The sequence below is a fragment of the Massilia violaceinigra genome, from assembly GCF_002752675.1.
GTDB classification, from domain to species: domain Bacteria; phylum Pseudomonadota; class Gammaproteobacteria; order Burkholderiales; family Burkholderiaceae_D; genus Telluria_A; species Telluria_A violaceinigra.
On the sequence record NZ_CP024608.1, the window covers coordinates 4,768,512 to 5,229,884 of the forward strand.

The window sequence follows — 461,373 nt, forward strand, 5'->3', positions numbered from 1 at the left end:
CTGACCGATACCTGTAGCTCATCGGCGAGAACCTGCGCGGGTGTCGGCATCCGGCGGCCGCGCAGCAGCTCCAGCAAGCGTAGCGTCCGACCTATACGTGCCATTCATGTCTCCTGTATTCCCGCCCCATCGGCCTGCGCATAAGGCGCTGCGGATGGACGGTTGAATTCAACATCTGCGTTCAGTAATCCCAGGCAACGAGCACACTAACGGTTCCAACTTTTAGAAGCCAGCAACACGGCTTGCCCGGGTGCCTCGACAGATCGGTACGGGAATTGACCCATGCTGGTCGTGCGTAAGCGATCACGCCCGCAAAGGTCATGCAAGTCCGAGCGTAGCGGATTGTCGGCAAACATTTCTCATAAATTAATGTCCATGTCGGCAGTAAGTCGTCTCAATGAAATAAGCCCTATGGCTGCCGATAATATGCGTTGCCATTCCAGTGAATCTTAAAGCAATTTGCTGTGCGATCTATTTGATACTGCCGTATGGAATCAAGGCGATTTCGGGCAAGGTGGCAGAGGCCGGGCTGGACGGCTCAAGCAGCCGGCGTCGTTGAAGAACGCCGGCCAGGCTGGAGCTGAACATCGTGCGCATGGCGACCTGCGCGTACGCCTTGGGCCATCAAGGCTTGGCTGACACGGAGGTGCTCGCTGCGACATGGTGGCTTCCATATGAGGACGCCGCCGGCTTGCCTACCTTATCTGATGATTTTCTTCATATCCAGTTCAATCCAGGTCGGCGCATGGTCGCTCGGCTTTACGCGTCCGCGTACGTCGCGGTCGACATTGGCGGCAGTCAGCCCGCCGGCCAGCATGGGACTGAGCAGCAGGTGATCGATGCGCAGGCCGGCATCGCGCCCGTACGCATCGCGGAAATAATCCCAGAAGGTGAAAATGTGTTCGTCCGGATGCATGGTGCGCAGCGCGTCGGTCCAGCCCTGTGCCATCAGGCGGTGGAAGGCTTCGCGCGTTTCGGGCCGGAACAGGGCATCGGTCACCCAGCGCTCGGGCTTGTAGACATCGAGTTCGGTCGGGATGGCGTTGAAATCGCCCGCCAGCACCACCGGCGCACCGCTGGCCAGCAAGCCTTCGGCATGGGTAATCAGGCGCGCGAACCAGGCCAGCTTGTAGTCGAACTTGGGTCCGGGAGACGGATTGCCGTTGGGCAGGTACAGGCAGGCGACCAGCACACCGTCGATGGCCGCTTCCAGGTAGCGGCTTTGCTCATCGGCATCGTCGCCCGGCAAGCCGCGCCGCACTTCGACCGGCGTGGTGCCGCGCGCCAGGATCGCTACGCCGTTCCAGCTCTTCTGGCCGATCCAGAGCGCCTGGTAGCCAGCCTCGTTGATGGCCGCGTCCGGGAACTTTTCCTGGGGCGCCTTGAGTTCCTGCAGGCAGGCGACGTCCGGCTGGGTTTCTTCCAGCCATTGCAGCAGGGCGGGAAGCCGGCTGCCGATGCCGTTGATATTGAAGGTGGCGATGCGCATGGGGTCTCCGCGTGAAGTATCAGTGATGCTATTTTGAACGCAGATGCGTATCGGCTGCCGCACATTAGTACCGCAAGTGCGCGTCCGTGAAGTCGCGGAAATGACGATGGCGCAATATTAAACGAGAGTGACGCATTAACAACTTCCCCGCTAGAGATTGCTTTTAGGAATTGATAGTTTCGGATAGAATTGCTTTTCCTGGCGTACTTACGCGCGCATTCCCGAGGTACGCTGTTGTTCACTTTTCCATGACCCTACGCTGGCACAGCACGCCCCTGGCGCGCACGGCCGTGGTCTGCCTGGTGGTTGGTGCAACCTGCCTGCGTCTGGACTGGCTCGCCACGCAGTCCTTCCACGCGCGCGAGCGGGCGCGGGTCGCCGAACAGGTCGCGGCGCTGCGCTCGATGCTGGAACAGCGGCTGCACCTGCACCTGGCCCCGCTTGCGGCGAGCGCGGCCGTGGTCCAGCTGAAGCCGGACCTGACGACGCTGCAATTCCAGCGACTGGGCCAGAGCCTGCTCAAGGAGGCGCAGGCGGTACGCACCCTGGCGCTGTCGCCGCATGCCGTGGTGCGCCACGTGTTTCCTCCCGAGCAAGCCCGCGAGTTGCACGTGATGCCGGGCGAGAGCGCCCTTGGCGTGGAGCAAAGCGCGCGCGACGGTACCGTGCGGCTGGCCGGGCCGATGCAGCTCAGCGATGGCGCGATCGGCATGCTGGCGCGCCGCCCGGTCTACCTGGACCCGGAGAGCCGCCTGCAGTTTTGGGGCTTTGTCAGCGCGGTGATCGATTACGAGCGCTTCATTCTGCCCGTCCGGCCACTGCTGGCCGGGGCGGACATCGACGTCGCGCTGCGCCATGTCAGTCCGACTGGCGCGCCCGGGACCGCTTTTCACGGTGCGCCCGCCACCTTCGCTGGATCGCCGGAAACAGCGCTGATTGCCACACCCGACGGTTTCTGGGAGATCGGCGCACGTCTGCGCGGCGGCTGGGACCAGCCGCGTCCGTATTCGCTGGCGCTGCGCCTGCTGATGCTGGCCGTATTGCTGGTCGTCGGCGCGGCCACATGGCTGCTGCGCGCGCGCGGATTGCGCAACAAGATGCTGCTGCGCAAACTGGAGTCGGGCGAGGCGGCCCGGGTGCAGTGGGTGGCCGATACCTCGCACGAGTTGCGCACGCCGATTACCATCCTGGCCACCCATCTCGACGCCATGCAGGACGGCATCATCGCGCCCACACCGGCCAATCTGGCGGTGCTGTCCGACACGGTCAAGGAGATGGAAAGGCTGGTGTCCGACCTGCACGTGCTGGCGCGCGCCGACGCGGGCGCCCAGGCGCTGCAGTGCCAGGCGGTCGATCTGGCCGAGCTGTGCGCCGAGGTGGCGGCCGCCTTCGCGCCGCGCCTGGCCAGCCATCCTCTGCGCTACAGCCTGGTCGACACCTTGCCGCCCGGCTGCGTGGCCCAGGGCGACCGCCAGCGCCTCGGCCAGGTGCTGTCCAATCTGCTTGGCAATTCGCTGCGCTACACCGATGCCGGTGGGCAATTACAGATTGGGCTGGCGCTGGACGGCCAGCAGATCGTCGTCAGCGTCGAGGATTCCGCCCCCGGCGTGCCGGATGCCGCGCTGCCGCGCCTGTTCGAGCGTTTTTACCGCGTCGACGAGTCGCGCAGCCGGGCCAGCGGCGGTTCCGGGCTGGGCCTGGCGATCTGCGACGCCATCATCGCCGGGCACGGCGGGCGCATGCAGGCCAGCCATTCGCCGCTGGGCGGCTTGCGCATCGACATCCTGCTGCCGGCCCACGCGCCGCTCGCCCACCACGGAGATTGCCCATGACATTACCCCTCGTTTTGCTGGTCGAGGATGAACCGCGGATTGCCGAGATCCAGCTTGCTTACCTGCAGCAGGCAGGCATGCGCACCCATCACTTGCTGCGCGGCGACGAGGTGGTTGACTGGGTGCGCGCCGAAGCGCCCGACCTGATCTTGCTCGACCTGATGCTGCCGGGCCTGGACGGCACCGCCGTGTGCAGCCAGCTGCGCGCCTTTACCGACGTGCCGGTGATCATGGTGACCGCGCGGGTGGAGGAAATCGACCGCCTGCTCGGCTTCGACATGGGTGCCGATGATTATCTATGCAAGCCGTTCAGCCCGCGGGAACTGGTGGCGCGCGCGCAAGTGTGCTTGCGGCGGCGCGGCAAGGCGGCGGCCGGGCCGCGCACACCCACCAGCGCGCTGTCGATCGACGAGGAGCGCCAGTGCGCCACCTGGAATGGGGCGCGGCTGGAATTGACGGCCCAGCAATTTCGCCTGCTGAGTGTGATGGCGCGCCAGCCGGGCCGCATCTTTTCGCGCGCGCAACTGCTGGACCTCGCGTTCGAAGCCGGCAGCGAACGTTTCGACCGCGCCATCGATAGCCAGATCAAGAATCTGCGCAAAAAGCTGTCCCAGCAAGTTTCCGACCAAGAACTGATTCATTCGGTGTACGGCGTCGGCTACCGGTTTGAATGCCAGTCGGCCTGATTAATATTGCCCTGACACCATATCTTATTGCCCCTCCGCCACAATTGCGCCACATTTGCTCGTCAATATACAAGCTCGGCAAACGGCGATGCGACACGACACCAAGGTCCATCCGTTGCCATTCATGTACTAGGGAGAGAAAATGGGTATCGGAAAATGGGTCAAGAAAACGGTCAAGAAGGTCGGCAAGTCGTTTAACGACGTCGTCAACGACACGGTCAAGGATATCGGCGGCGGCATCGACGACATCGGCAACAGCTTCGAAGGCCTGGGCGACGTGGCGCGCGATATCGCCGAGGACATTGCGGAACTGGGCTATACGAAGAAGAATTTCGGCAACGGTAACGACAATTTCACGTCCAGCTCGGCTGGCGGCAACTTTTTGTACGGCGGCGGCGGCAACGATACCCTGCGCGTCACGGCCGGAGCCTACAACGTGCTCAAGGGCGAAGACGGCGACGATACGCTCAGCGTGCAGGTCGGCGGCTACAACAAGCTCGACGGCGGCAACGGCAACGATAATCTGTCCGTCAGCGCTGGCGCCGATAACGTCCTGATCGGTGGCGAAGGCGACGATTCCATTTCGATCGGCGCCGGCGCGAGCGCCGAGATCGATGGCGGTGGCGGCAACGACCGCATCAACGTGGCCGCTGGCGGCGCGGTCAAGGTGACCGACTGGCACGGCAACAATACCATCAGCTACAACGCCTTGTCGGGTTCGGTCAACACCGGCGGCGGCAACGATACCGTCACCGGCAACGGCGCCAAGAACAACATCAACACCAATGACGGCGACGACAAGGTCGACATGACCGGCGCCAGCAACAACGTGAACGTTGGCAACGGCAGCAATACGGTCAACCTGAGCGGCGGCAGCAATGTGGTCAACGCCGGCAACGGCAACGACCGCATCACGGTCGGCGGCGGCAAGAATGTGGTCAACGCCGGCAACGGCGCGAATGTGATCAAGGCCGACGGTATCGCCAACAAGATTACGACCGGCAATGGCGCCGACAAGGTGACCGTGGGCGCCGTCTCGAACGAGATCAGTACCGGCCAGGGCGACGATGAAGTCGTCGCCAACAGCGCCAGCAATATCATCGATAGCGGCGACGGCAACGATACGGTCAAGGTCGATGGCGCCTCGAACGTTGTTCGCACCGGCAACAACGACGACAGCGTCACCGCGAAGGGCGGCTCGAACGTGCTGGAACTGGGCAGCGGCAACAACAACGCCAACGCGGCGGGTTTGTCGAACGTGATCAAGGCGGGCGACGGGAATGATACCGTGGTTGCCATGGGCGGCATCAATACCGTTTCAATTGGCCACGGCGACAACAATGTCACCGTGGGCGGCGGCGCCAACATCGTGACGACCGGCAATGGCCACGACAAGATCAACGCTTACGGCGGCACCAATACCCTGAACATCGGCAACGGCAACGACAAGCTGGTGGTGCTGGGCGGTGTCAACGTGGTGGTCGCGGCCGACGGCAACGACAACATCATCGCCGGTGGTGGCGGCAACGTGATCGGCAGTGCCGGCGGCAGCAACAGCATCCTCGCGGGTGGCTTGCTGAACGTGGTCTACACCGGTGGCGGCAGCAGCAAGATCGGCGCGCTGGGCAATACCAACGCACTGGCAAGCAATGGCGGGTCGAACCTGATGGCGGCGGTCGGCAATACCAACGTGGTGCTGACTAACGGCGGCAATAACACCGTGCTGGCCGCTGGCATGGGCAACCTGGTGGCCAGCACCGTGGGCGGCAACACGATCGCGGCGGTCGGTGGCGCCAACGTCATCCTGACCGAAGTGGGCGGCATGCTCGATGCCGCCAGCGGCGGCCTGGGCAAGGTGCTGGCCGGCGCGGTGCCGGACAAGACCATCTCCACGGCGATCAACAGCGCCACCGGCAAGCTGACCGGCGCCATCCAGAGCGGCAGCGGCAAGGATGTGGTGATCGCGGTCGGCGGCACCAACGTGATCTACACCGGTGCCCAGAACGATGTGGTTGCGGCTATCGGCGGCAATAACGTGGTGCTGGCCAACGGCGGCAATAATGTCACCACGGCCATCGGCGCGAACAACCTGGTGATCAATACGGCTGGCAACAACGTGGTCACCACGCTGGGCAACGCGAACGTGGTACTGACCGGCGTGGGCGAAGGCATCACGGATCTGGCCAAAAAGCTGGACAAGGCAACTGCCGGCAGCGCCACCAGCGCGATCTCCAAATTCCTCGGCAATACCCTGGCCAAGGGCGACGGCAACGATATCGTCACCGCGATCGGCTCGGCCAACGTGGTCTACACCGGCACCGGCAACGACGTGATCACGACCTTGGGTTCGACCAACGTGGTGTGGGCAGGTGCGGGCAACGACGTGATCACCACGGCTGGCTCGAACAACATCGTGTGGACGGACGGCGGCATCGATGTCGTCACCGCGGCCGGCAACAATAACCTGATCGTGACCGGCAATTACGCCGAAGTGGCGGCCACCGCCGTCGGCCTGGTCGATTCGATCGCCGCCGGCGTGGCGGCTATCGATCTGGTCGGCAAGGCTGGCCTGGCCGCTGCGGCCACCAGCCAGGGCGGCACCGAAGTGGTGACCGTGATGGGCAAGAGCAATGTGGTGGTCGGCGGCAGCAGCGCGACCGTCATTACCGCACTGGGCAGCAATAATTTGCTGGCGACCGGCGCCGGTAACGACGTCATCAGCGCGGCGGGCAGCAAGACCGGCATCGTGTCCGGTGCCGGCAACGATGTGGTGACCGCGCTCGGTTCGTACAACGTGGTCGTGGCGGGCGAGGGCAACAACGTCGTCACCACCGTCGGCAAGGGTAACCTGATCAGCGGCGGCAGCGGCAACGATGTGCTCACCGCAATTGCGGTCGGCTCGGCCGGCAGCACCAAATTGAACCTGAACGTGGTGCTCGGCGGCGACGGCAACAATGTCATGACGGTGGTCGGCAAGGACAATATCGCGATCAGCGGTGGCGGCAAGGATGTGCTGGTCATGGCAACGTACGGCTCGCAAAAGAAAACGACCGAAAGCGGCGAAGAGGGCTCCGATACCACGACCACCAGCACCACCAAGTTCGACACCCAGGCGAACGTGGCGTGGACCGGCGGCGGCGACGATACCGCCCTGGTGTACGGCACCCACAATGTGCTCGTCACCGACAGCGGCAACGATACCGTGATCGTGGTCAATGCCGGCAGCAAGCTCGATTACAAGAGCGAAACGACCAACGGCGCCGGCGAAGTCGTGTCGTCGACCAAGGTCAACGTCGATACGGGCTTCAATTTCGTGCACACTGGCAGCGGTAACGACAGCTTGATCCTCGCCGGCACCACCACCGTCGGCATGGGCGGCGAAGGCAATGACCTGATCGTCACCGCTGCGCAAAACAATATCGCCATCGGCGGTGTTGGCAACGACGTCATCATCGGCCTGGCTGAAGCGACGGTGTTCAATGCCGTTGAAAGCCTGGTCGAGAACGACTACGAAAACGCCGGCGACTGGATCGGCGCCGCCATGAACCACAATTTCGTCTCTTCCCAGATCAAGGCATTGACGAGCGGCAATTTGAGCAGTCTCAACCTCGTCGGCAACGTGTTGCTGGGCGGCGAAGGCAACGATACCGTGTTCGCCACCAACGCCGGCACCTACATCAGCGGCGGCAATGGCGACGACGTGATGATGGGCATGGGTTGGGGCGTCATTACCCAGTTGCTGGGCAAGGATGGCAGCAATCTGAACGGTGCCTGGACAGCGATGAGCGGCGGCTTTGCCGACGTCAGCAAGTATGTGGGCGATACCATGCTCAAGGACTTGTCGACCGGCTGGGACCAGATGGGCGCGGGCATCAAGGCCAAGCTGGCGGCGGCAACGACCAGCGCCGGCAGCCTGGGCACGAGCCTCGACGGCGTGAGCGGCAAGGCGCTCGACGCGGTGTCGAACGTGAGCGGGCTGGAACTGAGCGACTTCAGCGTCGCCGGCGGCCTGAAAACCGCGGTCAATGGCGTCTCGAGCGGCGTGAACAGCGCAGTGGCGGGCATCGGTAAGGGCTTCAGCTACGTGGCCGACGCCGATGTGTCGGGCGCGCTTGCGGACAGCGCCAGCTTCCTCGGCAGCAAGGTTGCCGCAGGCAGCGAGGCAACCTTCGACGGGCTGGAGTGGCTGACCGACAAGCTGGGCCTCGACATGAACTTCGGCAATTTCGACGGCGCCGAAGGCCTGGTCAGCGGCTTCCTCGCTTACATGATCGGCTACAAGTATGCTGGCGACAACGATCTGACTGGCGGCGCAGGCAACGACACCTTGTACAGCGGCATGGGCAACGACGACTTGCGCGGTGGCAGCGGCACCGACACCTACGTCATGTCGATGGGCGATGGCGAGGACACGATCTACGAAAGCGCGGGCGGCAACGACATCATCAAGTTCGCGGCCAACAGCATTTTCTCCGGCGTGACGATGGATGCGGCCGGCGTGAAGGCCAATGTCAGCGGCAAGGACCTGGTCATCAATTACGTCAACGACAAGGTCTCGTTCGCGAAAGTGACGATCGCCGACTATGCCAGCGTCAACATGAAGGAAGTGCAGTTGATCGACCAGTACGGCAAATTGGTGTCTACTATCAGTATGAATAGCCTGATCGCCGGCGCTGGCGACAGCGACCCGTACGAGATGACCTCGGTGTGGACCGCCAACCACCTCGATGCCTTCGCCGAGCTGATTCTCGTCGGCACGCAGCAGATGGCATAAACCGGTCTGCTCAGCACAGAAAACGCAGCGCGCGCAAGCGGCTGCGTTTTTTTGTTGTTGGGCCCGTTGCTGCATGTAGGCAAGACGGAAATATTTCGATCGCCATGGTAAAATTTCAAGATTGCCAGGGCGATTGGCGCCATCGGCTTCTCCTTTTTTCGGACGCACAACATGGCGATTTCTGAGAGCACAGTTACCTTTTTCAACAAGACGGTCACCGAGTACGATGCCGAAGAGCCGGTCGTGTTGTCCGACGATACCGTCTATCGTTTGGCAATCGATTACGACGAAGAGGGCACGATGACGGAGCTGATCGAAGAGTTCCTCGGCCGCGTCGACAAATCCAAGCTCGACGCGCTGATCATCGGCAAGTGGAGCGATGACTGCGATGAGAGTTCGGAGTCCATCGTCAGCACCCTGGTTGCCCACGCCGCCGAATTGCCTGCGCTGCGCGCCCTGTTCATTGGCGACATGACGTACGAAGAGTGCGAAATTTCCTGGATCATGCAGAGCGACGTGACCCCGCTGCTCAACGCGTTTCCGCTGCTGGAAGAATTCCGCGTGCGCGGCGCCAACCAGCTCGAGCTCCAGCCGTTTATCCATGCCAACCTGCGCACGTTCGCCATCGAAAGCGGCGGCCTGCCGGCCGAATTGGTCGAAGCCTTGATTGCATCGACCATGCCGGCGCTGACCCATCTGGAGCTGTGGCTGGGTACCGACGACTATGGTTTCTCGGGCGACGTGGCGCTGTACGAGCGTCTGGTGGCCAAGCTGCGCACCCCGACCCTGGAATACCTGGGTTTGCGCGACTCCTACCTCGCCGACGAGCTTGCTGTGTGGCTGGCCGGAGAGGAATTCGTCGCTTGCCTGGAAACGCTCGACCTGTCGCTCGGCACCATCGGCGATGTCGGGGCCGAAGCCTTGTTCAACAGCCCGTACGTGGCCAAACTGCAAACCCTGGACCTGGAGCACCACTACATTTCCGAAGAATGGCAGGAAAAGCTCAAGACCCTGCCGATTACGGTTGACCTGTCCGATCCGCAAGAGATCGAGGACGAGGAAGACGGACGCTACGTCGCTGTCTCCGAGTAAGATGCCGCGAGTGAGCAAAGCCGGTTGCCGCGCATGCTAGACGGTGCCGGCGGCGAGCGCATGCCGGACGGCCAGCCGAACGGCAAGCCGAACGGCGAGCCGAACAGCGAGCCTTTGGTCTTGTTGGGGGTGCGTCGCGGCAAGCGGGAAAAACTGATGCAGGCAGCACGCCAGGCGCTCGGCCTGCCTGCGGCGGTGGTCGTCGACTGGGCCGAGTGGCTGGATCAGCCGGCGCTGCTGACAGCCAGCCTGGCCGAGCGGCCTTGCGTATTCAAGATCGACTCGCCGGGTGACGACGCACGCCTTCACGGCATGCTGATCCGCCAGGGCTGCGAGGCGCTCGGCATCGGCATGTCGCGCTTGCCGGATCGCGGGGAAATTTCCGTCTCCGGCGAATGGTTCGCCGGTTTCACACTAGCCCTGCAGCGCGTGGCGGCGGAACTGTCGGCGCTGTCCCATGTCAAAGTAATGAACGCGCCGCATGAATTGCTGCTGATGATGGACAAGCTGGCTTGCCAGCAGCACTTTACTGCGCGCGGCATTCCGATTCCCCGTTTGCTCGGTCCCATCGAAGGTTACGCGCACTTGCGCGCCGTTCTCGATGAGCATCATCTCAACCAGGTTTTCCTGAAAACGCGCTACGGATCGAGCGCGTCCGGCGTGGTGGCTTACCGCCGCAACAGCCGTGGGGCCGAGCAGGCCACCAGTTCCGCCGACCTCGTGCAAGGGGAGGGCGGGCCGCGTCTCTACAACGTCAAGCGCTTGCGCAGCTACAATGCGCAGCCCGATATTGTGCATTTGATCGACTTGCTGGCGGGGCAGCAAACCTATGCCGAAGCGTGGATTCCCAAGCCGCGCCACGGCAATGGCCATTACGACGTGCGCGTGGTGACCCTTGGCGGCCAGCCGGCGCACCGGGTGGCGCGGGTCGGCACGCGCATGATGACCAATCTGCACCTCGACAACCAGCGCGCCGATGTGGCGAGCTTGCTGGGCGAAAAGGATCATGCAGCGTTGGAACAGACCGCGCGCGCGGCGGCTGCCACTTTTCCGCAAAGTCACGTCATCGGCCTCGATATGGTCGTGCGCAAGGGGCACGCGCATGTGCTCGAAGCGAACGCCTTCGGCGACCTGCTGCCCAAGCTGCTGTGGCAGGGACACGATACCTATGCCGCCCAGTTGCGAACCTTTTCATCCCATGAAGCCTGATCCACGCTCGATTCCCGACATGAATCAGGTGGTCGGCAGTCACGACATTGTATTCATCACGCTCGATACCCTGCGCTACGACGTGGCCCAGCGCCTGTACGAGGCGGGCGGGCTGCCGGTCCTCGGGCCTCGCCTGCCGCCCGGCGGCTGGGAGTGCCGGCACAGCCCGGCCAGCTTTACCTACGCGGCCCATCACGCGTTTTTTGCCGGATTTTTGCCCACGCCCGACCGCCCGGGACGCCATCCGCGCCTGTTCGCGACGGCCTTTCGCGGTAGCGAGACGACCTCGGCCCACACCCACGAGTTTGCGCAGGAAAGCGTGCCAGCCGGTCTGGCTGGCGCTGGCTACCGCACCATTTGTATCGGCGGAGTAGGCTTTTTCAACAAGGAAACGGCGCTCGGTTGCGTGTTGCCGGGCATGTTCCAGGAGAGCCACTGGAAGCGCTCGCTCGGCGTGGACAGCCGCAACTCGACCGAGCGCCAGGTGGCGCTGGCGATTGCGCGTTTGAACGAGCTGGGCCAGCAGCGAGTATTCTTGTTCATCAACGTCGCGGCCATTCATTCGCCGAACCGTGGCTATCTGCCGGGCAGCACCAGCGACACGATCGAGAGTCACGCCGCGGCGCTGCGCTATGTGGACGGGGCGCTGGCGCCCCTGTTTACCGTCTGTGCTGCGCGCGCGCCCACGTTTGCCATCGTCTGCTCGGACCACGGCAGCGCCTACGGCGAAGATGGCTTTCGCGGCCATCGTATCGCCCACGAAACCGTATGGAACGTTCCATACGCCCATTTCTTTATCGATTTTAACGGAACGACGCCATGAACCATCCCGCCACTCCCGGCACGCTCGCCCAGCGCATGCGTCACACGCCGTATCAGGCGTATTCCTATTCCTATCCGCACAAGGCGGCCTACCGGGCGCTGGCGGTGCCGGCATCGCTGAAGGACCTGTGGGCCGGGCAGGACCGTTCGGCCCTGTTCGCCTACATCCACATCCCGTTCTGCGAAATGCGCTGCGGTTTCTGTAATTTGTTTGCGATGGCGCGTCCGCAACCGGATATGGTGGAACGTTATGTGGCGCAGGTGGTCCAACAGATGCGCGTGCTCGACAAGGTGTTGGGTGAGCGCCGGTTTGCGCGTTTTGCGCTCGGTGGCGGCACGCCGACATTTTTGTCGGCGGCGCAGTTGCAAACGCTGCTCGATGGCGCGCGCGATATTCTGGGCATTGATTTGCAGACCACGCCGGCCGGCATTGAAGCCTCGCCCGAAACCGTGACGCCGGAGCGCATGGCGGTGTGCCGCAGCATGGGCATCGACCGTGTCAGCCTCGGCATTCAGAGCTTTGCGGCGGGCGAGATGCGTTCGCTGGCGCGGCCGCAGCAAAACGAGGTGGTGACGCGGGCGATCGGATATATCCGCGATGCGGGTTTCCCCACGCTCAACCTCGACCTGATTTACGGCATCGGTGGGCAGACGGTGGAGAGCTTGCTGGCGTCCATCGACAGTGCCCTGGCCTTCAGGCCGGAGGAGTTGTATTTGTATCCCTTGTACGTGCGCCAGCATACGGGGCTGGGCAAGATTGCGAACAGAAAGGGGGCCGCGTCATTCGATCCGATTGTGCTCAACCAGGAAGGCGACAGCCGCATGCAGCTGTACGAGGCGGCGCGCGATCATTTACGCGCGCGCGGCTACGTGCAGGTGTCGATGCGCATGTTCCGCGCGCCCCATGCGCCTGACGACACGGGGCCGTCCTACTGCTGCCAGAACGATGGCATGGTGGGCCTCGGTACCGGCGCGCGCTCGTACACGCGGGACCTGCATTATTCGACCGATTATGCGGTTGGGCGGGCGGACACGATCGGCATCATCGACAGTTACCTGGCGCTGGACGCCGACAGTTTTACCCACGCGCACCACGGCTTTGCGCTGGGGCAAGATGAGCAGCGGCGGCGCTACGTAATCCAGTCACTGCTGACCGATCCGGGGCTCGACCCGGCGGCCTACACGCAGCGTTTCGGGGGCGATTGCATGCATGACTTGCCGCAGCTGCATGAACTGGGCGAACTGGGCTTGCTGGAAGAGGGCAGTGCCATCTTGCGCCTGAACGACCGTGGCTATGGTTATGCCGACACCATCGGCCCGTGGCTGGCGTCGGAAGACGTGCGCCTGCTGATGGCCGACGGCGGCACGACATGCTGACCATGCTGCCGGCTGCTGCGCTCGATCAGGCGCAGCAGTCCGGACAAACGGCGCGGCAGTCCGGGCAAACGGCGGAGCAGGCGGTACTGTCGCTGCTATACCGCGGCACCCTGTCGGGATGCAATTACGATTGCGCGTACTGTCCCTTCGCCAAGCGTCGCGACAGCCGGGCCAAGCTGGCGCGGGACGCCGCCGAGGTGGCGCGCTTCGTCGCCTGGGTTGGTGCGCAGGAGCGGCCCATCAGCGTGCTGTTCACGCCCTGGGGCGAGGGCATGATCCGGCGCCATTATCGCGATGCGATGACGGCCCTGTCGGGCATGGCCCATGTGCGCCAGGTGGCGATCCAGACCAATCTGTCCGGACCGCTGGCTTGGCTGGAGCAGGCCGACAAGCGCAAGGTGGGGCTGTGGTGCACTTACCATCCGAGCCAGGTGCGGATGGATCGCTTTATTGACCGTTGCGAACGTCTGGAGCGGATGGGCGTCCATTTTTCGGTGGGCATCGTGGCGATGCGCGAGCATTTCGACGATATCCGCGCCTTGCGCGCCGCGCTGCCGCGGCAGCATTATCTCTGGCTCAACGCCTATGACCGGCGCGGGCCGGGTTACTATCGGCCGGAGGACCTGGCGTGGCTCGACGCTATGGACCCGTGGTTCAGCTACAGCCGCAATCCCGAGATGTCGCGCGGGAAGGCCTGCCGGGCCGGGTCGGAAGCGCTGTCGATTGACGGTGATGGGGAAGTGCAGCGATGCCATTTTGTGACCGAGCGGCTGGGCAATCTGTACGAGGATGCGCTGGATAACATGCTCGTTGAAAAACCGTGCAGCCGCCTGAGGAAATGCGATTGTTATATTGGTTATGCGCACCGGCAGGAGCTGCCGTTTTATGATGACTTCGGCGCTGGCGTGCTGGCGCGCATTCCAGTGCGGCTGGCGCCCGTGCAGGGGTAACCGCGACCTTGGAGCGCTGGGGGCTGATGAAGCGATCGTCACGTTTTCCAGAGGCACCGGCAAAGACCATGCTCGTGGGATGGCCGCCGCGCGGGTGTTACCCAACGATCGGTCTTCTATGGAAGAGGATCGGTGCTGGCCATGTTGGAGTGCAGCATCGCTTTGATCCGCCGAATATGGATGTTCGATTGCTCCACCCGCTCGACATAGGATGGGCTGGCAGTGCCGTCCGCGCCCATTCGGACGAGCAGATTCTTGTTCTCTTCGAACATGCGCAGGGCGACCCAAAGGGTTTCCTCCATCTTCGCCGTCTGTTCCGCGAGCAGCGTTGCCGCCGTATAGGCGTGACCGGTATGGCAACGGAAGCGCAGATGGTTTCCAATCTTCATTTGCCACAACACGCCGCCGCAGCCCGGACAGTTGAACGGCACCTGCGTACCAAGGAACTCGACCGATTCCAGGTCGCTCAACACGCGCTGGGCGATCTTGGCCTCGACGGCGACATCGTCAGGGACACGGATGCTTGCTCCCCGGTCGTGAAGCGCGAGCCGTGTGAGCAGGCTACCCATCTCCGCCAGCGGTACGCAGTGATCGACCTTGACATGATTGAGCACGTTTTGCGGCATATCCGGATACGCGGCGTCGGCCGGATCCTGGACGACGCAGATTCCGCCGCAGCGCCGGATCACCTCCATGCCCGACGTGCCATCGTCGAGATAGCCGGTGAGGACGACTCCAATGACCCGATTCCCGAATTCAATGGCGGCGGAACGGAACAGGGGATCGATCGCGGGCCGCGCCCGATTTTCGCGCGCGCCCTTGGTCACCAAGGTTTTGGCTTCCGAGATCATCAGATGATGATCCGGCTGCGCCAGATAAATACAGCCGCTCTTGATAACGCCATGCTGCACAGCTTGTTTGCAGGGTAAATTCCCTTTGTCGGCAAGCACGCGCAACATGGCATCGTTTGAACCGGTCGCCGCCATGTGATGAACGACGAGAATCGCGGCGGGAAAATCGGCCGGCAGTTGCGCAACGAGAGCGCCCAGCGCACTTTGTCCGCCGGCGGAGGTGCCGATCACGATGATCGGGAAGTCGCTTCGTTTCGCCGCAGAATCCGCGTTCGCCGCCTTTTTCGTGGATGCCGCCGTCATAAAATTCCTATGAATTGCCAATGGGTGCCGTCAGGAATAATGCCATACAAGACGCGCCGGCAGCGCGCAAGAGCGCGGTGATGAGGATTTCGATAGGGCGGTGGGCGGACCGCCGCCACCACGGGCGTATGGCCCGATTCGTGCCTCGGGTGTCCCGGTGGCGCCCCGCTGACTATCTGGCGGAGCGCCACCGGACGCTATTTACTCCATCACAGGCGTGCTGCCCTGGCGCACCGGCTGCCGCACGGGCTCAGGAACGGCACGTACGGCAACCAGCCGAGCACGCCGTTTGCGCACCCAGATGATGACCCCGGTGACGCTCAGCATTGCCACCACCACACCCAGGAACGACAGGACGATGCGGCCGGCCAAGCCGGCAATCCGGCCGGAGTGCAGGGGGAACTGGAGTTGCAGGAAAATATCGCCTGCGCTGCCGGTGCCGGGCACGCGCTCGGAGACCAGTTTGCCATCGTTGCCGTCGAAATACAGCCAGGAGTTGCCCAGGCCGACGTCGCCGTGGTCGTTGCCCGGCTCAAAGAAGCCGACGCCGTACAGCCCGAACGCGGATGCGTAAAAAACGCCGCCGACCGGCGCCGTCCAGCCGCGTTTGGTTCCTTCGGCACGGGCCAGCGCCATCACTTCGTCGCGGCTGATAAGCGCCGGAATCGGTTTCTCCGGCGGATTCATGGTGCGGCTGGCGAAGGCGTCCGGGCTGAGAGTGGAGACGGTGGACAACAGCGGCCGCACCACGCGGTCGTTCAGGTTCATCGAGACCGAGGTGATCGCCAGCACCAGCAGCAACAGCCAGACCCACACGCCGCCAGAGCGGTGCAGGTCGAAGTTGAGCTTGGGCCCGCCAGCTTTCCAGCGGAAGGCGAACGACTTGCGCCAGCTGCGCCAGTTGGGAAACGACAAATACAGCGCGATGAAGCAATCGAGCACCCACACGATGGCGATGATGCCCATGAACCAGATGCCCAGTTCGATCCCTTTGACTTCCGGAATATGCATCGAGTAGTGCAGCTTGTACAGGAACGGCAGCAGGTTTTCGCGCGAGAGCGAAATGTCGCCCCACTGACGTTTGGCCTGCACCTTGCCGGTCACCGGATCGACGCCGATCTGGTTAAAGCCCAGCTCGTACGGCTTGCCGGTGGCCGGGTCGATCTTGCCCTCGACCGACATCATCGAGGTGTGTCCCGGCTCGACCTCGGTCAGGACGTAACCGATGCGCAGGCGCGGATCGGCCGCTTCGATGGCGCGCGCCAGTTCGGTGCCGGGAATCTGGCGCTGGGCCGTCTCGCCGCTGTGGGCGTGAAACAGGTCCGGATTGAGGGCGGCGTCCAGTTCGTGGTCGAAGGAAATCAGGGCGCCCGTTGCACCGGAGATGAACAGGAAGATCGCCACGCCCAGGCCGAACCAGCGGTGGAGCAAAACCAGTGCAGGGCGCATATCAGTATTTCCAGTTGAGGGTGGCGCTGGCGTTGCGCGGCGCCGCGTAATAGGCCTGGCTCCAGTACAGCGAGGTCAGGTACTTTTTATCCGTGACGTTGTTCAGGTTCACGGCCAGCGTCATGTTGCGGTTGATCTCGTAGCGCGCCATCAAGCCCAGCACGGCGTAGCTGTCCTGGCGCGTGACGATGCCCTGTTCCTGTTCCTGCTCGCGCTCGATATCGCTCTGCCAGTTCAGGTTGGCGCCGACCTTGAGCTGCGGCACGGCAGGCAGACGATAGGTGGTGGACATGCGCAGCAGGCGGCGCGGCACGTAGGTCTTGGCTGCCTTGCCCTGGCTGTCTTCCACCTTCAGGCGGGTGAAGCCGGCACTGGCCAGCCAGCCTTTGGTCAGCTCGCCCGTCACTTCCAGTTCGGCGCCGGTCGACTCGGCATTGATGCCGCGGTAGTACGCCTTGCCGCCGTTCATGTCGACCTGCTCAGCCGTATTGTTCTGGCGCGCGCGGAAGATGGCGCCGGAGAAGCTGGCCTTGCCACCCAAGAGATCGCTCTTGAAACCAGCCTCGGCGCTGCTGCCCATGATCGGATCGAGCGCGACGCCGTTGATATCCTGCTCGCTTTGCGGGCTGAAAATTTCAGTGTAGCTGGTGTACAGGCTGACCTGCGGCGCCACGTCGTAGACCAGGCCCACGTAGGGCGAGGTCTTGCTGGCCGATTTTTGCTTGCTGCTGCCGTAGGACAGGCCGGTGGAATCGGCCTTGGTCGAGTTAAAGCCGGTCAGCAGCTTGACTTTGTCGGCCAGCGCAAAGCGTGCGGCCGCGTAGACGGTCTTGCGCACCTCTTCGTAGCTGCTGCCATCGAAGCGGTCGTCGAATTCCGGCTGCGGATAGCCGCCGGTAAAGTCGGTCGCTGCGGTGAGCGGGGTGCCGATGCCGCGGCCGTAGCCGGACAGATCGTCCAGGCGCGAGCGCGACCAGCTGGCGCCGAAGGCCAGGTCGTGCTGGCGGCCGGCCAGGTTGAACTGTCCGCTTGCGCCGATGTCGAACAAGGTCTGGCTGTGGTCGGAGCGGTAGGCGGACGGGTAGGAAAACAAGCCTTCGCCTGTCGCTTTGTCCGGCGTGCCGTACACGTAGAACAATTTCGAGCGGGACGCTTCCTTGTTATGGCTCAGGGTCGACTTGAGCGCCCAGCCCTGGCCCAGTTGGTGATTCAGTTCGGCAAAGCTGCCGTTGGTCTTGTTATCCCAGTGCGACCAGTCGGCCGAGGTGTTGGTGCCGGCCGGGTAGTTGGTCGGGCTGCCGTCGGTGTAGTACAGGGGCAGGGCGCCCCACATGCCGCCGCTGGACTTGTTGTCTTGCCAGGCGTGCCCGATGCTGAGCAGGGTGTCGCTGCCCAGTTTGGCTTCGACGATGCCGTAGACAACGTTTTTCTTGGTCGCGTAGCGGTCCAGGTAGGAATCGCCCTGCTGGCTGACCACCACCACGCGGCCCTTGACGCTGCCGCTCGCGTTGAGCGGGCTCGACACGTCGGCATCGAGACGGCGCGTATCCCACGAGCCGAGGGTGAGGCCGGCGCTGGCGGCCAGGGTAGGACCTGGACGCTTGCGGATGAAGTTGACCGTGGCGGACGGGTTGCCGGTGGAGGCGGTCAGGCCGTTGGCACCACGCACGATATCGACCCTGTCGAACAGCGCGGTGTCGAGGTTGCCCATCATGTTGCCGAACACCAGCGGCATGCCGACACCGTCGACCTGGAAATTGATGATATCGAAGCCGCGCGCGACGTAATAGGTGCGGTCGGTTTCGACTTTTTCGACGGTGACGCCGGTAGTGTTGGCGAGCACATCGTTGACGTTGTCGAGACGGAAATCGTCCATGCGCGCGCGCGTGACGACCGAGACCGACTGCGGCGTTTCGCGCAGGGTCAGGCTCAGCTTGCTGGCACTGTCGCTGTCGCGCGCCTGATAGCCGTTGTGGTCATTCGTGCCGGTGATCGTAATGACTGGCAGGACGGCCGCTTCGGGCGCCTCGTCGGCGGCGCTGGCGGCACCGGCATGGCCGAGCGCGAGCGACAGAGCGAGCACCAGCGGACGCAGACGGGGATGGGAAGACGACGGGACGGACGTGTTGATACGGCGGGGCATGCAAAAACTCCTGGTGTGAGAAAGATCGTCACTGGCTTGGAGATTGCAACCTGGCTTGTCAACGATGGGGTGCCCTGTCGTAAAGACAGATGCGAATGATTCTCATTATACCAAAAATGGAAAGGTTTCGCAACCGACCCCGGCAAGACCATCGCGAGAATGAGCTGTTGCAATGCATGGATTTCTGCAAAGTTGTGTTGGGCGGAAGGGCGGTGGAAGGTTATGCTCATCGGATACGCACTTGGTGAGCTGGTGCGCCTGGGAGGGTACTGCCGTGAAAGTGGAAACAAAGTAAAACAGCATTGAAGGGCACCGTATGCGTTTTTTTGGATTGATTATTCCTGCCTTGCTGGCATGTCCGGCTACGGTAGCGGCATGCGACATTCCGTCCCAAACGATTGCCGACTACCTCAATGGTCAAGCTAACGGCCGCGTCGTGTTCGTTGGGAATGTGGTGGCGTCGACAGCGCGAAAAACCGACGGGTTGGTGATCGAAGACCTGACAGTGAGCGTGAGCAAGTCATTTGGAGTGGCTACACTTCCTCGAACCTTACCGGTGCTAAGCCGAATCACCGGCGGCAGTAATCCATGCGGCCATGCTGATTTTTCTGCCAGGGCGGGAGAGCAATGGTTGATCTTCGGACAACGTGATGCAGAGCGCGTCTGGCCGGATCTTTATCTGAGCCGCAAACTCGTCAATGGGCGCATCGACGCGGCACTCTTTCGACAGCTCAGCCCAGCAGCGTCATTGAAGATGCGGGAATGACGGAGCTAAGTTTCAGGGCAGCAATGGCATTCCCGCCTGACACCGGCAAGCGCCGGCGAACGTGCAAGGCTGGTCAGCTTGGCTGGCGGTCGCAATACTAAAAACCGTTCAATAGTCGCAGCGGTAAAAATGCCCCATGATCGGCACCACGCGTCCGGCGCATTCGGAGAAAGGGAACAGCTCGCTGCTAGACCACGCCACGTGGCCCTTGGGCTCGGCAATGCGGCCGCTGGCATCGTAGATAACGTAGGTCGTATCGGTCCCGACGGTGCTCCAGTCATAGGCCAGCACGGGGCGGTTGCCTGGCGGGTGGGTCTGCATTTTTTTATCGAAGCTCTGGCCTTCCGACATCACGTGCACCACGTTGGAAGCGCGGCCTACAGTGGCCTGCAATAGTTCCGGCACTGAAAACAGCGCCCCCAGCACGACGATATACGTTGCCATCGAGGCTGCGCGGCGCCAGTGGTGGTGGTGCAGGGCGCGCACCAGTCCGAACACCGAACACAGGCCGCCAAGCAGCGCGACGGGGAGGATCAGCATCCCCGCGACGCCCGAAAACGGGACCACCAGCACGAACGTGAGCAAGGATGCGCTCAGGAGCCAGATGGGCCAGCTGAAGTAGGCATCGCCACGCTGTGCGTGGGATGCGTGTTTGCTGCCGTGGGCGATTGTTGCCATGATCGTAAGCTTTCGCAAGTTGACTGGCGGCTTTATTTTGTCCTACTCGGCCAGTGGCGTGGCCTATATTGTCACTACCTTGCCGTTAGCGCAATTTGTTTTTACTGTCGTGCGGCGCTCCCTCTATGCGGAGTGCTTGCGAAAGTGATAAGGCAAGGCATTATGAATGCGGGTTGCCGCCACCGCAGCTTGCCCTGCGGCTACACTAATCTGGTTCAATCCCTGGGCCACGTCGCCGATGGCGTACAGGCCTTCCACGGTCGTCGACTGATGGTCGTCGACCTTCAGTTCCATGCAGGCCGAGGTTTGCGCGCCGAGCGAGACCGCCAGGTCGGAGCGCGCCGTTTCGCCCAGCATGGGGTAGAGTACATCGCTCTCGTAGGACTCGCCATCTTCCGTATGCATGACCGGTGTCATGCGCCCGCTCATGGTCACGCCCCGCAGCGGCGAGGTAACGTAGCGGATGCCGGCATCGTGCAGGCGCTGGCGGTCGGCCGGGTCGACCAAGGCCTCCCTGGTGCGCTCGAACAGCGTGACGTCGGTGGAAAAGGTGCGCATGAACAGTGCATGGCCGACCGGGTTGGTGTCGGATGTGACGACCGCGATTTTCTGGTCGAGGACGTCGTAGCCATCGCATACCGGACACAGCCGGACCGCGCCGCACGCCACGGCCTCAAGAAAATTCTCGATCGGCATGCCGGTGTCGGCGATGCCGGTTGCCAGCAGCACGGTGCGGGCACGAATTTCGCCGCCTTCGTGCGCGGCCACGAAGCAGCCGTCTTCGCGCACCAGCCGGGTCACTTCGCCCTGGATCACCTCGCCGCCGTAGCGTTGGAGCTGGTGGCGCAATTTGTCGAGCAATTCCTTGCCGTGGATGCCATCTGGAAAGCCCGGATAGTTATGCGTGACCGGGATCCAGCCGAGCCGGCTGCTGCCTTTGTCGACCAGGATGATATCGCGCCGGAAACGGCGCAGGTAAATCGCCGCCGTCAGCCCGCCGGGGCCGCCGCCGATGATCAGGGTGTCGTGGATGGTGGGGGAGGGGGTGTACGGAATCATGATGCATTATCGGTAATGCGCGTTGGGCGGGGCATCGGTGCGCCCGCCGCTGCCGGGTAAGACAGGGCTTACAGCATCGTTCGGCGCCGCACTAGTCGTGCGGCTCGGGCTGCAGGGTCACATGGTCGATGCCGTGGCGGGTCAACAGCATGTCCTTGACCGTGGCCAGCACCTGCGGCCAGTCGCGCAGGTTGCCGATGCGCAGGTGGCCGATCAGGGCCGGTTGTCCCGGCGACATATCCCACACATGCAGGTCGTGCACCGACAGCACGCCCGGTATGGCGGCCAGGTCGGCGCCGACCTGCAGATAATCGATCTGGTGCGGCACGCCTTCCATCAGCGCGTGGTAGGAGTCGCGCAGGATGCCGACGGTCGAGCGCAGGATCAGCACGGAGACGAAGAGCGACAGCAGCGGGTCGATCGGCATCCAGCCGGTGAAGTAAATCACGGCGCCGGCGGCGATCGCCGCGATCGAGCCGAGGATGTCGCCCATCACGTGCACCAGCGCGGCGCGGGTGTTGATGCTTTCCTGGTCGCGCGAGAGCAGCCAGGCCACCAGCAGATTGATCGCCAGGCCGATGAGGGCAACCACGAACACGGTGCCGCCCTGCACCTGCTGCGGCGCGCTGAAGCGGTGCACGGCTTCAAAGACGATCCAGCCGACCACGGCCAGCATGGCCAGTGCGTTGACAAAGGCGGCCAGCGCTTCTGCGCGGCCGAAGCCGAACGAGTGGCGCGCCGAGGGCGGGCGCTTGGCGATCAGTTGCGCCAGCAGCGCCAGGCCCAGCGCGGCGGCGTCGGTGACCATGTGGCCGGCGTCGGAAATGAGGGCCAGCGAATTGGAGAGGAAGCCGGTCAGCACTTCGATCACGGCAAATACCAGGGTCAGGCTCAGGGCAAAGGCCAGCGCGCCCTGGCTGCGGCCGACGGTGACGTGGGTGTGTTTGGCGTCGCCCTTGTGGTGGGCGTGCAGGTGGGCGGAGGAGGGGGTCGGTTTGGCGTGCATGGGCAAAGTGTAATGGAAAAAGGCGCTTGATCTCCCTGCCGCCAGCCAGGGTACTTCCTGGCGCCTGAACATCGTGTTTAAAAAGCGCTTGTCATCCCGGGGATGCCTCTCTATAATGCTGGTCTTCGGGCGGTTAGTTCAGCTGGTTAGAATACTTGGTCGACATCCAAGGGGTCGGGGATTCGAATTCCTCACCGCCCACCAGTTTTAGCAGTAAAAAGCAGTAAAGTGCAGTAAGGCAGAGTTGTTCCAGCAACGCTCATGCTATATCAGGGCGGTTAGTTCAGCTGGTTAGAATACTTGGTCGACATCCAAGGGGTCGGGGATTCGAATTCCTCACCGCCCACCAGAACATGCAGTACCCAGTAAGAGAGAGAAAGGCACCATGGTTATGACGCCGCGAACTACGACGGAGTTGTTCCAGCGACGCTAGTCGAGGTGCTTCCTTTTGCTTACTCAAAATGAAAAACGCGGCTAGTCCGCGTTTTTTTTCGTCCGCATTTTTGTTTGCACTTTTGTTTGTACTTTTGTTTGTACTTAAATATCAGTTTTGTTCAGGAGAACAGCATGGTTTCAGTCCGCCTTCCCGATGGTTCCGAGCGCCAGTTTGATGGCCCAGTCACCGTAGCCCAGGTCGCAGCCAGCATCGGTACAGGCCTGGCCAAAGCGGCGCTGGCCGGCAAAGTCGACGGCAAAGTCGTCGATACCTCCTTCCTGATCGAGCAAAATGCCGATCTGGCCATCATCACCGATAAAGATCCGGAAGGCCTGGACGTGATTCGTCACTCCACCGCCCACTTGCTGGCCTACGCCGTCAAGGAGCTGTATCCGGAAGCGCAGGTCACCATCGGTCCGGTGATCGAGAATGGCTTCTTCTACGATTTCTCGTACAAGCGCCCGTTTACGCCGGAAGATCTGGCGGCGATCGAAAAGAAAATGACCGAACTGGTCAAGAAAGACGAGAAAGTCACGCGCACCGTGCTGCCGCGCGACGAAGCGGTGGCGTACTTCAAGTCCATCGGCGAAGACTACAAGGCGGAAATCATTTCCTCGATTCCTGCCGGTGAAGACGTGTCGCTGTACGCCGAGGGCGGTTTTACCGACCTGTGCCGCGGCCCGCACGTGCCCAACACCGGCAAGCTGAAAGTGTTCAAGCTGATGAAAGTGGCGGGCGCCTACTGGCGCGGCGACTCCAAGAACGAGATGCTGCAGCGTATCTACGGCACCGCCTGGCTCAAGAAGGAAGATCAGGAACTCTACCTGCACAATCTGGAAGAGGCGGAAAAGCGCGACCACCGCAAGCTGGGCAAGGCGCTCGACTTCTTCCACTTCCAGGATGAAGCGCCGGGCTTGATCTTCTGGCATCCGAAGGGCTGGTCGATCTGGCAACAGGTTGAGCAATACATGCGCAATGTGTACCAGGTCAATGGCTACCAGGAAGTGAAAGCGCCGCAAATCCTGGACCGCGGCCTGTGGGAAAAGACCGGTCACTGGGATAACTATCGCGACAATATGTTCGTCACCGAGTCGGAAAACCGCTCGTATGCGCTGAAGCCGATGAATTGCCCTGGCCACATCCAGATTTTCAATTCCGGCATGAAGAGCTACCGCGACTTGCCGCTGCGCTACGGCGAGTTCGGCCAGTGCCACCGCAACGAGCCGTCCGGCGCGCTGCACGGCATGATGCGCGTACGCGGCTTTACCCAGGATGACGGTCACATTTTCTGTACCGATGAGCAGATTCCGGGCGAAGTGGCGGCCTTCCACGCGCAGGCGATGGAAGTCTACACCGCGTTCGGCTTTGACAATATCGATGTCAAGCTGGCCCTGCGTCCGGACAGCCGCATCGGCAGCGAGGAAAGCTGGGATATCGCCGAAGAGTCGCTGCGCAGCGCGCTGCGTGCCTGCGGCGTCTCCTGGACCGAGTTGCCGGGCGAGGGCGCGTTCTACGGTCCGAAGATCGAATACCACCTGAAAGACAGCCTGGGCCGCGCATGGCAGGTCGGCACGGTGCAGATCGACCCGTCGATGCCGGGCCGCCTGGGCGCCGAGTACACGGCTCCCGACAACACCAAGAAGGTGCCGGTCATGCTGCACCGCGCGATCGTCGGTTCGCTGGAGCGTTTCATCGGCATCCTGATCGAAAACTACGCCGGCGCGATGCCGCTGTGGCTGGCGCCGGTGCAGGTGGCGGTGCTCAATATTTCGGACGCGCAGGCCGACTACACCCAGGAAATCGCAACGAAGTTGCGCAAGCTGGGGTACCGCGTTCACGCTGATTTGCGCAACGAGAAAATTACGTTTAAAATACGTGAACATTCCGTCCAAAAACTGCCGTACATCCTCGTGATTGGCGACAAGGAACGGGATGCCAACACTGTGGCCGTGCGAGCTCGTGGCAATGTCGATTTGGGCGTAATGTCCATCGATGCCCTGGTGGAGCGCCTCAAACACGAGGTCGATTCCAAAGCTTGACGAGTTAATTCTCGACGCGGCTAATTCATCAGATTTTAAAAGGAAACAACATAGCTACTGACAAGTCGCATCGCATCAATGGCGAAATCACCGCCCCCGAAATGCGTTTATCCGGGGTGGAAAACGAGCCGCTTGGCATTGTGAGCCTGGCTGAGGCTTTTCGTCTGGCCGAAGAAGCGAACGTAGATCTGGTGGAAATTGCGCCAACCGCGCAACCACCGGTATGCCGTCTGATGGACTACGGCAAGTTCAAATATTCGGAACAGAAGAAGGCGCACGAAGCCAAATTGAAGCAAAAGATCATTCTCGTGAAGGAAGTTAAATTCCGTCCGGGTACTGATGATGGCGATTACAATATCAAGCTGAAAAACCTGATGAAGTTCCTCGATGAGGGTGACAAAACCAAGATCACGCTGCGTTTCCGCGGCCGTGAGATGGCGCACCAGGACATCGGCTTCCGCATGCTGGAACGTTTGAAGGCCGATCTCGAGCCGTATGGCCAGGTCGAGCAGTTCCCGAAGATGGAAGGTCGTCAGATGATCATGATCCTCTCGCCGAAGAAGAAGAAATAAGCAAAGAACGGGTTGCCCAGGCAGCTTGTGCAAAGAAGCGCCCCGCCACGCAAGTGCCAGGGGCGCTTTGTTTTGTGGGTGTTCGCAGTTGACTCCGGATGCAACCGCCACCCTTAAAGCCGTCATCCCCGCGCAGGCGGGGATCCAAGCCTGTTCCGTAGCCGATGGCTATGCCGCGAACTTGGATCCCCGCCTGCGCGGGGATGACGGTTCTGCGGGAATGGGGGGGGCAGAGACAGCCGGTACGCGAATTTATACCCCAAAGAAACTTTGCCCCCTACAAGCTTGCATTTGCAGGCAGTTTCTGTGTTATGATCTCCGGCTTCCTCCTTCACTGGCGGAAGACAATGTGAAAGCAGGCATCTAAGTGCAGCACAGCGTTGCCACCTGCAATCCTATAATGGAGCTGTCCGGAAGGACAGAACTGCTATGCCTAAAATGAAGACCAAAAGCTCCGCGAAGAAGCGTTTTCGCGTGCGTCCAGGTGGAACCGTTAAATCGGGTCACGCTTTCAAACGTCACATCCTGACCAAGAAAACCACCAAGAGCAAGCGCCAACTGCGCGGAATCACGAACGTCGATGCAGCGGATGTCAAGTCCGTCATGCGTATGATGCCGTCGGCTTAATCTCACCACTCAATTTAAGGAGTTACTATGCCTAGAGTAAAACGTGGGGTTACAGCTCGTGCCCGTCATAAGAAAATTCTTGTACAAGCTAAAGGCTACCGTGGTCGCCGCAGCCGTGTATACCGTGTTGCCAAGCAAGCAGTCATGCGCGCTGGCCAATACGCTTACCGCGATCGCCGCAACAAGAAACGCGTATTCCGCCGCCTGTGGATCGCCCGTATCAACGCCGCTTCCCGTGAGCATGGCGTGACGTACAGCGTATTCATGAACGGCCTGAAAAAAGCATCTATCGAACTGGACCGTAAAGTCCTGGCCGATATGGCTGTGATGGACAAGCCGGCGTTCGCCGCGATTGTCGCAGCAGTGAAAGCCAAGATCGCTGCGTAAGCAATGATCGATGCAAGCGTCGCCCCCGGGTGGCGCGAAAAGAGCGGGGCAGAGGTTCAAACCTGTGCCCCGTTTTTGATTGTGGCGCGTGCGCCAGTCCCGCTCAACAGGAAAAAAACATCGCATGAACTCCCTGGAAGAACTCGTCGTCTCGGCACAGGCTGACTTTATCGCCGCCGAAGATGCTGCCGCACTGGAAAACGCCAAAGCCAAGTACCTTGGCAAGACTGGCCAGATCACCGAGCAAATGAAGGGCCTGGGCAAGCTCGACCCGGAACAGAAAAAGGCCCAGGGCGCGCTGATCAACGCCGCCAAGGTCCAGATCGAAAACGCCCTGACCGCACGGCGCGATGCGCTGGCCAATGCCCAGCTCGAAGAGCGTCTGAACGCCGAAGCGATCGACATCACCCTGCCGGGCCGCGGCCGCTCGGGCGGCGGTATCCACCCGGTGATGCGTACCTGGGAACGAGTTGAGGAAATCTTCCGCTCGATCGGTTTCGATGTGGCCGACGGCCCCGAAATCGAGACCGACTGGACCAATTTCACGGCGCTCAACAGCCCGGAAAACCACCCGGCCCGCTCGATGCAGGACACCTTCTACATCGAAGGCAACGACAGCACCGGCAAACCGCTGCTGCTGCGCACCCACACCAGCCCGATGCAGGTGCGCTACGCGCGCACCCATACGCCGCCGATCAAGGTGATCGCGCCCGGCCGCACCTACCGCGTCGACAGCGATGCGACCCACTCGCCGATGTTCCACCAGGTCGAAGGCCTGTGGATCGCCGAAGACATTTCGTTCGCCGACCTGAAGGGCGTGTACCTGAACTTCGTCAAGGCCTTCTTCGAGACCGACGACCTGCAGGTGCGCTTCCGTCCGTCGTACTTCCCGTTTACCGAACCGTCGGCCGAGATCGACATTGCCTTCGGCAGCGGTCCGCTCAAGGGCCGCTGGCTGGAAGTATCGGGCGCCGGCCAGGTGCACCCGACCGTGGTGCGCAACTTCGGGCTCGACCCTGAAAAATTCATCGGCTTCGCGTTCGGCTCCGGCCTCGAGCGCCTGACGATGCTGCGTTACGGGATCAACGACCTGCGCCTGTTCTACGAAGGCGACCTGCGCTTCCTGAAGCAATTTAACTAATTCAAGGTTCACTGATTATGCAATTTTCCGAAAATTGGCTCCGTACCATGGTCGATCCGAAGATGACTTCGGATGAACTGGCTCACCTGCTGACCATGTCCGGCCTGGAAGTGGAAGAAGTCGAAGCGGTCGCGCCGCCATTCTCGAACGTGGTCGTGGCCGAAGTGCTGGAAGTGGCCAAGCACCCGAACGCGGACCGCCTGAACGTGTGCAAGGTCAACGTCGGCACCGGCACCTTGCTCAACATCGTGTGCGGCGCGCCCAACGTGCGCGCCGGCATGAAGGCCATCTGCGCCATGGCCGGCGCGATCCTGCCGCCGGGCGCGGACGGCAAGCCGTTCGCGATCAAGGTCGGCGAGCTGCGCGGCGTGGAATCGCAGGGCATGATGTGCTCGGCCAAGGAATTGAAACTGTCCGAGGAAAGCAGCGGCCTGATGGAGCTGCCGGAAGATGCGCCGGTCGGCCAGAACATCCGCGACTACCTCGCCCTGAACGACCTCAAGTTCACCATCAAGCTCACCCCGAACAAGGCGGACTGCCTGTCGGTGCTGGGCGTGGCGCGCGAAGTGTCGGCCCTGACCGGCACCCCATTGACCTTGCCGCAGACCCGCTCGGTGCCGGTCAACGGCAGCGAAATCCTGCCGGTGAAGATCAGCGCGCCGGACCTGTGCGGCCGCTTTTCGGGCCGCGTCATCCGCGGCCTGAACGCCAGGGCAGCCACGCCGGACTGGATCAAGCAGCGCCTCGAGCGCAGCGGCCAGCGTCCGCTGTCGGCCCTGGTCGATATTTCCAATTACGTCATGCTGGAACTGGGCCGTCCCTCGCACGTGTTCGACATGGACAAGATCCATGGGGCGCTGGATGTGCGCTGGGGTAAGAAGGGCGAGTCCCTCAAGCTCCTCAACGGCAATACCGTGGACGTGGACGACTGGGTCGGCGTGATCGCCGACGACAAGGAACTCGAATCGCTGGCCGGCATCATGGGCGGCGATTCTACCTCGGTCACCTTAGAGACCACCAATATCTACCTGGAAGCGGCGTTCTGGTGGCCGAACGCCATCCAGGGCCGCGCGCGCCGGTTCAATTTTTCGACCGATGCGGCGCACCGCTTCGAGCGCGGCGTCGATTTCGCCACGACCGTCGAGCACATCGAGCGCATCACCGCGCTGATCGTCGAAATCTGCGGCACTGTGGACACCGTGGTCAGCCCGATCGACGACCAGATCGTCAACGTGCCGTTGCCGAAAGCGGTCACCCTGCGCACCGCGCGCGCGCAACAGGTGATCGGCGTGCCGATCACCGACGCCATGGTGGCCGACATTTTCACGCGCCTGGGCCTGCCGTTCACGCAGGAACCCGGCCTGTTCGCCGTGACCGCGCCGACCTACCGTTTCGACATCGAAATCGAGGAAGACCTGATCGAGGAAGTGGCGCGCGTGTACGGCTTCGAGAACATCCCGGCCTTGCCGCCGGTGGCCGCCAGCCAGATGATCATCGCGCCGGAAAACACCCGGTCCCTGTTCGCCGTGCGCCACCAGCTGGCCGACCTCGGTTACCAGGAAGTGGTGAACATGAGTTTCGTCGATTCCGCATGGGAAACCGACTTCTCGGACAATACCGACCAGATCAAGCTGGTCAATCCGATCGCCAGCCAGATGAACGTGATGCGTTCCTCGCTGATCGGCTCGCTGGTGGCCAATGTGCGCTATAACCTGAACCGCAAGGCGGGCAGGGTGCGCGCATTTGAAGTGGGCGCGATCTTCCGCCGCAATGCGCAAGCGCTTGATGGTCCGCTGTCGGTGGCCGGTTTCGACCAGCCCAAGCGCGTGGCCGGCATCGCCTACGGTCCGGCGCTGGACGAACAATGGTCGCTCAAGTCGGCACCAGTCGATTATTTCGATGTCAAAGCCGATGTGGAAGCCCTGTTCGCGCCGCGCACCCTGCGTTTCGTGAAGACGGCCCATCCGGCCCTGCATCCGGGACGCTCGGCTGTCATCGAGCTCGACGGCAAGGAAATCGGCTTTATCGGCGAACTGCACCCGCGCTGGCTGCAAAAGTACGATTTGCCGCAGGCGCCGGTCTTGTTCGAGCTGGATGCGATTGCGTTGCAGCAACGATCCGTGCCAAAATATGAAGAGATCTCGAAATTCCCGGGCGCCACGCGCGACCTGGCTTTCGTGGTCAAAAACACGGTGGCGGCGCAGGACCTGCTCGATGCTTTTGCCGCGAAGCTGCAGGTAAATCCAGCTGGAAAGATTGTGCAAGCCATTGTTTTGTTTGATGAATATCGCGGAAAAGGGATCGAGCCCGACGAAAAAAGCCTTGCTTTCCGCTTTGGCTTGCAAGATACTCAAACCACCCTGCAGGACGATGTGGTCGAAGGCGTCATGAAGGCGCTGGCGGCGTCGGCCCAGCAGAAACATGACGCGAAGCTGCGTTCATAACCGATCCCACGAGCAGTAACGATACGAGGCAGGGCTGTAAAATTAATAACAACGACGTTGATTCCGCCGTACTCCAGTCGGCGCTGGCAGCCGACCTGCACCGTGCGATGCAGGTCGCCAGGGTTCGCCAGGACGCTGAGAAGAATCTCCCGACCCTGACCAAGGCCGAGCTGGCCGAACTGCTGTTCGAGCAGGTCGGCCTGAACAAGCGCGAAGCCAAGGACATGGTCGAGACCTTCTTCGACGAGATCAGGAATGCCCTCGAGCGTGGCGAAGCGGTGAAGTTGTCCGGCTTCGGCAACTTCCAGCTGCGCGACAAGCCGCAGCGGCCCGGCCGCAATCCCAAGACCGGTGAAGAAATCCCGATCACGGCGCGCCGCGTCGTGACCTTCCACGCCAGCCAGAAGCTCAAGGGCATGGTCGAAGAAACCAGCCCGATGGCGCGCGCCGCCTAAAGTGAACCGATGAACGATCGTGCGAGCAAGGCTGATCTGATCGTGCTGCCGGCCATCCCGGCCAAGCGCTATTTCACGATCGGGGAAGTGAGCGAGTTGTGCGGCGTCAAACCGCACGTACTTCGTTACTGGGAGCAGGAATTTACCCAGCTTAAACCGGTCAAACGACGTGGAAACCGCCGCTATTACCAGCACCACGAGGTGTTGTTGATCCGTCGTATCCGCGAACTGTTGTACGAACAAGGCTTTACGATCAGTGGTGCGCGCAATAAACTCGATAGCCGCATTGGCGGACTGCTTGCGCCACCGTGTGACGACGACGCCGACGCGGCGGCGCTTGACGCCGTGGCGGCGCCGCCCGAGCTCGACCGGGCCGTGATCCGCAGCGAACTGGTCGCCATTCTAGCCCTGCTCAAAGGCCCGGGCTAGAACGGCGGCCGTGTCCCGTCGCCGATCGCGGGGGCCTTGTGCCCCTTTGCTGTTTTTGAAGGCCGGTGTGAGCACGCGGCGCCAGTGCGCTGTCATACGTGTTTGTACTGAACAGCCAGAGTGCTAGAATACTAACGCATGCGCAGTGCCGGGCGCGTGGTTTGCCTCGGCTCTTTCCTATGCAAGGATAATTTAAGGGAAGACAATGATACGCGTTGCCATATGTGACGATCACCAGATAGTACGTGCAGGTTTTAAACAGATTTTTTCTTCGTCACCCGACTTCGATGTCGTGGCCGAAGGGGCAACCGGGCGCGAAGCGCTGGACATTGCACGCCGTGAAATTTGCGACGTGCTGCTGCTCGATATCGCCATGCCGGACCAGAGCGGCATCGACATTCTGCGCACCATCCGCCAGGGGCAGCCGAACCTGCCGGTGCTGATTCTGTCCGGCTATCCGGCCCAGCAATATGCGCTGAACCTGTTCAAGATGGGCGCCAACGGCTACCTGAACAAGGAATGCGAGGCCGACGAGCTCAAGACGGCGGTGCGTACCGTGTTCCAGGGCCGCCGCTACGTCAGCTCGACCGTCGGCGAATTGCTGGCCCAGAGCTTCGACCGCGATCCCAACACGGCGCTGCACACCGAGCTGTCGGACCGCGAGTTCCAGGTGTTCCTGCGCCTGGCCAAGGGCGCGACCGTGTCCGACATCGGTGTTGCCCTCTCGCTCAGCATCAAGACCGTGTCGACCTACCGCACGCGGATCATGGAAAAAATGGGCTTGCAGTCGAACAGCGACCTGACCTATTACGCCATGAAAAACAACCTGCTCGACTGATCCTCCGGCGCGCTTGCCGCGGCCCCGCCCGGCTCCGCCGCCCGGTCCGGCCATGCTGCCCTGCCACCCGGCGGGGCGCCGCCATCTCCGCCGCGCAGTGCGCGCGCACCTGACCGTCACCGCCCCCTACGGTCCAGCTCGGCTGCGCCCCGGCAATTCCCGGACTATAATTGCCCCAAGCCGGCTCTGCAGTGCGCAAAAGGATTTTCAGGATGTATTTTTCCACCGACCCACCCGTGACAACCGGGTTGCCCTTCTACAAGACGGTGGTGTGCCTGACGTGCGTGCTGATCCTGATTATTAACGGCGTCAGCCTGTTCCACAACCTCGGTTCGCTCAAGGGCGCCAACGAGATCCAGGGCCAGACCGCCAAGGTGATCGACAAGGTCCAGTATGTGAACGTGCTGATCATGGATGCGGAAAGCAGCCTGCGCGGCTATTTCCTGTCCGGTTCCGAAGTCTACCTGGGACCGCTGCGCACGGCCTCGTCCGAGATCGATGCCCAGTTCGCCGAACTGGAACGCTTGCTGGCCGACAGTCCTTCCCAGCGCCGCAACCTGGCCCAGCTGCATACCCTGGTCTACCGCAGGCTCGACACCATGAACCAGGTGCTCGATGTCTACCGTCAGGGCGGGCTGGACGACATTCTCAAGATTGCCGGTTCGTCCGACAGCAAGGCCGAGATGGATGAAATCCGCCTGCAGGTGGTCATCCTGGTGCAGGAACAGAACGAATTGCTGTCCGCGCGCAGCGCCACCTTTTACCGCCAGTACCGGCACGCCGTGTTTTTGGGCATCACCATCAATGCCATGGCGATCCTGGTGCTGGCCTTGTTCTACCGCCTGATCCGGCGCAGCTATTTCGCCCGCGACATGACCCAGCGCGCCCTGGAAAACGCCAACGATAACCTCGAGTCGATGGTGGCGCTGCGCACCGAACAGTTATCGGTGCTCTCGCGCCACCTGATCAGCGTGAGCGAAGAGGAAAAGGCGCGCCTGGCGCGCGAACTGCACGACGAACTCGGCGCCAACCTCACCTCCATCAATATCGACATGAATGCCGTGGCGGACGCCCTGCGCGCGGAGCGGCCCGAACTGGCCCTGATGCTCGACCGTGCGCGCGCGACCCTGGTCGACACGGTGGAACTGAAGCGCCGCATCGTCGAAGACCTGCGCCCCAGCCTGCTCGACCACCTGGGCTTGTCCGCCGCCGTGCAAAGCTATTGCGAGGAGTTCGGCCGGGTCGCCGGGCTCGATTGCGAAGCCCTGATCGATGGCGACGTCGATGTTGCCGGCCCCATGCATGCGATTGCCGTGTTTCGCATCGTGCAGGAGTCGCTCAACAACATCGCCAAGTATGCCCGCGCGCGCCACGTGATCGTGCACCTGGGCCGTGAAGCGGGTGGCTTGTCGCTGGAAGTGAGCGACGATGGCGTCGGCATCGACAGCGACGCCGTGGCCAAGCCCAAGTCGCACGGTTTGCTGGGGATGCGCGAACGCGCCTTGCTGCTGGGGGGAAGTTTGCGGGTGAAGCGGGGAGTCAATGAGGTGGGAACCTGCGTCGAAGCATTCATTCCCCTGTCGCGCGCCGCCGACGGCGCGGACAGCGGCGAGGCGGCGCCGGAACAACCGGCGAGCCTGCCGTTTAGCGGGCTACATCCATCAGAAGGCGATCGTATTCCGTCTTCGCGACCTTATAGCATTCGCCGGCGTACTCCTCCAGGCCCTGGCGGTCGATCACCGTGATATTGCCGCGGCGGTATTGAATCAGGCCGTCATCCTGCAGCTTGCCGGCGGCGGCCGTGATGCTTTCGCGGCGCACGCCCAGCATGATGGAAATGAGTTCCTGGGTCACTTTCAATTCGTTCGATGCCGAACGGTCGAGGCGGTCGAGCAGCCAGCGGCACAGCTTCTGTTCGATCGAGCTGTGGCGCCCGCCGACAGCGTTCTGGGCCATCTGGGCGAACAGGGCATTGGTGTAGCGCATCAAGAGCTGGGGCAGGGCGCCGCCCTGGTTGAAGGCGTCGCGCAGGTACTGGGTCTTGAGGCGGTAGCCGTAGCCGGCGCTCTGGACCACGGCGCTGCACATGGCGCGTTCGCCCATGAACAGCGACATGCCGACCACGCCCTCATGCCCGACCACGGCGATCTCGGTGGTGGCGCCATCTTCCATCACGTACAGCAGCGACACGATGGCCGTGGTCGGGAAGTAGACGTTTTCCAGCTTGCTGCCGTATTCAAACAGTTCTTTGCCAAAAGGCAGGGTCACGAGTTCCAGGTGTTCGAACAGGGTCTCGAGATCGTGACGGGGAAGGGCGGCCAGCAATTCATTCTGCTGGGTACCGCTAAAGCTGACAACGGGGCGGGAAGCAACTTTTAACTCTTGCGCACTGGCAGGAATCTGGGCGACCGGCGATGTATTCTGGGCGGTACCACCAAGTTGAGTGTTGTTCATTTTTATTCCTCACTATCTGAGACTATCTTCAAGGGCGCTTCACCTGGACTTGCAGCGAATCGCGATGTACGAACAGTAAGGCTTCCGTCTGTTGGCGAACATAAGACTGGTAGTCGCCCCCATGTAGGTTCAATGCATAAATCCTTGTGGGCCCAGTCCTACTGGGGGAAATCGCAATAAATTGTCTTTTTACTCACACTTTAAGGTGGGTGAACGCACAGAACCTGCACAAAACCACGATTTTGGCCTACGGCAAGGCTTGGGAATGCCCCTGCCATGCCTCATAATGTGAATATCGCAACTTAATGAGAGCCGCGCGCATGCACGTATTACTGGTCGAAGACGATGCCGTGCTGGCCGATGGCCTGACCCGCCTGCTGCAGGGCCACGGGATGGTGGTCGACGTGGTCGGCAGCGGCACCCAGGCCGACCAGGTGCTGCAGCGCGCCGAGGTGGCGGTGGTGGTGCTCGATATCGGCCTGCCCGGCATCGATGGCTTCGAGGTGGTGCGGCGCCTGCGCGCACGTGGCAGCAACGTGCCGGTCCTGCTGCTGACCGCGCGCGACGCCATCGAAGACCGGGTGCGCGGGCTCGAGCTGGGCGCCGACGATTACCTGGTCAAGCCCTTCGCCACGCCGGAGCTGGTGGCGCGCATCAAGGCCCTGGCGCGGCGCAATACGCCCAAGCCGGTCAGCCTGTCGCTGGGACGCCTCACGCTCGACACCTACACCAAGCGCGCCCGCATCGACGAGCGCGTGATCGACCTGTCGGTGCGCGAGTGGGCCGTGCTCGAATACCTGCTGCAGCACGGCGCGCGCGTGGTGTCCAAGCAGCAGATCATCGACGCCATCCTGCCCTGGGGCGAAGACCTGACCCTGAACGCGGTCGAAGTCTACATTTCGCGCCTGCGCCTGAAGATCGCCGACGCCGGCATCAGCATCCGTACCATCCGCGGCTTTGGCTACATGCTCGAACAGCATCCATGATCAGTATCCGGCTGCGCCTGCTCAAATGGCTGATCGTGCCGATTTTGCTGATCAACCTGGCGGGCGCCGCGCTGACCTACATGCTGGCCTGGATTCCGGCCCAGCTGGCGTTCGACCAGAGCCTGGCCGACGCCGCCGGTGCGCTGGCGGCGCGCCTGCGTCCCGGCAATGGCCGCGCCGAGATCGATCTGCCGCGCCAGGCCGAGCAAGTGCTGCGCGCCGACGATGCCGATGTCCTGTACTTCATCGTGCGCGGCGCCGATGGCAATGCGCTGGCCGGCGACAGCGACTTTCCGGCACTGGCCGCGCCCAGCAGCCAGGCCTACGACGACACCATCCGCGGCGAGCCGGTGCGGGTAACGAGCCGCATGGTGCTCGCCGGTGGCGAGAAAATCCGCATCGGCGTGGCCAAGACCTTGCGCAAGCGCAAGCAGATCCGCTCGGCCACGGTGCGCGCGCTGATGCTGGTCGAGTCGCTGTTTACCGTGGCGCTGGTTGGGCTGATCTGGTTTTCGGTCACCAACGGCCTGCAACCGCTGGCGCGCATGCGCGCTAACCTGCTTGCGCGCGAGGGCAACGAGCTCGCGCCCATCGACGGCGCCGCCATTCCCGATGAGCTCAGTCCGGTCGTCAATGCCTTCAACGAGCTGCTCGACAAGGTGCAGACCGGGGCCCGCGCCCAGCACGATTTCCTGGCCGACGTCGCGCACCAGCTGCGCACCCCGCTGGCCGGGCTCAAGCTCCAGCTCGAATGGCTGGGCGCGCGCCACCAGGCCGACCCCGACACCGCGCAGTCGGTGCGCCTGATGCTGCTCTCGAACGAGCGCATGATTCGCCAGACCAACCAGTTGCTGGCCCTGGCGCGCGCCGAGCCGGCGCGCTTCGAAAAAACCCGCCTCGAACGGCTCGACCTGTCGGTCCTGATCGAGCAGGTGATCCAGTATTTCGTCGATGAAGCGGGCAAGAAGCGCATCGATATCGGCTTCGAGCTGCTGCCGACCCGGGTCAGCGGCGACAGCTTCCTGCTGCGCGACCTGATCGATAACCTGATCGACAATGCCGTGCGCTACACCCCGGATGCGGGAACGGTGACGGTGCGCTGTTATCGGGAAGGCAAGTGCGGGGTCTTGATCGTGGAAGACTCCGGCCCCGGCATCCCGCCCCATCAGCGGGCGACGGTATTCCAGCGCTTCGTGCGGCTGGACGACAAGATTCCCGGCAGCGGCCTGGGCCTGGCGATCGTGCGCGATATCGCCCAGGCGCACGGCGCCACGGTCGAGATCGGCAACGGCCCCGGCGGCGCCGGCGTGCAATTTACAGTCAGGTTCCCCGCCTGCTGAGCACTATTGTCGTATTTACCTCGCCAAAAGGCGGTTTACTTCGCCTTGTCAGCATTCTGTCAGCCTTTCCTCAGTGTAATGCAAGCTTCGGTCTTTATAATTAGCAACAACAGGGACACTCCGTCCCGGCTATTTACTTCAAAGGTGCAGGATGATGTTATCTGCAAAACAAGACAGGGCACGCGGCTTTTCGCTCACCGAGCTCTTGATCACGCTGTCCATCGTTGGCGTGGCCAGCGCCATCGGGTTTCCGATGCTGACCCAGTTCGCCGAGGACGGGGCAGTGTCGACCCAATCGGATCTGGTGCTCAACGCCCTCAATTACACGCGCTCCGAAGCGACCAAGCGCGGCAAGCGTGTGACCATGTGCCGCAGCGACAATGGCACCAGCTGTCAAACCCTGGCACCGGGCGACTGGCGCATCGGCTGGATCGTGTTTGTCGACGACAATATTGGCGGTGCCATCGGCACGGTCGATACCGGTGAAACCGTGCTCGTGGCGCAGTCGGCGTTTTCGGGGCGGGGCCAGGCCAAGGCGACCGGCAATGTCATCCATTACGTGTCATATACCAGCACCGGCCAGCCCAGGTTCCAGGAGGCGGTATCGCACGTCGGCGAATTCTACCTTTGCGGAAAGACGGTAACGACCAAGCGCAGGAAAATCGCACTGACTGCAGGCACCGGCTATGTCGGGGCGGCCATCGTCGCCCCTTCATCAAATTGCGTAGATCCAAGCTAAAAGAGGAGAAGTAGAAATGCGACGTCAACGAGGATTTTCGATGCTGGAAGTACTGATCACCATGCTTGTGATCAGTTTCGGCTTGCTCGGCATTGCCGGGCTCATCATCACGAATTTTAAAAACAGCCACAGCGCTTACTCGCGCGGTCAGGCGACTATTTTCGCCAATGACATCATCGACCGCATGCGCGCCAACCGCACCGTCGCCCAAGCGGGCGCGCCCTACGTCATCGACGTTGATGCAACTACGCCCACGGCGGACGCGACCGTGGGCGAGCGTGACATCAGGCAATGGCGCCTTGCCCTTGCCAGTGCGGTCAAGGACGGCAAGGGTGGTATCGCTTTCAACGCAGCCGGCAACGTCATCGTCACCATCCAGTGGGACGATTCCCGCTCCTCGGGCGACAATTCGACTTTCGGCCTGGCCAAGCAACGCTTTGTTCTGGAGACCCGGTTATGACAGTTCGTCCGACAGCATCGCGCTATCTCGGCGCGAGCAAACAACAGGGCCTGAGCCTGATCGAGGTGCTGGTGGCCATGACCGTCGGCCTGGTCTTGCTGGGAGGGGTGGGTTATATGTTCATTGGCTCGAAGCAAATGAACACCGCCCAGACCGATATTGTTCGCCTTCAGGAAAGCACCCGCAATGCGCTTGACGTGGTCGGCATGGCAGTGCGCCAGGCTGGCTACCGCCTCAACATGGATGACCTGGCGATGGAAGGCGATCCGATCACGGCGCAAGTCGGTGCCGATTCCGATACCCTGATCGTGCGCCACGATCCGAACTGGATCGTCGATGTGGCCGTGCCGCCGGCGTTGCCGAATAAAATGGCGGGTAGCGAGCGCAACTGCGAAGGAAATCTGGTCGTCGCGAACAATGCCCCGAATGCGACGACCGGCGCGAAGACGCCCAACCTCAATCTGATCGTGTATCAGTTCAAGGTCGTCAACGGCAAGCTGATGTGCTATGCCAACGATAATCTGGCCGCCCCCGGCGCCGGCGTGGTCGTTGCCGACAATGTCGAACGGATGAAGGTCAGCTACGGCATTGGCAGCGGCAACGAAACGGTCACCGATTATGTTGCCAATCCGAGTGCGACGGAGTTGCCGAACGTGACTGCTGTCCGCGTCAGTCTGTTGCTGCGCGGACCGTCCAAAGGCGTGGCCGTCGGTACCCAAAAAGTTTTGTTCAACGATGCGGAGGTCAGCACCAGCGATGGCCACCTGCGCCGGGTCGTCACTTCCACTTTCAACGTACGCAACCGGGCGAGGTTCAATCCATAATGTCTCACTCTACTTTTTTCCGTCCACGGGACACGCAGTCGGGCGCCGTGCTGGTAACCGGCCTGGTCTTTTTGCTGGTGCTGACGATGTTCGTCCTCGCCCTGGTGCGTAGCGGCACGCTCGAAGAACGCATGGCCCGCAATGCGCGCGATCAGCAAACGGCGCGTGAAGCGGCCGAAGCGATCCTGCGTGATGCCGAGGCCTTTTCATTCAACAAGGCTCCGTTCGATCCTTACGAGAGTTCGGCGTTTTCGCCCAAGTGCACCAACGGCTTGTGCCACAAGCCGGTCGCCTCGGCGACCTGGCAAACCCTGGACTGGGCAAACGCCGCGCTGACGCGTCAGTTTTCCGCGCCCGCGCTCCACATTGCCGGCACCGCCACGCAGCCTCGTTACGTTATCGAAATTATCAAAGCACCTATCAAGACAGGCAGTTCCGCGCAATGTGACCCGGGCGTTGCCCGAATCACCGCGCGCGGCGTCGGTAACGCCGGCGCTACTGCCTTTGTACAGACCACCGTGCGCTTCCGGGCGTTCACCGAAATTTGCGACTAGTACTGCAACCATCACCCTGCGGGAGAAGACTCATGCAACTGAAAACAAAAATTGCTGCCGGGGCGGGCCTGATCGGCCTCGCCACGGCAGCCCTGGTCACCGCCATGACTGCGGCCTCGTTCGACCCGGATCAACAGCCTATCGGCTACATCGGGCAACCTGTCGCATCCAGTACCAATGTTGCCGACGGCACGGCACGCATGTTCGCCATCGATTACAACGCGGCCACCTTGGGCGGCGATTTGCATTCGTTTCCGATCAGCAGCAACGGCGCGATCGGTACCGTGGATAACTGGGTCGGCGGTGCCGACGCCAAGATCGCCGCCCAGGTAACAGCCGGGACGCGCAACATCGTCACCTTGAGCGACGCAGCCATTCCCGCAGGTATTCCATTTACCTGGGCCAAATTGTCGCCTGCCCAGCGCCTGCTGATCGATCCCACGACCGCGGCCAACGCGAGCAGTGTCGCCTCGCCGATCGTGGACTATCTGCGTGGCGTGAAAGCCGGCGAGGGCACCACCTACCGCAAGCGTGTCAGTTCGCTCGGCACCATCATCCACTCGACACCGGTCTACTCGAAAGACGCGAGCGGTAATGAAACCGTATATGTCGGCGCCAACGACGGCATGATGCATGCCATCGATGCGGTCACCGGCAACGAACGGTTTGCCTACGTTCCCCGGGCCGTTATACCGGCGCTGGGGGATGCGCTCAAAAAGACTGGCGGCGTACCGAAATACACGGTGGACGGACGGCTCGATATCCGCAAGTTCGGCACCAAGACCATTCTCGTCGGCACCCTCGGCGGCGGCGGCAAAGCCGTATTCGGCCTGGACGTGAGCAACGGCGCCACCGGCACCGAGGCCACGGCCGCTACCAAAGTCCTGTGGGAAATCACCGAAAACTCGAACGGTTATGCCAATCTGGGCTATACCTACGGCGCCCCGGTATTGACCAGGCTGTTGAAGAAGAAGTCTGCGGCAACCGATCCGGACACGTTTTACGATGCCCTGGTGATGGGTAATGGCTACAAAAATAGTGGTAACGGCGGTGCCTCCCTGTATGTCATCGATGCACAGACCGGGGCGCTGATCAAGGAGTACGCCACTCCGGGCGGCTCCGCGGCCACGCCGAACGGCCTGTCCTCGCCCTCGCTGTGGGATGCGGATGAAGATGGCGTGAAGGACACCGCTTACGCCGGCGACATCGACGGCAATATGTGGAAATTCAATCTGAACGATCTGGGCTCTTCGCCGGTCCAGGTGTTCAAGCGTGAAGACACCAACGAGCAGCGCGCCATTACCTCGGCCCCTGGTCTGGCCAGCCACCCGAACGGCGGCGTGCTGGTTGCTTTCGTAACCGGTCGTATGCTCATTCCGGACGACATGAAGGACAAAACTACGCACTATGCGTACGGCATCCGCGATATCTCTCCCACCACCCAGGGCCTGATCACGCAAACGCTCACCCCGCATGACTTCACCTCGCCAGCCGGTTTGATCAAGGTTCGCAGTGCGAGCAACGAACCAATGAACTGGGTGACACATCGCGGCTGGAAGGTCGCTCTGGCGGAGGGTGAACGTGTGGTCGGCGATGGTATTTTCATCACCGGCGACGTGTTTCAGTTCTTCACCACCAATCCGACGGTCAACACGACTGCCAAGCCACCTGGCGAAAACTGGTGGATGCAACTGAACTGGCTCAATGGCGCCAGTACGGGCGAAGTCATTTTCGATCTGAACATGGATGCGAAATTCAACACCGATGACATGGTCAAGGATACCGCCGGAAAAACGTACGTGCCGGTAGGCCGCAATATGGGTGGCGGCGTGCGTTCCCAGCTCGTTGGCCTGTCGGCCGGCGGCGTGGATGTGTTCCAGTCCAATTTCGACCAGAACGATGCGGTTAAACCGGATGTCACGACTGTGAGCACGGCCACGGTTGGCGGTGAACGCGGCGTTGCCGGCGGTCACTTCGACACCGATATCTTCTGCTACAACAAATGCGGTGGAGCAACGCAAGTGGGCTATTTTGGCGGCCCGGCCTCTAACAGCGGTACGTATGCGTTCGGGCGCGAAGCGACGTCGGGTGATGTTGCTAATCAAAACTATATTCACGTCCACGAATATGACGATATTTATGACGTGCTGGGCTTGAACATGCTGCATCCGAGCCAGGATGAGCAGCGCCTTGCGCCGACCGTATCGAGCACCGCGGAAGCCTACGTGCCGAACCTGCCGACGTTCATCAATACCAACACCGGTCCGGCCAGCGCCGTCGTGAGCTCGACCAGTGCCTGGGTCTACAAGAACTCCAAGGGACAGCCATCCGCGTACAGTAATTTTAGTGAGGGGCCGCGCATGCCAGTTGCCGGTTACCCGAAGACGACGGTTGCGGCCGACGGTTCTGTCACCTATGAGGCGCAGGTCACCTACAAGACGACGCGTTCATCGTACGAGCTCGATAAGGTGAAGCTGATTAACAGCAGCAAGAACACGTGGGAATATTACGAGCGCAACGTTGTCAGTACGTGGACCACGACCCAGACGAGCACGGACATCATTCCGAACACGCGTTTCAAGGTACTGGTTGCCAACCAGGCGTATTCGCCCGCCATCAAGCTGGCGATCGACGGCTCGGACGGTACCGGCACGGGTGGCACGTTCGACGGCAGTGTCGTGGGTTATCAGACCCAGAGCGGCTTGCAGGTTTCCACTTTGCCTGCGTACAAAATGAATAACATCAAGGACTTGAAGGTGTACATGCCGCTTGATGCGTTCGTTGCCCGCGACTGGGCTAACAACGGTCAGGTGCGTAACGGTGTGCATCCGATCAAACCGCAATGCGCTGGCGTTGTCAGTGGTTATTCTCAACTCGGACCAAAAGGCGAGTGGCGCAACGGCTCGCTGACCGTTCAGGTGGTACGCGACGATATCGTCCAGAGCGACATCCAGCTCAATGTGCCGAACCGGCCGGACCTGGGCTACCGCCTGGTGACGTCGAAACTGAAGGATAAGCTGATTGCCGAGTATCTGATTTACTGGCACCATCCGACCAACTTGTGCATGGGCGACGCTGCCTGGACGATGGCCGCTGCGCCGGATAACAAGGCCTCGACTGCCAAGCAAGGTGTGCCCGCAGTTGGCGCCCAAGATCCGCAGGGTAAATTCATCCCTGGTGCTGGCGACCCGGCGCTGCCGACCAAACCGGCGACCAATCCGCCGCCAGTGACGGTCACCAATCCGGATGGCAGCACGACCACGACGACCATCAAATACACCGACCTCGCAAGTGGCGGGTATGTGATCGAGACCACGGTCAAGATCAGCTGGCCGGCCTCGTCGGGCAGCACGACGACTGGTATCGTTACCGGTGGCGCCGTCAATGGCCCTGGTTCGAGCGTGCCGCCGCCTCCTGTTTGTACCGGGCCTACTTGCGAGCCTTGTGTCGGGGATGCCTGCAAAAAATGCGCGGGGACCTTCACCGACGGCACGTGTAAAGAGTCGGCAGTACTAGGCCGTATTAACTGGCGGGAGCTGCGATGAATCGAGTTAATTTGAATCGGCCAGCCGGCGGCTTCACCCTGGTGGAATTGCTGGTCACCGTTGCCATCATCGGGGTTCTGTCCGCGGTCGCTCTTCCGATGTACAAGCAGAGCGTCCAGAAGGGCCAGCGTTCGGTCGCGAAGGGCGTGTTGCTCGAGAATGCGCAGTTTCTCGAGAAATACGCTACCGACAAGTTCTCCTACACGGGCGGCGGGCTGTCTTCAGCGACTTCGCCCAAGCATGTGGGTGCGGGAGCGGTCCGGTATAACATCACCAAGGAAATTTCTGGCGATGGAACGACCTTCTTGCTGAAGGCCACCCCGATCGCGGCCCAGGCGGATGATGAATGTGGCGTTTTGTCCCTGAGCAACACCGGGGCGCAGACCGCGGCCAAGCCGACCGACTGCTGGTAAGCAAGTAGCATTACCCGGGCGCGGCTCCCCGCCGCGCCCGAATCAGTTCACACGAGCAGGGCAAGTATCGGTAAAATCGACGGTTTTGTGCGAGGCCATGTTATGGCTGAGAATATGGCCAACGATACCGATACTTCCCTTCCCGATTCAGATATTCCCGCGTCCAGCGCGACGGTCGCCCCCGCGGCGATTGCCCGCGAAGTTGCACGCCGCCGTACCTTCGGCATCATTTCCCACCCCGACGCAGGCAAGACCACGCTGACCGAAAAGCTGTTGCTGTTTTCGGGCGCGATCCAGATGGCCGGCACGGTCAAGGCCCGCAAGAGCGGCCGCCACGCCACCTCCGACTGGATGGAAATCGAAAAGCAGCGCGGCATTTCCGTGGCCAGCTCGGTGATGCAGTTCGAGCACCGCGACCACGTCATCAACCTGCTCGACACCCCCGGCCACCAGGACTTCTCGGAAGACACCTACCGCGTGCTCACCGCCGTCGACTCGGCCCTGATGGTGATCGACGCGGCCAAGGGCGTGGAGGCGCAGACCATCAAGCTGCTGGCCGTGTGCCGCATGCGCAGTACCCCGATCGTCACCTTCATGAACAAGATGGATCGCGAAACGCGCGATCCGCTCGACCTGCTCGACGAACTCGAATCGGTCCTGAAAATCCAGTGCGCCCCGGTGACCTGGCCGATCGGCATGGGCAAGAACTTCCGCGGCGTGTACCACCTGCTGCGCGATGAAATCATGCTGTTCAAGGCCGGCGAGGAAAAGGCCGACGGCGCCTTCGAGATCGTCAAGGGCATCGACAATCCCAAGCTGGCCGCCATGTTCCCGCTCGAAATCGAACAGCTCAAGATGGAAGTGGAACTGGTGCACGGCGCCTCGCATCCGTTCGACCTGGAGCAATTCCTGGCCGGCGTGCAGACCCCCGTGTTTTTCGGTTCGGCGATCAACAACTTCGGCGTGCGCGAAATCCTCTCGGCGCTGGTCGACTGGGCCCCGGCCCCGCGCGAACGCGAAGCCACGGTGCGCGTGGTGGCACCCTTTGAACAGCCATTCTCCGGTTTCGTCTTCAAGATCCAGGCCAATATGGACCCGGCCCACCGCGACCGCATCGCGTTCTTGCGCGTCTGCTCGGGGCGCTTCGAGCGCGGCATGAAGGTCAAGCACCTGCGCCTGGGACGCGAGATCAAGGTCTCGTCGGTGGTCACCTTCATGGCGTCCTCGCGCGAACAGGTCGAGGAAGCCTACGCCGGCGACATCATCGGCTTGCCCAATCACGGCAACATGCAGATCGGCGACAGCTTTTCGGAAGGCGAGATGCTGCAATTTACCGGCATCCCGTACTTCGCGCCGGATTTCTTCCGCTCGGTGCGCATCCGCAATCCGCTCAAGATCAAGCAGCTCCACAAGGGCTTGCAGCAGCTGGGCGAAGAGGGCGCGGTGCAGGTCTTCAAGCCGGTCCAGGGCGGCGAGCTGGTACTGGGCGCGGTCGGGGTGCTGCAGTTCGAGGTCGTGGCCAGCCGCCTGCTCAACGAGTATGGGGTCGACGCCGTGTTCGAAGGCACCAGCATCAGCAGCGCGCGCTGGGTCAGCGGCGAAGACAAGCGCATCCTGGCCGACTTCGAGTCGGCGCTGGGCCACAACGTGGCCTATGATGCGGCCGGCAACATGGCTTACCTGGCGACCTCGAACGTCAACCTGCGCCTGACCGAAGAGCGCTGGCCCAAGCTGACCTTCCACGCCACCCGCGAGCACGCGGTCAAGCTGGCCTAAGCCGCGTCTAGGTCCGCTCGCCCCAGCTGCTGCGCTTCTCGCGCAGCAGCGCGGTCACCTGCGCGGCCGGCATGGGTCTCGCAAAATAATATCCCTGCATGATGTCGCAGCCCGCCTGGCGCAGGAAGTCGAGCTGCGCCAGCGTTTCCACCCCTTCGGCCACCACGCTTAACTGCAGGCTGTGCGCCATGGCGATGATGGCCGTGGCGATCGCCTCGCCGTCGCCCGGCACGTCGTGCACAAAGCTGCGGTCGATTTTCAATTGGTCGATCGGGAAGCGCTTCAGGTACGACATCGACGAGTAGCCGGTGCCGAAATCGTCGATCGACAGATGGATGCCGGCCGCCTGCAAGCCATGCAGCAGGTGCAGGTTGGCGTTCACGTTTTCCATCAGGACCCCCTCGGTGATTTCCAGTTCCAGCAGGCTGGCCGGCAGGCCGGTTTCGTCGAGGATGGCGCGGATCTCGTCCATCAGGGCGCCGTCGCGGGTCTGGCGCGCCGACAGGTTCACCGCCACGTGCACCAGCGTGTCGAGCAGGCCCTGGTCGCGCCACGCCGCCGCCTGGCGGCAAGCCGTTTGCAGCACCCAGCCGCCGAGCGCCACGATGATCCCGGTCTCCTCGGCCACCGGAATGAACTCGGCCGGGCTGACGTGGCCCAGTTCGCGGCAGTGCCAGCGCGCCAGCGCTTCCACGCCCACCACGCGCCCGCTGCGCACGTCGATCTGCGGCTGGTAGTGCAGTTCCAGTTCGCCCTTGTCGAGCGCGCGGCGCAGGTTCGCTTCGAGCTTGAGGCGCTTCTGGGCGCGCTGCTCCATGGCCGGCTGGAACGCTTCGAAGCCATTCTTGCCCCTGGCCTTGGCGTGGTACATGGCCGTGTCGGCGCTGCGCATCAGCGTGCGCGCGTCGCCCGCGTCGCGCGGATACATGCTCACGCCGATACTGGCGCTCACGTACAGCTGGTGTCCTTCCACCTCGAACGGCGCGGCCAGGGCGGCCAGGATCTTGCGCGCCACTTCGTCGACTTCGTCCGGCTGGCCGGGGTCATGCTCGCGCGGCTCGACGATGATCACGAATTCGTCGCCGCCGATGCGGCAGATGATGTCATTCTCGCGCAAGGTCTGCACCAGGCGCGCGGCTACCAGTTTGAGCAGATGGTCGCCGCAATCGTGGCCGAGCGTGTCGTTGACCACCTTGAAGTTATCCAGGTCGAGCAGGAGCAGGCCGACCCCGTCGCCCGCGCCCTCGGCCCGGTCGGCGCGCTCGAGCGCGAACGCCAGGCGCTCGTTGTACTCGTGGCGGTTGGGCAGGTTGGTGACCGAATCGACATGCGCCAGGCGGTGCAGGTGGTCCTCGGCGCGGCGCACCGCGCGCCGCATCGACGACACCATCGCATACGCCAGCGCGAGCGAGCCCAGGGCCACCGCCAGGGTCAGGCCGGCGTACGTGAGCAGGCGCGCGAACAGCTGGTCCAGGGTGGCGCGGATCAGCACCATGCCGACCCGCTGCTGGTTCACGCGCACCACGTGCGCCACTTCCACCACGTCGATGCCGTAGCGGTAGCCGGCAGCGAGCAGGGCGGCATCGGGCGCGCCCGGCTGGGGTCCGGTACCGCGCTGGTAGTGCGCCAGCAGCACGCCGCGCGCGTCGAAAATGCTGGCGCTGCCCACGCTGGGCGAGACCGCGAGACCGGCCAGCGTTTCCTCGCCGGCCTTGACATCGTTGAACAGCAGCGCCGCGCTGCTGTTGTTGCCCACGATCTGGGCCTGCACCCGCAGGTCGTCGGCCAGGACGCCGCGCATCGACAGGAACTGGAACACGATCAGCGCCAGGCTGGCCACGAACAGCGCCGCGGCGGCCGTCAGGATGGTGGTCAGCGCCAGCTTCCTGCCGAGCAGGCGCGGGGCGCCGATGAACACCGGGCGCGCGCTCATTGCACGCTCCTGGCCAGACGCAGCAATTTGGAGCTCAGGTTCAGCCGGGCCGCGCGCGCCAGCGCCATGTCGACATCGAACACAATGCGTTCATCCATCAGCGCCATGGCGATGACCACGCCATCCGGGCCGACCACGCGGTCGTCCGACACCGTCAGCACCGGCGAGCCGGCCAGCTCGCGCCGCAGCTCGCGCCAGCGTTCGCGGTCGATCCGTTCGACCACCAGCACATGGCAGCTGCGCAGCGGCGCGCCGGCATGGCGCACCGCGATGCGGTGGCCGTTGACGACCTTGTCGTGCAGCTTGCTCAGCGACGCGAACAGCGCGCCGCCGGCGTTGGCGCACACGCTGATCGGCGCGCCGCCCGCCAGCGCTTCCGGCGGCCACTCGGCAAACACGGTGAAATTGAAGATAAAGGCGGCCTTCATCGCCGCTTCCGGCACCGGATCGGCGCGCGCCGCCGCAGCGGCAGCGGCAGCCAGGCCGGCCAGCAGCAGCCAGCACAGGCGCCGCGCGCGTGGGAGGCGGCGCTCAGAATGCATACGCCAGCCTTGCGCGCAGGCGCCGCCCGTCCTGCGCGATCACGCGCTGGCGGTGTTCGATGGAGGCGGGATCGGCATAGGCGCGGTCGAACAGATTGGTCACGCCGAGCGAAAGTTCGAGGTTGGGCAGCAGGCGCGCGCGCATCAGGTTGGCGTTGACCACGACATGGCGCCTGGCCGTGCCCGAGACGCCGTGGCGCGCGCCCACATACTGGCCTTCGAGCGCGCCGCGCCAGCCGCCGGCGCCGAGCGGCGCGGACAGATTGAGCTTGGCCAGGCCGGCCGGCGCGTTGACCGGTTGCCCGAGCGCGTCGCTGACCCGGATCGCGCTGTAGCTGGTGCGCAGCGTCAGGCCGCCCGGGGTGCCGCGTTCGTATTCGATTTCCACGCCGCGCGCGCCCAGGCGGCCGATATTGTCGAAACGCACGCTGGCCAGCTCCTGCTGTGCGACCGGCGCGATCAGGTTCGACAGCGCGGTGCGAAACGCCGACACGCTCACGCGCGCGTTTTCGCCGAACTCCTGCACCAGCGCCAGTTCGGCCGAGCGCACCCGTTCCTCGCGCAGGCCCGGGTTGCCGGTCTGGCCGCCTTCGCCGGGGAAGGCATAGAATTTTTCGAAGCTGTTGGGCGAGCGGAAGGCGCTGCCGTAGATCGCCTTGACCGTGGTGGCCTCCAGCGGATTCCAGATCAGCGCGGCGCGCGGACTCCATACCCCCTCGCTGCCGCTGTTACGGTCGTAGCGCAGGCCCAGGTTCAGCAGCACGGTCTCGCCCAGCGCCACCTGGTCCTGCAGATACAGGCCGGCGCGCCGGGCGCTGCGCCGGTCGTCCAGGTAGCTGTGGAACGGGGCGATGTCGAAACTGTACTGGTGCAGGCGGTAGTCGCGCTGCAGGTCGATCCCGGCCAGCACGGTGTGCCCGGCCAGGCGCGTGCTCACCACGCTCGCGTCGATGCCCCACCAGCGCGCGCTGCTGCCGTCGTGGCTGAGCGTGCGTGCTTGGTCGGAGGCCACGTAATCGCCGAAGGAATCGTACTGGCCCCAGAACAGGCGCGCCTTGAGCTGCTCGACGGCGCCCGCCTCGCTGCGCCATGCCGCATTGACATAGGTCTGGCGGTCGGTGGTGGCGGTGCGCGGGTCGTTGAAGCTCTGGCTGTAGGACGCGGTCGGGATGCCCTTGACCCGGTTCGCGTGGATCAGGCTCAAGGTGGCCGCGCCGTGCGTGGCGCGCGCGAAAAAGCGCTGCCCGCGTTCGTCATCGAGGCCGCTCGCCACGCCGTGGTTCTGGGCGGGCGTGTCGAATTCGGGGAAGTACAGGTCGCGGCCATCGCTGCGGTGGGCGCTGGCGGCGATCAGGTACTCGCTGCCCTGGGGCGAGCGCCAGCCGACGCTGGCGGCGGCCTGGCGCGCGCCGTCCTGGCCGACTTCGAGCGATGCGCGCGTGCCCGCCACCGCGCCCGGGGTTTTGGTGATCACATTGATCACGCCGATGAAGGCGTTCGAGCCGTAGATCGACGAACCGGGGCCCGGCACGAACTCGATGCGCTCGATCAGGTCCAGGTCGAGCGGGAATTCGGCGCCCACCGGGGCCTGGTCGTAGACCGCGTCGTTCATGCGGTTGCCGTCGACCTGCAGCAGGAAGCGGGTATTGAAGTCGCCCGGGCGCAGGATGCCGCGCTGCCCGAGGTAGCTGTAGTTGCGGTCGTAGCTGACCACCATCCCGCGCACGCTGCGCGCCACGTCGGCCAGGGTGCGCCAGCCGAAATGGCGGATGTCGGCCTTGGTGATGACCGTCACCGACGAGGGCGCGCGGCTCGACTTCTGCATGAATTTGGAGGCGCTGTAGACCTCCATCGACATCAGCTGTTCGAGGGGCAGGGTGGTCAGGTCGGGCGGCTCGCCCGCGCGCGCGCCCGCGCAGGCGAGTATCGACAGCGCCAGTGCCCGTGCAAATGCCCGGGCATGGCGCCGCAGGCGGAACGGGATCGGACGGGTGGGCGCTGGCATCATAGTGGGTACGTCTTGAAAATTGACGTACATCAACATTTTGGCAGCTTGTGGCCTGCTTGTACAGAAATGCCCCTGCGTCTGTCGGCCCAGCGCCACAATCGTGGCCGCGGCGCCCCTTATTTGGCCGGGGTGGCCAGCGGCTTGCCCTGTTCGACCATGTACACCCCGACCAGGCGCATGGTGGCGGTGCCGGGGTTGTGCGCATCATGCACGATGCCGGCCGGGATCACGAAGGCTTCGCCGGCGCGCACGGTGCGCGGCGCGGCGCCGTCGATCAGCAGCTGGCCCTCGCCTTCGAGCACGTAGCCGATTTCGTCGCCCGGGTGGCTGTGGCGCCCGGCGCGCGCGCCGGCGGCCAGTTCGACCCGCATCACTACCGCCTCGGTGTTGGGAAACGAGGCCGCGGCCCTGAGCACCGGCGTGCGCACGATGCCGCTGGCCTGGGGCGCGGCGCAGCCGGCCAGCGCCAGCGCCACTAAGCCGGCGCCGATCGAGGCGGGCCGGCTCATGGCGCGCCTTCCTCTTTGCGTGGCAGCGCGCCCCGTTCCAGCGCGCGCGCCAGCAGCCAGGCGTCGACCAGGCTGGCCACCCAGCACGCCAGCATCACCGCGGCGGCGATATTCATCAGCGGCGTGGCCGTATCGCCCTGCTGGTGCAGGCGCTCGGCGATCAGCACCGGGTCGGCCGGCAGGGCGCCGCTCAGCACTTCATCGGCCATGCGCGAGGCGGTGGCGACCACCTGCTTGAAAAAATAGATGGCCGCGACGAGGGTCGGCACGATAAACAGGCAGGCGCGCGCGCGCCTGCCCAGGTAATACTGCCCGGCGCCGGGAAACACCAGGCCTGACAATAGCAGGGCAACCACTGAACGATTCATCTCTCTTCCTTGACTGATAGGTGCGATCCGCACGATTGATCCCGCGCAAACCGCCGCCCCGCGCGAACGCGTAAATTAACCTATGCGCTCAGGAAACATTGCGCCAACTCATCTTGCGCAGGCCGACTGGCAGCAAATCATACCTGTCCCGGCACCTGAATGCGCGTTCACCGACGTTGAAGGACAACATTGTGAAGATACTCATCAAGGCTGGCATGCTGCTGGCCTGTTTGTGGAGCGGCGCCGGCTGGAGCGCCCCGGCCGCTGCCGAGCCGGGCGAAAAAGACGCGGTGGCACTGGTGGAGAAGGGCGCGCGCTTCATGAAGCTGCGCGGCAAGGAGGAAATGATCCGTTTGATCAATACCCGCGACCCGGAGTACAACCGTGGCACCCTGTACGTGGCCATGCGCGACCTGACCGGCATCACGGTCGCGCACCCGACCACGGCGCTGATCGGCAAGGATTTGCGCGACGTGCCCGACGCCGACGGCAAGCTGTTCCGCCACGAAATGATTGCCATCGCCAACGGACCCGGCCGCGGCTGGGTCGACTACAAGTTCAAGAACCCGGTCAACGGCAAGGTCGAGGCCAAAACCACGTATGTGTTGCGTATTGGCGACGTGGCCCTGGAAGCCGGCGTCTACAAGCACTGACATGCTGGAGCGCCTGCGCATCGGTCCCAAGCTGCTGCTCGCACCCGGCCTGGTGCTGCTGTTGCTGATCCTCTCGTCAAGCAGCGCATGGTATGCGATGGTGCGCCAGAACCAGGCGGTCGACACCATCGTCAACGAGCGTGCCGCCCGCATCCGCGATGCCAACGAACTGGTGGCCGATGCGCAGCACGCGCATGCGCGCATGTACCAGTTGCTGACCTGGATCAGCGCCAGCTTTTCGGCGCCGCGCATCGAGCACCTGGGCCAGGATATCTATCAGCGCCACGCCGCCATCGAGCGCAAGTTCGCGGCCCTGGCCGGGCGCACCGCCCGCGCCAGTGCCGAGCAGCGCTTCATCACTCAGGCCGGGTCCGCGCATGCGGTCTACATGCGCGCCATTCTCGACGTGATCGAGCTGTCCCAGGTCGACCACTCGATGAGCGCGAACGCCATGTCCAAGGCCGAACAGGCTTTCGGCGTGGTGGCCATGCGCCTGTCGGAACTGGCGCGCTTCGAGCAGGATCTGAGCGAACGCGCGTCGACCCGCGCCGCCGCCGACTTTGCCGCCCTGTCGGTGCTGATGCCGCTGCTGGTGGCCCTGTCGGTCGCCGGCACGCTCGGCATCACCATGCTGGTGCGGCGCGCGCTGCTGCGCGACGTGCGCGGTCTGAGCGAGACCGCCGGCGAACTGGCCAGCGGCAACCTGACGGTGAGAAAGCGCAGCTACGGGCGCGACGAAATCGCCGACACCGCGCGCACGCTCGACGCCAGCATCGGCACTCTGAACGCGACCCTGAAAAACATCCTGGCATCGGCGCGCTCGATCGACAGCGCTTCGCGCGACATCGCCCTCGGCAGCGCCGGCCTGGCCAGCCGCAACGCGGCCCAGGCCAGCGTACTGAAACAGGCCGCCAGCACGGTCGAAGGACTCGGCGCCACGGCCGGCGTTGCGGCCCACAGCGCGCGCAGCGCCAACCTGCTGGCCGACCAGGCCTCGGCGCAGGCCATGTGCGGCGGCGGTATGCTCGACCGGCTGGTGCTGACCATGGCCGCGGTGCGCGGCAGTTCGCAGCGCGTTGCGCAGATTGTCGGCGTGATCGACAACCTGGCGTGCCAGACCAATGCGCTGGCCCTCAACGCGGCGGTCGAAGCGGCGCGGGTCGGGGAGCAGGGCCACGGCTTTGCCACGGTGGCGGGCGAAGTGCGCCTGCTGGCGCAGCGCTCGGCCAGCGCCGCGCGCGAAATCAAGGAGCTCATTGCGCAGTCGCTCGCCGAGATCGACGGCGGCAGCGCGGGCGCGTCGGAAGCGGGACTGCGCATGGCCGGCATCGCGCAATCGGTGCAGCAGGTGGGGGACATGGTCAGCCAGATCGGGCAAGCCAGCGCAGGGCAGGCCGGCGGCATCGGCGCGGTGAGCGACGCGATCGTGCAGATGGACCAGATGACACGGCAAAATTCCGTGCTGGTGGAAGAAGCGGCATCGGCGGCGCAAAGGCTGCAGTGCCAGGCGCTGACCCTGTCGAAAGCGGTCAGCGGATTTCGCATCGACGACAGCGTGCTTGACCCGGCAGGGCCGCCGAAGAAGACCATACCGCATCTGCGGCTGGCCTCGCGGCGGCCCTGACGATACTACCGGCTTACTCGTAGTCGCTGATCGGCGCGCAGCCGCAGAACAGGTTGCGGTCGCCGTACACATTGTCGGCGCGGCCGACCGGCGGCCAGTACTTCTGCTTGCGCAGCGACGCCACCGGGAAGGCGGCTGCCTCGCGGCTGTACTTGTGCTCCCAGACGTCGGCGGTCACCACTTCGGCCGTGTGCGGCGCACCCTTGAGCGGGTTGTCCATGCGGTCGTACTCGCCGCGCTCGACCTTGACGATTTCGGCGTGGATCGCAATCATGGCGTCGATGAAGCGGTCCATCTCGGCCTTCGATTCGCTTTCGGTCGGCTCGATCATCAGGGTGCCCGGCACCGGGAAGCTCATCGTCGGCGCATGGAAACCGAAGTCCATCAGGCGCTTGGCCACGTCCTCGTTGCTGATGCCGGTGGCGTCGGTGATCGGACGCAGGTCCAGGATGCACTCGTGCGCCACCAGGCCGTCGTGGCCCGTGTACAGCACCGGATAGTGCGGGGCCAGGCGGCGCGCGATGTAGTTGGCCGCCAGGATCGCCGTTTCGGTCGCTGCCGTCAGGCCTTCGCCGCCCATCATCGCGATGTACATCCACGAAATCGGCAGGATGCTGGCCGAGCCGTACGGCGCCGCGCTGACCGCGCCGATGCCGGCTTCGTCGCGCGTGTAGCCGGTCGAACGCTGGTTCGGCAAGAACCTGGCCAGGTGCGCGCCCACGCCGATCGGGCCGACGCCAGGGCCGCCGCCGCCGTGCGGGATGCAGAAGGTCTTGTGCAGGTTCAGGTGGCTCACATCGCCGCCGAAGCTGCCCGGTGCCGCCACGCCGACCAGCGCGTTCATGTTGGCGCCGTCGATGTAGACCTGGCCGCCGTGCGAGTGGATGATCTCGCACAGTTCCTGGATGCCTTCCTCGAACACGCCGTGGGTCGACGGGTAGGTCACCATCACGCAGGCCAGGTTGGCGCTGTGCTGTTCGGCCTTGGCGCGCAGATCCGCCAAGTCGACGTTGCCGCTGTCGTCGCAGGCGGTGACGACCACCTTCATGCCGACCATATTGGCCGATGCCGGGTTGGTGCCGTGCGCCGACGACGGAATCAGGCAAATATTGCGGTGGCCTTCGCCGCGCGATTCATGGTAAGCCTTGATCACCAGCAGGCCCGCGTATTCGCCCTGCGAGCCGGCGTTCGGCTGCAGCGACACGGCGGCGTAACCGGTCAGCGCGCACAGCATGTCTTCCAGCTGGCCGATCATTTCGCGGTAGCCGACCGTTTGCGCGTCCGGCGCGAACGGGTGGATGTTGGAGAACTCGGGCCAGGTGACCGGGATCATTTCGCTGGTCGCGTTGAGCTTCATGGTGCACGAGCCAAGCGGGATCATGGTGCGGTCCAGCGCCAGGTCCTTGTCGGCCAGGCCGCGCAGGTAGCGCAGCATTTCGTGTTCCGCGTGGTAGCGGTTGAAGGTCGGGTGGGTCAGGTAAGTGCTGGTACGGGCCAGCGCTGCCGGATAGGCATCCTGCGCGCTCGCTTCGATGGCGTCGAAGTCCGGCGATGCAGGGGAGCTCGAGACGCCCTGGGCGAAAATCGTCCACAGCAGCGCGATGTCTTCGCGGGTGGTGGTTTCGTCGAGCGAGATGCCGACGTGGCCGGCGTCGACCTTGCGCAGGTTCACGCCATGTTCGGTGGCGATCGCGTGCAGTTCGGCCGCGCGCGCGCTCTTGACGGTGAGCGTGTCGAAGTAGGTCTTGTTGACGACGTCGTAGCCGAGCTGGCCGAGCTTGGCGGCCAGGATGGCGGTGAAGCGGTGCACGCGGCGGGCGATGCGCTGCAAGCCTTCAGGGCCGTGGTAGACCGCGTACATCGACGCCATCACCGCCAGCAGCACCTGCGCGGTGCAGATGTTGGAGGTGGCTTTTTCGCGGCGGATGTGCTGCTCGCGCGTTTGCAGCGCCAGGCGGTATGCCTTGTTGCCCTGCGCATCGATGGTCACGCCCACCAGGCGGCCGGCCATGCTGCGCTTGAATTCGTCGCGCGTGGCCAGGTAGCCGGCGTGCGGGCCGCCGAAACCGAGCGGCACGCCGAAGCGCTGGCTGTTGCCGACGACGACATCGCAGCCCCAGTCGCCCGGCGGCGCCAGCAGGGTCAATGCCAGCAGGTCGGCGGCGGCGATCACCATGGCGCCGGCCGCGTGCAGTTTTTCGACGGCGGCGCGGTAGTCGCGCACGTCGCCGTTCACGCCCGGGTACTGGATCAGCACACCGAAGCATGGCTCGGACAGGCCGCCGATGTCGGCCGCCGCGATGGTGCGCACTTCCACGCCGATCGGCTGGGCGCGCGTTTGCACCACTTCCAGCGTTTGCGGCAGCACGTCGTCGGCCACGTAGAACACGTTCGAGGCCGACTTGCCGACGCGCTGGATCAGCGTCATCGCTTCAGCGGCGGCGGTGCCTTCGTCGAGCATCGACGAGTTGGCGATGCCCATGCCGGTCAGGTCGGTGATCATTTGCTGGAAGTTCAGGATCGCTTCCAGGCGGCCTTGCGAAATCTCCGGCTGGTAGGGCGTGTAGGCGGTGTACCAGGCCGGGTTTTCAAAGATATTGCGCAGGATGACGCCCGGCGTATGGCTGTTGAAGTAGCCCTGGCCGATCATCGACTTCATGACCTTGTTCTTGGCGGCCAGCGCCTTGAGTTTGCCCAGCGCAGCCTGTTCCGGCAACGGGTCGAAGAACTGGCCCAGTTCCAGCTTGCTCTTCTTGCGGATGTTGGCGGGCACGATGGCGTCGATCAGCGCCGCGCGCGATGGATAGCCGAGCGTGGCCAGCATGGCTGCCTGTTCGGCGGTGGACGGGCCGATATGGCGCGGGATGAACGAGTCGCGTGCTTCGAGTTGGGTCAGGCTGGTGCGGGTCATGGTAGTCGGGGCCGAAAAAGGACTGCCGCCGGCGCTGTCGGATACCCAGCACGGCGGCGAACTGAAAGGAAAAGGCCGCCGGCGGGCGGCGGCCGGGAATTTTATTCCGCGGTGGCTTTGCCGTAGGCGGCGGCGTCGAGCAGGCCGTTGATGGCGCCGGCGTCGCTTGGTTTGAGCTTGAACAGCCAGGCCGCGAAGGCGTCGGTGTTGATCGAGTCCGGCGCGTCGGCGACGGCATCGTTGACGGCGATGCACTCGCCCGACACCGGCGCATAGATGTCGCTGGCGGCCTTGACCGATTCGACCACGGCGGCGTCGTCGCCGGCGGTGAAGACCTTGCCCACTTTCGGCAGTTCGACGAAGACGATGTCGCCCAGCGCGTCCTGCGCATATTCGGTGATGCCGACGGTGAGGGTGCCGTCAGCTTCGGCACGCACCCATTCGTGGGACTCGGTGTATTTCAGGTCGGCTGGGATGTTCATAATGTTTGCTCCAAGAGGTCGCGGTCGATGTAAATACTACTAATTGGTGTGTGTTGCCCCGATCAGGCAGCGAGGATTTTACCGTTTCGCACGAACGGCAGCTTGACGACGCTGGCGGCCAGCTTTTTGTCGCGGATTTCGACGTGCACGGTGTCGCCCACGGCCACGCCCATCGGCACGCGCGCCAGGGCGATCGCTTCCTGCATGGTCGGGCTGAAGGTACCGCTGGTGATTTCGCCGGTGCTGCCGTCAGCGGCCACCACTTTCTGGTGCGCGCGCAGGATGCCGCCTTTTTCGCGCAGGATCAGGCCCACGAACTGAAAATTCTGGCCCATCGCTTTGAGCGCGGTCTTGCCGATGAAGTCGCGCTCGGCGAGCAGGTCGACGGTCCAGGCCAGGCCGGCGTCGAGCGGGTTGACCGTGTCGTCCATGTCCTGGCCGTACAGGTTCATGCCCGCTTCCAGGCGCAGCGTGTCGCGCGCGCCCAGGCCGGCCGGCTTGACGCCGGCGGCCACCAGCGCGTTCCACAGCGCATCGGCCTGGGAAGCGGGGAAGGCCAGCTCGAAGCCGTCTTCGCCGGTGTAGCCGGTGCGCGCCACCATCACTTCGCCGAAGGCGGTGTCCTTGACGATGACGGCGTTGAACGGTTTCAGGGGCTCGGAAGCGGCCTGGGTGGCCGGCAGCACCTGCCACACCCTGGCGCGCGCGTTCGGGCCCTGGACGGCGATCAGCGCCATCGGATCAATGCCGTCGCGGCGCTGGGTGATGGTCACGCCGCTCCTGGTGGCGTCGTTCTGGGCGCCGATCCAGGCCACGTCTTTTTCGGCGGTGCCGGCGTTGACGACCAGGCGGAACCAGGTCTCGCTGAAGAAGTAGACGATCAGGTCGTCGATGACGAAGCCTTGCGGATTGAGCATGCACGAATACAGGGCCTTGCCGGCCACCTGCAGCTTGTCGACGTTATTGGCCAGCAGGGAGCGCAGGAAAGGGCGGGCGTTCTCGCCTTCGATATCGACCACGCACATGTGCGACACATCGAACATGCCGACGTCGCCGCGCACGGCCTGGTGTTCTTCGATTTGCGAGCCGTAGTTGACGGGCATGTCCCAGCCGCCGAAATCGACCATCTTGGCGCCGGCGGCGCGGTGTGCGGAATTGAGCGGGGTCGCTTTAAGCGTCATGGAATCCTCAAGGCAGAGTGAATGGGGGTACGACGAGCAGACGTGGAGCGGCTCTTGCCGTCCCTGAATGCTTCGCGCCCCTCTGTCCTTGGTACCTGAGAGATAGCGGATGATGCTCCGCCTGCCCCTTCGGTGGGCCGCCGGCATGGTGCCGCGGCCGCTCTCCAGAGTTCAGCCGGGGGCGCTGTGCGCCGCCGACCCCTGACCGGTCCTTTTGCCTGAGAGTTTTTGGGTGATGCCCCTTCGGCGGCAGCGTGCGCTGCCCTCTCCCGATCAAGACTGTGGAGGATATGCCAGCAGGGCGCAACTGTCAACCTTGCAGGGATGTCCTTTAGGGGGCGCACGAATGAGCTACCCATGGAAAACCATGGTCCGCCCGATTTGTTAAAATAATTCATCTACTTTGCGAGCATACAGCCATGAGCGAAGAAAAAACGATCCAACAGACCGATGCCTGGTTCACCTTGTCGGGCGATGTGAACAGCGATATGGTGCACCGCGTGTTCGAGGCGGTGTCCGGCATGAGCGAGAACGGCGTCGAAACGGCGCACGTGCTGATCCAGTCGAATGGCGGCTACGTCAGCGACGGGCTTTGCCTGTACAACTTCCTGTCGAACTCGCCTGTCAAGTTCGTCATGTACAACGCCGGGGCGGTGGCGTCGATCGCCGTCATCCTGTTTCTGTCGGGCGCGCGGCGCTACGCCAGCGAGACGGCGCGCTTCATGGTGCACAAGTCGCATGCGACGGCATCGCCCGGCGCGCGTCCGGATGCGCTCAATATCATCGTCGAAGGCTTGCGGGCCGACGATGCGCGCACCGAATCGATTTTGCGCAAGCACATCGAGCTGCTGCCGGAGCAGTGGGCGATCCACCAGTATTCCGACCTGCACCTGACCGCGCGCGATGCCAAGATCGCCCGCATGATCAATGACGTGGCCGACTTTGCGCCGCCGAAGGGTGTTCATATTCGCAATATCTGAACCAGTGAACCAGCCGTCGTGACTGCTCGTGCCGGTCACGATGGCTGGTTGCGGCGCGCAGTCAAAAAAAGAGCCTGTCAACGGCGGGGCCGGTGCAGACTCTTTCTATTGCTTCCTGTTTAAATAGCGCATGGCGCCGCCCGGAAACCCGGCGACGCCTGCGTCATGCTAGCGATCAGCGTTTGTCGCCGCCGCTTTTGCTGCCGCTGCTGCTGCCGGAATTCGATCCGGACTGCTTGCTGCCCGAACCCGAACCGGACTGTTTCGACCCGCTGTCCTTGTCGTCATTCTTATGGCTTTGACGGCCGGCTTCCACGTGCTGCTCATGGGTTCCGCCCTGGGTGCCGCCGCCGGAGCGCGAACCGCTGCCGGAACCTTGCGAGCCCGATTGCTTGTTCGAGCTGGAACTATCGCTTTGCTTGTTGCCCTGACCGCTTTTCTGATTCGAGTTCATGTTCATTCCTTTTGAAAGTTTGAAAATGTCGTGCTCGCCGGTGATGCTGAAGAGGCGCTCTCTTCAGCGTTGCCGGTAACATCATCATGCGAGCCGCACCGTTGAAGAGGTATCGGAATTCACCTTGCACTCGTGTAGGAGTAGTTCCTATAGGATTGCAACTAATGCACGGAAGAAATCGCTTCGTGGCGCGCGCTTAGCGCGCGCTCAGTGGCGCGGCGGCGTCTGTCCGGCGCGTGCCGCCTCGACCGCGGCGTTGACGGCGAGGATGGTGGTCTGGAAGGCCACGGCGTCGATAATCCGGCTCAGCCGGGCCAGCCGTGCCGCCGCATCGCCCGCGCCCGCACCTGCGGTCCGTGGCGCGGGCAAGGCGCGCGCCGCGTTGCGCTCGCCGTGCATGGCGAGCCCGGCGCCGGACTGCGCGCTGCGCTCGATGGCACGCACGATCAGCCCGTTGCCCGCCACGGTCGACGCCGCCGCCCCAGGCTTGCGCCGCACCGGCGCGGGAGTCGCTAGCATCGCTGCCTTGAGCCACAACCCGAGCAGCACGGCCCCGGCCGCGTTGGCGCCTATGCAAAACCAGACCCACAGGCGAGCCCCGGCGTACTCGGCCTCGGCGCGCGCGGCGCTGTCGTCGGCCATGATGCCGGTCAAGGGACCCAAACGATCGCCTAAACTTTGGAACGCAGGTGCCGTTACCGCTTTCATCTGTTCAAGCTGACTCAGCAGTACAATGGACAGCCAGACGCCCAGCCCGACCAGGACGGCAAAGCCCAGACACAGGGTGAGCTTGAGATCGCGGCGGCGGATCGTTATCATGGCTAGTCCTCAAGAGGCAGGTTGCTGCGTGGAATTGTAATTATGTTAGAGAAACTTTTTATTTCGGGTTTGTTTTTCATCAACAGTCCAAATGACGACAATCGGCTTTTGCTTTAGGGAAAAGCAAGAATGGTTATGAAAATAAGGCGATTGAACAAAAAATAACGCTTTGTTTCAAATTTTCCCGTTGCCAGTCGGCAATAATGTGAGAGAATGTTTGTTATGGCAAAAGATCTCTAACCCCCCAACGAGCAGACAATGGCTCCACCTTCACCATCCGCCGCAGCAAGGAAGACTGGTCCGTCGCGCCACGAGCTGTTGGAGGCGCTGGTCGTGACCGTGACCAAGCATGCCAACGACCACTTGATGGCCGTGGCGACGCGTCTGGTTGCGGCGTTGCTGGATGTGACGGACCCAGCGCTCGATGCGCGCACTGTGTTTCAGCGGGTCAAGTCGGGGAATCTGCTAAAAAACAACACCTACGCCTTCTTTCATGTTGCTGCCGCCGGCATCGGGCGCGCCATGCGTGCCGAGGTCGACGTGCTGTTGCCGCCGCTGAAAAAATCCGCGATGGCTTTGCCCGCCGCGCTGGAACTGGTGCCCTACGAGGAAATGGACAGCCGCGTCGCCTTCGACGCCATCAGCCGTCCCTTCGAAATGCAGTATGCGACCCAGATCGCCACCCTCAATGTGCGCCTGGGCTTCCTGCTCGAACGCGATGTGCTGCGCATCAGCCAGAATCCCTTCCGTCCCGAAATGTTCCTGTCGGCCTTGCACCAGGCTTGGCGCGAGTTCGAGCCGGACGAGGAGGCCCACGGGCTGATCCTGCCGATGCTGCGCCCGTCGCTGCTGTTCGACTTCGCGCCGATGTACGACGCGCTGTGCGATCTGCTGATGAACAAGGGTGTCCAGCCCGGCTCGGTGGACGCCTTCAAGATCAAGAAAACCGAAAGCGCGGCCGCGGCCAAGAAAGCGCGCGCCAGCGGCCAGGCCGAACTGGCCAAGCAGCTGCGCCAGTTCCTGCGCGACGACGACGACGCGCCGGCGGCCGCGTCCGCCTTCGACATTCCGATGATTCCCGACCTGCCGGCCATGGCGCCATCGGCCGGCGGCTGGCGTCCGAGCGGCGCCGCCGCCTTCCAGGGCGCGCCGGGCGGCGACGCGGGCGAGGCCAGCGTGCCGGCCGCGCCATGGCATGGCGGCCCGGCGCACCAGGGCGGCGCGCCGGGGCAGGGCAGCCACGCCGCAGGCGGCTTCGCGCCGGCCCAGTTTGCGGGCGGCGGTATTGCCGCGGGCAGCTTCGGCCAGGTCATGGACGGCGGCCAGGTGATGGTTCCCGCTTCCCTGCTCGACGTGCTCAAGGGCTTGCAGGGCCGCATGCCGGAACAGTTCAGCAACGTGGCGCCGACCCCGGCCGAGGCGCAGGCGGGCAATGTATTTTATTTGCCGCGCTTGAAGGAAAGCATTCCAAAAGGATCACTGTCGCGCGGCGACGAAAGCACCATCGACCTGCTGTCGAAGATTTTCGAGACGGTCTTGCTCGATCCGAATATTCCGAAAGATTCGCGCGACCTGATCCAGTCGCTGCAGATTCCGGTGCTCAAGGCGGCGCTGGCCGACAAGAATTTCTTCTTCGAGGAAACGCACCCGGCGCGCCGCATGATCGACCTGATGTCGACCATGGGCCTGGAGCAGCGCTCCGGCCCGGACGATCCGCTGTTCCAGGTCATGCAGCGCGGCGTGGAGCGGGTCGGGCGCGACCAGGATGACGGCGGCGCGCCGGCCGATGTGTTTTCGGAAGTGGTGGCCGAGCTCGAAGAAACCATCAAGGCCGAGGAAACGGCGGCGGCGACCGCCATCGCGGCCCCGATCGCCGCCGCCCTGCGCCAGGAAAAAGTCACCGCCGCAACCCGTTCGGCCAGGAGCGCGGTCGCCGCCCGGGTCGGCAGCGGGCAAGTAGTGGCCATGCTGGAAACCTTTCTAGAAAACAAGTGGACCTCCGTCATGACGGTCGCCTACAGCGTCGAGGACGACAAGCCGGGCGCGGTCGGCAATGCCACCAAGACGATGGATGAGCTGATCTGGAGCGTCAAGCCGAAGATCACGCACGAACAGCGGCGCGACCTGATCGGCAAGCTGCCGAGTCTGCTGGCGACCCTGAACAAATGGTTGGACGTCATCAAGTGGCAAGATGCCGACCGTATCCAGTTCTTCGCCGACCTGGCGGAGTGCCACGCGTCAATAGTGCGCGCGCCGCTCGACATCACGCCGGAACGCCAGCTCGAAATCGCCGTTGAAGTTGCCCAGCAAGATGCGATGCGCCGGCTGGAAAAGGAAAACGAAGCCCTGGCCGCGGCCGAAGAAGCGGCCCACGTCGAACTGGACGACGCCGAACTGGGCGTCGATGCCCTCGAACGCAATATGTGGATCGAATTCACCGACCCGGACGGCAGCATCCGCAAGGTCAAGCTGGCCTGGATCAGCCCGCTGCGCACCCTGTACATTTTCTCGACCGGGGCGCGCCAGGAAGCGTTTTCCCTCTCGTCCGACAAGCTCATCGAAGCCTACCGCGCCCAGCGCGTGCGCGTGATGAAGGTCGAGGGCGTGGTCGGCCGCGCACTGTCGCAGGCGATGGACGAGGCGCTCGGCGACACGGAAAAATCGGCGCAGTCGGTCGCTGCCTGAGGCAGGCGTGTTCCGTTAGTATTCGCACATTGTTTACATTCGCGTATCATTCGGGCCGGGCCTGAGCGGGCATTGGACAGTTTCTGCACTGCCGCCCATGCCCGGCTTTTTTCACTTCCGGCTTTTGTCTATGAATTGGTATCACCTCACCGCGCTGGGCGGCATCGCCGTCACCGCACCCCTGGGTATCGCCATTGCCGTCTGGCTCGCCGCCGCCCACTGCCGCCGCCGCGCCCTGTACTGGTGCCTGCTGTTCGGCGCCACCCTGTTGATCGTCATCGGCAGCAAGATCGCCTTTCTCGGCTGGGGCATCGGCATCGAAGCGCTGCATTTCGCGGGCTTCAGCGGTCACGCCGCGCGTGCCGCGGCCGTGTTTCCGGTGGCGGCCTACCTGGCGCTGTGCGGACGCAGCAAGATGTGGCGCTACGTCGCGGTCGGCCTCGGCGTGGCGCTGGCGCTGGGCGTGACGCTCTCGCGCGTGATGGTCGAAACCCACAGCAGCTCGGAAGCGATTCTGGGCTGCCTGCTCGGACTGGCCTGCGCGGCCGGTTTCATCGCGCTGGTGCGCTCAAACCGCCAGTTTCAGCCCAGCTTGACTTTGATCGCGCTGACCCTGGCCGTGCTGTGCATTCCGTACAGGGGCGAATCGCACAATTCCCAGCAGTGGATGACGGGCCTGGCGCTCGGCCTGTCCGGGGTCGACCGTGTCTACACGACGGCCACCTGGGGGCCGACGCGCAATCCTTACTCCCCGCCGTGCCCCAAGGCCGAGCGCTACTTCAACTACGTCTGTTTCTAGGGTGAAATGTTGAGCGTCCTCAGTCGTTTTGTTGCCACAACCCGTAAAACCGTCCTTCCCGCGCCGTGAACTGACCCAAAAAAGTTGGACACCGTTTCTACTTTTTGGGGGAAGTCGATGACGAAGCATACGACGGCATTCAAGCTAAAAATCGCTAAGCAATATGTACGTGGCTTGATGGGCTATAAGGAAGTAGGCCGCATCAACAACGTTAGCTACGGCCAAGTACGCCGTTGGGTACTGTTCCACCGCTATCACGGCAAAGCTGGCCTTGAACCGAGGAAGTCTGTTCAGTACAGCGCCGATGAGAAGCTTGAGGTTTTGCGGTACATGTGGGCGAACAAATTATCGTATGTGGAAACGGCGGCCAGGTTCAATATTCGCGCGCAGGGCTACGTCGGGGTTTGGGAGCGCGATTTTCGTGATGGCGGTATAGTGCCACTGATCCGCAAACCCAGAGGAAGACCCAAGCGCATGGCTGATTTACCCAAGCAAGTTGCACCTGCCAGCGTGCATAGTGATGCCACACGTAGCCGTGAAGAGTTGCTGGTGGAACTGAACCAGTTACGGATGGAGGTCGCCGTTCTAAAAAAGCGGAGAGCCTTAGCTCAAGCGGCCGAACAGGCTGCGGCAATGCGCAAAAAGCGCACATAGTCCACGAGTTAAGGCTGCAATTTCCCATTGCGCAGTTGCTTGCGCTTACCGGTCTGAAACGTAGTACGTTTTACTATCAAAAGAAGGTTGCGCAAGACGGCGACAAGCATGCGCACTTGAAGCAGGGTATCGAGACGACCTATCAGGCACACAAGGGGCGTATGGGCTATCGGCGTATCGCTGACGTGCTGCGCAAGGCAGGCCATCGCGCATGCGCCAATACCGTCCAGCGCTGCATGCAGGCAATGAAGCTGACATCGCTGGTACGCATCAAGAAATACAAGTCGTACAAGGGGGAAGTGGGCAAGACTGCGCCGAACATCTTGCTGCGCGATTTCAACGCAGAGGGGGTGAATCAGAAGTGGGCAACCGACGTCACCGAGATGAAAGTCGCTGGTCAGAAAGTGTATCTATCACCCGTGATGGACCTGTTCAACGGGGAAATTGTAGCGTATGAAATGGACACGCGTCCGGTACTCGGACTGGTGACAGGCATGCTCAAAAAAGCCTTCCGGAAGTTGCGTGCCGACGATAAACCGATCGTCCATTCAGATCAGGGATGGCAGTATCGCATGCCGGCCTACCAGCACATGCTGGCGCAGAAAGGCATCGTGCAGAGCATGTCTCGCAAAGGCAACTGCCTCGACAACGCAGCCATGGAGAGCTTCTTCGCAGTGCTGAAGACGGAGTATTACCACCTGAACAAATTTAGTAGCGTCGACGAGTTGAAAAAAGGTCTGGCCGAGTACATTGACTACTATAATCACTGCCGTATCAAGATGAAGCTGAACGGACTGAGCCCGGTGCAATACCGAACCCAGCATTCGCTTTGATTTAATCAAAACACCGTCCAACTTTCTTGGGTCACTTCACCGGCGGGAATCCAAGGCCCCTCCGCTCAGCAAAGAACTCCGCCCCGGCCCGACGCCTCATCCCCCCGAAAACATGACAACAAATGGTATGATGGACACCTTTAGGATTCCCGAGCTAGCTATACAACGTGCGCCTGTCTTCCATTAAATTGTCGGGATTTAAGTCATTCGTCGATCCCACCAATTTCCAGGTGCCGGGGCAGCTGGTTGGCGTGGTCGGTCCCAATGGTTGCGGCAAGTCGAACATCATCGACGCGGTGCGCTGGGTGCTGGGCGAATCGAAGGCATCCGAGCTGCGCGGCGAGTCCATGCAGGACGTCATTTTCAACGGCTCCACCCACCGCAAGCCGGCCGGGCGCGCCTCGGTCGAACTGGTGTTCGACAATAACGACGGCAAGGCTTCCGGCCAGTGGGGCCAGTACGCCGAAATCGCCGTCAAGCGCACCCTCACGCGCGACGGCACCTCGACCTACTACATCAACAGCCAGCCGGTGCGCCGGCGCGACATCCAGGATATTTTCCTCGGCACGGGCCTCGGTCCGCGCGCCTACGCCATCATCGGCCAGGGCATGATCTCGCGCATCATCGAGTCGCGCCCGGAAGAACTGCGCGTGTTCCTCGAAGAAGCGGCCGGCGTGTCGAAGTACAAGGAACGCCGGCGCGAAACCGAAAACCGCCTCAACGACACGCGCGAAAACCTGCTGCGGGTGGAAGACATCCTGCGCGAACTGAACGCCAACCTCGAAAAGCTCGAAGCGCAGGCGGTCGTCGCCAACAAATTCCATTCGCTGCAGGCGGACCAGGAAGAAAAGCAAAAACTCCTCTGGCTGCTGCGCAAGAACGAAGCGCAGACCGAGCAGAATCGCTACTTCCGCGAGATGGAGCAGGCCCAGACCGATCTGGAGGAGCAGACGGCCAAGCTGCGCCACGTCGAACTCGATCTCGAACACATGCGCCAGGCGCACTTTTCGGTGGGCGACCGCCTGCACACGGCGCAGGGCCACCTGTACCAGACCAACTCGGAAATCGGCAGCCTGGAAGCGCAGATCAAGTTCGTCATCGAATCGCGCAGCCGCCTGCAGAACCAGCTGCTGGCGCTGAACGCCCAGCGCAACCAGTGGCAGACGCAGGGCCAGGATTACCAGCAGCAGATCGAGGAAGCCGAGTACCTGCTCGAAGAACTGGGCGGGCGGGTCGAACAGTCGCAGATGAACGCCGAAGCCCAGGGCGAGCGCCTGCCGGACCTCGATGCCGCTTGGCGCGCGGCCCAGCACAAGACCACCGAATCGCGTGCCCGCATCATGCAGGCGCAGCAGCAGATCGAACTCGAATCGGCGCACCAGCGCAATGCTTCGAACATCCTCAATGGCCTGCAAACGCGGCGCGAGCGCCTGCAGCAGGAAAAGAACGGGCTCAATCTGCCCGACAGCAGCCACCTGGCCAACCTGCGCATGCAGCTCGAAGAAAAGCAGCAGGCGCTGGAAGAGCAGACCATGCTGCTCGAAGACGCGACCGAACAGCAGCAGCGCACCGAAGAAGAACGGGCCGCGGCGCAGGCGCAGGTCAATGCCGAGTCGGCGGCCAATGCGCAGCTCGAAGCGCGCCTGTCGGCCTTGAAGCAGTTGCAGGAACGCGTGCAAACGCAGGGCAAGGTCCAGCCCTGGCTGCAAAAGCACGAACTCGATGGGCTGCCGCGCCTGTGGCAAAAGCTCGGCATCGAACAGGGTTGGGAAACGGCGCTCGAATCGGTGCTGCGCGAGCGCACCGGCGCGCTCGAAATGTCGAATATCGAATGGGCCAAGGCCTTTTTCAGCGATGCGCCGCCGGCCAAGCTCGCCCTGTACGCGCCATCGCTCGCCGGCGCCGCGGCGCCAAGCGAAGTACCGGGCCTCACGTCGTTCGTCAGCCTGCTCAAGCTCAATGAGCCGGGGCTGCGCGGATTGCTGGGCGATTGGCTGCACAATGTCTTCGCCGCCGAAGACACCGCCAGCGCCTTTGCCGAGCGCACGCGCCTGCCGCAGGGCGGCTCGTTCATCACGCGCCAGGGCCACGTGGTGACCCAGTCCAGCGTGCGTTTCTACGCGGCCGACAGCGAGCAGGATGGCATGCTGGGGCGGCAGCAGGAGATCGACAACATCGGCAAGCAGCTGCGCGTGCAGACCATGCTGGCCGACGAAGCGCGCGCCCGCGCGGTGCGCGCCGACGCCGCCATGTCGGACCTCACGCGGCGCCTGCAGGATGCGCGCCAGCGCGTGGCCACGCTCACGCAAGGCGTGCACGCGCTGCAGATCGAGGTGGTCAAGCAGTCCGAGGTCGAGGCGCGCTTCAACCAGCGCAGCACCCAGATCCAGGCCGATCTGGCCGAGATCGCGGCGCAGGAAGCCGAACAGCAGCAGATCCGCATGGAGTCCGAAGAAAAGTTCGAGCAGCTCGACATGGAACTGGCCGAGCTGCAGGGCGCGCACGAAGATGGCCAGACCGATTTCCTGAGCCGCGAACAGGCGCTGACGGACGCGCGCGAAAAGCTGCGCGAGTTGGAGCGCGCGGCCCAGGAAGCGCAGTTCGCCGAAAAAACCCAGCGCAGCAAGATCGAGGAACTGCGCCGCAATATCGCCACCGCCACGCAGCAGGCGGCCCAGGTAAGCGAGAGCATCGCGGTCGGTCAGATGGAGCTCGAAGCGCTGGAAAGCGGCGCCGCCAGCGACGGCCTGCAAGACTTGCTGGACCGGCGCACCAGCCAGGAGCGCGCGCTGTCCGATGCGCGCCATGAGCTCGACCAGATCACCCAGCAGCTGCGCGCCGCCGAAGACACGCGCACCCAGTCCGAACGCAGCCTGCAGCCGCAGCGCGACAAGATCATGGAAATGCAGCTCAAGGAACAGGCCGCGCGCCTGAACCAGGAGCAGTTCGCCGAGGCGTTAAAGACGGTCGACGCCGACGAAGCGGCGCTCTCCGAAAAGCTCCATCCCGACATGAAGCCGTCCTACCTGCAGGGCGAGGTGACGCGTTTGACGAACGCCATCGCGCTGCTCGGCGCGGTCAACCTGGCCGCGCTCGACGAGCTGGCGCAGGCGTCCGAGCGCAAGAACTTCCTCGACGCGCAGAACAATGACCTGAACGAGGCGATCATGACCCTGGAAGACGCGATCGCCCGCATCGACAAGGAAACGCGCGAACTGCTGCAGGATACCTTCGACAAGGTGAATCACCATTTTTCGGAACTGTTCCCGATCCTCTTCGGCGGCGGCAACGCCAAGCTGGTGATGACGGGCGACGAAATTCTCGACTCCGGCGTGCAGGTCATGGCGCAGCCGCCGGGCAAAAAGAACGCCACCATCCACTTGCTGTCGGGCGGCGAAAAAGCGCTGACCGCGACCGCGCTGGTGTTTTCCATGTTCCGCCTCAATCCGGCGCCATTCTGCCTGCTCGACGAAGTCGACGCGCCGCTGGACGACGCGAACACCGAGCGATTCTGCCGCATGGTAAAACGGATGTCGGACCATACTCAATTCCTTTTCATCTCGCACAATAAAATTGCGATGGAAATGGCCAATCAACTGATCGGTGTGACGATGCAGGAGCAGGGCGTATCGCGCATTGTGGCGGTGGACATGGAGTCCGCCGCAAATTTTGCTACCGAGGCACAAGCAGCATGACAGATTTACAAATGAGCCTGATCGGTGCCGCCGGCGTATTCGTCGCCGGCGTCTTCGCATACAACAAGTGGCAGGAGCATAAGGCCAAGAAGAGTGTCGAACGCGCCTTCTCGTCCGAGCATGACGATGTGCTGCTGCGTCCCGGCGACATCGTGCGCAGCGAGCCGACGTTCGACGCCAAGCCGGCCCCGGTGCCGGTGGCCGACGACACGCCTGCGGCGGCCCCCGTGCCGGTCGCGGCGCCGGTCGCAGCAGCACCGGCTGCGCGTTTCGACGACGAACCGGTTGAATCAGTCGCGCCGGTGGCACCCGTGGCAGTGCCGGTTGAAGCACTGAGCCCGGCCACCGAGCTGGCCACCAGCCTGGTCGACCCGCTGATCGATGTGCTGATTCCGCTGGCGCTCGAAGCGCCGGTGCGGGGCGACAAAATCCTGCCGATCCTGCACACCCTGCGCCACGTCGGCAACAAGCCGGTGCACTTCATAGGCCTGCACGTCAACGGCGACTGGGAACCGATCGTCCACGGCGGCGTCTACACCAAGTTGCAGGCCGGCGTGCAGATGGCCAGCCGTACCACGGCGCTGAACGAACTCGAATACTCCGAACTGGTCACACGATTGCGCGCGGTGGCCGACGACATCGGCGCCGAGCCGGAAATTCCGGACATGATCGAAGTCATGGGCGAGTCGCGCACCTTGCACCGCTTCGTGGCCGGGCACGATGCCCAGCTGGGAGTGAACCTGATGTCGTACGGCGCCCCGTGGTCGATCGCGACCCTGATCGGCGCGCTGGAGAAGCAGGGCTTCGATGTGCGTCCCGACGGGCGCTACATCATGCCGGATGGCGACGGCGGCCAGCTGTTCACCTTGACCACCAATGTCACCCTCGGCGCCGACACCACCTCGCGCCTGACCTTGCTGCTGGACGTGCCATGCGTGGCACCGGCGCGAGATGGTTTCGGCGCCATGCTTAATTGCGCCAAGGCGCTGGTGGGGCGCCTGGATGCCGTCATCGTCGACGACAGCGACCAGCCGCTGACCGACCAGGCGCTTGCCGAAATCAACAGCCAGGTGCTCGATTTCTACCAGGAGATGGAAGCGGCCGACATTCCGGCCGGTTCGACGCGCGCCATGCGCTTGTTCAGCTAATAAAAAAGATCATCGTGACGACAACAACAGCAACGCAGGACAGCGATTACCTCGGCCGCATGGCGCAGCTCACGGCCGAACTGAATCGCCACATTTTTTCTTACCACGTGCAGGACGCGCCGACCATTCCGGACGCCGAGTACGACCGCCTGTTCCGCGAACTGCAGGCGCTCGAAGCGGCGCACCCGGAAGCGGTTTCGGTCGACTCGCCCACCTACCGCGTGGGCGCGACGCCCCTGCCCGAGTTCAATCAGGTCACGCACAGCATTCCCATGCTCTCGCTGAACAACGGCTTCGAGGACGAGGATATCGAAAACTTCGACCGCCGCGCGCGCGAAGGCCTCGACGCGGAGCAGGTCGAGTATGCGGCCGAACTCAAATTCGACGGCCTGGCGATCAGCCTGCGCTACGAGAACGGCGTGTTCGTGCAGGCCGCCACGCGCGGCGACGGCGCCACCGGCGAAGACGTGACGGCGAACATCCGCACGGTGCGCGCCATTCCTCTGCGCCTGCATGGCGACACGGTGCCGGCGGTGCTCGAAGTGCGTGGCGAAGTGTTGATGTACAAGGCCGATTTCGCCAAGCTCAATGCGCGCCAGCGCGACGCCGGCCAGAAGGAATTCGCCAACCCGCGCAACGCCGCCGCCGGCAGCCTGCGCCAGCTCGACTCGCGCATCACCGCCCAGCGCAGTCTGCGCTTCTTTTCCTACGGAGTCGGCGCGCTGGAAGGCGCCGACATGCCGCCATCGCATTCGGCCCTGCTGGACTGGTACCAGACGCTCGGCCTGCCGGTGTCAAACGAGCGCGCCGTCGTCACCGGCGCGCAAGGCTTGATCGACTACTACCGCGACATCGGCAAGCGTCGCCCAAGCCTGGCCTACGAGATCGACGGCGTGGTCTATAAAGTCAACAGCCTCGAACAGCAGCAACAACTTGGTTTTGTGTCGCGCGCGCCGCGCTTTGCCATCGCCCACAAATTCCCGGCCGAAGAGGCGCTCACGCAGGTGCTCGACATCGAAGTGCAGGTCGGCCGCACCGGCGCGATCACCCCGGTGGCGCGCCTGGCGCAGGTCAACGTGGGCGGCGTGAACGTCACCAACGCCACCTTGCACAACGAAGGCGAAGTGCGGCGCAAGGATATCCGCATCGGCGACACGGTCATCGTGCGCCGCGCCGGCGACGTGATTCCCGAAGTGGTGTCGTTCGTGGCCGAGCGCCGTCCGCTTGATGTGCGCGAATTCGTCATGCCGGCCAACTGCCCGGTGTGCGGCTCGCCGATCGTGCGCATGGATGACGAAGCCGTGGCACGCTGCTCCGGCGGCTGGACCCACTGCAGCGCCCAGAAGAAGGGTGGCTTGATGCACTTCGTGTCGCGCCGCGCGCTCGACGTCGAAGGCCTGGGCGACCAGCTGATCGAACAACTGGTCGACAAGGGCCTGATCCACAACGCGGCCGACCTGTACACGCTCGACAAGGACAAGCTGGCCGGTCTTGACCGCATGGCCGCCAAGTCGGCCCAGAACGTGGTCGACGCGCTCGAAAAATCGCGCGACACCACTATGGCGCGCTTCATTTACGCGCTCGGTATCCGGAATGTCGGCGAGTCGACCGCCAAGGCGCTGGCCCAGCACTTCGGCAACCTCGAAGCGCTGCTGCACGCGGCCAGCTTCGAAGGCGGCCTGCAACTGCTGGAAGTGCCCGACATCGGCCCGATCGTGGCGCGCTCGATCAGCGAATTTTTGACCGATGCCGATAACCTGGCGCTGGTGCGCCTTCTCTCCGGCGTGCTGCGCTGGAAGGAAGGCGAGCACGTGATGAAGAACACGGGCGCCATGGCCGGCAAGACCTTTGTCATCACCGGCACCTTGCCGACCCTGTCGCGCGACGAAGCCGGCGCGCTGGTCGAAGCAGCCGGCGGCAAAGTCTCCGGATCGGTATCGAAAAAGACCTCCTATGTCGTTGCCGGTGCGGATGCCGGCAGCAAACTGGCCAAGGCGCAGGAGCTCGGCATCACGCTCCTCGACGAAGCGGCCCTTCTTTCACTGCTGGCGACAGCATCTTCCACGGAACCGAATCAAGATGAATCCAGTTAGAAAAGCAGTCTTTCCCGTAGCCGGTCTCGGTAGCCGTTTTCTGCCGGCCACCAAGGCACAGCCGAAGGAAATGCTGCCGATCGTCGACAAGCCGCTGATCCAGTATGCGGTCGAAGAGGCGGTCGCCGCCGGCATCACCGAAATGATCTTCATCACGGGCCGCAACAAGCGCGCCATCGAAGACCATTTCGACAAGGCCTACGAACTCGAATCGGAACTCGAAGCAGCCGGCAAGGAGGCGCTGCTCGAACTGGTGCGCAACGTCATCCCGAAGAACATCAACTGCATCTACATTCGCCAGTCCGCGCCGCTGGGCCTCGGGCATGCGGTGCTGTGCGCGCGTCCGGTGGTGGGCAACGAGCCGTTCGCGGTGCTGCTGGCGGACGACTTCATGGACACCGATCCGGGCGAGCGTCCGGTGCTGGCGCAGATGACCGACGTCTACGCCTACGAGCAATGCAGCGTGCTGGCGGTGCAAGAAGTACCGCGCGCGAACACGCGCCAGTACGGCATCGTGAAAGCGACCTCGTACCGGGAAAACCTGGAACTGGTGTCCGAAATCGTCGAAAAGCCGATGCCTGACGTGGCGCCGTCGACCCTGGCGGTGGTGGGGCGCTATATTTTGTCGCCCAAGATTTTCCGCTACCTGGAGCACATCGGCACCGGCGCCGGCGGCGAAATCCAGCTCACCGACGGCATTGCCGCGCTGATGGCCGCCGAACGCGTGCTGGCTTACCGCTATGCGGGCCAGCGCTACGATTGCGGCTCCAAGCTGGGCTACCTGACGGCAATGACGGCGATGGGCCTGAAGCACCCTGAAACCGGCGAGGGCTTCCGCACCTTCCTCGAACAGCTGCACCGCGAGCAGAATTTCTCATGACCGTCCGCGAGATCCTCAAGATGGGCGACCCGCGTTTGCTGCGGGTGGCCGAACCGGTACGCGAGTTCGGCACGCCGGCCATGGAGGCACTGATCGCCGACATGTTCGACACCATGCACCATGCGAATGGCGCCGGGCTGGCCGCGCCGCAGATCGGCGTCAATTTGCAGCTGGTGATTTTCGGCTTCAAGGACAACCAGCGCTATCCGGACGCGCCGGCGGTGCCGCAGACGGTGCTGATCAATCCTGTGCTCACGCCGCTGTCGAAACACAAGGAAGAAGCGTTCGAAGGCTGCCTGTCGGTGCCGGGACTGCGCGGCAGCGTGCCGCGCTTCACGCACCTGCGCTACGAAGGCGTGGACCAGCATGGCAAGCGCATCGAGCGTGAAGTCGACGGCTTTCATGCGCGCGTGGTGCAGCACGAAGTCGACCACCTGCTCGGCATCCTGTATCCGATGCGGATCGAGGACTTCACCAAATTTGGCTACACGCAGGTCATGTTCCCCGACCTGGACCCTGACGAAGACGATTGATCACCATGATATTGAAGACTTTGCCGGCCCTGGGCCTGGCGCTGCTCGTGTGCGCTCCGGCGCTGGCCCAGGATGCGGCCACCCCTGACGCTAACGCCACCGCCTTCGACGGCAGCGAAAAGCGCAGCCAGGTATGGCTCACCAGCGGCTTTGCGACCTACCACTTCCAGAGCGACAAGGACCTCAACGGGCGCAATCCCGGGGTCGGCGTCGAGTACCGCCTGTCGGAGCATTCGGCGCTGACGGCGGGACGTTTCTTCAACAGTGACCGCCAGCACTCGAAGTATGTGGGCATGTATTACCAGCCCCTGTCGTACGCGGGCGTGCGCCTTGGGGCGGTGCTGGGCGGCTTCGACGGCTATCCCAAGATGCGCGACGGCGGCTGGTTCCTGGCTGCGATTCCGACCGCCACGTTCGAGTACAAGCGCGTGGGCGTGAACGTGGCGGTGGTGCCGACCTATAAAGACCGGCTGCATGGCGGGATTTCGGTGCAGCTCAAACTCAAGCTGTTCGAGTAGTCCTACTTGAGGTGCTGCGCGAAAAAGGCCCGCGTCCTGTCGTTGGCCTGCGCGGCCGCCTGCGCGTCGAAGTGCACGCCGTTCCAGCGCGCGAAGGCGTGGTTCTGGCCGGGATAGGTAAAGATCTGCACGAGCGGGTTGCCCTCGGCCGCTTGGGCGATGGCGGCGCGCGCGTTTGCTGAAATGTATTCGTCGGCTTCGCCCAGGTGCATCATCAGCGGGCAGGCGAGATTCTTGAAGGCGCCGGTGTGCTTCTCGGTGCCGCCGCCGTAGTAGGCGACCGCGGCGTCGGGCCTGGCGCGGGTGGCGGTCAGGAAGGTCAGCAGGCCGCCCATGCAAAAGCCCATCACGCCCGCCTTGCCGGTGGCGCCGGGCAGGACGCGCGCCGCCGCCAGGGTGGCGGCGATATCGTCCACGCCCTTGTCCACGTCGAACGCTTTATAGAGCGTCATGGCCTTTTTCCATTCGGCGTCGGTCTTGTCGGTCAATTCCACATTCGGTTCGAGGCGCCAGAACAGGTCGGGGCAAACCGCGATGTAGCCTTGCGCGGCGAGACGGTCGCACGTCTCGCGCAGGTCGGCGTTGATGCCGAAGATCTCTTGCAGGACGACGATGGACGGAGCGGGCGTGGCGGCCGGACGGGCGACGTAGGCACCAAAGCTGCCGTCAGGCGTATCGATGGAAATGCGTTCGTTCATGTGCTGCCTCCTTACGCTGGTGAGGAGACAATTGTGGCACAAACAGGCAATCCGGAACGCCCGCGTAACACGGGCGTCCTGCTCAACGCTTTACTTTCCCCAGCGGGTCACCCTTGTTCCAGGTCGGCATGGTGGCCGCATTGGCCACCTCATACCCGAGATTGAGGGTGAACTGCGCCTGCTGCACCATGCCGCGCAAATCCCAGGCCGGGTTGTACTCGTCGCTGACCTGATGGTAGTGATCCTTGAAACCGACCATCTTCGCGTTTGAGGCGCCGTGTTCGTGGTCGAACTCAAAGCTGCCATCGCCCGAGAACACCGCCGAACCCACATTAAACGCCGGCACGCCCGCTTTGGCAAAATTGAAATGGTCGGCGCGGAAGTAGGCTCCTCCCAGGTCGGAAATTGGCGGCGCCAGGCGCAGGCCCATGGCCTTGGCCACCTTGGCGGCGCTGGCGTGCAGGCTGCTGCGTTCCGCGCCGGCCACGCCGATGTCGCGCGTGAGGCCGACGAAGTTCATGCTGTCCAGGTTCAGGTCCGCCGCCGTTTTTGCCAGCGGCCAGACCGGGTCGCGCACGTAACCGAGGCTGCCGATCAGGCCCTGTTCCTCGGCGCACGGCCACAGGAAAATCTGGGTGCGGCGGGCCGGCTGGCGCACCGCCACCTGCGCCATCGTCAGCAGCGCCGCCGAGCCGGAGGCGTTGTCGACCGCGCCGTTCCAGATGTGATCGGGCTTGCCTTCGGCGCTGTCGATGCCGAGGTGGTCCCAGTGGGCCGAATAGATCACGGCCTGCTCCTTGAGCTTCGCGTCGGTGCCCGGCACGATGCCGACCACATTGAACTGTTCGACCGGGCGGATGGCGCTGTCGACGGCGACCGTGGCACGCGCTTTCAGATCGACCGCCTTGAAGCGGCGCACTTCCGCTTTGGCGCGCAGGGCGTCGAGGTCCTGGCCGGCGGCCGCGAACAGGGCGCGCACCGTCTCTTCCTGCAGCCAGCCTTGCAGCGCGTTGCCTTCGCCGGCCAGGTGGAACTGCTCCTTGCTCATGCCGTTGGCCGGCACGCTCCACGGGTAGGAGGCCGACTCGGTCGTGTGAATCAGCAGTACGCCGGCGGCGCCGCGGCGCAGCGCTTCTTCGTATTTGTACATCCAGCGCCCGGGGTAGGTGAGCGATTTGCCGCCGAAGCGGTTCGGTTCCGCCGCCGTGGGCTTGGGGTCGTTGACCATCATGATCAGCAGCTTGCCCGTGACGTCGACGCCCTTGTAGTCGTCCCAGTTTTCATCGTCGGCGCTGATGCCGTAGCCGACGAACAGCACCGGCGCGTCGAAGCGCACTTTCGATTTGCCGCTGGCGTTGTTGAAGACGATCTCCTTGCCGAGCTGCGGCGACATCGTCTTGCCGCCCACATCGAAGCTCACCGCGCTGGTGGAGAGCGTCTTGGTGCCGACCATTTTCACGGACTGGCGGTACGCCTTCCCGACGCCGGGCAAGAGGCCGATGGCGGCGGCCTGGGTTTCGAGATAGCGCACGGCCAGTTCGCCGCCGCGCTGGCCGGTGCCGCGGCCTTCGAGCATGTCGTCGGCCAGAAAGGAGAGGTGGGCGCGCAGGGGCGCTTCGGCGACCACTGGCGCTGTTGCCGCGCCGGCGGCGCGTTTCTGGGCGAGGGCCGGCTGGCTGGCGAGGACGAGGCCGATGGCGAGTGCGGAAACGCGGCGCATTGATGCTCCAATAAAAATGGAGCATCGTGCCATGAATGGGGCAGGGAAGCAATCGGCCATCCTCGCGGGCGATGGCTGCCACGTTGCGTCGCACCAGTATATCAATTACAATTTTGCAACTTTCGGCGCGCATGCGCCCCTTCATGACGTTCACGTGTTCGCGCACAATCATTTTTACCGCAGCTTGCCTGCCCGGAGAAGCACGATGTTCCATCTTTCCGCCGCGCTCGTGACGACCTACGGTCTTCTCGCGCTTGCTGTTTGTTCAGTGTGGTTCCCTCCGGTGACCTTGCGTTCCAAACGGGAGGTTCCGCCATGGCTGTGCTTGCTGACGCTCGCCTGCGCAAGCGGTGTGGCGACCGGCTTGCTGTCCCTGCCAGCCATTGCGGCGCTCATTGTGCTAGGCGCGCTGGCGTACGGCGCACGGCGCAGCGAGAGCGGGCCGCTGCACGTGCTGCTGATGGTGGCGATGGGGAGCATGCTGCTGGCCCTGTCGATGCACCGTTTTCCCGGTTTCGTCAATCCGCCGCTGGTGTCCGGTCTGTTGATCAGTGATGCGGCGGACCCGGTGACGCAACGGCTCAATTTCGATACCGCCGCCGCCGGACTGATCCTGTTCGCGCTGTTTTGCGTACCGGCCCGGACCCGCGCGCAATGGCGGCCGGTCAGGCGGAATTACTGGATCATCCTCGGTACCCCGCTGATCGTGCTGCCGGTCGGGGTGCAGGTTGGCTATGTCGACGTGGACTTCAAGCTGTTCGCTTACACGCCCGTGTTTTTCGCGATTAACCTGTTGTTCACCTGCGTGGCCGAGGAAGCATTCTTCCGCGGCTTTATTCAGGAGCAGCTGACGCGCGCGATGAGCCGCTGGAAGGCGGGGCCGGCCATCGCCCTGTGCGTGGCGGCAGTCCTGTTCGGGCTGGCGCACGCGCGGGGAGGGCCACTGCTGATCGGCCTGGCGACCCTGGCCGGGCTGGGGTACGGTTATGCCTACCTGCGCTCGAAGCGCATCGAAACGGCCATCCTGACCCACCTGGCGCTCAATGGCATCCACTTCATTGCGTTCACGTATCCACGCCTGAGCCCGGCCTGAGGTAGCGGGGCGGGCGCGGCCTGCCTGTCCGCGCACGTCTAGCGCTGCAACATGATCAAATCTGCAATTTTATTGTTGCGATAGTTGTTTATTAATGGCAATATGTTTGCCCAGCGGCTACAGATCCTCTGTCGCGCGACGATCCCGTTCGTCCCGACCATCTCACTCATAAGGATAATTTCATGAAACAGTACAGCGCCGAATTTCTCGGAACATTTTGGCTCGTGCTCGGCGGTTGCGGCAGTGCCGTGCTGGCGGCGGCGTTTCCGGGCGTCGGTATCGGCTTGCACGGTGTCTCGCTGGCGTTCGGCCTGACGGTGCTTACCATGGCGTACGCCATCGGCCATATTTCCGGTTGCCACCTGAACCCGGCGGTGTCGATCGGCTTGTGGGCTGGCGGGCGCTTTCCGGCGTCGAAACTGCTGCCTTACATTGGCGCCCAGGTTGTCGGGGCAATTGCCGCCGGCGGCGTGCTGTATATCATCGCCAGCGGCGCCGCCGGCTTTGACGTGAGCAAGGGTTTTGCCTCCAACGGCTACGGCGACCATTCGCCGGGCGGCTACTCGCTGCTGGCGGCGCTGGTGACGGAAGTGGTCATGACGATGTTCTTCCTGATCGTGATCCTCGGCGCGACCGACAAGCGCGTGCCGGCCGGCTTCGCACCACTGCCGATCGGGCTGGCGCTGACCCTGATCCACCTGATCAGCATCCCGGTCACCAACACCTCGGTCAACCCGGCGCGCAGCACCGGCGTTGCCCTGTATGTAGGCGACTGGGCAGTCGGCCAGCTGTGGCTGTTCTGGGTGGCGCCGACCGTTGGTGCCTTGCTTGGTGCGCTGGTTTACCGTTTCATTGCCAGCGAGGAGAAGTAAGCACTAGTCACGCCGCGCGGTCTGTCCAGGTCGGACTTGCTTGCCAGGCCGCAAATAACGCCACTGCCGGACCGGCGGATCGCCGGTTCCACCTCGCCGGTGCTTGCGCTTTTCAAGCCGGGCACTTGCAATCCCGCTCTGTTGCACATGCGGCAGATCCGGTGCTTCATCCCATCCTTGAGCGTGAAGCTGATCAGTTTGCGCGCTCCAGGCGCCAGCGTTGCGGCGCCAGTCCATTCGCGCTCCACTGCTGGATCACGGCGCCGTCGAGCAGGCTGCCGTCGCGGTTGTCGAGCATCAACGAGCTGTTTCGGTTGCGCACGCCGACATGCTGGGTCGTGCCCGGCACCAGCTGCCACTGCTGGTTATGGGTCGCGCCGTAGGGCTGGGTCTTGACCGCCACCCCGGGCGCGGTGCTGTGGCCCGCCACATCGACCACGTTGCCGTTGTAGTTCGAGGTGAGCTTGAACCAGGCGCCGTCGACCGGGTCGAGCGACCATAGCTGGTCGGAATTGTTGAGGTTCGTGAATTGCCAGATGGCGGCGCCGTTTGCCGCGGCGGCGCGGTCGATGCTCATCACCTTGCCGCTGGCCTCGTTGCGCACGCGGTACCAGATGGTGCCGCTTCCTTCGCCGGATGGCCGCGTCACGGGCATGCCGGCGGCGACCGGCGCGCCGATCACGGGAATGTCGCCATTCCAGCTCACCTTCTGGATGCGCGTGGTGCGTGAATCGCCGCAGCCCTGGCCGGTGGCGGGATTGGCATGGTAGACGATCCAGTCCTCGGTGCCGTCCGGGGACTTGGTAAAGCCGTTGTGGCCGGGACCGAAGGCGCCGTTGCCTTTTTGTAGGATCGGCGTGGCCGCCTTGCTCCAGTTGGACGGCATGGTCAGGTCCGCGCCCAGATTGGCGGTGAGCAGGCCGAGCTTGTAATCGTCGGTCCAGCATCCGCTGGCCGAGATGCTCAGGTGCACCTTATTGCCATGCACGATGAATGCCGGCGCCTCGTTGACCGCCGCGCCGGACTTTTCCCAGACGAGCGTCGGGGTGGAAATGATCGCGCCCTTGCCGATGAGCGTGGTCGGACTGCTCATGCGCGCGATCTTGATCCGCTGCGGTTGTCCGCCGGAGATGTCCGACCAAGCCATGTAGAGCTGGCCGTTGATGTTGGCCACGGTCTGGTCGATCGCCCAGCTGTCCTCGCTGTCGGCCACCTTGACCGGCGCGCTCCAGGTGCCGGTGGTCGGATCGGCGCTGGGGTTGCGGATGGCAAACACGCGGTGCTGGTTGTCGGTGCCGGCGCCCGAAAAATAGATGTACCAGGCGCCGTTGATATGGTTGATCTCGGGCGCCCAGATTTCCTTGCTGGTGCAGTTATTGCCGCTGCAGGCGGCGGTTTTGACGAACACGGTGACTGGCGTGCGCGCACCGATGCCCGACAGCGAGGGCGACTTGCGCAGCTCCAGCTTGTCCCAGCCGGGCGCGGTGGAAACGAAGTAGTAATTGCCGTCGCTGTGGCGCATGACGTGGGGATCGGCCGAGGAGGCCGTGCTTGGCCCGACCGGGTTGATGAAGGTGGTCGAAGCGGCGCCGGCGAGGACGGGCAACAGCAGGGCGGCGACGCAGGCGGCGAGCCGTCCCGCCGGGATAACGGGTTGTTTCAACATTGGCAGTCTCCATTGGTGAACCGCCGCCTGTGGGCGGACGGTACGGCCATGGTGTGCCACGGCTCGCCAGCAGAGTATGTACGTCACTTCAAGAGCCGTCTAATCCCAAAGCGGACATCGCGGACGACAAAAAAGTGATCGCAGATTGCGCTCAGAACTGCTCGTCAGGGCGCAGATAGCGCCATTGCCCGACCGGCAGATCGCCGAGCTTGACCTTGCCGATGCGCACGCGTTTCAGGCCAATCACTTTCAAACCCACCATATCGCACATGCGGCGGATCTGGCGTTTCTTGCCTTCCCTGAGCGTGAAGCTGAGCTGGTCGTCGTTCTGCCAGCGCACCTTGGCCGCCAGCAGCGGCTTGCCGTCCATCCACAGGCCGAAGCACAGCTTTTTCAAATCCGATTCCGGCAGCTTGCCTTCCTTGGTGTACTGCACGCGCACCAGGTATTCCTTTTCGATGGCGGTATCCTGCCCGATCAGGGTCTTGGCCACGCGCCCGTCCTGCGTGAGGATCAGCAGGCCGACCGAATCGATGTCGAGCCGTCCGGCCGGCACCAGCGAACGCAGCTGGGTCGGGTGGAAGGTTTCCGGCGACGGGTCGTCGGCCCAGCGGTTCTCGGCCTTGATGAGGGCCACGGCCGGCGTGTAGCCGTCCTCGGCCTGGCCGCTGACGTAGCCCATCGGCTTGTTGATCAGCACGGTAACGCGCTTGGATTGCTCGGCCGCGGCCTGGCGCTCGACGGTGATTTTCTGGTGCGGCAGCACTTTGCTGCCCAGTTCGGAGATGACCTGGCCATCGACCCGCACCCAGCCGCGTGCGATCCATTCATCGGCTTCGCGGCGCGAAGAGAGCCCGAGTTCGGACATGCGTTTGGAGAGGCGTACTAATTCAGTCATGGCTTGCTTTGTAAAGGTTGCTTAAGGGTTGCTGGAAAGGGAAATTCTAAAAATTACACGCGCAGCGCGTCGAGCAGGTCGGTTTCGAGCTGGATCTGGTTGCGCGCGTTGTTGAGCACGGCGCCATCGACCAGGAACACGTCTTCCACCCGCTCGCCCAGGGTCATGATCTTGGCCGTGTGCAGGTTGATGCGGTAGCGCGTGAGCACGTTGGCGATGGCGTAGAGCAGCCCGGTGCGGTCGTTGGCCGCGATCGAGAGCAGGTAATACTGGCCGCGCTCGTCGGGCCGCAAGTCGACCGTCGGCGTGAGCGGAAAGGTGCGCGACAGGCGCGAGAGCCGGCCGCGCGTGGGCGCCGGCAAGGGCGCCTGCGAGGTCAGCAGTTCGCAAATCTCGTGCTCGATCAGGTTGATGATGTCGCGGTAGCTCTTGGCGAAGCTCTGCTCGGTCACCATGAAGGTATCGAGCGCGTAGCCATGCCGGGTCGTGTGGATCTTGGCGTCGAGAATGCTGAAATTCTTGCGGTCGAAATAGCTGCAGATGCGCGCGAACAGATCGGGCTGGTCCTTGGCATAGACCGCCACCTGCAAGCCTTCGCCGATCGGCGCCAGGCGGCATTTGACGACCGGCTTGACGCTGTCGAGCTTATCCCATAGCGAGCGCGTCTGCCAGGCGATGTCGGAGGCGTCGTGGCGCAGGAAGTAGGCGACGTCGAGCTGCTTCCACAAGTCGACGTGGGCGATGTCGGGCAGGCCGTACAGGCGCAGCGTGGCCATCGCTTCTTCCTGGCGGTTCTTCAGCTCGCGGTCGGCCGAATGCGGCTCGCCCCCCAGCACGCGCAAGGTCACGCGGTACAAGTCTTCGAGCAGCTTGGCCTTCCACGCGTTCCACACCTTGGGGCTGGTGCCGCGGATGTCGGCCACCGTGAGCAGGTACAGCGCGGTCAGGTGGCGTTCGTCCTTGACCACTTTGGCGAAGCTTTCGATCACGTCCGGGTCCGACAGGTCCTGCTTTTGCGCGACCTGCGACATGGTCAGGTGGTTTTCGACCAGGAACACCACCAGTTCGGTATCTTCCGAGCCGATGGCGTGGTCTTCGCAGAACTGGGCGGCGTCCACGGTGCCGAGCTTGGAATGGTCGCCGCCGCGGCCCTTGGCGATGTCGTGAAACAGCGCGGCCACGTACAGCAGCCAGGACTTGCGGAAATTGGCGATCAGTTGGCTGCAGAATGGGTATTCGTGCGCGTGCTCGGTCATCGTGAAGCGGCGCATGTTGCGCACCACCATCAGGATATGCTGGTCGACCGTGTACACATGGAACAGGTCATGCTGCATCTGGCCCACGATGCGGCGAAAATTGGGCAGGTAGCGCCCCAGGATGCTGGTGTCGTTCATGCGCCGCAGCGCGTGCACCAGGCCCACCGGCGCCTGCAGGATGCGCAGGAACAAGGCGCGGTTGACCGGGTCTTCGCGGAATTTGGCGTCGATCTCGAAGCGCGCGTGCCACAGGGCGCGCATGGTGCGCGCCGTCATGCCCTTGAGGTGCGGGCGCTCGGTCATCAGCACGAACACTTCCAGCACTGTCGAGGGCTGCCTGGTGAAGGTGTCGTCCTGCGCGATGTCGATCAGGCCGTTGACATCGTTGAAGCGCTCGTTGATCGCCTCGGCCTCGTTGGCCTCGGGGAAGAGCTGCGCTTCGATATTCTGCAGCATGATGGTGTTGAGCTGGGTGACCGTCTTGGCCGCCCAGTAGTAGCGCTGCATCAGGTATTCGCTGGCGCGGCGGGCATTGATCCCTTCGCCGGTGGTTTTCAGGCCGAAGCTTTCCGCGATCGGGGTCTGGACGTCGAACACCAGGCGGTCTTCGCGCCGGTTGGCGTGCAGGTGCAGGCGCACGCGGATATCCTTGAAGGCGCGCTCCTTTTCCATCAGCTGGCGCGCCTCGGTCTGGGTGATCAGGCCGCGCGTGGCCAGCTGGCTCCAGGAGTTCGCCAGTCCGGCCGCCTTGGCCACCCACAGGATCACCTGCAGGTCGCGCAGGCCGCCGGGGCTTTCCTTGACGTTGGGCTCCAGCGAGAACGCCGTGTCTTCGTATTTGGCGTGGCGCAGGCGCATTTCGGCCGCCTTGGCGTGGAAAAACGCACGCGGGTCGAGCGTGCCAAGGTAGCGTTCCTGCAATTGTTCGAACAGGACCGCATCGCCGCACACCAGGCGCGCTTCGAGCAGGCTGGTTTGCACCGTGATGTCGGCCTTCGACTCGCTCATGCACTCCTCGATGGTGCGGATGCTCGAGCCGATTTCCAGGCCCAGGTCCCACAGCATCTGCACCAGCTCTTCGAGCTTGGCCCGGGTGATGGCGTCGGCCGGTTCGGACAGCAGGATCAGCAGGTCGACATCGGAAAACGGAAACAGTTCGCCGCGCCCGTAGCCGCCCACGCCCACCAGCGCGGTGGAGGCGGGCAGGCCGACCGTTTGCCACGCTTCGGCGAGCACCTCGTCGACGCTGTGGCGCAGGCCGCGCAGCAGCTTTTCGGGCTTGCCGTCGGCGCGGAAGGCGGCGATCAGCACCGCCCGCTCCGCCTTCAGCCTTTGCTTGAGGAGGTCGCGGGACTGCTTCTTGAGCGCGGCGGCGGGCATGGCGGGATTCGCCTTAGGCCGTGACGGCCTGGCTGGCCTCGGTGATGAAGGCCGGCGGCGGTGGCGAACCGGCCGAGACGGTCAGCACTTCGTAGCCGGTCTCGGTGACCAGGATCGTGTGTTCCCACTGGGCCGACGGTTTCTTGTCCTTGGTCTTGATGGTCCAGCCATCGCCCATTTCCTTGATCTCGCGGCGGCCGGCGTTGATCATCGGCTCGATGGTGAAGATCATGCCCGCTTCCAGGCGCTCCAGGGTGCCGGGACGGCCGTAGTGCAGCACCTGCGGCTCTTCGTGAAAGACCTTGCCGATGCCGTGGCCGCAGAATTCGCGCACCACGCTGTAGCCGTTCTTTTCGGCGTGCTGCTGGATCACGTGGCCGATGTCGCCCAGGTGCGCGCCCGGCTTGACCTGGGCAATGCCGAGCCACATGCATTCGTAGGTGACTTCGGAGAGGCGCTTGGCCAGGATCGACGGTTTGCCGACCAGGAACATGCGGCTGTTGTCGCCGTGGTAGCCATCCTTGATGACGGTGATGTCGAGGTTGACCATGTCGCCATCCTTGAGCACCTTATCGCCCGGAATGCCGTGGCAGATCACGTCGTTGACGGAGGTGCAGATGGCTTTCGGATAGGGCGTGTAGCCCGGCGGGCAATAGTTCAGCGGGGCGGGGATGGTGCCCTGTACGTTCACCATGTATTCGTGGCAAAGACGGTCCAGTTCGCCCGTGGTGACGCCGACCTTGACGAAGGGCGTGATGTAGTCGAGCACTTCGGAGCCGAGCCGGCCGGCGATGCGCATGCCTTCGATGTCGGCGGGGGATTTGATCGAGATGTTGGACATAAGTTGGCAATCAGCAATAAAACGGTAAGAATCAGTAACAGCGGGATGGTGGTGCGAAAACCCGTGCAAATATGGTGACCATTATAATGGATAACGCACGCGTCGCTCCCGTGAGTCCGTCGCTCGTTGCGCTCGCCGCCGCGCGTGGCGCAGCTACTCGTCGTTCCTGCCATTGGCAGAAACGACTTCCCGCGCCAAGGCGGCACTCTGCGGGAACGCATGCGTTCCCCCTAAGGTCGTGCTGCAACCGATGAGCGACAAACTTGGATTCCCGCCTGCGCGGGAATGACGGGGCAGGCGGTAACGATGCCGGCGGCGAAAGCACATCGTGATGCTTGAAATAATCCCCAAATGCGGTTAGAATCTCGGGTTGCTTGAATTCGCTTTCGAGCAATGTTGTTAAGTAATGCCACAAATCTTGTTAAAATCGCGAATCCGGTCGCAAAGGGTGCCTGTATGGTGACTGACCGGATTCCAGACCCAACCCTGGAGAATTACATGTCCGTAACAATGCGTGAAATGCTGGAAGCCGGTGTCCACTTCGGTCACCAAACCCGTTTTTGGAACCCAAAAATGGCGCCGTTCATTTTCGGCCACCGCAACAAGATTCATATCATCAACTTGGAAAAGACGATGGGTATGTATCAGGAAGCCATGAAAACCATCAAGCAAGTCGCGTCGAACCGCGGCACGATCCTGATGGTCGGCACCAAGCGTCAAGCGCGCGAAATCATCGCCGCTGAAGCTGCACGTGCTGGCGTTCCTTTCGTCGACCAGCGCTGGTTGGGCGGCATGCTGACCAACTTCAAAACCATCAAGACCTCGATCAAGCGCCTGAAAGACATGGAAGCGCAAGTTGAAGACGGTTCGGTTGAGAAGCTGTCGAAAAAAGAAGGCCTGATGTTCCAACGCGAAATGATCAAGCTGCAAAAAGCCATCGGCGGTATCAAGGACATGGGCGGCGTTCCTGACGCAATCTTCGTCGTCGACGTCGGCTACCACAAAGGCGCGATCACCGAAGCCGGCAAGCTGGGCATCCCTGTTATCGGCATCGTCGATACCAACCACTCGCCAGAAGGCGTGACCCACGTCATTCCAGGCAACGACGATTCGTCCAAAGCGATCATGCTGTACGCCCGTGGCGTTGCTGATGCGATCCTGGAAGGCCGTGCAAACGCCTCCAACGAAATCGTTGAACTGGTTAAATCGGCTGGCGACGAGTTCGTCGAAGTCTCCGAGCAGGCTTAATTGCCTCAGGCGCCCCTGAGGCGCCGCGGAAATCAAAAGGGGTAGCAGCAGCTCCCCCTTTTTTTTAAACAGAATATGTCACAAATTTAGGAGAAACACATGGCAGCGATTACAGCAGCGATGGTAGGCGAACTGCGCGCGAAAACCGACGCACCGATGATGCAATGCAAAAAAGCACTGACCGAAGCCGATGGCGACATGGCACGTGCGGAAGAAATCCTGCGCGTCAAACTGGGCACCAAAGCGACCAGCAACGCTACCCGCATCACCGCTGAAGGCGTTGTAGCAACCTTCATCGCTGGCAATGTCGGCGCCCTGGTTGAAGTCAACAGCGAAACCGACTTCGTTGCCAAGAACGACGACTTCCTGGCACTGGCGAACAACGCCGCGCGCCTGGTTGCGGAAAACAACCCTGCCGACGTCGCAGCCCTGCTGGCCCTGCCACTCGATGGCAAGACCCTGGACGAAGTGCGTATCGCCCTGATCGGCAAGATCGGCGAAAACATGACGATCCGCCGCTTCCAGCGTTTCGACACCACCGGCAAGCTGGCCTCGTACCTGCACGGCACCCGTATCGGTGTTGTGGTCGACTTCGAAGGCGCCGACGAGCAAGTTGGTAAAGACGTGGCCATGCACATCGCAGCCATGAAGCCAGTGTCGCTGTCGTCGGACCAGGTGCCTGCTGAACTGATCGAAAAAGAGCGCTCGGTTGCTGCTCTGAAAGCTCAGGAAGATGCGGACAAAGCCGTTGCCGAAGGCAAGCCGGTACAATCGGCTGAAATCCTGGCCAAGCGCCTGGAAGGCTCGATCCAGAAGTATCTGAAAGAAGTGTCGCTGCTGAACCAATCGTTCGTCAAGAACGACAAGCAATCGATCGAACAGATGCTGAAAGAAAAAAGCACCACCGTGAAAGCATTCACGATGTATGTCGTTGGTGAAGGCATTGAGAAAAAGCAAGACGATTTCGCTGCAGAGGTTGCGGCGCAAATGGCTGCTAACAAGCAGTAAGTGTGAAAGCGGGCCGGAAGGCCCGTTTTTTTAATCTGTGCACATGAAAGTGTGCGCACGGCAAGACCGAATACAAACCGTCATTTTTTGGAGCCCACCCCCATGTCGAAACCAGCCTACAAACGCGTACTCCTGAAATTGTCTGGCGAAGCACTGATGGGCGATGATCCTTACGGCATCAACCGCGCCACCATCGAGCGCATGGTCGCCGATGTCGCGGAAGTAGCGAACCTGGGCGTGGAACTGGCCGTCGTCATCGGCGGCGGCAACATCTTCCGCGGCGTCGCACCCGGCGCCCAGGGCATGGACCGCGCCACGGCCGATTACATGGGCATGCTGGCCACCGTGATGAACGCGCTGGCCCTGGCTGACGCCATGCGCCACGTCGGCATCGTCGCCCGCGTCATGTCGGCGATTGCCATCGAACAGGTGGTCGAGCCTTACGTGCGCCCGAAAGCGCTGCAATACCTGGAAGAAGGCAAGGTCGTCGTGTTCGCCGCTGGCACCGGCAATCCCTTCTTCACCACCGATACCGCCGCCGCGCTGCGCGGGTCGGAAATCAGCGCCGAAATCGTGCTCAAGGCCACCAAGGTCGACGGCGTCTACACCGCCGACCCGAAAAAGGACCCGAACGCCACGCGCTACGAGTCGATCACGTTCGACGAAGCCATTTCCAAGCACCTGCAGGTGATGGATGCGACCGCGTTCGCGCTGTGCCGCGACCAGAAGCTGCCGATCAAGGTGTTCTCCATCGTCAAGCCGGGCGCGCTCAAGCGCGTGATCATGGGCGAAGACGAAGGTACACTGGTACACGTTTAATATCATTCAGAGCTACAGGAGAGCAGCATGACTATCGCTGACGTCAAGAAAAACGCGCAAGAGCGCATGAACAAGTCGATCGACACCCTCAAGAGCGATCTGGCCAAGGTCCGCACCGGCCGCGCCCACACGGGTATCCTCGATCACATCATGGTCGATTACTATGGCTCGGCCACCGCGCTGACCCAGATCGCCAACGTGACGCTGATCGACGCCCGCACCATCGGCGTGCAGCCGTGGGAAAAGAAGATGCTGACCACCGTCGAAAAGGCGATCCGCGATTCCGACCTCGGTCTCAATCCTTCGTCGCAGGGCGACATGATCCGCGTACCGACCCCGCCGCTGACCGAAGAACGCCGCAAGGAAATGGTCAAGCTGGTCAAGGGCGAGGCGGAAGATGCCAAGATCGCGATCCGCAACATCCGCCGCGATGCCAACGAGTCGCTGAAAAAGCTGGTCAAGGACAAGGCTTGCTCCGAAGACGACGAGCGTCGCGCATCGGAAGAAATCCAGAAACTGACCGACAAGTTTGTCATCGACGTCGATAAACTGGTTGCGGAAAAAGAAAAAGAAGTCCTGACGGTGTAGAGTCAGGGGGTGACGCCACGGCAGGGTCTGCCCACGCGGAGGCGGACCTGGCGTCCGCTTCCCATGCATTTGTTCTAGATAGTCTGGATTTATGATCTATAAAAGTTCGACGACAGCAGTACCCGAAGTAGCCCGCGTGCCGCGCCATGTGGCCATCATCATGGACGGCAACGGCCGTTGGGCCACCAAGCGCTTTTTGCCGCGCGTGGCCGGCCACGTCAAGGGCGTCGAAGCCGTGCGCGGCTGCGTAGAAGCGTGCGTGCAGCGCGGCATCGAGTACCTTACCCTGTTCGCCTTTTCCTCCGAAAACTGGCGCCGCCCCGAAGAAGAAGTGTCGCTGCTGATGCGCCTGTTCGTCACCGCGCTCGAACGCGAAGTGGCGAAGATGCACGCGAACAATATCCGCCTGAAAGTCGTGGGCGATTTGTCGCGTTTCGATTCCAAGCTGCAAGATATGATTGCCTCGGCCGAGCGCCGCACCGCCAACAACACGCGCCTGACGGTGACCATTTGCGCCAACTATGGCGGCCGCTGGGACATCATGCAGGCCACCAGCAAGATGGTTGCCGCCAATCCTGGCCTGACCAGCTTTGCCGAAGAGCAGCTGGCTGAACACCTGGCCATGGCGTACGCGCCCGAGCCCGACCTGTTCATCCGCACCGGCGGGGAAGAGCGCATTTCCAACTTCCTGCTGTGGCAGCTGGCCTATTCGGAGCTGTATTTCACCGATACCTACTGGCCCGATTTCTCGATCGAGTCCCTGGATGCGGCGATCGCATCCTATCAAAGCCGCGAGCGCCGCTTCGGGCGTACGGGCGACCAACTGGCTGAAAAGAAAAGCTGATGCTAATTACCCGGATCATCACCGCCGTCGTGTTGCTGGTCGTCTTGCTGGCGGTGCTGTTCGGCGGGTATTACCCCGCTTTCGCCGCGGTCGTCCTGCTATTTCTCACGGCGGCCATCACCGAAAGCTTTCAGCTGTTCAGGTCGTCGCGCAAGCAATCGTTCCTGATCGCCCTGTTCTGGAGCGCGGCCTTTGCCTACGCCTTCCTGTATAACGACAATAGCGCCGTCAAGTTCTGGTTCGGCCTGTCGACCTTGCTGTGGCTGTTCCGCTTCGTGCCCTCGCTCAAAGTAGGCTTGCCGCCGGCCGAAGGCGGCCGCAACACCATGATGGCCACCATGTACGCGATCTCGATCGTGGCCTGTTTTGCCGCCATCGTGCTGTTCTTCAAGCAGTCCGCCGTATATCTGCTGTCGGTGCTGGCGCTGGTCTGGATCGCCGACATCGGTGCCTATTTCTCCGGCAAGGCCTTCGGCAAGCGCAAGCTGGCGCCGTCGATTTCGCCAGGCAAATCGTGGGAAGGCGCCATCGGCGGCGGCATTGCCGTGCTGCTGATCGCCAGCCTCTCCGTGCTGTTCGGCGGCCCGCTGCTGGCCGATACCTTCGCCGTCGCCCTCCAGGCCAAGCTCGGCTGGGCCGGTGCGCTGGCGGTGCTGGTGGTGATCGTGGCCGCCAGCGTGGTGGGCGACCTGTTCGAGTCGCAGCTCAAGCGCCGCGCCGGCGTCAAGGACAGCAGCAACCTGCTGCCGGGCCACGGCGGCGTGCTCGACCGCATCGATGCGCTGGTGCCGGTGCTGCCGCTTGCGGCCCTGATCCATACCGGGCTGCTTTGAACGAAGTTTGAAAGTACAACTATGCAACGCATCACCATTTTAGGCGCGACCGGTTCGATCGGCGTGTCCACCCTGGACGTGCTTGCACGCCATCCCGATAAATACCAGGTGTATGCGCTCAGCGCGCATGCCAAGGTGGAAGAGCTGGCCGAGCAGTGCGCACGCTTCCGGCCGGCGCGCGCCGTGGTCGGCAGCGCCGATGCCGCCGCCCGCCTGACCGCCTTGCTGCGCGAACGCGACCTGGGCACCCAGGTCGAATACGGCGAAGCCGCGCTCTGCTCGATCGCCGCCAGTGCCGAGACCGACACCGTGATGGCCGCCATCGTCGGCGCCGCCGGCCTGGCTCCGACCCTGGCCGCAGCCCGTGCCGGCAAGAAAATTTTGCTCGCGAACAAGGAAGCACTGGTCATGTCCGGCCAGCTGTTCATGGACGCAGTGCACGAGCATGGCGCCACCTTGCTGCCGATCGACAGCGAGCACAACGCCATTTTCCAGTCGCTGCCGCAATCCTACGCGCGCCAGCCCGGCGCCGCGGGCGTGGCCAAGATCCTGCTGACCGCGTCCGGCGGCCCGTTCTTGAACCGCGCGGTCGAGACGCTCGAACACGTCACCCCCGACGAAGCCTGCAAGCACCCGAACTGGGTCATGGGGCGCAAGATTTCGGTCGACTCGGCCACCATGATGAACAAGGGCCTGGAAGTGATCGAGGCGCACTGGCTGTTCGGCGCGCCGGCCGCGCTGATCGAGGTGGTGATCCACCCGCAAAGCGTGATCCATTCGATGGTGTCCTACGTGGACGGCTCGGTCATCGCCGAACTGGGCAACCCCGACATGCGCACCCCGATTGCGAATGCCCTCGCATTTCCTGAGCGCATCGAATCCGGCGTGGCCCAGCTCGACCTGACCAGCATTGGCACCCTGCAGTTCCACAAGCCCGATTTCGCGCGCTTTCCCTGCCTGGCGCTGGCCTTCGAGTCGCTTGAAGCGGGCGGCACCGCGCCGGCTCTGCTCAACGCGGCCAACGAAGTGGCGGTGCAAGCCTTCCTGGAACGCCGCATCGGCTTTCGCGACATCGACCGCGTGATCGCGCGCGTCATGCACGAGAACGACCACCACGCGGCGACCAGCATCGACGCGGTACTGGCGTGCGACGCGCGCGCCCGCGCCGCCGCCGGCAGCATCGTCGCCGGCCTGGCCAGATGACGTTCCTCACCACCGTCCTGGCGTTTCTGTGTGCGCTGGGACCGCTGATCATTTTTCACGAACTGGGCCACTACACGGTGGCCCGCCTGTGCGGCGTGAAAGTGCTGCGCTTCTCGCTCGGCTTCGGCAAGGTCATCTGGTCGCGCCGCTTCGGCGCCGACCAGACCGAATGGGTCGTTTCCATGCTTCCGCTGGGCGGCTACGTGCGCATGCTGGACGACCGCGATCCGGACACCCGCGCTACGAGCGAGGCCGACCAGGCGCGCGAATTCACCCGCAAGAGCGTGTGGCAGCGCATCGCCATCGTCGCGGCCGGCCCGATCGCCAACTTCCTGCTGGCCATCGCCGTGTTCGGCGGTCTGTATATGGTGGGCATGGACGAGGTCGGTACCCGCGTGCGCGCCATGGCCGACACCACGCCCGCCTTCCAGGCCGGCCTGCGCGGAGGCGACCGCATTGTCGGCGTCAACGGCGTGCCGGTTTCCACTTTTTCCGAACTGCGCTGGGAAACCCTGAAGGCCGTGCTCGACAAGAGCGGCGTGCGCCTCGACGTCACCCAGCCGGGCGGGGCGCGCTACAGCGCCACCTTGCCGCCGGCGGCCCTGGCCGGCAAGGATGTCGAAGGCGACCTGCTCGGCGAGCTCGGCATTTCCATGTTCCGCTCCCCGGTTTCCATCGGCAAGATTCCCGATAGCGCCGGTCCGGCCGCCAGGGCAGGGATGCGCCCGGGCGACCGTGTGCTCAGCGTCGACGGCAAGCCGCTGCCCGACGGCGCCGCCTTGATGGCGCTGATCGCCCAGTCGTGCGGGCGCACGCTCGAATTCGGGATCGAACGCGATGGCCGTCCCTTGAGCCTGGCCGTGACGCCGGAATTGAATAAAGCTACTAATCGCTACCGCATCAATGCCGAATTGCTGTCCTTGTTCGAGATGGTCAAGGTCACGCTCGGCCCGGTCGACGCGGTGCTGGCCGGTGCCAACATGACCTGGCAGCAAAGCGTGATGAGCCTGAAAATGATCGGCAAGATGGTCACCGGGCAGGTATCGCTCGCCAATCTGACCGGCGTGGTCACGATTGCCGACTACGCCGGCAAGACCGCGCGCATGGGTCCGATTGAATTCTTGAGCTTTATTGCCGTCGTCAGCGTCAGTCTTGGAGTGATGAATCTGTTACCAATTCCGGTTCTGGACGGTGGGCTTTTGCTGTATTATTCGCTGGAAGTTTTGACCGGGCGCCGTCTGCCGGACCGGATAGTCGAGTTGGCGCAGCGCGCCGGCATCGTGTTTTTGGTGATGCTGATGGCGCTGGCGCTCTTCAATGATACGATGCGCCTGCTGCGACCGGCGGCCACGCCTCCCGCGAATACATATGTACGTTGTCCAAACGATTGACCCATTGAATAACCCCAATGAAATTAAACTCTGAACGTATTGCCTTGCCTTTCTTTCGTCGCAGCTTAATTGGCGCTGCCGTCCTGGCGATGTGCGCCGGACAAGCCCTTGCAGTGAACCCGTTCGTGGTCAAGGATATCCGGGTCGAGGGCATCCAGCGTACCGAAGCCGGTACCGTGTTCAGCTACCTGCCGGTGCGCGTGGGCGAAACGTTCAACGATGAAAAGAGCATCGCCGCCATCAAGGCCCTGTACGCGACCGGCTTCTTCAAGGACGTGCGCCTGGAAGAAGAAAAGGGCGTGCTGGTCGTACTGGTCGAGGAACGCCCGGCGATCGCCACCGTGGACTTCACCGGCACCAAGGAATTCGAAAAGGACGTGCTGGTCAAGGCGCTCAAGGAAATCGGCGTCGGCGAGACCAAGATTTTCGATAAAGCCTCGGTCGACCGCGCCGAGCAGGAACTCAAGCGCCAGTACCTGTCGCACGGCCTGTACGGCGTCAAGATCACCACCACCGTCACCCCGATCGAACGCAATCGCGTCACCGTCATGTTCAACGTGGACGAGGGCGAGGTCGCGCGCATCAAGCAGATCAGCATCGTCGGCAACAAGACCTTCTCGGACAAGGAACTGCGCGAAGTGCTGCAGCTCGGTACCTCCGGCTGGTTCACCTGGTACACCAAGGCCGACCAGTATTCCAAGACCAAGCTGACCGGCGACATCGAGTCGATCAAGTCGTTCTACCTGAACCGCGGTTACCTCGAAGCGAACGTCGAATCGACCCAGGTCTCGATCACGCCCGACAAAAAAGACATCTACCTGACGATCAATATCACCGAAGGCGAGAAGTACACCGTCTCCGGCATCAAGCTCGAAGGCGAAATGTTCGGGCGCGAGGAAGAGCTCAAGGAACTGGTGCGCCTGCGCGTGGGCCAGACCTATTCGGGCGACCTGCTCACGGCCAGTAACAAGCTCATTTCGGACCGCATGGGCACCTTCGGCTACGCCTTCGCCAACGTCAATGCGAACCCCGAAATCGACCGCGAAAAGCGCGAAGTCGCGTTCACCTTTTTTGTCGATCCTGGCAAGCGCGCCTACGTGCGCCGCATGAACATCGCCGGCAACACCACCACGCGCGACGAAGTCATTCGCCGCGAGTTCCGCCAGTTCGAGGGCTCCTGGTACGACGGCAACAAGATCAAGATGTCGCGCGACCGCGTCGACCGCCTCGGCTACTTCAAGGACGTGACCATCGACACGCCGGAAGCGCAAGGCACCTCCGACCAGGTGGACGTGAACCTGACCGTGACCGAAAAACCGACCGGTAACTTCCTGATCGGCGGCTCGTTCTCGCAGGCGGAAAAATTCACCTTCACGGCGTCGATCCAGCAGGCCAACTTTGCCGGCAGCGGCAACACGGTCGGCATCGACTTGAACACGAGCGACTACAGCCGCACGATCGCCTTCTCGCACACCAATCCATACTTCACCGAAGACGGCGTGTCGCAGCAGTTCGAGCTGTACCTGCGTACCCTGAACCCGCCGGCGCTGAACATCGGCACCTACAAGGTCAAGCAGACCGGTGGCCGCGTGAGCTACGGCGTGCCGTTCTCCGAAACCGACACCGTGTACTTCGGCGTGGGCGTGGAACGCACCACCATCGAAACCGATGTCACCAGCCCGACCCGCTACCTGGAATACGTGCGCCAGATCACCGGCATCGAGAGCGGCATCGGCAGCGCCACCACCAACGCCTTGCCGCTCACCGCCGCCTGGCAGCGCGACAGCCGCGACAGCGCCATCACGCCATCGTCGGGCCGCTACCAGCGCATCAACGTCGAACTGGACGTGGTCGGCGACACCAAATTCTACCGCGCGATCTACAACCAGGAATGGTACCGTCCGATCACCAACAAGGTCACCCTGGCGCTGCGCGGCGAGTTCGATTACGGCCACGGCCTCAAGGGCAGCCCGTTCCCGGTCTTCAAGAACTTCTACGGCGGCGGCATCGGTTCGGTGCGCGGTTACGAGAGCTCGTCCCTGGGCGTGGTCGACCGCAACGGCGACGCCGTCGGCGGCGCCAAGCGCATCATCGGCAATGCCGAACTGCAGATGCCATTCCCGGGCAGCGGCGCCGACCGCAGCCTGCGCTGGTTCGGCTTTTTCGACGCCGGCCAGGTCTACAGCGAAGAGCAAAAAATCCGTTTGAACGAATTGCGTTACTCGGCAGGTCTCGGCGTGAGCTGGATTTCGCCGGTCGGTCCGCTCAAGTTGAGTTATGCTAAGCCTTTGAACGCGAAACCTGGTGATCGCCTGGAACGCTTCCAGTTCCAGATGGGTACCGGTTTCTGATCGCGCCACGCGACCGTTTCCCTTTTAGATTGCGGAGAACTATGTTGAACACTGTGACTGCCTCCTGGCCCAAGCACATCGCCTTGCTGGCTTTGTGCGCATGCTCGCTGGCCCAGGCGCAAAATGCGCCGAGCAGGATTGGCTTTGTTTTCACCGAACGCCTGATGACCGAGTCGAAACTGGCCAAGGCGGCCGACGCCAAGATCGAAGCCGAGTTCTCGAAGCGCCAGAAGGCGATCCAGGATACGGTGGCGCGCTTGAAGTCCATGGAAGCGAAGTTCGAGACCGACGCGCCGAACCTGCCCGAACTCGAACGCACGCGGCGCGCACGCGAACTGCTCGACCTCGAAAAAGACGTGCAGCGCACCCAGCGCGAATTCCGCGAAGACCTGATCCAGCGCAAGAGCGAAGAACGCGGCAACATCGCGCAAAAAGCCGGCAAGCTGATCGAACTGATCGCCGAGCAGGAAAAGCTCGATATCGTGCTGCAGGAATCGGCCTGGACCAGCCCGCGCATCGATATCACGGACAAGATCCTCAAGCTGCTCGATAAATAAACACCACCACAACAATACAGGAATCAAGATGAGCACTCGACTAGGTGAATTGGTCGAACGCTTGGGAGGACAGCTGATTGGCGACCCGAATACCGAGGTATCCGGGGTCGCGCCATTGGCTGACGCAGGCGTTTCGCACATCAGTTATCTCAGCAACAGCAAACTGCGGGCCCAGGCCGCGCAGAGCGGCGCGGCGGCGATGATACTCTCCGCCGCCGACGACGAGATTGTCGGCGCGACCTTCCAGGGCGCGCGCATCGTCGTCAAAAACCCGCATGTCTACTTCGCCTACGCCGCCCAGTATTTCGCGTCGCTCGATCCGATCGTGGCGCCGGCCGGCATCGACCCGAGCGCCAGCGTGGCGCCGACCGCCAGGGTCGACCCGAGCGCCCATATCGGCCCGCAGGTGACCATCGAAGCGGGCGCGGTGATTGGCGCGAACGCCATCATCGACGCCGGCAGCTTTGTCGGACGCGACGCCGTCATCGGCGAAGGCACGCACCTGTTCGCGAACGCCACCTTCCATGCACGCTGCCAGATCGGCAAGCGCGGCATCATCCACTCGGGCGCCGTGATCGGCACCGACGGATTCGGCTTCGCCAACGAGGGCGGCGTGTACATCAAGATTCCGCAGACCGGACGCGTGATCATCGGCGACGACGTCGATATCGGCGCCAACACCACGGTCGACCGCGGCGCCATGGCCGACACCATCATCGAAGACGGCGTCAAGCTCGATAACCTGATCCAGATCGGGCATAACTGCCATATCGGCGCGCACACGGCGATGGCCGGCTGCGTCGGCGTGGCCGGCAGCGCCACCATCGGCAAATACTGCACTTTTGGGGGCGCCGCCATGGTTTCGGGCCACATCACCATCGTCGACAAGGTGTACGTCACCGCCGGCAGCCTGGTGGCCAACTCGATCAAGGAACCGGGCCAGTACACCGGCTTCTACCCGATCGCCAAGAACAGCGACTGGGAAAAGAACGCCGTCCTGCTGCGCAACCTGACGTCGATGCGTGAAAAAATCCGCGCGCTCGAAAAAGCCGTCAAGGCACTCACAGAACAAAAATAGAAGACATATGACCATTACCGACAACAAAGGCGTGCCCGGCAAGACCCTCGACATCTGCCAGATCAAGGAATACCTGCCGCACCGCTATCCGATGCTGCTGGTCGACCGCGTACTGGACTGGGAAGCGCACAAGTCGATCAGCGCGATCAAGAACGTCACCGCCAACGAAGAATTCTTCAACGGGCATTTCCCGCACAAGCCGGTGATGCCGGGCGTGCTGATGATCGAAGCGATGGCGCAGACCGCGGCGATTTTGTCGTTCATGTCGATCGGCGTGAAACCGGACGCCAATTCGGTGGTCTACTTCGTCGGCATCGACAACGCGCGCTTCAAGCGTCCGGTCGGTCCCGGCGACCAGCTGCGCATGGATATCGAAATTGTGCGCTGCTCGCGCGGCATCTGGAAGTACAAGGCCGTCGGCAGCGTCGATGGCGCCATCGCCCTCGAAGCGGACCTGATGTGCACCATCCGCAGCGCGAGCGACGCGAGCCAGCCAATGGGGAACTGAATGGCGACGATTCATCCTAGCGCCATCGTCGACCCGCGCGCTCAATTGGACAGCAGCGTCGAAGTCGGCGCCTTTTCGATCATCGGCCCGCACGTCTCGATCGGCGCCGGCACGGTGGTCGGTCCGCACGTGGTCATCGAAGGCCACACCACGATCGGCAAGGACAACAAGTTCTTCCAGTTTTCCTCGATCGGCGCGCCGCCGCAAGACAAGAAATGGGATGGCGAGCCAACCCGCCTGGAAGTGGGCGATCGCAACACGGTGCGCGAATTTTGCACCTTCAATACCGGCACCGTCCAGGATGAAGGCGTCACGCGCCTGGGTAACGACAACTGGATCTCGGCCTACTGCCACCTGGCGCACGACTGCCAGGTCGGCAGCAACACGATTTTCTCGAACAACGCGCAGCTGGCCGGGCACGTGGAAGTGGGCGACTGGGCGATTTTGTCGGGTTTTGCCGGCGTGCACCAGTTCTGCAAGATCGGCGCGCACGCCTTCATCGGCATGTACACCAGCCTGACCCAGGATGTGCCGCCGTTCGTGCTGGTGTCGGGCAATCCGGCGTCGGCCCATGGCGTGAACATCGAAGGCATGAAGCGGCGCGGCTTCACCCGGCCGCAGATCGACGGCGTGCGCGCGGCCTACAAGCTGATTTACCGCTCCGGCATGACGCTGGAAGCGGCCAAGGCGGCCCTGGTCGACCAGCAGCACGAGTCGCCCGATGCAGCGGCCGACATCGGCGCCATGCTGACCTTCCTGGGCAGTGCGTCCCGTGGCATTGTCCGCTGATTCAACGCGGGGCGCGTCGGTTGCGGCCGCCGCGTCGGTAGCCATGGTCGCAGGCGAGGTATCGGGCGACATGCTCGCCGCGCGCCTGCTGGCCGGCCTCGCGCCCCATCTTCCCGGCGCGCGTTTCCACGGCATTGGCGGCCCGCGCATGGCCGAGCAGGGGTTTGTGTCCGACATCGACATGGACCGCCTGACAGTGCGCGGCCTGTTCGAGATCATTCCGCGCTACCGCGAAATCAAGGGCATCCAGAACGCGTTGCGCGACCGCCTGCTGGCCGAGCGTCCGGACGTGTTCATCGGCGCCGATTACCCGGGCTTTAACCTCGGCCTGGAACTCCAGCTGAAAGAAGCCGGGATTCCGACCGTGCACTTCGTCAGCCCGCAAATCTGGGCCTGGCGCGGTGGCCGCATCAAGAAGATCATCAAGGCCGTCTCGCACATGCTGGTGATCTTCCCGTTCGAGGAAGAGATCTACCGCAAGGCCGGCGTGCCGTGCACCTACATCGGCCATCCGCTGGCCGAACTGATTCCCATGGAGCCCGACGTGGCCGCGGCGCGCAGCGCGCTTGGTATGCCGCCAGATGCCCGCGTGATCGCGCTGATGCCGGGCAGCCGCATGGGCGAACTCAAATACCTGGCCGAACCCTTCGTCGGCGCGGTCAAGCTGCTGGCCGCGCGCGACCCGGACCTGCGCTTCGTCGCGCCCATGGCCGGCGAACGCCAGCGCCAGTATTTCACGGAGCTGATCGCCAGGGCCGGATTGCAGTCGGTGCGCATCGACCTGTTAGAGGGCCGCTCGCATGAAGCCATTGCCGCCGCCGACGCGGTGCTGGTGGCCTCCGGCACGGCAACGCTGGAAGTGGCGCTGTTCAAGAAGCCGATGGTGATCGCCTACAAAGTCATGCGCGCCTCGTACGAGATCATGCGCCACATGGGTTACCAGCCCTGGATCGGGCTGCCGAACATCCTTGCGCGCGAATTCCTGGTGCCGGAACTGCTGCAGCACGCGGTCACGCCGCAAGGGCTGGCCGACGCCATGTGGGAACAACTTAACAACGCGGCCAACCGCAAAACGCTGGTGCAGCGCTTCACCGACATGCACCATAGCCTGCTGCGCAACAGCGCGCAGGAAAGCGCGGCCGCCGTCATGCGCGTCATGCGCGTCATCGCGGCATCGAAAAAGTCATCATGAGAACCAAAAAAGTCAATTTCTACCCGGGGCTGAAGAAGAACGCCTATCCGTTCACGCTTGACGATATCGTCTGCGGCGTCGACGAAGCAGGGCGCGGCCCGCTGGCCGGCCCGGTGTTCGCTGCCGCCGTCATCCTGCACCCGGACCGCCCCATCGAAGGCTTGCGCGACTCCAAGAAGCTTACCGCCGAGAAGCGCGAAGCCCTGGCCCCGCAGATCAAGGAATACGCGCTGGCGTGGGCGATTGCCGAATGCTCGCACGAGGAAATCGACAGCATCAATATTTTGCAGGCGACCATGCTGGCCATGCGGCGCGCGGTGGAAGCCCTGTCGACCATCCCGACCATTGCCCTGATCGACGGCAACCGCAGCCCCGTGATGCAGATCCGCTGCCATCCGATCATCGAAGGCGACGACAAGGTGCATGCGATTTCGGCGGCCTCGATCCTGGCCAAGACCGCGCGCGACGCCGCCCTGGTGGCGCTGCACGAGCTGTATCCGCAGTACGGCTTCGACCAGCACAAGGGCTACGGCACCGCGATGCACCTGGAGCGCCTGCGCGAGCACGGCGCCTGCCCGGTGCACCGGCGCTCGTTCGCGCCGGTGCGCGCCACCTTGCCGGTGTCGGTGGCCAACACCATCGTCGGCATGGACATGTCGTTCGACTTCGGCGAGGCTGCATGAAAACCATCACCTCGCGCGACAATCCGCTTTATAAAGACCTCAAGCACCTCGCCGGCAGTTCGCAGGCGCGGCGCAAGGCCGGCCAGACCCTGCTCGATGGCGTGCACCTGTGCCAGTCGTACCTGGCGCTGCGCGGCGCGCCGCTGCACTGCATCGTCGCCGAAGGCGCGCTGGCCAACCCGGAAGTGGCCGACATCATCATGCAGTGCGAGAGTGCGCATGCGTATGTCACCGCCATGCCGGATGCGCTGTACAACGCCCTGAGCCAGGTCGAACACGGCGTCGGGCTGATGTTCCTGATCGCCACCCCGGTGCTCGCCGCGCCGGGTGTGCTCACGGCGTCCGCGGTCCTGCTGGACAACCTGCAGGATCCGGGTAACGTCGGTTCGATCCTGCGCAGTGCGGCGGCGGCCGGCATCACCCAGGTCTACTGCAGCAGCGGCACGGCCTTTTGCTGGTCGCCCAAGGTGCTGCGCGCGGCCATGGGCGCGCACTTCGTGGTCGACATCCACGAAAACGTCGACCTGGCCGAACTGGTGAAGGCGGCCGCGATTCCCGTGCTGGCCACCAGCGGCTACGCCACGCAGCGCCTGTACGATGTCGACCTGGCACGTCCGGTCGCCTGGCTGCTCGGGCACGAAGGGCAGGGCGTGGCGCACGACCTGCTGGCATTGGCAACTCATCAAGTCGTCATTCCGCACCTGGGTCAGATCGAGTCGCTCAACGTGGCCGCGTGTGCAGCTGTCTGTTTTTTTGAACAGTTGAGGCAGATTCAATCAAAGTAAGGCGAAACAGTTTCTTGACAGCATAGACGACGCTAGGGGTCTCGGGGTAATGTCAATACCAGAACTTAGCGGAGGAATGATGGACATCGCCCACTTGCACTTTCTGGTCGCCGACGCCGATACGGCCCAGCGCCAGACCCTGATCGACATGCTCGGCCGTCTGGGCGCCACCCGCATCAGCGTGGCCCTCGACGGCGAAGCCGCGCTGCACACCATCGAAGCGCCGGACGGCCCGCCGATCGACATCGCCATCATCGACCTGGCCCTGTCCGGGCGCGACGGCCTGGAACTGATACGCGACATCACCGTGCTCAATGCCGGCACGCGCGCCATCATTACCGGCGCCTGCCATGCCAGCCTGCTGTTTTCGGTCGAAAGCCTGGCGCTGGCCTATGGCCTCGACCTGCTCGGCACCATCCCCAAGCCGCTCACCAGCGGCCACCTTGAAGCGGTGCTGTCGCACTACACGCCGCCGGCCGCGCCGGTGCTGGAGCGCCGCGTGCTGCCGCGTTTCAGCTTCGCCGAAGTGGGCGAGGGGCTGCAGGCGCGCCAGTTCGAACCCTTTTTCCAGCCCAAGATCGAGCTGGCCAGCGGCGAGGTGAAGGGCCTGGAAGTATTCGCGCGCTGGCGCCACCCGGAGCACGGGGTGGTGGGGCCGGCGGCCTTTATCGATGCGCTGGAACAGAACCACCGCATCGATTTTCTCGACTGGACCATGATCGAGCGCTCGGCCGAGCAGTGCCGCGTGTTTTTGGACAAGGGCTTGCCGGGCGCGATATCGCTCAACCTGTCGGCCGAAACGATCGGCCATCCCGATTTCCTGCGCCAGATCGGCGTGTGCACCGACCGCCACGGCATCGCGCCATCGATGCTGACCTTCGAGCTGCCGGAATCGGCGGTGCTGACCAATGATCCGAGCTTCCTGGAGCGGCTGCTGCGCCTGCGCATGATGGGGTACGGCCTGGCGGTGGACGACTACGGCACCGGGCGCTCGAATGTGCAGCAGCTGGCGCGCGTGCCGTTTTCGGAATTGAAGATCGACCGCAGTTTTGTCGACGGCGCTTCGCGCAAGCGCTCGCTGGCCACGGTGCTCAGTTCCTGCCTGGGACTGGCTCGCAGTCTTGACCGCAAATCGTGCGCGGTGGGTGTCGAGACGCGCCAGGACTGGGATTTTTTGCAAGGTCTCGGCTGCACCTACGCGCAGGGCCATCACATTGCCAGGCCCATGGAAGCGGAGCGCTTTCCGGACTGGCTGGCGGACTGGCGACAGTTTTTCTGAACACGCTTGGCGGGCGGGCCAGCGCTCTGCATCGTCGGTCCAAGCGGATATGCATGATGTACACGCCTACCAGCATCGACACCATCTTCCAGACCTAGACGTATTAGCGCACGTAGCGGGGGCAGTCCGGTGCGATGGCCCCGGGAACATCAGTTATCAAGTTGGTCATAAATTGGGGGCGGCTGCGCGAGGTTGTCGACTCGGGAAAGTGATTGGCATGTTGATATTATTGCCATTTCAGGCATATAATGCATGACTTTTTAGAAATGTTGTCAGGGTATTGGCAGAGCCATGATCTGATTTCGTGACGCAATGCGACATGATAGCCGCGATGCGGCGGCGCTGAAGCTGCTCTTTCGGCCGTCCATCGCACTAGCACGCCGACCTGCGTCGGCGCACCGAAGGCAGCACGAAACATCATGCTGCGGTTCGGTGGCGGATCGATGGGGATGACGCTCTGCACAGCGCGATGGTCGCCGGCAAAATGAAGCGCCGACCCGATTTTCTTCCCCCCGATTCCGTCAACGAGAGTCACTGCAATGAGCCAATACAATTTGGACGAAGCGAGCTTCGATCTGCACCCTGATCTGAAAGACCGCACGGTCAATCAATTCATCATCAACGATAACGGACCGAGCGATTTCTCGTTCGTCATCTCACGCGCCGAGAACTTCGCCGAGACCACGGTGGACGCTTTCGCCGAGCACCTGGCCGGCGAGTTGCGCAAGGCATTACCGAAATTCGAACTGGTCAACAAACGCGCGTTGCTCGTCGATGGCTCGGCGGCGGTGGAATTGCACTACACATGGCGCAATGGCGACAGCGAGATGCACCAGCGCCAGGTTGCCGTCTTCGTGCGTGCCGCCAGCGAGGAGGGGACCAAGGCATTGCTGCTGACCGGCACCAGCCATGGCGCCTTCAAGGACGAGTGGAATACGGCGTTCGAGACCATGCTCGGCAGCATGCGTTTGCACGCGCCGGTGCCGGCCGCGGGCCAAGCTGACCAGGAGTCCTGATTGGGCGCGGCGGCCGCACGTGTCGACGATCCCATCGCCCATACCCATGCGATAGGCGGTTTGATCACCGGCCTGGTGATCGGCGCGCTGACCGGTGCCTTCATCATCGGCACCGGCGGCCTGGGGCTGGTGGCGGTGGCCGCGGCGGTGGGGGTCACGGCCGGTGCCGCCGGCATCGGGGAAGTAGTCGGTTCGATGAATGTGACGGACAAGGTCTTCGGCGCCAACCTGACCGGGGTGGTCAAGACCGGCTCGCAGAACGTCTATGCGAATGGCCAGGAGGCCGCACGAGCCCACCTCTCCACCGCGGAATGCGCCAGCCATGGACCGACTCCCCAGCTCGTCGTGCAAGGCTCGTCCACGGTATTCGTCAACGGCCAGCCCTTCGCCCGCGTCGGCGACATGATCAGTTGCAGCGCGAAGATCCATGCGGGCTCCCACAACGTCTTCGTCGGCGGCGCGACCATCACTACCGATATTGACTTGATCACGCCGGAGGTGCCGGGCTGGGTCCACACGACCCTGTTGGTGGCCGGATTGGCCAGCGCCACGGTGCTGGCCGGCCCCCTGGTCGCCCTCGGCGGACTGGCGCTTGGCATGGCGGGCGGCAAGGGCGGCGAATACGTCGGCGGACTGATGTTCGGCGAAGGGTCGGACGGCCAGAAAGCCATGATGCTGGCCGGTAGCATGCTCGGGGGCGCGGCCGGCGCCAAGGGCGGCGCATGGCTCGGCAACAAGTACATTCCCACTCCCACCACGCCGGCCATGGCCTTCGTCAAGGGCGGCGTACCCGGCGTCGCCAAATTCAACCCCGCCAACGAGCGTCCCAACGGGACGAAATGCAAGTGCGGCGATCCGATCGACGTCATCACGGGCGACGTCATCCTGGAACAAACCGACTTTGCCTTGCCGGGCGTGCTGCCCATCGTACTGCGGCGCGTTCACACCTCTGGCAATCCGGTCGGGACGGTATTCGGCAAGGCCTGGGCCAGTACCTGGGGGCAATGGATCGAAGTAAGTAATGACGCGGAACTGGTGTTCCATGCCGAGGATGGCGCCTCGATGCGCTTTGCCATGCCCGACATGGGCGCAAGCGTCACGCATGCTGTCTACCAGGCTGTTCGCGTGACCCGGCTCGACGGCCACTTTCTGATTGAGCAACGGCATCAACCTGCCTTGCGTTTCGAGCAAAGCGCTGCAACGCACTGGCGTCTGGCGGCCATCACGGACCGCAACGCGAACCGGATTGCACTGGTCTACACTGGCGCTGTCCTGACCGAAGTGCGCCACAGCGGCGGCACGCGGCTCAAGGTCGAGGCGAGCGAACATGCGATCACCCGCATCAGTCTGCTGCACCCCGAGGGTGGCCAGACCACGCTGACCAGCTACACCTACCACGCCGACGGCGAGTTGGCGGCCATCGTCAACAGCAGCGGCTTGCCGCTGACATACACCTATGACGACGCCCATCGCCTGACCCGATGGCAGGACCGCAATGGCGTGTGGATCGGCTACCGCTACGACGCCAGGGGGCGCTGCGAACAGACCAGCGGCGGTGGCGGCGGCCATATGACCGGCGGTTTCGTCTACGACGACGCGCGCAAGGTCAACACCTACACCGATTCGCTGGGCCACGCCACCGAATACCACTACAACGACGCCTACCAGGTCATCAAGGAAGTCGATGCCCGCGGCGGTGTCAGCCAGTTCGACTACGACGCCAACTGCAATCTGCTTGCCGTCCTGACGCCGGGGGGCGCGGTACTGCGCTGGGCTTATGATGCGCGTGGCAACACGGTCGGCCACATCGATGCGTTGAGCAAGGAAACTGTCGTCGCTTACAACCTGCTGGACCTGCCGGTGGCAGTGACCTCGCCCGACGGCAAGCGCATCGAACGCGGTTACGACGAACGTGGCAACCTGGTCCGGGTCGGGGGCGGCGGCGCCTGGACGCGCTTCGAGCATGACGCTCAGGGCAATGTGCTGCGCGTCATCAATCCGGCCGGAGCGCAGGCCGCCTTCGCGCACGATGAGCGCGGGCTGCTGACCAGTGCCACCGATTGGCTGGGCAACCCGACCCGGCTCACGCGCGACGCCTTCGGCCGCGTCATCGCGCGCACCGACCCGCAGCAATATACCAGCCACTACGTCTACAACGTCGAAGGCTTGCCGCTGGAGATTACCTTGCCGGGTGGAAGCCGCCACCTTGCCAAGTATGATCCCGAAGGCAATTGCATCGCACGTACCGATGCGCTGGGCAACGTGACGCGCCACGCTTATGGTGCCTTCGACAGGCTGACCCAGACGACCGAGGCCAACGGCGCTGTCACGCGCTATGAGTACGATACCGAGCTGCGCCTGAGCGCCGTCGTCAATCCCATGGGCGAGCGCTGGAGCTATCTCAGGAACGCCACCGGGCAAGTCATCGCGGAAACCGATTTCGCCGGCCGCACCGTTCACTACGAGGTCGACGCCGACGGTCTGGTGATCGGGAAACGCACGCCGTCGGGCCAGCACACGCGCTACCTGCGCAATCACGCGGGCCAGCTGATCGAACAGATCGCCAGCGAGGGCAGCACCCGCTACGCCTACGATGCGCTGGGCCGCCTGGAGAGCGCCGTCAATGCCGACAGCGACATCCGCTTCGAGCGCGATGCGCATGGCCGCGTCGTCAGGGAAACCCAGAATGGCCGCAGCATCGTCAGCGGCTACGACCTGATGGGCCGGCGCACCGAGCGCAGCAGTTCTGGCGGGCACAGCAGCGTGTGGGAATTCGACGCCAACAGCTTGCCGATCGAGCTGACGCTGCCCGATGCACAGATGTTCAGCTTTCTTTACGACAGTGGCGGCCGTGAAACAGGGCGCCAATTGCCGGGTGGTGCCCGCATCGAGCAGGAATACGACCCGCTCAACCGCCCGACCCGCCAATGGACCGGCATCGCGGCGGACAAGGGCCGGCAGGCGCGTACGCTGCAGGAACGCGCGGTCAATTACGACGGTAACGGCAATCCGCGCAAGCTGGGCGACCGCAGCACCGGCGTCGTCGACATCGGTTACGACAGTGTTGGGCGGGTTACGCAGGCGAGCCGCGGTAATGGAGGCGAGCAATACGCCTACGATCTGGCGGGCAACCTGATCGACGCGATCAAGCAAAAAGCGCTGCTCGACACCGATGACGGCAACGCCGATACGCGCGGACAACGCGTCCACCAGCGCGGAAAGCTCATGCAAGCTGGCAAGGTCAAGTATGAATACGACCTGGAAGGCCGCGTCATTACGCGTATCGAAGGCAAGCGCTGGGGCCGGCAGCAGCACTGGCACTATGTCTGGAACAGCGAGAATCGCCTCAAGCGCGTGATCACGCCCGATGGCGATGCCTGGGAATACATCTACGATGCCCTGGGCCGCAGGCTGACCAAAAAGCAGGTGCCGAGCGATCGCGCTGCGCGCTTTACGGAAGTGGAATACCTGTGGGATGGCCACACGGTCGCGGAAGAAAGGCGCTTTGGGCGAAAGCCGGACGGCAAGGGCGGATCGGACCTCATCGAGGAAATTTGCGCCGTCTGGGACTATGAGCCGGACAGTTTCAGGCCGCTCGCCAAGACCGAGACGATCCGGCGCAGGGGCAAGGAAACCAGCAAAACGTACGCGGTGGTTCTCGACCATATCGGGACGCCGAAGGAACTGATCGACGCCGACGGCGGCATCGCGTGGCAGGCGAAGAGCAATTTGTGGGGCGAGATCGAGGAAACGACGGTCAGCCAGACCGACTGTCCGATCCGCTTCCAGGGGCAGTATTACGATGCCGAGTCGAAGCTGGCGTACAACTGGCATCGCTATTATGATGCGAGTACCGGGCGGTATCTGACGCCGGATCCGCTGGGATTGACGGGTGGGCCGAATCCGTACGCCTATGTGGATAATCCGTTGAGTTCCACGGATCCGCTGGGGCTAATGGACGCCTGCAAATCGGCAACATCGGGTGCGGATGATGCGGCGGATGCGGGTACCGTGACGGTGTTCCGCGTGCAAGGCGGTACGCCGCCACTGGCTAGTCGCAACATCATTTCGATCGACGCCGATGGCAATCCCATCATTCAGAATACGACCTTAAATATCAGTATCGGAGATCCCTTGCATGCCGCCCATTTCCAGACTTTGCGGCCCGGTAGTAAGGTTGTATCGTTCGAAATACCGAAATGGATGGATAATTTCATACAAGAAAGTGCGATTCCCCAGGCAGGCTACCGAAGCAACCCGCTTAATCAAGGCGGGAAGGCTCCGAAACTGGTGGATCCGACAACCCCGGGCCGTTCGTACGAATTGCCGTCGGTGTGGGCGGAAATGTTGCAAGAAAATGCAGTGCCAGGATCAGGGAAAATCGAATGAACAATCAGGAAAATCTGAGTGGGGCAGCGTTAGCTGACCTGCTCGATGAACAAAATGTGGTGGCCGTGGTTCGCTACAAAGGGGCTATTCAGTGGTGCTTATCAGACCGTGACAACTGGGTACTTGACTGGAACAAGTGGTGGGGTGCGTTCGCTGCGGCGGGCCACCAGGTTCCAGCGTTGAGTGCGGCTGTTGCGCAACGATCAGGCATTGCGATTGTTAACGAGGAGTCGACCGAAGCTTTTTTAAACGCAAAAGAGGTTATCCCTCTGGATGCCGGTTTATTGCGGCAGGTTCTGCTGGAGTACTTTCCAAATGCGCAGTCGTGGTGGGATGTCAGCTTTTTGTTTCCCGTTGCCTTCGTTGATTTCGATGCCAAGCGTTTCGCCGGTTTTTATCAAGATGGTCCAAGGCTGGAACAGTACGTTCCAGACGGATGGCTAGGCGAGTTTGCCGACTTCGCCAATACCTACCCTGAAGAGATTTTTCCCGCGGCAGATAAATTCTGGATCGTTGATGGCAGGGACTTGCTGCATGAATTGAACGAGCGTGGGCGGGATCTCGAGTCTGGCAATGCCGCCGGTGAAGTTTAATCCCGAGCGATCTTGCGACGGGCGTCGGTTTAACTCGGGCCATTGCTGGCTGGTGATTTCTTTCACGTAGAGCAGTTCGCGCAACAGGGGGCATTCCACTAGGCGTGAATGGAGCCGTCAAGCCGCCAATACGGGGCCAGCAATCGTGCACAAGCATGCCCAGGCGCTTGGGCAGGATGCCATACACGTCGCCGATCACTTTGGCGGTGCACACGCATGGCAACATTTGACCCTGGGCCAAATTGCCGGGTGGCAGCCCCCACCCAGCTATGTGGGTCGAAGTATTGGGAGTTCATCAGTGAATGCATCAGTGAATGTGGAAAAAAGTGTTGACCTTTATGGTTTGCGGCCAAGCAACGACGATCAGCTTGCAGGTATTAGAAAAATATTGGATGGTGAGACTGAGAAGGAACGTCGAAAGCAAGGCGATGGCGACACTGAATTGATGAAGTTGAGTTGTATTCAATTATTTAGTCGAGGTATATTGAACGATATTTTAAGAATTTGGAGCGCAAAAACGGCCAGTATGGATGCAGATTGTTCGATCGATATTCAACTTTTATGTGGGGCTGGGCTCGATGCTACTATAGAGTTTTTGAAAAAAACGGATAATGATTTGGCTCGCAGTGCTTTGTTGCGTATTGGTAAGTGTGAGGCTACTGGGGATTTCGAAGACTTCACGATCCACCAGAAAATGAAATTTTGTGAAGAATATTATTCATAACTATTTCTGGGTAAGAGAAAAGATATGCGTCTAGGTTCTGAAGCAAGATCTGGTTGTTGGGAATGAGATCTGCCCCACGTCGTTTTGATTGAAACTTGACTTCCGCCACCATATCGTGTCGCACTGTGAGTGCAATCCTAACTGACAAGACCCGCATGGTTGTATACGCGTTCAGGCAGCGCATCGTGTTGAACAGTATTTCAGCTTGCATGATCAGATCAGATCAGGTTGAGTCGCGTTGATGGTATGGCGTATTGATTAAGCGTCAGAGCCACGCGCTCGCGGAAAGCCAGGCGGAGTTATACAAAAATGGTTGGATTTTTCCGGCTAGACCAATGAATTGGATCAGTCTCGTATTTTACGGAGGCAATCTTAATGAGCGTGCCACTCAGTTTTTGAAAAATTGCCTTGAAAAAATATCGGCCTTGAATTTAGAATTCTGCGGGACATTTTTTGTTGACGATGAGGACGGTGATGATTCACGTTTATGGATGTTAAATGAGGGGAGCTTTTCAGATATTAAACGCAATTTCTCAGTAAAGCCAAAGTTAATCGACTAATCCGTAAATGCTAACCATTTCTTATCGAGTCGCCCATCGGCTTAGGCTGGAGGTAGTTCAGAAACGCGGGCAGGTCATCTCGATTCCATGGATGACGCCGGCCACAACAGACTGGTTTGATGCGGGCACGCTAGAACCGCCTTAAGCGTGATCATGCTTGGTGCAGATGCTTGGGAGTTCACCTCCGATGCCTTAGGCGCAGGCTGACGAAAAAGCAAGCCCGAGGATAATTATCCTGTCGTTCAGAGAACAACGAATATACAAAAAAATGGCGTGGGATATAAATATTGTAGATATCGGGGAGCTCCAAGCGCCTGATCGGGTGCAGGTATTCGATTTTTCAGTCGCTCTTGAGAAAGCCTTTTCTTATCCGGATGATTTCTTCGTCATAGAGTGGAATGGTATTGGTTTAAAAATGCCATTTAGCTATTGTTTGTCTGATGTTCTTGAGGATGTTCTCGACATTATTGAAGAGTTGATGAAAGCAGAGGCGGGGGAATATTACACCGGCTTTTCCCCTAATGAAGTTTTCGACTGCGATTGGCGACTTGATTGGAAGGGGGATCGACTGGAAATATCGGCGGAATGGCGGCAAGGCCTGCTTCCAATTGACGAGCTGGTTGAACATTGTTCCAAATGCATAGTTAGCAAAGAACATTTCCTTATGTCATGGCGGACGCTTTTTGAATACTGCGTCAAGAAATTGAGTGAAATTAATTTCGACTATGAATCTAATGAGCAATCTTTGCAAATAAGTAGAATGATCTCAAACATAAATTAGATCGCCTGTTGTCACTTTGCTAGCGGAAATATTCCACGGAAAGAAATTGTTGGGATTGAAAAGGAATAAATGGATAGAGAATTCAAGCGGGAGGTGATGGAGTGCGTATTGAAATTTAAGATCTTGCGGCGGATTTATGTGAACTCCCTAAGATTGTGCGGAATATGTTTCTCAGTTGTGAGGGGCCACCTGAATCACGACCGGAACAATTCGCTCGTCTTGAGGATGCGTGGGTGGATTTGGACGCTCTTGTCATGAATTGTCTACAACCTCCTGACGCATAACCGGTGTCAAGACCTTGGGGCATAGACAGTATTACCAAAAACGCAGCTTGAAATTTCTACGCGGATGGAAGGGGCCAAGCGCCGCGCCAGGCAGTGTGCTTCACCTCCGGTTGCTTGTCCGGCTTTGAAGTGCTGTACAGCGCGGGATTTCCACATCAGGTCGCCTTAGCGCCTCGATCGAAAACTCATCCAATGATCATCCTCTAATTACTTTGTATTCGGTAACGTTGATCATTTCCAGATTAATACTTCGGACCTGGCCAAGCTCATTAAACAGGAACGCAATTTCAATGTTTGCTGCCGGATCTGACCAGTTTGACGTATCAAAACTCCCGCCGATGTTTTTTAATTTCCACTTTCTGATGAAGTTGCATAAAATCACTTCTCGATTCACGCTTGAAGTGCATTGACCTCTATTTTTTACGAAAATTTCTTCGATTTTATTTCGATCTTGCCCAGTAAATAATTCACTTGCATAAGAATTAACTTTTTCTTTATCAATGCGACCAACGCCGCTGGTACCACTGCTGTACCCCGGGGTGAGATTTACGTTCGAGTAGGACTTTCGCAATAGATCGGATAAAACGTCATTGCCCAGAACGGAAAAATCGTCTGCGGCTACTGGGAGACATCCAGCCAATGCCGCAACTAGCGATAATGCTAAAAATTTGGCGCATCGAATTGTTACGCCTGGTACGCAAATGTGATTGCGAACGATTTCCATAATTTCATCCAGAAGTATGAATTTGTTATTTTGAGCAAAATCTGAGTGTCGTGAACATCAATCCGCTTGGTGATCCTCCGATCTCGCCACGGGCAGGTCAGCCTACACTCAAGCGCCGCAAATAGCAGCGGTAAGGGGCGCCGGCGGCCGCAGCCAACAACTGTGACCGCGCCGCCGAGCAAAGGCGTGTTCCAGCCTCATGATGGCAAACTAGCCCGCATGATTGGCCAACACCAGCACCGGCCCGTTCGCCACCAGCACCATTTCACGCACCATCAGGTTCAGGCGCATCTGCACCGCTTCCCTCAGCGGCCCCTGGATCGGTTTGAAACCGAACATTTTCAGCACCGCCTGCACGATCTCTTCCTGGCTGGCGCCGAAATGGCGTTCCACCACCTGGATGATGGCCACCTCGATCTCTTTCGGCGGCAGCATGTCGGCGCGGCGCAGGCCCTCCGACTCCACAAACGTGCGGTCGCGCACCGTGACCGGGCTGCCCGGCTTCCACACAAACCCGTTCAGGCGCGCCACCATCCCGCTGGCGACGGCCGCATCGACCGCTTTCTCGGTCGCCGCTTCCATGCGCGAGCCGACCCGCTGCAAGCCCCAGGCCTTGCGCAGCCGGACCACGATTTCATCAAGGTGGACCGGCCCCTCTATATAGACGATCTGCTCGACCAGGTCGACCAGCACCTCCAGCGGGGCTTCGTGCAGTTCGTAGTCGCCGCTTGGCCGCACCATGCTCGCTTCCACGTAGCGGTTGCGCCGCTGCGGCGCTTCCTCCACCGGGACGATCGCCACTTCCGTCACGATCTCGCGTTCGATCCGCACGCTTTGCGGCGGCGGCGCCTGGTGCAGCTTTTTACTTTCCTCGGCGCGCACGTCGAGCGTCTTGCGCGCCTCGTTAATGGCGGCGATCACGCGCGCAAGCTGCTCCTGCGGACGCTGGAACCAGTCGGTGCTCCAGATGCGGTGGATGATCCAGCCATGGTCTTCCAGCACCGCCTGGCGCAGCCGGTCGCGGTCGCGCGCGGAACTCGACGAGTGATACGCCGCGCCGTCGCACTCGATGCCGAGCAGGTAGCGCCCCGGACGGTCCGGGTCGGGAATCGCCAAGTCGATGAAGAAGCCGGCGATGCCGACCTGCGGATGGACCTCGAAGCCGCGTTCCTTGATGGCGGCCGCCACGTCGACCTCGAACATGCTGTCGTAATCGCGCCCGCTCCTGACGGCCACGCCGAGCTGCCCGGTGCGCGCATAGCGCAGGAACAGCTTGAACGCCTGCACGCCCTTGCCCTTGCCGCGTTCGAGGTCGATGTCTTCGTCGGTGATCGACGAGAACACTTCGCAGCGGCGCTTGGCGCGGCTGATCAGCACATTCAAACGGCGCTCGCCGCCTTCCGCGCTCAACGGCCCGAAACGCATGTTGACCTGGCCGCTGGCGTTGCGCCCATACCCGACCGAAATGAAGATCACATCGCGCTCGTCGCCCTGCACGTTTTCGAGGTTCTTCACAAAAAACGGCTCGCTCGGATGCGACTGGAAAAAGCCCTCGGCCTGCTGGTTGGCGCGCCGCAGCAGCTCCAGCTGGTCTTCGATGGCCTTGCGCTGCACCACCGAGAAGGTGGCCACGCCCAGCGAATGCTGCGGCGTTTGCAGCGCGTGGCGCATGATGGCCTCGGCCACCGCCTTCGCTTCGGGCACGTTGGTGCCCGTGTTGCCGGAGTCGAAAACGCCGTCGGCTACATGCGTGAACTGCAGGCCCATGCCCGCTTCCTGGGTGTAGGGGCTGGGCACGATGAACAGCTTGTTCTCGTAGAACTGGCTGTTCGACACGGCGATCAGCGACTGGTGGCGGCTGCGGTAGTGCCAGCGCAGCATGCGCTGCGGCAGGCCGCGGGCGGTGAACAGGCCCAGGATGCTTTCGATGTCGGCCACCTGCGCTTCGCCGCCGTCGGTATCCGTCTCGTCGCCGGCGTCGCTGGTCATCTTGGCGAAGAAGCGGGTCGGCGGCAGCTGGCGTTCATCGCCCACCACCACCACCTGGCGGCAGCGCGCAATCGCGCCGAGCGCGTCGACCGGCTGGATCTGGCTGGCCTCGTCCATCACCAGCAGGTCGAACGTGAGCTGGCCGGGCGGCAGGAACTGCGCCACCGACAAGGGGCTCATCATCAGTACCGGTTTCAACGCCTGGATCGCCGGCGCAGCCTTGAGCATCAGCTGGCGGATCGGCATGTGGCCGCGCCGGCGCGCCATTTCGCCGCGCAGCACGCCCAGCGGGCCGATGGCGCCGCCGCCTTGCGGAATGCGCTTGAAGTGGGCACGCGCCACTTCGATGCTGGCCGCCGCAATGCGCTGCAGGTCCAGGTCGACGAACTGGCGCACTTCGCTGTCGTGCACCTGGCCGTCGAACGTGGCCAGGGCCGGTTCGGCGCGCACCTGGGCCGCATACAGGGCCTCGAAATAGCTCATGTTGAAGCACGCCGGCGCGGCGCCAGCGGTCATGCGGCCGCTTTCCATCTCGTCGACGAAGCGGGCCATGCCCATCAGGCGCGCCTTGCCGCTGCGCTCGCGCCAGGTGACCCAGCGCGACAACTGTTCGGCGTGCGCGATCCATTGGCCGAAGTGCACCAATATGTCGGCAATCGGCACCTGCGCGATGCTGTCGGCGCCGAACAGCGCATGGGCGTCGGTGCACAGGGTTTCGAACAAGCCAGCGAGCTCGTTGTTCCAGGCGATATAGGTCTGTTCCAGCACGTGGGCGCGCCGCAGCGGCAGATCGCGCTCGTCGTGGCGCGCCACCATCGCCGGCAGGGCCGGATTGGCGCCGATCCACTGCGCCGCGCCGACCAGGAACGGCCAGTCCGAGGCCGCGCCTTGCCAGTGCGTGCCGAAGGCTTGCTCGCCCAGCACGCGCGCGCCGTCGATGCTGGCCGCCAGGCGCTGCGCGGTGCTCAAGGCGTCGAGTACGGGCAGCAGGTCAGACAGGCGCGCCGGCCGGAACGCCAGCGCGCTGCGCACCGTGCCCAGGGCGCCGTCGATGGTGGCGACAAAGGTGCCCACCGCCGACAGGTCGGCATGTTCGACCGTCAGGATGTCGGGGAACATGTCGCGGATCGCGGCGCCGCAGTCGTTCCAGCAATCGCGCAGCAGGGTCAGTGTGTTGTCGAGCGAGCGCTGGACGTGGTCCACGCGCACGCCGAGGGCAGGGCGGTCTGTCACGCTGGCGGCGATCAGGCGCGGTTCCGGCCCCATGCCGCGCAGGGTGCGCATCCACGCCACCAGGGCGCGCAGCGGGACTGGCGACGAGCGCTCGGCGCGCCAGTCGGCGCCGAACGCGGCGCGCCCGAGCTGGTCGTTCTCGCGCAGAAAACGCATGGTCTGCTGGCCGGCGGACAGGCGGTCAAGAATGTCGATCTGGCTGGCCAGGTCGATGTCGGGCACGCGCAGCACCGATTTGACCAGGCCATTGGCGCGGCGCCAGTCGTCGCGCAGAAAGCGCAGCATGCTGCTGCCGTGGATGGCCAGTACCTGGCGCACGCCGGTCAGGTCGGTCTCCCAGGCGTAGTCGAGGACCTTGTGCTGCAGGTAGCCGCGCGCTTCCTGCAGCGACGCCACCGCCTCGGCCAGGTCGGCGGCCTGCTCGATGCCATGATCCCAGACGCTGGCGGCCAGCACCTCGGCGCTGACGTCCGGCGCGCAAGCGATGCGCTGGCCGAGTATGAGGGCCTTGCCGATGTCCGCCAGGGTGCCGGTACGGGCGGACGCGCCCAGGTGCTGGCGTAGGCGTTCGGTATCCTGCAGCAGCGCCGGCAACTGGCCCGCCAGGCGCGCGATGCGGCCGAACGCGTCGTCGCTCATCCCCGCAGGCAGGGGACGCAGCGCCAGACGCGCCGCTTTCAAGTCCATCGTCCAGGCGGCGGGGGCGACTTTGCCTTCCAAAAAAATGACCAGTTGCGCGTACTGCGCACCCAGTTCCACCAGGTTGGCCAGCTCTTCGCGCTGCGTGCGCCATACCGGCGACGAGAGGGCCTGGCGCGACAGGCGCGGCGCACTGGCCACGCGTTCGGCCATGTCGGCGATGCGGGCAAAGTCGTCGCAGCTGTCCGGCGGACCCATGTCGAGCGAGGCGGCAAGCCCGGTCTGGCTGGCCGCCAGTTCCGACAAGCCGGTGCTCGACTGCGTAATGCGCAGGGCCAGGCGTTCCATTTCGGTGGGCGAGATATTCGTCATGCGCACGCCGCGCCACGGGTGCTGCGACGGCAATCCCATGTCGGCGAGGCGCTGCGCCAGTTCGCTCACCAGCTGGTAGCGCTGCGCGCGTTCGTCCGGGGTCCAGGTTTCCGGCTGCTCGAACGCATCCTGCAGCGGGGCGATGCGCTGGCGCTGCAATTCGGTGATGTGGCTGATCACCTGGTAAGGCGTCAGGCGCGCCACCGGGTGCGGCGCGTGCATGCGGTCCGCGTGGCCGTTGAGGGTGTCGCGCGCCAGCTGCAGGCGCGCGTTGAGGGTGGCGGGCAGCTCGCCGCGCGGCGCGCCCAGGTCGGCGGTGCGGCGCAGTTCTTCCAGCAGCACGCGTTTGTTGGCCTTGTTGCTGTGCAGTTCAAGGCAGGCGTCGCCCACCCCGGCATGATCGAGGCGGCGCTTGACCACGTCCAGCGCGGCCATCTTTTCGGCCACGAACAGCACGCTCTTGCCGTCGGCGACGGCCGAGGCGATGATGTTGGCGATGGTTTGCGATTTGCCGGTGCCGGGCGGACCCTGGATCACCAGATTGCGCCCGCTGCGCACGTCGTGCACGGCCAGCGCCTGCGAACTGTCGCAGTCGACGATGTGCAGCAGGTCCGATGGTGGGATGACGGCGTCGATCGGCGTACCGTCGGGGATCATCGGCGCGTTGCTGGTAAAGCCGTCCGACAGCAGGCCGCGCATCAGCGGCTGGCCGAGCAAGCCTTCCTGCACCGGCCACACCGCCGGATCGAGGTCGCGGTACATCAGGAATTTGGCGAACGAGAAAAAGCCCAGCACGACGTCGTCGGCGATAACGCGCCAGTCTTGCTTGGATGCGACGGCGCGCGCGACCTCGCCGATGTAGGCGGCCGGATCGAAGTCGTCGCCGGCCTCGAACGGCGGCAGGGTGATGCCGTGCACGCGGCTCAGGAACGCTTCGAGCGAGAGGTTGGCCGACAGTTCTTCCTGGCGCCAGCGCAGCTTGAACTGTTCGGCCGCATTGCCGCGCTGAAGACTGACCGGGATCAGGATCAGCGGCGCGTAACGGATATTCCTGGCGTTGGCCGGGTCTATCCATTTCAGGGTGCCGAGCGTGAGGAACAGGATGTTGACGCCCTGTTCTTCTTCCAGCGTGCGGGCATCGTTGCACAGGTCGAGCAGGCGCTTTTGCAGCCCTTTCGAGGTGAGCCTGGTTTGCAGCTTGGTGTCGTTATGGCGCAGCATGACGCCGCGCTCGTCGACAGCCTCGTCGGGCTGGGCCAGTTCGTCGAGCACGTCGGCTTCCTCGTCCAGCCCGGCGGCGGTGCCGGGGTAGGCTGCGCTACGCCCGGGCAGGAAGGTGAGCGGGCGGTTTTCCGTCACCAGCATGCGGAAAATGTCGCTGGAACGCTCGTCGGTCACGTCGATGATGCGCGTCGCCTTGGCCGAGCGCGGAATGTTCAGCAGCCGGTTGCGCGCCGACAGGTCGAGCAATTCCATGCGCGCGCGTTCCAGCTTGTCGTGCGCGCTGAGGTTGCCGTCAAGAAACTCCGAGAGTTTTTCCGGCGCCGCCTCAGGCGCTGCCCCGTCAGGTTTTTTGGCCAACAGATCGGTCTTCTTGTTCTCAGCTTCACTCATGAATTAATACTCGCGCCGATCCGGTTTGATTTCCTGCAAAATGGTGGTGGCGATTTCTTCGATGGACTTGGTGGTCGACGACAGCCAGCGGATGCCTTCGCGCTTCATCATCAGCTCGGCCTCGTTGACTTCGTAGCGGCAATTTTCGATGGACGCGTACTTGCTGCCGGCGCGCCGCTCATGGCGGATTTCCGACAGGCGCTCCGGCGTGATGGACAGACCGAAAATCTTGTCGCGAAACGGCGGCAGGGACGACGGCAACTTGCCGCGCTCGAAGTCGTCGGGAATGAGCGGGTAGTTGGCGGCTTTAATGCCGTACTGCATCGCCAAATACAAGCTGGTCGGCGTCTTGCCCGAGCGCGATACGCCCACCAGGATCACATCGGCCGAGGCCAGGTTCTTGTGCGACTGGCCATCGTCATGCGCCAGCGAGAAATTAATCGCTTCGATGCGGTTCTTGTACTCCTGGCTGTCGACAATATTGTGCGAGCGGCCGATGGTGTGGGTCGACTTGACGCCCAGTTCCTGTTCCAGTGGAGCAACGAAAGTCTGGATCAAGTCCATGTGCATGCCGCGCGACTGGCGGATCACGTTCGACAGGTCGGGCTTGACCAGGGTCGAAAACACGATCGGACGCTGGCCGTCGGTGGTAAGTGCTTCATTGATCTTGCGCGCCGCGTCATAGGCCTTGTCAAGCGTGTCGATAAACGGCAGGCGTACTTGGCGGAAACGCATCTCGAACTGGGTGAGGACGGCGTGGCCGAATGTCTCTGCGGTAATACCTGTGCCGTCGGAAACGAAAAAAACCGTACGGGCGGAGGTGGGCAGGGGTGGGCGTGGTTCTGTGGTCATATTTATCGTGTCGGCTTCCTGTGCTGCCAATGTTTCAAGTTGTGCGCTGTAAATTCGCGGCGCAGGCTGTAAAATGCTCTGCAACGCTCAATTGTGCGGCACGACCCAAAGAATAACAAGAAAACATAGTCAGCCCCGCCTAGCGAACAGATTTCTACTATCAGTAAGGGTGTTTGTTATGACCAACTTGTCTACCGCAGCATTGAAGGAACCGGATCGCACCGGTGTGTACGTCGCATCGTTCGAGACATTACGCATGACGGATGTGGAATCCGTCGGCGGAAAAAATGCCTCCCTGGGCGAAATGATCAGCCAGCTAGCTGGCGCCGGCGTACGCGTGCCGGGCGGCTTTGCCACCACGGCCGACGCTTTCCGCGACTTCCTCGCGCATGGCATCGACGGCGGCCCGTCCCTGGGCGACCGCATCGCAACCCGCCTTGAAGGGCTGAACATCGATGACGTGCGCTCGCTTGCCGTGGCCGGCGCCGAGATCCGCAAATGGATCGTCGAAACGCCGTTCCAGGCCCGCCTGGAAGAAGAAATCCGCACCTTCTACGCGCGCCTGGTGGCCGATTCCGAAGTCGAAATGTCGTTCGCCGTGCGCTCGTCCGCCACCGCGGAAGATCTGCCCGATGCCTCGTTCGCGGGCCAGCAGGAGAGCTTCCTGAACGTGGTCGGCATCGACAACGTGTTAGAGGCCATGAAGCACGTGTTCGCGTCGCTGTACAACGACCGCGCCATCTCGTACCGCGTGCACAAGGGTTTCACCCACGCTGAAGTGGCCCTGTCGGCCGGCGTGCAGCGCATGGTGCGCTCGGACCTGGGCGCCGCCGGCGTGATGTTTACCATCGATACCGAGTCCGGCTTCAAGGACGTGGTGTTCGTCACCTCCAGCTATGGCCTGGGCGAGACGGTGGTGCAGGGCGCGGTCAATCCCGACGAATTCTATGTGCACAAGCCGATGCTGGAGCAGGGCAAGTCGCCGGTCATTCGCCGCAATATCGGTTCCAAGCTGCTGAAGATGGAATTTACCAACGAGGCCAAAGCTGGCCGCTCGGTCAAGACGGTGGACGTGCCGATCGAAATGCGCAACCGCTATTCGCTCAACGACGCCGAAGTGGTGGAGCTGGCCAAGTACGCCGTCATCATCGAAAACCACTACGGCCGTCCGATGGACATCGAGTGGGGCAAGGATGGCCGCGACGGCAAGCTGTACATCCTGCAGGCGCGTCCCGAGACCGTCAAGTCGCAGCAAAAACCGACCGACGCGCAGCAGCGCTTCAAGCTCAAAGGCAGCGGCACGGTATTGGCGCAGGGCCGCGCCATCGGCCAGAAGATCGGTGCGGGCCGCGTGCGCGTGATTCACGATCCGTCCGAAATGGAACGCGTGCAGCCGGGCGACGTGCTGGTGGCCGACATGACCGACCCTAACTGGGAACCGGTAATGAAGCGCGCTTCCGCCATTGTGACCAACCGCGGTGGCCGTACCTGCCACGCCGCGATCATCGCGCGCGAACTGGGCGTGCCGGCTGTCGTGGGTTGCGGCGACGCCACCGAGACGCTCAAAGACGGCATGCTGGTGACCGTGTCCTGCGCCGAAGGCGACGAGGGCATGATCTACGACGGCTTGCTGGAAACGGAAGTGTCGGAAGTGGCGCGCGGCGAACTGCCGCCGATCGCCACCAAGATCATGATGAACGTCGGGAACCCGCAGCTGGCGTTCGACTTCCAGTCGATCCCGAACGGCGGCGTTGGTTTGGCGCGTCTTGAGTTCATCATCAATAACAATATTGGTGTGCACCCGAAAGCGATTCTCGAGTATCCGAACATCGATGCCGATCTGAAGAAAGCGGTGGAGTCGGTCGCGCGCGGCCATGCCTCGCCGAAGGCATTCTACGTCGACAAGCTGGCCGAAGGCATTGCCACGATCGCCGCGGCGTTCTGGCCAAAGCCGGTGATTGTGCGCCTGTCCGACTTCAAGTCGAACGAGTACAAGAAGCTGATCGGCGGTTCGCGTTACGAGCCGGATGAAGAAAACCCGATGCTGGGCTTCCGTGGCGCCGCGCGTTACCTGTCGCCCGATTTCGCCGAGTCGTTCGAGATGGAATGCGCCGCCATGAAGCGCGTGCGCAACGACATGGGCCTGACCAACGTCGAGATCATGGTGCCGTTCGTGCGTACGCTCGGCCAGGCTGAAAAAGTGGTCAACCTGCTGGCCAAGAATGGTCTCAAGCGCGGCGAAAATGGCCTGCGCCTGATCATGATGTGCGAAGTGCCGTCGAATGCGATCCTGGCCAACGAGTTCCTGCAGTACTTCGATGGTTTCTCGATCGGTTCCAACGATCTGACCCAGCTGACCCTGGGCCTGGACCGCGATTCGGGCATGGCACTGCTGGCAGCCGATTTCGACGAGCGCGATCCGGCCGTCAAGGCGTTGCTGTCGATGGCGATCAAGGCGTGCCGCGATCAGGGCAAGTACATCGGCATTTGCGGCCAGGGGCCATCGGACCACCCGGATTTCGCGGCGTGGCTGATGGGCGAGGGCATCGAGTCGATGTCGCTCAATCCTGATTCGGTGATCGATACCTGGCAGAAGCTGGCCGCGCTCTAAAACCGGTCTTCATACGCAAAACCGCCGTTCCCGCCGCTGGCAGGAGTGGCGGTTTTGCATTTGCGGGCCGTCATTCAGTAGTTGACTCTTCCCCAAAACCAGCTAGACTAAGCGCATTAAAGTTAATCCAACAAGACCATTATAAATACTGACTTTCTAACAAATTCTCACCCTCGTCGTCCATCCCGGGCCACGGGGGTTTTTGCTTTTTATAACCTGGAGGAGTGTTATGGCTGACTGGACGTGGTGGCTGGCGCTGGCTGGCGCACTGGTAATTTTTGAACTGTTCACGGGCACGTTCTACATCCTGATGATCGCCGTTGGGGTGGCGTGCGGCGCCATCGCGGCGCTGATGGGCTACGGCCCATCGGGCCAGCTCCTGACCGCGGCCGTCGTCGGCGTGATCGCCACCGGGCTGCTGCACCGCAGCCGCTTCGGCGCGCCCGGGCGCCAGAACACCGCGCGCGATCCGAACGTGAACATGGACATCGGCCAGAGCGTCAACGTCGACACCTGGAGTGAAGGCAAGGCGCGCGTGATGTACCGCGGCGCGCCGTGGGATGTGGAACTCGGTCCCGGCGCACTGGCCGAAGCGGGCAGTTTCCGGATCGTTGAAGTGCAGGGCAGCCGCCTGATCGTCTCCAACAAATAAATAACAACAAACTGAAAGAGGTAAGCTATGGAAGTTTTCGGAGTGATGACAATCGTTCTCTTCATCGTGGCGCTGGTGTTCGTCTTCAAGACCATCAACGTGGTGCCGCAGCAGCACGCCTGGGTGGTCGAACGGCTCGGCAAATACCATGCGACCCTGGCTCCGGGCCTGAACATCGTGGTGCCGTTCATCGACCGCATCGCATACAAGCACATTCTCAAGGAAATTCCGCTCGACGTGCCGCCGCAGGTCTGCATCACGCGCGACAACACGCAGCTGCAGGTGGACGGCATCCTGTACTTCCAGATCACCGATCCGATGCGCGCCTCGTACGGCTCGTCGAACTACCTGGCGGCCATCACGCAACTGGCGCAAACCACCCTGCGCTCGGTGATCGGCAAGATGGAACTCGATAAAACCTTCGAAGAGCGCGATCACATCAACATCACCATCGTCAACGCCATCGACGAATCGGCCGCCAACTGGGGCGTGAAGGTCTTGCGCTACGAGATCAAGGATCTGACGCCCCCGGCGGAAATCCTGCATTCGATGCAGGCCCAGATTACCGCGGAACGCGAAAAGCGCGCCCTGATCGCCGCCTCCGAAGGGCGCAAGCAGGAGCAGATCAACATCGCCACCGGCGAGCGTGAAGCGGCCATTGCCCGCTCCGAAGGCGAGAAGCAAGCCTCGATCAACCGCGCCGAGGGACAGGCCAAGGCCATCGTGGCGCTGGCCGAAGCGAACGCCGAAGCGTTGCGCCAGATCGGCGCCGCCATCCGCGAGCCGGGCGGGCAGGAGGCGGTGAACCTGAAAGTCGCGGAGCAGTATGTGGATGCGTTCTCGGAACTGGCCAAGACCAACAATTCGATCATCGTGCCGGCCAACCTGGGCGAGATGAGCGGCTTGATCGCCAGCGCCATGCAAATCGTCAAAACCCAGAAGTAAGGAGCGGCCATGCGCGTCATCGTCATCACCGGGAGTTCGGACGGCATCGGAGCCGAAGTGGCGCGCCAGCTGGCGGCGCGCGGAGGCGCCGGCGTGGCGCTGGTGCTGGCGGCCCGCAATGGCGCCATGCTCGATGCGGTGGCCGGGCAGTGCCAGTCGCTCGGCGCGCAGACGCTGTGCGTGCCGACCGATGTATCGGTGCAGGCCGAGTGCATTGCGCTCATTGGCGCGGCCGTGGCGCGCTTTGGCCGCATCGATGCCCTGATCAACAATGCGGGACGCTCGGCCCACGCCTTGTTCGAGGAGGTGCAGGACCTGGGCTGGTACGAAGACTTGATGCGCGTGAACCTGTGGGGCAGCGTGTGGTGCACGCACGCGGCCCTGGCGCACCTGAAGGCGACGCGCGGCAGCATCGTGGCGGTATCGTCGCTGTCAGGGCTGGTCGGGGTGCCGGGGCGCACTGCGTATGCGGCGACCAAGTTCGCCATGGCCGGGTTTTTCGAATCCCTGCGCGCCGAATTAAAAGGCGCGGGAGTGAGCGTGACGACCGCGTATCCGGGCGTGGTGACCACGCAGATCCGCCATCGCGGCTACAACGCGGCGGGCCAGCAGCTGGGCAAGAGCAGTTTGAAGGAAGAAGGCGCGATGTCGGTGGAGGAGTGCGCCCGCCTGATCGTCGACGGCATGGAGCGACGCAAGCGCGAGGTCGTGATGACCGCCAAAGGCAAGGTGGGGCGCTTTCTCAAGCTGGTTGCGCCGGGAGTGGTCGAAAACATGGCGCTGGCGGCGGTGAAGGAGCCGTAGCCGGCGAGCGGCATTGCGATGTCGTCATCGGGCACGTCGACGACAGGCTCAAGACGTCTGCGGCATTGCCCTGACGACGCCCCCCCCACGCCAGCGATCCGGCGCGGCGGTGTGATATCCGCGCCGAATCCGGCGTCTATATTTTTACGATGGCGACGTGCTTTCATAAAAAGGACGGCACACATTTCCGGAGCGTTGAACCGGAACGCGCAGCTGTTCACGCGCCACCCGCTCAAATTCCGCAATACCGCTGCGCTGGCCCTGCGTGATATCCCTGATCATCGGCGTCACTGTCGCAACGTATTGCCGCGCCAGCTCCCGGTAAGCCGTAAAAATAGTACCCGATGAGTTAGCGGTCACGAAGACCGTCGAATGTTGCGGAAAGAGTGGGCATCGTCCGGATTTAATGCCGTCATTCGCCCTCAGGAAGGTTGCGCTATCGCAATTGATCAACGAGGGATCCTGGTTTGGCAGGCCGCGCACCATGCATGCCGACACCTGCCTGATACCTGGCCGTTTATCCAGCTGCATCTCGACAAAATGAGACACATTGATCGCTGGCTTGACGATAAACAGGCGGATTTCATCGTCGCCCAGTCCTTCGCACGATTCCGCATTCGGATCAGATGAAGAATTTTTTCGGATACAGCCAAGCATGACGGGATAGGTGTAATTCCAGCCGTAAATGTTGTAAGCCCATTTCGCGGTTTGATACGATTCGCAATGGCTCACAAATTCTTTCAGGCCCGGAACGTAAAGATGGCGGGGCAAGACGCGATCTGGCGTATTGAGCAGGCGCTGGCGCAAGCCGCAGATGTCGGCAAGCGTGCCGTGCGCATCCTGTGCAGCGTCGGAAATGACGACGTTCCGCACGCCCCGCTTCAACAAGGAATAGACGCCAAGATTTTCAGCATTGCCACCATCGATCAGACGGATGAAAACAGAACGTTCGCGATCTTTCCGTTCCGGGGTCGTCGCCGATGTGCCATCCAAATAGTAGAGTGGGAATGGCAGAAAACGGTACGTTGTCCGGCGCTGCGTCGACACATTATAGTTTGCGATGTCCAGGCCCCAGTCGGCGTTGGTGGCATTCAGCCCCAAGCCCGCCAGCGTACGGACGAGTGGACTTTTGTAGACCAGTTGGGCCCCATCCATGAACGCGGCGGAAGCCGCAACCGCATCGAGCACCGACATATCGTGAATTGCGGGCGAGGCCGAAACATAGCCGTATCGGCCGGATCCATGGCTGACCGCCGTCATCTCGAACATGTCGCTGTTGGTAATATCCTCGCGTCCGCGCGTCAGCCATGCAGCCGAGGTCCGGTTTTTTGGCGCCGCAGCATTCATAATCCAGAATGGGAGGCCTTTGCCATCTTGCCCACGCATTTTGAGCAGCCCTGTGCGCAATTCGTCGAACGTCATCGGAACCGGATCGGGATCGAACATGTTGGGCCGGCAGTCGTGCACCGCGTCGCCTGGAGAGGAATCCGTTCCGCAATGGCGTGTGCGCGATTGATACGTGCTGGCGCGATACGGGTCCGGGTTGGCCATCGTGGCGCCAAATCCAAGCCCGATGCCATCCTTATATGAGCGCGCGGACGGCGAAGTCGACCATCCCCAATCGAAAATGGCATTGGGAACCCAGCTCGGAATGAACGTGAGGATCGTGCCGCCGATACTGGCCAGAGAAATTCCCTTCTTCCAGTTCACCGTCGTATCCATATTGCAGGCGCCCGGGCGCAGCATGTCCTGCGAACACTTTAGATATGCCTGATAGCGAATATCCTGCTGCTTGAACTCGGGTTTCTCCGCTTTCGACCCCAACTGCAGGCGCTCACAATGGTTTACCTGGACGATCTGCTCTTTTACTTCTTTCGATACCAGGCCTGATTCCAGTGCGACGCAATCGCGATAAAGATCATCGTTGCCGGCGAGCGGACGGGTTCCGGCTCGCACATGCGGAAACAGACGATGCGCGTAATAGAAATAGGCAGCGTAGCCGCCGCCTGAGACGCTGCTGATAAAGTCCGCCTTATCCAGCAAGCCGTGATCGGAGAGGCCGGCCAACACCCCGATGGCGAACGCGGACGCCTTGCTTCCGCCTCCCGACAAGGCAATGCCCCATGTCGACGGAGCGGCTTTTTCCGGCATAAACGGCCGCTCCAGGTGTTCGCGCAAGCGGCGCTCCTCGCAGGTGAATGCCTGCGCCTCTAGCCGCGCCTTTTCTTCGCTGCCGGCCTCGCCTTCGCCGTTGACCACGCCGAGGACGATGTTGGGAGAGCGCGGCGCTGTGACGCAGATGTTTGGCTTTGATCGCTGCTGAGGTGCATTAATCGTTGCTACTTCGGAAGCGGCCGCTTGCAGCGCCGCGTCTTCGCCGAGCGGGGCCGTGACGCAGACGTTTTGTTTTGATAGCCGCTGAGGTGCATTCATCCTTACCACCTCGGCAGCCGCTGCTTGCAGTGCCGCGTCATCGCAATGAGGCAATGGATACGTAAACGGCAGTGTGGATTCGTTTTCCGGATATGTTGTGACGCAACCGCTCAACCCGATAACGCTGGCGACTACGATAGTCAGCCAGCTGATATTTCCGTTACATCCTAACATTTCTCGCTCCTCTGGAAGATTTCACGGTAAAAATGTCCTAAAAACAATTCATTCTCACCCTTTTGGCGCTTCCGAAGCTGGTTTTTATGGTCGTTGGACAATTCCCAACAAAAATCCCAAGACAGTGGTCCTATCTCGACCACAGCTGTGGGGCGCAGAGAGTCACATGTTGGAAGGATGCATCAGGAGCGGCGAAATCATTTTTCGCATACGCGTACGCCTACCTCTACCAGCATCGTCGCTCGCCCATAACGCGTACGTGGCTGCGCGCGCGCCGCAAATGCCGATTAACCTGACAGCGATGATTCTGGTTTGCCTCGGATATTTGCAAGGTCAGCTTGGCGGCGCTTCCCGGGGCATGTCGCCCCTAGGGCGGACTTCCCGCGCAACAGGCGGGAACCACATTCAGCGCCCTGAAATGACTTATCCGCAGGCGCGGGCGACGCCGCGCTCGGCGTCGGCGATGGCTGCATTGCGATTTTCGTCCGCCAAATAATGGCGCTCCCCCTTTTTGTCGATCTGGACGACGCGCCCATCGCGGCGGACAGTCGACAGTTGCTGGCGCGCGTTCGTGCATTCAATCGCCTTGTTGCTCGCCCGAATCTTCGCATTCTCGGCGTCGATCTTCTCCGCAGCGAGCTTTTGCTGATTATCACCTTTGGCCGGCGCGCCAGACGCGGCTTTCGGTACGGGCGCGGACTTGGCTGCTACCGCCGGTGCGCTCGGCGGCGCGGCCTGCGTCAGCGGCGGCAGCGACGCGCCCGGCTTGCGGGCCGGGTCCCAGTTCGCGCCCGGCCGGTCATCCGCGTATTTCTCCCGTTGTTGCTCCTGTTGCCTTTCCAGCTTGCTCTTCGCGTTACGCTCGGCCAGCGTCGGCATCTTCTGCGGGCGCGCGCCAGGCAGATCGCACGGTGCGTTCTGGAAGGTGTAGTGGCCATTCGCCCCCTTGCATTTGTTCAGGCCCGCATGGGCGGTGGCGCTGAGGCCGGCAAGGATGAGCGCGAGGTAAAGCGGACGTGTATTCATGCTGATGAGGATGTTCTTATGAAGGGATAGGGCCGGGCCCGGGCGCGAAAAGCGTCGCGTGGATTTTGGCAGTAATACAATTTTTTCGCAAGCAACATTGTACAAGCACACAAGCGCCGCCCCGCGTTAAGCATCGCCAAAGATCGTCCGCGTATAACTTTGTTCACCATTAACAGAGGAGGGTGATATGAAAAAGCTGGTGCGCGAGAATAAGGGTTGGTTACTGTTTCTGTTGTTATTCGGTGTCTTCCGAACCGCCATTGCGGACTGGAACCCGATTCCGTCGGGGTCGATGCGTCCGAACCTGCTCGAAGGCGATGTCGTCTTCGTCAACCGCCTCGCGTATAACGTCAAGATCCCGCTGACCGATGTGGTGCTGGCGCGCGTGGGCGAGCCGCGGCGCGGCGACGTGGTGACGTTTTCGTCGCCCACTGATGGTACCCGCCTCATCAAGCGGCTGGTGGCGCTGCCCGGCGACATCGTCGAAATGCGCGACGAACAGCTGATCATCAATGGCCAAAGCGCCAGCTACGCAGCGGCCGGCACGGCCATGGAGCCGCTCGCCGACGCGGCCCCCATCGCCGCTCAGCGTATCGATGAAACCTTCGATGGCCACCGCCGCCGCATTCAAGTCATCCCGGAACTGATGGCGTTGCGCAACTTCGGGCCGGTGACCGTGCCCAGGGATCAGTTCATGATGCTGGGCGATAACCGCGACCGCAGCGCCGATTCGCGCATGGTCGGCATGGTGCCGCGCCATCTGCTGATCGGGCGCGCCGAGCGCATCCTGGCGTCGGCAGACATCGACGGCAACTGGATGCCGCGCATGGAACGCTTCGGCATGAAGATGCCCTGAGCCGGCCTACCGCCATCGCCAACAAGTAGCTGTTGTAGTTTTAATACAATTTCCCTGCATTCTTTATCCGTATTCAATCGGTAACTCCGTCTGATGCATCGTAGCAGTCCCCGATGCGCGGACGGATAAATCCACCTTTCCTCCCTGCGTAACCGGAGGCCGGCCAACCATGGTCCCGGCCCATGCCGTACTTTTCTTACGATAAAAACAGGGAGACAACAAGATGATTCTCAACGAGCGATGGCGCGCGCGCCTTTGCGCACTGGCGCTGGCGGCCGCTTTTCCCGTGGCGGCGAGCGCCGGCAACACCGGCGTGGCGTTTGTGCACGGCACCGGCAACCACCCCGACGCCACCAACGAATACTGGACCCGCGAGATGATCGACGCGGTGCGCAAGGGCTTGCCCAATCCCGCGCTGTACGTGGTCGTGGCGTGCGACTTTTCCAAGTATGCCTGGGCGCCGGAAGCGAGCGGATGCCTAGGCAAGCAGCTGAGCGCCTTCATCGCCGCCAATAACATCACCGACATGGTGGTCGAGACCCATTCCCACGGCGGCAACATGATGCGCTGGCTGATGTCGAACCCGACCCAGGACAGCCGCTTCCCCGGCATCATCAAGACCATCCGCTGGGTCAACGCGCTGGCGCCATCCTCGCTGGGAACCCCGCTGGCCGACGCCACCATCAGTGGCAACGTGTTCGAGTCCTCGCTGGGCTGGCTGATGGGCCAGAAGTCGGACGCGGTGCGCATGCAGCAGGTCAGCTGGATGGCGAACTACAACGCCACCTGGATGTACGGCACGGCAGGCCGCCCGGCGCTGCCCAAGAACTTCTATGCGGTGGTCGGCACGGACGTCAAGACCATGGTCTTCGACAGCGCCAGCTACTGCGGCGGCTATCCCACCCAGCTGGGGCTGGAAATCACCCAGGCCTGGCTGCCGGCCTGCTCGGACGGCTTCCTGTCGTGCGCCAGCCAGACCGGCGCGGGCAGCACCTGGTTCCAGGACAAGGCAAAGCTGGGCGGCGAAACCCTGTCGCACAACCAGAGCCGCCGCCCTTGCTTCGGCCTCGACGCTCTCCTGCGCAACGATCTGTAACCGGGACTCACGATCATGACCACCAAACATCAACTGTCCTTCCTCCTGCCCGTTTTGCTGGGCACCCTTTGCGCCAGCGCCGGCGCGGCCAGCCGCCTGGAACTGCTGCCGGCCCAGGCCGGCGACCTTGCGGCGCCAGCCGCGCTGGCCCGCTCCAGCCGCATGAGCATGGTCATGGCGGCGCCTGAAGGCCGGCGCGACGCGGTCGCCGTCAGCTGGGCTGCCGGTGCGCAGCCGCTGGCCAAACCCGTGCCATTTGTCGGCGAAAGCCGCGAGTACTACACCGAAGTGAGCGGCGCCGAACTGGCCGCTGGAGTGGCGATCCGCACCAGCGCGGCGCAGGCCGTGGTCCGGGTCCAGCCGACCGGCGCGGCCAGTGCGCGCGGCGCCAAGCCGATCGATCCGCGCGCCATCCGCGTGCGCACCGCGCAGGGCAGGGACTTCAACAACGGCACCGGCATGGACATGCTGGTCGACGCCGACCGCCTGGCCAAGTCCGGCCATGGCTTCGCCCAGGGCACCTCGGCGTTCCGGCTGCATCCGTCGCTGGGCGCGGGCAGCTTCACGCTGCGGGCCGATGCTCCCGCCGCCGATGCGGGCGCGCGCTACCTGGTCAACGTCGTCGAGCCGGCAAGCACGGTCGCGCTGACCCTGCGCACCGACGCGGTTCACTACCTGCACGGCCAGGAACTGGTGATCCATGCCGATGCGCTGGAGCCGGCGGCACGGGCCGCAATGCCTGGCGCCGCCCTGCAACGCCGCACCCTCGACAAGATGGCCGCCGTGCTGGTCTCGCCCGCCGGACGCACGTTTCCGCTGGAGTTCAAGCGCGGCCGCGACGGCATGCTGACGGCGCGCCACCAGCTCAACGCCGACGAAAACCCGGCGCCAGGCCTGTGGGAGGTGAGGGCGGGGGCCGAAGCGGGCAGCGGCAACACGGCTGTGAAACGCACCCTGCGCATGGGCGTGGCGGTCGCCATGCCGCAGGCGCGCTTCGACGGCAACGTCAACCTGATCGACCAGACCGACAAGCTGGTCGCGCGCCTCGGCGTCGAGGTCGGCGCGGGCGGGCGCTACGAAGTGCGCGCGCTCCTGTACGGCATGGTCAACGGCGCCATGGCGCCAGTAGCGGTGGCGCATTCGGCGGCCTGGCTTGAACCGGGCGCCGGCAACATCGAACTGGCGTACGACGCGGCCTTGCTGGCCGGCGTGCGCGGACCGTACGAACTGCGCGACCTCAGCCTGCTCGACCAGAGCCGGCTCGGGCTGCTGCATCGCCAGCAGCGCGGCCTGATCATCGACGAGCGCGAAGCGCTGCGCACCGGCCTGTGCGTCGCGCAAAGCGCCGCTGCCGGCACTGCGGCGATTCCGCGCAAACCTGCGCAATAAGCTACTCACCACCACCGAAGGAAATGCCGTATGAAAGCTGTAATCAAGCTGGTACCACTGGCATTGGCCATGGCCGCCTGCCTCCCCGCCAAGGCGTGGAACACCGAAACCCACCGCCAGATCGTGCTCGACGCGGTGCAATTCATGAAGACGCACCCGAACCAGACCAAGTACGCCAAGCTGCTCGCAGGCGTCAACAAGGCCGGCTACACGATGGACCAATTCGCCGCAGCCATCGGGCAGGGCGCGCACGACGTCGACTACTTCCAGGATACCTATCTGTGCGGCGCCACCACCGGCAATTGCCAGACCTCGCCGGCATGGGGCGCGGGTTCGGACCTGGCTCGCTATACCTCTTACTGGCATTTCCAGAGCCATACCCATGGCGCTGACGTGCATGGCAACGACTTCGGTGGCTACAACTACCAGAAGATGAACAATGCCGGCGATATCGATACGCTGGCGGCGACATGGCTGGTCAACGACTACCTCGACGACGGCCCTGGCAACATGGGTGGCTGGTTCGGCGATTCGTCCAAGTACAACAGCTACGGCATCACCGAAGCGCGCTACCGCCAGGGCAGCTACTCGACGCGCGCCATGTACGAGGATTACCAGGCGTTCCCGTTCCAGCCGATCGACAACCTGGGCCAGTATTTCTTCAGCCGCTTCCTGCAGGCGCCGTCGGCCCAGACCCTCGGCTTCGTGCTGCACACCACCGACCTGCTGCAGCCGCACCACACGTTCGGCACGCTGGCGAATAACCACTCGGGCTGGGAAAACTGGGTCACCGACTACTACAACAGCGAAAAGCTGAACGACCCGGCGCTGGTGCTGGCCGCGCTGGCGGACTTCACGCCGCTGGCGGCCAACGCCACCGACATCCGCGCCATGCTGACCCAGGGCGGCACCTACTCGTACAAGTACGGCGGCGCGGTGTTGTCGTCGAGCGACCACGCGGTGCGCCGCGGCGTCGCCAAAAAAATGGTGCCGCATTCGATCGCGCTGGTGGTGCGCCTGCTCGACCGCGCCGCCGAACGCATGGCCATCTAAATCCGCTTTACCGGCATCGGCGCAGCGCCGGTGCCATTCCTCCACTTACAAAATAAAAAAAGAAATGATGAATTCAAAATGAAGAGTTTAACTACCATCCCGTTGCTGTCCGTGCTGCTGCTTGGCGCGGCCAGCGCGCAGGCCGGGCCGACGTGGGACAGCTACGTCAAGGATAGCTGCCAGGCCAACGGCACGCGCCAGTGGTCGGCCAAGATCAAGGGCGGCACCGGCAATATGACCCTGGACCAGGTCTGCAAGAGCGTGGTCGGGGTCAAGGTCGGCGGCACCTCCCTGACCGCCTTGCCGAACCGCTGCGTCAGTTATGCGCTGGCTGGCTGGTGGGGCGAATGGAATGTGCCCGACGCCAGCTGCGCGCCATCGTTCCACCCGGTGGAGAAGGGCGCCTGTTCCGGCACCAAGTTCGGCGCACGCGTGTATTCCGCACGGGTCAACTTCGTCCCGCCGGGCATGAGCTGGGAAACCGCCTGCCGCAGCGTCAAGGTGGCCAACATCGCCGGCTGGGAGCAGCCGCGCTTTCCCGACCGCTGCCTGAACAAGGGCACCGGCGAATGGGGCGAATGGGATTCGATGGATGGCTCCTGCCAGTCGACCTTCGGCCCGCCCGAAAAGAAGCAGTGCAGCGCCAACGGCAAGCGCCTGTACACGGCGCGCCTGGAAAATACCTACGCCGACTGGGACTACTCGTGCCAGCACACCAGCGCCAACATCGCCGGCCAGGCCTTCGCCAAGCCGGACCGCTGCGTCAAACAGGTCACCGGCGAGTGGGGCGAATTCAATGTCAACGACAGCAGCTGCGCGCCCAAGTGGACCAACGTGACCAAGGGCCGCTGTTCCGATTCTGGGCGCCGCATCTTCACGGCCAAGCTCAATATGGATAATCTCGGCGACTTCGGGTTGACGTTCGCCAAAGCGTGCACGGAGACCGGCGCCACCATCCACGGCCCGTCGGGCGACATCGCCTTCAAGCGGCCGACCCGCTGCACTGCGCCCGATATGGGCGAATTCGAAGTATTCGACAGCACCTGCAGCCCGGCCAACGACAGCAATGTCGCCGCGCCGGTGGGATCGTTCATCAAGTCGACCGCCCACGTGGAATTGAGCTGCAACGACGTGTGCGCCAACAGCACCGGTAACTGGGGTTTTCCGACCGGCGCCTGCGTCAAGGGCTCGATCAACGATGGCCCGAATGCCGGCAAGGCGATCACCTGCGGAGAAAAACCGGCCTCGCTGTATGCGGGAGCGACCGCCATGTCGTGTACCTGCGCGCCGCCGGCGACGGGCTTTGCCGACACCCACGCGCACCAGATGGCGCACCTGGGCTTCGGCGGGCGCGCCTTTGCGGGCAAGCCATTCGGCCCGATCGAGGAAGCGCTGGCATGGTGCGACCCGGTGCACGGTCCCGGCGGCTCGCTCGATAGCGTGGGCAATATCATCGGTGGCGCCGAGGGCAGCACCGGACCAGGCCACCATGTGGGCGGCTTCCCGCAATTCGACGGCTGGCCGCGCTGGAACAGCCTGACGCACCAGCAGATCTACGAAGACTGGCTGAAACGCGCGGTCGACGGCGGCCTGCGCCTGATGGTCATGCATGCGGTGAACAACCAGGATATCTTCGGCTTTCCGATCTTCGCCCCCAAGGCCGACGGCCGCACCAAGGAAGACATGGAAGCGGTCGACCTCCAGCTGGCCGAGGCGTTCAGGATGCAGCAGCATATCGACAACAAGGCCGGTGGCGCGGGCCTGGGCTGGTACCGCATCGTCAAGACCCCGGCCGAGGCGCGCGCGGTCAATGCGCAGGGCAAGCTGGCGGTGGTGCTGGGCATCGAGGTAGACCATCTGTTCGACTGCTACTCGGACAAGGATGGCATGTTCGGCGACGGTGTCAAGAACTGCGACGCGGCCTTTGTCGAAACCCAGTTGAACAAGTACTTCGCCATGGGCGTGCGCCACCTGCATCCGATCCATTTCAAGGAAAACGCTTTCGGCGGCGCCGCGCTGTATAACATGGGCACCTGGGACAGCGCATCGCGCGATTGTTCGGCCGAGGGCTATGCGCAAAGCTGCGGCAATATCGCGCTCAAACCCTCGGGCAAGGCGCTCATTCGCGGCATGATGAAGCGCGGCATGCTGATCGATGTCGACCACATGGACCGCCTGACCTTCCGCGACACGATGACGATGACCGAGCAGCACGGGTACCCGGTCATCAGCGGCCACGTGGGCCTGGTCGACGCTTCGGCGGCGGGCGGCGAGCGGCGTCACGAGGGCAATCTCAAGGACGACGAGGTCAAGCGCATCCTCGCTGGCGGCGGCATGGTGTCGCTGATCACGGCGCAAGGCCATCGCGATGCGACGCCGACCGCGCATCGCCCCGGCCTGCCGGTGGTGCAGCACGATTGCGGCGCTACCTCGCAGACCTTCGCCCAGACCTATCTGCACCTGCTGTCGCTGGCCGGGCCGAATGGCCGGATCGGCTTCAGTACCGACTTCAACGGCTTTGCCGGCGAACCGGCGCCGCGTTTCGGCAGCGACGGCTGTTTCTTCCAGAAGGATGTGGGCGGTGCGCAAGTCAATCCGACCCAGTACCCGCTGAGCATTGCGGTCAAGGGCAGCCCGTCGCTCATGAATCGCAGCAAGGTTGGCGAACGCACCCTCGATATCAACGCCGATGGCCTGGCGCATATCGGCATGCTGCCCGACTTTATCGCCGACCTGCGCACCCAGGGCTTGCGCCAGCCTGACCTGGCGCCGCTGATGAATTCGGCTGAGAGCTATATCCGCATGTGGGAGCAAGCGGTTGCCAAGAGCACGTCCGTGCCCTAAGCTACCGTCAATGCACCGGCGCATCGCCGCGACGCTGCCTTTGGCCGGCGTTGCGGCGGGGCGTTTTTCCTACCGATCCGCCACCTGATGTCTGGAGCACCATGTTCATTAAATTAAGCCTGCCGGCGGCCTTGCTCGGCCTGGCCCTGGGCGGTTCCGTCCATGCGGCCACGCCCGCCACGCCCGCCAAGCCCCTCAAACCCTACGCCGATGTCGAGAAGGCGGTCGCCCCCTTGCTCGGCAATGTTCCGATCGAGAAGATTTCGCCCAGTAAATTCGGCACCCTGCTGGAAGTGGTAACACCCAGGGGCCTGATCTATACCGACAAAACCGGGTCCTTCGTTCTCTTCGACGTGACCGCGATCGATACCCGCACCCAGGAAAACCTGACCGAACAGCGCAACAATGAACTGGGCAAGTTCGAGTTTGCCGATCTGCCGCTGAAAGACGCGATCAAGACCGTGCGCGGCGACGGCTCGCGCGTGATCGCCACCTTCGAGGATCCGAACTGCGGCTATTGCCGCAAGCTCATCGGCGAGCTGAAAAAAGTGGACAATCTGACCGTCTACACCTTCTTGGTGCCGATCATGGCGGCCGATTCGGCTGTTAAATCGGCGGCGATTCTCTGCTCGCCCGATCCGGCCAAGACCTGGGTCTCGCACATGACCGACAACAGCCCGCTGCCGGCCGCCACCGACTGCGCCACGCCGCTCGAACGCAACGCCGCCCTGTATCACAAGCTGCGCCTGAACGGCACGCCGGCCATCCTGTTCCAGTCCAATACCAGGACCCCGGGCTATATTCCCGCCGAACGCATCGAAGCGCGCCTGGCAGGGGGCAAGTAGCAATCGCTGCCGGGCCCGGTGACGTTTCCAAAATGCCGGTAAAATTACGGGCTCGGTTGCCCGCACTGTCGCGGTGCCGTTTTTGAATAAGGCACGTCTGGCATGCAGCGAATGTTAACAGTCATTTTGGCTTGTATCGGAATGGTGGGTGCGCTCGCGATCGATACCTATCTGCCATCCATCCCGGCGATCGGACGCGAATTCGCGGTCGGTCCGCTGGCGGTGCAGCAAACGCTCAGCGTGTTCCTGTTCACCTTTGCGTTCATGATGCTGTTTTACGGCACGCTGTCCGATTCGTTCGGGCGCCGTCCGGTGATCCTGATTTCGCTGGTGGTCTACACGCTGGCCTCGCTCGGGGCCGCGTTTGCGCCCAGCTTCGGCGTGCTGCTCGCTTGCCGCGCGCTGCAGGGGCTGGCGGCGGGCGCCGGCCCGGTGATCGGGCAGGCCATCGTGCAAGACCGCTTTTCGCACGATCAGGCACATGCGCAGCGCATCATGTCGCACATCATGATGGTATTCGGGCTGGCCCCGGCCATCGCGCCGGTGCTGGGCGGCTATCTGCACGTGCATTTCGGCTGGCGCTCGACGTTTGTGTTCCTGGCCGTGTTCGGCGTGCTGATGCTACTGCTGGTGTACCGCGGCTTGCCGGAGAGCTTGCCGAAGACCCAGCGCCATGCCTTTCATGGCATTGCAATCGCGAAAAACTATCTCAAGGTGCTGCGCCATCCGCAGTTTCTCCTGCTGTCGCTGGCTGTGGGACTGGCGTTCAGCGGCTTGTCGCTGTACATCGGCGCGGCTGCCAATTTCATCATGGATATCCTGCACCTGCCGGAAACCGCGTTCGCGTGGCTGTTCATTCCCATGATCGGCGGCATGGTGGTCGGCTCGGCCTGGGGCGGCAAGGCGACCGCGCGGATCGCACCGGCCAACATGATGTGGCTGGGGTTTGGCATCATGGCGGCCGGCAGCGTGATCAGCATTGCCTACAACCTGATGTTCGTGGCGCAGGTGCCGTGGGCGGTGCTGCCGCTGGCGGTGTACACCTTCGGACTGGCGGTGGCGATGCCGGCCATTCAGGTCGGCGCCTTGTCGCTGTTTCCGGACAATCGCGGGCTGGCCTCGTCGATGATGTCGTTTATCCAGATGATGGCGTTTGCGCTGGTGTCGGGCATGCTGGCGCCGCTGCTGTTCGACAGCGCGCTGAAACTGGCGTGCGGGGTGGGCGGCTCGCTGGTGCTGAGCTTCCTGTGCTGGCGCCTGAGCCTGAGGGTGGCGCGGCCGGCGGTGCAGGTGGCGTGACGTCCGTCGTCTCTGGCAATGCCAGAGACGACGGTGTCAGCGGCTGTGCGTCTTCATTGCGGCGGCAACTTCACGCTTGCCGTCGCGTTCTTTCTCGGTGGCGCGCTTGTCGTGCTGCTTCTTGCCCTTGGCAAGTCCGATTTCGCACTTCACCCGTCCACCCTTGAAGTGCAGGTTGATCGGCACCAGGGTGTACCCCGAGCGCTCGACCTTGCCGATCAGCTTGTCGACTTCGGCACGGTGCAGCAGCAGCTTGCGCGTGCGTACGGCTTCCGGGTGGGTGAATGAGGATGCGGTCGCCAGCGCGCTGATGTGCGCGCCGAACAGGAACAGTTCGTCCCCGCGCACGACCACGTACGCCTCCTTGATCTGGACGCGCGAATCGCGAATCGCCTTGACTTCCCATCCTTCGAGCACGATACCGGCTTCGTACCGGTCCTCGATGAAGTAGTCGTGGAATGCTTTTTTATTGTCAACAATACTCATGAAATGGCTAAAATGCGCGGTTCGGTTAAACTACTGATGCAAGATACCCAACATCATAGCAAACGGTTGATTAATGGCAGTAGTACACAAAACAGTATTTTTGGCTTACAGCGCCGAACAGATGTTCGATCTGGTGGCCAAAGTGGAAGATTATCCCAAATTCCTGCCCTGGTGCGGCGGCGTGAAGCTCATTGAGCGGACCGACGACACGCTGGTCGCTTGCCTGGCAATTCACTTCCATGGCGTGAAGCAAAGCTTCACAACCCGCAACATCAACACGCGGCCGACCCAGATGAAGATGAAGCTGGTCGACGGCCCGTTCAAATGCATGGATGGCACCTGGACGTTCAAGGCGCTGCGGGCCGATGCCTGCAAGGTCGAATTCGACCTGCACTACGAATTTTCAAGCATGATACTCGAACAATTGATCGGGCCCGTGTTCGGCGTGATTGCCAACAGCATGGTCGACTCGTTCTGCAAGCGCGCCGAGACGGTCTATGGTTGATCCAGTGACGGAAAAATTCACGGTCCAGGTGTGCTACGCGACGTCCTTGCGCGAGTACCTGCAGGAGTTGACGGTGGAGCAGGGCTGCACGATCGAACAGGCAATCCGCCAAAGCGGCGTGCTCGACGCCATTCCCGGAATCGACCTGGCGCTCCATCCGGTCGGCTTGTACGGCAAGAAAAAGCCGCTGGAGACGGTCTTGCGGGCGCGCGACCGCATCGAAATCTACCGCCCGCTGGTGGCCGACCCGAAAGAGTCGCGCCGCAAGCGGGCTGAAAAAAAGGCTCAGCCAGGCTGAGCCGCAACCATCCTTATTTGCACGCTTCGGCGATCGCCTTGTTGGCGCGCGCAATTTCCGACGTGCGCTGGGCGTCGTCAATGAAACTGCGTTCGCCATTCTTGTCGGTCGAACTGACGCGCATTCCTAGTTCCAGGGTGCGCTTGTAGCTGCGGGCACTTTCGCAAGCGACTTTATTGGCGGCTTTCCTGGTGGCCTCTTCGCTGGCTTTCTTTTGCTCGTCTTCCTTGGCCTTGGCGCGCTTGCGGTACTCGGCTTCGCGGTCGGCCAGGCTAGGCGGCACCTTGTCGTCGGCGCTCATTGGCTTCGATGCCGGCGCTTGCACGTCGTCCGTCTTCGGCGCGACCGCGGCAGCGGTTGGCGACTTGATAATGTTCTTGGCCGGCACGCCAGGCGGCGGCGGGCGATCCGAGAATTGCTTGGTGCCATTCGCGTCGACCCACACGTATTGCGCGGAAGCCACGGTGGCGAACAGCATCAGCGCGCCTCCGGCCAGCAGCTGCAATGTTCGTTTTCCGATAAGGTTGACCATGTAAATCTTTCCGTTAGTAATCAATCCCCGATTTCGCCATGATTTGCCCGCCGTGTCAACGAACTTGACGGCTTTTCGGGCATTTTGAGGGCTTCAAGAGACGGCGCACAGGAACTTCTGTATAATTCACTTTTGCGCCAATAGGAAAATGCTATGCGTCTACTTCAAAAAGCACTCACGTTCGATGATGTGCTGCTCGTCCCGGCTTACTCGAATGTCCTGCCAGCCGACACCTCCCTCAAGACCCGCCTGACCCGTAATATTGCCCTGAATATTCCTTTGCTGTCCGCAGCGATGGATACGGTCACTGAAGCGCGCCTTGCCATTGCCATGGCGCAGGAAGGCGGCATCGGGATCATCCACAAGAATCTGTCGCCGAAGGACCAGGCCCGCGAAGTAGCGCGCGTAAAACGTTTCGAGGCCGGCGTGCTGCGCGACCCGATCACGATTCCGCCGACCATGAAGATCCGCGACGTGATCGCCCTGACCGAACAGTACGGCATCAGCGGTTTCCCTGTGGTGGAAGGCAAGACCGTGGTCGGCATCATCACCAACCGCGACTTGCGTTTTGAAGAAGAGCTCGACGCCGAAGCGCGCGCCAAGATGACCCCGCGCGAGAAGCTGGTGTTCGTCAAGGAAGACGCCGACACCGCCGAAGCGAAGCGCCTGATGAACAAGCACCGCCTTGAGCGCGTGCTAGTCGTCAACGACGAATTCGAGCTGCGCGGCCTGATCACCGTCAAGGATATCCAGAAGTCGCACGAGCACCCGTTCGCCTCGAAAGATGCGCAGGGCAAGCTGCTGGTCGGCGCCGCCGTCGGCGTGAGCCAGCGCGACGAAGAGCGCATCGAGCTGCTGGCCGCGGCCGGCGTGGACGTGCTGGTGGTCGATACCGCCCACGGCCATTCGCAGGGCATCCTCGACCGCGTGAAGTGGATCAAGGTGCGCTTCCCGCACGTGGACGTCATCGGCGGCAATATCGCCACGGCGGCCGCCGCGCTGGCGCTGGTTGAACATGGCGCCGACGCGGTCAAGGTCGGCATCGGCCCTGGCTCGATCTGCACCACCCGTATCGTGGCCGGCGTGGGCGTGCCGCAGATCACCGCGATCTCCAACGTGGCGGCGGCGCTGGCCGGCACCGGCGTGCCGTGCATCGCCGACGGTGGCATCCGCTTCTCGGGCGACATTTCCAAGGCACTGGCCGCGGGCGCATCGACCGTGATGATGGGCTCCATGTTCGCGGGCACCGAAGAAGCGCCGGGCGAAGTGATCCTGTACCAGGGCCGCAGCTACAAATCCTACCGCGGCATGGGTTCGCTGGGCGCGATGGCGGACGGCTCGGCCGACCGCTACTTCCAGGATGCGGCGGCGAAGGCCGACAAGTTCGTACCGGAAGGCATCGAAGGCCGCGTTGCTTACAAGGGCAGCGTGCTGGCGATCATTTACCAGCTGGTCGGCGGCGTGCGCCAGTCGATGGGCTATTGCGGTTGCGCCTCCATCGACGAACTGCGCGAAAAAGCGGAGTTTGTCGAGATCACCTCGGCCGGCATGCGCGAATCGCACGTGCACGACGTGCAGATCACCAAAGAAGCGCCGAACTACCGTTCCGGCGAATAAAGGCAGGCAAAACGCGGCGACAAGTTCGCCGCGTTGTTCTTGGCGCGGGCATCCGTTGCCCACGAGCGCCGCCCAACGGCACCCATTTTGTCATTTCTCCTGGCCCTACATGCACTCTAAAATCCTCATTCTCGATTTCGGCTCCCAAGTTACCCAGCTGATCGCCCGCCGCGTGCGCGACGCCGGCGTGTTCTCCGAAGTATTCCCGTATGACGTCAGCGACGAATTCGTGCGCAACTACGGCGCCGCCGGCGTGATCCTGTCGGGCAGCCACAGCTCCACCCTGGAAGGCGACGCCCCGCGCGCGCCGCAGGCCGTGTTCGAACTGGGTGTGCCGGTGCTGGGCATCTGCTACGGCATGCAGACCATGGCGGCCCAGCTGGGCGGCAAGGTCGAAAACGGCCTGGTGCGCGAATTCGGCTACGCCGAGGTGCGCGCGCGCAGCCATACCGCGCTGCTGAACGGCATCAACGACTTCGTCACCGACGAAGGCGACGGCATGCTCAAGGTCTGGATGAGCCACGGCGACAAGGTGCTCGACATGCCGCCAGGCTTCAAGCTGATGGGCGACACCCCGAGCTGCCCGGTGGCCGCCATGGCCGACGAGGAACGCCGCTTCTACGGCGTGCAGTTCCATCCGGAAGTGACGCACACGGCGCAGGGCAAGGCCATGCTGGGCCGCTTCGTGCACGAGATCTGCGGCTGCAAGTCGGAGTGGAACATGCCCGACTACATCAGCGAAGCGGTTGCCAAGATCCGCGAACAGGTCGGCACCGATGACGTCATCCTCGGCCTGTCCGGCGGGGTCGATTCGAGCGTGGCGGCGGCGCTGATCCACCGCGCCATCGGCGACCAGCTCACCTGCGTGTTCGTCGACCACGGCCTCTTGCGCCTGGACGAAGGCAAGATGGTGATGGACATGTTTGCCAAGAACCTGGGCGTGAAAGTGCTGCGCATCGATGCCGAAGAGCAGTTCCTCGGCCATCTGGCCGGCGTGGCCGATCCGGAAGCCAAGCGCAAGATCATCGGACGCGAATTCGTCGAAGTGTTCCAGGTTGAAGCGGGCAAGCTGAAGAACGCCAAGTGGCTGGCCCAGGGCACCATCTATCCGGACGTCATCGAAAGCGCCGGCAAGGGCAAGAAAGGGCAGACCATCAAGAGCCACCACAACGTGGGCGGCCTGCCGGAAACGCTGAACCTCAAGCTGCTCGAACCGCTGCGTGAATTGTTCAAGGATGAAGTGCGCAAGCTCGGCGTGGCGCTCGGCTTGCCGCACGATATGGTGTACCGCCATCCATTCCCGGGTCCCGGCCTGGGCGTGCGTATTCTGGGGGAAGTGAAGAAGGACTTCGCCGACCTGCTGCGCCAGGCCGATGCCATCTTCATCGAAGAACTGCGCAACACGCCGTGCGACCTGCCGGCGCTGGAAAGCATCGATGCCGGTGCCGCGCCGAAGAACTGGTACGAAGCGACCAGCCAGGCGTTTGCCGTGTTCCTTCCGGTCAAATCGGTGGGCGTGATGGGCGATGGCCGCACGTATGAGTACGTGGTGGCCCTGCGCGCGGTGCAGACGCTGGACTTCATGACGGCGCAGTGGGCGCACTTGCCGCATAGCTTGCTGGGCAAGGTGTCGAACCGGATCATCAATGAAGTGCGCGGGATCAACCGGGTGGTGTACGATATTTCCGGCAAGCCACCGGCGACGATCGAATGGGAATGATGTCAGAGATGGCATGAGCTGGCAGGCTCATGCACTTTGTTAGAAATAAGCCTCTGATGCAGGGGCTTTTTTTTCGCACCTGCGGCACAGCTTGGCATTGATGGGCGATGTGAAGCAATGCTATCTGCAGCTGCGGGCCGGAAAATGCAAAGCCGGACAATGTCTGCGAAGGCGGCAAGTGCTTCCAAATCAAGGTTGGTCATTACTGAATTCTATTCATTTAGTCGGTGAGAGCGAGGCTCTTTTTCATGAGCCCTGCCCATGGCAAGATTTGCCCTGGCATTCGGGTAATCCACACAGGGGAAGCAGCATGGTCAACAACGACGTCAAAGTAGCGCTTATAACGGGTGGCGGCACGGGAATAGGGAGGTCCGCAGCGTTGGCATTTGCGCGGGCGGGATACCGGGTGGCAGTGGTGGGCCGCAGGCTGGATCGGCTCGACACAGTGGTAGCCACGATCCGGCGTGCCGGTGGCGAAGGGCTTGCGATCCAAGGAGATGTCGCCAATGACGCCGATGCGGCGCATATGGTTCAACAAACGGTCGCGCACTTTGGCCGGCTCGATGCCGCCTTCAACAGTGCCGGAGTGGAAGGCACGTTCGCCCCTATCGTGGACCTGACCGCCAACGATTTTGACCAGACGATGTCAATCAACCTGCGCGGGGTCTGGCTCAGCTGCAAATATGAAATCGCCGCCATGACGCGCCTTGGCAACGGCGGCGCCATCGTCAATACATCATCGTGGCTGGCGCAAGGCGCCTTTCCCGGAACATCCATCTATTCCGCCTCCAAGGCTGCGTTGGACGGCATGATCCGGGCGCTGGCGCAAGAAACGGCGACGGACGGCATCCGCGTCAACAATGTCCAGCCGGGCATTATCGATACCCCCATGCTGCGCCGCTTTGGTGGCGACAGTGCCACACAGCCTTTCATTAACCATACCCCCGCGCGGCGGCTCGGCGAGCCGGAGGACGTGGCCGATGTCGTCACCTGGCTCTGTTCAGATGCCGCGCGCTTCATCACTGGGCAAAGCGTGATGGTTGACGGCGGCTATGCGATTGCCGGACACCGCGCATGGCTGAGCGGCGCGGTCAGCTCCGTCGCGGCGGAGGCATGAGCATGCGTCTCCTATCCCTGGCCGTCGCAGTGGCTGCCGGCATGCTGTGCGGCGACACCAGCGCGCAGCGTCTTCCTGACGGCTTTTTCCCTGAAAGTCTGGCCGTCAGTAAAGATGGCACAATGTACGCCGGCAGCGCCACCCAATCGGCCATCGTACGCGTGGCGCCCGGCGCTTCGGATGCAACGCCGTTTATCGCACCCGGCAGTGGCCTGCTGTCGGTGCAGGGCTTGCTGGTCGACGACGAAGGTGCGCAGCTGTTTGCCTGTAGTGCGGACCTCGGGGTGGCACAAGCACCGAAGTCGGCTTCTGCATTGTTCTCTTTCGACCTCGCCAGCGGGGCATTGCGCGGACGGTGGGAACTGCCTGAAGGTGGTTTTTGCAATGATATCGCGCGCGGACCGGACGGCAATCTATACATTAGCGATACCGCAAGCGCGCGCGTGCTCAAATTCGATCTGAAGTTGGCGCGGCTCTCGGTGTGGAGCGAGCACCCGCTGCTTGGCGGCGCCCAGTTCAACGGGAATGGCATCGTCTTTGACGGCCGCGTGCTGTACCTTTCAACGTTTTCCGACGGGCGTCTGCTGCGTATTCCCATGTTAGCCGACAGCCTTGCCGGCGTGCCGAGCACGGTTAAGCTGCCCCGTGCGCTCGCGGGAGCCGACGCGCTACGCTATCTTGCACCCGGAAAACTGGTCGTATTTGAAAATGATATCGGGGGAGGCAATGGAAGAGTTACCGTCATCGAGCCGGAAGGTGCCACAGCCCGCTTGACGACGGTGGCCGAGGGGCTGGACGAGCCTGTCAGCGGGATCGTCAACGGAAGGTCCGTGGTGATCGTGGAGTCCCAGTTTCGCAAACTGTTTGGCGATCAGCGCGGCATGCCTCCCGCCCCGTTCAGGCTGCGGACAATACGCTGGCCGGTGTCGCCCGATGACCTGACGTCGATCGCTCTGCCGGAGGGCACGGCTTATCCCAACGGTATTGCTGCAGCTGCTGATGGCACCTTGTACCTTGGATTGATCGATCAGGGCCGGCTGCTGCGCCGCAATCGCATGGGCGCATGGTCCACGCTGCTGCCCGGATCGAAGGATGTCTTCGCCGGAACGACTTTGCGGCTCGACGCCGCACGCAGCCTGCTGTGGGGAGCTTCGCCCGACTTTCTACCGCACCGATCCGGTGCCCGGCTTCACCGGATCTTCTCGGTGGATCTGCGCACGCGACGTCTGCGCGACGTGTTGCCGCTACCGGATGCGGGGTTCGGCAACGACATCGCGTTGACGCCGCAAGGGCACGTGCTCGTGACAGACAGCGTCGGGGGCCGGGTGCTCGAATTCGATACCACCACCCGCCAATTCAAAATCATCATCGATCACCCGCTACTGACGCCAAACAATGGCATCGGTGCCGCAGGGATCGCCCGTGCACACGACGGGCGACTCGTTATCGGCAACTACGGAACAGGGAAGCTACTCATTGTTGACAGCGGCGCATTGCACCAGATAGAACTGCCGCGTTTGCTCGAAAACCCCGATGGGCTCGCATTTTCACCCGACGGCGCGCTCATCGTCCTGGAAGGTGCCGTCACAAGCGGCGAGGGGAAAATCTCGCGGATCCCGGATCCTTTCGCAAAAGGGCGACGGGTCATCGAGGTCATTGCCACAGGGCTCGACAGTCCGACCAATCTGAGCATCGCTCCGGATGGCACAGCCTATGTGACCGAATCGCGCATCCGGCGTCGCTTGATAAAGATGAAGGATGCAAACGAGACGCCTACCTTTCGAATATTCAAGGTCCCGGTATGAAAGTAGATGTCAAGCCCCGCCGATATGCGCGTTTCAAAAAATTGACTACCGATAAAGACATGGCCTCGACCCATTTGAAAAACACGGTGGGACGCCGGATGTTATCTCGTACAAGGGCCTGCCACCGCTCTGATCCATCAGCGGCAGTACGCGAAAGATTGATCGGGGCCGACGTGGCCTCCCGAATGCTCGTTTCGATAGCGGCTGAGATCGGTTACGATAACTCCGGTTAGAATGGCGTTAAAAATTTTGCGCCAGGTTAACACGGCGTATAGCGGACTGGTCACTCAGTGCCATCCACCATTCACTTCCGCGGCGGCCATCCGTTCAGCGCTACCTCCCCATCGCCATGCAACTGATCCGATTTGCAATGATCATCAAGGGACCTGGCTACGCTCCAGCCGTCCATCGCGCATCTCTGAATTCTCCCGCGTTCTCAACAACGATTGTCTGTGTCTCTCATTTTGAGGAAGCGATTTCAGTCGCCATCGATTTGCAGCAGAGCGGCATTCAGTTGATCGAATTGTGCGGCGGCTTCACTCAAGATGAGGCTGCCTCGATACATCGATCAGTGGACATGCAAATTCCTGTGGGTGTTGTACGTTACACGCCCGAGCAGCAAGAGCCACTCGCTCAACTTTTTATGCCGTCATCACCGGCATAGGCTACCTTGGCGCCCGTCGCCGAACAGGGCGCGCATGGGTGTTCGAAATGATTTGCTGAGGCTGGCAACCAACAACGTCCTCATTCCAAACGACCAAAGCTGCTGTCAACATCGAGCCAGCGCTTGCTGCTGCGGATCCAGTATTTCCATATACGGCAGATGGGATCGAAGCTTTGTCTGACCGGCCAGGGTTTTTTTCGTCCCGTGTCCAGTCCTGACATCGTCTGTCACTACATCCGCGCCGCGCCGTCCGGCAGCCCCCGGCCGCGTATCCTGAACCATGCGCGCCCGTCGCCCGCAGCACGCAACTTTCGCCCCAGCCTGCGCCAGCCGATCACCACGCCGGTCATGCTCAAGATGGCGCCGCCGAGACTGAGCGCCAGCATGACCAGGTCCCACAAGGGCCGGCGCTCCAGCAAAGGCAGCCAATCCCAACTGTGCAGCATGGCGAACAGCCAGCGGCTCCAGCGCTTGTGGCGGTCGCTGCGGCCGGCCAGCGCACCCGTATGGGGATCCAGATACACCCAGCTCTGGTGCGGATCGGCGAAGGCGATGCGCCACACCGGAAGCGGCTTGCCGGCGCCGCCGGTCATGCTGTGGGCGTCGCGGCTGTAGTAGTACAGGTCGTACGCGTCCAGGCGTTCGACCTTGGCCACCGGATGGGGCAACAGCGCGCGTGCGGCATCGAGCAGCGCGCCGCCATCGACCGTTGCCGGGTGGCTGGTCTGGCTGTCCAGCACGCGCGGCGCACCGGCCGCCGGCTGGGCCAGCACCAGTGTGTCTCCCAGCACCCGCGTCCATTTGAGCTCGCGTATTCCGGGGCCCGCAGCGGACAATAACGCGGCCGGCGCCGCATCGCGCGCGGACGGCAGCAGCGCCGCGCCTTCGAGCGCCTGCAAGCGCAGCGGTGGCGCGCCGCCGTCGAAGATGCGCCACGGGTTCATCGACATCAGCCCGCTGAAGATCCAGGTTGCGGTCACCACCCCGAACAGCAGGCCGCCGATATGGTGCCAGCGCATCATGGCGCCCGGATAGGGCGAACGCGAACCGCTGCGGTAGGGCGCCCGGAAGCGCCAGCGCAAGATGCCGACGGTGGCGCCGCTGAGCACCATGGCGGTGCCGGCAATCGCCAGCCAGTTGACGATATCGGCCCAGTAAGGCTCGAACACGTTGCCGCGCAGAGGGTACAGCCAGTGGATCCACGCGCCGGCATAGTTCCATAGCCGTTCATGGCGCGGCGCATCGCGCACCACTTCGCCGGTCCGGCCCGACACATACAGCAGCGTTTGCTCCGGGTCGGCCAATTGCACGCGGTGCAGGGGCCGGTGTCCATCCAGCCCGCGCGAGTGGGTGAACGCATCTTCCTCGACCGTGCCCAGGTAATGGGTGCCGACACCCGGGCCGGCGAACGCGGCGGCGCTGGCCATGGCGCGCGCCTGGTCGGTGGACGGTATCCGCTTGCCGCTGCGCGCATCGACAGCGATGGCCGCCGCTCCCTTGGCGCCGGCGGGCTGAGCAAGGTAAACCGCGTCCCCGCCGCTGGCAGCGGCCAGCCGTAGTTCCTTGAGCGGTCCGGTGACGCCGGCCATCGCCATGGCCTGTTGCGGCCCGAGCAGCGGCGCGCCGGCCTGCAAGGCCGGCAAATGGCGCAGGCGCTCGGCATCGGTCAGTTTCGGATAACCGACGTACATCATGACCACGCCGGAGACGAACCACATCGCGAAAAAGGCGCACAGGACAATGCCAAGCCAGCGGTGGCCCAGCAACAGCAGGCGTTTCAACGAGCTTCCCATCGGCGGCCTCAAAACGCCACGCGCAGCGCAAGGTCGGCCGTGCGCGGCGCGCCCAGATAGGCCATGGTCGCACCGAGGTTGACGGCGTGGACCCGGTCTCCCGCATTGCGCACCCGTCCCACGACGGCGACATCGCGGCTGATCTGGTAACGCAGGCCCAGGTCGAGCAGGGTGTAGGCCGGCCAGGCGATGCCGTTGGCCGCATCCGCATACACGCTGCCGACGTGGCGCAGGCCGATGTCTGCCTTGATGGCGGGCGTGACGGCGTAGCCCAGCCACAGGTTGGCGACGGAGCGCGGCGTATTCGCCGGCGTCTTCCCCGCCAGCGAGACACCGCCCTGGCGGTATTGCTCGTACTGCGCATCGACCCGGGTCAGGTTGCCCTGGATCGACCACTGGCGCGTCGGTTGCAGGCCCAGCGACAGCTCGACGCCGTTGGCCGATTGCTCACCGACCAGCACGGTCAGGGCGCTGTTGTCCGGGTCCTGGGTGGCGATGTTTTTGCGCTCGATGCGGTACGCCGCCACCGTGGCCGTGCCTTTGCCTTGCCAGAAGTCCAGCTTGGCGCCGATCTCTCCCTGGCGTCCGGTGGTCAGTTCGCTGTTGTTGCGCACGTCGCCAAACGAGGCGGTCGACAACACGCCCGACGGCGGGTCGGCCGCCGTTGCATACTGGACGTAGGCGGTGGTGCCCGGCGCAAGGTCCCATACCAGCCCGGCGCGGCCGGTGGTTGGGCCGTAGCGGCGCGTAAAGCTGGCCGGGCTGGCGGCGCTGATCTCGCGCCGGTTGACCAGGTCCAGCTCGATGCGCTCGTGGCGCAGCGCGGTCACCAGGTTCAGCGACGGCGCGATGGCGGTGCGGTTTTCGATGTAGGCGGCGCGGGTCGTGACCTTGTTGTCGCGGTCGGGCCGCAAGGCCGGGCTCATGCCGGGAATGTCGAAGAAACGCTCGGTCGCGAAATCGTAGGGATCGACGCTGCCGAGCGAGGCCGGCAAGCTGTTCGGAAAGCGGGTCTGCCGGTTAACGCTGACGTCAATGCCGAACGCCCAGTCGCTGCGCCGGCCCGCCAACTCGCCCTTGTAGGTGGCGTCGAGGCGGTCGCCCAGCATGCGCTGCTCGTGGCGCTGCAACAGGATGCCGGAGCGCTCCACGGCCGTGTTGGCCGGGTTGAAGCGGTAGCTCTCGACGTTACGGTAGTCGCGCACGGCGTCGTAGGCGTACACGGTATTGGTGAACTGGACCGCCTCGCTGGCGCGCCATTCGGCCACTGAGCGCAGCCAGTGCACGCGCTGGGCGTAGATGCCGTCGGCGCTGTTGTAGTTCTTGAAGCGGGTGGCCGGATCGATGCGCGCGCGGCCGCCGACCGGATTGAGGAGCGGCGTGCCCCAGTAGGGCCGCTCCACATTCTCTTCCTGGAACTCGTAGGCCAGCATATGGGTAAAGCGCGGACCGAGGTCGGAGCGCAGCGACGCAGCCAGCTGGGTCGAGCGGGCGCCGCTGGCGTCGATCCAGCTATCGGCGTCGCGATGGTGAAGGTCGATGCGGATGTGATGCTGGTCGCCGAGGCGCTGGTTTACGCCGATGGAAGCTTCTTTCAAACCATCCGTACCAAGGCGCACTTGCGCCTCGCTGAAGTCACGCCGTTCGGCCACCTTGGTGATGTAATTGATGGAACCGCCGACCGCCCCCGAACCGAACAGGAAGCTCGACGGGCCGCCGATGGCTTCCACCCGGTCGATGATCCAGCTGTCGACCGGGCGCGCCGCGATCGCATACTGTACGTTGACGCCGTTGAAGAGCTGGCTGATCGAGCCGCTGCCGAAGCCGCGGTAGCTGACGCCGATATTGCCTGGCGCATTGTGGGCGGTGACGCCGGGAATGGCGCGCAGGATTTCCTGGGTGTCCTGGGCGCCGCGCGCGTCGATCATGGCGCGGTCGACCAGGGTGACGGTGGCCGGTGTTTCGCGCGGCGTCAGGCCGAGCCGGCTGCCGGTGGCGGCGGCCGTGTCCAGGTTCAGCTTGCCGTTGGCGCGCGGCGCGCTTCCCGTGATCTCCACTGTGGGAAGGGGCTCATCGGCACGGGCGTGGGCGTTCATGGCGGTGCAGGCAAAGGCCAGCGCCGCCGCATGGAATGGGGTTGCAGTCATTTGGTGCTCTTGTTTCGTTTGCCTTGTGACAGGCGAGTGGAGATGGACGCCGCATGCGGCGCCTGGTCGGCTTGCTTGAGCCGATTCGTGAGCGAAGTCTTACCGGATCAGAACGATGGAGGACCGCGTGCTTGCGCGGCAGTCCATGCGAAGCGGGCTTTGGGCGCGTCGGGGAGGCGCGCGGTGGGTGGGGCGTCGGCGACGGCAAGCGCCAGCTGGCAAGGCGCTTGCGGCAACAGGAGCATGCCATTGCTGTGATGGCAGTACGGGCAATGCTTGAGCTTGCCGTCGTGCGGCGTGGGCGCAGCGTCGCCGGCCGGCAGTCCGACGGCGGGGGCGGCCGCGCTGCCAGCCCGGCAGATGTCAGCTGGCGGGTAGGGCGCGCCGGCGTTGGCGGCGAATGCATGCGAGAGCGCCGGCGCCAGCACGGCCACGAGCATGGCCAGCACGGCCAGCCAGGACGCCAGGACATTCGCCCTGCGGTTCATGCGCATCGTCGCGCTGCTCTCATCGTTACGCCGCTCTCATCGTATACATGCGCGGATTGTAGCAGCGCCGATAAGCGCCGTAAACGGCGGCGTGCCGGCGCAGGCAGGTTCGCGGACATTCAGAAGCGCCACGCCAGGCCGGCGCGCAGGGTGCGCATTTCACCCGGATGGGTATGAATGTCGGCTACCGGTGCAGATTCGCCTGGCAACTGCGATGCGTAGTAATAGTCGATATCGCTCGCGCGGCGGTCCAGCAAATTGAGCACTTCAACGGTGAGCTTGAGGCGTGGCGCGAGCCGGTAGCCGAGCTTCATGTTGAGCAAGGTGGACGACGGCGAGCGCACCGCATCGTCTTCGACCAGTGCGCGCGGGCCGAAGTAGCGCAGGCGCACGCCGCCCGACCACGGGCCGGCGGCGCCCGACACGCCGAGCGAGGCGGTGCGGGTGATCGACCCGGGGATGAAGGCGCCGGCCGGATCGCTGTCGCGAAAGCGCGCGTGCGACCACGCCAGGTTGGCATCGATGATCCAGTCTTTGGCGGGCGTGTAAAAATTGGCCAGCTCGATGCCGTGCCGCCGGCTTGGGCGGCCTGCCTCGGTGGTGCCGGCGTCGCCGATGAAGATCAGTTCGGAATCGAGGTCGAGCTTCCAGGCGGCGATGGTGGTTTGCATGCCCGGCGCCAGGCCGGCCAGCCGCAAGCCCGCCTCTTCGCCCGTTCCCCGCACCAGCGGCGTGGCGGGCTTGATGTCCGCACCGTCGGCATCCACCGCCAGGCCGGTCTTGGGATCGACAGTGCCGGTGACGCCACGCCCGTCGTTGCTGTGGAATCCCCGACCCCAGTTCAGGTACATCTCCGCATTTTTCCCCAGCGTGAAAATCGCCGTGAACTTCGGACTGGTGATGCCGGCATTCACCTTGCCCGAGTTGGCGCTCGTGTCGCTGTGGACATCGAACGCATAGCGGTCGGCGCGCAGCCCGGCGACCGTGCGCAGCCATGGCGCCCAGACGGTGCTATTGGACAGATACAGCGCGCCGCTACGCTCCTTGACCCTGTCCTCGCGCACGGTCGAGCGGCGCTGGCGCGCCTGGCTCGCATACAGGCCGACCGGGGCCAGCCTGTCCTGGCGCAGCTGAACGCCGAGCGCTGTCTCGGAAGCGAAGGGGCCCAGTGCGTGGCGCCATGTGCGCTCCGCGTTCAGGCCGAGAACCTGCCGGCTTTCCGCCTGGTGGAACTGGTCGCCGTGCTCCGGATCGTCCAGTGCATAGGTAAAGTCGCTGAACAGGTCGAGCCGCGATTTGATGAAATAGGCATTGGCCCTGGCGCTGCCCGTGCCGTACTGGCGGCTCCACTCGCCCGACAGGCTGTAACGCGAGGTTTCGCCGCCATCCGTGGGAGCGAGCGTGCCATAGCGGCCGATCAGGCCGGCGTCGAGCGCGCGTTGCGGCACCTGATCGGTCGACGTCCACGACGAATGCATGCCCATCGCCGTCACCCGCACATCGTCGTCGCCGCGCCGCCAGCTGTACGACAGCACGCCGTTGACACGCTTGTAGTCTTCCGGCCTCTCCCACGGGCCATCCTGTCCCGCGCGTTCGAGGGCGTACAGCAGCGTACCGGTGGCAAGCGGGGTCGCGTTGGCGACCAGCGCGCGGCTGAAGCGGTTCTGGCCGGCCTCCAGGCTCAGCAAGCCTTGCTCCATCTGCCGCACGTAGTCGAAAGCGGCTGCGCCGGCCACGGAAAAATCGCCTTCCTCCGCGTAATAGGTGCCTTTTTTATACGCGATGGTGCTGACCAGCTCCGGAATCAGGAAATTCAGGTCCGAATAGCCCTGGCCGTGCGCATTGGTCGGCAAGTTGACCGGCATGCCCATGACCGAGGTGCGGAAATCGGTGCCGTGATCGAGATTGAATCCGCGCGCGAAATATTGATTGGCTTTGCCGTCCCCGGCGTGCTGGGTCACGATCAGGCCCGGCACGGCTTCGAGCAGCTCGCCCGTGCGCAGCAAGGGACGGTTTTCGAGCTGCCTGGCGGTCACGGTGCCCTGGTTGGCCGAATCGGCGACGCCGAGCGGTATCAGGCTGGCGGACACGCGCACTTGCTGAACGGAGGATGGGGTATCGCCGTCGACGGTGGCGTTGGCAAAGGCGGGCATGGCCAGCAGCAGCATCGGCGACAGCAGGCGCAGCCCGCGTTGCGAGGGGGCAGGGGTGGTATTTTTCACGAGTACTCTCTGTTAAGACCGGACAGGCCGGTCTGCTTTTTTGTACGGCGCACATCCCCGTGCACCGAGAAAAAAGAAGCTGCGGCCGACAGAGGCGCGAGAGTTGATGGAGATGAGGGAGCGACGGCGTTGCGCGCGGTCCCGGGCGATCCACAAACACGACAATTCCCGGCCGCTTGCTTCCATGCGTCCTGGCCGGTATCCGGGCTGACAGGTCAGATTGCCTCGCCTTCCCATGCCTGCGGCACAGTGGACCAAAGAGACAACCGGCCGCACGTCGTTGGACGACATGCGGCGCCTGTTTTACCGTTGCGGGGACAGCACACGTTTGCCGCTGGCATGCCAGCGCGTGTTTCCCGTTTAACTGCGGCCTTCAGAGCAAGGCCGCGAGCACCAAAACGTGGTAATCATAACGGCTGCTGATGTATATAGCAATGTTTCCATATGCAGCGACAGGCCGGGCACAAGGAAGCGCTACGCTTGCCGGCCACGCTGGAACCGATTGCACGGGCCTTGATTTGAGGATGGCCTGCGCCGGGGAAAGGGGGATGGATGGCTGTGCGGCGCCGGACAGCCTGGCGCGCCTCATTGCCGCATCAGGGGCAATGAGGCGGACAAACCGGCGCTTACCAGTTGTATTTCAAGGTCGCCCGTGCCGAGTGGGAAAGGCCCAGATAGCAGCTGTGGGTCGCGAAGCAGGAGGCGACATAGTCCTTATCCGCCACGTTGTTCACGTGCAGTTCGGCCATCCAGTCGTTCATGCGCCAGCCGGCGCAGGTCGTAGCGCAGCGCCAGGTCAAACAGGGTACGGGCGGGCACAGCGAAGCTGTTGATCGTGTCGCCCTGCGTCTTGCCGGTATAGCGCGCGCCCAAGCCCAGGCCCAGGCCGGCTCTGGCCCAGGGCCACGCGGCACGTGCGCGTCGGTCTCCCAATGGGACTCGGACACGCCGGCCTGGTTCGACCCGATTCGCGATCCGCATGGCGTCGGGTGGCACCTCGACCGCCTGCTGTTCGACGCTGGCGTGCGCGATGGCGCCGTGGAAGCGGGCGTGGCGCTGGTCGACTCGGTGCGGCAGCTGGCGCTGTCGCACGAGGGCGGGCGCTGGCGTATCGATGCGCAATGCCTGGGGCAGGGCGGTGCCGCCCCATCCCGTGGAATGCACCAGACGCCAGTGCTGGTCGATGCCAGTGGCCGAGGCATGGCGGCGGCCAGGCAGCTCGGCCTTGCCCGGCGCGGCCGCGACCGCCTGGTGTGGCTGTACGCGCACTTGCCGGTGGACAGGGATGACAAGGATCAGGCCACCCGTGTCTGCGCCGACGCGAACGGCTGGTGGTATAGCGTGCGTGTGCCGTCCGGGCAACGGGTGCTGGCATTTCACCTTGATAGCGACGATGCCGAGCTCAAGGCACTGCGCGATCCGTACCGTTTGCTGGCCAAAGCGCAGCGCCATGGCTTGCTGGCCGGGATCCGGCCGGCGACGATGGACTTTCCGGTGCACCTGCGGCCGGCCGGCGGGGGCGGGCTCGATCCAGGCGCCACGGCCGCGCTGCCCGACGGCTTTTTCGCGATCGGCGACGCGATGCTGGCGTTCGACCCGATTGCATCCCAGGGGCTGTTTAACGCCTTGGCCACGGCCGACAGTTGCGCCCAAGCGATCGGGCGCTATCTCGATGGCGTCGGCAATGCGCGCGCGCGCTACCTTGAGGAGATGCGCACGGTTGAAGCGCGGTATTGCCAGCGTCTCGGCGAAACCTACGCGGCAGTGAGCCGCTATGCCCGGGAGCGGTTCTGGCTGCGGCGCACTGCCGGCAACGCGGGCGCCCTTTGACGCGCGGCGGGGGCGGTATAGCCCTGTCCAGCCGATGATGTTTTCGATGGGGCTGGAACCGGCTCGGGCGAAAAACTCGCTGGAAATCAAGGGCTTGGCATTCCGATGTGTCATCGAGTGGGAATGAAGTGTGACGCAGCTTCCAGTGCGACCGTGATCCGGGCGCCTGACCTGAGAAATTAACACTCTGCTGGCGCCGGCCTTATCGCAGCTTTCCACCAGTACGACACATTTCACCGTCACCCGCTTCGCATTTTCGTGTGTCTTTCTTCCCGCGGCCGTACACTGATTTTGCCAGTTGATACATGGAAACTGTTCCAGGTGACGCTGTCGTTTCAGGTGATCGACCCACATAAACGACACACGATGAAAGCGCCCGCCTTCGTATTGCTCTCCCTTATGATCGCCAGCCTGGCCGGCAATGCCGGCGCCGAGGTGCTGGAAATTTCGGGCGGCACCACTCCGCAAAAAGATGTCCTGGAGTCGCGCGCTGCGGAAATACTCAAGTCCACCGGCGTGGAGATCAAGGTCAACGGTGTGGGGGCCGGCAATGGCATGGTGGCCCTGGTCGAGGGCAAGGTCAGCGTGGCAGCGGTAGGCGATACCCTGGCCGACTCGATCGAAGCTGGCAAAAAGGCGGCCAAGGCCGCCAGCAAGGACATCAAGGTTCCGGACAACCTGGTGTTCGCGCAAATCGGAAAAGACGAGCTGGTCATCATCGTGCACAAATCGAATGGCGTCAGCGCGCTGACCAAGGCCCAGCTCAAGGATATGGCAACGGGAAAAATCACCAACTGGAAAGAAGTCGGCGGCGCCGACCTGCCGGTCAAGGTGGTGGTGACCAAGGCGGGAATGATTCCGAGCCTGGTGTTCCAGAAAACCATCATGGACGGCGCCGAGTACGCCAAAGGGGCGCTGGAAGCGCAGTCGCCGCGCGAAGTGATCACGTGGGTATCGCGCACTCCCGGCGGCTTCGGGCCCGCGGCCGACGTGCACGTCAAGGCCGGCGCGGGCGACAGCAAGAGCATCGGCGCGCCTGCCATGTCGCGTCCACTCGGACTGGTCACCATCGGCGCGCCCACAGGGGCGGCCAAGAAGCTGGCCGACTACCTCAAAGTGAAATAATTCGTCCGACCTTGCCGAGCCGCCGCCTATGTCATACAACGTCAATATCAGCACCCGCCTGATGATCCTGACCGGCACGCTGCTCACCGCGCTGGCCTTGGTGGGCCTGGTCGCCTTGCGCGGCTTGTCTGCCAGCAACGAGAGCATGCGCACCATTGATGAAGACAGCACCGTGCCCCTGGTCGGGCTTGGGGAGATGCCGGGCGATATGTATCGCTCGCGCACGCTGGTGATAGGCGGCATGGGGGCGGAGAATTCGGAGGCGGCTGAGCTTTCCTACCGCGAGGTGGCCGTCGTCAATGCCAAGTTGAAAAAGAGCCTGGACAGCTACAAGCGCTCCTTGCAGTCGAGCGACGCGAAAGCCCAGGCCGGCATCTTCGAAACGGCGTGGGAGCAGTATGCCGTCGCTGGCGACAAGGTCGTCACCTTGGCCAAGGGTGGCGATTACGAGGCGGCCAGCGCCCAGCTCAAGATAGACTCCGAGAAGAAGTTCGAGTCTGCCCGTTCAGCCTTGCTGACCCGCATGATGCAGCAAAAGGGCGAAGCCCAGGCCGCGTTTTCGGCCGCCGACACGTCGAGCGCCACCACGCGCGAGGTCATGCTGGCGACCTTGGGACTGGGCCTGTTGCTGGGCGCCTTTTTGTCGCATATCGTCATCGATTCCATCAAGAAGCCTTTGCGGCGCGCGGTTGAAGTGGCCAACCGTGTCGCCACGGGCGATCTGAGCGAACATATCGAAGTGACCTCCACCGACGAAACGGGCCAGTTGCTGGCCGCTTTGCGCGACATGGACGCCAGCCTGGAAAGAACCATCGGCAAGGTGCGCGAGGGCTCGGACCGGATCGTCACCGCCTCGATCGAGATCGCCAGGGGCAATATGGACTTGTCCGGCCGCACCGAGCAGCAGGCCAGTTCGATTGAAGAGACCACCGCCTCGATCATGGAATTGACCGACACGGTCAGGCAGAACGCAGACAATGCGCGCCAGGCCAGCCAGCTGGCGCTCAGTGCCTCGGCCGTGGCGGCGAAAGGCGGCACGGTCGTGTCGGAAGTGGTGTCGACCATGCGGTCGATAAACACGTCCTCGCGTCGTATCGTCGACATCATCAGCGTGATCGACGGCATCGCATTCCAGACCAACATTCTGGCCCTGAACGCGGCGGTCGAAGCGGCGCGCGCCGGCGAACAGGGACGCGGCTTTGCCGTGGTGGCATCGGAGGTACGCAACCTAGCGCAGCGCTCGGCAGCGGCCGCGAAAGAAATCAAGACCCTGATCGAAGATTCGGTCGACATGGTCGAAGCCGATACCCGACTGGTCGATCAGGCCGGCACCACCATGAACGATGTGGTGGCCAGCGTCCAGAAAGTGACCGACATCATGAAAGAGATCGTGTCGGCCAGCCAGGAGCAGACAGTCGGGATCGAACAGATCAACCAGGCCATCATCGAGATGGACAAGGTGACCCAGCAGAATTCCGCGCTGGTCGAGCAGGCCGCCGCCGCCGCCCAGTCGATGCAGGAGGACGCGGCCGCGCTGGCCCAGGTGGCGCAAGCGTTCAAGCTCAACGCGGCCGACACACTGCCGGCCCCGGCTCACGGCTTGCTGAAGTTGGCGCGACAATCAGCGTCCTGGCGTCAGTGGCCGCAAGTTCGGCATGGCCGCTCGCGGGAACCCTGCCGGTACCCCGCCCGAGACGACCCTGTGGATCAAGTCTGCGGGCGAGGAGGGCGGTTGTGCGGGAGCTGCCGGTCAGTTCGTGGCGCAGTTGGCGTACCGCGTGATCTGCGGCTATCAGGTCCGCGCGTCGGTGCATCGGTGGCGAGCGGCCTGCAGCATGCTGGTTCCCCATCACGCCGGTGGTCGCCGGGCCGACCGCGCGTCGCCGTCGCCGTCGCGCTCTCCCTCATCGGGCGCATCGGTGACCGCCAGGCGGAACAGCAGACCCGGCTCCACCCTGTGCGCCGACAGCGTCCATCGATGTGCCCGCGCTATTTCCTCGCAGATGGCCAGGCCGAGTCCTGCTCCATGGTCACGCCGGTGGTCGGTTTCGAGATCCTGCGCGCGTGCGGGGCCGGCGAGGTCGAGGTCGCCAAAGGGGGAGGGCGCGCGCTACGGCCGCCGCCGCAACATCGATGTCGAGATCGAACTGAACGGCCTGGCGCTGGGCGACGTCGAACAAGCCATCCTTGCGCTGCCGAGCCTGCAAAAGATGCCCTAGCCCGGATATTTCATGAGTCTGCCAATCTGAGGGCCGGGGTGCGTCGAACATGGCTGCGGCATGTTGATTGCTCGCTTCCTGGTATCGGTTCTGCCGCGCGGCCTGATTGCAGACGTAACTCCCCCTACCCCCGTTGCTTTATAGCGTGCCGGGGACAGCACTTGGCGGGCTTATGGTGCCAGCGCGCGGGCGGCAGTGAGGAAGACGTGCTTGAGTGGATGTTGGGATGCGAGCATGACGCGCACGCGCCGCGTGTTGCGCACGACGGCCGCGCCGATCTTGAGCAGTTTGATGCGGATCGTCGCCGTGCAGGCGCGTGCCAGTTCCGTGCCAACCAAAGCCAGGCGGCGCAAATTGATCATCAGGGTATAGGCGAACGCTGCCAGTAGCAGCCGCAGTTGGTTGGCCTGGAATTTATGGCAGCTCGCACGGCGTCCGAACAAATCGAGCTGCGCCTCCTTGATACGGTTCTCTGCTTCGCCACGGGCGCAATACACGCGTTCGTACAGTGCCTTGGGACCCCCAGTCAGGTTGGTGACGATGAAACGCGGGTTGGCGCCGCGCGCATCGTGTTCCAGCCGCGCGATGACGCGCCGTTGCCGATCCCACGTCCCCGCCGCATAAGTGAATTCTCCAATCATGCGCTGCTTGGAACCGGCCTTCTGATACATCTCGGCCAGTGCCAGTTCGGCCAACTCTACTCGTTGCAGCAACGCTGAGTTCTTTTGCAAGCCGACGATATAGTGCAGCCCCCATTTCTCGAAGTGGCGCAGAGCTTGATGACGGCAGAACCCGGAATCGCCGCGCACGATGATGCGGATGCGTGGCCAAGCCTGGCGCAAGCGCCGGGAGATCAATTTGATTAATGCGCTGAGGATACCGGCCGGATCGCGGCTGCTGGGTCGCAAGACGCAGGCGAGGATATCCTGGCCACAGAAGACGTACAGCGGCAAGTAACAGTAATTGTCGTAGTAGCGGTGGAAGTGGGACTTCTCTTGCTCTCCATGCAGCGGCATGTGGGTGGCATCGATGTCGAGCACCAGTTCCTTGGGCCGCTTAGCTTTGCTGGCGATGAACTGATCGAGCAGAACGCCATGCAGGGCGGCCGCCTGCGCGCGCGTGGAGGACGTTTCAAGCCGGCTCAGCGTCGGCGCCGAGGCCAAGTCATCGGCCCGGCCCACTGCCGTTTGCATGGCCAAGTCGCGGCGCAGCACATTGTGGTCACAGACGTCCTCCCAGCCACAGCACAGGCCGTACACGCGCTGCGCGAGCAAGTCGCGCATGCTGTGCGAAACGCTGGCACGACGGCGTCGATCCTCGAATACGCGCGCAATCGCTTTGCTTAAGCCGATGCGCTGATCCACTTGGCGCAGCAGCAGAACCCCGCCGTCGCTGACGATGTCGCCGCCGTCGAATGACGCCTCAACGACGCGCCGTCCAACCCTCCCCAACTTGATCGGTTCATTGGTACAATTTGGCATCGGCGGTCCCCGGTTGTGATTGGCGTCAGATACCAGTAACAACGCGCTTCGGCACGGGATCGCCGACCTCTACTCACGAAATATCCGGGCTAGGGCGTGACCCAGGCGCCGGTCGGGGATGCCGAGGCTATTGACGAGCTCGCTTCTGGCTTCGGCGTGGCCATGCTGACCGGCGTGCTGTGCATCTATATGGTGCTGGTGCTTCTGCTTCTGCTCAAGAACTTCCTGCAGCCGGCGACCAACCTGGCCGCGCTCATGCTTTCGGTGCCCGGCGCGTTCCTTGCGCTGTTCGTGACGGGATCATGCCGGCACCACCACGCAGGAGCAGCGCCCTGTTTTTCCTGACGCTGGGGATTTGTTCCGACACATCGGTTTTTCACGTCCAATTCACATTGCGCACGCCATCCTGTCAGCCATACGACAACAACGGAGGTAGCAATGATCAAGAAATTACTACGCGCGGGGGCCTGGCTGGCCGCGACCCTGGTTCTACTCGCCGCCGGGGGCTATCTTTACTATCGCAGCCTGGACCTGGACCAACTGCCCAGGGCAAATCCGCAGTTCGCCGTGGCCGATCTGGCCTACCTGAAAAACGCGGTGGCGCAGAAACGCGGGCGCATCCTGGCCGTGGTCAGCAGCACTGAGCGCGGCGGGCCCGCCATGAAGCGGGCCGGCTACGAGCTGACCGAGCTCGCCCGGGCCTACTATGTGTTCCAGGCCAATGGCTACGAGGTGGATATCGCCTCGCCCAAAGGCGGCAAGCCGCCGGAAAGGATCGATCTGGACGACATGGGCGACGCCGACTACGCCTTCCTCAACGACGCTGCCGCGCAGGCCAAAGTCGTCAATTCGATTGCGCTGGCCCATGTCGATGCGCGCCAGTACGCGGCCGTGTATTTCGTCGGAGGAAAGGGCGCCATGTACGACTTGCCGGACAATCCGGACGTGGCCCGCATTGTCAACGAGATCGCCGGACGCGGCGTCGTTGGCGCTGTCTGTCACGGGCCGGCGGCTTTGCTGGGCGTGAAGCTGGCCAGCGGCAAGGCGCTGGTGGCTGGCCGCCGCATGACCGCCTTCACCAATGAGGAGGAACTGTTTCTGACGAAGGACGCGCGCACGCGCTTTGGCTTCCTGCTCGAGGAGAGGGCGGTCGCGGACGGCGCGCGCTTTGTCGCCGGTCCCAAGTACATCGACAACACCGTCGTCGATGGCCGTCTGGTCACGGGTCAGAACGCCTGGTCCACCTGGTCGGTGGCGGAAGCGATGATCGCCGCGCTGGGACACCGGCCGGTGGCGCGCGAACGCACCGCCGAAGAGGTCAGTCTGCGGCTGCTGGCGACCTACTATCGCGCCGGCCTGGGCGCGGCCCGCGCCGAGCAGGCCGTGCTGCCGCGGTTTGATAAAATGATGGTACTGATGCATTCGGTGGTGGCCGCCATGCAGTGGCGCGCGATCGATGCCGTCAACCTCCAGCGCCTCGCAAACGGATAAGGACTCCGATGCCCCTGCATATTCTCGTCGTCGAAGACCATGCGCTGCTCGCGAAAAATCTCGCGGACGGGCTGGAGCTGCACGGCCACACCGCCGATTTCGCGGGCAACGGCGAACTGGGGCTGAAGCTGGCCCTGGAAAACCACTATGATCTGATGATCCTCGACCTCGGCTTGCCCGGCATCGACGGCTTGGAAGTATGCAGGCGTCTGCGCAATCAGATGACGCGCCGCATGCCCGTGCTGATGCTGACCGCGCGCGATGCCTTGCACGACAAGCTCAGCGGCTTCGACAGCGGTGCCGACGATTATCTCGTCAAGCCGTTCGCACTGGCGGAACTGCTCGCGCGCTGCACCGTGCTGGCGCGCAGGCATACGCTCAATGAGGAGCATACGCTGGCCATCGGCAGCTTGCGCATCGACCGCCAGGCGCAGGCGGTGACGCGCGGCGGGCAGGCGGTCAAGCTCAATCCGGTCGGGTATCAGATATTGCTGGCGTTGGCGGAGGCGCATCCGCGCGTGATCACCCGCTCGGAGCTGACCCGCAAGCTGTGGCATGACACGCCGCCTGATTCCGACGCCCTGCGCACGCATCTCTATCAGCTGCGGCGTAGTCTCGACAAACCGTTCGGCAGCGCGATGCTGCTGACCGTGCACGGGGTCGGGTTCAAGCTCGATGCGGGCGCGTGAAGGCCGGCGCTTCCCTGCGCAGCAGGATGATGGCGGCGTTCGCGCTGTTCGCGCTGGCCACGGCCTTGTGCTTCAGCCTGTTCAGCGTGCTGTTCGTCTATTCGATCGAGGACAGTTTTTTCGACAACATGCTGCGGCAGGAGGCCGCGCATCAGCAGCGCAGCTGGAGTGCGTCGGGCAGCCTGGCCGCGCCGCTGCACGGTAGCGTCACTCTGCATCGCGCTCTGGCCACGTTTCCGGCGGATCTTGCGCTTCAGCTGAGGGGCGCAGCACGCAACGGCGAGTTCTTCGGCGAGCAGGGGCGGCACTATCACGTACGCAAACTGGACCTGGGCAGCAAACCGGCTTACCTGGTGGCGGAAGTGAGCCGCGACCTTGTGGTGCGCCCGCGCATGCCGTTCATTCTGGGCTTTCTTGCCGTATCGACCATGGCGATCCTGGTCATCACGCTGGGAATCGGCTACTGGCTGGCGTGGCGCGCCACGGCGCCGTTGACGCGGCTTGCGCTTCTGGTGTCGGGGGCGGAGCCGGGCCAGCTGCCGCGGCACTTCGCACAGGACTTTCCGGATAACGAGATCGGCGCGCTCGCGCGCAAGCTGGACGAGGCGATGGCGCGTATCGCCGAATTCATCGAACGCGAGCAGCATTTCACGCGCGATGCGAGCCATGAGCTGCGCACGCCGCTGGCAGTGATCGAAGGGGCTGCGCAGCTGCTGGCGCAACAAGCGCTTTCGGCGCAGGCGGCCGACCAGTTGCAGCGCGTGCGCAGCGCCGCGGCGCAGATGGCACAGACGGTCGTGACCTTGCTGTCGCTGGCGCGCGAGGAGCTCGATGCGTCCGTGGCCGAGCCGGTGGCGTTGCTGCCGCTGGTCGAAGACGCGGTCGTGCAGTTTGCGCATCTGCTGGACGGCAAAGCTGTCGAGGTCAGCGTTGAGGTGGCGCAAGGCACCATCGTCCAGAGCCATCGCGCGGCGCTGGCGATCCTGCTCTCCAACCTGGTCAGCAACGCGTTCGGCCATACGCAGCAGGGCGACATACGGATTTATATGGAAGGCGGCAGCCTGGTCGTTGCCGATAGCGGGCCGGGGATCGCCCCCGGTCTGCGCGAGCGTCTGTTCAGGTCGGGCGCCAAAGGCGAAGCCAGCGATGGTTTCGGCCTGGGACTGTCGATTGCGCGACGGCTCGGCGAGCGCGTCGGCATCGACATCGAGATCGACAGCGTTTCCGGGGGGGGCACCCGGGCCCGCCTTTCGTGGCAGGGTTGATCGGAAAGCCAATGCCGTCGATCACGCCGATGATGACGACGATCGTGCGCGAGAAATCGCAGTTCTGGTGCATGGGAATAAACGCCTGCGAGACGGCGACGACCCCGGAAACAGCACGGCGCGGCCGTCAGCGCGGCCAGCGCCACGCTAACCCCACCCGCTGAACCAGGCGTTAAAGTTTGCCGTTCGACGCCGCCGGCGTTAACCGCTTGCACCCGGTCGGATGTCGGGCCTTTCCAAAATAACGCATCTGCCATGCCCGAGAGTCATTCTTTTCGATTTTTTTACAGTATGTCGCACCGGGTAAGGTTGCAATAGTATCAATGTTTGCATTTTCCTTGTCTTATGCATTTAGGGTATGCCGTCCGCATGAATTTAATGCTTGCATAACTGAAAACGATTGTCATATGCGTCAATACGGCGTATTTGTGTTCGCGCGGATAGTTTTGATGCACTGCATCACCAAAAGAATAAATGTGGAAATTCACAATCGGTTCAAATTCTCGCGATATTGACCTTACTGGGGCCTTACAATCCTTCAAACCGGTGTGAGTTTCGTGAATTTCTCCTAAATTGTGAGTTTTGGCGAGATTATGCATTAAGGATAGTGCAACATTTTTAATTGACAAAAATCTTTGAAACATGATTTGATGAGTTTTCGCATGTACATATGAGAAAACCGAATGAGCGAAGTCAGGGTCGATCCATGGTTGGTGCTTCGTACGAGAAGTCGTCACGAAAGCGTCGTCGAGAGCTTCCTGCAGCAGAAGCTCATCACTTCATATTTGCCAAAATGCAAGCTGGTCCGGTCCTGGAAAGGCCGCAGCAGGGTGGTGGAGTTTCCGCTGTTTCCAGGCTATGTGTTCGTGCGGCCGACGCCTGCGCAGTTTGAAAGCATGCGCTATATCCGAGGCTCGTGCGGATTAGTTTTAGCCGACAACAAACCGGCTTGCCTGCCCGAAAAGGATCTGGCGTCGGTCAAGATCCTGGTCGACAGCGGCATCTCGCTGATGGTCGACCCGGAACTGATGGCCGGTAAACGCGTCAGGATTGTTGCCGGTCCCCTGGCGGGCATGGAGGGCGAACTGGTGTCGGTGAAATCGCAGGACTTATTGGTCGTCAATATCGAGATGCTCAATAGCAGCGTGCGCGTCGATATCGACCGGGATGCCATCGACGTGCTGTAAACGCAATCGCTTTTCCCAGGCGCACCGGGCTTCACCTCAGGCGAAGGTGACGGGATGAATAATCTCCCAAGTAATGAAGTGGTCATTCTATTTATATAAGCTGGTTCCGCGCCCAGTGCAGCGATGCACGCGAAAGGGCGGAGCCTGCCCGGAAGTGAACGCCGTCATCGGCTCCCCGCACAGATCCTGCATGGACTCGAAAGGGCGGAGCCTGCCCGGATGAAACTTAACCGCCCTCGTTGTAGCGGTCTCATCCACCGTAGTTGACCTCGACGAGGACAATTCAAGCGCGTGGATGAACCGTTCCTGCGATCGATTCACACAGTCGCGCAACCGCAGTAGATCGTCAAGTCCAACTATCTTACCGTTGAGAGCAGGAAACTGTGCCAGGAAACTGCGCCGCAGCGGGAGTGTGATGCCAGCAGCATCCGCTGAGCCAACCTTCCCGACGCCACCCTGTACTTCCAACGATTTTCTTTCGAGTTTTCGTATGTCCGCCTTACCGCCGGAGATGAAATGCTTAGCCAAGAAATGCTGCTCGAATATACCGAGTCCCACCTCAAATCCCTGATCGCCGATACGTCGGCGTCGCTGGGGATCAATTTCGATACCGCCGCGCCGTTCGGCGAACTCGGAATTGATTCCTTCAGAATTTTGAAGATCATCAAGGCGCTCGAAGCGGATTTCGGGACGCTGCCGAAAACGCTGCTATTCGAAAATTTCAACGTCGATTCGCTGGCGCGCTACTTCGTCGATGAGCACGGCGATACCCTCCAGGACAAGTTCTCCACCGGCAAGCAGAACCGCGTTGGCTCGCCTGCCAAGGCGTTGGCCGTGCCTGAAAAAGTTCGGGGTGGAAGCGCTCCCGATTCGCGAGCGGCCATGCCCTCTCCACGACCTGTAAAAGTGTTGCAGGCCCCGGTTCCGGTGCAGGCATGGGCACGCCCGGCGGCGCCAGCAAGCGTGCCGTCCGCGCCATCCGCGGTGCCGGTGCGCGTCCTCGAAACCGATCTGCCAAAGCACCCGGCGCTGGCGACCCTGGCCGCGGGCTTGTTCGAGCGCTACAAGAATGAAGGCTGCGTGTCGCGCGGCACGCGCAATATCGCCCCGAATCTGTTCATCGGCAGTGCGCGCAAGGGTTACTTCAACTATAGCCGCAGCAATAACATCATTCTTGTGTACGCCTACACCGGCCCGGAAGCGTACTTCGCCGAGATCGCCGCCGAAATGCAGCGCTACTGCGCCGAGAAAAATTTTCAGCTCAATATTTTCGGCGATGCGCCCATCCCGGAGATCGACGGCATGGCGTTTTCCTCGACCCCGTTCGGCGCCTTGCAGCGCGTGCTCGACATCGGCAGTTTCACCCTGGACGGCGGGGCCACGCGGCGCCTGCGCTACCAGGTCGCCAAATTCGAAAAAGCCGGCGCCTGCCGCACCGTGGAATACGCCTGCGGCAGCGATCCCGCTATCGACCGCGACATCGCCACCGTGATCGACCGCTGGTGCGCCGCCAAAACCATGGTCAATCCGCTGATTCATATCGTGCGCGAAGAAATCCTGGCCGGCACCTTGCACCCGCAACACCGCATCTTCCTGACCTGGCTGGACGGCAAGCTGCAAAATGTGATCCTCATTTCCGCGATGTGCGCCTCGCTCAACGGCTACCTGATGGACCTCGAATTCTACGGCGACGACATGCCGCTCGGCGGCCTGGAGTACGCGATCGCCCGGATCATCGACACGCTCAAGGCCGAAGGCTGTGGCATGTTCAGTCTGGGCGGCACCTACGGCTGCCGGCTGGAGACGTCGCCGCACGCGGACCCGGCGGTGGACGCCATCCTTGACGACCTGCACAAGCAAAACATTTTCAGCGACGACGGCAATCTGCAATTCAAAAACAAATTCCGTCCGGAGAACCGCACTATCTATCTGTGCCGTCCGGTCGGCAGCGGTAGCGGCGACAACGTGATCGACCTCATCATGATGATCGCCGACCCGGCCAAGGCCCAGACGTCGGAAGCGGAGAACCAGAACGCCGATACCGCGCATGCAGGCAAGGCCGCGGCGCCGTCCAGCAGCACGGCAGTACCTGTTACCGCGACCGTCAAGCCATCGGCCGCAGCAACGACCGCGGCAGCACCAGTACCGGTAGCGTCGACCGACTTTGCCGCGTGCGGCTACAACCCGCTCAACATGTCCGCCGATCAGGTCGAATACGACTTGAAAACCGACTCCTGGGCGCAACTCGGGCGCGCCGCCTTCATCGACAAGCAGATGGCGCACCTGCACACGCAACTGCAGCAGCCGGCCAATGTCGATGACAGCTTGCGTTCCGTCTTTCCCTTCAAGTACTTCGTGCTGACCGATTCCGGCCGCAGCGCGGATCACCTGTTCTGCAAAGCCTGGCCGAAAAAGGGTGTCGTCGTCCAGAACCTGCTGTTCCCAACCTGCATCTACCACCAGATCGACAAAGGCTATACGCCGCATGAGCTGGCGCATCCATCGGTCTTCGTCGCCCATTCCGACGACTCGCGTAAGTCCGAGCTGGACGTCGATGCCCTGCGAGCGTACGTCGCCGCCCATGCCGACCAGATCGCTTATGCCTGCGTTGAAGTGAGCGACAACTCGGCCGGTGGACATCCTGTTTCGATCGAGCATCTCCGACAAGTCAAGGACTTGCTTGCGCCGCATGCGATTGCCCTCGTGATCGACGGCACCCGCGTGCTGGAAAACGCGCAATTTCTCGTCGAACGCGACCCCGCCTGTGCCGGCAGGGCATTGTTCGATGTCGCCGCCGAGCTCCTGTCGTACGCCGACGCCGTCATCGGCAGCCTGGCCAAGGACTTCAGCGTCAACAAGGGCGGCCTGATCGCCACCAACGATGAAACCCTGTTGCGCACGCTTCAGGACCTGATGCGGCGCGAAGGCGGCGGCCTCAACGTGATCGAGAAGAAACTAGTTGCCTTGTCGCTGCAAAACCGCAGGCAGATCGAAACCTCGGTCGTGCGCAGGATGCGCGCGGTCGAAACGATCTGGCAAGCGTTGGACAACGAACGGGTGCCATTAGTTCGCCCGGCCGGCGCCCATTGCGTGGTGATCGATGTCAAGCGGCTGCCGCACTTCGCTGGTTTCGCGCATCCGGTGCCGTCGTTCCTGGCCTGGCTGTTCGTTAATACGGGCATCCGCGGCGGGGCGCACAGCGTCGGCATGCAAAGCCACAGTCCGATCAGTGGACAGGTGCGCCTGGCGATCCCGGTCGGGCTCAAGAAGGAGCAGGCCGACGATATCGCCGCCCGCCTGGTCCAGCTGTTCCGCGACAACAGCAATATTCCCGAGCTGGCATTGCCGGCGTCCAGTACCGAGTCCTTCGGCGGCGTGCATGACCATTACGAGCTGGTGCGCTACCACGGCGCCGTCGACCCTGTCGAGGAAGAAGCACCTGCCGCTTCCGGCCCCGTGCTGCCCGCGCTGTCGCTGCTGCCCACGCAGCCCAAGGCACGCGCTCCCAAGGCGGCGCCGACGCAGAGCCAGGTAGGCGACCTTGCCATTGTCGGCATGGCCGGCCGCTACCCCAAATCGACCAGCCTGGCGCAATTCTGGGACAACCTGAAAGACGGCGTCGATTGCGTCGGCGACCTGCCGCCCGAGCGCCGCGCGCGCCGCCTGCGCAATCCCTTTTCCCAGGACTACCGCGGCGGCTTTGTCGACAATGTCGACAAATTCGATTCGCTGTTCTTTAATATCTCGCCGCGCGAGGCTGAATTTCTCGATCCGCAGGAACGCCTGTTCCTCGAAGTGGCGTGGGAAACCCTGGAAGACGCCGGGTACTACCCCGAAATCATGTCCCAGGAAGATGGCGCGCGGAACGTCGGCGTGTTCGTCGGCGCCGTGTGGGCCATGTACCAGATGGCTGGCGTCGAGGAAAAGATTGCCGGCAACCACCTGAATCCGAACTCCTTCCTCTGGAGTATCGCCAACCGCGTTTCGTACTGGATGAACCTGACCGGTCCGAGCCTGACGGTCGACACCGCCTGTTCATCGAGTATGACGGCGATCTACCTGGCGTGCGAAGCGATCCGTAACGGCGACTGCACCAGCGCCATCGTCGGCGGCGTCAACCTGGACCTGCACCAGCACAAGTTCGACGTCAACAACGCCGGCGGCGCACTGTCGCCTGATGGCGTGTGCCGCAGCTTCGGCGCGGGCGCCAACGGCTATGTGGCAGGCGAGGGCGTCGGCGCCATCCTCATCAAGCCGCTCGAGCGGGCCATTGCCGACCGCGACAATATTTATGGGGTGATCAAGAGCGCCGTCGTCAATCACGGCGGAAGAACCAGCGGCTACACCGTGCCTAATCCCAAGGCCCAGGGCGAGCTGATCGCCGCTGCGCTGGAGAAGGCCAACGTCGATGCACGCAGCATCGCCTACATCGAAGCGCACGGCACCGGGACCGAGCTGGGCGACCCGATCGAGATCGCCGGGCTCACCAAGGCGTTCGCAGCGCACGATGTCCCAAAGCAGAGTTGTCCGATAGGCTCGGTCAAGACCAATATCGGCCATCTGGAAGCGGCCGCCGGCGTTGTCAGCGTGTGCAAGGTGTTGTTGCAGATGAAGCACCGCCAACTGGCGCCGTCCCTGCATTCCGCCGAACTGAACGAATTTATCGACTTCAAGAATTCGCCGTTCTACGTCCAGCGCCGCCTGGAAACATGGAACGAGAAGGAAGTCGACGGCATCAAACAGCCGCTGCGGGCCGGACTGAGTTCCTTCGGCGCCGGCGGCGCCAATGCCCATATCGTGCTGGAAGCGTACACGGCCCCTGAGCGGGAAACGCCGGCCATCGATGGCAGCCTGATTTTCCCTCTGTCGGCGCGCAATGATGAGCAGTTGCGCGAGATGGCGGCGCGGCTGCGTACCCACCTGCAGCGCGACGATCACCAGGCTGCCCTGGCCGACATCGCCTTCACCTTGCAGGATGGCCGCAAGTCCTTCGAACATCGCCTGGCGGTGGTCGCCTCCAGCCTGGATGGGCTGATCGCCAAGCTGGGCTTGTTCGTGGATGGGAAGAAAGACGGCGACATCCTGTCCGGCCACGCGAAAAATGCGGATGGGGTGACCAAGCTGCTCAGCCGCGCCGAAAAAGAACTGTTCGTCGCCTTGCTGTCGCAAAGCCGCGATCCGCACAAGCTGGCGCAGCTGTGGATCGACGGCTTGCTGTCCGACTGCCGCGGCCTGGCGGAGTTTGGCGGCAAGCGGACGTCCCTGCCGACCTATCCGTTCGCCGACAAACGCCACTGGATCGGTGCCGGCAAGGCCGCGCCTGCCGTGCTGTCAACGCAGGCGGTGCCCAGCCTGCATCCGATGATTGACAGCAATGAGTCGACCTTCCAGCGCCAATTGTTCAAAAAGACATTCCATGCGCGCGAGTTCTTCATCCGCGATCACGTGGTGTCCGGCGTGCCGACCTTGCCGGGTACCGCTTACCTGGACCTGGCGCGCATGGCGGGCGAAATCGCCACCGGGCGCAAGGTGCGCAAGATCCGCAATGTCACCTGGGTCAGCCCGCTCGCGGTCGAGGGCGCACTGCCGACGGAAGCCTTTGTCGAGCTCAAGCCCAGTGCCGACGCGGTGCTCTTCGAGGTGTTCAGCGAGGCTGCCGGCAAGAAGCGGCTGCATGCTCAAGGCAAGCTGGTGTACGCGGCGGACGATCAAGGCGCTTCGTTGCCGGACTGTATTGACATCGATGCCATTCGGGCCCGCTGTGGCGACCCGATCGTGGCAAAGGATGCGTATCCGTTGTTCGATGCCATGGGCATGCATTACGGTCCGAGCTTTCAGGTGTTGAAGGAAGTCTATAAAAACGACGATGAAGTGCTGGGCCTGCTGACGATTCCCGACGTGCGCAGTGCCGATTTCGACGAGTTCGTGCTGCATCCCTGCGTGCTCGACGCGGCGATGCAGGCCGGCGTCATGGCCCAGTTCGGCGCGGAGGCGGGCGAGATGAAGGTGCCGTACTCGATCGGCGAGGTCGAGCTGCTGTTTCCGCTCACGCGCACCTGTTACAGCTACCTGACCAAGGTAAAGAGCGAGCGCGGCGCGGGCTCAGCCGTCTCGCGCGAGAACGTGACCATCGTCGACGAGAACGGCAAGGTGTTGGCGCGCATCCGCGAATCGGTCGGCGTGTCCTTAACCAGCGTCCACGAAAAACCGGCGCCGGCGCAGGCCGAAGAGGCGTACGACCAGTTGTACTACGCGCACTCCTGGCAGGCGGCGCCGCTGGCTCCGGCAGCCAGCGACGTTCAGGCGCTGCTGCTGTTCGATACCAGCGATCGCCTGCGCAATGCTTGCCTTGGCCGCAATATCAAGACCGTGCTGGTCTTGCCGCGCGAGCGCTTCGAGGACCTGGGCAATGGTACCTACGGGGTCAATCCGCGTGAGCGCCAGGATTTCGCGCGCCTGTTCGAGGCGCTGAACCGGACCAGCTTCGCCACCGACAAGATGTGCTACGCCTGGCCGGAAGCGGCGGAACCTACTGCGCCGCAACAACTGGGCAAGGCGCTCGACCTTGGCGTCCACGGCTTCCTGTCGGCCTGCCAGGCCCTGATCGAGCAGAAACCCAAGGGCAAGGTGCAGATGCTGTACCTGCATGCCGGCGCCAGCGCCCATAACGACGCCGTCAACGGTTTCGCCCGCAGCTTGCGTCTGGAAAATCCCAAGATGGATTGCAAGGTGCTGGACATCGACACGCAAGGCGTCAACGCGGATCAAACGCTGGCGGCGATCCTTGCCGAACTGCATGCGGGCGCCCAGGACGACATCACCGTGCGTTACCAGGGCAGCGTCAGGTCCACCCGTGTGCTCGCAAAACTCGACCCGGCGGCGCCGGCAAACGCGCCTGACATCGTCCTCAAGCAGAACGGTGTGTATCTGATCACCGGCGGCGTGGGCGGCCTGGGACTCATTTTCGCGCAGTTCCTTGCCAACGAATGCAAGGCAAGGCTGGTGCTGACCGGGCGCTCCAGCCTGTCGGATGAGCAGGAAGCGCGGCTCGACACCTTGCGCAGCCTTGGCGCGCAGGTCATGTACGTGGCGGCCGACGTGTCGAACGCCGGGCAGGTCGGGCAGCTCATCGCCGACACCAAGGCCCGTTTCGGCGCGCTGAACGGCATCATTCACGGCGCCGGCGTCCTGCGCGATTCCTTGCTGCGGAAAAAGACCCGGGAGGAGATGGATGCCGTGTTCGCGCCGAAGGTGTACGGCACCTTCCATCTGGACGAGGCGACCCGCAACGACGATCTCGATTTTTTCGTGCTGTTTTCGTCGCTGGCAGCGGTGGGCGGCAACGCCGGCCAATGCGATTACGCCTTCGCCAACCACTATATGGATAGTTTCGCGGCCCGCCGCGAGCAATTGCGTGCCAGCGGCGAGCGGAGCGGCCGCACGGTCAGCATCAACTGGTCGCTGTGGGCCGACGGCGGCATGAAACTCGATGCCCAGACCGAACAATTCTTCAAGAAGAACCTGGGCATCGTCCCGCTGCGGACCCAAGTCGGCCTCGACGCCTTCCTGCGTGCGCTGTCGATGCCCCAACCGCACATCGCGGTGCTGGAAGGGGTGCGCGAAAAGATCGAACTGGCCTGGGGCATCACCAGGAAAGCCGCGCCTGTGCCGCTTGCGCCCAGCGTGCAACCCGTGCAGGGCGACCTGGGTGCGCTGGTCACCGGCGAGCTGTCCGCCACGGTCATGGAACTGCTCAAGATCGGCGCCGACGATTTGTCGCTGGACGCCATCCTGCTCGACCTGGGCTTCGACTCGATCGGCCTGGCGACCTTTGCCAACGTGATCAATGAGCGTTATCAGCTCGATATCAATCCGGTTATGTTCTTCGAATATCCGTCAATTCGCGCCATCGCCGAGGTTCTGGCCAGCGATTACAAGGATGCGGTCGCCAAGGTACACGGCAGCGCGGCGCCCGCCACGGCGGCGGTTCCGCAGCCGGTCGAGGTGCGCGCCGAGAGCGCGAGCGTTTTCGCGATCAACAAGGGCTGGGAAGCGCCCGCAGCGGCGTCGGCCGCACCGAGCGGCCTGTCGCGCGCGCTGCGCTTTGCCAACGAGCCCATTGCCATCGTCGGCATCGGCGGCGTCATGCCGCAGTCGGCCAACATGGAAGAGTTCTGGGACAACCTGAAAAACGGCCGCAACATGGTCACCGATATCCCGCGCGACCGCTGGATCTGGGAAGACTTCGACGGCAACCCCTTCAAGGAAGTCAATAAATCCAACTCCAGATGGGGTGGCTTCATGAAGGAGGTCGATAAATTCGACCCGCTGTTCTTCGGCATCACCCCGCGCGAGGCGGAGATGATGGACCCGCAGCAACGCATCTTTATTGAAACCGTGTGGAGCGCGATTGAGGACGCGGGTCACAAGGTGTCGGACCTGTCCGGAACCAAAACCGGGCTGTTCGTGGGTGCGTCGGCCAAGGACTATATCGACGTGCTGGCCGAGAACAAGTCGCCGCTCGATGGTTATTCCGCTTCCGGCAACTCGCATTCGATCCTGGCCAACCGCGTCTCTTTCCTGTTCAACTTGCGTGGCCCGAGCGCGCCGCTCGATACAGCGTGCTCCAGTTCGCTGATTGCGCTGCATCGCGCCATCGAATCGATCCACACCGGCAGCAGCGACATGGCCATCGTGGGCGGCGTGCAAGTCATGCTGACCCCGATCGGGCATATTTCGCTCAGTTCGGCCGGCATGCTGAGCGTCGATGGCAAATGCAAGACCTTCAGCAAGGATGCCAACGGTTACGTCCGTGGCGAGGGTTCGGGGGCGATTTTCATCAAGCCGCTGGCGCAGGCCGAGGCCGATGGCAATCCGATCTACGCCGTCGTCAAATCCACCGCCGAGAACCACGGCGGCCGCGTGACCATGCTGACGGCCCCCAATCCGAAGGCGCAGGCCGAGCTGCTGGTGGAGGCGTACGAGAAGGCGCAGATCGATCCGGCCACGGTCGGCTACATCGAATGCCATGGCACCGGCACCAGCCTGGGCGATCCGATCGAGATCCAGGCTCTGAAGAAGGCCTTCGCGGATCTGTACAAGAAACACAACAAGGCAGCGCCCACTGCACCGTCGTGCGCATTGAGCTCGGTCAAAACCAACATCGGCCACCTTGAGCCTGCGGCCGGCATTGCCAGCCTGCTCAAAGTGCTGCTGTCGATCAAGCATCGCCAGATTCCTGCCTTGCTGCATTTCGACCAGCTCAACCCGTACATCGATCTGGGCGGCTGCCCCTTCTATATTGTCGACAAGACAACCGCCTGGGAAGCGCCAATCGGGCCGGACGGCTTGCCGCTGCCGCGCCGCGCAGGCGTCAGTTCCTTCGGCTGGGGGGGCGCCAATGCCCACGTGGTGCTGGAAGAATACATTCCGCCATCGCGCGACGTGGTCGAGGCAGGCCCGCAGCTGGTGGTGCTGTCGGCCAAGAGCGAAGAGCGCCTGAAGGCCAGCGCCGCGTCCTTGCTGTCGCACATGACCAGACACGAGGTCGACCTGGGCGACCTGGCCTACACCCTGCAAATCGGGCGCGATGCGATGGATCACAGGATGGCTGTCGTTGTCAGCTCGTTACCGGAACTGACGCAACGGCTGCGTGCCTTCGGCGAGGGCGCGAGCACCGGCATTCATCGCGGCCGTGTACAGCGCAGCAAGCCGGAAGCGGCAAGCGGTGACCTGGAATCGTTGGCCGATGGCTGGGTCAAGGGCGCCGACGTGGCCTGGAGCGAACTCCACCCGCACGGCCAGCGCCGCCGCGTCAGCCTGCCGTCGTATCCATTCGCCCGCGAGCGTTACTGGATTGCCGCCGCTGTCGAGAAAGCGGCACCGAAGCCGGCACCGACGGTGGCCGTGCTGCACTCGCCGGACGTGGGCAGCTTGCTGGCCCGCCCGGTATGGGCCCGCACGGCTGGCGCGGTCGTCGGCGTGCAGGCGGGCGTGCAGATGCATCGGGTGCTGGTGTGCGGCATGCCGCAGCTCGACATTGCCCTGCTTGGTGTCGATGCGGTCCGTGTGCCGGCGCAGGACGGAGCGGACATCGCGCAGCGCTACAGCGCAACCGCCTCGGCCTGCTTCGAGCACCTGCAAGCGATCCTCAAGACCAAGCCCAAGGGCAAGGTGCTGTTCCAGGTGCTGGCGAGCCATGCGGACCGGGACGCGCTGATGGCGGGCCTGGCCGGCATGATGAAGAGCGCACGCATGGAAAGCCCCAGCCTGATCGGCCAGGTCATCCTGACCGATGCGGCGGACCACGACACCGTTGCCGGCCAGTTGCTGGTGTGCAGGGCGCAGCCGGATGAATCCCTGTTCAAGTTCGAGCGCACCGCCCAGAGCGTGCTGCGCTGGCAGGCGCAGGTGAACCGCGGTGCGCCGGCAATGGCATTCCGGGATGGCGGCGTGTATTTGATTACCGGCGGCCTCGGCGGTCTGGGGATGCTGTTCGCCAGGGAAATCCTTGAGCACGCCCCGACCGCCAGAATCGTGCTGACGGGCCGCTCGGCGCCAGGCGACGAACAGCGCGGCGTGCTGGAAGGCACCCCGCAGCTGGCCTACCGGCAGCTGGACCTGGATCGCCAGGACGAGGTGACGGCGCTCATCGCCGAGGTGGTGGCCACGTACGGCGCGCTCAACGGTGTGATTCATAGCGCCGGCGCCACGCGCGACAGCCTGATCGTCAACAAGACGGCGGCGCAGTTCGCGCAAGTGCTGGCGCCCAAGGTCGGCGGCACCGTTCATCTGGACCAGGCCAGCGCCGGCATCGAACTCGACTTCATGGTGCTGTTCTCGTCGGTCACAGCGGTGATGGGCAACGTGGGCCAGGCCGATTACGCGGCCGCGAACGGCTTCATGGATCAATTCGCGGCATACCGCAACACGCTGGTCGACGCGCAGCAGCGCCACGGCCGCACCGTGTCGATCAACTGGCCGCTGTGGGAGGAGGGCGGCATGCAGGTCGACGCGCGCAGCCGCGCCATGCTGCTCAAGATGTCGGGAATGCTGCCCATGCGCACCGAAACCGGCATGCACGCCTTCCATCGCAGCCTGGCGCTGCCGGTTGGGCAGACGCTGGTCATGGAAGGTCATGTCGAGCGCCTGAAAACACTGCTGTTCCCGGATCAGTCCGCCGCGCCGGCTGCGCAGCGCCTGCCTGCCGCCGGCACCGCGACGTCAATCCAGACCGACAAGCTGCGGGAACTGGTCCTGGCCGATTTGCGCCGCTTTCAAACTTCAAACAAGGGGTAATCACGTGTCCAACGCTAACGTTTTGAATCGTTTGATCAGCATCATCGAGGCGACGCTGAAATTGCCTGGGGATAAGATCGATATCGATGTGCATCTGGAGACGATGGGCATCAATTCCCTGATCATGATGGAGCTGATCGAGAACATCGACGCCGAATTCGGCCTGGCGCTCACGCCCGCGCTGTTCGTGGACGTCGAAACCCTGTCGGACCTTGCCACTCTGGTCGATGGACTGCTGCCGCGCGCGGATGCCGCCCCGGACATGCTCGGTTTCATCAACCGCAAGTACGCGGTCGACCTGTCGCACCTGGGCCTGGCCTCGGTCGACGCCATGGCCGACGCGCTGCTTGCCGATCACACGGGTGAGCTGCTGCGCCATTACGGCATCGGGGTGGCGGACGCGCCCGCCGCCCCGGCCCGCTCGCAGGATGTGGCCATCGTCGGCATCAGCTGCCGCCTGCCGGATGCGCCCGATGCGCGCGCCTTCTGGGACAACCTGCTGAACGAAAAGAACAGCGCGCGGGAAATCCCTGCATCACGCTGGCAGTGGGACCAGCACTATTCGGACACGCCGCAACCCGGCAAGACGGTATCGAAGTGGGGCGCCCTGATCGACGGCGTCGATTGCTTCGACCCGGCGTTTTTCAATATCTCCGCGCAGGAAGCGGCGATGATGGACCCGCAGCAGCGCCTTTTGCTGCAGGAAGCGTACCGCGCGGTCGAGGATGCGGGCATCGACATGGGCACCCTGGCCGGCTCGAAAACCGGTGTCTTTGTCGGCTACCAGTATTCGGAGTACGAGCAACTGTTGCGCAAGAGCGCAAACCAGGATGCGAAACAAGGCCCACTGTTCAGCTCGTCCAGCCCCTCGTATTACCTGGCCAACCGCGTCTCGTTCGCCTTCGACCTGCGCGGGCCGAGCGAATCGTTCAACGTCAACTGCGCCTCGTCGGCGGTGGCGATCAACCGGGCGTATTTTTCGCTGGTCAACGGCGAATCGGACGCGGCGGTCGCCGGCGGCGTATCGCTGAACCTGTTCGAGGGCGATTACATTGCGTCGTCGCAGTACGGCTTGCTCTCGCCGGACGGCACCAGCGGCGTTTTCGATAATGACGCCAAGGGGTTTACGCGTGGCGAAGGCGTGGCGGCGATCGTGCTCAAGCGCCTGGAAGATGCCGAGCGGGACGGCAACCGCATCTACGCCGTCATCAAAGGCTGTCACCAGAACTTCCGCGGCGCGGCGCGCAGCCAGTCCGAGGTGAAGCACGAATCGATAACGGCTGTTATTAACGCCTGCAGTGTGAATGCAGGGATCGATCCCGCCACCGTACGCTACGTCGAAGTCGACGGTTATGCGACCAAGTGGGCCGATTCCTTCGAGTACGAAGGCGTGAAGAACGCGTTCAAGAGCGGCCGGCAGGATGAAAAACGCTGCGCACTGGGCAGCGTGAAAGGCAACATCGGCAACGTGGAGGCTGCCAGCGGGGTGACCAATGTGATCAAACTGGCCCTGTCGCTGCATCACAAGATCTTCCCGGCCACGATTTCCTGCAAGACCGTCAATTCCTTCATCGATATCGCGAACGCCGCGCATCCACTGTATATCGCCAGTAAAGCGATCCCATTTGCGGATATCCGCCAATCCGGCGTGCCGGTTCGGGCGGGAGTCAATTCCTTTGCCGACAGCGGCACCAATGTGCATATTCTGCTGGAGGAGTATGTCGCCAACCGTCCGGCCGCGATGTGGCATGCCGATGGCAAACAGCTGTTCGTGCTCTCCGCCAAGAACTCCGACCGTCTTGCAGCCTGTGTGGACGAGTACATCGCCTGCCTGTCGCGCGGCGACGATGGCGACTTCGGCAGCATGGTCTACACCGCCCAGATGGGACGCGCAGCGATGGACGAGCGCCTGGCCATCGTCGCCGCCTCGCGCGCCGAACTGATCGAAAAGCTGTCACTGGTCAAGCAGGGGGGCTTGCGCGCGCCGCTGGGACTGGAAGCAAAGGACATCTTCCGTGGCAGCGCCGGCCAGGGAAGCAACCATCCGGTCGCCAGCCTCATCACAGCCGACATGGCACTGGCGCCCCTGACGCAAGCAATCCAAACCCGGCAATGGAAACCGGTCGCGCTGCTGTGGGTGAACGGGGTGGCGATGCCGTGGGAAGTGGTATGGCGCGGTCAATCCATGCGTCCGGTGTCGCTGCCGGGCTATCCCTTCGCCCGCGAGCGCTACTGGATCGACAGCGTGGCGGCGCCGGTGGCTGACTTGCCTGCGCAGCTTGTCGTGATGCCTCCCGCTGATGCGGCCGAATCCGGCCCGATGGACCGCACCCAGACCATCGCGCTGTTTCTCAAGCAAGAAGTGGCGCGCCAGCTCGGCCGGCGGGTCGAGCAGATCGCGGCGGAGTCCAACCTGATCGAGCTGGGAATGAGTTCGGTCGGCATCGCCGAGCTGATTGCCCGGATCGACGCGCTGCTGGCCTGCCATTTGTCGCCGAGCGAGGTCTTCAAGTACCCGGATATAGCGCAACTGTCGGCCTACCTGGCGCACACCTACCCGGACTCAGCCCGCCCGACGCCGGCGCGCGCGCCGTCCGAGATCCTGATCGCCATCCAGGGCAAGGGCGAGCGCGAGCCGATCTTTGCCATGCCGGGTGCCGGCGGCAACGCGCTGTCGCTGCAACAACTGAGCCACGCGCTGGGCAACGATCAGCCGTTCTACTGCCTGGAACCGGTGGGCCTGGATGGCCGTGTCGCTCCGATGACAAGCGTGGAAGAGATTGCCGAACTGAATATCGAACGCCTCAAGTCGGTCCAGGCGCGCGGTCCGTACCGGCTGCTGGGCTACTCGAACGGCGGCGTTGTCGCTTTCGAGATGGCGCGGCAACTCCTGGCGCGCAAGGAAAAAGTCGCCTCGCTCATCCTGCTCGACAGCCTGTGCCCCACCGCGCGCGGCGGACAAGCCATCGAAGACATGGTGGTGGCGGTCTTCAAGAATTTCGCCACGTCGCTCGGCGGGCACGTGGAACTCGACGTCCAGACCCTGAAGCGCATTCCCGAAGGTGAGCGCAGCGACTACCTGTACGACAGTCTGGTGATGCTCGGCCACGAGCTGCCGCGCGAGCAATTCGTAGCCACTTTCAACGTGGCCACGGCGAGTGAGTACGCCTGCCGCGCCTACCAGCCGGTTCCGCTCGGCCAGAAGGTGGACGTGGTGCTGCTCAAAGCCATGGACGGTTTCAAGGGCGTGCCGAACGACTACGGCTGGGGCGAATTCGTTCCCGTGCCGGTGCGCACCTTCCCCTTGAAGGGCGACCATTTCTCGCTGATCGAGAAAGGCTCCGTGCAAGAGCTGGCGAGAAAGATCAATGCGCTTGGCGGCAAGGCGGGGAAAGCGGGCAAGTCCACAACCGTGGACGAGCTGGAAGTGAGCATTTGATTGTAAGCGTCTGGTTCAACCCTCTTGGAGAGATCGATGAAGCGTTTGATGAACACCCTGATTGCTTACTTCGGGAACGTTCCCGACCAGCTCAGGAAGCGTAAATATGTCGTCTGGCTGTTCTTCGTGCTGGCGACGGCTTTCATGTTCGCGGGCCTGGGCCGGGCCAAGTTTGATGCCTCGATCGAAGGCTGGTTCGAGGCGGACGACCCGACCATCGTCGCCTTCGACTGGTTCCATCACGAGTTCGGCAGCGACGACCATCTGTATATCGTCTACAAACCGAAAGACGGCAATGTGTTCTCCGAAGCTTCGCTCAAGACCCTCAAGGCGATGCAGGACGAGCTTGCTGCCAAGGTCGCGGCAGTCAAGGAAGGCGACAGTTCGCCGCTGAACCACGTGGTCAAGGTCACTTCGCTGATCAACGCACCGGTCTTGCGGGCCGAACAGGACGCGCTGATCTCGAAAAAGCTGGTTGGCAATATCGTACCGGGTACCCAGGCCGAGCTCGACGAGATCCGCAAGGTCGCCCTGTCGCAGAAAAGCTTTCCGCTGCTGTACTTCTCGAAAGACAACAAGTACGGCGGCATCATGGTCGAGACCAACTTCGGCGCAATTCCGGTCGTGTCGGCCGGGGCGACGTCCGACCTGGCGTTCTCCGAACTGAAGTTCGACGATCCGGGCGCCGTGGCCATGGAAAACCGGCCCAAGTTCAAGCCGACCGACATGCCCGACTACATTGCGCTGATGGAAGCGGTCAAAAGCGTGCTGCACAAACCGGCTTATGCGCAGCATTTCGAGTACTTCCCGGTGGGCAGTACCGCGATGGCCGAGTTCAACTGGGCGATGGTGATGGAAATGGGCATGCTCAATGTGGCGGCCCTGTGCATCATCACCTTGCTGCTGTGGTTCCTGTTCCGCTCGCTGAGCGCCGTGGTGTGGCCGGTCGTGATCGTCGTCCTCAGCGTGATCTGGATGACCGGCATCACCGCCTGGCTCGGCCTGCCGATTACCTCGTTCGTGATGATCGCCGTGATGCTGACCCTGGCGGTAGGGGTGGCCGATACGGTGCACGTGCTGGCGGGCTATTTGTCGGCACGCAAGGAGGGCAAGGACCACGCCGCCGCGCTGCGCATTGGCTTTCGCCATGTGGCCGTGGCCTGCCTGCTGACCAGCGTGATCAACATCGTGGCGGTGCTGGCGCTGAGCGTCACGCCGGTGGTGCCGATCAAGGTGTTTGCCCTGATGTGCGCGCTGGGCGTGGCGCTGCCGTTCATGTTTTCGGTGTATCTGCTGCCGCTGATGCTCGATATCTGGGCGCCGACATACGCCGGCCAGACGCCCCGGGCAGGGTTGGCCGCGGCCGTCGGACGCCTGATTCCCAACTTCGCCGGTTTTGTGGCGCGCCAGCTCGACAAAGTGCTCCCGGTCGTCGAAAAGCGCCCGGTGACCTTTATTGCCATGTTCGTGTCGCTGTTCGCTGTTTGCGTGTACGGCTCCATGCTGACCAAGGTAGACACCGATCCTGTCGGTTCGTTCCCGCTCGATTCGCCCATCCGCCGCAATGTGCAGGTTGTGGACCAGAACATGATGGGCGCGCAGAGCATGGAAATCTTCCTCGACCTGGGCAAGGACAACGCCTTCCACGACCCGTTCGTGCTGCGGACGGTGGAGCAGCTGCAGCGCACCATCGAGGGCAAATACGGCCATCTGGTGGTCAAGACCACGTCCCTGGTCGATACGGTCAAGCACTCGTACAAAACCCTGAACGAGGGCAGGGAAGAGATGTACGTCATTCCCGACAAGGAGGCGACGGTATCGCAGACGCTGTTCCTGTTCAACCAGTCCAATCCGGACGACCGCCGCAAGCTGGTATCGGATAACTTCGACAAATCGCACATCAGTGTGCGCCTGTATAACGCCGGCTCCTACGAGTACGCGAAAACCTGGGACGCGATGCGCAAGGATATCAACCAGTCCGTAGGCACCTTGCGCGGCAAATATCCGACAGCCGAAGTATCGATTACCGGCGTGCTGGCGCTGATGATGCAGGGCGCCGATTACCTGACCCGCTCCGAACTGCAAAGTTTCGGGCTGGCGCTGATTCTCATCAGCGTGATTTTGCTGATGCTGTTCGGTTCCGTGAAAGCGGGCGCCATCGCGCTCATTCCCAACCTGATTCCGGCGATCCTGGCCTACGGCGCCCTGGGCCTGCTCGGCAAGCCGCTGGACATCACGACCATGATGATCGCGCCGATCATTATCGGTATCGCAGTCGACGATACGGTGCATTTCATCATGCGCTACCGCAACGAGGTGATTATCGACGGGAATATCCGGCGCGCGCTGCATACCACCATTACCGATACTGGCCAGTCGATCGTCTTCACCACCATGATCCTGGGCCTGGGCTTCGGCGTGATGGCATTCGCTTCTGGTACCGGCATGGCCAATCTGGGGCTGTTCGGTTCGATGGCGATCCTGATCGGCCTGCTGAACGACCTGTTTTTCCTTCCCGCGATGATCCTGGTATTCAAGCTGAAATTCAGCACCCGGGATGCCGCAACGTCCGCACTCGTCGCACCTGAGCTGGCGTCCGCCAGCGCCGACTGACCACACCGACCCATCGATACCGAATCAAGAGGACTGTATGAAATTCATCAAGAAGAATCTGCCCGTCATCCTGTTGGCCGCCGCAATCGTTCCGCTGGCACCCGTGATGGCAGCCACCGCCGAATCGGCCGATGCGATCATGGCAAAGGTCGATCACGCGACCCGCACCGCCTATTCGACCCAGCTGGCCAGCGTGAAGATCACGACCTGCAAGTACATGCTGGTTGGCGGGAATGTGAAGTGCTCGGAAAAGCCGCGCGTGGTCGTTGCCGAGAATATCAAGAAGGGCGCTGTCGTCGACGGTAAGTACAACGATAAATCGCTGCTGATCGTGCGCGAGCCGATCAGCGACAAGGGCACCAGCCTGCTGGTCTACGAATACGGCGAACGTAACCGCGACAACGATAACTGGCTGTATCTGCCGGCGCTGGGCAAGGTCAATCGCGTTATCGCCAGCGACGACGATGCCGGCAGCGTGTTCGGTTCCGAGTTCTCGGTTGAAACCACCGAGAATCCCGAGGCCCGCAAAATCTACGAATACACCTACAAAATCCTGGAAGAGACCAATTACCAGAACCGTCTGGCGTGGGTCATCGAAATGATGCCGACCGAGGAAAAGGGCCGTAAAACCAGCTACGGCAAGGTGATTTCGTGGATCGACAAGGAAACCCACTTGCCGCTGAAAGAAGACCTTTACCGCAACGGCAAGATTCATAAACAGCGCACCCAGACCGACATCAAGAATATCGATGGCGTGAACGTGATGCTCAAGGTCGTCATCAATAACCGCTCGTCGTCGCGCGTGAGTCAGATGGATTACATGGCCATGCGCCATAACACCGAGGTGCCGGACGATTTCCTCAGCCAGCGTGGCCTGACCGATTTCGCCTTCCGCGAGCGCAGCCTGGCCGAATACCGCGCCCGACTGGCTAAATAGGCTAGTCGCTGAATGAACGTTCATTGTCGATTAGCTTGTCTGGCCTGCGGTCTCGCCATCAGTTCCGTGGCGCTGGCGCAGGATGCAACGAGCGCCGCGAATGCGGCGCAATCCGAAAACATCGATCTGTCGGGGGACGACAAAGCCAATCCGGCGACCAAAGCCCTGCGCACCACCCTGGGCCACCAGGGCGCTTACCTGGTGCGGGGCGACAAAGAGGTGGTGAATAACCGCAGCTGGTTCCGCCTGGAGTATTCCAAGTTTTTCCTCGACAGTTTTTACGTGCAGCTCGATTCGAAACTGAACGGCTTCTGGAAGAAAGACCACCGCGCCCGCGCCGACAAGCGCAGCACCCTGTTCGAAACCACGACGCCGGAAGCGTTTTTGCAGTACAGCGCGGCCGGCGGCCAGACCAGCGTCAAGGTCGGCATCCAGAAAATCATCTGGGGCGAATCGGAAGCGGGGGCGATTACCGATGAAGTCAGTCCGCGCAATTACTCGGAACTGTTTCTGGTGCCGTTGGAGGAATCGCGCATCGGCCAGATGATGGTGAGCGTGGACCACTTCACCAGCTACGGGGACTTGAGCTTGTTTTATGTGCCCAAGCCCAAGTTCAACAAATATGCGGCGCCCCGTTCGGCCTACGACACCTATCCGTTCAACGGCACGGTGTCGATCACCGATGAGAAAACGGACGCGAAGGACCGTGAATTCGGCATGCGCTGGAAGAAAACCTTCGGCAAGAGCGACATCAGCTTCATGGCCGCCAGCCTGATCGACAACAACTACGGCGTGCGCGTGAGCGGCATGAATGCAGCGGGCGACATGGAGTTAGTGCGCTCGAAGCAGCGCACGCGCCTGGCCGGAGTCACCTTCAATTACACGCGCGGGCATTTTCTGGTGAAGGGTGAAGTCGGTTACAAGACGCCGAAGGACTTTGCCGACATGAACGGCCAGTTGATGGACCGCGACATGGTCGATTCCTCGCTCGGCGTGACGTATGCGCTGGGGCAGTCGAACACGATTGGCCTGGAAGCGGTGAACAGCCATGTGCGCGCGTGGAACGACCGGATCATGGGCATTCCGAAGAATGGCAATTCGCTGGTGTTGAATGCGAATTTCCTGTTCTTGAACGACAACCTGTCGGTCAACTGGCTGACCATTCGCTCGCGGCCGTATTCGAGCATCCAGTCGTCCTTGCGTACATCGTACAAATGGAACGACAACACCACGTTCAGCATCGATGCCCACCTGATCGATGCGCAGCATCCGAAGAGCCAGCTGGTGACGTTCCGGCAGCGCGATCAGATCGTGTTCAGGGTTCAGTATCAATTTTAAACGGCGCAATTCTCTCCAGGAAAACACATGAAGATCCAAGAAGAAAATGAATTCGATGCCATCGTGATCGGCTCGGGAACCTGCGGAGCGACCATTGCCAGGGAACTGAGCAGGCAAAAGAAGAAGGTGCTGATCCTCGAACGGGGAGCGAACGCGGCCTTGAGGGAAACCTTCATGGGCATTGCCACCATCGCCGACCAGGTTTTCCTGGGCGACGACAAACTGTCGACGGTGCGGGCGCTGACGACCGGCGGCTCCACCAGCCTGTATTTCGGGGTCGTGAACTACCCGCAGGATGACACCTTTCGCAAAGTCGGCATCGATTTGTCGAAGGAACTGGACGCGGTGCGCAAGGAATTGCCGATCGCTCCCTTGCCCGATTCGCTGCTCGGATCCCAAGCCATCAAACTGCGCGACAGTGCCAATGCGCTCGGCCACGCCTGGAAAAAGAACGACATGCTGGTCGATGTGACCAAGTGCGGCGCCGGTTATTCGTACGACGCCAAATGGAAAGCCAAAAGCTACGTGGAAGACGCCGTGGCCGACGGCGCGACGCTGATCAACCGCGCCATGGTCCTGTCGATCATCATCGAAGACAACGTGGCCGTCGGCGTCGAGTACCGGATCAAGAAAAGCATGTTCGCCTCCGAGGTCAAACGCGCCTTCGGCACGAAAATCGTCGTGGCGGCGGGCGAACTGGCTACGCCGAAGCTGCTGCGCGACAGCGGCGTGCAGGGCATCGGGCAGCGCGGCTTTTACTGCAACCCCGGTTACGCCATTTACGGCCTGATCCCCGGTCTGAACGCCAGCAGCGGCTTTGTCGGCAGCATGGGCTGCGAGTATGAAGACGGCATCGAACTGGGCGACGCCAACATTCCCCAATCCCTGCACCGGCCGATGATGCTCGGCGGCATGAAACTGCGCCATCTGATGGGCTTTTCCGACTGCATCGGCATCGGCGTCAAGGTCAAGGACAAGCTGGGCGGCCGGCTGAAGGATGACGGCCGCTTCTTCAAGGACTTCGACAACGAAGACATCGCCAGGCTCAACAAGGGCAAGGATGCCGCCATCCGCATCCTGAAGCAGGCCGGCGCCGAACACATCGTCGACTTCGGCCTGACAGCGGCCGGCAGGGTAGGGGGCCTGGTCAGCATCGGCGAGCATGTCGACCACAAGCTGGAAACGCAATTTCGCAACCTGCACGTGTGCGACGGATCGGTGATTCCCGACGACATGCGCGGCACGCCCACGGTGACCCTGGTCAGCATGGGCCGGTATCTCTCCAAGCATCTCCTGACCGCGATGTAAGCGGTTCGGGCACACCCACCTCATTGACCACCATGGAGCCACAATGCAAACGTTGACACCAATGCAAGACTTCAGCCCGGCCGCCGCGCCGGCGGCCGCCCCCAAGCGGAAACGCAAATTCGTTCGCTACGCCCTGGTCGGTTTCCTGGCGCTGGCCGTGATCCTGGCGCTGTCGCACGTGCTCTGGAACCGCTCCGGCTCGAACCAGTGGGAACTGGCGATGGACAAGGAAGGCGTACGGGTGTGGACGATGAAGACGCCCGGCACCGACCTGGTGCGGATCAAGGCCACCACCCGCATCAAATCGAGCCTGTCGGGCATGGTCAAGCTGCTGGAAGACCTGGAAAGCTGTGTCGACGCCAAGTGCTATGACGCCAAGGTGATCCAGCCGATCGCGACCTTCCCCAATCAATACGCGGCCTTCGTGCAGTTCAAATTCGACATTCCGGGCCTCAAGACGCGCGAATACGTGCTGATGCAGGAGCACGTGCAGGACACGGCCACCAAGAAGCTCGACATCAACATCATCGCCGCGCCCAACCGGATTCCACGCGACGAATGCTGCGTGCGCATCACCCACCTGCATAACCACTGGACCCTCACGCCGCTGAAAAACGGCGAACTCGACATCGAATTCATGCAGGACACCGACATCGGCGGCTTGCCTTACTTCCTGGCGAACCCGGCGCTGACCTACGGCACCCACGAAATCCTGCTGGGCATGCAAGGCCTTATGAACATGGCGAAATACCGTGATGCGCGCCTCGCCAACATCGAAGAACTGTCCGCCGACTAAACCCAACTGGAGAAAACATGCAAGCGCAAATCACCCCAACGATGGTCGAGCCCGTCATTCCGGCCGCCCGCAAAGCAGGTCCGTCCAGACTGCGGCGTTACCTGAAGAACACCGTGCTGGGCCTGACGTTCCTGATCACCCTCAGTTTCATTGCCAACTGGCTGTGGACGATGTCCGGTTCGAACCAGTGGGAGCTGAAGATCGACGAGGGCGGCACCCAGGTCTACACGCTCAAGGCGCCGGGCGCGACGATGCTCAAGATCCGGGCGGTCATGCAGACGAAGGAATTCACCCTCAGCAATCACCTGGCGCCCTTGCTCGACACCAGCATCCAGGAAGACTGCGCCAAATGGGTGCCGAGCTGCCTGAGCTACAAGATTCTCCAGCAGTGGGACCCTAAAACCCAGAGCAACGTGACCATGTGGACGCTCGGCATGCCGGGGCCGTTCTCGCCGCGCGAAATCTTGCTGCAGGGCCAGCTGACCCAGGATCCCACGACCAAGGTGCTGACGCTGGAAAACATCGCCGTGCCGAACAAGATCGCCCCGAACGACTGCTGCGTGCGCCTTTCGCACGTGCACAACGTGTGGCGCTACACGCCCATTGGCGACGGCAACATCAAGGTGGAATTCGTCAACGACATGGACATGAGCGGCGCCTTTCCCAAGTTCCTGCTGAACCTGGGTGCGCCGGGCGAAATCCACAAGATGCTGACGATCGATAATCCCAAGCTGCTGCGCCAGGAAAAGTACCGCAACGCGCGCCTGGCTTTCATTGATGAAGGCCTGGCCAAGTGAGGACGACGGCGATGAGCTGGATAAGCGAACGATTGGAACAGTTCGGTCAACGATTGATCGCCATCAACGAATCGGGGGAAGTTACCTATGCGGACTTCCTCGGCAAGGTGGCGCAGTGGCGCGCCGCCGTTGCGCAATGGGACGTGGTGGCGGGCGACCGGGTAGGGCTGGTCTCGCACTACCACATCGATGTGGTGGCGTTGCTGCAGGCGCTGGTGGAGGCCGGCTGCATCGTGATTCCCCTGTCGGAAGACGACCGCAGCCTGTTCGACGAGCGCCTGGTCACCGTGTGCGCCACCAAGCTGGTGACGGTGCCGGCTGCAGGCGAGATTACGCCGGCCACCACCAGTTGCCGCGACCTCTCGCCGGGGACGCTGCATGGCTTGCTCGACCCGATGGTGGCGGCTGGCCGGCCCGGCTTCGTCATCTTTACCTCGGGCAGCACGGGCAAGGGCAAGGCCGTGCTGCTCGACTACGAACGCATGACGCAAAAGTTTCGCGGCAAGGTGCGCGAATCGTTCCGTACCTTGCTGTTCCTCAAACTCGACCATATCGGCGGCCTGAACACCTTGTTTTCGGTCATCTTCAATGGCGGCACCATCGTCACCTGCGCATCGCGCCAGGCCAAGGAGATCTGCGCCTGCATCGACACCTATCGGGTCGAGCTGCTGCCGACCACGCCATCGTTCCTGACCATGCTGCTGATGTCGGGCGTGCAGCGGCAATACGATCTGTCTTCCTTGAGGGTGATTACCTACGGCACCGAGGCGATGCCGGCGTCCACCTTGGCCAGCCTGCACGGCGCGCTGCCTGGGGTGGTACTCAAGCAAACCTACGGCCTGTCCGAGCTCGGCATCCTGGCTACCAAATCGAAGGATTCGGCGTCGAAATGGATGAAGATCGGCGGCGATGGTTTCGAGGTGCAGGTGCGCGAGGGCGTGCTGTGGATCAAAAGCGAGCAAGCCATGCTGGGCTACCTGAATGCGCCCAGCCCCTTCGATGCTGACGGTTGGTACAACACCGGCGACCGGGTCGAGGTCGATGGCGACTACGTGCACATCCTGGGCCGCGAGTCGGAAATCATCAACGTCGCCGGCGAAAAAGTGTTCCCGATCGAGATAGAAAGTTTTCTCCTCACCATCGACAACGTCAGGGACGTGCTGGTGCGGGCAAAGAAAAGCCCGGTGGTGGGGCAAATGGTCTGGGCGGAGTTTTTGCTGGACAGCGCCGAGGATGCCGCGGTCTTCAAAAAGCGCGTCATCGAGCACTGCCAGCGCCATCTGGCGCCGTTCAAGGTGCCTGGCTTCATCACCATCGGCAATGACGACAGCCTGGTCGGCGCACGCTTCAAAAAGATTCGCCTCGATAAGCCATCAGCCGCAACAACCACACACGGAGCATGACCATGTCGGAATTGGCAAAGAAAGTCGCCGTCGTCAGCGGCGGCAGCAAGGGTTTGGGTTTCAGCATCTGTAAGAGCCTGCTGGCGGACGGCTATCACGTCGCCACTTTCAGCCGCAAGAGCACGCCCGAACTGGACGAATTGCTCATGCGCAGCGAGGGCCGGCTGTACTGGGAAGCGCTCGATATCTGCGACGACGGCCAGCTGGGCGGCTATCTGCGCCGGGTGAAAGACAAGCTCGGCCGCGTCGGCTACCTCGTCAACAGCGCCGGCATGGCCCATGAAGGCTTGCTGACGATGATGAAGAGCAAGGACGTGGCGCGGATGATCCAGGTCAACCTGGAAGGCGCCATCAACCTGGCGCAAGCCTGCGTCAAGCAAATGATGGTCGGCCGGTTCGGCGTGATTTTGAACGTGTCCTCGGTGGTCGGCGTGCGCGGCTTCAAGGGCGTGGCGGCGTACAGCGCCACCAAGGCCGCCCTCGACGGCCTGACCCGCAGCATGGCCAAGGAGCTGGGGCCGGTCGGCATCCGCGTCAACTCGGTTGCGCCCGGTTTCATGGAAACGGAAATGACGTCCGACCTGACCGAGGCCCAAAAGGCCCGACTGGTGCGGCAAACGCCGCTGGCGCGCCTGGGGCGGGTCGAGGACGTGGCGTCCGTGGTCAAGTTTTTGCTTTCCGATGCATCAGGTTTCGTAACCGGTCAAACCCTCGTCGTCGACGGCGGCCTAACAGTCTGAACAGGAGATTTGCATGATGAGTAGCGAAGTGAAGGATGTGATCGACAGAGTCATCCGCAAGATTGCCGAGGAACGCAGCCTGAGCCTGCCAGCGCTGAAAGGCGACACCGAAGTCGTGGACGAGCTCGGGTTCTCTTCCATGATGGTGGCCGGTCTGATCGCCAATCTGGAAGAAGAGTTTGGTGTCGATCCGTTCCAGGACGAGGACGTGATGATCACCGACATCCGCACCATCAAACACCTTTGCGACGTGTATGTGAGCTGCCTCGCCCGCAGCCGCTGACCACCCGGCATCAGTTTTTCGAGAGATAGGACCGCATGAATATCAAGGACCAACGTGTTGCCGTTATCGGGATGTCGGGGAAATTCCCCGGTGCCAATAGTGTTGCCGAGTTCTGGGAGAACATCTGCGCGAAAAAGGAGAGCATTCGCGCGCTATCCGACGAAGAGCTGAGAAGCGCCGGCGTGCCCGAGCGCGATATCGCCGACAGTGCCTACGTGAAAGCATCGGCGCTGCTGGACGATGTGGAAATGTTCGATCCCGGCTTCTTCAAGATCTCGCCGCTGGAAGCGGAGCTGATGGATCCGCAGATCCGCCTGCTGCTGCAATGCGCGTGGGAAACGCTGGAAGATGCCGGCCACGCCCGCAAGGAGGCCCAGAACATCGGCGTGTTTGCCGGCGCGGGCGGGGTCACGACCAGCTATTTTGCCAATTTCGTCAACGTGGACGAGCGCTTCAAGAAGATCACGGCGGGCTCTACGCACCTGGGCAACGACAAGGATTTCCTTGCAACCTATATTTCGTACAAGCTGAACCTGACCGGCCCGAGCATGACGGTGCAAACCGCGTGCTCGACCTCGCTGGTAGCGCTGCATCAGGCTTGCCAGAGCGTGCTCAACGGCGAATGCGCTATGGCACTTGCCGGCGGCGTCACCGTGCGGGTGCCGCATGTGCAGGGGTATCACTATAAAGAAGGCTACATTTTCTCGCGCTCGGGGAGAATCAGCGCGTTTGACGAGGCGGCCGATGGCGTGGTGTTCGGCAGCGGCCTGGGCCTGGTACTGGTCAAGCGGTTGGCGGATGCGATCGCCGACGGCGACCATATTTACGCCGTCATCAAGGGCTCGGCCATCATGAACGATGGCAAAGGCAAGATGAGCTATGCCGCCAGCAGCGCCAAGGGGCAAATCGCCTGCGTGCGCGCGGCGCTGGCCAAGGCCGACGTGGACGCCGGTTCCATCAGCTTCGTCGAATCGCACGGCACCGGCACGCTCATGGGCGACCCGGAAGAGGTCAAGGCCCTCTCTGCCGCGTTCAAGGAACAGACCGACAAGAAAGCGTTTTGCGCGCTGGGCGCCGTGAAAGCCAACATTGGCCACCTGGAAGCTGCCGCCGGAATTGCCGGCTTCATCAAGGCAGTGCTGGCGGTCAAGCATGGCCTCATTCCTCCGACCGCACACTATTCGACCCCAAATCCCCGCATTAAGTTCGACAACACGCCGTTCTTTATCAACGGCGACGTGCAGCAGTGGATGGATGGCGGCAAGCCGCGCCGGGCGGCAGTCAACAGCCTGGGCGTGGGCGGGACCAACGCATTCGTGATTATCGAAAACTACGTTGCCCCAAAACGCACCGCCAGGAAAGTCGCCAGCGGCCCCGTCGTGGTTCCGCTGTCGGCAAAATCGTCCTTGAGTCTGCGCAGCCAAGTGCAAAAACTGGCCGATTTTCTCGCAACCGGCCGCGTGGTTGACCTTGCTGACCTGGCCTACACGTTACAGACCGGACGCGAAGCAATGGACGTGCGTGCGGCATTCACGGTCGCCACGGTTGACGAACTCAAGCTAAGTCTGGCCGCTTTCCTCGACGGCGAGCCGGTCAGCCTGCCCGAAGGCGAACTCGCCGCTTCATGGGTAGGCGGCGCCGACATCGACTGGCATGCACTCAATGGTAGCGCCAAGCGCAAGCGCATCAGCCTGCCGACCTACGCGTTCGCCAAGGAGCGCTGTTGGATCGATACTGTTGGTACCGTTCCGGCTGCGGCGATGCTGCATCCACTGCTGCACGTAAACAAGTCCGACCTGAACGAGCAAAAGTACAGCTCGACTTTCAACGGCGAAGAATTCTTCCTTAAAGACCATCTGGTGCGCACCAAACCGGGCGCCTCGGCACTGCAGAAGGTGCTGCCGGCGGTTGCCTACCTCGAAATGGCGCGCGCCGCCATCGAGCAGGCGGCTCCTGTCCACGCCGATGCGAGCGTGCTGGAACTGCGCGACATCGTCTGGCTGCGTCCCATCCCGGTCGACGCAGACACGCAGGTCAACATCGCCATCGTGGCGGATCAGCGCATCGAGTTCGAGGTCTACACCTCGGATGACCAGATTCACTGCCAGGGCTGGTGCCAGTTCAGCACCGACACCGCGGCCGAACGCTTCGACCCCGCGCAGTTGAAGGAATCGATGGGGCAGGGCCACTGGTCCGGGGCGGCCTTGTACGCAGCGTTCGAGAAAATGGGGCTGGCCTACGGGCCGGCACACCGGCCAATCGCCAGCATTGAGCGCGGCGACCGGGCCTTGCTCGCGCGTTTGAACCTGCCGGCCAGCGTGCAGGCGGGCGGCGCGGCCTACGTGCTGCATCCGAGCCTGATGGACGGTGCCCTGCAAGCTGCCACGGTGCTGATGTTCGACCCCGCCAACCCGCCACGTGCGCCAATCGTGCCGTTCGCAATCGACAGCGTGCAGCTGGTCGCCCCGTGCACCAGCGAGATGCTGGTCTGGGCGCGCCATGCGGACGGCGACAAGGCGGCCAGCTTCGATATCGACATGCTCGACGCCGACGGTAAGCTGTGCGTGCGTATCCGCGGGTTTTCGCCGCGTCCATTGGGCCGCGAAGTGCTGGGCAGCCTGCTGGCCGCGCGCGAATGGCAGCAGAACGACGTGACGCAGGGCCAGGCGGCGCTCGCCGAACAGCATGTTCTCTTGTGCGGCCTGCCGCAAATCGACGCCGACAAGATCGCGCGCGACTGCCTGCCGCTGCCGCTGGAATCAGATAAAGACGTCGCCGCGCGCTATGCCGACCTTGCGCTGGCCTGTTTCGACAAGCTCCAGTCGCTCGTCAACAGCAAGCCAACGGGGAAGACCGTCTTGCAGCTCGTGCTGCCGAACTCCGAGGAAAACGCCATGTACGCCGGCCTGGCCGGCATGTTCAAGACGGCTACGCTGGAAAACCCGCAGGTCGCCGGGCAGATTGTACTGGTCGATGCCGGAGTGGGTACCGACGATCTGGCAGCCTTGCTGCTGGCCGAACGCGCCCACCCGCACGATACGCTGATCAAATACGAACGCGGTGCCCGCCACACGTCCGGATGGCGCTTTCTGCCCGACGACGCACCCGCCGAAAGCCCGTTCAAGGATCATGGCGTGTACCTGATCACCGGCGGGCTTGGTGGCCTGGGCGTGCTGTTCGCAAAAGAGATCCTGGCTTGCTGCGCGACGGCGACCATTGTCCTCACCGGCCGCGCCGCGTTGGCGGAGCTTGGCGATAAACAGGCGGTCCTGGCGGCGCTTCAGGCAGGTGGGGCGCGCATCGAATATCGTCAAGTCGATCTGGAAGATGCAGCGCAGGTCGCCGAGCTGATTACGGCGGTCCGCACTGAGCACCGTCAGCTCAATGGCATCATCCATAGCGCCGGCATGACCGCCGACGCCTTCATCCTCAAGAAGACGTCGCAGCAATTTCGCCAGGTGCTCGGGCCGAAAGTGGCCGGCACTGTCCATCTGGACCACGCAACGCGCGACCTTGATCTCGATTTCCTGATCCTGTTCTCGTCGTTGACGGCCGCGGTGGGCAACCTGGGTCAGGCCGATTACGCGGCAGCCAACGGCTTCCTGAACGAGTTTGCGGCCGGTCGCCGGCGCGGCAGAACCGTGGCAATCGGCTGGCCGCTGTGGGAGGACGGCGGCATGCAGATCGACGCCGCAGCGCGCGACCAGCTATACGAAGCGACCGGCATCCATCCTATGCGGTCAAGCACCGGTATGCGCATGTTCTACCGCAGTCTCGCGCTGGATGTCGATCACACGGTGGTCATGGAAGGAAACCTGAATGCCATGCAGCGCACTCTCGGCGTTGGTGCCGCGCTGCACGTCGCTCCGATGGGCGCGGACACGGCTTCGCCGGCCATGATGGTGGGCGGCTTGTCGGAGCAATGCGAAGCCTTCCTGTGCACGCAGCTGGCAGGCTTGCTGAAGCTCCCTGCGGACAAAGTCGATCCGCGTGTACCGCTTGGCGACTACGGCATCGATTCGATCCTGGCGCTGGACCTGACGCGCGTGCTGGAAAACAGCTTCGGCGCGTTGCCGAAAACCCTGTTCTTCGAATATCTGAACATCCGCGAACTGGCTGACTACTTCGTCAAGGCGCATGCGCCCGTGTTGGCCACGCTGTTCTCGGGTGCGGCAACGCCGCCATTGGGCGTGGCGCCGGAACAGGAATCGACGTTCAGCATCCGCAACCGCGCCGCTAAAAAAGCGCGTGCCCCCGAACATGACGCCATCGCCATCGTGGGCCTGAGCGGCCGCTACCCTGAAGCGCGCGACCTGCACGCGTTCTGGGACAATCTGCGCGATGGGAAGGACTGCATCGTCGAAGTGCCGAAAGATCGCTGGAACTGGCGCGAGTACTACACCGAAGACCGTACCAAAAAAGGCCACCATTTCAGCAAATGGGGCGGCTTCATCGAAGGCGTGGACGAATTCGACGCGCGCTTCTTCAATATTTCGCCGCTGGAAGCGGAAACCATCGATCCGCAGGAACGCCTGTTCCTGGAACACGCCTGGATGGCGATCGAGGACGCCGGCTACACGCGCGCCTCGCTGCAAAGCCCGAACGGGAGCGACCTGCCGGGCCAGGTCGGCGTGTACGCGGGCGTGATGTACGGCGAATACCAGCTGTTTGGTGCCGAAGCGAGCATGCAGGGTGCCCGCATGGGCATGGCCAGTAACCTGGCGAGCATCGCAAACCGCGTGTCGTACGCGCTGAACCTGCACGGCCCGAGCATGGCGGTGGACACCATGTGCTCGTCGTCGCTGACTGCCATTCACCTCGCGTGCCAGGACCTGAAGCTTGGCCGCACGCCGGTGGGCATCGCCGGTGGCGTGAATGTCACCATTCACCCGAACAAATACCTGATGCTCAGCGCCGGCCAGTTCATCTCCGGCGACGGCCATTGCCAGAGTTTCGGTGAGGGTGGGGACGGCTATATTCCGGGCGAGGGCGTTGGCGTGGTGGTGCTCAAGCGGCTGGCCGATGCACAGCGCGACGGCAACCATATTTACGGGATCATCCGCGCCAGTGCGCTGAGCCACGGCGGCCGGACCAATGGCTACACCGTGCCCAATCCGCAGGCACAGGCCAGCGCGATTCGCCATGCGCTGGCGCAGGCCGGGGTAGAGCCGCGCCACATCAGCTACATCGAGGCGCACGGCACCGGCACCAAACTGGGCGACCCGATCGAGATCGCGGCCCTGAGCCGGGTGTTCCAGGAGAGTACCCAGGACACGGGCTTCTGCCTGATCGGATCGGCCAAGTCGAACATCGGCCATTGCGAGGCGGCAGCCGGGATCGCCGGGCTGACCAAGGTTCTACTGCAAATGAAGCACAGGCAGATCGTGCCGTCGCTGCATTCGACGCGCCTCAATCCCCATATCGATTTCGCCAGCACGCCGTTCGTGGTCAACCAGACACTCACGGCGTGGGAGCAGCCGGTAGTGGAGGGCAAGCAGGTGGCGCGCATCGCCGGCATTTCGTCGTTCGGTGCCGGCGGCTCGAACGCGCACGTGATCGTCGAGGAGTATGTGCCGGTCGCTTCGGCCACGCAGCCGGATGCGATGATGATTTTCCCTCTCTCGGCACGCACCGCCGACCAACTGGGCGAAAAAGCACGCGACCTGCTTGAGTTCATGCGCACCAACGGGGGCGCGCTGCCGCTGGCGTCCATTGCCTACACCCTTGGTGCGGGACGCGAAGCGATGGGCCAGCGCTTCGCTGTCGTCGCCGATTCGGCCGCCGCATTGGTCGAGCGGCTGCAAGCGTATGTCGATGGCCGGGCTGCTGTTGTGGACCATTCGTCCATGGCGGCGCTGGCAGACCAGTGGACCAAGGGGATGGATCTCGATTGGGCCGGCTTCCATACCACCCAGCCATCGCTGGTCAGCCTGCCGACGTACCCGTTCGCGCGCCAGCGCCACTGGGTCGAGGTTGCACCGCGCGCGGCGAAACTGCAATCCGCGCTGCATCCGCTGCTGCACGCGAACACCTCGGACTTCAAGCAGCAGAGCTATACATCGACTTTCGAGCATCAGTTGACCCGCGAAACGTGCCTGGACATGGCGCGCGCCGCCATTGCACTGTCAATGCCTGCACGGTCTGCATCGATGACTCTGGAATTGAGCGACGTCGCCTTTGTCCAGCCGCTTGACGCCGGTGGCCTTCCGGTCACCATCGCCTTGTTCGACAAACGCGGCGATCAAGTGGCGTTCGAGATTTACAGTGACGATGTCGTGCACTTCCAGGGACGCGCGGCGTGGAGCGATGCACCGGCTGTCCAGATGCCCGCGCCGGTACGGCTGGTCCAGGTCAGCTTCGACAATCGGCTGCAGGAAAAGCCCAAGCGCAGCATCACCTTGCGCATGCCGGATGCAGCCGTGGCCGACACGCACCGCAACGTGGCCAAGCCGCGCATTTCGCTATCGGGAAGCGCGTTCAATGCCCCGGCACCGGCGCGATCCGAATCGCTGGTCAGCCTGTTCGAACTAGGTGACGGCGTCTTTACGATCCGGGTTGCCGAGAGCAGCCTGTCGCCAGCACTGATCGGCGACCTCCTGGGCGCCATGCGCACCGTTGCGGACGCGCCGACGGCAAAAGCGCTGACTATCGAAGGCGGCGCCCAATCATTTCTTTCCGGCGGGCTCGCGCAGCATCGGCAAGCCGTCGATGCGGGCTTGTACAAGGCAGTGGCCGAATTTCCGTATCCGGTCATTGCAGTCGCGCAGGGCGATACAACCGGCGCAGGCTTCCTGCTGGCCGCCGTATGCGACTTTGTGGTGTGCAGCGAGTCGGCACGCTATGCCTTTGCGCAGCCGGCGGATGGGTTGTATCCATCGGCCGCCGAAGACCTGCTGATCGAACGCTTCGGCCGCGTGCAGGCTAACGATTTCCTGTACCTGAGCGCTAGCTCCATCGGCGCCGACCTTAAAGCCAAGGGCTGGACCTGCCCAATCGTGCCATCCGATACAGTGGAAGACGTGGCCCGGGCATTGGCAGTAAATCTGGCGACGAAGTCGCAGACCGCATTGCGCCTTCTGAAAAAGCACCTTGCACGCGCGAACACCAGCGCTGTTCACGCTCTTCCTGCTGTCGCCGATGCCTGGTTTGCGCCAGTCACCGCGAAAAATACCGGGCTTGAAGCGCCATCCGACGCCCTGCATCTTGCGTTGCACGGCGACCGTGTACTGATTGTGACAATCCGCAGTGCCGATGGCCTGCTGGACGGCCTGGCCAAGGTTCTGCAAGCGACAACCTGCCGCTGCGTGGTCCTGACCAGCGAACTGCCACAGTTTCCTCCGGGAGCGAGCGAGGACGCGATCAGAAGCGTGATCCTGGGCGCGAGCGTGCCGGTGGTTGGAGCTTTGATCGGCGACGCCAATGGTGCCAGCTGGCTGCTCGCCCAATACTGCGACGCGTGCGTCTACAGCGAGCAGGGTAGCTACGCGGCCCCGCTGCAAAATGCATATCTGCCTGCGCTGGCCTCACTGCGCTTCGGCGACGACACCGCAAAGCAGTTCCTGATGGCCGGTGCCGCAGCGTCGGGTGCCGAGTTGCGTACGCAGTTTGGTGTTCCTCACGTTGTGCCCGCCGATCAGGTACTTGCCGCTGCGCTGAAGATGGCCGAGGCGATAGCTGCATTCCCGGCAGCCGTACTCGGGGTATGGAAGCAGCGCACCGCCGCCTTCCTCGACGCTGCGGGCCCGTTCAGCGTTGATGAACGCGACGTGGCTTCGCCCGTAACGGCACTCAGGCTCGCATCGACAGTCATCACGGCAACGGCGCATCCGGACGGCGTACTGGAAGTGCGCATGGCGGACCGTGACGCGAAGAACATGTTCTCGGATGCCTTTTCAAGCGGCATGCGCGAAGTATTCGCTCACGTGGAGGCCAGCGGCGCGTACAAGGTCGTGCTGCTGACTGGCTACGACAACTACTTTTCGTCCGGCGGCACCCAGGATACGCTGCTGGCGATTCACGAAGGCCGGGCCAAATTTACCGACAATCTGGTGTTCCAGCTTCCATTGCTGTGCACCGTACCGGTCATCGCCGCGATGCAGGGCCACGGCATCGGCGCCGGCTGGGCAATGGGTATGTACGCAGACTTTGCGCTTTTCAGTGACGAAAGCCGCTACGTCAGCCCCTACATGGGCTACGGCTTCACGCCCGGCGCCGGGTCCACGCAGATGTTCCCGGCCAAAATCGGCTACGACCTGGCCCGTGAAACCTTGCTGACCGCCCGCGAATTCGCAGGTGGGGAGCTCAAGGAACGCGGTATGCGCAACCCGGCGCTGGCACGCGAGCAGGTGCTGCCTGCGGCACTGGCAATGGCGCATCGCATCGCGCAAAGTCCACGCTCGCTTCTGGTGGCGGTCAAACGCTACTGGTCCGAAGCGCAGCAAGTCTCGCTGGCGGATACGCTTTCGCGCGAACTGGCGATGCACGAACTGACGTTTGTCGGCCAGGCAGACACGCTGGCGCGCATCCAAAGCCGCTTCGGCACCGATACGCCGGCACAGCGCACCACTGCGGCAGCGGCACCGGCCGGCGCGGCGGACATTGCCGCTGTCACCGCCAATCTCAAGACCATGCTGGCGCACGAACTGCGCATGCAGGAGCACGAGATATCGGAGGACGAACAGTTCGTCGACCTTGGCTTAGATTCGATCACCGGCGTGACATGGATCCGCAGAATCAACGACACCTACGGTACCGCGATTGAGGCGATCAAGGTTTACAGCTATCCGACGCTGGCGGCACTGAGCGGTTTTGTGGCCGAGGAAGCCGGCCTTGCGGGCACGGTAGTTGCAGTTCCAGAGCAAGCCGCAGTCACGGCACCGGCCGCGCTCACGTCGTGGCGCCAGCCAGGCCTTGCGAAGGCGGCCGATGTTCCAATCGTCCGGAACACGCAGTCAATCGCCATCATCGGCATGGCCGGCCAGTTCGCCAAATCGAACAATCTGGAAGAGTACTGGCAGAACATCGCGCAGGGCAGGGACTGCATCGACGAAATTCCGAAACACCGCTACGATATCGACCAGTACTTCCAGGCCGGCGACGCCAAACCGGGCAAGACCTACAGCCGCTGGATGGGCGCTCTCAGCGAATTCGACCTCTTCGACGCGGCGTTCTTCAACATTTCCCCGCGCGAGGCCAAAAGCATGGACCCGCAGCAGCGGATGTTCCTGCAAACCTGCTGGCACACCATCGAGCATGCCGGCTACAACCCGAAATCGCTCGGCGGCAGCAAGTGCGGCGTGTTCGCCGGATGCTACGCGGGCGATTACCACCAGCTGTCGACCCGCGAAAGGCTCAGCGGCCAGGGATTCACGGGGGCGTCGCCATCGATCCTCCCCGCACGCATCTCCTACTTGCTGGACCTGCACGGACCTAGCCTGCCAATCGACACCGCTTGCTCGTCGTCGCTGGTGGCGGTCGCCACTGCCTGCGACAGCCTGGTTTCCGGCGGCAGCGACATTGCGCTTGCCGGTGGCGTGAACGTCATGGCCGGCCCGTCGATGCAGATCATGACGTCCCAGGTCGGCATGCTGTCGCCGCAGGGCCGTTGCTTCACCTTTGACGAACGCGCCAACGGTATCGCCAACGGCGAAGGCGTCGGTGTCGTGATGCTCAAACGCTTGGCCGATGCGGAGCGCGACGGCGACTGTATCTACGGCGTGATCGAAGGGTGGGGCGTCAACCAGGACGGCAAGACCAATGGCATCACCGCGCCAAACGCCGATTCGCAGACGCGATTGCAGAACGATGTCTACACCAAGTTCGGTATCGATCCGGTCGGCATTGGGCTGATCGAGGCGCACGGCACCGGCACGCCGCTGGGCGATCCGATCGAAGTAGCGGGGCTCAAGGCGTCGTTCGCCAGATTCACCACCAACAAAGACTACTGCGCACTGGGCTCGGTGAAGAGCAATGTCGGCCACTGCCTGACCGCTGCCGGCGTCTCGGGCCTGCTCAAGGTACTGCTCGCGCTCAAGCACGAGAAGCTGCCGCCGACGATCAATTTCAGCAAATTGAACAAACATATCTCGCTGAAGGACTCGCCATTCTTCGTCAACGACCAGCTGCGTGAGTGGAAGCGCAACGGCAGCGAACCACGGCGGGCCGCAATCAATTCGTTCGGCTTCAGCGGAACCAACGCGCACGTGGTGGTCGCGGAATACGTGGCCGCGCGCCAGAGCGGCGCGATCAGCACGCCTGTCATCGTGCCGCTGTCGGCTCGCATACCGGAGCAGTTGCAGCGCAAGGCTGCCGAACTGCTGGCGTTTATCCGTTCCCAGGGCGCTGCTAACCTGGATCTTGTCAGCCTTGCGTACACATTGCAAGTGGGCCGGGAAGAGAGTAATGAACGTGCCGCTGTCGTTGTCGGCACCGTCGACGAGCTTGAAAAGGCGCTCGCCGCGTTCGATGGCGCGCAGGTCTATCGCGGCCAAGTAAGCGGGAACAAGGACACGCTGATGGCAATGAGTGCGGACAGCGACTTCCAGACCATGATCGGCAAGTGGATCGCCAAGAAGGAATTGCCTCGTCTGGCGGAGCTGTGGGTCAAGGGCATGGCGCTCGACTGGACCGGTTTCCACCAAACCCCGCCACGGCGCATGGGATTGCCCGGATATCCGTTTGCCAAGGAGCGTTTCTGGATCGACGCAGTGGATGAAGCGCCTGTCGCTACGTCGATAGTGGCCCCTGTCATCGCGCCGCCGGCGCCCGTCGTTCAAGTGCGCGAGGTATCCATTCCGGCCGAACAGGTGCGCCAGCAGCTCAAAACGAGTCTGGCGGAAGCCTTGTTCATGACCCCATCCGATGTGGATGTGCGCAAGTCGTTCACCGATCTGGGGCTCGACTCGATAATCGGTGTCGAATGGATGAAGGCGGTTAACAAGCAGTTTGGCACGGCGCTATCGGCGACACGCGTCTACGATTATCCGAGCGTGACCGAGCTGGCCGATTTTCTCCAGACGCAGCTCGGCGCGGCAGAACCGCTAGTAGTGCCGGCGATAGCGCCAGTCCCGCGTGACGGACTGCAGCAGCAGTTGAAGATCAGCCTCGCGGAAGCGTTGTTCATGCAGCCGTCCGATATAGATGTCGACAAGCCGTTCACCGAACTCGGTCTCGATTCGATCATCGGCGTCGAGTGGGTCAAGAACATCAACAAACAGTACGGCACGAACATCGGTGCGACGCGGGTTTACGATTACCCGAGCGTCAAGGAGCTGGCCGCCTTCCTCGGCGGAGAAATGACTGTCGTCGCTCCGGTGGTGGCTGTTCCTGTGATCGCGGCGCCGCCCGTTCGCGTTGCCGGGCCAGCGACAATCCGCTTTGAACCCAAGTTCGCCCGGCGATTCAAGGACCTGTACTTCTACTGCGGCGATGGCGAGGGCGATTTCGCCGCGGATGGCGAGTTTGCAGTGCGCCTGGTGATTGACCCGGCGACCAACGTGTCGCTCAAAGAGCATGTCGTCTTCGGCGCGCACCTGCTGCCGACGGATGCCTATCTCGAAATCGTTCTGGCAGCCTGCAAAACCTACTTCGCCTGCACCGATGTCACACTGAAGAACCTCGTCATTGTTAATCCGATGGTGGGCGCGCAGGGGAGAAAAAACCACATCAAGGTCGTATTCCGGCGCGCTGGCGACGAGTTGCAGTTCTTCGTCAAGTCGAGCACCTCACCTGACTTCGGCAACGACAAGTTGCATATGCAGGGCTTCATCGCGATTGCGTCCGCACCTCTGGCAAGCCGCTTCGACGATGGATTCGCAGTCGAAAAGACGCTCGATCATGGCGACATCGCGACCAATGCCGGAACTTACTACGCTCCGCTGCAATCGCTGCGTTTCGGCGCGTCGGCAGCGCTGGGGCTGATCAAGGTCGCACGTCACGATTTTGCGTTCACGGCGAATCCGTTCGCCTTGTACGGCGCCCTGTGCACCGTGATCAACTACGGTGCGCACCTTGCCGCTCAACGCTTCGGCGCAAGCGACGACCAGTTCCTTCCGTACCGGATCGGTCAAATCGCGGTGCACGGCCCGCTCGATGGGCTTGACTACCGCTGCTATGCGGAGGTGCGCAATATCGAGCGCGATGCGTTTGAATTCTATGTGGAGATGGTCGACGGCGCCGGTAAGGCGGTTGTCGTCATCGATGCGATCAGCTTGCGCCGAGTAGCGCGCAAGGCTATCGAACAGCAAACCACCGTGTCGCTACCGCCGGCAGTTGTCGGCATGGCCGAAGAGAAGGTCGCCATCATCGGCATGTCGTGCCGTTATCCGATGAGCGAGAACGTCGAAGCGCTGTGGGAGAACATCAAATCCGGTACGCATTGCGTCACCGAGGTGCCCGCGGAGCGTTGGAGCGCCTATCCGGACTGGTACAACCCGGACCCGCGCCATCCGCACACCTCGTATTCGAAGTGGGGCGGCTTCCTGGACAATATCGACACCTTCGACTCGCTGTTTTTCGGTATTTCGCCAGCAGAGGCGGAATTGATCGATCCGCAGCAGCGCATCTTCCTGGAAGAATGCTGGAAAACGATCGAGAGCGCAGGCTACGCGCCAGGCTCGTTGTCCAACAAGGTCTGCGGCGTCTATGTGGGTTGCTCCACTGGCGACTACGCAAGGGTGCTGGCCGACGATGGCCAGGATACGGCAGGCGCCGCGTTCATGGGCACCTCCAACGCGATCCTCGCCGCACGCATTTCCTATCACCTAAACCTGAAGGGTCCGGCCCTGGCGCTCGACACGGCCTGTTCGTCGTCGCTGGTGGCGGTGCACCTGGCCTGCGCCAGTATCCGCAGCGGCGAAACCCAGCTCGCGCTGGCGGGCGGCGTCAACGTGCTTGCAACGCCGCTTGGCCACATACTGACCTCGCAAGTAGGCATGCCATCACGCGACGGCCGCTGCGCCGCGTTCGACGCATCGGCCAACGGCATCGTATTCTCGGAAGGCTGCGGGGTCGTGCTGCTCAAGGCCTTGTCCGAAGCGCAGCGTGATAACGATAACATTCTCGGCGTGATCCAGGGTTCCGGTACCAACCAGGATGGCAAGACCAACGGCATCACCGCGCCGAGCTCCCGGGCCCAGGAACAGCTGCTGCGCCAGATCTACAGCCGGTTCGACATCGATCCGAAGCGCATCAGCTATGTCGAGGCGCATGGCACAGCCACAGCGCTGGGCGACCCGATCGAGGTCAATGCCCTGGCATCGGTGTTCGGCAAACCGGCGGGCGACGTGCGCTACTGCGCACTCGGCTCGGTCAAGAGTAATATCGGCCACGCCGGCTTTGCCGCTGGCGTGGCGGGTATCGTCAAGGTCCTGCTGTGCATCAAACATCGCAAGCTGGTGCCGTCGCTTCATTACAGCCAGCCGAATCCGCACATCGAATTCGACAGGTCGCCTTTCTACGTCAATACCGAGTACCGCGACTGGATCAGCGATTCTCCGCGCATGGCAACGGTGAGTTCCTTCGGCTTCAGCGGCACCAATGCCCATGTGGTGATCGAGGAGCACATGGCGTCGTCGCCGTCGGCCCATCGCACGCAAACGCCGGAGAACAAGGTGCTGGTGCCACTGTCGGCCAAGGCAACCGAGCAATTGCAGCAAAAAGTGCGCGATCTGCTGACATTCATCAGTCACCAGGAACAAACGGTCGATCTGGCCAGCCTGGCCTACACCTTGCAGGCCGGCCGCGATGAAATGGACCACCGCTTGGTGCTGGTCGTCGACTCGGTCGCGCAACTGGCCGGGAAGCTCCAGGCAGTGTTGGATGGGGAACGCCAGATCGCCGACGTGTATCGCGGCCAGGCATCGCAGGGCGACGAAACTTTGTCCGCCTTCGCCGCCGATCCGGAGATGCGCACCGTGATCGAGAGCTGGATCACGCGCAAGAATCTGTCCAAGGTCGCGGACCTGTGGGTCAAGGGCTTTGAACTGGACTGGCACAAGCTGCACACCAACGCCACCCCGCGTCGCATGACGCTTCCGACCTACCCATTTGCCAAAGAGCGCTGCTGGGTTGATGGAACCGGGTCGCGCAAGAGCGCCGCACCGGCCAGCGCGGTGGCTGTGCTGCATCCGCTCCTGCATCGCAATACGTCGGACCTGAACCAGCAAAGCTACACCAGCACCTTTAATAGCGACGAATTCTTCCTGGCCGATCATCGGGTCGGCGGCCAGCCGCTGCTGCCGGCGGTAGCCTACCTGGAGATGGCGCGTGCGGCCCTGATGGATGCGATGCCTGCGGAAAAAGCAGTCGGCCAACTCGAACTGCGCCACGTGGCATGGGCACAGCCGATCATCGTCACCGAGCCAAAAAGCGTAACGATTGCCGTGTTCTCCGATCACGGCGAGCAGGTCGCCTTTGAAGTCTACAGCGAGGCCGGTGACGGCTACGAGGAAGTGCTGCATTGCCAGGGCAGCTACGCAATGGGCGAGCAGGGCGCCGTGCAGCCGCTCGACTTGCAGCGCTTGCGTGCACAAATGACAGGCGCCAGCGTGCAGGCGGGAGCGCTGTACCCGGCCTTTGCCGGCATGGGCCTCGATTATGGGCCGGCGTTCCGCGGCATCGTGGCGGTCCATCAGGGCGACAACGAGCTCCTGGTCGAACTGCGTTTGCCGCAGGCCGCGCGCCGTGACGAGAACTACATCCTCCATCCAAGCATGATGGACAGCGCGCTGCAAGGGTCGATCACGTTGATCGACACATTCCTTAAAGCGTCCGGCAAGGTCGCGCTGCCGTTCGCGCTCGAATCGCTTCGCATCGTATCGCCGTGCGTGGAGACGATGGTGGCCTGGGTGCGGTACCCGGCGGGCGGGCAGGGTGCATCAGCAGGCCTGGTCAAGGTCGATATCGACCTGTGCGACCTGGCCGGCGAGATCTGCGTGCAGATGCGGGGCTTTTCCTCACGCCCCATGGAGAGCGCCGTCTCCTTCGATGAAGCGCATTACCAATCGATTTTGGCTGACATTGTCAGCAACAAGATCTCCGTTGACGAAGCTGTGGAGTTAGGGAACCTATGAAGCAAGAGATAACGAACATCTATCGTGCACTGGCAGCCGGCAAGCTTTCGCAACAGGAGGCTCTGGAGCAGATCAAGGCGCTGAAAAAACAGCCGACGAAGGCCGCCGCAATGGGAACGCTGCTGGCGTCGCCCGTCTGGGAGCGCTGCGCCGCCCCGGCGGCAGCGCAAGACGAGGCGTCGGCGTTCGGCCAGCATCACATTGTCCTGTGCGACCTGCCGCAGATCGCCGCCGCCGAACTGGAATCGCTGCTACCGGGAAGCCGCTGCAGTAACGTCAGCGCTGTCGCCGCAACGGTCTCGCAGACATACGCCGATATTGCGCTCCATTGCTTCGAGACGATTCGGACCATTCTGGAAGCGAAACCGCAGGGCGTGCAATTCGTGCAGGTCGTCGTCGCCGACCGCGACGATGCGCAGATGCTCGCCGGCTTGTCCGGCATGATCGATACGGCGGCCCTGGAAAATCCGGCAATCGTCGGCCAGATCGTTTTGGTGCGTCCGGCGATTCCGGCCGGTGACCTGGCGCGCCGCCTGCGCACCGAACGCGGTAATCCACAAGACCGCGTAGTGCACTACACCGCCGAAAGCCGCCTGGTACGGCGCTGGCGCGCTGTCGACGTACCGGCCAGGACGCCGTGCGCGTTCAAGGAGCATGGCGTTTATCTGATCACCGGTGGACTGGGCGGTTTGGGCTCCCTGGTGGCAGCGGAGATCCTGCGTGCCACCACTGGCGCCAGTGTCATACTGACCGGGCGCTCATCGGACGCCGGCATCAGGCTCGTAGCGCTGCAGAAGAGCGGCCGGGTGGAGTACCGGCAGATGGATGTCGCCGATGCCGCCGGTACGGAACGCGTGCTGGCGTCGATTGTTGAACAATATGGTCACCTTAATGGAATCATTCATAGCGCCGGCATCGTGCGCGACGATTTCATCCTGAAGAAAAGTTCCGCGCAGTTCAGCGAGGTTCTGCGACCAAAGGTGGCGGGCACGGAGCACCTCGACCTGGCCAGCCAGAACATGGACCTGGACTTTTTTGTACTGTTCTCGTCGATTGCCTCGTGGTCGGGCAACGTCGGACAAGCCGACTACACGGCCGCCAACGGCTTCATGGACCAATTCGCGGGCTACCGCAATGCCCTGGTGGACGCGGGGCAGCGCAAAGGGCGCACCGTTGCCATCGCGTGGCCTCACTGGCTGGACGGCGGCATGCACATCGATGCGGCCAGCAGCGAAGCCTTGCAGCAGAGGACCGGCCTGCGTTCACTGGCTACGGGGCAGGGCATGGAGGCGTTCAACCGCTGCCTCGCGCTGCCGCAATGCCTGTTGATGGTGATGCACGGCGATACCGCGGGCATGCAGCGCGCGCTGGCGGCCGAGCGGGTGATCCACAAACCGGCCGTCAAACCGGTCGCCGTGGCCGGATCGGCCGATCTGGGGACGAAAACCCGTGCATTCCTGCGCGCCGAATTTGCCGCCATCCTCAAAATTCCGGTTCACCGAATCGAAACCCGCTCCGCGCTGGAAAACTACGGCATCGATTCGATCCTGGCCATGAGCCTGACCAAACAGATCGAAGCGACCTTCGGCGCCTTGCCCAAGACGCTGTTTTTCGAATACCAGAATATCGACCAGCTTGCGGACTATTTTGTGGAGTCGCACGCCGACACGCTGAATACGATGTTCGCGACGCCATCGGCCCTTGACGCAACACGCCCGATTGTGATCAAGCCCGCTGTGCAGGCCCCCACCGGCGGGCGTCGTCAGCGCCAGCGCTTCCCGTTCGCGTCCACACCTGCCCAAGTGGCGCCGCCAGTCAATGAAGCGATCGCGATTGTGGGCCTCAGTGGGCGCTACCCCGAATCGCGCGACCTGGATGCGTTCTGGCGCAACCTGCGCGACGGGACCGACTGCATCGTCGAAGTGCCGAAAGATCGCTGGGACTGGCGCGAATTCTATAGCGAGGACCGCACCAAGGAAGGCGCCCATTACAGCAAGTGGGGTGGTTTCATTGAAGGGGTGGACGAATTCGATCCGCGCTTTTTCAACATTGCCCCGCGCGAGGCGAGCAGCATCGATCCGCAGGAGCGGCTGTTCCTGCAATACGCCTGGAAGGCCATCGAAGACGCAGGTTATACCCGCGACAGCCTGCAAATCCCCAACGCCAGCGGCATGGACGGCCAGGTTGGCGTGTATGCGGGCGTGATGTATGGCGAATACAATCTCTCCGGCAGCCTGGCGAGCATCGCCAACCGCGTGTCGTACTTCCTGAACCTGCACGGTCCGAGCCTGACGCTCGACACCATGTGCTCGTCGTCGCTGACGGCGATTCACCTGGCGTGCCAGGACCTTGGTATGGGGCGCACCAGCCTGGCGATTGCCGGTGGCGTGAACGTCAGCATCCATCCGAATAAATACACGATGCTGAGCGGCGGCCAGTTCATTTCCAGCGAGGGCCACTGCGAAAGCTTCGGCGAGGGCGGTGGCGGCTACATTCCGGGAGAAGGGGTGGGCGTGGCGGTACTCAAGCGCATGTCCGACGCCGAGCGCGATGGCAACCATATCTATGGCGTCATTCGCGGCAGCGCGCTCAATCACGGCGGCAAGACCAACGGCTACACCGTGCCCAATCCGCAGGCCCAGGCCGACGTGATACGGCGCGCCCTGGCCGAAGCCGGGATCGACCCGCGTCACGTCAGCTATATAGAAGCACACGGAACCGGCACCAAACTGGGTGACCCGATCGAGATCGCGGCGCTGACCCGCGCGTTCTACGAGGGCGTGCAGGCACCCGGACGCGAAGCGGGCTTCTGCCTGATCGGATCGGCCAAATCGAACATCGGCCATTGCGAATCGGCGGCCGGCATAGCCGGCGTGACCAAGGTGCTGCTGCAGATGAAGCACGGCGCGATTGTTCCGTCGCTCCACTCCAGCAAGCTCAATCCGCACATCGACTTCGCGGCCACGCCGTTCGTGGTTAATCAGACGCTCAAGCCATGGCAGCAACCGGAGGTGGATGGCCGGATTCTGCCGCGCATTGCCGGCATTTCGTCATTTGGCGCGGGTGGGTCGAACGCGCACGTCATCATCGAGGAGTATCGCGCACCAGCAATGGCTACCGCCACCGTCGAAGGGCAGGTTGTGGTACCGCTGTCGGCACGTACCGCGGAGCAGTTGCAGCAGCGCGTGAGCGCCTTGCTGGCCGTGGTCGAAGGCGAAATTGATCTGTGCTCATTGGCTTACACCTTGCAGGTCGGGCGCGAAGCGATGGAGGAGCGTGCAGCCTTCCTGGTGACGTCTGCCGGTGACTTGGCGACCAAATTAAGAGCGTTCATGCGCAGCGAGGCGACCGGGCCGGAGGTGTATCGTGCCCAGGTCAAACAGCATCGCGACGAAATTTCGCAGCTCGAAGAAGATCCGACCTTCCAGGAATCGCTCGCGCAGTGGATCGCCGACAGGAATATCGCCAAGCTGGCCGGGATGTGGGTCATGGGCCTGAGCGTCGACTGGGGTAAGCTGAACGAGCCGGCACGCACGCCGCGCCTGATGAGCCTTCCGACGTATCCGTTTGCGAAAGAACGCTACTGGGCCCAGACGAAGGCGCCGGTGCCGGCACCGGCGGCGCAGCCGGCGGTCATCCATCCGCTGGTCCACGCCAATACGTCGAATCTGGCCGAACAAGGCTACACGTCGACCTTCACCGGGTCGGAAGACTATCTGGTGGAGGAAGCAGGCCAAAAAACGCTGCCACCGCAACTGGTGCTGGACATGATGCGTGCCGCCGTCGAACTGGCGTCGCCAAAGCGGCTTGAGGCTGGCTCGTGGCACGTTGGCGACGTGGTGTGGGGCGAGCCCGTTGTGATCACCGCTGGCCAACAGGTGGGCATCGCCCTGTTCGCGCGCGACGACAACGCTGTCGATGCCGAGATTTACAATGGCGCCGACAATGCTGTTTATTGCCAGGGACGGGTGGTGTTCGGTAGCCAGAGTGCACCGGTGAGCATGCCACAGGCGCTCGGGCCTCGCGAAATCCGGCTCGCGCCAGCAGGCCCGATCATGCTGCCGCCGCTGCGTAAAAAGCCGGCGCAGATCGCACTGCAGGCCAGCGTGGTCGTTCCTTCGCAGCCACCGGCGCCCAAAGCGACGTTCGCGTTGATGGACCTCGCTGCGCCATCGACGAACACCAGCAATGTGCGCCTGTTCGATCTGGGCGAGGGCGTGTTTTCGATCGATATCGACGCGGCGACTGTGAGCGAGGCGATTGCATCGCTGTCGCAAGCCCTCAACCGGGCACGCAGCGAAGGTTCGCTCAAGGTGCTGTTGCTGAACGCCCGCAACGCGCAGTTCTGGCGCGGCGACCGGGCCGCCTGCAACGAGGCCGTCGAGAGTGGCTTGCTGGCTGCCGTTGCCGCGTTCCCGTATCCGCTCATCGCAGTTGTGCGCGATGGAGCCAGCGGCGTGGGCATGCTGCTGGCGGCACTGTGCGACTTTATCGTGCGTGGCGAGGGCGGGGGGTTCTGCTTCACGGCGATAGAACAGGGCATCTTCCCAAGCGCTGCGGAAGATCGCCTGTTCCAGGAGCGGCTGGGCGTGTCCGCAGCCGATGCGTTTCTGTACCGGATCGGTCGGAAACCGTCTATCGGCATCGTTGCGCCAACAGCGGAAGTTGATGCAAAAGCCAGGCAACTGGCTGCGGACCTGGCGCAAAAATCGCGCCTCGCGCTCGGATTGTTGAAAACGCACCTGGGCCGGCATCTTTTGACCTTGGCCGGCGCCCTGGAGCCGGTCGAACCGCCTGCCGGTAGCCCGGCGCAGGGTATCGTCGTCGTCAAGCTGGGCAAGGCGTACGGCGTCAAGGAATTGATGGCGGACTTGAAGCGCGGTTTCGATGCCGGTACGCGCGTAGCCATTGTCACCAGCGCATTGAAGGGCTTTCTGCCCCAGACCGATGACCGAACCTTCGCCGCCTTGCAGCAGCTCGTGCGCGATTGCCCGATCCCTGTCATCACCGCGTTCGACGGCGACGCTACGGGCATGGCGTGGCTGTTCGGTATGGCCTGCGACGCTGCCATTTACAAACATGACGCCCGTTACACCACCTCGCCGATACCGTGCTCCCGGGGTCTCGACTCTGTTCTGGGCCAGGAAATCGGTTTGGCAGGCGGTAGCTACTCCGGCGCCGATCTCGGTGCACGTGTGGGCGAGCCCCTGGCGCAGGCGCACGAGCTGGCGGCATTGTGGAGCAAGCGGCCATGGAAACCGGCGCGCGGCGCGGACGTCGCGGCACTGCCGGAAGCAGTGGTGGCGGACGTCGCTTCTCCGCCGCCAGGCCCGGTCGAGCTGCACTCATGCGTGGTGTCGTTGACTGCACACGCCGATGGCGTGGTGGTGGTCCGCATGCAGGACCGCGACGCGAAGAACATGTTCTCGGAGGCGCTGGTCGCCGGCTTGAAGGAAGCTTTTGCGCACATCGAGCAAACGCCAGGCTACAAGGCGGTGGTCCTGACCGGGTACGACAGCTATTTCGCCACCGGCGGCACCATGGAAACGCTGCTGGCGATCCAGGAAGGCCAGACCAGCTTCACCGACGAGAAGGTGTTCCAGCTACCAATGGACTGCTCGCTGCCGGTGATCGCCGCCATTCAGGGCCACGGTATCGGCGGCGGCTGGTCGTTCGGGATGTTCGCCGACGTGATTTTGCTCAGTGAGGAGAGCCGTTACCTCAGCCCCTACATGGGCTACGGCTTTACGCCCGGCGCCGGCTCCACCTTGATGTTCCCTGCGAAGATCGGCTACGACCTGGCGCGCGAGACGCTGCTGACGGCGAAGGAAATCTCCGGACACGAGTTGAAGGAACGCGGCGTGCCGCTCACGGTGCTGCCGCGCCGCGACGTGGTCGCGGCGGCGATTGCGCTGGCCACGCGCATGGCGCAGCAGCCGCGTGCCCGACTGATGGAGCTCAAGCGGCTGTCGACCGATGCGCTGCGCCGCTCGCGCGACGACAGCTACCGCCGCGAAGTCGACATGCACGAGCAAACCTTCGTCAAGAATGCCGACACGCTTGGCAACATCCTGGCGAAAGTCGCCACGGACAAGGCGCAACCGGTGGCCGCATCGGCAAAGACCGCGCCAGCGTCTTCGTCCATCATCGGCAAGCTGAAAACGATGCTGGCGCACGAATTGTTCCTGGAGCCGGACGAAATCGACGACAACACCCAGTTCATCGACCTGGGCCTCGACTCCATTACCGGAGTCACCTGGATCCGCAAGATCAACGCGCACTACGGCACGGACATCGAGGCCACCAAGGTGTACAGCCACCCGACCTTGAAGGAGTTGAGCCGCCTGGTTGCTGATGCCTCCGTGCCGGAAGTCGAGAGCACGCCAGCTCATGCACCGGCATCGTCAGGCGCGGTGATCGGCAAGATCAAGGAAATGCTCGCCAAGGAACTGCATCTGAGCGTTGACGAAATCGACGAGACCACCCAGTTTATCGACATGGGCCTCGATTCAATCACCGGCGTGACCTGGGTTCGCAAGATCAATGAGCACTACGGCACAAACATCGAAGCCACCAAGGTCTATAGTCACCCGACCCTGAAGCAGTTCGGGCGACTGCTCCAAGATGAAGTCGGGCAGCCTGTGGTCCAGGATACGCCCCCACCGGTGGCCGCTGCCCCGCTACGCGCTATTGCCTCAACACGCAGCGCGCTCGTTTCATGGCGTGGCCGCGCACGGGTGATTGCGGCTCCCGCATCGCCGGTTGTCCCGGCGCTGCCGACCGCATCGCAGCAGATCGCGGTAATCGGCATGGCCGGGCAGTTCGCCAAGGCGAACAATCTGGACCAATTCTGGACCAACCTCGCCGAAGGCAGGAACTGCATCGACGAAGTGAGCGACACACGCTGGCATCTCGGTGCGTTTTATCAGGAAGGAGCGCCAAAGGCCGGCAAAACCAACAGCAAATGGCTCGGCGCGCTCGGCGAATACGACCTGTTCGACCCACTGTTCTTCAGCATCTCCCCAACCGAAGCGGAATGCATGGACCCGCAGCAGCGCCTCTTCCTGCAATCGTGCTGGCACAGTATCGAGAATGCCGGCTACAACCCGCAGTCGCTGTCGGGCAGCCAGTGCGGCGTGTTCGTCGGCTGTGGGCCGAGCGACTACCTTCAGGTGGCCCCGGAGCAACAATTGAGCGCGCAAGGCTTCACCGGTGCCGCAAGTTCGATCCTCGCGGCGCGAATTTCGTACTTTTTGAATCTGCGTGGGCCATGCATATCGATCGAAACGGCATGTTCGTCGTCGCTGGTAGCCATCGCCAACGCGTGCGACAGCCTGAACGCCGGGAACAGCGATCTGGCATTGGCGGGCGGCGTGTATGTGATGGCCGGTCCGGCGATGCACATCATGACGGCGCAGGCGGGCATGCTATCGACCGATGGCCGTTGTTTCAGCTTCGATCAGCGCGCCAACGGCTTTGTGCCGGGCGAGGGCGTGGGCGTGATGATGCTCAAACGCCTGGCGGACGCCGAGCGTGACAACGACCGCATACAAGCCGTGATCGAAGGCTGGGGCGTGAACCAGGATGGCAAGACCAACGGAATCACCGCGCCGAATGAAGAATCGCAAACGCGGCTGCTGCAGTCGGTCTACCGCAAGTTCGGCATCGACCCGGCCAGCATCGGCTTGATCGAAGCGCACGGCACCGGCACCAAACTGGGCGACCCGATCGAGGTGGCGGGACTCAAGGCGGCCTTCAAACCGTTCACCGATACGGCAGGCTACTGTGCCCTTGGTTCGGTAAAAAGCAATATTGGCCACTGCCTGACGGCGGCCGGCGCGGCGGGCTTCATCAAGCTCGTTCTCGCGCTGCAGCACCGCGCTCTGCCGCCAACCATCAACTTCGAGCGCCGCAACGAGCACTTCCAGCTTGAGGGCAGCCCGTTCTACATCAACGACACGCTCAAACCATGGGCTGTCGCGAGCGGGGCAAGGCGCCGCGCGGCGATCAGCTCCTTCGGTTTCAGCGGCACCAATGCGCATATCGTGGTCGCCGAGCACCAGCCAGGCGCGCAGGTAAAGGCCGACATATCGATTCTCACGCAGGATGGAAAAATGGTGGTGCCTTTGTCGGCCCGCACCGAACAGCAACTGCGCCAGGCGGCGAGCGATCTGCTGGCCTTTATCGACGCACGCGAAGGTGCGGTCGATCTGGGCGAACTGGCCTGCACCTTGCAGCTGGGCCGTGACGTGATGGGTGAGCGGCTGGGCTTTTTGGCAGGCTCAGTCGACGAACTGTGGGCCAAGCTGAAAGCCTGGACCGCGGGCGTGGGCGACATCGATGGCGTGTATCAGGGCCAGGTCAAGCGACACAAGGAAGGCATGAAGCTGATTGTCCAGGACGACGATATGAAAGCGATGATCGTCGATAAGTGGCTGGGCCAGCGCGCGCTGGGCAAGCTTCTGGACCTGTGGGTCAAGGGTCTCGATCTGGACTGGTCCATGCTGTATGGCGACACCAAGCCGCAGCGCATGGCATTGCCGGGCTATCCGTTTGCAAAGGAGCGCTTCTGGATCGGCGCAGGCACGGCCAGCGTGCCGAAACAAGCCGCCGCCAGTGTGCTGCATCCACTGCTTCACAAAAACGTCTCGGTATTGAGCCAGCAGCGCTACTGCTCGAGTTTCAGCGGCGAGGAGGCATGCTTCGAGCGGACCAACGATGGTGTCAAGGTCATGGCACCTTCCGCCTTGCTGGAGATGGCGCGCGTGGCGGTGGAGCACTCGACCAGCGATCTTGACCAAACCGGAACCATCGACATTGGGGAGGTAAGCTGGGAGTCGCCGCTGCGCATCACCGGCAGCCTCGAACTGGTGGTCGATTTGTTCGCTAACGACGACGAGAGCATCGCGTTCGAGATCTACACGGCCGGCGCTCAGGACAGCGTGCATGTGCGTGGCGTTGCCGACTTTGTCGAACGAACATCCGTGGAGAGCGGGGATAACGCGGTCATGGTGATGACAACGCCCCGTTGGGACACGGTCAAGCCATCCGCTGAAGCGCCGGCCGGTGAGCGTGTGCTGGTCATCAACGCCAGCGACGAGCAGCGCGCTGTCCTGCAGCAGCACTACTCTGCCACCACGTTCATGCGCATCGAAGAAGGCGACACCGTCACTGACATCAGCGCCACGCTGCAAAACGTCGATGTCGACCGATTGATCTGGATCGCATCGGCTTACGCGGTCGATACCTTTACCGAAGAATCGATCATCGACGACCAGCGCGGCGGAATCATGCAGGTGCTGCGGATCATGCGTGCGCTGACGAGCCTCGGTTACGAAAAACGCGCCCTGGCGTGGGATATCGTCACCTTGAACAACCTCCCGGTCCTGGCGTCGGACGTCGTCAACCCAACCCACGCCGGACTGCAAGGCTTTTCGGGCAGCATGTCGGATGCATATCCGCGCTGGCAGATTCGCATGCTCGATCTGCAAGCGCTGACCGGCCTCGCGGTGACCACCATGCAAAAGCTGCCATGGGCGGCGAAAAATGCCTGCTACGCCATGCGGGGGGGCGAATGGTTCGCGCAGAAGCTGGTCCGCGTCACGGGCCTGGCCGATGCAAAACCGCCGTACCGCTTCCAAGGCGTGTACATCGTCATCGGTGGCAGCGGCGGGCTGGGTGAAATCTGGAGCCGTCACGTCATCGAACAGTATCAGGCAAACGTGATCTGGATCGGCCGCCGCGAATTGAACGCGGAAATCCAGCAAAAACTCGATAGCTTCGCTCCACTCGGCAAAACTCCCGAGTATTTCCAGGCCGATGCCAGCAAACCTGGCGAACTGGCGGCCGCCTACCAGCAAATCAAGCGCCGCCACGCGGCCATTCACGGCATCGTGCATTCGGCTGTCGGCGCCTTCGACCAGAGCCTCAAAACGGTGTCGGAAGACGATTTCAGGGCGGTTCTGTCAGTGAAAATCGACCTGAGCGTGCGTATTGCCCAGGTTTTCAACAAGGAAGCACTCGATTTCGCGCTGTTCTTCTCGTCGAACGCATCGTTTGTGCGCGGCGCGGGGATGAGCGGCTATTCGGCCGGATGCACCTTCAAGGATGCGTTTGCGCTCCAACTGGGCAAGCACTGGGATTGCGCCATCAAAGTCGTCAACTGGGGCTACTGGTCGGTTGGCGCGGGCGAGGCACTGACCGACGCTGCCAAGACGTATTTCAACGACATCGGCTACCGGCCGCTCGACCCGACGGAAGGCATGCGGACGCTGGATCAGTTCATTGCCAGCGGCATCGATCAGATGTCGATCGCTAAAACCGTGCCGCACACCGGCGCGGAAGAATGGATGACCAGCTACGACAATCAGGCCACCGCCGCCATGGTGGTGCCCGACGCGGAAATCGCGCGCATGAACCGGGCGTCGCCGTTCGTGCACATGAAAGAGCATGCTGGCCAGGAAATGGAAGCGCTCATTGCACGCCTGCTGGGCGCCATACTCGAGACCACGCCGACCGTGCTGCCGGCCTATGAACGCTGGCGCGCGGAAAGCAAGCTGATCGCTACGCAGGAGAAGACCCCGCTGGCGGCAATCTGGGCCGAATGGGACCACGCGATGACTGTCTGGCAGCAAGCCGACGGCAAGGCAGCGCTGTGCCAGCTGGTCGATAAGTGCCTGCGCGCATTGCCGGACATCCTGACCGGAAAGCAGAAGGCCACAGATGTGATCTTTCCGAACTCGTCGCTGGAACTGGTTGAACGGGTCTACAAGTCTGACACGCTCTCGCTCGCCTACAACGTCAGCCTGAGCGAGACCCTGGTGGCCGCCGTCCAGGCACGTCTGAACGTCGAGCCGGCTGCACGGATCAAGATGCTGGAAATTGGCGCGGGCACCGGGGCGACCACGGTCAGCATTCTGGACAAGCTGACGCCCTATCAGGACCGGATCGCCGAATATTGCTACACCGATCTGTCCAAGGCATTCCTGTTCCATGCGGAAAATATCTACGCGCCGCGCGCGCCGTACCTGGTCACCCGCATCTTCAACGTCGAGCAGCCGCTTGCGCAGCAACAAGTTGAACCCGGCAGCTACGATGTGGTGATTGCCGCCAACGTGATCCATGCCACCAAGAACATCCGCAACGCCGTACGCAACGCCAAGGCAGTGCTGCGCAAGGGCGGCATGCTGCTGCTTAATGAAATCAGCGATAAATCGGTCTCCGGCCACCTGACCTTCGGCCTGCTGGACGGCTGGTGGCTCAACGAGGACGACGAGGTCAGGATTCCCGGCTCGCCGGGCCTGTACCCTGACTCCTGGAAAATGGTGCTGGAGGAAGAAGGCTTTTACTCAGTGCAGTTCCCGTGCAGCGAAGGGCACGCGGCAGGCCAGCAGATCATCATGGCTTTTAGCGACGGCGTCGTGCGTCAGCGTCCCGTGGTCAAGGTGCCGGTTGACAGCGCCAAGACCGTAGCGCCGCGCCTGGCCTCGGTGAGCGTAAACAGCGGCGATCTGCTCAGGGACAAAACAGTGCAGTTCTGCAAGCAGGTGATCGGCAAGGCGCTCAAGATCGCCAGCCACGATATCGATGCAAGCGAGCCGCTGGAAAGCTACGGCATCGATTCAATCATCATCGGGCTGGTCAACCAGGAGCTGCAGAAGCATTTCGACGAGATCGGCAGCACGGTGCTGTACGAGTTCCAGACGGTCGATGCGCTGGCGGCCCACCTGATCGACACCCAGCTGGAGAAGCTGGAAGGCCTGTTCGAGGTCGACCGTTCCACTCCTGCACCTGCACCTGTGGCTGTGCGCACCACCGCGCCAGTCGCCGGTGATGACGTCTTGCGGGCCAAAACTGTCCAGTTCTGCCAGCAATTGTTCGGAAAAGCGCTCAACATCCACCGTCAGCTCATCGATCCGGAGCAATCGCTGGAAAACTACGGCATCGACTCCGTGTCGGTCAGCATCGTCAACCAGCAGTTGCAGAAGCATTTTGGCGACGTCGGCAGCACCTTGCTCTACCAGTTCCAGACAGTGCACGCGCTGGCCGGGCATCTGGTGGAGACGCAGCGGGCGGCGCTGGAACGGATGCTCGCGCTGGAACGTTCGGCGCCGCAGGCAACGTTGCCTTTGACACGGGCCGTGCGCGGCAGGTCGCGTGGCGTGGCTCCGGTCAACCACAACCCAGGCCAGCAGAAAGCAATCGCCATCATCGGAATCAGCGGCATGTATCCAGGCGCGCACAACCTGGAGCAATTCTGGGACAACTTGAAAGCCGGCAAGGATTCCATCAGCGACATCCCTGAAAAACGCTGGTCGATGGCCGGTTTCTTCGAGCCGGACGAACACAAGGCGGTCGAGCAAGGCAAGAGCTACTGCAAACGCGGCGGCTTCATCGACCGGTTCGCAGAATTCGATACCCTGTTCTTCGGCATTCCGCCGCGCGAAGCGCTGAACATGGACCCGCAGGAACGCCTTTTCATGCAGGCATCGTGGGGCGCAATGGAGAATGCCGCCTACACCCGCAGCGTGTTCAAGCGCAAATTCAAGGGCAGGGTAGGCGTATTCGCTGGCATCACCCGGGCTGGATACAGTCTGTACCGCAACACCGCGCAAAGTGACGACAAGTTCTGGCCGCGTACGTCGTTCAGCTCGGTCGCCAACCGCCTGTCGTATTTCATGGACCTGAACGGTCCGAGCTTGCCGGTTGACACCATGTGCTCGTCGTCCCTGACGGCGATTCACGAGGCTTGCAAGCACATCAACGACGGCGATTGCGACCTGGCGTTTGCCGGCGGCGTGAATCTGTACCTGCATCCAACCAGCTACGTGGACATGTCGTCCCAGCACATGTTGTCGAAAGATGGGCTGTGCAAGAGCTTTGGCGAGGCGGGCAACGGCTTCGTGCCGGGCGAGGGCGTCGGCGTGGTGCTGCTCAAGTCGCTGGACCAGGCGGTGCGCGACAAGGACATCATTCATGGCGTGATTTTGTCGACGCATGTGAACCACGGCGGCAAAACCAACGGTTTTACGGTGCCCAACCCGGTTGCCCAGGCCGAGCTGGTGCGCATCGCGATCGACAAGGCTGGCATCAGCGCGCGCGACATCAGCTACATCGAAGCGCATGGCACGGGCACGGAACTGGGCGACCCTATTGAAATCGCCGGCTTGCAGCAGGCGTTTGCGAAAGACACGCAGGATAGGGGCTACTGCCTGGTCGGTTCGGCCAAGTCGAATATCGGCCATCTGGAGGCGGCAGCCGGCATCGCCGGGTTGACCAAGGTGCTGCTGCAGTTGAAGCACGAGCAGGTCGCGCCATCCCTGCATTCCTCCAGCCTGAATCCGCACATCCGCTTCGAGAAGACGCCGTTCCAGGTGAATCAGGCGTTGACGGCTTGGGAGCGGCCGCTGGTAGATGGCAAGGTCAAGCCGCGTATCGCCGGCATTTCGTCCTTCGGGGCCGGCGGGGCCAACGCCCACGTGATCGTGCAGGAATACCAGCCGGCCCGCAGTGCGGCGGCGGTGCGCAATCCGGACGACGCGGTGATCGTTCCGCTGTCGGCCAAGAGCGCGGAACAACTCCGCCAAAAGGCCAGCGAATTGCGCGACTTCCTGCGCACATCCGCTGCCGGCGTCGACCTGGGCGCGGTCGCTTACACCCTGCAGGTCGGGCGCGAGCCGATGGAAATGCGGGTTGGCTTCGTGGTAAGCAGCGTCGATCAGCTGGTAGCCAATCTCGCAGCATACGTCGATGGCGACGACGATATCGACGGTTCGTGCCGCGGCCAGGTCCAGCGCAACAACGATGGCCTGAGCAGCTTCATTCACGACGAAGACATCAGCGAAGCAATCGACAAATGGATAGCACGTCAAAAGTTCTCGAAGCTGCTGGAACTGTGGGCCAAGGGCATGGATCTCGACTGGAACAGGCTCCATGGCGCAATCACGCCGGACCGCATGCAGCTACCGACCTATCCGTTCGCGCAGGACGAATACTGGCTCGACAGCCCGGTCCTGCGCCGTCCGGTGACCGTGGTGACGAAGGCCGAGCGCACGCCTGCTGCCAATGCAAGTCTGCGGCTGATCGAAGACCTCATCGACCGGATCGACGAATCGTCGCTCGACGCCACCCAGGGCGCCCAACTATTGAGAAAGCTCGTGTAAGCCCTCTGCGACCCAAAAAAAGCTCACCCAATCAAACTAGCGCCGCTCCCGCGAGAAAGTGCAAAAACAATGATCGACTTTATCGAGTATGTTGTTTCGGAACTGAAGAACAGAAGGCTGTCGAAAGAAAATGCGGTCAATTTGATCAGGCAGTTCTCCGGGAATGCGGTCATTTCCGGTGGTGCGGCAACGCTGCACCCGCTGCTGCACCGGAATATCTCGGATATGTATCAGCAGTGCTACCGCTCGTCGTTCACCGGAGCGGAGTTTTTCCTGAGCGATCATCAGGTGCTCGCTGATGGTGGCGCCGCGCTTCGCGTGCTCCCCGGCGTCGCGTATCTGGAAATGGCACGGGCAGCGCTTGTCGACGCCATGTCGGACGCAGGCCAGGTTGTTTTGAGCGATGTGGTGTGGGTGAAGCCACTGGTCGTGAGCGCGCGAACGGACGTCTGCCTTGCGCTGTCGTCAGGCGCGGAAGCGATCGAGTTCGAGATCTTCAGCGAAGAAGCCGACGGTGAAGAAGTGCTGCATTGTCGCGGCATGGCCAAGTTTGACAGCGACCGCACGAACGAGCGGCTCGATGTGAATGCGCTCACCGCGCGCATGACCGCCGGCCAGCTTGACGCCGACGTTGTCTATCCCGCCTACCGCGCCATGGGAATGCAGTTCGGGCCGGCGCATCAGGCGGTGAGCAAGGTTTATCGCGGCGACAGGGAAGTCGTGGCCCGTTTGAACCTGCCTGCATCGGTTGCGGGCACGCTGGGAGCCTATGAGCTGCATCCCAGCCTGGTGGACGGCGCGCTGCAGGCAGCCATCGGCTTGCTGGGCGACCTGCGCGTCCTGCCCAGCCATCCATCGCTGCCGTTCGCGCTGGAATCGGTACGGGTTCTGTCGGCGTGCAAGCAGGAGACGGTGGCGTGGATACGGCATGCGCAAGGCACTGGCGCGAACGACAAGGTCACCAAGCTCGATATCGACCTGTGCGACGCCGCCGGTAACGTGTGCGTTCAGCTCAGGGGCTTTTCATCGCGGACCTTGAGCGTGCGGCCGGATGCGCGTCGCCAGCAGGTCGGGCTGGTGCTCGCCAATCCGGTGTGGACGGCCAGCCCGCGTGGCGATGCGCGCGCTGGCACCTCCCAGCGCCATGTCCTGTTTTGCGATCTCGCTGCGGCCGCAATTCCGGATGCGCATGTGCACCACGTGACAGCGCCACATGGCGACATGGCGCAACGCTACACCGATCTGGCGCTCGGCTGCTTCGACGTGGTCCGCGACATCATCGCGAACAGAATCCCGGCTGGCGTCTTTATTCAGCTGGTGGTGCCCGATGCGGCGGAAGCGAACCTGCTGATTGGCCTGTCCGGGCTGTTGAAGTCCGCCGCGCTGGAGCACCCGGACGTCAAGGGGCAGCTTTTGCTCGTCGATGCGCTTGCGGCACAAGAAATCCATGCCGAGCCGGCACACGATGCCGTCGTCCGCTACCGAAACACGGTGCGCGAAGTGATGGGCTGGGAAGAGCTGCACGACGTCGCAGGCACGCCGGCCATCGGCTTCAAGGAAGGTGGCGTCTATCTGATTACAGGCGGCCTGGGTGGACTGGGTAGCCTGTTTGCGCAGGAAATCGTGCGCCAGACGGTGGGGGCGAAGGTCATCCTGACCGGCCGTTCGGAGTGGTCGCAGGATGTGCAGGGCAAGCTGAACGCGCTGTCCGGTGAAGGCCGCGTTGAATACCGCACCCTCGATCTGGGGCAGGCGGCCCAGGTGCGGCAGCTGGTGGCCGACATCGTCGCCACGCACGGCCAGCTCAATGGCATCATCCACAGCGCCGGCATGATCGCCGACAGCTTGATCGTCAAGAAAACGCGTGACGAATTCGCGCACGTGCTTGCGCCCAAGGTGACTGGTGCGGTCAACCTCGATGCGGCCAGCCAGGACGTGGACCTGGACTTCATGGCGCTGTTTTCATCCGGCGCATCGGTGATGGGCAATGTGGGACAGGCCGACTACGCGGTCGCGAACGGCTTCCTGGACCAGTTTGCGGATCACCGCAACCGGCTCGCCGCTGCCGGGCAGCGCAAGGGCAAGACGATTGCCGTCAACTGGCCACTGTGGGCGGAAGGCGGCATGCGCATGCCGCAGCACGACCAGGATGCAATGCGCGAGCACACCGGCATGCACCCGATGCAGACCCAGACCGGTATGCGCGCGTTCTTGCGCTGCCTGGAAGGGCAGCAGCAGACGGTGGTAATCGAAGGCGATGTAGAAAAAATCAGGAACGTCCTGTTCGAACAGGCACCGTTGGCGCTTGAGCAGGCGGCGCCCGTCGTTGCGCAGCCGGCCGGAAATCTGCACGAGCAGACGCGCGACTATCTTCGCAAGCAGTTCGCCGAGCTGTTCAAGCTCCCTTACAGCAAGGTCGACCCGCGCGCGGCGCTGGAAAAGTACGGAATCGACTCGATTCTGTCGATGGACCTCACCCGGCAGCTGGAAAAAACGTTTGGATCGCTGTCCAAGACGCTGTTCTTCGAGCACCAGACCATCGACGAACTGACCGAATACTTCGTGCGCACCCAGGCATCCACGCTGGCGGCGCTGTTCTCGGTGGCCGAACCTGAGCGGGTAGCCGCTCCCCCGGCAATGCCGGTGGCGAACGCCACGCCGCGCAAGCGGGCAGGCCGCGGCATCGCCCCGGCGACTCCGGGCGCGCGCCACGACGAGCCGATTGCCATCGTCGGTTTGAGCGGACGCTATCCCGAATCAGCCGACCTGGAAGCGTTCTGGCGCAATCTGCGCGATGGCAAGGACTGCATCGTCGAGGTGCCGAAGGAACGATGGGACTGGCGCGATTACTACAGCAAAGACCGCACCGCCGAAGGCTGCCATTACAGCAAATGGGGTGGCTTCATCAGCGGCGTGGACGAATTCGATCCACTGTTCTTCAACATTCCACCGGTCGACGCCGAAATGATCGACCCGCAGGAGCGCCTGTTCCTGCAGCATACCTGGATGGCGATCGAAGACGCCGGCTACACCCGCGCCACGCTCAAGACCGCGCAGAAGGAAGATCAGACCGGCCAGGTCGGCGTGTATGTGGGCGTGATGTACGGCGAATACCAGCTGTTCGGCGCGGAAGCGAGCCTGCAGGGTGCCCGCGTGGGTGTGCCGGTCAGTTACGCCAGCGTCGCCAACCGGGTGTCGTACATCCTCAACCTGCACGGTCCGAGCATGACCTTGGACACGATGTGTTCATCCTCGCTGACCGCGATTCATCTTGCGTGCCAGGACCTGAAGCAGGGCCGCACCCACCTGGCCATCGCCGGCGGCGTGAACGTATCGATCCACCCCAACAAATACCTGATCCTCAGCGCCGGGCAGTTCATCTCCAGCGATGGCCATTGCCAGAGTTTCGGCGAGGGCGGCGACGGCTACATTCCTGGCGAAGGCGTGGGCGCGGTCGTCCTCAAGCGCTTGTCGGATGCTGAACGCGACGGCAATCATATCTATGGCGTGATCAAGGGCAGCGCGCTCAATCACGGCGGCAAAACCAACGGCTACTCCGTGCCGAACCCCAAGGCGCAGGCCAGCGTTATCGGCCTGGCGCTGAAGGAATACGGCATCGATGCGCGCCATGTCAGCTACATCGAAGCGCACGGTACCGGCACCAAGCTGGGTGATCCGATCGAAATCGCCGCATTGAGCCAGGTCTTCGGCGAGTACACCAAGGACCGCCAGTTCTGCGCCATCGGTTCAGCCAAATCGAATATCGGCCACTGCGAATCGGCCGCCGGCATTGCCGGCCTGACCAAGGTACTGCTGCAGATGAAGCATCGGATGATCGTGCCGTCGCTGCATTCGTCGGTTTTGAATCCGTACATCGATTTCGAGGCGTCGCCATTCGTCGTCAACCAGACCTTGCGCGCATGGGACCAGCCGGAAGTCGATGGCAAGCGGGTGCCGCGGATCGCGGGCATCTCGTCATTCGGCGCCGGTGGCTCGAACGCGCACCTGATCATCGAGGAATACGCCGCCGTTAAAGCGGTGGCAGCGCAACAGGGCAGGGTGGTGATCGTTCTGTCGGCCCGCACGCAGACGCAGTTGAAGCGCAAGGCGAGCGACCTGCTGGACTTCATCGAGCGGCAGGACAATGTGCCCGATCTGGACGCGATGGCGTACACGCTGCAAGTCGGGCGCGAAGTCATGGATATGCGGCTGGCGGTTGTGGTGGACTCGGTTGCGCAGCTGGCCGAAAAACTGGCCGCGTTCGGCCGCGACGAAGACGGCATCGACCAGTTCTACCTCGGCCAGGCCGACAAGGAAAAAGACAGCATGTCCGTCCTCAGTCAGGACGATGACATGATGGAGACCATCGCCAAGTGGATCGCTCGCAGAAAGCTGCCGAAACTGGCCGAGCTCTGGGTCAACAGCCTGGAAATCGACTGGCGCCAACTGCACACCGGGCACAAGCCGGTGTTGATCAGCCTTCCAGCGTACCCGTTTGCCAAAGACCGCTACTGGATCAGCCGCCTGGCCGCAACGCGCCGTTCCGGTGGGGCCGCGCCACTGCATCCGCTCGTGCACGCGAATACATCGGACTTTTTCGAACAAAGCTACAGCGCCCGGTTCAGCGGCGACGAGTTTTTCCTGGCCGATCACCGTATCGGCGCCACACGGCAGAAAATCCTGCCCGGCGTCGCCTACCTGGAAATGGTGCGCGCAGCGGTTGCCATGGCAGTGCCGGCCGGCGCGCAGGCGCGGCAACTGCAGATCAACAACGTCGCGTGGATGCAGCCGATTGTCGTTGACGGCAATCGGGAGGTGACAGTCGCGCTGGCGCCGCGTGGCGATAGCGTCATCGATTTCGAGGTGCACACCGGCGACGGTGTCACGCATTGCCAGGGACAGGTCGTGCTGTCGGATGCGTCCGACGCCGAGCGGATCGACCTGAACGCCGTCCGAGCTGGGATGAACCTCGGTGAGCTGAGCGCCGATGCGGCTTACGGCGCCTTCAAGGCAATGGGCATTCACTACGGACCATCGTTCCGCTGCATCACGGCGCTCGCGCGCGGCGACGGCCAGGTGCTGGCCGAGCTGACCTTGCAGGGCGATGCGGATGCATTCGTGCTCCATCCCGGCATGTTTGACAGCGCCTTGCAGGCTGCCATCGGCCTGGTTACCGATATCGATAAGCTGCCCAGGCAGCCGGAGGTGCCGTTTGCGCTCGATGCCATCGTCGTACATGCGCCATTTGCGGCGCGCATGTTCGCCTGGGTGCGCCGCGCCGGCGAGAAGATCGACATCGATCTGTGTGAGCAGGATGGCACCCTGTGCGCCCGCCTGACAGGCCTGGCGTCGCGCACGATGCAGGAGATTGAGGTCGGCACCCTGATCGCCGTGCCGCGCTGGGAAGCCGTCGGCGCCGCCGATGGCGTGGTCGATTATGGCCGTCACGTGGTGTTGCTGTGCGATCTGGATCATCTCGATCCCGCTCGCATGCCGGGCATCGAAGCACGGCATCTGGCAGCCGATGCCACGCAAGATGCCGCCGCGCGCTACAGCGAGGTGGCCGTCGCCTGTTTCGAGCAGGTGCAAGCGATGCTCAAGACAGCGTCGCACGAGAAGATGCTGTTCCAGCTCGTGATTGGCTGCGAGGCTGGCGACAGCTTGCTGGCCGGGCTGTCCGGCCTGATCGACACGGCACGGCTGGAAAATCCCAACCTGATCGGTCAGGTGATCCTGACGGAACGCCATGTCGGCGAGACGGTGCTGGTGGCGCAGCTGCGCGAATCGATGCTGCGTTCGGGCGAGTCCTTGCTCAGGCATGCAGGCAGCTTGCAAACCGCGCTGCGCTGGACGGAGCAGGACGCTGGCGCCGCCGATGTGGTGTTCAAGGACGATGGCGTATATCTGATCACGGGCGGAATGGGCGGGCTTGGCTTGCTGTTTGCGCGCGAAATCATCGAGAAGGCCGCCAATGCTGTCGTCGTCCTTACCGGCCGCGCGGCCGATCATGCCTTGCCGATGCCGGCCGGACGCGTGGTGTACCGCCAGCTGGACCTGAACCAGCTGGATCAGGTCCGTTCGCTCGTTGCCGGTATCGTCAGCGAGTTCGGTGCGCTGAACGGCATTATCCACAGCGCCGGCATGACACGCGACAGCTTCATCATCAATAAGACCGCCGCCGACTTCGCGCAAGTGCTCGCCCCCAAGGTTGCCGGCACAGTCAACCTGGATGCCGCCACCAGGCACTTGAACCTCGATTTCATGGTGCTGTTCTCGTCCCTCGCCTCGGCGATGGGCAATGCGGGCCAGGCCGACTATGCCGCCGCGAACGGCTTCATGGACCAATTCGCCGCGCAGCGCAAGAAGACCATGTCCATCAACTGGCCGCTCTGGCAAGACGGCGGCATGCAGCTCGACGCCGACAGCTTGACCATGCTGGCCAAAGCATCGGGCATGCTGCCATTGACTAGCGCCAGTGGCATGCAGGCGTTCTACCGCAGCCTGGCGCTCGGCACGTCGCGGGCGCTGGTGATCGAAGGTCATCTGAGCCGCTTGCGCCGCGCGCTTGAGCATCGTCATGCGCCGGCAGCGGTCGAGGTGCCGACCGCAATCCCGAGCGGCGAAACCGGCGGCTTGCTGGAAAACGCCCAGCGGTATCTCGTCAATGAATTCGCCGGCCTGCTGAAAATGCCATCGCACGAAGTGGACCCGAAGGCACCGCTGGAGCAATACGGCATGGATTCCGTGCTGGCGATGAAGCTGACCAATCAGCTGGAGCGCACCTTCGGCTCCTTGTCCAAGACGCTGTTCTTCGAATACCAGACCATTGCGCGCCTGGCTGGGTATCTGGTCAAGGCGTTCCCGAACGTGCTGACGGCGAAAACCGGTGGGCAGGCCGACGCGCACGTTCCCGCCGCGATCCACATTCCGGCGCCGGCACGCAGCAAGATGCGTTTCGCCGAGGCCGCCCCAAAAATCACCGAAGTCGCCATCGTCGGCGTTGGCGGGCGTTACCCGCTGGCCAAGGACTTGCGCGAGTACTGGCAAAACCTGAAAGCGGGCCGCGACTGTATCACCGAGATTCCCGAAGACCGCTGGGATCACGCGCCGTTCTACACGACCGAGCGCAACCAGCCGGGCAAGGCCTACAGCAAATGGGGCGGCTTCATCGACGGCGTCGATCAGTTCGATGCGCTGTTCTTCAACATCTCACCCAAGGAAGCGGAGCTGATCGATCCGCAGGAACGCCTGTTCATCGAAACCGTGTGGGAAACGATCGAAGACGCCGGCTACAGCAAGGATGCAATCGCCCGCAACCGGGTCGGCGTGTACGTCGGCGTGATGTGGGGGCAATATGAACTGTACGGCGCCGCAGCTGGGGCCGCCGGTTCGCCAAGTTCCTCGTTTGCCTCGATTGCCAACCGCGTGTCGTATTTCTTCAACTTCCAGGGGCCGAGCCTGGCGCTCGATACGATGTGCTCGTCGTCCTTGACCGCAATTCACCTTGCCACGGAAGAAGTGCGCAAGGGCGGCATCGATGTTGCCATCGCCGGCGGGGTCAACGTATCGATCCATCCTAGCAAGTACCTCAGCCTCAGCCAAGGCAACTTTGCCTCCACCGACGGCCGCTGCCGCAGTTTTGGCGACGGCGGCGACGGTTATGTGCCGGGCGAGGGCGTGGGCGCGGTGCTGCTCAAGCCGCTGGACAAGGCGATTGCCGATGGCGACCAGATTTACGCCATCGTGAAATCGAGCGCCATCAACCACGGTGGCAAGACCAACGGCTACACCGTGCCGAATCCGGTCGCGCAGTCTGAATTGATTCGGGAGGCGCTCAACAAGGCCAACATCGACCCTGCCACGATCTCGTACATCGAAACCCACGGCACGGGAACGTCGCTGGGCGACCCGATCGAAGTGACCGGCCTGGTGCAGGCGTTCGATGGTACGGGCCGGCCGGTGGGCAAGCAGGCGTGCCCGATTGGATCGGTCAAGTCGAACATCGGACACCTGGAATCGGCCGCCGGCATCGCCGCCGTGACCAAAGTGCTGCTGCAAATGAAGCACGACCAGCTGGTGCCGTCGCTGCATGCGGAGCGCCTCAATCCGCATATCGACTTTCCGAACACGCCGTTCTACGTGCAGACCGCGTTGCAGGAGTGGAAGCGCCCGGACAACCGTCCGCGCCGCGTCGGGGTGAGCTCGTTCGGTGCCGGTGGTTCGAACGCACACCTGATTCTGGAAGACTTTGTGGACACGCGCGCGGCTGCGCAGCGGCAAGACCGACCGCACGCGTTTGTGATGTCGGCGCGCAATCGTGATGGGCTGCTCGCCTACGCCGATACGATGATCGCCTTCTTGGGCGATGCCGATGATCTCGCCTTGGCCGACATGGCATTCACGTCGCAGCTTGGCCGCACGGCGATGCAGGAGCGCCTGGCCATTGTTGTCAGCAGCAAAACGGAACTCAAGGAGAAGCTGCTGCAATGGCGCCAGCACGGCACGGCGGACGATGTGTGGGAAGGCAGCACCAAGCGCGAGCGTGCATCGGCGCACGAACACATCGCTGCCCAGTGGGTCAGCGGCGTGGACGTCGATTGGGCTCAGCTGTACCGGGCGGAGCGGCCGCAGCGCGTGTCGCTGCCGACTTACCCGTTTGCCCGCGAGCGCTTCTGGATTGCTGCCGGCACGGCGCCGGTTCAGCCACTTCGCAAGCAATTATTGCATTACCGCACCGAATGGCGGGCGGCGCAGCCGGTTGTCGCAGGCGATACGGCAGGTCCGCTGCTGGTTGTGGGCGCTGACGCGGCGCTGTTCGCTCAGCTTGAGCGCCTGCATCCGGGCGCAACGCAGGACACAAGCATCCTGCCAGCCGCAATTGTTCACTTCGCGGACGCGGCGGGCAGCCTTGAGAACGGCATTTTCGCGATGCATGCGCTGTGCCAGGCCATCTTGAAACAAAAGCCGGCAAGCGCAATCAGGATTGTGTCGGTACGCACAGGTGACGCGTCTGCCGCGCAACATCGTGGCATTGCCGGGTATCTGAAAAGCCTGGCGATGGAAAATCCCGCATTCTCGTGGAAAACCATCAGTATTGATGATGACGTTGCGCGCATTGTCTGCGAAGAATTGCGCGATGCACACTGGCGCGCTGGCGAAGTGCGCTACCGTGGTGCGCACCGCGAGGTACGGGAACTGGTGCGTTCGCCTGCTATTGCAGCCGGCAAGGCCAGTACCGTCATCAAGCAGAACGGCGTGTACATTATCAGCGGCGGCATGGGCGGGCTGGGAGAGCTGTTCAGCCAGTATCTGCTCAAGCAATATGGCGCGAAACTGGTGCTCACCGGACGGTCCGCGCTTGATGCCGCACAGCGCATGAGCGACAACGTGATCTACGTCCAGGCAGATATTGCGGACCGCAAGCAAGCGGATGCGGTCGTTCGGGAAGCCAAGACCCGCTTCGGACGCATCAACGGCGTCATCCACAGCGCGGGGATTCACCGTGACGCGTTCGTGCTGAACAAGACGCGTGCCGAGATGGAAGCCGTGTTCGCAGCCAAGGTCAGCGGCACGATCAATCTCGATCTCGCGACAAGAAATGAGGACCTGGACCTGTTCGTCACGTTCTCGTCCGTGGCCGGGGCGCTCGGCAACGTCGGGCAGGCCGACTATGCCTTCGCCAACGCCTTCATGGATGGCTACGCGGAGCAGCGCCAGGGCCCGGGAAAATCGCTGTCGATCAACTGGCCGCTGTGGCAGGACGGCGGCATGCAATTGTCGCCGGGCGATGTGGCGCTGATGGAAGAGCGCTCGGGGCTGTCTCCCTTGCCCTCCAACGCCGGCATCGGCTTCTTCGAGTCGGCGTTGCAGGCGGGCGAAGCGCAAGCGATTGCGCTGTATGGTGATGCCGCCAGAATCGATGCTTACCTGGCGCGCGGTAAAACACCGTCCGTGCGGGTTCTGGCAGCGAACATGGACGCCCAGCCTTTGCGCGAAGCGACCGAGCACTACCTCAAAACCCTGCTGGGCGAGCAGATCAAGCTCTCGGTCGAGCGCATCGATGCCCAGGAACGCTTCGAATCGTTCGGTGTGGACTCGATGATGATCAGCCGAATCAACGCCGATCTGGAGCGCGACCTGGGCGAGTTGCCCAAAACGCTGTTCTACGAATACGCAACCATCGAAGAGCTGGCCGGCTATCTCGTCCAGCAGGCGCAGCCGGCATTGCTGCAGCGATTCGACGTCGCCCCGGTCGCGCCGGTAATAATCCAAGCGGCGCCTCTGCCTGCCGCACCCGTTGCCAGCCCCCTGGCGGAGGATGCCGGCGCGATTGCCATCATCGGCGTCAACGGCCAGTTCCCGCAGTCCGCCACCCTGGCCGCATTCTGGGAGAACCTGAGCGCCGGGCGCGACCTGATCGAACCGGTCCCGTCAAGCCGCTGGGATGTGGACGCATTCTTCAACGCCGACCCGGCCACTGCCCAGGATGGCAAGATTTACTGCACCTCCGGAGGTTTCCTGGACGATTTCGACAAGTTCGACGCCGCCTTCTTCAGCGTATCGCCGGATGACGCGCGCATGATCGATCCACAGGAGCGCATGTTCATCCAGTCGGTGTGGGGCGCGGTCGAGGATGCCGGCTACACCCGCGACAGCCTTAAAAAACGCCATCCGAAGGCAAAAAGCGCCGATGTGGGCGTCTTCGTGGGCGTGACCACCAACTCCTACCACCTGCTGACCGCCGACGAATGGAGCCGAGGCAACATGGTGAACCCGGCTGCGCTGCCGTGGTCGATTGCCAATCGGGTTTCCTACTTCTTCGATTTCCAGGGGCCAAGCATGCCGGTCGACACCGCGTGCTCGTCCGCCCTGGTGGCGATCCACCTCGCTTGCGAAAGCCTGAAGCGCAAGGACTGCCAGGTTGCAGTGGCCGGCGGCGTCAATCTGTACCTGCACCCGGCCAAGTACCAGTCGCTGTGCCGCAAGCGCATGCTGGCGGTGGACGGCAAATGCCGCAGCTTCGGCGATGGCGACGACGGTTTTATTCCGGGCGAGGGCGTGGGCGCGTTCGTGCTCAAGCCGCTGGCCCGCGCGGTCGCCGACAACGACTATATATATGGTGTGGTCGCCGCCAGCGCGTACGAGCATAGCGGCCGATCGAACGGCTACGCGGCGCCGAACCCGAATTCGCAAGCCGCGCTGATCGAGCAAGTGATGAACAAGGCGGGCATTACTCCCGATCAGATCGGCTACGTGGAGGGCCATGGCACGGGCACCAAGCTGGGCGATAGCCTGGAAGTGCTGTCGATGACGCAAGCGTTCCGCAAGCGCACCCAGAACAAGGGATTTTGCCCGTTGGGCTCGGTGAAGGCGAACGTCGGACACGCGGAATCTGCGGCCGGAATCGCCGGCGTGGCAAAGATCCTGCTGCAGTTCAAGCATCGGCAGATTGCCCCGACGATTCATTCCGACGTCGTCAATCCGAATATCGATTTCGCCAACTCGCCGTTCTATTTGCAGCATGCGCTGGCACCGTGGACGACAAAAGATGGCCAGGCGCGCCGCGCATTGATCAATTCCTTCGGCGCGGGCGGCGTGAATGCCTGCCTGATTCTCGAAGAGTACCAGCGGCCTGCCGGCGACCCGGCTTGCGCAGGAAAGGATGGCTATCTGGTGGTGCTGTCGGCGCGCGACGAGGCGCGCCTGAAAGAGCGGGCAGCCCAGTTGCGCGACTATTTGACGACGGAACGCGACATCGATCTGGCCGCTCTGTCATACACCTTGCAGGTCGGACGCGAGGCGATGGATGAGCGGCTGGCAATGGTCGTCGCCAACGCGGGGGAACTGTTGAACGGTTTGTCTGGCTATATCGCCGGCAATGCTCCTTCGACCATCAGTCTGATGACCCTGGAGCCGCACCGCAAGAAAAAAGGCCCCAATCAGGAAGAACGCGGCCGCACCAAGGCGCTGTTCGACAATGGCGACATGGCAGCACTGATGGCCATGTGGACAGAAGGCCGGATCATCGAGTGGGAAGATTTCTACCGTGCCGAGCGCCCGGTCCGCCTGCCGCTGCCGAGCTATCCGTTTGCAAAAGAACGATATTGGGTCTCGGACACGTCGGGCGTCGCTACGTCGGGCGTCGCCAAGCCCGCGGCGGCCGCAGCGCCAGCCGCCCAGCTGCACCCGCTGGTTTCCAGCAACGCATCGACCTTGAGGGAAGTCAGCTTCGCGTCCAGCTTGTCTGGCGACGAATTCTACGGCCGCGACCATCAAGTCCACGGCGAGCGCTTCTTCCCAGGCGCTGGCTTTCTGGAACTTGCCTGCGTAACCGGCACCATCGCCGGTGAAGATTCGGTCGTCCGGATCGAAGACATCGTCTGGGTGCAGCCGCTCAAGCTCGGCAAGGATGCGCAGCAGGTCAAGACCTTCCTCAAGGCCATCGGCAGCAGCACCGAGTTCGTGATCGTCTCGTTCGATGACGACAACGAGCGGGTGGTGCATGCGGAAGGGCGCATGTCGCATGGCCCGGCCAGCAGGCACGTCGATGGCGAGGCGCCGGCGTATTCGATCCCCCAGCTCAAGCAACGCGCCGGCAAGACGGTGCATGGCGCGGACTGCTACAGCCAGCTTGCCAGCGCCGGCTTCCACTACGGTCCGTGTTTCCAGACCATCCAGGAATTGCACATCGGTAGCGATTTCGTGCTGTCCCGGCTGCAATTGGCTGACGAGTTGCGGGCCAGCTTCGACCAGTACATTTTGCATCCAAGCATTATCGACGGTGCCCTGCAAACCGTGGTCGGCATGGCCGCCGGCGAAACGCCGGACACGCCGTACCTGCCATTTGCACTGGACGATGTGGAGATGCTGCGGCCGCTGCCGGAGACGTGCTACGCCTACGTCGAACATGCCGGCACGGCGCACGCCGCCAACCAGGACATCAAGCAATTTAACATTTTCCTGCTGAGCGAAAGCGGCGACGTGCTCGTCAAACTCAACAACTTCTCCCTGCGCGCGCTACCCAAAATGCATGCCGCACAGAGCGCCGGCACCAGCAGTTTGGTGCTGCCGGAGTAGGTGATATGCATGATGCATAAATTAACATTTCGGTTTGACAACGAGATTCGAAGCATGTTTTGATCGGCTCAGATAGTCACGAAAAGTAACAATACGCGCGCTCGTGGATCGACTGCGGCGCTGTCAAATTCCCCGTACGCCGCTTCGGCGGCGCGCGGGGCACAGGGGACGATGGTGGATAAGTTTCGGGCAATGGATGACGATCCGGCAGGCAACGACGGCGACGCGCTGGCGCCGTGCGTGTTCCTGATCAAGGTCGCGCGTCAGATGATGAAGAACAACAATTATCTGATCGTCGACCCGGCCACGCACCAGGCCGTGCTGGTCGATCCTGCCTGGCAGATCGATGCCATTCACACGATGCTCGCCAACACCCAGTCGACCCTGCGCGGCATTTTGCTCACGCATGCGCATCCCGACCACATCGACCTGGCAAAGCCGCTGGCGGACTTTTACAACTGCCCGATCTGGATGTCTCGGGAAGAAATTGCCGCCTCGGGCTTCAGCGCGCGGCAACTGATCGCCATCGACGAAACGCCGTGGCGGGTGGGCGAGATGCGCATCGAACCGATCCTGACGCCGGGCCACACACCCGGTTGCGTCTGCTACCTGATCGGCGACCATTTGTTCACGGGCGATGTGCTGTTCGCCGAAGGCTGCGGCATCTGCAACGGCGTCGACGCCGCCCACGCCATGTTCGACAGCCTGAAACGCCTCAAGTTCCGCCTGCGCCCGGAAACCCGGATTTACCCCGGCCACACCTACGCGCGGCCGCCGGGTCAGCGTTTCGCGGATGTTCTTAGCTACAACATGTACCTGCATTTCGCCGACAAGCACAGCTTTGCCGCCTTTCGTTTGAGGAAGGGGCAGAGCGCGCGCAAATTGTTGGATTTTGTTTAAGTGGACTTTGTTTAGCCCGGGATACCGACGTATCCCCATCACCGGAGGAAGCACGTGAGCATCGTTGGAATCGAAGCAATGAATTTGTTTGCCGGCACGGCATTTTTGGATGTCACCAAGCTGGCCGCGCACCGCAAGCTGGACATGAGCCGGTTTGAAAACCTGTTGATGAAGGAGAAAACCGTCGCGCTGCCGTACGAGGACCCGATCACCTTCGCCGTCAACGCGGCCAAGCCGATCGTCGACGCCTTGAGCCCGGAAGAAAAAGACCGCATCGAAATGGTCATTACCTGCACCGAATCGTCGTTCGACTTCGGCAAATCGATGAGCACCTACTGTCACGATCTGCTGGGCCTGAACCGCAACTGCCGCCTGTTCGAGCTGAAAAACGCCTGCTACTCGGGCGTGGCGGGCTTGCAGATGGCGATCAATTTCGTGCTGTCGCAAACCTCGCCCGGCGGCAAGGTCCTGGTGATCGCCACCGACGTTTCGCGCTTCATGGTGGAAGAGGGCGGCGACGCGCTCTCGGCCGACTGGTCGTTTGCCGAGCCGAGCGGCGGCTCGGGCGCGGTGGCAATGCTGGTCAGCGACCGTCCGCACGTGTTCCAGATCGACGTGGGCGCCAATGGCTACTACGGTTTCGAAGTGATGGACACCTGCCGTCCCTCGGCCGACACCGACGCCGGCGACACCGACCTGTCGCTGCTGTCGTACCTCAATTGCTGCGAGAACGCCTATCTGGAGTATCAGAAACGGGTCGACGGCGCCCATTTCGGCGACACCTTCGGCTACCTCGCGTACCACACGCCGTTCGGCGGCATGGTCAAGGGCGCGCACCGCAACATGATGCGTAAACTGGTCAAGGCCAAGCCGGCCGAGATCGAAATCGACTTCCAGAACCGGGTCACGCCAAGCCTGACGCACTGCCAGCGGGTCGGCAACATCATGGGCGCCACCGCCGCGCTGGCGCTGGCCAGCACCATCGACAACGGCGAATTCGACCAGCCCAAGCGGGTCGGGATCTTTTCGTACGGTTCCGGCTGCTGCTCCGAGTTCTTCAGCGGTGTGGTGCGCAAGGAAGGCCAGGAGCGCCTGCGCGAACTGAAGATCAAGGAAACGCTGGACAACCGCTACGAGCTGTCGATGGAACAGTACGACCGCCTGCTCGAAAAGAGCCGCGAGCTCAAGTTTGGCACGCGCAACATGGTGCCGGACGCCAGCTTCATTGCCGAGGCACGCACCACCCTGAACCAGCCGACCCTGCTGCTCAAGCAGATCAAAGAATTCCACCGAGAATACGAATGGGTGTCCTGACCAGCAGCTACGACACCTTGCGCGTGCGCTTCGACGATGACATCTGCTTCGTGCAGATGCATCGGCCCGACTCCGGCAACGCGATCAACACCTTGTTGATCGAAGAGCTGGGCCATGCGCTGGGCGCCTGCGTCGGCCACGCCAAGGTGGTGGTGCTCGAAGGCTTGCCGGAAGCGTTCTGTTCGGGCGCGGACTTCAAGGAAATCCAGACCAGGGTCGATGGCGACGGCCAGGGCGGGCAGGATGGGCAAGACCCCGCGCCGCTGTACGACCTGTGGCACCAGCTCGCTTGTGGTCCGTTCGTGACGGTGGCCCACGTGCGCGGGCGCGCCAACGCCGGCGGTATCGGCTTCGTGGCCGCCTGCGACATCGTCCTGAGCGAAACAAAGGCGGTGTACAGCCTGTCGGAACTGCTGTTCGGGCTGATGCCGGCCTGCGTGCTGCCTTTCCTGATTCGCCGCGTGGGCTTTGCCAAGGCCAACTACATGACCCTGATGACGCAGCCCGTTTCGGCCGCGCAGGCAATGGAATGGGGCCTGGTCGATGCCTGCGACGACAACAGCGATAACCTGGTGCGCAAGCACTTGTTGCGGCTGCGCCGCCTCGGCAAGGACGGTATCGCGCGCTACAAGCGCTACGCCGGCAGTCTGGACGACGCGCTGGTGGCTGCGAAACCGAAGGCGCTGGCCGCCAACCTGGAAGTGTTCACCGATCCGGGCAACCTGCACACCATCGCGCGCTATGTGCGGACCGGCAAATTTCCGTGGGAGGCAGACTGATGCTTGATCCGATCGTCGAGGTCAGGGATCTTGAGGCGGGAATCGTCCAGGTCACCATGCAAGACCGTGTGAACAAGAACACGTTCACCGACGGCTTGATCGGCGGGCTGACCGCGGCCTTCGCCGACATCGGCGCGCGCCAGGACTGCAAGGTCGTCATCCTGACCGGTTACGACAGCTATTTTTCCAGCGGCGGCACCCAGGAAGGCTTGCGCGACCTGTTCGAAGGCAAGATGAAGTTCACCGACAAGGATCTGTACAGCCTGGCGCTCAATTGTCCGATACCGGTGATCGCCGCGATGCAGGGCCACGGCATCGGTGGCGGCTTCGTGATGGGCATGTTCGCCGACTTCGTGATCCTGGCGCGCGAAAGCATCTACACCGCCAATTTCATGAAGTACGGCTTTACGCCCGGCATGGGTTCGACCTTCATCCTGCCGCAAAAGCTCGGCATCAGCCTGGCCGGCGAAATGATGCTGACTGCCTCCACCTATCGTGGCGAAGAACTGCATAAGCGCGGCGTGCCGTTTCCCGTGGTCGCGCGCGACAAGGTCCTGGAGCAGGCGCTGGAACTGGCGCGCACCCTGGCCGAGAAGCCCAGGTTTTCGCTGGTGACCTTGAAAGACCACTTGGTTTTCCCACTGCGAAAACAGTTGGCAGCGTTCATCGAGGACGAGATCGCAATGCATGCGCTCACCTTTCATCAACCCGAAGTCAAGCAGCGCATCGAAGCGTTTTTCGGCAAGTAGTTTATTCAACAGGAGAGTACTTTGAGCAAAGACCGCATTTACGAGATCATCGTCGGCCACACCCGCGAGGTGGTGCCCAGCCTGGATGGCCATCCATTCCAGCAAACAGATTCGCTCAAGTCGCTGGGCGCCAATTCGATCGACCGCGCCGACATCATCATGATGACGCTGGAATCGCTGTCGGTCGACATTCCCCTAATGCTGCTCGCAAAAGCGGACAACATCGGCGATCTGGCGCGCATGATTCATGAAAAGTCCTAGTCGACCCGACTTGGTCGTGAGCGGCATCGGCGTGACCTCGGCCATCGGCCAGGGCCAGGAAGCCTTCCTGGCGGCGCTGATGGCCGGGCGCCACCGCTTCGACACGATGCACCGGCCGGGGCGGCAGCGGCCCGATGGCGCCGACAGCCCGGCCATTCCGGGTTTCCTCGGCGCCGAAATCGGCGAACTGACCATGCCCGATTCGGTGCCGCGCATCCTGCTGCGCACCGCGTCGCTGTCGGGACAGGTTGCATTGGCGACATTGCACGAAGCGTGGGTTGACGCCGCGCTCGGCGAGGTTGCCCCTGAGCGCATCGGCATGATCGTCGGCGGCTCGAACGTGCAGCAGCGCGAGCTGACCCTGGCGCACGATAACTACCGTGGCCGCGAGCAATTCCTGCGTCCGACCTACGGCATGTCGTTCATGGACAGCGACCTGTGCGGCATGTGCACGGAGGTCTTCGGCATCCGCGGCTTTGCCTACACCGTCGGCGGCGCGTCCGCCAGCGGGCAGCTCGCCGTGATCGAGGCGATGCGGGCGGTCGAGTCGGGGAGGGTGGACGTGTGCATCGCCGTGGGCGCGCTGATGGATTTGTCGTACTGGGAATGCCAGGGTTTCCGCTCGCTTGGGGCGATGGGATCGAGCACCTACGCCAACGAACCGGCGCTGGCTTGCCGCCCGTTCGACCGCGACCGCGACGGCTTCATCTTCGGCGAATCGTGCGGCGCGGTGGTGGTGGAGCGTGCCGATGCGTCGCGCCGCACCGACCGCGCGCCGTACGCGCGCCTGACCGGCTGGGCCATGGCGATGGATGCGCACCGCAACCCGAACCCGTCGGTCGAGGGCGAGATGAAGGCGATCAAAGGGGCGCTCGCGTGCGCCGGACTGACGCCGGCGGACATCGATTACATCAACCCGCACGGCACCGGCTCGCCCATCGGCGATGTCATCGAGCTGGAGAGCATCCGCGAATGCCGCTTGGGCCACGCCTGGCTCAATGCCACCAAATCGGTGATCGGCCACGGGCTGACCGCCGCCGGCTGCGTGGAGCTGATCGCCGTGATGCTGCAAATGAAGGAAGGCCGCCTGCATCCGACCAGGAACCTGGATAACCCGATGGAGACGGCCATGAAATGGGTCGGAAAAGAAGCGGTATCGCATTCGATCGACAACGCGCTGAACCTCTCCATGGGGTTTGGCGGCGTGAATACCGCGGTTTGCCTGCAACGCTATTCCTGATAACGCTTGATTCACCTTTTGGAGCCGTATTAATGAAGACATATATGTTCCCCGGCCAGGGTTCCCAGTCCACGGAAATGGGCGCCGGCCTGTTCGACCGCTATCCGGACCTGACCGCCACGGCCGACCGTATCCTTGGCTATTCCATCAAAGAGCTGTGCATGGAAGATCCGCGCGACGAGCTCGGAAAAACCCAGTTCACCCAGCCGGCGCTGTATGTCGTCAATGCGCTGTCGTATTACAAAAGGCTGGAAGAGACCGGCCAGGCGCCCGATTTTTTGGCGGGCCACAGCCTCGGTGAATTCAACGCCTTGCTGGCGGCGGAGTGTTTCGATTTCGAGACCGGCCTGAAACTGGTGCAGAAACGCGGCGAGCTGATGGCGCAGGTAAGCAATGGCGCCATGGCAGCGGTGCTCAACGCCAGCAAGGACGATATCGAAGGCATTCTCAAGGCAAACGGACTGAATCAGGTTTATCTGGCCAATTACAACACGCCATCCCAGATCGTGCTGTCGGGCCTGTCGGAAGAAATCGCAGCCGTGCAGAAGTTTTTCCAGACCGGGAAAATGCGTTACTACCCGCTGGCGACCAGCGGCGCCTTTCACTCCGCCTTCATGCAGGACGCGATGGAGAAATTCAGGGACTTCCTGAAAGAATTTACTTTCGCCGCTCCCAAGATTCCCGTGATCGCCAACGTGACCGCCCGGCCGTATCGGGCCGATGCGCTGCTCGATACCTTGTCGGCCCAGATCGCCAGTACGGTGCGCTGGTCGGAGAGCATCCAGTATCTCCTGGCGATGGGCTTGGAGCGCGGCGAGGTGCCTGTATTCGAGGAACTGGGTCATGGAGACGTGCTGACCAAGCTGGTCATGACGATCAAGCTGCAGACGCCGGAAGCGCTACTCAACGAACTCATCAAAACGGGTTTGTCGGGCGAGGCGGCGTCCGCACCGCTGCCAGCGCCCATCAAGCTGAACGATGCACAGGAAAAAATCGCACTCTGGAAAAAGATGCACCCGATTGGAACCAAAGTGAAATCGTCGCTGCTCAATCTGGACAATCTCGAAACCCGGACCGATGCCGTGCTGCTGTTCGGACACAGGGCGGCGGTGTACCTGAAGGGATACAACGGCTATTTTGCGCTGGACGAACTGACTCCGATGTGATTTCGCCCCCTGTTTTCCGCAACCACGCAGTTCATCGTAGAGGTGTTTATATGACAATCGCTCAATATCGTATCTTCGGCATCGGCTCGGATAACGACGATCTTCACTATATCGGTTGGACCCGCCGAAGCCTGGATGAAGAGAAAGCGCAGATTTTCTCGGACGTGGCGGAAAGCGGCAGCCATGACATTGCGGACTGGGTAAAACAGGCAGTCGACGGCGGCAAGATCGATATCTTTGAAATCGAACTGGCGCCGTCGGTGGAAGACGCAAGGGACTCGGCCACATTCTGGTGCGAATACTACCGCACGCTCGGCATCAACGTCGTGACCGGGCTTTGTTGATGATGCAGGCAAAAACCGTGTTCATGTTTTCGGGCCAGGGATCGCAGTACTACCAGATGGGCAAGCAACTGTTCGACGCCGACACGGTGTTTCGCAGCTGGATGACGCGGCTGGACGACCTGGCCTGCAAAATCGCTGGCCGCCGCATTATCGATACTGTGTACTCGGCGCCCAAATCGGCGACGTTCGATGACGTCGCCTACACGCATCCGGCTATCTTCATGGTCGGATACGCGCTCGCGCAATGCCTGATTGCGCGCGGCATCCTGCCTGACCTGACCCTCGGCTCCAGCCTGGGTTCGTTCGCCGCGGCCGCCGTGGCCGGGTACATCGATGCCGAAGACGCGCTGGGGGCCGTGCTGGAACAGGCGGCTTCGTTTGACACCTCGTGCGAGCGCGGCGGCATGATCGCTATCGTGGCCGACCCGTCGCTGTACGAGGAAGACTTCTTGAAGCGGCACAGCGCGCTGGCGGGCATCAACTTCAGCACGCATTTCGCGGTGTCGGCCGCCCACGCCGATCTCGACACCATCGAAGCTGTCCTGCGGCAACGCGGCATTACATTCCAGCGGCTGGCGGTACGCTACGCTTTCCATTCGGAGCGGATCGACCTCGCCGAGGAACAATTCTCATGGTCCATGAAGTCCATTCCGCTCGCGAAGGGAACGCTGCCACTGGTGTGCTGCGCGCGCGGCGCCGTGCTGGGGCAAGTGACCGAGGACTACTTTTGGCAGGTGGTGCGCCAGCCGATCCGCTTTCGCGAAGCCATTGCCTCGTTGGAGGCGCAGGGCACGCATCGCTACATCGACGTCGGACCGTCCGGAACGCTGGCGACCTTCGTCAAGTACGCCTTGTCCGACCAATCGGCCTCCAGCACGCACGCGACCCTGACGCCCTACGGCCAGGACCTGAACAACCTGGCCAGACTGGCCGGCGACGCCCACCCACGGAAAATGGAACAACATGGCTGATTGGAATAACGATCTCGGCGAGGCGCTCGCCTCGGGCGACACGGCGCTGATGACGGCGATGCTGGAGCGGGTGCCGAAAGAGGTGCTGGAAAAAGCGCTGCCCTATCTCGACAAGCTGGCCAAATCGAGCGCGCGCGACGGCAGATTGGAAGAATCGCTGAGTTACTACGATCATCTGCTGCGCGCCGTTCCCGAGCACGCTGGCTGGCATGCCGAGCGTGCGCGGCTGCTGCAGAAACTGGAGCGTGGCGCGGAAGCGCTGGCGGCGTACCAGCAGGCGCTGCGCATCGAGCCGGGCAACGAAGCGGTCGCGCAAAGGATGCGCGAGGTGGAAGCGGAGCTGCGCAAGGCCGCGCTGCTGCGCCAGACCATGGACCCGGGCGTCGCGCAGGAAGCGCTGCACATCGAACTGCCGCCACCGCCACAGGTCACGTTCGATCCGGCGCTGCTGGACGACCCGTCGATGCCGGCGTCAACCGATGCGTATCGTGTAGACGGGCTCAAGCAGCACCTGCGGCGCTACAGTGCGCAACTGTCGCCTCGCAATGCGATCAATCGGCTGGACGATCACGTATGGCTGGCGGCGTGGGACCAGGCGCTGTCGGGCACGGCCGGAGAGCGGGTGCTGTTCCGTGGCAGCGAGCTCGGGGTGTTCGCCTTGCGCGCGCTGCATCATGGGGCAGCGCATGCATTGTGCGCCGAAGCATCGCCAGTCGACGCGCGCATTGCCACCGGCATGGTCCAGAAGCACTTCCTCGGCCCCTGGCATGCGCGCCACGCAGGCGCAATCGACGGCTGGACCGAGGAGGAACGGCGTCTCTCGTTCGACGAATTCACCAGCCGCATCGATATTGCCGCAGGCGGCAATGCGACGGCTGTGACGGCGCAGAGCGACTGTTTCGTGTTCCCGAATATCGACCACAGCCTGCTCGGCACCGGCATCGTCAAGGCCCTGCGCAAGCATGCGGCCGATGGTGGGGCCGCGCGCGTACTGCCCGCCAAGGCCAGGGTGTTCGCGATGGCGGTACAGTGGAACTACGCGGGGACGGACCATTTGCTGGAGCCGATGAACCGGCTGCGCTGGAGTATGTACCCGCAAGCGCTGGACCTGGCGCCCGACTGCTGGACCGCGCTGACGGAGCCTGTATTGGCCGGCGAGATCGACTTCGAGAACTTCGCCGAAGCCACGTGGAAGCTGTCGCTTGCCGCTACTGCCGACGGCAAGGTCGATGCGATCATCTTTTGGTTCGAACTGGAACTGGGGACCGCGCGCATCAGCAACGCGCCAGGAGGGCCGCTGCGCTGCATCAAGCCAGCCATCCAGTACACCGACCCGATCGCCGTGCAGTGCGGCGCTGCGCTGAAGGTGAGCGTGCACGTCGGCGAAACGCGGCTGCACTTCCGGACCGAGCCGGCAGCGCTCATGCAGCGCACGCGGGCGCTGCCAGGCTGGTATGTGCCGATGCTGGCCGACCGCGCGCGCAACGACGCTTTCCAGGCCGCGCTGGCGAAGCACCCCGCCAACGTGGTTCTCGATATCGGCGCCGGCTGCGGCCTGCTGTCGATGATGGCGGCGCGGGCCGGCGCGGCGCGCGTGGTCGGGTGCGAAATCGATCCGGCGATTCTGGCGGCGGGCAAGGAGGTTGTCGCGCTAAACGGGCTATCCGGGCAGATCGACTTGATCGGCAAGGATTGCCGCAAGCTCAGCGTACCGGACGATCTGCCGCAGCGGGCCGACCTGGCGGTGTTCGAACTGTTCGACTGCAGCCTGATCGGCGAAGGCATCCTGCATTTCCTGGCGTATGCGCGCGAGCATTTACTGACGGACGACGCGCGCTTCGTGCCCGCACGCGCGCGTATTCGCGCCATGCTGATCGAGCACCGCATCGACCGTATTTGGGATATCGACGCCAACTTGCTCAATCCGTATCAGGCCTCGCCCACGTTCGTCAACGTCGACGCGGCAAAGCTGAACTACCGGGTTTTGAGCGAACCGTTCGATGTGTTCGCGTTCGACTTTGCGAGCGCCGGCCCGGAACCCCAGGACACGGCGTTGAACCTGCCGGCGACTGCGCCCGGCACGGCAGGTGCGGTGCTGTTCTGGTTCGACCTCGGCATGGGGGAGGGCGACTGGTTATCGAACGATCCGCGCCAAGCCGGGCGGCCGCACTGGAAACAGGGGCTGCAATATTTGCCGGAAGCGCGCATCGATGCGGGCCAGGTTTTGCCGCTGGTGGCCCGTCATAACGGCAGCGCGTTGTCGTTCCAGTGGCAGCCGGACGTGCTTCCCAGGGAAGCGATGTCGAACCTGCCGCGCTGCGACCCGCGTGGCCTGGCGGCCAGCGCCGAGCTTGAGCAGCAAACGGGCGGCCTGCTTCAGCACTGCATGCAGAATCCGGACGAATACGCCAAGGTGGCGGAGATCGCCAAGCGTTTCGCGGTCGATCCGGCGGCGTACGACCTCGATCCGACGATTGCGCAGCGCTTCGCCTCGATGTTCTTCAACGGCTAGCGCGGTCGGCTTTCAGCAGCGTCCACGCGAAAGGGGCGTCGGAGACGGTCGGGATGGCGCTGCGCACTGTCAGCAGCGGCTCCGCACCGTCCAGGCGTTCGGCGCACAGGGCAAGCAGGTAATCGGGCGTTGGCTGGAACTGCCAGAAACGCCAGCGCGCGGCATCGTCACCCAGATCGGGTCCGATGGTCAGGCGCACCTGGCGCTCGTCCGGGAAGTCGAAGCTGAAGCGGTCGAGCGGAATCGACAGGCCCATGCCGCGCGCCTTGATGTAGGCTTCCTTGAAGGTCCAGTACTCGAAGAAGCGGTTCTGGCGCCGTCCGGGGGGCACGCCGGCCAGCTCCGCCACTTCCGTCGGCGAGAAGAAGTGCTCGGCGATGCCGCCCGAGACCTCGCGGGCAATCAGGTTTTCCACATCGACCCCCAGCACCCTGTCGCGCGTCACGGCCATGGCGATCAGGCCGCGCGTGTGCGACAGGTTGAAGCTGAGCGTACGTGCTTGCGGGTGGTCGTTGGCGATAGCGGGACGCCCGTAATCGTTGGGGGTGAATACCCAGTCGGCCGCTTCGAGCGGAGCGTAGCGCGACAGCACGGTGCGCACCAGCGCGCGCGTAGCGAGGTAGCGCAGGCGGTCGTCGGCGAAATGAAAGCGCAGCTGCTGCGCGCGCTCGGACTCGTTGAGCAGCGTGAGCAAGGTGGCCAGCACGGCCGGGTCGGCGATATCGTGGTAGAAGACCAGCCAGATATCGATCTGCCTGGCGCTGATCGGCAGGCTGACGCCATGCGAGGCGCCGTCGGGGGAGCTGAAACGGTATGGGGTCATCGATCGCGCAACGGGTTATGGGACACAGCAGCGATCGAGTTTAGCAGATGATGCAAGGGCGCGGGCGAGATCGACACGTGACCCGGCCGGCTTCGATCACGTTTCCTACGCGCGGTAGACGGTCAACAGCAGCCACGCAGGCAGGCCGAGAAAAAGCGCAACGTGGCCACCGCGTTCGAGCCGCTGCCGGATATCGATCGCGCGCGCGGGGCGCAACCATGCCGCCAGCAGCGTAGCGGCTTCAATCGCCGAGCGCAGCAGCGCCTCGCTCAGCACCACACCGATCGACCATGCGGCCCACCACAAAGCGAAGGCGGTGAGGTACGCCCTCAGGCCGAAACTGTAGTACTCGCCGAAAGCGCTGCCGTAGGAAATATGCTGGTGCAGGTGGAAAGCGGGAATCGCAAGCGCAAGCGGAAGCAGGACAAATTTGGCGAACGGATGATCGAGCCGCGAGCGCCGGATCGCCAGGCCCGCTTGCGCATACGCCTGAATCACCGTCCGCGTGCGCGCCTTCACCGGAGGCCCGCCGGCGGCTACCAGCGCAGCGGCGAGGACGCCCGGGTTGTCCAGCGCGAGTGCATAGCGCCGCCCGCAAGCGAGCTGCAACGAGATCCCGGGGCAGGGAATGGGCAGGCGCCAGCACTGCATCGCGGCGATGTCGCACAGCGCGAGCTCCAGGCGCCGTGCGTCGCGTGTCAGCAACAGGTGGCCATTGGCGATCGATGCCTTTGCTGAAAAAAGGAACAGCACGCCCCACGCGGCGGCTTCAGGAACAAGGAAGAAAGCGGAAAAGATCCGGACTTGCGCCAGCGTGTTGGTGCGCAAGGCATCGTCCAGCAGCAGTGCCGCGCACATCCAGAGCAGGCTGCCGCGCGCGAAGGTACGCAACAGGCCCGCAACGATGCGGGCGGCGGGCGGCAATACAGCGACCTTGACCGGCTCGAGCACTCCAGGGCGCGCCGGCGCCGGAGCGTGCGCGGTGCGGCGCCACGATGGGGAGACCGACCATGCCGCCAGCACCACCAGGAAGGCGCTGGCGGCGAGCCCGACCCAGTCGCCCCAGAGCACCATCAGCGTGCGCCTCGGGATGCGCACCGGCACATCGGCGATCACGAGGGTGCGTTCGCCCATGCGCGTGCCTGCGAGCACGCTGCCGGTGGCGTCGATGGCGGCGCTAAAGCCGTTGGTGGTGGCGCGAAATTGCGGCAGGCGCGTTTCAATGCTGCGAAATGCCGCCGCGACCTGGTGCATTTCCGCACCCAGCGCGGTCGCCGTGAACCAGGAATCGTTCGACATCGTGAGGATCGCCTGCGCGCCGAGCCGGGCGCCATCGATGGCGAGATTTGTATCGACATCGTCGAGGCAGATCAGGGGCAGTACCGGAATCTCGCGTCCGTCGGCCAGGCGCAATGGAAACACGCGTGCACCGTTACCAGGCCGCCAGTCGCCAGTCCACGGCAACCAGCGCCGCAACAGCGGTCCGTCCAGCCAGGCCGGGACGTATTCGGTGAGTGGAAACAGACGCGTCTTGCGATAAAAGCCCATCAGGCCGGTGCCGGGCTGCACGAACGCGGCTGCGTTGTATTCGCCGGCGCTGTCGCGATCGTAGGTGCCGAAGACGAACGGCACGCCGGCCGAATTGACGATGGCCAGTATTTCACGGTCGAATTCGGCGCCGGCTTCGCTCTTTGGATTGCCGAACGTGGTGGGGTAGGCGGTCTCCGGCCACAGGACCGCATCCGCTTGCTGCCGTACCACAGCGTCGTAGCTCATCGCGAAGTGCGTATCGAGCACCTCGCGCACTACCGCGTGCGTTCCCTTTTCCTGGCGCTGGCGGTCGTAGGCGACGATGTTCGATTGTATCAATCCCATGCGCAGCGGCTTGCCCGCGGGGCCGGGGCTGGCGGACAGCACAGCCAGGCCATAGCCGGCCAGGAGCACGGGCACCAGCGCGGCCAGCGCGAGCGGCCTGGCGATCGCGCGCAGGCCGCCGCTGCGCCGCGCCAGCGCCGCCGCAACGCCTTCGTTGGCCAGCAGGAGCAGAACGGTCAGGCCGGCGGTACCGCCCACATCGGCGCCCTGGCGCAGCAAGCGCGATGGATAGAGCCCGTGGCCAATTGTGTCACCGAGCAGTCCGGGCACCAGCCGTTGCATCGCTGCCCAGGCCGCAGCGCCCGCCAGCGCGCCCAACACGGCGCCGTAGCGATGCCTTGTGATGTGGCGCACCAGCGCGAAGACCAGAAATTGTGGCTGGAACAGCGGAGCGGCGAGCAGCAGCAGCGCCACGCCGGTGGCCGCGCCAACCTGCGCATACAGCCCGAGCGCGATGCCGAACCAGGCGAAAGCGGCCGCCGTGAAGGCCAGCGTCATGAGGTAGGCACGCAGCAGCGCCGTGGCCAGCGTGGGGCTGGTGTCGAGGTTGCGCAGCCACGGCACCAGCAGCACGAAACCGAGCACCCAGGCCGCGCCGCCGCGCGCGTACAGCGCCACCATGGCGCCACTGGCGAGGATGCCCCCCGCGGTGCGTACTGCCGGATTGGACAATAGGGTCATGGTGTTCAGCGGCCAGGCCGTGTCTGTGCGATTGCCGGGGGGATGACGATGCGCCGGATCGGCATGCCGGGCGGCGCCAGTTCGGGCGGCACGATGCCGTTTTTGGGCATGGCGACGCTCTTGCCGGCAGCGTCGAGCAATTGAAAGTCGGGCGCGAACATCAGGACCGCTTCGATGCGCTGGCCGTCATCGGTTGCCTGGTGATGGCGCACGTAGCCCTTCGGTAAAACAAAGTCCTCGGGAACCGCCAGCCCGACCAGCGGCGGACTGGTTCCCGGCGGCGAAAAGGCGCCCAGGCCGGAGTGGATGCCGCGCTGGTGCAGACGTTCGATGACTTCGGCCATGCTGGGATTCTCGCCGCGCGCAACGTAGCTTTTGAGGTCGGGCGTGGGGTCGGCGTCGCCCTCGGGCGCACGCGCCTGTTCCTTGCGCGGGATGGTGCTGTCCGGCGCGCCGGGCACGGTGGCCGGGACCGGGGCCTGGGCCGGCGGCATCGCCTGCGCAGGCAACGGCGCCGGCGTGGCGGCGACGTCGCTCGCGCGGCGCGATGGCATCCACAGGAGCGTGAGCATGACGCCGCCGGCGATGCAGAGCAACACCGCGATGGCAATGCGGCCCCGGGATGGGCCCCAGGCATGGCCAGCAGCGCTGTTCTCGCTGCTGGCCGCTGCCGGCCTGGAACGCGGAGGCGTATCCAAGGATCGGCGCCTGGCAGTTACGGCGTGGCCGGATTGTAGGTCGATACCGCCCAGCCGATGCGCTCGTGGCCGTACTGATTCCAGATCGGGCTCTTGCCGCCGCTAAACGTGGTGTAGCGGGGCGCGCCGCTGCCCGTGGTGCTGCCGAACAGGCCGGAACTGAAGGTGCTGCCGTTGTAGGTCGGGTGGGTGTCGTCCGACTGGATGTAATCGTAGCTGCTGCTTGACGATACGAAGTGCGTGTTGGCGTCGCGGATCGTCGAGCGCAGTGCCGATGTGAGGCGGTTGACATAGCTCGCTTCGCTCTCGCCGCTCACATAGCGCAGCCCCTCGGCGTCGATCCGGCCGTCGCCGTTGCTATCGTAGTCGGCGCCCATGTACTGGGCGAAGTTGTCCGCGCACTGGAAGCCTTTTTGCCGCGCGACGTCGCACATCATGAAGTTCATCCGCGCCAGGGCGGGCAGGAACTTGTCCTGCATTTTCACGGTGGCGCCGGTAGCGGCATCCTTGCAGGTACTCTGCACATTGTCCACCGCATAGCCCGGGTAGTGCAGGTTGGAGATCACTTTCAGCTTCACACCCGCATAGGCGTTGGCATTAATATAGTCCATCGCGGCCGTGACGTACTTCTTGCAGCTATTTTCCGCCGCGGTCAGTCCGCTGTAATTGCAGGTGCCGGTCTGGCTCTTGAAGCTGGCGCGCGCCTGCAAGCCATCGTTGCCGCACATCTCGAAGGTGACGACGCGAGTGTTGCTGGCTTGCATGTACGAGCGCTCAGCCACGATTTTATTGTTGTACACGTCTTCGGCAATCGCACCGGACTTGGTGCGGCGCACGCTTTCGATGTCCGTGCCCCACTGCGCAGAGAGGTATTCCGCGTTCACCGTTGGCGCCGCGTATTTGGCCGCGCTGGTGACGGAGCCGTTGAAACCCGCATAGATCGAGTCCCCGTAGGCGACGGAGCGGTACTTGGTGGAAGTGCCGGCCCGGTCGATGGTCCACGAGGCGTTCTGGTTGATGGTACTGGCGGCTGCCTCTGAATACGAGACCAATAGTGCGAGTGCGGGTAGTAAAGTGTGCAAGGAACGACGAAAGCGAATGCTCATGTAGTGTCTCCTTTATAGTGGGTCCCAGCATGCAGGCTGACTATTCAGTAAGCCTGAGCTCGGTGTTCTTAATGTATTTCAAATACGAACAACAGTGCTAATTAAGCATTCGTGTTGTACATAAAATATTGAAAATGCGTGAATTTGTTGTAAATGTGTAGTGCGATCACCCTACGGCGGCCATGACCCGCACAGCGCTGGCCGGTGCCGGAACCTGGCCGGACGCCAGCGCTCGCCGCCAGCGCCGCTGCGGCCCGGTGCGCCCGCGTCAGCGCAGCAATAGGGTGACAAATGTGCTTTGTCGAATGTAAAATGCGCCCCAATACGTGAATGGTGCCCTCCCGCTTGTCGGCCGGAGGGTGAAACGGGAAGCCGGTGACGCACGAGATTTTCATCTCGCGCCAGTCCGGCGCAGCCCCCGCTGCTGTAAGCCTGACGACTTTGATCGAACGCCACTGTGCATCGCATGGGAAGGCAAGACCAGGGAAGGATGAAGGCGAGCCAGAAGACCGGCCAGTCACGATGCATGCGCAACGCCCGGGGTGTGGTGTTGCCTGTTAGTTATTCGTCCTTTTTTCTTTTTGCTGATGCAATCGCACGCCAATGGCGTACGCGTATCCGTTCGCCCTTGGCGCGTGGCGCGTGCCGTGGCGGGGGCGTGCGCCTTCGCGAACTTTCACCGCCGGGGACCCGGTCATTTACTATGTCAGACGCTTCCATGATGCATTCCAGCCAAACTCGTCCTAACCCCATCCGCCCCATCGTCGCCGCCGTCGCACTCCTGTGCGCGTCCGCTGCCTGGGCCGGGCAAACCACGGTGATGCCGACTGTGACCATTCAAGCCGCCGCCGAGGATGAGGGCCTGGGGCTGAAGCGTCAGAACGCCACTGCCAGCCGGCTCGATCTGACGGCGCAGGACGTGCCTGCCAGCGTCGAGTCGCTCGGCGCGGCCAGCATCGAAGCGCGCGGCGATGTGCGGCTCAAGGATGCCGTCACCCGCACCACCGGCCTGACCGATATCAGCTCGCCCGGCAACGGCATCGGCTACGCGGCGCGCGGTTTCAGCGGCAATAGCGCCATCGCCATCCTGGAAAACGGCCAGCGCCCGCAGGTGGGCTCGGGCACGGCAACCTATCCGTCCGATCCGTGGGGTTATGAGTACATCGAAGTGCTGCGCGGCCCGGGTTCGGTGGTCCACGGCAGCGGTACCACCGGCGCCACCATCAATGCCGTGCGCAAGGCGCCGGCAGGCGCCACCTCGCTCGAAGCGATGGCCGGCATCGGCGGCGGGCGCGCCCTGCGCGCCGGCGTCGGCGTCACCGGTGCGCTGGGGGAGAGCGGCGCATTCCGTGTCGACGCCTATGCGGACCGCAGCGACGGGCTGATCGAGCGGGGCAATGCGCGCCACGGCAAGGTACTCACCAGCCTGGCCTATGCCTTGACGCCCGCCATCGACCTTGCCATGCAGCTCGACCATCTGGAACAGAAACCGCAGCGCTACTTCGGCACACCGCTGATCAATGGCGCTCTGGCGCGCGCACTGCGCAAGCAAAACTACAACGTGGGCGACGCCGACATCGGCTTCGACGACGACAAGGCGCTGGTCCGCCTTAGCTGGCGCGTATCGCCGGCCCTCACCGTCACCGACGAACTCGTGTATATGAAAGCGCGCCGCCACTGGCGCAATGCCGAAACCTATGATTATGACCCGCAAGCGAAGGTGGTCGAGCGCAGCGATTACATCGCCATCGGCCATGATCAGGAACAAAGCGGCAACCGCCTCGAAGCGCGCTGGAATGCCGGGGCCAACCGGGTCGTTGCCGGGTGGGAAGCGGCCACCATCAATTTCACCCACACCAACAACGCGCCGTACGGCGGTGCCTCCAGCGTGGCGCCGACCGGGTTCAACCCGGGCCGGTTCGACAGCCCCGACCTCTTGCGCCCGAATTTCACAACCCGCACCCGCAGCAATGCGCTGTATGCTGAAGACTCCTATGCGCTCAGCGAGACGCTGTTGCTGCTGGCAGGCCTGCGCAATGATCGTTACAAGGTCGGGCGCGTCAGCCTGCTGGGGGCGGCCGGCTTCACCTCGACGCTGCAGTCGACCGCCGTGCGGCTCGGCCTGACCTGGAAACTCGGGGACGACACCTCCCTGTACGGCCAGCTCAGCAGCGGCAGCGATCCGGTCACCAGCCTGCTGTCGCTGAACCTGGCCAACAGCGCCTATAAACTGACCCGGTCGCGCCAGGTTGAAACCGGCCTGAAACAGTCGCTGACCGGCGGCAAGGCGCAGTGGACCGCGGCGCTGTACCGCATTCGCAAGGATGACATCATCACGCGCGACCCGTCCAACCCGGCCTTGTCGGTCCAGGGCGGCGCGCAATCGTCGCAGGGGGCGGAGTTGAGCGCCAGCGTGGCCCTCGCGCCGGCATGGCGCCTGGACGCGAATGGCGTCTACACCGACGCCGCCTTCGACCGGCTGATCGAAAGCGGCAACGCGTCGCGGGCCGGCAAGCGACCCGCCGGGGCGCCGAAGTCCTCGGCCAATCTCTGGCTCAGTTACCGCGCCGGCGGCTGGCGCGCCGGCACCGGTGCGCGCTACGTCGGCCAGCGCTTCATCGACAATGGCAACACGCAGTCGCTTGCGGCCTATACGACGCTGGACGCCACCCTGGGCTGGCAGGTCAGCCGCCATGTGCTGGTACAGCTGAACTTGCGCAACCTCGCCGACAAACTGTACGCCAGCACCTCGTACGGCGACAGCCAGTACCTGCTGGGCGAGCGGCGCCACGCCGAACTGACCGTCCAGTGGCGCCACTGACCGGCCATGGCGCCTGGCTCAAACGCTGCCGGCGCGCTCGATGACGAGGATGCGCGCCTGTCCCCGTGGGTGCGCGCTGTGAGCATCGCCTTCGGCGGCGTAAAAGATATCGCCGGCGCGCAGGTGCGCCACCAGCTCGCAGCCATTTTCACGATAGTGCATCGCCACTTCGCCATCGAGTACCGCGAACACTTCGTCGCCGTCGTTGACATGCCAGGGGTAGGGCTGGTCGGTCCAGTGCAGCCGCACGGTGGCGTCCTGCATGACGGCGATCAGCTGCGCCTCCCAGGCGCGCGCGCCGGTGTAATCCTTGCTGCATATGATCTTCATCGCGTGATCCTCATCCCTGGTTCCAGTCGTAATCCATCTGGCGCGCGGTGCGCACGGCCAGCTCGCGCCCCGCCAGCCGTTCGACCAGGTGCAGCGACATGTCGATGCCGGCTGAAATGCCGCCGGAGGTGACGATGGCGCCGTTGTCGATCCAGCGCCGCTCCGCCAGGACGCGCAGCTGCGGGAACGCGGCGCGCAGATCGGCCACGTCTTCCCAGTGCGTGGTCGCCTCCTGATCGTCGAGCAGGCCGGCCTGCGCCAGCAGGAAGGTGCCGGTGCAGACCGACGCGGTCAGTTCCGACGCCCTGGCGGTGGCGGCGATCCAGGCAATCACGTCCGGCTTCGACATTTCGGCCGTGACCACGCCGCCGGGCACGATCAGCACATCGATGTCGCCGGCGCCGGCAAAGTCGGCTTCCGGCAGCACGCTCAGGCCGGCCCGGGCGCGCAGCATCGCCGTGGTGGCGCCGACCGTGCGCACCCGGAACGGCGGTGCGGCGTGCGCCATCGTCCTGGCGGCAACGCGCGTGGCGCAGGTGAACACTTCGTAGGGACCGGCGAAATCGAGTACTTCAACGTCGTCATACACATAAATACCGATGGTGCGTGTCATATTGCCTCCGTTAGTAACAGGTCCATCATGTCACGGCCAGGATTGACATAAATGACATTGATAGTGGAATATCTGCCATATGAAAACGATCGATATCTGGCTGCTGGTGTTCCCCGGCTTCGTACTCCTGGACGCGACCGGCCCCGCCCAGGTCTTTGGCAGCGCCAACGACGAGGCGCGCGATGCGGGCCTTCCGCAGCCTTACCGGATCCGCATGATCGCGCCCGGCGGTGGTCCGGTGACCTCCACGTGCGGCGTGACGGTGCTGACCGCGCCGCTGCCGGCGGCGGGGCGCAACCTGGCCGGGTCGACCCTGATCGTCTCAGGTGGACGCGGCATGGAGGAAGCGGACGGCGCGCATGACCCGGCCATGGTGCGCTGGGTGGCGCGTGCGGCCGGCCGCGTAGGGCGCTGCTGCGCGGTGTGTAGCGGCGCCTTTGTGCTGGCGCACGCCGGCCTGCTCGACGGCCGCCGCGCCGTGACGCACTGGCTCGACGCGGCTGCGCTGCAGGCGCAATTTCCGGCCATCGATGTGCACGACGACGCGATCTATATCAAGGATGGTCCGCTGTACACCTCGGCCGGCATCGCCGCCGGCATGGACCTGGCGCTCAGTCTGGTGGCGGAAGACCGGGGGCACGCCGCCGGCCTGGCGGTGGCGAAGCGGATGGTGGTGTTCTTCAAGCGGCCGGGCGGCCAGCGCCAGTTCAGTTCCCAGCTGTTGGCGCAGGCCGATCCGCAGGACGTGCATGCCCGGCTGATCGCCTGGCTCAGGCCGCGCCTGCGGCAGCAGATCGACGTCGACCAGATGGCGGCCGCGTGCGCGCTGTCGGTGCGGACCCTGCACCGCCGGCTGCGTCAGGCGGCCAACCTGTCGCCGGGGCAGCTGCTGCTGCGGCTGCGCATGGAGGCGGCCTGCGGCCTGCTCGAACGCCCCGGCATGACGGTCAAGCGCGCCGCCAGCCAGAGCGGCTTCGGCAACGAGTACAACCTGCGCCGCGCCTTTGCCGCGCAGCTGGGCGTGGTGCCGAGCGACTACCAGGCGCGCTTCGGCTGAACGTCGACACCATGGCGGCATGCGCCATGGTCAGCCTCATGTCCCTAGCTTCTTCCGAATGCCACAGCATCCGCATCGCGCGACTTTTGCCCGAGGTAAGGCAGCAAGCTGAGAAGTGCAAGGAGTGAGAGCGCGACACCGACCCACAGCGGCGAGCGCAAGCCCCAGCCCGCGGCAATCCCCAGGCCGCCTATCCACGACCCGACGCCCAGCCCGATGTTGATGACCGATGTGTGAACGGTGTTCACCAGTGGCCCGGGACGCACGGTCTTCATCACGCGCGCGATGATGGCGGGATTCATGGACATGCCAACCAGGCCAGTGACGACCAGCATCGCAACGCTGATCGTTTTATGGTCGGCGAAGAGGGCGAACAGCGTCAGGCTGATGCCCAGGAGCATCATGCCCCCGACCATGATGGGGATGGTGTACTGGTCCGCAAAACGACCCACCACGCCATTGCCCACCACGTTCGCGATGCCGTAGACACCCAGCAGCCATGGAATCGAGGAAGACGGAAAACCGGTAATCCCGGTCAGGATCGGCGTGTAGTAGCTGAAGGCCGCGAAGGTCGCGCCGATGATCAGTCCACTGCTGGCATAGGCCGTCCACAGATGGGGATTCTTGAACTCGCCCAGTTCGTCGCCGAGGCTGACCGCTTCGGACGGCTTGGAGCGCGGCACCAGGAAGGCAATCAGCAGCATGCACGCTGCCGCCAGCACCACCACCAGCCAGAAGCTGGCGCGCCAGCCCATGTGCTGGTCGATGAGCGTGGCCATCGGCACGCCCAGGACCGAGGCCAGCATCAGCCCGCCGATGACGACCGCCGCGGCGCGGCCGCGCGATTCAGGGCGCACCAGGTCGGCACAGATCGCCAGCGACATGCCAAAGCAGGCCGACCCGGCGACGCCGGTGGCAACCCGTGCGATGGCCATGATGTCGTAACCGGTGGCCGAGGCCGCGACGGATTGGGCAATGGCGTACAGGCCCAGCATCCACAGCAATGCCTGTTTATTCGGTACGCGCAGCTTGAGCAAGGCGACCGTGGTCAGGGGGCCGCCGATGACCATGCCGATGGCGTACAGCGAGATCAGGTAACCGATCTGGGCCAACGACACGCCCATCGCCTGGGCCAGTGACGGCATCATGCCCGCCACCATGAATTCCGACGTGGTGATCGAGAAAATCGTCAACCCGAGAATGTAGACAACCAACGGCATACAGGATTCCTTCGAGAGTAATGGCTGAAACTGGAATGATCGGTAGGGATGGCCGGTGGGGCCATCCCTGGAAAGCCGGCGGCGCAGGTCGTGCGCCGGGCTGATTGGCCGTTTGACGGGACGGAATGTCGTTTTATTCCGACACGAAAACGCTGGCCGCGATGTCGCCGGCAAGGAAGTTCGGAAAGTCGCGTACCGACTGATGCTGCGCGTCGTTGCCGGTGACCATGCGCAGCAAGTGATTGCCGCCGGCCTGGAGATAGAACACCGAGGCGGCTTTGCCCGGCCGCTCCACCACCCAGGCGTCGGCCGCCTGGCCCAGCACCGTGTGGCGGCCGTCATGACGCGCTTCGCCGTCGATCAGGATCGCCTGCGGCAGGAACAGCTCGTGGAAGGGCGTGACCTCATCGGCCAGCGCCCGCTCGTACAGCTTCACGCCGGCCGGCTCCGCCTCCCTGGCATAAGCGACTTTCTGTTTGCGGCTTTGTCCGCGCCTGGCGTCGCCGATTTCCGACATCCAGAGCCGGTGTCCCGTCTCCTTTTCCGACCAGGGATTGAACAGGCCGTCGATGCGGCAAATGTCGCGGGCATAGTCGAACCAGCAATAGCCGGAAGTGACCTCGTCGTCTTCCCGCATCGGCGACCAATACGAGATGTAGGCGCTGCTCCATTGCATCGGCAGCAGCGGCGGGGTGGCGTGCGGTGGCATGGCGTCTCCTTAGCGGCCGAGGGCGTAGCCGAGGCTGGCCATCAGCGCATCCTGCAGCGGCGGCAAATGGTTGCGGCGGGCATCGAAGCTGGCGGTCAGCTCCGCGTTGCCCAGCCCGACACGCTCGCTCACGGTTTCGAACCACAGGCGGCTGGCGTCGGCATGCTCCTTGAACAGTTGCACCAGTGGCAGCGCGCGGGCGTTGAAGCTGGCCAGGGCCGCGGCCGTGCCGGCTTCGGCGCTGAGCGTTTTCACCAGCAGCTGGGCCACCACCACCGCCATGGTGGTGCCATGGCCGATCGAGAAGTGGCCCGATTGCAGCGCATCGCCGATCAGCACGAACTTGCCGTCGCTGGCCACCTCGCGGCTGAGGGTCATGAAGTTGCGCCAGCCCTGGCCCGGCTGGCTGACCAGACGGTGTTCGCCCAGTTCTGGCGCGAACGTCTTGGCGATATAGGCGGCGGCGTCGCGCTCGGAACGGAATTCCAGCTCGGCTTTGGCATACGTCTCTTCGCTGCACTCGACGATGAAAGTGCTCATCGTGTCCGAGTATTTGTAGGCATGGCCGGCGAACACGCCGTTGCTGTTTTCGCGGAACACCAGGTTCATCTGGTCGAACAGCTGGGTGGTGCCGTACCAGATGTATTTGTTCTTGCCGAATTCAACCTGCGCGGCCAGTGCCGGCGGCAATTCCAGCGATTTGTGATTGATACCGTTCGACACCACGACCAGGTCGTATTCGGCTTCCAGTTGCGCCACGCTCGCCAGCGGCGTCTCGTAACTGACCGTGATGCCGGCCGCCACGCATTTGGCGCGCAGCGCCTGCACCAGGACTTGCCGACCAACGCCGCACAGCGTCACGCCGGTGCTCATCAGGTTCGGCTGGTCGTGGTGCACCAGCTTGAATTCTTCCAGGAATTGCGGGTTGAGCAGTTCCGGCTGCTCCAGATAGGACAGCGGATTGGCGGGATGGCGCGGCGGGCGTCCCGGCAGCACCACGCCCCAGCCCAGCACTTCTTCCTGGGTATTTTTTTCCGCAACGCTGATATCCCAAGCGGGTTGGGCTTGCTTCATTTGACTTGCAAAGATCAGTCCGGCTGGTCCGGCGCCGATGACGAGGATTTTCATTAGTTTACCCTTCCAAGTTTGTACCAAACGTTTTGCTTCTTCTGGATTTGTTGCAGCACATCGTAGGGAACCGATGTGAAGTACAGCTTCTCCGCCATGTCGGGCGGATAAACACTGGGAAATTTCTTGTGCATGTAGCGGGTGTAGCGGGTTTGCAGGAAGAAAATAAAATTCGGGTTGCTCAGCATTTCGTAGTTGGCGATCGCCATATCCTGCATGGCGTCGGCCTGCACCTTGCGCTGCCCCGTAAACTCCGACAAGACCAGGCCCAGGTCATCGCGATGCTTTTCCAGCAAGGTGATGAAGACGTAGACGTCTTCGAGCGCCATGTTCATGCCCTGACCGAGGAAGGGGGCGGTCGCATGCGCCGCATCGCCGATCAGCAGGACATTGCTCTTGTAATGGAAGGTGCTGGAGCGGACATTGATGAGGTCGTTGCTAGGCAGCGCGATGAACTGATTCACCAGCTCTTCCCGGCTGGCCGGTGGCAGGATGCCGAAGTAGCGGCTGAAAAACTCCCCCATGGCGGCGCGGTCGCGCGTGGCCAGGCTGGGCGTGCCGGTGTAGGGCAGGCAGAGGGCGAAGCTGATGCTGCCGTCCGGGATGGTGGCTGCGCGGCCGGCAAACTGGCCCTTGGAATCCATGCCGAAGAAATACAGCAGATCCTTGCGGAAGCCCAGTCCCGCGGCGTTCGGCAGTACCAGGGTCTTGTAGCCGTGGCGGAAGAAGGATTGTTCGAACTGGAAGCGCCGCATGCCGGCTTGCATGGCGCGCCGCACGGCGGAGTGGGCGCCGTCGGCCCCGATGATCAGGTCGCCTTGCAGATGCCGCAAGGCGCCGTCCGGGCCCTGGATCAGCACGGATTTCTTGTCCAGGTCCAGGTCCAGGCATTTATGCTCGAAGTAATAGTTCACTTTGTGCATGACGGCGTACTTGTTCAGCAGGCGCTGGAACGCGGTGCGGTCCAGCGACAAGGGAAACAAGCCTTCGAGCGGGGTCAGTTCGCGCACCTTGTGGCCGCCGCCGACCGAAAATGCCATGCCGACGACCGGTTCGCCGCACCGATCGAGCTCCTCCTTGCTGATGCCGGCCGCCAGCACTGCCTTGATGCCGCGCACGGTCATGCTCACGCCAATGGCGCGCGAGTTGACCGGATCGGCGTTGGCTGACTCCGCCCGCAGCGGATCGCCGCGCTTTTCGATAACGTGGACCTCATGTCCGCGCTGCGCCAGATAAGTGGCGGTCAGGCTGCCCGCCAGGCCGCCGCCCACGATGATGATTTTGTGCATTCAGGCCTCTCTTGACATCTTTCCCCGAGATAAATCGGTCAGTTGCTGATTAAAGAACTCCAACATGTCGATCTGCGCCGTGCTGGCCACCTCGGCCTCCAGGCTGCGCGCGTACTGCGCCAGGGCCAGGCATTTCTGCGCCAGCAGCTCGCATCCCAGGCTGTAGTCACTGCTGATGGCGGTGTCGGCCGGCCCGGGCACGGGCGGTCCGGCGTTGCGCCCGGGTACGCCGGACGGCATGTTCATCAGCGCGGCCGACAAGGGCCGCAGCAAACCGGTCATGATGTCGATGGAGGCATTCATCAGGCGCGAGCGGCGCAGGCTGCCCAGCGGCTTTTGCGCGAAGTGGTGCGCCATCAGCGCGAAGGTCAGTTCATAGCAGCCCTGGTAGAGCTGCATCAGCGAACGGGCCTTGGGATCGGTCACCACGGTGCAGTCGGCGCGTGGGTCGAGTACCGGATTTTTCAGCGCCGGCACGGCCGGTTCGAACGGTTTTTCGCGTGCCGAAAAGCGGCCGGCCAGGGCGCGCAGCCGCTGGAAATGCGACACGGCGAAATGGGGCGATTCCACCGCCACCCCTTCGCCCTGTTCGGTGACGAAGTCGAGCGCGAACAGCGCGCTGTCGCGGTCGCTAACTTCCAGCTGATAGGCGGGATAGGCGCGGTTGGTGAGCTCTTTGAGGAACAGGTGGTGCTCGCCGCCGCGTTTGCCGCCGTCGGCGTCGAACAGATCGGGCAGATCGGCCACGGCCTGGCGGATCGCCGCATAGAAGGTGGCGATCGATTTACCGGGCGTGGGAAGATAGTCGGGCCACTCGAAACGCACGAATCTGGCCAGCACATGCTCGGAAAAAGGGTCGAAGGCAAATTCCGTGTCCAGGCCGAAGCGCTGGCGCGCCTGTTCTCCCAGCGCCGGGGCGCCGGCGTAGAACGGCTCGCCGAGCGCCATCAGCACATTGTTGACCATCAGGTAGTGAATCATTTCTTCATGGGCGATTTCGAGCAGGGCGCCACGCGCTCCGCTGTTGCGGCGCCGGTCCTCGGTGCCGCAGGCCAGCTCCAGCTCGTCCGGCAGCCAGCGGCCGGCCTCGACCAGTTTCACTCCCTGCGCATAGTTGGGAATGGCATACGCGGCGTACAGGTACTGCAGCATGAGCGACAGTTCCAGGTCGATCGCCTTTTTCAGCTCGGCGATCAACTCGGCCTTGCAGCCGATGACATGCGGTGCGACCGCTTGAGGAAGCGTGGACTTGGCGGCCGCTTCGACCTGGGTCAGGTATTTCAGGAACAGGCGCGATTTCGGCAGCGACAGTTCACGCGTGCTCGGCATGTAATAGCTCTTGTCCCGGTTCTGCGGATCGCACATCTGCCACATCAGGCGCGAATAGGTTTCGCACTTGCAGTGGTCCGCCAGGCTGAACACCTTGTCCGACATGAAGGGATAGACCAGCTCGTAGTAGCTCATCACGTGCTGGTAGAGAAAGGCGTAATCGACCTGTTCGGCCGGTATGTCGTCCAGATGCCAGTCGTCGGGCAGCACCCTCGCGCCGATGAACTGCTGCCCCTGTGCCTCGCCCAGCATGATGCGGGTCGCGCCTGAACGGCGGCCCGTGAGGGTCAGGTCCGCATAGCCAACTCCCAGCGCCGATGGCGCCACGCGCACGCCGACGATCTCGCCATCCTGCGCCTGCGCCGTCAGCGCCGGATGCGCCGCCAGCTCGCCGCGCAAGCGGCTTTGTACCGTGATCGTCTGCGGAAAGTCCTGCTGTCGTTGCCGGTTGGGCGCTTCCAGATACAGATGGTTGCTGTCGGACTGCAGCACCCAGTCGGCTTCGTCCCACTGCGCCTGCGCGCTGGACATGCTGAGCGAACCCGAGGCCGTGGCCGGGTGGAGCAGCGGCACATCGAAGACACCATGATGGCGCCAGTAGTCGAGGTACAGCTGTTGCGGGATGCGGGCGATCAGCTTGCCGGTGGCACCGTGCAGCATGAGATCGCCCAGCGCAAGCTTGCCGCCCAGCGCATGGGTAGGATGCTGTTCGGACACGGCGCCGGCCTCGCGCGTGGTGAACGGGATGGCCGTCGGCATATTCACCGACACCCGGTCCGCATGCACCTTCACCAGTACCGGCCCCAGGCTGCTCTGGCGCGGCAGCAGCAAACGGCCGGCCGGATAGGTGGCCAGCTCGTCGCGGCGCCACAGGCCGATGCCGCCGGCCAGGTCGTAGAACACCGGCGAATCGGGTTTCTGCGGCGTCGACATATTGAACAGCGCATACTGGACCGTCAGCCCCAGCACATCCTCGTCGGCAAGCGCCTCTTGCAAGGCGCGCATGCTGGCCGGCAGCGGTGTGTCCGGATTGAAGAGGAAATGCGGATCGAGCTTCGCCACGGAAAACTGGAACAGCCTGGAACGGCCGAATTCATCGTCGAGAAAATGCCCGCTGCGCTCGCTGATATGGCCGCTGCCGACCCAGCGTACCGAATGCGCCTGCCCGATATCGGCGCTGAACAGGCTCGGTGTGTTGGGCGTGGCTTGCTTGCCGCTGAGCGTGAACTGGCCCGCGTAAATGAGGGTGGTGTCCGGCTCGGCGGGGTTGTTGTCGACCCATCTGGCGCGGTTGACCGTGGTGCGCAGATAGTCGTTGTAATGTCCCCACAGGGCCAGCTTGGCGCCGACCAGCGCGTCCTCGGTATCGACCTCGCCATCGCGCAGCTGGACGCCGGTGATCCTGGCGTTTTCCCACGAAAAGTGATTGTTGCCGCAAAAATTGTAGCCGGCCGCCTCGCTGAAGATGCCCTCCGGATCCGGCTTGCCCGCCGCATCGAACCTGGGAGCAAGCTGTTTCATGTGCTCATGGAATTCCGACGGCGGGCGGCTCAGGTCGAATGGTTCGCCCGCGATCGATACCGCATTCGTCGCGATATCGATATGGCCGTGCGTATTGCGGTTGGCAGTGGGCACATTAGCGCGGGCAAACCCCCGAAAATGAAAGCGGGGAAAGTCGAGAATGCTCATGCGCGCTCAGTAAGAGAGGTGGCGAGGGTAAAGTCGTGCCCGGATTGTGCTGGCGGATGGCTGAGCCGTTCCAGCAACAGGCGGGTAGCGTGCCCGGCGCTGATCAAGCTGCCTTCCATCCAGCCGCAATGCGAGGTATACGCGTCCGAGCAGGAGATGATGCCGTCGCGGTGGAGCAGGGTTGCTGGATGCTCGGCTTCCGGCTCCAGGCTGAACTCGACGCCATGCGGCCAGTGCTTGTAAAAATGCGCCTTGATCTGCGGCAGCGGCTGACCGTTCAGCGGCAGCACTTCTTTCAGGTGATGGCGGACCCGGTCCAGGTAAACGTCTTCCCCTTGCTCCAGGTACTCCCGCCAATAGGTGGCGCTGGCGCTGTCGGTGTAGAACACCAGGTATTTGTCGCCCTTGAAGTAGATTTTCCGAAGAGGATTATCGGCCATCAGCACTTTGTCGGTCAGCCCGAGCGCGTCCCACCAGGCTGTTTCGAAGGTCAGGAATCCTTTGAACAAAGGCAGGGAATCGTACTGGAAGGGACTGAAGGCGGCCGGAAAATCCATGTTCAGGCGCTTCATGGCGGTCGGCGGGAGGGTCGTGATCACATGGCGCGCCCGGTGCATCTGAGTATCGCCCATATGGCGGAAGGCGAGGACATGGTCGGTGCCGGACTTTTCAACCGACAGCAAGCGATGCCCCAGCCGGAATTCCACGCCGGCGTCCTGGGCCTGGCGCTGCAACTGACGCAGCAGCTCGCTGTAGCCGTCGGTGGCATAGCGCCACTCGTTGGCGGCGTTTTCGGTAAAGCTTTGTGTTTCCGGGTGCTTTTTGATGATGTCGTAGGCCATCGCTGCCGAGACCACCGGCAGCAGCAAGGCGTCGTAACCGGTCGCCTTGATCATGCGGGTCGCTTCGGCGGCGCCCAGGTACTGGCTGACGAATTCAAGGAAGGAATCGTTCGGATGTTTTTTCAGCATCGCACTCAGGCTCAGCAGAGTTGCCTTCAGTTTCTCCTGCGCCTGATCGAGCGACACCACCTGGGTGAAAGGGTAGGTCGCATGCGCCAGCCCGCATTCCTGCATGAGTTGCTCGAAATGCGGATGGAGTTGCGGCGAGTAGCGGGCGGCGCCGAGTTCGGCGATTTCCTCCTCGTCTACTTTATGCGACTGGATGCGCCCGCCCACCGTCGTATCCATGTCGAACACCCTGATCCGTAAATTCTTGCCGGCGGCGGCGTTGATCAACTGGGTCGCACAACTGAGGCCCCCTATGCCTGCGCCAACTATGCAAATGTCAGAATAATTTGTCATCCAGAATCCTTTTAGTTAATCAAGAACCGGTAACCAAGGTGCGCCCGCCGTGATGCGGCATGTCGAGAGGCGCAGCGTGCAGCCCGCTTGCCGGGCGAGACCGGCTGTGGGATGAAGTGCGTCCGTCGAACACCGGCGTGGTTGACGAATGGTCGATTTTGCTAAGCGTGTTTTCTGTTGCCGGGCCAACGGCCCGCCGCTTCTGTGGCAAGCGGGTGATGCTGAAGAGCGAATTTCCATTGCGAATTCAACTGCGTGTTTCTCGTTGCCGTCATGCCGGATCCACATGACAACATGCTGTTGCTCATCCGAAATTCTTGCCTAATTGCAAAGACAGCACGACTTTACATATACCTCTTTGTGAATGTAGCTATCAAGTCGTATAGGTAGGCTGCGGTGGTCATAAGCTGATACACACGCCGTTAAAAAAGCGCTACGTCGGCCCGAGGTGGCGAGCGGCGTGGCGGCTTTGCAACCCGGCGAGGATAAGTGGGAATTGAATTACTTGAAAATGCGGCTCGCGGCCGACCTGCCCGCACGCCCGGCATGCCAGTCAAGCGCGTCGCCAGCCAGAGCGGCCTCGGCACGGAGTACAATCGGCGCCGCGCCTTTGCCGCGCAACTGGGCGTGGTGCCGGGCGACTACCAGGCGCACTTCGGCTGAGAACGGAAACGCGATGATGCGGACGTTTGGAAACCCGTGTGGATGTCGTGGGGCCAGTTGCGCTTGCGGGGGCCTGAGAAACAACATGCTGTCGGATAACGCGTGCAATCGCACAAATTTAGTGAAAAGGGACTGTTTTGGACTGGGACCATGTAAATCCATTCGTGCAGACGATCACGCCACAGTCAGGCGATATCGACGGGCTCAATCACACCAACAATGCCGTGTATGTTCAATGGTGCGAACAGATCGGCTGGGCGCATTCGCACAAGCTGGGATTGACCCTGGACGATTACCGCCGCCTGGACCGGGCGATGGCGATCCGGCGCGGCGAGTATGACTACCTGCTTCCCACCGTTCTCGGTGAGTCCCTGACCTTGGCCACCTGGCTGACCGGTGGCGATGGCAAGATCGCGATGGAGCGCCGTTTTCAACTGATCAGGGACAGCGATGGTGTGACTGTCCTGCGCGGGCGGTGGGATCTGGTGTGCATTGAAATAAGCAGCGGCCGGGTGCGCCGCATGCCGTCCGAGTTTCTTGATGCCTATGTCCCTGGCGCGTAATTGACGCTTTTCTGTAGCCGTTTAGCATGTTTGAAGTTTATCGATAGTTGAACAACAATCGAAACAGGTTGATCGGAGATCAGCTTGTTTGGCCGTTTGACGACAATGAACTTCCGCTGATGGGCGAGCAACGCGCCGCGATGAGCAAGCGCTTCGCGCGCATCGCCGCCACTGGTGGCGCCGCAGTGCGACTGGGCGAGGACGCGCGCACCCCGCTGCAGGAAGCCATCCGTCGGCGCCGCGCCGACCTGGTGGGCACGCTGCTCGATAACGGTGCCAAAGCCGATGCCGCATCCGCGTGGCAGGCCGTGGAGACTCGCCAGCCCGCCATCTTGCGCCTGCTGGTATCGCACGGCGCGCCGCTGTCGGCAGCCACGCCGGCGGGACCGGCCCTGGCCGGTTATGTGCGTTGAGCGGCGCGCGGCACCTTACCAGCGATAGTTCGCCGTGGCGAGCAGCTCGCGCCGGTCGCCCGGATAGCAGTCGCCATCGCTGCAGTTGCCAAGATGCTTCTTGTCGAACAGGTTGCGGGCGTTGAGCGACAATTCCCAGTGGTTGCCGAACTGATAGCCCAGGCGGGCATCGAACAGCGTCACGCCCGGCACCCAGCGCGTGTTCTCGTAGTCCGGCACCTTGCTGTTGTAGCGCACGCCCAGCCCCACCTTCACGCCGGCGACCCAGTCGGCGGGCACACGGGCGTTCAGCCACAGCGCTACCTTGTGCGCGGGCACCAGGCCATTCTTGCGCCCGACCAGCTTGGGATTGGTATCGCGCGTGACCCTGGCGTTGGTGTAGCTGTAGCTCGCCGTCATGTCCAGCCCCTGCACCAGGCTGGCGTTCGCTTCCAGCTCCAGTCCGCGCGATCCCACTTCGCCGCGCTGCACGTTGAAGTTGGGATGGAGCGGATCGGCGGCTGCCACGTTTTGCTGGACGATATCGAACAGCGCCGCCGATACCATGGCGTTCGCGCCGTCCGGCTCGTAGCGCACGCCGATTTCATATTGGCGGCCGCTGGTCGGCTTGAACTTGACGCCCTCGAAGGTCGCGCCGGACTGCGGCTCGAACGAGGTGGAGTAGCCCGCGTATGGCGATATGCCGCCCGGCAGCAGCCAGACGCCACCCAGGCGGCCGGTGATTTTGTTGGTGCTCACGGGGCCGCTGACCCAGGCGGCAACCGCATTTTCCCGGTAGCGGTCCTGGCGCAAGCCGGCCACGACCACGAATTGCTCGTCGTACTTGGCCTGGTTTTGCAGGTACAGGCCAGTCTGGCGGGTTTCGGCCGCGTAATCGGGCGCCAGGGCGGGCGCGGCGAACGGGCCGCGACCTTCCAGCAAGTCGAAGGGTTTGTTGTCGGAGCCGCCGCGATAGACCGCGCCGCTGACCTTGCTCAGGTCGATTCCGGCGATCGTCGTATTGGCCCACTTCCCGGCGTTCCACCTGGTTTCGAGGTAGTTATCGGTCTGCCAGCTCTCGGCGTAATCCGTGATGTGCTGCGCACGGCGCGTGACCAAGGTGTCGCTCACCACTCCCGTGATGAAGTGGACCCGGTAGTCGAGCTTGACCTTGCCGTACCTGCTGCGACTGTGAAAGGCGAGCTTGTCGTTGATGCGGTGATCGAACAGCAGCCCGGTCGACCATTGATCGCGATAAAACTGGTCCCAGCCCTTCTCGGCGACCGGAATGTAGCGGCCCAGCGCCTCGGTGTACTTGTAGGGGTAGGCGTCGCCATCGATCCGGTCCTCCTGGTAGTTCGCCAGCAGGGTCAGGGCCGTGTCGCTATCGATTCTGTAGGTCAGCGACGGCGCGAAGTAGCGCTCTTTCTTGCTGGTGCCCGGCGTCATCAGGTCGTACTGCTCATTGAGCCCGACCAGCCTGTAGAGCAGGGCGCCGTCGGCGCTTAACGGCCCGGAAATATCGCCGGCCACGCCGCGCCGGTCGATATCGCCGGCGCGCACGCGGATCTCGCCTTGCGCCTCGCCGGTGGGACGCTTGGTGATCGAATTGACCGTGCCGCCGGGGATGTTGCTACCAAACAGCAGCGAGGCCGGCCCACGCAGGAATTCCACGCGCTCCACGCCGTAGCTGTTCAAGCGCGGCATGGCGTACATATTGCCGGCGTCCTTCAAACCGTCGCGGAAGTTGCCGCCGTTGGTGCTGCCGATACCGCGCGCGATCGACCAGTCATAGCGGTCGTCGCGGCCGTAGGTTCGCGGCGTAAAGCCCGGCACGTATTCCAGCGCCTCGGCCAGGTTGGAGACGCCGCGCGCGTCCAGGTTGTCGCGTGTGACCACCGAGATCGACTGGGGAATCTCACGCGTTGCGGTGGCCGTTTTGGTCGCCGTGCTGTTGCGCTTGGCGACATAGCCGGCCAGCGGCGCGGTTGCGCTCTCGGCGTCGAGGCGCGCCGTCACCGTGATTTCGGACAGGGATTGCGTGCTCGCCGGCGGCGCTGCGGCAGCGGCGGCCGGCTCGCGCTTGGCCAGCACATAACCGCCATTGGCCTGCGCCACCGCACCCAGGCCGCTTCCTTGCAGCAGTTGGGCCAGGCCGTCCGGCACGCCGTAGCTGCCGTTCAGGCCCTGGCTGTGCAGGCCGGCGGTGCTTGCGGTGGGAAACGACAGCAAGATGCCCGCTTCGCGGCCGAAGCGGTTCAGCGCCCCCTCCAGCGGCCCGGCCGGGATGGCGTAAGCCTTGCGCGCCGACGCACCCTCTGCGGCCAGCGCCGCGCCTGGCAAGATGGACGCGGCAACCAGGCCGGTCGCCAGCGCGTGGCCGATGGCCGCCATCAGTGCGCGCTGGGTGAAGCGTGGCCGCGGCAACGATCGCGGATGACGGTGTGAATGATGTGGGCCCATGCTCGATTCCTCTGGTAAAAGTTGAAGATGTGTCGTACTTATCTTCCATGTCACGCGAGAGTCGAAAACAGCTCAGTCTTGCGAAAAATAGGTCAGCGCCGCGCCGGGCGCAGAGTCACCCAGTAGCGCGTGAGGAAGTCGATCTCCACAGGCAGCGTGGTGCGCAGGGTGTCGAGGATGCGGTCGGTGTCGGCCAGCGGATAGCTGCCGGACACGCGCAGGCCGGCGATTGCGCTGTCGCAGCCCAGGCGGCCGTGCCGGTGGCGGCCCAGTTCGGCGAGGAAATCGTCCAGGCGCATGCCGCTGGCGACCAGCATGCCGTCGGTCCAGGCCATGCTGTCGTCGTCGGCGGCCTGGGGCGCGGCGACCGCGGCGGCGCTGAAGCGGGCCTGCTCGCCCGCGCGCAGGATGCGCAGCGGTACTGGCGCGGCGTGGCGCGGGCGCACCGCCACCGCGCCCTCGAACACATCGACGCGGCTGGCGCCGGCATGCTGGCGCACGGCGAAACGGGTCCCGAGCGGATGCAGTTCGCCTTCGGCGGTTTCGACGATGAATGGCCTGGCGGCGCGGTCTTTACCCGTGCTGACCAGAATCTCGCCGCCGACCAGGCGCAGGCGCCGTTCGGTGCTGGTGAAACGCACGTCGATCGCACTGCCGCTGTTGAGCGACACGGTGCTGCCATCAGCCAGCACGACCGTGCGCCGCTGGCCGACGCCGGTGCGCGCGTCGGCGCTCCATTCCCGCCATGGCGTGTGCTCGCGCGCAAGCCAGGCGCCACCGCCAGCGCACAGCACGACCGCCAGGGCCTTGACGGCGTCGCGCCGGGGCAGGGGGCGCGCGGGCGCGGCAGGCGTATCGATCAGCGCGTCGTGGGCGAGCTGCGCCGCCGCGGCCGAGCCGCCGAGAGCGCCGCGCCAGCGCGCATTGACGGTGGCGATGCGCTGCCAGGCGCGCTCGTGGTCGGGGTGCTCGGCGCGCCACTGTTGCATGGCTTCGCACGTGGCATCACCGCCTTCGCCCGACTGCAATTCGACCAGCCATTCGACCGCCCGCCGCGCCACGCCCGCTGGCACCGGGCTCGACCCGGCGGCATCGGCGCTGCCCATCAATCGAGCGTCAGGCCGAAGTAGCACTGGGCGCCGGCGCGCACCAGGTGGCGCTTGACGGTGCTGATGGAGATGCCGAGTTCGGCGGCAATCCCGGCCTGGCTCATGCCATCGAGCTGGGCAAGCAGGAAGGCCCGTTTGACCTGCGCCGGCAGGCCGGCGAGCAGGCGGTCGATCTCGACCAGCGTCTCGAGGAGGATGGCGCGCTCTTCGGGCGACGGCGACAGCGCCGCCGGCACCAGTGCCAGCGCGTCCAGGTAGGCCCGCTCGATCTGCTCGCGGCGCCAGTGGTTGGCCAGCACGCGCTGCGCCACGGTGGTGAGGAAGGCCCGCGGCTGGTCGATCGCGACGGGTTCCTCGCGCGCCAGCAGGCGCAGGAAGATGTCATGCGCCAGATCGGCGGCCCGGTGCGTGCAGCCGAGCTTTTTGCGGAGCCAGCCGTGCAGCCAGCCGTGATGGTGGCTGTAGAGGCTGTGAACTTGCTGCTCAAGAAGAGCCGGCGCGGCGACGGACATGACACGGTTCCTGGTCAGGTGCCCTGCACCGACAAATGTGAATGAGAATTATTCTCATTATAGTCGAGACATTGGTGTCGAGGCAATTTCGATCTTGTTTTGGGGGCTGTACCCCTCGGGCCCGCCTCCGGGCAGTGGGGGCAGGGCAAATCGATGGCTTGCTTGAGGTCGAACCTGGTGTCGTCTCAGGCCGAGCGCCTACGGGATCGGAAATTTGCCACGATGGGGGGGTACCGCGCGCTTTCTCGTGCCATACGCCACCCGGACGCCTGACTATTTCTCCAGCGGTGGGCTCGGCTACTCCGAGGTGGTCAGAAGGTTGAACGAGCGCCCCAGGAAGACGCTACGCTACCAAACTGGCTCAGCAGTTTGAGCAGTGTGTTGCATCGACTGTATTATTCGCAAGTGTTATAGATGTCATCAAAAAATAGAATTGGATTTATATCTTGGGTGGGCTAGAGTGCAACTGAGTCCGGGCAGTGTTCACAGTAATGCGATTTTCACGATTGCTCTACCAGTGTGTTCTATTAAAGAAAGGCCTATATGCGCACTCCACCCGAAGGTATCATCAGGCACACAGTTGTGCCAACCTTTGAAAACAACGGCCTGTTGTACGGCGCGCTACTCGGGGCCCTTGCCGGTGTTCTGATAGCGGGACCTCGCTTTACCGACTGGTCGATTCAAAAAATCCTGGCAGCCATCGCTGTGTCATCGGCGGTAATCGGAATGACGGGACGCCTTGCGGTTTGGATCGCCTATACGGCTATCAGTGCAGGTCCAACGCCCAATTATGCGAACGAGCAGGATGATTCCTCGCCAGACGGCGCCCATGCGAGCGACGACTGATGAGCGCCTTTATTCTAAATGGGCTGGTGAACGGCGGCTCGGGCCGAAATCGGTCCAAACGAGCGCCCCAGGAAGACGCTACATTACCAAACACCGGCTCAGCAGTTTGAACAGTGCGTTGCATCGACTGGTTGAATCCGCAGCCAAAAGCAGGTGTTCGCACGACGTAAGATCACGCGAGGGAAATGTGGAAAAGTTTGCTTATGAAGAGCTGAGGAAACTCACAACGGAACAGATCGTCACCCTTACTTCGTCACGAAATCATTTTGTCGTCATCGCGGACCAATCCACTGGGGCTCGCATATTTCGGTTCTTGGAAAATGAGAGAAATTTTCGCCCAGGTCCGAAATCTTTGAGTAGTCGCATCAGGTACTTGCGGCAAGCATGGGTTGGTTTTTTTCTTCTCGATTTCATGCAGGTGTGGATCAGCTCAATTAATACGGGCTACGAGGTGACGGTTAGTCAAACGAATCCGACGTTCTTCGAAGTTTTGTTCTGCTGTTGAACGCCCGCCCGCGCAGCGAACTGGCACGCGTGCTATGCGACGATCCCGCGCAGCCAGGCGGGGGGCGCGCCAATTGGACGCTGGTGACTGGCCTCGACCGCATTTCGACGAGGACCCGAACGTCAATGTGCAACTGATCGTCCAGCAAAAACGGCATCCTGGACGATGTTGCCGGCATCGTCGACGGGCAGCGCCGCGCCGTCGCCAGCGTCAATGCGATCAGCTTTCATCAGGAACGCGAGCGCAAGTTCGGCGCCACCATGCGGATCGGCAAAAAATGGCTGAACGGCACCCTCGAAGCCGAATTGCTGTAAGCGTCGTCTCAGTGCCGTCTTGAGTCAGCCGTCGAATTCCCCGATGATGGCGTCACACCGCTGGGAAGTGGCGTGTTTTTAGGCAGGAGCCAACTGCCCGGCGCAATGCCAGGGCAGGAACTCGTCAACACGGTTGACGGGATGATCGGCGATGTGGGCTAGCACATGGCGCAACCAGGCTTCGGGGTCGACACCGTTCAGCTTGGCCGTCCCGATCAGCGAGTAGATGGCGGCAGCACGTTCGCCGCCCGTGTCGGCGCCAGCAAACAGGTAGTTGCGGCGACCGATGGCAACGCCACGCAGAGCGCGTTCTGCTGCGGAGTTGTCGATCTCGATCCGGCCGTCGTCGCAGTAGCGCCCCAGCGCGGGCCACAGATTGAGGGCGTACAGGATCGCTGCCGACGTATCGGACTTGCGTGAGAGCTTCTCAAGCATGCCACGCAGCCAAGGCTCCAGGTCCTCGATCAGCGGTTTGGCCTCAGCTTGTCGTACTTGCTGTCGCTCATTCGGTGGCTTGCCGCGGATCTTCGCTTCGATCGCGCACAGTTCACCGATGCGGCGCAAGGCTTCGGTCGTCAGTTCGGAAGGTCTGGCTTCGTGCAAGTCGTAGAATTTACGCCGCGCATGCGCCCAGCAGGCGGCCTCCTGGATCGCGCCGTCCTCGTAAAGTGCGTTGAAGCCGGCGTAGGCATCAGCTTGGAGCACGCCCTTGTAGTTGGCGAGGTGGGTCTGAGGATGGATGCCTTTGCGATCCGGCGTATAGGCAAACCACACGGCCGGCGCAGCGTTGTCGCCGCTCGGCCTGTCATCACGTACGTAGGTCCACAACCGCGCCGTCTTTGTCTTCCCATTGCCCGGTGCCACCACTGGAATCGGGGTGTCGTCCGCGTGCAATTTGGCACCGGCCAACACATGACGCCGGATCGCGTCGACCAAGGGGCGCAGCAGCGCGCTGGCAGCACCGACCCAACTGGCGAGCAGCGCGCGATCCAGATCGACACCCTCGCGAGCATACATGACTGCCTGCCGATACAGCGGCAGGTGATCGGCGAACTTGGCCACCAGCACGTGTGCCAGCAAGCCAGGCCCGGCGATGCCGCGCTCGATGGGCCGGCTGGGCGCTGGCGCCTGCACGATGGCATCGCAGCAGCGGCATGCCAGCTTTGGCCGCACATGGCGGATCACACGGAAACTGGCCGGCACGTACTCCAATTGTTCCGCCACATCCTCGCCCAAGGGGCGCATTCGACCGCCGCAGGCCGAACACGCTTCAGTGCCAGGCGCATAAATCTTTTCGTCGCGCGGCAGATGGTCCGGCAGCGGCCTGCGCACCGATTTCTTGCGTGGCGCCCGATCCGCTTCGGGCATTTCCCGTTCTGCCTCGGCTTCATCAGCTTGCAGGTCTTCCAGCTGCAATTGAAGCTGCTTGATCTGGTGGTCGAGTTTCTCGGACTTGCGGCCGAACTGCATACGCCGCAGTTTGGCGATCGTCAATTTGAGGTGCTCAATTTCCGCAGCGCGCGTGTTCAGCTGCGCTTCCAGGCCCAGGATCTTTTCATCGCGCGCCAACAGCAAGGCCTTCAGGGCATTGATGTCGTTGGGCAGGTCGGTGGCGTTGATCATGCGCCAAGTTTACGCGAGCCCAATGACGTTTACAAGGCTGATGTCGGCACCCAGGTACGCTCCGGCCGGCGCCAGTCAATCCCCTCCAGTAGCATCGACAGCTGCGCCTGGCTTAGCGCTACGCTGCCGCTGTTTGCCTGCGGCCAGACGAAGCGGCCTTTCTCCAGGCGCTTGGCCAGCAGGCACAGGCCATCGCCAGTCCACCAGAGCACTTTAATCATGTCACCGCGCCGACCGCGGAACACGAACACGTGGCCGCTGTAGGGATTTTCGGTTAGCGCGTTCTCCACTCGTGCCGCGAGACCGTTCATGCCGGCACGCATGTCAGTGATGCCCGCTGCCAGCCAGATCCGCGTACCCGCAGGCAGCCCGATCATGGCAGCAGACGCGTCAACACTTGCGCTAGCGTTGTCGCGTCGACGCCGCCTTCCAGCCGCAATTGCACCGGTCCTACCGTCAGCAATATCACCCCTGATGACGGTGACGCACACTCGACATCCGCGCCCGCTGATTCGAGCACGGTGACCGGCAACAGCTGACCGGCCTTTTCGGCCCCGCCCTCCCGCATGTCGGCGAACTGCTTTCGCCAAGTGAAGACTTGGTTGGCATTGATATTGAACTCGCGGGCCAGGCGCGATACCGACGTGCCGGCAACGAGGGACCGGGCCACGACAGCACGTTTGAATTCGGTACTGTGCTGTCTGTAGGGCCCACGCTTGGCCGGCGGAATGACTGGTTGAATTTTTGTGTCCATAATTGAAGTTGTGGGCACAATTCATTTTGTACCCGCACTCAATCATGCCCTCAGCAGCTCAGGCAGTACAGACGTTGCTGGGAAGACGCTTACGAATTGCTCGCCTACGGCTACTTTCATCCGCGCACCAGTTACTCGCGCCCCTTGCTGGCCTACGCGCTGCGCGACGACCTGCGCCTGAGCGTGGGCGGCGAACTGTTCGTGGGCAGGCCGGCAAGCTATTTCGGCAGCAACCGTAGCCTTCGGGGAATGTTCGTCGAGCTGCGCTACTTTCACTGACCGACATCGGTGCGGCCCCGGCGCGGGCCGCTGCCGCCCCTTTCATGCCCTGCGCATACAAGCCAGGCGCTTTTTGCCGCCTGACTTCTTCCCGTCTGCTTACTTTGCAACAAGCAATTAATTATTCTTGTGCAAAGTGGAAATATGACAATACTATTACCGGGGTTTCGTTGCATTCGTTGCAGCAAGACCAGGGCAGTGCTTTCCGGAAGAAAAAGCACGCCAGCCGGAAAAAAGCACAGGAAGAAATCTCACCGAAAGAATCGAACCTCACAAGCCGCGAAAGGGCACCGCATGACAATGAAGCCTCGGAATCCGTTCAACACCGGCGGATTGCAACATCCGCGTAGCGCCGTATGCAAGAAGTCGTCTCTTGCCGTATGTATTGCCCTTGCCTTTGCCGCCGCGCCGTTCGCGCAGGCTGCCGCGGCCGGCGCCTCCGCCGCAGTTCCGGCGTCCACCCAGCGTGCCGCGCCGTACTGGCAGGACGCTGCCGTTTCCGCTGAACGGATGAGCGCCACCAGCGCACGCACGCCGTCCCTGAAGCTCAAGCGCTTCCGTGGCGCCACGCTGGACGCGGCCGGCATGCAGTCGCTGGTCGCCGGTGCCCCGCTCGAACGCGGCAGCAGCGCGCTTGCCAGCACCCAGACGATTTCGCTGCCGCACCCGGACGGCGGGTACCAGCGTTTCACGCTGGTCGAGTCGCCCATCATGGAAGCCGGCCTGGCCGCCAAGCACCCGGACATCAAGACCTACAAGGGGCGCGGCATCGACGACCCGAGCGCCACGCTGCGCATGGACATCACGCCGCTCGGCCTGCACGCCTCGGTGCGTTCGGCCAATGGCGGCTGGTATGTGGACCCGTACTACCACCTCGATACGAGCCTGTACGCCAGCTACAACCGCGTCGACCTGATCAATTCGCACGGCCCGCTGATCGAGGGTGCGCTGGCCGGATCGCAGCTGGCGCTGTCGCATTCCTTTTATAAGGAAGGCGGCGCGGTCGAGGTGCGCGGTTCCGGCTTTGTGCCGGGGGCGACGGTTAACCTGAGCGTGCGCGGCGAAGGCGAAGCGGCCACCTTGCACAGCGTCGCGGTCACGGCCGACAGCAAGGGCGCTGTCACGTTCAGCTTGCCCGCCGGCCGCAGCGGCGCGTTCGAGGTCAGCGCGACCGACGGCAAGACCACCAGCGCCGCCCCGTTCCGCGTGGTGGACGGCGACATGGCGCCCAATGCGGCCGTCGGCGACCAGCTGCGCACCTACCGGCTGGCGCTGGTCACCGACCCGAGCTACGCCAAGCACTTCGGCGGCCCGGCCAACGTCACGGCCGCCAAGGTCACGCTGATCAATCGCGTCAGCCAGGTCTACGAGGATGAAACCTCGATCCGCATGGTGCTGATCGACGCCACCGACGCACTCAATCTCGATAGCGACGCCCAGATGACCGGCGTCGACGGCCCATGCGGCGCGGCGGCGTGCTATACCGTCGCGCAGTCCGAAGGCTGCGCCAGTTCGACCCTGTCGCGCACCCGCGTCGTCACCGGCCTGCTGGCGGGGGCCAGCAACTTCGACATCGGCCACATTGCGTTTGGCCTGAACGGCGGCGGCATCGCCAGCCTCGGCGTCGTCGGCGGCAACGCCAAGGCCCAGGGATGCACTGGCGTGCCCGACCCGGTCGGCGACGCTTTTGCCGTCGACTACGTGGCGCATGAACTGGGCCACCAGTTTGCCGGCAACCACACCTTTAACGGCGTCACCTCCAATTGCAGCGGCGGCAATCGCAATGGCGGCACCTCGGTGGAAGTGGGCAGCGGCTCGTCGATCATGGCGTATGCCGGCATTTGCAGCAGCGACAATCTGCAGCCGCACAGCGACCCTTACTGGTCGCAGCGCAGCTTCGACGAAATCGTGGCCTACACCTCCAGCGCCGAGTCGAACCTCAATGAAGTCCAGGTGGTGGCAATGAGGGGATTCAACAAGGCAGGCCAGCAATTCCGGATCAACGTCAACGGCAACCTGTCCGCTCCTGTCGTGCGCGGCACCAATTACACCACCGCCGGGGTCAAGGCTGCGCTGGAAGGCAGCCCCAACTGGCCAGCCGGCGCCACGGTGTCGGTCAGCGCCCTGTCCGACACGGCGTTTACCGTGACGTTCAACGGTGCGCTGGCCGGCACCAATGTCGCCTCGCTCAAGCTGGTCGACTGCACGGATGGCTGCAGCGGCATGGTTGGTGAAGTCGCCAAGGGCGGCTTGACCACGCGCGGCGGCGCCGTGTCGGCGGCGGGCAACATCGCCCCTGTCGTAACGGTGCCGACCGGCTACACGATCCCTCTGCGTACGCCGTTCGCCCTGACCGGCAGCGCGACCGATGCCGATGGCGACCTGATCACCTACATGTGGGAGCAGAACGACCGCGGCGCTTCCAGCGGGACGGGCTTGACCAACAACGTCAAGCTCAATGGCCCGCTGTTCCGCCAGTTCGGCACGCGCGCAGTCGTTTCCAAAGCCGACTCGCTCGAATACAACTCGGCGGGCGAGAACCACACGACGGCCGACCCGACGCGGGTGTTCCCGGACATGGTGCAGATCCTGGCCAACAACACGAATGCGGTTACGGGCGCCTGCGCCGCTGCCGCGACGCCGCCGAGCGTGGCCGATATCGACTGCTACTCGGAGTTCCTGCCGACCGCCGATTACGTCGGCCTGGCCGGCACCAACGCCTCGCCGCCATCGCTGAACTTCAGGCTCACGGCGCGCGACGGCAAGGGCGGCGTCAGCAGCGCCAGCACCAGCCTGGCGCTGGCCGCGGGCGCCGGGCCGTTCCTGGTCACCTCGTTCGACACGGCAGTGGCGCTCGATTCGGGCTCGGTGCAGAAGGTCACCTGGAACGTTGCCAACACCAACGTGGCGCCAGTGAACACGGCCAGCGTGAACATTGCGCTGTCGCTTGACGGCGGCAAAACCTGGCCGCACCTGCTGGCCGAGGGTGTGCCGAACAATGGCAGCGCCAGCGTCACCTTGCCGTCGGTGACGACGAAAGCGGCGCGGATCAAGGTGGAAGCGGTCGGTAACGTGTTCTTCGACGTCTCGAACGCGGACTTTGCGATCCGTGTGGCGGGTGACTTGAACAACGACGGCACCGCCGATTGCGCCGATCTGGCCATCGTCAAGGCCTCGTTCGGCAAGCGCACCGGCCAGCCGGGCTTCGACGCCCGGGCCGACGCGAATGGCGACGGCGTTGTCAACGCACGCGACCTGACTTACGTAGGACAGCGCCTGCCGATCGGCACCGCCTGCAATTAACCAAACGCGGCCGGCCGGGTGACCGCATCCGGCCGGCCGTTACCGCACAACACGCCCTTCGGGGCAATAGGAAAAAACAAGATGACGATTTTGAAGAAATGCCTGGCTGCCATGCTGCTGGCCGCCAGTACGCAGGCTTTTGCAATTCCAACGCTGTCGCTGAGCGCCTCGCCTGCGCCGGCTACCGTGGGCTCGGCGGTGGATATCGCCGTGAAAATCTCCGACATTGCGGACCTGTACGGCTACCAGTTCACACTCACCTTCGATTCGGCTTTGCTCAAGGCGAACAGCGTCACCGAAGGCGCTTTCCTGGGCACCACCGGCCCGACTTTCAGCGACGGCGGCACGATCGACAACGCGACCGGCATGATTTCGTACGTGTTCAATACGCGGCTCGGCGCGGGCGCGGGCGCCTTCGGCAGCGGCAATCTCGCGCACTTCAGTTTCGATGCCCTCGCCGCGGGCAGTGCGGCGCTGACGTTCTCCGACGTGCTGTTCCTCGACTCCAACCAGAACGAGATCGCCGTGACGGCCGATAACGGTTCCGTGCAGGTCGTACCGGAGCCGGCCACCTACATGATGATGGGCGTCGGCCTGCTGGCACTGGGCGCGATGCGGCGCCGCCAGGTGGGCGCGCGCGCCTGAACCATCGTGCCGGCGGGGTAACCGCCGGCATTGACAATGCATCACGACAGAGGCATGCGCAGGATCACGCTGCCGTGCTTGCTGCGCTGTCGTGATGCGACCAGCTTACTTCAACGATATCGCGATATCGACCACGGCAGCGCCACCGCTGCCGATCACCGACGCCGCCGCATTCGCCGCGCCAGTCACCGGCACTGCCGCTCCCGTTGCCAGATCGACCCTGTAAAGGGTGCTCGGGCCGCTGGCCGTGCTACGCAAGGCCGCCAGCACCAGGCCGTTGGCGCCGCCCGCGATATCCATGCTTGCGTCGCCCACCACATCGAGACCGAACGCGCCGATATTGGTCAACGTGCCATCGTTCGGCGGGTTTTGCAGCGCCAGGTTGTCGCTGCTGGTATCGGCCACGAACAGCATCGTCGCGCTGGTGCCGGCAAAGCTGTTGGTGTAGGCACCCGCGGTGACGACCGGGTTGGCGCCGGCCCGGTTGATGCTGCCGTCGGTGGTCGTGGCGCCCGTATCGACGTTGATGCGCAGGCTCTGGCCGGCATTGCTGATCACGCGCAGGCGGTCGGCCACCGGGTTGAAGTCAACCGCAAACTCGCTGCCGGAGACGATGCTGAAAGGCAGCGTGAGATCGGCGACGTCGGCTGCGAGCGTGGCTTTGGCGGTGGCGACGCCGCTGGTGGTGTCGATGGTCATGATGCGCCCGGCCGACGTGACGGCATACAGCAGGCCGTCTTTTGGACGGATATCGAATCCGAGCAGCTTTTCGCCGCTGTTCAGGCCCGTGATAGCGACGTCGGTGTCGAATTTGGCCGGCGTGGCCGCCTTGAACGATACCAGGCGCGCGCCGTCGGTCAGGCCGAACACGACCGGCACTTTCGGCGTACGCAAAGCCAGGCCCTTGACGCTATCGGTCAGGTCGAGCGCGGCGAGCAGCGTCGCCGCATTCGTTGCGGCACCCAGGTTGATCGCATACAGACCCGTCTTGCCGCCCACGGTCAGCGCGGCCAGGCCGCGGTTGTTGCGGGCGTCGATGTCGAAACCGCCGACGGCGCTTGCCGACACGCCCAGCGCAAGCGGTGCGCTCAGGGTGCCATTGTTGGGCGGGGTCTGGGTATACAGCATGGCGCTGGCGGCGTCGATGACGAACAAGGTGGTGCTGGCGGTGCCGGCAAACCCGTTGGTGTACGCGGCCGAGGTGATCTTCGCCGTGGCCGGGCCGCCGTTGATGTCGCCATCGGTCGTGGCGGCGCCGCTGTCGACGTTGATGCGCAGGTTCTGGCCGGTGTCGCTGACCACGCGCAAGCGGTCGGCCGCCGGGTTGAAGTCGACTGCGAAGTCGGCGCCGCGCAGGGCAGTGAAGGGCGCGCTGGTGTCGGCCGCGTCGGCCACGATGGTGGACCTGACGGCCGCCGCGCCGGTCGAGGGGTCGATCGTGTAAATGCGTCCGCTGCTGCCGACGCCGTACAGTTGGCCATCGACCGCACGGAAATCGATGCCCACGATGGTTTCCGACTGCTGCAAGCCCGACACGGCGACGTTGGTGCGCACGGTATTGTCGGCGTTGAGCGAGACGATCCGGCCGGCGCTGGTCAGCAGCACGGTGTCGCCGGCTTCGACCACCGGTGGCGCCACCACCACCGGCGGCAGGGGCGCGGGGCCGTCGTTGTCGTCGCCGCCGCAGGCGGTCAGGGTCATGGCGATGGCGGAAGCGAGCAGGAGTTTGGTAAGTGGAGCGGTTTGCATGGTCGTGTCCTCGTTTTCTTATGAAAAAGTCACCCGGGTATCGGGCGCGATACACCACATACGCTTCCAGCATGCGATTTGGATTCAATATTCTTGAAAACTTTTTCGTAAAGACGCCTCCAACGGGCGAACGCTGGAACGCCAGGGAGTGCTGCTGGGGCCAGTCGGGCAATCTTTCCCATTTCTCTCACGGTGTATAATTTCCATTAAGAAAAAATCATTGTAGAAAGATGCTGATCGAACCAACGTCAAAGCGCTGTTGCCCTGGCGCGGTAATTCATCGAGTGAGGTTGGTTAAGATGAGGACTTATGACTAGAGACGAAGCAATCAGGCATCTGGTACAACGAGATCTTGCCGGACTTTCGTCCAAGGAACGTTCGAGCTTGTTGCTTGATTGGTGGTCCATTGATGCGGATGATCCTCAATACAATGGACTTCCCGATCTTCTGAAGCTGCTGATTTCACGTTTCGACGAACCGGACGACCCGACAAAGCCGGTCTATGATCCGCTTCTGAAAATCGCCCTTGCGTACAAATACACGGGGGTGATCAACGCGTATTTGCAAAACCAGACCGCACTCCTGGGATGGGATGAGACGATCGAGGGCGACGTTGAGGCGATGGTGGCTTGCCCCTGTTGCGGATACCGGAGCTTGCAAGAACGTGGGGCGTACGATATTTGCCATGTGTGCTTTTGGGAAGATGACGGGACCACTGACTCTGAACGCATCAGTGGCCCAAATCACATGACGCTGGGTGAAGCGCAACGCAATTTCCGACGCATTGGTGCCGTTACAGAGGCATTTCGACGATACGTACTTCCCGACGGCTAGAACCGATATGCATCGGGATGACATCATTGGCCAGGCAACGCTGGCCGCGCAGCCTTTTGATATTCATCCCAGAGCGCAGTCAAATGGTCCCGGCCTGCTGGAAGAACACCTCAGAACTTGTAGCCGGCCCGTGCATAAACAAACCGCCCGGAGCGACCGAACGGCGCGCGGTTCGACCACGGCACTGCCGACGTGGTGGTCAGCGACGCCGGCACCGGATCGGAATACACATCGAACAGATTATCCGCGCCCAGCGCCAGGGTGGCGCCGCCGGCAATCGTATAGCGTGCCTCCAGATTGACCACGGTCTTTGGCGTGAGCACGAAATCGGTAGCCGCGGTGCTGCCCGCCGCCAGCACTTCGCCGTAGCGGGTGGCGTTGAACGTGGCGCCCCATTGCGCCAGTTTCCAGCGCACGCTGGCGCTGATCTTGTTCTTCGGCTGCCCCTCCTCGATACCGAGCATGTTGGCGCGTCCGAACAGGGACGGCGCGGGACTGAGCGCATCGAGCTGCGCCGTAGCCGGCACGCGCGTCACCTCGGTGCTGTTGAAGTTGCCCGCGAGCGTCAGGTCGATCAGGCCGGCGCTGCTGCGCAGCGGCCAGTTGGCCACCAGATCCACCCCGCTGGTGGTCGAGTCGGCGCCGTTGATGAAGAAGCGACCGCCGCCCACGCCGGTGTAGCCACGTGCGCTGAGGAACTGGCGCACGTTCGCTTGCGTCAGGTTTTCACTGAGCACGATGCGGTCGCGAATCTGGATGCGGTAGGCGTCGACAGTCAGGCTGACCGGCCCCAGCCGCGCCACCACGCCGAGCGCCACATTGACCGACTTTTCAGATTCCAGCGGCGTGGCGCCGAGCACGACGGCGGCCGGATCGGATGGGCGGAAGGTGGTGATATTGAACGCCTGGCCATCGATGAAGGTCATCGAGGTCGAGGTGTAGAACTGCTGCTGCGGCGACGGCGCGCGGAAGCCACTTTGCAGCGAGCTGCGCAGGCCGAACGCGGGCGTGAAGTCGTAGCGCGTGGCCAGCTTGCCGGTGACGTTGCTGCCGAAGTCGGAATATCGCTCGGCGCGCGCAGCCAGTGAGGTCAGCAATGCCGGGGTCAGCCTGGTTTCCAGGTCGACGAAGGCGCCGATCGAATGGCGGCCGCTGTCGATGGCGTTGGCCGGCGTGTAGCCGGGGAACACCTGGGCGCCGGCGGCACTGGGGCGACCGTCCGCCAGGGCCACTCCGCCGTGGCGGTACGAGTCCGCTTCGCCGGCCCACAGTTCGTAGTTTTCGCGGCGCGTTTCGGCGCCCACGGCCACGTTGAGCGGCGCGGGCAGGGCGGCCACGGTGACCGGTTTTACGGCCGAGAAATTCAGGGTCGGCTGATCGTAGGCGAAGCCGCCGGCGTCGAACGCAGTCTTGCTGGCGGGGCCGATCGAGCGGTTCAGCGAATTTTCAACCGTGAACGCCATCTTGTTGCGGCCAAAGCCGAGCGAGGCGTCCAAATCCCAAGCCTGCGCGCGCCAGGCAAGGCCGGCCGTAATGCTGAGATCGTCCACGGTGGGGGCGATGACGGGCAGGTAGCCGTCCGGGTGCACCGACAAGATATTTTCGTCCTGCGGCGGACGGCGGAAAAAGCCGGCGGCGCGCGAATCGCGCCGCTGGTAGCTGGCCGAGCCATACAGTCTGGCGTCGCCCTGCAGCGGAATACCGGCGTTGGCGAACACGGTGGCCTGCGTCAGTTCCGGCTCGCCGCCCCAGGTGTCGTAGCGCTGGAAGCTTGGCTCGCGCGGGTCGAACTTGCCGTTCACCAGGGGATACTGCTGGTGCACATCGTAGGCGCTGCGTTCGGTATGCGATTGCTTTTTATATTCGGCCGCCACGGTGAGAAAACCGCCCTCGCCCAGGGTAAAGCCTTTCCAGCCGCTCAAGGTGGTGCTGTGGCCGTCGGTGCGCTTGCGCGACTTGGGCACGTCGAGCGCGAGGCCGGCCGGTGGCGTGCCCGGATTGACCTCGTAGTCCGTGATGCGCGCGCCGCTGCTGGCGCTCAGTTCAGGGCGGCCGACAGGGCTTGGCTCACTTCGGTGGCGCCATGTTGTTGATCAGCTCGGACGTCACTACGTCGGCCGGCGACGCCGTGTCCAGCACGGAACGGTTGGACACGCGGGTACCGGTCACCACCACGGCCGGCGGGGCCACCTCGGCCCCGGCGCCGGCGCTTTGCGCCCAGCCCGTAACATGGAGCGACGCGATCGGCATCGCCAGAATGCTGAGACGGATGCCCGTGGGGCCGCGATGAAAACCGTGTTGCTTCATTGCATGTACTCCTGAGTGATCGGGTGCGCCGGCGCCCGGCTGTGAAGGGGCAGCCACTATAAATTGTGCCTGCCATTAACAGAACGACGCATTTCACATATGCTTAGAAGGCGAGCACAAGGCCGCCGGGCTGGCCGGATGGCTTGGCCTATTGGCCAGTTGGCTTTTCAAACGGCATGCTGTAACGTCATGAGATTCGCGCCGCCGGGCGCCGCAGCGCCTGTGATGCATTCGCTAAAGGGTGGCTTGGATGACTTCAGAAGTCAGGGTTGCAACCGCACACAGCCTCGAAGCCGAGCTTCTCCGCCTGCTTGCGCGCCAGGGCCGCCGCGTGCCGATCCCGGTCTTCCTCGGTGCGGTCATGATCGCCGCGCTGGCGTGGGGACGCGTTCCCACCGTGTACCTCGGCGCCTGGCTGCTGCTCGTGGCGCTGGTGCTGGCCGCGCGCTGGGTCATCCTGGGACGCCTGCCGGCGCTGGCCGACCTGAGCGACGCGCGCCGTCTTCAGATCTGCATCGCCCTGAGCGCCCTGAACGGCTGCACGCACGCGCTGTCGCTGCTGTTCTTCACGGCGCTGCCCGAATTCCAGCGTGCCATCCAGTCCCTGCTGCTGGTGGGGCTGTGCGCCGGCTCGGTTGCCACCACCGCCGGCTATCGTCCGGTGTTTCTCGCTTTCCTGCTGCCGGTGATGGCGCCGCTGGTGGCCCAGTGGGCGCTGATGGGCCATGGCGGCTGGATCGGCGGCGCCACCGCGCTCATTCTGGCTCTCTTCGGCGCGGTGCTGATCGCCCTGGCCAGCGACTCGTTCCGCCTGTTTCGCGAGTCGTTCGAAATCCGCCTGCAGCAGGCCAGCCTGAATGCGCAGCTCAACCTTGCCCTGAGCGCGGCCGAAGCGGCCAACCGCGCCAAGACCCGCTTCCTGGCGTCGGCCAGCCACGACCTGCGCCAGCCGGTGCATGCGCTGTCCCTGTTCGCCGGCGCGCTCGCCATGCAGCCGCTCGATGACGACAGCCGCGACATCGCGCGTCACATGGGGCAGGCGATCCAAACCTTGTCGGGCCAGCTCGATGCCTTGCTCGACGTCTCCAAGCTCGATGCCGGCATCGTCCAGGTCCGCCCGGCGGAGCTTGAACTGGCGCCGTTTCTTGCGTGCGTGTACGACGAATATCTGCCCGCGGCGCAGGCGCGGGGCTTGCAGCTGACGCTCGAGTGCGACTGCGCACCCCTGGTCGTGACCGACGAGGTGCTACTGGGCCGGCTGGTGTGCAATCTGGTCGACAACGCGATCAAGTACACCACGCAGGGCTCGGTCGGCCTGAGCCTGTGCGGGCAAGGCGGCCAGGTGGTCATGGCGGTGGTGGACAGCGGCAGCGGCATTCCCCTTGCCGAGCACGATCGCGTGTTCGAGGAGTTCTATCAGATCGGCAACTCCGAGCGCGACCAGAGCAAGGGCCTTGGCCTCGGCTTGTCGATTGTGCGCCGCCTGGCGGACCTGCTGCGGATGCGCCTCGAAATGGTGTCATTCCCCGGCGCCGGCACCAGTTTTTACCTCGTATGCGAGCAGTCCGGCCAGCAAGCCGCCGGCGCGCGCCCCGCAGCCGCGCCCGCCGCGCCGATTCCCGGCCGGCACGTCCTGGTGGTCGACGACGATGCCTCGGTCCGCGCCGGCATGCAGGCGCTGCTGCACGGACTGGGCGCGCAAGTCACGCTGGCCGGCAGCACCGCCGAAGCCCTTGCGGCGGTTGCGCAACGCTGTCCGGACCTGCTGCTGGTCGACTTTCGCCTGCGCGACGGCGACAACGGCCTGGCCACCGTGGCCGCGCTGCGCCAGCTGTACCCCGCGCTGCCCGCCATCCTGATCAGCGGCGACACCGCGCCCGACCGCCTGCGCGAGGCCAACAGCGCCGGACTTCCATTGCTACACAAACCCGTCGCCGCCGACGTCCTCAGGCAAGCCATGGACGATGCCGGCGCACTTCAAGCGAGCGCTTGCCATGGACCAGACGAACAGCGGTAAACGGGCGCCGGCATGGCTCTCGCAAGGTGTCGAACACCTGTTTTCCACGCTCAAGGAAGAGGGCGAGCCGGCGATCGATGTCGACGTGCTGATCGTCGGCAGCGGCTACGGGGGCGCGGTAGCCGCGGCCGGGCTGGCCGGCAGCGGCAAGGATGGCAAGCCGGTGACGGTCTGGGTGCTCGAACGCGGCAAGGAATACCTGCCGGGCTCCTTCCCGGGCCGCATGAGCGAGCTGGCTGGCCACGTGCGTGTCAGCATGCCGAACGGGGCCGCGCCGAGCGGCGAGCGCGAGGGCTTGTTCGATGTGCGCGTGGGCGGCGATGTCAGCGCGCTGGTGGCCAACGGCCTGGGCGGCGGATCGCTGATCAACGCGGGCGTCATGGTGCGCCCGCGCGGGGCGCCGCTCAAACAACTGGCCGCGCTGGTGGGCGACCTGGAACCATACTTCGTCAGGGCGCTCGACGCGTTGGGTGCGCAGGTCGGCGGCGAGGCGAATACCATCGAGAAGCACGCCGGGCCGCCGCCGGCCAAATACGAGGCGCTGCGCAAGATGGCCGGCCGGCTGCAACCGGGCGATGGCGTGTTCAGCCCGGCCGCCATCACGGTCGCCATGGGCGAGCGCGCCAGCGCCGCCGGCGTCGGCTTGTCCGCCTGCGCCATGTGCGGCGACTGCGCCACCGGCTGCAACCTGAACGCCAAGGAGTCGCTCGACACCAACCTGCTGTACAAGGCATGGAAGCAGGGCGCGAAACTCTACACCGGGGCCACGGTGCTGCGCGTCGAGCGCGACGCCAGGCTGGGCGGCTGGTGCGTGCACGTCAACTACACCGACGCCAAACTGCGCGCGCGGCGCGACTTGCCGTACAAGATTCGCGCGCGCAAGCTGATCCTGGCGGCCGGTACCTTCGGCTCCACCGAAATCCTGCTGCGCTCCCAGAGCGACGAGCTCAGGTTCTCGTCGAAGATCGGCCAGAAGTTTTCCAGCAACGGGGACATGATCGCAGTCGCGTACGATGGCCCCGATCCTGTCAACGGCGTGGCGGACGAAGCCAAGCCCCCGCGCGAGCGTGAGGTTGGGCCGACCATCACCGGCATGGTCGACCTGCCCGGCAAACCCTCCGACCTGCTGATCGAGGACATGGCGGTTCCGGGACCCTTGCGCCGCCTGTTCGAGGAAATGGCCACTACCGCCAACACCCTGCATGAACTCGGCCGGCTCGATGCCAGCGTTCATACCGGCTTGCCCGACGAGCGCGATCCGTGCGCGGTCGACCGCGACCGGCTGGGGCGCAGTGCGTTGCTGGCCGTGATGGGCGACGACGGCGCGGGCGGGTGGCTCGAACTGGTCGGCGGCAAGGACGACGACAGCGGCGACGGCGCGATCCGGGTGCGCTGGCCAGGGCTGCGCGACCATTCACTGTTCCAGCATCAGGTGCGGGCACTCGGCGGCGCAGTCGACAGCGGCAATCCCGGGCCTGGCCCGAACGGGACTATCCTCCCGAATCCGCTGTGGAAGCTGCTGCCCGAATCGATGGAATTCCTGCTGTCGAACCGGCGCGGGCCCTTGTTGACCGTGCATCCGCTGGGCGGCTGCACTATCGGCGCGAGTGTGGATAATGGCGTGGTCAACGATTGCGGCGAGGTGTTTCGCGCGCTGACCGGCGATGACGACACCGTGCACGATGGCTTGATGGTGCTCGACGGCGCCATCCTGCCCGGCGCGCTCGGCGTCAACCCGGCACTGACCATCACGGCGCTGGCGCTGCGCGCGATCGACAAGCTGAAACGGAAATGGGAGTGGGATACCCCGCCGGCCGCCAAGTCTGCCGCCGCACCCTTGCCGGTGACCCGGCCGCGCTTCCGGGCAGAACAGGAACCGGAGAAACCACGCCCGACCACTGCCCAGTTCATCGAGCGCATGTCCGGCCCGGCAACGCTGGTCGACCGCCACGGCGTCAAGCTGCACTGCATGATCGAGCTGAGCCTGCATTTTTCCGCCATCGACCTGGCCAGCCTGGTGCTGCCGCAGGCTGGCCAGGCGGTGCCGATCAAGCGCGCGTTGCAGATCGATCCCGCGACCAGCAAGCTCGAACTGTTCGACGTCAACCGGTGGGACGACTGGAAACTGCGGCGGGAAGTGCCGGGCGAAACGCCGCCGCGTCCATTGCTCAAGGCTGCTGTGGCGGGAACGCTGCATTTCTTCCACCGCGGAGCATCCACGCCGGCGCAGCGCCGCTCGAACAGTGTGCTGCCCTGGCTGCTCAACCGCGGCTTGCGCGACTTGTGGCAGTGGGGCGCCGAGCGCTGGTCGCAGGGCAGCCTGTCGTTCACGCGCGAGACTGCGCGCCAGTTGCAGGGCGAATTGCGCATGCGCTACGACAACGCCATGGCCCTCGCGTCGCATGCCGGGGAAGTGCGCCTGTTCGAGTACGCCATCGATATCGGCGCAACCGACGTCGTCGACCCGCGTCTGGCCGCCAGCAAATTCTCCGGCCAGCGCATTCTCGGCACAAAACGCTTCACCTACGCGCGTGCCTCGAACCCGTGGAACCAGCTCATGCGCATGGAGGTCGACTCCTTTCCCTGCCTGAGAGCGGGCACCCGGCCCGAACTGGAGCTCGATACCAATTTCCTGGTGCGCGAGAACGTGGCGCTATTTCGCATCCTGGGCCAGCAGGACCAGCCGGCCGCGCTGGCCGATGTGGTGTCGCTCGGCGCCTACCTGCTGCGCCTGCTGCTCAGCATCCACGTGTGGAGCCTGCGCAAGCCCGATGCGACGCCGATGCGCGTGCCCGCGCGCCTGCCGGGCATCATCCCCGGGCTGCCGCGCCCGGAAATCACCGAGATCGAAGTCGACCAATTGCCCGACGGTACGCCGGTGCATGTGCGGTTGACGCGCTACCGGTGCGACGAACGGGACCCGCATCGCCCACCTGTGGTGATGATCCATGGCTACAGCGCCAGTGGCACCACCTTCGCCCACCCGGTGGTGAAACCGAATATGGCCAGCTACCTGTGGAAGCGCAAGCGCGACATCTGGATCGTCGACCTGCGCACCAGCAGCGGCATGCCGCATGCGCGCCATCCCTGGACGTTCGAGGATGCGGCGCATGCCGACATTCCGGCCGCAATTGCCCATATCTGCCGCGTCAGCGGCTTCGGCTATCTGGACGTGGTGGCCCACTGCATGGGCGCGGCCATGATCAGCATGGCCATCCTGGCCGAGCCGGGCGCAGGCGAGCGCTTTGCGGCGGAGCGGCTGGACATGAATAACCGCATCCGGCGCCTGGTGCTGTCGCAGGTGGGGCCGCTGGTGGTGTTCAGCCAGGCCAATATTTTCCGCGCCTACCTGCTCGGCTTCCTGCGCCAGCTGTTGCCGCTGCGCGGTTTCGCCTTCCGGGTCGAGGGCGAACCGAGCCTCATGGACGAACTGATCGACCGTCTGCTGGCCACGACGCCGTATCCGATGGAAGAGTTTCATCTGGAAAATCCTTGGTTGCCATGGGGTAAGGCCGATTTCGTGCGCACGCGCCACCGGATGGACGCGCTGTACGGGCGCGACTTCAGCCTGTGCAATGTGGACCGGCCGGTGCTCGACCATATCGATGACTTTTTCGGCCCGCTGAGCATCGACACGGTGTCGCAGGCCATGCATTTCGCGCGCCTGAAAACCATCACCAATCGCGCCGGGCGCAATGTCTACGTATCGCGCGAGGACATCAAGAAACGCTGGATCTTCGATACCATGAGCGTGCACGGCATGGACAACGGCCTGTCCGACCCGGCCACCCTAGGCCGCATGGACGCCATGTTCAAGGACACCTTTTTCGCCTACGTCACCCGGCCGATGGAAGGATTCGGCCACCAGGACTGCTTTATCGGGCGCGACGCGCACAAGGTTTTCGCGGCCGTGGACGCGTTCCTGGGGCCGGAGACGACCTCGCTGGCAGATTACAAGATGAGCGAGTCGGCCGGTCCCGACCGCTGGTCGCTGCGCACGCCCTGGAGCGGACCGGTGCGCACCAGCCTCGACACCGCGAGCGGCTTCCAGGTCGGGGCCGGATCGGACCCAGCCTACACACGCGCGGTGCTGGTCGCCTTCATTCCGGTCACGACGGACGGCGAGCATTACCGCATATGGTCCGGTACCCCCGGCGATTCCCCCAGGGCCGCCTTGCTGCGCGGCCTGCAGCTGTTTGCCGGCGTGGCCGACGAGAATGGCTGGATGCAGTTTGCACCCACGCCGCCGTCCGCCGCCGCATCGGGCGGCCCGGACGGGCTGCTGATGCTGCTTTTCTATGACGAGAAGCCGACCTTCTTCGACAACGGCGCGCCGTCGCCGCAGTTCCACCATCCGTCCTTGCGCGGCAGGGAACTGATGGGCCTGCTGCGAGACCGGCGCACCATGGCCGCTCCTCCCATCCTGCCGGGCAACCCGCTGGCGCTGGCGGCGATCCTCGCCGAGCTGCTCGATTTCGTCGACAAGATTGTCGACGACATCGCCAGCAGCATCGAGCGCGAACTGGTGGCCAGTCTGGCGGAGAGGCTGGCGCCCGGCCTGGTCGGTTTCGGCACCGGGGCCGCCGGCAGGGATACATCACGCCTGTGCTTTGCCATGGGCAGCTGCCAGTATCCGGCCGGTCTGCTCGACCAGGGACCGGCGTTCGCTTCCTTCCGGCGCCTGGCCGGGCGGCTCGATGGCGATGACGGCACGGCACCGGCCTTCCTGCTCCTGCTCGGCGACCAGATCTACAGCGACGCCACGGCCGGCCTGTTCGACCCCAGCGCGCTGGACGACCGTTATGTGCGGCCCTATGAAAAGCTGTTCGCGAACAAGCACGTCAAGTCGGTCATGCGGCGCCTGCCCACCTTCATGATGCTGGACGATCACGAGATCATGGATAACTGGGAACCGCTGGCTCATGCACGGCGGGTCGACCCCAACCTGACGGCGGGCCGCTCCGGCTACCTGCGGTTTCAGCGCACGAACGCGCTGGTGCCGTCGCTGGGAACGGCGCAAGCCCCGCACAGCCTGGAGACGGGGACGCCCCTGCATGGCTTTGCCTTCTTCATCGCCGACACCCGCACCGAGCGCACGGCGCGTTCCGCGAGCACGGCCGGCAGCGCGACCATCATGAGCGAGCGCCAGTTCAAACTGCTGCTCGACTGGCTGCTGGCCCAGCACGAGGCCGATGCGGACCGGCCGAAATTCATTGCATCGCCATCGATCCTGGTGCCGCGCCGGCTGCGCGCGGTCCACGGCGGCCCGGGCGCGCATTGTCTGCGCTCGGACGCGTGGGACGGCTATCCGGCATCGATGCAGCGGCTGCTCGCCCACATCGGCGGCCATGGCATCGGCAATGTGGTGTTCCTGTCCGGCGACGAGCACCTCTCCTGCAAGGCGACATTGCTGATCCAGCCGCCGGGCACGAAGCCGGCGGTCACCGTGCGATCGTTTCACAGTTCGGCCCTGTACGCGCCTTATCCGTTCGCCAATTCGATACCGGAGGACCTGGCCGACAGCGGGGAAACCTTCAGCTTCGCCGATCCGGCGGGAGCGTTCCCCGGCCAGTTCGACTGCACATTGGCGCAGGTGACATATGCGAAAGGCGACGGTTTCGCGCTCGTGACGGCCGAACAGCGCACCGGCCGCTGGGACATCGACTGCAGCTTCGACCGCGCCCCGCCTTAGCAGGCGCTGCGGCTGTGCTCAGGCGGGCGGGCGCTCGCCTGGCACGACTGCATGTCGGGAAACAGTTGCAGGCGGTTGGCCTCGTACACCGCCGCCGTGCGGTTGAGCACGCCGAGCACCTTGAACGCAATGGCCAGGTGATGCTTGACCGTGCTCGTGGTCACCCGCATTTCACGGGCAATCACCTTGTTGCTTTGACCCCGGATGGCGCTGAACAGGGCTTCCCGCTGACGCGGCGAGAGCGCGTCGAGCACCGGATTGTGCGGGGGCGGCGGGCGTGGAGCCGGCTGCGCGCCCTGAATTTGCGGGCGCGGCAGTTTGCTCGGCAGCGCCACGCCGCCGTGCAGCACCGTATCTAACGCCTCAAGCAGGGTTTGCAGGTCGGACGCCTTGCACACATAGCCGGCGGCGCCAAGTTCGATGGTCTGAAAAACGATGCGCGGATCGGTCTCGCCGGAAACGATCACGATGCAGGCGGTATCGAAGGCCTCGCGCAGGATGGCCAGGTTATCCATGCCGTCGTTGCCGGGCATGTGAAGGTCGAGCAAGATCACGTCGAAGCGCTGGCCGGCGCCGGCGTAGTCCAGTGCCTCCTCGCGGCTTTGCGCCACACACAGCGTGTTGCCCTTCTGCAGGCGGTCAAGCGCCATGGTCAGGCTTTCCGTGAACATCTTGTGGTCATCGACAAGCAGCAAGCGCACGACTGGCTCCTTTGAAGAAATCGCCTGGACTAATGCTGTGTCCGGCACCCTGGCCACATGGCCAGTTGACCCCGTAAGGCTAGCACATTGTGCTTCCGGAATGGGCCCTCGGACTGGCCATTCGGACAATTTCCCTGGCAGGTGCAACTTCCTATACTGAGCTCCAGTTACCGGCGGCGGACTGCGATGCCAACCGGACTGTCTTCCATCTGATCCGGACAAGGGAATCAACATGAATACTTTTCTTCGATTGGGATGCGTACCGCTGTGCCTGGCGTTGTCGGGCTGCGCCGGCATGCACCTGTACAGCGAAAAGCGCGACCAGCAAGGCAAGGACTTGAAGGCGGCGTGGGCCAAGGTGGACCTGAACAGCTATTTCACGGCCATGCATGAGCAGCGCAAGAAATTGCTCAAGGCGGACATCGATGCCATCGCCGGCGCCCGCAGCGCCGAGGTCGACAGCGCGCTGGTGCTGCTGCTCGACGCTCCGGTCGCTACGGGCGGCCCCAACGCGAGAACGTTTTATTCGACACTGGACGGCGAGCTCAAGGAGCTCGCTGCCACGCCGGACGCCTCCGGGTTCCTGGGCGCGGTAAAAAAATGGAAGAGCCTGTCGCTGCAACTGCAGGCGAACCGGGCCAGGCAAACCGCGTACCGCACATTGCTCAAGGCGGAAGGCGCCGACGCCCCATCCTGCCGCGCGGTCAATGCTGCCGGCAGCGGCGAGCTGAGCAAGTATGCCACGGAGTATCTTGGAGAACTGCGCAAGCTGTGCGCAAGCGAAGTAACGCTCGCTGGCGGACAGGATGCGCTGATCGCCAGGCTACCGGCTGGCTCGCTGCTCACCAGCGCCAAAAACACCGTCGATCTCGAGCAAAAGTATGCTGCTCTCAGTGCCGAAGCCGACGCTTCGATGGCGCAGTACCGCGCCTCGCTGGAGGAGTATGCCGCAGCGGTGCGCGCCAGCCAGCCCGGCACCGCTCCTTCCGTGCGCTTGACCGAACTCGGCAAAAAGGTGCGCGCCGCGCTGGCACAGATGGCGACGCTCAACAACGTGCTCGGCAACGAGGCGCTTGCCAATGACCGCGTCAAGCGCATCGACGCCATCCTGCGCAAGCTGGGAACCACTGCCGATCCCGGCAAGGACGCCACCCGCGCCGAACTGGCGGCGGTCCTGGTCACGCGCGTCGCCGACGATGTCCAAGTCCTGGCCGATCTGCAAAAACCGCTGGTTCCGATGAGTCTCCTGATCCGGCGCGACCTGGAGAAAAACCGCGCCGACCTGGCTACGGTGCAGGCGGATCTTGTGCGCAAGGATATCGAGCTGGTGCGGGCCGCTCAAGCGTCCCGGGTGGCCGAGGCAGTCGAGCTGCTGGTGGCCCGGTCAAGGCTCGACACCCTCAAGCCATGCTACAGAAGCATGAGCTTCCTCGACGCCATCGCCTTCCCGGCGGTCAAGGTCAACCCCGCTTGCGACGACGCCGACAGCCGGGCAGCGCTGTATGAAGCCGCCGGCCGCTATGCGTATGCGATCGGCGACCAGCGTGCCCGGACATTGCGGCTGGACGAATTGCGCCGCGACCTCAAGCGCGAACGGCAGCTCGCTTTCGCCCAGGCCAACGCCGGCCAATGGGCGGTCCTCATCGATGCCACCGCGGGACAGGCGGTGGCGTACGCGGCATCCGGCCAGAAAGCGTCCGATTACAAAGACCTGGTCCAGGCGCTGTCCCTGCTCTGGATCGGACGAGGAGTGAACAAATGATGATCCGCTATTTACCGTGCATGACGGCCGCGCTGCTTCTTGCGGGCTGCGCCACCTCGCCGGTGGCGCTGGAAGAAGCGCAGCATGGCCTTTCCCTGACAGCCCAGCTCAAGCAGGAGCTGGCGCTGTACGCCAGGCGCCAGGCCGCCGTCGACGACATGCGCAAGGAGCAGCTCGGCGACGACATCGAGACCTACAACGCGCGCCTGCTCGACTTGCCGGGAGACGATCAGCTATATGAGTTCAGCGGCCAGACCAAACGGCTGGCGGCGCTCAGGCAGTTACGCAGCAGAGTGGCATTGCTGAGCGCTGCCGTATCGGCGAAGGAAGCGGGCGTGGCCCACGTCGAGGAACTGATCAGCCAGCTGGTGACGCCGCTTCCTCCGGTGGGCGAGGCCCTCGGCGCGACCGGCAAGGCGTTCGGCTCACTGGGCAAGGAATTGCCGTTGGCCGAGCGCGCCGCGCTGGCGGCATCGTTTTTTGAAGAAGTGCGCGAGGAAGCAAAGAAAAACCAGGCCGCGGCAACCGATATTGCCGCTACCGCAGCCAAGGAGCTGCCAACGCCCCCGGCCACGCCGTAGCCACTACCACTGTATCCCATCCACCAACTAGGAGAGCATCATGTCCGACTCAGCAATTCCCTGGCTGCAAAGCATCGAAACCATTTTGCAGCGCGCCATCGCCGACGTCACCGTCGAATACGAAACAGCCAGCCTGAAAGACCGGGCGAAGGTGTACATGGTGCTGGCCAAGTTGCGCGAGCGCCGCAACACGGTCAACAACGCCATCATCGACATCCTGCAAGAAAGAATACAGATCCGGCCGCCGTCGGCCGACACGGTGACGCGTACCAAGGCATTGACCGACGCGCTGCAATTGTTGGTTTTCACCATCGAAAAATACGATGCCGTGCTGAAACTGCTGTCCGATCTGTCGGTCCTCATCACCAAAACCATCATGGAGCCCGCACATGTCTAAGCCAAACGACCTGAACACTGCGCTGACGGCACGCCTGCGTTACCACTACACCAAGGAGCAGATCGCCGACCTGACCGATTCGGTGGCCGAGCTGCATGGCATGGGGTTCAAATTCGACGACATCTTCCCGGATGGCATACTCATGCCCGACGCCCTGGTCCTGAAAACCTCGGTGCCCATGGCCGGGCTGGGGGCGGCGATCCTGCAGATCCAGAAGCATCCGGATTTGCGCCGTATCGAGATTTTCCCCTACGGCATCCCGATGCGCGATCTGTGGCGTGTACATGTCAGGGTCGGCCTGAAATGAGCGCCGCCGCCACGCCCGCCGCCGGCCCGACCGCCAGCGCCATCTTTCACCTGCATCCTTTACGCAGGTGCAACCTGGCGTGCGCGCACTGCTACTCCGACAGTGCGCCGCATGCTGCCAGCCTGCTCACTCTAGAGCAGGCGGCGGGCGCGATCCGGCAGGCGGCGGCGTGGGGCTACACCCAGCTCGCCATCTCGGGTGGCGAACCGCTGCTCTATCCATGGCTGGCCGATGTCGTGGCGCTGGCGGCGGACTGCGGCATGCAAACGGCCCTCGTCACCAACGGCCTGCTGGTGCCACACCGGGGCAACCTGGACATCCTGCGCCAGGTTGGCACGGTGGCGGTCAGTATCGACGGCCTTGGCACCGCGCACGATGCCTTACGCCGGCGGCCGCGCGCCTTCGCCGGCGTGTTGCGCACTCTCGGCCTGCTGGCGAATGCCGGCATCGGCTTTCACATCATCTGCGGCGTAAGCGGCGAGAACCTCGACGACGTCGATGAACTGGCAGCGCTGGCGTGCGAGCGGGGTGCCTCGGCGCTCCAGCTGCACCCGATCTCGGCGGCGGGGCGCGCGCGCACCACGATGGCCGACGCGGTGCTGGGGCCCGACGACGCCAACCTGCTGTACCTCGCCGGCACGCTGCTGGCGGCGGCGTACGCGGGGAAGATGGGCGTGCATACCGACCTGGTGCACCGCAACGATGTCATGGCGCGGCCCTGCACGATCTACGCCCGCGCGGCCAGCGCCAGCGACGCGAGTGCGCGGCCTGCCGACCTGCTCGGCGTGCTCGTGCTCGAACCCGACGGCACGGTCAATCCGGTCAGCTTCGGCTTTGGGCCCCTGTACGGCCTGGGGAATATTCTGGAGCAGCCGCTCGGATCGATGTGGGAAGCGTGGCTGGGCGACGGCTACCGCCGGCTGATCCAGCTGGGGCGCGGCCTGCTGGCGGACCTTGCCGCGCAATCCGGTCCATCCGTGTTCAATCCCAGCGATGTGCTGCGCCTGGCCTCGCATCGTATCGGCGCGACACTCCCGCGCCGCGCCGCAGCGCGGGAGGCGGCGGTGGCGGCGAGCTGAACGGCCGCAGTGGAAGGATGGGATAATAGGCAACGAAGAACCGGTTCAGGAGACGTTGTCATGCTCATGCTGTCGAAGCACCTACCCAGCACCAGGACCTTGCAGTGCTACCTGGCGGTGGCGCAGGAGCTCAATTTCCGCCGTGCCGCGGAGCTGCTGAACATGTCGCAGCCGCCGCTGTCGCGCCAGATCAAGGGCCTGGAGGACATGCTGCGGGTGCAGCTGATCGTGCGCGACACCCACCGGGTCAGCCTGACCACGGCCGGCGAAGCCTTCAAGGAAGAGGCGTACAAGATCCTGCTGGCGCTGGACCTGGCCGTGGCCGGCGTCAAGGCAGGCTTGCATGATGACGATGCGGCCATGGTGCGCATCGGCCTGACCAGCGTGATCAATCATTCCCTGATGCCCGAGCTGAACGCGCTCGTCACCGATCCGGCTTTCACCGGCGGGCGGGCGCTGGAGCGCGCCTGGTCCAGGCGCCTGGTCGAGCGCGTGCGCGGCGGCGAGCTCGATCTGGCGATCGTCGGCGACATCGTCCCCCCCACCGAAGACCTCGCGGTCGAGACGGTCGGCAGCGAACCGATGATCCTCGTCCTGCCGGCGTCCCACCCGGCCGCCGCGAAGACCGAGGTGGACCTGGCCGAACTGGGCGCCACGCCCCTGTTCTGGTTTTCGCGCACCGACAATCCCGCCTTCTACGACAAGTGCGAGCGCAGCTTCAGGCATTTCGGCTATGCCGCCCCGCGCCGACTCGAACCGAAAGATTTCACGATGCTGCTGGCCTCGGTGGCGGCGGGCGAGGGCGTGGCCCTGTGCCCGCAGTCGATGCAGGCCACCTCGCGCATCGGCGTGGCCTATCGCGCGCTGCCGCCGGCACTGGCGCGCCTGCTGTCGATCGACGTGCAGGTGGTCTCGCGCGCGCACGAAACGCGCGCGGCGGTGCTCGACAAGGTCGAGGCCATCCGCACAGCACTCGGCGCCGCGCCGTCCCGCGTTACTTCAAGCGCTCGACCAGGGCTTGACCGACTTGCAGGGCCGATGCCGGATTCTGGCCGGTGATCAGTTCACGGTCCGTGACCACATGGCTGGTCCATGGCGCCGCATTGCTGCTGTAGCGCGCGCCGGCCTGCTCCAGCGCGCTCTGGGGCAGCAGTTTCATGTTGCCGCCTTTCAATGCCGCCTTCGCCAGCGCTTCTTCCTGATTGCTGATCACAGTCATGCGATAGCCCGCGTAGATCCAGCCGGTTGGCGTGGCCTTGCTGCCTTGTTCCATGCGGCCGATGGCGCTTTCCGGCTTGTTCAGTGCCGACAGCAGCGCCGCCGGGCCGTGGCAGACCAGCGCCGTGGTTTTGCCGGCCTGGTGGAAATGGGTCAGCAGGCGCCCGAGCGCGGCGCTGCGGATCAGATCCTGCATCGGCGCGTGGCCGCCTGGAACATACACCGCGTCATAGCGCGCATAGCCGATCTGCTCGACCCGCGCCAGGCTGATGACCGGGGAGCGCTGGCTTGAGGTGATGTCGAGCTTTGCGATCAAATCCTGGTGCTGCTTCAACTGGGCCGCATCGCCTTGAAAATACATGGGATCGAGCGAGGTGGCGTCGACCGTGGGCGCCTTGCCGGTGGGCGTGGCGAACGTCACCTCGTGGCCGGCGTCGAGCAACAGCTTGAGCGGCTGCGCCAGCTCATTGAGGTAAAAGCCGGTCGGGTAGGTCTTGCCATCCTTCAGGTCGAGGCGGTCCGAGTCGGACAGCACGACCAGCACGTTGGCGGCCTGGCTGGCGCCTGCCAGGGTGAGCAGCAGGGCGGCGATGAGGGGTTTCAGTCGATTCATGGTCAGGTTCCATCGGTAGTTGGCGTAGGTAAGACTATATTCAAGCCTTCAAAGGAGATAAACTACCTGCGGTAACAATGATTAATTCTTTAAAGGCAAAAATGGCGCGGCGCTACGGACACTTGGGCGATGTGGAAATCTTTCTGGCGGTGGCCGAGCACGGTTCGCTGAGCGCGGCCGCCGTGGCGCTGGCAACCACGGCGTCGGTCGTCAGCCGCGCGCTGGGCCGGCTGGAGCAGCACCTGGGAAGCCAGTTGCTGCGGCGTACCACGCGCAGCCTGAGCATGACCGATGCCGGCCAGCTGTACCTGGAGCAGTCCCTTGCCGCATTCGCGCTGATCGACGATGCCGAGCGCGCCATCCTGGGCCAGGCCGACGATGTGGCGGGGCGCGTCCGGCTGAGCGTGCCGACGACGTATGCGCATTACCGCCTTCCGCGCTTGCTCGATGCGTTTTCGCGGCAGTATCCGCAGGTGAGGGTGGAACTCAATATCGCCAACCGCAACGTCGACCTGGTGGCTGAAGGGTTCGATCTGGCAGTGCGCCTTGGCGACTTGCCGGACAGCGGCATGGTGGCGCGCAAGCTGGAAGACGCGCCGTTGTGCCTGGTGGCGTCGCCCGACTACCTCAAGCGCGCGGGTATGCCGGCGTCGTTCGACGAACTGCAGCGGCATGCCTGCATCTGTTTCGTCATGCCCAGCACCGGGCGCGTGTCTCCCTGGCTGTTGCGCGATGCCGGTGGCGACGTGGACTGGTCGCCGGCGCCGCGTGTCACCGTCTCGGACGATGTGCTCGGCGTGGTCTCGCTCGCCGCCCACGGCCTCGGGGTGTGCCAGAGCTACGACTTCATCGTGCGCGAACGCATCGGGCGCGGCGAACTGGTCGAGCTGCTGCCGCAACTGCGCGGTCGCACCCGCGCGTTTTCCGCAATTTATGCCGGACACCGGCGCCCGTCGGCCGCCGCGCGTGCCCTGATCGGCGCGCTCACGGCCGGGCGCTAGCGGCCGGCCCGGCACGTACTTCGTTGTGTGCTGCGCTCACGGTTGCAACGCCGCCTGCGGCGCGGAAGCCGGGCGCCCGATGGCGGCGACCAGCAGGATCGACACGGCGCCGCCAAGGCCGCCCACGATCATGACTGCCGCAAAACCGCTGAGGCTCAGGACCCACGCGCCGAGCATGGCGCCGCTGCCGATGGCGGCGTTGAAGATGGCGACGTACACCGCCGACGCCGGCATGGCCGCCGCGCCGGCCGTGCGCAGGATCCAGGTCTGGAAGCCGACGAAGATGGCCGAGATGGCCGCGCCCCACAGGACCAGCATGGCGCCGATGCCGGCCGCGCCGATGAGCGTGCCCCACATGCCCAGCACCATCAGGGAAAGCGTCATCAGGGCCAGCGCCAGCATCAGGAAAGGGCGCAGGTAGCGGTCGATGAAGATCCCGGTCAGGAAGTTGGCGGCGAGGCCGGCGGCGCCGAAGCCGAACAGCAAGGCGATCACCATCGTCGCCTGCATGCCGGGGGCTTCGCGCAGGAACGGTTCGATGAAGGTGAACGCGGCAAAGTGGCCCGTGACGGCAAACGCCGTGGCCAGGTAGATGGCCCACAGGTCGGCGCGGCGCAGTACCGCGCCCAGGGCCGCGCGCGCGTCCCGCGCCTGGCTTTGCTCCAGGCGCGGCAGCACCGCCAGCATGCCGAACGCGGTCAGCACGCTCAGTGCGCCGACGGCGCCGAAGGCGATGCGCCAATTGCTCTCCTGGCCGATCAGGGTGGCCAGCGGCACGCCCAGCACGCTGGCCGCCGAAACGCCGCCGAAGACGATCGAGGTGGCCAGGCCCACATGGCGTGGCGGCGCGATTTGCGCGGCCGAGGCGGCGATGACGGCCCAGAACAGGCCATGCGCCACTGCGCCGCAGGCGCGGGCGGCCAGCAGCAGGCCGAAGCTGCCGGCCAGCATGGCGGCGCCGTTCGACAGCGCCAGGCACAGCATCAGCCCGATCAGCAGCGGCTTGCGCGGCGCGCGGCCCAGGGCCACGGCGGCCAGCAATGCGCTGAAGGCGCCGATCCAGGCGTACAGGGTGACTGTCAGGCCGACGGCGGATTCGCTGCGGCCGATGTCGTGCGCGATGGCCGACAGCAGGCCGATCGGCGCCAGCTCGGTGGTGACGATGGTGAAGGCGCCGATGCCAAGGATGACGATGGCCAGCCACATGCGCCAGCCGGACTGGCCGGGCGGTGCGTTTGACTGCGGTGATGATGAAGTCATGATGCCCTCTGGATGGTTGATGATTTGAATGAAGGATGTGGCGCGATCGACTCTGCCGCCAGAGCAGAACCTGGGCGTGGCGAAGCGCGCCCGCCGTGCGTGTCGGGCCCCGTGGAGTTCGTTGGAGGAAGAGCTGGTCGACGTGAGCGACTATAGAGAAAAGGCTGACACGGCTGAATTACTTTCTTTGCCATACCTTGCGGGTATCAGCGCACGCGTGGCGCCCGGAGCAGTCTGCCGGAGGGGGTGGTCAGATGGCCACGATGAGGCGCGCAGCAACGACGTGCGCGGCCGGCGCGGATAGCCACCGCGGCGGCGTGCCAGGGGGCAGCGCGGTGCCGGGACCGGTTTGTCCGCGATCTGGCGCCATTTGGCCGCTTTGACCGGATCGCTCGCCACGCCCTGGCCGCGTTCGTACATCGCGGCGATGGACTGCTGCGCCGGCTTGCTGCCGCCGAGCGCCGCTTTCTCGAACAGCGCCGCGGCCGTCACGTCGTTGCGTGCGACGCCGTGTCCGTTTTCGTAACAGCGCGCTAGGAAAAACTGTCCCTGGGCATCGTTTTGCGCCGCCGACTTGCGCACCAGCTCCAGGCCCAGTTCAATCCACTCCGGCCCGATTTCCCTCATCAGCAAGGCCCCGTAAAATGCCTGGCTGGGTGCGTATCCTTGTGCGGAGGCCTTGCGGAACCATTCGCGCGCCGCGTCCACGTCGCGCGTGTAGCCGGGCTGGCCCATCGCCAGCATGCCCATTCTGTGCTGCGCTTCGGGCTCGCCGCGCTCTGCCGCTGCGCGGGTGGTGGCCAGGGCGGCTGCCGTTCTTCCCCGGCCGGCCCATCGAGCGACCAGGCATATTGCAGCTGCATCCACGATGTAATCGGCTTGCCGTCGACCCGTGTCGGCTTGAACGTGCAGCGTCCGATGCCATCCTGGGCCGCGATGTCGAGCAACAGGAAACCGCTCGACTTGATGATCCTGGAATCTTTTACCGCGCCATCGCCGCCGATCAGGAAGGCCAGGGTGACCGTGCCTTCCTGTTCCTCGCGCAAGGCGGCTTTGGGATACTCTGGCTTGGCGCAGCCGCCGGACAGGGCAACGGGAAGAACGGGTTTGATGTTGTACGCAACCGGCCCCGGAGGGATGGGGACAGTGCGCGGCTGCTCGCCGGGCTGGGCCAGCGTCCACATGCACACGGTCCCCAGCATGGCGGCAAGCGCGGCAAGCCGGCGCGGGCGGTGCAGCGAAGGAAATGGGGCAAGGGTGGTCATGGGTGCTTGGGGTAAAATTTCAGCTTGCACCAGGGGTGGGGCATCCGTCCCGGAGTCAGCGTGGGCGAGGTTCCGGTATTGTCGCTGCCTGGCGCCACTGGTCCGCCTTGACCGGGTCGGCCGTGACGCCGTCGCCGCGCTCGTACATCGTGGCCATACGACGCTGCGCCCACTTGCTGCCTCCGAGCGCCGCTTTTTCAAACAGCGTCGCCGCCATGGCTTTATCCTGCGGCACGCCGCGCCCGGCGTCGTAGCATTGCCCGAGGAGTAACTGGCCCACGACATCGTCTTGCGCCGCCGCCTTGGACAGCAGCGCTATGCCGTGCTCCATTCCTTCCGAAGTATTGTCGTGCAATAGCAGCGCGCCGTAGTACGCCTGGCTGCGCGCCCATCCTTGCGCGGCCGCTTTGCGAAACCACTCGCGTGCCGCCACCTTGTCGGAGGGTGCCCGGGCGCCGTCGAGCAGCAATATTCCCAGCATGTTCTGCGCCGCGGGCATACCCAGGTCGGCGGCCTTGCGATACCAGATCATGGCTTGAGCCAGGTCCGGCTCACCGGAATCGCCCAATTGCAGCGTCATGGCCATGCTGTAGTAGGCCTGGACGTAACCTTGTTCAGCGGCCTTGCGCCACCAGGCCAAGGCTTTGGCGGGGTCGCGTGCGACACCCTCGCCATTCATGTAGATCGACCCGAGCCTGTGCTGGGATGCGGGCTCGCCGCGTTCCGCACCCGCACGCGCGGCGCTCAGCGCGGCCGCCTGCTCCTGAGCGGAGGCGTCGAGCGTCCAGACGTATTGCATCTGCATCCACGCGTCCACCGCTTTGCCGTCGACGATGCTCGGACTGAACACGCAGCGCCGGATGCCATCGTGGGCAGCCATGTCGAGCAAATGAAAGCCGCTTGACTTGACGATCTTGGCACCCTTCACCGCGCCATCCGTGCCGATCAGAAACGATAGCGTGACCGTTCCTTCCTGCCTGCTGCGCAGCGATGCCTCGGGAAACACCGGCTTGGCGCAGGACCCGGGCTTGGGGCCGGGCTTGATCGGAGTGGCGTTCAGCGGGGGCGGGACTTGCACACGAACGAGCTCGCCCGCGTCTTGTTGCGCAAGCGCGTTGGTGCACACGGACGCCAGCACGGCCACCATGAGGGCAAGCCGGCGCGGCAAGCGGGAGAGTGGGAGCGGGAAGATCATGCAGGCTCAGGGAAAAATTTCATTATTTCAATTTTACAGGATGGCGTTCCCAGCGTTAAATGGCCGGTCCTCGGGCTGTCGTCAGGAACAAGCCGGCTTGGCCTGCTTGCGCCAAAACGTGTCGCACCGTGCTTTGTCCACGATATTGAAATCGATGATTTTCTCGAGCAGGGAAAATTCGACCTCGTCCATCCAGGGAATGCGGATCAATTGGCCGGTATGTCCATAGCCTGCCGCGACGATTTCCCTGGAGAAATGATCGATCGCAGCCGCTTCCGGGGCGACCGCCAGATGCGGCTTGGCCAGGCTGAAGCCAATAATGAAGGTGCCGTGATCGGTGAACATCGGCTGGTTCCACGCGATTTTCCGGTCCAGATGCGGAAACTGTTCAGCTACCCAATCGAGAACGGCTCGGGTACGTTCACGATGCTGTGGAGCGGCGATCTGCGCCAGAAAATCCGCGAAAACGGTCATGATGTCGCCTTAAAGGAAGCGGATAAATCGCCGCCGGCGTGCCATCGTCAGGGCACGCCGGCGACGCGATACTGGTTTTTGCCCGCATGCTTGGCGCTATACAGGGCCGTGTCCGCATGCGTGGCCAGGACTTGGGCCGTGGCGGCCTGATGCGCGCACCAGGCGATCCCGATGCTGGCCGATACGTTCCACGGATGGCCGAGGATATCGAACGCAAGCGCCATCGCCGCCACCAGTTTCTGCCCGATCGTTTCGCATTCGGCGACCGAATCCACATTTTCCAGGATGATGGTGAATTCGTCGCCGGCGAGGCGGCAGACGGTGTCGGTTTTCCTCACCGCGCCGTTCAAACGGCGGCCGAATTCCTTGAGCACTTCGTCGCCGCCGGCGTGCCCGAGGGTATCGTTGATGGTCTTGAAGTGGTCGATGTCCAGATACACCAGCGCCATCGGCCGCTTGCTGCGGCCGGCGCGCTCGATGGCGGCGGCCAGCAGCACTTCGTAATGGCGGCGGTTGTGCAGGCCGGTCAGCGCATCGGTATTGGCCAGTTCCGTGAGCTGGTGCTCCTGCCGCCGGGTTGCCGTCACATCGGTCGAGAGCACATAGGCGCCCAGGACCGCGTCGCCGCGCTTGTGCGGGATGAACAGGATGTTGAGCACGCGGTTGTGCGTTTCGTTGGCAATGGCGATGTCGAGCTGCACCGTCTCGCCTTCGAGGCAGCGATAGAAATACGCTTCGCGCGGCGCACAAAATTCGCGGCCGAACACTTCCTCGACGGTCTTGCCGATCAACTCCGCGGGACACACCCCGTACCACTGCGTGTGCATGGCGTTGGCGAACTGGAAGCGGGTATCGCGGTCGATGTAGGAAATCAGGACGGGCAGGTTGTCGGTAATGGTGCGCAGCCGTTCTTCGCTGTCGCGCTGGCGAATTTCACTGGCCTTGCGCTCGCTGATGTCGAACGCCATGGCGAAAAAGCCGTTGGGATTGCCATCGGCGTCGAGGTTCGGAATATACGACGCATAGTAGGAGAGCAAGCGGCCTTCGACCGTCATGTCGCCCTCGAACGAGGCCCGGGTGCCGCCCATGGCCGTTTCGATGTGCGGACCGACTTTGGCAAACTCGGCGTCCGAGTAGGCCATGCGCACCGGGTGCCCCAGTAATTGCTCGCGCGGTTTGCCGAAAAAGCGCGCGGCGCGCGAATTGAGAAAAACGAACACGCCGTTGCGGTCGATCTGCCCGATCAGGGTGGGCAGGTTTTCGGTGATGGCCAGCAGGCGCTGTTCGTTGAGCTTGAGTTCGTGCTGGACCAGCGCGAGGTCGGTGACATCTTTCATCGCCACCACCGCGCCGATGCGCGCGCCTTCGGCGTCGAGGAGCGGGCGGCCGCTGGCGAGGAAACTGTGCTTGTAGCCATCGCGCGCGATGACCAGGGGATAGTCCTGGACCACTTCGCCGTGAAAGGAGCGGTGCAGGGGCGTTTCGTCGGGCGCGAGCGGGGTTACCCCATCGGCACGGAACATATCGTCGTGCACGGCCCAGGCCAGCGTGGCGGTGTGGTTGTGGGCGAGTCCGTGGATATCGCGCATGGCATGGTTGAAGAGATTGATCCGGCCGTCCGCCGTGCAGGCCACGACGCCGACATCGATGGTATCGAGCACGGCGTCGAGTTGCTTCTGCTGCTGTTGCAAGGCGCCTTGGGCGTTGAGGCGGGCGGAGATATCATGCAAGAACGCGCCGAAGAGCACACCTTCGGCGGTGGGAAACGCACTGATGGTCATTTCCACGGTGATTTCCTCGCCGCTTTTCTTGCAGGCGGGAAGTTCGATGCGCTGGTTCAGGACGCGGCCCACGCCCGAGCTCAGGTAGCGCGCCATGCCGTCATGATGGGCCGCGCGAAAACGCTGCGGAATGATGGTGGTGGCCAGGTCCAGCCCGATCACATCGGCCCGGGTCCAGCCGAAGGTGTGTTCGGCCGCCGTATTCCAGTCGAAGATGCAGCCACGCGTGTCGATGCTGACGAAGGCGCTCAGCGACGATTCGATGATGGTGCGGTTGCGCGCTTCGCTCTGGCGCAGCGTGTCTTCGATGTCCTTGCGCTGTGCCACTTCCCGGGTCAGTGCCCGGTTGCTTTCCTGTAGCGAGGCGGTGCGCTCGCCGATGCGCGCTTCCAGTTCGGCATTGAATTGCTGCAGCGCCTGTTCGGCGGCTTGGCGCGCGCTCACCAGGGCATTTTTGTTCAGCTCATCTTCCACCAGGCTGGCAAGGTCGCGCAGCAGGAGCGATTCTGCGGCGCTGAACGCGCGCGGTACCGTGTCGAGCACGCACAGGGTGCCGACGGCATGGCCGTCCAGGGAAAAAATCGGCTGGCCGGCGTAAAACCGGATCTTGGGCGCTTGGGTGACGAGGGGATTGGTGGAAAACCTGGCGTCGCGCAAGGTGTCCGGCACCACCAGCAGTTCGCGGCCGGCCACCGCATGGCTGCAGAAAGCCATCGAGCGCGGCGTTTCGGCCACTGCCAGACCAACCCGCGACTTGAACCACTGCCGCTCCAGGTCGACCAGCGATACCAGCGCCATCGGCGTGTTGAGCGCCGCGCTGGCCAGGCGGGTGAGCCGGTCGAAACGTTCTTCGGCCGGCGTGTCGAGCAGGGCCAGCGCTTCAAGCGCGCGTACGCGTGCGGCATCGTCCACATCGTCAATACCCATATGCATGGCCAGCGTCATCCGATCTCATGTCGACCGCGGGCAGCACGGCAATGCGCCGCCCTAGTCAGGCGAGCATAGCAAATTCAGTCCGATCATGTCGGCGTTCACGGCTGACGAATCGCGGTCCGCTGCCAGTCCATGATCCAGTTCTTGTCCCAGGTGGCGCCGCCATCGCGCGAGACGGCCTGGTACCAGCGGCATGAATTGGGCGTGATCCGGTCCCAGACGCCGCGCGTGATGAGCGCTTGGCCATCGTCGATATCGGTGCTGTCCCAGGTGCCGACGCCGTGGGTAAAACTGCCCCACGAGGCCGGATTGAGCACCCCGTTCTTTTTGTTGCACCAATGGTCGGCCCACAGCTTTTTTTCGACATCGAGAATGCGTAATCCCATGCCGCTGAAGTTTCGTGCGGGAATGCGCAGTTCTTCGACGCTGGCCAGGCCGCCCAGTATGCCGATCACGGTTGCTTCGCCCTCGAACGACTCCCAGTTCTTTTCCTTCAACTGCTTGTGCCGGATGCTCCATTCGCCCGACAGGAAGTCGAAATCGCCGGGCTTGCCGCTTGCCGCAGGCGCAAGCGCGGCTGCGCTGGCGCTACCGAGTCCGAGCTGGCAAGCCGCGCCGATCCCGGCAGCGGCCTGTAGCAGCAGTCTGCGTTGTGCATCGTTTGTCGTGGTCATAGGATTCTCCTGAGAAATCGTTATAAGGTCATGCCTAGCCGTTGTGGCCATCTGGTGGCAACGGCGGGAAGCATGAGGCTTATTCAGGGCGGATTGCGCCCTGTTACGTTTCTTGGAGGTCGGATCAGCTCTCGAACTTCGGCGGGGAAGCCGGGCGGCGGTGGGCGGCGCCGACCAGGGCCAGGGCTAGCAAACCGGCGCCGAACATCATATAGGTCTGCGGTTGCGGCACTGCGGTGAGTGTGAACTGTTCCTGAAGAGCTTGGAGGGGCCGGTCCCCTCAGCGCGGCCGCCGAAGAGGGTAATAGAGTAGCAACATCCCTTAAAGCAAAAATAGCTTTTACACAATAGTGTATAAAAGTTCATAAATTTTTATACGGCTCCATGATGGTGACTCTCGCACGGGCCGATTTTTGCTGGCTCTGGACTTCACCGTGACGCCTACCCGCATCCACATTCTGTCGATTATTCTCCAGCGGATAAACAGCGTAGCAGTTAGAAAAATCGAATATCCGAATATACGCTGCATGCAGCATGGTTTATCCGGGGGAGATTTGCGGACATTGGACAAAATGTCGTTGTATTTCCATAATACATTGCGCTGCCAGCCGCAGTATTAACATCAGCCGGACCGCCGCCATGACGGCTCAGCGCCGATTTTGTTCCGCTGTCGCTATTTCCTTTTAGATATTGAACAAATAGTGCATTCAAGAAATAAAACTTACCATTCAAAATGATCATTCTTGGTTAAGTGTAATAACTTTTCTGTTCGGTTTACCGCTCGGACAAGCAAGAAATGTCACATATGGCGCATCAGGCGCTCACCGCGTGCGAATCGTGCTTGCCAGAAGATTTCCCGTTTTGGTGTAAGACAAATCTCACATTTGTACGCCTATTGTGAACTCAGGTCACGAAACGTCAATTCACATTTCACTCTTACAAACTCCAACTTCACAGTTGTAATGATAACCAGAAGTTACGTTTATTTCATACCTTATGGAAATGTTTCGTTATGTTAAAAATAATATGGAAGAGGCGCGTGCTAACATTTCCTTACACTTTTTAAACACCTTCATCAAAAGCGCAAGTTAATCCGGCTCTCTATGCATACCATCGAATTGACAAAACCCGACGGGCGCGCGCTGACCTTATATAGCAATGCGCCAATTACCGCGCATGACCCGGCGCCGAGTCCATCGGCGGAGTCGATCCAGGCCAATCCGCATTTACGCTGGCATCCCTTGCGTGGTGAATGGGTCGCGTATGCCGCATTTCGCCAGAATCGTCCCTTCCTGCCGCCGCCGGAATATAACCCGCTTGCCGTCAATACCGATCCGGCCAATCCCACCGAGCTGCCCCGGGGCGATTACGAGATCGCCGTTTTCGATAACCGCTTTCCCTCGCTGGCCCCTGATTCGCACAATCCGCCGGCCCTGCACGTGGCCAGCGCGCCCGCCAACGGGCGCTGCGAAGTGGTGGTGTTTACCCAGGACCCCGGTGCGCCCCTGCACAGCCTGCGCGTGTCTCGCATCGTCCTGCTGCTGCAGGTCTGGGCCGACCGCACCACACGCGCCGCGCGCAGCGGCACGATCCGTTACGTACTGCCGTTCGAGAACCGCGGCGCGGAAGTGGGCGTGACCTTGCACCACCCGCACGGCCAGATCTATTCCTATCCGTTCGTGCCGCCCATCCCGCAGCGCATGCTCGAACGCGAACAGGCGCACTTCGCCGAGTACGGGGTAAGCCTGCTGTGCCGGATGGCGCGCACCGAGGTCAAGGACGCTCTGCGTATCGTCTACCGCAACGAGCACGCGGTCGCCTTCGTGCCGCCGTGTGCGCGCTACCCCTACGAGGTGTGGGTCATGCCGCTCGATCCGGTCGAGAACTTCGCCGCGCTTGGTGACGAGCAGCGCCGCTCTCTGGCGCTCGCCGTCAAGGCGGTGCTGCTCAAGTACGAAGGACTGTGGCAGCGGCCTTTTCCCTACCTGATGACGTGGTACCAGGCCCCCCTCGACGGCAAGGCGCATCCGGAAACCCAGCTGCACGCCGAGTTTTACCCGCCGTACCGCACGCGCGAGCGTCTCAAGTTCCTGGCCGGGACGGAACTCGGGGCGGGCATGTTCGCGATGGACGTGCTGCCCGAGGAAAAGGCAAAAGAGCTGCAGATGGTGCCAATCACACTGGACGAATGACATGGCCATGATGACCTTTGAAACGTTTTTTGACGATGCGGCACCGGTCGAGGAATCCGCGCCCGGCCGCGTGAACCTGCTCGGCGAGCACACCGATTACAACGACGGCTTCGTGCTGCCGGTCGCCACGCCCATGCGCACCCATGTCGCGCTGGCGCCGAGCAGGGACGACGCCTTTCACTTCTACTCGGCGCAAACCGGCGAGGAAGTCGTGCTGGCCAGGCAGGCGCGCCTGGCGTCGGGCTACGGGCGTTATATCGAAGGCTGCATCCGCCTGCTGGAGCAGCGCGGCCACGCGGTGCCGCCGCTGCGCGTGCATGTGCGCTCCAGCGTGCCGATGGGCGCGGGGCTGTCGTCGAGCGCGGCGCTGGAAGTGGCCACTCTGCGCGCCTTGCGCACCTATCTCGGCCTGGCGCTGACCGATGTCGAGATTGCGCAACTGGCGCAAAAGGCGGAAGTGGCCTATGCCGGCGTGCAGTGCGGGATCATGGATCAGATGGCGGCCAGCCTGTGCGACGAATCGCACATGCTGTTTCTCGACACCCGCACGCTGGTGCGCGAAGTGCTGCCGCTGCCCCCGGATGCGCAAGTGCTGGTCATCGACAGCGGCGTCGCGCGCACGCTCGCGGCCACCAAGTACAACGAGCGGCGCGCCGAGTGCGGCACGGCGGCCCACGCCGCCGGCGTGCCATCGCTGCGCGACCTGGCCGGCCTGGACCAGCTGGCCCGCGTGGACCAACCGTTCCGCCGGCGCGCGCGCCATGTGTTCACCGAAAACGCCCGCGTCGCGCGCGCGGTCCAGGGTGTCGGCGCGTCCGAATTCGGCCAGCTGATGAACGCCTCGCACGCCAGCCTGCGCGACGACTACGAAGTGTCCACGGTCGAACTGGACATCTTGTGCGACCTGATGCGCGCCCAGCCGCAGGTGCACGGCGCGCGCCTGACCGGGGCCGGTTTCGGCGGCGCCTGCGTGGCGCTGTGCGACGCCGGCACGGCGGCGGCGGCCGGCGCAGCGGTCCTCACCCACTACAACAACGCAATCGGCCGGGAAGGGCGGGTTCTGATGCCGGCCGCATCACATCAAGGAGCGCAGCTTTGAGCGATTTTCTGTACCCACGTCCCCAGCTTGAACGCGATAACTGGTTATCGCTCAACGGCCAATGGCAATTCGCTTTCGACGACGACCTTCAGTTCCACCTGCCGTCCGACCCGATTGGCTGGGACATGTCGATCACGGTGCCGTTCGCGCCGGAGGCGGCGGCCAGCGGGATCGGCCACACCGGCTTTCACCGTTCCTGCTGGTACCGGCGCGAATTCGACATGGCGCCCGGCGAAGGCCGCGTGATCCTGCACTTCGGCGCCGTCGACTACGCCGCGCGGGTCTGGGTCAACGGCCACCTGGTGGTCGAGCATGAAGGTGGGCACACGCCGTTTTCGGCCGACATCAGCGGCTCGCTGATGGAGCAGGGACCGCAAACGGTGGTGGTGCACGCGATCGACGATCCGCACGACCTGGCCAAGCCGCGCGGCAAGCAGGACTGGCTGGTCGATCCGCACTCGATCTGGTACCCGCGCACCACCGGCATCTGGCAGACCGTGTGGGTGGAACGGGTGGCCAGCACCTACATTCAAAAGCTGCGCTGGACCCCGATCTTCGACGGCTATGAAATCGGCTGCGAGATTTTTGCCTGCGGCGAGATCATGGACGACCTGTTCGTCGAGGTGAAGCTGTGGCATGGCGAGAACCTGCTGGCCGACGACCACTATAAATTGATCGGCCACGAGGCGAACCGCAAGATTGCCCTGTCCGATCCGGGCATCGACGATTCGCGCAACGAACTGCTGTGGAGCCCCGAGCGTCCGACCCTGCTGACGGCAGAACTGACCCTGCACCACGACGGACAAGTCCTGGATAGCGTGCGCTCCTACACCGCGCTGCGCTCGGTGGCGATCACGCGCGACCGCTTCATGCTCAATGGCCGCCCGTATCCCTTGCGCATGGTGCTCGACCAGGGCTACTGGCCCGACACCCTGATGACCGCGCCGTCCGACGATGCCCTCCGGCGCGACGTCGAACTGGCCAAGGCGATGGGCTTTAACGGCGTGCGCAAGCACCAGAAGATCGAAGACCCGCGCTACCTGTACTGGGCCGACCGGCTCGGCCTGCTGGTCTGGGAAGAAATGCCATCTGCCTACCGCTTCAGTTCCAAGGCGATCACCCGCATCGTGCACGAATGGACCGAGGCCATCGAGCGCGATTACAGCCACCCGTGCGTGATCGTCTGGGTGCCGTTCAACGAGTCCTGGGGCGTGCCGAACCTGACCTCGACCCAGGCCCACCGCAACGCCGTCGAGGCGCTGTACCACCTGACCCGTACCTTGGACGGTACGCGCCCGGTGATCGGCAACGATGGCTGGGAAGCCTCGGCCACCGATATTCTGGGCATCCACGACTACGACGCCGATCCGGAGAAGCTGCGCTCGCGCTACGAGACGACCGAGCCGGCGCGCACCCTGTTCGACCAGCGCCGCCCGGCCGGACGCATTCTGACGCTGGACGGCTTTCCGCACCGCGGCCAGCCGATCGTGCTTACCGAGTTCGGCGGCATCGCCTTCGACAAGAGCGCGACGGCGGAGCATACCTGGGGCTACTCGCGCGCCGACTCGGAAGCCGGCTTCATCGACCACTACCGGCGCCTGCTGGAAGTGGTCAACACCACCTTGCTGTTCAGCGGATTTTGCTACACCCAGTTCGCCGACACGTTCCAGGAGACGAACGGGCTGCTGTGCGCGGACCGCACCCCCAAGGTGCCAATCGAACAAATCAATGCGGCAACGCGCAATATTCAACCAGGAGAGTAAGCATGAACGACCAGCTACAAAACGGGGCTCCCGCCCACGCCCCCAAGGGAAGCGCCCTTGAAACCATCATCGTGTTCTGCCATCTGCGCTGGGACTTCGTGTATCAACGCCCGCAACACCTGCTCTCGCGCCTGGCGGAGCATTTCAAGGTGCTGGTGGTCGAGGAGCCGATCTTCCACGAGGGGGACGGTTTTCTCAAAAGCCGCCAGGTGGCGCCGAACCTGACGGTGTACCAGCCGCACACGCCGGTGGCGGCGCAGGGCTTCCACGACGACCAGATCCCGCTGCTGCAGCCGCTGCTGGCCGAACTGGTGAGCGCCGGCGAAGACCCGATCGCCTGGTGCTACACGCCCATGGCGCTGCCGCTGCTGCAATCGGTGCATCCGCGCGTGGTGGTGTACGACTGCATGGACGAGCTGTCGGCGTTCAGGAACGCGCCGAAACAGTTGCTGCAGCGTGAAACGGCGCTGCTGAACCTGGCCGACGTGGTCTTTACCGGCGGGCCGAGCCTGTATGAAGCCAAGCGCGACCGCAATCCGAACACGCACTGCTTCCCGAGCAGCGTGGACGTCGCCCATTTCTCGCAAGCCCTGGAGCGCGCGCGCGTTCATCCGTCGCAAGCCGGCCTGGCCACGCCGCGCCTGGGATTTTTTGGCGTGATCGATGAGCGCTTCGATACCGACCTGCTCAAAGCCGTGGCCGATGCGCATCCGGAATGGCAGCTCGTCATGGTCGGTCCCGTGGTCAAGATCGATCCGGCCTCGCTGCCGAAGAACGGCAATATCCACTACATGGGACAGGCGTCGTACGAGGAACTGCCGTCTTACCTGGCGGCGTGGGACGTGTGCCTGCTGCCGTTCGCGCTGAACGAATCGACCAAATTCATCAGCCCGACCAAGGTGCTGGAATACATGGCGGCCGAGTTGCCGATCGTGAGCACCGCGATCACGGACGTGGTCAAGCCGTACGGCGGCATTGTCAGCATCGCCCGTTCGCCGCGGGAATTCATCGCCGCATGCGAAGACGCGCTGGCCATGAGCCCGGAACGGCGCGCGAACATGGTCGACGACATGCGCGCCGTGGTCCAGCGCACCTCGTGGGCCGCCACCGCCGACCAGATGCGCGCGCTGCTGACCGCGCGGCCAGCCCAGGAACGGCACGATGGCGCCCCGGCCGGCACCAATGCGGCCAACGTCAATCCGCTGCGCGCAACTGCCACCACGCAAAAGTACAACTGCGTGATCGCCGGCGGCGGGCCGACCGGGCTGTCCGCGGCCTACCACCTGGGCAAGGATGCGATCCTGCTCGACAAGAACCCGACCCCGGGCGGCTGGTGCCGCTCGATCGAGGACCGCGGCTTCACGTTCGATTACGCGGGCCACATCATGTTCTCGAACGACCCGTATGTGCTCAAGCTGTACGACAAGCTGCTGGGCGATAACCTGCACTGGCAGAACCGCGAAGCCTGGGTCTACAGCAAGGACGTGTACACGCGCTATCCCTTCCAGGGCGCGCTGTACGGCTTGCCGCCCAGGGTGATCACCGAGTGCATCGTCGGCGCCATCGAAGCGCGCTACGGCGCCGAGAAGGAAAAGGCGTCCGCATGCGACCTGGCCAAGCCGGTCGAGGATTGCTGCGCCGATGGCGGGGTCGAACTGCCGGCCGGCACCCAGGGCGGCACGGCGGTCGCGGCGGCGCCAGCCAAGCCGGGCAACTTCGAGGAGTTCATCTACAAGGTGTGGGGAGCCGGCATTGCCAGGCACTTTGCCATTCCGTACAACAAAAAATTGTGGACGGTGCCGCTGACGGACATGGAAACGTCCTGGCTCGGCGGGCGCGTGCCGCTGCCGGATCTGGCCGAGATCATCGAAGGCGCGCTCGAACCGGTCGGCAAACCGATGGGACCGAACGCGCGTTTCGGTTATCCGCTCAGGGGCGGCTTCCAGGCGCTGGTCAGCGGCTTCCTGCCCTTTATCGAAGGCAAGGTCGAGCACAATGCCGAAGTGACGCAGGTGCTGCCGGGCGAGAAAACCGTGGCGCTGGCCGACGGCCGCCGCATCCGCTACGAGCACCTGATCAGCACCATGCCGCTGCCGGAGCTGGTCCGGATGATCGGCCAGGAAGCGCCGGAAGAGGTGCGCATGGCGGCCAAGGGGCTCAACCACATCTCGATCCGCTGCGTCAACCTGGGCATCAACCGCGCCAATATCACGGACAAGCACTGGATTTACTATCCGGAAGAGACGATTTTCCATCGCATCTTCGTGCAGGGCAACGCCAGCCCGCACTGCAATCCGCCCGGCGGCTTCGGCCTGACCTGCGAGATTTCGTACTCGCCGTGGAAACCGCTGCCGCTCGATGGCGACGCCCTGATTCAACGCTGCATCGAGGACTGCATCGCGGTCGGCATCATCGATGCGAGCGATGAGGTAATCGTCGCGAACCAGGTCGACATGCCATACGCCTACGTGGTCTACGACCATGCGCGCGCCGCCAATGTGGCCACGGTCAAGGAATGGCTGGCGCGGCACGACATCGTGCTGGCCGGACGCTACAGCGAGTGGGAGTACTACAACTCCGACCACGCTTTCATCGCCGGCAAGAAGGCCGCGGAAGCCGTGCGGGCAGCTGATGCCGGCGCCAGCCGCAGCGCGGCTGCTGAGTAAATCGTGGTGGCCGCCATCCGCACCCGGATGGCGGCTTGAAGCGTTCCTTTTCGGACAAATTTCCTATGAGAGAACTTGTAACTGGCCGGCCACGGCGAGCCCGGCTTGGCGCCCGGGGCTACTTGTGAGCGCGCGCCGCAGCGAGCAGGCCCTGATCGAGGCGGTAGGGCGCGGCGAGCCGCACGCATTCGATGCGCTGGTGGCGCCGTACCGGCGACGGCTGTTCCTGCTGGCGCTGAAAATCGTGCGCGACCCGGCCGATGCCGACGATGTTGTGCAGGATACCCTGATCCTGGTGTACGGCTCGCTGGGCACGTTTCGCGCGCAGTCCTGTTTTTACACCTGGATGTTCCGTATCGCCTATAACTGCGCCCTCGGGTTCCTGGCGCGCCGCAAGCGCCTTTTGCCCGACGAGTCCGGCGTGCTGGACGACTGGCGCAGCGTGGAGTGGGAAGTGTGCGAGAGCGCCGACCCGGAAAAGGCCCTGGCCGGCAAGCAAATGGCCGCGGCCATGGACGCCGCGCTCGACGCCATGGTTCCCGAGCACAAGACCGCCATCCTCCTGCATGAGTTGGCGGGGATGAGCTATGGGCAGATCGCCGCCACCATGCTATGTCCGGTGGGGACGGTGCGCAGCCGGATCGCCAGCGCCCGGGTCGCGATTGCGGGCAAGCTCAAGCGGCGTGGCTTCGCGTGCGGACAAGCCTGACGTCGGCTTCGAACGGCCCGGCCGCGTTCATTCAAGCAAGCGGTGCAGCCCGGCAACGTCCGCCGCCGCTGCCGGCGGCGGCGCTGTTGGCGCTTCCCAGCTACCCGCGCGCTCACTACCATCGACATAGGGGCGGCAATCGACCGGCACATCGATCAGGAAGGTGGTGCCGGTTTGCGCCGAGCTGTCCACGGCCACGCTGCCGCCATGGCTCTCCGCGGCGCGCTTCACAAATGGCAATCCGATGCCCCAGCCTGCTTGCGCCTGCACCTGCCGTTCGCGCCGCAGATAATCGAAGATGCGGCCGCGCTGCTCCTCGCTGAGCGGATTGCCGATGTTGTGGACGGTCAGCAGAATGTTCCCGTGTGACTCGCTCAGTTCGATGCGAATCGGGCCGCCGTCGCCATATTTGATCGCATTGGCCACCAGGTTTTCCAGCGCCCGGCGCATGGTATCGCGGCACCACCAGCCCTCCACATTAATGGCGGCCACTTCCAGCGCGGCGGGGTAGCGGTCGGCGAACTCGCGCTGCACGAGCAGGATCAGTTCGCGCATGTCGAAGCGGCTCAGGTGCAACGGAAGCCGCTCGCCGCAGTGCGTGGTGAGGGCGTCGAGCACCTCGCCGACCATGGTTTCAAGGCGGGTCGCGTTGGCGGCGATCTTTTCGCCCAGGCGTTTCGCCTGCGCCAGGTCGTCGGCCACTCCGATGAGCTGCGCGCCGTTGGCGATCACGGCCAGCGGCGTGCGCATGTCGTGCGACAGGGCGGCCGCCATCTTGTGGCGCAGGTCCTCGTGGATCGACGTGAACTCGCGCACGGCTTCGCGGATGGCCGTGTTGATGGAGCGCTCGATGACGGTCCAGTCGGCCGGACTGAGCGCGAGTCGGTGCGCGCTGCTGACCTCGCCGAGCGCCTCGCGGAACAGCTGGTATTCATGAATGACCTGTTCCGCGCCGAAATTGGTCATGCGCGCGCGTTCTCCACCGTGCGCCGCGGCGGCGGTGGTGTGACTGGTTGCGTCGTCGCGCGGGTAGGCGGGCGTCAGTGCCTGTATCAGGTTGCTGTAAAAGGAGGGCAGGGTATTAATCAGGATCGGTCTGCGCAGCTCGCGGGCACCGTCAACATGGCTGCGCACCAGCGTTTCCCAACGGTCCAATACCGCAGCCCTGATCCCTTCCAGCGCCATCGATACCGCGGACCATGCCCGCGCGCCAGTGTTTCGATCCGTCGCCAGTGCCATCTCATCCCCCGCATGATTTGTCAAACGTCTTGTCCGGGTCATTCACTTAATGCGGTGAAAATAACCTGAACAAATTTTTCGTTAACAAGGGTACTGCATTTTGGCGATGTGGGGCAGACGGATGCAAGCGTGCCGCGCCTTCGGCAGGCGCGGCGCGCGTAAAACGAGGCAGCTAGGTCAGCGCCGTATCGAGGATGGTCATCAGGATAAAGCCGGCCACCAGCGCGATACTGGACACCTTGCCGTTGCCATGGCTGTGCGACTCGGGAATGACATTATTTACAATCACAAACAGCATCGCGCCTGCAGCGAGCGCCAGGCCGCCCGGCAACATGCCGGTCGCCACGCTGAACATCGCGGCGCCGAATGCGGCGGCCAGCGGCTCGACCAACCCGCTGGCGGCAGCGAACAACACCGACGTCATGCGGGTGTAGCCGGCCGTGCGCAGGGCCAGCGCCACGACCAGGCCCTCCGGAACGTCCTGGATGGAAATGGCCGTGGCCAGGGTACGGGCATCGCCGGCATCCGGGCCGGCAAAGGCGACGCCGATAGCCAGTCCCTCGGGAATATTATGCAGCGCGACGGCCGCCACGAACATCCACGCATGCTTGACCGATGCGCTGACCCGGCGCTCATCGAGCAGGGTCTGCGAATTGTGGCCCACCACCTTTTCCAGCATCAGGATCAGCACGGCACCGAGCGCGATGCCCGCGCCGACGACGATGCTCGACGACATGGCGCTGCCGCCGTTGGCACGTGCTGCCGCCAGCGCTGGCACGATCAGCGAAAACGCGGTCGCGGCCAGCATCACGCCGGAACCGAAACCGAGCATGGCGTCATACGTTCGCTTGCCGAATTCGCGTGCGCACAGGACGGGCAGCGCGCCGATTGCCGTCGCCAGCGCTGCCGCCCCACCGCCAATGACTGCGCCGCGCAATGCGGCACCGGGTTCCCAGGCCAGGTGCAGCAGCGCCGCGACCGCCACCGCACTTGCTCCCAGGACCAGGAAGGCGCCGATGGCCCATCGGCGCCCCAAGACCCGGCCGAGGCGTGCACCGAACTGCGTTCTGCCAGCAGATACATCCATGTGCACTCTCGCTCAGATCGTCAATAAGGGTCGATCACGTGGGCATGTCGCGCTTAAACAGGGGCGCTGCCGCGTGCCCCGAGTTCGGCCCCGGTCACCGGTTCGGCGTTCGGGTCGGACATGGTGCGCCGGGCCATGTTCTTGAGCAGGGCGATATCGCTTTCCGGCAGAACCACACCGGCACTGCCGTCACCGCCATCGACCGCCGCCTGTTTCTCGCGGTCGGAAACATAGTTCCAGTCCTCGCCCCGGTTCCAGGAACCGCGCACTTCGCCGTCGCCTTGCGACATATTGAAATACACGCTGTCGAATCGGGGATGGCCTGCCTTTTTCCCGGAAGGTAAATTCGGTTCGATCGCGTACGGGGCTTTCTCGAACGACTTTTGGTGGGCGATTTCGCGCGTCATCAGGAAGCCGAAGGCTTCTTTGACGCCAGGGTCTTCCGTGAGATTGATGAGCCGTTCATAGACGATTTTTGCGCGCGATTCGGCCGCGATGTTCGAGCGCAAATCGGCAGTCGGCTCGCCGATGGTGTCGATATAGGCGGCTGTGAACGGAACGCCCGCCGAATTGATCAGCGGCGCGCCGCCGCCGTATAAGACTTGCGTTAAATGACTGTCGTTGCCGGCACCGGTAATCTTGCGGTACAGATCGCCTTCCTTGTCGGCGCCTTCGGCCAACTGGCCTTTTGCTCCCTTGTTGAGCATGACGACGATATTGCCGATCACTTCCAGATGGCTCAGCTCTTCGGTGGCGATATCGAACAGCATGTCCTTTCGTCCCGGATCATCCTCGGCCAGGGCTTGTGTGAAATAGCGGCAGGCCGCCGCCAGTTCGCCCTGCGGACCGCCAAACTGTTCCAGCATCAGATTGGCCAGCCCCGGATTCGGTTCGCTGACCCGGACGGTGTATTGCAAGCGCTTGTTATGTGCAAACATGTGAACTCCTCAATGTGGAGGGATCCAGACCCGCCGGCGGTCTGGCGTCGCCTCGAAGCCGCCTTCAACCAGGTTTCTGCAGGCGATCCCGCACCGGGGCCGGTACGCCAGACCCCGCGGTATCGCGGCCATGAGTGGCTAAGTGATGTGCTTAACCGAGACCCATGTTAAGCAGGCGGAAGCGATGGCGAGGTAAGAGGAATTATTGAGGCTGTGTAGGAGTGCACGCCGCTTTATTGAAACTTTTTGGGCGTGACATGGCAGGCGGTTTGGCGCCGCATCGGGCGGCAGCGTTGTCGGTGTCGAGGAGGGAAAGCGCTGCGCCATGCACTGATAGCCAGTGCAAGGCGGCGATAGACGGGGAGGGAGATCTGGACAGCGCGAAAAGGGACGGTGCCCGGACGGGGATCAGCAGCTTCCTTTGGTGTCCATCAGCAGGCGGCTGTGCTCAATAGCCTGCTCCGTCGCCATGTTTTCCGGTCCAGCGGTGCCTGGCGGCGCGACGCGGATCGAGACCATTTTCCCGGAGTTGACTTCAAACAGGACGCGGTCGCGACCGCGCTGCTGCATGACGATAAAAACACCTTCTGGGACGGCGGAGTGCGGGCGTACAGGCATACAATTTCCTTTCGGTTTATCAGGCATGGAGTCGGGCAGCCACGGCTCCCATCGGGGATGCCGGTCTGTGCACCAGTTGCGCTCTCGCGGGTGGTTGCGCTCCCCAACTCCATCTTTGCAAATTCCGGGCCAGGAGCAAATCCGCTTGAAAGCGGGCGCTTCCTGGCGCGTACACCCATAGCGCTTGCCATGACGTATCGGTTGACATGTAAATGACACGATGCGGTAACACGTAAGCGGCGGCCATTTCCAAAGCAGCGGTACGGGTTGCGGTCGCCTTGAAACGTCTGGTAACAAACTAGTCGGGGCGGACCGGCTTTTTTGCCGAGCCCGGCCGGTCAATTGCCGTATCATCAGCGCTCACAATCATAATAGAAAGATAATCATGCGGTTTTCTCAAGGTTCTGTCGTGCGTGGCTCGGTTGCCGGTTTGTGCGCGCTGCTGCTCATGTCCGGCTGCGCTACCCGTTCCATTTCGGATTCCGGCTATCCGGACAGGTCGAGCGGATACGGCCGGCCGGCGAGTTCCCAGTACCGCGGCGAACTGACGGAATTTAACGTACTCGGTATTCAACCGACTGCGGTGGTCACGGAAGAAGCGATCCGCGAGGCCCTGGACAAGCGTGAGAGAATGACGCTCGCTAAAAACAGCCCGGTCATGCTGGTGCAGTCGGGGGCATTGATTCCCGACGAAGCGATGGTCACGGCATTTTCGCAGTACTACCGGCCGATCGTCTTTAGCGGCGTACCCGAGGAAGGGCAGGGCAAGACCAATTACGCCGGCCACCTGCGCCTGGCCGCGGCGCGCAGCGGCAGCGAAAAACTGATGGTGTACTGGGGCATCCTGGAATCGGGCCGTGAAAACATGTCCACCAAGGTGGTGTCGTGGGTCCCCATCCTGGGCGCACTGGTTCCGGACGAGAACCAGCACATGCGCATTCGCCTGAAAGTGGCGCTGGTCGATGTCCGCACCGGGCAGTGGGAAATGTTTTCTCCCGAGCCGTTTAAAGATGTCGACTTCAGCTCGCGCGGTTCGCGTGCCGCGGTCGACCAGGCCCAGGTCGCAATGTTGAAAGAAAAGGCCTATCGCGCGGCCGTGACCCAGCTGTTTTACAAGTTCTCCAGCTAATTCACGCTGATCGCCGTCGCCCGCAAGCGCGTTGTCAACGCGTTCGCGGGCGTGCGTGAACGATGCCGGCCCGGTCGGGATGGCTGCATCGTTACTCGTTCGCGATTATGTCGTTCTCCGCCTTCGGCGGCTGCGCCAGCACCCACATGAAGTACAGCGCCTTGGCCGCCTTGGCGCGGCTAACCAGCGCCTGGGGCGCCAGCAGCCGCCCGTTGACCATGCGTCCGCGCTCGATGCCGTCCTCGGACCGGATCAAGCCGAGTTCATAGGCATCCTTGAGTTTGTCCGCATACATCGCCGGCACCTCCCTGGTGTCGCCCAGCTGCTCCCAGCGCAGCAGCGGGTAGTACATTGCTCCCTGCGCGCCCGTGTCGAGGTTCGGATCGTAGCCTGGCGCGCCCGGCACCACCGTCTTGCCGTTGTACGCGGTCATGTAGCGCGGCTTGCCGGCGAACCTGGCGTGATAGGCGTCGGCGAGGATGGCGCCCATCTCCGCGCGCGACAGGGGACCGTCGGCATGGCCCGGCAGCGACGCGGCCGGGATGCCCATCAGCCGGCACAGCGCCCCGATGAATTCGTGCGTCTGCATGTCCGCGACGGGATTGACGTTGCCGCGCGCATCCTTGCGCAAGGCGCCCAGTTGCAGCAGCTTCTCGAACTGGTTGCGGTAATACGCACTGTCGCCGCTGGCAATGTCGTTGGCGAGCTCCGGCTGCAGCGGCGACCAGTCGCCGGTGCCGATGGCCTCGCGCACCTCGCCTTTCAGCAGCGCGGCCATGCCGGCCGCCACCGGGTCGCCCGCCTTGCCGAGCCGCGCCAGTTCGGTGGCGACGATGCGCGCGTATTGTTTGGACAGAGATTCCTTGAAGTGCGTGCCATCGATCTTGTTGGCCGGGTGGCCATTGGCGAAACTGCCGTCGTTGGTTTTGCCGGGCGTTTCGCCAGCCTCGATCGACATCACCATCGCCGTGATGGCGGCGGCGCCGGCCTGGTTGTAATACTCGACACTGCGCTTGTTCAGATCGACCACCGTGACGCGATGCTCGGCGCCGAGCTTTTTCAGCAGGTCGGGAAAGCGGCGCCTGGTGAAGGAATTGACGTACGCCTCGCCCGGCTTCATCTGGCCATTCACGCGCGACATGGGCGTGACCAGCACCGGCACCATGCCGCGCGCGCGGATCGCCGGCAGGTAGACCTGCGTGAGCATCGCCTCATACATGGTTTCGGTGGCGCCGCGCCCGAAGCGCCGCGTTGCGTCGTCGCTCTCGTCGTTGTGGCCGAACTGGATCATCACGACGTCGCCCACATGGCCGGCCAGCAGCAGGTCGTTCAGGCGTCCTTCGCTGTACGCCGAGCGGAACGAACGCCCGCCCATCGAATAGTTCACCACCCGCACCCCGGCAGGGTCGAACAGCTTGTCGAATACCTGGCCCCAGCCGCTCATGGGCGCTTCGTCGAAGGTGTAGGATTTGACGGTGGAATCGCCCAGGGTGAAGATAGTCGGCAGAACACCGGCGGGCCGCGCTTGCGGCGCGATCGGCGTAAGGACGATTTCCGCCACCCCGACTGTTGAATCGGGCCGCGTCGGCTCGATCTCGATATCGATGAATGGCTGGCCGTTGACGTAGCGGTAGGACCACTCCTTGCCGCTGGCGACCACGCGGGTCTGGTTCGGCATCAGCTCGGCCGCGTCCCAGAATACGCGTCCCAACAGGCGGCTGGTCTGCATGCCGGACACCGACACCGTGGTGTTTTGCGCATCGGAGGTGGTGCGCACCCGGATCGCGTAAGCGCCCGGCGCCGCCCTGATGCGGAACGCCATGCCGAAGTTGTTGTAATGAAGACTCTCGAATTTGTTCTCCGCCATGAAGCGCGGCTCGCTGATGAAGAATCCCTTGCCGTCGCTGCGGATCTGCGCGGTGTGGACCGTGCGCGCCGGCTGCGCGCCGGTCTGGCTGACGAAGCCGAAGCCGCGCGCCTCATCGAACAGCGGAGCGCCTTGCGTATCGTTCCACGGCACGCTGATTGCGCCAGGCTGGCGCTGGCTGGTGAAGTTAAAGCGCAGTTCCGAACTCGCCTGCGCCGCCGGCGCAAGCCAGAACACGCAGGCCGTCAGCCCGGCGGCGCATGCGCGCGCGATGCCGCTGATGGGGGCAATCGTTAATATGTACATGGTGTCGACCTTACTTATTTTGGCAACAACAGTTCGTCACCTTGTTTCGCGACGCGTGCCGCATCATCCGGGAACGGTACCAGCCGCTTGCTGCAGTCGATGCCCTTGGCGCCGGGAGGGTTGACCTGCCCGGCCAGGTGCGCGAACTCGATCTTCATCACCGGGCTGCCGTCCACCACCACATCGTCGAGCGTGAGCCGCAGGGGGCGTTTTTCGTCATAACCCTGCAGAATCACGTTGCGTCCCGGCGTGAGGCTGTGCACACGCTCCATGCGTACCTCCTGGTAGTCGGGAATCAGGTCGCCCGGCGGCGCGGGCACGTAGTTAGTATCGATATACAGCGGCCACTGCACATTGCGCAGGCATACATTGCGGTAGACGATGCCCTTGACGACGCCGCCGCGCCGGTCGTTGCTCTTGATGCGCAGGCCGGACGTGGTGCCGTCCATGTCGAGGTCCTCGACCAGCACGTTGTGCACGCCGCCATTGGTCTCGCTGCCGATCGACATGCCATGGCCGCTGTAGAAGCGGTTGTGCAGGATCGAGATGTTCTCGGACGGGCCGTTGTGACCCGCCTTGATCGCCACGTTATCGTCGCCGGTGCGGATATGGCTGTGCGCGATGGTGACGTTGCGCGAGGAGCCGGGATCGATGCCGTCGGTATTGCGCGCGTCGTGCGGGGTGTCGATGCGGATGCCCCACGCGGTAAAGCCGTCCACCCGGTTCATCGCCACATGGAAGTTGGCCGCATTGCGCAGGGTGATGCGGTACATCGTGAACTCCTGCGAGCGCTCGAGCTGGATCAGGCGCGGCACGTTCTGGCGCAGCTTTTCCTTTTGCGCGCGGCGCGCGATTTGCCACCACGTCTCGGGCTTGCCGTCGATGCGCTGGCCACCCTGGCCGTCGATGCTGCCGTCGCCCATGATGCCGGCACCGCTGATGCCATCACCCGTGATGAACGGGCGGCAGCCGGTGCCGGCTGCGTCGATGGTGCCGCAGGTGTTGCGGCCACGGTCGAACAGTGCCGGATCGGTACTGGCGAACAGCGTGGCGCCGGCGTCGACCACCAGCGTCACGCCGCTCCTGAGCGTCAGCGGGCCGGCGGTAAAGGCGCGCTTGTCGCCCTGCGCCGCCAGATGCAGCGCGTGGCCCGGCTTGCATTTGTCGATGGCGGCCTGGATGCGCGGCGCATCGTCGCGGCCGGGCAGGGCGGGTTCGGGCAGCAGCACCGCGCACGCGGGCGGCAGCGTTGGCTCGCGCACGGTGCGGGTGTCCTGCGCGTGCCCCGCCCCGCACAGGGCCAGCGCGGCTGCCGCCAGCGTGCGCAGGCAATGCATGCGAGCGCGCCTCGCAGCCAATTCGCTCATCTTCATGTGACTCTCCAGTGATTGTTCCTGGCCTGCCAGAGGCAGTGCGCGGTCCGGGTACCTCGCGTACCCGGCGCCGTCGGACCAGGGCCGCGCGCAGTTCGGGGCTGGGGTCGTCCGGTTGGAAAGTGAGCGTCGGGATGCTTGCACATGCCCTTGACGCATCGCTGATCATTCGATCAGGATCGAGGTTAGCAGATGCGTGTGAAAATGGCCATTCCCGTTACGCCGGATGGACATTATCGTCGGCGCGTTGGCGGATATCATCAGCGCGGCGCGGGTCGGGCCGGTCACCCGCGCTCCGTGTGCTGCTGTCGTTACAGATCGACCTTCACGCTCAGCTTGATGGTGCGCGGCGCACCGGCGGCCAGCCGTCCGCCGGCGCCGGCCCAGTACTGCTTGTCGCCGAGGTTCTCGACGTTGGCCTGCCAGGTGGTGCGTTTGCCCATGGTCTGGTTGACGTAGCGCGCGCCGGCGGTCCACAAGGTGGTGCCGCCAAGCCAGGCCTGGTTGAGGTCATTGACCGGCCGGCGGCCCGTGTAATACATGCCGCTGTTAAGCGACAGCCCGGGCACGGCGTCGTCGAAGGCATACGATAGATAGGCGCTGGCGGTTTGCTTCGAGGCGTTTTCCGGCAGCTTGCCATTGTAGCTGGCGTTGATGTCGGCGAATTCCGGCTGCAGGAACTGGGCCGACGTTTGCCACGCCAGCTGGCGCGTCAGCTGGCCCTGGGTCGCCAGCTCCACGCCGCGATAGTGCTGTTCGCCGTCGGCCACGAACACATTGGCGGCGTTGGTGTAGTAGCCGGGACGGTCGATGTCGAACAGTGCGGCCGACAGCAGGGTGCCGCCGGCGGCGCGCCAGCGCATGCCCAGTTCCTTCTGCTTGCTCACGCCGGGCGCCATGCGTTCGCCCTGGTTGACGGTGCCGGCCGGACCAGGCTCGCCTTCTTCCAGGCCTTGCGCGGCGGAGGCATAGAACGACAGCTCGGCGAGCGGCTTGTAGATCACGGCCGCCATCGGCGTGGTTTTGCTGGCCGCGTAGTCGTTCGCGCCCTGCGTGCTGCGGTAGCGCACCTTGCGCGCACCGGCGATGAGCTGCCATTGGGGCGACAGTTCCATGCGGTCGATGGCGTACAGGCCGTCGTCGCGCGTGTCGAGGGCGGCGGTGGTCGGGCTGGCCGGGCGCGCGGACCAAGTGATGTTGCTGATGGCGACCGGGTCGTACAGGTTTTGCGCGGCGACCGCGTAGTTGCTCTGGTAGATCGGGTCCTGGGTCTTGTTGGTGCGGCTGACGCCAACCGTCATCTCGTGCTTGATGGCGCCCGTGCTAACGGTGCCGAACAGCTCCGCGCGCACGATATCGGAATCGACCACGCTGTGTTGCGAATTGCCGGCGATGCGGCCGGCGCCCGTCGCCACGGCGGCAGCGTTCGTGAAGCGGAAGATCGCCAGGTTGCGTTCGCGCGCGACCTGCGAGCGGCCGCCTTCGAGCGTGAGCGCCCAGCCCTCGGCCAGCGCGTAGTCGGCACGCAGGGCGACGCTTTTGCTGGTGGCGTCGAATTTGGCGATGTCCGGGCCGACCAGGCGCACCGGGTCCACCGCGCGCGGCAGGGCGATCACGCCATTGACGGCGGCGGGCAGCGCCACGCCCACTTCTTCGGTGATCTTGCGGCGGTCGTATTCCAGGTCCGCCTTGAGCAGCAGGCGGCTGTCGACGCGCCAGTCCAGCGCGGCGGAGGCAAAGCGCCGGCTGCCGTCGCCGACCTTGTCGAGGAAGCTGCCCAGCGCACCACCGGCCGCGTTGACGCGCACGCCGAATTGCTGCTGCTGTCCGAGGCGGCGGCCGATATCGACATTGGCAATCGCCGTGCCGTGGTCATCGAGTTTCAGGCCGGCGCTGGTGACGGCGGCCGTGCCGGCGCGCTTGGTGACGAAGTTGACCACGCCCGCCGGCGAGGTAAAGCCGTAGTACAGCGCCGAGGCGCCCTTGAGCACTTCGACGCGCTCCTTGTTCTCCATCGGCACCTGGGAGAAATTCATGACCGGCACCGAGCCATTCAAGCGGTAGTTGGTGCGGTTCTCGACCGCGATGCCGCGGATGACCAGCTGGTCCCAGGTGTCGCCGCCGTTCTGCTGGCGCGTTACGCCGGCCGTATTGCGCAGCGCGTCGTACAGGCCGGCGGCGGCCTGCAGTTCCAGCACCTCGCGCGTGATGACGTTGACGGTGGAGGGCACATCCATCACGTTCGCTCCGCGAAAGCTCCCCGCCGACACCGAGTTCGGCACGAAGCCCTGGGCGCGCACGGCCGTGATGGTGACCGCTTCCACCACGCCGCCGTCGCCGGTCTGGGCGAGTGCCTGGGCTTGGGCGCAGGCGAGGGAAACAGCGAAGCAGAGAGGGCGAAGGCGGGGTGCGGTCATGGTGAAACTTTCAAGAGGTCGTGCAAAAGCCCAACATTTTATGCTAAATGAGAATCATTAGCAATTAAGTGGGCCTGGCTCTGATCCGCGCCGGCGGGCTTGGTATACTGCCCGGATTTATACGTACAGGGTTATACGATGGCGCAACCGCTGGAACTGCGCGCACACGCGCTGCAGTGCTTACTTGAACCCGATCCCGGCACCAAGACCGCCCTCATTGCCGCGCTGGCGCAGGCGCATCTGGCCGCCGGCTGGGTGGTGGACAATGGCGCCGCATTCGACGTAACGCGTCCGATTCCCGGCCGGCCGGAGCGCCCGCTGCTGGTACCGCCACGCCTGGTGGGGCGGCGTTCGATGGTGACGGTGGAGGGGCGCGCGATGCTGGTTCATTCGCTGGCCCACATCGAATTTAACGCGATGAACCTGGCGCTCGATGCGCTCTGGCGTTTCCCGGATCTGCCCGCGGAGTATTACACCGACTGGCTGCGCGTGGCAAAGGAAGAGGCTTATCACTTCTCGATGCTGGCCGCGCATCTGCAGGTGCTCGGTTACCAGTACGGCGACTTCCCGGCGCACGACAGCTTGTGGGAGATGGTCGAGAAAACCAAGGGCGACGTGGTGGCGCGCATGGCGCTGGTGCCGCGCACCCTGGAAGCGCGCGGACTCGATGCGATTCCGCCGTTGCGCGCCAAGATCGCGCAGGCGGGCGACATGGCGGCGGCAGCGATCCTCGACATCATTTTGCGCGACGAGGTCGGGCATGTGGAGATCGGCAACCGCTGGTACCGCTATCTGTGCGAACAGCGCGGGCTCGATCCGCAGACGGCGTACGCCGAACTGGCGCTGCGCTACGAAGCGCCAGTACTGAAGGGGCCGTTCAATCTCGACGCGCGCCGCCGCGCGGGTTTTACCGAGGCGGAGCTCGTCGATTTCTCGTAACGCGGGTGGTATTGCCAGACCCGAAATAGCAGCCGCCGCGCAGGTGCACGATCGGCTGCACGGTGGGGTACCACCACCTCTCCTTGATGGTCAGCCCGTCCGGTTTCTCGACGAGCCGCACCAATTGAGCCGCACTCAACGCATCTTGAGCATGTCGGCCAGCGACCACTTGAGCGGCGCGCCCGCGGTGTCGGTGATGGTGGTCAGCTCGCCGAAGATGCGGCCCTGGACATTATCGGGCAGGCGCACGAAGGCCGTGTTGCCGACGGCGTCATCGCCGTGAACGAAGCCCCAGGTGAAAAATTTGATGGCGGCCACGGTGTTGTCGGGCTTGCTGCTGACCAGCGGGACGATGGCAAAGGTACTGGCCGTGATCGGCCAGCTGCCGGCACCGGGCTTATCGGTGAGCATTTCTTCGTAGGCGCCCTTGGTCGCCCATCCGCTATTGTTCATCGCCGAGGAAAAGCCGGCGCCGGTTGGGGTGACGAACTTGCCGTCGCGGTTCTTCAGCATGGCGAAGTTCAGTTTGTTCTTCGAGACATACTGGTAGTCCACATAGCCGATCGCGCCTGCGGTCTGCTTGAGTGCGGCCACCACGGATGAGCTGCCTTTGACGGGCGTCGTTCCCGCGACCCAGGCAATGCTGTAGTTGCTGCCGTAGGCGGCTTTCCAGTCAGGACTGCTTTTGCTGAGGTAATCGGTGAAGTTGAACGTGGTGCCCGAGCTGTCCTGGCGGGTCACGACGGTGATCGGCAGGGCAGGCAGGGTCAGTCCCGGATTGAGGGCTTGCAGCTTGGGATCGTTCCATTTCGTGATTTTCCGGCTGAAGATGTCGGCCAGGAGCTCGCCGGTCAATTTGAGCTGTCCGCTGGCGACGCCGGGCACATTAATGATCGGCACGATGCCGGAGACGGCAGTCGGGAAACACAGCAGTTTGCCCGATTTGCGTTCATCCGCGGACAGGAAAACATCGGTGGCGCCGAAGTCCACCTTGCGGCTCTTGACCTGCTGTAAGCCGTCCGTGGAACTGCTGGACTGGTAGCTGACGCCCACTTGGGCGTACTTGCTGTACGCGGCGGCCATCGAGGTGTACAGGATTTCTGCCGCCGACGAGCCGGCGCCCGCCAATTGGTTCTGGGCATAAGTGGCAGGGGACAAGACCACGAGGGCGGCAAAGATGATTTTATTTTTGAATGACATAGTGGTTTTCCGTATTCGGCTATTAAGTATCAAGGTTTGGCGTACGCACAGCATCGATGCCCGGCCGTCGGTGTGGCCAGGGCGAGCGAGATACATGGCGCGGGAAAGTCGCTTTTCTCAGGCTACGCCAGGCGTAACGCGGGAATGTCGCATGGGAGGGCCACGGCGCATGGCCGGGACCGGATCGGAGCGGTTGCGGTGATGCTGGCACGCTGGCCAGCCACCTATTGGCAAGTGACTTCTAACAATAAAAGATTCTACACAGAAATAAAGAAAAAAGGGTTGTGAACGCGACTTTAGAAGAAAAGCTCGGAATTACGTGTTGTTGGCGGCATTATAGAGCAATGCAGCTGGCATAGTGAAGTGCGTAAATACGCAATGTTGTCATTCATGTCATTATATTTTGCCTTTGTATTGGCTTATAGCTATTTCATTGCGCGGTAGAAAATACAACATTGAACTTTTACATGCACTGGTGAATGATTGAAGGGGATGCTTCGATGAAGCTAAATAACCTCAAGATGTCGGTGCGGCTTGGCGGCCTGGGCGGATTTTTCGTGTTGGCATTGCTAAGGGTCTGTGAGGGGGGAATCAACGCTTTGGTCAGCAGCAACGGCCAGAGCGCGCTCCGCTGCAAAACGTGAACGCCGCTGCCAGGCAGCAGCAGGCCGGCAGCCTGGCGCAAACGGTCAGCGTGTTCAAGCTGGCCAGCGCGCACGGTCAAGCGGGTCAGCCTGCCGCGGCGTCGCTCTCTTCGTCGTCGCCTTCGCCTTCTTCCAGAGCGTCGTCCGCCTTGTATTTGAGCTGCGCGGCGCTGCATGCCGAGATGTCGAGGTCGTCGCGGATGCCTTTGTAGGTCGAGATATGCAGCTTGCCGTCGGGGTGCGCGTACAGGTAGCGCACGTCGACCAGGGCGCCGACCGGGGGGATGTCGACATTCGATGAAATGGTGACCTTGCCCATGTCGACCTTGGCGCCAGCGGCGTCGAATACCACCACGTGCACGCTGCGCTTGTCCTTGGCCACCCGGTCGACCACGAAGGTGCCGGTTTCGTAGAACACGTGCTTGAGCGCGTCGCCGCCCGAGGCCGGCCGTCCGTGGGCGTAGGTGGCGTCTTTCTTGCGAAAGACCACGCCTTCACCGCGCTTTTGCCGGATGCGTTCGAAGGCCTCGGTCTTGGACGCCGTGCCTTTGTAGACAGGCGACACCGAGACATTCGCGCCGGACTTGACCGTCGTCGTGAGCAGCGCGTGGCGTTCCTCGAAGCCGAGTTCGTGCAGCCTGCGTCCGCCCAGTTCCAGGATGTCGAAAATGCTCAGGCGCGGGCCGGGCAGCGCTTCGCCATCGAGGATGGTGCCGGCGGGCAGGGCCGACAGGTCGGCCACCACGCCCAGCGGCAGCGGCGCCGGAAAGCCGTTGCGCTTGCTGCCGACCAGTTCGCCCGGCGCCTTGACCGACACCATGCGCCGGTGCCCGTCGTCTTTTTCCTGCATCACCCAGTCGTCGTCCCGCAGCAGCCTGGCGGCGTGCTCGTCGGCGATGGGCTTGAGCAGCTGCGGCAGCACGCCGGTGAAGTCCGATTCCAGATCGGTGCCCTGGTAGGGCACGCCGGCGTCGTCAGGGCTGTAGCCGCCCTTGAGCTTGGTCCTGACGAGGGTGTCGTAGATGCCCTTCGCTTCGGCGTAGGGCAAGGGTGTGGCGGTCTTGGCCTGATGGGTCAGCGCGCTGCCGCGCCGCCCGTTGCGGCCGTACACCACCCAGCCGCCGTCGACCGGGTCGAGGTGGCAGTGGTATTCCTTGTCGGTCGAGCCCTTGGTCTGGTACAGCGAGACTGATTCTTTTTCCATACACGTTCCTGTCATGTTCATTTAACCGTTGCGCCGGCGTCAGCCGTGTTGCACGCCTTGCCGGCGCCGATGGTAAGATCGCGCCATGACAAATACACTTGCCCCAACCCTGCCGCCGACCCTCGTTCACACCATGCGCATGCCGATCCGGTGGGGCGACATGGACGCGATGGGACACGTTAACAACACGGTGTACTTCCGCTATATCGAACAGGCCCGCATTTCGTGGTTCGACCTGGTTGCCTGCACGCCCGACCCGGCCGGCGAAGGGCCGGTCATCGTCAACGCCCACTGCTCGTTCCTCAAGCAGCTCAAGTATCCGGGCGAGATCGAGATCCGCACTTTCGTGGGGCCGCCGGGACGCTCCAGCTTCGAGATGTTCCACCAGATCCGGATGGTCGGTGCCGACGGCAATCCCGGCGAGCTGCATGCCGAGGGCGGTGCCAAAGTCGTGTGGGTCAACTTCCCGGCCGAAAAATCGGTACCCTTGCCGAACGCGATCTGCAAGTTGCTTCCACCGCAGAAGCTGTTGCCCGGCAAATAATCCCGCCTTGCCGGCAGTATCGTATCAGTAATTTGCTGTTCGGCAAAAGGCAAAGCCATTGCATCAATTCCCGATACCGGCGCTGCAAACGAAAAAAGCCCCTGATAATCAGGGGCTTTTTCGTTGCGGCGATGAAGCGCACCGTCCGGTAAGGGACCTTACTTTGGCGTGTTCAGCAGCGAGTGGCGGCGCGAATACGCAAAGTACACCAGCAGCCCGATCGCCAGCCAGATGCCGAAGGCAATCCAGGTGGTCTTGCTCAGGAAGGTCATCAGGGCCACGCAGAAGATGATGGCCAGTCCAGGCACGATCGGCACGCCGGGGCAGCGGAAGGCGCGCGGCAGGTCCGGACGGGTCTTGCGCAGCACGATCACGGCCACCGACACCAGGCAGAAGGCGGCCAGCGTGCCGATGTTGATCAGCTCGGCGAGGACGCCCAGCGGTACCACGGCGGCGATCAGGCCGAACACGATGCCGACGATCCAGGTGGCGAAGAATGGCGTGCCGTACTTCGGATGTACGCTCGACAGGCGTTTCGGCAGCAAGCCGTCGCGCGACATGGCGAAGATGACGCGGGTCTGGCCGTAGGTCATCACCAGGATCACGGTGGTCATGCCCAGGATCGCACCGAGGTCGACGAAACCGGCTACCCAGTTCTGTTTGGCGTATTGCAGGGCCAGCGATACCGGGTGGTCGACACCGGCAAACTGCTGGTAAGGCACGATGCCGGTCATGATGGCCGAGACGATCACGTACAGGATGGTGCACACCACCAGCGAGCCGATAATGCCGATCGGCAGGTCGCGCTCGGGACGCTTGACTTCTTCCGCCGCCGAGGTCACCGCATCGAAGCCGATGAAGGCAAAGAACACCAGCGCCGCGGCGCTCATCGTGCCTTGCATACCGAACGGCATGAACGGCTGCCAGTTGGCCGGCTCGACGTAGCGCGCGCCGACCACGATGAACAGCAGCACCACGCCAATCTTGATCACCACCATCACGCTATTGATGCGGGCCGATTCGCGCACGCCGAACGACAGCATGGCCGTCAGGAGCAGCATGATGATCAGGGCCGGCAGGTTGAACAGGGTGTCGACCCCGGGCACCGAACCGGGCGCGGCGGTGAGCGCGACCGGCAGCTTGATGCCGAAGCCGCCGATGAGCGACTGGAAATAGCCGGACCAGCCGACCGAGACGGCCGAGGTGGCCAAGCCGTATTCGAGCAGCAAATCCCAGCCGATCATCCACGCGACCAGCTCGCCCATGGTGGCGTAGCTGTAGGTATAGATCGAGCCGGCCACGGGAATGGTGGAGGCGAATTCGGCATAGCACAGCGCGGCGAAGCCGCAGGCCATCGCGGCGATCACGAAGGACAGGGTCAGGGCCGGGCCGGCGGTGACCGCCCCGGTGCCGGTGAGTACGAAAATACCGGTGCCGACGATGGCGCCAATACCCATCATGACCAGGTCAAGCGGGCCGAGCACCTTCTTCAGCCCGCCAGCTGCGCGACTTTGCGCGACCATATCGTCCAGATTTTTTGTTCGGAAAAGGCTCATTCAATTGTCTCACTTAAAGTCTTTATGTTTTTAAGATGCCACCCGGGAGCTTCGTTACTGCCTGGGCGTACGACTGCTGCGCCCGCGATTGTAACGTACCGGGCGCGGTCATTGACGAGTTAGAAGAGAAAAGATGGTAAAAAGGAAACAGGTGCGCGGAAAATGCGCGAGGAGAGCACGGCGCCAGGCGGACCTGCCGCGTGTCGATGATGCCGTCGCCGCTCAGCCCAGCAGGGCGGCGGGGTGCGCGCTGTCGATTCCGATGAGCAACACGGGCGGGGCGTCGCTGTCGGCCGGGGGCAGGTCAGCGAGGTGCTCCGGGGCGCTGCGCGGCACCGGTGGCAGTTTGCCGATGGCCAGTTTCACCGACGCCTGGAAATCGAGGATGTCGGTGTCCGCGGTCAGCGACCTGAGCAGGGTACGGGCAACCGCCGCCGCCTCGGCGCCGTTGTAGGCGGCGCTGGCCGCCTCCGTTTCCAGCGCAAACGTGAAATTCGACGCCACGTCGATCTTGGTGCGCACCAGGGCGGCATCCTTGTGCCCCTGGGTGCTGTTGTTGGCGAGCGCCCCGGCCATGATCGAGAGCGAGGCATTGGCCCGGGTGAGCGCGCCGGAATCGATGGCGCCGCTCCAGAAATCCAGGCCGGCTTGGCCTGGAACCCGGTTCAGGAGGTTGGAGAAAACAGCTTTCACGAAGGCCTTGTTGTCGCCACTATAGAGCGCCTTCGATTCGCTGCTCGTGCCGAAGGAGTCGATCAGGCTTTTCACCGCCGCGTCGGTGGCATAGCGCGCGCTGAACTCGCCCACGCTGGCGGGCGCGTCCAGGGCCTTGAGCTGGGCCTGGAAACTCTTCAAGCCGTTGACATCGGCGGCGCGCCCGAAATAGCTCACATACAGCGCTTGGCTCAAGCCGACATACTCCATGTCGATCTTGGTGTCGGGAAATTCAATGACTTCAATGTTGCGCAGGACATCAACGCTCTTGTAGCCGCTGCGCTCGGTCAGGGTGATGATGCCCGCGTCGACCACCATGCTGAACGCGCTCACGGGAGAGATAGTACACACGGTGTCGGTGCCGGCGCCGCCATCGACATGGTCGTTCAGATGTGTGAGGAAGATGGCGAAGTCGCTGACGGGCGTGCCTTTGATTATGTTCGGCACGTCCGCCTCCGGATTCTCGTCGGCCGCAATGAACACGGTGACGTAGGGCGACTCGGCGGTCTGGATCCATCCGGCAGACACATAATAGATGCCGGAATAGGGGGCGATGAAGTCGTTCATGTAGGCCGCGTGGTCGCCACGGTTCTCCAGATCGTACTCAGCGGTAATGGCGTTGCCGAAGCGGTCGTAGACCTTGATTACGGAAGGGTCGCGCGCGCTGGTGCTGTGAATGTCGTAGACGCTACCGGCGGTCGCGCTAAAGGCAAACACATCGTCGCCGGGCGTGCGCGCCGCGAATTCCCAAAAAAGGGCGCTGAGGTCCCAGCCGGTGACCGCGCCCGGGATGCTCACGGGAGCGAAGGCCAGGTTCTGGGCCAGCCTCATTTGCGCCTCGCTCAGGTCGGGCAGGCTGTCGATCGTCTTGTACGTCATGATTTTTCCGTGTCAGTGATGGCGGGGCGGTCAGGCAGCGCCGTCCAGGCTGCTGGCCATGCCGGTGAGCATGATCGGCAGCGCCTCGGGCTGCGCTGCCCAGGGCTGCTCGCCGGGCTGCGCCAGAGCTGCCGGCGGCAGCTGGGGCAGTTTGAGAATGGCCTGGTAGACCGAGGGTTGGAAAGCGTTGGGATCGGTTCCCGAACTGACGGTGCCGAGCAGATTACGGGCGATGGTCGCCGCGCCTGCGCCCTCGTAGGCCGCGTCAAAGCTGTCCGATTCGAGGGCAAAGGTGAAATTCGATGCCACGTAGATCTTCGCTTCCACCAGTCTGGCGTCGTTCTGACCCTGGATGCTGGTGTTGGCCAGCGCCCCGGCCATGATCGACAGCGAGGCATTGGCCCGCGTGAGCTCGCCGGAATCGATGGCCGCGCTCCAGAATTCGAGGCCGCTCAGGCTCGGAGCACGGTTGAGCAGGTTGCTGAATATCGCCTTGACGAAGGTCTTGTTGTCACCGGCATACAGCGCGTTCGATTCGGCGCTGGTGCCGAACGAGTCGATCAGGTTTTTCACCGCCGCATCGGTGGCGTAGCGTGCGCTGAACTCGCGCACGCTCTCGGGCGCGCCCAGGGCCGCGAGCTGGCTTTGGAAACTTTTCAATCCCCCCACATCGGCGGGGCGACCGAAGTACCCCACATACAGCGCCTGCGTCAGTCCGATGTAGGTCATATCGACATCATTGTCCCCAAAAAAATCGATCTTTTCGACGTTCTTGAGGGTATCGATGCCTTCGGTGCCGAAGCGCGAGGTGAGGGTCAGTCCGTCAGCGGCGCTGACAATATTGAAGTCGCCACGGGTCCCGCTGTAACGGATGGTATCGAAACCGTCGCCGGCGTCGCCGATGTCGTTGCTGTATGTGGACCACCAAGTGTCGTCGCCGGGCGCCGCGCGCAGGGTGTTTACCGGTGCCCGCACAGGATCGAGGTCGGCGTAAACGGTCAGGCTGAGATAGGGATCGGGCATGATGTGGGTCCAGCCGGCGGCAACGTAGTAGGTTCCGGAATACGGGGCCATGAAATTGCTTAGGAAATCATGGCCGTCGGCAATATCTGTGCTCTTCTCGTTATCGATGGCGATGACATTGCCGGCATGGTCGTACAGCGTGATTGTGGACGGTTCGCGGGTGCTATTGCTGAACACGTCGTACTCGACGTTGGCCACGCCGGTAAACGAGAACAGATCGTTCTGGATCTGTGCACCCCCGTAATTGTTGAAGCTGGCGGACGCGTCCAGGCCTGAGGAGTCCTTACTCCCTATGGGAGTGAAGGTCAGCGTGCGTGCTGCGAGCATTTGCTGCGCGGTCAGATCGGACAAGTAATCAATCGTGATGTAGTTCATGGTCTTTATCAGGTCGTTGTCGGCAGGCCTCACCTCGGTGATGCCTACTGTGTTGCATCCATGCCTTGCGTGGCGCTCGCAGCAAGGCGTCGGACTGGCGTGGACCGACTTTCAGTGCGCGTGGGCGGGCAGTGACTGGATGGGATGGGATCGTGGGCGCAGGTAGCAGCTGGGGCGCCGTCCGTAATTACGATTAAGCATCACAGTATAGGCGATTTCGTAAATTAAACGCAACTATAAGTTACCGTTGGAAACTTTATGTGTGGCGTACTATCGGGTGGCGCGACATGCGTGGTGGTGCGGGGGCGGGTGGGGAAAAGGGCGGGCGGGATGCGCCGGACGGTTCCGGCACATCCCGCCCGCGTTGTCGATCAAGCCGAAAAAACCGGCGACGTCACATGGCTGTCCAGGCCGGTCAGGGCGATGGCGGGGCCGTCGAACTGGGCCAGCGGCAGGTCTTGCGCGTGCTCCGGGGCGCTGCGCGCCACCGCAGGCAGACCGGCCACCGCCAGCTTGACGGTGCTCTGGAAAGTATTCGCATCGGTCGAGGCCGTCACCGACTTGAGCAGGTCGCGCGCCACGCCCGCCGGGCCGGCGCCGTTGTACGAGGCGGCCTTGCCATCCGTTTCAAGCCCGAACGTGAAGTTCGACGCCACGCTGATCTTGTTGTTGACCAGCAGCGCGTCGTTCACTCCCTGGGCCGAGGTGTTGGTCTGCGCGCCGGCCAGGATCGACAGCGAGGCATTGGCGCGCGTGAGCGAACCGGAATCGATGGCCTTGGTCCAGAATTCGAGACCGGCTTGCTGCGGATCGCGGTTCAGGACGTTGTTGAAGACCGCCTTGACGAATGTTTTGGTGTCGCCCGAATACAGCGCCTTCGATTCGGCGCTGGCGCCGAAGGAATCGATCAGGTATTTCACCGACGCGTCCTTGGTATAACGGGCGCTCAGTTCGGTCGCGCTCGACGGTGCGGCCAGACTGGCCAGCTGGGTCTGGAAACTCTTGAGGCCGCCCAGGTCGGCTGCGCGGCCGAAGTAGGCGATGTACAGCGCCTGGGTCAGGTCGCCGTACCCCATGTCGTAGGCGCCGTCGGAAAAGACCAGGTTCTCGATGCTGCGCAGGCTGTCCGTACCGTCTTTCGTGACCTGCGAGGAGATGGTGAACGCGCTGCCGTTCTTGACGATGGTGTAGTCGGCACGCTTGCCGGAATACGCCATGGTATCGATGCCGCCGCGGCCGTCGACGATGTCATTGCTTGGCGTCGCTTCAAAGCGGTCCGGGTTGGCGGTGCCGGTGAGGGTGTTGGTCGGCTTGGGGGCCGTGTCCAGATCGGCGTAGATGTTCAGCGATGCTTCTTTATTGATGTCCGCGGCGCCCTGGTTCCAGCCGGCTTCGACGTACATGATGCCCGAGTAGGGCGCGACAAACTTGGGCAGGTAGTCCATTCCATAATCGCCCGGCACCTCCGTGTCGACGGCAATCGCGCGGCCGAGATTGTCATAGACCTTGATCAGGAAGGGATCGAAGTAACTATGGCTGAAAATATCGTAGGTCACACCCTCGATCGCCTGGAATGAAAACAGGTCGTATAGCGCGGCGTCGGGCAGGTTGGTCCTGGTCCGCGCCACCAGATCCCAGCTGTGGGACCCGTCTTTCACGAGGTCGCCCATGAATGTCAGCGCCTGCGCCATGGCGATCTCCTGCGCTGTCAGGGGCTTGAGGTAGTCTAAAATGGGGTAGGTCATTGTGGTTTCCTTGTTTTATGTCAGGGAGCCGCATGCCAGGCATGCAGCTCGGATCGGGTCTGGTTTCTCAGCCGCTGTTATTTACTTGTTTTTCATCCTGCCCGATGGTTTTATTCAATCCCATTCGCGGCAAGCCGGCCGGCCATTTACCTGATCGAGTATTTCACGCCCTGCGGTCAATTCCTATATTGAAATTTGTATTACTTGTTAATGGGGTGTTATCAATTGTAAGCGCCGGTAAGCAAGCGTGCGCACAGGAAGTTTCTATGTTGACGTGGCGGTTTTGTGATGATTAGTCAACATTGTTGCGGCGAACGCCGTATGCAAGGGGTATGATGGTTCACCAAGTATGAATGTTATCCCAAGTCACATCATGCTTACAATAAATCATTATTCTAGGAAACTCTTTTAACATGAATCGGAGTAACAATATGACGAAAACCATGCAAGCCAGGCTTGGCCTGATCGGCGTCGTTGCCGCCCTGGCCGGGTGCGCCAGCAGCACCATGCCCGGGACGGTTGGCGTGACGCGCTCGCAGTTCATGATCGTGCCGGCGTCTGAGGTGGATGCGCTGGCATTGTCCGGATTCAGCAACCAGAACCAGAAAGCCAGGGCAGCAGGCAAGCTGGTCAACAGCGGCGCCGAATATGACCGCCTGGAGCGCATCGCCAAGCGGCTGCAGGCGCAGGTGCCGGTATTCCGCGCCGATACCAAAGACTGGAAGTGGGAGCTGGCGCTGATTGACGCTCCGGTGCTCAACGCCACCTGCGCGCCCGGCGGCAAGATTACTTTCTACACGGGCCTGGTTCGCAAGCTCAAGCTCACCGATGACGAGATCGCCATGGTGATGGGCCACGAAATCGCCCACGCGCTGCGCGAGCATGGCCGCGAGCGCATGTCGGAAGCCAAGGCGACCGGCACCGTCACTACGCTGGCCAAGGTGCTGGCACCGGACAAGGCGCTCACTGTCGACCTGGCCAACAAGGCTTCATACTTCCTGTTCTCACTGCCAAACTCGCGCGAGCACGAATCGGAAGCCGACACGATCGGTCTGGAACTGGGCGCGCGGGCCGGGTATGACCCGCGGGCGGCGGTACTGGTATGGGAAAAGATGGCGGCAGCGTCGAGCGGTGCCGGCAAGGCCGAGTTCTTGTCGACCCATCCGTCGAACGAGACGAGGATCGCCTCTCTGACCGCCATGCAGCCGCGCGTGGCACCGCTGTACGCGGCAGCCAACAAGAAATAGAGAGCGATAATCGGCAGGCCGGCATAGCGCCGGTCCGCCCTGACGGCCCGGTTCCGCCGGCCGGCGACCAGCCCGGCCAGCCAGCGTCGCGCCCGGAATTCCGGTTACGGGACTGCGTGCATGCGTGCTGTCCCCGGCGGAAATTTTGTCAAAGAACACAGTGCCACTGCAATCGTGGTACAGCATGTGCTTGACGTGGCATGCCGAAACAGCCAATATTGCCAAATTGAAACCTTGCGGGTGAGCCAGATGGCGGATGTGTTACTGGAGTTGGGCCATCTGATGGTTATGAACTGGCGGATCACCGTTGCACTCGTCGCCTCCACCATGCTGGCGCTTGCACTCGCCTTTGCGATTCCCCCATTTACTGGTCCTTACGGCATCGCGCTGGCGTTGTGTGGATTGGCCGCGGGATGCTGGTGGCATTCGAGGGCCTTGGCAATCAGATCCTGCACGTCTTGAGTTTGGCCGGCATGTATGTGCGTTGACTGCGCATCGTACGACCATTAAATTGAGAGCGTCAACGGAAGCAATTGCAGGGATATTTCAAGGAGCCAACAATGAAAGAAGTTCAGTTTACGATCCTGCTTGAGGCGGAATTGTGCGACAGCTTTGCCGAAGCCTCTAAAACGGAAGGCCGGCCAGCCGACCAGATCGTGCGCGAGTTCATGCGTGACTACGTGATCCGGGTGCGCGAACGCGATACGGGCGCGGTGAAGGAAGTCATTTCTGCCAGCGAGCGCAAGCGTCGGCAAGACGCGGTGACGTTTGCCATGGCGTCAGTCGGCTTGGAGGGTTTCAAGCACTCGAAGGAAGACGAAGAACGCGCTCAACGCTTCATCACGGGTGAAATCGATCTTGCCGAATACCTCGGCGCAGCGCCCAGTGTTGACCAATTAAACAAATGAGCGCGGCAGATAACGATCGCGACAAGCTTGAAACCAGCTTCACTACAAGACGTGCGACCGAACTTGAGCTGAGCCCGGTACGCGGCCAATTTGATGTTGGGCATTTGAAAGAAATTAATCGTCGATTATTTCAGGATTTGCCTAAGGCCGGTTTTGATGACGTAAAGCCCGGCGAATTTCGCCCGCCTGCCCCGGAGGGCAAGGACTGGGTGAAAAATCGCGGCTTGGCTACCGTCGCTGGTTCATTTTATGTTGCCTACTCCAGCATGAATACGAACGACCACGAGCGGCTCAATAAGGTGCTTGAAGGAGCGGTGCCGGATAAGCTGCGGGGATTGAAAACGGAGGAATTTACCGCCACCATTGGCCGGCTCTATGCGGAGCTTGACTATGTCCACCCTTTCAGCGACGGCAACAGCCGCACGCTGCGGACCTTCACGAAGCAGCTCGCAACCGAAGCCGGCTACGACCTCGACTGGTCGCGCTTCAACAAGAATGACGCCGGCCGCGATTACCTGTATATCGCGCGCGATCGCAGTGTCAACGAACTGGCGATGCCGCACATCAAGGACGACGATACGATGCGCAAGGTCGTCAGCACCCTGGATCGGATCGAGGGCAACCCCGACCTGCCGACGCTCTTGCGCGATGCCGTGCGGCCGACCCGTGCCGTGGAGTTCGACAGGTCGACCAAGGCCGACGAGGCCGAGGTATTGAAAAAACATCCCGAACTGAAAGAGGCGTTCCGCACCGTGCGCAGCGCCGCGGACTATTTCGAGGCGAAGATTTCCGGTGATGCAAAGGGGCAACAGGAGGCGTTGCAGCAGGTACGAAAACAGGTTGTTGACCGGTTGAATAAAGGCGAGACAAGTGGGTTTGGCGCCGCACCTGACCAGCCGCAGAAATCGGAAGCGGCGCCAGTCAAAACAGTCAGCCAGCCGCAGAAATCCGAAGCGGCGCCAGTCAAGACCGTCGAAGCCAAGCGTCCAGGCAGGGATACGGAACGTAATTAATAGCGCCGTCGGGATCGCTTTTTTCCTATCCATGCCTTCCTTGCTTGACCGCTACATGTAAGACGGCGCGTCCCGATCGCCATGATGAACTTCATACAATACTGCGCGACCGGGAAAAACGGTCCCGATTCGGCGTAGCCACTACTGCCGTCCTGCTCATCGCTGAACCGTTCCCTCGAAGTCGGCGTCATTGCCGTAGCCCGGCGCGCTGGGAGCGGCCAGACGGCAACACCGACATGCCTTAACCGCCTGCCGATCAGCATAGCGCAGGATAGTGGAGGTCCACCAGGGACCGCTCCACACTGAACGATCGCCGGCGTCCATCGCCCGAGTGTTCGCGGTCTAACAGACTGATCATTCAATCCCAGGCACGCTTGATAAATTGCACGTTTTTCCGGATGCGCCACGCCCACGCGTTTCAACCAGGATGACAGCATGTGCTGCACAGATCATTCATCGCCTTTGCGGCGCTCCCGTCGGGCAGGGGGTGCCCGTCCGGGCAGTCACACAATCAGCGAAGAGGATGCCACCACATGGACGAGTTCAGCGATATCAAACTATCGAGGCGGGAACTGTTAATCGCAGGGGCGATCACCGCCACGGCGGCCAGCGTGCCCGGCGCGGCCGGGGCGGCCGACGCCGCCCCAGGCGCGCCCAGTGCGCCGCCGGTGACCAGCAAGGTCGCCTTTCAGGTCAATGGCAAGAGCCACACGCTCGACGTCGACACCCGCACCACCTTGCTCGATGTGCTGCGCGAGAACCTGCACCTGACCGGCACCAAGAAGGGCTGCGACCATGGCCAGTGCGGCGCCTGTACCGTCATCGTCGATGGCCGCCGCATCAACTCCTGCCTGACCCTGGCGGTGATGCACGAAGGCGCCAAGGTCACCACCATCGAAGGCCTGGGCAACAAGGGCAAGCTGCATCCGATGCAAGCGGCCTTCATCAAGCATGACGGCTACCAGTGCGGTTACTGTACCCCGGGCCAGATCTGCTCGGCCGTGTCGGTGCTCGATGAAATCAGGCAGGGCATCCCGAGCCACGCCAGCGCCGACCTGATGGCACGCCCACAAGCGACGCCCGACGAAATCCGCGAGCGCATGAGCGGCAATATCTGTCGCTGCGGCGCCTACTCGAACATCCTCGATGCGATCACCGACGTCGCGGGGAGCAAGGCATGAAGGTCTTTACCTACCAGCGCGCCACCAGCCCCGCCGACGCCGCGGCCGCCGCCATGCGCGCGCCTGGCGCCAAATTCATCGCCGGCGGCACCAACCTGCTCGATCTGATGAAGCTGGAGATCGAAACCCCGGGCCACCTGATCGATGTTAATGGCCTGGGCCTCGACAAGATCGAAGCAACGGCGGACGGCGGCCTGCGCATCGGCGCCCTGGTGCGCAATACCGACCTGGCGTCCGATGAACGGGTGCGGCGCGAATACGCCGTGCTGTCGCGCGCCTTGCTGTCGGGCGCGTCTATGCAGTTGCGCAACAAGGCAACCACCGCCGGCAACCTGCTGCAACGCACCCGCTGCCCGTATTTTTACGACACCAACCAGCCGTGCAACAAGCGCCAGCCGGGCAGCGGCTGTTCGGCCATCGGCGGCTTCAGCCGCCAGCACGCCATCGTCGGCGCCAGCGACGCCTGCATTGCCACGCACCCGAGCGACATGGCCGTGGCCATGCGCCTGCTCGATGCGCAGGTCGAGACGGTGCGTGCCAACGGCGCCGCGCGCACCATTCCGATTGCCGACTTCCACCGGCTGCCGGGCAGCACGCCGCACATTGAAACGGTGCTCGAACCGGGTGAACTGATCACCAGCGTCACCTTGCCCAAGCCGCTGGACGGCACGCATGTGTACCGCAAGGTGCGCGACCGATCCTCGTACGCGTTCGCGCTGGTGTCGGTCGCGGCCGTGATTCTGCCGGGCGGCGGCGGCCGTGTGGCGCTGGGCGGCGTGGCGCACAAGCCGTGGCGCATCGAAGCGGCCGAGCAGAAGATGGCGGGCGGCGCCAAGGCCGTGGTCGACCAGCTGCTGGCTGGCGCAAAGACAACGCACGACAATGCGTTCAAGATCACGCTGGTCCAGCGCACGCTGCATGCGGTGCTGGCCGATGCGAAGAAAGGCTGACCCATGAAGTTCACCACACCCGCCACCACCAATCCCATCGACCGGCTCAAGGTCGTCGGCCGCCCGCTCGACCGCATCGACGGCCCGGCCAAGACCACCGGCAGCGCGCCGTATGCCTACGAACAGCACGAGGCCGCGCCCAACGCCGCCTACGGCTATGTGGTCGGCGCCGGCATCGCCAAGGGCCGCATCACGTCGATCGACCTGGGCGACGCGCGGCGCGCGCCCGGCGTGATCGCCGTGATCGGCGCCGAGAACGCGGGTACGCTCGGCAAGGGCAAGATGAATACCGCCAGGCTGCTCGGCGGACCGGAAATCCAGCACTACCACCAGGCCATCGCCGTGGTCGTGGCGGAGACGTTCGAGCAGGCGCGCGCCGCCGCCAGCCTGGTCAAGGTGGAGTACGCAAAAGAGAAGGGCGCGTACGACCTCGATAAGGCCAAAGGTTCCGCCACCGTACCCAAGTCGGATAAGCCGGACACCAAGGTCGGCGACTTCGATGGCGCCTTTGCGGGCGCACCGGTGAAGTTGGATGCCACCTACCACACGCCGGACCATTCGCACGCCATGATGGAGCCGCACGCATCGATCGCCGCGTGGGAAGGCGACAAGCTGACCCTCTGGACCTCGAACCAGATGATCGACTGGACCAAGGGCGACCTGGCCAAGACGCTCGGCATCCCGAAGGACAACGTGCGCCTGATTTCGCCGTACATCGGCGGCGGCTTCGGGGGCAAGCTGTTCCTGCGCTCGGAAGCGCTGCTCGCCGCCCTGGGTGCGCGCGCGGCCAAGCGGCCGGTCAAGGTCGCGCTCAGCCGTCCGCTAATGATCAACAACACCACGCACCGTCCGGCCACGATCCAGCGCATCCGCATCGGCGCCACGCGCGACGGCAAGATCAGCGCCATCGGCCACGAAACCTGGTCTGGCAACCTGCCGGGCGGTAACCCGGAAGAAGCCGTGCAGCAGACCCGCCTGCTGTACGCCGGAGCGCACCGCATGACCAAGACGCGGCTGGCCGTGCTCGATCTGCCGGAGGGCAATGCGATGCGCGCGCCAGGCGAAGCGCCGGGCATGATGGCGCTGGAAATCGCCATGGACGAGATGGCCGAAAAGCTCAAGATCGACCCGGTGACTTTCCGCATCCTGAACGACACCAAGGTCGATCCGGAAAAGCCGAGCCGGCCGTTTTCGCAGCGGCGCCTGATCGACTGCCTGCGCACCGGCGCCGAACGCTTCGGCTGGAAGGCGCGCAGCGCCGAGCCGGGCAAGACGCGCGAAGGGCGCTGGCTGATCGGCATGGGCGTGGCCGCCGCCTTCCGTAACAATATGGTGATGAAGTCGGGCGCCCGCATCCGCCTCGACGGCAAGGGCATCGTCACGGTGGAAACCGACATGACCGACATCGGCACCGGCAGCTACACCATCATCGCGCAAACTGCGGCGGAGATGATGGGCGTGGCGATCGACAAGGTGGTGGTGAAGCTGGGCGACTCCAGCTTTCCGGTGTCGGCCGGGTCGGGCGGGCAGTGGGGCGCCAACAGTTCGACCGCGGGCGTGTACGCGGCGTGCGTGAAGATGCGCGAGGCGGTGGCCCAGAAGCTCGGCATGAATCCGGCCGAGGCCGATTTTGCCGACGGCGCCGTGCGTGCCGGCGGCAAGAGCGTTCCGCTGGGGCAGGCCGCACAGGGTGGTGAGCTGGTGGCGGAAGACAGCATGGAATATGGTGACCTGGACAAGAAATTCCAGCAATCGACCTTCGGCGCGCATTTTGTGGAAGTGGCGGTCGACAGCGCCACCGGCGAAACGCGCGTGCGGCGCATGCTGGCCGTGTGCGCGGCGGGGCGCATCCTCAATCCCAAGTCGGCGCGCAGCCAGGTGATCGGCGCGATGACGATGGGGCTGGGCGCGGCGCTGATGGAAGAACTGGTGGTCGACACGCGCACCGGGTTTTTTGTCAATCACGACCTGGGCGGATATGAAGTGCCGGTGCATGCCGACGTGCCGCACCAGGAGGTGGTGTTCCTCGACGAGACCGATCCGATGTCCTCGCCGATGAAAGCGAAGGGCGTGGGTGAACTGGGGATTTGCGGGGTGGCGGCGGCGATTGCGAACGCGGTGTACAACGCCACCGGCGTGCGCGTGCGCGAGTATCCGGTCACGCTCGACAAGCTGCTTGCGAAAATGCCTGCCATGACCTGAAGCGGGTCTTCCGCGCGACGAAAACTGGAAGAGCGCCGTCGCATACGTTATGCTGTCGCCCCAAAGCGCGAACGAGGGTAGTGGTTCGTCGTCGGGTCCAGCGGAGTAACGGGAAGATGGTGAAGGTTTATGTCAAGTGAGAAGAAGCCGGTGGTCCTTGAACAGGAGCCACCGCAGGCGCGCCTGGCGGCACGGTTGCCGCCTACGCTGCTGGCGACGGAAACGGCGTGGTCCGGGGACGCCGCCGCCAAAAAGCAGGCGCGCGAGGAGCGCGATGCGCTGGTGCGGGGCGTCACATCGATTGACGACATGCGTCACGCGATCAGGCGCGCGGGACGCGATCTGCCTTCGATCTCCGAAGTGCCGCGTGTCGGCAGACTCGATGCCGCGGCCTTTCGCGCGCGTGCGGCACAAGGCTTGCCATTCCTGATCACGGGCGTGGTCAAGCGCTGGCCGCTGTGCGAGCTCACGCCGCAAACGCTGCGCGAGCGCTTCAGCCACGTTCCGGTGCGCGCGCGGGTCGGCGACTATATCAGTACCGCGTTCGCGCCCGACCGGGCCATGCAGGATATGTCCATGCTGGCGTATCTGGACCTGGCTGATGCCGCTGCGGAGGGCTTGCCGCCGTATCTGGGCAATCTGGAACTGCGCGAATTGAACAATATGTGCTACTGGCCCGCGTATTTCAGCAAAATGGGTCCGCCGCGCTTCTGGCTTGGCCCGGCGGGAACGGTGACGCCGCTGCATTGCGATTATGACGATAATATTTTCGCGCAAATCTGGGGCACCAAGCGGATTTTCCTGGTGCCGCCGCACCATGACGAATTCCTGTACCCAAGCGAGGCCAATGCCATCCTTTTCGGTTCGCCGGTCGATCCGGAAGCGCCGGATTTCGAGAAATTCCCGCTGGCACGCCAGGCGACCATGATCGAGTGCATCGTCAATCCGGGCGACATGCTGTATGTGCCGGCCGGGTGGTACCACCAGGTGCGCGCGCTGACGTTTTCGCTGTCGGCCAACAGGTGGGCGAGGGCGGTGCCGTTTGCGTTGAATGGGGATGCATCCTTGCAGCGCCCGGCGGGCTAATACGGCATTGAAATGGCCAGCGATCCCACCCGCTACTCAACTCGCATGGTGCGGCAGACTCGATCGGTTCTTCCGGCGAGACCGGCCATTGGGGCTTCCAACAGCGGAAGTGCACATATGGACCACGCAAGATTGCTTGAATGATATTATTCCTATCAACCTTCAATCCTGCACTTCGCCAGTCATGAGGAACCCATGTCCGATTTTTACGACCGCCTGACCCCGTTCTATCACCTGATCCACCAGGACTGGCACGCCAGCGTCGCGCTGCAAGGCGAGCAGCTCACCAAACTGATCGACGCCGAATGGCCAGGCAAGCGCAAACTGCTGGACGTTTCCTGCGGCATCGGCACCCAGGCCATCGGCCTGGCCCAGCGCGGGTTCTCCACCACCGCTTCCGACCTGTCCGAAAAGGAAATCGAGCGCGCCCGGCGCGAGGCCGATCTGGCCGGCGCCGCCGTCGACTTCTCCGTCTGCGACATGCGCCGCGCGCACGAGCACCACGGGTCCGGTTTCGACATCGTCCTATCCTGCGACAATTCGCTGCCGCACCTGCTCAGCGACGACGACTTGCTCACCGCGCTGCGCCAGATGTTCGCCTGCCTGTCGCCCGGCGGCGGCTTCCTGATGTCGATGCGCGACTACGAGCGCGAAGAGCGCGGCGTCAACCTGGTCAAGCCATACGGCGCGCGTACCGAAAACGGCAAGCGCTACGTGCTGTTCCAGGTCTGGGATTTCAGCGGCGAACACTACGATCTGACCTTCTACTTCATCGAAGAAGATCTCGCCACGCAGGCGGTCCATACCCACGCGCTGCGCTCGCGCTATTACGCCATCTCTACCGACAAGATGTGCGCCCTGATGCGCGAAGCGGGATTCGCTCAAGTGCGCCGGATCGACGACGCCTTCTACCAGCCGATTCTGGTGGGTACCCGTCCAGCATAACTGGCGCGCCACTGCAAGCTGCGCGAACCGGGTAGATGCAAAGTATGGGGACTGCAACACTTTGCCTTGGAGAATGCAGCGTTTGGTTAATAATAGAGGCTGACTTTTTCGAAGATGCCTATGCCGACCAGCGTTGACCAGTCCGACGAAAAGCGCAGTGACGGACCAGGTAGCGTCCGGCTGCGCGGTAAATGCGCTCCGTTGATTCTCGCCCTGTCCATTTTCCTGCTTGCCATTATCGCAACCGGTTTTGCCTGGCAGTTCGCGCGCACGCAAGTGCTCGATAGCCAGAACGCCGAATTTGCCTTCGAGGCGCGCCAGATTGAGCGCCGCATCGAGCAGCGCATGGCCACCTATGAGCAGGTCCAGCGCGGCACCCAGGCCTTCCTGCTCGGCTCGATGCAGGTCGAACGCAAGGACTTTCGCGCCTATATCGCTTCCTTGAGGCTCGAAGAAACCTATCCCGGCATCCAGGGTATCGCCCTGGTCGAACTGGTCGCGCCCGGACAGCTCGACGCCCACATCGCGGAGCAGCGCCGCGAGAGCCCGGGTTACACCATTCGTCCCCCGGGCTCACGGCCGGTGTTTTCGGCCATCACCCACATCGAGCCGTTCACCGGCCTGAATCTGCGCGCGCTCGGCTTCGACATGCTGAGCGACCCGACCCGGCGCGTGGCAATGGAACGCGCGCGCGATACCGGCCACGCGGCGGCGTCGGGCAAGGTGCGCCTGATCCAGGAAAACGGCCGCAACGAGCAGGCCGGGCTGGTCATGTACCTGCCCGTGTACCGGCGCGATGCCCCGACCGCCACAGTGGCCGAGCGGCGCGCGCACATCATCGGCTGGGTCGGTGCACCGTTCCGCATGGACGATCTGATGGCGGGCCTGGGCGGCGAGCGCTCGAAAGACATCATGCTGTCGATCTATGACGGCAATACGGTCGACGGCAGCGCCCGGCTATTCCGCTCGGCCCGCGAAACACCCGCCGAAATGCAGCGCACGGCGCTCTTTTCGACCACCTTGCGCGTGGTCGTCGCCGGGCGTCCCTGGACGCTGCAGATGCGCTCGGCCGCGCAGTTCGAGGCGCGCCTGCAGTCGGACCGGCCGCAGTTCATCGCCATCGTCGGCGTCGCCGCCGCGGCCTTGCTGGCAATGCTGGTGTGGACCCTCGCATCGAGCCGCGGACGCGCCATGGCGCTGGCGGCCGACATGACGCAGCAGCTCAGCGCAAGCGAATTTCGCTGGAAATACGCGCTCGAAGGCGCCGGCGACGGCGTCTGGGACTGGAACCGTGGCACCGGCGACATTGTCCATTCGCGCCGCTGGAAGGAAATGCTGGGGTATGGCGCCGACGACATCGCACCAAGCAACGCCTCCTTCGAGGCCCTGATCCACGACGAGGACCGCGCGCGCGTATTGGCCACCCTCAATGCCTACGTCGACAGCACCGATCAATCCTACGAGTGCCAGTTCCGGCTGCGCTGCAAGAACGGCACCTGGCGCTGGATCCGCTCGCGCGGCATGGCGGTCACGCGCGACGCCAGCGGCCATCCCTTGCGCACCATCGGCACCCATACCGACATTACCCGCGCCAAGGCCGACGAGCGCACCCTGCTCAAAGCGAATGCGCGCCTGGCGGCCGAGCAGCACCGGGTCAGCGTCATCCTCGACCATTCGCACGATGCGTTTGTCGCGGTCAGCGCGGATGGGTGCATCACCGACTGGAACGCCAAGGCCGAAGCCATGTTCGGCTGGCCGGCGGCGGCGGCCATCGGGCACGATCTGGCCGAGCTGATCATTCCACCCGAGCTGCGCGCCGCCCACAACGCCGGCATCGCGCGCATGGTCGCCAGCGGTACCGGCACCGTGATCCGCAATGTGTTCGAGGTCAGCGCGCTGCACCGCGACGGACGGCGCGTGCCGGTGGAACTGGCCATCGCCGGCTTTCCGCAGGCATCCGGCTATGTGGTGAGCGCGTTCATGCGCGATGTCTCCGAGCGCAAACAGGCCGAGCAGCTCGAAGTCGAACGCAGCCGGGCGCTGGAAGACGCGCGCCATGCGCTGCAGCATTCGCAAAAACTCGAAGCGGTCGGCAAGCTGACCGGTGGCGTGGCGCACGACTTCAACAACGTGCTGCACGTCATCGGTGGCAACGTGCAACTGCTTCAGCTGAGCAACCGCGACGATGCGCGCCTGCAAAGGCGCCTGCACAGCATACAGTCGGCGGTCGACCGCGGCGCCAAGCTGGCCTCGCAGCTGCTTGCCTTCGCGCGGCGCCAGCCGCTGCAGCCGGTGGTGCTCAATCCGCTGCAAACCTTGCAAGCCATGGACGACCTGCTGCAGCGCGCGCTGGGCGAGTCGGTGCAGATCCGCATCGAAGCCGATGACGGTTTGTGGAACACGCTGGTCGATCCCGGTCAATGGGAAAACGTGGTCATCAACCTCGCCATCAATGCGCGCGACGCCATGCCCGGCGGCGGCGTGCTGAACATCGGCCTGCAGAACCAGCGCATCGATGCCGGTCAGGCCGGCACGCTGCTCGACCTGGCGCCGGGCGACTACATCCGCTTCAGCTTTGCCGATACCGGGCAGGGCATGGACGGCGAGGTGATCGCGCACGCCTTTGAACCGTTCTTCACCACCAAGCCGGTAGGGCAGGGAACCGGCCTGGGGCTGAGCATGGCGTACGGCTTCGTCAAGCAGAGCGGGGGCCATATCGTGCTCGACAGCGAGGCGGGCAAGGGCACCACGGTGGTGATTTACCTGCCGCGCTCGGCCGAGCGGGCGACTGGCAAGGTTGCCTCGGCCGAGCAGAACGTGGTGGGCGGCGGCGAGACGGTCCTGGTAGTGGAGGACGATGCGGACGTGCGCGCCACCGCGGTGGCGACCTTGAACGAACTCGGTTATTGCGTGCTGGAAGCGCACGACGGCGCCAGCGCGCTGGCCATGATCCGCGGGGGCGCCTGGATCGACCTGTTATTTACCGATGTGGTCATGCCGGGGCCGGTGTCGAGCATCGAACTGGCGTTGCTGGTGCAGGAGGCGCTGCCGGGAGTGGCGGTGCTGTACACGTCGGGCTACACGCGCGACGCGCTCACGACCGGAGGCCGGCTCGATGAGGGCGTGCGGCTGCTCGGTAAACCGTACCGGCGCGCGCAGTTGGCCCAGCATGTGCGCGATGCGCTGGCGGGACGTTCGCTTGGATTGTTGAACGATACGACACCGTGATGGCCGGCGTCGATATGCGCATGCATCCGACGGCCTTCCCGATCCGGCAAACTGACGGTCTCGCTCGCTCTTCCGATGATGGGCACCGTTCGGCGGGACGACGCTTTCTAGTATGTAAAGACTTGCTGAGCCACGTTGTCGACCATCACGGGGCTATCGAAATAGGTGACGGTTGGATCGGTGCCGTATTTTTCACGGACGAATGCGCGCCAGGCGTCCGTGTATAACACTTGCGCTTCCGCCCGGGAATTCCAGAGATAGACGCCGCCGGCCGTACCGCCATCTTCCGAGAGTATGTAGTGCTTGCGAAGCAAGCCGGGCACGTCCTGATAGGTTGGCGCGGTGCTCAGGAAGATCCTGCGTGCCTCCCCGTGAGTGATTGGTTTCGGCAATGCGAACGCGGTAATCGCAATAATCATCTGTTACTCCAGTTTGTGTTGTAGGGCCGGTAAAGACCAGTTTCCCTCAAACGGCTTCATGCCAATGTATCATGTCTGATCATAATGCGGACTGAGGTCGGCCAGTGTCGCCGCGCTCTCATGCGCTCGTCTAGCGCTGTTCGATGCGTGTGGATTACCTTAGATGGCGTGAGCCGGAGGAGAAACAAATGAGCATTCCCGCTTTGCTGCTGAAAAAAGCACTGGGAGGATTACTTGCCGGATTTTTACTGCTGCAAGGATGTGCTTCCACGGTCAATAACAACGTGCTGGCATATTCAAGCCATGACTTCGGTTTGCTGTGCTTCGGCGGAGTCAGTAACGTACGGCTGACCTATGGCGGTGCCCCACACACATTATTGGATCGCAAAGGTGATGCGGCACCGGAGAAAAAAACCGCTGATGCGACGCGCATTCCCGGATTTCTATCCGGTACGTATGACACCTTCGTAGGGCCAATCGATATGCAGTGGCGCTCGCGCGACGGCTCCGAGCTGAGCCATACCGTCGACCTCAACAAGGAAATTATCGGCCGCCATATCCCGTATGCCCATCCCGAGCGCGTCTACGCCGTGAAGCCGTTCGTTGGAAAACCGGTGATCATTGTCGAGTTTGACAATCGGACCGTGAACGTTTACCTTGTCGCCACATTGCAGGTGACTCCTCTCGACGCCGCCAAGCCAACTCTCGACCATGTGCAGTCCCGCACGCTTGTGTATTCCAGGACCTTGTGATGGACCCGCGCACCCGTAGCGAAAGCCCAAGAAGAAAGCAAATGCGTCTCCCCGTTTCGCTGACAAAAAGTGCCATGAAGTCATTGTTCGCCGGGCTTTTGCTGTTGCAAGGGTGCGCGTCGATGCCCAGGGGCGATGTGCTGAAATATTCAACTCATGAGCTGGGTTTACTGTGCTACGGGGGAATCAGTAAGGTATGGGTGAGCTACGCCGGGGCCGGACACAAGCTGTTCGACGATCAAGGCGATGTCGCCCGCGAGAAAACCCCGGCCGACGCACAGCGGGTTCCGGGCTTTACATCCGGCTCTTACAAAACGTTTGCCGGACCGATAGAAATGACGTGGCGCTCGCGCGATGGCTCCGGGCTGAGTCATTCCATCGACCTCAACAAGGAAATTCCGAATCCCCGCATTCCGTACGATCATCCGGAACAAGTCTGGCGCGAGAACCCTTTCGAGGGCGGCGAGCCAACCCTCATCGTCGAGATCAATGACCTCGCCGTGCATGTCTACGTTGCCGCAACACTGCTGGTAAAGCCCGCCGATCCGGCCCAGAAATCCTTTGACCGGGTGAAGTCGTACACGCTCGTGCATTCACGAACGCTATGATTCTGGCCGGCCAGGGTGCGGCTGACCAGGCCGCACCAGGAATCAGGACTTTCCCTGCTGTTTGAGGCGCCGGTACAGCGTGCGTTCGCTGATGCCGAGCGCCGCCGCCAGCTCGCTGCGGGTGCCGGCAAACTGGCTTAGCGCCTCGTCCTGCGCGCCGCCGGCGATCGTCGGTGCCAACCCGGGCACCGACGGCGCCACGGGCAGATGGGCGACGCGGATCACGCCATCGTCGGCGAACAGGCTGGCGCGGTCCAGCACATTGCGCAGTTCGCGGATATTGCCAGGCCACGCCAGCCGCTGCAGAACGGCCAGCGCCTCCGGATCGATATTGAGCGCGCGCGTGCCGCCGCCAGCGCGCCGCAGGAAGGAATCGGCCAGCAGGGCGATGTCCTCGGCGCGCTCGCGCAGGGGTGGCAGGCGGATCGGAAAGGCATTGATGCGGTAATACAGGTCTTGCCGGAACTCGCCGCGCGCCACCATCGCGTCGAGCGGCTTGTGGGTGGCCGCGATCAGGCGAAAGTCGGCATGCAGCGTTTCCACACCACCCACCCGCCGGTAGGTGCCCGTTTCGATCAGGCGCAGCAGCTTGACCTGCATCGCCAGCGGCACGTCGCCAATTTCATCGAGGAAGATGGTGCCACCCTGCGCCGTCTCCACCAGGCCCGGTTTGCGCACCGCGGCACCGGTGAACGCCCCTTTTTCATGGCCGAACAATTCGCTCTCGAACAGGGTTTCGCTCAGGCCCGAGCAGTCGACCACGACCAGCGGGCCGCCGGCGCGTGCGCTGGTGGCGTGCACGGCGCGCGCGAATAATTCCTTGCCGGTTCCCGATTCGCCCAGCAGCAGCACCGGCAGCATCGATGGCGCCACCCGCTGCAGCGCCGCCAGCGCCTGGTTGAAGGCGGGCGCGCGGCCGACCAGCCCGTCGTCGCTGGGCCGCGCCGACGCGCTGCGCACCGTCGACAGGCGCTCGACATAAGCGGTAATGACCCCGTGTTCATCGAAAATCGGGCGCAGCTCGACATCCACGTGTTCGGGTCCGCGCGGGGTGTGGTGAATGTGCAGCACGCGGTCCGGGCCGCGCAGCTCCTGCGCCTTTTTCATCGGGCAATGCTCGCCCGCCTGGTCGCAGGGCAGGTCGTAGTGATGCGAGACCCGGTAGCACTTCTGCCCGATGAATGGCTTGCCGGTGCCGCCGAACTGCCGCCGGTACGCGTCGTTGGCGGCCAGGATGTTGTAGTCGGGATCGAGCACGATCATCGGCTGCGCCTCGTGCTCGAGAAACGACACCAGCGACTGCACCTGCGCGGAGAACGGGGCGTTTACGGCGGGAACGGCGGGATTGATGGGCATGTCGTGGCTCCTGGTCAGGCGCGCATGGTGGCGCAGCACTGCCATGACTGTCAAGTGGCACTGCCATATGGCAGTCCCATGGCAGTCCGCGCCAAGCCAGCAAAAATATAAATTCCTTAAAAAATCAAGGATCTGGATCATGCATTTCGTGCGTGAGCGCGCTGGCACGCGTTTTGCGTTGTCTCTCCCTGAACCACAGGAGACTGCCACAGCATGAGCACAGCATCATTCCAGGTCGAGGGTTTCTTCGACACCGCCACCAGCACTGTCAGCTACCTTGTACTCGACCGCGCCACGCGCTGCTGCGCCCTGATCGACAGCGTACTCGACTTCGACCAGAAATCGGGCCGCACGGCCACCACCTCGGCCGACAAGCTGATCGCCCGCGTGGCCGAACTGGGCGCCACGGTGGAGTGGATCCTCGAAACGCACGTCCACGCCGACCACCTGACCGCCGCGCCCTACCTGCAGGAGCGCCTTGGCGGCAAAACCGGCATCGGCCGCCACATCGCCGCCGTGCAGGAAGTGTTCGGCACCTTGCTCAACACCGGCGCCGGCATGGCGCGCGACGGCAGCCAGTTCGACCACCTGTTCGCCGACGGCGACACCTTCCGCATCGGCCGCATTGAATGCCGCGCGCTGCATACGCCCGGCCACACGCCGGCCTGCCTGAGCTACGTGGTAGGCAGCGGCGGGCAGCTCGCCGCATTCGTGGGCGATACCCTGTTCATGCCCGACTACGGCACCGCGCGCTGCGATTTCCCCGGCGGCGACGCGGCCACGCTGTTCCGTTCGATCAGCAAGGTGCTCGCTTTGCCGGACGATACCTTGCTCTATATGTGCCACGACTACCAGCCCGGCGGGCGCGAGGTGCGCTTCGTGAGCACGGTGGCCGAGGAGCGCGCCCACAACGTCCATGTCGGCAGCGGCATCAGCGAAGACGCCTTCGTGGCCATGCGCACCCGGCGCGACGCCACTCTGGCCATGCCGGCCCTGATCCTGCCGTCGGTCCAGATCAATATGCGCGCCGGGCACTTTCCCGAACCCGAGGCGAACGGCCAGCGCTACCTCAAGATTCCTCTCAACGCGCTCTGAGCGCAGCAGGCGCCATGGACATTCACGCGCTCACGCCCGCACTGGCGGTGTCGGCCCAAATCCTGCCGGAGCAGGTGGAAACGCTGCGGCAAGCCGGCTTTTGCAGCATCATTTGCAACCGTCCCGATGGCGAAGCCGGCGACCAGCCCTTGTTTGCCGACATCGAGCGCACCGCGCGGGCGTTGGGGATGTCCGCCCACTACCTGCCGGCCGAGTCGGGCAAGGTGACGGACGAGCAGGGCGCCGCCTTCGGTGCCTTGCTCGACAGGCTGCCCAAGCCGGTGCTGGCGTACTGCCGCAGCGGCATGCGCTCGACCACGATGTGGGCGCTGTCGCAGGCCGACCGGCTGCCGCTGCCGCAGATCGTCGACACCGCGCGCAAGGCCGGCTTCAACATGCAGGGTGTGGTGCGGCGCATCGCCAACCATGGCCGCACCCCGCTCGACGTGGCCGAGGCCGAGCATGCGGTGCTCATCATCGGCGGCGGCGCGGCCGGCATTGCAACCGCCGCCAGCCTGCTGGCGCGGGCGCCGGAGCTCGACATCGCCATCGTCGACCCGGCCGATGTGCATTACTACCAGCCCGGCTGGACCCTGGTGGGCGGCGGCGTCTTCGATGCCGCGCGCACGGCCCACACCATGGCCTCGGTCATCCCGCGCGGCGTGAAGTGGATCAAGGCGGCGGTGGCGGCCTTCGAGCCGGAGCGCAACGCGGTCATCCTGGATGGCTGCCGCGTGGTGCGCTACGGCCACCTGGTCGTATGCCCGGGCCTGAAACTCGACTGGCACGCCATCGAGGGCCTGTCCGACACGCTCGGCAGCAATGGGGTGACCTCCAACTATCTGTACCACCTGGCGCCGTACACCTGGCAGCTGGTACGCACCCTGCGCGCCGGCCAGGCCATCTTTACCCAGCCGCCGGCGCCGATCAAGTGCGCCGGTGCGCCGCAAAAGGCCATGTACCTGTCGGCCGACCACTGGAAGCGCGGCGGCCTGCTGGAGAAGGTACGGGTCGATTTCTGCAGCGCCGCGCCGGCCCTGTTCGGCGTGCCCGACTACGTGCCGGCGCTGATGGAATACGTGAACGCCTACGGCATCGGCCTGCATCTGGGCCACACCTTGACCGCTGTCGACGGACCGGCGCGGCGCGCCACCTTCACGCGGCTGAATGCCGACGGCGGCAAGGAAACGGTCACGCGCGCGTTCGACCTGCTGCACGTGGTGCCGCCCCAGGTGGCGCCGGACTTCGTGCGCGTCAGTCCCCTGGCCGACGCGGCCGGCTGGATCGACGTCGACCCGGCCACCTTGCGCCACAGGCAGTGGGCCAATATCCACGCGCTGGGCGACGCCATCAACACCACCAACGCCAAGACCGCGGCGGCGGCGCGCAAGCAGGCGCCGGTGGTGGCGCACAACGTGCTGGCGGCGCTGGGCAAGCGCGCCGGCGTGGCCCGCTACGACGGCTACGGCGCCTGTCCGCTGACGGTGGAGCGGGGCAAGATCGTGCTGGCCGAGTTCAATTACGGCGGCAAGCTCGCCCCCAGTTTTCCTTCCTGGCTGATCGACGGCACCCGTCCGTCGCGGCTGGCGTGGCTGCTCAAGGAACGCATCCTGCCGCCGCTGTACTGGCGCGGCATGCTCAAGGGGCGCGAGTGGCTGGCCAAACCCACCCTGGCCGACGCGTGAGCATGGCCCGATGACGATGGTCGTACTGCTGGGCTTTGCGGTTGGCATCGTGCTGGCGCTGACCGGGGCCGGCGGCGGCATCCTGGCCGTGCCGCTGCTGGTGTTCGGGGCGGGCCTCTCCATGGCCGAAGCCGGGCCGATCGGTTTGCTGGCGGTGGCGCTGGCGGCCAGCCTGGGCGCCGTCATGGGCCTGCGCAGCGGGACGGTGCGCTACAAGGCCGCGCTGCTGGTGGCGGCGGCCGGGGTGGTGTGTTCGCCGCTGGGACTGTGGCTGGCGCAGCGCATGCCGAACCGGCCGCTGACGGCCGTGTTTGCCGTGGTGCTGATGTACGTCGCCGCGCGCGCCTGGCAGCGCTCGCGCTGCGCGGACGGCACGCCGCCGCCACGCAGCGCGCCGCCGCCATGCCGGCTCGACCTCGCGCGCGGCAAACTGAACTGGACTGCGCCCTGCGCGCGGGCGCTGTGCTGGTCCGGGCTGGCGGCGGGCGGACTATCCGGCCTGCTGGGCGTGGGCGGCGGTTTCGTCATGGTGCCGGCGCTGCAGCGCTTCACCGACCTGGGCACGCAATCGGTGATGGCAACCTCGCTGGCGGTCATTGCGCTGGTGTCGATGTCGGGCGTGGCCGCCAGCGCCGCCAGCGGGCACCTGCAATGGGCCATCGCCTTGCCCTTCGCACTGGGCGCGCTGGCCGGCATGGGCGGCGGCCGGCTGGTCGCGGCGCGCTTGTCCGGGGCACGCCTGCAGCAAGGCTTTGCGCTGGTGTCGGCGCTGGTGGCCCTGGCGCTGCTGGTCCGCGCTGTAGGCTAAGCATGTGCAGTGTGGTTGTTTCGCACACAAGCAGTGTCATTCCCATAAATATACCTTGAGCCTGGGAACAGTTTCAGATAAGGTTGCAGTCCGGAAATTTCCGCCTTTATTTTAACTGACAGGTTTGATATGTATCGAATGCTAGGCGCTCTTGCGCTCGGTCTGCTTTTAAGCGGCTGCGCCACCCAATACCAGAGCATGGGAATGACCGGCGGCCACGCCAGCGGGCAAGGTCCCGGCAAGCTCAAGCGGGTGGTCTTCGCCGGCAATGGCTATACCAAGGCCGATCTGACGCAGGCGTACGCCAAATACCGCTGCGCCGAAATGGCCCAGGCCAACAAAAAGCCTTTCTTCATCATGTACGAGTCGCTGTTTGCGGCTGCCGCCGAGCGGCCGTCGACCACGCCGCGCGTCGGACTGGTGCATAACAAGCCGATTTCCACGGTCTTCATGCTGATGCTGGATGCCCCGCGTCCTGGCGTGCTGGAAACCGCGGTTGTCCTCCAGGAACTGGGACCCATCGTCAATGGCGGGCCGGTCGCATCAAGTACACAAGGCGGAACGCAATGAACTTTCCATCGAACGGCATGCGCGCGGCAATCGCATGCGGCATTCTTCTCCTGACCGCCTGCGGTACGCCGATACCGGTGTATGTCCCCGAGGCGGGCGCGGCAAGCACCAAAGTGAGCCTGATGGGCGGCGGCACACCGTATATGTGCCTCGCAGGCCAGTTCTACCGGTTCGACGTGCAGGCCGGCGCCGATGGCACGTCCACCGTGCAGGTCCCGGTCGGCACGCGCCTGACCATGCGCAACGTCATGACCTATCAGGGCCATAACGTCACCAGTACGTGCAGGCCCGCGTTCAGCGTGATCCCGAAGGAAGGCCAGACCCTGATCATCAATAGCGGCCTCAGGGCCGGCACGTGCTTCATCGAAGCGGTGCGCGAGGACAACAGCAAGGATACCGGCGTGGCGCTCGAACCGTCGCTGGGAGCGCCGCAATGCTGAGGCTCGGCGCGCTGCTGGCGTTGAGCGTCATGGCGTCGGCTGCCTCTGGCGCCGATCTGCCCTTGTCCGCCTGTGCAGCCCAGACTTATCCGGCCGAAGCCTTGCGCTATCGGATGGAAGGCGCGACCCGCGTCCAGCTTGGCGCCGACAAGGCCGCGCGCGTGATCGGCGAAAGCGGCTACGCCGTGCTCGACCGCGCCTCGCTGGCCCTGGCGGCTACCTGCAAACCGGCGCGCGCCAGCGAAGATGGCTCGCCGTGGGTGATCACGGTGCCGTGGAAGCTGCCGGTCCAGGCGGGCTACACCGCCGCGCGGCTGGCTGCCGAGCGCTGTACGCGCAGGAATAAACTGATCCGTTTCCCCGAGCTCGATGGCCCGCCGCCCAACGTGACCGTGCGCGTACTGGTATGGACCGATGGCGCGCCGTACACGCCGAAGATTGAACTGTCGAGCGGCGAGCCGCTGGTCGACAAGCAGGCCATCGACATCGTCGAGAACTGCCGGTTCGATCCCGCCACCCTGGCTGGCGCGGCGGTGGAGGGTGCCGTGCTGGTGCCGCTCGCCTTCGACACCGCCGGCGTGTCCGACGAGAAGATGCGCGCGGCGTACAAGCGCATGACCGATCCGCTGGTCGGCAAGAAGGATTACAAGCTGGCGCAGATCCGGTACGCATCCGAAACCGAAGCGACACGGGTGATCGGGGAAATCAACGGCGGGGCCAGCTTTGCCGAAATCGCCCGCACCCGTGCAAAAACGCCGAACGAGGCCAAGCTCGAAGGCAAGCTCGGCTGGATGCGCCTGGCGCAGATGGACAAGTCGGTTGCGGAAAGCATCGACGCGCACGGCGTGCCCGGTTTGTTGCCGAAGCCATTGCGCGGCCATAGCGGCGGTTGGCATGTGATCGAAATCCAGCAGACGCGCCCGGCCGAGTCGGCAGGCTACGACCAGATCAAGACCGAGCTCAAGCGCAAGCTGATCGAGGAACGCGACATCGTGGTGCAGCAGCCGCCTGCCGTGAACTGATGTAAATGAAAGGGGCCGCATGTGCGGCCCTTTTTTTTGCTTACGGCAGTGTTTTCAGGGTCGCCTTGACGGGCACCGAGAAGTTATAGCCATCGTACCGGTCCCAGTTGATCGACCACGTCATCACGCCCCGGAACTCGGGATAGGCCTTGACCGGCTTGATGGTGCCGCAGTTGAGCAGCCGGGTCAGGCAGTTGAGCGCGTTGTTGACGTCGGTCGTGGTGGTAAAGCCTGACCCGGCCGAACTTCTGCCCGACGGCACGCCAAAGCCAACCTGGTCCGGCCGCAAGCCGGCAAAGGTATTGCCGCCATACGTAAAGCCTTCGATCAGCATGCGTGCCGTGGCGACCAGCTGGTCGGTGGACCCGGCCTTGATCGGGCCGGTTGCATACGGCGTGTAGATGTCGCCGTTGTTGTAATACTGCGGATGCAGCACGGTCAGTTCATTGCGCAGCGCGTTGATGATCGGGATGTACGCGCCCCAGATCGAACCGTAGCTGGTATAGCCGCCTTCCACATACACCCATTCCGGCGCCATCGAAAGATAGAAGCCTGCGCCCACCTTGGCCTTGAGGTTCTTGACCGCGATCGGCAGGTAAGTCTGGATCGCCGCGCCTTGCGAGACGCCGTTTTCCAGGTCGATGTCGATGCCGTCGAAGCCGTATTTGACGATGATCGCGTGCAGGGAATTAGTGAAGTTGGTCGCTTCGGCGGTCGAGCCGACCGATACCGAACCGTTCTGTCCGCCCAGCGAGAGGATGACCTTCTTGCCCTGCGCCTTTTTGGCCTTGATGTCGGCGATGAACTGCGCTTCGCTGCCGGCGCTCGGGTCGACCGTGAAGCTGACGTTGCCGCCGCCGGCATTATCGGCGAACGAGACCACGATCACGTCCCAGTCGTTGCTGACCTGGCTGATAGGATAGGTGTTGCTGCTCGGGTTGGTGAAGTTGTGCCAGTAGCCGATCAGCGCGTGTTTGGCCAGGCCCGTTGGAGTAGGAGTTGGCGTCGGGGTAGGTGTCGGGGTAGGTGTCGGCGTTGGTGTTGGCGTCGGAGTCGGAGTCGGCGTCGGAGTAGGCGTCGGGGTCGCGCAGGTGCCGCCGGTAGTCCACAGCGTCGGTGAATCTTTCGGATTCCAGTTGGTGCCAACGTACGCCGTATGAGCAACGAGCGCCTTGTACGACACGCCTAGGTAGCTGACAACCTGGCCTGCGGTATAGGTGCTTCCTTCCGCCCACAGCGCGCAGCCGGCCGGCGTTGGGGTTGGAGTCGGCCCGGGTGGCGGGGTGGGCGTTGGTGTCGGCGTCGGAGTTGGTGTCGGCGTCGGAGTAGGCGTCGGCGTCGGCGTCGGCGTGGTGCCGCACGTGCCACTCACCGTCCATGGCTTGCCGCTTCCACCGGCCCCGTTGTTGGTCGATGGGTTGTCTCCCTGCGTCCAGTAGGCGGCCGTGTAGTTGATTCCGCCGTAGCTGGCCGATTTGCCACCCTCGTAGGCGGTGGCGCTGTTCCACGCCGCGTAACACACGCTCGTTGCCGCCATCATCCTGCTTTGGGATGACTGGGTGCCGGTGGAGGTGTTTTCGCTGCCGCCGCCGCACGCGGCCAGCGCTCCGCCCAGTACGCTGACGATCAGGCTGTTGATGATTGTTCTGTTCAATTGGAGCTCCATTTCACATTGTCGGGACACGTGCGTGCCGAAGGGATACCAGGACGACCCATGCGCCGCATGACGTACAGATGCGCGCGCGACGATGGCCGATTCGATCCGCGACGGGATTCCGATGCCTTATGTGCAAGATCGATATACCAATATAACACCAATAAGGCGATATATGCATACCAAATTGTGTAAAACGAATACCAGATTGTGCCGCCTGAATTGGCTAATAGTGCATCGCGGCGCTCGAGGACGAGGCGGAATCATCTTTCGCAGGTGCCCTGACGTTGGCCAGGCTGAGGTGAACGTCCTCGTTGAAACGGGTCTCTGTTTCGACGCTCCAATCCACAATATTCTCGGCGTTGCCACCCGGCGCTAACCCCATCCGCGTGACGACCACACGTACCGAAGTCGGAATCAGGTTCAGGTCTTCTTGCGCGAACTTGACCGAACTGCCATCGGCCGAGGTCCTGCCGTAGGTGGCGCGGGCGCTGTACGACATGACCTCGTCGCTCCTCATCAGCCCTTCCGCGGTCGACTCGGGCGTGCGGATGCGCCCCTGGTTGAAAAAGCCGGTGAACGGCGTCAGATTGCTGTCGATCGCCTTGCCGCCGGCCAGGCGGGTGACCAGGTGCCCGGCGATAAACGCATTCTTGAACCCCAGCCCGTAGATAGTGTTGAGAGCGATCGAAGCGTCCATCGTGAAGGCCGCCTCACCGGTCCGGCTGCCTGTGCGGCCGGTAACGGTTTTCCCGCCCTGGCCGAGCGTGTGCGTTGTCCCTGTCGAGTCGGCGGCGCTGCTCGTCCCGTAGAACGTTGCGATGATGCCGGCCGGGCGTGCCCAGTTCATGCCGGCCAGGCGTTTCAAGCCTTGCGCGATGTCGTTCAGAATAGTGACTTGATCCGCCTCGAGTTTTTTCTTGTTGCTCAGACTGGGTGTTTCCGCAATCTCGATCCCTTTCTTGTAGGCGGCCTGGAACCGCACGACGTACTCCGACGCTTCAGCGACGAGTTGCGGGGAGGGGGTATGCGGGTATGTTGTCGCCAGCTCGATGAGCGCCCCGATAGCCGCCTTTTTCGGCTCAGCGTATTTTTTTCGTGTGTCTTTCTGGAGCGCCGCCGCCATCTGGCCAAAGTTCGGGTAAACCGGTGCCAGCGCGGCGTCATCGGCCGCCGCATTGTCCGTGTCGTCGCTGGCGCTCTTTTGTTCCTCGCCGGGGCGGAGTACGTGGCTGGACGGCGACGCCGCCGCATTTGCAGTGTTCTGTTCGTACGTATCGAGTATCGCGGCGAACGCCGCGTCGTCGTCATCGTCCATCATCGAGCTCGACGATGGCACGCCGGTCGCGTCCGGTCCGAGCGCCGAGCTGGAAGAAGCGGAAGCGTGCGTCGCCTGCCCTTGTTCCTGCTGCGCCTGCATAGTCACGGCGAGCTCCGCCTCCTTGATGGCATCGATGGCTTCCTGGTAGGTGTCGTACTGGCTGCCAAGATAGGCGAAAACGGCGTTTTGAAACCATGTCGGCGGGTCGTCGGGGTCTTCATACCTGTCGCTGAGAAACTGCATCAGGTTCTCCAGGGCGTCGCTGTCGAGCTCGCGTTGCACGACGAGCGGAGCGGCCGCCACGCCAGCCGGCCGCAGGGGCGGGGGCACCAGTGCCTGTGCCTGCTTGCGCTGCGAGACCATCCGGGCGCTGCCGTCGATGCGCTGCGCCCAGTCGGTCATGCGCACTGCACGCGCACTGTTGTGTATGGACGCGGCGGCGGGCGTCAACTGGCGGATCGCCTGGCCGCTGCCGGCTGCCGTGTCCGCAACATTGGGCGCATTGGTTTTCATCGGCTTCTCCCGTGAACCGGCGTAAAGCGCCATGCCGCGCTCACGGCCGCTCGTTGCGTTCCTTGAATTTTGCGCGGAAATAACAGTACATTCCGATCAGGCACAGCACCAGCACGGCGGGGATCAGGTAGCCGTCCGACGCTGGCGCCAGGTAGGGATCGAACAGCAGCAAGGCCACCAGCACCAGTACGGCCAGCAGCGCGACGGCCAGCGGCGCCACGTAGTGTTTGCGCAGCAGCGTGCGCGCCTGGCACGAGCGCCAATACGCGATCGCCAGTACCACCAGGATGATAAGCAGCAGATCGAATGCGAAGCGCAGCGGCCAGCGGTACTCGCAAACGAGCTTGCTGACCGTGCTGTCGGTGCTGCTGGCCTGGCCCGGCGGATCGCGGAAAAAGTCCTGAATGCAATCGTCCACCGATTGCGATTCGCCGCAGTCCTTGACGCCGGCGACGGCGCGCCTGGCTGGCGCCGCATTGGCTGGTGTCCTGCCCGGCCAGAAACCGACCCCGCCGAAATTCTGGTTAAAGTAGACCAGGTCTTCCTGCAGCTGTTGCCAGCCGCTGCCATCGAAATTGATGACTGGCACGATCCGGTTCAAGAGGCGTAGCTGATCCATGCTCGTTCCAGCGCTCTCGATCTCGCGCCGCAGCAGCCGCTTGTTGTACCCGCTCGGCTCATCGAACAAGACCAGGAGATTGGGTAGTTTGCGCATCTGTTCGCGCTGCGACATCTGATGGCGCCGTTCGGTCATCCACCATGGCGCCAGCGTCTCGTCGCCACGCACCATGCCGGCCAGCTTGCTGTATTGGAAGATCCCCTTGTTCAGTTCGGCGCGGCGCATCATGATGTTCAAGCGAAAATGTCTCTGGTCGAGGCGCTTGCGCAGATCGCCAAGAAAGGTCTCGAACTGTCCCACCGAAGCGGCGTCGCGCGGATAGCCATCGAAATACAGGGTCACGCCATCGCCGCGGACCGGCACCGGCGTCGTGCCGAACGAGAGCCATGGCCGTGCCCTGGACGCAAGGTCGGTCATGGACGCGTTGAGCAGGCTCTCGATATTTTTCGACAGCAGGGCAAACCCGTGTGCGCGCTCCTCGACGCCGAGCGCCGACCACGGCCCCCAGGCGCTGCGCTGAATCACCCAGTCGACTTTGACCCGGTGCCGTCGCGCGGCGGTGACGAAGTCGAGCTGCCGGTCGTCCTGGCCACTGAACAATTCGCTGACCCTGCCGCCGCCGTTGGCCATGATCAGCGTGCCGCTATCGTCGAAGGTGACCCCGTAATAGTTAACGCGCGACACCAGGCTGAAATCGATCCGCTGGGCGGCCCCGCCCTGCCAGAACGGCAGGAAGCGAAACACCTGGGTTCTCTGGTCGTCGCTGCAACCGCACAGGTCCGCTGCCAGTGTGATCGGTGCGGATTTGTCGTACGCTGGCGTCTTGCGGCTCACCTGGTCGAATAGGTCGCCGTAGCGCGTGTACAGGTCGCCCAGCGTTCTGCGTTCCTTGTATCCGGGGCTCGCACTGGCAGTCGCCCCGTCGAGGGCGAACTCGGGATCGGCCGGCCCGCAGTAATTGGCGTCGCGCAGGTTTCGAAGGCGTTTGCCAAGATCGGGATCGGCATCCTGGCCGTAACTGACAGCCTCGATCAGCGCCGCCATGTCCTCGTCGCTCATGCGCCCGGATGGCGGCGGCGCCCGGCGCGCGGGCGACACCGCCGGCTGGCAACTGCCGATACCCACCGTTAGCCGGTCTTGCAGCGCCCGTGCGAACAGTTGCTGGTGCGGGTATTGCATGCCGACCATCGGTTGCAGCAGGGCGGCCAGTGGCGCGGGCAGTACCGGCCGTGCGGCGATGGCGGCCAGGGTCTCGTCGGTCACGCCGATGCCGTGATCGGTTTTGAGCGCATGCTCTTTCAGCAGCGGCAGCAGGGGCCCCGGCTTCTGGGTGGTGTCCGCCAGCACCGCCTTCACTTCCTCCTCGAAGTCGGTGTGCGCGATGACGGTGTCCGGTTCGACCAGCGCCTTGAGCGCCTTGACCGTGGCGGCTGAGAATTGACGCTTGCTGGTAATGGTCTTGAGGTCCTCCGCTGTCAGTCCGTACCAGTAAGTCTGGCCGACCTTGTCGCCCACGTTGGCAAGTTGCGCACTGACCTTCGCGTGGTAGCGCACCAGCACCGGTGGCAGCTTGACCTCGTCGAGCCGCAGGCGGATCGGATACAGCATGGCGCGGTCGGGTTGCCCGTCGATCCAGCGCCCGAATTCGACGCTCAGCACATCGGGGCGCCATTCCTTGTGCGCCGCCAGGCGGTCGGCAAAATGCAGCAGGGCGTCGACCGATGCTTCCGACACGTTCGGCGCCGGCTCCATGTTGTAATAGAGCCAGAAGCGCGTGATGAAGGACAGCGTGATCGGCCCCACCACGTTGTCCGACAGGGGCTGGCCGGCTGCGGCATGGGCCTTCACGTAGGATGCGTCGCCCTGGAAGATCTGCTTGAGCGCGTCCTGGATGCGCTTGCGCTTTTTGGCATCGTAACGCTGCAGCACCTCGACCGACAGCAGGCGCGGCGCCGCACCCGCCTTGGACGGCGCCGGCGTGGGCGCCACAACTGACTTGGGTGTCGCTGGCGTGATCGTCGCAACCGCTTTGGGTGGCGCTGGCGTGATCGCTGCAACCGCCGCCGGCTCGGCCACGACGACTGTTTCTGGACTTGGTACGGGCACGGTAGCCGATTCCGGCGGCGCCGGCCTGGACACTGAAACAGGCTTGGGCGGTGCCGGCGTGGCCGCAGCCACAGCCGTTTCGGACAGCGCCAACAGGAAGCCCAGCGCCGCACAAGGCAGGAAAGACCAGCGTGAATGTAGGTTCATAGATCCCTAAAGGGTGCGTCCTTCTTTGATGAATTCCTTCTTGATCGCGCGTTCCAGGTCGTCCAGTTCGATACGTACGCTGTCCGTGGCCTGTTTTTCCTGGCGCCGCGCCGCGCGAATGGCGGCGTAGCGCGCCACGTTGGTCAGGGCGCCGCCCGAGAGCACGTGCTTGTCGGCCAGGCGGTGCAAATCGACGTCGGCTGCCAGCAAATCGCGGTCCTGAAACAGCTTGTCCCACAATTGTTCGCGTTGCAGCGCGTCCGGCAGCGGAAAATAGATCGCCGACTGGAAGCGGCGCGCAAACGCCTCGTCAAGATTGGAGCGCAGGTTGGTCGCCAGGATGACGACGCCGGGGAAGTCCTCCACCCGTTGCAGCAGGTACGAGATTTCCTGGTTCGCGTGACGGTCGTTCGAGCTGCTGCCTTCGGTGCGCTTGCCGAACAGCGCGTCGGCCTCGTCGAAAAACAGGATCCAGTTCTTGTTCTGCGCCTGGTCGAACACATTGGCCAGGTTCTTTTCGGTCTCGCCGATATATTTGGAGACGATCATCGACAGGTCGATGCGGTACACGTCCACGCCGACCGATTGCCCGAGCAGGGTCGCCGTGAGCGTTTTCCCGGTGCCGGGAGGTCCGTAGAACAGGGCGCGAAAGCCGGCCTTGACCTTCGTCTCCAGGCCCCAGCGGCGCAGCAGGGCGGGACCGCCGCGCATCCAGGCGCGGATCTGCTCGATTTCATCCATCACCTCGGGCGCCAGCACCAGGTCGGACCAGGTTAGCGGAGTGGTAATCAGCTTGGCCGGGAAGCCGGCGCCGAAGTCCGGCTTGTGCTGCTGGCCGACGGTGAGCCGGTGCAGATAATCGGTCTCCACCGCCAGCGTCGCGCGCAGCGCCGGCTCGCCGCTGGCCGCCTGCTGCATGCGCAAGATACCCAGCTTCGCAAAAAAATGCGATGGCTCGAACAGGCGTCCCACCTCGAAGCGGCGTCGCAAATCGTCGCCGGCGAGGATGAAGACGGCGGTTTCGCCGGTCGGCAGCAAGCCGCTGTGCGCGGCGCCGCGCACGCCGCCGAACTCGGTGAAGGTGCGTTCGATCAGCTTGTTATGCGTCAGCAGCAGATCCAGCGCCTGCGGGCGGATGTGCGGCAGCAGCGCCAGAATCAGGACGATGCGCTCGTCGGCGCTCATCGCCACCCCGGCGCCGTTGCGCACGGTGTCGGCGAACAGCGAAGGATCGCCGGCCAGGTCGGGCGGCGCCGGGAAGACCGGCACCACCCCGGCATCGGCGTCCTGCGCCACGAAGTAGGTCTCGAAGCGCGCCGTCAGCACCGCCCCGAACCAGTCAATCTCGCGCGCCAGGCTGCGCGCATTGGCCGTCATTGCCTCGTTTTCAGCGCCATTCGACATGCACAGCCCTTTCCATCCATGGATGCCGGATCACCGAGAATGACCACGGCAGCGCGTCGAGCAGCATGTCGAACGAGCCGGCGTCCACTTTGAGGCGCCAGGCGTCGTCTTTCAGATGCATGCTGCCGGGCCGCTGTAGGAACGATTGCCGCAAGCCGTCGGGCGAGGTGTTGCCGATGGTTTTCCAGTGCGCGATCATCGCCCGCAGCATGGTGTCGACGGCCTCGCGCTCCTCGTCGGTCGGCACGATCTCGCGTACGATCGGGGCGCTCAGCTTCAGGCCGCACAAGACCTTGTTCAGGCCAAGCTGGTATTCCGGGCAATCGGTCTGGCCGCTGACGATGAACTGCACCAGGTGCACCGCGCGCTCGGCCGCCTCGGTGCTCTTGAAGCGGGCACCCTCGGTCAGGCCCACCATCGCAAACAGGCGCGGAAGGTAGGGGCCGGCCAATACCTGGCCGGCGTTCGACAGGTACAGGGCGTCGCACTCGTCATCGAGCGCGCTGGCGGCGCCCGGCGCCAGGGCCGGCGCATGGCGCTGCGCTGGCGCGGCGACGTCGGCTGCTTCGGTCAGATGGGCCGCCAGCCCCCGCGCATACGCGGCCGGTTCGAAGCGCAGGCGCTGCTCGAAGAACCAGCCAAAGGCAAATTGCCTGGTGCGCAGCCCGATGCGGGCCGCAGCCGGCGCCGGCAGATCCCGTGCCAGCGGGCCACCAACCTCACGCGCACAGCGCTGCACTGCCTCCAGGTCGGCCCCGGCCAGCAGCGTGACCACGCTGTCGAGCAGGCTCGCCGAAAATTGGGCGCTGTCGTCACCGGCGGCTTGGAGCAGGGGGGCCAGCGCCGCGCGTTGCGCCGGCGCATGGGCGGCGAGGGCACGCGCGCAGCTGACGGCGGCCCGCTTCGGTGCGGGCGGCGGTGGTGTGGCGAAACGCGTGTCGAGATCGTCGAGATCGACCGCACGCTCGTTGGTCAGGTCGTCGAGCACCTGGCGCAGGTAGGCCTGCGGCGCGGCGCTGCGGCTGGCATGCGCTTGGGCGGCGCCAAGCAGGGTTTTTCCGTGCTCGCCGACGTTATCGAGGTGGGCGGCGATCCGCCGCAGCACATCGGGATCGGATTGCGCGTGGGTGGTCGGTGCGGCAGGCATGGGGTCCTCCGGGGTGGATGGCACGGTGGTTGCGGGTGGCGGTCCCGCTGCGGCAGGCTGGCTGTCGACGTGTTCGGCGATGGCTTCCAGGTCGATTACCTCACCGCGCTCCAGGGCGATGTTGACGGCGCGCAGGAAGCCGGCGGTATCCGCGCTGCGTTCCGCATACGCGCTGATGGCGTGCCGTAGCACGCTGTCCGGGCTTGCCATGTGAGTTTGGATGGCTTGCCACAGCCGGCCAACTGTATCGCCGTGGGGGGTGTGCGTGGCCGGCTGCGCAGCGAAGGGCGGGGCTGCGGTCAGGTGCATGATGGTGGCCAGCCAGCGCGCGCGGTCGGGCTGTGGTGCGCGCGCGGCGTGCGGCTGCAGCAGGGCGCTGAGCGCATCGAGCACCGGCGTCGGGAAATGCTGGGCGACCCGCTCCCACAAGGCGGCGCGCGCGCCGATGTTCATGATCGCCATGCGGGAATCGTCGCCGAGACCTGCAAAGACGGCCGGTACGAGGCCGGCCGCATCGCCGTCGACGAGCGCGCGCAGAAGGAACGCGGTGCGGGCGCGCGCATCGACGGCGGTCAGGTCGATCCGTTGCGAATGTTCAAGCGCGTCGTGGGCGGCGCGCAGGAAATCCGGGGGACTGGCGCTGTGCGCGGCATGCACGGCGATGGCCTGCATCTGCATGTCGCGCTGCAAATGGTTTTCCACGGCGGCCATGCGGGTGGCTACTTGCCGCCACAGGTCGATCACGGGAGTACTCGGGGCGCGCAGGGCGGCGTTGTAGCGCTTTACGTCGAAAGGTGTCACCGCGAGGTGCATGATGCTGGCGAGCCAGAGGTCGCGCGCCGGTGCCCCCGACGCGTCCGCGATGTTGCGCAGGATCGCGGGCGCCTGCGGTGCCACTAGCGTCGTCAATTCGTCCAGCAGCGCGGGGGGGAAACGCCGGGCGACGCGCTCCCACACGTCGAAGCGGGCGCCGGTCCGCGCGATCGCCTGGCGCGCCGCGTCGCTGTGTGCCGAGAGCAGATCGGCCGTAAGCGCCGTCGCATCGGCATCGTCGAGCGCCGCCAGGATGCGTTGGACCGGTTGCACGGTGTCGTCGGGCGGTGTATTCGACGGGACAGGCGCGCCGACCGCCGCCGCATAGCGTACCGGGTCGAACGGCATGGCCGCCAGGTGCATCATGCTGGCCAGCCAGCGCTCGCGCGCAGGCAGTATCGCGGCGCCAGTGAAGGTTTGCGGCTGCCGCAGGATGGCTGCCGCGGCCGCGGCCGGGGCCATCAAGGCCGTCATGTCATCGAGCAGCGCAAGCGGGAAGCGCCGCGCGACCGGCTGCCATACGTCGGCACGGGCGCCGATGCGGGCGATCGCCTGGCGCGCAGCGTCGGCGTGCACGACAAGGACATCGGGCAGCAGGGCTGCCGCATCGGCGGAAAGTAGCGCCGCCAGGATGCGCCGTGCCGCTTCGGCGCCCGGCTCGCCGCCGGGTTCAGTGGGCGCCGCGTTCATTGCGGCGGTATAGCGCGCGGCGTCGAACGGAGTGGCGGTCAGATGCATGATGCTGGCGAGCCAACGGCGACGCTCGGGAATCGCCGAGGCGTGCGCACGGGCATGCAGATCTCGCAGGATAGTGGCCGCCTGCGGCGCCAGCAAGGTGGTGATCCGCCCGAGCAGCGCAAGCGGGAAGTGCTGCGCGACACGCTGCCATACATCGAAGCGGGCGCCGATGTTGGCGATTGCCTTGCGCGCTTCGGCGTCCTCCACCGCAAGCAGGCCCGCCTCGAAGGCGTCCGCGTCGGAGGACCCCAGCGCTGACAAAATGCGCTGTTCCGCGTCGGTAGCGATGTCTATCCGGTCGCGCAGGACAGGAATGGCCTGTGTTGGCTGGCTTTGACGTGCGGGCGCGTGCACGTCCAATGCGGCCGCATGGCGGCGCGGGTCGAACGGCATGGCTGTCAGATGCATGAAGCTGGCGAGCCACCGGTCCCAGTCCTGGATCGGCAGCTCGCTTTGCGGGGCCAGCAATGCCGTCATCCGCTCGAGAACATCGAGCGGGAATCGCCGTGCCACGCGCTCCCATACGTCGCCCCGCGCCCCGATGCTGACGATGGCGTCGCGTGCCACATCGCTGTGTTCACTGAATATATCCGCCGGCAGACTCTCCGCGTCCGCAGCCAGCAAGGCTGACAGAATGCGCTGTTCGATGTTCGGGCGATTCGTCAGGCCCATGGCGGCGGCGTAGCGTGCGGCGTCGAACGGCATCGCTGCCAGGTGCATGAAGCTGGCAAGCCAGCGGTCCCGATCGCGGATGGGCAGCTCGCGCAGTACGTCTTCGGCCTGCGGCGCCAGCAAGGCCGTCATCCGGTGAAGTACCTCGAGTGGGAAGCGCTGCGCCACGTGTTTCCAGACATCGGTGCGTGCGCCAATACGGATGATGGCATCGCGTGCCGCTTTGCTGTGCGTGCCGAACATGTCCGGTGGCAGATGCGCCAACTCCCCGGCCAGTAATGCCGAGTAAATGCGCTGCTCCGTGTCCGTACCGCTCGCCAGATGCATGAAGCTGGCGAGCCAGCGGTTGCGATCAACGATCGGCAGCTCCCGCTGTGGCGCCAGCAGTGCCGTCAGCCGATCAAGTACATCGAGCGGGCAGCGCTGCGCCACGCGCTCCCAGACGTCGCGACGCGCGCCGATGCGGGCGACGGCGGCGCGCGCCGCTTCGCTGTACTCACTTAATATGTCCGGTGGCAGATGCGCCACGTCCCCGGCCAGCAAGGCCGAGAAAATGCGCTGTTCAGTGTCCGTGCCACTCGTCAGCTGCATGAAGCTGGCGAGCCAGCGGGTCCGGTCATGAATCGGCAGCTTGCGCTGCGGCGCCAGCAATGCCGTCAGCCGATCAAGTACATCGAGCGGGAAGCGCTGCGCCACGCGCTCCCAGACGTCGCGACGTGCGCCGATGCGGGCGATGGCGGCGCGTGCCGCTTCGCTGTGCTCACTTAATATGTCCGGTGGCAGATGCGCCACATCCCCGGCCAGCAAGGCCGCGAAAATTCTTTGTTCAGTGTCCGCGCCACTCGTCAGCTGCATGAAGCTGGCCAGCCAGCGGGTCCGGTCATGAATTGGCAGCTCGCGCTGTGGTGCCTGCAATGCCGTTAGCCGATCAAGTACATCGAGCGGGAAGCGTTGCGCCACGCGTTCCCAGACGTCGCCACGCGCGCCGATGCGGGCGATGGCGTCGCGCGCCGCTTCGCTGTGCGTACCGAACATGTCCGGCGGCAGAGTCGCCGCATCTCCAGCCAGCAGTGCCGCGAAAATGCGCTGTCCGGCGTCTGCGCGGCTGCTCAAGCCGATTGCGGCGGCATAGCTGGAGGCGTCGAACGGCAGCGCGGTCAGGTGCATGAAGCTGGCGAGCCAGCGCTCCGGCCCGCAGACCGGCAGCTCGCGCAATATGGCCCCGGCTTGTGGTGCCAGCAACGCCGTCATTTGATAAAGCACATCAGGCGGAAAACGTTGCGCCACGCGCTCCCAGACCTCGCTGCGCGCGCCGATGCGGGTGATGGCGTCACTTGCCGCTTCGCGGTGTGTCATTAACATATCCAGCGGGAGACTATCAAAGTCCGCTGCCAGCAGCGCGGAAAAAATGCGCGCCTTCGCCGCCGCGCCGACGGCAAGGCTCATTGCAGCAGTGTAGCGGGCCGCGTCGAACGGCCCGGCTGCGAGGTGCATCATGCTGGCGAACCAGCAGTCTCGCTCGGCCAGCACGGCGCTGCCCAAGCGGTGCAGGATGGCGGGTGCCTGCGGCGCCATCAGCATGGTCATCTCATCGAGCAGCGCCATGGGAAAGCGTTGGGATACGCGCGTCCACACTTGCGCGTTGGCGCCGATATGCGCAATTGCCGCGCGCGCCGGTTCGCCGGACAGGCCCGATAGCGCGGACGCGTCGGCGTCGAGCAGCGCGCGCAGTACGCATGCCGTCGCGGCGCGCGCTTCGACGGCCGCGGGATCGAAGGTCGTGTCTTGCCGCAGATCGTCCCACGCAGCGCGCAGAAAGTCCGCCGGACTGACGCTGCCTGCCGCGTGGGCTGCGATCTCCTGCCTGCGGATCCCGGTTAGCTGGTCGCCTTGCGCGCTGGCCAGGCATGCCTCGATCCGCTGCCATAGCTTGACCACGAGCGCACTCGGGGCGCGCAGCGCGGCGCGGTAGCGCGCTGCGTCGAACGGCACGGCACTCAGGTGCATCACGCCCGCGAGCCACGCGCTGCGTGCTTTTGCGGGCGTTTGCACTGCCACGCGCGCTTCCGGGATCGACATGGCCTGCGGCGCCAGGAGCATGGTCAGCTCGTCGAGCAGGGGGAGGGGAAAGCGCTGCGCGACCCGCTGCCAGACGTCATGGCGTGCGCCGATACCGCGCATCGCGCCTGCCAGCGCATCGGCATGGACTGCGCGCAGGGCCGTCCATGCGGGTGGCAGGTAATCCGGATTGGCTTCCGACAGCATGCGGACGAACTGCCTGACCTTTGCGTCACCGGCTGCGGCGGGAGCCAGCGCCTCGAACATGGCGTCGGCCCACACATCGCGCTCGCGACCCGCCGCCGATCCGGCCAGTGCCGCCATGTCGTCGAGCATGGACAGTGGAAAATGCGCGGCGATACGCTGCCATAAGGCCCCGTCCGCGCCCTGACGCAGCATGACCGCGCGCAGGGCCGGGGCGTGGTGCGCCACAAGCTCGTCCCAGTCGGCGCAGATGGATGCCGCGTCGGCGGCCGCCAGCGCCTGTGCAAAGCGCGCCTGGGCATCGTCGGCGCGGTGCGCGCGGGTGGCGCTGTCGATGCCGATCTCGCGCAGCAGTGCCTGGGTTTGCGCGCCGGCGTCAGGGCCGAGTGCGCCGGCGGCCGCGCGCAATGCCGGTGTGGCCCCACCCGATGCCGCGCCCAGCACGTGCGCCAGCACCAGCTCCCACAGCATGCGCGTCTGATGACGCCGCGCCCCGGCGTCGCCGGCAAGGGCAGCGCCGATCGCGTCCACCAGTGCCAGCCACGCCCCGGCGTCCTGCGCCAGCAGCGGCACGAGGCGGCGCAGTTGTTCGCCGTCGAACTGCTGCGCCAGGCGCTTGACGGCACCCGGCACGGCCACGGCGCGGCGCAGAATGCCGGGCAAGGCCAGGGTATCGTTGGCCAGCAAGCGATCGAGCAGCGCCGCGGGGGTGTCGCCACGTCGCGCCAATCCGCCGCTGCGCAGGAAGCGTTCGAACAGGGCGGCATCGCAGGCCGGCGCGTTCGCTTCGGCGACGACGCCAGGGGTGGCGTGCAAGGCGTCAATCAGCGCGGCGCGCAGCAGTTCGCGCAGACGTTCACCCAATTCGGCATCGAGCAGGTGCGCCGGCACATCGCCAAGATCGATGTCGAGCCGCTCGATGCGGCGCAGGCGGCCATCATCCATTTCATCGAGCACCGCTTCGAGCTCCGGCAGCATGCGCCCCTTCACCAGTTCCAGCAGGCGCTCATGCGGCATCGGCTGGGGGCGCGGCGCGTCGCTTTCGAACGTCAGCTCGACCTGCAGTTCTCCGATGCGGTGGACGGCGCTCATCGGCTCATACCCAGTGACTGTGGACGTCGCGCTGCTGCTGGCGCAGCAGGAAACTGATCAGATAGGAGGAGGCGTCGTCGAGGGCTTTGTCGGCACCCCCGTCCTGCTCCGCCGCGTCGTGGCCGGACAGCGTGGCGTGTCTCAGCTTGTCGAGCCAGTTGCGGAAACGCGATTCGAAATCGTCCATCTGCACGTAGCCCAGCCAGTAGAACGTGGGCAGGATGTGCGCCGGCAGATTCAGGCTGACGGTGTCCTGTGCAAATTTTTGGAACTCCGGATCGTGAAAGCGCGCGGTCCAGTTGGGGAGCACGACACTGACTCGGAACGGGAAAAAGCCCTCGTCGGTGGCTGGACATTGCACGCTATCGCTGCGGCGCGGGCGCAGCAGGGTGTGTTCGACCAGGTGAAAGCCTTCGCAGCGCATGTTCAGCGAGCGCAAGGTTTCGCTCAGTTCCTTCAGTTCGGCGGCGCCTTCGCCGGACGCCAGTTCGCCCAGGTGCCAGTATGTCAGTGGCGCGCTTTTGACCTTGAAACGGACAGCGGCGCGCCCCTCGGACGTGCGGCCGATTTCCAGACGGCCGGGTGCAAAGGCCTTGCGCATCAGTGTCGCGGCGACGTTCATGGTGGCGCCGGGACGCGCCGCGCGCACGTGCCTGAACACGCCGGACAGTGCTCCTTCGCCGATGTGGGCGTCGGGGACGATGCGTAAGCCGGCGCGGCGCATCGGCTCGCACAGCGAGCGGCAGCAGTGGTGTTCGTGCAGCCCCAGCAGGATGGCGATCTTGCGCTGGGCGCCGCTGACATTGTCGCTGTCCCAGGCCGGCAGGTCGTAGCGAAAGCCGGCTGCGCGCTGCCGCAGCAGCACCACGATGCGGGTGAGGAAAGCCAATTTGTTCTCGAGCAGCCAGGCGTGCATCGCCTGGCGCACCGGGAAGTACACATTGAATTTGCGCAGCGCCTGTTGTGTGTAGCACTCGCCGTACATCGCCAGCATGACGTCGATCACGCGTTCGCGCCGGTCCTCGAAGGGATCGAGGCGGCGCCGGATATCGTCGAGTTCCTGCGCCATCTGGTCCGGTTCGCGCGTGTACAGCGCTTCGATATCGGGCAGCATCGCGTTGTTCAGGGATTGGGAGAAATACGATTGGGTCAGGTCCGTGTCGATCGAAAACACGCTGGCGATGCCGGCCAGGTTCTGCAGGTAGTTCGCCATCACCTGTTCGAAGACGTACAGGTAGGCCTTGAGCTGGCGCGCGTGGGCGTGCGCTTCGGGCGGGGCGCTGGCCGGCACGCCGTAGGCATTGATGCCGTAAATGGCCGGGAACTGGTGCTGGATCGAGTAATACGGCGCCAGCGGCTGGCCGGCGCCGGCCGGAACCTCGCCCAGGTGCTCGAGCGAGGCGTGGCGCTGGCGTAGCGCGCGCGCTTCGAACTGCAGTTTGTTCAAATTGATCCTGGCGCGCGAGATGAGGGCGCTCACGGCGTCGGCGTCGCTCTCGTCGTCGTTGTCGGGGGCCGCTGTCTGGCCCATGAAATGCACGCGCAGCATGCGCTTTTGCCGTTCATTTCCGGGAAAGCACAGGCGCGGCACCAGCCGCTTGCCGCCCGCACCATCGAGCCTGGCGGACTTGCCCTCGGCGTCGCACAAGTCCAGCATGTGGACCTGGCGCACGCCATCGATGCCGCGAATCAGTCCGATCAGGCGCGGCAGCGAAATGCCGGCGTCGGGCGCGCGCTGCGCGCTCTCGGTGATGTGGCCGTGCGTTGTAAACGGTCCGGAAAACAGCTCGTCGGGCGGCACGCCGTCGGCCGCCGCATGCTCGTAGCTGTCGAATTGCAGGCCGGAGATGAGGTGGTGGGCGCACTGGAAAAAGATGTCGGCGTAGATGGCGGCAGGGTCGCGCAGGCTGTGCACCTCGATATCGCCGGTCAGGTAGAAATCCTCGGTCTCGAGTACGGCAATGCGTCCGATGTCCTCGCACAGCGCGCGCGCGGCGCCGGCCTGGACGCGGATGCGGCGCGCCACGCCGGCCGCCTGCGCCGCCGTCGGCTCCGCCCGCACGCCGGTGGGAGGATCGCCCAGCTTGAAGGCGATGTCGATCAGGCCGTCCGCGGAGCCGGCCTGGGTCACCCACACATCCTCGATCTCGGCAATGCGGTCGTACAGCAGGCGGCGCCAGTCGTCGGCGGTGACCGGCTCGCTCGGGAAGATATCTTGCGGCAGGTGCAGTGCGTGCCGCTCCAGGTCGATCGTGCCGTCGCGGCCGGCCAGGTAATCCTCGTGCCGGAAGGCGGAGCGGTAGGCCAGTTCGGTGAGCGCGTAGCTGAGCTGGTCGAGCATGGTCACGCCCGGATCGTGGGCGTTGTAATCGGTCCAGCGCTGACCGCACAGTGCCTGCAGCATGGCGGTGCCGGTGCGCTGCAGGGCCTCGAAATCGAGGCCGTCGGGATCGGCCCCGCGACTGCGAATGGTCAGCGCTGCGCTCATGCCTCGCCCATGCCGGCCACCTGTTCCTCCAGTGCGTCCATCAGCAGGTGCACGCGGTGGTAGGGCAGCAGGCGCAGGGCGCCGACGATCAGCTGCAGGTCGGGCAGGCTGACGCTGTAGGCGTGGGCGGCATCGGCATCGGCGGCGGCGGCGGCATTGGCCTGGCGGTTCAGGCGTCCGATCAGGTCGAACACGGTCTTGAACGGCAGCTCGGCCAGCGCCTCGATCACCAGCGCGCCCTGGTCGGCGCGCAGCGCCAGGGTGAGCGCGCTCACGGCTGGCCGCCGCGCGCCGATGCGGGCCAGCTTGCCTTCATCGCCGGGTCGAACCAGAGCTGGGTCAGGTAGACCCGGATCGCGCTGCGCTCGGCCGGCGCGGTGCCGTCGGCGTCGTAGGCGCAGCCGACCCGGATCTGCAGCCGGTAAGGCGAGGTGGCGGCTTTGTCGGCGCCGCACCAGCGCAGTTCGAGACGGCTGCATTTGCTGCCGTAGTGGGCCTGGTGGCAGGTGATCTCGTTTTTGCCGCCCTGGAAGGCGGACAGCGCGAAGGCGTGCAGCACCGCGTATTTGCCCGAGTCGCGCTTGCCGGCGCCGGCCATGACCTCGAACGCCTGGCAGCCTTTCAGGTCGGACGTGACGTCGTGCCAGTTGCCGTCGGCCGGCACGCTGGCGCAGGCGCGTCCGGTGCGCCCGTCCGCCACGATCCGCCCTTGCAGGTCGAGCTCGAACTGGCTGGTGGCCGGGCGCGGCGGGCCGGCCAGGGTGGCGAAGCCGACCTCGGCGCCGGCCGGGCTGAGCGCCATCGCCTTGCGGTAGCCGGGCGTCCCGTCCGGGCCATCGGCCGCTTGCGGCCCGCCCGTGCCGAACACCAGGCTGCCGCCGCCCTTGTCCATGCGCACCGACCAGATCGCGCTCTTGTCGGCGATGTCGTGGTAAAAGCTCATCAGGCGGCCCTGGCCGATCTGGCCGACCTTCAGGCCGTCGTGGGCGTTCTTGTCGAACTGCTGGTCGACGATGTTGAGCATCGATTCGATCAGGGCGCCGAACGCGTCCTGGGCTGGCATCGCGCCTTTCTGGAACAGCCGCTTGAGTGTTTCCCGGCTATGAAGCGCCATTGCTATCCTCTGGTGAAATGATGAAGGTGGAACCGATATCGAGCGAATTCAGGTCGGCCGCGCGGGCGGCGTCGGCGCTGGCGATGCCGATCAGGTGGCTGTGCAGCGGCACCGCCACGCTCCATGGATACTGCGGCGTGAGCGCGGCGTCGGCCGCATCGGCGCCGCGCGCCGTGTCCGACAGCACGAAGCGCGCGGCCCCGCTGGGCGCGACGCGCAGCATGGAGCAGCCGCTGACGTCGGCAATATAGTCGAGGCCGATGATGAACGATTCGACGTCGTGCATGCGCACGCGCCAGCCGAAGTGGGTTTGCGGTCCCGGCGCGCGCCACGGCGACAGAAAGGCGGAGATATCCTGGTTCAGGCGCGTGATGTAGTGGCCGCCGGCCAGCCCGTCCTTCAGGCGGATGCCGCAGCGCACCTGGATTTGCTCGTACACCGGCGGCTTGACGGCGATGGTGGCCGCCGGCGGCGCCACGGTGCGGATGAAGCGCTCGATGTCGTCGACCAGCTTGCCGTTCAGGTGGGGCATGGCGTCGAGCGGCGCGCCATCGGCCACATGCGGCAGCGCGACGATCAGCAGATGGCCGGGACGCACCCAGTCGCACGCCGAGAGGCCTTCGGTGACCAGATTGGGAAAGCACTTGACCTTGTACACGTCGGGGAATTGCTGCAGGATCAGCGCCTCGTAATCGGCCGGCGTCACCGCGCGTCCCTTGTGGCGCAGGCGCTCGGCGACCCGGGTATGCATCTGGGTGCGGCTTTCCGGCAAGGCGCCGCCGGACGAGGCGGCCACCTGGGTGATCTTGCCCAGGCCGGGAATGACGGTGCGGCTGCGCTCGATGCTGGCGGCCGGCAGGATCATGCTCGCCAGCGTCCCCGCGACCGCGCTGCGGCGCTCGATTTGCAGGGCGTGGGCGTACACCGTGTAGACGCTGGAGAAGTGTTCCAGCGCTTCCGAGGCGCCCACCCGCAGCCAGTACAGGCCGGCCGGCATGACGGTGTGGTCGAGGCTGATGTCGGGCGGGATCGACAGCGTGATGACGCCCGAGGTCATGAAGGCGCTGGTGCCGTCGTCGATGATATTGCGGCGCGGTAGTGTTTTCCAGCGGTTGCCGCTCAGGTAAGACCAGTGCGGTTCGACCGGATGGCCGGGCACCGAATCGTCGCGCAGGTGGAAAAACAAGGTCAGGGCGGCCTCGAAGCCGCTGGCCGACAGGCCGATATGCAGGTTGCCCAGGTCCTGGCAATCGGGAATCAGGGTGACGCCGCTCTCGGTGGCCGCGCCGATCGCTTCCCAGCCGTGCGGGTGCAGGTGGATCAGCACGTTGTTGGCCAGCGCCTTGGGCGCCGCGCTGCGGTGCAGGTCGATATGGGCGATGGCGCGGTAGTTGAGCGCGATCGTGTTCACCAGCGGCGTGTAGGGCAGGTCGGGCACGCCGGCCTGGAAGTGGCGGCTCTTGTCGCGCAGATTGCGCGTCATGGCGTGGCTGAGCGCGTACGGATACTCGCGGTGGCCGAAGGCGAAGCGGGGTGCGGCCAAGGTGAACTTGAAAAAGCCGTTGCGCGCCGTCGCGCTGTAGCTGGTCTCGGGCGTGGCCGGTGCGGCGACCGGCTTGACGCGCCCGATCACGCCGTCGCACGGCAGGGTGACGTGGCGCAGCACGCGCTTGCTGGCGGTGTGGCCGTAGTTGGTGCGAAACAGCGGCAGCCATGGCGCTTCGGCTTCGTCCGGTCCCCAGACGCCGTCGGCCAGCGCCTCGATCCTGGCGAAATACTGGTCGCTGCCCTGTGCGCCCGGATAGTCGTGATAGTACTCCAGGAAGCCGCCGCTGTCGGGCGGCAGGTCGCCCCATTCGAGGTCGATGTCGGCGCTGGTGAGCGTCTTGACGGCCGCTTCGTCGCTGCCGACGATCAGGTAGGAGCCGACCGTCGGCAGCGCGCCGAAGGGCTGGAACGGCAAGGCCGGGCTGAGCATGCCGATATGGTTATGCAGCAACAGTTGGCGGCAGCCGCACACGCGTACCGCGATCGCGGCGGCGGCCAGCTGCAGCGCGCGCAGCAGGCCGAAGGGGTAGACATAGCTGTCCGGATTGAGGCGCAGGCGCAACACCGGCACCGCGACCTGGTAATCCTCGCCATGCAGCGCGGGCGCGTAGGGCACCACGGGCGGGGCGTCCAGGCCCAGCTCGAAGTCGATGCGCAGCGCGGGCGGGAGCGGCGCCGCGCCGGCGTCCGTGTCGCCCTCCCAGCAGGGATAGTAGGCCGGCACCGGCAGCCAGCCGGCCGGTCCGCTCAGTTCGATCAGGAACAGGCCGCGCAAGATGCGTGCGCGCACATCCTCGTGGTCGATGCGCTGGTCGCTGTCAGGTGCGCCCGGGTGCGTGTCGCGCAACACCTGTTCCAGCGCGACCAGGCGCTGGCCGAGCGTGTCGTCGTCGAAGCGCAAGGTCAGGCTGACCTGGCGAATGCCTTCGCGCATCAGGAGCACCGTACTGGCCAGCGCCACGCCGAAGCGCGCATCCTGCACGGCGCGGTTGTCGCCGGGGTTCTTGGGGGCGCCCATCAGCGGCACGGCCGACAGCGGCGCCGGATCGGTGACGACCAGCTTGTCCGGCACGTCCAGCTGGCGGCACCAGATGTTGCTGGGCCAGGCGGCATGGGACGGCGCCTTGCCTTTCTCATCCATGTCGGTTTCGGGGGCGATATCGGGGTCGCGGTGGCAGTACAGGGTGCTCAGCGCGCGCACCCGGGCGTCGCCCACCGTCAGGGCGCGCTCGGTCTGGTACACCAGGGGGGCGCCGGCGCCGCCGGACTGCGCGAAAAACTCGGCGCCGGCCGGCACCTCCACGTACTGGCCGGGCGCGCAGGGGGCCACCACCAGGCAGGCATGGTCGGGCACGGCGGGCAGCGGCTTCATGCCCAGCACGCGCTCGTAATAAAAGTCGATATGGGCGCCGGTGAAGCGGTTCAGGCGCCCGTGCAGGCGCTCGGCCATCGTGATGAAGGCGATCAGGAGCGCCACGCCGGGGTCGTGCTCGCCGCTCACCATGGAATCGGGCAGCAGACGCGCCGCTTCCTGCTGCACCATTTCGATCGCCTTGATGAAGGCGAAATAGCTGGCCCGCATGCTCGCCTTGCTGATTGCGCCGGCGGGCGCGCTATGCCATTGCGGCCCCAGCCCCAGTCCGGGCGCCGGCAGGAAGGCGGCGAAACCCCCGCCGTCGTCGCACAGGGTGGCGGTCACGCTCACCAGCAGGGTGTGCAGCTTGCGTCCGGCGTTGCCGGGACTGGTCGACAGGGAGCGCGTCCAGCGGTCGAGCATATCGGTGGCCAGCGCCGTCATCGGCAGCGTGTCGACGCGCCATTCCGCCACCTCGGCGGCGCTGTCCCACCACTGCTCGAAGTCGCCCTGCAGGCGCGTCAGGTTGGTCGAGAGAATGCGCGCGATGACGATGGTTTCGTCGGCCGAAAAATACGCTTCCCAGTTGCCGCCGACGCTGTTGTCGAGCTGGTAGAACTTGACCAGGGTGGCGTACTCGCTGGCCATGGCGAGCAGGTCGGGAAAGGACATTTCGGCCAGCGAAAAATAGCCGTCCTGCAGCGCCGGCAGCAGGCGCCCGGCCTGGCTGGTGCCGTCGCGCACGAACAGGCGCGGGGGATCGGCGTCAAAGGGTGGCATTGGTGCCTTCGGCGAAGTAGAACGGATAGACCATATTGCTGCGCGTATTGGTCAGGCGCACGGTGTAGGCGAGGTGGATGTCGAGCCGGCCCTGGTCCATGCCGGCGTCGCTGATCGCGATCCGGTCGAGCGTGATGCGCGGCTCGAAAAACAGGATGGCGTGCGCGATCATGCCCTTGATTTCGGTCAGGGTGTTGTAGCTGATGCTGTCGAACACATGCAGCTTGATGCCGCAGCCGAAGGTCGGGCGCATGACCCGCTCGCCCGGCGCGGTCGAGAGCAGGATGCGCAGGCTCTGCTCGATATCGTCGTCGCCCGATACCATGGCCGCCTGGCCGCCCGCGCTGTACGGACCGTCCGATTTGGTGAACGCCGGCGGAAAGGCCCAGCCGCGCCCGAGGAAGGATTGGTCGATGCTCATGGTTGCCTCATCCGCCGATCATGACAGTGGGGCAACCGAGCACGATGGTGCCGCCATGCTGGCAAGGGTCGCCCACGCGCGCGGCCGCCTTGCCGCCGATGAAGACCGTGGTGGAGCCTTGGGCGATCTGATCCGGCGGGCCGACGCAGGTGCATTTGTCCCCCATGACGGCGGCCACCAGTTTGCCGATCAGGACCGTGGGTACGCCGGGGCCGATCACCGGGCCGCCCACGTGCGGAATCGGGGACGGGACGGCCGGCGTCTGCATCGGGCACACGTGCATATCGGTCTGGCGGGCGGCGGGCGGCATGGAGGCGTCCTTTCGGGAGCGGTGGTCGGGGGGAGGCGGAACGGTCTTCAAGCGCGCGGTCAGTTGATGTTCACGGTCGCTCCCTTGATGGTGGTCTGGCCGCTGGCCGAGAATTCGGCGCTGCTCGCCCCTTTCGCCACCATCGCCATGCCGGCCTTGATGGTGATGTTCTGGGCATCCTGCGTCATGTCCTTGCCGGCCTTGAGCGCCATGTCGCTGCCGGCCGTGACCGTGATCTTGGCCTTGGCGGTGAGCACGATGTCGGAGGCGCTGTCGAGCAGGATGCCTTTCTCGCTGAGCGAGATCGTGTTGCCGTTCTGGTCGGTGGCGACGATGGATTTGGCGTCGTCGCTCATGACCACCTTGTTGCCGGCGGGCGTAAGCAGGCTGATGACCTTTTTCTCGTCGTCGAACTCGACCTTGAGCAAGCCCTTGGTGACGATCGCCTTGGTATAGTTCTCGGCGCTCAGCGCGTAGGGCGGGGTGCGCATGCTGCTGTACAGGCTGGCGATGACGACCGGGTTGGACGGGTCGTTGTTGAGATAGGCGACGATCACCTCGTCGCCGATCTCGGGAATGAAGAAGGCGCCCACCTTGTCCGAGCCATAGGCGCTGGCCAGGCGCGCCCAGACCCCGCCGGCATCGTCCTGCAGCACCGGCAAGGTGACCTGGATGCGGTTTTCGCCGCCCGGATCGGCATCGAGCTTGGCGACCTTGCCGATGTGCAGGCCGGTCACGCCGGGCATCAGGCCGGACGCGGCTTCGCCGGCCCCGCCCTGGCGGACGCCGCCCCAGTCGGGGTCCAGGCCGAAATCGACGTCGGTGATCCAGTTGCCGTCGGCGATATGATGCTCGACTGAACTGACGAACACCTTGCCGCTGAAGCGCGTGCCCACGCCCTTGAGCTCGATCAGGGTGCCGGGCAAGGCCAGCGCGCTGCCCTGGAAAGCCATGCTGCCGCGCACCCGCGCCAGCGCGGCCTTGACCTGGCGCGCCTTGGTCCAGGCCGTGAGCGCCGCCGTCTCCAGCTGCACCGGGGTTTGCAGGCGCAGCGACGCGATGCCGCCCACCTTGCCCAGGGTGGCCGCGTCCAGGTTGCCCTGCAACGACAGGTCCACGGGCCCCGCGTCCTGCGTGGCAATCGCCTGGTTGGCGGGGTCCCAGCTCACGCCGGTCACCTTGGCGTACTGGGTGCGGGCATCGATTTCGGCCTCGAAGCGCATGATGTCGGTGCCGTAGGTCAGGCTCAGCACGGCCGTGGCGCTGGTGTCGGGCGGCTTGACCGTGACGGTCTCGTCGCCGGTGATGACCAGCAAACCGTTCGCTTCGGCGCGCGCCAGCAGGAAGTCCCAGTCGCTGCTGTAGTACTGCACCAGCCCGTGATATTCGCTGGTGGTGTCGGCGACGTCGGCGCTGATGCCGGAACAGCCGCTCAGCAGTGCCGTGATGGCGGCGCTGTCGGTGCTGTCGACGTGGTTCTTGTTGTTGCGGCTTAAGGTCAGTGCGAAGGCCGGGTGGCGGCATTCGATGCACACGCGCACCCGGTTGCCGGCGTCGATGCGCACGCCGTGCTTGATGACGACGCCGGAAAAGATCGGCCACGTCTTGGCGCCATAGCCGGCTTCGATGCTGATGCGCGCGCCCGGCACCAGTTGCGCGGCATCGCTGACCGCGAAGGTCTTGGCCGCCATGTCGCCGTCGGCCACGTAGATGCGCGCCTGCGCCAGCTTGTTGACGCTGCGCGACACCTCCACGGCGATGACGCGCATGCTGTCGGGCAGCACCGTGCCGTCGCTCTTGACGACCAGTTTGAACACGCCCTTGCTGGCAGCGGTGGGCGAGGGCGGGTCGCCGGGGGCTGCGGCGTTGGACACGGAATCGGGCGGGGGACACATCGGCGCGGCCTTGTGGTTCAGTTAATCGGAGGAAAGCGCAGCACCATGCCGGGTGTCAGGGCGCGAAAGCCGACCAGGCCGTTCACACGGGCAACCTCCATGTAATAGCCGGGATCGGCATAGATGCGCTCGCATAACAGGGGCAGGGTGTCGCCGGCGCGCACGGCCACCAGGTGCGACAGGTCGGGCGAACTCCTGGTCGCGCTTTGTTCGATTTTCTTGGGGCTGGCCATGGCCAGCACGCCCAGCGTGACCTTGGCGCGCAGCGGTTGTCCGCTGGGCTTGAACAGGGTGTAGTCGATATCCATCGACTCGACCACCCCGACGAAATTCATGTCGCCCCAGACAAAGCGCAGCACGTTCGGCTCGTGGATGGCGCCCTGGTAATCGTAGACCAGGGCGCGCAGGGCGGCGAGCATGTCGGTGACGCTGGGGGCGTCGGTTGTGACAAGGGTACCGGTGTTGATCAGCGAGCTGAGGTCGGCATTGACGAGCGAGACCACCCCGGTGCCGTCGAGGATCAGTTGCGGCAAGGTCAGCTTCTCCGGATTGACCGCGCTGAACTTGGGCGTCGCGCCCGGCTGGCCCAGGGTGGGGCACTGGTTGTACTGCACGCTCAGGCGATGCTGGTAGCTGGCCGGATTGATCTGCACTTCGAAGGATGGTCCGGCTTTGTCGATGCCGTCGGCATCGCACGGCGAGATCTTGAGCAGGTTTTTCGAGCCGAGGCTGATGCCGCCCATCTAGCGCTCCTGCATCTGGTTGATGGCGTCGCGCAGCAGGCGCGTGCGCTGGGCCACGGTCTTGTCGTCGGCACCGAGTTGCGGCCCGCCGGGAACGCAGCTGTCTTTCTTGGCGGGCGGCGCTTCCTGGGCGCGCGTGGCAGCGGCGCCCGGCGCGCCCTGTACCACATTCGACTTGATATTCAACTGGTTGATTTCGATGGGCATGGTCAGGTCAGTCGGTTGGAATAGTTATAGCTGAGGGTAATGTTCTCGATGGCGACTTCATTCTTTTCCGAGCCGAATGCCTCGACTTCCCACTTGACCGGGTAGGCGTTGGCGAAACTCCAGGACCGGATCGGCAAGCCGTCGGCGTTCATCAGGCACACCACGAGCGGCTGGGCCAGGATGGGGCGGACGAAATCGCCCTCGAACACGGAAATGCACCACTTCACCAGCGGCGAGGAGGTCGAGGCCAGGCCGCGCTTGAGCTGCAGGCTGCGCGACTTGTAGTGGGTCGGCAGGGTATGCACGTAGCGGTTCTCGCCGCCCTCGATCACGGTTTCCGTCTCCAGTTCCGCGGAAATGCCCGACACCTCCTTGAAGGAGGTGTCGGCCAGGCCCAGGGTGGCCCCGAACATGACCGTGAAGTAGAAGGCGGACGGCTGGTAGTCGTCCGACATCGACAGTGAAAGCGTGGCTGGCATGCGCGCGTTCCGCTTAGCCGTTGGCGATGGTCAAGCCCTCGTGCACGATCTCGATCGTCTCGATCGATGCCTCGTTGCCCTCGGCCTTGAGATCGGTACCGGTGATCTTGGTCGGCCAGGCGTTGGCCAGGGTCCAGACCATGGTCGGGGCCCCGGTTTCGTCGAGCAGGCTGATGGTGACCGGCACGCGCTTGACGGTGTTCATCTTGATCTGGTTGAACCACTCCCAGAACTTGTTGTCCGACTTGAACACCCCTTTTTTCATGGTCACGTTGCCGACCTTTTTCAGGCCGGGCATCTTGATCACCGAAAATTCGGGGCTGTCGCCGTGGCGGTACTTGATTTCCTCGGACTGGATATCGAGCCCGCTGATTTCCTGGAACGACATGACCTGGGAATCCCATTTCACCTGGAAATAGAATTTGGGGAGCGGCCATACCGCTGTCGATTGTTTTGAGCCATCATCTGCCATCGCGAACCTCTTAGGTAAGTCACATCAGGAAAGAACTGCCCTTGTTGCGTCAGGATTTTTGCATCTGCTGCTGGAAGGTGATCTCGATGAATTCGGCCGGCCGGCTGACCGCCACCAGGATGGTGACGCGCAGGATGCCTTCGAGAATATCTTCGGCGGTCATGGTTTCGTTCAGGCCGACCGAGACGCTGAAGGCGTCGTCCGGGCTGGCGCCGGCCAGGCCGCCGCGCTTCCAGATGCCGGTCAGGAAGTTGCGCGCCATGCTCTTGATGGTGACCCAGGTGTTGGCCACGTTCGGCTCGAACACATAAGCCTTGCTGGCCAGGCGCAGCGACTCTTCCAGCATGATCATGGTGCGCCGCACGTTGATGTAGCGCCAGTCGAGGCTGTTGCCGTCGAGAGTGCGCGCGCCCCACACCAGGGTGCCTTCGCCGATGAAGGTGCGGATCGCATTGATCGATTTGCCGGTGGTGCTGACGTTCAGGTCTTCCTGGTCGTCGTGGGTGATGTTGACCGACGGCGAGGTCACGGCCGCCAGGCTGACGTTGGCCGGGGCCTTCCAGACTCCGCGCGTATTGTCGACCATGGTGTACAGGCCGGCCATCGCCGCGCTCGGCGGCAGCAGGTTGAGGTTGCGCTGCACGGCCAGCAAGATGCGCGAATACAGCGGGCTGATCGCCACCAGGGTGTTGTGCACGGTGGCGATCTGGTGCAGGCGGTCGGCGCCGTCCTCCACCGTTTTCCAGTCGCGCACGATGGCGTCCAGGGTCTTGCCCACCTGGGTGGCCTTGATCCGCGCCGCCGGGCTCTTGCTGGTGTCGGCGTACAGCACGCTGGCCAGGTCGTTGCTGAGCAGGTCCTTGAGCTTGGTCCGGTTCTCGGCATCGAAATAAGTGAAATCGAGATCCTTGGCGGCCACGATGGTCGTGTTCACCCACGGATAGTAAGCGGCGCCGAAGGCCAGGAAGCTGGTGCCTACCCCTTCGCGGAACTGGTTGACGGGACCGTCGTTCAATTCCTTCTCGCCGTTATACACATCGAGAATGGCAAAACGGCTCTTCATCTTGTAGCCGCAGTGCATCAGCATCTGGGCTTGCAGACTGTAGCAGTCATCTTTGGCCAGCAGCACGGCTTCCGGAATGACCAGCATGGTCGGTTCCTGCTCCTTGAGCAAGACATCGATACCGGCCTGCAGGGCGTCGGCCTCGGGCTGGGCCTGGTAGTCGCCCACCGAGACAATGTAGCAGGCGCCGCCGCCATTCTGGAAAAACAGTTTCATGCTGTGGTACAGCAGGTGCTTGCCGCCGGTCTTGACCAGTTTGTAAGGCACGAACGCGCGCGCTTTTTCCGCCTTGAGTTTCAGCGCGTAGGCGGGGATGGCGGCGGTGGCGGCCTTGTCTGACGCTGCCTGGGCATCCTGGGCGGCTTTCTCCGCAGCATCGTAGGCGGTCGTTTTGGCTGCTTTCTGCTCGGCGCTGGCTTTGTCGAGCTCGGCCTTGGCAGCGTCCGCCTTCTTGCGCAGGTCCGCCGCCGTGTCGGCGGCTGTCGCGGCGACCGTGACGAGGTCGGATGCATCGCCAGCCTTGGCACTGCCCTTGGCTGCCGTCTCAGCCTTTAAAGCTGCGGCCTCGGCTGCTTCGGACTGGGATTTTTTATCGGCGTTGCCGGCGTCGGCCTCCAGCGCTTTCTTGGCTTCGTTCGCGGCGGTTCTGGCCGAGTCCGCTGCCGCGCGCAAGACCGGGTCCTCGGCGCCAGCGGTTTGGACAGGGGCGGCGCCGCTCTTGGCACTGTCTTTGGCGGCCGCTTCAGCCTTCGCAGCGGCGGCCTCGGTTTCTTCGGACTTGGCTTTTTTTTCGGCGTTGTCGGCGTCGGCATCGAGCGCTTTCCTGGCCTCGTCCGCAGCTGTTCTGGCCTTGTTCGCTGTCTCGCGCAAGGCGGGATCCTCGGCGCCGGCGCCAGCGGCAGGGGCTGCGCCTTCCGCCAGCGGCGCGACGCCCGAAAAATCGGCATCGTCCTGACGCTCGACTTTATCGAAGGTGAACACCGGCACTGGCGGACCGCCGAAGTGGACCTCGAATTCGGCCATCGAGCTGATCCGCATTGCCTTGTTGGTCAGGGATGAACCCTTGTAATCGGCGATCTGCGTGTGGCCGACAAAGGCAGGCACCGCGGTCGCGACCTCGACCACCGAGTTGGGGAATGCGTTCTTTTCAACGATGTAGACCCCGGGAGTTTTATATTGCGCCATCTTGCGTCCTTTCTGGTGGGTAATCAGGGGATGTAGATTTCCGACACTAATACTGGTACGGCACTTCCTTCTGTAATTTCCCGCCCGATGGCTGCCACACTGGCATTCGGCAGTCGCTTGATGAGAATTCTTTGGCCCAGCTCGCCCTGGTCGCGCAGCTGCAGGCGTTGTTGCGGGGTCTTGCGCATAGCGATCGCCTGTTCGCTGGCAAAGGTCAGTGCCGACCGGTTGCCGGGCAGCGGCGTGCGCCCGCGCGCCGCGAAGCGCAGTTTGTCGTCGAGGTCGACGATGACCGGATTGGGTGCATCCAGGTCGCTCAAAAAATGGTACTTCCAGACGCTGGCACGGGCGCCGAAGCGGACCAGCCAGACTGGCGCGGCAGCCTGCGCCAGCGCGCCGGCCACATCGGCCAGAGCCAAAACCATGAAAAACGCGGGCCTGGCGCCGTGTCCGGCCAGACCCGCCGCCTTGTCCGGTACGCGCGGAAGGCGCCAGGCCGCCGGTCCGGCCAGTTCATCGGGATGCATGCGCCAGCGGCCGACGCCTTCGGCCTGGGCCCGGGCGCTGTGGAAAAACAGGCAGGCGTCGGGTGCGGGCGCATCGAGCCCGGTGAACAGGGAAAAGTGGGGATCTGTCGAGAACACGGCAAATTCGAGTTCCGCCGCGTCGTCGCGCCCGCCTTGCAGATCGGCGCGCGCCGCATCCTGGCCGGCCAGCGCCAGGCCGTGCGCGGACGGACGCGCGAGGATGCCGAAGCGATCGAGCAGGGCGGCGCATTGCTGCGTCGGCACGAAGCGGAAATTGGCGCTGGCCCCATCCGGGAAATACGCGTGATCGGCGCGCAATTCCAGGAGAAGGGAATATGCGCCGCGCATGGCTCAGTGACCTACGCTGGTGATCGGTTCGGCCACGGTGCCGACCTGGTGCGTGATGTCGTCGCCGCCCACGGTAATCATGCGTACCTTGTACATGACGGAGGGCAGGTAGCGCCCGCTGAGCATGGTCCAGAGATTGCTCAGCTCATGCGTCTTGAGGTTTTCGATATCGAGCAGGAGCCGTTCGATGCGTTCATCGAGATCGGGCGTGACCTGATGGTCGAATACCGGCGTGCGCTGGAAGAAGCTGATCGCGCTGGAAATGAAACGCAGCGCCTCGGGATAGTTTTTATCGCTGAAATTGGCGGCGACCACCACGTACAGGTTGAGGAACAGCGGCCGGCTGAAGACCGGCGTGCGGCCCGCGCCGGGGCTGGGCGCGAATGCCTGCTGGGGCAGCGTGTCTTTCTCGATATTGGTCAGGCAGATCACCACCTTGTTGGCGATGTGCGGGGCGATAGCGCCGTTCTGCCCGATGATATTCGACACCACCACGATGTCGTCGGTGAGCTTGTGGCTGCGCCGCAAAAACTGATTGAGGTGCTGCGCGAGGTGATCGATGGCTGCCTCAATCATCAGCATGCTCCCGGTTCGGAAAGCTTGGACAAGACGATCGGCAGGCGCATTCCTGATCTCCCTTTTGTTGTAATTTCGGAAGACTTTATCATAAGACACTGTGTGGTTTTTTTTATTTTTGCGATGTCGCAATCGTTACATCAACGTGGTAACTTATGAGATTGTGAGGACCATTTCGTGATCGAAATCGCCGGCGAAAACTGCACCGCCAGGACGCGGGCGGTTGGCAAGCGCGGCTGTAGTGACGGGCTCCGCGCCATCTTTTCTGTTCTGTTCATGCGAGGTGAACGATGAGTACTGATGCGCTTTACCAGGCGCCACAAGCCGGTCCCGAACCGCAGCAAGAGCGCCACGCGCGCGCCACCGGGCCGGCGGAAGGCATGGCCGACGGGCACGTCGCCCGGTTCGCCAATGGACGGGCGCAAGCGGTCGCGCAAACCCAGTTGCAGGCGTTCGTCGACAAGCGGTTACAGGCGTGCCAATGCAAGGTTGTCGGCAGCCTGATACAAAACAGTGCGCGCGTACGACAGATGCAGGCGCTGGCCCGGATGACGGATAGAGCACCTGTGCAGCGTCAGGCCGGGGCAAACAATGCCGGACTGCCCGATCAACTCAAGGCCGGCATGGAAAGCCTGTCGGGCATGAGCATGGACCACGTCAAGGTGCACTACAATTCAGCGCAGCCCGCGCAATTGAATGCGCATGCGTTTGCGCAGGGCAGCGATATCCACCTGGCGCCGGGGCAGGAGCGGCATTTGCCGCACGAGGCCTGGCATGTGGTGCAGCAGGCGCAGGGGCGGGTCAGGCCGACGATGCAGATGAAGGCTGGCGTGCCGGTCAATGATGATGCCTCGCTGGAGAGCGAGGCCGACGTCATGGGAGCGCGGGCGGCTGCCTGCGGTGCGTCGCCACGGTAGTACAGGACGGCTGCGGCGTATGGCGCGGGCAGCGGGGTTGTGCAACGCTATGTGCTTGCTATCGCGTACTGTGAGGTTGCGCCGCTCGATACAGATGAGGCCGGCATGGTGGCCATCTCGGCATGAGCTGCGGCGCGCCGATGTTATCGACCGGCATGGGAGTCAACCGGGAGTTGCCGGGCGGTGCCAGGGCACGCGGCCAGGCTCGAGGCCGGCCATGTGGAGTCGGTTCCTCCCTATCTGCTGAGGTTGCAACACCTCACCGCCGATAGCGAGCTCCGCCCCCCATGCCGGCCGCGCCGCTTACTGGATGACGCTGAGGCGCTGGCGCTTGCCGCTTTTGAAGGTGTACAAGGTCAGCCTGCCATCCTTGACGTCGCCCCGGGCGTCGAAGGCGGTCACGCCGGTCACGCCCTTGTGGCGCACCTTGGCCAGCGCCGGCAGGTACACCGCCGGATCGGTCGAGCCGGCCTGCTGCATGGCGGCCACCATGGCGTGCATGGCGTCGTAGGCATACGGCGCATACGTCATCACGTCGATGCCGTAGCGGCGCCGGTAGGCCGCGCGGAAATCATCCATGCCTTTTTGCTGCTGCGCGTCGACTCCGCCGGCTTCCGCGCAGATGACCTGGCCATCGGCCATGCCATCGCCGGCCAGCCTGGCCATCGAATCGGAACACATGCCGTCGCCGCCCATGAAGCGCAGCGGCATGCCCAGTTGCTTCATCTGGCGCAGCATCGGTCCTGCCACGGCATCCATGCCGCCGAAGAAAATCAGATCTGGCTTGGTGGCCTTGATGGCGGTCAGGATCGCGCCGAAATCGGTCGCCTTGTCGGTGGTGTACTGTTGCGTGACCACGCGCGCGCCCTGGCCGGCGCTCTTGACGTTCTTGATGAATTCGTCAGCCACGCCTTTGCCGTAGGCGGTGCGGTCGTCGATGACGGCAATCTGCCTGGCCTTGCCGGTTTGTACCGCGTACTTGGCGAGCGCGGCGCCCAGCTGCTCGTCGTTGGCGACGTTGCGAAACGCTGTATTGAAACCCTGGCGCGTGTACTTGGGGTTGCTGGCCGAGGGCGAAATTTGCGGGATGCCCGCGTCGAAGTAGATTTTCGAGGCCGGGATCGTGGTGCCCGAGGTTTCGTGGCCGATCACGCCGCGCACCTTGGCGTCGACCAGCTTTTGGGCCACGGTGGTGCCTTGTTTGGGGTCGCCGGCGTCGTCCTCGGCCAGCATCTCGATGCGGTAGCGCTTGCCGCCGATCAGCACGCCCTTGGCGTTCAACTCATCGACCGCCATGCGCGCGCCGTTTTCATTGTCCTTGCCGAGGTGGGCGATGACGCCGGAGGTGGCCGCCACGTGCCCGATCCGGACCACGTCCTGGGCCTGCGCCACGCCGCCAGACAAGCTGGCCAGCACGGCCGCCCGCAGAACCAAACTGGAATTGAACCGCATAGCTTCCTTTTTCGTTGACGCGGCCGGTATGGCGCGGAGCGGCCAGCATACCACGCAGGAATCGTCCGTGCGCCTGCGGATTTCCCCTACAGGTTCCGCCTCAGCTGCCTGAGCCGGTCATCTCGATGCCGCGGTTGCGCAAGTGATACAGCACGGCCAGGCCCGCCAGGGTCAGCACACTGGCGATCAGGGTCAGCAGCTCGCTGCCGCCGCGGGTAATGACGGCTGCGGCGTTCGAGGCCATGGTCGCGGCGGTCATGCCGTGATCGTAGGTGGCGCCGATGACGAGTTCGCGGTCGTTGATGGCGTTGGTCAGGTGCAGGCCCTGGCCGCCGCGGTGCACCGTCATCTTCTTGTCGAGCCACACGAAGGACATGCGCTCCGAACCGACCATGACGGTGCCGACCACGTGGCCGGCGTTGTTGATATCGGTGGCAAAGCTGTTGTAATTGCCGATCAGCGCACCCAGGTCGACCATGCGCTTGCCGTCGTGCATAAAGGCGCGCCAGCGGCGGTCCTTCGTTTCCGAGGCGCCGACCACGAGGCCATTGTCATTGATCGCCATGGCCGAGCTTTGGCGCCCACCCAGGGTGCCCAGGTCGACCATGCCGCGTTCGGCGGTGTACAGGAAGGCGTGACGATAGCCGTCCGCGTTGGCGGCGGTGCCGACCACATGCCGGTGCTTGTTGATGCCGCTGGCGTAACTGATGTTGCCGCCCAAGGTGCCGAGATCTTGCAGCTGCCCGCCGCCGTGGTTGATGAAGGCGTGCCAGTCGCCGTTGGGAATGTCGGCAAAGCCGACGCTGATGCCTTCCTGGTTGATGCCCATGCCGTAGCTGCTGGGGCCGCCAAGGGTGCCCATCACGCGCATGCCGCTGCTGCGATGGAAAAGGAAAGCGTTCCAGGTGCCATCCTTGTTGCGCGCCGATCCAATGATCTCGCCACGGTCGTTGATGCCGCGCGCATCGCTGTGCATGCCGCCGCGCGAGCCCAGGTCGGTGATTTTGCCTTTCTCGAACAGCACGCCGCGCGTGTTGCCGTCGCCGTCTTCCAGCACGGCGGCCACCTGGCCGGCGCCGTTCATGTCGTAGGCGATGGTCGACTCGCCTGTGGGTACGGCGATGCCGAGCGAATGGGGACGGGCACTGGCCTCGCCTCCCAGCAGGATCAGTACGACGAGGCAGGCAGGAAGGGCAGGGCGCATGCGGAATTCCTTTCGATAATGGGCGTCAGGGCGATATCCGTTATAAAACGGTGTCGATGAATATACGCCAACGTTGCGACCTTGAGGAATTTGTTTTGCTATGTTGTGGTAAATTTATTGCGCTATCGATGTGGAAAACAAAAAACCCGCACAGGGCGGGTTGTTGGCGGTGAACGGCATGACAGGCTGTCAGATGTACTTTTCGATGATGCGGACGATTGTGGGTACCAGCTGGGCCAGGAAAACGAGGCCCGCAACCCATATGATGATCGCCGACTTCGCCTCGGCTATTTTGGTATGAACATCGGCAATATCAGATTTGGTCGCGCCAATTGCCTTGATCACGCCGATATCGATCTTCATGGCCGCGACATCAATTTTGATGGCGGCAACATCGGCTTCCAGTTTTGTTATGCGGGCTTCCATGCCCCCATGATCATGCAGTTCACCGCTCATGTCCATAGTGTTCCTCGACGATGTAAACGTTTTTTTGTCCGGGGGGCGGTACGCTGCAAGGACACGCTTCCCGCAGGCTGGGTGATCAGCGGCCATGCGATACGAACGAGTCGGTCGATACTCGGCACAGCCCTGCCGGGTCGACGATGCGTTAGTAAAGGAGGCTCGTACGGGGCCGGTTCTGCTCATCACAGTAAGACCTCGTCCATTGGAATGAGTTTCTGATGTCCCGGCACCATCAAGTATTGGTTCCGCCCAGTCTGGGTTCACGGCGTGCTGACGAAGGGGTTTAAGCCCGCGTTGGGTTCTCGATCGCCAACGATGAGCGCATCAGATGTACTTCTCGATGAGGCGTACCGCTGCCGGCACTAACTGAGCCAGAAAAACGACGCCTGAAATCCAGAGGATAATTGCCGACTTCGCGTCCGCCACCGTGCTGCGTATCTCCAGACGTACGCCGGCAATTTCGGACCGCACTACCGCGATCTCGGACCGCACCCCGGCAATTTCGGACCGCAACTCGGACCGTCCTCCGGCAATCTCGGACCGAAACTCGGAATGCAGTTCAGCAATATCTGATTTCGTCGCGCCATTGGCCTTGATCACCGCAACATCGATCTTGATGGCGGTGATGTCAGCTTCCAGCTTGGCTACGCGGGCTTCCATGTCGCCATGATCATGCAGTTCGCCGTTCGTGTCCATCGTGTTTCCTCATGATTGACAGCATGTCGCCCGGTGGCACGGGGCCAGTTCTGCTCTTTACAGTAAGACCTCTTCTATTGAAGTTAGTTCTGTCGAACCGGCGCCATCATGCATGCCGTCCCACCTGAGCCGCTGGCCGGTCGGCGGGCGAAAAGCGGCCGCCCGCCGTTGGTGGAGGTATGAGATGTTCGCTGGGTGGTGCGCGATGAGAGCAATGGGCCATTCCTGGAGCAGCATTGTTCCTCCGGCCTGGCGGGCTTCGCCGGGCGCGCTTGCCCAACAAACGGAAGACGCCGACCGTGCACGGCGTCTCCGGCGTCATCGTGAAGCTCAACATCAAGGTGGCATGTGTAAAAACCCGCTCAAGGCGGGTTTTTGACCGCGCAACGATGCGCGTGTCAGACGTACTTCTCGATGAGGCGTACCGCTGCGGGTACCAACTGAGCCAGGAAAACAAGGCCGGCAACCCACGTAATAATCGTCGACTTCGCCTCGGCAATATCCGCTTTGGTCGCGCCAATTGCCTTGATCACGCCGATATCGATCTTCATGGCCGCGACATCAATTTTGATGGCGGCAACATCGGCTTCCAGTTTTGTTATGCGGGCTTCCATTCCGCCATGATCACGCAGTTCACCGTTCATGTCCATCGTGTTCCTCGATGATATATAGGTTTTCTGCCCGGCGATCCGACTCCGTTGCGAGGAGACGGCACGCAGCAGGCCGATGATCAGCCGCCATGAACCGCGAGCCATGCAAAACATATGGCACAGCTCCGCCCAGTTGACGATGGACCGGTAAAAGGCGCTCGTACCGAGCCGTTTTTGCTCATCACAGTAGGACCTCGTCTGTTGACATTAGTTCGGTCCGACCGGTGCCAACACGCATGCCGCCATACACAAAGTCGGTGGCCGACCGGCCGTTAAATGCAGCCTGTGACGCGGTTCATGGAGGTTGTAAGGGAAGTTGCCTGCTGGTGCGAAACGATGGAATTGTTCCGATCTTGACGCATTATTCAGTCCGCCAGTCTGACAGGAGTGGTTTTGCGTCCTCTGCGGTAAAAGCCAAGCGTGGCGTCAATCTTCTACGAGGTCTTGCACCGTCGTCAGATGCGCCGCCAATGCAGAAATGTGCAAGAAACCTGCTCCGGGCAGATACTGAACGCCAACGGTGGGGGTCATACGTAGCTCTCGATCAGGCGCACTGCCGCGGGCACCAGCTGAGCCAGGAAAACAAGGCATGCAACCCACATGATAATGACCGACTTCGCTTCAGCCACAGTGCTGCGTATTTCCGAACGTACTCCGGCGATCTCGGAACGAATCTCGGCACGCACTTCGGCAATATCCGACTTGGTCGCACCCGTAGCCCTGATCGCCCCTATGTCGATCTTCATCGCGGCAACATCGGCTTCCAGTTTTGTTATGCGGGCTTCCATGTTGCCATGATCACGCGGTTCGCCAGTCATGTCCATGGTACTCCCTGAATGATTTAGAGGTTTCCGCACGGTGATGACATCGGTCGCACGGACACGGCACCCGGGCGCACAATAGTCAGCTGCCATTCCATACGATTGATGCAGGCAGCTACTCGGGTTCGCCGGGCCAGCCCGGCGCGCGTTGGCGAATGATGGCCGTACAGGGCCATTTTGCGCATCACAGTAAGACCTCGGCTATCGTATTTGGTTCTGCCGCATGAGGGACGTCATGCATGCGGCGAGATGCAGGGCGGGGGCCATCCGGCCACGGTGAACAGGCGCTTGCACCATTCACCGTGGCACCGGATGGCATTGCGCGGATGCGCGAGGAAGGCAATCGACCTGATTGCCTTGGATTGCCTCAGTCCTCAGAACGCATAGCGCGCCGTCAGCTGGACCGAACGCGGCGCGCCGGGCAGGTTCAGATTGCCGTTGCTGCCATGCCCGGCAACGATGTAATGGCGGTCGGCCAGATTCATCGCGTTAAGCTGGATGTCGACCTTGCCCTGGCGGTAGTACGCCATCGCATCGATTGTCGCGTAGCCCGGCAGCGCCACGGTATTGCCCGGATTGGCAAAGCGCTTGCCGACGGCATTGGCGCCGGCGCCCACGCCGAACCCGTTGCCCAGCGACTTGGTCAGCCACACGTTGGCGCTGTGCACCGGCGTCAGGGTAGGGCGCTTGCCTTGCACCGGTTGTCCGGAATCGATGGCGACCGACGATACCGCCCGCGCATCCAGATACGCGTAGCCCGACCACAGCTGCCAGCCATCGCCAAGCTTGCCGGCGAAGGTCAGCTCGATCCCATCGCTGCGCTGGGTACCGATCGGAATGAGGCGGTTGGTGTTCGGGTCGGTGGCCTTGATGTTGGTGCGCTCCAGACGGAACAGCGACACCGCGGCGGTGGCATTGCCATCGAACAGGTCGAACTTGGCGCCGATTTCCTTGTTGGTGGTTTCCTCGGGCGCGATCTGGGCGTTGTTCGCGGCCAGCGCAAACGATTCGCCGGACGGCTGGAACGACTTGCTGAAGGATGCGAAGTACGATTGCGTCTCGCCCGGCTGATAAACGAGGCCGGCGCGCGGGCTCCAGGCGCGGTCGACACGGGCGAGGTTCGACTGGCCGGCGCGGCGTTCGCGCGTTTCCTGTTCAAAGCGGTCGAAGCGTACCCCGGCCAGCGCCTTCCACTGCGCCGACAAGGTCGCCATATCCTGCACATAAGCGCTGGTCACCGTCAGCACGCCCATGTTGTCGGTCGACGGGGCGGCGCTCACGGTAAACGGCAGCACCGGCGCGACCGGATTGAACAAGTTGACCTTGGCGATATTGTTCTGTGTGCGGAACAGCTGGTCTTTCTCCTGCTTGCCGATCTCGATGCCGTACAGCAACTGGTGGCGCATGCCGGCCAGGTTGGCGACTTGTTTGAGCTCGGTCTGGTTGAAGTAGCCGGTTTCATCGCGCATCACATTACTGCGGTTCAGCGACGCCGTCAGCGCCTTTTCATCGACCGAGCCAGACAGCGTATTGTTGCGGTCGAGGGTATAGTGATAGTGGCGGAAGGCATTGCGCAGCGACCAGGCATCGTTGAAACGGTGATCCAGCGTAAAGCCGAAGGCCTTCACTTCCGCTTCGGAGTAATCGTTGTCCTTTGCGTTGGCCGCGCCGTAGTAGGTGCCGGCGGGAACGTCGACCGCCCTCCCGCGATATGCAGGCACGCCGAAATCGGTCACGCGCTTGTCGTTCAGGTATTCGGCTTGCAGCAGCAGCTTGGTGGCGTCGCTGATCTTGAGCGAAACCGATGGCGCGAACGCTTCGCGGTCGAGAAACTGCTGGTCGCGGAAGCTGTCGGCACGTTCGATGGCGCCGGTCACGCGGACCGCCACCGGGCTGGCGCTGTTAGCGCGCGCGATGTCGATTTCAGCGCGGCGCTGGTTCCAGCTGCCGGCCTGCAGGCTCACCTCGTTCTTGTTGATGCCGGGTTTTTTGCTGATGCGGTTGATCAAACCGCCGGACGAGCCGCGCCCGTACAGCACCGAAGCCGGCCCCTTGATGATCTCGACCTGCTCCGTATTGGACAGGTCGCGGAAGTACAGCGCATCGTCGCGCATGCCGTCGACAAACTGGTCGGCGATGGCGGTAAAGCCGCGGATGGTCACCTGGTCGCGCTGGCCGTCGCCGTGCGACAGGCCGATGCCCGGCACCGCCTTGAGCACATCCTGCAGCGAGCGCGCGCCCTGGTCGCGCAGCACCGAGAGCGGCACCACGTTGACGGTTTGCGGAATGTCGCGCAGCGGCGCGTCGATCTTGGTGGCGCTGGTGGCGCTGGCCGGGTTGTAGCTGGTGTCCTGGTCGCGCGTGGCGGTGACGGTGATTTCCTTGAGCGCGGTCTGCGGCTTCGCCGTCTGCGCGAAGGCGGAGCTGGACATTTGAGGGAGGGCGAGCGCGATGATGACGGCCAGCCGGGTTTTTTGCATTGCCATATTACGTCCTTTGGTTTTTATGTTGCTAAGCGAATACTACGAATGATAATGATTCCTATTACTATTATTGCTGAGCAACGTAAATATGGCAAATTTAATGTGCATTGCATAGATTTGCGGGGCGGCGTCAGAACAGGGTCTGCTGCAAACTCGTAAGGCTGGTGAAATCGTCGCCGAGGAAGGGCAGGATGGCGTCCGCGATCGGCTGCAGCTGGCGCGTGACGTAATGGTCGTAATCGATGCGCGAGCGCAGCGTTTCCAGCGGTTCGGGGCCGGCCAGGGTCATCACGTACTGAATCCAGCCGCCTTTCTGGTACTGCAGCGGGCGGCCGTGAAGGCGGTTGAAGTCATCCGCAAGGCGCGCCGCCCGCACCGGGGGCGGCGTATTGCCCTGGTATTGCTCAAGCGGGCGGCGAATGCGCTTGCGGTAGACCAGCAGGTCATCGAAGTCGCCGCGCAAGGTGCTGTTGACGTACTCGCGCACGTAATCGCGGTAGCTTTCGCGCCTGAAGATGCGCAGGTACAGGGCTTGCTGGAACTGCTGCGCCAGCGGCGTCCAGTCGCTGCGCACCGTTTCCAGGCCCTTGAACACCATCTCTTCGCCGCCGCCGTCCTTGCCGACCAGCCCCGCGTAGCGCTTCTTGCTGCCTTCCTCCGAATTGCGGATGGTCGGCATCAGGAAGCGCCGGTAATGCGTTTCATACTGGAGTTCGAGCGCGCTATCGAGGCCGAATTCCTGCTGCAGATGCTCGGTCCACCACGCATTGACGTGAGCGACCAGCGCGCGGCCGATCTCGCCCGCCTGCGCGTCGTCGTGCGCGTGCTTGAGCCAGACGAAGGTTGAATCAGTGTCGCCGTAGATTACCTGGTAGCCACGTTCCTCGATCAGATCGCGCGTGCGGTGCATGATTTCCTGTCCGCGCAAGGTGATCGACGACGCCAGGCGCGGGTCGAAAAAACGACAGCCATTCGACCCGAGCACGCCGTAGAACGCGTTCATGATGATCTTGAGCGCTTGCGACAGTGGCTGGTTGCGTTCGCGCTTGGCCGCCTCGCGACCCAGCGCGATCTGGCTGACGATGGCCGGCAGGCAGTGCTTCTCGCGCGCGAAGCGCGCACCCCAGAAGCCCGGCACGGTGGCGCCGCTGTCGTCGCGCAAGCCTTCGATCAGGCCGACCGGATCGATCAGGAAGGTGCGGATAATCGAGGGATACAGGCTTTTGTAGTCGAGCACCAGCACCGAGTCGTACAGGCCCGAACGCGAATCCATGACGTAGCCGCCCGGGCTGTTTTCGCCAGCGACGTCGCCCAGGTTCGGCGCCACGTAGCCCTGGCGGTGCATCCGTGGCAGGTACAGGTGCTCGAAGGCGGCCACCGAGCCGCCGCTGCGATCCACCGCGAGCCCGGTGACGCTGGCCCGTTCGAGCAGGAAGGGCAGCAGTTCGGTCTTCGCGAAAATGCGCGTGACCAGTTCGCAGTCCTTGAGGTTGTAGTGCGCCAGTGCCGGCTTGTCTTCATTGAAGCGCCGTTCGATTTCGGCCATGCGCTGGTAGGGATTGTCGATCGCCTTGCCCTCGCCGAGCAGGGTGCGCGACACGTTTTCAAGGCTGAACGAGGAAAAGCGCCAGGTCGCCGATTTGAGCGCGTCGATGCCGTCGATGATCAGGCGCCCGGCCGCGCCGGCGAAGAAGTGCTGTTGCGTGCCGTGTTCGCGCCATTCCATCGGGCTGCCGTCGCGCCCCAGGCGCAAGGGCACCTGGCAGCGTTCGGCGTGCTTTTGCAGCACGCGCAGGTCGAACTGCACCACGTTCCAGCCGATGATGGCGTCCGGGTCGTGCGTTGCGAGCCAGGCATTGAGGCATTCGAGCATGTGCGCGTGGCTGTCGCAGTAGTCGAGGGCGAAGTCGAGCGTGAAGTCGTGTACCTTGTCGCTGCCGTTCGGCGGCCCCAGCATGTACACCTGGCGCTGGCCGCAGCCTTCGAGCGCGATCGAATACAGCTCGCCGCGCGAGGTCGTCTCGATGTCGAGCGAAACCAGCTTGAGGCGCGGGCGGTAAGCTGGCGCTGGCTTCAGATGGCTGCCCAGCGCCACGCCCGCCTGGCCGCCGTCCGGATCGTCGTGGAACCAGACCGGCGCCGTGATGAAGCGCTCCATCAGGTAGCGCTCGGGCGGGCGGATGTCGGCTTCGTACACATCGATGCCGTAGTCGCGCAGGCGTTTTGCCTGCTTGAGCAACTGACGGTAATGCAGGCAATACAGACCGAATACGGGGCGCCGCTGGAAGTCGACCAGATCGAGCTCACGCAGTTCGCAACCGCGTTCACCTTGCAGCAGTGCGGCGACCTGGGTGCGCCACTGCTCGGGAATGAATGCCACCGATGGCTGCGCCGCCAGGCGGATCTGGCGCGGGCCTTTGTCCGTCGCCAGCCAGAAGTCCACTTCCGTGCCGGCGGCGGTATCGCGCCAGTGTCGGGTCAGAAGAAATCCTTGCTGCGGTTGATTCAAGTGACTACCTCTGAAATCCTGATGGGGCGGGTGAATGTGCGCTGGGTGCAGCGTGCCAGTTGCCGGACGGCTCCGTATACTAAGCGATGTGGGGCAACTGTATAAAGCGCTGCAAGTTTCCTCGAAGGGCGCCCGCTCCACTGGCCCGCGGCCCGGCCCGCGTGATCATTGTCAAAGCCGCGATAACGCACATCACGATAATAAGAGCCAGTCTCGGCAGATCGGGCGACGTGACCGCATTGTCGGGCGGGCCCATTCCGGCGACCACTCTTACCGCGCACCGCGCTCCCCTCCAATGAACACTGTGATGAACAGGCTGTACGCCGACTATGTCATGCCCTCGCGCCTTCCGTTGTACGAGGATTTTATTCGCGCGGCGGGTAATGCGGGGTATGCGCAAATATCGGTGCGCCAGTACGTGCATGCTTTGCGCGAACAAGACCCGCGTCGCCAGCAGAAAGTCATTGTTCACCGTCACGACATCGATACCGACCTCAGGACTGCAAGAAAACTATTCGAGATCGAGAAGGAATATGGTATCAAGGCCAGCTATTATTTTCGGCTTTCCACGCTCGACTTCGCGCTGATGAACGAGATCGAGGAGTATGGCAGCGAGGCCAGTTATCATTATGAAGAACTGGCTACCTTCGCCAAGAAGCACGACATCAAGGACCCCGCTGTCATCCACGCGCGGCTCGGAGACATTCGCGACGATTTCGCCCGCAATTTTGATTTGATCGAGGATCGTCTCGGGCGCAAGCTGACCACCGTGGCCAGCCACGGCGACTTTGCCAACCGCCGCCTGGAGTTGAGCAATACCGAAATTCTCAAGGACCGGGCATTGCGCGAGCGCTGCGGGATCGAATGCGAGACGTACGACCGCTCGCTGCTCGACAACATCGACATGTACATCTCCGACCGCCCGTTTCCGCAGTATTACCGCCCGCTTTCTCCATTCGATGCACTCGGACAGTACGCCAGAATCTGTTTTCTGACTCATCCAAGGCAGTGGGAAACAAACTGGATTGAAAATACCAGGGACAACCTGTTTCGTTTGTATGAAGGCGTGACCTGGTAGGCGCATCAAACGCCAATCGGAATGGTAGCGAGTCGGTCCGCGCAGGAACCGTTCTGTTGCGCAGCCGTCTCCTCCGGACATACGGCGCATGGATTCATATCAGCATTGGCATTAAGCCGGATCAGACAGTGAGCTCAGCAATCCCCCCGGACTTATTCCTCATCAAGCACCGGCATGATCGCGCGGACCACACTGGCTTGTCAGCGGGGACGTCCGTCCCCCGACATACAACCTTGAGACACCAACTATGAAAGCAGACTTCACATTTTTGGGGCATGCCGGTTTCCTGATCGAGACCGATCACGAGATCCTGCTGATCGATCCCTGGCTGAGCGAGAACGGTGCGTTTTTCGGGAGCTGGCATCAATGGCCGCCCAACAGCCACTTGCTCGGCATGGTGCAGCACCGCTGCGCCGGCCGGGTGCTGAACATTTTCCTGAGCCATGCGCACCAGGACCATTTCGATGCATCGACGCTGCGTGCTTTGTCAAACCATCCGCGTTGCACGGTTTTCATTCCGAACTATAAAGACAAATATTTGCTCGACACGCTGAGCGGCATGCAGCTCCACACCGTCGAGCTGTCCGAGGGCGACCAGGCGGGCAGGAACATTCGCTTGCGCGTGTTCATCGATGATGGCGGCATCAATCAGGATGCGGCCTTATTCGTCAGCACGCCCGATTTCACCTTTTTTAATCAAAACGACTGCAAGATTTTTGACAGGCTAGCGATGCTGAAACAGGAACTCGGCGACATCGACTACTATTCGGTGCAGTTTTCCGGCGCCAACTGGCATCCGGCCTGTTTCGAGATGCCGGCGCAGCAGCGCCAGGCTTTGTCCAGGAAAAAGGCACTCAGCAAATTCCACAACGTTCTCGGTGGCGTCCGGACCCTTGCTCCGCGCTTCCTCGTGCCGGCGGCCGGACCGTGCTTTTTCCCGTTTCTCGATCCCGCGCTCAGTCGTGGCAGCGGAACGATCTTCGTACATCAGGACCAGCTCGATCAATACCTGACGCAGAAAGGAATCGGTAACATCCTTTATCCGCGGCCCGGCGAGCGGATTGGAGAGGAGGCGAACCGGATTCCCATCGCCGCACCCACGCTCGCCGAGCTCGAACGCTACCGGGCCGCGCATCAGGACGTGTGGGAACACACCGTCGACGCTTTCTCGGCGACGCGATTTGCGCACGTGCTGCAGCAGCGGCTGGATATCATCGCCGATATGTCCTTGCCACCGGACACGCCATCAATCGCGTTCAACTGGGGCCCCGGCGACGCCGACTGGCTGCAGGTGGACCTGGTCGGCAAGGTGCTGGTGGCGTCCCCCCAACCGCACCCTCCCTGCATTGTCCTGCAGGCGAGCACCAAATACTTTTCGCTGATGTGCACGCAGGCGCGCTGGCAAGACCTCGCATTAAGCCTGCGCGCAAGGCTCCAGCGGCTGCCGGACGTGTACAACACGGTCGCCAACATTTTCCTGTTCGCCGATGAAGCTAACCTGGCCAGCTCCCTGGCGCACAACTTCAACCTGTCGCAAGAGCGCATCGTGATCGAGCACCTGGGGCAGAAATACGAGATCAACCGGTATTGTCCGCATCAGGGCGGCGACCTGGCTTACGCCACCATCGACGAGAACATGCACGTGGTCTGCCCGCGGCACAGCTGGCGCTTCGAGTTGCAGTGCGGGGGCATGTGCAAATCGTCGGGCATGGGCATTGACGCGGTCAAACTTGGCGTGACAAACGAGGACGGCCCAGCCGCCTGAGTGATGGGGGGCGAGGAGGAGGCGGGGACCCGGTCGGCAAGGTCGAAGTCGGAGGCCTGCATGGTCTAGTCGATGTCCAGGTAGCCGCGTTCCTGCGCCAACTGCTGATCTTCGAAAATAGCCATCGCCGTTTTCATGCGCCTGAATCCGAATTTTTGATAAAACGGTTCCTTGCCCGGCACCGCATACAGCAGGATCTTCTTGTGCCCGTGGGACAGCGCGACCAGCTTTGCGACGATTTGCTTGCCCAGGCCACTGCCCTGGTATTGCGGCAAGACCGCAACGTCGCACACGTAGGAGGTGTCGACGCCATCGGCCAGGGCACGTCCCACGCCGACAATGCGACCGTCCTCATGCACGAAGCAACGGTAACGGCTGTTGGTGAAAACGATTTTCAGATTGGCGGCGCTCTTGTCGCCAAGCGGCGCGACCTTGTATAGCGCCGACAGTTCTTCCCAATCGACTGCATCGAGCGAGTCGGTCCATTCCAGTGCCATGCGGGTCCCCCTAAGTGAAATGTTTAGAAAGTTCCCACATTAACGCAATTGCAAGTTTTGCGCCAAGTGGCTGAACACAGTCGCGATACGCCGCAGGTATCTGGACTCGGTATGCGTCAGCAACCATAGCTCGGTCTGGCATTCGTCGAGTACCGGGCTCAGTTGCCTGAGGTCCAAGCGTGCTTGCGCCAGGAATAGCGGCAACACGCCCACGCCCAGACCCATGGCCGTGAACTCGGCCACTGTCAGGATGCTGTTGACGCGATAGCGCGGTGCCACCTTGGGAAAATGCCTGCGTCGCCACAATACCGACGGATGCTCGGGCATGGCGTCGTCCGGGGCAATCCAGGCCAGCGATCCGGCGCGCTCGGGATCGAACTGCGTTGGCGCGCCATCTTTCGCCCCGAACAGGGCAACCCTGATCGGCCCCACGTGCTTGCCCACCACATGCGGCGGGGGACGCTTGGTGACGCGCAGGGCAATGTCGGCGTCGCGCTGCGTCAGGTTGGCCAGCTCGTTGCCGGTGTGCAGCTCGAAACCCAGCTTCGGGTGCAGTACCGTCAAGGGCTTCAGGGCGGGCGCGAGCAAGCCATGCAGGATCGTGTCCGTCGTGGTCAGCCGTACCGAGCCGGCAACCTCATCAGGTTGGCTTTGCAGCAGTGCACGGGCGGCCTCGACCTGGGTCTCGATGTGTTCGGCATGGAGGGCGACCTGGGCCGCCATTTCCAGTGGCACGCAGCCATTGCGCGAACGCTCGAACAAGCGTTGGCCGAGCCCCTTCTCGATGCGCTGGAGCACGCGAAACACCGTGGAGGCGTCCACGTTCAGCCGCGCGCCAGCTCCGGCGATAGTGCCGGCGCGCACCGAGGATCACCTGCATGTCCATCGCACTGAGCTGGTATTGCGTTTCTGCATTGATAGTCTGCATGGTTGCCTATTTTCATTGCAAATTCGAATCGTTATATTACCTGCATTCACTCATAAGAAAGGAGCAACCCATGAAAACCGCACCCCGCCAAAGCGCGGCCGCGGATGGCATTACCCTGCTGCGTATCAGCCTTGGCATCATGTGGATTGCCCACGCGCTGCTCAAGCTGTGGGTCATCACGCTGGCGCGCACGGCTACCTACTTCGCCAGCGTGGGCTTGCCATCCGTGCTGGCCTATCCTGTTTTTGCGGCGGAACTGCTAGGCGGCCTGGCGCTGACACCGATCATGATGGCGGCGGCCGTTGTGCATGCGGGAAACGGCTGGGTGCACACGAGTCTGAACGGGGGCTGGGAATACCCGGTCTTCCTGTCGGTCGCTTCTGTCGCGCTGTGGCTGATCGGTGACGGCGCGCTTGCTGCCATGCGCAGCACGCGCTTCGCCCTGCGCTGATCGGATTGCACGATGAATCCGACACTGACACTCATCAGCCACGCACTCTGCCCATACGTGCAGCGCGTCGCCATCGTGCTGACCGAAAAGGGCCTGCCGTTCGAGCGCCGCGCTATCGACCTGTCGGCCAAGCCGGACTGGTTTCTTGCCGTCTCGCCGCTCGGGAAAACGCCGGTGCTGCTGGTCGATGGCCAGCCGCTGTTCGAATCGGCCGCCATCTGCGAATACCTGGACGACGAATATGATCCGAAAATGCATCCCCGCCACGCCCTTATCCGGGCCCGGCACCGGGCCTGGATCGAATTCGCGTCGGCAACGCTTACCTCGGTGGCCGGTCTGTACGGTTGCGCCGCCGACGACGCGCTGGCGGTCAGGGCCGATGATCTGCAGGCAAAGTTCGCCACGCTGGAACTGGCGCTGGCCGACAGCGGGCGCACCGGCCCTTCTTTGCGGGCGCGCATTTTGCGCTGGTCGATGCCGCGTTCGCTCCGGTATTTCGCTACGTCGACCTGTTCGGCCATCTTCCGGGTCTCAATTTCCTCGAGGCGATGCCCGAGGTCAGCCGCTGGCGCAAGGCATTGCAAGCGCGGCTGTCTGTGCGCAATGCGGTGGCGGATGACTACCCGCAGCGATTGCATGCGTTTGTGCTGGGTAAGCGTGGCGCCTTGGCGCGCGCGCTGCTGTTGGCCGCGCCCCCTGCATCAGGGCGACGCTCTTGAGGCCGATGGCACCGGCGCGGCCCAATATCGATTCACCGGGTCTTGTTCCACCCGCGCCGACGTGCCGGCGGACGGTTGCGGCAAGTGTCCCAGCACCTTGCGCAGCGCGCCGTGCGCCATCGCGACCTCGGGCGAATCATGCAGCAAGATCAGATACTTGGCCCGGAACGCGCTGCCGGCCGCGGTACCGGGTCCGACCAACTCCTCGATCTGCCCGCGCCAGCCGGCGATGACGTCGGTGCTGAGCGTTTCCGGCTCGTCCAGCGCTTCGTCGAGCGCGGCCATGAGGACCGACATCGGTTGCAGCCACGCGAAATGGGGGTGACTCGTGATCAGCTGCAGATGCTCCAGCGGGCCGCCGACCGCACCGAAATACACCGTCTCCACGTCGATCAGCGCCTTGTGCACTGTGCGCAAGGCGCGCGGCACGGCCTGGAGACTGATGCGCAGCGCGGTGTTGTCATTTGCTTGGTTCATTTTTGTTCCCGGGATCAAATACATTGAGTTGGACGACAGCGGTCCGCACGCCTACAGCGTCATGATTCCGCGCCGCAGGGCGATCGTGGTGGCATGGGTGCGGTCTTTCGCGCCCAGCTTGGAGAGCACGGCGCTGACATGCGCCTTGACCGTTTCTTCCTTGATGGCCAGGCGCAGGCCCACTTCTCGGTTGGAATTGCCGTCGGCGACGAGGCGCAGCACTTCCAGCTCGCGTCCCGACAGGTTGTCGGTGCCGAAATAGGTTGCCATCTCGGCGGCCACTTCCGCCGGAATGTAACGGTGGCCGGCGTGCACCCGGTGGATCGCTTCGGCCAGGTTGAGGCAGATCGCGCATTTGAGCAGGTAACCGGCGGCGCCGCCCCCCAGCGCGCGCGCAATACGGGCGTCGCCCTTGTAGGTGGTCAGCACAAGCACGCGCGCGTGGCGGTCGAGCGCGCGGATGGCCAGCATGGCGTCGTGCCCGTCCATCAGCGGCATTTGCAGGTCCATCAGGGTCACATCCGGGCGCATGCAGAGGAAGCGCTCGATCGCTTGCTCGCCATTGGCGGCGTGACCGACGATCTCGATGCCGCTGTCGCCCGCCAGCAGCGCCGCGATGCCTTCGCGCAGCAGACTGTGGTCGTCGGCGATCAGGACGCGGATGGGACGGGCGGCAGCATGGGTCAAGGATAAACTTTCTGAAAGAAAATACCGGCAATCATGCCATGCGCCGGTGGCCGCCGCTTGGATCAGTTTGCTGTAAAAGTATTGCTGCACCGCCACAATCCCGTATCATGCTGGCATTTTTCGCAACATGGAGCTTTTATGACGGCATTTCGACGCTGGCAGCAGCGGGCGCTGGCGGTGCTTCTGGCGCTCGCAACGGTGCTGCCGGCCACGGCCGCCAGTCCCGCCGCGACACCCAGCAAACCGCTGCCGCAAGTCAAGCCGGCCCCGGCGCAGGCCCCGGCAATCACCCTGCATCACACCAGCTGGACCGCGCGCGACGGCGCCCCGACCATCATTTTCGCCATGGCCCAGTCGCCCGACGGCTGGCTGTGGCTGGGCGCCAGCACCGGGCTATACCGTTTCGACGGCGTGAAATTCGAGCGCTACGTGCCGCGCACCGGCAGCCTGGCCTCGCCGGGCGTGTCGGCGCTGCTGGCCCTGCCGTCGGGCGAAGTGTGGATCGGCTACCGCAGCGGCGGCGTCGCGCTGCTCAAGGATGGCGCGCTGCGCCATTACGGCAGCGCCGAGGGCATGCCGCCCTCGTCGCCGCATGCGATCCGGCGCGACGCGCAGGGCCGCATCTGGCTCGCCAGCAAAAGCGGTCTGTTCCGGCTGAACGGCGAGCGCTGGGAAAAGATGCCCGGTTTCGAGAAACTGGCCAACCAGCCGCAGGCGATGATGTCGGACAGCCGCGGCCGCTTTTGGGTCGGTAACGTCGAGACCGCCTTCGTGCTCGAACCGGGCGCGTCGGCATTTCGGCGCCTCCCCAATGTACTCGACCTGAGCGGCAATCTGATCGAAGCGCCCGACGGCACGATCTGGAGCAATGGCGGGCGCAACAACAGCCTCGAAGTCGTCGACCAGCAGCCGCTCGGCACGGCGCGTTTTCGCCGCGTCGGCGGGGAGTATTCCTCGCACATGCTGTTCGACGCCGAAGGCGAGCGCTGGCTGCTGCGGCGCGAAGGCGTCGAGCGCAGCTTCAGCATCGACGGCCACGCGGTCACCCAGCGCCTCACGCCGCAGCAGGGCTTGAGCGGCTACATCGTGTTTACCGCGCTGGAGGACCGCGAAGGCAATATCTGGGTTGCCAGCAACAGCGGGCTGGACCGGTTCCGCCGCACCAAGCTTGAAGCCGCTGCCTTGCCGTTGTACTACGGCGGCGAAGCGCGCGCGCTGGCCGCCGCCGACAACGGCGCCGTCTGGACCGATGGCTTCTTCGTGCCCGGCGCGCGTTCGGTGCCGATTCCCGCGGCCGAGATGCCCTCGAACGGCATCGCCGAACTGACTTGCCTGTACCGCGACAACGATGGAATTATCTGGGCAGGCGGCCATCGCGGCGTGTCCTACCTCGATGGCAAGACATTCAGCAAGCTGGCGGGCCCACCGGACACCGAGGGCCGCCCGGTGCACGCCATCGCCAAGGAAGCCGACGGCACCATGTGGATCTCGTTTAACGGCGGTGGCGTCTACGAGCGCCGCGACGGCGAATGGCGCAAGGTCGTGCCGTATGCCGACTACGCCTCGCGCGGCGCGACCAGCGTCACGGCCATGGCCGGTGGCCAGCTGTGGCTGGGCTACATCGGCAACCGCATCGCGCTGCGCGAGCAAGGCAAGTTCCGCCTGCTCGGCGCCGCCGAGGGCTTGCAGGTGGGTGTCGTGTTCCAGGTGTACCGGCATGCCAGCCAGACCTGGATCGGTGGCGACAGCGGGGTGGCGTACTTCGACGGCAAGCGCTTTCATCCGCTGCTTGGCATGAATGACGAAAAATTCATGGGCGTGTCCGGCATCGTGGCCTCCGCCAGCGGCCAGTTGTGGCTCAATGGCAGCGAAGGCATCAGCGTGATCGAAGCGTCCGAGCTCAAGCGTGCTATAGCCGAGCCGGGCTATCGCGTGCGCTTCGTGCGCTACAACCAGGAAGATGGCTTGACCGGTACCGCGCCGCAGATGGTGCCGGTGCCGTCTGCGGTGGCCGCGAGCGATGGCCGCCTGTGGTTCACCACCGCCAACAGCGTCGTCTCGGTCGATCCGGCCCGGCTGCGCCGCAACCTGCTGGCCCCACACGTGGAAATGCGCGGCGTGACCGTCGAAGGCCAGAACTATCCCGCGCGCGACGGCTTGCGCCTGCCGCCCGGCACGCAGCGCTTGCAGCTCGACTACACGGCGCTGAGCCTGTCGATGCCCGAGCGCGTGGCGTTCCGCTTCCGCCTCGAAGGGCAGGACGCCGGATGGACCGCCGCCGGCCCCGGCCGCAGCGCTTTCTTTACGGGCATGGGCCCGGGCGAGTACCGGTTCCAGGTGCAGGCGTCGAACGAGGACGGCGTCTGGAGCAGCACCGGCGCCATCTTCCAGTTCAGCATCGCGCCGACCATCACCCAGACCGTCTGGTTCCGCGCCGCCTGCGTGCTGCTCGCGCTGGTGCTGCTGTGGGCGCTGTACCGCTGGCGCATGCGCCAGTTGGCGGCCCGCATCCAGGGCCGGCTGCAGGTGCAGGTGGACGAGCGCGAGCGCATCGCGCGCGAGCTGCACGATACCTTGCTGCAGGGCGTGCAGGCGCTGATCCTGCGTTTTCACATGGCGGCGACCAAGGTCGGGGCCCACGAACCGGTCAGGCAACTGATGGATAGCGCGCTCGACCAGGCCGAGCTGATGCTGCAGGAAGGGCGCGACCAGGTACAGGACTTGCGCGCGCACGATCATTTTCAGGCGGACATGGCGGGCATGCTCGAACGCGAAGGCAAGCGCATGGCCGAGGAGCGCGGCGTGCAGTTTGCGCTGAGCGAGGCCGGACGGGCGCGCGCGCTGCCGCCGCTGGTGGCGCACGAGGTGTACCGGATCGCGAACGAGGCGATGCTCAATGCCTTCCAGCATGCCAAAGCGAGCAAGATCGAGGTGGAATTGCTGTACGAGCGCAAGGAACTGACGGTCGTGGTGCGCGACAACGGCTGCGGCTTGCCGGCCGAGGTGCTGCGCGACGGCGGCTCGCCGGGCCACTGGGGCTTGCCCGGCATCAGCGAGCGGGCCGAGCGCCTGGGCGCGAACGTGCGCTGGACGTCGGCGCCAGGGCAGGGCAGCGAGATGCGCCTGAGGCTGCCCGGCACGCTCCTGATGTAAGGGCTCAGTCGGCCTTGCGCGCTTGCGCGGCAAGGTGTTCGCCGATAAGTCAGCTGTGCAGTTCATTGATATGCACCACCTGGCTGACGATCAGGTCGTTGCTGCCGTCATCGCCCGTCCAGGCGCAGGCGCCGGCCAGCGGGCGCGCTTCGATCAGGATGGTTTCGTGCGCGCCCAGCAGGCGCGCCAGCTGCGCCCGGGCCGATTCACGACCGCGGGGCGCGCGGGCGATGGCCGATTCGTCGGCACCATCCTGTGCCAGGGCGAACGCGACGCCGCCGAGGGTCCGTACGCATCTTGACAAATCCCGTCGCGCTGCAATACCCTCCGCTGCCAGCGACAAGCGGTTTCGTTGGTGACGCCGATCGTGTGCGGCGGCCGCGATGCCGGCGCGGCTATTGTCGCGCGCTGCTTCTCGCTGCCGACATGCTCCGCCACGGCCTGCTGCCGTTTCATTCCATCGACACGATTACCTATGATGAACATTGAAAAATTTGGGATGGGTGTATTTTATATCCATGACTTTCTCAGCCCGCAGGAATGCGCACGGCATATCGGCGAAAGCGAAGCAATCGGCTACACGGCGGCTGGCCTGACCACCAGCGAGGGCGACCGGATCAACCGCGATTACCGCACCAACGACCGCATCATCCATGACAATGCCGCGCTGGCCGGTCAGCTCTACCAGCGGGCATCGCCGGTGCCGCCGCCGCTGCAGCGCGACTGGACACTGAGCGGTTTCAACGAACGCTTCCGGTTCTACCGCTATCAGGGCGAGCAGTTTTTCAGCGCGCACAAGGATGGCAGTTATGCCCGCAGTGGGGCGGAGGAGAGCTTTCTGACCTTCCTGATTTACCTCAATGACGATTTCACCGGCGGCCATACCGACTTTGCGTGGGAGAGCATCAAGCCCAGGGCCGGTTCCGCGCTGGTGTTTCCTCATCGCCAGATGCATCAGGGATCGGCGGTGCAAAGCGGTACCAAGTACGTCCTGCGTACCGACGTCATGTATCACGCGCCGGCCGGGTACGCACCAGAGAGGTAAGTCTGCTAAGCTGCGGCTCCCAATCACGTTCTACAAAACAACGATGTCCATCAAACTGAACCAGGAAACCGAGGAGCGCCTGCTGTCCTCCCTGCAGCGCTATTGCATGAAGAATTTCGACGAAGAAGTTGGTGTGCTCAAGGCGCGCCTGCTGCTCGATTTCTGCCTGCGCGAAATCGGCCCATCCATCTACAACCAGGCGGTGCAGGATGCCCAGGCGGTGATGCAGGAAAAAATCGCCGAAGTCGACACCAATTGCTACGAGACTGAATTTGCCTATTGGCAGAAGAAGTAGCGCGTCGCCGGACTGCCGCAGCCGGCTGGTCAGGCCCGTCGGGCCTTGGGTGAAACGTCCTGAAACGCGACAATAAACCCTTTCGCACTGTTCCTTGACCGCCGGCACTGTCGTGTTTGCGGTACGAAAACTGGGTGCGGCGCCGCGGCGCGAGCGCGCCACCGGCGTGGATCATGAGCGGCGCGCGGCGGCCGGCATCAGGGCATGCGGTCGATCAGGTCCTTGATCGTGCCCGGATTGACCGGTTTGACGAAATAATGGTCGAAGCCCGCGCCGAGCGAACGCTGCTTGTCGTACGCCTGGCCGTAACCGGTCAGGGCGATCAGCACCGCGCCCGAGGTGTCCGGCAGGCGCCGCAGGTTTTCCGCCAGCACGTTACCGTTCATGCCGGGCAGGCCGATGTCGAGCACGCACACCTGCGGGCGCAGTTCGCGCGCCAGGTTCAGGGCTGCGTACGGATCGGTGGCGATGGTCACCGCGTAGCCGGACAGTTGAAGATAGGTGCCGAGCGTATCGGCTGCGTCGGCGTTGTCGTCGACGATCAGTACCCGGGGGCGTTCTGTTGCCGACGGCGTCGGACTTGTAGCGATGGTTTGTGGCTGCACTGTGTACACCTTTTGGTCTTCGGTTCGATCACGAATCGGTCAGGCAGGGCGCTTGTGGCGGCACCATGCGCAGTTCCGTTAATTGATATGTCATGGGCATTCTTGCGGCGCGGGGCTTGTGCTTGGACGGTCGGCCAGCCAGAAAGCTCAACAATGTTCTTATGTTACGCTTTTTTACAAAATTGTTGCGTTCGCTTGAGCGCTACTGTCGCGCCTCTCGAGAGGGGCGCACGGGGGCGCCGACGCGGTAGAATGGCGGGCAAGGCGAACCGCCTTGCGCTGACACCGCCTTTACTGCTGGAAGTTCACTTCGATGCGCCTGACCCTCAACATAGCCACGCTGAAATTCCGACTGACGGTCGTGGTCATCGGCCTGGTACTGCTTGCCACCAGCGTGCTGACCTTTGTTTCCCTGTATCTGGCCGAGCGCCAGATGCGCGACGTGATCGGCTCGCAGCAAGTGGCGCTGCTCTCCAGCGCGGCCGCCTATATCGATGCCGACCTCGAGTCCCGGCAAACCCTGCTCAAGACCCTGCGCGAGGAACTCGGGCGCAGCGGCGGCCATCCGGAGGGCGGCTTGCAGGCATTCCTGGAAGCCCACGCGACCTTGCGTGACGAATTTTTCAATGTGCTGGTGTTCGACAGCACCGGCACCATGCTGGCCAACATGAACGACCGGCGCACCAACAACACGCTCAATTTCGGCAAGCGCGCCTACTTCACCGAGACCGTGGCCGCGCGCGAAGGCGTCATTTCCAAGCCCTTCAAGAGCGCCCTGTCGGGCAAGCCGGTCATTCTGGTCACCGAACCGCTGTATGACGAACAAGGCAAGCTGATCTTCATGCTGGGCGGCGCCATCGACCTGCAGCGTCCGCGCTTTTTCGGCCAGCTCGAAGCGCTCGGATCGGGCGCGACCGGCTATCTGTTCATGCTGACCAACGCCGGCACTATCATTCACCATCCGGACAAAGAGCGCATCTTGCAGCGCGTGCAGGATGAGGCCGGCGGCGCCGTGGCCTCGACCATGGCCGCGCTGGGCGGTTTCGAGGGCTGGATCGAAGGCCCCACCAAACGCGGCGTGCGCGCCCTGATCACCTACAAGCGCCTGCGCAAGACCGACTGGATTCTCGGCGCCGTGTATCCCGTCGACGAAGCGTTCACGCCGCTGATCGACATGCGCCCGACCGCGCTGCTGGCCTCGGTTGCGGTGGCGGCGCTGGCCGGACTGGCCGGCTGGCTGGCCATATTGCGCCTGCTGCGTCCCTTGGGCGCGCTGCGCGGCCATGTGGCCGGTATCGTCGACGGCAGCGCCGGGATCGAGGTGTTCAATGTGCGCGGGCGCGACGAATTTGGCGAACTCAGCCGCGCGTTCTACACGCTCTCGCAACAGCGCCGCCAGGCCGAACTGAAGCTGGAAGCCCAGGCCCGTACCGACATTCTGACCGGCATCGACAACCGCCGCATGTTCGAGGAAACCTTTGCCGCCGCCCTGGGACGTGCCGCGCGCGGCAACACGGCCATCGCGCTGGCCTACCTCGACATCGACCATTTCAAGACGATCAACGATACCTACGGGCACAAAGCGGGGGACGAGGTACTGGTCGAATTCGCCAGGCGCCTGCGCGCGGCGGTGCGCTCGACTGACAGCGTGGCGCGCCTGGCGGGCGACGAATTCGTGGCCATCTTCGAGGGCTTGCGCGATGATGTTGAGCCGACAATATTGGCCGAAAAGATCCTCGACATGGCGCGCACACCCTTCCTTGCCGCCGGCGCCAGCTTGCAAGTGAGCACCAGTGTCGGCATCGCCGTCGGGCGCGGCAATGCGGCCGGCGCCGGCGATTACCTGGCGCTGGCGGACGAGGCGCTGTATGCGGCCAAGCAGGCCGGGCGCGACCGGTATGCCATGCGCCGCCTCGGCACGGCATCGAAAGGCACGCCGCAGGCAACACGGCCGCAGACAGCCACGGATAATGCTTGATTGCAGGTAACTCCGGCGGTAAGCTCTGCCTATCGGTTTTCATCTTCAAGGAATTTACATGAGCACAGAATGCGACGGCTGCCCGGCATGCGCGCCCTTGCGCGCCAGGCTGGCTGAAAAAGAACTGGACATCCTGAACCTGACCGAGTCGCTCACGCGTCACGACATCCTGACCGGCGTGCTGAACCGGCGCGCCTTGACCGAGCTGGTGGCCGAAGAGCTGCAGCGCTCGTCGCGCACGGGCCAGCCGTTCTGCTTCGCCATGATCGGCATCGATCACATGAAGGACGTCAACCAGCAGTTCGGCCACGACATCGGCGACGCTGTGCTCCAGGGCATCACCCGCTCGGCCACCGAGCTGCTGCGTACGCTGGACCGCTTCGGCCGCATCGAGAGCGACCAGTTCGGCGTCATCCTGCCGGCCACCTGGCTGCACCAGGGCGTGCTGGCGATGAACCGCCTCACCGCCAAGGTCGCCGCTTTCGGTTGGGATACGCTTACGCCCGGCACCACGGTCACGTTCTCGGCCGGCCTGACCACCAATGCGCCGGCCGAAACGGCCGAGATGATGATTCAGCGTGCCGAAAAAGCCATGGCCGAAGCCAAGCAGGAAGGGCGCAACCGGACCGTGCAGATCGAGCAGGAATTGCCCGCCGGGCTGTTCGCCGCAATGGACGACATGTAACTATTTTTGCGCACGCAGGCGCACCAGCTTGCTCTCCAGCGAGGCGGCGGATACGGCGCCGAGGTGCGAATCGGCAAGCCGGCCGCTGGCGTCATAAAACAGGGTGGTCGGCAGCGCGCTCGATCCCACCTCGCGTCCCATGGCCGAATTGGCATCGAGCACCACGTTCTCCAGCGTCGGTGCGCCGCTATTCACGTACGCCCGTACGGTGTGCGCATCTTCGCCCTGGTTGACGAAAACAAACACCACATTGCGCTCGCGTTGCTGCGCGGCGGCGAGCAGCGGCATTTCTGCGCGGCAGGGCGGGCACCAGCTGGCCCACAGATTGACCACCACCGGCCGCCCTTGCGCCAGCGCCGCCAGCGTCACCGGCGCGCCGGTGGGGGTGATCAGCGCCGTCAGCGGCAAGGGTTTGCGTTCGCTCAGCTTCAGCAGCAGCGGCGCCCCCGACGTGAACCACGCTAGCGCCCCCGCCAGCATGCCGGCCGCCAGCGGATTGCGCAGGCGCGGGTTCTTCAGCATGCGCCAGCCGCCGTACGCCAGGCCGGCCAGCATCACCGCCCACGGCGTAAAGCCGCCATCGCGGATATCCATGATCGACAGCGGCTCCGCGCGGTACTGGGCGAACCAGGTGGCCACGAACACGATCCGGCCCGCCACCAGCCCGACCAGCAGCATGTCGAGCAGTACCTTACCGGTCCGGACCTTCTGATGGCGCCCAACCCAGTTGCCAAGGCCGCATGCTATAAGTAGCGATATGAGCAGCAGCAGGTGCGCCGTCTGGAAGCTGAAGGGCCCGAGGCTGACGGTCATGGCAAGGTTCTTTTCATGGGGCGGGTCCGGATAAACAAACGTCAATATTGTCGCGCACACAGATTAGGCCGGGGTTAACGCAGGGACCGCGCCGCCACTGGCATCATCCGGTTCGCCCTTGGGCGGCAGTCCGGGAGGAAGCATGAAAACATCACCACTGACCTCGATGCTGGCCGCGCTGCTGCTCGCGGCCACGCTGAGCGGCTGCGCCGGCCTGCCCGCGCTCGATGGCCGCACGTCCAGCCACTACATCGCCGCCACCTCCGCCACGCGCCTGGGCACGGCCCTGGCGCCGCTCAACGCAGCCCATCCCGGCATGTCGGGCCTGTACTCGCTGGCCAACGGGCGCGATGCTTTTGCCGCGCGCGCCATGCTGGCCGACGCCGCCGAACGCACCCTCGACATCCAGTACTATATCTGGCGCAACGATACCACCGGCATATTGCTGTTCAAGGCCGTGCGCGTGGCGGCGGCGCGCGGCGTGCGGGTGCGCCTCCTGCTCGACGATAACAACACGCGTGGCCTGGACCCGGTGCTGTCCGCGCTCGACGCCGACCCCAACATCGAAGTGCGCCTGTTCAATCCCTTCGTCACGCGCGCGCACCGCGCGCTCGGCTACCTGTCCGACTTTGCGCGCCTGAACCGGCGCATGCACAACAAATCCTTCACGGCCGATAATGCAGCCACCATTATCGGCGGGCGCAATATCGGCGACGAATACTTTGGCGTGGCCGGCAGCCTGCTGTTCGTCGATCTCGATGTGATGGCGGTCGGCCCGGTGGTGGACGCCGTCTCGCGCGACTTCGACCGTTACTGGAACAGCCGCTCGGCCTATCCGGTCGCTCTGCTGGTGCCGGCGCCCGCGCCCGGCAGCGCGGACATGCTGGCCGCGCAGGCCGGGCAGGGGTCTGCGGGCGCTGATTACGCGGCGGCGGTGCGCGATTCGCCTTTCGTCGCGCAGCTGGTTAACCGCAGCCTGCCGTTCGAGTGGGCCGCTACGACGTTGGTCAGCGACGATCCGGACAAGGTGCTTGGCAAGGAAGCGCCGGAGACCAAGGTTACCTACCAGCTCCAGAAGCTGTTGGGCGACCCGGCCCGGACGGTGGACCTGGTATCGCCGTACTTCGTGCCCGGCAAAACCTGGGCCGCCAATTTCGCGGCGATGGCGGCGCGCGGCATGGACGTGCACATCCTGACCAATTCGCTCGAAGCGACCGACGTGGCGGTGGTCCACGCGGGCTATGCCAAATGGCGCAAGCCCTTGCTGGAAGCGGGAGTGACGCTGTATGAACTGCACCGCGGCGTTGGCGGCGAGCGTGCGCCCGAAGGGGCAAAGGGCGGTAAGCTTGGCAGCTCCGCATCGAGCCTGCACGCGAAGACGTTTTCGGTGGACCGCAAGCGGGTGTTCATCGGGTCCTTCAACTTCGACCCGCGCTCGGCCGACCTCAATACCGAGATGGGGTTTGTGATCGAGAGCCCCGACATGGCCGCCCGCATGGCGAAGTCCCTGCGCGAACGGGCGCCGGCGCGCGCTTACCGGGTGCGCCTGGCGCCCGACGGCGCCCTGTACTGGACCGAGCGCGTGGGGGATACGGAAATCCGCCACGACACCGAGCCCGGTACCGGCTTTTGGAAGCGCGCGGCTGTGGGCATGCTGTCGCTGCTGCCGATCGACTGGCTGCTGTAATCAGCCCGCTGCGCCGTGCGCGGCCTGCAGGCGCTCGGCAAAGCGCTGGGCCGGCACGAAACCGATGATGCGCCCCTTCGGCACTTCCTTGCCGCTGGCATCGAACAGGATGATGCCCGGTGGCCCGAACAGGCTGAATTTTTTCATCAGCGCGCGGTCGTCAGCATTGTTGGCCGTCACATCCACCTGGATCAGGCGCATCTTTTTCATCGAGGCGGCCACCGCGCTGTCGGGGAAGGTCATCCGTTCCATCTCCTTGCAGGCCACGCACCAGTCGGCGTAAAAGTCGAGCAGCACCGGCGTGGTGGTATCGGCCAGCGCGCGTTCCAGTTCGGCGACGGTGCGGATGCGCGTGAACTGCGGGCCCGATTCGGCGTGGGCGAGCGCGGTGCCACCCCCGCCGCGCAAATGCGCCAGCGGCTGCAGCACATCGCGTCCCGAGCTGGCCGCGCCGGCCAGCTCGAACAGGCCGCCGACCAGCATCACCACGCCCAGCGCCTTGCCGGCGTAGGCACCGGCGCCGCTGTGCGGCGGCAGCGCCTGGCCCACATGCAGGAACAGCGCGCACAGGATCGCAAAGCCGCCCCACAGCGCCATCATCACCGGTACCGGGAATACCGGCGACACCATCCAGATCGCGACCGCGATCAGCAGCATGCCGAACACCTTTTTCACGCCATTCATCCAGGCGCCGGCGCGCGGCAGCAGGCTGCCGGCCGAAAGACCGGTCAGCAGCAGCGGCACGCTCATCCCGAGCGCCATCGAAAACAGGGCCCAGCCGCCGATCCAGGCGTTGCCGGTCTGGCTGATGTACAGCAGCGCGCCAGCCAGGGGACCGGCCACGCACGGACCGACGATCAGTGCCGACAGCGCGCCCATGATGAACACGCCCACGAAGCGTCCGCCGCGCACCGCTCCGCCGGTGCTGGAAAGGCGGGTTTGCAGCGCGCTTGGCAGCTGCAATTGGTAGACATCGAACATCGACAGCGCCAGTCCGACCAGCAGCGCGCCGAACGTCAGCAGCACCCATGGCTTTTGCAGCGCCCCGGCCAGGCCTTCGCCCGCCAGCCCGGCGCCCACGCCCAGCGCCGTGTAGACCAGCGCCATGCCGAGACAATAGGCCGAAGCGAGCAGCAGGCCGCGGCTGCGCGAGACCGTTCCTTCGCCGACGATGATCGACGACAGGATCGGCACCATCGGCAGCACGCACGGCGTGAACGACAGCAGCAGGCCAAACAGCAGGAACGCGCTGCCGATGCGCCACAGGCTGCCGCTTTGCAGGGTGCGCTGCGCGAGCGTGGTGTCGTCCTCAGGCGCGGCGGCGCTGGCCGCGGTGTTGGCCGGTGCGCTGGCCGCAGGCGGCGCAACCGCCGCCGGAGGTGGTGCCTCCGCCTGCGGTGCCAGCACGCCAGGTTTGGCCGGATCGACCAGATAGGTTTTGCTGACCGGCGCGTAGCACAGGCCCGCATCGGCGCAGCCCTGGTAGGCGACGTTGAAGGTGAACGGCTTGCCCGGCATGGGGGCCAGCGCGACATCAAGCTGGCCTTGGTAGGTTTCCATCTCCTTGTTGAAGTTCTCGTCGAACTTGCGGATGCCCGCCGGCAGCGCCGGTGCGGGAATCGGCGCGTCGCCGGCCGCGCTGGTGAATGCCAGCCGCTCGCGGTACAGGTGATAGCCCGGCGCGATGGTCCAGCGCAGGGCGACGGCGCCGCCGTCACGCACCTCGGTACGCAGCACGAAGGCTTGTTCGGGGTCGAGGAAGTCGTCGGCCGCGGCGGCCTTGCCCGCCCAGCCGGCAAAGGCGAGCATGGCCAGCAGCGACAGCAGCCATCTCAGGAAGGGTGCGGATTTCATGGTGTTTCTCCAGTAGTTAAATCGGTGGTGGTCTTACACATCCTTGCGGAAGCACTGGCCTTGCAGGTCGATGGCGAGGTAGGCCATGCCCGAGTTGTCGAGGAAGGCCAGGCCATCCTCCTGCATCAGCATGGCGATGGTGGAGCAGCTGCCGGCGGCAATCGCCAGGGGCCCGAGCACGCTGACCGAGCGCCAGTGCGACACCGGCATGCCGCTGCGCGGGTCGAGCACATGGCAATAACGCTTGCCGGCGATGTCGATGAATCGTTCGTAGTCGCCGCTGGTGGCGAGCGCGCCGCTGGCGATCGGGATCGCGCCGGCCAGGCGTTCGGTGTCGCGCGGGTCCTGCACGCCGATCTCCCAGGAGGCGCCGTCGGGGCGCGGGCCGATGATGCGCAGGTCGCCCCCCAGGTTGACGTAACCGTGGCGCACGCCGCTGGCCGCCAGCAGCGCCGCCGCGCGGTCGGCCGCGTATTCCTTGCCGAAGCCGCCGAAGTCGATTTCCATGCCCGCCTTGGACAGGCGGATGGCGCCATGCTCGCGCTCGACGTGCTGCCAGCCGACCAGCGGCAGCAGCGCGTCGAGCGCCGCCTGCGCCGGCAGCACGGGACGGCGGAAGTCCCAGGCACGCCGCAGCACGCCCGAGGTGATGTCGAACAGGCCGCCACTGCTGGCGTGCAGCACGCGGGCGTAGTCCAGCAGCGCGTTGGTCTCGTCGTCGCAGACCACCGGATCGCGCCCGGCCGCATGATTGATGCGGTTCACAATGCCACCGGTGCGGTAGCGCGAATAGGTGGACTCGATGCGCAGCACCTCGTCGATGGCCGCCTGCGCCAGGCGAGCGCCATCGACGCCCGGCGCGATGGCCAGGCGCAGCTCGCAGCGGCTGGCCATGGCCTCGAACGGGAACGCTTGCACGTCCATTACCACTGCCGCGTGAGGCCCAGCTGGATGCTGTGGGCGCGCAGCGGCTCCAGTCCCGGGCTGCCTTTGTCGAACAGGCGCCAGCTGCCGCGCTGCTGGTAGGCTTCCAGCTTGACGTCGACGATCCAGTCGCGGCTGAGCTGCTTGGCGACCTTGATCCCCAGCGTCACGGCGCCGAAGCCCGACAGGCGCTGGTCCGCCGACGACAGGCCGTCAGGGTTGCTGGCATAACCGGGCCGGAACGGCTCGCCCAGCACGCCGTCGTACACCGGATCGAAGTAGAAGCGCGCCGCGCGCTGCGAGTACAGGCGCGCCGACGGCGTGATGATCCAGCCCTGGCCGGCCGGCTGCACGTATTCGCCGCCGAAGGTGTGGGCGCGGATGCCGTAGGTGTCGGTGTAATAGCGGTAGGACAGGCGGCTGGTCCCGCCGGTGGCGGCGTAATGATGGTTCCAGCGCCCCATCAGGGTGCTCTGGTTGCGCTGGCGCGGACGGTTGTCGAACGCCTTGTACGGGTCCGAAAAATAGCCGTGGCCGCGGTTGTGGGTCACGGTCAGCTGCGCCAGGTCGTTCGGTCCCAGTACCTGGGTCACGCCGGCGAGGAAGTTGACGGTCTGGCGCGATTCGTCGCGCACGATGAAGTTCACCGGGTTGATCGCATCGTCCGAGCCGCCCACGCCGAGCGACCAGGTGGTGTTCTTGTCTTCGCTCGACATGGTGCCGGTCACGGACAGGGCGCGCGAGTCGTAGTCATGCTCGGTCGAATAGGCCGCGCCCACGGTCAGGCTGCCGCGCTGGAAGTAGCGCGTGACAGAGGCGTCGCCGGCCTTGCGGTCGTCGCTCATGCGCGAGGCGCCCGATACGGCCGTGTGGTAGCGCGGCGACGCGCCCGAGACATCGTCGGCCGTCAGCGAAGCGGCCACCGACCAGACGCCGGCCACCGGCGCGATCAGCGACACCGATGGCGCGCGCACGCGGATGCGGTCGATGCTGGACTGGCTTTCTTCGTAACTGAGCAGCTTGACGCTGATGGAGGCGTGCTCCGGTGGCGTTTCGGCATGCACCAGGCCTGGCAGCATCAGCGCCGCCGCCAGGATGGCGTGGCCGAGGGCCGCGGGTTGTGCGGGGAGGAGTTGGGTGGTCATGTGCTTGTTCATTCCTCTCAGTTGCAACCGCAGCCGCCGCCGCCGACACCGCTGCCGCCGGACGCCGCCTCGCGGCTCGCATAAATATGTTCGTTGAAGCGCGTTTCGAGTCCGTCGCCTTCCATCAGCATTTCCGGCTTGGCCAGCGTGCCTTTTTCCCAGGCTTGCACCGGGGTGATGGCCGAGCAGCCGGTGGCGCCGGCCGCCAGCGCCGCCAGGGCGCCGGCGCGCAGCAGGGTCATGATTGTCATCTTCATTTTTTCGCTCCCAGTGCAGCCTTGATTTTGGTTTCCAGCTCTTCGCGGTCGGCCGCCTTGAAGCCGCTATGCTCGAACAGCACCTTGCCGTCCGCGCCAATGAGGACGCTGCTCGGCATGCCCTTGATGCCGTAGCTGCGCGGGGTGGCGCCGGCCGGATCGAAGCCGATCGCAAACTTGGCCGGTGTGCCCGCCAGGAAGGCGCGCGCGTCTTCCACCTTGGCGTCGACGTTGACGCCGACAATCTGCAGGCCCTGCGCGCCGTATTTGGCCTGCATGTCGTTCATCCACGGGAACGACTGGCGGCACGGGCCGCACCACGATGCCCAGAAGTCGACATACACCACCTTGCCGGCGTATTTATCGAGTTTGACCGCGCCATCGGGCCCCGCGAGGTCGAACGCCGGAGCGGGTTTGCCCGCTTCCAGCGCGCTTGCCGGCACCGCCAGCAGCGCCAGGACGAGGGACGCGGCCAGTGCGCGGGTATTACGTTTGAAGTTGTTCATGCCGGTTCCTAAAGTGATCGGTCAGGACTGCGCCGGCTTGCGCCGGCGCCAGAAGAGGACGGCGGCCGCCATCAGTGCCAGCAGGGCCAGCATCGGATCGCTGCCGCCGCGTACGGACGAACAGCCGCCGCCGCCCTGGTTTTGTGGCTGCGGCGCGTTGGCCGGCGTGGCCGCGGCCTGTCCGGCCAGTGCGATGGTCCAGCTGCCGCCGCCATCTGCCTGCAGCACGACGCTGCCGTTGCTGGCGCCCGCCGTGGCCGGGGTGTAGCCGATCACCAAGTCGCACGACGCTCCCGGTTGCAACGCAAACGGCAGGGCCGGGCAGCCGCTGGCGTCAGTCACGCGCGCGAATGGCCCGCTGAAGTTCGCCGCCGACAGGTTGATGGCCGCGGTGCCGGCATTACTGAGCGTGAAGCGTTTCGATCCCGTACTGGCGCCGAAGTCGAACGATTGCGGAGCCAGCGTGAGCGCCGGCGCCGCGGCGATGGCGGTGCCGGTGCCGGTGAGCGGCAGCGAAAACTGCGTGCCGCCGTCGGTGACCAGCAGCAGGTTGGCGCTGCGCGCGCCCGGTGCGCCCGGCTTGAAGCTGGTGTCGATGGTGCAGCTGCCGGCGGGGCTGAGCGTGCCGTTGACGGCACACGAGCCGCCGAGGACGAAGTCGCCGCTATTGGCGCCATCGATCACCAGCGTCGCGATCTTGAGCGCCGCGGTGCCGGGATTGCGCAGCACCGTCGTGTGCGGCGCTGCGCTTTTACCGACCTGGATCTCGCCGAAGCCGATGGGACCGGCGTCCGACAGGGTTGGCTTGGCGACAGCGGCGGTGGTGCCGGCGCCGCTGACGGCCACCTGCACCGAACCGCCATTGAAGCTGGCCACCAGCGTGGCCGCCACCGCGCCTTCAGCCGTCGCCGCGAACACCAGCGGCACGCTGCACGTGGCGCCCGGCGCCAGCGCAGTGCCGCAGTGAGTGCCCGGCGCCACGCTGATGGCGGAGGACCCATTGACGGCGATCGAAGAGAATGTGAGTGCCACGTTGCCGGTATTGGTCAGCGTGACGTTCTGCGTTGCACCGGCCGCGCCGATGGTCTGGCTGCCGAAAGCGAGCACGCTCGGCGTGGCGCTTGCCGCCGCCGCCGCGCTGGCGCCGCTGCCGGCCAGGCCGATGGTGACGTTGCCGTTGGCGGCATTCGACACCAGGTTCAGATTGCCCGAGAACGCGCCGTTGGCGGTGGGCTGCGCCCGTACCGTCAGCGCGCAGCTGGCGCCGTTCGCAAGCGGTTTGTTCACCGCGCAGTCGCCGCCCAGCGTGAAGGTGGCGCCATTGGCGCCCGCCAGCGTGATGGCGCTCAGGGTCAGCGCGGTCTGGCCGCTGTTACTGACCGTGATGCTTTGGGGCGCGGACGCCACGTTGGTGGCCAGCGCGCCGAAATTGACGCTGGTGGCCGACACGCCGATGGTGGCCTGGGGCGATGCGCTGCCGGTGCCGCTCAGCGCGACGCTGCTGGTGCCGCCGGTGCCGTTGTGGGCCACCGCCAGAGTGGCGCTGCGCACGCCGGCAGTACCCGGCTTGAAGCTGACCAGCACCGTGCAATCGGCGCCCGCGGCGACCGCGCCGCCGGGGGCGCAGGTGCCGCCGGCCACGCTGAAATCGGCGGCGGCGGCGCCGGTCACGCCGATGGTGTCGATATTGAGCGCCCCGGAACCGGTGTTGGCCAGGGTGGCGCTCAGGGAGCTGCTGGTCTGGCCAAGAACGGTGCCGCTGAAGGTGAGACTGGACGGATTCAGGCTCGCCACCGGCGCTGCGATCACGTCCGGGTTGCCGATAAAGGCCGCCAGGTCGGCCAGGTCGACGGCGCTCAATTTGCCGGCGTAGATATTGCCCATGCCGCCCTTGTTGGCGGCAATCGCGGCGCTGATGGCGGCCGGATTATCGGCTGCGCTCAGGATCTTGCTGACGTTCGCTGCCGGCGAGGCGCTGTGGCAGCGGGCGCAGGCCGCGCCGCCGCTCGGCGGACCGTTCAGGTACAGGCTTTTGCCGTGCACGGCATCAGCCGCGTGGGCCTGGCCCATGGCCATCAGTGCGCACAGTCCGGCCCCGAGGCCGGATTGGTTCAGTCGAAATCCCGTCATTGCTACTCCTGGTTGATATATTAATAGGTGCTGAAACTGCAAAAACTCAGTGCGAAACCGTTACACAGCGCGTGGACCAGCGCGCACAGCCGCCAGTCGCGCCAGCGACGGTAGACCAGTCCGAATGCAAGACCCGGCAATAGCACCGCGACCATCGCCTGCCAGCCCGAGGCCACATGCAGCAGGCTGAATGCGAGCGCCGGCACGCCCAGGACCAGCGCCGCATGCAGGCGCCGGCGCATCAGCCATTCCTGCAGGCCGGCGCGCATAATCCATTCTTCCAGCAGCGGCGCGAGCAGCAGCAGGCGAAACAGGCTGGCCGCCGAGTGATCGAGCAATTGGGGGCCGCACAAAGCGGGGAGGGCGAGCAAAATGCGGATCCTTGGTCGGTCTTGGGTGGTCTTGTTGCTCGGTCAATACGAGCTCGTGCATAAAAGGTTCAATGCTTTTGCAAAATATTTTGTAAAAATAGCCACGTGTAGAATCGCTCCCAAGGCTCGAACACCATATTTTTTTCTCGGCAGCATGAACCTTTTCGCTGCGAGCAAGTATTCACCGCATAATTGGAGAAAATCGCAGGATGCTTAAACAATGGAGAGCGCGGGTTGCGGGGACGCCGGCCGCGCCGGCCGGCAGCAGCGAAACGGCGTTGATTGCCCTGATCGCGGGCGGGGACCGGGACGCCTTTCAGGCCCTCTACCGGATCTACTTCGGACGGCTGGCGCGCTTTCTGGACCGGATGGTGCGCAACGGCGCGCTGATCGAGGAGATCGTCAACGACACCATGCTGGTGGTGTGGCAGAAGGCGCATACCTTCGACCATAGCTGCAAGGTGTCGACCTGGGTGTTCGCCATCGCCTACCGGCAGGGATTGAAGGCGGTGAACATGCGCGACGAGCCGGTCGAATCGAATTTTGAGCTCGAAGCGGGCGACGTGCGCCAGGAGCCGGAGCACGCCATGGCGCAGCAGCAGTTGCAGCAGGGGGTGGGCGAGGCGCTCAAGGCGCTCTCGCTCGAACAGCGGGTGGTGGTCACCCTCACTTATTACCACGACATGGGCTATCAGGAAATCGCCGAGACGATGGGTTGCCCGGTCAATACCGTGAAAACGCGGATGTTTCATGCGCGGCAGCGCCTCAGGGTGCTGCTGTCCGCACATCAGGAAGAACTCTTATGAACCTGAACCAAGAACCGACCAGCGCATCGCACCAGGCGATGCGCGATTTGCTGCCGTGGTTCGTCAACGGCACCCTGGACGACGCCGAGGCGGAGAGCGTGCGCGCGCACCTGCCGCACTGCGCCCAGTGCGCGGGCGAAGTGGAATGGCAGCGCCAGTTGCATGCGGTGGCGCCGGGCGAGCCGGCCGGCCTCGATCCGGAACGGGCGCTGGCGCGGCTGATGCCGCGTCTGGGCCCACAGGAGCGCGCCGCACCTGCCGCTGCCAACGGCTTGCGCGCCTGGCTGGGCGGCGGCTGGATGCCATGGGCGCTGGCGGGCCAGGGCGCGCTGATTGCGTTGATGGCTTTCCAGGTGATCGCGCCCGGCGCCAAGGGCGACGGCTACCAGGCACTGAGTAACGGCGAAAAGGCGCCGGCCGGCGCCATGGTGGTCATGTTCCGGCCCGACGCCAGCCTGCGCGACGTGCAGCGCATCCTGCATGCCAGCGGTGCGCGCGTGGTCGACGGGCCGACCGTCACCGGCGCCTTCGTGCTCGGCGCGCCGCAAGAACGCCAGGCCGGCGCGCTGGCGGCGCTCAGGGCCGACCCTGCGGTGCAGCTGGCCGAAGCGCTCACGCCGCGGAGCGCACCGTGATGCGTTATCTGCTGGCGGCGCTGCTGCTGATGATGACGGTGGCCTGCCGCGCCGGCGGGCAGGACGCGCCGGCGGCGCCGGCCGCGGAACAGGGCGAAACGCGCCAGATCCTCGTGATGCTGCATTTGCCGGCACCGCACTTCCGGCCCGACGTCTCCTATGGCGCCAACTATCGCGACGACGCCGGCCGCCTGGCGCGGCGCCGCATCGCCGAAGCGCTGGCGCGCGAACATGGCCTGACCATCCTCGAAGGCTGGCCGATGCCGGCCCTGAACGTGGATTGCTACCGCATGGCCGAACCGGCCGGCGCCGAGCCGGGCAAGATCGTCGAAGCGCTCTCGCGCGACGCCCGGGTCGACTGGGCGCAAGCGATCAACACCTTTTCGGCGCAGGCGAACGACCCGCTGTATCCGGTGCAGCCGGCCGCGCTGCAATGGCAACTGGGCGAAGTGCGCAAGGCCGCCACCGGGCGCAAGGTGCTGGTGGCGGTGATCGACAGCGGCGTCGAGGCCGATCACCCGGATCTGGCCGGGCAGCTCGCCTTCCAGGAAAACTTCGTCGACGGCCAGCCCTATGCCGCCGAAACGCATGGCACCGGCGTGGCGGCGGTGATCGCGGCGCTGGCCGGCAATGGGGTCGGGATCGAAGGCGTGGCACCGGACGCGCGCCTGATGGCGTTGCGCGCTTGCTGGCAGATCGCCAGCGGCGCCACCCGCTGCAACAGCTTCACCCTGGCCAAGGCGCTCAACTTCGCGCTGATGCACGGCGCGCAGGTGATCAACCTGAGTTTGTCGGGGCCGGCGGACCGGTTGCTGCGCGAGCTGATCGACGTGGCCTGCGCGCGCGGCGTGCGGGTGGTGGGAGCGGTGGACGCGGCCAGTGCCGACGGCGGCTTTCCGGCGTCGCACCCCGGCGTGTTCGCGGTGGCGGCCGACAGCAGCCGGCAGCTCAGCGCACAGGTGCTGATGGCGCCCGGGCGCGATATCCCGACGGCGGCGCCGGGTGCGCGCTGGGGCATGGTCTCGGGGTCCTCCTATTCAGCGGCGCATATCTCTGGCATGATGGCCGTGCTGAGCGAGCTGCGTCCCGGGCTCACCTTGCCGCAGGTCCGCTCGAGCATCGTGCTGCAACCGGGCGGCATCAACTTTTGCGCCACCGTCACCCGCCTCACAGGAAAATGTACATGCGTTTGCGTCGAGGTCACGCCGCCAAAAATCGTCCGCCTGCCCTGAACCACGCCGCTGTGCGCGGGGGTGTCGTTGCGTAGATGGCGTCTGGCGCTCGCGCTTGCGTGCTGCGTGGCTGGCGCCGACGCGTGCGCCCAGGCCAGCGGCAGCATGTCGGTCGTCTCCGATTATTATTACCGCGGCGTCGGCTACAGCAAGGGCGACCCGGTCCCCCAGTTCAATCTCTCGTTCGACACGCGCAGCGGCTGGTATGCGGGCATGTTCGCATCCATGCTCAAGATGAGCGGCACGTCGCGCGGGCTGTACGCGATCGGCTACGCCGGCTATGCGCGGCGGATGGCGGCCGGCGGCTCGTGGGAAGCCGGCGGGACTAACCACACCTTCTCCACCATGTCGGCCCTGAACTACCGCGAAGTGTACGTGGGGCTGGGCAGCGACCGCCTAAGCGGCCGCGTGTCGTATTCGCCCGGCTACATGGGCACGGCGATGCGCACTGTGTACAGCGAAGTCAATGGCGGCCTGGCCTTGAGCGACGATGTGGGCCTGTTCGCGCGCGTCGGCTATTTGCGCGCGGTGTCGGCGGTGCCGCGCTACACCTCCGGCACGCGGCTCGATGGGCGCATCGGCATCGGCGTGAGCATCGAGGCGTGGAAACTGCAGGCGGCGTGGGATGCGCTGCATGCGGAGCAGGGCACCTACGCCAGAACGGGCGGCAGCATCCGCTCGCGCAATGGGCTGGTGCTCACCGTCACCCGCTCCTTCTAGAGCGGCGCTTCATAAAAGAAAAAGGGCCCGGGGATTTCTCCCCGGACCCTTCGTCCTTACGAATTTCTGGTGCGGCTGGCAGGAATTGAACCCACGACCCCTTGGTTCGTAGCCAAGTACTCTATCCAGCTGAGCTACAGCCGCAGAAGCAAAGATTATAGCAGCGCATTTTTAGTTTGCCAAATCTTCCTGCGTAGATAGCGGTAAACAGCCGAATAAAGAAATAGCGTCACAAAGAAAAAGGGCCTGTAAATTTCTTTACAGGCCCTTCATCGTGACGAATGTTGGTGCGGCTGGCAGGAATTGAACCCACGACCCCTTGGTTCGTAGCCAAGTACTCTATCCAGCTGAGCTACAGCCGCGTAAGCAAATATTATAGCAGCGCATTTTTGATTTGCCAAATCTTCCTGACTATGTTGCGGGCAATAGCCGAATAAAAAAAGGCTCCACAAAGAGAAAGGGCCTGCAAATTTCTTTGCAGGCCCTTCATCGTGACGAATTTTGGTGCGGCTGGCAGGAATTGAACCCACGACCCCTTGGTTCGTAGCCAAGTACTCTATCCAACTGAGCTACAGCCGCATAAGCAAAGATTATAGCAGCTTCACCTTGCTTTCGGAACCCTCGATTTACTGGTTCGTTCTCCCGGTGCTTCCACTACTCTTCAGAACGCTTGTATTTCCGAAGAAGGCGCTATTGTAGGGGCGCCTGCCTTGTTTGTCCAGAGGGGAAACATAAAGAGGACAACAGCAAGTAATTGTCGTACCCGGCCGGGCATCTGTTAGATTACTCCTATTGCTGCGTGGAATGCACGAATGAAGCTTCGATTCACCACCCGCCCGAACGCGATGCTGCCCCGGCTGGCCCTGGCCTGGCTGCTGGGGGTCGCGTGCATTGGCGCAGCGCTGGCGTCGCCGGTGCGCAGCCTGCGCTTCGAGCATATCGGCCTGGAACAGGGTCTGTCGCAGGAATCGGTGCAAAGCATCGTGCAGGACCGCCAGGGCTTCATGTGGTTCGGCACCCAGGCGGGCCTGAACCGCTATGACGGCTACCGCATGACCGTCTTCAAGAACGACCCGGCCGATGCGGGCAGCATCGCCGACAACTACGTTTCCGTGTCCTACGAAGATGACCAGGGCCGCCTCTGGTTCGGTACCAAGGGTGGCCTGATCCGCTACCAGCGCAGCACGCAGAAATTCGTCCGCTACGCCAGCGCCGGCAGTGCGTCGGGCGGTTTGAACAACCGTGCGGTGTCGGCCATCGTCAACGACGGGCGCGGCGGCCTGTGGCTGGCCACCGGCGAAGGGCTCAAGCACTTCGACCCGGCCACCGGCCGCTTTGCCACCACGCGCCACGATCCGGCCGACGCGGCCAGCCTGAGCGACGACCGGGTCAACTCCCTGGCGCGCGATACCGACGGCAGCCTGTGGGTCGGCACCGCGCGTGGCCTGGACCGGCTCGCGCCGGGCGCGCGGCGGTTCGAGCGCTTCGCTCTCGCCGCGCCGCAGGAGGCCGCGCGCAACCATGTGCTGTCGCTCTCGCTCGGACCGAACCGCACCTTATGGATCGGCACCGGCGCCGGCCTGCACGCCTGGCAGCTGGGCGGGGCCGCGCCGGCACGGCGCCAGATCGGCAAGGAAGACGGCGTCGGCGCGGTACGCGTGGTATCGCTGTATCACGATCCCAAGGGCGGCCTGTGGGTGGGCACCGAACTCGATGGCCTGCTGTGGCGCGATACCGCCAGCGACAGGTTTGTCAGCTACCGCCACCAGCCGCTGGACCGCCATTCGCTGTCGGATAACCGGATCGCCGCCAGCTTCCTCGACCGCAGCGGCACTTTGTGGGTCGGCAGCTGGTTCGGTGGCGTCAACCGGGTCGATATCGCCAGCGGCGGCTTTAACCGGCTTGCGCATATCGCGGACGATCCCGCCAGCCTCAGTTCGAACAAGATCCGCACCATAGCGGCCGACGGCAAGGACACGCTGTGGCTGGGCACAACCGGCGGCGGCGTCAACCGGGTGGACGTGGCCAGCGCGAAGGTCACGCGGCTGCTTCCCGGCCAGCTGGTGACCGCGCTGGCGGCGGCGCCCGATCGCGTGTGGGTAGGCACGCCCACCGGCTTGTCGTGGATGGACAAGCAAAGCGGGCGCTCCACGCCGCTGCCGCTAGGCAGCGACGCCACCACGTCGTACATCCAGCGCCTGATGATCGACCGCGCCGGCATGCTGTGGGTGCTCACGCGCGGCGGCGTGCTGCGCTACGATCCAGCCACCGGCAACCGGAGCGGCTGGCGGCACGATCCGGACAACCCGCACAGCCTGGGCGATAACCATGGCTTCGCGATGCTGGAAGACCGCCAGGGCTTCATCTGGATCGGCACCGACAACGGCCTGGAACGGCTCGACCCGGCCACCAGCCGCTTTCTTCATTACCGCTACGATCCGGCCGATCCGGCCAGCCTGCGCCACAGCCGCATCTATTATCTGTTCGAGTCGCGCAAGGGCCAGCTCTGGGTCGGCACGGCGGGCGGCCTGCACCGGGTCGAAACCGGTGCGGACGGGCAGGTGCGCTTTCGCTTCTTTGCGCTCAATGGCGCGGCCGCTTCCGATCCGATCGGCGCCATCCTGGAAGACGACGCGGGCATGCTGTGGGTCAGCAGCACCGCCGGCCTGGCGCGCCTCGACCCATCCAACGGGCAGGTCAAGCGCTACACTTCCAAGGACGGCCTGACCGATGGCTCGTACTTTGTCGGCTCGGCCGCGCGCCTGGGCGACGGCAGCCTGCACTTCGGCGGGATTAACGGCCTGACCTCGTTCCGGCCCGAGGCGATCGGCGAAAACCCGTACCCGCCGGCGGTGGTGATCACCGACTTCCTGATCTTTAACCGCCCCCTGCGCGCGGGCCAGAAGCTCGATGGCATCACATTCGACGGCCCGATCGAAGATGCGAAATCGATCACGCTGTCGCACCGCGACACGGTGCTGTCGCTGGAATTCGCGGCCCTGCATTTTGCCGATCCCCAGCGCAACCGCTACCTTTACCAGCTCGAAGGCTTCGACCAGGGCTGGGTCAGCACCGACGCCGGCAAACGCTTCGCCACCTATACCAATCTCGATCCGGGCAATTACGTGTTCCGCGTCCGGGCCAGCAACAAGGACGGCGTATGGAGCGAGGCGCCCACCGCGCTGGCGATCACCATCACGCCGCCGGCCTGGAAAACGTGGTGGTTCCGCATGATGCTGGCGCTGCTGGGGCTAGGCCTGGGTTATGCGCTGATGCGTGTGCGGGTGCGCGCGCTGGTGCAGCAAAAATTCCTTCTCGAACGCCAGGTCGGTACCCGCACCGCCGAATTGCAGCTGCAGAAGGACTCGGTCGAACGCCAGAAGGTGGAAGTCGAACACGCGCACCGCAACATCGCGCTCCTGAGCGAGATCGGGCGCAAGCTGACCGCCAAACTCGATAGCGAATCGATCATGCTGATGCTGTATGCGCACGTCAATGAGCTGATGGATGCGAGCGTGTTCGGCATCGGCCTGTATCGTCCCGAGCGCGCCAGCATCGATTATCCGTTTGCGATCGAGGGCGGCAAGCGCTATGCGCCGTATTCGCGCAGCATGGACAATCCGAACCAGCTTGCGGTGTGGTGCATCGTGAACGAGAGCGATGTCTTCATCAATGACCTGGAAAAGGAGTACGGCAACTACATCACCGACCTGTCGCTCACGTCCAGCGAAGACAATCTGGGCACGCTCGAAGACGGCTCGCTGCCGACGCCACCGCGCTCGCTGCTGTACGTGCCGATCGCGGTCAACGGCCGCATGCTGGGCGTGGTGTCGGTGCACAGCTACGTCGAGAATGCCTACGAGCGCATTCACCTCGACATGCTGCGCACGCTCGCCTCGTATGTCGGCGTGGCCTTCGATAACGCCGACGCCTATCGCCAGCTGCAGGATGCGCAAACGCAGCTGGTATCGCAGGAAAAGCTGGCGGCGCTCGGTTCGCTGGTGGCCGGCGTGGCGCATGAACTTAACACCCCGATCGGCAACAGCCTGCTGATGGCCAGCACGCTGCAAGAGAAGACCACCGAGATCGCGCAGAAGTTCGACGGCGCCAGCATCCGCCGCTCCGAACTGAAGGTATTCATCGATGCGTCGCAGGAGGCGTCGGAGCTGATCATGCGCAGCCTGTTCAACGCGGCCGACCTGCTCAACAGCTTCAAGCAGGTGGCGGTGGACCAGGCCAGCGCGAAGCGGCGCCGCTTTCATCTGGAGCAGGCGACGCACGAAATCGTCGCCACCATGATGAATCAGGTGCGCAAGGCCGGCCACACGCTGGAGCTGGAGGTGGAGCCGGACATCGAGATGGAGAGCTATCCGGGACCGTTCGGGCAGGTGATGATCAACCTGATTAATAACGCGATGCTGCATGCGTTCGAGGGCCGCAGCGGCGGGGCGATGACGGTGACGGCCACGCGCCAGGGCACGGAGCGGGTGCTGGTGACCTTCCATGACGACGGCGTGGGCATCCCGGCCGAACACCAGGCGCGCATCTTCGATCCGTTTTTTACGACCAAGATGGGGCAGGGCGGCTCGGGACTGGGTTTGAATATCACCTACAACATCGTCACGTCGCTGCTGGAGGGGAGCATCCGTGTCGAGAGCAGCGCGGAGCGCGGCACGACCTTCTTCATCGACCTGCCGCTGCGCGTGGCGCCACTGGCGGCATAGAATACGACTAGCGCGACAACAACAAGGAGATGCATGACCATCATCACGACGATTGAAGATTTACGGGTACTGGCGCGCAAGCGCGTGCCGCGCATGTTTTACGACTATGCCGACGCCGGTTCGTGGACCGAATCGACCTACCGCGCCAACAGCGACGATTTTGCGAAGATCAAATTCCGCCAGCGGGTGGCGGTCAACCTGGTCGACCGCACCACGCGCACCACGATGGTGGGGCAGGAGGTGGCGATGCCGGTGGCGCTGGCACCGACCGGCCTGACCGGCATGCAGCATGCGGACGGCGAAATCCTGGCCGCGCGCGCCGCCGAACGGTTCGGCGTGCCGTTCACCCTGTCGACCATGAGCATCTGCTCGATCGAGGATGTGGCTGCTCATACCACCAAGCCGTTCTGGTTCCAGCTGTACGTGATGAAGGACCGCGAATTCATCAACCGCCTGATCGACCGCGCCAAGGCGGCGCGCTGTTCGGCGCTGGTGCTCACGCTCGATTTGCAGGTGCTGGGCCAGCGCCACAAGGATATCCGCAACGGCATGACGGCGCCGCCGAAAATGACGCTGGCGAACATCGTGAACCTGATGACCAAGCCGCGCTGGTGCATGGGCATCCTGCGCACGCCGCGGCGCGGCTTCGGCAACATCGTCGGCCATGCGAGCGACGTGTCGGACATGTCGTCGCTGTCGGCGTGGACCTCGCAGCAATTCGATCCGGCCCTGTCCTGGGCCGATGTGGAATGGATCAAGCAGCGCTGGGGCGGAAAGCTGATCATCAAGGGCATCATGGATGCCGAAGATGCGCGCCTGGCGGCTAATTCCGGGGCCGATGCGCTGATCGTGTCGAACCACGGCGGACGCCAGCTCGATGGCGCGCAGTCGAGCATCGGCGCGCTGCCGGCCATCGTGGAGGCGGTGGGCAAGCGCATCGAAGTGCACATGGATGGCGGCGTGCGCTCGGGGCAGGATGTGATCCGCGCGCTGGCCCTTGGCGCCAAGGGCGTGTATATCGGCCGGCCGTTTCTGTACGGCCTGGGAGCGATGGGCGAGCAGGGCGTGACCAAGTGCCTGGAGATCATCCGTAACGAACTCGATCTGACGATGGCGTTTTGCGGCCTGCGCGATGTGAATGACGTCGACAAGCGGATTCTGTTGCCGGGGACGTTTTAAGCCCCTGCCGCTTCCGCATCGCGTATCAGACCACGTTAAGCGGTTTGCCGGCCTCGAACGCCTCCACATTATCGATCAGCATATCGGCCAGGGTCTGCATCGCTCCAGAGCTGGCCCAGGCCACGTGCGGCGTAAGTATGAAGTTCGGCAACCGCAATGCCAGCAGCGGATTGTCCGGCGATGGCGGCTCCGTGCTCAATACATCGAAGCCGGCCCCGCCCAACACGCCATCGTTCAAGGCCCGGGCCAGCGCCGTTTCGTCCACCAGGCCGCCGCGCGCCGTATTGATCAACAAGGCGCCAGGCTTCATGCGCGCCAGCTGCTCCGCGCCGATCATGTTAGTCGTCTGCGCGGTCAGCGGCAGGTGCAGACTGACCACGTCGCTGATGCGCAGCAGTTCATCGAGCGTGACCACCTCGACCTCACGGTCGTCCACCTTCGAGCGCGACACCACGCAGACGCGCATGCCGAAGGCGCGCCCGATGGCCGCCACCTTCTTGCCGAGCGCTCCGTATCCGACGATGCCGAGCCGGCTGCCCGCCAGGTCGGCAATCGGATGACCGAGCAGGCAAAACTGGCTCGACCTTTGCCAGTGTCCCGCGTCCACGTCGGCGCCGTAGGCCTTCAGATTGCGGCGCAGGGCGAGAATGAGGCTGAAACAGTGCTCCGGCACCGACACCAGCGAATAATCGCGGATATTCGACACCACGATGCCGCGTTCGCGGCAGGCGTCGAGATCGACGTTGTTGGTGCCGGTGGCGGAAATGGCGACCATTTTCAGGTCCGGCAGCTGCGCGATGTCGGCTGCCCGTAGCGGAACCTTGTTGGTGATGGCGATCGTGGCACCACGCAGTCGCTCCACCACATCGCCGGCTTCGGTGGCGGCGTGCTCGCGCCACACATGCCCGAACGCGGGGGAGCGCACATACGCCTTGAGACTGTCGCGGTCCAGAAAAACGATCGTATGCATGTCAGAGCCTTTGCAGTTGGAGTTGTGGATAGGTGAGGAACAGGTCGGCGACCCATTCCACGAACACGCGCACCTTGGCCGACAGGTGGCGGTTCTGAGGGTACACCACGTTGATCGGCAACGGAGTGCTGGTCCAGTCGGCGAGAACGATTTCCAGCGTGCCGGCGGCGACCATCGATTCGGCCATGAAGCTCGACATCTGCACCAGCCCCAGCCCCTGCATGCCCGCTCTCATATAGGCGGTCGAATCGTTGACAGCGAGGCAGGCCGGGGCCGCGATGTTGATCACTTCATCGCCACGCGCGAAATCCCAGTCGTAGGTCTTGCCGGTCTTGGTGGAAAAGTAGTTGATGCAGCGATGGCTGGCCAGGTCGTTCGGATGCGTGGGACGCCCGTGCTGGTTCAGGTAAGCGGGCGTGGCGCAGGTGACGAAATGCAGAACGCCCACGCGGCGCGCGATCAGCGCCGAATCGGGCAGGTTGCCGCCGCGGATGGCGCAATCGACGCCTTCTTCGATCAGGTCGACCGGACGGTCGCTGCATCCGAGGTCTACGCGGATGTCCGGGTAGCGATGGAAAAAGTCGGACAGCGCGGGAATCAGGAGGTCGTTGGCGATACCGCTCGATACATCCACCCGCAGCCGCCCGCTCGGATTGGCGCGGTTGCGCGAGAGCGATTCCTCGGCTTCGCGCACGTCCGACAGGATGCGCAGGCAGCGCTCGTAATAGGCGGCGCCGTCGGCGGTCACGCTCACATGTCGCGTTGTGCGGTGCAGCAATTTGACTTCGAGCGCCAGTTCCAGCGCCTGCACCAGGGTCGAGACAGTGGCCTTGGGCAGCTGCATGTTCTCCGCTGCGCGCGTAAATCCTCCGGCGTCGACCACCTGCACGAACACCTCCATTGCTTGCAATTTATTCATATTCCTCCGTATTGTTCAGAATACTGAACAATCAATTCGCTCTTGCCCTCTTTATCAGATTGTAGAACAAGTTTAAAGTGACCGTACTGCATCAAAGGATGCAGGGACAACTGGAAGGAAAGGGGAACTTTTTATGCGTTATCAAAAAGCAATCATGATGGTCGCGACACTCGCGATGGCGATGCTGACGCTGACCGGTACCGCCCTGACCGACCAGTTTCCGCAGGCGGCGAGCGCCGAGAGCGTCGGTTTTGACGCACTCGCACATGACCTGTTCGGCGGCGCGCTGATGGCCAGCGCCGATGAAGAAGCGGGAGTGGCGGAATGAATCCCGTGGACGCGCCTGTGCAGCTGAAAATCCGCGACCTGGAGGTTGCGGGGGCCGAAGGCCCGCTGGCTGCGCGTCTGTATGCGGGCGGCGACGCCGGCGCCAAGAAGGATGGCCTGATCGTGTTCTTCCACAGCGGCGGCTTTGTCGGCGGCGACCTCGATGACGCCGACGAATTCCTGCGCCACCTGGCCAGCTGCTCGACCCAGCACCTGGTGCTGGCATCGTGCTACACCCTGGCGACCGAGCGGCCGTTTCCCGCCGCCGCCGAAGATGCGCACGCGGTGCTGGCCTGGGCCAAGAAGCACAAGGCCAAGCTGGGATGGACCGGCAAACGCCTGGTGGTGTCGGGGATCGAGGCAGGCGCCAATCTGGCCGCCGTGTGCACGCTGATTGCGCGCGACCGGGGCGGCCCGGCACTGGCCGGCCAGATCCTGATCATGCCGATGCTCGACCCGGGCCTGTCGACCTGCTCGATGCGCGAGATTCCGCAGGACGCCAGTCAGGCCGGCGTGGCCGACAGCTGCGCCGCGAGCTACCGCGGCTACCTGCCCAATGCCGCCGACCGAACGCACCCGTATGCGTCGCCGCTGCAATCGAGCCGGCTCAAGAACCTGCCGCCGGCGCTGATCCTGTCGGCCGAAGACGATCCATTACGCGACGAGGCTGAACAATACGGCGCCAAGCTGACCACTTGCGGCGTCACCACCACGGTCAAGCGGATGGCGCCAGCGCCGCTGCAAGACCCGGCCGCGCGCAACGAATGTGCCTGCAGGACCGTTGCGCTGCATGAAATCGGTAATTTTTTACACGGCCTGGACGTCCCGCCCAGCCCATCCTGACATAACGCGTCACCAGTAACACCATCACCAGTTAACACCGTGCAGCTGCGCTGAGAGAACCTCGCCGCAGCGTACGGACCCTTTTCGCCTTTTCGCAAGTCCGCAGGTCGCTGTAGCTTAGCTTACCGCCTGATTCATTAAATATTTTCATATAAAAGAGGAAAAAAATGAAAACCACTAATCGATTAATGACCTTCGCCCGGCCGCTGGCCGCCGCGATGGCACTGGCGGGGCTGGCTGCGCTGGCGGGTTGTGAAGATGCGAACAGCAAGGCCCAGCCGGCCGCGCCCGCTGGTCCGCCAATCACCGCCGCCACCGTGATCGAACGCTCGGTCAACGAGACCCAGGAATTTTCGGGCCGCCTGGAAGCGGTCGACCGGGTCGACATCCGTGCGCGCGTCAATGGCTTCATCACGTCGGTGAACTTCAAGCCGGGTAGCGTCGTCAAGAAGGGCGACATCCTGTTCGTGATCGACCCGCGTCCGTACCAGGCCGAAGCGAATCGTGCCGAAGCGGCCGTCAGCTCGGCCCGCGCGCGCGCCGACCTGGCCAAGCTGGAACTGGCCCGTGCCGAGCGCCTGCTGGGCGACAAGGCGATCGCGCAACGCGAGTTCGACGAAAAGGCGTCGGGCCTGAAGGAACTGGACGCCAACGTGCGCGCGGCCCAGGCTTCGCTCGAAGCGGCGCGCCTGAACCTGAGCTACACCAATGTGCACGCGCCGATCGGCGGACGCGTCTCGAAAGCCGAAGTCACCACCGGTAACCTGGTCGATGGCACGGTGATCCTGACCTCGGTCGTGTCGAGCAATCCGATCTACGCCACCTTCGACGGCGACGAAGATACCTACCTGCGCGTCGGCCGCGTGGCCCAGAAGGGCGCGACGGTGCCGGTCAAGATCGGCCTGGCCAACGAAAGCGGCTTCCCGCACGAAGGCAAGCTCGAATTCGTCGACAACCGCCTCGATTCGGCCACCGGCAGCGTGCGCATGCGCGCCATGTTCGACAACACCGACAACACGCTCGTTCCCGGCCTGTTCGCCCGCGTTCAGCTGAGCGGCAGCGACAGCACGCAAGCGAAGACGGTCCTGATCAGCGACCGCGCCATCGGCACGGACCAGAACCGCAAATTCGTCTACGTGATCGGCGCCGACAGCAAGGCCGAATACCGCGCCGTGACGCTCGGCCCGTCCATCGACGGCCTGCGCGTGGTGCGCAGCGGCGTCAAGCCGGGCGAAAAGATCGTCGTCAACGGCCTGCAGCGCGTGCAGCCGGGCGCGCCGGTGACGGCCCAGATCGTGGCGATGGACCAGGACAGCAAGACGCCGCAAGCGAAGACTGACGATACCAAGACAGCGGAACCGAAGGCCGCCGACGCCAAGGCCGAGGTCAAGCCCGAGCTCAAGGTCGCCGACGCATCGGCTAAAACCAAGGAATAATTCACATGAACTTTTCACGATTCTTTATCGACCGGCCGATTTTCGCGGCCGTCCTGTCGATCATCATATTCGTGGCCGGCCTGCTGTCGATCTTCGCACTGCCGATCTCCGAATACCCTGACGTGGTGCCGCCATCGGTGGTGGTGCGTGCGCAGTATCCTGGCGCGAACCCGAAAGTGATTGCCGAAACCGTCGCCGCGCCGTTGGAAGAGCAGATCAACGGCGTCGAAAACATGCTGTATATGTCGTCGCAGAACACCTCGGACGGCTCGCTGATGCTGACCGTGACGTTCAAGGTCGGCACCGACGTCGAACAGGCCGAGTCGCAGGTGCAGAACCGCATCCAGCGCGCCTTGCCGCGCCTGCCCGAGGAAGTGCGCCAGATCGGCGTGACCGCCGTCAAAAGCTCGCCCAACCTGACCATGGTGGTTCACCTGGTTTCGCCAACGGGCCGCTACGACGACGTCTACCTGCGTAACTACGCGGTGCTGAACGTGAAGGACCAGCTGGCCCGTATCCCGGGCATGGGCGACACCCAGCTGTTCGGCGCCGGCGACTACGCCATGCGCATCTGGCTCGATCCGCAGAAGGTGGCGGCGCGCGGCATGACCGCGTCCGACGTGGTGGCCGCGGTGCGCGAGCAGAACGTGCAGGTCGCCGCCGGCGTGATCGGCGCCTCGCCGTCGAAAGGCGCCGAGTTCCAGCTGACCGTCAACACCCAGGGCCGTTTGACCTCGGTCGAGGAATTCGGCGACATCATCGTGCGCACCGGTTCCGACGGCGCCATTACCCACTTGAAGGATGTGGCACGGCTCGAGCTGGGATCGAATTCCTACTCCCTGCGCGCTCTGCTGAACAACAAGTCGGCCGCCGCCATCGGTATTTTCGAAGCGCCAGGCGCCAATGCGCTGCAACTGTCGTCCGACGTCCGCGCCAAAATGGCGGAACTGAAGAAAGACTTCCCCGAAGGCGTCGACTTCAGCGTGGAATACGATCCGACCCAGTTCGTGCGCGCATCGATCAAATCGGTGATCCACACCCTGCTCGAAGCGGTGGCGCTGGTGGTGCTGGTCGTGATCATCTTCCTGCAGACCTGGCGCGCATCGATCATTCCGCTGCTGGCCGTGCCGGTATCGATCATCGGCACCTTTGCGGTGATGCTCGGCTTCGGCTTTTCGATCAACACGCTGTCGCTGTTCGGGCTTGTGCTGGCTATCGGTATCGTTGTCGATGACGCCATCGTCGTGGTGGAGAACGTGGAACGCAATATCGCAGCCGGCTTGACGCCACGCGATGCGACGGTGCAGGCCATGAAAGAGGTGAGCGGTCCGATCATCGCCATCGCCCTGGTATTGTGCGCCGTGTTCGTGCCGATTGCGTTCGTGGCCGGCCTGTCGGGCCAGTTCTATCGCCAGTTCGCGCTGACGATCGCCATTTCGACCGTGATTTCGGCATTCAGCTCGCTGACCCTGTCGCCGGCGCTTGCCGCCGCCTTGCTCAAGCCGCACCATGCGCCGAAAGATCGACTGACGCGCGTGATGGACAAGCTGTTCGGCCGTTTCTTCGCCTGGTTCAACCGCTTCTTCGGCCGCGCATCGACCAAGTATGAAGGTGGCGTGAATATCGTCCTGAAACGCAAGGGCATCTCGCTGATGGTGTACGCCGTGCTGGCCGTGGCCGCCGTGTTCATGTTCAAGGCGGTGCCGAGCGGCTTCGTGCCGGCCCAGGACAAGCAGTACCTGGTCGGTTTCGCCCAGCTGCCCGATGCTGCCTCGCTGGACCGTACCGATGCCGTGATTCGCCAGATGTCCGACATCGTGGCCAAGGTTCCCGGCGTGGAATCGTCGATCGCCTTCCCCGGCCTGTCGATCAACGACTTTACCAATGCGCCTAACGCGGGCATCGTGTTCGTCACGCTCAAGTCGTTCGAGCAGCGCACCGGCAAGGGGCTGTCTGGTCCCGAGATCGCGGCGGAGGTCAACAAACGCCTGGGCGCCATCCAGGACGCCTTCATCATGGTGTTCCCGCCACCGCCGGTCAACGGCCTTGGCACGGTGGGTGGCTTCAAGATGATGATCGAGGACCGCGGCAACGTGGGCTACGACGAGTTGTACAAGGCGACGCAGGCGGTGCAGATGAAAGCCTGGCAGGACCCGCAGCTCGCTGGCGTGTTCTCCAGCTTCCAGATCAACGTGCCGCAGCTGTTCGCGGACGTCGACAAGGTCAAGGCCAAGCAGCTTGGCGTGCCGCTGACGACGATCTACCAGACCTTGCAGATTAATCTGGGCTCGCTGTACGTGAACGACTTTAACCAGTTTGGCCGTACCTACCAGGTGCGTGTGCAGGCCGATGCGCCGTTCCGTTCGCACGCCGACCAGATTGCCCAGCTCAAGGTCCGTAACGACAAGGGCGAGATGATTCCGCTGTCGTCGCTGATGCGCATCAAGGATACCTATGGCCCTGACCGCGTGCAGCGCTACAACGCCTACGTGTCGGCCGACATGAACGGCGGCCCGGCTCCCGGCGTCTCGTCCGGCCAGGCGCAGGCTGCCCTCGAGAAGATCGTTGCCGAAGTGCTGCCGAAAGGCGTGTCGTATGAATGGACCGAACTGACGTACCAGGAGATTTTGTCGGGTAACACGATGGTGCTGGTATTCCCGCTGTGCGTACTGCTGGTGTTCCTGGTGCTCGCTGCCCAGTACGAAAGCTGGACCCTGCCGCTGGCCGTGATCCTGATCGTGCCGATGTCGATCCTGTGCGCACTCGTTGGCGTCAAGCTGACCGGTGGCGACAACAATATCTTTACCCAGATCGCGCTGTTCGTGCTGGTCGGGCTGGCGTCGAAGAATGCGATTCTGATCGTCGAATTCGCCCGCGAACTCGAAGACCATGGCCGCACCATCGTCGAAGCCGCGCTGGAATCGTGCCGCCTGCGTTTGCGTCCGATCCTGATGACGTCGATCGCGTTCATCATGGGCGTGGTACCGCTGGTATTTTCGAGCGGCGCCGGCGCCGAGATGCGCCATGCGATGGGCGTGGCGGTCTTCGGCGGCATGCTGGGCGTGACCTTCTTCGGCCTGTTCCTCACGCCGGTGTTCTACGTGCTGCTGCGTACCTTCGCCAAGAAGATGGAAAAGAAATCAAGCGTGGCAGTGCCTGCGCATCTGGAAGGAGCAGTGTAATGACTGATATGACGAGAACCATCACCAGGCGCATTGCGCCCCTGCTGGCGGCGCTGCTGCTGGTGGCCTGTTCCAGCGTGCCGGAACTGAAAGCGCCGGCGCTCGACATGCCATCGAGCTTCAAGGAGTCGTCCGAACCGCTGCAAGCGGCCGACGGCACGCGCTGGAAGGTGGCGCAGCCGGCCGAAGGGCAGGCGCGCGGCGAGTGGTGGCTGGCGTTCAACGACGCCAACCTGACTGCCCTGATCAAGGAAGCGACCGACGCCAACGCCAGCCTGGCGGTGGCTGCGGCGCGCGTGAAGCAGGCCAGGGCCCTGGCCGGCCTGTCCGCGGCGGACCGTTCGCCGCAGGTGGGGGCGGGCATGGGTGCGCAGCGCAGCCGTAATTCCGGCGTGTCGCGCGGCCTGGCTGACGATGCAGCGGTCGCTCCCGGCAATGTGTACCAGGCCAGGCTGACGGCCAGCTACGAGCTCGATCTGTTCGGCCGCATGGCCGCCAATGTCAGCGCTTCCCGCGCCGATGCCGAGGCATCCGAGGCGACCTACAAGTCGGTGCTGCTGGCCTTGCAGGCCGACGTGGCGCAGACCTACTTCAAGCTGCGCGAAACGGACGCCGAACTGGCGACCCTGGCGCGCACGGTGGACCTGCGCACGCAAAGCGTGAAGGTGAACCAGAGCCGTTACGACAATGGCGACATCGGCGAATTCGACCTGGCCCGCTCCAGGACGGAACTGTCGACGGTGAAGGCCGAGGCGATCGGCTTGCAGCGTCAGCGCGTGCAGTACGAGCATGCGCTGGCGGTGCTGCTGGGGAAACCGGCGGCCATGTTCAGCGCCGACGTCAATCCGCTGGTGGAGTCGGCGCTGCTGCCGGCCATTCCGGCCGGACTGCCATCGAAACTGCTTGAGCGCCGTCCCGACATCACCGCCGCCCAACGCGCGATGATCGCCGCGAACGCCCGCATCGGCGTGGCCAAGACGGCGATGTACCCGTCCCTCAGCCTGACCGGCGGCCTGGGCACCGAATCTGGCAGCGGCGGCAATCTGTTCAACTGGAGCGCACGTTCGTGGGTACTGGGCGCGCTGCTGTCGATGCCGATCATCGACGGTGGCCGCAACAAGGCCAATATCGCGCGCAGCGAGGCGGTGCTCGAGGAGTCGGTTGCCACCTATCGCCAGAACGTGCTGGTGGCTTTTGCCGAAGTCGAGGACAACCTGGCCGGCCTGCGCATCCTGGCTGGCCAGACGGAGCAGATCGACGCGGCGGTGGTGTCGGCACGCCGTTCGGCCGACCTGGCGCAGAAGTTGTACCAGGCGGGCCGTTCGAGCTATCTGGACCTGCTCGACGCCCAGCGCAACCTGGCTGCGGTAGAACGCAACGCGGTCCAGCTGCGCGGCGACCGCGCCGTAACCACCGTGGCGCTGATCCGCTCCCTGGGCGGCGGCTGGCAGTAAGCATCCCACCATCGCATTGCCGCGGCATTCACGCCGCGGCAATTGCGTATTCACAGGGCAGGCCATACAATGGCCGCACATGCCCGCCACCTTACAAGACGAGCAGCTGATGCTGCGCTACCGCGATGGCGACCTGGTCGCCTTCGAGGAGCTCTATCGCCGTCACCATGCGGGCCTGTACCGCTTCGTCGCCTGGCGTTCGCCGCGCGCGGACTGGGTCGACGAGATCGTGCAGGACAGCTGGATCAACCTGCATCATGCGCGCAGCCGCTATGAGCCGCAGGCGGCGTTTCGCACCTATTTGTACCAGATCGCCCGCAATCGCCTGCTCGACCTGCTGCGCCAGCAGCAACCGCTGCTGGCCGCGGAACTGGGCAGCGGCACGGATGGCCGCGACGTATTTGACTCGCTGGCCGATGCGGCGCAGGATGTGGTTTCGCCCGAGGTCGCGCTGGAACACAAGCAGCAGCACGACAGCCTGCACCTGGCACTGGCCGGTTTGCCGAGCGAGCAGAAAGAGGCGCTGGTACTGCAGCAGTTTTGCGGCATGAGCCTTGAAGATATCGCCGCCGTGGTGGCAGCGCCGGTGGAAACGGTCAAGAGCCGGTTGCGCTACGCCATGCGGAAACTGCGCGAAGGGAGCCTGAGTGAACAACGATGACATGAGCGACGAGGAGTTCGACGCCTTCCTGCGTGGGGAGGACGATCTGTCGCGCCGTCTGCAGGGGTTGACCCAGCCCGCTTCCGGAGCGCAGCTCGATGCGGCGATCCTCGGGTATGTGAAAGCCGGGCTGGCGCAAGAGGCGCGTCCGGCCGCAGCCAATGACGCCACTGGCGGCGAGGCGTCGCCACGGCTGGCGCCAGGCCTGGGCAGGCGCTGGCGCATACCGGCCGGGATTGCGGCGGGCGTGCTGGCCGGGGTATTGGGACACCAGCTGTACCGGGGTGGCGGAGCATCGACGGAGAACGCGATGGTGGCAGTGGCGGTGGAGCGGCCTGCCGCGGCGATGGCGCCAGAGCCAGCGCCAGTGGTGATTGCCGAAATGGCGCCACCACAACCCGCAGCGCCTGCAGAGGCGCCGTCAGCGCGACCGGCAGCGCCGGTGGCGATTGCTGCGGCACCGGCAGCGGAACAACCGCCGCCGGCGGCGAGTGCTCCCGCGCCGTCGTTACAATCACCACCGCCGCCAATGATCGCAGCGGCGCCACCAGCGCCGCCACCTGCCGCGCCGCCGCCCGCTGTGGCGGAAGCCACGGCAGGCGCCAGTGTTGAGCCGAAAGAGCGCATGCTGGAAAACTATGCTTCAGCGCCATCGTCAGCATTTTCGAGAGCACGGGTGGAACGAGAAGCTGCGGCGGACCTGCCCCAAATGAAAGCAAAGGCTGCTCCGCCGTCGGAACGTGTGCTTGCCGACGCGGAGCGCAGTGTCGGGACTCAGTCCGAGCGGATCTCCGGGAATGTAGCGTCGTTGAACCGTACGGCACGCGTGGCAAAGGATGTCGCGGCGGCGCCGCGCGCGGATCAGGAAGCTGCGCAGGCCAAGCGTGCGCGCGACTGGCTGTCGGTGATTGATGCCATGCTCAAGGCCGACCTGAAAAACGACGCGCTGGCCGAGTGGACCAAGTTCCGCGCCGCCTATCCCAACCATCCGGTGCCAGACGAAATGCTGGCCCGGATCGCGGCAATCAAGCGCTGAGGCTCTTCAGGGCTTGACCTCGAACTCACCGACAAACACCGTTTCGCTGCGCTCTTTCAGGCGCAGCGTAATGGACTGCTCTTTCTGGCGCAGCGTACCGAACGCGGTAAACAGCTTGACCTGCAAGGTCGTGGCGCCCGCCACCACCTGCTGGCTGTTGCCGTAGTAGTTTGCCTCGATCCGGTATTTTCCTGGCGCGGCGCGGCGCAGCGAAAACTCCTCCGGCCCGTATCCCCCCATGAAATCGTTCGACATGCGCGCGCCCAGGCTCGACATCCGGTTCTCATAACTCGATCTTTCGCCGTCCGGCGCCGTCACCCACAGGTCCATGTCGCTGTTGTCGGCGTCCCACGTCAGCACCACGCGCAAGTCGAGCGGCAGGTTGGCGCGCAGGCGCGGGTCGATGCGGCGCACGTCCAGCGGCTTTGCCGACGCCGCGACAATGGCGTTGATTTCAGCTAGGACGATGGTCTCGACATCCGGAAAACGGCCGTTCCACGGGCGCTCGACGACCTCGTACAGCGTGTCGATGGCTTCCTGAGTGCGGCCGGTGGCCGCCAGCGCCAGGCCGAGATCGCGCCAGGACTGCGGTTCTTCACCGGCCAGGCGCAGCACCTTCTCGAATACCGGCACCGCCAGTTGCGGCGCACCGGCCTGCAGCAGGCGATAGCCGAGGATGCGCAGCACCGCGCGGTTTTCCAGGTCCATCTCGGCCAGGTTGGACAGCACCCGCAGCGCCAGGTCGCGCTGGCCTTTCTCCAGCAGGATGTCGGCCGCGTCGAGGTAGAACGCGCTGCTGTTGGCGTAGTCCGGTTTCTGGTCGAGATAAATGGCGTACGCGGTGGCGGGATCGGCGTCGCGCAAGCGCTTGATGTAGGGCGCGTTCGGCACCCATTTTTTCAGGCCCATGCCGATAGCGGGCACGCTTTTCTCCTTCATTTGGTCACTTGCGAGGCCTTGCAATACCGGCTTGAGCTCCATCTTTGCATCCGCTGCCGGTGAAAACCTCGCCAACTCGCCCGATACATTTGCCGCCAGTGGCGCGGAAGCCGCTGGCGCCGGCATCGCACCCCGCAGGTATCCCTGGCTGAACTCGGGCGCGGCCTTCGCCCGCGCGCGTGGGAACGAGGTATTCCACCATGCCGTGCGGTTCTGGAAACTCATCACGACCTCGTCAAGGTGCTTCACCCGCGCGGCGCGGCGGTCGGCGCTGAGCAGTTCATTGCGCTTGCGCCAGGCGTCAAGGTAGTCGGCCGGCGGCTCGATTTCGTAGCGCACATAGTCGTCCAGCGTCTCAAGCACGATCAGCGACGTATCCCGCGTCGGGATGCCGAAACGCCGTCCGATGCGGGCAATTTCGGCGCGATGCAGGTCGGCGTCCGCCTCCAGCGCGCGCAGGCGCAGTGCCGCCCATGTCAATGCGGCCAGCGGGTGCCGCGGCGCGTCGGCGCCCACCCGCAGTTTGACGGTGTCGGTCTTTGCGCCGTTTGCCAGCGTGACGGACAAGATGGCGTCGGGCGCAAGCAGGCGCCCTGCGATGCGCAGCATCCCGCCTTCGACCGTGCCCGTGCCGGCTTGAATGTCGGTCGCGCCGGTCGCCGACACATGCTCGACGCGCGTCGGCATGAACATCAGCGCAGCGGCAATGCTGCCCGGTGCGCGCCGATCGATCCAGATGAACTGGCCGTTGTGGCGTTCAGCCAGCGCGGCAAGGCGGCCGGTATCGGCCGACGGCGACGAGGTCAGGGCAAACAGCGACTGGTGCGGCGCCAGCACGGGCGCTTTGTCCGGTCCGTAGTTGGACAGGCCGTCGCTGAAGAGCAGGTACTGGTCGACATCCGCTTCCGGCTTCCAGTCATTGAGTGCGCTGGCGCCGTCGTAACGGGTGCTTTCCAGCGCGCGCCGCAGTGCGCTCCAGTCGCCGCCGCGGATATCGAACACTTGGCGCGTTTCCGGGCGGTCGCGCAAACGCGTCAGGCGCACTTGCACCGATCCGAGCGCGCGGAAGTACTGATCGAGGCTGGCCAGTTCGGCGTTGATGTCGCGTTTCTCGGCCGATCCGGAGCTATCCCACAACAGGCCGATGATACGCGCCGGCGTACGCCGCTCCACGGCGTGCGCAACCGGTATCTCGGCCAGGAACCATGATTCGCCGAGGCGTTTCTCCGTGTAGACGCGCGCTTTGCTGCCGGTGGCGGTCTGGATAACGATGTTTCCGCTGGCCGTAACGTCCTGGCGCCGCATGTGGGCTTCGTATGCGCCCGCCCTGGATTCGAAATGCAGACCGGTTTCAGGGCCGTCCACCACTGGTGCCGTGGCGGCGCCGTTTACGCGGATGGTCACGTCCATGTTGCGCACCTTGCCGTATTCAAGCGGCAGCCGGTACGTCGCCAGGCCGCCATGGTGGGGCAAGGCTTCGCCGTAGGTCAGCTCCACCGTGCGCGTACGGCGCGCCATGATCGGATACACGCGCAGCTTGAAGTTGTTCCCCTGCGTGACTTCGAGCAGGGCCGGGTCGACGCGGCGGCGGACGATTTCCTCGAACACGGCGCGGCTACGCTCCTTTTCCACAGGAACCGCAGGGCGCATCTTGCCGCCGATATCGAGGGCGAACGCGTTGATTTGCTGCCCCTCGAGCAGGGGGAACTGCAGATTGCCTTCGAGTTGGCGCGGGTTGGGGTTGTAGAACACCATGCGCACGGTCGTCTGGGCCATGTTGCCGCTGATGACGGCATTGACGGTCAACTGCTGCAGCTCGATCGGCTGGGCTGCCGTTTGCGTGGGCATCAGGCGCACCGGCCGTGGTTCAGGCATGAACCGGATTGCGTGGGTGAGGGGGCAGGCGAGGAACAGCAGCGCCGCGGTAAGGAATCGGTTGAACATGGGAGGCTCCGGTTGGCCGGCCGTGCCGGCATTGCCTGTGAAACGAAGCATCGGGCAAAAAGGGGTTAAAAAGGATGACAAAATGATGCAAGGCGGACACTTCTTCGGCGACCGTCTGTTTCTTCAGGGAACTGATAGAGGACGTACACAAAAATGCGGACGAAAAAAAAGACAGGCGACCTGTCTTTTTCTTCTCGTGCGCCCAGCATGGGCGCACTCCTGCGGGTGCAAGTCCCGCCGCGAGCTGACCACAGCGAGCGAAGTGAAGCGCAACTGCGGAAGAGTAATCGACCGTGGGAAGGAAGCGCGAATCGTAAATCATGAGCCGAGGTACACGAACTGCATAGAAGGCGCTGCCGAGCAGGGCGAGCGGGCGAGAAACCGCAAAGCTCTTGTGGTCAAGGCGACGTGGCGTAAATGCGGCGGTTGTGTGATGAAGGAGTGCGGCCCTTACCTGGGGACGCCCTGCCTCACGTCTGAAAGGACGACGGCGCTGCCGTAGCAGGGTCTCAGCAGAGGTCATAGTAGTCGGTGGTAGCGCCGGGAAGGCTCGACCCCGCCGACAAAGGACCGAACGAGTAGGAGTGTTGTCCGGCATGTCGATACAACAGGCAATGCGTCAGATGCCCGCGTCAGCGGGGCGGGAGGCCACCGGTCAGGGTGAAGCCCTGTCTGCAACCCCCAGCGACGAAGCTTGCGGTCCGCGACATGTGTCAGGAGACGCAGGATCAATGCTGCTGCGTGCGGCATTGAGAAGAGAGAACCTGCTGCAAGCGTTCAAGCGTGTGCGTCGCAACAAAGGCGCAGCCGGGGTGGATGGTCGGAACATCGACGAAACCTCGCGCTATCTGGCTGTTGCGTGGCCGGAAATACGCGAACAACTGCTGGAGGGGACGTACCGGCCCAGCCCGGTACGCAGGGTGATGCTTCCCAAGCCCGACGGTGGCGAGCGCGAGCTCGGCATTCCGACGGTGACGGATCGCTTGATCCAGCAAGCACTGCTTCAAGTGCTGCAACCGATTCTTGATCCCACATTCAGTGAGCACAGCTACGGTTTCCGTCCGGGCCGGCGTGCGCAGGACGCGGTCCTTGCCGCGCGCGCGTACGTGCAGTCGGGACGGCGGATCGTGGTGGACGTGGACCTGTCGAAGTTCTTCGACCGGGTCAACCACGACATCCTGATCGACCGCTTGCGGAAACGCATCGACGACGCTGGCGTGATCCGACTGATTCGCGCCTACCTCAACAGCGGCATCATGGATCATGGCGTGGTGCAGTCGCGGCACGAGGGCACGCCGCAAGGCGGTCCGCTGTCGCCGCTGCTGGCCAACGTCCTGCTCGATGAAGTGGACAAGGAACTGGAACGGCGCGGCCATTGCTTTGCGCGCTACGCCGACGATGCGAATGTCTATGTTCGCAGCAGACGCGCTGGCGAGCGGGTGATGGTGCTGTTGCGTCGGTGCTATGCCAAGTTGCACCTCGTGGTCAACGAAGGCAAGAGTGCGGTGGCCAGTGCATTCGGCCGCAAATTCCTCGGTTACAGCCTGTGGGTGGCAAGTGGGAAGGTGGTGAAGCTGAAGGTCGCGGACAAGCCGCTGGCAACGTTCAAGCAGAAAATCCGTGAATTGACGAGGCGTTCCTGTGGCCGCAGCATGGCCCAGAGCGTCGAGAAACTGCGCTCCTACATGCTCGGCTGGAAAGGGTACTTCAAGTTGGCCCAGACCCCAAGGATCTGGAAGAGACTCGATGCATGGCTGCGCCACAGGCTCAGGGCGATCCAGCTCAAGCACTGGAAGCGCGGGAAAACCATGTATCGGGAACTGTTCCGGCTCGGGGCGGCGCCTTCGGTCGCAAAACAGGTCGCGGCGAATAGCCGCTGCTGGTGGCGAAACGCTGATCGACTGTTGAAAACAGTCCTCACGATTGCCTACTTCGATGCACTTGGCGTACCTCGCCTGTCTTAACCTCAACTACTCGAACCGCCCGGTGCGGACCCGCATGCCGGGTGGTGTGGCAGGGGAGCGGTCCATTGGGGCCGCCCCCTATGCCGATACTACCGGGACAACTTATTTCATTGCTGCATCTTTTTTGGCTTCTGCATTGTCGACAGCTTTGTCGGCTTTGGCTTCTGCTTTGGCTTTTTTAGCCTTGGCACGTGCTTTGGCTTTCGATTTGGTGGCATCGGCGTTGGCTTCAGCGACGTCCGACTTGGCTTCAGCATGCGCTTTTTCTACTTTTGCATCAGCTTTGGCATCGGCTTTGGCTTCTTTTGCGTCGGCTTTGGCGACTGCTTTCGTTTCTTTTGCTTCAGCTTTGACGGCTGGTGCGACGGCAGCAGGAGCGGCAGGAGCCTGGGCGAAAACCGAGGTGGCGAACAGACCGGCGATCAGCGATGCGATAACTTTTTTCATGGTGTTTCCTCAGTGTGGTTATATGGTGGAGCTATTCTTGGGTGCTACAGAGTCACTAACGCGGCCGCATCTGCATCAGTTGACGCGATTTACAACTACTTACAATCAGCTCAGTTAGCTGGCGAACAGTCGTTCGGCCCGCCTGGCTCTAGACTCGGCAAAAAAACACCAAGCAAAGGTCGCCGCCATGCCGGATGCATTGAAGGTCTATAAGTCCAAGCGCAATTTCTCGATCACGACCGAACCGGCCGACGGCGGCGAATCGGCACCCGATGCGCTGACCTTCGTCATCCAGAAGCACTGGGCCAGCCGGCTGCACTACGACTTCAGGCTGGAACTGGACGGTACCATGAAAAGCTGGGCCGTACCCAAGGGGCCCAGCTACGACACCCGGGACAAGCGGATGGCGGTCCACGTCGAGGATCATCCGATATCGTACTCCAGCTTCGAGGGCACGATCCCGGAAAAGCAGTATGGGGCCGGCAAGGTGATCATCTGGGACAAGGGTACCTGGCAGCCGCTTGACGATCCGCGCAAGGGCTACGAGAGCGGGAACCTCAAGTTCGAGATGCACGGCCATAAAATGCACGGCAAGTGGGTGCTGGTGCGGATGAAGGGCAAGGGCGAAAAGCAGGAGCCCTGGCTGCTGATCAAGGAAAAGGACGATTACACCAGGCCCGCCGCCGAGTTCTCGGTCGTCGATGAGCTGCCCGACAGCGTCAGCAAACTGCCCATGCCGGGCGCCAAATCGGTCAAATCGAAGGCCAGGGCGGCAGCGCCCGAAAAACCTGCGTCGAAGGCCAGCAGCCGTGGCATGCCCGAGGCAGCGGTCAAGGCCGCGCTGCCGGAGACGCTTTCGCCGGAACTGGCCACCCTGGTCGACCAGCCGCCGTCGGACCCTGCCAACTGGATCTTCGAGGTCAAGTTCGATGGCTATCGCCTGCTGGCCCGGATCGAGGGGAAACAGGTGCAGCTGTTCACCCGCAATGGCCACGACTGGACCCACAAGCTCGAACCTCTGCAAAAAGAACTTGTCAAACTCAAGCTGCCCGATGGCTGGTACGACGGCGAGATCGTGGTGCACGACGAGAATGGCCGGCCCAACTTCGGCCTGCTGCAGCTGGCGTTCGATGGCTCCAATACCGCCGATATCGTGTACTTCCTGTTCGATGCACCGTACTTCAAGGGCTACGACCTGCGCGCGGTGCCGCTCGAAGCGCGCCGCGCGCTGCTCGGCGCCGCGCTGGAAAAGGGGGCGTCCGAGGCGGTGCGCTTCTCAAGCGAATTCGGCACCGATCCCGAGGAACTGGTCGTAGCCGCCTGCAAGCTGGGACTGGAGGGGGTGATCGGCAAGCGGCGCGACTCGCGCTACGTCACGCGCCGCTCGCCCGACTGGATCAAGCTCAAATGCGGCCAGCGCCAGGAATTCGTCATCGGCGGCTATACCGACCCGCAAGGTTCGCGCGCTGGCATCGGTTCCCTGCTGCTGGGGACCCACGACAAGGATGGCGTGCTGCAGTACGCCGGCAACGTCGGCAGCGGCTTTACCCAGTCCGTGCTGCGCGACCTGAAAGATAAATTAAGCGCCCTCGATACCGACGAGAGCCCGTTCCCGCCCAAGGCGGTGGCGGGCCGCAAGCATCACTGGGTCAAGCCCAAGCTGATCGCGGAGGTCAGCTTTGCCGAGTGGACCAGTGCGGGGGCAATCCGCCACGCCGTATTCCAGGGCCTGCGCAGCGACAAGCCGGCCAAGGAGATCCGGCGCGAAGTGGCCAAACATGTGGAGGATACGATGCAGACGCAAACAACGACGGCGGCCAAACCCAAAACCAGGGCCGCAACCAGGAAGGCGGAACCGGCGGCGCCGGAAGGCACGCTGCCTGCTACCCTGAAGGTGACCAATGGCGAGAGGGTGATCGATGAGCAAAGCGGCACTACCAAGATCGAACTGATTCGCTACTACGCGCTGGTCGGCCCGCTGATGATGGAGCACCTGAAGGGCCGCCCGGTCTCGCTGGTGCGCGCACCGTCCGGCGTGGGGGGCGAGCTGTTTTTCCAGAAGCACGCGGAGGTTGGCAAGCTGCCCGGCGTGAAGCAGATGGACCCGGCGCTCGATCCCGATCATCCGCCGATGCTGGAAGTGGGGAGCGCGAGCGGCATTTTGTCGGCGGCGCAGTGGAACGTGGTGGAGTTCCACACGCAGAACGCCATCGGCAAGAACTACGAAACGCCCAACCGCATGGTGTTCGACCTGGACCCGGGCGAGGGCGTCGACTGGGCCGCCATCCAGGAGGCGGCGCAGCTGATGCACGCTTTTCTCGAAGAACTGGGGCTGCCGTGTTTTCTGAAGACCAGCGGCGGCAAGGGTTTGCACGTGGTGGTGCCGCTCAAGGGCGGCCTCGATTGGGATACGGTGAAGGATTTTTCGCAGGAAGTGGTGCGCCATCTGGCGGCCACGCTGCCGGATCGCTTTGCGTTCAAGAGCGGGCCGAAAAACCGGGTCGGCAAGATCTTCATCGATTACCTGCGCAACGGGCGCGGCGCCACCACGGCATGCGCGTGGTCGGCACGCGTGCGGCCGGGACTGGGGATTTCGGTGCCGGTTGGGTGGGATGAACTGGCCGCGCTCAAGTCGGGCGCCCAGTGGACCGTGCAAAACGTGCACACGCGGCTAGACCACGGCAATGAACCGTGGGCCGGCTACGCCAAGGCCGCCAGCACGCTGACGGCCGCCATGAAGAAGCTGGGCTTCAAGAAGGACTGACGTTTGTACGCGCGGGCCTCGGGAGCCCGCGCGCACGGCGCTTACCTGATGTTGAGCGCGGCCCGCACGCCGGCGCCGTAGGCGCTGTCGGCCTTGTCGAAGTGCGCCAGCTGACGCTGAAGGATTTCGTCGTTGACCTGGCTGAGGGGCCCGGCCAGGTTGGCGCACAGGTTCAGTTTCTCCTGTGGCGTGAGAAGGCGGAACAGATTGCCGGCCTGGGTGTAGTCGTCTTCCATGCCGCGGCCATCGAAGCGGCCAGCGCCGCCGCGCAGTCCCAGTTCCGGTTCGCCATGACCCATGCCGCGCGGTGCGCTGCCCACCGCGTTGACCGTGGCGTAGTTCTGCGCCGCGCCGCCGTTGTGCACTGCCATCGTGCCATCGCGCTGCTGGTTATGGAACGGGCAGCGTGGCGCATTGACCGGCAGGTGCTGGTGGTTGGTGCCGACGCGGTACAACTGGGCGTCGTGGTAGGCGAACAGGCGGCCTTGCAGCATCTTGTCCGGCGAGTAGCCCATGCCCGGCACCGCGTTCGCCGGCGAAAACGCCACCTGTTCGACCTCGGCGTGGTAGTTGTCGGGATTGCGATTGAGTTCAAAGATGCCCACCGGGTGCAGCGGGAAGTCGCGGTGCGGCCAGACCTTGGTCAGGTCGAACGGATTCCAGCCGGTGCGCGCTTCCCAGTCGTCGAGCTGCTGCTCGGTTGCCACCTGAAGGCGCACTTCCCACTGCGGAAACTCGCCGCGTTCGATGGCGCCGAACAGGTCGCGCTGGGCGTAGTCCGGATCTTCACCGGCGATGCGCGCCGCGTCGGCCGCCGAGAGGTTCTTGATGCCCTGGCGCGTCTTGAAGTGCCACTTGACGTAGACACGTTCGCCGGCGGCGTTGATCAGGCTATAGGTGTGGCTGCCGAAACCGTCCATGTGGCGGTAGCCGTCAGGCGTTCCTCGGTCCGAAAACAGCATCGTCACCTGGTGCAGGCTTTCCGGGGCCTTGCTCCAGAAATCGAACATCATGTGCGCCGACTTGAGGTTGCTGCGCGGGCAGCGCTTTTGGGTGTGGATGAAGTCGGGGAACTTGATCGGGTCCTTGATGAAGAACATCGGCGTGTTATTGCCAACCAGGTCCCAGTTGCCTTCTTCGGTGTAGAAGCGCAGGGCGAAGCCGCGCGGGTCGCGTTCGGTATCGGCGCTGCCGCGCTCACCGCCAACGGTGGAGAAGCGGGCGAAGGTCTCGGTTTTCTTGCCGATCTCGCTGAACAGCTTCGCTTTGGTAAAGTGGCGGATGTCGTGCGTGACGGTGAAGGTGCCGTAGGCGCCCGACCCTTTGGCGTGCACTACGCGCTCGGGAATGCGCTCGCGGTTGAAGTGCTGGAGCTTTTCGATCAGGTGGAAGTCCTGCAGCAGCAGGGGCCCGCGTGGACCGGCGCTGATGGAGTTCTGATTGTCGGCGACCGGGATGCCGGCGGCGGTAGTGATCTGTTGGTCTTGGCTCATGCTTGCAACTCCTCAGTGGTGATTCGATGCGAGGAGTGTAGATGAGTCAACTATTTAGTCAAAGGCAATTAAATTTATCCGAATGATAGGTTTGTACAATCGCCGTTCGACGGCGGCTGGTAGAAAGGGGAACAAGACCAGCAGCGCGGCCGCCATGACATGACGATTCGCGCTCGGTCTTGCGATGCGCGCCCCTATTCTTTTTCGACGATGATGCCGCGGCCATACCCGCCGTGCGCGCGCGACAGCACCATGCACACCATAAAGCCTTTTTCGCCTTTCGCCATGGTCTCGACCACGTTGCGTTGTTCGGCGTATTCCTCCGTGGCGCGCAATTGTTCCGCCGTCTTGCCGGATCTTTTAATCTGTTCGGCCAGGCGTTCCTTGTCGACGCTCAGCTTGGGACATTTTGCGAGGGCGTAGTCGCCCGACGCCATTGCCGAGGCAACCTGGGCTTGAATGGCATCCTGCTCGGTGACGTCGGCGAGCGCCGCGCCGGCGCTCAATGCGAGCAGCGCGGCGGCTGCCAAGGTGGCAAATTTCATGGTGATGTCCTGTTAAATGTTGGCAGCTCATTATCGGCAAGTGCGCCGCGAAGCAATTAACATTATCACATGAATTTCGCCGGTGTCAGATAGTCAGGCATCCTCGTTCTTGCGAATACCGCGCACGTTGAGGGCCAGCAGCCCCACGTTGAGCGCGATGAGCGCCCAGGCGGCTTCGCCCCAGCCCCAGGCGATCCACATCAGGTTACCGACGATGAGCATCCAGAACGCGACGATGCGCTTGCCGGGCTTTTTGGACCCCATCCACCATGCGGCGGCAAGGCTGATTGCCATCGCCGGCCACTCGAGTAAAGCGAAAATCTCTTCCATGCGTCTCCTGTTGGGGGTACCGTTGTTCTATGCGGCCTTGCGCCGTGCCGGCGCAGCCTTGGCCGGTGCCGCCTTGGCCTTGACCGCCGGCTTCGCGGCCGTTTTCGCCGCGCTCTTGGCTACCGCCTTGGTGCTCGTGGTTTTCGATGCCGTCTTGCGCGGTTTGGCCGGCGGCGCTTCCTCGTCTTTGTCGCCATCATCCTCATCGTCGTTGGCGGCCTTGCCCTTGGCGGGTTTTTTGCCCAGGCTTTGCTGCAGCAGCGCCACCAGGTCGATGACGTTGCCTTTGCTGGCAGGCGCCTTTTCCTTCTCCGGCATGGTGATGGTCTTGGTCTGCCTGGCCTTGACCTTCTTCTCGACCAGCGCCAGGATGTCCTCGCGGTAGGTGTCGTGGTACTGCTCCGGTTCCCAGTCTTCGCTCATGCCTTCGACGAGCGCCATCGCCATCTTCAGTTCCTTGTCCGAGATGGCCGCGGTTTTCGACTTGGCGGTCGGGATCTTGAGTTCATCGGTGGGACGAATTTCGTCGCTATAGCGCAGCGTGTTCAGTACAATCGTGTCGCCCTCGCATACCAGCGCCGCCAGATGCTGCTTGACGCGGATGACCACCGTGGCGATGCCGATCTTGCCGACCTTGCGCAAGGTCTCGCGCAGCAGCGCATATACCTTGTCGCCGCCCTTGCCGGGCGCCAGATAGTAGGGCTGCTCGTAGTACAGCAGCGGCACCGTTTCGGCGTCGACAAACGCCAGAATGTCGATGGTGCCGGTCGCCTCGGGGTTCGCCCGGCGCAGGTCTTCCTCGGACAGTACGACGTACTCGCCGTCGCTGTACTCGTAGCCCTTGACGATATCGTCCCAGACCACTTCCTTGTTGTTTCCCTTGTTATAACGCTTGAAGCCGACCGGCGAGAAGTCGCGGCGGTCGAGCATGGTCAGGTCGAGCGCGTTGTCGCGCACGGCCGGATACATCTCGACCGGAATATGCACCAGCCCGAAGCTGATTGCGCCTTTCCATAGACTGCGTCCCATATGCCGGTCCTTTCCTTAGCTGCCTACGCTGCCTGTGACCGGCAACACGATGCCGGTGATATAGCTCGAACACACCGCCGAGGCCAGAAACACATACGCCGGCGAGAGCTCCTCCGGCTGGGCCGGACGGCGCATGTCGGTCTTCTGGCCGAACTCGGCGATCTTCTCCGGCGGCTGGTCGGCCGGATTGAGCGGGGTCCATACCGGCCCTGGCGCAATCGCATTCACGCGGATGCCCTGGTCCAGCAGATTGGATGCCAGCGACATCGTGAACGCGTGGATCGCGCCCTTGGTGGCCGAGTAATCGAGCAGCTTGCCCGAACCCTGCAGCCCGGTGACCGACCCGGTGTTGATGATCGCCGCGCCGCGCTTGAGATAGGGCAGGGCGCACTTGGCCATGTGGAAGTAGCCGTAGATATTGGTGCGCATGGTTTCGTCGAAGCGCTCTTCGGTCAGGTCCAGCAGCGACTCCGCATGTTCCTGGAAGGCGGCGTTATTGACCAGCACATCGAGGCGGCCGAATTCGGCCACGACTTTATCGACCGCTTCCTTGCAGAACGCCATATCCTTGACGTCGCCCGCCACCGTGATGCAGCGCTGGCCTTCGGCCTCGATGCAGCGCTTGGTTTCTTCCGCGTCTTCGTGCTCGTTCAGATAGAAAATCGCCACATCGGCGCCTTCGCGCGCGAACAGCACGGCCACCGCGCGGCCGATGCCCGAGTCGCCGCCGGTGATGATGGCCGTCTGCCCTTGCAGCTTGCCGCTGCCCTTGTAGCCTTCGGCCATGAAGCGCGGCTTGAGTTCCATCGACGCTTCGATGCCGGGTTTGACCAGATGCTGCGACGGCAGCGGCGGCGCCGGCTGCACCGGGCCGCCCGTCTGCACCGCTTCCTTGCTTTCTTCCTTGCTGGCCGAGGCGTCTTTCTGATCCTGCCTGCTCTGGATCGCGCGCTGCTTGTCGGCGACCGCCTCAACCTGTGAATTCAGTGCGTTCTCATCCGTATTTGCCATGGTGCTTCCTCCGTTTGAACGAGAAGTATCTGACCGGGGCGCCGCACTGACGGTGCGCCCGCGCACACACCGCACGTGTTGCTGTATGCCGCTCTGGTGCTTTATGGCAAACTGTACGGCGGACGGACGCAAGGTATGTTGCCGCTGCGTATTTATGCCGCATATTTTCGTGCTCAAGGAGACCCGATGTCGCAGCAGATTGGACTTTATCTAAATCCGGTAGGACAGCGTCGGGTCGATTTCCAGGGCATGTACGCCGATATGTTCGCGCGCCTGTTCATCGCCGACGGCACCGAGCAGGCCAGCGTCCTGCTGGGCCAGGAGCGGGTCGACCTGCTCATCATCGATCTCGAACGGTTCGACAGCAGCTTCGATCTCGACGGGCTCGGTGAGCTGATCGCGTGCCGCGCCGGTGCGCCGGTGCTGCTCCTGTGTCCCTTTATCAGTGCCGGCTGGCTGCCCGCGCTGATGAAATTTGGTCCCCTGGCGTACGCCATCGCGCCGCTCGACGATACCGACCTGCGCGGGGCGATCACGGCGCAGCTGGACGCGCCCAGCGCGCCCGAAACGCACGCGGACGACCTGCGCTCGCTGCTGGCGTTGCGTACCCGGCTGCAGCAGGCGCTGGTCGATGTGGACGACCTTATCAACGTGGCCGAACAGATTTGCATCGCGCTGTGCGACGCTTCCGGCGCCGTGCACGCGTCGCTGTTCCGGATGGATGTGCCGGGCGACCTGCAGCTCGAAGCGCAGTACTCGCCCACGGGCCTTAATCTGGCGCGCGTGCTTCACCGCAGCGACAGGCTGCTGCAGTCGCCGCTGCGGCATGCATTTCCGGGCCTGGTCGCCGCTTGCAGCAACGAGATGGCCTTGCTCGACGCGCCGGCCAAGGCCGGCGAGCCGGAACTGGCGCTCTCGCTGGTCGATAAAGGCGTCGAGATGGTCATCGGGCTGCCGCTGGGGTCCGCGCCGGGCAGCGCCATGGCCGGGTCGCTGTGCCTGATGTTCGGGCGCGCGCGCCAGTTCGGCGGCGAGGAACTCGATTCGTTCGTGGCGCTGGCGCAGCTGGCCGGCTTCGGCCTGCGCATGGCCGCGATGAGCCGCGAGAACGAAGCTTTGCTGGGGCGCGTGACGCACCTGGCCACGGTCGACGCGCTGACCGGGGTGGCCAACCGGCGCCACGGCGAGCACCTGCTCGAACTCGAAATCAAGCGCGCCCGCCGCTACAAGGTGCCGCTCGCATTGATCGGGTTCGACATCGACCGCTTCAAGGCCATCAACGACCAGTTCGGCCATCCGGTGGGCGACGCCGCGCTGCGCACGGTGGCGGAAGTGACCCAGTCGGTGCTGCGTGCCAGCGATGTGCTGATACGTTCGGGCGGCGAGGAGTTTTTGATCATCGTGCCGCATAACAGCGCCATCGACGCACTCAAGATCGCCGAGAAGATCCGCCTGGCGGTGGCCCAGACCGATATCGCAGGCTGCGACCGCCTCACCATTTCGCTCGGCGTGGGGCAGCTGGCCGACCAGGAAAGCGCCGATGCGCTGATGCTGCGGGTCGATGCGGCGCTGGGCCGGGCCAAGCGCGCGGGACGCAACTGCGTGGAACTGGCGATGTCGTAAGCATCCGTCGCGTGCCACGTCGCTCCCGCGCCAAGGCGGCACTCGGCGGGAGCGACGGAGGGTATAATCCATAATCACCGGCGCAAAGGATAAACAGATCAAGTGGGCATGCTGCAGTGGTTAAGAAACTACCGGCGCGCGTTGCTGCCCGGTGATATCAGCGCCGGCATTGTCGTCGCCCTCATGATGATCCCGCAGGGGATGGCCTATGCCCTGGTGGCCGGCTTGCCGCCTGTCGCCGGCATCTACGCCAGCATTCTTCCGCCCATTCTGTACGCGCTGTTCGGATCGAGCATGACCCAGTCGGTCGGCCCGATGGCGATCATCTCGCTCATGACGGCGGCCGCCCTGGCGCCGCTCGCCGCGCCCGGCTCCGGCCTGTATATCGTGCTCGCCGCCCAACTGGCCCTCGCTTCCGGTGCGGTGCTGCTTCTGTGCGGCTTGCTGCGGCTCGGCTACGTGGCCAATTTTTTTTCGCGTCCGGTCATGAGCGGCTTCACCATCGGCGCCGCCATCGTGATCGCCGTCGGCCAGTTGAAGGTGCTGGCCGGGGGCGCGCTGCCGCAGGTGCACGTGCCGAGCGCAATGCTGGGCGGCGCGGCGATCGTCTTGCTGCTGCTCGCAAAATACTATCTGGCGGCGCTGCTGCGCAGCGCCGGCTTGCCGGCCCGCGTTGCCGACATCGGCGCGCGCCTCGCCCCCATGCTGGTGGTGCTCGGCGCCACGCTGCTGTCGGCCGTGATGGACCTGCCGGCGCTGGGCGTGCAATGCACCGGCGAAGTCGCTTCCGGCCTGCCTGGCCTGAACCTGGCCACTTCCAGTGCTCACTGGCGCGCGCTGCTGCAGCCGGCGCTGCTGATCGGCTTCATGATCTTTTTGCTGGGGATGTCGGCCGCGCAAACGCTCGCGCTCAAGCGCCAGGAAAAACTGCAAAGTAATATGGAGCTGGTCGGCCTGGGCGTGGCCAACATCGGCAGTGCGCTCACGGGCGGCCTGCCGGTCACCGGCAGCCTGTCGCGTTCGGGCGTGAACTTCGCGGCCGGCGCCAACACGCCGCTGGCGAGCATCATCACCGGCGTGCTGCTGGCACTGGCGCTGGTCGCGCCGACCGGCTGGCTCGCGCTGCTGCCACTGCCCGCGCTGGCCGCCACGATTATCGTGGCGGTGCTGGGCATGCTGGAACTGGACACCCTGCGTACCGCGTGGCGCTACGACCGCGGCGACGCGCTGGCCCTGCTGGCGACAGCGGGTGGCGTGATTGCGCTGGGCGTCGACTACGGTGTCATTCTCGGCGTGCTGCTCTCGCTCGGCACCCTGATCTGGCGCGCCAGCCGCCCGCATATCGCGGTCCTGGGCCGTATCGCCGGCACCGAGCATTTCCGCAATATCGAACGCTACCCGGCCGGCACCGTGCCGGACGTGCTGATGCTGCGCATCGACGCCAATCTCTTTTTCGGCAATGTGGAAGCGGTCAACGCCCGCATCGAAGACGAGCTGGCGCTGCATCCGGCCACCCGCCACCTGGTGCTGGTGATGACGGCGGTCAGCTCGATCGACACGTCGGCCCTGTTCGGCCTGGGCGAACTGAATCTGGCGCTGCGCCAGCGCGGCATCGGCCTGCATCTGGCCGAAGTCAAGGGGCCGGTCATGGACCGCCTGAAAACCAGCGACCTGATTGGCGCGATCAACGGCAGGATTTTCCTGAGCGCGGCGATGGCGTCGGACGCGCTGGCGCTCAAATGAGAGCGCACTTCGAGCAGTTGGGCTATGCGCTGGCGCCCGCTGTGCTGTCGCCGGCCGAATGCGCGCGGCTGGGCGAGCTGGTACAGCCGGTCGCGTCGGCGTCGGGCGGTACGCGCTGCCTGCTGTCGCAGCCGTGGTGCGCCGCGCTGGCCGCGCGCCTGCGCGCCGATCCTGGGCTGGCCGCCTGCCTCGACCCGGATGCGCTGGCGGTGCAGTGCACCTACTTTGAAAAGTCGGCGGGCCGCAACTGGCTGGTGCCGATGCACCAGGACCTGAGCATTCCGGTGGCGGCGCGCGTCGATGCGCCCGCATTGCGCGGCTGGTCGGTCAAGGAAGGCGCCGTGTTCGTGCAGGCGCCGCCGGCGCTGCTGCGGGAACTGGTGGCCGTGCGCGTGCACCTTGACCCGTGCAGCGCCGGCGACGGCCCGCTGGTGGTGGTGCCGGGCTCGCACCGCGCGGGCGTGATTGCGCCGGCCGACCTGCCCGCCGCCCGGGCTGTTACCCCGGCCGTCGCCTGCATCGCCGGTGCCGGTGGCGCGCTGGTGATGCGCCCGCTGCTGCTGCATGCGTCGTCCAAGGCGCTCGGGCAGAGCCGGCGCCGGGTGCTGCACTTTGTGTTCGGCCCGCGCACCCTTCCGCACGGCCTGGAATGGAACATCGCCGTGTAATCGGACTAGTGACCCGGCGCCGCGCCTTGTGTACTATGCCGGTATCAGAAAAACCAGATCCGGAGAACGACGTTGGACGACTTCATCGAGATTTACGACAATGCCCTCACGAGCGAGCAGTGCGCAGCCATCGTCGCGCGCTTCGGCGCCAGCGGCAAGGTCGTGCGCGGCAAAACCGGCAACGGCGTCGACACGACCAAGAAAGACAGCTACGACCTGACCATTTCGGCGCACGAGGAGTGGCAGGACGTGGCGGGCATCATGATGCAGGCCGTGCGCGAGCATCTGTGCGCCTACATGAACAAATACCGCATGATGCTGATCGGCGCGCTGTCGCCGCAGGTGATGCATCCGGTCACCGGCGAGCCGGTCACGCTGTCTCCCGAAAATTTCGACGAATGCGGCACCGCCCATATCGATGAGCTGATGCGCACCATGTACCGCGCCGGCCAGATCAACGTACAAAAGTACGTGCAGGCCAGCGGCGGCTATCATCACTGGCATTCCGAGATTTATCCGCAGAACGCGAGCTGCGAAAGCCTGCACCGCGCGCTGCTGTTCCAGTTCTACCTGAACGACGTGGAAGAGGGCGGCGAGACGGAGTTCTACTACCAGAAGCGCAAGATCGAAGCGCGCCAGGGGCGCCTGATCATCGCGCCGGCCGGCTTTACCCATTCGCACAAGGGGCACGTGGCGCGCAGCGGCGACAAATACATCGCGACCTCGTGGATACTGTTCCAGCGCGCCGAGGTGCTGTATGGCGCCTCCGCTTAGCTTCTCACGTCAACTTCATTCCGTCACATCATGAATCAATTTTCGCGCTACCTGATCGCACAGGCCTACAACAACGCCTGGGCCAATCACCGTCTGCTGCGCGCCTGCGCCCAACTGTCGCAGGAAGAGTTTGAACTGGCCACGCGCACCAGCTTTTTCCCGTCGATCAAAATGACGCTCAATCACATTCTGACGGTCGACTGGTTCTATATCGACGCCATGGAACGCGCGGCGCGCGGCGACGAGCCCCATCCGGACTACTGCGCAGCCTTTTTCGAGCCGGAAGAGCCGTTTGCCACCTGCGCCGAGCTGTGGGCCGCGCAAAAATTGTGCGACCAGCGCCTGATCGCCTATTGCCGCCGGCTCGACGAAGCCACGCTCGCACGCGACGTCGGCATCCTGCGCGACGACGGGCTCAAACTCGATACGCCCGCGCGCCTGCTGGCGCACCTGTTCCAGCATCAGATCCACCACCGTGGGCAGGTGCACGCGATGCTCGCCGGGACTGGGGTCGCGCCGCCGCAGCTCGACGAATTCTACAGCCGTGGCGAGAGCGAAGACCGGGCGCCGGATTTCGCGGAACTGGGCTTTACCGAGGCCGATGTCTGGGGTACTTCAGCACCGTGACAAGCGGTAATCACCGTGCTAAATTGAGTTTGTAACCAAAAGTAAATAAAGTGGCGCGCGCCGGCGGATCGTTCGCCGGCGCGAAGGCTTCCTGCAACTTATGACAGGCTTTCACATGCATCGACCCAGGCGTCGGCACTTTCACGCCGCTTTCACAGTGGCCGCTCTGGCGGGAACGCCGGCGTACGCGCTGGAGACCCACGTTAGCGGGCGGCTCGGTTTCGGCGCGAGCTTTCGCACCGAGGCATCGGTGCCACATTTACTGGTTCCATATAACGCGGCGGCCGTTGGGCTGTCCGGAGTGGCCAGCGCGGGCCAGAACAGCGACGACGCCAACCTGAACTTCCGGCGCGGAGATGCCGTTTCACGCACGCTCAAAGGCTATGTCGACCTGACGGCGGGCGAGGGCAGTTTCAGTGCGCTGTTACGCGCCAAGGCCTGGCACGATTTCGCCCTGAGCGACCATGCGCGCGCCTGGGGCAACAGCATCAATGGCTACGCCGCCGGGCAGCCGCTCGACGACGCTGGCGGCGCGCGCCTGTCGCGTTTTTCGGGCGTGGCGCTGGGCGACGTTTTCGTCCAGCACAGTGTGCAGGCCGACGGCGTGCGCATGCTCGCGCGCCTGGGGCAGCAGTCGCTGGCGTGGGGGGAGCGCGGCGGTTTTCCGGGCGGCCTGTCCGCGATTAACGCGGTCGACTTCCCTGCGCGCCGGCGCGCCGATGCGGTGCCGCAGGAAACCCTGGTGCCCGCGCCGATGCTGTTCGCGCGCGTGGACGTGGCCAGCGGTTTCGGGGTCGAGGGCTTTTATCAAACCCATTTCCGGCCGTCGGCGCTGGACCTGTGCGGCACCTTCTGGGCCACTACCGACTATGTGGCGCAAGGCTGCAACCATGCCTTCGCCGGACCGATGCCCGTCAGCGACCGGGCACGCCTGGCCCGCGGCGCTTTCGTCAAGCGCATGGATAATCCCGATGCGGTCGACGAGCGCCAGTACGGCGCCGCGCTGACCTGGAAGTCGGCCCCGCTGGCCCTGGATGTGGGCCTGTATCACGCGCGCTACACCAGCCGCAACCCGCTGCCGGGCGTGCGCAAGGCACAGCGGACCGGCACCGGCCTGATCGCGGGCGACCCGGATGGCAAGAATATGCGCTACTTCACCGAATACGCGGGCGGCATCGGCATGACATCGCTGACACTCGCGCACCGGCGCGCGCATGGAAGCCTGTTCGGTGAGCTGACCTACCGTCCCAATCAGCCGATCCAGCTGCCGCCCGGAGACACCTTGCCGGCGTTCCTCAATCCGGCGATTGTCACCTTGCTGCGCAAGGATGTCGATGCGCTCGCGCCAGGCGCGCTGTATCACACCTACGACCGCTATCGCACCTTCCAGCTGCAGGCGGGGGTGCAGCAGGACTGGCCGCTGGTGGCGGGAATTGCCGTCAGCACGCTTGGCGAGGTGGTCGTCAAGCACGTCGCCGGGCTGCCCGATCCGTCAGTGCGGCGCTATGGGCGCGCCGACCAGTATGGGAATGGTCCCGTCAACGGAGCCTGCACGGTGACCAGCAGCGACGCCGCCCGCCAGTGCAGCTCCGACGGCTACGTGAGCCCGACCGCCCATGCGTATCGGGTGCGGGTGGACGCGCGCATGGCGCAGGTGCTCAAAGGGCTCAACCTGCACGCCTGGGCGCAGCTGCAGCATGAAGTGAAGGGATGGTCGTACGACTTCCTGCTCAGCGAAGGCCGCCGCACGATGAACATCGGCCTGCGGATGGAATACCTGAAGCGCTATGTGGCCGAGGTAGCGTACCTCCCGGTGTGGGGTGGGGTGTACAACACCCAGGTGGACCGCGATGTGCTGTCGGTGTCGATGGGCGTGAAGTTCTAGTTACACGCTGAAAACGCGTCGAACGCACCAAGCCGGTGCGTGCGCGCCGTCGCGGTGCGCCTGATCACCCGTTGCGGGCGCGCCGCACCCTGAACGTGCCCCGCGCGCTGGCACGCATCCTGCTCTTTCGACAGGTATGCGAGATTGCCACCAGACCGATCCGACCCAAAGTGCATGGCAAGCCAGCCTGCGGCTGCGCTTTGCCGACGATGCGGGCACCACGCGCCTGATGGAGCGTGTCCACAGCGGGCCGCTGCGCGTGCAAAAACCGCTGTATCCGGAAGGCCCGCGCATCTGCCACGCCATCATCGTGCACCCGCCGGGCGGCGTGGTGGGCGGCGACCGGTTGTCGGTGGGCGTGGCCGTGGGCGACGCCAGTCACGCCTTTCTTACTTCGCCCGGCGCCGCCAAATGGTATCGCGCCAACGGCAACATCTCGCGCCAGGACGTGCTGATCGAAGCCGGCACCGGCGCGGCGGTCGAATGGATGCCGCAGGAAGCCATCTTCTTCAACGGCGCCCACGTGGCGCTGGAACAACGGGTCGAACTGGCCGCCAACGCCAGCTATATCGGTTGCGACATCCTGTGCTTCGGCCGGAGCGCCTCGGGTGAAACCTTCGACAGCGGCACCATCACCCAGCACACGCAGATTCGCCGTGGCGGCAAGCTGCTGTGGTGGGAGCAGGGCGCGCTGCACGGCGGCAGCGCCGCCATGCACAGCCCATTGGGACTGAACGGCGCCAGCGTCTGCGCCACCCTGGTCGGCGTCGGCAAGCCGGCCGGCGGCGCCCTGATCGACGCCATGCGCGCGCTCGATCCGGCACTTGGCATCACCCAAATCAAATCGGTATTCGTCGCGCGCTACCTGGGCAACGACAGCGAAAGCGCGCGCCGCGCCATTTTCAGCGTGTGGCAGTTACTGCGCCCGCACCTGCTCGGGTGCGCCGCGCCGCTGCCGCGCATCTGGACTACCTAGACAAGAGAACACGATCCATGGACCTGACCCCGCGCGAAAAAGACAAACTGCTGATCTTCACCGCCGCCTTGCTGGCCGAACGGCGCATGGCGCGCGGCCTCAAACTCAATTATCCGGAAGCCGTGGCGCTGATCAGCGCGGCCATCATGGAGGGCGCGCGCGACGGCAAGACGGTGGCGCAGCTGATGTCCGAGGGCGCCGCCATCCTGACCCGTGCCGATGTCATGGACGGCATCGCCGAGATGATCCCCGACATCCAGGTCGAAGCGACTTTCCCGGACGGCAGCAAGCTCGTGACCGTCCACAACCCCATTCCCTGAGAGCGGAGATGACGATGATACCTGGCGAATACCTGCTGGCCGACGGCGACATTGAGCTCAACGCCGGCCGCGCCACCCGCACCGTGGTGGTGGCAAACAGCGGCGACCGGCCAATCCAGGTCGGCTCGCACTTTCACTTCTTCGAAGTGAATACGGCGCTGCAGTTCGCGCGCAGCGCGGCGATCGGCATGCGGCTCAATATCGCCTCCGGCACCGCGGTGCGTTTCGAGCCCGGCCAGCAGCGCACCGTGGAACTGGTGGCGCTTGGGGGCGAGCGCATGGTGTTCGGCTTCAACGGCCTGGTGATGGGCGAACTGCCGCCGCATGGAGGCAACTAGCATGCCCTCGATCAGCCGCCGCGCCTATGCCGACATGTTCGGCCCCACCACGGGCGACCGCATCCGCCTCGCCGACACCGACCTGTTCATCGAGATCGAGCGCGACTTCGCCATCCACGGCGAGGAAGTCAAGTTCGGGGGCGGCAAAACCATCCGCGACGGCATGGGCCAGTCGCAGCGGCTGCACGCCGGCGTGATGGATACCGTCATCACCAACGCCGTCATTGTCGACCACTGGGGTATCGTCAAGGCCGACATCGGCCTGAAAAACGGCCTGATCGCCGCCATCGGCAAGGCCGGCAACCCGGATGTGCAGCCCGGAGTGACCATGGCCATCGGCGGCGCCACCGAAATCATCGCCGGCGAAGGCATGATCGTCACCGCCGGCGGGGTCGACACGCACATCCACTTCATCTGCCCGCAGCAGATCGAAGAAGCGCTCATGAGCGGCATCACCACCATGATCGGCGGCGGAACGGGACCTGCGACCGGCACCGCGGCCACCACCTGCACGCCCGGGCCCTGGCACCTGCACGCGATGCTGGGCGCGGCCGACGCCTTTCCGATGAACCTGGGCTTCATGGGCAAGGGGAATGTGAGCTTGCCAGGGCCGCTGGAGGAACAGGTGCTGGCCGGCGCCATCGGCCTGAAACTGCACGAGGACTGGGGCAGCACCCCGGCCGCCATCGACAACTGCCTGGCGGTGGCCGAGCGCATGGACGTGCAGGTGGCCCTGCATTCGGACACGCTCAACGAAGGCGGTTTTTTGGAGACCACGCTGGACGCCTTCAAGGACCGCACCATCCACACCTTTCATACGGAAGGCGCGGGCGGCGGCCATGCGCCGGACATCATCGCCGCCGTCGGGCAGGACAACGTGCTGCCGTCGTCGACCAATCCAACCCGCCCGTTCACCGTCAACACGCTCGACGAACATCTCGACATGCTGATGGTGTGCCATCACCTGGACCCGGCGATTGCGGAAGACGTGGCGTTCGCCGAGTCGCGCATCCGGCGCGAGACCATCGCCGCCGAGGATATCCTGCACGACCTTGGCGCGATCTCGATGATGTCATCCGACTCGCAAGCCATGGGCCGGGTGGGCGAGGTGATCATGCGCACCTGGCAGACCGCGCACAAGATGAAGCAGCAGCGCGGGCCGCTCGCGCCGGATTCGTCGCGCAGCGATAACTTCCGCGTCAAGCGCTACATCGCCAAGTACACCATCAACCCGGCCATTACGCACGGCGTGTCGCACGCGGTCGGCTCCCTGGAAGTGGGCAAGATCGCCGATATCGTGCTCTGGAAGCCGGCCTTTTTCGGCGTCAAGCCCTCGCTGATCGTCAAGGGCGGCATGATCGCGGCGGCCCAGATGGGCGACCCGAACGCCTCGATCCCCACGCCGCAGCCGGTGCACTACCGCATGATGTTCGGCGCCTTTGGCGGCGGCCTGAAAAAGTCTTTTACTTTTGTCTCGCAAGCCGCATACGACGCCGGCATCGGCGCGCAACTGGGTTTGACCAAAACGCTCATTCCCGTGCACGGCATGCGCCACCTGCGCAAGCGCGACATGATCCACAACGGCGCCACGCCGTATATGGAAGTCGATCCCGAAACCTATGAAGTGCGCGCCGACGGCCAGCTTTTGGTCTGCGAGGCGGCCACTGTGCTGCCGATGGCGCAGCGCTATTTCCTGTTCTGAAAGGCCCTACGATGATGACCTTGCACACCAAGCTGGCGCACGCCGAACGCGTCGACGATGAACTGGTGCTGGCCTACGACCAGCGCGAAAAATGCCGCCTGCGCGCGCGACTGGCGGGCGGCGACGAAGTGGCGCTGTTCATGGTGCGCGGCACGGTGCTGCGCGACGGCGAGCTGCTGACCGGCGCTGAAGGACGCGTGGTGCGCGTCGTCGCCGCCAGCGAACCGACCTACGTGGTCCACTGCGACACACCTTTGACCATGGCGCGCTGCGCCTTTCACCTGGGGAACCGGCATACGCAGGCGCGGATCGGCGACGGCTTCCTGCGCATCCGGGTCGACCCGGTGCTCAAGGAAATGGTGGAGGGACTGGGTGCGCGCGTGGTGCAGGAGAACGCGCCGTTCGAGCCGGAGGCGGGGGCGTACGCGGGTGGAGGGCACAGCCACGGCCATGAGGGCCATCTGCTCGCACCGGTGCCGCTGCGCCAGAAAATTCACCGGCCCAGCGATCCGGCGCCGGCATGAACGCCACCGCGCTGCTGCATTTGCTGCAGTTTGCCAGCCCGGCGCTGCCGATTGGCGGCTACAGCTATTCGCAAGGGGTGGAAGCGGCGCTGGAGGCGGGCCTGGTCGCCGATGCCGACAGCGGCCGCGCATGGATTGCACGCTACCTGGACGAAGTCGTGGCGCAGTGGGATGCGCCGCTGTTCTGGCGCCTGCTCAAGGCGTTCGAGGCGCATGACGACGCATCGGTCGCCTTGTGGAGCGAACGTTTCCTGGCCTCGCGCGATAGCGCGGAGTTTCGCGCCGAGACAATCCAGATGGGCTACTCGCTCACGCGCCTGATCGCGGAGCTGGGCGTGGCAGACGTGGCGGCGCTCGGGCCGGAGGTGGCGCTGCCGACGGCCTTTGCCTGCGCGGTCGACGCGCTCGGCATCCCGCACGAGGAAGCATTGCTGGCGATGCTGTTCTCAATGGTCGAGAACCAGGTGCTGGTGTGCGTCAAGTCGGTTCCGCTCGGGCAGGTGGCGGGCCAGCGCATGCTGCTGTCCCTGCGCGGCGAGATCGAACAGGCGGCGCGCCGCGCGCAAACGCTGGGCGACGATGCAATGTCGAACTGGTCGCCCGGCCTGTCCATGCTGTCGATGCGGCACGAGGCGCAGCACGGCAGATTGTACCGATCATGATAATCAAGGAAGAGAGACACGGCATGACATCAAATCCCCTGCGGGTCGGCATTGGCGGCCCGGTTGGTTCCGGCAAGACGGCACTGTGCGAGATGCTATGCAAAAGCATGCGCGACCAGTTCGACATGGCGGTCATCACCAACGACATCTACACGCGCGAAGACATGGAGATCCTGCTGCGCGCCGGGGCGCTGCCGGCCGAGCGCCTGATGGGCGTGGAGACGGGCGGCTGCCCGCACACGGCGATCCGCGAGGACGCTTCGATCAACCTGGAAGCCATCGCGCGCATGCAGGCCGACTTTCCCGACCTGGACCTGATCCTGATCGAGTCCGGCGGCGACAACCTGGCGGCGACCTTCAGCCCCGAGCTGTCGGACCTGACCCTGTATGTAATCGACGTGGCCGGCGGCGAAAAGATACCGCGCAAGGGTGGCCCCGGCATTACACGTTCCGATCTGCTGATCATCAATAAGACCGACCTGGCGCCCCACGTGGGGGCCAATCTCGACATCATGGCGCACGACGCGCGGCGCCAGCGCGGCGAACGTCCCTTCATCTTCACCAACCTGCGCAGCGGCGAAGGCGTGGAGGCTGTGGTGGCTTTCATCCGCGAACAGGGCCTGCTCGATGCCAAAACAGGAGAAGACACGCCATGAAAAAGACACTCGCCTT

At 63.7% G+C, this 461,373-nt stretch carries 332 protein-coding genes, 5 tRNA genes, 4 pseudogenes and 4 riboswitches (2 of these 345 running past the window's edge); of the genes and pseudogenes, 203 read left to right on the forward strand and 138 right to left on the reverse strand.

The genetic code is table 11. From position 1 onward, the window contains the following. On the reverse strand, positions 1–77 hold the 5' end (the start) of the coding sequence (locus tag CR152_RS20885; RefSeq protein ID WP_167399930.1) for a helix-turn-helix transcriptional regulator. Its footprint begins 574 nt before the window's first position; the window shows 77 of its 651 coding nt (coding positions 1–77); it begins with the start codon at positions 75–77; its stop codon lies beyond the left edge, outside the window. 623 nt (positions 78–700) lie between these two features. Then, a complete protein-coding gene (gene xth, locus CR152_RS20890; RefSeq protein ID WP_099878026.1) occupies positions 701–1,489 on the reverse strand; it encodes an exodeoxyribonuclease III in 789 nt (262 codons plus the stop codon). Positions 1,490–1,737: 248 nt separating this feature from the next. Here xth and CR152_RS20895 point away from each other — a divergent pair, with 248 nt between their 5' ends. The 8 genes from CR152_RS20895 (at position 1,738) to CR152_RS20930 (ending at position 14,231) form a co-directional block, all read left to right on the forward strand. Continuing rightward, positions 1,738–3,321, forward strand: coding sequence for an ATP-binding protein (locus CR152_RS20895; RefSeq protein WP_099878028.1), 1,584 nt, complete (start codon positions 1,738–1,740; stop codon positions 3,319–3,321). Continuing rightward, on the forward strand, positions 3,318–4,007 hold the full coding sequence (locus CR152_RS20900) for a response regulator (protein ID WP_099878030.1): 690 nt from the start codon (positions 3,318–3,320) through the stop codon (positions 4,005–4,007). The genes CR152_RS20895 and CR152_RS20900 overlap by 4 nt, the downstream gene beginning before the upstream one ends. A 142-nt stretch (positions 4,008–4,149) precedes the next feature. Continuing rightward, complete coding sequence (locus tag CR152_RS20905; RefSeq protein WP_099878033.1) at positions 4,150–8,781, forward strand: beta strand repeat-containing protein; 4,632 nt, start codon at positions 4,150–4,152, stop codon at positions 8,779–8,781. A 171-nt stretch (positions 8,782–8,952) separates the two neighbouring features. Next, positions 8,953–9,873, forward strand: coding sequence for an STM4015 family protein (locus CR152_RS20910; RefSeq protein ID WP_099878036.1), 921 nt, complete (start codon positions 8,953–8,955; stop codon positions 9,871–9,873). 33 nt (positions 9,874–9,906) lie between these two features. After that, a complete protein-coding gene (locus CR152_RS20915) occupies positions 9,907–11,082 on the forward strand; it encodes an STM4014 family protein (protein ID WP_157778634.1) in 1,176 nt (391 codons plus the stop codon). Next, positions 11,072–11,905, forward strand: coding sequence for an STM4013/SEN3800 family hydrolase (locus tag CR152_RS20920; RefSeq protein ID WP_099878042.1), 834 nt, complete (start codon positions 11,072–11,074; stop codon positions 11,903–11,905). Before CR152_RS20915 ends, CR152_RS20920 begins: the two co-directional genes overlap by 11 nt. Continuing rightward, positions 11,902–13,281, forward strand: coding sequence for an STM4012 family radical SAM protein (locus CR152_RS20925; RefSeq protein WP_099878045.1), 1,380 nt, complete (start codon positions 11,902–11,904; stop codon positions 13,279–13,281). Before CR152_RS20920 ends, CR152_RS20925 begins: the two co-directional genes overlap by 4 nt. After that, positions 13,275–14,231: an STM4011 family radical SAM protein gene (locus CR152_RS20930; protein ID WP_229413488.1), complete on the forward strand. Its 957-nt coding sequence runs from the start codon at positions 13,275–13,277 to the stop codon at positions 14,229–14,231. Before CR152_RS20925 ends, CR152_RS20930 begins: the two co-directional genes overlap by 7 nt. Positions 14,232–14,347: 116 nt before the next feature. Here CR152_RS20930 and CR152_RS20935 read toward each other — a convergent pair whose 3' ends face one another. The 3 genes from CR152_RS20935 to CR152_RS20945 all read right to left on the reverse strand — a co-directional run bounded on the left by CR152_RS20935 (position 14,348) and on the right by CR152_RS20945 (position 18,977). Continuing rightward, entirely contained in the window at positions 14,348–15,385 is a 1,038-nt protein-coding gene (locus CR152_RS20935) for a chemotaxis protein CheB (protein WP_099878047.1), read from the reverse strand. A 201-nt stretch (positions 15,386–15,586) separates the two neighbouring features. Continuing rightward, complete coding sequence (locus CR152_RS20940; protein WP_099878050.1) at positions 15,587–16,834, reverse strand: PepSY-associated TM helix domain-containing protein; 1,248 nt, start codon at positions 16,832–16,834, stop codon at positions 15,587–15,589. 1 nt (position 16,835) lies between these two features. Beyond that, on the reverse strand, positions 16,836–18,977 hold the full coding sequence (locus tag CR152_RS20945; RefSeq protein ID WP_229413489.1) for a TonB-dependent siderophore receptor: 2,142 nt from the start codon (positions 18,975–18,977) through the stop codon (positions 16,836–16,838). Between the two features lie 316 nt (positions 18,978–19,293). On the opposite strand from CR152_RS20945, the gene CR152_RS33155 reads away from it, so the two are divergent. After that, positions 19,294–19,743, forward strand: a complete 450-nt coding sequence (locus tag CR152_RS33155) for a hypothetical protein (RefSeq protein ID WP_157778635.1) — start codon at positions 19,294–19,296, stop codon at positions 19,741–19,743. Positions 19,744–19,851: 108 nt separating this feature from the next. Here the strand turns inward: CR152_RS33155 and CR152_RS20950 are convergent, their stop codons facing one another. From CR152_RS20950 to CR152_RS20960, 3 genes are all read right to left on the reverse strand, one after another. Then, positions 19,852–20,421: a hypothetical protein gene (locus CR152_RS20950; RefSeq protein ID WP_099878053.1), complete on the reverse strand. Its 570-nt coding sequence runs from the start codon at positions 20,419–20,421 to the stop codon at positions 19,852–19,854. Positions 20,422–20,544: 123 nt separating this feature from the next. Then, positions 20,545–21,480: an NAD(P)/FAD-dependent oxidoreductase gene (locus CR152_RS20955; RefSeq protein ID WP_099878056.1), complete on the reverse strand. Its 936-nt coding sequence runs from the start codon at positions 21,478–21,480 to the stop codon at positions 20,545–20,547. Between the two features lie 91 nt (positions 21,481–21,571). Then, positions 21,572–22,486: a cation diffusion facilitator family transporter gene (locus tag CR152_RS20960; protein WP_099878058.1), complete on the reverse strand. Its 915-nt coding sequence runs from the start codon at positions 22,484–22,486 to the stop codon at positions 21,572–21,574. Positions 22,487–22,613: 127 nt separating this feature from the next. Between CR152_RS20960 and CR152_RS20965 the strand changes: the two genes are divergently transcribed. The 12 genes from CR152_RS20965 to CR152_RS21020 all read left to right on the forward strand — a co-directional run bounded on the left by CR152_RS20965 (position 22,614) and on the right by CR152_RS21020 (position 33,599). Further along, positions 22,614–22,690 (forward strand) — tRNA-Val (locus CR152_RS20965). 68 nt (positions 22,691–22,758) lie between these two features. Then, positions 22,759–22,835: transfer RNA gene (locus CR152_RS20970), tRNA-Val, on the forward strand. A gap of 218 nt (positions 22,836–23,053) precedes the next feature. Next, the gene (gene thrS / locus CR152_RS20975; RefSeq protein WP_099878060.1) at positions 23,054–24,961 is read left to right on the forward strand and encodes a threonine--tRNA ligase; all 1,908 of its coding nucleotides are present in this window, start codon (positions 23,054–23,056) and stop codon (positions 24,959–24,961) included. A gap of 32 nt (positions 24,962–24,993) precedes the next feature. Continuing rightward, positions 24,994–25,533 carry a translation initiation factor IF-3 gene (gene infC / locus CR152_RS20980; protein WP_099878062.1) on the forward strand — a complete coding sequence of 180 codons (540 nt, stop codon included), beginning with the start codon at positions 24,994–24,996 and terminating at the stop codon, positions 25,531–25,533. Positions 25,534–25,962: 429 nt separating this feature from the next. Next, entirely contained in the window at positions 25,963–26,160 is a 198-nt protein-coding gene (rpmI, locus tag CR152_RS20985; RefSeq protein WP_054262960.1) for a 50S ribosomal protein L35, read from the forward strand. 27 nt (positions 26,161–26,187) lie between these two features. After that, on the forward strand, positions 26,188–26,547 hold the full coding sequence (gene rplT / locus CR152_RS20990) for a 50S ribosomal protein L20 (RefSeq protein WP_054262959.1): 360 nt from the start codon (positions 26,188–26,190) through the stop codon (positions 26,545–26,547). Positions 26,548–26,671: 124 nt separating this feature from the next. Continuing rightward, entirely contained in the window at positions 26,672–27,688 is a 1,017-nt protein-coding gene (pheS, locus tag CR152_RS20995) for a phenylalanine--tRNA ligase subunit alpha (protein WP_099878065.1), read from the forward strand. Positions 27,689–27,705: 17 nt separating this feature from the next. Then, entirely contained in the window at positions 27,706–30,132 is a 2,427-nt protein-coding gene (pheT, locus tag CR152_RS21000) for a phenylalanine--tRNA ligase subunit beta (RefSeq protein ID WP_099878067.1), read from the forward strand. A 107-nt stretch (positions 30,133–30,239) separates the two neighbouring features. Next, entirely contained in the window at positions 30,240–30,587 is a 348-nt protein-coding gene (locus CR152_RS21005) for an integration host factor subunit alpha (RefSeq protein WP_054262956.1), read from the forward strand. 9 nt (positions 30,588–30,596) lie between these two features. Further along, a complete protein-coding gene (locus CR152_RS21010) occupies positions 30,597–31,016 on the forward strand; it encodes a MerR family transcriptional regulator (protein WP_099878070.1) in 420 nt (139 codons plus the stop codon). A 205-nt stretch (positions 31,017–31,221) separates the two neighbouring features. Continuing rightward, positions 31,222–31,854, forward strand: a complete 633-nt coding sequence (locus CR152_RS21015) for a response regulator transcription factor (RefSeq protein WP_054262954.1) — start codon at positions 31,222–31,224, stop codon at positions 31,852–31,854. Positions 31,855–32,066: 212 nt separating this feature from the next. Further along, positions 32,067–33,599, forward strand: a complete 1,533-nt coding sequence (locus CR152_RS21020; protein WP_099878072.1) for a CHASE3 domain-containing protein — start codon at positions 32,067–32,069, stop codon at positions 33,597–33,599. On the opposite strand, the gene CR152_RS21025 is transcribed toward CR152_RS21020, so the two are convergent. Then, a complete protein-coding gene (locus CR152_RS21025; protein ID WP_099878075.1) occupies positions 33,499–34,308 on the reverse strand; it encodes a Crp/Fnr family transcriptional regulator in 810 nt (269 codons plus the stop codon). The two genes, CR152_RS21020 and CR152_RS21025, sit on opposite strands and share 101 nt — an antisense overlap. A gap of 320 nt (positions 34,309–34,628) precedes the next feature. On the opposite strand from CR152_RS21025, the gene CR152_RS21030 reads away from it, so the two are divergent. The 9 genes from CR152_RS21030 (at position 34,629) to CR152_RS21070 (ending at position 44,945) form a co-directional block, all read left to right on the forward strand. Continuing rightward, positions 34,629–35,294 (forward strand): response regulator transcription factor, encoded by a 666-nt coding sequence (locus tag CR152_RS21030; protein WP_054262952.1) that lies wholly within the window; start codon positions 34,629–34,631, stop codon positions 35,292–35,294. Then, complete coding sequence (locus CR152_RS21035) at positions 35,291–36,634, forward strand: sensor histidine kinase (protein ID WP_099878077.1); 1,344 nt, start codon at positions 35,291–35,293, stop codon at positions 36,632–36,634. Before CR152_RS21030 ends, CR152_RS21035 begins: the two co-directional genes overlap by 4 nt. A 151-nt stretch (positions 36,635–36,785) precedes the next feature. After that, positions 36,786–37,373, forward strand: a complete 588-nt coding sequence (locus CR152_RS21040; protein WP_099882607.1) for a GspH/FimT family pseudopilin — start codon at positions 36,786–36,788, stop codon at positions 37,371–37,373. Positions 37,374–37,389: 16 nt separating this feature from the next. After that, positions 37,390–37,833: a type IV pilus modification protein PilV gene (gene pilV, locus CR152_RS21045; protein WP_099878080.1), complete on the forward strand. Its 444-nt coding sequence runs from the start codon at positions 37,390–37,392 to the stop codon at positions 37,831–37,833. Further along, complete coding sequence (locus tag CR152_RS21050; protein ID WP_099882609.1) at positions 37,830–38,657, forward strand: PilW family protein; 828 nt, start codon at positions 37,830–37,832, stop codon at positions 38,655–38,657. Before pilV ends, CR152_RS21050 begins: the two co-directional genes overlap by 4 nt. A gap of 47 nt (positions 38,658–38,704) precedes the next feature. Beyond that, positions 38,705–39,211 (forward strand): pilus assembly PilX family protein, encoded by a 507-nt coding sequence (locus tag CR152_RS21055; protein WP_167399931.1) that lies wholly within the window; start codon positions 38,705–38,707, stop codon positions 39,209–39,211. Positions 39,212–39,243: 32 nt separating this feature from the next. Beyond that, a complete protein-coding gene (locus CR152_RS21060; RefSeq protein ID WP_099878086.1) occupies positions 39,244–42,756 on the forward strand; it encodes a pilus assembly protein in 3,513 nt (1,170 codons plus the stop codon). Next, positions 42,753–43,169 (forward strand): type IV pilin protein, encoded by a 417-nt coding sequence (locus CR152_RS21065; RefSeq protein ID WP_099882610.1) that lies wholly within the window; start codon positions 42,753–42,755, stop codon positions 43,167–43,169. Before CR152_RS21060 ends, CR152_RS21065 begins: the two co-directional genes overlap by 4 nt. Positions 43,170–43,283: 114 nt before the next feature. Continuing rightward, on the forward strand, positions 43,284–44,945 hold the full coding sequence (locus CR152_RS21070; RefSeq protein ID WP_099878089.1) for a peptide chain release factor 3: 1,662 nt from the start codon (positions 43,284–43,286) through the stop codon (positions 44,943–44,945). A gap of 7 nt (positions 44,946–44,952) precedes the next feature. Here the strand turns inward: CR152_RS21070 and CR152_RS21075 are convergent, their stop codons facing one another. The 5 genes from CR152_RS21075 to CR152_RS21095 form a co-directional block, all read right to left on the reverse strand. Next, positions 44,953–46,878: a putative bifunctional diguanylate cyclase/phosphodiesterase gene (locus CR152_RS21075; RefSeq protein ID WP_099878092.1), complete on the reverse strand. Its 1,926-nt coding sequence runs from the start codon at positions 46,876–46,878 to the stop codon at positions 44,953–44,955. Continuing rightward, positions 46,875–47,420, reverse strand: a complete 546-nt coding sequence (locus tag CR152_RS21080) for a YfiR family protein (RefSeq protein WP_099878095.1) — start codon at positions 47,418–47,420, stop codon at positions 46,875–46,877. The genes CR152_RS21075 and CR152_RS21080 overlap by 4 nt, the downstream gene beginning before the upstream one ends. After that, positions 47,410–49,428, reverse strand: a complete 2,019-nt coding sequence (locus CR152_RS21085; protein ID WP_229413490.1) for a TonB-dependent receptor plug domain-containing protein — start codon at positions 49,426–49,428, stop codon at positions 47,410–47,412. The genes CR152_RS21080 and CR152_RS21085 overlap by 11 nt, the downstream gene beginning before the upstream one ends. A gap of 116 nt (positions 49,429–49,544) precedes the next feature. Continuing rightward, positions 49,545–49,937, reverse strand: a complete 393-nt coding sequence (locus CR152_RS21090; protein ID WP_099878097.1) for a cupin domain-containing protein — start codon at positions 49,935–49,937, stop codon at positions 49,545–49,547. After that, complete coding sequence (locus tag CR152_RS21095; RefSeq protein WP_229413491.1) at positions 49,934–50,305, reverse strand: hypothetical protein; 372 nt, start codon at positions 50,303–50,305, stop codon at positions 49,934–49,936. Before CR152_RS21095 ends, CR152_RS21090 begins: the two co-directional genes overlap by 4 nt. Positions 50,306–50,520: 215 nt before the next feature. On the opposite strand from CR152_RS21095, the gene CR152_RS21100 reads away from it, so the two are divergent. Both CR152_RS21100 and CR152_RS21105 read left to right on the forward strand, forming a co-directional pair. Continuing rightward, positions 50,521–50,958 (forward strand): cache domain-containing protein, encoded by a 438-nt coding sequence (locus CR152_RS21100; RefSeq protein WP_099882615.1) that lies wholly within the window; start codon positions 50,521–50,523, stop codon positions 50,956–50,958. A 1-nt stretch (position 50,959) separates the two neighbouring features. Next, positions 50,960–52,582, forward strand: a complete 1,623-nt coding sequence (locus tag CR152_RS21105; RefSeq protein WP_099878101.1) for a methyl-accepting chemotaxis protein — start codon at positions 50,960–50,962, stop codon at positions 52,580–52,582. Between the two features lie 13 nt (positions 52,583–52,595). Here CR152_RS21105 and gcvP read toward each other — a convergent pair whose 3' ends face one another. From gcvP to gcvT, 3 genes are all read right to left on the reverse strand, one after another. Further along, a complete protein-coding gene (gcvP, locus tag CR152_RS21110; RefSeq protein ID WP_099878104.1) occupies positions 52,596–55,493 on the reverse strand; it encodes an aminomethyl-transferring glycine dehydrogenase in 2,898 nt (965 codons plus the stop codon). 101 nt (positions 55,494–55,594) lie between these two features. Continuing rightward, entirely contained in the window at positions 55,595–55,975 is a 381-nt protein-coding gene (gene gcvH, locus CR152_RS21115) for a glycine cleavage system protein GcvH (RefSeq protein WP_054262937.1), read from the reverse strand. Between the two features lie 62 nt (positions 55,976–56,037). Next, positions 56,038–57,156: a glycine cleavage system aminomethyltransferase GcvT gene (gcvT, locus tag CR152_RS21120; RefSeq protein ID WP_099878107.1), complete on the reverse strand. Its 1,119-nt coding sequence runs from the start codon at positions 57,154–57,156 to the stop codon at positions 56,038–56,040. Positions 57,157–57,228: 72 nt separating this feature from the next. Next, positions 57,229–57,334, reverse strand: a riboswitch (glycine riboswitch). A gap of 18 nt (positions 57,335–57,352) precedes the next feature. Further along, positions 57,353–57,438: riboswitch (glycine riboswitch) on the reverse strand. 137 nt (positions 57,439–57,575) lie between these two features. Here gcvT and CR152_RS21125 point away from each other — a divergent pair. After that, positions 57,576–58,136, forward strand: coding sequence for an ATP-dependent Clp protease proteolytic subunit (locus CR152_RS21125; RefSeq protein ID WP_099878110.1), 561 nt, complete (start codon positions 57,576–57,578; stop codon positions 58,134–58,136). Positions 58,137–58,311: 175 nt separating this feature from the next. Here CR152_RS21125 and CR152_RS21130 read toward each other — a convergent pair whose 3' ends face one another. Both CR152_RS21130 and CR152_RS21135 read right to left on the reverse strand, forming a co-directional pair. Then, complete coding sequence (locus CR152_RS21130; protein WP_099878112.1) at positions 58,312–58,590, reverse strand: hypothetical protein; 279 nt, start codon at positions 58,588–58,590, stop codon at positions 58,312–58,314. 207 nt (positions 58,591–58,797) lie between these two features. After that, a complete protein-coding gene (locus CR152_RS21135; RefSeq protein WP_099878115.1) occupies positions 58,798–59,409 on the reverse strand; it encodes a methyl-accepting chemotaxis protein in 612 nt (203 codons plus the stop codon). Positions 59,410–59,667: 258 nt separating this feature from the next. Here CR152_RS21135 and CR152_RS21140 point away from each other — a divergent pair, with 258 nt between their 5' ends. The 9 genes from CR152_RS21140 to CR152_RS21180 all read left to right on the forward strand — a co-directional run bounded on the left by CR152_RS21140 (position 59,668) and on the right by CR152_RS21180 (position 73,247). After that, positions 59,668–62,094 (forward strand): DUF1631 family protein, encoded by a 2,427-nt coding sequence (locus tag CR152_RS21140; protein WP_099878117.1) that lies wholly within the window; start codon positions 59,668–59,670, stop codon positions 62,092–62,094. A gap of 130 nt (positions 62,095–62,224) precedes the next feature. Next, positions 62,225–62,893 carry a phosphatase PAP2 family protein gene (locus tag CR152_RS21145; RefSeq protein ID WP_229413492.1) on the forward strand — a complete coding sequence of 223 codons (669 nt, stop codon included), beginning with the start codon at positions 62,225–62,227 and terminating at the stop codon, positions 62,891–62,893. A gap of 117 nt (positions 62,894–63,010) precedes the next feature. Then, a protein-coding gene (locus CR152_RS21150) for an IS3 family transposase (RefSeq protein WP_099881933.1) occupies positions 63,011–64,380 on the forward strand; the annotation gives its coding sequence in 2 pieces (ribosomal slippage) (positions 63,011–63,529 and positions 63,532–64,380; 1,368 coding nt in all). A 167-nt stretch (positions 64,381–64,547) separates the two neighbouring features. Then, positions 64,548–68,075 carry a chromosome segregation protein SMC gene (smc, locus tag CR152_RS21155; RefSeq protein WP_099878121.1) on the forward strand — a complete coding sequence of 1,176 codons (3,528 nt, stop codon included), beginning with the start codon at positions 64,548–64,550 and terminating at the stop codon, positions 68,073–68,075. Then, positions 68,072–69,223, forward strand: a complete 1,152-nt coding sequence (locus CR152_RS21160; RefSeq protein WP_099878124.1) for a cell division protein ZipA C-terminal FtsZ-binding domain-containing protein — start codon at positions 68,072–68,074, stop codon at positions 69,221–69,223. Before smc ends, CR152_RS21160 begins: the two co-directional genes overlap by 4 nt. Positions 69,224–69,282: 59 nt before the next feature. Next, positions 69,283–71,316 carry an NAD-dependent DNA ligase LigA gene (gene ligA, locus CR152_RS21165; RefSeq protein ID WP_099878127.1) on the forward strand — a complete coding sequence of 678 codons (2,034 nt, stop codon included), beginning with the start codon at positions 69,283–69,285 and terminating at the stop codon, positions 71,314–71,316. Continuing rightward, on the forward strand, positions 71,303–72,196 hold the full coding sequence (gene galU / locus CR152_RS21170; protein ID WP_099878130.1) for a UTP--glucose-1-phosphate uridylyltransferase GalU: 894 nt from the start codon (positions 71,303–71,305) through the stop codon (positions 72,194–72,196). The genes ligA and galU overlap by 14 nt, the downstream gene beginning before the upstream one ends. Next, positions 72,193–72,729 (forward strand): peptide deformylase, encoded by a 537-nt coding sequence (gene def, locus CR152_RS21175; protein ID WP_099878133.1) that lies wholly within the window; start codon positions 72,193–72,195, stop codon positions 72,727–72,729. The genes galU and def overlap by 4 nt, the downstream gene beginning before the upstream one ends. 5 nt (positions 72,730–72,734) lie before the next feature. Beyond that, a complete protein-coding gene (locus CR152_RS21180; protein ID WP_229413493.1) occupies positions 72,735–73,247 on the forward strand; it encodes a hypothetical protein in 513 nt (170 codons plus the stop codon). 2 nt (positions 73,248–73,249) lie between these two features. Here the strand turns inward: CR152_RS21180 and CR152_RS21185 are convergent, their stop codons facing one another. Beyond that, positions 73,250–73,945, reverse strand: a complete 696-nt coding sequence (locus CR152_RS21185) for a dienelactone hydrolase family protein (protein ID WP_099878136.1) — start codon at positions 73,943–73,945, stop codon at positions 73,250–73,252. Positions 73,946–74,027: 82 nt separating this feature from the next. Further along, the gene (locus tag CR152_RS21190) at positions 74,028–75,665 is read right to left on the reverse strand and encodes a M28 family peptidase (RefSeq protein ID WP_099878138.1); all 1,638 of its coding nucleotides are present in this window, start codon (positions 75,663–75,665) and stop codon (positions 74,028–74,030) included. A 205-nt stretch (positions 75,666–75,870) separates the two neighbouring features. On the opposite strand from CR152_RS21190, the gene CR152_RS21195 reads away from it, so the two are divergent. Both CR152_RS21195 and aqpZ read left to right on the forward strand, forming a co-directional pair. Next, entirely contained in the window at positions 75,871–76,758 is an 888-nt protein-coding gene (locus CR152_RS21195; RefSeq protein WP_157778636.1) for a CPBP family intramembrane glutamic endopeptidase, read from the forward strand. A 182-nt stretch (positions 76,759–76,940) separates the two neighbouring features. Further along, a complete protein-coding gene (gene aqpZ / locus CR152_RS21200; RefSeq protein WP_099878144.1) occupies positions 76,941–77,630 on the forward strand; it encodes an aquaporin Z in 690 nt (229 codons plus the stop codon). A gap of 193 nt (positions 77,631–77,823) precedes the next feature. On the opposite strand, the gene CR152_RS21205 is transcribed toward aqpZ, so the two are convergent. From CR152_RS21205 to map, 4 genes are all read right to left on the reverse strand, one after another. Beyond that, on the reverse strand, positions 77,824–79,296 hold the full coding sequence (locus CR152_RS21205; protein WP_099878147.1) for a family 43 glycosylhydrolase: 1,473 nt from the start codon (positions 79,294–79,296) through the stop codon (positions 77,824–77,826). Positions 79,297–79,447: 151 nt separating this feature from the next. After that, positions 79,448–80,194: a pseudouridine synthase gene (locus CR152_RS21210; RefSeq protein WP_054262920.1), complete on the reverse strand. Its 747-nt coding sequence runs from the start codon at positions 80,192–80,194 to the stop codon at positions 79,448–79,450. A 53-nt stretch (positions 80,195–80,247) separates the two neighbouring features. Then, complete coding sequence (locus CR152_RS21215; RefSeq protein ID WP_099878150.1) at positions 80,248–82,830, reverse strand: [protein-PII] uridylyltransferase; 2,583 nt, start codon at positions 82,828–82,830, stop codon at positions 80,248–80,250. A 13-nt stretch (positions 82,831–82,843) separates the two neighbouring features. Beyond that, positions 82,844–83,671: a type I methionyl aminopeptidase gene (gene map / locus CR152_RS21220; protein WP_099878153.1), complete on the reverse strand. Its 828-nt coding sequence runs from the start codon at positions 83,669–83,671 to the stop codon at positions 82,844–82,846. A gap of 498 nt (positions 83,672–84,169) precedes the next feature. Between map and rpsB the strand changes: the two genes are divergently transcribed. The 23 genes from rpsB (at position 84,170) to CR152_RS21330 (ending at position 108,890) form a co-directional block, all read left to right on the forward strand. After that, entirely contained in the window at positions 84,170–84,919 is a 750-nt protein-coding gene (rpsB, locus tag CR152_RS21225) for a 30S ribosomal protein S2 (RefSeq protein WP_099878156.1), read from the forward strand. Between the two features lie 99 nt (positions 84,920–85,018). Continuing rightward, the gene (gene tsf / locus CR152_RS21230) at positions 85,019–85,927 is read left to right on the forward strand and encodes a translation elongation factor Ts (RefSeq protein ID WP_099878159.1); all 909 of its coding nucleotides are present in this window, start codon (positions 85,019–85,021) and stop codon (positions 85,925–85,927) included. Between the two features lie 102 nt (positions 85,928–86,029). Next, the gene (pyrH, locus tag CR152_RS21235; protein WP_054262915.1) at positions 86,030–86,746 is read left to right on the forward strand and encodes a UMP kinase; all 717 of its coding nucleotides are present in this window, start codon (positions 86,030–86,032) and stop codon (positions 86,744–86,746) included. A 27-nt stretch (positions 86,747–86,773) separates the two neighbouring features. Next, the gene (frr, locus tag CR152_RS21240) at positions 86,774–87,334 is read left to right on the forward strand and encodes a ribosome recycling factor (RefSeq protein ID WP_099878161.1); all 561 of its coding nucleotides are present in this window, start codon (positions 86,774–86,776) and stop codon (positions 87,332–87,334) included. 91 nt (positions 87,335–87,425) lie between these two features. Continuing rightward, complete coding sequence (gene uppS, locus CR152_RS21245; RefSeq protein ID WP_099878164.1) at positions 87,426–88,178, forward strand: polyprenyl diphosphate synthase; 753 nt, start codon at positions 87,426–87,428, stop codon at positions 88,176–88,178. Then, on the forward strand, positions 88,178–89,011 hold the full coding sequence (locus CR152_RS21250) for a phosphatidate cytidylyltransferase (RefSeq protein WP_099878167.1): 834 nt from the start codon (positions 88,178–88,180) through the stop codon (positions 89,009–89,011). The genes uppS and CR152_RS21250 overlap by 1 nt, the downstream gene beginning before the upstream one ends. Positions 89,012–89,032: 21 nt before the next feature. Next, the gene (ispC, locus tag CR152_RS21255; RefSeq protein ID WP_099878170.1) at positions 89,033–90,214 is read left to right on the forward strand and encodes a 1-deoxy-D-xylulose-5-phosphate reductoisomerase; all 1,182 of its coding nucleotides are present in this window, start codon (positions 89,033–89,035) and stop codon (positions 90,212–90,214) included. Beyond that, positions 90,211–91,605, forward strand: a complete 1,395-nt coding sequence (gene rseP, locus CR152_RS21260; RefSeq protein ID WP_099878173.1) for an RIP metalloprotease RseP — start codon at positions 90,211–90,213, stop codon at positions 91,603–91,605. The genes ispC and rseP overlap by 4 nt, the downstream gene beginning before the upstream one ends. Before the next feature lie 17 nt (positions 91,606–91,622). Next, the gene (gene bamA, locus CR152_RS21265) at positions 91,623–93,956 is read left to right on the forward strand and encodes an outer membrane protein assembly factor BamA (RefSeq protein ID WP_099878175.1); all 2,334 of its coding nucleotides are present in this window, start codon (positions 91,623–91,625) and stop codon (positions 93,954–93,956) included. Positions 93,957–93,997: 41 nt separating this feature from the next. Further along, a complete protein-coding gene (locus tag CR152_RS21270) occupies positions 93,998–94,513 on the forward strand; it encodes an OmpH/Skp family outer membrane protein (RefSeq protein ID WP_099878178.1) in 516 nt (171 codons plus the stop codon). A 28-nt stretch (positions 94,514–94,541) separates the two neighbouring features. Beyond that, complete coding sequence (gene lpxD / locus CR152_RS21275; RefSeq protein WP_099878180.1) at positions 94,542–95,591, forward strand: UDP-3-O-(3-hydroxymyristoyl)glucosamine N-acyltransferase; 1,050 nt, start codon at positions 94,542–94,544, stop codon at positions 95,589–95,591. Between the two features lie 7 nt (positions 95,592–95,598). Continuing rightward, positions 95,599–96,099: a 3-hydroxyacyl-ACP dehydratase FabZ gene (gene fabZ, locus CR152_RS21280; RefSeq protein WP_099878183.1), complete on the forward strand. Its 501-nt coding sequence runs from the start codon at positions 95,599–95,601 to the stop codon at positions 96,097–96,099. Then, positions 96,100–96,888, forward strand: coding sequence for an acyl-ACP--UDP-N-acetylglucosamine O-acyltransferase (lpxA, locus tag CR152_RS21285; RefSeq protein ID WP_099878186.1), 789 nt, complete (start codon positions 96,100–96,102; stop codon positions 96,886–96,888). A gap of 43 nt (positions 96,889–96,931) precedes the next feature. Next, the gene (lpxB, locus tag CR152_RS21290; protein WP_099878189.1) at positions 96,932–98,080 is read left to right on the forward strand and encodes a lipid-A-disaccharide synthase; all 1,149 of its coding nucleotides are present in this window, start codon (positions 96,932–96,934) and stop codon (positions 98,078–98,080) included. Then, positions 98,077–98,763 carry a ribonuclease HII gene (gene rnhB / locus CR152_RS21295; RefSeq protein ID WP_099878192.1) on the forward strand — a complete coding sequence of 229 codons (687 nt, stop codon included), beginning with the start codon at positions 98,077–98,079 and terminating at the stop codon, positions 98,761–98,763. The genes lpxB and rnhB overlap by 4 nt, the downstream gene beginning before the upstream one ends. Beyond that, positions 98,760–99,548, forward strand: a complete 789-nt coding sequence (locus CR152_RS21300; RefSeq protein ID WP_099878195.1) for a TrmH family RNA methyltransferase — start codon at positions 98,760–98,762, stop codon at positions 99,546–99,548. Before rnhB ends, CR152_RS21300 begins: the two co-directional genes overlap by 4 nt. A gap of 76 nt (positions 99,549–99,624) precedes the next feature. Next, positions 99,625–100,827 carry an EAL domain-containing response regulator gene (locus CR152_RS21305; RefSeq protein ID WP_229413494.1) on the forward strand — a complete coding sequence of 401 codons (1,203 nt, stop codon included), beginning with the start codon at positions 99,625–99,627 and terminating at the stop codon, positions 100,825–100,827. Positions 100,828–101,366: 539 nt separating this feature from the next. Next, positions 101,367–101,843, forward strand: coding sequence for a DcrB-related protein (locus tag CR152_RS21310; protein ID WP_099878201.1), 477 nt, complete (start codon positions 101,367–101,369; stop codon positions 101,841–101,843). Next, positions 101,844–106,232 carry an RHS repeat-associated core domain-containing protein gene (locus CR152_RS21315; RefSeq protein ID WP_099878204.1) on the forward strand — a complete coding sequence of 1,463 codons (4,389 nt, stop codon included), beginning with the start codon at positions 101,844–101,846 and terminating at the stop codon, positions 106,230–106,232. It begins immediately after the preceding gene. Then, entirely contained in the window at positions 106,229–106,825 is a 597-nt protein-coding gene (locus tag CR152_RS21320) for a group-specific protein (protein ID WP_099878206.1), read from the forward strand. Before CR152_RS21315 ends, CR152_RS21320 begins: the two co-directional genes overlap by 4 nt. A 145-nt stretch (positions 106,826–106,970) precedes the next feature. Further along, positions 106,971–107,549 (forward strand): hypothetical protein, encoded by a 579-nt coding sequence (locus tag CR152_RS21325; protein WP_208640168.1) that lies wholly within the window; start codon positions 106,971–106,973, stop codon positions 107,547–107,549. 254 nt (positions 107,550–107,803) lie between these two features. After that, complete coding sequence (locus CR152_RS33860) at positions 107,804–108,109, forward strand: hypothetical protein (RefSeq protein WP_208640169.1); 306 nt, start codon at positions 107,804–107,806, stop codon at positions 108,107–108,109. A 268-nt stretch (positions 108,110–108,377) separates the two neighbouring features. After that, entirely contained in the window at positions 108,378–108,890 is a 513-nt protein-coding gene (locus tag CR152_RS21330; RefSeq protein WP_099878212.1) for a hypothetical protein, read from the forward strand. Positions 108,891–109,370: 480 nt separating this feature from the next. Here CR152_RS21330 and CR152_RS33160 read toward each other — a convergent pair whose 3' ends face one another. The 3 genes from CR152_RS33160 to ppsR form a co-directional block, all read right to left on the reverse strand. Then, positions 109,371–109,898 carry a hypothetical protein gene (locus CR152_RS33160; protein WP_157778637.1) on the reverse strand — a complete coding sequence of 176 codons (528 nt, stop codon included), beginning with the start codon at positions 109,896–109,898 and terminating at the stop codon, positions 109,371–109,373. A 210-nt stretch (positions 109,899–110,108) separates the two neighbouring features. Then, the gene (locus CR152_RS21340; protein WP_099878217.1) at positions 110,109–115,745 is read right to left on the reverse strand and encodes a DUF3320 domain-containing protein; all 5,637 of its coding nucleotides are present in this window, start codon (positions 115,743–115,745) and stop codon (positions 110,109–110,111) included. 3 nt (positions 115,746–115,748) lie between these two features. Further along, the gene (gene ppsR / locus CR152_RS21345; RefSeq protein ID WP_099878219.1) at positions 115,749–116,597 is read right to left on the reverse strand and encodes a posphoenolpyruvate synthetase regulatory kinase/phosphorylase PpsR; all 849 of its coding nucleotides are present in this window, start codon (positions 116,595–116,597) and stop codon (positions 115,749–115,751) included. Between the two features lie 178 nt (positions 116,598–116,775). Here ppsR and ppsA point away from each other — a divergent pair, with 178 nt between their 5' ends. The 4 genes from ppsA to CR152_RS21365 all read left to right on the forward strand — a co-directional run bounded on the left by ppsA (position 116,776) and on the right by CR152_RS21365 (position 121,609). Then, entirely contained in the window at positions 116,776–119,208 is a 2,433-nt protein-coding gene (ppsA, locus tag CR152_RS21350) for a phosphoenolpyruvate synthase (protein WP_099878222.1), read from the forward strand. 229 nt (positions 119,209–119,437) lie between these two features. Beyond that, positions 119,438–119,860: an NfeD family protein gene (locus tag CR152_RS21355; RefSeq protein ID WP_099878224.1), complete on the forward strand. Its 423-nt coding sequence runs from the start codon at positions 119,438–119,440 to the stop codon at positions 119,858–119,860. A 45-nt stretch (positions 119,861–119,905) separates the two neighbouring features. Beyond that, a complete protein-coding gene (locus CR152_RS21360) occupies positions 119,906–120,805 on the forward strand; it encodes an SPFH domain-containing protein (protein WP_370663827.1) in 900 nt (299 codons plus the stop codon). A gap of 9 nt (positions 120,806–120,814) precedes the next feature. Next, on the forward strand, positions 120,815–121,609 hold the full coding sequence (locus tag CR152_RS21365) for an SDR family oxidoreductase (RefSeq protein ID WP_099878230.1): 795 nt from the start codon (positions 120,815–120,817) through the stop codon (positions 121,607–121,609). A 144-nt stretch (positions 121,610–121,753) separates the two neighbouring features. Here CR152_RS21365 and CR152_RS21370 read toward each other — a convergent pair whose 3' ends face one another. Together CR152_RS21370 and CR152_RS21375 are read right to left on the reverse strand one after the other, a co-directional pair. After that, on the reverse strand, positions 121,754–124,216 hold the full coding sequence (locus tag CR152_RS21370) for a patatin-like phospholipase family protein (protein ID WP_157778638.1): 2,463 nt from the start codon (positions 124,214–124,216) through the stop codon (positions 121,754–121,756). Between the two features lie 423 nt (positions 124,217–124,639). After that, positions 124,640–125,242, reverse strand: a complete 603-nt coding sequence (locus CR152_RS21375; RefSeq protein ID WP_099878237.1) for a hypothetical protein — start codon at positions 125,240–125,242, stop codon at positions 124,640–124,642. A 187-nt stretch (positions 125,243–125,429) separates the two neighbouring features. Between CR152_RS21375 and lepB the strand changes: the two genes are divergently transcribed. From lepB to CR152_RS21410, 7 genes are all read left to right on the forward strand, one after another. After that, positions 125,430–126,098, forward strand: a complete 669-nt coding sequence (lepB, locus tag CR152_RS21380) for a signal peptidase I (RefSeq protein ID WP_099878240.1) — start codon at positions 125,430–125,432, stop codon at positions 126,096–126,098. A 223-nt stretch (positions 126,099–126,321) separates the two neighbouring features. Beyond that, complete coding sequence (locus CR152_RS21385; RefSeq protein WP_099878243.1) at positions 126,322–127,194, forward strand: Fes1 domain-containing protein; 873 nt, start codon at positions 126,322–126,324, stop codon at positions 127,192–127,194. A gap of 15 nt (positions 127,195–127,209) precedes the next feature. Continuing rightward, positions 127,210–128,583 carry a DUF4785 domain-containing protein gene (locus tag CR152_RS21390; RefSeq protein WP_099878246.1) on the forward strand — a complete coding sequence of 458 codons (1,374 nt, stop codon included), beginning with the start codon at positions 127,210–127,212 and terminating at the stop codon, positions 128,581–128,583. Between the two features lie 30 nt (positions 128,584–128,613). Further along, positions 128,614–129,636 carry a phospholipase C/P1 nuclease family protein gene (locus tag CR152_RS21395; protein ID WP_099878249.1) on the forward strand — a complete coding sequence of 341 codons (1,023 nt, stop codon included), beginning with the start codon at positions 128,614–128,616 and terminating at the stop codon, positions 129,634–129,636. A 78-nt stretch (positions 129,637–129,714) separates the two neighbouring features. Then, a complete protein-coding gene (locus CR152_RS21400) occupies positions 129,715–132,480 on the forward strand; it encodes a membrane dipeptidase (protein ID WP_099878253.1) in 2,766 nt (921 codons plus the stop codon). 101 nt (positions 132,481–132,581) lie between these two features. Further along, a complete protein-coding gene (locus tag CR152_RS21405) occupies positions 132,582–133,325 on the forward strand; it encodes a DsbC family protein (protein ID WP_099878256.1) in 744 nt (247 codons plus the stop codon). A gap of 102 nt (positions 133,326–133,427) precedes the next feature. Continuing rightward, a complete protein-coding gene (locus tag CR152_RS21410) occupies positions 133,428–134,624 on the forward strand; it encodes a multidrug effflux MFS transporter (protein ID WP_099878259.1) in 1,197 nt (398 codons plus the stop codon). A 36-nt stretch (positions 134,625–134,660) separates the two neighbouring features. Here CR152_RS21410 and smpB read toward each other — a convergent pair whose 3' ends face one another. Continuing rightward, positions 134,661–135,110: an SsrA-binding protein SmpB gene (gene smpB / locus CR152_RS21415; RefSeq protein WP_099878263.1), complete on the reverse strand. Its 450-nt coding sequence runs from the start codon at positions 135,108–135,110 to the stop codon at positions 134,661–134,663. Positions 135,111–135,183: 73 nt separating this feature from the next. On the opposite strand from smpB, the gene CR152_RS21420 reads away from it, so the two are divergent. Together CR152_RS21420 and CR152_RS21425 are read left to right on the forward strand one after the other, a co-directional pair. Then, positions 135,184–135,615 (forward strand): type II toxin-antitoxin system RatA family toxin, encoded by a 432-nt coding sequence (locus CR152_RS21420; RefSeq protein ID WP_054262875.1) that lies wholly within the window; start codon positions 135,184–135,186, stop codon positions 135,613–135,615. Then, entirely contained in the window at positions 135,608–135,913 is a 306-nt protein-coding gene (locus tag CR152_RS21425; protein WP_099878266.1) for an RnfH family protein, read from the forward strand. The genes CR152_RS21420 and CR152_RS21425 overlap by 8 nt, the downstream gene beginning before the upstream one ends. Before the next feature lie 13 nt (positions 135,914–135,926). On the opposite strand, the gene CR152_RS21430 is transcribed toward CR152_RS21425, so the two are convergent. Then, on the reverse strand, positions 135,927–136,445 hold the full coding sequence (locus tag CR152_RS21430; protein ID WP_099878271.1) for a DUF4124 domain-containing protein: 519 nt from the start codon (positions 136,443–136,445) through the stop codon (positions 135,927–135,929). Between the two features lie 153 nt (positions 136,446–136,598). On the opposite strand from CR152_RS21430, the gene guaB reads away from it, so the two are divergent. The 5 genes from guaB (at position 136,599) to CR152_RS21455 (ending at position 143,368) form a co-directional block, all read left to right on the forward strand. Further along, complete coding sequence (gene guaB / locus CR152_RS21435; protein WP_099878274.1) at positions 136,599–138,062, forward strand: IMP dehydrogenase; 1,464 nt, start codon at positions 136,599–136,601, stop codon at positions 138,060–138,062. Positions 138,063–138,171: 109 nt separating this feature from the next. Then, complete coding sequence (gene guaA, locus CR152_RS21440; RefSeq protein WP_099878276.1) at positions 138,172–139,782, forward strand: glutamine-hydrolyzing GMP synthase; 1,611 nt, start codon at positions 138,172–138,174, stop codon at positions 139,780–139,782. Between the two features lie 310 nt (positions 139,783–140,092). Beyond that, positions 140,093–140,899, forward strand: coding sequence for an SDR family NAD(P)-dependent oxidoreductase (locus tag CR152_RS21445; RefSeq protein ID WP_099878279.1), 807 nt, complete (start codon positions 140,093–140,095; stop codon positions 140,897–140,899). Further along, the gene (locus CR152_RS21450) at positions 140,896–142,704 is read left to right on the forward strand and encodes a hypothetical protein (RefSeq protein ID WP_157778639.1); all 1,809 of its coding nucleotides are present in this window, start codon (positions 140,896–140,898) and stop codon (positions 142,702–142,704) included. The genes CR152_RS21445 and CR152_RS21450 overlap by 4 nt, the downstream gene beginning before the upstream one ends. A gap of 370 nt (positions 142,705–143,074) precedes the next feature. Next, complete coding sequence (locus CR152_RS21455; RefSeq protein WP_099878285.1) at positions 143,075–143,368, forward strand: DUF6506 family protein; 294 nt, start codon at positions 143,075–143,077, stop codon at positions 143,366–143,368. A gap of 230 nt (positions 143,369–143,598) precedes the next feature. Here the strand turns inward: CR152_RS21455 and CR152_RS21460 are convergent, their stop codons facing one another. The 5 genes from CR152_RS21460 to CR152_RS34710 form a co-directional block, all read right to left on the reverse strand. Continuing rightward, positions 143,599–145,161, reverse strand: a complete 1,563-nt coding sequence (locus CR152_RS21460; protein WP_099878288.1) for a PepSY domain-containing protein — start codon at positions 145,159–145,161, stop codon at positions 143,599–143,601. An 8-nt stretch (positions 145,162–145,169) separates the two neighbouring features. Further along, on the reverse strand, positions 145,170–147,308 hold the full coding sequence (locus CR152_RS21465) for a TonB-dependent receptor (RefSeq protein ID WP_099878291.1): 2,139 nt from the start codon (positions 147,306–147,308) through the stop codon (positions 145,170–145,172). 107 nt (positions 147,309–147,415) lie between these two features. Next, on the reverse strand, positions 147,416–147,802 hold the full coding sequence (locus CR152_RS21470; RefSeq protein ID WP_099878295.1) for a DUF2946 domain-containing protein: 387 nt from the start codon (positions 147,800–147,802) through the stop codon (positions 147,416–147,418). Positions 147,803–147,915: 113 nt separating this feature from the next. Next, positions 147,916–150,018, reverse strand: coding sequence for a TonB-dependent receptor (locus CR152_RS21475; RefSeq protein ID WP_229413496.1), 2,103 nt, complete (start codon positions 150,016–150,018; stop codon positions 147,916–147,918). A gap of 176 nt (positions 150,019–150,194) precedes the next feature. After that, a riboswitch (cobalamin riboswitch) is annotated at positions 150,195–150,431 on the reverse strand. A 213-nt stretch (positions 150,432–150,644) separates the two neighbouring features. Then, entirely contained in the window at positions 150,645–150,779 is a 135-nt protein-coding gene (locus CR152_RS34710; protein WP_267876247.1) for a hypothetical protein, read from the reverse strand. On the opposite strand from CR152_RS34710, the gene CR152_RS21480 reads away from it, so the two are divergent. The 3 genes and pseudogenes from CR152_RS21480 to CR152_RS34855 all read left to right on the forward strand — a co-directional run. Then, positions 150,778–151,848, forward strand: a complete 1,071-nt coding sequence (locus CR152_RS21480) for an NAD(P)/FAD-dependent oxidoreductase (protein ID WP_099878298.1) — start codon at positions 150,778–150,780, stop codon at positions 151,846–151,848. The genes CR152_RS34710 and CR152_RS21480 overlap by 2 nt on opposite strands. Positions 151,849–152,214: 366 nt before the next feature. Then, positions 152,215–152,973: a substrate-binding domain-containing protein gene (locus tag CR152_RS21485; protein ID WP_157778640.1), complete on the forward strand. Its 759-nt coding sequence runs from the start codon at positions 152,215–152,217 to the stop codon at positions 152,971–152,973. Between the two features lie 28 nt (positions 152,974–153,001). Then, positions 153,002–154,546 (forward strand): annotated as a pseudogene (locus CR152_RS34855) (methyl-accepting chemotaxis protein); the annotation flags it as partial. Positions 154,547–155,362: 816 nt separating this feature from the next. Here CR152_RS34855 and CR152_RS21495 read toward each other — a convergent pair. Next, complete coding sequence (locus CR152_RS21495; protein ID WP_099878306.1) at positions 155,363–156,673, reverse strand: IS1380 family transposase; 1,311 nt, start codon at positions 156,671–156,673, stop codon at positions 155,363–155,365. 93 nt (positions 156,674–156,766) lie between these two features. Between CR152_RS21495 and CR152_RS21500 the strand changes: the two are divergent. The 30 genes and pseudogenes from CR152_RS21500 to CR152_RS21640 all read left to right on the forward strand — a co-directional run. Beyond that, a pseudogene (locus tag CR152_RS21500) lies at positions 156,767–156,970 on the forward strand (hypothetical protein); the annotation flags it as partial. Between the two features lie 141 nt (positions 156,971–157,111). After that, a complete protein-coding gene (locus tag CR152_RS21505) occupies positions 157,112–158,164 on the forward strand; it encodes a type 1 glutamine amidotransferase domain-containing protein (protein ID WP_099878310.1) in 1,053 nt (350 codons plus the stop codon). Between the two features lie 8 nt (positions 158,165–158,172). Continuing rightward, positions 158,173–158,853, forward strand: a complete 681-nt coding sequence (locus CR152_RS21510) for a response regulator transcription factor (protein WP_099878313.1) — start codon at positions 158,173–158,175, stop codon at positions 158,851–158,853. Positions 158,854–158,882: 29 nt separating this feature from the next. After that, positions 158,883–160,118, forward strand: a complete 1,236-nt coding sequence (locus tag CR152_RS21515) for a sensor histidine kinase (protein ID WP_167399932.1) — start codon at positions 158,883–158,885, stop codon at positions 160,116–160,118. 11 nt (positions 160,119–160,129) lie between these two features. Next, the gene (locus CR152_RS33165; RefSeq protein WP_157778641.1) at positions 160,130–160,282 is read left to right on the forward strand and encodes a hypothetical protein; all 153 of its coding nucleotides are present in this window, start codon (positions 160,130–160,132) and stop codon (positions 160,280–160,282) included. Between the two features lie 519 nt (positions 160,283–160,801). Further along, positions 160,802–161,305 carry a UpxY family transcription antiterminator gene (locus CR152_RS21520; RefSeq protein WP_099878319.1) on the forward strand — a complete coding sequence of 168 codons (504 nt, stop codon included), beginning with the start codon at positions 160,802–160,804 and terminating at the stop codon, positions 161,303–161,305. A 516-nt stretch (positions 161,306–161,821) separates the two neighbouring features. Beyond that, on the forward strand, positions 161,822–172,603 hold the full coding sequence (locus CR152_RS21525) for an SDR family NAD(P)-dependent oxidoreductase (RefSeq protein WP_099878322.1): 10,782 nt from the start codon (positions 161,822–161,824) through the stop codon (positions 172,601–172,603). Positions 172,604–172,625: 22 nt separating this feature from the next. Then, positions 172,626–176,042, forward strand: a complete 3,417-nt coding sequence (locus tag CR152_RS21530) for a beta-ketoacyl synthase N-terminal-like domain-containing protein (protein ID WP_157778642.1) — start codon at positions 172,626–172,628, stop codon at positions 176,040–176,042. A 48-nt stretch (positions 176,043–176,090) separates the two neighbouring features. Continuing rightward, the gene (locus tag CR152_RS21535) at positions 176,091–178,655 is read left to right on the forward strand and encodes an efflux RND transporter permease subunit (protein ID WP_208640171.1); all 2,565 of its coding nucleotides are present in this window, start codon (positions 176,091–176,093) and stop codon (positions 178,653–178,655) included. Between the two features lie 37 nt (positions 178,656–178,692). Beyond that, complete coding sequence (locus tag CR152_RS21540) at positions 178,693–179,592, forward strand: outer membrane lipoprotein-sorting protein (RefSeq protein ID WP_157778643.1); 900 nt, start codon at positions 178,693–178,695, stop codon at positions 179,590–179,592. A gap of 12 nt (positions 179,593–179,604) precedes the next feature. Then, positions 179,605–180,930 carry a DUF1302 family protein gene (locus CR152_RS21545; protein WP_157778644.1) on the forward strand — a complete coding sequence of 442 codons (1,326 nt, stop codon included), beginning with the start codon at positions 179,605–179,607 and terminating at the stop codon, positions 180,928–180,930. A 27-nt stretch (positions 180,931–180,957) separates the two neighbouring features. Continuing rightward, on the forward strand, positions 180,958–182,238 hold the full coding sequence (locus tag CR152_RS21550; protein WP_099878336.1) for a GMC family oxidoreductase N-terminal domain-containing protein: 1,281 nt from the start codon (positions 180,958–180,960) through the stop codon (positions 182,236–182,238). A 43-nt stretch (positions 182,239–182,281) separates the two neighbouring features. Beyond that, complete coding sequence (locus CR152_RS21555; RefSeq protein WP_157778645.1) at positions 182,282–183,034, forward strand: SRPBCC family protein; 753 nt, start codon at positions 182,282–182,284, stop codon at positions 183,032–183,034. A gap of 17 nt (positions 183,035–183,051) precedes the next feature. Beyond that, positions 183,052–183,831, forward strand: a complete 780-nt coding sequence (locus CR152_RS21560; RefSeq protein ID WP_099878341.1) for an SRPBCC family protein — start codon at positions 183,052–183,054, stop codon at positions 183,829–183,831. Positions 183,832–183,842: 11 nt separating this feature from the next. Beyond that, positions 183,843–185,234, forward strand: coding sequence for an ANL family adenylate-forming protein (locus CR152_RS21565; RefSeq protein WP_099878344.1), 1,392 nt, complete (start codon positions 183,843–183,845; stop codon positions 185,232–185,234). A gap of 2 nt (positions 185,235–185,236) precedes the next feature. Beyond that, positions 185,237–185,974 (forward strand): SDR family NAD(P)-dependent oxidoreductase, encoded by a 738-nt coding sequence (locus CR152_RS21570; RefSeq protein ID WP_099878347.1) that lies wholly within the window; start codon positions 185,237–185,239, stop codon positions 185,972–185,974. 13 nt (positions 185,975–185,987) lie between these two features. Continuing rightward, positions 185,988–186,257 (forward strand): acyl carrier protein, encoded by a 270-nt coding sequence (locus tag CR152_RS21575; protein WP_099878350.1) that lies wholly within the window; start codon positions 185,988–185,990, stop codon positions 186,255–186,257. Between the two features lie 35 nt (positions 186,258–186,292). After that, on the forward strand, positions 186,293–201,328 hold the full coding sequence (locus CR152_RS21580; RefSeq protein ID WP_099878353.1) for an SDR family NAD(P)-dependent oxidoreductase: 15,036 nt from the start codon (positions 186,293–186,295) through the stop codon (positions 201,326–201,328). Further along, entirely contained in the window at positions 201,325–215,490 is a 14,166-nt protein-coding gene (locus tag CR152_RS21585) for an SDR family NAD(P)-dependent oxidoreductase (RefSeq protein WP_099878356.1), read from the forward strand. Before CR152_RS21580 ends, CR152_RS21585 begins: the two co-directional genes overlap by 4 nt. Before the next feature lie 69 nt (positions 215,491–215,559). Then, a complete protein-coding gene (locus CR152_RS21590) occupies positions 215,560–228,567 on the forward strand; it encodes an SDR family NAD(P)-dependent oxidoreductase (protein ID WP_099878360.1) in 13,008 nt (4,335 codons plus the stop codon). A gap of 192 nt (positions 228,568–228,759) precedes the next feature. Then, the gene (locus CR152_RS21595) at positions 228,760–229,467 is read left to right on the forward strand and encodes an MBL fold metallo-hydrolase (protein WP_099878363.1); all 708 of its coding nucleotides are present in this window, start codon (positions 228,760–228,762) and stop codon (positions 229,465–229,467) included. A 54-nt stretch (positions 229,468–229,521) separates the two neighbouring features. Then, a complete protein-coding gene (locus CR152_RS21600; RefSeq protein ID WP_099878367.1) occupies positions 229,522–230,781 on the forward strand; it encodes a hydroxymethylglutaryl-CoA synthase family protein in 1,260 nt (419 codons plus the stop codon). Continuing rightward, the gene (locus CR152_RS21605; RefSeq protein WP_099878370.1) at positions 230,769–231,560 is read left to right on the forward strand and encodes an enoyl-CoA hydratase/isomerase; all 792 of its coding nucleotides are present in this window, start codon (positions 230,769–230,771) and stop codon (positions 231,558–231,560) included. The genes CR152_RS21600 and CR152_RS21605 overlap by 13 nt, the downstream gene beginning before the upstream one ends. Then, positions 231,560–232,309: a polyketide synthase gene (locus tag CR152_RS21610; protein ID WP_099878371.1), complete on the forward strand. Its 750-nt coding sequence runs from the start codon at positions 231,560–231,562 to the stop codon at positions 232,307–232,309. Before CR152_RS21605 ends, CR152_RS21610 begins: the two co-directional genes overlap by 1 nt. A gap of 21 nt (positions 232,310–232,330) precedes the next feature. After that, positions 232,331–232,570 (forward strand): acyl carrier protein, encoded by a 240-nt coding sequence (locus tag CR152_RS21615; RefSeq protein ID WP_099878374.1) that lies wholly within the window; start codon positions 232,331–232,333, stop codon positions 232,568–232,570. Continuing rightward, positions 232,557–233,810: a beta-ketoacyl synthase N-terminal-like domain-containing protein gene (locus tag CR152_RS21620; RefSeq protein WP_099878377.1), complete on the forward strand. Its 1,254-nt coding sequence runs from the start codon at positions 232,557–232,559 to the stop codon at positions 233,808–233,810. Before CR152_RS21615 ends, CR152_RS21620 begins: the two co-directional genes overlap by 14 nt. Positions 233,811–233,842: 32 nt before the next feature. After that, the gene (fabD, locus tag CR152_RS21625; RefSeq protein WP_099878380.1) at positions 233,843–234,976 is read left to right on the forward strand and encodes an ACP S-malonyltransferase; all 1,134 of its coding nucleotides are present in this window, start codon (positions 233,843–233,845) and stop codon (positions 234,974–234,976) included. Positions 234,977–235,026: 50 nt separating this feature from the next. After that, entirely contained in the window at positions 235,027–235,320 is a 294-nt protein-coding gene (locus tag CR152_RS21630) for a hypothetical protein (protein ID WP_099878383.1), read from the forward strand. Further along, a complete protein-coding gene (locus CR152_RS21635) occupies positions 235,320–236,291 on the forward strand; it encodes an acyltransferase domain-containing protein (protein ID WP_099878385.1) in 972 nt (323 codons plus the stop codon). The genes CR152_RS21630 and CR152_RS21635 overlap by 1 nt, the downstream gene beginning before the upstream one ends. Beyond that, entirely contained in the window at positions 236,284–238,803 is a 2,520-nt protein-coding gene (locus CR152_RS21640) for a methyltransferase domain-containing protein (protein WP_099878388.1), read from the forward strand. The genes CR152_RS21635 and CR152_RS21640 overlap by 8 nt, the downstream gene beginning before the upstream one ends. Here CR152_RS21640 and CR152_RS21645 read toward each other — a convergent pair. The 4 genes from CR152_RS21645 to CR152_RS21660 all read right to left on the reverse strand — a co-directional run bounded on the left by CR152_RS21645 (position 238,793) and on the right by CR152_RS21660 (position 243,986). Then, the gene (locus CR152_RS21645; RefSeq protein ID WP_099878390.1) at positions 238,793–239,626 is read right to left on the reverse strand and encodes a 4'-phosphopantetheinyl transferase family protein; all 834 of its coding nucleotides are present in this window, start codon (positions 239,624–239,626) and stop codon (positions 238,793–238,795) included. The two genes, CR152_RS21640 and CR152_RS21645, sit on opposite strands and share 11 nt — an antisense overlap. A 105-nt stretch (positions 239,627–239,731) precedes the next feature. Next, positions 239,732–242,182 (reverse strand): apolipoprotein N-acyltransferase, encoded by a 2,451-nt coding sequence (gene lnt / locus CR152_RS21650; protein WP_099878393.1) that lies wholly within the window; start codon positions 242,180–242,182, stop codon positions 239,732–239,734. 5 nt (positions 242,183–242,187) lie between these two features. Beyond that, positions 242,188–242,880 (reverse strand): hypothetical protein, encoded by a 693-nt coding sequence (locus CR152_RS21655; protein ID WP_229413497.1) that lies wholly within the window; start codon positions 242,878–242,880, stop codon positions 242,188–242,190. 17 nt (positions 242,881–242,897) lie between these two features. After that, positions 242,898–243,986, reverse strand: coding sequence for a hypothetical protein (locus CR152_RS21660; protein ID WP_099878395.1), 1,089 nt, complete (start codon positions 243,984–243,986; stop codon positions 242,898–242,900). 314 nt (positions 243,987–244,300) lie between these two features. Next, a riboswitch (cobalamin riboswitch) is annotated at positions 244,301–244,518 on the forward strand. A gap of 186 nt (positions 244,519–244,704) precedes the next feature. Here CR152_RS21660 and CR152_RS21665 point away from each other — a divergent pair. Further along, positions 244,705–246,807 (forward strand): TonB-dependent receptor, encoded by a 2,103-nt coding sequence (locus tag CR152_RS21665; RefSeq protein ID WP_157778646.1) that lies wholly within the window; start codon positions 244,705–244,707, stop codon positions 246,805–246,807. A gap of 18 nt (positions 246,808–246,825) precedes the next feature. Here CR152_RS21665 and CR152_RS21670 read toward each other — a convergent pair whose 3' ends face one another. Both CR152_RS21670 and CR152_RS21675 read right to left on the reverse strand, forming a co-directional pair. Beyond that, on the reverse strand, positions 246,826–247,137 hold the full coding sequence (locus CR152_RS21670; RefSeq protein ID WP_099878400.1) for a cupin domain-containing protein: 312 nt from the start codon (positions 247,135–247,137) through the stop codon (positions 246,826–246,828). Between the two features lie 10 nt (positions 247,138–247,147). After that, positions 247,148–247,750 (reverse strand): DJ-1/PfpI family protein, encoded by a 603-nt coding sequence (locus CR152_RS21675; protein WP_099878403.1) that lies wholly within the window; start codon positions 247,748–247,750, stop codon positions 247,148–247,150. Positions 247,751–247,829: 79 nt separating this feature from the next. Between CR152_RS21675 and CR152_RS21680 the strand changes: the two genes are divergently transcribed. Beyond that, positions 247,830–248,807, forward strand: a complete 978-nt coding sequence (locus CR152_RS21680) for a GlxA family transcriptional regulator (protein WP_099878406.1) — start codon at positions 247,830–247,832, stop codon at positions 248,805–248,807. Between the two features lie 44 nt (positions 248,808–248,851). Here CR152_RS21680 and CR152_RS21685 read toward each other — a convergent pair whose 3' ends face one another. From CR152_RS21685 to vioA, 6 genes are all read right to left on the reverse strand, one after another. Then, complete coding sequence (locus CR152_RS21685) at positions 248,852–250,027, reverse strand: MFS transporter (RefSeq protein WP_099878409.1); 1,176 nt, start codon at positions 250,025–250,027, stop codon at positions 248,852–248,854. Positions 250,028–250,160: 133 nt separating this feature from the next. Further along, a complete protein-coding gene (gene vioE / locus CR152_RS21690) occupies positions 250,161–250,736 on the reverse strand; it encodes a violacein biosynthesis enzyme VioE (RefSeq protein WP_099878413.1) in 576 nt (191 codons plus the stop codon). Between the two features lie 9 nt (positions 250,737–250,745). Continuing rightward, positions 250,746–251,864 (reverse strand): flavin-dependent violacein biosynthesis monooxygenase VioD, encoded by a 1,119-nt coding sequence (vioD, locus tag CR152_RS21695; protein ID WP_099878416.1) that lies wholly within the window; start codon positions 251,862–251,864, stop codon positions 250,746–250,748. Further along, entirely contained in the window at positions 251,864–253,153 is a 1,290-nt protein-coding gene (vioC, locus tag CR152_RS21700; RefSeq protein WP_099878419.1) for an NADP-dependent violacein biosynthesis oxygenase VioC, read from the reverse strand. Before vioC ends, vioD begins: the two co-directional genes overlap by 1 nt. After that, a complete protein-coding gene (vioB, locus tag CR152_RS21705) occupies positions 253,154–256,171 on the reverse strand; it encodes an iminophenyl-pyruvate dimer synthase VioB (RefSeq protein WP_099878421.1) in 3,018 nt (1,005 codons plus the stop codon). Continuing rightward, positions 256,168–257,475 (reverse strand): flavin-dependent violacein biosynthesis tryptophan-2 monooxygenase VioA, encoded by a 1,308-nt coding sequence (gene vioA / locus CR152_RS21710; RefSeq protein ID WP_099878423.1) that lies wholly within the window; start codon positions 257,473–257,475, stop codon positions 256,168–256,170. Before vioA ends, vioB begins: the two co-directional genes overlap by 4 nt. A gap of 800 nt (positions 257,476–258,275) precedes the next feature. On the opposite strand from vioA, the gene CR152_RS21720 reads away from it, so the two are divergent. Continuing rightward, positions 258,276–258,701 carry an acyl-CoA thioesterase gene (locus CR152_RS21720; RefSeq protein WP_099878425.1) on the forward strand — a complete coding sequence of 142 codons (426 nt, stop codon included), beginning with the start codon at positions 258,276–258,278 and terminating at the stop codon, positions 258,699–258,701. Between the two features lie 119 nt (positions 258,702–258,820). Further along, positions 258,821–259,114, forward strand: a complete 294-nt coding sequence (locus CR152_RS21725) for an ankyrin repeat domain-containing protein (RefSeq protein WP_099878427.1) — start codon at positions 258,821–258,823, stop codon at positions 259,112–259,114. A gap of 15 nt (positions 259,115–259,129) precedes the next feature. Here CR152_RS21725 and CR152_RS21730 read toward each other — a convergent pair whose 3' ends face one another. The 3 genes from CR152_RS21730 to CR152_RS21740 form a co-directional block, all read right to left on the reverse strand. Then, positions 259,130–261,556, reverse strand: coding sequence for a TonB-dependent siderophore receptor (locus CR152_RS21730; RefSeq protein WP_157778647.1), 2,427 nt, complete (start codon positions 261,554–261,556; stop codon positions 259,130–259,132). Positions 261,557–261,648: 92 nt separating this feature from the next. After that, positions 261,649–262,662: a FecR domain-containing protein gene (locus CR152_RS21735; protein WP_099878431.1), complete on the reverse strand. Its 1,014-nt coding sequence runs from the start codon at positions 262,660–262,662 to the stop codon at positions 261,649–261,651. Next, a complete protein-coding gene (locus tag CR152_RS21740; protein ID WP_099878433.1) occupies positions 262,662–263,177 on the reverse strand; it encodes a sigma-70 family RNA polymerase sigma factor in 516 nt (171 codons plus the stop codon). Before CR152_RS21740 ends, CR152_RS21735 begins: the two co-directional genes overlap by 1 nt. A 543-nt stretch (positions 263,178–263,720) precedes the next feature. On the opposite strand from CR152_RS21740, the gene CR152_RS21745 reads away from it, so the two are divergent. Then, positions 263,721–264,023 carry a hypothetical protein gene (locus CR152_RS21745; RefSeq protein ID WP_099878434.1) on the forward strand — a complete coding sequence of 101 codons (303 nt, stop codon included), beginning with the start codon at positions 263,721–263,723 and terminating at the stop codon, positions 264,021–264,023. Positions 264,024–264,920: 897 nt separating this feature from the next. On the opposite strand, the gene tnpC is transcribed toward CR152_RS21745, so the two are convergent. Genes tnpC through tnpA form a run of 3 tightly spaced genes read right to left on the reverse strand, consistent with a single transcriptional unit; the run spans position 264,921 to position 267,219 of the window. Then, the gene (tnpC, locus tag CR152_RS21750) at positions 264,921–266,465 is read right to left on the reverse strand and encodes an IS66 family transposase (protein WP_099878436.1); all 1,545 of its coding nucleotides are present in this window, start codon (positions 266,463–266,465) and stop codon (positions 264,921–264,923) included. Positions 266,466–266,494: 29 nt separating this feature from the next. Beyond that, entirely contained in the window at positions 266,495–266,842 is a 348-nt protein-coding gene (tnpB, locus tag CR152_RS21755; RefSeq protein ID WP_099878438.1) for an IS66 family insertion sequence element accessory protein TnpB, read from the reverse strand. Continuing rightward, the gene (gene tnpA, locus CR152_RS21760; RefSeq protein ID WP_099878440.1) at positions 266,839–267,219 is read right to left on the reverse strand and encodes an IS66-like element accessory protein TnpA; all 381 of its coding nucleotides are present in this window, start codon (positions 267,217–267,219) and stop codon (positions 266,839–266,841) included. The genes tnpB and tnpA overlap by 4 nt, the downstream gene beginning before the upstream one ends. Before the next feature lie 96 nt (positions 267,220–267,315). Here tnpA and CR152_RS21765 point away from each other — a divergent pair, with 96 nt between their 5' ends. The 3 genes from CR152_RS21765 to CR152_RS21775 all read left to right on the forward strand — a co-directional run bounded on the left by CR152_RS21765 (position 267,316) and on the right by CR152_RS21775 (position 271,446). Beyond that, on the forward strand, positions 267,316–267,498 hold the full coding sequence (locus CR152_RS21765; protein WP_099878442.1) for a hypothetical protein: 183 nt from the start codon (positions 267,316–267,318) through the stop codon (positions 267,496–267,498). A 294-nt stretch (positions 267,499–267,792) separates the two neighbouring features. Continuing rightward, entirely contained in the window at positions 267,793–270,801 is a 3,009-nt protein-coding gene (locus tag CR152_RS21770) for a reprolysin-like metallopeptidase (protein ID WP_229413498.1), read from the forward strand. Positions 270,802–270,882: 81 nt separating this feature from the next. Continuing rightward, the gene (locus CR152_RS21775) at positions 270,883–271,446 is read left to right on the forward strand and encodes a cohesin domain-containing protein (protein ID WP_099878446.1); all 564 of its coding nucleotides are present in this window, start codon (positions 270,883–270,885) and stop codon (positions 271,444–271,446) included. 105 nt (positions 271,447–271,551) lie between these two features. On the opposite strand, the gene CR152_RS21780 is transcribed toward CR152_RS21775, so the two are convergent. Beyond that, positions 271,552–273,195 carry a DUF4394 domain-containing protein gene (locus CR152_RS21780; RefSeq protein WP_099878448.1) on the reverse strand — a complete coding sequence of 548 codons (1,644 nt, stop codon included), beginning with the start codon at positions 273,193–273,195 and terminating at the stop codon, positions 271,552–271,554. 309 nt (positions 273,196–273,504) lie between these two features. On the opposite strand from CR152_RS21780, the gene CR152_RS34310 reads away from it, so the two are divergent. Continuing rightward, a complete protein-coding gene (locus CR152_RS34310; protein WP_099878450.1) occupies positions 273,505–274,029 on the forward strand; it encodes a CPCC family cysteine-rich protein in 525 nt (174 codons plus the stop codon). A 110-nt stretch (positions 274,030–274,139) separates the two neighbouring features. Here the strand turns inward: CR152_RS34310 and CR152_RS21790 are convergent, their stop codons facing one another. After that, positions 274,140–275,993, reverse strand: a complete 1,854-nt coding sequence (locus CR152_RS21790; RefSeq protein ID WP_229413499.1) for a TonB-dependent receptor plug domain-containing protein — start codon at positions 275,991–275,993, stop codon at positions 274,140–274,142. A 103-nt stretch (positions 275,994–276,096) separates the two neighbouring features. Continuing rightward, positions 276,097–276,336, reverse strand: a complete 240-nt coding sequence (locus tag CR152_RS34315) for a hypothetical protein (RefSeq protein WP_229413500.1) — start codon at positions 276,334–276,336, stop codon at positions 276,097–276,099. 250 nt (positions 276,337–276,586) lie between these two features. On the opposite strand from CR152_RS34315, the gene CR152_RS21795 reads away from it, so the two are divergent. Continuing rightward, the gene (locus CR152_RS21795) at positions 276,587–278,353 is read left to right on the forward strand and encodes an ATP-binding response regulator (protein WP_099878452.1); all 1,767 of its coding nucleotides are present in this window, start codon (positions 276,587–276,589) and stop codon (positions 278,351–278,353) included. Continuing rightward, positions 278,331–284,045 (forward strand): alkaline phosphatase D family protein, encoded by a 5,715-nt coding sequence (locus CR152_RS21800; protein ID WP_167399933.1) that lies wholly within the window; start codon positions 278,331–278,333, stop codon positions 284,043–284,045. Before CR152_RS21795 ends, CR152_RS21800 begins: the two co-directional genes overlap by 23 nt. Here the strand turns inward: CR152_RS21800 and CR152_RS21805 are convergent. Further along, a complete protein-coding gene (locus tag CR152_RS21805) occupies positions 284,042–284,746 on the reverse strand; it encodes a response regulator transcription factor (protein ID WP_167399934.1) in 705 nt (234 codons plus the stop codon). The genes CR152_RS21800 and CR152_RS21805 overlap by 4 nt on opposite strands. A 232-nt stretch (positions 284,747–284,978) precedes the next feature. On the opposite strand from CR152_RS21805, the gene CR152_RS21810 reads away from it, so the two are divergent. Genes CR152_RS21810 through CR152_RS21835 form a run of 6 tightly spaced genes read left to right on the forward strand, consistent with a single transcriptional unit; the run spans position 284,979 to position 289,931 of the window. Then, positions 284,979–286,508 carry a hypothetical protein gene (locus CR152_RS21810; protein ID WP_157778648.1) on the forward strand — a complete coding sequence of 510 codons (1,530 nt, stop codon included), beginning with the start codon at positions 284,979–284,981 and terminating at the stop codon, positions 286,506–286,508. Further along, entirely contained in the window at positions 286,505–287,089 is a 585-nt protein-coding gene (locus tag CR152_RS21815) for a hypothetical protein (protein WP_099878462.1), read from the forward strand. Before CR152_RS21810 ends, CR152_RS21815 begins: the two co-directional genes overlap by 4 nt. 40 nt (positions 287,090–287,129) lie before the next feature. Beyond that, positions 287,130–287,486: a hypothetical protein gene (locus CR152_RS21820; RefSeq protein ID WP_099878463.1), complete on the forward strand. Its 357-nt coding sequence runs from the start codon at positions 287,130–287,132 to the stop codon at positions 287,484–287,486. Then, positions 287,479–287,793, forward strand: coding sequence for a hypothetical protein (locus CR152_RS21825; protein WP_099878465.1), 315 nt, complete (start codon positions 287,479–287,481; stop codon positions 287,791–287,793). Before CR152_RS21820 ends, CR152_RS21825 begins: the two co-directional genes overlap by 8 nt. Beyond that, positions 287,790–288,872, forward strand: coding sequence for a radical SAM protein (locus tag CR152_RS21830; RefSeq protein WP_099878467.1), 1,083 nt, complete (start codon positions 287,790–287,792; stop codon positions 288,870–288,872). Before CR152_RS21825 ends, CR152_RS21830 begins: the two co-directional genes overlap by 4 nt. Positions 288,873–288,932: 60 nt before the next feature. Continuing rightward, the gene (locus tag CR152_RS21835) at positions 288,933–289,931 is read left to right on the forward strand and encodes a LysR family transcriptional regulator (RefSeq protein WP_099878469.1); all 999 of its coding nucleotides are present in this window, start codon (positions 288,933–288,935) and stop codon (positions 289,929–289,931) included. On the opposite strand, the gene CR152_RS21840 is transcribed toward CR152_RS21835, so the two are convergent. Then, the gene (locus tag CR152_RS21840) at positions 289,867–290,703 is read right to left on the reverse strand and encodes a type 1 glutamine amidotransferase domain-containing protein (RefSeq protein WP_099878471.1); all 837 of its coding nucleotides are present in this window, start codon (positions 290,701–290,703) and stop codon (positions 289,867–289,869) included. The two genes, CR152_RS21835 and CR152_RS21840, sit on opposite strands and share 65 nt — an antisense overlap. Before the next feature lie 101 nt (positions 290,704–290,804). Between CR152_RS21840 and CR152_RS21845 the strand changes: the two genes are divergently transcribed. Continuing rightward, entirely contained in the window at positions 290,805–291,704 is a 900-nt protein-coding gene (locus CR152_RS21845; RefSeq protein ID WP_099878473.1) for a LysR substrate-binding domain-containing protein, read from the forward strand. A 36-nt stretch (positions 291,705–291,740) separates the two neighbouring features. On the opposite strand, the gene CR152_RS21850 is transcribed toward CR152_RS21845, so the two are convergent. From CR152_RS21850 to CR152_RS35070, 8 genes are all read right to left on the reverse strand, one after another. Continuing rightward, positions 291,741–292,964 (reverse strand): MFS transporter, encoded by a 1,224-nt coding sequence (locus CR152_RS21850; protein WP_099878475.1) that lies wholly within the window; start codon positions 292,962–292,964, stop codon positions 291,741–291,743. A 150-nt stretch (positions 292,965–293,114) separates the two neighbouring features. Then, positions 293,115–293,708 carry a tetratricopeptide repeat protein gene (locus tag CR152_RS21855; RefSeq protein WP_167399935.1) on the reverse strand — a complete coding sequence of 198 codons (594 nt, stop codon included), beginning with the start codon at positions 293,706–293,708 and terminating at the stop codon, positions 293,115–293,117. Then, positions 293,591–294,229 carry an energy transducer TonB gene (locus tag CR152_RS21860; RefSeq protein WP_229413502.1) on the reverse strand — a complete coding sequence of 213 codons (639 nt, stop codon included), beginning with the start codon at positions 294,227–294,229 and terminating at the stop codon, positions 293,591–293,593. Before CR152_RS21860 ends, CR152_RS21855 begins: the two co-directional genes overlap by 118 nt. Before the next feature lie 55 nt (positions 294,230–294,284). Beyond that, the gene (locus CR152_RS21865; RefSeq protein WP_099878479.1) at positions 294,285–295,424 is read right to left on the reverse strand and encodes a TonB family protein; all 1,140 of its coding nucleotides are present in this window, start codon (positions 295,422–295,424) and stop codon (positions 294,285–294,287) included. Positions 295,425–295,505: 81 nt separating this feature from the next. Further along, positions 295,506–295,898: an iron chaperone gene (locus CR152_RS21870; RefSeq protein ID WP_099878481.1), complete on the reverse strand. Its 393-nt coding sequence runs from the start codon at positions 295,896–295,898 to the stop codon at positions 295,506–295,508. Positions 295,899–295,945: 47 nt separating this feature from the next. Beyond that, positions 295,946–298,612, reverse strand: coding sequence for a sensor domain-containing diguanylate cyclase (locus CR152_RS21875; RefSeq protein ID WP_167399936.1), 2,667 nt, complete (start codon positions 298,610–298,612; stop codon positions 295,946–295,948). Positions 298,613–298,710: 98 nt separating this feature from the next. After that, positions 298,711–299,286, reverse strand: coding sequence for a hypothetical protein (locus CR152_RS21880; protein WP_099878486.1), 576 nt, complete (start codon positions 299,284–299,286; stop codon positions 298,711–298,713). Between the two features lie 124 nt (positions 299,287–299,410). Further along, positions 299,411–299,518 (reverse strand): hypothetical protein, encoded by a 108-nt coding sequence (locus tag CR152_RS35070; protein ID WP_157778649.1) that lies wholly within the window; start codon positions 299,516–299,518, stop codon positions 299,411–299,413. Positions 299,519–300,389: 871 nt separating this feature from the next. Between CR152_RS35070 and galT the strand changes: the two genes are divergently transcribed. From galT to CR152_RS21905, 5 genes are all read left to right on the forward strand, one after another. Beyond that, a complete protein-coding gene (galT, locus tag CR152_RS21885) occupies positions 300,390–301,478 on the forward strand; it encodes a galactose-1-phosphate uridylyltransferase (RefSeq protein ID WP_099878489.1) in 1,089 nt (362 codons plus the stop codon). Positions 301,479–301,485: 7 nt separating this feature from the next. Then, positions 301,486–302,577, forward strand: coding sequence for a galactokinase (gene galK / locus CR152_RS21890; protein ID WP_208640172.1), 1,092 nt, complete (start codon positions 301,486–301,488; stop codon positions 302,575–302,577). Next, positions 302,574–304,340, forward strand: coding sequence for a glycoside hydrolase family 2 protein (locus tag CR152_RS21895; protein WP_099878491.1), 1,767 nt, complete (start codon positions 302,574–302,576; stop codon positions 304,338–304,340). Before galK ends, CR152_RS21895 begins: the two co-directional genes overlap by 4 nt. Before the next feature lie 2 nt (positions 304,341–304,342). Continuing rightward, a complete protein-coding gene (locus CR152_RS21900; protein WP_099878493.1) occupies positions 304,343–307,006 on the forward strand; it encodes an NAD(P)-binding protein in 2,664 nt (887 codons plus the stop codon). A 124-nt stretch (positions 307,007–307,130) separates the two neighbouring features. Then, positions 307,131–307,715: a sigma-70 family RNA polymerase sigma factor gene (locus tag CR152_RS21905; RefSeq protein ID WP_157778650.1), complete on the forward strand. Its 585-nt coding sequence runs from the start codon at positions 307,131–307,133 to the stop codon at positions 307,713–307,715. 27 nt (positions 307,716–307,742) lie between these two features. Here CR152_RS21905 and CR152_RS21910 read toward each other — a convergent pair whose 3' ends face one another. From CR152_RS21910 to CR152_RS21925, 4 genes are all read right to left on the reverse strand, one after another. After that, on the reverse strand, positions 307,743–308,870 hold the full coding sequence (locus tag CR152_RS21910; RefSeq protein ID WP_208640173.1) for a sensor histidine kinase: 1,128 nt from the start codon (positions 308,868–308,870) through the stop codon (positions 307,743–307,745). 256 nt (positions 308,871–309,126) lie between these two features. Continuing rightward, positions 309,127–310,041, reverse strand: a complete 915-nt coding sequence (locus CR152_RS21915; protein WP_099878499.1) for a ZIP family metal transporter — start codon at positions 310,039–310,041, stop codon at positions 309,127–309,129. Between the two features lie 53 nt (positions 310,042–310,094). Next, the gene (locus tag CR152_RS21920) at positions 310,095–310,979 is read right to left on the reverse strand and encodes a manganese catalase family protein (RefSeq protein WP_099878501.1); all 885 of its coding nucleotides are present in this window, start codon (positions 310,977–310,979) and stop codon (positions 310,095–310,097) included. Between the two features lie 408 nt (positions 310,980–311,387). Further along, on the reverse strand, positions 311,388–311,597 hold the full coding sequence (locus CR152_RS21925) for a hypothetical protein (RefSeq protein ID WP_099878503.1): 210 nt from the start codon (positions 311,595–311,597) through the stop codon (positions 311,388–311,390). A gap of 385 nt (positions 311,598–311,982) precedes the next feature. Here CR152_RS21925 and CR152_RS21930 point away from each other — a divergent pair, with 385 nt between their 5' ends. Then, positions 311,983–312,726 (forward strand): lipoprotein YafT, encoded by a 744-nt coding sequence (locus CR152_RS21930; protein ID WP_099878505.1) that lies wholly within the window; start codon positions 311,983–311,985, stop codon positions 312,724–312,726. Between the two features lie 91 nt (positions 312,727–312,817). Here CR152_RS21930 and CR152_RS21935 read toward each other — a convergent pair whose 3' ends face one another. The 3 genes from CR152_RS21935 to CR152_RS21945 all read right to left on the reverse strand — a co-directional run bounded on the left by CR152_RS21935 (position 312,818) and on the right by CR152_RS21945 (position 318,689). Then, positions 312,818–314,899: a GDSL-type esterase/lipase family protein gene (locus tag CR152_RS21935; protein ID WP_099878507.1), complete on the reverse strand. Its 2,082-nt coding sequence runs from the start codon at positions 314,897–314,899 to the stop codon at positions 312,818–312,820. Positions 314,900–314,913: 14 nt separating this feature from the next. Next, positions 314,914–316,272, reverse strand: coding sequence for a glycoside hydrolase family 28 protein (locus tag CR152_RS21940; protein WP_229413503.1), 1,359 nt, complete (start codon positions 316,270–316,272; stop codon positions 314,914–314,916). Between the two features lie 311 nt (positions 316,273–316,583). Further along, complete coding sequence (locus CR152_RS21945; protein ID WP_099878509.1) at positions 316,584–318,689, reverse strand: TonB-dependent siderophore receptor; 2,106 nt, start codon at positions 318,687–318,689, stop codon at positions 316,584–316,586. A 138-nt stretch (positions 318,690–318,827) separates the two neighbouring features. Here CR152_RS21945 and CR152_RS21950 point away from each other — a divergent pair, with 138 nt between their 5' ends. Further along, positions 318,828–319,628 (forward strand): ferritin-like domain-containing protein, encoded by an 801-nt coding sequence (locus tag CR152_RS21950; RefSeq protein WP_099878511.1) that lies wholly within the window; start codon positions 318,828–318,830, stop codon positions 319,626–319,628. A gap of 135 nt (positions 319,629–319,763) precedes the next feature. Here the strand turns inward: CR152_RS21950 and pstS are convergent, their stop codons facing one another. The 3 genes from pstS to CR152_RS21960 all read right to left on the reverse strand — a co-directional run bounded on the left by pstS (position 319,764) and on the right by CR152_RS21960 (position 322,676). Next, a complete protein-coding gene (pstS, locus tag CR152_RS21955) occupies positions 319,764–320,828 on the reverse strand; it encodes a phosphate ABC transporter substrate-binding protein PstS (RefSeq protein ID WP_099878513.1) in 1,065 nt (354 codons plus the stop codon). A 463-nt stretch (positions 320,829–321,291) separates the two neighbouring features. Continuing rightward, positions 321,292–321,552, reverse strand: a complete 261-nt coding sequence (locus CR152_RS33175; protein WP_157778652.1) for a hypothetical protein — start codon at positions 321,550–321,552, stop codon at positions 321,292–321,294. A gap of 5 nt (positions 321,553–321,557) precedes the next feature. Beyond that, a complete protein-coding gene (locus CR152_RS21960) occupies positions 321,558–322,676 on the reverse strand; it encodes an ATP-dependent DNA ligase (protein WP_157778653.1) in 1,119 nt (372 codons plus the stop codon). 85 nt (positions 322,677–322,761) lie between these two features. On the opposite strand from CR152_RS21960, the gene CR152_RS21965 reads away from it, so the two are divergent. Continuing rightward, a complete protein-coding gene (locus CR152_RS21965) occupies positions 322,762–323,220 on the forward strand; it encodes an acyl-CoA thioesterase (protein WP_229413504.1) in 459 nt (152 codons plus the stop codon). A gap of 158 nt (positions 323,221–323,378) precedes the next feature. Here CR152_RS21965 and bcaP read toward each other — a convergent pair whose 3' ends face one another. The 4 genes from bcaP to CR152_RS21985 all read right to left on the reverse strand — a co-directional run bounded on the left by bcaP (position 323,379) and on the right by CR152_RS21985 (position 329,512). Then, positions 323,379–324,776 (reverse strand): branched-chain amino acid transporter BcaP, encoded by a 1,398-nt coding sequence (gene bcaP, locus CR152_RS21970; RefSeq protein ID WP_099878517.1) that lies wholly within the window; start codon positions 324,774–324,776, stop codon positions 323,379–323,381. Between the two features lie 222 nt (positions 324,777–324,998). Next, a complete protein-coding gene (locus CR152_RS21975) occupies positions 324,999–326,369 on the reverse strand; it encodes a DUF4214 domain-containing protein (RefSeq protein ID WP_099878519.1) in 1,371 nt (456 codons plus the stop codon). Positions 326,370–326,399: 30 nt separating this feature from the next. Then, positions 326,400–327,767 (reverse strand): DUF4214 domain-containing protein, encoded by a 1,368-nt coding sequence (locus CR152_RS21980; RefSeq protein ID WP_157778654.1) that lies wholly within the window; start codon positions 327,765–327,767, stop codon positions 326,400–326,402. Positions 327,768–328,138: 371 nt separating this feature from the next. Continuing rightward, positions 328,139–329,512: a DUF4214 domain-containing protein gene (locus CR152_RS21985; protein ID WP_099878523.1), complete on the reverse strand. Its 1,374-nt coding sequence runs from the start codon at positions 329,510–329,512 to the stop codon at positions 328,139–328,141. A gap of 431 nt (positions 329,513–329,943) precedes the next feature. On the opposite strand from CR152_RS21985, the gene CR152_RS21990 reads away from it, so the two are divergent. From CR152_RS21990 to CR152_RS22035, 10 genes are all read left to right on the forward strand, one after another. Next, a complete protein-coding gene (locus CR152_RS21990; protein WP_208640174.1) occupies positions 329,944–330,759 on the forward strand; it encodes a M48 family metallopeptidase in 816 nt (271 codons plus the stop codon). A 120-nt stretch (positions 330,760–330,879) separates the two neighbouring features. Then, complete coding sequence (locus CR152_RS33180) at positions 330,880–331,221, forward strand: hypothetical protein (protein ID WP_157778655.1); 342 nt, start codon at positions 330,880–330,882, stop codon at positions 331,219–331,221. 98 nt (positions 331,222–331,319) lie between these two features. After that, complete coding sequence (locus CR152_RS22000) at positions 331,320–331,667, forward strand: antitoxin VbhA family protein (protein WP_229413505.1); 348 nt, start codon at positions 331,320–331,322, stop codon at positions 331,665–331,667. Next, positions 331,664–332,680 (forward strand): Fic family protein, encoded by a 1,017-nt coding sequence (locus CR152_RS22005; protein ID WP_099878528.1) that lies wholly within the window; start codon positions 331,664–331,666, stop codon positions 332,678–332,680. Before CR152_RS22000 ends, CR152_RS22005 begins: the two co-directional genes overlap by 4 nt. A 533-nt stretch (positions 332,681–333,213) precedes the next feature. Beyond that, positions 333,214–333,861 carry an aldehyde dehydrogenase iron-sulfur subunit PaoA gene (gene paoA, locus CR152_RS22010; protein WP_099878530.1) on the forward strand — a complete coding sequence of 216 codons (648 nt, stop codon included), beginning with the start codon at positions 333,214–333,216 and terminating at the stop codon, positions 333,859–333,861. Continuing rightward, complete coding sequence (locus tag CR152_RS22015; RefSeq protein ID WP_099878532.1) at positions 333,858–334,811, forward strand: FAD binding domain-containing protein; 954 nt, start codon at positions 333,858–333,860, stop codon at positions 334,809–334,811. The genes paoA and CR152_RS22015 overlap by 4 nt, the downstream gene beginning before the upstream one ends. A 3-nt stretch (positions 334,812–334,814) precedes the next feature. Continuing rightward, complete coding sequence (paoC, locus tag CR152_RS22020) at positions 334,815–337,013, forward strand: aldehyde oxidoreductase molybdenum-binding subunit PaoC (protein WP_099878534.1); 2,199 nt, start codon at positions 334,815–334,817, stop codon at positions 337,011–337,013. Between the two features lie 129 nt (positions 337,014–337,142). Continuing rightward, positions 337,143–338,099, forward strand: a complete 957-nt coding sequence (locus tag CR152_RS22025; RefSeq protein WP_099878536.1) for a cupin-like domain-containing protein — start codon at positions 337,143–337,145, stop codon at positions 338,097–338,099. A 195-nt stretch (positions 338,100–338,294) separates the two neighbouring features. Further along, positions 338,295–339,044, forward strand: a complete 750-nt coding sequence (locus CR152_RS22030) for a class I SAM-dependent methyltransferase (RefSeq protein WP_099878538.1) — start codon at positions 338,295–338,297, stop codon at positions 339,042–339,044. A gap of 120 nt (positions 339,045–339,164) precedes the next feature. Next, positions 339,165–342,272, forward strand: coding sequence for a CHASE domain-containing protein (locus CR152_RS22035; protein WP_167399938.1), 3,108 nt, complete (start codon positions 339,165–339,167; stop codon positions 342,270–342,272). A gap of 107 nt (positions 342,273–342,379) precedes the next feature. Here CR152_RS22035 and CR152_RS22040 read toward each other — a convergent pair whose 3' ends face one another. Continuing rightward, positions 342,380–342,691 carry a YdhR family protein gene (locus CR152_RS22040; protein WP_099878543.1) on the reverse strand — a complete coding sequence of 104 codons (312 nt, stop codon included), beginning with the start codon at positions 342,689–342,691 and terminating at the stop codon, positions 342,380–342,382. 188 nt (positions 342,692–342,879) lie between these two features. On the opposite strand from CR152_RS22040, the gene CR152_RS22045 reads away from it, so the two are divergent. Both CR152_RS22045 and CR152_RS22050 read left to right on the forward strand, forming a co-directional pair. Next, the gene (locus CR152_RS22045) at positions 342,880–343,443 is read left to right on the forward strand and encodes a hypothetical protein (RefSeq protein WP_157778656.1); all 564 of its coding nucleotides are present in this window, start codon (positions 342,880–342,882) and stop codon (positions 343,441–343,443) included. Then, a complete protein-coding gene (locus tag CR152_RS22050) occupies positions 343,443–344,051 on the forward strand; it encodes a hypothetical protein (protein ID WP_157778657.1) in 609 nt (202 codons plus the stop codon). Before CR152_RS22045 ends, CR152_RS22050 begins: the two co-directional genes overlap by 1 nt. Positions 344,052–344,093: 42 nt before the next feature. Here the strand turns inward: CR152_RS22050 and CR152_RS22055 are convergent, their stop codons facing one another. Continuing rightward, on the reverse strand, positions 344,094–345,407 hold the full coding sequence (locus CR152_RS22055; RefSeq protein ID WP_099882633.1) for a sigma-54 interaction domain-containing protein: 1,314 nt from the start codon (positions 345,405–345,407) through the stop codon (positions 344,094–344,096). 213 nt (positions 345,408–345,620) lie between these two features. Here CR152_RS22055 and CR152_RS22060 point away from each other — a divergent pair, with 213 nt between their 5' ends. The 6 genes from CR152_RS22060 to CR152_RS22085 all read left to right on the forward strand — a co-directional run bounded on the left by CR152_RS22060 (position 345,621) and on the right by CR152_RS22085 (position 351,027). After that, the gene (locus tag CR152_RS22060; RefSeq protein WP_099878550.1) at positions 345,621–346,502 is read left to right on the forward strand and encodes an MBL fold metallo-hydrolase; all 882 of its coding nucleotides are present in this window, start codon (positions 345,621–345,623) and stop codon (positions 346,500–346,502) included. A 14-nt stretch (positions 346,503–346,516) separates the two neighbouring features. Next, positions 346,517–348,187 carry a bifunctional protein tyrosine phosphatase family protein/NAD(P)/FAD-dependent oxidoreductase gene (locus CR152_RS22065; protein WP_099878552.1) on the forward strand — a complete coding sequence of 557 codons (1,671 nt, stop codon included), beginning with the start codon at positions 346,517–346,519 and terminating at the stop codon, positions 348,185–348,187. 10 nt (positions 348,188–348,197) lie between these two features. Beyond that, positions 348,198–348,995, forward strand: a complete 798-nt coding sequence (locus CR152_RS22070) for a sulfite exporter TauE/SafE family protein (protein WP_099878554.1) — start codon at positions 348,198–348,200, stop codon at positions 348,993–348,995. Positions 348,996–349,133: 138 nt separating this feature from the next. Further along, entirely contained in the window at positions 349,134–349,565 is a 432-nt protein-coding gene (locus CR152_RS22075; protein ID WP_157778658.1) for a hypothetical protein, read from the forward strand. Then, on the forward strand, positions 349,562–350,005 hold the full coding sequence (locus tag CR152_RS22080; RefSeq protein WP_099878558.1) for a hypothetical protein: 444 nt from the start codon (positions 349,562–349,564) through the stop codon (positions 350,003–350,005). Before CR152_RS22075 ends, CR152_RS22080 begins: the two co-directional genes overlap by 4 nt. Then, entirely contained in the window at positions 349,999–351,027 is a 1,029-nt protein-coding gene (locus tag CR152_RS22085) for an energy transducer TonB (RefSeq protein ID WP_099878560.1), read from the forward strand. The genes CR152_RS22080 and CR152_RS22085 overlap by 7 nt, the downstream gene beginning before the upstream one ends. 40 nt (positions 351,028–351,067) lie before the next feature. Here CR152_RS22085 and CR152_RS34320 read toward each other — a convergent pair whose 3' ends face one another. From CR152_RS34320 to CR152_RS22195, 19 genes are all read right to left on the reverse strand, one after another. Then, positions 351,068–352,681, reverse strand: a complete 1,614-nt coding sequence (locus CR152_RS34320; protein WP_229413506.1) for a chitinase — start codon at positions 352,679–352,681, stop codon at positions 351,068–351,070. 226 nt (positions 352,682–352,907) lie between these two features. Next, positions 352,908–354,515 carry a hypothetical protein gene (locus CR152_RS22105; protein ID WP_157778659.1) on the reverse strand — a complete coding sequence of 536 codons (1,608 nt, stop codon included), beginning with the start codon at positions 354,513–354,515 and terminating at the stop codon, positions 352,908–352,910. Between the two features lie 40 nt (positions 354,516–354,555). Beyond that, positions 354,556–357,387 (reverse strand): hypothetical protein, encoded by a 2,832-nt coding sequence (locus tag CR152_RS22110; protein WP_157778660.1) that lies wholly within the window; start codon positions 357,385–357,387, stop codon positions 354,556–354,558. A gap of 6 nt (positions 357,388–357,393) precedes the next feature. Next, complete coding sequence (locus CR152_RS22115; RefSeq protein ID WP_099878566.1) at positions 357,394–358,791, reverse strand: ATP-binding protein; 1,398 nt, start codon at positions 358,789–358,791, stop codon at positions 357,394–357,396. Then, a complete protein-coding gene (locus CR152_RS22120) occupies positions 358,775–365,515 on the reverse strand; it encodes a contractile injection system tape measure protein (protein ID WP_099878568.1) in 6,741 nt (2,246 codons plus the stop codon). The genes CR152_RS22115 and CR152_RS22120 overlap by 17 nt, the downstream gene beginning before the upstream one ends. A gap of 4 nt (positions 365,516–365,519) precedes the next feature. Continuing rightward, on the reverse strand, positions 365,520–368,003 hold the full coding sequence (locus CR152_RS22125; RefSeq protein ID WP_099878570.1) for a baseplate wedge protein: 2,484 nt from the start codon (positions 368,001–368,003) through the stop codon (positions 365,520–365,522). Beyond that, positions 368,000–368,278 carry a hypothetical protein gene (locus tag CR152_RS22130; RefSeq protein ID WP_099878572.1) on the reverse strand — a complete coding sequence of 93 codons (279 nt, stop codon included), beginning with the start codon at positions 368,276–368,278 and terminating at the stop codon, positions 368,000–368,002. The genes CR152_RS22125 and CR152_RS22130 overlap by 4 nt, the downstream gene beginning before the upstream one ends. Further along, complete coding sequence (locus CR152_RS22135) at positions 368,275–369,117, reverse strand: hypothetical protein (protein WP_157778661.1); 843 nt, start codon at positions 369,115–369,117, stop codon at positions 368,275–368,277. Before CR152_RS22135 ends, CR152_RS22130 begins: the two co-directional genes overlap by 4 nt. After that, entirely contained in the window at positions 369,104–372,799 is a 3,696-nt protein-coding gene (locus CR152_RS22140; RefSeq protein WP_099878576.1) for a baseplate J/gp47 family protein, read from the reverse strand. The genes CR152_RS22135 and CR152_RS22140 overlap by 14 nt, the downstream gene beginning before the upstream one ends. Continuing rightward, complete coding sequence (locus CR152_RS22145; RefSeq protein ID WP_099878578.1) at positions 372,786–373,220, reverse strand: GPW/gp25 family protein; 435 nt, start codon at positions 373,218–373,220, stop codon at positions 372,786–372,788. The genes CR152_RS22140 and CR152_RS22145 overlap by 14 nt, the downstream gene beginning before the upstream one ends. Before the next feature lie 7 nt (positions 373,221–373,227). Beyond that, entirely contained in the window at positions 373,228–373,530 is a 303-nt protein-coding gene (locus tag CR152_RS22150) for a PAAR domain-containing protein (RefSeq protein WP_099878580.1), read from the reverse strand. Between the two features lie 59 nt (positions 373,531–373,589). Beyond that, complete coding sequence (gene vgrG / locus CR152_RS22155) at positions 373,590–375,404, reverse strand: type VI secretion system tip protein VgrG (protein ID WP_229413507.1); 1,815 nt, start codon at positions 375,402–375,404, stop codon at positions 373,590–373,592. Positions 375,405–375,442: 38 nt separating this feature from the next. Then, positions 375,443–376,168 (reverse strand): CIS tube protein, encoded by a 726-nt coding sequence (locus CR152_RS22160; protein WP_099878584.1) that lies wholly within the window; start codon positions 376,166–376,168, stop codon positions 375,443–375,445. Next, the gene (locus CR152_RS22165; RefSeq protein ID WP_099878586.1) at positions 376,169–376,375 is read right to left on the reverse strand and encodes a DUF5908 family protein; all 207 of its coding nucleotides are present in this window, start codon (positions 376,373–376,375) and stop codon (positions 376,169–376,171) included. A 2-nt stretch (positions 376,376–376,377) separates the two neighbouring features. Next, a complete protein-coding gene (locus CR152_RS22170; protein WP_229413508.1) occupies positions 376,378–376,854 on the reverse strand; it encodes a phage tail protein in 477 nt (158 codons plus the stop codon). Positions 376,855–376,867: 13 nt separating this feature from the next. Next, positions 376,868–377,326, reverse strand: a complete 459-nt coding sequence (locus tag CR152_RS22175) for a phage tail protein (RefSeq protein ID WP_099878588.1) — start codon at positions 377,324–377,326, stop codon at positions 376,868–376,870. 49 nt (positions 377,327–377,375) lie between these two features. Then, positions 377,376–379,574: a phage tail sheath family protein gene (locus tag CR152_RS33870; protein WP_229413510.1), complete on the reverse strand. Its 2,199-nt coding sequence runs from the start codon at positions 379,572–379,574 to the stop codon at positions 377,376–377,378. A 23-nt stretch (positions 379,575–379,597) separates the two neighbouring features. After that, positions 379,598–380,449, reverse strand: coding sequence for a hypothetical protein (locus CR152_RS22190; protein ID WP_099878590.1), 852 nt, complete (start codon positions 380,447–380,449; stop codon positions 379,598–379,600). 3 nt (positions 380,450–380,452) lie between these two features. Next, positions 380,453–381,025, reverse strand: coding sequence for a Pvc16 family protein (locus CR152_RS22195; protein ID WP_099882641.1), 573 nt, complete (start codon positions 381,023–381,025; stop codon positions 380,453–380,455). Positions 381,026–381,315: 290 nt separating this feature from the next. On the opposite strand from CR152_RS22195, the gene CR152_RS22200 reads away from it, so the two are divergent. Then, positions 381,316–381,942, forward strand: a complete 627-nt coding sequence (locus CR152_RS22200) for an eCIS core domain-containing protein (RefSeq protein WP_208640175.1) — start codon at positions 381,316–381,318, stop codon at positions 381,940–381,942. A gap of 303 nt (positions 381,943–382,245) precedes the next feature. Here CR152_RS22200 and CR152_RS22205 read toward each other — a convergent pair whose 3' ends face one another. The 8 genes from CR152_RS22205 to CR152_RS22245 all read right to left on the reverse strand — a co-directional run bounded on the left by CR152_RS22205 (position 382,246) and on the right by CR152_RS22245 (position 392,219). Then, complete coding sequence (locus CR152_RS22205; RefSeq protein WP_099878592.1) at positions 382,246–383,394, reverse strand: branched-chain amino acid ABC transporter substrate-binding protein; 1,149 nt, start codon at positions 383,392–383,394, stop codon at positions 382,246–382,248. Positions 383,395–383,494: 100 nt separating this feature from the next. Beyond that, positions 383,495–384,598, reverse strand: a complete 1,104-nt coding sequence (locus CR152_RS22210) for an HAF repeat-containing protein (RefSeq protein WP_099878593.1) — start codon at positions 384,596–384,598, stop codon at positions 383,495–383,497. Between the two features lie 189 nt (positions 384,599–384,787). Further along, positions 384,788–385,054, reverse strand: coding sequence for a hypothetical protein (locus tag CR152_RS22215; RefSeq protein WP_157778662.1), 267 nt, complete (start codon positions 385,052–385,054; stop codon positions 384,788–384,790). A gap of 330 nt (positions 385,055–385,384) precedes the next feature. Further along, on the reverse strand, positions 385,385–385,756 hold the full coding sequence (locus tag CR152_RS22220; protein WP_099878597.1) for a hypothetical protein: 372 nt from the start codon (positions 385,754–385,756) through the stop codon (positions 385,385–385,387). Between the two features lie 398 nt (positions 385,757–386,154). Next, entirely contained in the window at positions 386,155–386,400 is a 246-nt protein-coding gene (locus tag CR152_RS22230) for a hypothetical protein (RefSeq protein WP_157778663.1), read from the reverse strand. Positions 386,401–386,933: 533 nt separating this feature from the next. Further along, positions 386,934–387,230: a hypothetical protein gene (locus CR152_RS22235; RefSeq protein ID WP_099878604.1), complete on the reverse strand. Its 297-nt coding sequence runs from the start codon at positions 387,228–387,230 to the stop codon at positions 386,934–386,936. 371 nt (positions 387,231–387,601) lie between these two features. Then, complete coding sequence (locus tag CR152_RS22240) at positions 387,602–389,713, reverse strand: TonB-dependent receptor (protein WP_099878606.1); 2,112 nt, start codon at positions 389,711–389,713, stop codon at positions 387,602–387,604. A 127-nt stretch (positions 389,714–389,840) separates the two neighbouring features. Then, positions 389,841–392,219: a DNA polymerase II gene (locus CR152_RS22245; protein WP_099878608.1), complete on the reverse strand. Its 2,379-nt coding sequence runs from the start codon at positions 392,217–392,219 to the stop codon at positions 389,841–389,843. 307 nt (positions 392,220–392,526) lie between these two features. Here CR152_RS22245 and CR152_RS22250 point away from each other — a divergent pair, with 307 nt between their 5' ends. Both CR152_RS22250 and CR152_RS22255 read left to right on the forward strand, forming a co-directional pair. Further along, entirely contained in the window at positions 392,527–393,297 is a 771-nt protein-coding gene (locus CR152_RS22250; protein ID WP_229413511.1) for a polysaccharide deacetylase family protein, read from the forward strand. A gap of 247 nt (positions 393,298–393,544) precedes the next feature. Continuing rightward, positions 393,545–395,062 (forward strand): MBL fold metallo-hydrolase, encoded by a 1,518-nt coding sequence (locus CR152_RS22255; RefSeq protein WP_099878612.1) that lies wholly within the window; start codon positions 393,545–393,547, stop codon positions 395,060–395,062. Between the two features lie 65 nt (positions 395,063–395,127). On the opposite strand, the gene CR152_RS22260 is transcribed toward CR152_RS22255, so the two are convergent. After that, positions 395,128–395,559, reverse strand: a complete 432-nt coding sequence (locus tag CR152_RS22260; RefSeq protein ID WP_099878614.1) for a GNAT family N-acetyltransferase — start codon at positions 395,557–395,559, stop codon at positions 395,128–395,130. A 39-nt stretch (positions 395,560–395,598) separates the two neighbouring features. Then, positions 395,599–396,478: pseudogene (locus CR152_RS22265) on the reverse strand (LysR family transcriptional regulator). A 79-nt stretch (positions 396,479–396,557) separates the two neighbouring features. Here CR152_RS22265 and CR152_RS22270 point away from each other — a divergent pair. The 3 genes and pseudogenes from CR152_RS22270 (at position 396,558) to CR152_RS34870 (ending at position 397,657) form a co-directional block, all read left to right on the forward strand. Continuing rightward, entirely contained in the window at positions 396,558–396,938 is a 381-nt protein-coding gene (locus CR152_RS22270) for a DoxX family protein (protein ID WP_099878618.1), read from the forward strand. A 12-nt stretch (positions 396,939–396,950) separates the two neighbouring features. After that, positions 396,951–397,127, forward strand: a pseudogene (locus tag CR152_RS34865) (glutathione S-transferase family protein); the annotation flags it as partial. A gap of 278 nt (positions 397,128–397,405) precedes the next feature. Continuing rightward, entirely contained in the window at positions 397,406–397,657 is a 252-nt protein-coding gene (locus CR152_RS34870) for a glutathione S-transferase family protein (RefSeq protein WP_307718606.1), read from the forward strand. On the opposite strand, the gene CR152_RS22280 is transcribed toward CR152_RS34870, so the two are convergent. Continuing rightward, positions 397,640–398,134, reverse strand: coding sequence for a hypothetical protein (locus CR152_RS22280; protein ID WP_208640176.1), 495 nt, complete (start codon positions 398,132–398,134; stop codon positions 397,640–397,642). The genes CR152_RS34870 and CR152_RS22280 overlap by 18 nt on opposite strands. Before the next feature lie 51 nt (positions 398,135–398,185). Beyond that, entirely contained in the window at positions 398,186–398,821 is a 636-nt protein-coding gene (locus tag CR152_RS22285) for a response regulator transcription factor (protein WP_099878620.1), read from the reverse strand. A 138-nt stretch (positions 398,822–398,959) separates the two neighbouring features. On the opposite strand from CR152_RS22285, the gene CR152_RS22290 reads away from it, so the two are divergent. Then, positions 398,960–401,974 (forward strand): sensor histidine kinase, encoded by a 3,015-nt coding sequence (locus CR152_RS22290; protein WP_167399939.1) that lies wholly within the window; start codon positions 398,960–398,962, stop codon positions 401,972–401,974. 49 nt (positions 401,975–402,023) lie between these two features. On the opposite strand, the gene CR152_RS22295 is transcribed toward CR152_RS22290, so the two are convergent. Then, positions 402,024–402,278 (reverse strand): ferritin family protein, encoded by a 255-nt coding sequence (locus tag CR152_RS22295; RefSeq protein ID WP_208640177.1) that lies wholly within the window; start codon positions 402,276–402,278, stop codon positions 402,024–402,026. A 171-nt stretch (positions 402,279–402,449) separates the two neighbouring features. Between CR152_RS22295 and CR152_RS22300 the strand changes: the two genes are divergently transcribed. Together CR152_RS22300 and CR152_RS22305 are read left to right on the forward strand one after the other, a co-directional pair. Next, positions 402,450–403,019, forward strand: coding sequence for a 2OG-Fe(II) oxygenase (locus CR152_RS22300; protein WP_099878624.1), 570 nt, complete (start codon positions 402,450–402,452; stop codon positions 403,017–403,019). Between the two features lie 43 nt (positions 403,020–403,062). After that, on the forward strand, positions 403,063–403,314 hold the full coding sequence (locus CR152_RS22305) for a DUF2164 domain-containing protein (RefSeq protein WP_099878626.1): 252 nt from the start codon (positions 403,063–403,065) through the stop codon (positions 403,312–403,314). Positions 403,315–403,511: 197 nt separating this feature from the next. Here CR152_RS22305 and CR152_RS22310 read toward each other — a convergent pair whose 3' ends face one another. Continuing rightward, complete coding sequence (locus CR152_RS22310) at positions 403,512–403,919, reverse strand: response regulator (RefSeq protein ID WP_157778664.1); 408 nt, start codon at positions 403,917–403,919, stop codon at positions 403,512–403,514. Between the two features lie 313 nt (positions 403,920–404,232). Between CR152_RS22310 and CR152_RS22315 the strand changes: the two genes are divergently transcribed. Both CR152_RS22315 and CR152_RS22320 read left to right on the forward strand, forming a co-directional pair. Next, positions 404,233–405,897 (forward strand): sensor domain-containing diguanylate cyclase, encoded by a 1,665-nt coding sequence (locus CR152_RS22315; RefSeq protein WP_099878630.1) that lies wholly within the window; start codon positions 404,233–404,235, stop codon positions 405,895–405,897. A gap of 58 nt (positions 405,898–405,955) precedes the next feature. Further along, the gene (locus CR152_RS22320; protein ID WP_099878632.1) at positions 405,956–406,582 is read left to right on the forward strand and encodes a GGDEF domain-containing protein; all 627 of its coding nucleotides are present in this window, start codon (positions 405,956–405,958) and stop codon (positions 406,580–406,582) included. Here the strand turns inward: CR152_RS22320 and CR152_RS22325 are convergent, their stop codons facing one another. Continuing rightward, positions 406,583–407,395 (reverse strand): TlpA disulfide reductase family protein, encoded by an 813-nt coding sequence (locus CR152_RS22325; RefSeq protein ID WP_099878634.1) that lies wholly within the window; start codon positions 407,393–407,395, stop codon positions 406,583–406,585. Positions 407,396–407,537: 142 nt separating this feature from the next. Here CR152_RS22325 and CR152_RS22330 point away from each other — a divergent pair, with 142 nt between their 5' ends. Next, the gene (locus CR152_RS22330; RefSeq protein WP_099878636.1) at positions 407,538–409,082 is read left to right on the forward strand and encodes a phospholipase D family protein; all 1,545 of its coding nucleotides are present in this window, start codon (positions 407,538–407,540) and stop codon (positions 409,080–409,082) included. Here the strand turns inward: CR152_RS22330 and dsbD are convergent, their stop codons facing one another. Genes dsbD through mrtJ form a run of 7 tightly spaced genes read right to left on the reverse strand, consistent with a single transcriptional unit; the run spans position 409,083 to position 416,269 of the window. Further along, positions 409,083–410,936, reverse strand: coding sequence for a protein-disulfide reductase DsbD (dsbD, locus tag CR152_RS22335; protein ID WP_167399940.1), 1,854 nt, complete (start codon positions 410,934–410,936; stop codon positions 409,083–409,085). A gap of 33 nt (positions 410,937–410,969) precedes the next feature. Next, on the reverse strand, positions 410,970–411,860 hold the full coding sequence (locus CR152_RS22340; protein ID WP_099878637.1) for an FAD:protein FMN transferase: 891 nt from the start codon (positions 411,858–411,860) through the stop codon (positions 410,970–410,972). Beyond that, positions 411,860–413,005 carry a DUF3570 domain-containing protein gene (locus tag CR152_RS22345; RefSeq protein WP_099878639.1) on the reverse strand — a complete coding sequence of 382 codons (1,146 nt, stop codon included), beginning with the start codon at positions 413,003–413,005 and terminating at the stop codon, positions 411,860–411,862. Before CR152_RS22345 ends, CR152_RS22340 begins: the two co-directional genes overlap by 1 nt. 17 nt (positions 413,006–413,022) lie before the next feature. After that, positions 413,023–413,262, reverse strand: a complete 240-nt coding sequence (locus CR152_RS22350; protein ID WP_229413512.1) for a DUF4266 domain-containing protein — start codon at positions 413,260–413,262, stop codon at positions 413,023–413,025. Then, entirely contained in the window at positions 413,259–413,768 is a 510-nt protein-coding gene (locus tag CR152_RS22355; protein ID WP_099878641.1) for a TlpA family protein disulfide reductase, read from the reverse strand. Before CR152_RS22355 ends, CR152_RS22350 begins: the two co-directional genes overlap by 4 nt. A gap of 21 nt (positions 413,769–413,789) precedes the next feature. Then, positions 413,790–415,898 carry a choice-of-anchor D domain-containing protein gene (locus CR152_RS22360; protein WP_229413513.1) on the reverse strand — a complete coding sequence of 703 codons (2,109 nt, stop codon included), beginning with the start codon at positions 415,896–415,898 and terminating at the stop codon, positions 413,790–413,792. 20 nt (positions 415,899–415,918) lie between these two features. After that, entirely contained in the window at positions 415,919–416,269 is a 351-nt protein-coding gene (gene mrtJ, locus CR152_RS22365) for a JDVT-CTERM system glutamic-type intramembrane protease MrtJ (RefSeq protein ID WP_229413516.1), read from the reverse strand. Positions 416,270–416,478: 209 nt separating this feature from the next. Here mrtJ and CR152_RS22370 point away from each other — a divergent pair, with 209 nt between their 5' ends. Genes CR152_RS22370 through CR152_RS22385 form a run of 4 tightly spaced genes read left to right on the forward strand, consistent with a single transcriptional unit; the run spans position 416,479 to position 419,662 of the window. Continuing rightward, a complete protein-coding gene (locus tag CR152_RS22370; RefSeq protein ID WP_099878643.1) occupies positions 416,479–417,075 on the forward strand; it encodes an RNA polymerase sigma factor in 597 nt (198 codons plus the stop codon). Continuing rightward, positions 417,072–417,710, forward strand: a complete 639-nt coding sequence (locus CR152_RS22375; protein WP_099878645.1) for an anti-sigma factor — start codon at positions 417,072–417,074, stop codon at positions 417,708–417,710. The genes CR152_RS22370 and CR152_RS22375 overlap by 4 nt, the downstream gene beginning before the upstream one ends. Continuing rightward, positions 417,710–418,942 carry a S8 family peptidase gene (locus CR152_RS22380; protein WP_208640289.1) on the forward strand — a complete coding sequence of 411 codons (1,233 nt, stop codon included), beginning with the start codon at positions 417,710–417,712 and terminating at the stop codon, positions 418,940–418,942. The genes CR152_RS22375 and CR152_RS22380 overlap by 1 nt, the downstream gene beginning before the upstream one ends. 27 nt (positions 418,943–418,969) lie before the next feature. Then, positions 418,970–419,662: a TorF family putative porin gene (locus CR152_RS22385; protein WP_157778665.1), complete on the forward strand. Its 693-nt coding sequence runs from the start codon at positions 418,970–418,972 to the stop codon at positions 419,660–419,662. Between the two features lie 67 nt (positions 419,663–419,729). Here the strand turns inward: CR152_RS22385 and CR152_RS22390 are convergent. From CR152_RS22390 to CR152_RS22400, 3 genes are all read right to left on the reverse strand, one after another. Beyond that, positions 419,730–419,806: transfer RNA gene (locus CR152_RS22390), tRNA-Arg, on the reverse strand. A 141-nt stretch (positions 419,807–419,947) separates the two neighbouring features. Continuing rightward, positions 419,948–420,024 (reverse strand) — tRNA-Arg (locus CR152_RS22395). A 140-nt stretch (positions 420,025–420,164) separates the two neighbouring features. Next, a tRNA-Arg gene (locus CR152_RS22400) sits at positions 420,165–420,241 on the reverse strand. 233 nt (positions 420,242–420,474) lie between these two features. Here CR152_RS22400 and CR152_RS22405 point away from each other — a divergent pair. Next, positions 420,475–424,386: a two-component regulator propeller domain-containing protein gene (locus tag CR152_RS22405; protein ID WP_229413517.1), complete on the forward strand. Its 3,912-nt coding sequence runs from the start codon at positions 420,475–420,477 to the stop codon at positions 424,384–424,386. A gap of 33 nt (positions 424,387–424,419) precedes the next feature. Then, entirely contained in the window at positions 424,420–425,565 is a 1,146-nt protein-coding gene (locus CR152_RS22410; RefSeq protein WP_099878652.1) for an alpha-hydroxy acid oxidase, read from the forward strand. A gap of 25 nt (positions 425,566–425,590) precedes the next feature. On the opposite strand, the gene CR152_RS22415 is transcribed toward CR152_RS22410, so the two are convergent. Both CR152_RS22415 and CR152_RS22420 read right to left on the reverse strand, forming a co-directional pair. Next, a complete protein-coding gene (locus CR152_RS22415; RefSeq protein WP_099878654.1) occupies positions 425,591–426,535 on the reverse strand; it encodes a D-2-hydroxyacid dehydrogenase in 945 nt (314 codons plus the stop codon). A 1-nt stretch (position 426,536) separates the two neighbouring features. Next, on the reverse strand, positions 426,537–427,454 hold the full coding sequence (locus tag CR152_RS22420; RefSeq protein WP_099878656.1) for a LysR family transcriptional regulator: 918 nt from the start codon (positions 427,452–427,454) through the stop codon (positions 426,537–426,539). A 154-nt stretch (positions 427,455–427,608) separates the two neighbouring features. On the opposite strand from CR152_RS22420, the gene CR152_RS22425 reads away from it, so the two are divergent. From CR152_RS22425 to CR152_RS33190, 7 genes are all read left to right on the forward strand, one after another. Further along, positions 427,609–427,782 (forward strand): hypothetical protein, encoded by a 174-nt coding sequence (locus CR152_RS22425; protein ID WP_157778666.1) that lies wholly within the window; start codon positions 427,609–427,611, stop codon positions 427,780–427,782. Beyond that, on the forward strand, positions 427,779–428,624 hold the full coding sequence (locus tag CR152_RS22430; RefSeq protein WP_099878660.1) for an alpha/beta hydrolase: 846 nt from the start codon (positions 427,779–427,781) through the stop codon (positions 428,622–428,624). The genes CR152_RS22425 and CR152_RS22430 overlap by 4 nt, the downstream gene beginning before the upstream one ends. A gap of 167 nt (positions 428,625–428,791) precedes the next feature. Continuing rightward, the gene (locus CR152_RS22435; protein ID WP_099878662.1) at positions 428,792–430,060 is read left to right on the forward strand and encodes an efflux RND transporter periplasmic adaptor subunit; all 1,269 of its coding nucleotides are present in this window, start codon (positions 428,792–428,794) and stop codon (positions 430,058–430,060) included. A 5-nt stretch (positions 430,061–430,065) separates the two neighbouring features. Next, the gene (locus tag CR152_RS22440) at positions 430,066–433,242 is read left to right on the forward strand and encodes an efflux RND transporter permease subunit (protein ID WP_099878664.1); all 3,177 of its coding nucleotides are present in this window, start codon (positions 430,066–430,068) and stop codon (positions 433,240–433,242) included. Between the two features lie 8 nt (positions 433,243–433,250). Next, positions 433,251–434,696 carry an efflux transporter outer membrane subunit gene (locus tag CR152_RS22445; RefSeq protein WP_099882655.1) on the forward strand — a complete coding sequence of 482 codons (1,446 nt, stop codon included), beginning with the start codon at positions 433,251–433,253 and terminating at the stop codon, positions 434,694–434,696. Positions 434,697–434,775: 79 nt separating this feature from the next. After that, positions 434,776–435,357 (forward strand): sigma-70 family RNA polymerase sigma factor, encoded by a 582-nt coding sequence (locus CR152_RS22450; RefSeq protein ID WP_229413518.1) that lies wholly within the window; start codon positions 434,776–434,778, stop codon positions 435,355–435,357. Then, positions 435,344–436,393 carry a hypothetical protein gene (locus tag CR152_RS33190; protein ID WP_157778667.1) on the forward strand — a complete coding sequence of 350 codons (1,050 nt, stop codon included), beginning with the start codon at positions 435,344–435,346 and terminating at the stop codon, positions 436,391–436,393. The genes CR152_RS22450 and CR152_RS33190 overlap by 14 nt, the downstream gene beginning before the upstream one ends. A 6-nt stretch (positions 436,394–436,399) precedes the next feature. Here the strand turns inward: CR152_RS33190 and CR152_RS22460 are convergent, their stop codons facing one another. Next, a complete protein-coding gene (locus CR152_RS22460; RefSeq protein WP_167399941.1) occupies positions 436,400–439,276 on the reverse strand; it encodes a DUF2135 domain-containing protein in 2,877 nt (958 codons plus the stop codon). 596 nt (positions 439,277–439,872) lie between these two features. Here CR152_RS22460 and ltrA point away from each other — a divergent pair. After that, a complete protein-coding gene (gene ltrA, locus CR152_RS22470) occupies positions 439,873–441,240 on the forward strand; it encodes a group II intron reverse transcriptase/maturase (RefSeq protein ID WP_099878671.1) in 1,368 nt (455 codons plus the stop codon). 102 nt (positions 441,241–441,342) lie between these two features. Here the strand turns inward: ltrA and CR152_RS22475 are convergent, their stop codons facing one another. After that, entirely contained in the window at positions 441,343–441,687 is a 345-nt protein-coding gene (locus CR152_RS22475) for a hypothetical protein (protein WP_099878673.1), read from the reverse strand. A 187-nt stretch (positions 441,688–441,874) separates the two neighbouring features. Here CR152_RS22475 and ligD point away from each other — a divergent pair, with 187 nt between their 5' ends. Next, positions 441,875–444,451, forward strand: coding sequence for a DNA ligase D (gene ligD, locus CR152_RS22480; protein ID WP_099878675.1), 2,577 nt, complete (start codon positions 441,875–441,877; stop codon positions 444,449–444,451). Between the two features lie 41 nt (positions 444,452–444,492). On the opposite strand, the gene CR152_RS22485 is transcribed toward ligD, so the two are convergent. The 5 genes from CR152_RS22485 to CR152_RS22505 form a co-directional block, all read right to left on the reverse strand. Continuing rightward, positions 444,493–445,944, reverse strand: coding sequence for a catalase (locus CR152_RS22485; protein WP_099878677.1), 1,452 nt, complete (start codon positions 445,942–445,944; stop codon positions 444,493–444,495). Positions 445,945–446,138: 194 nt separating this feature from the next. Next, on the reverse strand, positions 446,139–446,489 hold the full coding sequence (locus CR152_RS22490) for a hypothetical protein (protein ID WP_099878679.1): 351 nt from the start codon (positions 446,487–446,489) through the stop codon (positions 446,139–446,141). 93 nt (positions 446,490–446,582) lie between these two features. Then, positions 446,583–446,819, reverse strand: coding sequence for a hypothetical protein (locus tag CR152_RS22495; RefSeq protein ID WP_099878681.1), 237 nt, complete (start codon positions 446,817–446,819; stop codon positions 446,583–446,585). A 27-nt stretch (positions 446,820–446,846) separates the two neighbouring features. Continuing rightward, on the reverse strand, positions 446,847–447,848 hold the full coding sequence (gene ku / locus CR152_RS22500; protein WP_099878683.1) for a non-homologous end joining protein Ku: 1,002 nt from the start codon (positions 447,846–447,848) through the stop codon (positions 446,847–446,849). A gap of 15 nt (positions 447,849–447,863) precedes the next feature. Then, positions 447,864–448,859, reverse strand: a complete 996-nt coding sequence (locus CR152_RS22505) for an SDR family oxidoreductase (RefSeq protein ID WP_099878685.1) — start codon at positions 448,857–448,859, stop codon at positions 447,864–447,866. 186 nt (positions 448,860–449,045) lie between these two features. On the opposite strand from CR152_RS22505, the gene CR152_RS22510 reads away from it, so the two are divergent. The 14 genes from CR152_RS22510 to CR152_RS22575 form a co-directional block, all read left to right on the forward strand. After that, a complete protein-coding gene (locus tag CR152_RS22510; RefSeq protein WP_099878687.1) occupies positions 449,046–450,482 on the forward strand; it encodes a GGDEF domain-containing protein in 1,437 nt (478 codons plus the stop codon). 108 nt (positions 450,483–450,590) lie between these two features. Further along, positions 450,591–452,225 (forward strand): SulP family inorganic anion transporter, encoded by a 1,635-nt coding sequence (locus CR152_RS22515; protein WP_099878689.1) that lies wholly within the window; start codon positions 450,591–450,593, stop codon positions 452,223–452,225. After that, on the forward strand, positions 452,222–452,893 hold the full coding sequence (locus tag CR152_RS22520; protein ID WP_099878691.1) for a phytanoyl-CoA dioxygenase family protein: 672 nt from the start codon (positions 452,222–452,224) through the stop codon (positions 452,891–452,893). Before CR152_RS22515 ends, CR152_RS22520 begins: the two co-directional genes overlap by 4 nt. 72 nt (positions 452,894–452,965) lie before the next feature. Continuing rightward, complete coding sequence (locus CR152_RS22525; protein WP_099878693.1) at positions 452,966–453,667, forward strand: 2OG-Fe(II) oxygenase; 702 nt, start codon at positions 452,966–452,968, stop codon at positions 453,665–453,667. Positions 453,668–453,697: 30 nt separating this feature from the next. Further along, positions 453,698–454,294, forward strand: a complete 597-nt coding sequence (locus CR152_RS22530) for a DinB family protein (protein ID WP_099878695.1) — start codon at positions 453,698–453,700, stop codon at positions 454,292–454,294. A gap of 115 nt (positions 454,295–454,409) precedes the next feature. Then, a complete protein-coding gene (locus tag CR152_RS22535; protein WP_157778668.1) occupies positions 454,410–456,179 on the forward strand; it encodes a DUF1302 domain-containing protein in 1,770 nt (589 codons plus the stop codon). A 136-nt stretch (positions 456,180–456,315) separates the two neighbouring features. Next, the gene (locus CR152_RS22540; protein ID WP_099878698.1) at positions 456,316–457,155 is read left to right on the forward strand and encodes an urease accessory protein UreD; all 840 of its coding nucleotides are present in this window, start codon (positions 456,316–456,318) and stop codon (positions 457,153–457,155) included. 17 nt (positions 457,156–457,172) lie between these two features. Further along, complete coding sequence (locus CR152_RS22545) at positions 457,173–457,475, forward strand: urease subunit gamma (RefSeq protein WP_054262719.1); 303 nt, start codon at positions 457,173–457,175, stop codon at positions 457,473–457,475. A 14-nt stretch (positions 457,476–457,489) separates the two neighbouring features. Further along, a complete protein-coding gene (locus CR152_RS22550) occupies positions 457,490–457,813 on the forward strand; it encodes an urease subunit beta (protein ID WP_099882659.1) in 324 nt (107 codons plus the stop codon). A gap of 1 nt (position 457,814) precedes the next feature. Then, on the forward strand, positions 457,815–459,515 hold the full coding sequence (gene ureC, locus CR152_RS22555) for an urease subunit alpha (protein ID WP_099878700.1): 1,701 nt from the start codon (positions 457,815–457,817) through the stop codon (positions 459,513–459,515). Between the two features lie 11 nt (positions 459,516–459,526). Then, positions 459,527–460,039 carry an urease accessory protein UreE gene (gene ureE / locus CR152_RS22560; RefSeq protein ID WP_099878702.1) on the forward strand — a complete coding sequence of 171 codons (513 nt, stop codon included), beginning with the start codon at positions 459,527–459,529 and terminating at the stop codon, positions 460,037–460,039. Beyond that, positions 460,036–460,701 carry an urease accessory protein UreF gene (locus CR152_RS22565; RefSeq protein ID WP_099878704.1) on the forward strand — a complete coding sequence of 222 codons (666 nt, stop codon included), beginning with the start codon at positions 460,036–460,038 and terminating at the stop codon, positions 460,699–460,701. Before ureE ends, CR152_RS22565 begins: the two co-directional genes overlap by 4 nt. A gap of 23 nt (positions 460,702–460,724) precedes the next feature. Beyond that, positions 460,725–461,357, forward strand: coding sequence for an urease accessory protein UreG (ureG, locus tag CR152_RS22570; RefSeq protein ID WP_099878706.1), 633 nt, complete (start codon positions 460,725–460,727; stop codon positions 461,355–461,357). Then, positions 461,354–461,373, forward strand: partial view of a HupE/UreJ family protein gene (locus CR152_RS22575; RefSeq protein WP_099878708.1) — the 5' portion only. It continues 502 nt past the right edge of the window; the window shows 20 of its 522 coding nt (coding positions 1–20); it begins with the start codon at positions 461,354–461,356; the stop codon falls past the right edge of the window. The genes ureG and CR152_RS22575 overlap by 4 nt, the downstream gene beginning before the upstream one ends.

What these genes read in the sequence shown, in the direction of transcription:
- CR152_RS22505 (WP_099878685.1), bottom strand. Translation starts at nt 448,859, where the DNA reads ATGGCAAATACGGATGAGAACGCACTGAATTCACAGGTTGAGGCGGTC.
- CR152_RS21570 (WP_099878347.1), top strand. Translation starts at nt 185,237, where the DNA reads ATGTCGGAATTGGCAAAGAAAGTCGCCGTCGTCAGCGGCGGCAGCAAG.
- paoC (WP_099878534.1), top strand. Translation starts at nt 334,815, where the DNA reads ATGAAGTTCACCACACCCGCCACCACCAATCCCATCGACCGGCTCAAG.
- CR152_RS21270 (WP_099878178.1), top strand. Translation starts at nt 93,998, where the DNA reads ATGTTGAACACTGTGACTGCCTCCTGGCCCAAGCACATCGCCTTGCTG.
- CR152_RS22115 (WP_099878566.1), bottom strand. Translation starts at nt 358,791, where the DNA reads ATGTCGAATGGCGCTGAAAACGAGGCAATGACGGCCAATGCGCGCAGC.
- CR152_RS21985 (WP_099878523.1), bottom strand. Translation starts at nt 329,512, where the DNA reads ATGACCTACCCCATTTTAGACTACCTCAAGCCCCTGACAGCGCAGGAG.
- CR152_RS21965 (WP_229413504.1), top strand. Translation starts at nt 322,762, where the DNA reads ATGACAAATACACTTGCCCCAACCCTGCCGCCGACCCTCGTTCACACC.
- lpxD (WP_099878180.1), top strand. Translation starts at nt 94,542, where the DNA reads ATGAGCACTCGACTAGGTGAATTGGTCGAACGCTTGGGAGGACAGCTG.
- CR152_RS21050 (WP_099882609.1), top strand. Translation starts at nt 37,830, where the DNA reads ATGACAGTTCGTCCGACAGCATCGCGCTATCTCGGCGCGAGCAAACAA.
- paoA (WP_099878530.1), top strand. Translation starts at nt 333,214, where the DNA reads ATGGACGAGTTCAGCGATATCAAACTATCGAGGCGGGAACTGTTAATC.
- CR152_RS34310 (WP_099878450.1), top strand. Translation starts at nt 273,505, where the DNA reads ATGACTAGAGACGAAGCAATCAGGCATCTGGTACAACGAGATCTTGCC.
- gcvP (WP_099878104.1), bottom strand. Translation starts at nt 55,493, where the DNA reads ATGACCCGCACCAGCCTGACCCAACTCGAAGCACGCGACTCGTTCATC.
- CR152_RS21330 (WP_099878212.1), top strand. Translation starts at nt 108,378, where the DNA reads ATGGCGTGGGATATAAATATTGTAGATATCGGGGAGCTCCAAGCGCCT.
- CR152_RS21735 (WP_099878431.1), bottom strand. Translation starts at nt 262,662, where the DNA reads ATGGGCAGCGCCGATGCCGCCGGGTCGAGCCCGGTGCCAGCGGGCGTG.
- guaB (WP_099878274.1), top strand. Translation starts at nt 136,599, where the DNA reads ATGCGTCTACTTCAAAAAGCACTCACGTTCGATGATGTGCTGCTCGTC.
- CR152_RS21930 (WP_099878505.1), top strand. Translation starts at nt 311,983, where the DNA reads ATGCGGTTTTCTCAAGGTTCTGTCGTGCGTGGCTCGGTTGCCGGTTTG.
- CR152_RS21160 (WP_099878124.1), top strand. Translation starts at nt 68,072, where the DNA reads ATGACAGATTTACAAATGAGCCTGATCGGTGCCGCCGGCGTATTCGTC.
- CR152_RS22450 (WP_229413518.1), top strand. Translation starts at nt 434,776, where the DNA reads ATGCCCGCCACCTTACAAGACGAGCAGCTGATGCTGCGCTACCGCGAT.
- CR152_RS21410 (WP_099878259.1), top strand. Translation starts at nt 133,428, where the DNA reads ATGCAGCGAATGTTAACAGTCATTTTGGCTTGTATCGGAATGGTGGGT.
- CR152_RS21320 (WP_099878206.1), top strand. Translation starts at nt 106,229, where the DNA reads ATGAACAATCAGGAAAATCTGAGTGGGGCAGCGTTAGCTGACCTGCTC.
- CR152_RS22105 (WP_157778659.1), bottom strand. Translation starts at nt 354,515, where the DNA reads ATGAAAACCAATGCGCCCAATGTTGCGGACACGGCAGCCGGCAGCGGC.
- CR152_RS22565 (WP_099878704.1), top strand. Translation starts at nt 460,036, where the DNA reads ATGAACGCCACCGCGCTGCTGCATTTGCTGCAGTTTGCCAGCCCGGCG.
- CR152_RS22255 (WP_099878612.1), top strand. Translation starts at nt 393,545, where the DNA reads ATGAAAGCAGACTTCACATTTTTGGGGCATGCCGGTTTCCTGATCGAG.
- CR152_RS22420 (WP_099878656.1), bottom strand. Translation starts at nt 427,454, where the DNA reads ATGAATAAATTGCAAGCAATGGAGGTGTTCGTGCAGGTGGTCGACGCC.
- CR152_RS21975 (WP_099878519.1), bottom strand. Translation starts at nt 326,369, where the DNA reads ATGACGTACAAGACGATCGACAGCCTGCCCGACCTGAGCGAGGCGCAA.
- CR152_RS21215 (WP_099878150.1), bottom strand. Translation starts at nt 82,830, where the DNA reads ATGCCCGCCGCCGCGCTCAAGAAGCAGTCCCGCGACCTCCTCAAGCAA.
- pheS (WP_099878065.1), top strand. Translation starts at nt 26,672, where the DNA reads ATGAACTCCCTGGAAGAACTCGTCGTCTCGGCACAGGCTGACTTTATC.
- pyrH (WP_054262915.1), top strand. Translation starts at nt 86,030, where the DNA reads ATGTCGAAACCAGCCTACAAACGCGTACTCCTGAAATTGTCTGGCGAA.
- CR152_RS22430 (WP_099878660.1), top strand. Translation starts at nt 427,779, where the DNA reads ATGAATCCCGTGGACGCGCCTGTGCAGCTGAAAATCCGCGACCTGGAG.
- CR152_RS22475 (WP_099878673.1), bottom strand. Translation starts at nt 441,687, where the DNA reads ATGAAAAAAGTTATCGCATCGCTGATCGCCGGTCTGTTCGCCACCTCG.
- CR152_RS21870 (WP_099878481.1), bottom strand. Translation starts at nt 295,898, where the DNA reads ATGACCGTTTTCGCGGATTTTCTGGCGCAGATCGCCGCTCCACAGCAT.
- CR152_RS21635 (WP_099878385.1), top strand. Translation starts at nt 235,320, where the DNA reads ATGATGCAGGCAAAAACCGTGTTCATGTTTTCGGGCCAGGGATCGCAG.
- CR152_RS22175 (WP_099878588.1), bottom strand. Translation starts at nt 377,326, where the DNA reads ATGGCAGATGATGGCTCAAAACAATCGACAGCGGTATGGCCGCTCCCC.
- dsbD (WP_167399940.1), bottom strand. Translation starts at nt 410,936, where the DNA reads ATGAAATCCGCACCCTTCCTGAGATGGCTGCTGTCGCTGCTGGCCATG.
- galU (WP_099878130.1), top strand. Translation starts at nt 71,303, where the DNA reads ATGAATCCAGTTAGAAAAGCAGTCTTTCCCGTAGCCGGTCTCGGTAGC.
- CR152_RS22415 (WP_099878654.1), bottom strand. Translation starts at nt 426,535, where the DNA reads ATGCATACGATCGTTTTTCTGGACCGCGACAGTCTCAAGGCGTATGTG.
- ligD (WP_099878675.1), top strand. Translation starts at nt 441,875, where the DNA reads ATGCCGGATGCATTGAAGGTCTATAAGTCCAAGCGCAATTTCTCGATC.
- vioE (WP_099878413.1), bottom strand. Translation starts at nt 250,736, where the DNA reads ATGCCACCGCACGCCACCCCGCCGCTGCTGCCGATGCAATGGAGCAGC.
- CR152_RS22060 (WP_099878550.1), top strand. Translation starts at nt 345,621, where the DNA reads ATGAGCACAGCATCATTCCAGGTCGAGGGTTTCTTCGACACCGCCACC.
- CR152_RS21940 (WP_229413503.1), bottom strand. Translation starts at nt 316,272, where the DNA reads ATGAAGATGAGCGAATTGGCTGCGAGGCGCGCTCGCATGCATTGCCTG.
- CR152_RS21840 (WP_099878471.1), bottom strand. Translation starts at nt 290,703, where the DNA reads ATGAATCGACTGAAACCCCTCATCGCCGCCCTGCTGCTCACCCTGGCA.
- CR152_RS21745 (WP_099878434.1), top strand. Translation starts at nt 263,721, where the DNA reads ATGCGCACTCCACCCGAAGGTATCATCAGGCACACAGTTGTGCCAACC.
- CR152_RS21010 (WP_099878070.1), top strand. Translation starts at nt 30,597, where the DNA reads ATGAACGATCGTGCGAGCAAGGCTGATCTGATCGTGCTGCCGGCCATC.
- CR152_RS21405 (WP_099878256.1), top strand. Translation starts at nt 132,582, where the DNA reads ATGTTCATTAAATTAAGCCTGCCGGCGGCCTTGCTCGGCCTGGCCCTG.
- CR152_RS21795 (WP_099878452.1), top strand. Translation starts at nt 276,587, where the DNA reads ATGACTTCAGAAGTCAGGGTTGCAACCGCACACAGCCTCGAAGCCGAG.
- CR152_RS21580 (WP_099878353.1), top strand. Translation starts at nt 186,293, where the DNA reads ATGAATATCAAGGACCAACGTGTTGCCGTTATCGGGATGTCGGGGAAA.
- CR152_RS20935 (WP_099878047.1), bottom strand. Translation starts at nt 15,385, where the DNA reads ATGACGGCGGCATCCACGAAAAAGGCGGCGAACGCGGATTCTGCGGCG.
- CR152_RS22125 (WP_099878570.1), bottom strand. Translation starts at nt 368,003, where the DNA reads ATGAGCGCAGCGCTGACCATTCGCAGTCGCGGGGCCGATCCCGACGGC.
- def (WP_099878133.1), top strand. Translation starts at nt 72,193, where the DNA reads ATGACCGTCCGCGAGATCCTCAAGATGGGCGACCCGCGTTTGCTGCGG.
- CR152_RS22075 (WP_157778658.1), top strand. Translation starts at nt 349,134, where the DNA reads ATGCTAGGCGCTCTTGCGCTCGGTCTGCTTTTAAGCGGCTGCGCCACC.
- CR152_RS22215 (WP_157778662.1), bottom strand. Translation starts at nt 385,054, where the DNA reads ATGAGCGGTGAACTGCATGATCATGGGGGCATGGAAGCCCGCATAACA.
- CR152_RS22300 (WP_099878624.1), top strand. Translation starts at nt 402,450, where the DNA reads ATGATGAACATTGAAAAATTTGGGATGGGTGTATTTTATATCCATGAC.
- tnpA (WP_099878440.1), bottom strand. Translation starts at nt 267,219, where the DNA reads ATGGACACAAAAATTCAACCAGTCATTCCGCCGGCCAAGCGTGGGCCC.
- CR152_RS22145 (WP_099878578.1), bottom strand. Translation starts at nt 373,220, where the DNA reads ATGAGCATCGACCAATCCTTCCTCGGGCGCGGCTGGGCCTTTCCGCCG.
- xth (WP_099878026.1), bottom strand. Translation starts at nt 1,489, where the DNA reads ATGCGCATCGCCACCTTCAATATCAACGGCATCGGCAGCCGGCTTCCC.
- CR152_RS22280 (WP_208640176.1), bottom strand. Translation starts at nt 398,134, where the DNA reads ATGAACCAAGCAAATGACAACACCGCGCTGCGCATCAGTCTCCAGGCC.
- CR152_RS22320 (WP_099878632.1), top strand. Translation starts at nt 405,956, where the DNA reads ATGAGCACAGAATGCGACGGCTGCCCGGCATGCGCGCCCTTGCGCGCC.
- rpmI (WP_054262960.1), top strand. Translation starts at nt 25,963, where the DNA reads ATGCCTAAAATGAAGACCAAAAGCTCCGCGAAGAAGCGTTTTCGCGTG.
- CR152_RS21205 (WP_099878147.1), bottom strand. Translation starts at nt 79,296, where the DNA reads ATGTTGAAACAACCCGTTATCCCGGCGGGACGGCTCGCCGCCTGCGTC.
- CR152_RS21480 (WP_099878298.1), top strand. Translation starts at nt 150,778, where the DNA reads ATGCGCCAGCCGGCGCAGGTCGTAGCGCAGCGCCAGGTCAAACAGGGT.
- CR152_RS21210 (WP_054262920.1), bottom strand. Translation starts at nt 80,194, where the DNA reads ATGACTGAATTAGTACGCCTCTCCAAACGCATGTCCGAACTCGGGCTC.
- CR152_RS21495 (WP_099878306.1), bottom strand. Translation starts at nt 156,673, where the DNA reads ATGCCAAATTGTACCAATGAACCGATCAAGTTGGGGAGGGTTGGACGG.
- CR152_RS22315 (WP_099878630.1), top strand. Translation starts at nt 404,233, where the DNA reads ATGCGCCTGACCCTCAACATAGCCACGCTGAAATTCCGACTGACGGTC.
- tnpB (WP_099878438.1), bottom strand. Translation starts at nt 266,842, where the DNA reads ATGATCGGGCTGCCTGCGGGTACGCGGATCTGGCTGGCAGCGGGCATC.
- CR152_RS21685 (WP_099878409.1), bottom strand. Translation starts at nt 250,027, where the DNA reads ATGCCGTTGGTTGTCTACATTCTCGGGTTGACGATTTTCTCGATCACC.
- tsf (WP_099878159.1), top strand. Translation starts at nt 85,019, where the DNA reads ATGGCAGCGATTACAGCAGCGATGGTAGGCGAACTGCGCGCGAAAACC.
- CR152_RS21465 (WP_099878291.1), bottom strand. Translation starts at nt 147,308, where the DNA reads ATGACTGCAACCCCATTCCATGCGGCGGCGCTGGCCTTTGCCTGCACC.
- CR152_RS22205 (WP_099878592.1), bottom strand. Translation starts at nt 383,394, where the DNA reads ATGCGGTTCAATTCCAGTTTGGTTCTGCGGGCGGCCGTGCTGGCCAGC.
- CR152_RS21815 (WP_099878462.1), top strand. Translation starts at nt 286,505, where the DNA reads ATGATGATCCGCTATTTACCGTGCATGACGGCCGCGCTGCTTCTTGCG.
- CR152_RS22240 (WP_099878606.1), bottom strand. Translation starts at nt 389,713, where the DNA reads ATGGCAATGCAAAAAACCCGGCTGGCCGTCATCATCGCGCTCGCCCTC.
- CR152_RS22005 (WP_099878528.1), top strand. Translation starts at nt 331,664, where the DNA reads ATGAGCGCGGCAGATAACGATCGCGACAAGCTTGAAACCAGCTTCACT.
- CR152_RS21950 (WP_099878511.1), top strand. Translation starts at nt 318,828, where the DNA reads ATGGCGCAACCGCTGGAACTGCGCGCACACGCGCTGCAGTGCTTACTT.
- CR152_RS20960 (WP_099878058.1), bottom strand. Translation starts at nt 22,486, where the DNA reads ATGCACGCCAAACCGACCCCCTCCTCCGCCCACCTGCACGCCCACCAC.
- CR152_RS21505 (WP_099878310.1), top strand. Translation starts at nt 157,112, where the DNA reads ATGATCAAGAAATTACTACGCGCGGGGGCCTGGCTGGCCGCGACCCTG.
- lnt (WP_099878393.1), bottom strand. Translation starts at nt 242,182, where the DNA reads ATGACCCTATTGTCCAATCCGGCAGTACGCACCGCGGGGGGCATCCTC.
- CR152_RS21300 (WP_099878195.1), top strand. Translation starts at nt 98,760, where the DNA reads ATGAAAACCATCACCTCGCGCGACAATCCGCTTTATAAAGACCTCAAG.
- CR152_RS21090 (WP_099878097.1), bottom strand. Translation starts at nt 49,937, where the DNA reads ATGAGCCGGCCCGCCTCGATCGGCGCCGGCTTAGTGGCGCTGGCGCTG.
- CR152_RS21060 (WP_099878086.1), top strand. Translation starts at nt 39,244, where the DNA reads ATGCAACTGAAAACAAAAATTGCTGCCGGGGCGGGCCTGATCGGCCTC.
- CR152_RS21140 (WP_099878117.1), top strand. Translation starts at nt 59,668, where the DNA reads ATGGCTCCACCTTCACCATCCGCCGCAGCAAGGAAGACTGGTCCGTCG.
- CR152_RS20925 (WP_099878045.1), top strand. Translation starts at nt 11,902, where the DNA reads ATGAACCATCCCGCCACTCCCGGCACGCTCGCCCAGCGCATGCGTCAC.
- CR152_RS21830 (WP_099878467.1), top strand. Translation starts at nt 287,790, where the DNA reads ATGAGCGCCGCCGCCACGCCCGCCGCCGGCCCGACCGCCAGCGCCATC.
- CR152_RS21455 (WP_099878285.1), top strand. Translation starts at nt 143,075, where the DNA reads ATGATCATCAAGGGACCTGGCTACGCTCCAGCCGTCCATCGCGCATCT.
- CR152_RS22210 (WP_099878593.1), bottom strand. Translation starts at nt 384,598, where the DNA reads ATGCGCCCTGCCCTTCCTGCCTGCCTCGTCGTACTGATCCTGCTGGGA.
- CR152_RS21620 (WP_099878377.1), top strand. Translation starts at nt 232,557, where the DNA reads ATGAAAAGTCCTAGTCGACCCGACTTGGTCGTGAGCGGCATCGGCGTG.
- galK (WP_208640172.1), top strand. Translation starts at nt 301,486, where the DNA reads ATGATGACCTTTGAAACGTTTTTTGACGATGCGGCACCGGTCGAGGAA.
- CR152_RS21850 (WP_099878475.1), bottom strand. Translation starts at nt 292,964, where the DNA reads ATGACTTCATCATCACCGCAGTCAAACGCACCGCCCGGCCAGTCCGGC.
- thrS (WP_099878060.1), top strand. Translation starts at nt 23,054, where the DNA reads ATGGTTTCAGTCCGCCTTCCCGATGGTTCCGAGCGCCAGTTTGATGGC.
- CR152_RS22260 (WP_099878614.1), bottom strand. Translation starts at nt 395,559, where the DNA reads ATGGCACTGGAATGGACCGACTCGCTCGATGCAGTCGATTGGGAAGAA.
- CR152_RS21430 (WP_099878271.1), bottom strand. Translation starts at nt 136,445, where the DNA reads ATGGTCAACCTTATCGGAAAACGAACATTGCAGCTGCTGGCCGGAGGC.
- CR152_RS20910 (WP_099878036.1), top strand. Translation starts at nt 8,953, where the DNA reads ATGGCGATTTCTGAGAGCACAGTTACCTTTTTCAACAAGACGGTCACC.
- CR152_RS21400 (WP_099878253.1), top strand. Translation starts at nt 129,715, where the DNA reads ATGAAGAGTTTAACTACCATCCCGTTGCTGTCCGTGCTGCTGCTTGGC.
- CR152_RS20945 (WP_229413489.1), bottom strand. Translation starts at nt 18,977, where the DNA reads ATGCCCCGCCGTATCAACACGTCCGTCCCGTCGTCTTCCCATCCCCGT.
- ligA (WP_099878127.1), top strand. Translation starts at nt 69,283, where the DNA reads ATGGCGCAGCTCACGGCCGAACTGAATCGCCACATTTTTTCTTACCAC.
- lpxA (WP_099878186.1), top strand. Translation starts at nt 96,100, where the DNA reads ATGGCGACGATTCATCCTAGCGCCATCGTCGACCCGCGCGCTCAATTG.
- CR152_RS22110 (WP_157778660.1), bottom strand. Translation starts at nt 357,387, where the DNA reads ATGAACCTACATTCACGCTGGTCTTTCCTGCCTTGTGCGGCGCTGGGC.
- CR152_RS22135 (WP_157778661.1), bottom strand. Translation starts at nt 369,117, where the DNA reads ATGGCGCTTCATAGCCGGGAAACACTCAAGCGGCTGTTCCAGAAAGGC.
- CR152_RS21105 (WP_099878101.1), top strand. Translation starts at nt 50,960, where the DNA reads ATGCTGGAGCGCCTGCGCATCGGTCCCAAGCTGCTGCTCGCACCCGGC.
- CR152_RS22355 (WP_099878641.1), bottom strand. Translation starts at nt 413,768, where the DNA reads ATGAACAACTTCAAACGTAATACCCGCGCACTGGCCGCGTCCCTCGTC.
- CR152_RS21590 (WP_099878360.1), top strand. Translation starts at nt 215,560, where the DNA reads ATGATCGACTTTATCGAGTATGTTGTTTCGGAACTGAAGAACAGAAGG.
- CR152_RS22250 (WP_229413511.1), top strand. Translation starts at nt 392,527, where the DNA reads ATGAACAGGCTGTACGCCGACTATGTCATGCCCTCGCGCCTTCCGTTG.
- CR152_RS33870 (WP_229413510.1), bottom strand. Translation starts at nt 379,574, where the DNA reads ATGGCGCAATATAAAACTCCCGGGGTCTACATCGTTGAAAAGAACGCA.
- CR152_RS21865 (WP_099878479.1), bottom strand. Translation starts at nt 295,424, where the DNA reads ATGATCTTCCCGCTCCCACTCTCCCGCTTGCCGCGCCGGCTTGCCCTC.
- CR152_RS21640 (WP_099878388.1), top strand. Translation starts at nt 236,284, where the DNA reads ATGGCTGATTGGAATAACGATCTCGGCGAGGCGCTCGCCTCGGGCGAC.
- CR152_RS22545 (WP_054262719.1), top strand. Translation starts at nt 457,173, where the DNA reads ATGGACCTGACCCCGCGCGAAAAAGACAAACTGCTGATCTTCACCGCC.
- CR152_RS22025 (WP_099878536.1), top strand. Translation starts at nt 337,143, where the DNA reads ATGTCAAGTGAGAAGAAGCCGGTGGTCCTTGAACAGGAGCCACCGCAG.
- CR152_RS22405 (WP_229413517.1), top strand. Translation starts at nt 420,475, where the DNA reads ATGAAGCTTCGATTCACCACCCGCCCGAACGCGATGCTGCCCCGGCTG.
- CR152_RS22040 (WP_099878543.1), bottom strand. Translation starts at nt 342,691, where the DNA reads ATGATTATTGCGATTACCGCGTTCGCATTGCCGAAACCAATCACTCAC.
- vioD (WP_099878416.1), bottom strand. Translation starts at nt 251,864, where the DNA reads ATGAAAATCCTCGTCATCGGCGCCGGACCAGCCGGACTGATCTTTGCA.
- CR152_RS22160 (WP_099878584.1), bottom strand. Translation starts at nt 376,168, where the DNA reads ATGGGCGGCATCAGCCTCGGCTCGAAAAACCTGCTCAAGATCTCGCCG.
- CR152_RS21680 (WP_099878406.1), top strand. Translation starts at nt 247,830, where the DNA reads ATGAAAACGATCGATATCTGGCTGCTGGTGTTCCCCGGCTTCGTACTC.
- CR152_RS22070 (WP_099878554.1), top strand. Translation starts at nt 348,198, where the DNA reads ATGACGATGGTCGTACTGCTGGGCTTTGCGGTTGGCATCGTGCTGGCG.
- CR152_RS33155 (WP_157778635.1), top strand. Translation starts at nt 19,294, where the DNA reads ATGCGTTTTTTTGGATTGATTATTCCTGCCTTGCTGGCATGTCCGGCT.
- vioA (WP_099878423.1), bottom strand. Translation starts at nt 257,475, where the DNA reads ATGACAAATTATTCTGACATTTGCATAGTTGGCGCAGGCATAGGGGGC.
- CR152_RS22410 (WP_099878652.1), top strand. Translation starts at nt 424,420, where the DNA reads ATGACCATCATCACGACGATTGAAGATTTACGGGTACTGGCGCGCAAG.
- CR152_RS21250 (WP_099878167.1), top strand. Translation starts at nt 88,178, where the DNA reads ATGCTAATTACCCGGATCATCACCGCCGTCGTGTTGCTGGTCGTCTTG.
- CR152_RS20930 (WP_229413488.1), top strand. Translation starts at nt 13,275, where the DNA reads ATGCTGACCATGCTGCCGGCTGCTGCGCTCGATCAGGCGCAGCAGTCC.
- frr (WP_099878161.1), top strand. Translation starts at nt 86,774, where the DNA reads ATGACTATCGCTGACGTCAAGAAAAACGCGCAAGAGCGCATGAACAAG.
- vioB (WP_099878421.1), bottom strand. Translation starts at nt 256,171, where the DNA reads ATGAGCATTCTCGACTTTCCCCGCTTTCATTTTCGGGGGTTTGCCCGC.
- CR152_RS21470 (WP_099878295.1), bottom strand. Translation starts at nt 147,802, where the DNA reads ATGCGCATGAACCGCAGGGCGAATGTCCTGGCGTCCTGGCTGGCCGTG.
- CR152_RS21450 (WP_157778639.1), top strand. Translation starts at nt 140,896, where the DNA reads ATGAGCATGCGTCTCCTATCCCTGGCCGTCGCAGTGGCTGCCGGCATG.
- uppS (WP_099878164.1), top strand. Translation starts at nt 87,426, where the DNA reads ATGATCTATAAAAGTTCGACGACAGCAGTACCCGAAGTAGCCCGCGTG.
- CR152_RS22055 (WP_099882633.1), bottom strand. Translation starts at nt 345,407, where the DNA reads ATGCCCATCAATCCCGCCGTTCCCGCCGTAAACGCCCCGTTCTCCGCG.
- ispC (WP_099878170.1), top strand. Translation starts at nt 89,033, where the DNA reads ATGCAACGCATCACCATTTTAGGCGCGACCGGTTCGATCGGCGTGTCC.
- CR152_RS21990 (WP_208640174.1), top strand. Translation starts at nt 329,944, where the DNA reads ATGACGAAAACCATGCAAGCCAGGCTTGGCCTGATCGGCGTCGTTGCC.
- CR152_RS21915 (WP_099878499.1), bottom strand. Translation starts at nt 310,041, where the DNA reads ATGGATGTATCTGCTGGCAGAACGCAGTTCGGTGCACGCCTCGGCCGG.
- CR152_RS34315 (WP_229413500.1), bottom strand. Translation starts at nt 276,336, where the DNA reads ATGAAGCAACACGGTTTTCATCGCGGCCCCACGGGCATCCGTCTCAGC.
- rpsB (WP_099878156.1), top strand. Translation starts at nt 84,170, where the DNA reads ATGTCCGTAACAATGCGTGAAATGCTGGAAGCCGGTGTCCACTTCGGT.
- CR152_RS21925 (WP_099878503.1), bottom strand. Translation starts at nt 311,597, where the DNA reads ATGCCTGTACGCCCGCACTCCGCCGTCCCAGAAGGTGTTTTTATCGTC.
- CR152_RS21535 (WP_208640171.1), top strand. Translation starts at nt 176,091, where the DNA reads ATGAACACCCTGATTGCTTACTTCGGGAACGTTCCCGACCAGCTCAGG.
- CR152_RS20955 (WP_099878056.1), bottom strand. Translation starts at nt 21,480, where the DNA reads ATGATTCCGTACACCCCCTCCCCCACCATCCACGACACCCTGATCATC.
- CR152_RS20950 (WP_099878053.1), bottom strand. Translation starts at nt 20,421, where the DNA reads ATGGCAACAATCGCCCACGGCAGCAAACACGCATCCCACGCACAGCGT.
- CR152_RS20915 (WP_157778634.1), top strand. Translation starts at nt 9,907, where the DNA reads ATGCTAGACGGTGCCGGCGGCGAGCGCATGCCGGACGGCCAGCCGAAC.
- CR152_RS22495 (WP_099878681.1), bottom strand. Translation starts at nt 446,819, where the DNA reads ATGGAAGAGATTTTCGCTTTACTCGAGTGGCCGGCGATGGCAATCAGC.
- CR152_RS21800 (WP_167399933.1), top strand. Translation starts at nt 278,331, where the DNA reads ATGGACCAGACGAACAGCGGTAAACGGGCGCCGGCATGGCTCTCGCAA.
- rseP (WP_099878173.1), top strand. Translation starts at nt 90,211, where the DNA reads ATGACGTTCCTCACCACCGTCCTGGCGTTTCTGTGTGCGCTGGGACCG.
- CR152_RS21180 (WP_229413493.1), top strand. Translation starts at nt 72,735, where the DNA reads ATGATATTGAAGACTTTGCCGGCCCTGGGCCTGGCGCTGCTCGTGTGC.
- ureE (WP_099878702.1), top strand. Translation starts at nt 459,527, where the DNA reads ATGATGACCTTGCACACCAAGCTGGCGCACGCCGAACGCGTCGACGAT.
- CR152_RS21770 (WP_229413498.1), top strand. Translation starts at nt 267,793, where the DNA reads ATGACAATGAAGCCTCGGAATCCGTTCAACACCGGCGGATTGCAACAT.
- CR152_RS20920 (WP_099878042.1), top strand. Translation starts at nt 11,072, where the DNA reads ATGAAGCCTGATCCACGCTCGATTCCCGACATGAATCAGGTGGTCGGC.
- CR152_RS33160 (WP_157778637.1), bottom strand. Translation starts at nt 109,898, where the DNA reads ATGGAAATCGTTCGCAATCACATTTGCGTACCAGGCGTAACAATTCGA.
- CR152_RS22460 (WP_167399941.1), bottom strand. Translation starts at nt 439,276, where the DNA reads ATGTTCAACCGATTCCTTACCGCGGCGCTGCTGTTCCTCGCCTGCCCC.
- CR152_RS22330 (WP_099878636.1), top strand. Translation starts at nt 407,538, where the DNA reads ATGAAAACATCACCACTGACCTCGATGCTGGCCGCGCTGCTGCTCGCG.
- lpxB (WP_099878189.1), top strand. Translation starts at nt 96,932, where the DNA reads ATGGTCGCAGGCGAGGTATCGGGCGACATGCTCGCCGCGCGCCTGCTG.
- CR152_RS22550 (WP_099882659.1), top strand. Translation starts at nt 457,490, where the DNA reads ATGATACCTGGCGAATACCTGCTGGCCGACGGCGACATTGAGCTCAAC.
- CR152_RS22535 (WP_157778668.1), top strand. Translation starts at nt 454,410, where the DNA reads ATGCATCGACCCAGGCGTCGGCACTTTCACGCCGCTTTCACAGTGGCC.
- CR152_RS22290 (WP_167399939.1), top strand. Translation starts at nt 398,960, where the DNA reads ATGACGGCATTTCGACGCTGGCAGCAGCGGGCGCTGGCGGTGCTTCTG.
- CR152_RS33165 (WP_157778641.1), top strand. Translation starts at nt 160,130, where the DNA reads ATGCCGTCGATCACGCCGATGATGACGACGATCGTGCGCGAGAAATCG.
- CR152_RS21945 (WP_099878509.1), bottom strand. Translation starts at nt 318,689, where the DNA reads ATGACCGCACCCCGCCTTCGCCCTCTCTGCTTCGCTGTTTCCCTCGCC.
- CR152_RS22510 (WP_099878687.1), top strand. Translation starts at nt 449,046, where the DNA reads ATGTCGCAGCAGATTGGACTTTATCTAAATCCGGTAGGACAGCGTCGG.
- galT (WP_099878489.1), top strand. Translation starts at nt 300,390, where the DNA reads ATGCATACCATCGAATTGACAAAACCCGACGGGCGCGCGCTGACCTTA.
- tnpC (WP_099878436.1), bottom strand. Translation starts at nt 266,465, where the DNA reads ATGATCAACGCCACCGACCTGCCCAACGACATCAATGCCCTGAAGGCC.
- CR152_RS21460 (WP_099878288.1), bottom strand. Translation starts at nt 145,161, where the DNA reads ATGGGAAGCTCGTTGAAACGCCTGCTGTTGCTGGGCCACCGCTGGCTT.
- CR152_RS21065 (WP_099882610.1), top strand. Translation starts at nt 42,753, where the DNA reads ATGAATCGAGTTAATTTGAATCGGCCAGCCGGCGGCTTCACCCTGGTG.
- rnhB (WP_099878192.1), top strand. Translation starts at nt 98,077, where the DNA reads ATGAGAACCAAAAAAGTCAATTTCTACCCGGGGCTGAAGAAGAACGCC.
- CR152_RS21520 (WP_099878319.1), top strand. Translation starts at nt 160,802, where the DNA reads ATGAGCGAAGTCAGGGTCGATCCATGGTTGGTGCTTCGTACGAGAAGT.
- CR152_RS21555 (WP_157778645.1), top strand. Translation starts at nt 182,282, where the DNA reads ATGCAAACGTTGACACCAATGCAAGACTTCAGCCCGGCCGCCGCGCCG.
- CR152_RS22445 (WP_099882655.1), top strand. Translation starts at nt 433,251, where the DNA reads ATGACGAGAACCATCACCAGGCGCATTGCGCCCCTGCTGGCGGCGCTG.
- CR152_RS22530 (WP_099878695.1), top strand. Translation starts at nt 453,698, where the DNA reads ATGAATCAATTTTCGCGCTACCTGATCGCACAGGCCTACAACAACGCC.
- CR152_RS20900 (WP_099878030.1), top strand. Translation starts at nt 3,318, where the DNA reads ATGACATTACCCCTCGTTTTGCTGGTCGAGGATGAACCGCGGATTGCC.
- CR152_RS34710 (WP_267876247.1), bottom strand. Translation starts at nt 150,779, where the DNA reads ATGAACGACTGGATGGCCGAACTGCACGTGAACAACGTGGCGGATAAG.
- CR152_RS21020 (WP_099878072.1), top strand. Translation starts at nt 32,067, where the DNA reads ATGTATTTTTCCACCGACCCACCCGTGACAACCGGGTTGCCCTTCTAC.
- CR152_RS21040 (WP_099882607.1), top strand. Translation starts at nt 36,786, where the DNA reads ATGATGTTATCTGCAAAACAAGACAGGGCACGCGGCTTTTCGCTCACC.
- CR152_RS22140 (WP_099878576.1), bottom strand. Translation starts at nt 372,799, where the DNA reads ATGCCACCCTTTGACGCCGATCCCCCGCGCCTGTTCGTGCGCGACGGC.
- CR152_RS22030 (WP_099878538.1), top strand. Translation starts at nt 338,295, where the DNA reads ATGTCCGATTTTTACGACCGCCTGACCCCGTTCTATCACCTGATCCAC.
- map (WP_099878153.1), bottom strand. Translation starts at nt 83,671, where the DNA reads ATGTCCAACATCTCGATCAAATCCCCCGCCGACATCGAAGGCATGCGC.
- pilV (WP_099878080.1), top strand. Translation starts at nt 37,390, where the DNA reads ATGCGACGTCAACGAGGATTTTCGATGCTGGAAGTACTGATCACCATG.
- CR152_RS21855 (WP_167399935.1), bottom strand. Translation starts at nt 293,708, where the DNA reads ATGCTGGCGATGGGCCAGCCCGGCTACACGCGCGACGTGGACGCGGCG.
- CR152_RS21845 (WP_099878473.1), top strand. Translation starts at nt 290,805, where the DNA reads ATGGCGCGGCGCTACGGACACTTGGGCGATGTGGAAATCTTTCTGGCG.
- CR152_RS21780 (WP_099878448.1), bottom strand. Translation starts at nt 273,195, where the DNA reads ATGCAAACCGCTCCACTTACCAAACTCCTGCTCGCTTCCGCCATCGCC.
- CR152_RS21100 (WP_099882615.1), top strand. Translation starts at nt 50,521, where the DNA reads ATGCTGCTGGCCTGTTTGTGGAGCGGCGCCGGCTGGAGCGCCCCGGCC.
- CR152_RS20905 (WP_099878033.1), top strand. Translation starts at nt 4,150, where the DNA reads ATGGGTATCGGAAAATGGGTCAAGAAAACGGTCAAGAAGGTCGGCAAG.
- CR152_RS22015 (WP_099878532.1), top strand. Translation starts at nt 333,858, where the DNA reads ATGAAGGTCTTTACCTACCAGCGCGCCACCAGCCCCGCCGACGCCGCG.
- CR152_RS21080 (WP_099878095.1), bottom strand. Translation starts at nt 47,420, where the DNA reads ATGCATTCTGAGCGCCGCCTCCCACGCGCGCGGCGCCTGTGCTGGCTG.
- ku (WP_099878683.1), bottom strand. Translation starts at nt 447,848, where the DNA reads ATGGGACGCAGTCTATGGAAAGGCGCAATCAGCTTCGGGCTGGTGCAT.
- CR152_RS22485 (WP_099878677.1), bottom strand. Translation starts at nt 445,944, where the DNA reads ATGAGCCAAGACCAACAGATCACTACCGCCGCCGGCATCCCGGTCGCC.
- CR152_RS21375 (WP_099878237.1), bottom strand. Translation starts at nt 125,242, where the DNA reads ATGAATACACGTCCGCTTTACCTCGCGCTCATCCTTGCCGGCCTCAGC.
- CR152_RS22165 (WP_099878586.1), bottom strand. Translation starts at nt 376,375, where the DNA reads ATGCCCATCGAAATCAACCAGTTGAATATCAAGTCGAATGTGGTACAG.
- CR152_RS22065 (WP_099878552.1), top strand. Translation starts at nt 346,517, where the DNA reads ATGGACATTCACGCGCTCACGCCCGCACTGGCGGTGTCGGCCCAAATC.
- CR152_RS22425 (WP_157778666.1), top strand. Translation starts at nt 427,609, where the DNA reads ATGATGGTCGCGACACTCGCGATGGCGATGCTGACGCTGACCGGTACC.
- CR152_RS21395 (WP_099878249.1), top strand. Translation starts at nt 128,614, where the DNA reads ATGAAAGCTGTAATCAAGCTGGTACCACTGGCATTGGCCATGGCCGCC.
- pstS (WP_099878513.1), bottom strand. Translation starts at nt 320,828, where the DNA reads ATGTCATTCAAAAATAAAATCATCTTTGCCGCCCTCGTGGTCTTGTCC.
- CR152_RS21310 (WP_099878201.1), top strand. Translation starts at nt 101,367, where the DNA reads ATGAGCCAATACAATTTGGACGAAGCGAGCTTCGATCTGCACCCTGAT.
- CR152_RS21980 (WP_157778654.1), bottom strand. Translation starts at nt 327,767, where the DNA reads ATGAACTACATCACGATTGATTACTTGTCCGATCTGACCGCGCAGCAA.
- CR152_RS22235 (WP_099878604.1), bottom strand. Translation starts at nt 387,230, where the DNA reads ATGGACATGACTGGCGAACCGCGTGATCATGGCAACATGGAAGCCCGC.
- CR152_RS22035 (WP_167399938.1), top strand. Translation starts at nt 339,165, where the DNA reads ATGCCGACCAGCGTTGACCAGTCCGACGAAAAGCGCAGTGACGGACCA.
- CR152_RS22440 (WP_099878664.1), top strand. Translation starts at nt 430,066, where the DNA reads ATGAACTTTTCACGATTCTTTATCGACCGGCCGATTTTCGCGGCCGTC.
- CR152_RS21085 (WP_229413490.1), bottom strand. Translation starts at nt 49,428, where the DNA reads ATGATGCCAGCGCCCACCCGTCCGATCCCGTTCCGCCTGCGGCGCCAT.
- ltrA (WP_099878671.1), top strand. Translation starts at nt 439,873, where the DNA reads ATGTCGATACAACAGGCAATGCGTCAGATGCCCGCGTCAGCGGGGCGG.
- CR152_RS22085 (WP_099878560.1), top strand. Translation starts at nt 349,999, where the DNA reads ATGCTGAGGCTCGGCGCGCTGCTGGCGTTGAGCGTCATGGCGTCGGCT.
- CR152_RS21515 (WP_167399932.1), top strand. Translation starts at nt 158,883, where the DNA reads ATGGCGGCGTTCGCGCTGTTCGCGCTGGCCACGGCCTTGTGCTTCAGC.
- aqpZ (WP_099878144.1), top strand. Translation starts at nt 76,941, where the DNA reads ATGAAACAGTACAGCGCCGAATTTCTCGGAACATTTTGGCTCGTGCTC.
- fabZ (WP_099878183.1), top strand. Translation starts at nt 95,599, where the DNA reads ATGACCATTACCGACAACAAAGGCGTGCCCGGCAAGACCCTCGACATC.
- gcvT (WP_099878107.1), bottom strand. Translation starts at nt 57,156, where the DNA reads ATGACGCTTAAAGCGACCCCGCTCAATTCCGCACACCGCGCCGCCGGC.
- CR152_RS21390 (WP_099878246.1), top strand. Translation starts at nt 127,210, where the DNA reads ATGACCACCAAACATCAACTGTCCTTCCTCCTGCCCGTTTTGCTGGGC.
- CR152_RS21665 (WP_157778646.1), top strand. Translation starts at nt 244,705, where the DNA reads ATGATGCATTCCAGCCAAACTCGTCCTAACCCCATCCGCCCCATCGTC.
- CR152_RS22220 (WP_099878597.1), bottom strand. Translation starts at nt 385,756, where the DNA reads ATGGACACGAACGGCGAACTGCATGATCATGGCGACATGGAAGCCCGC.
- CR152_RS21820 (WP_099878463.1), top strand. Translation starts at nt 287,130, where the DNA reads ATGTCCGACTCAGCAATTCCCTGGCTGCAAAGCATCGAAACCATTTTG.
- CR152_RS22305 (WP_099878626.1), top strand. Translation starts at nt 403,063, where the DNA reads ATGTCCATCAAACTGAACCAGGAAACCGAGGAGCGCCTGCTGTCCTCC.
- ppsR (WP_099878219.1), bottom strand. Translation starts at nt 116,597, where the DNA reads ATGACCACAGAACCACGCCCACCCCTGCCCACCTCCGCCCGTACGGTT.
- CR152_RS21135 (WP_099878115.1), bottom strand. Translation starts at nt 59,409, where the DNA reads ATGATAACGATCCGCCGCCGCGATCTCAAGCTCACCCTGTGTCTGGGC.
- CR152_RS21340 (WP_099878217.1), bottom strand. Translation starts at nt 115,745, where the DNA reads ATGAGTGAAGCTGAGAACAAGAAGACCGATCTGTTGGCCAAAAAACCT.
- CR152_RS21125 (WP_099878110.1), top strand. Translation starts at nt 57,576, where the DNA reads ATGAGCGAAGAAAAAACGATCCAACAGACCGATGCCTGGTTCACCTTG.
- CR152_RS21880 (WP_099878486.1), bottom strand. Translation starts at nt 299,286, where the DNA reads ATGACCACGACAAACGATGCACAACGCAGACTGCTGCTACAGGCCGCT.
- CR152_RS22080 (WP_099878558.1), top strand. Translation starts at nt 349,562, where the DNA reads ATGAACTTTCCATCGAACGGCATGCGCGCGGCAATCGCATGCGGCATT.
- pheT (WP_099878067.1), top strand. Translation starts at nt 27,706, where the DNA reads ATGCAATTTTCCGAAAATTGGCTCCGTACCATGGTCGATCCGAAGATG.
- ureG (WP_099878706.1), top strand. Translation starts at nt 460,725, where the DNA reads ATGACATCAAATCCCCTGCGGGTCGGCATTGGCGGCCCGGTTGGTTCC.
- CR152_RS21445 (WP_099878279.1), top strand. Translation starts at nt 140,093, where the DNA reads ATGGTCAACAACGACGTCAAAGTAGCGCTTATAACGGGTGGCGGCACG.
- ppsA (WP_099878222.1), top strand. Translation starts at nt 116,776, where the DNA reads ATGACCAACTTGTCTACCGCAGCATTGAAGGAACCGGATCGCACCGGT.
- CR152_RS33180 (WP_157778655.1), top strand. Translation starts at nt 330,880, where the DNA reads ATGCGTGCTGTCCCCGGCGGAAATTTTGTCAAAGAACACAGTGCCACT.
- CR152_RS21145 (WP_229413492.1), top strand. Translation starts at nt 62,225, where the DNA reads ATGAATTGGTATCACCTCACCGCGCTGGGCGGCATCGCCGTCACCGCA.
- CR152_RS21740 (WP_099878433.1), bottom strand. Translation starts at nt 263,177, where the DNA reads ATGTCCGTCGCCGCGCCGGCTCTTCTTGAGCAGCAAGTTCACAGCCTC.
- CR152_RS21610 (WP_099878371.1), top strand. Translation starts at nt 231,560, where the DNA reads ATGCTTGATCCGATCGTCGAGGTCAGGGATCTTGAGGCGGGAATCGTC.
- CR152_RS21355 (WP_099878224.1), top strand. Translation starts at nt 119,438, where the DNA reads ATGGCTGACTGGACGTGGTGGCTGGCGCTGGCTGGCGCACTGGTAATT.
- CR152_RS22050 (WP_157778657.1), top strand. Translation starts at nt 343,443, where the DNA reads ATGGACCCGCGCACCCGTAGCGAAAGCCCAAGAAGAAAGCAAATGCGT.
- CR152_RS21385 (WP_099878243.1), top strand. Translation starts at nt 126,322, where the DNA reads ATGATTCTCAACGAGCGATGGCGCGCGCGCCTTTGCGCACTGGCGCTG.
- CR152_RS21645 (WP_099878390.1), bottom strand. Translation starts at nt 239,626, where the DNA reads ATGACCCCATACCGTTTCAGCTCCCCCGACGGCGCCTCGCATGGCGTC.
- CR152_RS21015 (WP_054262954.1), top strand. Translation starts at nt 31,222, where the DNA reads ATGATACGCGTTGCCATATGTGACGATCACCAGATAGTACGTGCAGGT.
- CR152_RS21510 (WP_099878313.1), top strand. Translation starts at nt 158,173, where the DNA reads ATGCCCCTGCATATTCTCGTCGTCGAAGACCATGCGCTGCTCGCGAAA.
- CR152_RS21825 (WP_099878465.1), top strand. Translation starts at nt 287,479, where the DNA reads ATGTCTAAGCCAAACGACCTGAACACTGCGCTGACGGCACGCCTGCGT.
- CR152_RS20940 (WP_099878050.1), bottom strand. Translation starts at nt 16,834, where the DNA reads ATGCGCCCTGCACTGGTTTTGCTCCACCGCTGGTTCGGCCTGGGCGTG.
- CR152_RS21190 (WP_099878138.1), bottom strand. Translation starts at nt 75,665, where the DNA reads ATGCGCCGCGTTTCCGCACTCGCCATCGGCCTCGTCCTCGCCAGCCAG.
- CR152_RS21900 (WP_099878493.1), top strand. Translation starts at nt 304,343, where the DNA reads ATGAACGACCAGCTACAAAACGGGGCTCCCGCCCACGCCCCCAAGGGA.
- CR152_RS22150 (WP_099878580.1), bottom strand. Translation starts at nt 373,530, where the DNA reads ATGCCGCCCGCCGCCCGCCAGACCGATATGCACGTGTGCCCGATGCAG.
- CR152_RS21035 (WP_099878077.1), top strand. Translation starts at nt 35,291, where the DNA reads ATGATCAGTATCCGGCTGCGCCTGCTCAAATGGCTGATCGTGCCGATT.
- CR152_RS21605 (WP_099878370.1), top strand. Translation starts at nt 230,769, where the DNA reads ATGGGTGTCCTGACCAGCAGCTACGACACCTTGCGCGTGCGCTTCGAC.
- CR152_RS21545 (WP_157778644.1), top strand. Translation starts at nt 179,605, where the DNA reads ATGAACGTTCATTGTCGATTAGCTTGTCTGGCCTGCGGTCTCGCCATC.
- gcvH (WP_054262937.1), bottom strand. Translation starts at nt 55,975, where the DNA reads ATGAACATCCCAGCCGACCTGAAATACACCGAGTCCCACGAATGGGTG.
- vioC (WP_099878419.1), bottom strand. Translation starts at nt 253,153, where the DNA reads ATGCACAAAATCATCATCGTGGGCGGCGGCCTGGCGGGCAGCCTGACC.
- CR152_RS22515 (WP_099878689.1), top strand. Translation starts at nt 450,591, where the DNA reads ATGCTGCAGTGGTTAAGAAACTACCGGCGCGCGTTGCTGCCCGGTGAT.
- CR152_RS21860 (WP_229413502.1), bottom strand. Translation starts at nt 294,229, where the DNA reads ATGACCACCCTTGCCCCATTTCCTTCGCTGCACCGCCCGCGCCGGCTT.
- CR152_RS21730 (WP_157778647.1), bottom strand. Translation starts at nt 261,556, where the DNA reads ATGGGCCCACATCATTCACACCGTCATCCGCGATCGTTGCCGCGGCCA.
- CR152_RS22345 (WP_099878639.1), bottom strand. Translation starts at nt 413,005, where the DNA reads ATGACCACCCAACTCCTCCCCGCACAACCCGCGGCCCTCGGCCACGCC.
- CR152_RS22000 (WP_229413505.1), top strand. Translation starts at nt 331,320, where the DNA reads ATGAAAGAAGTTCAGTTTACGATCCTGCTTGAGGCGGAATTGTGCGAC.
- CR152_RS21185 (WP_099878136.1), bottom strand. Translation starts at nt 73,945, where the DNA reads ATGAACGAACGCATTTCCATCGATACGCCTGACGGCAGCTTTGGTGCC.
- CR152_RS22370 (WP_099878643.1), top strand. Translation starts at nt 416,479, where the DNA reads ATGCTTAAACAATGGAGAGCGCGGGTTGCGGGGACGCCGGCCGCGCCG.
- CR152_RS21575 (WP_099878350.1), top strand. Translation starts at nt 185,988, where the DNA reads ATGATGAGTAGCGAAGTGAAGGATGTGATCGACAGAGTCATCCGCAAG.
- CR152_RS22360 (WP_229413513.1), bottom strand. Translation starts at nt 415,898, where the DNA reads ATGACGGGATTTCGACTGAACCAATCCGGCCTCGGGGCCGGACTGTGC.
- CR152_RS21075 (WP_099878092.1), bottom strand. Translation starts at nt 46,878, where the DNA reads ATGAGCGCGCGCCCGGTGTTCATCGGCGCCCCGCGCCTGCTCGGCAGG.
- CR152_RS21030 (WP_054262952.1), top strand. Translation starts at nt 34,629, where the DNA reads ATGCACGTATTACTGGTCGAAGACGATGCCGTGCTGGCCGATGGCCTG.
- CR152_RS21425 (WP_099878266.1), top strand. Translation starts at nt 135,608, where the DNA reads ATGGTTGATCCAGTGACGGAAAAATTCACGGTCCAGGTGTGCTACGCG.
- bcaP (WP_099878517.1), bottom strand. Translation starts at nt 324,776, where the DNA reads ATGAGCCTTTTCCGAACAAAAAATCTGGACGATATGGTCGCGCAAAGT.
- ureC (WP_099878700.1), top strand. Translation starts at nt 457,815, where the DNA reads ATGCCCTCGATCAGCCGCCGCGCCTATGCCGACATGTTCGGCCCCACC.
- CR152_RS21095 (WP_229413491.1), bottom strand. Translation starts at nt 50,305, where the DNA reads ATGAATCGTTCAGTGGTTGCCCTGCTATTGTCAGGCCTGGTGTTTCCC.
- CR152_RS22435 (WP_099878662.1), top strand. Translation starts at nt 428,792, where the DNA reads ATGAAAACCACTAATCGATTAATGACCTTCGCCCGGCCGCTGGCCGCC.
- CR152_RS21725 (WP_099878427.1), top strand. Translation starts at nt 258,821, where the DNA reads ATGGGCGAGCAACGCGCCGCGATGAGCAAGCGCTTCGCGCGCATCGCC.
- CR152_RS21005 (WP_054262956.1), top strand. Translation starts at nt 30,240, where the DNA reads ATGCAGGTCGCCAGGGTTCGCCAGGACGCTGAGAAGAATCTCCCGACC.
- CR152_RS21875 (WP_167399936.1), bottom strand. Translation starts at nt 298,612, where the DNA reads ATGCATATGGGTATTGACGATGTGGACGATGCCGCACGCGTACGCGCG.
- CR152_RS22195 (WP_099882641.1), bottom strand. Translation starts at nt 381,025, where the DNA reads ATGATTGAGGCAGCCATCGATCACCTCGCGCAGCACCTCAATCAGTTT.
- lepB (WP_099878240.1), top strand. Translation starts at nt 125,430, where the DNA reads ATGAAAAAGCTGGTGCGCGAGAATAAGGGTTGGTTACTGTTTCTGTTG.
- fabD (WP_099878380.1), top strand. Translation starts at nt 233,843, where the DNA reads ATGAAGACATATATGTTCCCCGGCCAGGGTTCCCAGTCCACGGAAATG.
- CR152_RS21560 (WP_099878341.1), top strand. Translation starts at nt 183,052, where the DNA reads ATGCAAGCGCAAATCACCCCAACGATGGTCGAGCCCGTCATTCCGGCC.
- CR152_RS21675 (WP_099878403.1), bottom strand. Translation starts at nt 247,750, where the DNA reads ATGACACGCACCATCGGTATTTATGTGTATGACGACGTTGAAGTACTC.
- CR152_RS21365 (WP_099878230.1), top strand. Translation starts at nt 120,815, where the DNA reads ATGCGCGTCATCGTCATCACCGGGAGTTCGGACGGCATCGGAGCCGAA.
- smpB (WP_099878263.1), bottom strand. Translation starts at nt 135,110, where the DNA reads ATGAGTATTGTTGACAATAAAAAAGCATTCCACGACTACTTCATCGAG.
- CR152_RS21130 (WP_099878112.1), bottom strand. Translation starts at nt 58,590, where the DNA reads ATGAACTCGAATCAGAAAAGCGGTCAGGGCAACAAGCAAAGCGATAGT.
- CR152_RS22230 (WP_157778663.1), bottom strand. Translation starts at nt 386,400, where the DNA reads ATGAACGGTGAACTGCGTGATCATGGCGGAATGGAAGCCCGCATAACA.
- CR152_RS21195 (WP_157778636.1), top strand. Translation starts at nt 75,871, where the DNA reads ATGTTCCATCTTTCCGCCGCGCTCGTGACGACCTACGGTCTTCTCGCG.
- CR152_RS21550 (WP_099878336.1), top strand. Translation starts at nt 180,958, where the DNA reads ATGAAGATCCAAGAAGAAAATGAATTCGATGCCATCGTGATCGGCTCG.
- CR152_RS21920 (WP_099878501.1), bottom strand. Translation starts at nt 310,979, where the DNA reads ATGTTTGCACATAACAAGCGCTTGCAATACACCGTCCGGGTCAGCGAA.
- CR152_RS21935 (WP_099878507.1), bottom strand. Translation starts at nt 314,899, where the DNA reads ATGTACATATTAACGATTGCCCCCATCAGCGGCATCGCGCGCGCATGC.
- CR152_RS21960 (WP_157778653.1), bottom strand. Translation starts at nt 322,676, where the DNA reads ATGGAAAAAGAATCAGTCTCGCTGTACCAGACCAAGGGCTCGACCGAC.
- CR152_RS21305 (WP_229413494.1), top strand. Translation starts at nt 99,625, where the DNA reads ATGATGGACATCGCCCACTTGCACTTTCTGGTCGCCGACGCCGATACG.
- CR152_RS21070 (WP_099878089.1), top strand. Translation starts at nt 43,284, where the DNA reads ATGGCCAACGATACCGATACTTCCCTTCCCGATTCAGATATTCCCGCG.
- CR152_RS22120 (WP_099878568.1), bottom strand. Translation starts at nt 365,515, where the DNA reads ATGAGCGCCGTCCACCGCATCGGAGAACTGCAGGTCGAGCTGACGTTC.
- bamA (WP_099878175.1), top strand. Translation starts at nt 91,623, where the DNA reads ATGAAATTAAACTCTGAACGTATTGCCTTGCCTTTCTTTCGTCGCAGC.
- CR152_RS20895 (WP_099878028.1), top strand. Translation starts at nt 1,738, where the DNA reads ATGACCCTACGCTGGCACAGCACGCCCCTGGCGCGCACGGCCGTGGTC.
- CR152_RS21025 (WP_099878075.1), bottom strand. Translation starts at nt 34,308, where the DNA reads ATGAACAACACTCAACTTGGTGGTACCGCCCAGAATACATCGCCGGTC.
- CR152_RS22270 (WP_099878618.1), top strand. Translation starts at nt 396,558, where the DNA reads ATGAAAACCGCACCCCGCCAAAGCGCGGCCGCGGATGGCATTACCCTG.
- CR152_RS22200 (WP_208640175.1), top strand. Translation starts at nt 381,316, where the DNA reads ATGAGTACTGATGCGCTTTACCAGGCGCCACAAGCCGGTCCCGAACCG.
- CR152_RS21660 (WP_099878395.1), bottom strand. Translation starts at nt 243,986, where the DNA reads ATGAGCATTCGCTTTCGTCGTTCCTTGCACACTTTACTACCCGCACTC.
- CR152_RS21360 (WP_370663827.1), top strand. Translation starts at nt 119,906, where the DNA reads ATGACAATCGTTCTCTTCATCGTGGCGCTGGTGTTCGTCTTCAAGACC.
- CR152_RS21670 (WP_099878400.1), bottom strand. Translation starts at nt 247,137, where the DNA reads ATGAAGATCATATGCAGCAAGGATTACACCGGCGCGCGCGCCTGGGAG.
- CR152_RS21540 (WP_157778643.1), top strand. Translation starts at nt 178,693, where the DNA reads ATGAAATTCATCAAGAAGAATCTGCCCGTCATCCTGTTGGCCGCCGCA.
- CR152_RS22190 (WP_099878590.1), bottom strand. Translation starts at nt 380,449, where the DNA reads ATGCGCGGCGCATATTCCCTTCTCCTGGAATTGCGCGCCGATCACGCG.
- guaA (WP_099878276.1), top strand. Translation starts at nt 138,172, where the DNA reads ATGCACTCTAAAATCCTCATTCTCGATTTCGGCTCCCAAGTTACCCAG.
- CR152_RS22350 (WP_229413512.1), bottom strand. Translation starts at nt 413,262, where the DNA reads ATGAAGATGACAATCATGACCCTGCTGCGCGCCGGCGCCCTGGCGGCG.
- CR152_RS21485 (WP_157778640.1), top strand. Translation starts at nt 152,215, where the DNA reads ATGAAAGCGCCCGCCTTCGTATTGCTCTCCCTTATGATCGCCAGCCTG.
- CR152_RS22520 (WP_099878691.1), top strand. Translation starts at nt 452,222, where the DNA reads ATGAGAGCGCACTTCGAGCAGTTGGGCTATGCGCTGGCGCCCGCTGTG.
- CR152_RS21775 (WP_099878446.1), top strand. Translation starts at nt 270,883, where the DNA reads ATGACGATTTTGAAGAAATGCCTGGCTGCCATGCTGCTGGCCGCCAGT.
- CR152_RS22340 (WP_099878637.1), bottom strand. Translation starts at nt 411,860, where the DNA reads ATGGACGTGCAAGCGTTCCCGTTCGAGGCCATGGCCAGCCGCTGCGAG.
- CR152_RS22490 (WP_099878679.1), bottom strand. Translation starts at nt 446,489, where the DNA reads ATGAAATTTGCCACCTTGGCAGCCGCCGCGCTGCTCGCATTGAGCGCC.
- CR152_RS21525 (WP_099878322.1), top strand. Translation starts at nt 161,822, where the DNA reads ATGCTTAGCCAAGAAATGCTGCTCGAATATACCGAGTCCCACCTCAAA.
- CR152_RS21420 (WP_054262875.1), top strand. Translation starts at nt 135,184, where the DNA reads ATGGCAGTAGTACACAAAACAGTATTTTTGGCTTACAGCGCCGAACAG.
- CR152_RS22375 (WP_099878645.1), top strand. Translation starts at nt 417,072, where the DNA reads ATGAACCTGAACCAAGAACCGACCAGCGCATCGCACCAGGCGATGCGC.
- CR152_RS22170 (WP_229413508.1), bottom strand. Translation starts at nt 376,854, where the DNA reads ATGCCAGCCACGCTTTCACTGTCGATGTCGGACGACTACCAGCCGTCC.
- CR152_RS21835 (WP_099878469.1), top strand. Translation starts at nt 288,933, where the DNA reads ATGCTCATGCTGTCGAAGCACCTACCCAGCACCAGGACCTTGCAGTGC.
- CR152_RS21565 (WP_099878344.1), top strand. Translation starts at nt 183,843, where the DNA reads ATGAGCTGGATAAGCGAACGATTGGAACAGTTCGGTCAACGATTGATC.
- CR152_RS21630 (WP_099878383.1), top strand. Translation starts at nt 235,027, where the DNA reads ATGACAATCGCTCAATATCGTATCTTCGGCATCGGCTCGGATAACGAC.
- CR152_RS22325 (WP_099878634.1), bottom strand. Translation starts at nt 407,395, where the DNA reads ATGACCGTCAGCCTCGGGCCCTTCAGCTTCCAGACGGCGCACCTGCTG.
- CR152_RS21810 (WP_157778648.1), top strand. Translation starts at nt 284,979, where the DNA reads ATGAATACTTTTCTTCGATTGGGATGCGTACCGCTGTGCCTGGCGTTG.
- CR152_RS22540 (WP_099878698.1), top strand. Translation starts at nt 456,316, where the DNA reads ATGCGAGATTGCCACCAGACCGATCCGACCCAAAGTGCATGGCAAGCC.
- CR152_RS21595 (WP_099878363.1), top strand. Translation starts at nt 228,760, where the DNA reads ATGGATGACGATCCGGCAGGCAACGACGGCGACGCGCTGGCGCCGTGC.
- CR152_RS21370 (WP_157778638.1), bottom strand. Translation starts at nt 124,216, where the DNA reads ATGTTAGGATGTAACGGAAATATCAGCTGGCTGACTATCGTAGTCGCC.
- rplT (WP_054262959.1), top strand. Translation starts at nt 26,188, where the DNA reads ATGCCTAGAGTAAAACGTGGGGTTACAGCTCGTGCCCGTCATAAGAAA.
- CR152_RS22380 (WP_208640289.1), top strand. Translation starts at nt 417,710, where the DNA reads ATGCGTTATCTGCTGGCGGCGCTGCTGCTGATGATGACGGTGGCCTGC.
- CR152_RS21585 (WP_099878356.1), top strand. Translation starts at nt 201,325, where the DNA reads ATGAAGCAAGAGATAACGAACATCTATCGTGCACTGGCAGCCGGCAAG.
- CR152_RS22045 (WP_157778656.1), top strand. Translation starts at nt 342,880, where the DNA reads ATGAGCATTCCCGCTTTGCTGCTGAAAAAAGCACTGGGAGGATTACTT.